General features: G+C 72.8%; 343 protein-coding genes, 8 tRNA genes, 5 pseudogenes and 1 riboswitch. Of the genes and pseudogenes, 197 read left to right on the top strand and 159 right to left on the bottom strand.

Annotated features, from left to right (window positions below; all coding sequences use genetic code 11):
• The 12 genes from E2B92_RS33390 to E2B92_RS14070 all read right to left on the bottom strand — a co-directional run.
• On the bottom strand, positions 1-295 hold a 295-nt coding region (locus E2B92_RS33390; protein ID WP_235023807.1), incomplete at its 3' end, for a zinc ribbon domain-containing protein.
• A 3-nt stretch (positions 296-298) separates the two neighbouring features.
• On the bottom strand, positions 299-2,917 hold the full coding sequence (locus E2B92_RS14120) for a serine/threonine-protein kinase (RefSeq protein WP_133087541.1): 2,619 nt from the start codon (positions 2,915-2,917) through the stop codon (positions 299-301).
• Complete coding sequence (locus E2B92_RS14115) at positions 2,917-4,185, bottom strand: hypothetical protein (protein ID WP_126884052.1); 1,269 nt, start codon at positions 4,183-4,185, stop codon at positions 2,917-2,919. The genes E2B92_RS14120 and E2B92_RS14115 overlap by 1 nt, the downstream gene beginning before the upstream one ends.
• A 31-nt stretch (positions 4,186-4,216) precedes the next feature.
• Complete coding sequence (locus E2B92_RS14110; protein WP_126884051.1) at positions 4,217-5,251, bottom strand: glutamate ABC transporter substrate-binding protein; 1,035 nt, start codon at positions 5,249-5,251, stop codon at positions 4,217-4,219.
• 17 nt (positions 5,252-5,268) lie between these two features.
• A complete protein-coding gene (locus E2B92_RS14105; RefSeq protein WP_399431074.1) occupies positions 5,269-6,690 on the bottom strand; it encodes a hypothetical protein in 1,422 nt (473 codons plus the stop codon).
• A gap of 157 nt (positions 6,691-6,847) precedes the next feature.
• On the bottom strand, positions 6,848-7,834 hold the full coding sequence (locus tag E2B92_RS14100) for an N-acetylglucosamine kinase (protein ID WP_126884050.1): 987 nt from the start codon (positions 7,832-7,834) through the stop codon (positions 6,848-6,850).
• Entirely contained in the window at positions 7,825-9,090 is a 1,266-nt protein-coding gene (locus E2B92_RS14095; protein WP_126884049.1) for a 6-phospho-beta-glucosidase, read from the bottom strand. The genes E2B92_RS14100 and E2B92_RS14095 overlap by 10 nt, the downstream gene beginning before the upstream one ends.
• A gap of 5 nt (positions 9,091-9,095) precedes the next feature.
• Positions 9,096-9,977 carry a carbohydrate ABC transporter permease gene (locus tag E2B92_RS14090; protein WP_126884048.1) on the bottom strand — a complete coding sequence of 294 codons (882 nt, stop codon included), beginning with the start codon at positions 9,975-9,977 and terminating at the stop codon, positions 9,096-9,098.
• Positions 9,978-9,981: 4 nt separating this feature from the next.
• A complete protein-coding gene (locus E2B92_RS14085; protein WP_126884047.1) occupies positions 9,982-10,923 on the bottom strand; it encodes a carbohydrate ABC transporter permease in 942 nt (313 codons plus the stop codon).
• On the bottom strand, positions 10,920-12,251 hold the full coding sequence (locus E2B92_RS14080; protein ID WP_126884046.1) for an ABC transporter substrate-binding protein: 1,332 nt from the start codon (positions 12,249-12,251) through the stop codon (positions 10,920-10,922). The genes E2B92_RS14085 and E2B92_RS14080 overlap by 4 nt, the downstream gene beginning before the upstream one ends.
• Before the next feature lie 120 nt (positions 12,252-12,371).
• Entirely contained in the window at positions 12,372-13,610 is a 1,239-nt protein-coding gene (locus tag E2B92_RS14075) for an ROK family transcriptional regulator (protein WP_126884045.1), read from the bottom strand.
• A 169-nt stretch (positions 13,611-13,779) separates the two neighbouring features.
• The gene (locus tag E2B92_RS14070; RefSeq protein WP_126884056.1) at positions 13,780-14,844 is read right to left on the bottom strand and encodes a mechanosensitive ion channel family protein; all 1,065 of its coding nucleotides are present in this window, start codon (positions 14,842-14,844) and stop codon (positions 13,780-13,782) included.
• 235 nt (positions 14,845-15,079) lie between these two features.
• Here E2B92_RS14070 and E2B92_RS14065 point away from each other — a divergent pair, with 235 nt between their 5' ends.
• The gene (locus E2B92_RS14065; protein WP_126884044.1) at positions 15,080-15,613 is read left to right on the top strand and encodes an HNH endonuclease; all 534 of its coding nucleotides are present in this window, start codon (positions 15,080-15,082) and stop codon (positions 15,611-15,613) included.
• A 169-nt stretch (positions 15,614-15,782) separates the two neighbouring features.
• On the opposite strand, the gene E2B92_RS14060 is transcribed toward E2B92_RS14065, so the two are convergent.
• A complete protein-coding gene (locus tag E2B92_RS14060; protein ID WP_126884043.1) occupies positions 15,783-18,749 on the bottom strand; it encodes a beta-N-acetylglucosaminidase domain-containing protein in 2,967 nt (988 codons plus the stop codon).
• A gap of 269 nt (positions 18,750-19,018) precedes the next feature.
• On the opposite strand from E2B92_RS14060, the gene E2B92_RS14055 reads away from it, so the two are divergent.
• From E2B92_RS14055 to E2B92_RS14035, 5 genes and pseudogenes are all read left to right on the top strand, one after another.
• Positions 19,019-19,243, top strand: coding sequence for a hypothetical protein (locus tag E2B92_RS14055; RefSeq protein WP_126884042.1), 225 nt, complete (start codon positions 19,019-19,021; stop codon positions 19,241-19,243).
• Positions 19,244-21,355, top strand: coding sequence for a 4-alpha-glucanotransferase (gene malQ / locus E2B92_RS14050; protein WP_126884041.1), 2,112 nt, complete (start codon positions 19,244-19,246; stop codon positions 21,353-21,355).
• Positions 21,356-21,375: 20 nt separating this feature from the next.
• The gene (locus E2B92_RS14045) at positions 21,376-21,603 is read left to right on the top strand and encodes a hypothetical protein (protein ID WP_126884040.1); all 228 of its coding nucleotides are present in this window, start codon (positions 21,376-21,378) and stop codon (positions 21,601-21,603) included.
• A gap of 109 nt (positions 21,604-21,712) precedes the next feature.
• Positions 21,713-22,250, top strand: a pseudogene (locus tag E2B92_RS14040) (hypothetical protein); the annotation flags it as partial.
• 174 nt (positions 22,251-22,424) lie between these two features.
• Positions 22,425-23,303 (top strand): DMT family transporter, encoded by an 879-nt coding sequence (locus tag E2B92_RS14035; protein ID WP_235023806.1) that lies wholly within the window; start codon positions 22,425-22,427, stop codon positions 23,301-23,303.
• A 59-nt stretch (positions 23,304-23,362) separates the two neighbouring features.
• Here E2B92_RS14035 and E2B92_RS14030 read toward each other — a convergent pair whose 3' ends face one another.
• On the bottom strand, positions 23,363-23,593 hold the full coding sequence (locus tag E2B92_RS14030) for a hypothetical protein (RefSeq protein WP_126884038.1): 231 nt from the start codon (positions 23,591-23,593) through the stop codon (positions 23,363-23,365).
• A 176-nt stretch (positions 23,594-23,769) separates the two neighbouring features.
• On the opposite strand from E2B92_RS14030, the gene E2B92_RS14025 reads away from it, so the two are divergent.
• Positions 23,770-24,672, top strand: a complete 903-nt coding sequence (locus E2B92_RS14025) for a LysR family transcriptional regulator (RefSeq protein ID WP_126884037.1) — start codon at positions 23,770-23,772, stop codon at positions 24,670-24,672.
• Positions 24,673-24,709: 37 nt separating this feature from the next.
• Here the strand turns inward: E2B92_RS14025 and E2B92_RS14020 are convergent, their stop codons facing one another.
• Complete coding sequence (locus tag E2B92_RS14020; RefSeq protein ID WP_126884036.1) at positions 24,710-25,309, bottom strand: TetR/AcrR family transcriptional regulator; 600 nt, start codon at positions 25,307-25,309, stop codon at positions 24,710-24,712.
• A 137-nt stretch (positions 25,310-25,446) separates the two neighbouring features.
• Between E2B92_RS14020 and alc the strand changes: the two genes are divergently transcribed.
• The 3 genes from alc to E2B92_RS14005 all read left to right on the top strand — a co-directional run bounded on the left by alc (position 25,447) and on the right by E2B92_RS14005 (position 28,888).
• On the top strand, positions 25,447-26,589 hold the full coding sequence (alc, locus tag E2B92_RS14015; RefSeq protein ID WP_126884035.1) for an allantoicase: 1,143 nt from the start codon (positions 25,447-25,449) through the stop codon (positions 26,587-26,589).
• A gap of 257 nt (positions 26,590-26,846) precedes the next feature.
• Positions 26,847-27,776 carry a methyltransferase domain-containing protein gene (locus tag E2B92_RS14010; RefSeq protein ID WP_126884034.1) on the top strand — a complete coding sequence of 310 codons (930 nt, stop codon included), beginning with the start codon at positions 26,847-26,849 and terminating at the stop codon, positions 27,774-27,776.
• A gap of 2 nt (positions 27,777-27,778) precedes the next feature.
• Positions 27,779-28,888: a terpene synthase family protein gene (locus E2B92_RS14005; RefSeq protein WP_126884033.1), complete on the top strand. Its 1,110-nt coding sequence runs from the start codon at positions 27,779-27,781 to the stop codon at positions 28,886-28,888.
• 13 nt (positions 28,889-28,901) lie between these two features.
• Here the strand turns inward: E2B92_RS14005 and E2B92_RS14000 are convergent, their stop codons facing one another.
• The 9 genes from E2B92_RS14000 to E2B92_RS13960 form a co-directional block, all read right to left on the bottom strand.
• Complete coding sequence (locus E2B92_RS14000; RefSeq protein WP_126884032.1) at positions 28,902-30,290, bottom strand: cytochrome P450; 1,389 nt, start codon at positions 30,288-30,290, stop codon at positions 28,902-28,904.
• Positions 30,287-30,910 carry a GTP-binding protein gene (locus tag E2B92_RS13995; RefSeq protein WP_126884031.1) on the bottom strand — a complete coding sequence of 208 codons (624 nt, stop codon included), beginning with the start codon at positions 30,908-30,910 and terminating at the stop codon, positions 30,287-30,289. The genes E2B92_RS14000 and E2B92_RS13995 overlap by 4 nt, the downstream gene beginning before the upstream one ends.
• Complete coding sequence (locus tag E2B92_RS13990) at positions 30,891-31,268, bottom strand: DUF742 domain-containing protein (protein ID WP_126884030.1); 378 nt, start codon at positions 31,266-31,268, stop codon at positions 30,891-30,893. Before E2B92_RS13990 ends, E2B92_RS13995 begins: the two co-directional genes overlap by 20 nt.
• Positions 31,265-31,672, bottom strand: coding sequence for a roadblock/LC7 domain-containing protein (locus E2B92_RS13985; protein WP_073751149.1), 408 nt, complete (start codon positions 31,670-31,672; stop codon positions 31,265-31,267). Before E2B92_RS13985 ends, E2B92_RS13990 begins: the two co-directional genes overlap by 4 nt.
• Positions 31,669-33,207 carry a sensor histidine kinase gene (locus tag E2B92_RS13980; RefSeq protein WP_126884029.1) on the bottom strand — a complete coding sequence of 513 codons (1,539 nt, stop codon included), beginning with the start codon at positions 33,205-33,207 and terminating at the stop codon, positions 31,669-31,671. Before E2B92_RS13980 ends, E2B92_RS13985 begins: the two co-directional genes overlap by 4 nt.
• Positions 33,208-33,386: 179 nt before the next feature.
• Complete coding sequence (gene pepN, locus E2B92_RS13975) at positions 33,387-35,951, bottom strand: aminopeptidase N (protein WP_126884028.1); 2,565 nt, start codon at positions 35,949-35,951, stop codon at positions 33,387-33,389.
• A 149-nt stretch (positions 35,952-36,100) separates the two neighbouring features.
• Positions 36,101-37,120, bottom strand: a complete 1,020-nt coding sequence (locus tag E2B92_RS13970) for an aspartate-semialdehyde dehydrogenase (RefSeq protein WP_126884027.1) — start codon at positions 37,118-37,120, stop codon at positions 36,101-36,103.
• 177 nt (positions 37,121-37,297) lie between these two features.
• Positions 37,298-40,612 carry a S8 family serine peptidase gene (locus E2B92_RS13965; protein WP_399431065.1) on the bottom strand — a complete coding sequence of 1,105 codons (3,315 nt, stop codon included), beginning with the start codon at positions 40,610-40,612 and terminating at the stop codon, positions 37,298-37,300.
• Positions 40,613-40,808: 196 nt separating this feature from the next.
• Positions 40,809-41,363 carry a CGNR zinc finger domain-containing protein gene (locus E2B92_RS13960; RefSeq protein ID WP_126884025.1) on the bottom strand — a complete coding sequence of 185 codons (555 nt, stop codon included), beginning with the start codon at positions 41,361-41,363 and terminating at the stop codon, positions 40,809-40,811.
• A gap of 122 nt (positions 41,364-41,485) precedes the next feature.
• Between E2B92_RS13960 and E2B92_RS13955 the strand changes: the two genes are divergently transcribed.
• The 4 genes from E2B92_RS13955 (at position 41,486) to E2B92_RS13940 (ending at position 44,564) form a co-directional block, all read left to right on the top strand.
• Positions 41,486-41,944, top strand: a complete 459-nt coding sequence (locus tag E2B92_RS13955; protein ID WP_126884024.1) for a VOC family protein — start codon at positions 41,486-41,488, stop codon at positions 41,942-41,944.
• A gap of 11 nt (positions 41,945-41,955) precedes the next feature.
• Positions 41,956-42,855: a pyridoxamine 5'-phosphate oxidase family protein gene (locus E2B92_RS13950; protein ID WP_133087540.1), complete on the top strand. Its 900-nt coding sequence runs from the start codon at positions 41,956-41,958 to the stop codon at positions 42,853-42,855.
• 9 nt (positions 42,856-42,864) lie between these two features.
• Positions 42,865-43,320 carry an NUDIX hydrolase gene (locus tag E2B92_RS13945; protein ID WP_126884022.1) on the top strand — a complete coding sequence of 152 codons (456 nt, stop codon included), beginning with the start codon at positions 42,865-42,867 and terminating at the stop codon, positions 43,318-43,320.
• A gap of 92 nt (positions 43,321-43,412) precedes the next feature.
• A complete protein-coding gene (locus tag E2B92_RS13940) occupies positions 43,413-44,564 on the top strand; it encodes a serine hydrolase domain-containing protein (protein ID WP_126884021.1) in 1,152 nt (383 codons plus the stop codon).
• On the opposite strand, the gene E2B92_RS13935 is transcribed toward E2B92_RS13940, so the two are convergent.
• Complete coding sequence (locus E2B92_RS13935; RefSeq protein WP_133087539.1) at positions 44,561-45,553, bottom strand: hypothetical protein; 993 nt, start codon at positions 45,551-45,553, stop codon at positions 44,561-44,563. The genes E2B92_RS13940 and E2B92_RS13935 overlap by 4 nt on opposite strands.
• 396 nt (positions 45,554-45,949) lie before the next feature.
• Positions 45,950-48,499 (bottom strand): aminopeptidase N, encoded by a 2,550-nt coding sequence (gene pepN / locus E2B92_RS13930; RefSeq protein WP_126886871.1) that lies wholly within the window; start codon positions 48,497-48,499, stop codon positions 45,950-45,952.
• 155 nt (positions 48,500-48,654) lie between these two features.
• Between pepN (E2B92_RS13930) and E2B92_RS13925 the strand changes: the two genes are divergently transcribed.
• Positions 48,655-49,296, top strand: a complete 642-nt coding sequence (locus E2B92_RS13925; RefSeq protein ID WP_126886872.1) for a mycothiol-dependent nitroreductase Rv2466c family protein — start codon at positions 48,655-48,657, stop codon at positions 49,294-49,296.
• A 128-nt stretch (positions 49,297-49,424) separates the two neighbouring features.
• Here E2B92_RS13925 and E2B92_RS13920 read toward each other — a convergent pair whose 3' ends face one another.
• The 4 genes from E2B92_RS13920 to E2B92_RS13905 all read right to left on the bottom strand — a co-directional run bounded on the left by E2B92_RS13920 (position 49,425) and on the right by E2B92_RS13905 (position 54,472).
• Positions 49,425-50,069, bottom strand: coding sequence for a superoxide dismutase (locus E2B92_RS13920; protein ID WP_126886887.1), 645 nt, complete (start codon positions 50,067-50,069; stop codon positions 49,425-49,427).
• Positions 50,070-50,171: 102 nt separating this feature from the next.
• Positions 50,172-51,248, bottom strand: a complete 1,077-nt coding sequence (locus E2B92_RS13915; RefSeq protein WP_133087538.1) for a glycerophosphodiester phosphodiesterase family protein — start codon at positions 51,246-51,248, stop codon at positions 50,172-50,174.
• A 220-nt stretch (positions 51,249-51,468) separates the two neighbouring features.
• A complete protein-coding gene (locus tag E2B92_RS13910) occupies positions 51,469-52,878 on the bottom strand; it encodes an amino acid permease (protein ID WP_126886874.1) in 1,410 nt (469 codons plus the stop codon).
• 160 nt (positions 52,879-53,038) lie between these two features.
• On the bottom strand, positions 53,039-54,472 hold the full coding sequence (locus tag E2B92_RS13905) for an amino acid permease (RefSeq protein WP_126886875.1): 1,434 nt from the start codon (positions 54,470-54,472) through the stop codon (positions 53,039-53,041).
• Positions 54,473-54,728: 256 nt separating this feature from the next.
• On the opposite strand from E2B92_RS13905, the gene E2B92_RS13900 reads away from it, so the two are divergent.
• On the top strand, positions 54,729-55,319 hold the full coding sequence (locus E2B92_RS13900) for a biotin transporter BioY (RefSeq protein WP_126886876.1): 591 nt from the start codon (positions 54,729-54,731) through the stop codon (positions 55,317-55,319).
• An 87-nt stretch (positions 55,320-55,406) separates the two neighbouring features.
• On the opposite strand, the gene E2B92_RS13895 is transcribed toward E2B92_RS13900, so the two are convergent.
• Positions 55,407-56,840 carry an amino acid permease gene (locus E2B92_RS13895; protein ID WP_126886877.1) on the bottom strand — a complete coding sequence of 478 codons (1,434 nt, stop codon included), beginning with the start codon at positions 56,838-56,840 and terminating at the stop codon, positions 55,407-55,409.
• A 185-nt stretch (positions 56,841-57,025) separates the two neighbouring features.
• Here E2B92_RS13895 and E2B92_RS13890 point away from each other — a divergent pair, with 185 nt between their 5' ends.
• Positions 57,026-57,514 (top strand): ribose-5-phosphate isomerase, encoded by a 489-nt coding sequence (locus tag E2B92_RS13890; RefSeq protein ID WP_126886878.1) that lies wholly within the window; start codon positions 57,026-57,028, stop codon positions 57,512-57,514.
• Positions 57,515-57,709: 195 nt separating this feature from the next.
• Positions 57,710-58,516: an Fpg/Nei family DNA glycosylase gene (locus tag E2B92_RS13885; RefSeq protein WP_126886879.1), complete on the top strand. Its 807-nt coding sequence runs from the start codon at positions 57,710-57,712 to the stop codon at positions 58,514-58,516.
• Here the strand turns inward: E2B92_RS13885 and E2B92_RS13880 are convergent.
• The gene (locus tag E2B92_RS13880; RefSeq protein ID WP_126886880.1) at positions 58,504-59,733 is read right to left on the bottom strand and encodes a GNAT family N-acetyltransferase; all 1,230 of its coding nucleotides are present in this window, start codon (positions 59,731-59,733) and stop codon (positions 58,504-58,506) included. The two genes, E2B92_RS13885 and E2B92_RS13880, sit on opposite strands and share 13 nt — an antisense overlap.
• Positions 59,734-59,839: 106 nt before the next feature.
• On the opposite strand from E2B92_RS13880, the gene E2B92_RS13875 reads away from it, so the two are divergent.
• Both E2B92_RS13875 and E2B92_RS13870 read left to right on the top strand, forming a co-directional pair.
• Positions 59,840-60,985 (top strand): PP2C family protein-serine/threonine phosphatase, encoded by a 1,146-nt coding sequence (locus E2B92_RS13875; RefSeq protein ID WP_126886881.1) that lies wholly within the window; start codon positions 59,840-59,842, stop codon positions 60,983-60,985.
• 9 nt (positions 60,986-60,994) lie between these two features.
• Entirely contained in the window at positions 60,995-61,444 is a 450-nt protein-coding gene (locus E2B92_RS13870) for an HD domain-containing protein (protein WP_126886882.1), read from the top strand.
• On the opposite strand, the gene E2B92_RS13865 is transcribed toward E2B92_RS13870, so the two are convergent.
• Entirely contained in the window at positions 61,431-62,549 is a 1,119-nt protein-coding gene (locus tag E2B92_RS13865) for an acyltransferase family protein (RefSeq protein WP_126886883.1), read from the bottom strand. The two genes, E2B92_RS13870 and E2B92_RS13865, sit on opposite strands and share 14 nt — an antisense overlap.
• 399 nt (positions 62,550-62,948) lie before the next feature.
• Between E2B92_RS13865 and E2B92_RS13860 the strand changes: the two genes are divergently transcribed.
• A complete protein-coding gene (locus tag E2B92_RS13860) occupies positions 62,949-63,143 on the top strand; it encodes a hypothetical protein (RefSeq protein ID WP_073751199.1) in 195 nt (64 codons plus the stop codon).
• A 72-nt stretch (positions 63,144-63,215) separates the two neighbouring features.
• Positions 63,216-63,581 (top strand): hypothetical protein, encoded by a 366-nt coding sequence (locus E2B92_RS13855; protein WP_126886884.1) that lies wholly within the window; start codon positions 63,216-63,218, stop codon positions 63,579-63,581.
• A 60-nt stretch (positions 63,582-63,641) separates the two neighbouring features.
• Here E2B92_RS13855 and E2B92_RS13850 read toward each other — a convergent pair.
• A tRNA-Gly gene (locus E2B92_RS13850) sits at positions 63,642-63,712 on the bottom strand.
• Positions 63,713-63,845: 133 nt separating this feature from the next.
• Between E2B92_RS13850 and E2B92_RS13845 the strand changes: the two genes are divergently transcribed.
• The 5 genes from E2B92_RS13845 to clpX all read left to right on the top strand — a co-directional run bounded on the left by E2B92_RS13845 (position 63,846) and on the right by clpX (position 68,533).
• Positions 63,846-63,922 (top strand) — tRNA-Pro (locus tag E2B92_RS13845).
• A gap of 174 nt (positions 63,923-64,096) precedes the next feature.
• Positions 64,097-65,482, top strand: coding sequence for a trigger factor (gene tig / locus E2B92_RS13840; protein ID WP_126886885.1), 1,386 nt, complete (start codon positions 64,097-64,099; stop codon positions 65,480-65,482).
• Positions 65,483-65,753: 271 nt separating this feature from the next.
• Complete coding sequence (locus E2B92_RS13835) at positions 65,754-66,371, top strand: ATP-dependent Clp protease proteolytic subunit (RefSeq protein ID WP_126886886.1); 618 nt, start codon at positions 65,754-65,756, stop codon at positions 66,369-66,371.
• Between the two features lie 67 nt (positions 66,372-66,438).
• Positions 66,439-67,113: an ATP-dependent Clp protease proteolytic subunit gene (locus E2B92_RS13830; protein ID WP_031070475.1), complete on the top strand. Its 675-nt coding sequence runs from the start codon at positions 66,439-66,441 to the stop codon at positions 67,111-67,113.
• A gap of 136 nt (positions 67,114-67,249) precedes the next feature.
• Complete coding sequence (gene clpX, locus E2B92_RS13825) at positions 67,250-68,533, top strand: ATP-dependent Clp protease ATP-binding subunit ClpX (protein WP_031070473.1); 1,284 nt, start codon at positions 67,250-67,252, stop codon at positions 68,531-68,533.
• A gap of 70 nt (positions 68,534-68,603) precedes the next feature.
• On the opposite strand, the gene E2B92_RS13820 is transcribed toward clpX, so the two are convergent.
• The gene (locus tag E2B92_RS13820) at positions 68,604-69,539 is read right to left on the bottom strand and encodes a hypothetical protein (RefSeq protein WP_133087537.1); all 936 of its coding nucleotides are present in this window, start codon (positions 69,537-69,539) and stop codon (positions 68,604-68,606) included.
• Between the two features lie 137 nt (positions 69,540-69,676).
• Between E2B92_RS13820 and E2B92_RS13815 the strand changes: the two genes are divergently transcribed.
• The 20 genes from E2B92_RS13815 to galE all read left to right on the top strand — a co-directional run bounded on the left by E2B92_RS13815 (position 69,677) and on the right by galE (position 98,550).
• Complete coding sequence (locus E2B92_RS13815; protein ID WP_126884892.1) at positions 69,677-72,298, top strand: valine--tRNA ligase; 2,622 nt, start codon at positions 69,677-69,679, stop codon at positions 72,296-72,298.
• A 32-nt stretch (positions 72,299-72,330) separates the two neighbouring features.
• Complete coding sequence (locus tag E2B92_RS13810; protein ID WP_126884893.1) at positions 72,331-73,419, top strand: sensor histidine kinase; 1,089 nt, start codon at positions 72,331-72,333, stop codon at positions 73,417-73,419.
• Between the two features lie 32 nt (positions 73,420-73,451).
• Positions 73,452-74,960: a bifunctional tetrahydrofolate synthase/dihydrofolate synthase gene (gene folC / locus E2B92_RS13805; RefSeq protein ID WP_126884894.1), complete on the top strand. Its 1,509-nt coding sequence runs from the start codon at positions 73,452-73,454 to the stop codon at positions 74,958-74,960.
• A gap of 8 nt (positions 74,961-74,968) precedes the next feature.
• On the top strand, positions 74,969-75,304 hold the full coding sequence (locus E2B92_RS13800) for a DUF4233 domain-containing protein (protein ID WP_126884895.1): 336 nt from the start codon (positions 74,969-74,971) through the stop codon (positions 75,302-75,304).
• Positions 75,305-75,416: 112 nt separating this feature from the next.
• A complete protein-coding gene (gene ndk, locus E2B92_RS13795; RefSeq protein ID WP_126884896.1) occupies positions 75,417-75,830 on the top strand; it encodes a nucleoside-diphosphate kinase in 414 nt (137 codons plus the stop codon).
• A 263-nt stretch (positions 75,831-76,093) separates the two neighbouring features.
• Positions 76,094-77,113 carry a rod shape-determining protein gene (locus E2B92_RS13790; RefSeq protein ID WP_064069523.1) on the top strand — a complete coding sequence of 340 codons (1,020 nt, stop codon included), beginning with the start codon at positions 76,094-76,096 and terminating at the stop codon, positions 77,111-77,113.
• Positions 77,114-77,231: 118 nt separating this feature from the next.
• The gene (gene mreC, locus E2B92_RS13785) at positions 77,232-78,182 is read left to right on the top strand and encodes a rod shape-determining protein MreC (protein ID WP_126884897.1); all 951 of its coding nucleotides are present in this window, start codon (positions 77,232-77,234) and stop codon (positions 78,180-78,182) included.
• A gap of 3 nt (positions 78,183-78,185) precedes the next feature.
• On the top strand, positions 78,186-78,851 hold the full coding sequence (gene mreD / locus E2B92_RS13780; protein ID WP_126884898.1) for a rod shape-determining protein MreD: 666 nt from the start codon (positions 78,186-78,188) through the stop codon (positions 78,849-78,851).
• 19 nt (positions 78,852-78,870) lie between these two features.
• On the top strand, positions 78,871-81,060 hold the full coding sequence (gene mrdA / locus E2B92_RS13775) for a penicillin-binding protein 2 (RefSeq protein ID WP_126884899.1): 2,190 nt from the start codon (positions 78,871-78,873) through the stop codon (positions 81,058-81,060).
• 6 nt (positions 81,061-81,066) lie between these two features.
• Positions 81,067-82,266, top strand: a complete 1,200-nt coding sequence (gene rodA / locus E2B92_RS13770) for a rod shape-determining protein RodA (RefSeq protein ID WP_126884900.1) — start codon at positions 81,067-81,069, stop codon at positions 82,264-82,266.
• 32 nt (positions 82,267-82,298) lie between these two features.
• Positions 82,299-83,804, top strand: coding sequence for a CYTH and CHAD domain-containing protein (locus tag E2B92_RS13765; RefSeq protein WP_126884901.1), 1,506 nt, complete (start codon positions 82,299-82,301; stop codon positions 83,802-83,804).
• 60 nt (positions 83,805-83,864) lie between these two features.
• Positions 83,865-85,787, top strand: coding sequence for a TIGR03960 family B12-binding radical SAM protein (locus E2B92_RS13760; RefSeq protein ID WP_126884902.1), 1,923 nt, complete (start codon positions 83,865-83,867; stop codon positions 85,785-85,787).
• 71 nt (positions 85,788-85,858) lie between these two features.
• Positions 85,859-86,923, top strand: a complete 1,065-nt coding sequence (locus tag E2B92_RS13755) for a hypothetical protein (RefSeq protein WP_126884903.1) — start codon at positions 85,859-85,861, stop codon at positions 86,921-86,923.
• A 124-nt stretch (positions 86,924-87,047) separates the two neighbouring features.
• The gene (locus tag E2B92_RS13750) at positions 87,048-87,830 is read left to right on the top strand and encodes a TIGR03936 family radical SAM-associated protein (protein ID WP_126884904.1); all 783 of its coding nucleotides are present in this window, start codon (positions 87,048-87,050) and stop codon (positions 87,828-87,830) included.
• A 183-nt stretch (positions 87,831-88,013) separates the two neighbouring features.
• Positions 88,014-92,054, top strand: a complete 4,041-nt coding sequence (locus tag E2B92_RS13745; RefSeq protein WP_133087536.1) for an Rne/Rng family ribonuclease — start codon at positions 88,014-88,016, stop codon at positions 92,052-92,054.
• 402 nt (positions 92,055-92,456) lie between these two features.
• Positions 92,457-93,584 (top strand): DegT/DnrJ/EryC1/StrS family aminotransferase, encoded by a 1,128-nt coding sequence (locus E2B92_RS13740; protein ID WP_126884905.1) that lies wholly within the window; start codon positions 92,457-92,459, stop codon positions 93,582-93,584.
• 11 nt (positions 93,585-93,595) lie between these two features.
• Positions 93,596-94,594, top strand: a complete 999-nt coding sequence (locus tag E2B92_RS13735; RefSeq protein ID WP_399431394.1) for a Gfo/Idh/MocA family protein — start codon at positions 93,596-93,598, stop codon at positions 94,592-94,594.
• Complete coding sequence (locus E2B92_RS13730) at positions 94,591-96,219, top strand: glycosyltransferase family 2 protein (protein ID WP_126884907.1); 1,629 nt, start codon at positions 94,591-94,593, stop codon at positions 96,217-96,219. The genes E2B92_RS13735 and E2B92_RS13730 overlap by 4 nt, the downstream gene beginning before the upstream one ends.
• Positions 96,216-97,499: a nucleotide sugar dehydrogenase gene (locus E2B92_RS13725; protein WP_126884908.1), complete on the top strand. Its 1,284-nt coding sequence runs from the start codon at positions 96,216-96,218 to the stop codon at positions 97,497-97,499. The genes E2B92_RS13730 and E2B92_RS13725 overlap by 4 nt, the downstream gene beginning before the upstream one ends.
• Before the next feature lie 82 nt (positions 97,500-97,581).
• On the top strand, positions 97,582-98,550 hold the full coding sequence (gene galE, locus E2B92_RS13720; protein WP_126884909.1) for a UDP-glucose 4-epimerase GalE: 969 nt from the start codon (positions 97,582-97,584) through the stop codon (positions 98,548-98,550).
• A 60-nt stretch (positions 98,551-98,610) separates the two neighbouring features.
• On the opposite strand, the gene E2B92_RS13715 is transcribed toward galE, so the two are convergent.
• The 4 genes from E2B92_RS13715 to E2B92_RS13700 form a co-directional block, all read right to left on the bottom strand.
• Entirely contained in the window at positions 98,611-100,743 is a 2,133-nt protein-coding gene (locus E2B92_RS13715; RefSeq protein WP_126884910.1) for a glycosyltransferase family 1 protein, read from the bottom strand.
• A complete protein-coding gene (locus E2B92_RS13710; protein ID WP_126884916.1) occupies positions 100,740-102,107 on the bottom strand; it encodes a glycosyltransferase in 1,368 nt (455 codons plus the stop codon). Before E2B92_RS13710 ends, E2B92_RS13715 begins: the two co-directional genes overlap by 4 nt.
• Before the next feature lie 112 nt (positions 102,108-102,219).
• On the bottom strand, positions 102,220-103,323 hold the full coding sequence (wecB, locus tag E2B92_RS13705) for a non-hydrolyzing UDP-N-acetylglucosamine 2-epimerase (protein WP_126884911.1): 1,104 nt from the start codon (positions 103,321-103,323) through the stop codon (positions 102,220-102,222).
• Between the two features lie 224 nt (positions 103,324-103,547).
• Complete coding sequence (locus E2B92_RS13700; RefSeq protein ID WP_126884912.1) at positions 103,548-103,922, bottom strand: NTP pyrophosphohydrolase; 375 nt, start codon at positions 103,920-103,922, stop codon at positions 103,548-103,550.
• 142 nt (positions 103,923-104,064) lie between these two features.
• Between E2B92_RS13700 and E2B92_RS13695 the strand changes: the two genes are divergently transcribed.
• Positions 104,065-105,207, top strand: coding sequence for a hypothetical protein (locus tag E2B92_RS13695; protein WP_126884913.1), 1,143 nt, complete (start codon positions 104,065-104,067; stop codon positions 105,205-105,207).
• Positions 105,208-105,231: 24 nt separating this feature from the next.
• Here E2B92_RS13695 and E2B92_RS13690 read toward each other — a convergent pair whose 3' ends face one another.
• Complete coding sequence (locus E2B92_RS13690) at positions 105,232-106,440, bottom strand: glycosyltransferase family 39 protein (protein ID WP_126884914.1); 1,209 nt, start codon at positions 106,438-106,440, stop codon at positions 105,232-105,234.
• Between the two features lie 179 nt (positions 106,441-106,619).
• Complete coding sequence (locus E2B92_RS13685; RefSeq protein WP_126889417.1) at positions 106,620-107,219, bottom strand: acyltransferase; 600 nt, start codon at positions 107,217-107,219, stop codon at positions 106,620-106,622.
• Positions 107,220-107,496: 277 nt separating this feature from the next.
• On the opposite strand from E2B92_RS13685, the gene rplU reads away from it, so the two are divergent.
• From rplU to E2B92_RS13625, 12 genes are all read left to right on the top strand, one after another.
• Positions 107,497-107,817: a 50S ribosomal protein L21 gene (gene rplU / locus E2B92_RS13680; RefSeq protein ID WP_017944922.1), complete on the top strand. Its 321-nt coding sequence runs from the start codon at positions 107,497-107,499 to the stop codon at positions 107,815-107,817.
• Between the two features lie 14 nt (positions 107,818-107,831).
• A complete protein-coding gene (gene rpmA / locus E2B92_RS13675; RefSeq protein WP_126889416.1) occupies positions 107,832-108,089 on the top strand; it encodes a 50S ribosomal protein L27 in 258 nt (85 codons plus the stop codon).
• A gap of 105 nt (positions 108,090-108,194) precedes the next feature.
• Positions 108,195-109,631, top strand: coding sequence for a GTPase ObgE (obgE, locus tag E2B92_RS13670; RefSeq protein WP_126889415.1), 1,437 nt, complete (start codon positions 108,195-108,197; stop codon positions 109,629-109,631).
• Positions 109,632-109,963: 332 nt separating this feature from the next.
• Entirely contained in the window at positions 109,964-112,027 is a 2,064-nt protein-coding gene (locus tag E2B92_RS13665) for a glycosyltransferase family 4 protein (RefSeq protein WP_133087535.1), read from the top strand.
• Between the two features lie 165 nt (positions 112,028-112,192).
• Positions 112,193-113,692 carry a bifunctional cytidylyltransferase/SDR family oxidoreductase gene (locus tag E2B92_RS13660; RefSeq protein WP_126888162.1) on the top strand — a complete coding sequence of 500 codons (1,500 nt, stop codon included), beginning with the start codon at positions 112,193-112,195 and terminating at the stop codon, positions 113,690-113,692.
• A gap of 177 nt (positions 113,693-113,869) precedes the next feature.
• The gene (locus E2B92_RS13655; RefSeq protein WP_235023804.1) at positions 113,870-116,038 is read left to right on the top strand and encodes a hypothetical protein; all 2,169 of its coding nucleotides are present in this window, start codon (positions 113,870-113,872) and stop codon (positions 116,036-116,038) included.
• Between the two features lie 196 nt (positions 116,039-116,234).
• Complete coding sequence (locus E2B92_RS13650; protein WP_126888161.1) at positions 116,235-117,404, top strand: glycosyltransferase family 2 protein; 1,170 nt, start codon at positions 116,235-116,237, stop codon at positions 117,402-117,404.
• A 106-nt stretch (positions 117,405-117,510) separates the two neighbouring features.
• On the top strand, positions 117,511-118,638 hold the full coding sequence (gene proB, locus E2B92_RS13645; RefSeq protein WP_126888160.1) for a glutamate 5-kinase: 1,128 nt from the start codon (positions 117,511-117,513) through the stop codon (positions 118,636-118,638).
• A gap of 142 nt (positions 118,639-118,780) precedes the next feature.
• A complete protein-coding gene (locus tag E2B92_RS13640) occupies positions 118,781-119,281 on the top strand; it encodes a hypothetical protein (RefSeq protein WP_126888159.1) in 501 nt (166 codons plus the stop codon).
• Between the two features lie 74 nt (positions 119,282-119,355).
• The gene (locus tag E2B92_RS13635; RefSeq protein WP_126888158.1) at positions 119,356-120,672 is read left to right on the top strand and encodes a glutamate-5-semialdehyde dehydrogenase; all 1,317 of its coding nucleotides are present in this window, start codon (positions 119,356-119,358) and stop codon (positions 120,670-120,672) included.
• A gap of 70 nt (positions 120,673-120,742) precedes the next feature.
• Positions 120,743-121,330 (top strand): SCO2584 family spore wall biosynthesis protein, encoded by a 588-nt coding sequence (locus E2B92_RS13630; protein ID WP_126888157.1) that lies wholly within the window; start codon positions 120,743-120,745, stop codon positions 121,328-121,330.
• 64 nt (positions 121,331-121,394) lie between these two features.
• Positions 121,395-122,495, top strand: a complete 1,101-nt coding sequence (locus E2B92_RS13625; protein ID WP_126888156.1) for an SCO2583 family membrane protein — start codon at positions 121,395-121,397, stop codon at positions 122,493-122,495.
• A 52-nt stretch (positions 122,496-122,547) separates the two neighbouring features.
• On the opposite strand, the gene E2B92_RS13620 is transcribed toward E2B92_RS13625, so the two are convergent.
• On the bottom strand, positions 122,548-123,612 hold the full coding sequence (locus E2B92_RS13620) for a M48 family metallopeptidase (RefSeq protein ID WP_126888155.1): 1,065 nt from the start codon (positions 123,610-123,612) through the stop codon (positions 122,548-122,550).
• A gap of 77 nt (positions 123,613-123,689) precedes the next feature.
• On the opposite strand from E2B92_RS13620, the gene E2B92_RS13615 reads away from it, so the two are divergent.
• The 7 genes from E2B92_RS13615 to E2B92_RS13590 all read left to right on the top strand — a co-directional run bounded on the left by E2B92_RS13615 (position 123,690) and on the right by E2B92_RS13590 (position 127,949).
• The gene (locus tag E2B92_RS13615; RefSeq protein ID WP_126888154.1) at positions 123,690-123,890 is read left to right on the top strand and encodes a hypothetical protein; all 201 of its coding nucleotides are present in this window, start codon (positions 123,690-123,692) and stop codon (positions 123,888-123,890) included.
• An 83-nt stretch (positions 123,891-123,973) separates the two neighbouring features.
• Complete coding sequence (locus tag E2B92_RS32965) at positions 123,974-124,135, top strand: hypothetical protein (RefSeq protein WP_179166370.1); 162 nt, start codon at positions 123,974-123,976, stop codon at positions 124,133-124,135.
• Positions 124,136-124,187: 52 nt separating this feature from the next.
• Positions 124,188-124,808, top strand: coding sequence for a nicotinate-nucleotide adenylyltransferase (nadD, locus tag E2B92_RS13610; protein WP_084895025.1), 621 nt, complete (start codon positions 124,188-124,190; stop codon positions 124,806-124,808).
• Positions 124,809-124,827: 19 nt separating this feature from the next.
• Positions 124,828-126,594, top strand: a complete 1,767-nt coding sequence (locus tag E2B92_RS13605; RefSeq protein ID WP_133087534.1) for a LytR C-terminal domain-containing protein — start codon at positions 124,828-124,830, stop codon at positions 126,592-126,594.
• A gap of 103 nt (positions 126,595-126,697) precedes the next feature.
• Complete coding sequence (gene rsfS, locus E2B92_RS13600) at positions 126,698-127,153, top strand: ribosome silencing factor (protein ID WP_126888844.1); 456 nt, start codon at positions 126,698-126,700, stop codon at positions 127,151-127,153.
• Positions 127,150-127,803 carry a histidine phosphatase family protein gene (locus E2B92_RS13595; protein WP_126888843.1) on the top strand — a complete coding sequence of 218 codons (654 nt, stop codon included), beginning with the start codon at positions 127,150-127,152 and terminating at the stop codon, positions 127,801-127,803. The genes rsfS and E2B92_RS13595 overlap by 4 nt, the downstream gene beginning before the upstream one ends.
• Positions 127,804-127,876: 73 nt before the next feature.
• A tRNA-Ala gene (locus tag E2B92_RS13590) sits at positions 127,877-127,949 on the top strand.
• 123 nt (positions 127,950-128,072) lie between these two features.
• Here E2B92_RS13590 and E2B92_RS13585 read toward each other — a convergent pair.
• Positions 128,073-128,954: a helix-turn-helix transcriptional regulator gene (locus tag E2B92_RS13585; protein WP_185923765.1), complete on the bottom strand. Its 882-nt coding sequence runs from the start codon at positions 128,952-128,954 to the stop codon at positions 128,073-128,075.
• Between the two features lie 94 nt (positions 128,955-129,048).
• Here E2B92_RS13585 and E2B92_RS13580 point away from each other — a divergent pair, with 94 nt between their 5' ends.
• Both E2B92_RS13580 and E2B92_RS13575 read left to right on the top strand, forming a co-directional pair.
• Positions 129,049-130,482, top strand: coding sequence for an MFS transporter (locus E2B92_RS13580; protein WP_126888841.1), 1,434 nt, complete (start codon positions 129,049-129,051; stop codon positions 130,480-130,482).
• 239 nt (positions 130,483-130,721) lie between these two features.
• Complete coding sequence (locus E2B92_RS13575; protein ID WP_026277450.1) at positions 130,722-130,955, top strand: hypothetical protein; 234 nt, start codon at positions 130,722-130,724, stop codon at positions 130,953-130,955.
• On the opposite strand, the gene E2B92_RS13570 is transcribed toward E2B92_RS13575, so the two are convergent.
• A complete protein-coding gene (locus E2B92_RS13570) occupies positions 130,924-132,135 on the bottom strand; it encodes a glycosyltransferase 87 family protein (RefSeq protein WP_126888840.1) in 1,212 nt (403 codons plus the stop codon). The genes E2B92_RS13575 and E2B92_RS13570 overlap by 32 nt on opposite strands.
• Positions 132,136-132,312: 177 nt before the next feature.
• On the opposite strand from E2B92_RS13570, the gene E2B92_RS13565 reads away from it, so the two are divergent.
• Positions 132,313-132,385, top strand: a tRNA-Ala gene (locus E2B92_RS13565).
• Positions 132,386-132,436: 51 nt separating this feature from the next.
• On the opposite strand, the gene E2B92_RS13560 is transcribed toward E2B92_RS13565, so the two are convergent.
• Together E2B92_RS13560 and E2B92_RS13555 are read right to left on the bottom strand one after the other, a co-directional pair.
• Positions 132,437-134,020, bottom strand: coding sequence for an NADH-quinone oxidoreductase subunit NuoF family protein (locus E2B92_RS13560; RefSeq protein WP_126888839.1), 1,584 nt, complete (start codon positions 134,018-134,020; stop codon positions 132,437-132,439).
• Complete coding sequence (locus E2B92_RS13555) at positions 134,017-135,309, bottom strand: hypothetical protein (RefSeq protein ID WP_133087533.1); 1,293 nt, start codon at positions 135,307-135,309, stop codon at positions 134,017-134,019. Before E2B92_RS13555 ends, E2B92_RS13560 begins: the two co-directional genes overlap by 4 nt.
• 462 nt (positions 135,310-135,771) lie before the next feature.
• Here E2B92_RS13555 and leuS point away from each other — a divergent pair, with 462 nt between their 5' ends.
• From leuS to holA, 7 genes are all read left to right on the top strand, one after another.
• Positions 135,772-138,642: a leucine--tRNA ligase gene (leuS, locus tag E2B92_RS13550; RefSeq protein ID WP_126886632.1), complete on the top strand. Its 2,871-nt coding sequence runs from the start codon at positions 135,772-135,774 to the stop codon at positions 138,640-138,642.
• A 198-nt stretch (positions 138,643-138,840) separates the two neighbouring features.
• Positions 138,841-139,602 (top strand): hypothetical protein, encoded by a 762-nt coding sequence (locus E2B92_RS13545; protein ID WP_126886634.1) that lies wholly within the window; start codon positions 138,841-138,843, stop codon positions 139,600-139,602.
• Positions 139,603-139,666: 64 nt separating this feature from the next.
• A complete protein-coding gene (locus tag E2B92_RS13540; RefSeq protein ID WP_126886636.1) occupies positions 139,667-140,512 on the top strand; it encodes a DegV family protein in 846 nt (281 codons plus the stop codon).
• A gap of 511 nt (positions 140,513-141,023) precedes the next feature.
• The gene (locus E2B92_RS13535) at positions 141,024-141,752 is read left to right on the top strand and encodes a helix-hairpin-helix domain-containing protein (protein WP_399431831.1); all 729 of its coding nucleotides are present in this window, start codon (positions 141,024-141,026) and stop codon (positions 141,750-141,752) included.
• Positions 141,749-144,235 carry a ComEC/Rec2 family competence protein gene (locus E2B92_RS13530; RefSeq protein ID WP_133087532.1) on the top strand — a complete coding sequence of 829 codons (2,487 nt, stop codon included), beginning with the start codon at positions 141,749-141,751 and terminating at the stop codon, positions 144,233-144,235. Before E2B92_RS13535 ends, E2B92_RS13530 begins: the two co-directional genes overlap by 4 nt.
• A 24-nt stretch (positions 144,236-144,259) precedes the next feature.
• On the top strand, positions 144,260-144,505 hold the full coding sequence (locus tag E2B92_RS13525; protein ID WP_126886641.1) for a hypothetical protein: 246 nt from the start codon (positions 144,260-144,262) through the stop codon (positions 144,503-144,505).
• Between the two features lie 314 nt (positions 144,506-144,819).
• Entirely contained in the window at positions 144,820-145,806 is a 987-nt protein-coding gene (gene holA / locus E2B92_RS13520) for a DNA polymerase III subunit delta (RefSeq protein ID WP_126886643.1), read from the top strand.
• 373 nt (positions 145,807-146,179) lie between these two features.
• Here the strand turns inward: holA and rpsT are convergent, their stop codons facing one another.
• Positions 146,180-146,446, bottom strand: a complete 267-nt coding sequence (gene rpsT, locus E2B92_RS13515) for a 30S ribosomal protein S20 (RefSeq protein ID WP_064069563.1) — start codon at positions 146,444-146,446, stop codon at positions 146,180-146,182.
• Between the two features lie 208 nt (positions 146,447-146,654).
• On the opposite strand from rpsT, the gene lepA reads away from it, so the two are divergent.
• From lepA to hemW, 4 genes are all read left to right on the top strand, one after another.
• Positions 146,655-148,526: a translation elongation factor 4 gene (lepA, locus tag E2B92_RS13510; RefSeq protein WP_126886645.1), complete on the top strand. Its 1,872-nt coding sequence runs from the start codon at positions 146,655-146,657 to the stop codon at positions 148,524-148,526.
• A gap of 277 nt (positions 148,527-148,803) precedes the next feature.
• Positions 148,804-150,693 carry an AMP-dependent synthetase/ligase gene (locus E2B92_RS13505; RefSeq protein ID WP_126886647.1) on the top strand — a complete coding sequence of 630 codons (1,890 nt, stop codon included), beginning with the start codon at positions 148,804-148,806 and terminating at the stop codon, positions 150,691-150,693.
• A 212-nt stretch (positions 150,694-150,905) separates the two neighbouring features.
• Positions 150,906-152,945 carry an ATP-binding SpoIIE family protein phosphatase gene (locus E2B92_RS13500; protein ID WP_126886664.1) on the top strand — a complete coding sequence of 680 codons (2,040 nt, stop codon included), beginning with the start codon at positions 150,906-150,908 and terminating at the stop codon, positions 152,943-152,945.
• Positions 152,946-152,960: 15 nt separating this feature from the next.
• Positions 152,961-154,193 (top strand): radical SAM family heme chaperone HemW, encoded by a 1,233-nt coding sequence (gene hemW, locus E2B92_RS13495; RefSeq protein ID WP_126886649.1) that lies wholly within the window; start codon positions 152,961-152,963, stop codon positions 154,191-154,193.
• A 64-nt stretch (positions 154,194-154,257) separates the two neighbouring features.
• On the opposite strand, the gene E2B92_RS13490 is transcribed toward hemW, so the two are convergent.
• Both E2B92_RS13490 and E2B92_RS13485 read right to left on the bottom strand, forming a co-directional pair.
• Entirely contained in the window at positions 154,258-155,055 is a 798-nt protein-coding gene (locus E2B92_RS13490) for a DUF3097 domain-containing protein (RefSeq protein WP_126886650.1), read from the bottom strand.
• Positions 155,056-155,065: 10 nt separating this feature from the next.
• Positions 155,066-155,788, bottom strand: coding sequence for an MBL fold metallo-hydrolase (locus tag E2B92_RS13485; RefSeq protein ID WP_126886652.1), 723 nt, complete (start codon positions 155,786-155,788; stop codon positions 155,066-155,068).
• 167 nt (positions 155,789-155,955) lie between these two features.
• Here E2B92_RS13485 and hrcA point away from each other — a divergent pair, with 167 nt between their 5' ends.
• The 9 genes from hrcA to E2B92_RS13440 all read left to right on the top strand — a co-directional run bounded on the left by hrcA (position 155,956) and on the right by E2B92_RS13440 (position 164,981).
• Positions 155,956-156,972 carry a heat-inducible transcriptional repressor HrcA gene (gene hrcA, locus E2B92_RS13480; RefSeq protein ID WP_126886654.1) on the top strand — a complete coding sequence of 339 codons (1,017 nt, stop codon included), beginning with the start codon at positions 155,956-155,958 and terminating at the stop codon, positions 156,970-156,972.
• A complete protein-coding gene (dnaJ, locus tag E2B92_RS13475) occupies positions 156,973-158,112 on the top strand; it encodes a molecular chaperone DnaJ (protein ID WP_126886656.1) in 1,140 nt (379 codons plus the stop codon).
• A 145-nt stretch (positions 158,113-158,257) separates the two neighbouring features.
• On the top strand, positions 158,258-159,334 hold the full coding sequence (locus E2B92_RS13470; RefSeq protein WP_126886658.1) for a nitronate monooxygenase: 1,077 nt from the start codon (positions 158,258-158,260) through the stop codon (positions 159,332-159,334).
• Positions 159,331-160,068 (top strand): 16S rRNA (uracil(1498)-N(3))-methyltransferase, encoded by a 738-nt coding sequence (locus E2B92_RS13465; RefSeq protein ID WP_126886660.1) that lies wholly within the window; start codon positions 159,331-159,333, stop codon positions 160,066-160,068. Before E2B92_RS13470 ends, E2B92_RS13465 begins: the two co-directional genes overlap by 4 nt.
• A 94-nt stretch (positions 160,069-160,162) precedes the next feature.
• On the top strand, positions 160,163-161,515 hold the full coding sequence (locus E2B92_RS13460) for an ATP-binding protein (protein ID WP_133087531.1): 1,353 nt from the start codon (positions 160,163-160,165) through the stop codon (positions 161,513-161,515).
• Entirely contained in the window at positions 161,512-162,633 is a 1,122-nt protein-coding gene (locus E2B92_RS13455) for a tetratricopeptide repeat protein (RefSeq protein WP_126889164.1), read from the top strand. Before E2B92_RS13460 ends, E2B92_RS13455 begins: the two co-directional genes overlap by 4 nt.
• Before the next feature lie 40 nt (positions 162,634-162,673).
• On the top strand, positions 162,674-163,030 hold the full coding sequence (locus E2B92_RS13450; protein ID WP_126889163.1) for a histidine triad nucleotide-binding protein: 357 nt from the start codon (positions 162,674-162,676) through the stop codon (positions 163,028-163,030).
• Between the two features lie 10 nt (positions 163,031-163,040).
• Positions 163,041-163,949, top strand: a complete 909-nt coding sequence (locus E2B92_RS13445) for a ribonuclease Z (RefSeq protein ID WP_126889162.1) — start codon at positions 163,041-163,043, stop codon at positions 163,947-163,949.
• Positions 163,950-163,976: 27 nt separating this feature from the next.
• Entirely contained in the window at positions 163,977-164,981 is a 1,005-nt protein-coding gene (locus E2B92_RS13440; RefSeq protein ID WP_126889161.1) for an adenosine deaminase, read from the top strand.
• Here the strand turns inward: E2B92_RS13440 and E2B92_RS13435 are convergent.
• A pseudogene (locus E2B92_RS13435) lies at positions 164,948-166,308 on the bottom strand (MFS transporter); the annotation flags it as partial. The gene E2B92_RS13440 and the pseudogene E2B92_RS13435 sit on opposite strands and share 34 nt — an antisense overlap.
• A gap of 266 nt (positions 166,309-166,574) precedes the next feature.
• Between E2B92_RS13435 and E2B92_RS13430 the strand changes: the two are divergent.
• The 5 genes from E2B92_RS13430 to E2B92_RS13410 all read left to right on the top strand — a co-directional run bounded on the left by E2B92_RS13430 (position 166,575) and on the right by E2B92_RS13410 (position 170,939).
• Positions 166,575-167,693, top strand: a complete 1,119-nt coding sequence (locus E2B92_RS13430) for a carbohydrate kinase family protein (RefSeq protein WP_133087530.1) — start codon at positions 166,575-166,577, stop codon at positions 167,691-167,693.
• Positions 167,694-167,813: 120 nt separating this feature from the next.
• Positions 167,814-168,809, top strand: a complete 996-nt coding sequence (locus E2B92_RS13425) for a PhoH family protein (RefSeq protein ID WP_126885653.1) — start codon at positions 167,814-167,816, stop codon at positions 168,807-168,809.
• A gap of 14 nt (positions 168,810-168,823) precedes the next feature.
• Positions 168,824-169,321: an rRNA maturation RNase YbeY gene (gene ybeY, locus E2B92_RS13420; protein WP_126885654.1), complete on the top strand. Its 498-nt coding sequence runs from the start codon at positions 168,824-168,826 to the stop codon at positions 169,319-169,321.
• Complete coding sequence (locus tag E2B92_RS13415) at positions 169,318-170,589, top strand: hemolysin family protein (protein WP_126885655.1); 1,272 nt, start codon at positions 169,318-169,320, stop codon at positions 170,587-170,589. The genes ybeY and E2B92_RS13415 overlap by 4 nt, the downstream gene beginning before the upstream one ends.
• A complete protein-coding gene (locus tag E2B92_RS13410) occupies positions 170,586-170,939 on the top strand; it encodes an MmcQ/YjbR family DNA-binding protein (protein ID WP_126885656.1) in 354 nt (117 codons plus the stop codon). The genes E2B92_RS13415 and E2B92_RS13410 overlap by 4 nt, the downstream gene beginning before the upstream one ends.
• A 16-nt stretch (positions 170,940-170,955) precedes the next feature.
• On the opposite strand, the gene E2B92_RS13405 is transcribed toward E2B92_RS13410, so the two are convergent.
• Positions 170,956-172,368: an MFS transporter gene (locus E2B92_RS13405; RefSeq protein ID WP_126885657.1), complete on the bottom strand. Its 1,413-nt coding sequence runs from the start codon at positions 172,366-172,368 to the stop codon at positions 170,956-170,958.
• 161 nt (positions 172,369-172,529) lie between these two features.
• Between E2B92_RS13405 and E2B92_RS13400 the strand changes: the two genes are divergently transcribed.
• The 5 genes from E2B92_RS13400 (at position 172,530) to era (ending at position 175,953) form a co-directional block, all read left to right on the top strand.
• A complete protein-coding gene (locus tag E2B92_RS13400) occupies positions 172,530-173,351 on the top strand; it encodes a helix-turn-helix transcriptional regulator (RefSeq protein ID WP_126885687.1) in 822 nt (273 codons plus the stop codon).
• A 122-nt stretch (positions 173,352-173,473) separates the two neighbouring features.
• Positions 173,474-174,196 (top strand): hypothetical protein, encoded by a 723-nt coding sequence (locus E2B92_RS13395; RefSeq protein ID WP_126885658.1) that lies wholly within the window; start codon positions 173,474-173,476, stop codon positions 174,194-174,196.
• A gap of 27 nt (positions 174,197-174,223) precedes the next feature.
• Complete coding sequence (locus E2B92_RS13390; protein ID WP_126885659.1) at positions 174,224-174,577, top strand: cytidine deaminase; 354 nt, start codon at positions 174,224-174,226, stop codon at positions 174,575-174,577.
• Positions 174,577-174,960, top strand: coding sequence for a hypothetical protein (locus E2B92_RS13385; RefSeq protein ID WP_126885660.1), 384 nt, complete (start codon positions 174,577-174,579; stop codon positions 174,958-174,960). Before E2B92_RS13390 ends, E2B92_RS13385 begins: the two co-directional genes overlap by 1 nt.
• Before the next feature lie 42 nt (positions 174,961-175,002).
• On the top strand, positions 175,003-175,953 hold the full coding sequence (era, locus tag E2B92_RS13380; protein WP_126885661.1) for a GTPase Era: 951 nt from the start codon (positions 175,003-175,005) through the stop codon (positions 175,951-175,953).
• 34 nt (positions 175,954-175,987) lie between these two features.
• On the opposite strand, the gene E2B92_RS13375 is transcribed toward era, so the two are convergent.
• A complete protein-coding gene (locus E2B92_RS13375; protein ID WP_126885662.1) occupies positions 175,988-176,254 on the bottom strand; it encodes a protealysin inhibitor emfourin in 267 nt (88 codons plus the stop codon).
• A gap of 9 nt (positions 176,255-176,263) precedes the next feature.
• Positions 176,264-177,328, bottom strand: a complete 1,065-nt coding sequence (locus E2B92_RS13370) for a M4 family metallopeptidase (protein WP_126885663.1) — start codon at positions 177,326-177,328, stop codon at positions 176,264-176,266.
• Positions 177,329-177,624: 296 nt separating this feature from the next.
• Between E2B92_RS13370 and leuA the strand changes: the two genes are divergently transcribed.
• The 5 genes from leuA (at position 177,625) to E2B92_RS13345 (ending at position 183,564) form a co-directional block, all read left to right on the top strand.
• On the top strand, positions 177,625-179,382 hold the full coding sequence (gene leuA, locus E2B92_RS13365; protein ID WP_126885664.1) for a 2-isopropylmalate synthase: 1,758 nt from the start codon (positions 177,625-177,627) through the stop codon (positions 179,380-179,382).
• A gap of 159 nt (positions 179,383-179,541) precedes the next feature.
• The gene (locus E2B92_RS13360) at positions 179,542-180,237 is read left to right on the top strand and encodes a TerB family tellurite resistance protein (RefSeq protein ID WP_235023803.1); all 696 of its coding nucleotides are present in this window, start codon (positions 179,542-179,544) and stop codon (positions 180,235-180,237) included.
• 57 nt (positions 180,238-180,294) lie between these two features.
• A complete protein-coding gene (locus E2B92_RS13355; RefSeq protein WP_126885666.1) occupies positions 180,295-181,284 on the top strand; it encodes an ornithine cyclodeaminase family protein in 990 nt (329 codons plus the stop codon).
• 192 nt (positions 181,285-181,476) lie between these two features.
• Positions 181,477-182,319, top strand: coding sequence for a nitroreductase/quinone reductase family protein (locus tag E2B92_RS13350; protein ID WP_126885667.1), 843 nt, complete (start codon positions 181,477-181,479; stop codon positions 182,317-182,319).
• Positions 182,320-182,382: 63 nt separating this feature from the next.
• Positions 182,383-183,564 (top strand): hypothetical protein, encoded by a 1,182-nt coding sequence (locus E2B92_RS13345; protein WP_133087529.1) that lies wholly within the window; start codon positions 182,383-182,385, stop codon positions 183,562-183,564.
• A 93-nt stretch (positions 183,565-183,657) separates the two neighbouring features.
• Here the strand turns inward: E2B92_RS13345 and E2B92_RS13340 are convergent, their stop codons facing one another.
• The gene (locus E2B92_RS13340; protein ID WP_126885669.1) at positions 183,658-185,028 is read right to left on the bottom strand and encodes an FAD-dependent oxidoreductase; all 1,371 of its coding nucleotides are present in this window, start codon (positions 185,026-185,028) and stop codon (positions 183,658-183,660) included.
• Between the two features lie 161 nt (positions 185,029-185,189).
• Here E2B92_RS13340 and E2B92_RS13335 point away from each other — a divergent pair, with 161 nt between their 5' ends.
• Positions 185,190-185,942: a hypothetical protein gene (locus E2B92_RS13335; protein WP_126885670.1), complete on the top strand. Its 753-nt coding sequence runs from the start codon at positions 185,190-185,192 to the stop codon at positions 185,940-185,942.
• Between the two features lie 16 nt (positions 185,943-185,958).
• On the opposite strand, the gene E2B92_RS13330 is transcribed toward E2B92_RS13335, so the two are convergent.
• The 4 genes from E2B92_RS13330 to E2B92_RS13315 all read right to left on the bottom strand — a co-directional run bounded on the left by E2B92_RS13330 (position 185,959) and on the right by E2B92_RS13315 (position 189,121).
• Positions 185,959-187,308 carry an outer membrane protein assembly factor BamB family protein gene (locus E2B92_RS13330; protein ID WP_126885671.1) on the bottom strand — a complete coding sequence of 450 codons (1,350 nt, stop codon included), beginning with the start codon at positions 187,306-187,308 and terminating at the stop codon, positions 185,959-185,961.
• A gap of 95 nt (positions 187,309-187,403) precedes the next feature.
• A complete protein-coding gene (locus E2B92_RS13325) occupies positions 187,404-188,006 on the bottom strand; it encodes a DUF7691 family protein (protein ID WP_126885672.1) in 603 nt (200 codons plus the stop codon).
• A gap of 9 nt (positions 188,007-188,015) precedes the next feature.
• Complete coding sequence (locus E2B92_RS13320; RefSeq protein WP_126885673.1) at positions 188,016-188,300, bottom strand: DUF397 domain-containing protein; 285 nt, start codon at positions 188,298-188,300, stop codon at positions 188,016-188,018.
• Positions 188,282-189,121: a helix-turn-helix domain-containing protein gene (locus E2B92_RS13315; protein WP_126885674.1), complete on the bottom strand. Its 840-nt coding sequence runs from the start codon at positions 189,119-189,121 to the stop codon at positions 188,282-188,284. The genes E2B92_RS13320 and E2B92_RS13315 overlap by 19 nt, the downstream gene beginning before the upstream one ends.
• A gap of 93 nt (positions 189,122-189,214) precedes the next feature.
• Between E2B92_RS13315 and E2B92_RS13310 the strand changes: the two genes are divergently transcribed.
• The gene (locus tag E2B92_RS13310) at positions 189,215-189,445 is read left to right on the top strand and encodes a hypothetical protein (protein WP_126885675.1); all 231 of its coding nucleotides are present in this window, start codon (positions 189,215-189,217) and stop codon (positions 189,443-189,445) included.
• On the top strand, positions 189,445-189,660 hold the full coding sequence (locus E2B92_RS13305) for a hypothetical protein (RefSeq protein ID WP_126885676.1): 216 nt from the start codon (positions 189,445-189,447) through the stop codon (positions 189,658-189,660). Before E2B92_RS13310 ends, E2B92_RS13305 begins: the two co-directional genes overlap by 1 nt.
• Before the next feature lie 16 nt (positions 189,661-189,676).
• Here E2B92_RS13305 and E2B92_RS13300 read toward each other — a convergent pair whose 3' ends face one another.
• Together E2B92_RS13300 and E2B92_RS13295 are read right to left on the bottom strand one after the other, a co-directional pair.
• Complete coding sequence (locus E2B92_RS13300) at positions 189,677-190,063, bottom strand: type II toxin-antitoxin system VapC family toxin (RefSeq protein ID WP_126885677.1); 387 nt, start codon at positions 190,061-190,063, stop codon at positions 189,677-189,679.
• A 20-nt stretch (positions 190,064-190,083) separates the two neighbouring features.
• A complete protein-coding gene (locus E2B92_RS13295) occupies positions 190,084-190,359 on the bottom strand; it encodes a ribbon-helix-helix protein, CopG family (protein ID WP_160159753.1) in 276 nt (91 codons plus the stop codon).
• Positions 190,360-190,484: 125 nt separating this feature from the next.
• On the opposite strand from E2B92_RS13295, the gene recO reads away from it, so the two are divergent.
• Genes recO through E2B92_RS13280 form a run of 3 tightly spaced genes read left to right on the top strand, consistent with a single transcriptional unit; the run spans position 190,485 to position 192,705 of the window.
• On the top strand, positions 190,485-191,231 hold the full coding sequence (recO, locus tag E2B92_RS13290; RefSeq protein ID WP_126885679.1) for a DNA repair protein RecO: 747 nt from the start codon (positions 190,485-190,487) through the stop codon (positions 191,229-191,231).
• Between the two features lie 27 nt (positions 191,232-191,258).
• Complete coding sequence (locus E2B92_RS13285; protein ID WP_126885680.1) at positions 191,259-192,110, top strand: isoprenyl transferase; 852 nt, start codon at positions 191,259-191,261, stop codon at positions 192,108-192,110.
• A gap of 49 nt (positions 192,111-192,159) precedes the next feature.
• Positions 192,160-192,705 (top strand): YcxB family protein, encoded by a 546-nt coding sequence (locus E2B92_RS13280; protein WP_126885681.1) that lies wholly within the window; start codon positions 192,160-192,162, stop codon positions 192,703-192,705.
• Positions 192,706-192,764: 59 nt separating this feature from the next.
• Here the strand turns inward: E2B92_RS13280 and E2B92_RS13275 are convergent, their stop codons facing one another.
• The 4 genes from E2B92_RS13275 to E2B92_RS13260 all read right to left on the bottom strand — a co-directional run bounded on the left by E2B92_RS13275 (position 192,765) and on the right by E2B92_RS13260 (position 195,960).
• Positions 192,765-193,172 (bottom strand): Fur family transcriptional regulator, encoded by a 408-nt coding sequence (locus tag E2B92_RS13275; protein WP_185923602.1) that lies wholly within the window; start codon positions 193,170-193,172, stop codon positions 192,765-192,767.
• 88 nt (positions 193,173-193,260) lie between these two features.
• On the bottom strand, positions 193,261-194,169 hold the full coding sequence (locus E2B92_RS13270) for a metal ABC transporter permease (RefSeq protein WP_126885682.1): 909 nt from the start codon (positions 194,167-194,169) through the stop codon (positions 193,261-193,263).
• A gap of 1 nt (position 194,170) precedes the next feature.
• Entirely contained in the window at positions 194,171-194,938 is a 768-nt protein-coding gene (locus tag E2B92_RS13265; RefSeq protein ID WP_126885683.1) for a metal ABC transporter ATP-binding protein, read from the bottom strand.
• Positions 194,939-194,967: 29 nt separating this feature from the next.
• On the bottom strand, positions 194,968-195,960 hold the full coding sequence (locus E2B92_RS13260; protein ID WP_126885684.1) for a metal ABC transporter substrate-binding protein: 993 nt from the start codon (positions 195,958-195,960) through the stop codon (positions 194,968-194,970).
• 144 nt (positions 195,961-196,104) lie between these two features.
• On the opposite strand from E2B92_RS13260, the gene E2B92_RS13255 reads away from it, so the two are divergent.
• Positions 196,105-197,487, top strand: a complete 1,383-nt coding sequence (locus E2B92_RS13255) for a glycine--tRNA ligase (RefSeq protein WP_126885685.1) — start codon at positions 196,105-196,107, stop codon at positions 197,485-197,487.
• A 72-nt stretch (positions 197,488-197,559) separates the two neighbouring features.
• Here E2B92_RS13255 and E2B92_RS13250 read toward each other — a convergent pair whose 3' ends face one another.
• A complete protein-coding gene (locus E2B92_RS13250) occupies positions 197,560-198,147 on the bottom strand; it encodes a TetR family transcriptional regulator (RefSeq protein WP_126885686.1) in 588 nt (195 codons plus the stop codon).
• Between the two features lie 32 nt (positions 198,148-198,179).
• Complete coding sequence (locus E2B92_RS13245; RefSeq protein ID WP_133087528.1) at positions 198,180-199,196, bottom strand: aldo/keto reductase; 1,017 nt, start codon at positions 199,194-199,196, stop codon at positions 198,180-198,182.
• Between the two features lie 245 nt (positions 199,197-199,441).
• Here E2B92_RS13245 and E2B92_RS13240 point away from each other — a divergent pair, with 245 nt between their 5' ends.
• Entirely contained in the window at positions 199,442-199,624 is a 183-nt protein-coding gene (locus tag E2B92_RS13240) for a DUF6243 family protein (RefSeq protein WP_126889225.1), read from the top strand.
• Positions 199,625-199,830: 206 nt separating this feature from the next.
• Here E2B92_RS13240 and E2B92_RS32660 read toward each other — a convergent pair whose 3' ends face one another.
• Together E2B92_RS32660 and E2B92_RS13235 are read right to left on the bottom strand one after the other, a co-directional pair.
• Positions 199,831-199,974: a hypothetical protein gene (locus tag E2B92_RS32660; RefSeq protein WP_160159752.1), complete on the bottom strand. Its 144-nt coding sequence runs from the start codon at positions 199,972-199,974 to the stop codon at positions 199,831-199,833.
• 151 nt (positions 199,975-200,125) lie between these two features.
• Complete coding sequence (locus E2B92_RS13235; RefSeq protein WP_126889226.1) at positions 200,126-201,541, bottom strand: MFS transporter; 1,416 nt, start codon at positions 201,539-201,541, stop codon at positions 200,126-200,128.
• A 57-nt stretch (positions 201,542-201,598) separates the two neighbouring features.
• Here E2B92_RS13235 and dusB point away from each other — a divergent pair, with 57 nt between their 5' ends.
• The 3 genes from dusB to E2B92_RS13215 all read left to right on the top strand — a co-directional run bounded on the left by dusB (position 201,599) and on the right by E2B92_RS13215 (position 207,701).
• Positions 201,599-202,735, top strand: a complete 1,137-nt coding sequence (gene dusB / locus E2B92_RS13230) for a tRNA dihydrouridine synthase DusB (RefSeq protein ID WP_126889227.1) — start codon at positions 201,599-201,601, stop codon at positions 202,733-202,735.
• Positions 202,736-203,169: 434 nt separating this feature from the next.
• Positions 203,170-205,881 (top strand): pyruvate, phosphate dikinase, encoded by a 2,712-nt coding sequence (ppdK, locus tag E2B92_RS13225; RefSeq protein ID WP_133087527.1) that lies wholly within the window; start codon positions 203,170-203,172, stop codon positions 205,879-205,881.
• A gap of 776 nt (positions 205,882-206,657) precedes the next feature.
• A complete protein-coding gene (locus E2B92_RS13215; protein WP_185923726.1) occupies positions 206,658-207,701 on the top strand; it encodes an ArsR/SmtB family transcription factor in 1,044 nt (347 codons plus the stop codon).
• Here E2B92_RS13215 and E2B92_RS13210 read toward each other — a convergent pair.
• Positions 207,671-208,831 (bottom strand): alkaline phosphatase PhoX, encoded by a 1,161-nt coding sequence (locus E2B92_RS13210; RefSeq protein WP_126888368.1) that lies wholly within the window; start codon positions 208,829-208,831, stop codon positions 207,671-207,673. The two genes, E2B92_RS13215 and E2B92_RS13210, sit on opposite strands and share 31 nt — an antisense overlap.
• A gap of 154 nt (positions 208,832-208,985) precedes the next feature.
• Positions 208,986-209,567, bottom strand: coding sequence for a hypothetical protein (locus E2B92_RS13205; RefSeq protein ID WP_126888369.1), 582 nt, complete (start codon positions 209,565-209,567; stop codon positions 208,986-208,988).
• Positions 209,568-209,872: 305 nt separating this feature from the next.
• On the opposite strand from E2B92_RS13205, the gene E2B92_RS13200 reads away from it, so the two are divergent.
• Entirely contained in the window at positions 209,873-210,283 is a 411-nt protein-coding gene (locus E2B92_RS13200; protein ID WP_126888370.1) for a VOC family protein, read from the top strand.
• Here the strand turns inward: E2B92_RS13200 and E2B92_RS13195 are convergent, their stop codons facing one another.
• The 5 genes from E2B92_RS13195 to E2B92_RS13175 all read right to left on the bottom strand — a co-directional run bounded on the left by E2B92_RS13195 (position 210,284) and on the right by E2B92_RS13175 (position 215,855).
• On the bottom strand, positions 210,284-211,042 hold the full coding sequence (locus E2B92_RS13195) for an SDR family NAD(P)-dependent oxidoreductase (RefSeq protein WP_126888371.1): 759 nt from the start codon (positions 211,040-211,042) through the stop codon (positions 210,284-210,286).
• Positions 211,043-211,169: 127 nt separating this feature from the next.
• Positions 211,170-211,754 (bottom strand): TetR/AcrR family transcriptional regulator, encoded by a 585-nt coding sequence (locus E2B92_RS13190; RefSeq protein ID WP_126888372.1) that lies wholly within the window; start codon positions 211,752-211,754, stop codon positions 211,170-211,172.
• A gap of 33 nt (positions 211,755-211,787) precedes the next feature.
• Positions 211,788-212,129, bottom strand: a complete 342-nt coding sequence (gene nirD, locus E2B92_RS13185) for a nitrite reductase small subunit NirD (RefSeq protein ID WP_126888373.1) — start codon at positions 212,127-212,129, stop codon at positions 211,788-211,790.
• Entirely contained in the window at positions 212,126-214,672 is a 2,547-nt protein-coding gene (gene nirB, locus E2B92_RS13180) for a nitrite reductase large subunit NirB (protein WP_126888374.1), read from the bottom strand. Before nirB ends, nirD begins: the two co-directional genes overlap by 4 nt.
• A gap of 1 nt (position 214,673) precedes the next feature.
• A complete protein-coding gene (locus E2B92_RS13175; protein WP_126888375.1) occupies positions 214,674-215,855 on the bottom strand; it encodes an NAD(P)/FAD-dependent oxidoreductase in 1,182 nt (393 codons plus the stop codon).
• A gap of 337 nt (positions 215,856-216,192) precedes the next feature.
• Here E2B92_RS13175 and E2B92_RS13170 point away from each other — a divergent pair, with 337 nt between their 5' ends.
• The 4 genes from E2B92_RS13170 (at position 216,193) to E2B92_RS13155 (ending at position 219,463) form a co-directional block, all read left to right on the top strand.
• Positions 216,193-216,618 (top strand): hypothetical protein, encoded by a 426-nt coding sequence (locus tag E2B92_RS13170; protein WP_126888376.1) that lies wholly within the window; start codon positions 216,193-216,195, stop codon positions 216,616-216,618.
• A gap of 9 nt (positions 216,619-216,627) precedes the next feature.
• Positions 216,628-217,797, top strand: a complete 1,170-nt coding sequence (locus tag E2B92_RS13165; RefSeq protein WP_126888377.1) for a sensor histidine kinase — start codon at positions 216,628-216,630, stop codon at positions 217,795-217,797.
• 10 nt (positions 217,798-217,807) lie between these two features.
• Positions 217,808-218,530 carry a response regulator transcription factor gene (locus E2B92_RS13160; protein ID WP_327437491.1) on the top strand — a complete coding sequence of 241 codons (723 nt, stop codon included), beginning with the start codon at positions 217,808-217,810 and terminating at the stop codon, positions 218,528-218,530.
• Positions 218,531-218,686: 156 nt separating this feature from the next.
• A complete protein-coding gene (locus E2B92_RS13155; RefSeq protein WP_126888884.1) occupies positions 218,687-219,463 on the top strand; it encodes a sulfite exporter TauE/SafE family protein in 777 nt (258 codons plus the stop codon).
• 4 nt (positions 219,464-219,467) lie between these two features.
• Here E2B92_RS13155 and E2B92_RS13150 read toward each other — a convergent pair whose 3' ends face one another.
• Positions 219,468-220,118, bottom strand: coding sequence for a class F sortase (locus E2B92_RS13150; RefSeq protein WP_126888885.1), 651 nt, complete (start codon positions 220,116-220,118; stop codon positions 219,468-219,470).
• Between the two features lie 102 nt (positions 220,119-220,220).
• Positions 220,221-220,835: a hypothetical protein gene (locus tag E2B92_RS13145; RefSeq protein WP_126888886.1), complete on the bottom strand. Its 615-nt coding sequence runs from the start codon at positions 220,833-220,835 to the stop codon at positions 220,221-220,223.
• Positions 220,836-221,106: 271 nt separating this feature from the next.
• Here E2B92_RS13145 and E2B92_RS13140 point away from each other — a divergent pair, with 271 nt between their 5' ends.
• The 3 genes from E2B92_RS13140 (at position 221,107) to E2B92_RS13130 (ending at position 222,558) form a co-directional block, all read left to right on the top strand.
• On the top strand, positions 221,107-221,706 hold the full coding sequence (locus tag E2B92_RS13140; protein ID WP_126888887.1) for an NADPH-dependent FMN reductase: 600 nt from the start codon (positions 221,107-221,109) through the stop codon (positions 221,704-221,706).
• Positions 221,707-221,818: 112 nt separating this feature from the next.
• Positions 221,819-222,142 carry a divalent-cation tolerance protein CutA gene (cutA, locus tag E2B92_RS13135; protein ID WP_126888888.1) on the top strand — a complete coding sequence of 108 codons (324 nt, stop codon included), beginning with the start codon at positions 221,819-221,821 and terminating at the stop codon, positions 222,140-222,142.
• A complete protein-coding gene (locus E2B92_RS13130) occupies positions 222,139-222,558 on the top strand; it encodes a gamma-glutamylcyclotransferase family protein (protein WP_185923768.1) in 420 nt (139 codons plus the stop codon). The genes cutA and E2B92_RS13130 overlap by 4 nt, the downstream gene beginning before the upstream one ends.
• On the opposite strand, the gene E2B92_RS13125 is transcribed toward E2B92_RS13130, so the two are convergent.
• The 3 genes from E2B92_RS13125 to E2B92_RS13115 form a co-directional block, all read right to left on the bottom strand.
• Positions 222,503-224,593, bottom strand: coding sequence for a molybdopterin oxidoreductase family protein (locus E2B92_RS13125; RefSeq protein WP_126888889.1), 2,091 nt, complete (start codon positions 224,591-224,593; stop codon positions 222,503-222,505). The genes E2B92_RS13130 and E2B92_RS13125 overlap by 56 nt on opposite strands.
• Before the next feature lie 100 nt (positions 224,594-224,693).
• Complete coding sequence (locus tag E2B92_RS13120; protein ID WP_443070281.1) at positions 224,694-225,521, bottom strand: SanA/YdcF family protein; 828 nt, start codon at positions 225,519-225,521, stop codon at positions 224,694-224,696.
• Positions 225,522-225,582: 61 nt separating this feature from the next.
• Positions 225,583-226,296 (bottom strand): aquaporin, encoded by a 714-nt coding sequence (locus tag E2B92_RS13115; protein ID WP_126888890.1) that lies wholly within the window; start codon positions 226,294-226,296, stop codon positions 225,583-225,585.
• 105 nt (positions 226,297-226,401) lie between these two features.
• Here E2B92_RS13115 and E2B92_RS13110 point away from each other — a divergent pair, with 105 nt between their 5' ends.
• The 6 genes from E2B92_RS13110 to E2B92_RS13085 all read left to right on the top strand — a co-directional run bounded on the left by E2B92_RS13110 (position 226,402) and on the right by E2B92_RS13085 (position 234,483).
• On the top strand, positions 226,402-227,109 hold the full coding sequence (locus tag E2B92_RS13110) for a hypothetical protein (RefSeq protein ID WP_126888891.1): 708 nt from the start codon (positions 226,402-226,404) through the stop codon (positions 227,107-227,109).
• 82 nt (positions 227,110-227,191) lie between these two features.
• Positions 227,192-228,169, top strand: coding sequence for a sirohydrochlorin chelatase (locus E2B92_RS13105; RefSeq protein ID WP_200836918.1), 978 nt, complete (start codon positions 227,192-227,194; stop codon positions 228,167-228,169).
• 61 nt (positions 228,170-228,230) lie between these two features.
• Positions 228,231-229,604 (top strand): deoxyguanosinetriphosphate triphosphohydrolase, encoded by a 1,374-nt coding sequence (locus tag E2B92_RS13100; protein ID WP_126889384.1) that lies wholly within the window; start codon positions 228,231-228,233, stop codon positions 229,602-229,604.
• A 130-nt stretch (positions 229,605-229,734) separates the two neighbouring features.
• Positions 229,735-231,003: an NAD(P)/FAD-dependent oxidoreductase gene (locus E2B92_RS13095; RefSeq protein WP_126889382.1), complete on the top strand. Its 1,269-nt coding sequence runs from the start codon at positions 229,735-229,737 to the stop codon at positions 231,001-231,003.
• 9 nt (positions 231,004-231,012) lie between these two features.
• Positions 231,013-232,917, top strand: a complete 1,905-nt coding sequence (dnaG, locus tag E2B92_RS13090; RefSeq protein WP_126889383.1) for a DNA primase — start codon at positions 231,013-231,015, stop codon at positions 232,915-232,917.
• 357 nt (positions 232,918-233,274) lie between these two features.
• The gene (locus E2B92_RS13085) at positions 233,275-234,483 is read left to right on the top strand and encodes an RNA polymerase sigma factor (RefSeq protein WP_399432232.1); all 1,209 of its coding nucleotides are present in this window, start codon (positions 233,275-233,277) and stop codon (positions 234,481-234,483) included.
• Between the two features lie 7 nt (positions 234,484-234,490).
• Here the strand turns inward: E2B92_RS13085 and E2B92_RS13080 are convergent, their stop codons facing one another.
• The 4 genes from E2B92_RS13080 to E2B92_RS13065 all read right to left on the bottom strand — a co-directional run bounded on the left by E2B92_RS13080 (position 234,491) and on the right by E2B92_RS13065 (position 239,993).
• On the bottom strand, positions 234,491-236,428 hold the full coding sequence (locus tag E2B92_RS13080) for an ABC transporter ATP-binding protein (RefSeq protein ID WP_126888498.1): 1,938 nt from the start codon (positions 236,426-236,428) through the stop codon (positions 234,491-234,493).
• Positions 236,428-238,161: an ABC transporter ATP-binding protein gene (locus E2B92_RS13075; protein WP_126888497.1), complete on the bottom strand. Its 1,734-nt coding sequence runs from the start codon at positions 238,159-238,161 to the stop codon at positions 236,428-236,430. Before E2B92_RS13075 ends, E2B92_RS13080 begins: the two co-directional genes overlap by 1 nt.
• 65 nt (positions 238,162-238,226) lie before the next feature.
• Complete coding sequence (locus E2B92_RS13070) at positions 238,227-239,669, bottom strand: FGGY family carbohydrate kinase (protein WP_126888496.1); 1,443 nt, start codon at positions 239,667-239,669, stop codon at positions 238,227-238,229.
• Positions 239,670-239,690: 21 nt separating this feature from the next.
• Positions 239,691-239,993: a YtxH domain-containing protein gene (locus E2B92_RS13065; RefSeq protein WP_126888495.1), complete on the bottom strand. Its 303-nt coding sequence runs from the start codon at positions 239,991-239,993 to the stop codon at positions 239,691-239,693.
• Positions 239,994-240,164: 171 nt separating this feature from the next.
• Here E2B92_RS13065 and E2B92_RS13060 point away from each other — a divergent pair.
• The 3 genes from E2B92_RS13060 to E2B92_RS13045 all read left to right on the top strand — a co-directional run bounded on the left by E2B92_RS13060 (position 240,165) and on the right by E2B92_RS13045 (position 240,576).
• A tRNA-Asn gene (locus E2B92_RS13060) sits at positions 240,165-240,237 on the top strand.
• Positions 240,238-240,242: 5 nt separating this feature from the next.
• A tRNA-Asn gene (locus E2B92_RS13055) sits at positions 240,243-240,315 on the top strand.
• Between the two features lie 187 nt (positions 240,316-240,502).
• Positions 240,503-240,576: transfer RNA gene (locus E2B92_RS13045), tRNA-Ile, on the top strand.
• A 413-nt stretch (positions 240,577-240,989) separates the two neighbouring features.
• On the opposite strand, the gene E2B92_RS13040 is transcribed toward E2B92_RS13045, so the two are convergent.
• Positions 240,990-241,406 carry a VOC family protein gene (locus tag E2B92_RS13040; protein ID WP_126888493.1) on the bottom strand — a complete coding sequence of 139 codons (417 nt, stop codon included), beginning with the start codon at positions 241,404-241,406 and terminating at the stop codon, positions 240,990-240,992.
• A 218-nt stretch (positions 241,407-241,624) separates the two neighbouring features.
• Here E2B92_RS13040 and istB point away from each other — a divergent pair, with 218 nt between their 5' ends.
• Positions 241,625-242,860 carry an IS21-like element helper ATPase IstB gene (istB, locus tag E2B92_RS13035; protein WP_126888492.1) on the top strand — a complete coding sequence of 412 codons (1,236 nt, stop codon included), beginning with the start codon at positions 241,625-241,627 and terminating at the stop codon, positions 242,858-242,860.
• Here the strand turns inward: istB and E2B92_RS13030 are convergent.
• Positions 242,850-243,263 (bottom strand): organic hydroperoxide resistance protein, encoded by a 414-nt coding sequence (locus E2B92_RS13030; protein WP_126888491.1) that lies wholly within the window; start codon positions 243,261-243,263, stop codon positions 242,850-242,852. The two genes, istB and E2B92_RS13030, sit on opposite strands and share 11 nt — an antisense overlap.
• Before the next feature lie 110 nt (positions 243,264-243,373).
• On the opposite strand from E2B92_RS13030, the gene E2B92_RS13025 reads away from it, so the two are divergent.
• Complete coding sequence (locus tag E2B92_RS13025) at positions 243,374-243,868, top strand: MarR family winged helix-turn-helix transcriptional regulator (RefSeq protein ID WP_126888490.1); 495 nt, start codon at positions 243,374-243,376, stop codon at positions 243,866-243,868.
• A gap of 611 nt (positions 243,869-244,479) precedes the next feature.
• Here the strand turns inward: E2B92_RS13025 and E2B92_RS13020 are convergent.
• The 5 genes from E2B92_RS13020 to E2B92_RS13000 all read right to left on the bottom strand — a co-directional run bounded on the left by E2B92_RS13020 (position 244,480) and on the right by E2B92_RS13000 (position 250,721).
• A complete protein-coding gene (locus E2B92_RS13020) occupies positions 244,480-245,802 on the bottom strand; it encodes a carboxyl transferase domain-containing protein (RefSeq protein ID WP_133087524.1) in 1,323 nt (440 codons plus the stop codon).
• Complete coding sequence (locus E2B92_RS13015; protein ID WP_126884098.1) at positions 245,795-247,237, bottom strand: acyl-CoA synthetase; 1,443 nt, start codon at positions 247,235-247,237, stop codon at positions 245,795-245,797. The genes E2B92_RS13020 and E2B92_RS13015 overlap by 8 nt, the downstream gene beginning before the upstream one ends.
• A 191-nt stretch (positions 247,238-247,428) precedes the next feature.
• On the bottom strand, positions 247,429-248,910 hold the full coding sequence (locus E2B92_RS13010; RefSeq protein WP_126884097.1) for a GAF domain-containing protein: 1,482 nt from the start codon (positions 248,908-248,910) through the stop codon (positions 247,429-247,431).
• A gap of 72 nt (positions 248,911-248,982) precedes the next feature.
• Positions 248,983-250,026: a rod shape-determining protein gene (locus tag E2B92_RS13005; RefSeq protein WP_126884096.1), complete on the bottom strand. Its 1,044-nt coding sequence runs from the start codon at positions 250,024-250,026 to the stop codon at positions 248,983-248,985.
• A gap of 125 nt (positions 250,027-250,151) precedes the next feature.
• A complete protein-coding gene (locus E2B92_RS13000; RefSeq protein ID WP_126884095.1) occupies positions 250,152-250,721 on the bottom strand; it encodes a hypothetical protein in 570 nt (189 codons plus the stop codon).
• 121 nt (positions 250,722-250,842) lie between these two features.
• Between E2B92_RS13000 and E2B92_RS12995 the strand changes: the two genes are divergently transcribed.
• Positions 250,843-251,661, top strand: a complete 819-nt coding sequence (locus E2B92_RS12995) for an SCO2400 family protein (RefSeq protein WP_126884094.1) — start codon at positions 250,843-250,845, stop codon at positions 251,659-251,661.
• 66 nt (positions 251,662-251,727) lie between these two features.
• On the opposite strand, the gene E2B92_RS12990 is transcribed toward E2B92_RS12995, so the two are convergent.
• The gene (locus E2B92_RS12990) at positions 251,728-252,168 is read right to left on the bottom strand and encodes a MarR family winged helix-turn-helix transcriptional regulator (protein WP_126884093.1); all 441 of its coding nucleotides are present in this window, start codon (positions 252,166-252,168) and stop codon (positions 251,728-251,730) included.
• Positions 252,169-252,314: 146 nt separating this feature from the next.
• Here E2B92_RS12990 and E2B92_RS12985 point away from each other — a divergent pair, with 146 nt between their 5' ends.
• The 8 genes from E2B92_RS12985 to E2B92_RS12950 all read left to right on the top strand — a co-directional run bounded on the left by E2B92_RS12985 (position 252,315) and on the right by E2B92_RS12950 (position 260,316).
• On the top strand, positions 252,315-253,334 hold the full coding sequence (locus E2B92_RS12985) for an NADP-dependent oxidoreductase (protein ID WP_126884092.1): 1,020 nt from the start codon (positions 252,315-252,317) through the stop codon (positions 253,332-253,334).
• A 66-nt stretch (positions 253,335-253,400) separates the two neighbouring features.
• Positions 253,401-253,826: an organic hydroperoxide resistance protein gene (locus E2B92_RS12980; protein WP_073751683.1), complete on the top strand. Its 426-nt coding sequence runs from the start codon at positions 253,401-253,403 to the stop codon at positions 253,824-253,826.
• Between the two features lie 118 nt (positions 253,827-253,944).
• Positions 253,945-254,733, top strand: coding sequence for an EI24 domain-containing protein (locus tag E2B92_RS12975; protein ID WP_126884091.1), 789 nt, complete (start codon positions 253,945-253,947; stop codon positions 254,731-254,733).
• Positions 254,726-255,331: a LysE family translocator gene (locus E2B92_RS12970; protein WP_126884090.1), complete on the top strand. Its 606-nt coding sequence runs from the start codon at positions 254,726-254,728 to the stop codon at positions 255,329-255,331. The genes E2B92_RS12975 and E2B92_RS12970 overlap by 8 nt, the downstream gene beginning before the upstream one ends.
• Before the next feature lie 123 nt (positions 255,332-255,454).
• Positions 255,455-256,939 (top strand): Y4yA family PLP-dependent enzyme, encoded by a 1,485-nt coding sequence (locus tag E2B92_RS12965; RefSeq protein ID WP_126884089.1) that lies wholly within the window; start codon positions 255,455-255,457, stop codon positions 256,937-256,939.
• The gene (locus E2B92_RS12960; protein ID WP_126884088.1) at positions 256,936-258,255 is read left to right on the top strand and encodes a pyridoxal-phosphate dependent enzyme; all 1,320 of its coding nucleotides are present in this window, start codon (positions 256,936-256,938) and stop codon (positions 258,253-258,255) included. The genes E2B92_RS12965 and E2B92_RS12960 overlap by 4 nt, the downstream gene beginning before the upstream one ends.
• Before the next feature lie 10 nt (positions 258,256-258,265).
• The gene (locus tag E2B92_RS12955) at positions 258,266-259,489 is read left to right on the top strand and encodes an aminotransferase class V-fold PLP-dependent enzyme (protein WP_126884087.1); all 1,224 of its coding nucleotides are present in this window, start codon (positions 258,266-258,268) and stop codon (positions 259,487-259,489) included.
• Positions 259,490-259,554: 65 nt separating this feature from the next.
• Entirely contained in the window at positions 259,555-260,316 is a 762-nt protein-coding gene (locus E2B92_RS12950) for a class I SAM-dependent methyltransferase (RefSeq protein ID WP_126884086.1), read from the top strand.
• A gap of 1 nt (position 260,317) precedes the next feature.
• On the opposite strand, the gene E2B92_RS12945 is transcribed toward E2B92_RS12950, so the two are convergent.
• Together E2B92_RS12945 and E2B92_RS12940 are read right to left on the bottom strand one after the other, a co-directional pair.
• Entirely contained in the window at positions 260,318-261,547 is a 1,230-nt protein-coding gene (locus E2B92_RS12945) for a pyroglutamyl peptidase (protein WP_126884101.1), read from the bottom strand.
• A gap of 47 nt (positions 261,548-261,594) precedes the next feature.
• Positions 261,595-262,164, bottom strand: a complete 570-nt coding sequence (locus tag E2B92_RS12940; protein WP_126884085.1) for a TetR/AcrR family transcriptional regulator — start codon at positions 262,162-262,164, stop codon at positions 261,595-261,597.
• Positions 262,165-262,237: 73 nt separating this feature from the next.
• Between E2B92_RS12940 and E2B92_RS12935 the strand changes: the two genes are divergently transcribed.
• Positions 262,238-264,718, top strand: a complete 2,481-nt coding sequence (locus E2B92_RS12935; RefSeq protein WP_126884084.1) for a beta-glucosidase — start codon at positions 262,238-262,240, stop codon at positions 264,716-264,718.
• Here the strand turns inward: E2B92_RS12935 and E2B92_RS12930 are convergent.
• Complete coding sequence (locus tag E2B92_RS12930) at positions 264,715-265,650, bottom strand: aldose epimerase family protein (protein ID WP_126884083.1); 936 nt, start codon at positions 265,648-265,650, stop codon at positions 264,715-264,717. The genes E2B92_RS12935 and E2B92_RS12930 overlap by 4 nt on opposite strands.
• A complete protein-coding gene (locus tag E2B92_RS12925; RefSeq protein WP_126884082.1) occupies positions 265,647-266,546 on the bottom strand; it encodes an SGNH/GDSL hydrolase family protein in 900 nt (299 codons plus the stop codon). Before E2B92_RS12925 ends, E2B92_RS12930 begins: the two co-directional genes overlap by 4 nt.
• A 249-nt stretch (positions 266,547-266,795) precedes the next feature.
• On the opposite strand from E2B92_RS12925, the gene E2B92_RS12920 reads away from it, so the two are divergent.
• Entirely contained in the window at positions 266,796-267,290 is a 495-nt protein-coding gene (locus tag E2B92_RS12920; protein ID WP_126884081.1) for a DUF3145 domain-containing protein, read from the top strand.
• Between the two features lie 129 nt (positions 267,291-267,419).
• Here E2B92_RS12920 and fabF read toward each other — a convergent pair whose 3' ends face one another.
• From fabF to E2B92_RS12895, 5 genes are all read right to left on the bottom strand, one after another.
• Positions 267,420-268,682: a beta-ketoacyl-ACP synthase II gene (gene fabF, locus E2B92_RS12915; protein WP_126884080.1), complete on the bottom strand. Its 1,263-nt coding sequence runs from the start codon at positions 268,680-268,682 to the stop codon at positions 267,420-267,422.
• Between the two features lie 67 nt (positions 268,683-268,749).
• Positions 268,750-268,998, bottom strand: coding sequence for an acyl carrier protein (locus tag E2B92_RS12910; RefSeq protein WP_084897295.1), 249 nt, complete (start codon positions 268,996-268,998; stop codon positions 268,750-268,752).
• An 82-nt stretch (positions 268,999-269,080) separates the two neighbouring features.
• Entirely contained in the window at positions 269,081-270,082 is a 1,002-nt protein-coding gene (locus E2B92_RS12905; RefSeq protein WP_126884079.1) for a ketoacyl-ACP synthase III, read from the bottom strand.
• A gap of 16 nt (positions 270,083-270,098) precedes the next feature.
• The gene (locus E2B92_RS12900) at positions 270,099-271,022 is read right to left on the bottom strand and encodes an ACP S-malonyltransferase (RefSeq protein WP_126884078.1); all 924 of its coding nucleotides are present in this window, start codon (positions 271,020-271,022) and stop codon (positions 270,099-270,101) included.
• A gap of 89 nt (positions 271,023-271,111) precedes the next feature.
• On the bottom strand, positions 271,112-272,314 hold the full coding sequence (locus tag E2B92_RS12895; RefSeq protein ID WP_126884077.1) for a PucR family transcriptional regulator: 1,203 nt from the start codon (positions 272,312-272,314) through the stop codon (positions 271,112-271,114).
• 108 nt (positions 272,315-272,422) lie between these two features.
• Here E2B92_RS12895 and E2B92_RS12890 point away from each other — a divergent pair, with 108 nt between their 5' ends.
• Positions 272,423-273,073, top strand: a complete 651-nt coding sequence (locus E2B92_RS12890) for a pirin family protein (RefSeq protein ID WP_235023810.1) — start codon at positions 272,423-272,425, stop codon at positions 273,071-273,073.
• A gap of 54 nt (positions 273,074-273,127) precedes the next feature.
• Positions 273,128-274,771: a murein biosynthesis integral membrane protein MurJ gene (gene murJ / locus E2B92_RS12885; RefSeq protein ID WP_126884075.1), complete on the top strand. Its 1,644-nt coding sequence runs from the start codon at positions 273,128-273,130 to the stop codon at positions 274,769-274,771.
• On the opposite strand, the gene E2B92_RS12880 is transcribed toward murJ, so the two are convergent.
• The 7 genes from E2B92_RS12880 to E2B92_RS12850 form a co-directional block, all read right to left on the bottom strand.
• Positions 274,752-275,123, bottom strand: coding sequence for a hypothetical protein (locus E2B92_RS12880; protein ID WP_126884074.1), 372 nt, complete (start codon positions 275,121-275,123; stop codon positions 274,752-274,754). The genes murJ and E2B92_RS12880 overlap by 20 nt on opposite strands.
• A 17-nt stretch (positions 275,124-275,140) precedes the next feature.
• Positions 275,141-276,517 carry a diacylglycerol/lipid kinase family protein gene (locus E2B92_RS12875; protein ID WP_126884073.1) on the bottom strand — a complete coding sequence of 459 codons (1,377 nt, stop codon included), beginning with the start codon at positions 276,515-276,517 and terminating at the stop codon, positions 275,141-275,143.
• 75 nt (positions 276,518-276,592) lie between these two features.
• Positions 276,593-277,039: a DUF7144 family membrane protein gene (locus E2B92_RS12870; protein ID WP_126884072.1), complete on the bottom strand. Its 447-nt coding sequence runs from the start codon at positions 277,037-277,039 to the stop codon at positions 276,593-276,595.
• Between the two features lie 63 nt (positions 277,040-277,102).
• Complete coding sequence (locus E2B92_RS12865) at positions 277,103-277,537, bottom strand: SHOCT domain-containing protein (protein WP_126884071.1); 435 nt, start codon at positions 277,535-277,537, stop codon at positions 277,103-277,105.
• Positions 277,538-277,655: 118 nt separating this feature from the next.
• On the bottom strand, positions 277,656-278,543 hold the full coding sequence (locus E2B92_RS12860) for a ribonuclease BN (protein ID WP_126884070.1): 888 nt from the start codon (positions 278,541-278,543) through the stop codon (positions 277,656-277,658).
• A 3-nt stretch (positions 278,544-278,546) separates the two neighbouring features.
• Positions 278,547-279,905, bottom strand: a complete 1,359-nt coding sequence (locus tag E2B92_RS12855; protein ID WP_126884069.1) for a hypothetical protein — start codon at positions 279,903-279,905, stop codon at positions 278,547-278,549.
• Complete coding sequence (locus tag E2B92_RS12850) at positions 279,902-280,564, bottom strand: HdeD family acid-resistance protein (protein ID WP_126884068.1); 663 nt, start codon at positions 280,562-280,564, stop codon at positions 279,902-279,904. Before E2B92_RS12850 ends, E2B92_RS12855 begins: the two co-directional genes overlap by 4 nt.
• A 194-nt stretch (positions 280,565-280,758) precedes the next feature.
• On the opposite strand from E2B92_RS12850, the gene E2B92_RS12845 reads away from it, so the two are divergent.
• Together E2B92_RS12845 and E2B92_RS12840 are read left to right on the top strand one after the other, a co-directional pair.
• Positions 280,759-281,370 (top strand): potassium channel family protein, encoded by a 612-nt coding sequence (locus E2B92_RS12845; RefSeq protein ID WP_126884067.1) that lies wholly within the window; start codon positions 280,759-280,761, stop codon positions 281,368-281,370.
• The gene (locus tag E2B92_RS12840) at positions 281,367-282,776 is read left to right on the top strand and encodes a DUF2252 domain-containing protein (RefSeq protein ID WP_126884066.1); all 1,410 of its coding nucleotides are present in this window, start codon (positions 281,367-281,369) and stop codon (positions 282,774-282,776) included. The genes E2B92_RS12845 and E2B92_RS12840 overlap by 4 nt, the downstream gene beginning before the upstream one ends.
• Before the next feature lie 74 nt (positions 282,777-282,850).
• Here E2B92_RS12840 and E2B92_RS12835 read toward each other — a convergent pair whose 3' ends face one another.
• The 6 genes from E2B92_RS12835 to E2B92_RS12810 all read right to left on the bottom strand — a co-directional run bounded on the left by E2B92_RS12835 (position 282,851) and on the right by E2B92_RS12810 (position 290,013).
• Positions 282,851-283,048, bottom strand: coding sequence for a hypothetical protein (locus E2B92_RS12835; protein WP_126884100.1), 198 nt, complete (start codon positions 283,046-283,048; stop codon positions 282,851-282,853).
• 125 nt (positions 283,049-283,173) lie between these two features.
• Complete coding sequence (locus E2B92_RS12830) at positions 283,174-283,701, bottom strand: hypothetical protein (protein ID WP_126884065.1); 528 nt, start codon at positions 283,699-283,701, stop codon at positions 283,174-283,176.
• An 18-nt stretch (positions 283,702-283,719) separates the two neighbouring features.
• Positions 283,720-285,345 (bottom strand): MFS transporter, encoded by a 1,626-nt coding sequence (locus E2B92_RS12825; RefSeq protein ID WP_126884064.1) that lies wholly within the window; start codon positions 285,343-285,345, stop codon positions 283,720-283,722.
• Between the two features lie 139 nt (positions 285,346-285,484).
• A complete protein-coding gene (locus tag E2B92_RS12820; RefSeq protein WP_126884063.1) occupies positions 285,485-288,157 on the bottom strand; it encodes a LuxR C-terminal-related transcriptional regulator in 2,673 nt (890 codons plus the stop codon).
• Between the two features lie 19 nt (positions 288,158-288,176).
• Positions 288,177-289,028: a class II glutamine amidotransferase gene (locus E2B92_RS12815; protein ID WP_126884062.1), complete on the bottom strand. Its 852-nt coding sequence runs from the start codon at positions 289,026-289,028 to the stop codon at positions 288,177-288,179.
• Positions 289,029-289,191: 163 nt separating this feature from the next.
• Positions 289,192-290,013 (bottom strand): serine hydrolase domain-containing protein, encoded by an 822-nt coding sequence (locus E2B92_RS12810; RefSeq protein WP_126884061.1) that lies wholly within the window; start codon positions 290,011-290,013, stop codon positions 289,192-289,194.
• A gap of 67 nt (positions 290,014-290,080) precedes the next feature.
• On the opposite strand from E2B92_RS12810, the gene E2B92_RS12805 reads away from it, so the two are divergent.
• From E2B92_RS12805 to E2B92_RS12795, 3 genes are all read left to right on the top strand, one after another.
• Complete coding sequence (locus tag E2B92_RS12805; protein ID WP_126884060.1) at positions 290,081-290,548, top strand: MerR family transcriptional regulator; 468 nt, start codon at positions 290,081-290,083, stop codon at positions 290,546-290,548.
• Positions 290,545-291,561 (top strand): aldo/keto reductase, encoded by a 1,017-nt coding sequence (locus E2B92_RS12800; protein WP_126884059.1) that lies wholly within the window; start codon positions 290,545-290,547, stop codon positions 291,559-291,561. Before E2B92_RS12805 ends, E2B92_RS12800 begins: the two co-directional genes overlap by 4 nt.
• Positions 291,562-291,780: 219 nt before the next feature.
• Entirely contained in the window at positions 291,781-293,025 is a 1,245-nt protein-coding gene (locus E2B92_RS12795; RefSeq protein WP_126884058.1) for an NAD(P)/FAD-dependent oxidoreductase, read from the top strand.
• Positions 293,026-293,104: 79 nt separating this feature from the next.
• Here E2B92_RS12795 and E2B92_RS12790 read toward each other — a convergent pair whose 3' ends face one another.
• From E2B92_RS12790 to E2B92_RS12760, 7 genes are all read right to left on the bottom strand, one after another.
• Positions 293,105-294,289, bottom strand: a complete 1,185-nt coding sequence (locus E2B92_RS12790) for an acyltransferase family protein (RefSeq protein ID WP_126889140.1) — start codon at positions 294,287-294,289, stop codon at positions 293,105-293,107.
• Positions 294,286-295,314 (bottom strand): alpha/beta hydrolase, encoded by a 1,029-nt coding sequence (locus tag E2B92_RS12785; protein ID WP_126889139.1) that lies wholly within the window; start codon positions 295,312-295,314, stop codon positions 294,286-294,288. The genes E2B92_RS12790 and E2B92_RS12785 overlap by 4 nt, the downstream gene beginning before the upstream one ends.
• 134 nt (positions 295,315-295,448) lie before the next feature.
• Entirely contained in the window at positions 295,449-296,126 is a 678-nt protein-coding gene (locus tag E2B92_RS12780) for a response regulator (protein WP_126889138.1), read from the bottom strand.
• Positions 296,123-297,403 (bottom strand): sensor histidine kinase, encoded by a 1,281-nt coding sequence (locus tag E2B92_RS12775; RefSeq protein ID WP_126889137.1) that lies wholly within the window; start codon positions 297,401-297,403, stop codon positions 296,123-296,125. Before E2B92_RS12775 ends, E2B92_RS12780 begins: the two co-directional genes overlap by 4 nt.
• A 148-nt stretch (positions 297,404-297,551) precedes the next feature.
• Positions 297,552-298,418, bottom strand: coding sequence for a DUF4429 domain-containing protein (locus E2B92_RS12770; protein WP_185923790.1), 867 nt, complete (start codon positions 298,416-298,418; stop codon positions 297,552-297,554).
• A gap of 86 nt (positions 298,419-298,504) precedes the next feature.
• Positions 298,505-299,716, bottom strand: coding sequence for an alpha/beta hydrolase (locus tag E2B92_RS12765; protein ID WP_126889135.1), 1,212 nt, complete (start codon positions 299,714-299,716; stop codon positions 298,505-298,507).
• Between the two features lie 295 nt (positions 299,717-300,011).
• The gene (locus tag E2B92_RS12760; protein ID WP_126888281.1) at positions 300,012-300,686 is read right to left on the bottom strand and encodes a TetR/AcrR family transcriptional regulator; all 675 of its coding nucleotides are present in this window, start codon (positions 300,684-300,686) and stop codon (positions 300,012-300,014) included.
• Positions 300,687-300,802: 116 nt separating this feature from the next.
• Between E2B92_RS12760 and E2B92_RS12755 the strand changes: the two genes are divergently transcribed.
• From E2B92_RS12755 to E2B92_RS12745, 3 genes are all read left to right on the top strand, one after another.
• Positions 300,803-302,413 carry an MFS transporter gene (locus E2B92_RS12755; protein WP_126888280.1) on the top strand — a complete coding sequence of 537 codons (1,611 nt, stop codon included), beginning with the start codon at positions 300,803-300,805 and terminating at the stop codon, positions 302,411-302,413.
• A gap of 214 nt (positions 302,414-302,627) precedes the next feature.
• Positions 302,628-303,029: a peptidase inhibitor family I36 protein gene (locus E2B92_RS12750; protein ID WP_126888282.1), complete on the top strand. Its 402-nt coding sequence runs from the start codon at positions 302,628-302,630 to the stop codon at positions 303,027-303,029.
• Between the two features lie 19 nt (positions 303,030-303,048).
• Positions 303,049-303,357 carry a small hydrophobic protein gene (locus E2B92_RS12745; protein ID WP_126888279.1) on the top strand — a complete coding sequence of 103 codons (309 nt, stop codon included), beginning with the start codon at positions 303,049-303,051 and terminating at the stop codon, positions 303,355-303,357.
• 78 nt (positions 303,358-303,435) lie between these two features.
• Here E2B92_RS12745 and E2B92_RS12740 read toward each other — a convergent pair whose 3' ends face one another.
• Positions 303,436-304,224 (bottom strand): potassium channel family protein, encoded by a 789-nt coding sequence (locus tag E2B92_RS12740; protein WP_126888278.1) that lies wholly within the window; start codon positions 304,222-304,224, stop codon positions 303,436-303,438.
• 232 nt (positions 304,225-304,456) lie between these two features.
• Positions 304,457-307,204, bottom strand: coding sequence for a pyruvate dehydrogenase (acetyl-transferring), homodimeric type (gene aceE, locus E2B92_RS12735; RefSeq protein WP_126888277.1), 2,748 nt, complete (start codon positions 307,202-307,204; stop codon positions 304,457-304,459).
• Between the two features lie 439 nt (positions 307,205-307,643).
• On the opposite strand from aceE, the gene E2B92_RS12730 reads away from it, so the two are divergent.
• From E2B92_RS12730 to E2B92_RS12705, 6 genes are all read left to right on the top strand, one after another.
• The gene (locus E2B92_RS12730) at positions 307,644-308,084 is read left to right on the top strand and encodes a DUF3052 domain-containing protein (protein ID WP_126888276.1); all 441 of its coding nucleotides are present in this window, start codon (positions 307,644-307,646) and stop codon (positions 308,082-308,084) included.
• Positions 308,085-308,228: 144 nt separating this feature from the next.
• On the top strand, positions 308,229-308,714 hold the full coding sequence (locus E2B92_RS12725) for a peroxiredoxin (protein ID WP_126888275.1): 486 nt from the start codon (positions 308,229-308,231) through the stop codon (positions 308,712-308,714).
• A gap of 113 nt (positions 308,715-308,827) precedes the next feature.
• Positions 308,828-309,403 (top strand): TerD family protein, encoded by a 576-nt coding sequence (locus E2B92_RS12720; RefSeq protein WP_126888274.1) that lies wholly within the window; start codon positions 308,828-308,830, stop codon positions 309,401-309,403.
• A 531-nt stretch (positions 309,404-309,934) separates the two neighbouring features.
• Complete coding sequence (locus E2B92_RS12715; protein ID WP_126888273.1) at positions 309,935-310,510, top strand: TerD family protein; 576 nt, start codon at positions 309,935-309,937, stop codon at positions 310,508-310,510.
• A 77-nt stretch (positions 310,511-310,587) separates the two neighbouring features.
• Positions 310,588-311,712, top strand: a complete 1,125-nt coding sequence (locus E2B92_RS12710) for a DUF475 domain-containing protein (protein ID WP_126888272.1) — start codon at positions 310,588-310,590, stop codon at positions 311,710-311,712.
• Between the two features lie 137 nt (positions 311,713-311,849).
• Complete coding sequence (locus E2B92_RS12705) at positions 311,850-312,590, top strand: TerD family protein (protein ID WP_126888271.1); 741 nt, start codon at positions 311,850-311,852, stop codon at positions 312,588-312,590.
• A gap of 139 nt (positions 312,591-312,729) precedes the next feature.
• Here E2B92_RS12705 and E2B92_RS12700 read toward each other — a convergent pair whose 3' ends face one another.
• Positions 312,730-313,677 carry a TerD family protein gene (locus E2B92_RS12700; RefSeq protein WP_443070280.1) on the bottom strand — a complete coding sequence of 316 codons (948 nt, stop codon included), beginning with the start codon at positions 313,675-313,677 and terminating at the stop codon, positions 312,730-312,732.
• Between the two features lie 175 nt (positions 313,678-313,852).
• Here E2B92_RS12700 and E2B92_RS12695 point away from each other — a divergent pair, with 175 nt between their 5' ends.
• The 3 genes from E2B92_RS12695 (at position 313,853) to E2B92_RS12685 (ending at position 318,512) form a co-directional block, all read left to right on the top strand.
• On the top strand, positions 313,853-315,016 hold the full coding sequence (locus tag E2B92_RS12695; protein WP_126889517.1) for an HpcH/HpaI aldolase/citrate lyase family protein: 1,164 nt from the start codon (positions 313,853-313,855) through the stop codon (positions 315,014-315,016).
• 80 nt (positions 315,017-315,096) lie between these two features.
• The gene (locus E2B92_RS12690) at positions 315,097-317,694 is read left to right on the top strand and encodes a phosphoribosyltransferase (RefSeq protein ID WP_133087544.1); all 2,598 of its coding nucleotides are present in this window, start codon (positions 315,097-315,099) and stop codon (positions 317,692-317,694) included.
• Complete coding sequence (locus E2B92_RS12685; protein WP_126889119.1) at positions 317,691-318,512, top strand: HAD family hydrolase; 822 nt, start codon at positions 317,691-317,693, stop codon at positions 318,510-318,512. The genes E2B92_RS12690 and E2B92_RS12685 overlap by 4 nt, the downstream gene beginning before the upstream one ends.
• On the opposite strand, the gene E2B92_RS12680 is transcribed toward E2B92_RS12685, so the two are convergent.
• Entirely contained in the window at positions 318,481-319,092 is a 612-nt protein-coding gene (locus tag E2B92_RS12680) for a DedA family protein (protein ID WP_126889120.1), read from the bottom strand. The genes E2B92_RS12685 and E2B92_RS12680 overlap by 32 nt on opposite strands.
• Positions 319,093-319,230: 138 nt before the next feature.
• Between E2B92_RS12680 and E2B92_RS12675 the strand changes: the two genes are divergently transcribed.
• A complete protein-coding gene (locus E2B92_RS12675) occupies positions 319,231-320,394 on the top strand; it encodes a sensor histidine kinase (protein ID WP_126889121.1) in 1,164 nt (387 codons plus the stop codon).
• Complete coding sequence (locus E2B92_RS12670; protein ID WP_185923788.1) at positions 320,385-321,035, top strand: response regulator transcription factor; 651 nt, start codon at positions 320,385-320,387, stop codon at positions 321,033-321,035. Before E2B92_RS12675 ends, E2B92_RS12670 begins: the two co-directional genes overlap by 10 nt.
• A 31-nt stretch (positions 321,036-321,066) precedes the next feature.
• On the opposite strand, the gene E2B92_RS12665 is transcribed toward E2B92_RS12670, so the two are convergent.
• The 3 genes from E2B92_RS12665 to E2B92_RS12655 form a co-directional block, all read right to left on the bottom strand.
• Positions 321,067-321,285 carry an FmdB family zinc ribbon protein gene (locus E2B92_RS12665; RefSeq protein WP_064071106.1) on the bottom strand — a complete coding sequence of 73 codons (219 nt, stop codon included), beginning with the start codon at positions 321,283-321,285 and terminating at the stop codon, positions 321,067-321,069.
• A 9-nt stretch (positions 321,286-321,294) separates the two neighbouring features.
• Positions 321,295-322,650 carry a hypothetical protein gene (locus E2B92_RS12660; RefSeq protein WP_126889122.1) on the bottom strand — a complete coding sequence of 452 codons (1,356 nt, stop codon included), beginning with the start codon at positions 322,648-322,650 and terminating at the stop codon, positions 321,295-321,297.
• A 74-nt stretch (positions 322,651-322,724) separates the two neighbouring features.
• A complete protein-coding gene (locus E2B92_RS12655; protein WP_133087522.1) occupies positions 322,725-323,522 on the bottom strand; it encodes a DUF4097 family beta strand repeat-containing protein in 798 nt (265 codons plus the stop codon).
• 149 nt (positions 323,523-323,671) lie between these two features.
• On the opposite strand from E2B92_RS12655, the gene E2B92_RS12650 reads away from it, so the two are divergent.
• Positions 323,672-323,746: transfer RNA gene (locus tag E2B92_RS12650), tRNA-Val, on the top strand.
• Between the two features lie 63 nt (positions 323,747-323,809).
• Here E2B92_RS12650 and E2B92_RS12645 read toward each other — a convergent pair.
• A pseudogene (locus tag E2B92_RS12645) lies at positions 323,810-324,501 on the bottom strand (site-specific integrase); the annotation flags it as partial.
• 5 nt (positions 324,502-324,506) lie between these two features.
• Here E2B92_RS12645 and E2B92_RS12640 point away from each other — a divergent pair.
• Positions 324,507-324,908, top strand: coding sequence for an NUDIX domain-containing protein (locus tag E2B92_RS12640; protein ID WP_126888882.1), 402 nt, complete (start codon positions 324,507-324,509; stop codon positions 324,906-324,908).
• A 39-nt stretch (positions 324,909-324,947) separates the two neighbouring features.
• On the opposite strand, the gene E2B92_RS12635 is transcribed toward E2B92_RS12640, so the two are convergent.
• The 3 genes from E2B92_RS12635 to E2B92_RS12625 all read right to left on the bottom strand — a co-directional run bounded on the left by E2B92_RS12635 (position 324,948) and on the right by E2B92_RS12625 (position 327,883).
• Entirely contained in the window at positions 324,948-325,802 is an 855-nt protein-coding gene (locus E2B92_RS12635; RefSeq protein WP_126888881.1) for a nuclease-related domain-containing protein, read from the bottom strand.
• A gap of 444 nt (positions 325,803-326,246) precedes the next feature.
• Positions 326,247-327,077 carry a DUF3800 domain-containing protein gene (locus tag E2B92_RS12630; RefSeq protein WP_126888880.1) on the bottom strand — a complete coding sequence of 277 codons (831 nt, stop codon included), beginning with the start codon at positions 327,075-327,077 and terminating at the stop codon, positions 326,247-326,249.
• 449 nt (positions 327,078-327,526) lie between these two features.
• Positions 327,527-327,883: a hypothetical protein gene (locus tag E2B92_RS12625; RefSeq protein WP_126888883.1), complete on the bottom strand. Its 357-nt coding sequence runs from the start codon at positions 327,881-327,883 to the stop codon at positions 327,527-327,529.
• 687 nt (positions 327,884-328,570) lie between these two features.
• Between E2B92_RS12625 and E2B92_RS12620 the strand changes: the two genes are divergently transcribed.
• Both E2B92_RS12620 and E2B92_RS12615 read left to right on the top strand, forming a co-directional pair.
• A complete protein-coding gene (locus tag E2B92_RS12620; RefSeq protein ID WP_126888879.1) occupies positions 328,571-329,089 on the top strand; it encodes a hypothetical protein in 519 nt (172 codons plus the stop codon).
• A 35-nt stretch (positions 329,090-329,124) separates the two neighbouring features.
• Complete coding sequence (locus tag E2B92_RS12615; RefSeq protein WP_126888878.1) at positions 329,125-329,673, top strand: flavoprotein; 549 nt, start codon at positions 329,125-329,127, stop codon at positions 329,671-329,673.
• Between the two features lie 33 nt (positions 329,674-329,706).
• Here E2B92_RS12615 and E2B92_RS12610 read toward each other — a convergent pair whose 3' ends face one another.
• On the bottom strand, positions 329,707-330,528 hold the full coding sequence (locus tag E2B92_RS12610; protein WP_126888877.1) for an SAM-dependent methyltransferase: 822 nt from the start codon (positions 330,526-330,528) through the stop codon (positions 329,707-329,709).
• 155 nt (positions 330,529-330,683) lie between these two features.
• Between E2B92_RS12610 and E2B92_RS12605 the strand changes: the two genes are divergently transcribed.
• Together E2B92_RS12605 and E2B92_RS32655 are read left to right on the top strand one after the other, a co-directional pair.
• Positions 330,684-331,838 carry an SUKH-4 family immunity protein gene (locus tag E2B92_RS12605; RefSeq protein ID WP_126888876.1) on the top strand — a complete coding sequence of 385 codons (1,155 nt, stop codon included), beginning with the start codon at positions 330,684-330,686 and terminating at the stop codon, positions 331,836-331,838.
• Between the two features lie 1,073 nt (positions 331,839-332,911).
• A complete protein-coding gene (locus E2B92_RS32655) occupies positions 332,912-333,082 on the top strand; it encodes a hypothetical protein (protein ID WP_160159751.1) in 171 nt (56 codons plus the stop codon).
• Here E2B92_RS32655 and E2B92_RS34115 read toward each other — a convergent pair.
• Entirely contained in the window at positions 333,072-333,146 is a 75-nt protein-coding gene (locus E2B92_RS34115; RefSeq protein ID WP_373297613.1) for a 50S ribosomal protein bL37, read from the bottom strand. The genes E2B92_RS32655 and E2B92_RS34115 overlap by 11 nt on opposite strands.
• A 181-nt stretch (positions 333,147-333,327) precedes the next feature.
• On the opposite strand from E2B92_RS34115, the gene E2B92_RS32960 reads away from it, so the two are divergent.
• Both E2B92_RS32960 and E2B92_RS12600 read left to right on the top strand, forming a co-directional pair.
• A complete protein-coding gene (locus E2B92_RS32960) occupies positions 333,328-333,498 on the top strand; it encodes a hypothetical protein (protein ID WP_185923824.1) in 171 nt (56 codons plus the stop codon).
• A 38-nt stretch (positions 333,499-333,536) separates the two neighbouring features.
• Positions 333,537-333,770 (top strand): annotated as a pseudogene (locus E2B92_RS12600) (DUF2277 domain-containing protein); the annotation flags it as partial.
• Here the strand turns inward: E2B92_RS12600 and E2B92_RS12595 are convergent.
• The 5 genes from E2B92_RS12595 to E2B92_RS12570 form a co-directional block, all read right to left on the bottom strand.
• Positions 333,748-334,512 carry a DedA family protein gene (locus E2B92_RS12595; RefSeq protein WP_126889594.1) on the bottom strand — a complete coding sequence of 255 codons (765 nt, stop codon included), beginning with the start codon at positions 334,510-334,512 and terminating at the stop codon, positions 333,748-333,750. The pseudogene E2B92_RS12600 and the gene E2B92_RS12595 overlap by 23 nt on opposite strands.
• Positions 334,513-334,955: 443 nt before the next feature.
• A complete protein-coding gene (locus tag E2B92_RS12585) occupies positions 334,956-335,393 on the bottom strand; it encodes a DoxX family protein (protein WP_133087543.1) in 438 nt (145 codons plus the stop codon).
• A 61-nt stretch (positions 335,394-335,454) separates the two neighbouring features.
• The gene (locus E2B92_RS12580) at positions 335,455-337,314 is read right to left on the bottom strand and encodes an FAD/NAD(P)-binding protein (RefSeq protein ID WP_235023799.1); all 1,860 of its coding nucleotides are present in this window, start codon (positions 337,312-337,314) and stop codon (positions 335,455-335,457) included.
• 414 nt (positions 337,315-337,728) lie between these two features.
• Entirely contained in the window at positions 337,729-339,429 is a 1,701-nt protein-coding gene (locus E2B92_RS12575) for an alkaline phosphatase D family protein (protein ID WP_126888403.1), read from the bottom strand.
• Between the two features lie 125 nt (positions 339,430-339,554).
• Complete coding sequence (locus E2B92_RS12570; protein WP_126888404.1) at positions 339,555-340,199, bottom strand: HNH endonuclease family protein; 645 nt, start codon at positions 340,197-340,199, stop codon at positions 339,555-339,557.
• 190 nt (positions 340,200-340,389) lie between these two features.
• Between E2B92_RS12570 and E2B92_RS12565 the strand changes: the two genes are divergently transcribed.
• The gene (locus E2B92_RS12565; protein WP_126888405.1) at positions 340,390-341,133 is read left to right on the top strand and encodes an ABC transporter permease; all 744 of its coding nucleotides are present in this window, start codon (positions 340,390-340,392) and stop codon (positions 341,131-341,133) included.
• A 262-nt stretch (positions 341,134-341,395) separates the two neighbouring features.
• Positions 341,396-341,980 carry a TMEM165/GDT1 family protein gene (locus tag E2B92_RS12560; protein ID WP_126888406.1) on the top strand — a complete coding sequence of 195 codons (585 nt, stop codon included), beginning with the start codon at positions 341,396-341,398 and terminating at the stop codon, positions 341,978-341,980.
• 3 nt (positions 341,981-341,983) lie between these two features.
• On the opposite strand, the gene E2B92_RS12555 is transcribed toward E2B92_RS12560, so the two are convergent.
• Positions 341,984-342,649, bottom strand: a complete 666-nt coding sequence (locus tag E2B92_RS12555) for an HAD-IA family hydrolase (protein ID WP_126888407.1) — start codon at positions 342,647-342,649, stop codon at positions 341,984-341,986.
• Between the two features lie 333 nt (positions 342,650-342,982).
• Positions 342,983-343,795 (bottom strand): peptidoglycan-binding domain-containing protein, encoded by an 813-nt coding sequence (locus tag E2B92_RS12550; protein ID WP_160159750.1) that lies wholly within the window; start codon positions 343,793-343,795, stop codon positions 342,983-342,985.
• A gap of 200 nt (positions 343,796-343,995) precedes the next feature.
• Between E2B92_RS12550 and E2B92_RS33800 the strand changes: the two genes are divergently transcribed.
• Together E2B92_RS33800 and E2B92_RS12545 are read left to right on the top strand one after the other, a co-directional pair.
• The gene (locus E2B92_RS33800; RefSeq protein WP_260604425.1) at positions 343,996-344,118 is read left to right on the top strand and encodes a hypothetical protein; all 123 of its coding nucleotides are present in this window, start codon (positions 343,996-343,998) and stop codon (positions 344,116-344,118) included.
• Entirely contained in the window at positions 344,103-346,151 is a 2,049-nt protein-coding gene (locus E2B92_RS12545) for an MDR family MFS transporter (RefSeq protein WP_126888409.1), read from the top strand. Before E2B92_RS33800 ends, E2B92_RS12545 begins: the two co-directional genes overlap by 16 nt.
• Here E2B92_RS12545 and E2B92_RS12540 read toward each other — a convergent pair.
• Positions 346,148-346,648 (bottom strand): GNAT family N-acetyltransferase, encoded by a 501-nt coding sequence (locus E2B92_RS12540; protein ID WP_185923727.1) that lies wholly within the window; start codon positions 346,646-346,648, stop codon positions 346,148-346,150. The genes E2B92_RS12545 and E2B92_RS12540 overlap by 4 nt on opposite strands.
• A gap of 129 nt (positions 346,649-346,777) precedes the next feature.
• On the opposite strand from E2B92_RS12540, the gene E2B92_RS12535 reads away from it, so the two are divergent.
• Together E2B92_RS12535 and E2B92_RS12530 are read left to right on the top strand one after the other, a co-directional pair.
• Entirely contained in the window at positions 346,778-347,419 is a 642-nt protein-coding gene (locus E2B92_RS12535; RefSeq protein WP_133087520.1) for a hypothetical protein, read from the top strand.
• Positions 347,419-348,201, top strand: a complete 783-nt coding sequence (locus tag E2B92_RS12530) for a hypothetical protein (protein ID WP_133087519.1) — start codon at positions 347,419-347,421, stop codon at positions 348,199-348,201. The genes E2B92_RS12535 and E2B92_RS12530 overlap by 1 nt, the downstream gene beginning before the upstream one ends.
• A gap of 7 nt (positions 348,202-348,208) precedes the next feature.
• Here E2B92_RS12530 and E2B92_RS12525 read toward each other — a convergent pair whose 3' ends face one another.
• From E2B92_RS12525 to E2B92_RS12515, 3 genes and pseudogenes are all read right to left on the bottom strand, one after another.
• Entirely contained in the window at positions 348,209-348,877 is a 669-nt protein-coding gene (locus tag E2B92_RS12525; RefSeq protein ID WP_126888522.1) for an O-methyltransferase, read from the bottom strand.
• A 53-nt stretch (positions 348,878-348,930) separates the two neighbouring features.
• A pseudogene (locus E2B92_RS12520) lies at positions 348,931-349,611 on the bottom strand (pyridoxamine 5'-phosphate oxidase family protein).
• Between the two features lie 63 nt (positions 349,612-349,674).
• Positions 349,675-350,940, bottom strand: coding sequence for a cytochrome P450 (locus tag E2B92_RS12515; protein WP_126888523.1), 1,266 nt, complete (start codon positions 350,938-350,940; stop codon positions 349,675-349,677).
• A 225-nt stretch (positions 350,941-351,165) separates the two neighbouring features.
• On the opposite strand from E2B92_RS12515, the gene E2B92_RS12510 reads away from it, so the two are divergent.
• Entirely contained in the window at positions 351,166-352,335 is a 1,170-nt protein-coding gene (locus E2B92_RS12510) for a steroid 3-ketoacyl-CoA thiolase (RefSeq protein WP_126888524.1), read from the top strand.
• Positions 352,336-352,484: 149 nt separating this feature from the next.
• Here the strand turns inward: E2B92_RS12510 and E2B92_RS12505 are convergent, their stop codons facing one another.
• The 7 genes from E2B92_RS12505 to E2B92_RS12475 all read right to left on the bottom strand — a co-directional run bounded on the left by E2B92_RS12505 (position 352,485) and on the right by E2B92_RS12475 (position 360,186).
• A complete protein-coding gene (locus E2B92_RS12505; protein WP_126888525.1) occupies positions 352,485-352,886 on the bottom strand; it encodes a transglycosylase SLT domain-containing protein in 402 nt (133 codons plus the stop codon).
• A gap of 323 nt (positions 352,887-353,209) precedes the next feature.
• Positions 353,210-354,079 carry an ECF transporter S component gene (locus tag E2B92_RS12500; protein ID WP_399432234.1) on the bottom strand — a complete coding sequence of 290 codons (870 nt, stop codon included), beginning with the start codon at positions 354,077-354,079 and terminating at the stop codon, positions 353,210-353,212.
• Positions 354,076-355,794 (bottom strand): ABC transporter ATP-binding protein, encoded by a 1,719-nt coding sequence (locus E2B92_RS12495; RefSeq protein WP_126888526.1) that lies wholly within the window; start codon positions 355,792-355,794, stop codon positions 354,076-354,078. The genes E2B92_RS12500 and E2B92_RS12495 overlap by 4 nt, the downstream gene beginning before the upstream one ends.
• Positions 355,791-356,888, bottom strand: coding sequence for an energy-coupling factor transporter transmembrane component T (locus tag E2B92_RS12490; RefSeq protein ID WP_126888527.1), 1,098 nt, complete (start codon positions 356,886-356,888; stop codon positions 355,791-355,793). The genes E2B92_RS12495 and E2B92_RS12490 overlap by 4 nt, the downstream gene beginning before the upstream one ends.
• On the bottom strand, positions 356,885-357,553 hold the full coding sequence (locus E2B92_RS12485; protein ID WP_126888528.1) for an SCO2322 family protein: 669 nt from the start codon (positions 357,551-357,553) through the stop codon (positions 356,885-356,887). Before E2B92_RS12485 ends, E2B92_RS12490 begins: the two co-directional genes overlap by 4 nt.
• Positions 357,550-358,851 (bottom strand): prenyltransferase/squalene oxidase repeat-containing protein, encoded by a 1,302-nt coding sequence (locus E2B92_RS12480; protein WP_133087518.1) that lies wholly within the window; start codon positions 358,849-358,851, stop codon positions 357,550-357,552. The genes E2B92_RS12485 and E2B92_RS12480 overlap by 4 nt, the downstream gene beginning before the upstream one ends.
• A 112-nt stretch (positions 358,852-358,963) precedes the next feature.
• A riboswitch (cobalamin riboswitch) is annotated at positions 358,964-359,096 on the bottom strand.
• A gap of 1 nt (position 359,097) precedes the next feature.
• Positions 359,098-360,186, bottom strand: coding sequence for an MBL fold metallo-hydrolase (locus E2B92_RS12475; protein WP_126888421.1), 1,089 nt, complete (start codon positions 360,184-360,186; stop codon positions 359,098-359,100).
• A 98-nt stretch (positions 360,187-360,284) separates the two neighbouring features.
• Between E2B92_RS12475 and E2B92_RS12470 the strand changes: the two genes are divergently transcribed.
• The 3 genes from E2B92_RS12470 to E2B92_RS12460 all read left to right on the top strand — a co-directional run bounded on the left by E2B92_RS12470 (position 360,285) and on the right by E2B92_RS12460 (position 362,668).
• Positions 360,285-361,745: an aldehyde dehydrogenase gene (locus tag E2B92_RS12470; RefSeq protein ID WP_126888420.1), complete on the top strand. Its 1,461-nt coding sequence runs from the start codon at positions 360,285-360,287 to the stop codon at positions 361,743-361,745.
• Positions 361,745-361,981, top strand: a complete 237-nt coding sequence (locus E2B92_RS12465; protein ID WP_126888419.1) for a ferredoxin — start codon at positions 361,745-361,747, stop codon at positions 361,979-361,981. Before E2B92_RS12470 ends, E2B92_RS12465 begins: the two co-directional genes overlap by 1 nt.
• A 102-nt stretch (positions 361,982-362,083) precedes the next feature.
• Positions 362,084-362,668, top strand: coding sequence for a hypothetical protein (locus E2B92_RS12460; RefSeq protein WP_235023798.1), 585 nt, complete (start codon positions 362,084-362,086; stop codon positions 362,666-362,668).
• Positions 362,669-362,760: 92 nt separating this feature from the next.
• Here the strand turns inward: E2B92_RS12460 and E2B92_RS12455 are convergent, their stop codons facing one another.
• Positions 362,761-363,393 carry a TetR family transcriptional regulator gene (locus E2B92_RS12455; RefSeq protein WP_126888418.1) on the bottom strand — a complete coding sequence of 211 codons (633 nt, stop codon included), beginning with the start codon at positions 363,391-363,393 and terminating at the stop codon, positions 362,761-362,763.
• Between the two features lie 195 nt (positions 363,394-363,588).
• Between E2B92_RS12455 and E2B92_RS12450 the strand changes: the two genes are divergently transcribed.
• The 4 genes from E2B92_RS12450 (at position 363,589) to E2B92_RS12435 (ending at position 367,567) form a co-directional block, all read left to right on the top strand.
• Positions 363,589-364,947, top strand: a complete 1,359-nt coding sequence (locus E2B92_RS12450; protein ID WP_126888417.1) for a glycosyltransferase family 4 protein — start codon at positions 363,589-363,591, stop codon at positions 364,945-364,947.
• Between the two features lie 49 nt (positions 364,948-364,996).
• Positions 364,997-365,737 carry a class I SAM-dependent methyltransferase gene (locus E2B92_RS12445; protein ID WP_126888416.1) on the top strand — a complete coding sequence of 247 codons (741 nt, stop codon included), beginning with the start codon at positions 364,997-364,999 and terminating at the stop codon, positions 365,735-365,737.
• Positions 365,734-366,834 (top strand): prenyltransferase/squalene oxidase repeat-containing protein, encoded by a 1,101-nt coding sequence (locus tag E2B92_RS12440; RefSeq protein ID WP_126888415.1) that lies wholly within the window; start codon positions 365,734-365,736, stop codon positions 366,832-366,834. Before E2B92_RS12445 ends, E2B92_RS12440 begins: the two co-directional genes overlap by 4 nt.
• 148 nt (positions 366,835-366,982) lie before the next feature.
• Positions 366,983-367,567 (top strand): AMIN-like domain-containing (lipo)protein, encoded by a 585-nt coding sequence (locus E2B92_RS12435; RefSeq protein WP_126888414.1) that lies wholly within the window; start codon positions 366,983-366,985, stop codon positions 367,565-367,567.
• 81 nt (positions 367,568-367,648) lie between these two features.
• Here the strand turns inward: E2B92_RS12435 and E2B92_RS12430 are convergent, their stop codons facing one another.
• The 5 genes from E2B92_RS12430 to E2B92_RS12410 form a co-directional block, all read right to left on the bottom strand.
• Positions 367,649-367,942 (bottom strand): hypothetical protein, encoded by a 294-nt coding sequence (locus E2B92_RS12430; protein WP_126888413.1) that lies wholly within the window; start codon positions 367,940-367,942, stop codon positions 367,649-367,651.
• Between the two features lie 45 nt (positions 367,943-367,987).
• On the bottom strand, positions 367,988-368,992 hold the full coding sequence (locus E2B92_RS12425; RefSeq protein ID WP_126888412.1) for an LLM class F420-dependent oxidoreductase: 1,005 nt from the start codon (positions 368,990-368,992) through the stop codon (positions 367,988-367,990).
• A gap of 164 nt (positions 368,993-369,156) precedes the next feature.
• Complete coding sequence (locus tag E2B92_RS12420) at positions 369,157-370,026, bottom strand: hypothetical protein (RefSeq protein WP_126888411.1); 870 nt, start codon at positions 370,024-370,026, stop codon at positions 369,157-369,159.
• 128 nt (positions 370,027-370,154) lie between these two features.
• On the bottom strand, positions 370,155-371,036 hold the full coding sequence (locus E2B92_RS12415; RefSeq protein ID WP_133087517.1) for an N-acetylmuramoyl-L-alanine amidase: 882 nt from the start codon (positions 371,034-371,036) through the stop codon (positions 370,155-370,157).
• A gap of 102 nt (positions 371,037-371,138) precedes the next feature.
• A complete protein-coding gene (locus tag E2B92_RS12410; protein ID WP_126883032.1) occupies positions 371,139-371,795 on the bottom strand; it encodes a class I SAM-dependent methyltransferase in 657 nt (218 codons plus the stop codon).
• Between the two features lie 120 nt (positions 371,796-371,915).
• Between E2B92_RS12410 and E2B92_RS12405 the strand changes: the two genes are divergently transcribed.
• The 5 genes from E2B92_RS12405 to E2B92_RS12385 all read left to right on the top strand — a co-directional run bounded on the left by E2B92_RS12405 (position 371,916) and on the right by E2B92_RS12385 (position 376,716).
• Positions 371,916-373,361, top strand: a complete 1,446-nt coding sequence (locus E2B92_RS12405; protein ID WP_126883033.1) for an MFS transporter — start codon at positions 371,916-371,918, stop codon at positions 373,359-373,361.
• Positions 373,362-373,395: 34 nt separating this feature from the next.
• A complete protein-coding gene (locus tag E2B92_RS12400; RefSeq protein WP_126883034.1) occupies positions 373,396-373,617 on the top strand; it encodes a hypothetical protein in 222 nt (73 codons plus the stop codon).
• 220 nt (positions 373,618-373,837) lie between these two features.
• Complete coding sequence (locus E2B92_RS12395) at positions 373,838-374,692, top strand: MaoC/PaaZ C-terminal domain-containing protein (RefSeq protein WP_126883035.1); 855 nt, start codon at positions 373,838-373,840, stop codon at positions 374,690-374,692.
• Positions 374,693-374,705: 13 nt separating this feature from the next.
• Entirely contained in the window at positions 374,706-375,782 is a 1,077-nt protein-coding gene (locus tag E2B92_RS12390) for a Zn-dependent alcohol dehydrogenase (RefSeq protein WP_126883036.1), read from the top strand.
• A 10-nt stretch (positions 375,783-375,792) separates the two neighbouring features.
• On the top strand, positions 375,793-376,716 hold the full coding sequence (locus E2B92_RS12385; RefSeq protein ID WP_126883037.1) for a 3-oxoacyl-ACP reductase: 924 nt from the start codon (positions 375,793-375,795) through the stop codon (positions 376,714-376,716).
• A 271-nt stretch (positions 376,717-376,987) separates the two neighbouring features.
• Here the strand turns inward: E2B92_RS12385 and E2B92_RS12380 are convergent, their stop codons facing one another.
• Positions 376,988-378,214, bottom strand: coding sequence for a hypothetical protein (locus tag E2B92_RS12380; RefSeq protein WP_133087516.1), 1,227 nt, complete (start codon positions 378,212-378,214; stop codon positions 376,988-376,990).
• A gap of 210 nt (positions 378,215-378,424) precedes the next feature.
• On the opposite strand from E2B92_RS12380, the gene E2B92_RS12375 reads away from it, so the two are divergent.
• From E2B92_RS12375 to E2B92_RS12365, 3 genes are all read left to right on the top strand, one after another.
• Complete coding sequence (locus E2B92_RS12375) at positions 378,425-379,240, top strand: Nif3-like dinuclear metal center hexameric protein (protein WP_126883039.1); 816 nt, start codon at positions 378,425-378,427, stop codon at positions 379,238-379,240.
• Entirely contained in the window at positions 379,237-379,980 is a 744-nt protein-coding gene (locus E2B92_RS12370; RefSeq protein ID WP_185923473.1) for a zinc ribbon domain-containing protein, read from the top strand. Before E2B92_RS12375 ends, E2B92_RS12370 begins: the two co-directional genes overlap by 4 nt.
• 8 nt (positions 379,981-379,988) lie before the next feature.
• Positions 379,989-380,525: reverse transcriptase-like protein (locus tag E2B92_RS12365; RefSeq protein ID WP_133087542.1), on the top strand; the 537-nt coding region annotated here is incomplete at its 3' end.

The following is a 380,525-nucleotide window of genomic DNA, read 5'->3' as shown; positions in this document are numbered from 1 at the left end:
GGGCGGTGCCGGGCGCCGGGGCGGGGAGCTCGAAGTCGCCGCCGTCCGCCGCGCGGGCGTCGAACCGCACCGCCGCCGGGGCCGCGGGCGGCCGGCCACCCGGCGGACCGGCGGGCGGCCGGGCGGCGGGCCAGGCCGCGCCGCCCACGGGCGAGCCCATGGCCATGGTCGGACGGTCCTGCGGCGGTGGAGGTACGGCCGACAGGTCGTACCCGCACGCACCGCAGAACAGGTCACCCGACTCCAGCGGCTCCTCGCAGCTGGGACAGGCGGAGAGCTGGTGCCTCTGCGACATCATTCACACCCATGTCCGGGGGCGGAAGCGGTTGGCCCGCTCCACCATGTCGATCCTCTCCTCGCCCCGTTGAGCGAGCCGGGCGAGCACCCGGTAGGAGCGTTCCAGTCCGAGGCGCAGGCCGCGCTCGTCCGGTTCGCTGCCCAGCAGCGGGCTTCGTGCGGTGCCCACTCCGGGACTACCGGAGAGTACCCAGTCCAGGGCCTTGCCCAGCACCTCTGTGGACAACTGTTCGTGACGGACCGCGTCCAGCCCGAACTGCCGCAGTCCGGACACCTGATCGGCCGCCGCCGTCAGGTCGCCCAGCAGGGGTTCCGCCGCGGAGCGGCGCCGCAGCCGGGCCCGCACGGCCGCCACCCGCGCGGCCGTGTAGTGGATCGAGGCCTCCGGTACCGACTCCAGGGCGTGCACCGCCCCGTCCCGGTCGCCGGCGGCCAGCCGTACCCGTGCCAGGCCGAACGCGGCGCTCACGTAACCCGGGTCCGTCGACCACACCAGCCGGTAGTACTCCGCCGCGTTGTCCAACTGGCCCAGCAGCTCGGCGCAGACGCCCAGCGCCAGCTTGGGCGCCGGCTCGCCGGGGAAGGCGTCGTAGACCGCGTCGAACGACAGCGCCGCGTTCTCGTCGTCGCCCGTCGCCAGGGACGACACACCCCGGTACCAGACGACCCGCCAGTCGTCGGGGTACCGCTCCTCCAGGCCGTCCAGCAACCGCCCCGACGCGGCGGCTTCGCCCATGTCGAGGCGGGCGCGCAGCTCGCGCAGCCGCAGTTCCAGGGAGGTCGCCGGGGCGTGGTCCAGGGCGGCGATCAGCTCGGCCGGCGCGGACGCCATGAGCCCGGCCAGGAAGCCGGCGTTCGGGTCGCCGGGGTCGACGTGCGGCACGGGCAGCGCGAGCGCGGTGGCCCGGGCGTCGAGGGGCGCCAGCAGCGGTGCTCCCGCCCCGGCCCCGTTCCCCGCCCCGTTCCCCGCCCCGGCAACGGCCACGGCGGCCCCCGCCCCGCCACCGGCCACCGCGCCGGCACCGGCCACCGCGCCGGTCGGGTGGGTGCGCGGCGCGGGAACGGCGGGCCCCGCGGTGCCCTGCCCGGTGCCGCCGGCCCGCCGCAGCAGCCCGAGGCCCCGGGGGACCTCGCGGGCGCCCAGCGCCGACACGTCACCGTCGAGCTCGGGGAACAGCCGCGTGTCCGTCACCCGGGTCTCCGGGCCGAACAGCGTCGACAGGGCCGGGCGCGGACGGCCCGTCTGGAGGGCCACCACCTCCCGCAGCACGCCCGTGAGCTGCTCGGCCATCTCCTGCGCCGAGGCGAACCGGCGCGCCGGGTCCGGGTCGGTGGCCCGTACCAGCAGCCGGTAGAACGACTCGTACGTCCGGAACACCTCGATGTTGCCCGGGTCCGGCAGGCTGTCCACGAACACGTTCGTGTACCCCTGGAAGTCGAACGTCAGCACCGCCAGCGTCCGTGCCACCGTGTACAGGTCGGACGCCACCGACGGGCCGGTCTCGGCCACTTCCGGCGCCTGGTAGCCGACCGTGCCGTAGATGGCCGACTCGTCGTCGTCCATCCGCCGCACCGCGCCCATGTCGATCAGCTTGAGCTGGTCCTCGGTCTGGATCGCGTTGTCGACCTTGAAGTCGCAGTACAGCAGGTTCCGGCTGTGCAGGTGCCCCAGGGCCTCCAGCGCCTCGATGCCGTACGCGCACGCCTGCTCCACCGGCAGCGGGTCGCGCCGCCCGTCCGGGGCCCGCCGCTCGTTGGCGATGTCCTTCAGGGACTTGCCGCCCACGTACTCCATGACGATGTAGCCGTCGAGGGAGCCGGTCCGCTGGTCCAGGTGCTCCACGAAGTTGTAGATGCGGACGATGTTGGAGTGCTCGATCTCGGCGAGGAACCGCCGCTCGGAGATCGCCGCCGCCATCGCGTCCTGGTCACCGGTGTCCAGCAGGCCCTTGAGGACGACCCACCGGTCGGAGACCGCCCGGTCCACGGCGAGGTAGACCCAGCCCAGCCCGCCGTGCGCCAGGCACCCGGCCACCTCGTACTGGCCGTGGACCACGTCCCCCGCGCGCAGCTTGGGCACGAACGAGTACGGGTGGCCGCACTTGGTGCAGAAACCCTCCGTGCGCCCCGCCCGGTCGCCGCGCGAACGCCCCACCGGCGCCCCGCAGTCGGAGCGCGAGCAGAATCGCTTCCGCTCCGGGACCTCCGGGTTCGCCATCACGACCGACCGGGGGTCGGGGCGCGGCACGGCCGGGACGGACACGAGCCCCGCGCCCAGCCGGTTGCGCCCCGACTGCCCGGTGGACGCGCCCGAACTGCGCACCGACACCGACCGGGACGGGGCCGACCCGCCCGAGAGCGACCGGGACAGCCGCCCGGACACCGAACGGCGGGACGACGACGACCGCGAGGACCGCGACGAGCGCGAGGAGGACCGGGACGACGACCGCGAACCGCCCGCCGACCCCTTCCCGCCGCCCGCGATCCCCGTCGCCGGCGAGGACACCATCCCCGACGGCGACACGACCGGCGCCAGGCCGCAGGTGTCGCAGTACAGCTCACCGCCGCCCATGTCCTCGTACGAGCCCGGACAGCCCGGCCGCTGGCAGGTGCCGCTCATCACATCCCCCTCCGGTCGGCCGGCCCGGAGCCCGACAGGGCCTCCGCGGCCGCCCGCTGGTAGCGCAGTACGGCCTGCTCGGCGACCCGCAGGTCGCACGGGGCGCTCCACAGCATCCGGCGCGCCACGTCGTACCGCTCGATCAGCAGCGGGTCCTCCGCCATGCCGTGCCGGGCGACCTTCGCCTTGTACGCGTCGAGCCGGCCCCGCAGCTCCGCCCGGACCGCCAGCGGCGCCGTGACCGCCGTCAACTCCTCGCGGGCCCGCAGCAGTTCCTCTTCGGCCTCCCGCTCCAGCGCCTCCAGCAGCGGGGACAGCCGGTGCCACTGGGCGTGCCGCCGGTACTCGGCGGCCGTCGCCAGCCGCTCCTGGAGGGCGGTCGGCGGACCGCTGACCACCGGCACCTCCGACGCGGCGATCTTCGCCAGCACCTCGCCCCGGGCCGCCCGTGCCTCGGCGAGCGTCCGGTCGGCGCGCGACAGGACGTCCCGCAGCCGCAGCAGCCGCGCCTCGGAGTCCTGCCGCACCTGGAGCACCGCCTCGATCTCGCGGCGCACGTCCTCCAGCGCGCGGGCCGCCCGGTCGTACCGGTCGGTGTCCGGGCGGCCGCCGCCGGGCGCCGAACTGCCCACCGCCGGGCGCCAGAACGCCAGCGGGTCGGTCACCACCTGCGCCCGCAGCGTCGCCAGCTCGTGCGTGATCGACTCCAGCTCGTCCCCCGCCGGATGCTCCCCGGGCCGTACACCGACCGAGTGCGCCAGCGAGCGGGTGCGGTTCAGCTCGGCGGCCAGAAGGTCTATCCGCGCCGGCAGCGCCGACCACACCGCGTCCGCCGTCACCACCATGTCGAGCGAGCTCGCGTACAGCTCGTTCATCCGCTCCACCAGCCGCTCCAGCGTGAACCGCTCGGCCAGCCTGGCGGACGTGCCCGACACCGTCACGCTCTCGCCGCGCAACCGCTCCGTCAGCTCGGCCAGCTCCTCGCGGCCCGGCCACCGGCGCCTGGAGCGCACCTCGCGCGCCTCGTGCAACGCCGCCGTGTACGCGTCGAAGTACGTCCACAGCACGGTGATCGTCCGCTCCGTGGTGGCCCAGCGGTCCTTGGTCGTGCCGGTCAGCTCGGCGCCCTCGAGGAGCCGGCGGCCGGCGTGGTCCTGGAGGGCCAGCAGCGAGTCCTCGACGGCCTTGTGCTCCGCCCCGAGCCGCGCCAGCGCACGGTCCACCTCGTCCCGGTCCATCACCGGCCCAGGGGGTCCCGTGACGCCCATCGATCACCTCTCCACTCGTGCCCGCAGGGTCTCAAGGCCGGCCGGTCCGGTACGTGGGGGCCGGCGGCCCGGTTATGCCGGGCAGGACGGGCCGCAGCCAGGTGTCGTACGCCTTCATCCAGGGCCCCTTGCGGTAGTCGACGAGGACCTGGTTGACCCGCCGCACCAGGTCGTCGTTGCCGAGCTTCGCCGCGACGCCGTAGAACTCCTTGGTGAACGGCTTGCCCTTCAGGGCGACGGCCGGGTCCTGCGCCGCCTGGCCCGCCGCCAGGGCGTTGTCCGTGACGACCGCGTCGACCTCGCCCATCTGGAGCCGCACCAGGCAGTCGAGCTGGTTGGGCACGGTGTGGACGTCCTCGTCCTGCGGCGAACCGTCGTGCGCGTCCTTGTAGACGGCGCCGAACGCGTTCCTCTCCAGCGCCTCGTACGCCGTCGAGCCCTCCGCCGAGCAGACCCGCTTGCCCTTGAGCGAGGAGTCGTACCCCTTCACCGGGGAGTCCTTCGGCGCCAGGACCTGCTGCCCGGCCTGGAAGTAGGCGGTGGAGAAGGCGACCTGCCTGATCCTGTTGCAGTTGATCGTCATCGTCCGCACCACCAGGTCCACCGTCCCGTTCTCCAGGGCGGCGATGCGCTGGTTGGTGGGGATGGCGCGGAAGACGACGGCCTCCCGGCTGCCGAGGATGTCGGCGGCGATGGCCCGGGCGAGGTCGATGTCGAACCCTTCCAGCTTGCCCGTGGCCGGATTGCGGTAGCCCCACCGGTAGCTGTTCTGGTCCACGCCGACGATCAGCCGGCCGCGCTTCTTGATGGCGTCGATGGACGGCCCGTCCGCGGAGGACGGCGGCAGGGAGGCCTCCGGGTCCTCGCAGGTGTCGGCCTTGCCGGGCAGCACGCCGCCGGCGCCCGACACGGGGGAGGCGCCCAAGTCGCCGCGCGACAGCGGCACCAGGGTCAGCGCGGCGGTCAGCCCGCACGCCACGGCCATCGCCGCGACCCCGCCCCAGCCGCGCAGCCGCCCGGCCGCCCCGCGCGCCGGGCGCGGTGCCGCGGTGTCGTCGTCCCTCATCGTGCCTCCCCTCGCCCTCACCGGTACTCCGACAGCCTGCGGTTGATGCCCATGATGACCCCGGCGGCGCCCAGGACGGCCAGCGCGGCGGCCCCGAACGGCAGACCGGTCAGCGCGCCGCGCCCGTCCTCGGCGGCCCGGGTGAACTCGCCCTGCTCATGGTCCAGGGCCTTCTCCAGCGCCGCGTCCACGTCGTCGAAGGACTCCCCGGTGGAGCCCTCGGCGCCGATCACCCGCGCCAGCGCTCCCTCGTAGTCGCCGCCGTCGTCCGTGGCCCGCGCGTCCTTGTGCCGCTGCTTCCACTCGGCCACCCGCCGCGCGGCGTCCGCGACCGGCTCACCGCCCGCGGAGTCGTCGGCGAGCGCGCCCGCCCGCTCCAGCGCCGTGGTCAGCCTGCCCATGCCCGTGCCGTACTCGGTCTCGTACTGGTCCTTCTTGCCGTCGGCGGTCAGCACCGCGCCGCGGGCGACCAGGGTCAGGTTCTCGTTCGCCCGGGCCTTCAGGGAATTGATCCGCGCCTCGTTCAGCACCTTGAGCGAATCCTGGCCGTGCACCCGGGCCTCGGTCAGCTCCGCCCGCGCCAGCGTGTGCCCGGCCACCAGCCACAGCAGCACCACCACGCACGCGGAGGTGGCGGCCAGCAGGCCGTGGTTGAACACCCGGTTGGTCCGCAGGTAGGCGCGGCGCTGCGCCCACAGCAGGGCCGCGAGGACCACGATGCCCGCGCCGAGCGACGCCAGAGGCAGGCTGCGCGCGTGCCGGTCGTCCTGGCCGAGCCGCGCGGTCTCCGCCTCGTACAGCCGCTCGGCGGCGGGCAGGAGCCGGGTGCTCATCTGCTGGTTGGCGTACCGCAGATAGGCGCCGCCCAGCGGCAGGCCCTGCCGGTTGGCCGCGCGGGCGCGCTCGATCAGGCCCGTGTACCGGGGCAGGTACTCGTTGAGGGCGGCGATGTCACGGGCGGACGGCGAGGAACCGTCCGTGTTCGCCGCGGCCCTGACGAGCAGGCGGGACGCGGTGGTGATGTCCTTCTCGTACCGCTCGCGCACCCCGGCGGGCTCCTGCGCCCCGGCCAGGAAGCCGCCCGCCGCCGCCGTGTCGGCGTCCGCCAGCGAGCGGTAGATGTCCGCCGCGTCGGCGCTCAGCGGCTGACTGCGGCTCACCACGTCGTCGGCCGCCGCCGCCCGGTCGGCGACCTCGAACGCGGTGACCGCACCGAACGCCACGACCAGCACGGCCAGTACGGCGCCCAGGACGCGCAGCCGCCCGGGCTCGGTGGTCGCGGCGGCACGCAGCCGCGCCACGCCCTCGGCCCACGCCCCCCGCCCGGCCGGCGGCGCCACCGGAGGCGGGGACTGCGGCGGTGGTGGCGGCGGCACGGCGGGCGTGCCCGGCGCACGAGGCGCGCTCGGCACGGCCGGCGCATCCGGTGCGTATGTCACGTGACCTCCCCCTCGGTCGCTCACCGCAGTATGGCCAAAGGGGCCGCTCTTCACACCAGGCTTGACTCGATCTTGTGCTTATCGTGCCCGCCGCCCCGCTCGCACCACCATTCGACCGCCCCCACTCTGTATACGCCGCCCGGCCCGCATCGGTTCCCTATCCCGGGCCCCGCCGGTAGTGCGCCCGCACCCGGGCCCGCGCCCCGGCGGGCGCCCCCACGTGGTCCAGGCCCAGCAGCGCGGCGCCCAGCACCGGGGGCTCGGTCACCACCCGGACGTCGGCCCCCGGCGCCTTGACGGACAGGAGTTCGGCGATCCGGCCGTTCAGCAGCGGGTGGCGCGCCGCCAGCACACTGCCGCCCAGCAGCACCGGCACCTCCTCGTCCAGCAGCCCCAGCCGCTCCAGGGCGACCACCGCCAGGGCGACGACCTCCTCCGCCTGCCGCTCCACCAGCGCCCGCGCCACCGGATCGCCCGCCGCACCCGCGGCGAACAGCACCGGCGTCAGCTCGTGCCGCCGCCCGGCCGCGATCCGCCCCAGGTGCAGCGCCTCGATCAGCGCGTACACCGAGTCCAGGCCGAAGTGCGCCGGCAACACCCGGGCCAGCTCCGTCGGTTCACCCCGCCCGTCCTCCGCCCGGGCCGCCCACCACATCGCCTCCTCCACGAGGAACGACCCGCCGCCCCAGTCGCCGGAGACGCGGCCGACCGCGGGGAAACGGGCGGTGCGCCCGTCCGGCAGCATCCCCACGCAGTTGATGCCCGCGCCGCACACCACGGCCACGCCCCGCGGCTCGTCGACGCCCGCCCGCAGGATGGCGAACGTGTCGTTGCGCACCGCCGCCGACCGCCCCCACGCGCGCGCGTGCACGGCGGCCGCCAGCTCCGCCTCCTCCGCGGGGAAGTCCGCGTTGGCCAGGCAGGCCGACACGTGCCGCACCCCGTCGATGGCCGGCCCCGCCGACGCCAGCGCCTCGGCCACGGTGGCCGCCAGCACGTCGAGCGCCGGGCCGGTGCCCACCCTCGGCGGCTGGAAACCCGGCCCGCGCGCCGAAGCCAGGACCGTGCCGTCCTCGCCGACGAACGCCACGTCCGACTTGCTGTTGCCCGCGTCGATCGCGAGGACGGCGGCCGTCACGCCCACGTCAGGTGCTCCCGGTTGTGCGCGATCAGCCGGTCGGTGAGCCCCTCGGCCCGGTCGTACTGGCCGATGAGCGGGTGTGCCAGCAGCGCCCTGAACACCCTGTCCCGCCCGCCGCGCAGCGCGGCCTCCAGCGCGAGGTCCTCGTACGCCGTGACGTGCCCGATCAGCCCCGCGTACAGCGGGTCCACCTCCGCGACGGGCAGCGGCGCAGCGCCCGAGCCGTCCACCGCGGCCTGCACCTCGATCACGGCGTCGTCCGGCAGGAACGGCAGTGTGCCCCGGTTGTACGTGTTGACCACCTGCCTGCGCGGTGCGGCACCGCCCAGCAGCGCCGCCGCCAGGTCCACCGCCGCATCCGAGTAGAACGCGCCGCCCCGCCGGGAGAGCAGCTCCGGCTTCTCGTCCAGCGCGGGGTCGCGGTACATCTCCAGCAGCCGCCGCTCCATCGCGGCGACCTCCGAGGCCCGCGACGGCTTGGTGGCCAGCTCCCGCACCACCTCGTCGTGCGCGTAGAAGTACCGCAGGTAGTAGGAGGGGACGACCCCCAGGCGGTCCAGGAGCTCGCGCGGCAGCCGCAGGTCGCCGGCGATGGCGTCCCCGTGCTCGGCGAGCAGCTTGGGCAGCAGGTCCTCCCCGTCCGGCCCGCCGAGCCGCACCCCGCGCTCCCACGTCAGGTGGTTGAGCCCCACGTGGTCCAGGTGGACCGCGTCCGGGGTGACGTCCAGCAGCCGCGCGAATGTGCGCTGGAAGCCGATGGCCACGTTGCACAGCCCCACCGCCCGGTGCCCGGCCCGGAGCAGGGCCCGGGTCACGATCCCGACAGGGTTGGTGAAGTCGATGATCCAGGCGCCGGGGCTCGCGCGGCGTACCCGCTCGGCGATGTCCAGCACCACCGGCACCGTGCGCAGCGCCTTGGCGAGCCCGCCGGCCCCGGTCGTCTCCTGCCCGACGCAGCCGCACTCCAGCGGCCACGTCTCGTCCCGCTCCCTGGCCGCCTGCCCGCCGACCCGCAGTTGCAGCAGGACCGCGTCGGCGCCCTCGACCCCGGCCTCCAGGTCGGACGTGGTCGTCACCAGCCCCTCGTGCCCCTGCCTGGCGAAGATGCGCCGGGCCAGAGCGCCGACCGGCTCCAGGCGGTCGGCAGCCGGGTCGACGAGGACCAGTTCACCGATCGGGAGGGTGTCGCGCAGCCGTGCGAACCCGTCGACCAGTTCGGGGGTGTAGGTGGAGCCGCCCCCCACAACAGCCAGCTTCATCGTTTCTAGCCCTTCACTCCGGTCAGCGTGACGCCCTCGACGAACGCCTTCTGGGCGAAGAAGAAGACGAGGATCACGGGGGCCATGACCAGGACGGTCGCGGCCATGGTCAGATTCCAGTCGGTGTGGTGCGCGCCCTTGAAAGACTCCAGGCCGTAACTCAGCGTCCACGCCGCCGGGTTCTCCGAGGCGTAGATCTGCGGTCCGAAGTAGTCGTTCCAGGCGTAGAAGAACTGGAACAGCGCGATCGCCGCGATGCCCGGCCTCGCCATCGGCAGAACCACCCGCAGGAGTGTCCTCAGTTCACCGCAGCCGTCGACCCTCGCCGCGTCCAGGTACTCGTCCGGGATGGTGAGCAGGAACTGCCGCAGCAGGAAGACGGAGAACGCGTCACCGAACGCCATGGGGACGATCAGCGGCCACACCGAGCCGGACAGGTCCAGCTCCCTGGCCCAGAACAGGTACATCGGGATGATCACCACCTGCGGCGGCAGCATCATCATCGAGATCAGCAGCATCAGCGCCGGCCGCCGCCCCCGGAAGCGGAACTTGGCGAGCGCGTAGGCGACCGGGACGGACGACACCACGGTGAGCAGGGTGCCGAGCCCCGCGTACAGCAGCGTGTTCCGCCACCACGTCAGGAAGCCGGGGGTGTCCCACACCCGCCGGTAGTTGCCCCACTCCCAGGTGTCGGGGGTGAGGTCGCGGGTGAGCGCCTGCTCGTCGCTCATCAGCGAGGTGAGGAAGAGGAAGACGAACGGCAGCACGAAGAACAGGGCGGCCGCCACGCCCAGCGCGTGCACCGCGATCCAGTGGAGCACCGCCCCGCGGCGGGCCGTGCGCGCGGCGGCCGGGCCCTGCGCGGGTGTGCCGGGTGCGTACGTCATGCGGTCAGTCACCCACCTGGAGGAGACCCCCGCGCCGCCGCATCAGCAGCGCCGTGAAGGCCATGGAGAGAGCGAACAGGACCAGGGCGACGACACACGCCGATCCGTAGTCGAAGCGCTGGAAGCCGAGGTTGTACACGAGCTGCGGAAGCGTCAGCGTCGACTTCTCCGGGTAGCCCGGCTCGAACTGCTGCCCGCTGTTGCCGATGATCCCGGAGGCGACCTTCCCGGCGACCAGCGGCTGCGTGTAGTACTGCGTGGTCTGGATGACTCCGGTGACCACGGCGAACATCACGATCGGCGAGATGTTCGGGAGGGTGACGTACCGGAAGCGCTGCCACGCCGACGCCCCGTCCAGCTCGGCCGCCTCGTACTGCTCCTTCGGTACGTCGAGGAGGGCGGCCATGAAGATCACCATCAGGTCGCCGACGCCCCACACCGCGAGCATCGTCAGGGCGGGCTTGGACCAGGCCGGGTCGGTGAACCAGCCGGGGGCCGGCAGGCCCAGGTCGGTGAGGACCGCGTTGACCGGTCCCGTACCCGGGTTGAGCAGGAAGACGAAACCGAGGGTGGCGGCGACCGGCGGCGCCAGGTACGGCAGGTAGAACAGGGTGCGGAAGACGCCCGCCCCCGTTCTGATCCTGGTCACCAGCAGCCCGACGCCCAGCCCGAAGACGACCCGGCAGGTGACCATGACGACGACCAGCCACAGGGTGTTGGCCATCGACGGCCAGAAGGCCGGGTAGTCGGCGAAGACGTACCGCCAGTTCTCCAGACCGTTGAAGACGGGCACCCCGAACCCGTCGTAGTGCGTGAACGAGAAGTACACCGTCGACACGAGCGGGTAGGCGAAGAAGACGCCGGACCCGACGAGCCAGGGGGAGAGGAAGGCGACCGTGCGCAGCGCCTCACGGGTGCGCCTGGCGCGCAGCGTGCGCGCCGTCACTTCGCCTTCTCGATGTCCGTGTCGATCTGCGCGGCCGTCCTCTCCAGCCCGGCCCGGAGGTCGTCCACCTTCCCGGCCTCGTGGAGGTAGCCGAACTCCTGGAGGGTCACCTGGTAGGCGCCGCCGTTGACGGAGGCGGGGGTGGTGTTGGACTTCGGGTGGCGGGCGATGTCCAGGAAGGTCTTGAAGCGCGGGTCGAGCCTGAGCTTCGGCGAGGCGAGCGCGTCGTGCGTGGCGGGGACGTTGCGCAGCTCGTTGGCGAAGTTCACGACGGCGTCGGTGTCGGTGGTCAGGTACCTCACCAGCTCCCAGGCGGCGTTCTGCCGGGGGCTGGTGGAGGCGATGCCGATGATCGTCCCGGACAGGTAGCCCTTGCCGTAGTCGGCGGCCTGGTCGTCGGGGACCGGCAGCGGTGCGACGCCCACCTCGAAGGGCACCTTGGCGTCCGTGGTCATCCCCAGGCGCCACTCGCCGTCGAGCTGCATGGCGACCTGGCCGGTGTGGAACGGGTGCTTGGCCCCCCACTCGTCACCGAAGGTGCCGCGGTACCTCTCCAGCTTCTCGAAGCCGCCCAGTTTGCCGATGAGGTTCTTCTGCCAGGTGAACATCGCGGCGAACGCGGGGTCCTCGGCGACGGCCGACCTGCCCTTCTCGTCGAAGTACGTCGGGCTCCACTGGGCCACCAGGTGGCCGGGGGTCGACTCGTAGCCGTGGAAGACGGGCATGAAGCCGAGCTGCTGGTACGAGTCACCCTTCGGCTCCGTCAGTTTCAGGGCGGCCTCGTCGAACTCGCTCCACGTCTTCGGCGGCGCCGCGATCCCCGCCCGGCGGAAGGCGTCCTTGTTGTAGTACAGCCCGTAGGCGTCGCCGAGCAGCGGGAGCGCGCAGCGGCGGTCCTCGAACCGGGTGTAGTCCAGGCGCGGTTTGGCGAACGTCTTCTCCAGGTCGATCCCGGACTTGGCGATGAACGGCTGGAGGTCGGCGAAGGCGCCGGAGGAGCAGAACTTGCCGACGTTGTCGGTGGTGAACGAGGAGACGACGTCCGGGGCGCCGGAGCCGCCGGCCCGCAGCGCCTGCTGGATCTTGTCGTCGGTGATGTTGGGGACGGCCTTCACGGTGATGTTGGGGTGGGCGTCCTCGAACCGCTCGATGGCGGCGTCGACCGCCTTCACCTCGTTCGGCGCCGACCAGCCGTGCCAGAACGTCAGTGTGACCTCGGCGTCCGGGTCGTCGTGCGCGCCCGACGGGGCCGATCCGGTGCAGGCGGAGGTGAGCAGGGCTATGGCGGCCGCCGAGGCGAGCGCTGCGGCGGCGGTTCTGCGCTTCATGCGGTGTCTCCCAGTTCGCTTCGTTCGCTGTTCTCCGCTCGCGAGTCGTTCCGTGCTCGCGGACCGTCTGTGCGCTGCCCCGGCTCGCTGCCCGGTGCCCGGTGCTCGCTGTTCAGTGCCCTAGCTCCGGCGTGAGGTGTCGAAGACTTCGTCGCGGGTGGCGGCCAGCGCGCTCTCCAGCGCGCCGCGCAGTACCGGGTTTCGCTGTACGCCGCCGATGACGAGCCGGGGCCGGGAGGCGGCCAGCTCGCCCAGCTCGGCCTGGACGCGGGCGCGCAGCGCCTCGCCCCCGGCGACGATCACCTCGCCGGACAGCACCACCAGCTCGGGGTCGAGGACCGCGACCAGCGAGGCGAGACCGGTGGCCAGGCCGGTCGCGTAGGCGTCGAGGAGCCGGTGGTGCGGCCCCGCGTCCGGCGCGGCCGCCGCCCGGGCCAGCAGCGCGGCCGCGACCTCGGCGTGCTCGCCGCGCTCCCCGCGCCCGCCGCGCGGAACGTCCTCGATGCCGTACTCGCGGGCCAGCCGGGGCAGCACCTGCGCGCCGGCCAGCTCCTGGAAGCCGCCGCTGCCCGCCTTGGCGACCTGCCGCACCAGCGGCGTGCCCGGCACGGGCAGGAAGCCGACCTCGCCGGCGCCTCCGGTGAACCCCCGGTGCAGCCGCCCGCCGAGCACGAGGGCGGCGCCCAGGCCCTCCTCGTTCCAGAGCAGGACGAAGTCCGTGTGCCCCCGGGCCGCCCCCAGCCGCTGCTCGGCCACCGCCACCAGGTTCACGTCGTTCTCGTACTCGACCGGCATCGGGAGCGCCGCCGCCAGCTCGTCCAGGAGCGTGGGGGAGTGCCAGCCGGGCAGGTGGGAGGCGTACCGCAGCCGGCCGGTCGACGGGTCGAACGCGCCCGGCGTCCCGATGACCAGCCGGTGCACCTCGGCCCGGGTGATCCCGGCCGCCTTCACGGCCCCGTCCAGTGCCTCGGTCACCTGCCGTACGGCGTCCCCGGCGGGCCGCTGCGGGGTCGCCAGATCGAACTCCCCGGCCACCGCGCCGGTCACGTCGGCGACGGCCGCGCGGATGCGGCGCGGGGTCACGTCCAGCCCTGCGGCGTACGCGGCCCGCGCGTTGACGGCGTAGAGCTGGGCGTTCGGTCCCGGGCGGCCCTCGGTCACCCCGGTCGCCACCACCAGGCCCGCCGCCTCCAGCCGGGCCAGGAGCTGCGACGCGGTCGGCTTGGACAGGCCGGTCAGCTTCCCGATGCGCGTCCGGGACAGGGGGCCGTGCTCCAGCAGCAGGTCGAGGGCGGCCCGGTCGTTCATGGCCCGCAGCACGCGCGGCGTGCCGGGAGTGGTTCCGGCGGCTCCGGTCACGAGGGACGCACCTGCCCTGCCTCTGTTAGGAAACTTTCCTATTGCGTTGCCGAGACGGACGGTAGGCCGCATGTCAGGAGCCCGTCAAGACCCGCGCGCCCGGGTACGACGAAGGGCGCCCCCGCCGTCATGGCGGGGGCGCCCTTCGCGGCCTGCTCCGATGCGGGCCCTACTTCGTCAGGTTCGGCGGGGGCGTCAGCGGGGTCGCCGCCACCGACTGGGGGGAGGTGGTGGAGGCGAACGCCGACGGAGGCGCCATGCCCGCCGTCGGGTCGGCGGGCGAGTCCTCCGACGGGGCCGCCGGCAGGCCGCCCACGATCCGGATGCCCACCTCGTCGAAGGCCCGCTTGATGCGCCAGCGCAGCTCGCGCTCCACGCCGAGCGACTTGCCCGGCATCGTCTTGGCCGACAGGCGGATCGTCATGGAGTCCAGCAGCACCTCGTTGAGGCCCAGGACCTCGACCGGGCCCCACAGGCGCTCGTTCCAGGGCTCTTCCTTGGCCATGTCCTCGCCGACCTCCGTGATCACCGCGCGGACCCGGTCCAGGTCCTCGGTCGGGCGGACCGTCACGTCGACCGTCGCGGTGGACCAGCCCTGGCTCAGGTTGCCGATCCGCTTGATCTCGCCGTTGCGGACGTACCAGATCTCACCGTTGTCGCCGCGCAGCTTCGTCACGCGCAGGCCCACCTCGATCACCTCGCCGGACGCCACCCCCGCGTCGACCGAGTCACCGACCCCGTACTGGTCCTCCAGGATCATGAAGACGCCGGAGAGGAAGTCCGTGACCAGGTTGCGGGCACCGAAACCGATGGCGACACCGGCGACACCGGCCGAGGCCAGCAGCGGCGCCAGGTTCACGTTGAAGGCGCCGAGGATCATCAGCCCGGCGGTGCCCATGATCAGGAACGAGGCGACGGAGCGGAGCACCGAACCGATGGCCTCCGAGCGCTGCCGGCGCCGCTCCGCGTTCACCAGCAGACCGCCCAGGGCCGAGCCCTCGACCGCCTGGGCACTGCGGTTCATCCGCTCTATCAGCTTGGTCAGCGCCCGGCGCACCAGATGCCGCAGCACGACCGCCACGGCCAGGATCAGCAGGATGCGCAGACCCGTGCTCAGCCAGGTGGACCAGTTCTGTTCCACCCAGCCGGCGGCCTCACCGGCCTGCTTGGCGGCCTCGTCGAGCGACACCGGCGCGGGTGTGGGGTCGGCGGCCGGAACGGCGGACCAGAGCACGGCGGGAACCTCCAGGATGGACAAGCGGACCAATTACATTTAACGGCTCATCGAGGGTGGTTCGTTGCCATGTTCGAGGGAGAGGTGCGTCTCACCTGGGGATGATCCGGGTGTGGTCGAAAACACTTCGGGCCCGTTACCGGTACGTGGTGGCGCTTCGACCTGGCATGAGGAGAGACTGAGAGCAGATCGTCCCGGCGCGAGCCACGCGCCGCCGGCGTACAAGGAGGCATCCGTGCCGCATGTCCTGGTCCTCAACGCGTCGTACGAGCCCCTCGGCGTCGTACCGCTCCGCCGCGCGCTCGTCCTCGTCCTGGAGAACAAGGCCATCTCCCTCGAGGAATCCGGCGCCTTCATGCACAGTGCGACCCGCGTCATCGCCGCCCCCAGTGTGGTCCGCCTCAAACGGTTCGTACGGGTCCCCTACCGGGGGCCCGTTCCTCTGACCCGCAAAGCCCTCTTCGCCCGCGACGGCGGGCGTTGCATGTACTGCGGTGGCGTCGCAACCAGCGTCGACCACGTCGTGCCGCGCAGCCGAGGCGGACAGCACGCCTGGGAGAACGTCGTGGCGGCCTGCCGCCGCTGCAACCACGTGAAGGCCGACCGGCACCTGCGCGAGCTGGGCTGGCGGCTCCACCAGCAGCCCGCCCCGCCGACCGGCCTGGCCTGGCGCATCATCGGCACCGGGCACCGGGACCCGCGCTGGCTGCCCTACCTCCAGCCGTACGGCGCGGAGGACGCGATGGCCCGCATCGACAGGGTTTCTTAAAGGCTCGGTTCGGCTCCGGGGCGCCTGAGGCTGTGTCGACGGTCGATCGTGCTCGGTCCCTCGTGCCTCGGGCCCTCCGCGCGCTCTCCCTTTCGGCACAGCCGCGCCCCTTCGCCTCACTCGCCGCCAGGAACCGGGAGCGACCCGACTGCCGGGCCGCCCCTGCGCCTCACTCGCCAGGCGCCCCGGCGGGGGCCCCCGGGGGAGGCGGGGCCGTCACCGCGTAGGCCTCGACCGTGAACAGCGAGTAGCCGTACTCCGTGGCACGGGCGTCGCCCTGGACGCGGACGAAGCGGGTGCCCGGGGCATCCATGCGGACCGCCTCGCGGCCGCCCTTGCCGTCCCGGACGGTCGCCGCCGTGCGCCAGGTGCGGCCGTCCGCCGAGACCTGGATGCGGTACCGGCTCGCGTGGGCGTCCTGCCAGTGCAGGACGACCTGCCCGAGCCGGACCGGCTGGGCGAGCTCGAGCTGCCACCAGGCGCCGTCCTCGGCCGGGGAGGACCAGCGGGTGGCCGGATCACCGTCCAGCGCCGCCGAGGCGGGGAAGTCGGGGGTCTCGTCGCCCGACGAGGTCGCCCGCGCCGTGCGCGCCAGATCCGGGCCGCCCGTCGCCGGGTACGCGCGGACGGTGAGCGTGCGCTCCTGGCCGGCGAAGGACAGGGGCACCTGATAGTCGCCCGCCGGGGTGCCCGCCGGGACGGTGATGTCGACCGGGACGGTGGCGGCCAGGCCGCGCGGGACGGTGGTCCGCTTCGGGACCGTGACCTTCAGGCCCTTCGGGGCCTTCGCCGTCAGGGCGCCGTGCACCTCGCCGGGCCGCTGGGCGGCCAGCACCGCGTTCACCCGGCGCGGGGCGCCGCCGATCACCGCGTCCGCCTCCGTGTGCGGCAGCTCCAGCCGGGCCTGCGGCTCGTCCGCGAACCACGGGACCAGGCCCCGCACGCCGGGGGACGGGCCGGTCCAGGTGATCCGCACGGCGTCGGCGGCCAGGCCCCGCACGGCCGCCTGCGTCCAGCCGCTCGCCGCGAGGGCCCCCAGCCGCCGCCACCCCTCGCCCGGTACGTGCGCCTCGACGGAGCCGTCTGCGGGGCGCACCGTCATCGCGGTGACCGTGTCCAGCGGCCGCGCCCGGTCCAGGCGCACGGTGTACGCCCCGTTCTCCCGCTCCACGGTGCCCGCCCCGCGCGCCGCGCCCGTCCACCGGGCCGCCTCCTTGACGGCCCGGGACAGGAACGGGTCGAGCACGCCCTCGCCGACCGTCACCGGGCTGGACGCCAGCTCCGCCCGCAGCGGCTCCAGCTCCAGCGAGGCCCGCCACGCCGCCGCGCCGTCGCCCCGCGCCTGCGCCTGGAGCATGTCGACGGCCGCCTCGCCCGCGCGGCCGTACCGCGCGAGCTGCTCCAGCCACGGCCTCACCTCGTCGTCCAGCAGGCCGTCCGCCGCGCCGGTCAGCCGCTCGGGCGCCTGGCGCATCACGGTGAACGCCGCCCGCAGTTCGCCCGCCGCCCGGTCGCGGGCCGCCGCGTCGGCGGTCGTGCTCGCCCGGGTGCGCCAGAAGCCGGCCAGCAGCGGCCGCAGGTACGCCGACTCGGTGCGGCTGAGTATCGAGGAGGCGTCGTTGCCGGCGAGGGCGTGCAGCGCCTCACGCGCCTTCGGGTCGCCCCCCGCCAGGTCGCTCAGCGCCGCGTGCCAGGACTCGGCGGGCCGGTAGCCCTTCGGGTTCCAGGCGTAGTCGGCGGCCGTGAAGACGGGGATGCGGGACGCGGCCGCCTGCTCCATGGCGTTGGCCAGCAGGGCGGCGGAACCGGCCGCCACGGCCGGCTCGCGGCCCATGTAGGGGCCCAGGAAGATACGGTCCTGCGCGTAGTCGTTGACCGGGTAGTTGTCCATGGTGACCAGCGGGTGCCCGAACACGTCCCGCGCGCCCGCCAGTTCACGGCCGGTGATCGTGCGGGGGACGACGCCGACCCCCGTCCACGCCACCTGCACCCGGTCGTCCAGCTCGGCGGCGAGCGCCGTGCGGTAGTCGGTGGCGCCGTCCTGGTAGTACTCGGTCGGCATCAGCGTCAGCGGCTCGGCGTCCGGGTACCGGCCGGCCAGGTGCCGTGCCAGTTCCGTCGCCACGCGCGCGTGCGCCCGGGCCGCCGAGGCGGGGCCGGATCCGAAGGTGTCGGCGTCCCTGGAGCAGTGCCACTCGTCGTAGGAGGCGTCCTGGAACTGCACCTGGAAGGCGCGCACCCCCAGCGCGTACATGGCGTCGACCTTGCGCTTGAGCGCCGCCAGGTCGTCCTGCGAGGCCAGGCACATCGACTGGGCGGGCGCCACCGCCCACGCGAGGGTCACGTGGTTGCGCCGGGCACGCTCGGCCAGCTCCCGGAACTCCGCCCGCTGGGCGGCCGGGTAGGGGTCGCGCCACTGCGCCTGCCGGTACGGGTCGTCACCGGGGGCGTAGAGGTACCGGTTCTGCTTGGTGCGGCCCATGAAGTCGAGCTGCGAAAGCCGCTGTTCGTGGCTCCACGGCCGGCCGTAGAAACCTTCCGTCATGCCCCGCACGGCGGTACCGGGCCAGTCGCGCACGAGGACGCCGGGCACCGCCCGGTCCCCGGCTATGAGCTGGCGCAGCGTCTGGACGGCGTGGAACAGCCCGTCCGCGCCGACACCGTCCACGGCGACCGTGTCACGGCCCTCGAACCGGCCGGTCGCGATGCGGTACCCGCCCGACGGCAGGTCACCGCGCTCGGGCGCGCGCAGGGCGCGCAGCGCGTTCCGCGCGCCGGTACCGCCCAACAGCACCACCGGCCCCCGCCCGTCCCGCCCGCTGTGGACGGTCCGCACACCCGCGTCGCGCAGCACGCCCTCGAGCGCGGTCATGGCGTACAGGTCGGCGTCCTCGCCCGCCAGCACCGTCACCTCGTCACCGAGCGGCACCGCCGCGCCGGCCGGCCGCAGCGACTGGGGGCGGGGCCACACCGGGGGCAGCGCGGCGCCGTCCCGCTCGGGCACCGTGGTGGTGGGGGAGCCGGGCCCGCCGGGCGCGGCCAGCGCGCCGGGAGCACCGCTCAGCAGGCCGCCGATCACGGCGACGGCAACGGCCGTCGCGGTCCGCCTTCCGCGGCCGAAGCGCCCGAACTGCACGCGCGTCTCCCCTCGTCTTTCGTCGTTCGGCGAGTAGCTTTGCCGGTGGCCCGACCGGTGGCTGAACCGGTCGGTTTCGAGCCCACCACCGACTCGCCGAAGGTGTCAATGTGCGTGGCCGTTGTGTCGTATTTGCCTACCGGGGTACGGGGGACGGTTCAACTCCCGCCACGGGAACGCCATGTGACCGACGCCACGTTGGACGGATGTGTGGCCGTCCGCTGGGTAGGGCTGCTGTGTCCCACTGTCACCTTCACAGGGAGGCCACCGTGGCCGCTTCAGCCCAGCTCCTGCTCACCGCCCTCTCCAAACAGGTCCCCGGCCCGTCCTTCCCGGCGGATCTGCCGGCCGCCGACACGCCGCTGACCAGCGAGCCGCCGCTCGCCGACGCCACCCCCCTGACCAGCGAACCCGCCCTCACCGACTTCACCCCCCTCACCAGCGAGCCGACCGCGCACCGCACGGCCGGCGGACCGGAGTCCCCAGGAGCCTGAATGACCCTTGCCCGGCTCGCCGCGCTGCACGGTGTCGCCACCGCGTACTCCCCGTCCGCGGGCGTCACCGTCCCGGTCCCCGACGCCACGGTGGTGCGGGTTCTCGCCGCCCTGGACGTCGACGCCGCCACACCGGGGGCGCTGCGCGCGTCCCTGGCCGCCACGGAGGCGGCCAGGGACGCCCGGCTCCTCCCGCCGACGCTGGTCCTGTGGCAGGACGCCCCGCGCGAGGACGCACCCCGCCAGGGCCGCCCGTCCGAGCTGCCCCGCCCCCTCGCGGCGCTCCCGCCGGGCACCGACCTGAGGATCACCACCGAGCACGGCGACGAGATCTCCGGCACGCCCCGCTGGGCCCGCCTCCCGCTGGGCGTCCACCGGCTCGACGCCCGGGCCCGTGACGGGCGCACGGGGCAGAGCACGCTGATCGTCGCCCCCGCGCGCGTGCCGCAGCCCGCCGGGCGCGGGTACGGCGTGCTGGTCCAGCTCTACTCGCTGCTGTCCACCCGGTCCTGGGGCATGGGCGACCTCGGTGACCTGCGCGAGCTGGCCGACTGGGCGGGGCGGACGCTGGGGGCCGGGTTCGTTCAGGTCAACCCGTTGCACGCGGCCGTCCCCGGCACGCCCACCGACCCCTCCCCGTACCGCCCCTCCTCGCGGCGCTTCCCCGACCCGGTCCACCTGCGGATCGAGGACGTGCCCGAGTACGCGTACGCGCGCGGCGAGGACCGGGCCGAGCTGGACGCGCTGGCCGGGCGCGCGGCGGAGCTGCGCGAAGGGGTGCTGCGCAAGGGCGAGCTGATCGACCGCGACGCGGTCTGGGTGCTCAAGCGGCAGGCCCTGGAGGTGCTGCGGCGCGTGCCGCTCGGCCCCGGGCGGCAGGCCGCGCTGCGCGAGTTCCGCGCCACCCAGGGCCAGGCGCTGCTGGACCACGCCACCTGGTGCGCGCTCGTCGAGCGGTACGGCGCCGACCGGCGGCAGTGGCCCGAGGGGCTGCGCGACCCCCGCTCGGCCGCCACCGCACGCGAGCGCGACGAGCTGGCCGACCGGATCGACTTCCACTGCCGGCTCGCCTGGCTCACCGACGAGCAGCTCGCCGCCGCGGCGCGGACCGCCCGGGAGGCGGGCATGCCGGTCGGGATCGTCCACGACCTCGCCGTCGGGGTGCACCCGGACGGCGCCGACGCCTGGGCGCGGGCGGACGCCTTCGCCGCCGGGATGTCGGTCGGCGCCCCGCCGGACGCGTTCAACGCCCGCGGCCAGGACTGGGGCCTGCCGCCCTGGCGCCCCGACGTCCTGGCCGCCACCGGGTACGCCCCCTACCGGGAGCTGCTGCGCGGGCTGCTGCGGCACGCGGGCGCCCTGCGCATCGACCACGTGATGGGGCTGTTCCGGCTGTGGTGGGTGCCCGGGGGCCACGAGCCCACGGAGGGCACGTACGTGCGGTACGACGCCGACGCCATGCTGGCGATCCTCGTGCTGGAGGCCCACCGCGCGGGCGCCGTCGTGATCGGCGAGGACCTCGGCACGGTCGAGCCCGGCGTACGGGAGTCCCTCCAGCGGCGCGGCGTCCTCGGCACGTCGGTGCTGTGGTTCGAGCGGGACTGGGAGGGGACGCGGCGGCCGCTGCCCCCCGGGACCTGGCGGGCGGACTGCGTGGCCACCGCCACCACGCACGACCTGCCCTCCACCGCCGCCCGGCTGACCGGCGAGCACGTCGGGCTGCGCCACCGGCTGGGCCTGCTCACCCGCCCCCTGGACGAGGAGCGGGCCGAGTACGCCGAGGAGGTCGCCGAGTGGCTGGCGTACCTGCGGGAACTGGGCCTGCTGGAGGAGGGGCCGCGCGACGAGGAGGCCGAGATCCGCGCGGTGTACCGCTTCCTGCGCCGTACGCCCGCCCGGATGGCGGGTGTCTGGCTCCCGGACGCGGTGGGCGACCGCCGGCCGCAGAACCTGCCCGGGACCTGGGACCAGTACCCGAACTGGCGGCTGCCGATCGCCGACGCGGAGGGCCGCCCCGTCACCCTGGAGGACCTCGCGGCCTCGCCGCGCCTGCACGCCCTGATGGACGTGTTGCGCCCGTCTACGGCACCCCCGGACGCGCGGGGCCTTTAGGCGTTCGCTACGTTTGCACCGTGGACAAGAAGAACGCCCTGCGCACCGGCGCCGTCGCGGCCGGTACGACGCTGATGATGCTGCTCATGTCGTCCCCCGCGCTCGCGCTCACCCGCGACGACGGTGACGACCCGGGGACCGGCCTGAGCGTGGCCGAGACCCTCGGCCTGTACGTCGCGGCCCCGATCGTGCTGTTCGCCGTGATCGCGGGTCTCGTCATGGTGCTCGACAAGTCCAAGAAGGTCTGAGGCCCCAGGGGCCCACGTGCCGTTCCGCCCGGGTGGTACCCCGTACCGCCCGGGCCGTCGGCGTTTTTGCGCCCGCTGCCGGCGTCACGCCCCCGTGGCCGTCAGCCGCTTGCGCAGCAGGCCCGCGAGCTGGTCGGTTCGCGCGGGGAGAGCGTGTACGGCTCCCCCGACCGGCGCAGCGTCGCCAGGGGGCTCGACCTACGCCGTCACCACCGAGTTCCTGCCGCCCGACCGGCCCCTGTTCACCGGGCTGATGCGCGCCGCGCCCTGCCGGCCGGGCAGGCGCTGCCGGCGGCCGTCGCGGCCTGCCGTGGGCGTCAGCATGGTCGTCCCGACGGCGGGTGCGGCGTTCGACCCGGTCGGGGTGGCCGCCGGGCTCGCGTCCGCCGCGTCCATGTCGGCGGGCACGGTGCTCACCCAGCGCTGGGGCAGGCCCGAGGACGTCGGGCCGCCGGCCCTGACCGCCGGCAGCTCACCGCGGGCGGGCTGCTGATCGCGCCTGTCGCCTTCCAGGTGGAGGGCGCGCCCCGGCGCTCGACGGCCGGGCGGCCGCCGGTTACGCGCACCTCGCCCTGGCCAACACCCGCCGTCGTCCGGTGCGGCTCGCGGGCATGGCGATCGCCTTCGGGGCCACGCTCGCGGGTCGCGCCGAACGTTCGGAAATGCTGAAAGGACGAGTGAGAAAGTTTCGATGGACCTGAGCGGTGCGGCGGTGCGACGGTAGCTCCCACAACCAAGATCCCTCGACGGGGAGAGAGGCAGGGGCAACCGTGGCAGTCCTGGACCGGGTCCGTACCGATCGGCCGACGAAGGGGAGGGGCGTGGTCCTCGGAGCCTCCGGGCTCGGGCTGCTCCTCGCCGCCGTGGCGACGGTCGTCTGGTCCGGCAGCTTCGTCACCTCCCGGGCCCTGCACGACTCCGTCCCGCCCGTGCAGGCCGCCTTCTGGCGGTGGGTCGTCGCGATCCTCGCCGTCGCCCCCTTCGCCGCCCGCCCCGCGTGGCGACGACGGCATCTGATCCGCCGGCACCTCGGCTTCGTCACGCTCGCCTCGCTGCTCGGCGTCACCGTCTACAACACGCTCGTCAACCAGGCCGGTCTCACCACCCCCGCCGGAACGATGGGCATGGTCATGGCCGCCTCACCGGTCCTGATGGCGCTGTACGAGAGGCTCGGCGGCGCCCGACCGGGCCCCCGCCGCCTGACCGGCATGCTGATCGCCTGCGCCGGTGTGCTGCTCCTGGTCGGCAAGGGCTCCCTCGCGGCGGACCTGGCCGCCGGTGACCTCTGGATCGTCGCCGCCGCGGTGTGCTTCGCCTCGTACAGTGCCCTGCTCAGGCGGCGCCCGGCCGAACTGGGCGGTGCGGTCTTCCTCTTCGCCACGTTCGTGCTCGGCGCGCTGATGCTGCTGCCGGCGTACGGGGTCAGCCTCGCCGTGCAGGGCGGCTTCGCGCCCACGGCCGGCACGGTCGGGCCGCTGGTGTACGTCGGGGTCTTCTCCTCCGCGCTGGCTTTTTTCGCCTGGAACAAGGCGATCGCGCTGATCGGCGCGGCCCGGGCGGGAGTCGTGTACTACCTGCAGCCGGTGTGCGTGGCGCTGCTGTCCTGGCTGCTGATCGACGAGTCGATGGGCCCGTCGCACCTGCTGTGCATGGCGCTGATCCTGGGCGGTGTGGCGCTGGGTACGGCCCGGTCCCGGTGAACCGGCGTGAGGGCCCCGCGCCGCCGGCCGGGCGGTGGCACGAGGCCCTCACGAGACGGTCAGTGGGCGTGGGCGGCGGGGTCGTCGTCCGCGGGTGAGTCGCTGTGGGCGGTGGCGTGGTCGTCGTCGCGGTCGTCGGCGCCGTCCGGGTCCGTGGTCGTGGCGTGGACGGTGACGTCGTGGTGGGTGCCCCCGGCGGGGGCGGCGGTGGCCGTGGTGGTGAGTCCGAATGCCGTGGCGAGCAGAGCCAGGGCCGCGACGAGCGCGGCGGTCGTTGTGCGCGGTGTCATGCGGGTGTCCCCCTACGGAGTTCCGGGCCGTGCCCGCGCTCGTGCGCCGGGCACGCCAAGGAGTGTCCCCGTCCCGGATGGTGCGTCACAACCGTTATCGGGCTCGATGTCCTGGAGACGCCAAAGACCCTTCTTGAGGGAGGAAGGCCGGAAATATCCTTGTGTAGGTTGCGGGGATGACCGAGTGGGACATCAAGAAGCTCCAGATCCTCCGCACGCTGCGCGACCGGGGGACGGTGACCGCCACCGCGGAGGCCCTGCTGATGACCCCTTCCGCCGTGTCGCAGCAGCTCACCAACCTCTCCAAGCAGCTCGGCGTGCGGCTGCTCGAGGCCCACGGGCGGCGGGTCAGACTCACCGACGCGGCGCACCTGGTGCTGCGCCACGCCGAGGTGGTGTTCGCCCAACTGGAGCGGGCCGACGCCGAGTTGACCGGGTACCTCCAGGGGGAGGCGGGAGAGGTGCGGGTGGGGGCGTTCTCCACGGCCGTGCCCGCGCTGGTCGTTCCGGCCGTGCTGCGGCTGCGCGCGGCGTACCCGGCCCTGGAGGTGCGGGTGCGGGAGGCGGAGGCCGCCGAGGCGTACGAGCTGCTGTCGGCCGGGCAGGTGGACCTGGCGCTGTCCCTGGCGGCCCATGCCCCGACGGCCCGGGACCCCGGGTTCAGCCGCGTACCGCTGCTGGCGGACCCGCTGGACGTGGCCCTCCCGGCGGGGCACGCGCTGGCCGCCGCGCCCGGGCTGCGGCTGGCCGACCTGTCTGGGGAGCGGTGGATCTTCGGCGGCAGCGGGCCCTGGTCGGAGATCACCAGGGCGGCCTGTGAGGCGGCCGGTTTCGTGCCCGAGCAGGCGCATTCGGCCGCCGGGTGGACGGCGATCCTCGCCATGGTGGAGGCCGGGATGGGCATCGCGCTGGTGCCGCGCATGGCGGCCGCCGAGCGGTCCTCGGGGGTGGTGATGCGGGTCCTGGAGGCCGACCAGCCCCGTCGCCACGTGGTCGCGGCGGTCCGCCGGGGCGCCGAGACCGCACCCGCGGTCTCCCGCCTGCTCGCCGCCCTCCGCGAGGTGGCCGCCCGCCGGTGAGCCGCGGTGGGGCGAGGTGTGCTCGGGCGGCGCGCGTTCAGGCGGGGCGCGCGAGGCCCGCGAGCAGGGTGTCGGTGGCCGCCTTGAGCTCGGCGGGCGTCCGTGCGCCGTCCCGGGTCAGGTGGTGCACCAGGCTCGGCGTGAACGGCGCCAGCAGCATGTGGGCCAGCAGCGAGGCGTCGGCCTCCGGGCTCACCCGCGTGACGAGCACGGTCACGTGCGCGTGCATGGTCGCGTACGCGCCACTGCTGTAGCGGGCGCTCGGCGCGGCCGCCTCCGCCGCGAGCAGCATGTCGAGCTGGTCGCCCACGCGGTCGGCCAGGGCGTGCAGGAAGGCACGCAGCCGCTCCAGGGGCGGGGCATCCGGGCCCAGCGGCGGCGGGCCGGTCATGAACGCCTCCTGGAACCGCTGCTCCCGCTCGTCGAGCAGGGCGAACAACAATTGGGCGACGTCCCCGAAGCGGCGGTAGACCGTGCCCACACCGATACCGGTCTCGCGCGCGACCGCGTTCATCGTCAGGGCGCCCGGGCCCTTGTCCGCGACGATCCGCGCGGCCGCCTCCAGGATGCGGCGGCGGTTGCCGGCCGCGTCGGCCCGCTCGGCGCGCCCCGCGCCTCGCCGCTGCGGCTCGTTCATGCTCCCAGCATATCCCCCGTACCGGATAACTATCCGCTTCGCCCCTCGGCCCTGGGCACATCCTTTCAGTTCACCTGAACAGCCAGTGAAGAAACTTCCACTGGACCTGACCGGTCGGGTGGCGCGACAGTCGGGGCATGACCTTCGACGCCGGCCACACCGCCCCCGACCAGGACCCGCACGCCAACGACGCCGCCCCGTACGGCGGCGGTGACCCCTACGCCGACTACCGCGCCGGCGACTTCCCCTTCACCGAGCTGGTCGACCTGGCCGACCGGCGCCTGGGTGCCGGGGTGGTCGCCGCCAACGACGAGTTCTTCGCCGAGCGTGAGAACCTCCTGGTGCGCGAGCGGGCCGTCTTCGACCCGGAGCACTTCGGGCACAAGGGCAAGATCATGGACGGCTGGGAGACCCGCCGCCGGCGCGGCACCGACGGCGACGACCCCTTCCCGGCCCCCGAGGACCACGACTGGGCGATCATCCGCCTGGGCGCCCCCGGAGTCATCCGCGGCATCGTCGTCGACACCGCCCACTTCCGCGGCAACTACCCGCAGCGCGTCTCCGTCCAGGCCGCCTCCGTCGCCGGCTCGCCCGGCCCGGAGGAGCTGCTCGCCGGCGACGTGAAGTGGGAGGAGCTCGTCCCGCCCACCCCCGTGCGCGGCCACGCCGCCAACGGCTTCACGATCAGCGCCGAGCGCCGCTTCACCCACCTGCGCCTGTGCCAGCACCCCGACGGCGGCATCGCCCGCCTGCGCGTCCACGGCGAGGTCGTGGCCGACCCCGAGTGGCTGGAGCTGCTCGGCACGATCGACCTCGTCTCCGTACTCAACGGGGGCGCGTACGAGGACGCGTCGGACCGGTTCTACTCCTCGCCCACGCAGATCATCCTGCCGGGCACGTCGCGCAAGATGGACGACGGCTGGGAGAACCGCCGCCGCCGTGTGCGCGGCACCAACGACTGGGTGCGCTTCCGGCTGGCCGCCCGCGGCGCCGTCCGGGCCATCGAGATCGACACCGCGTACCTCAAGGGCAACTCCGCGGGGTGGATCGCCCTCCAGGGCCGTGACGGCGACAGTGGCGACTGGTTCGAGATCATCCCGCGCACCCGGCTCCAGCCCGACACCCTGCACCGGTTCACACTGCCGGCGCCGGCCGTCGCCACCCACGTCCGCCTCGACGCCTTCCCCGACGGCGGCATCGCCCGGATGCGCCTGCACGGCGAGCTCACCGACGAGGGCGCCGCCACGCTGCGCGCCCGCTGGGCCGAGCTGAACGGCTGACCGGTCTCCGCCCGGCGGACGGCCGCGCACCGATCGCCCGTCCGCCGGGCGGCTTTCATCACTTTTCCGTCACGAGGGGCGCCCTACAGGGGAGGGCGCCCCTCGTGCTGTCTGTTGTGGTCAACTCGCGCAGAAAGGGCCCCTTTTGCGCGTGACTATGCTCAAACACTGTGTGACTGAGGACTTTTTTCAGTCAGTTTTGGGCAGGGTGGGGCGGCCGATGAACATCCCCACATGACCGCAGGACCGGAGAACCGATGGACAGCAACCTCGCCATTCAGCCGACCACTGATGGCCAGGCATTCGACCAGGCGCAAGTCCCGCTCTACTACAGCCGCAAGACGGCGGACATCCTCCACAAGTACGGGCCGGGACCCCGCGTCCACTACCACGTGGGGCTGTTCGCACCGGGCGCCGCGCCCAACACCACCGTCTCCCAGCGAGTTCTCAAGCGCCGCATAGTCGAGTCCCAGGAGGCGATCGTCGCGCACGCGGCCCGCGCCTGGGGCGCGTACGCCACCCCGCCCGGCAAGCTCCTGGACATCGGCTGCGGTGTCGGCGGCGGCTCGCTGTACTGGGCTCAGGAGCACGGCACCAAGGTCACCGGCATCACGGTCACCGGCGAACACGTGCCGCTGATCGAGGAGTTCGCCCGGCGGGCGGGCGTCGCGAGCCGCGTCACCCCGCTGGTCGGTGACATCCACGACTTCACCGGCAAGCGCAAGTTCGACGCCGCGTACGCCAACGAGAGCTCCGGCTACATGGACCGCGAGCGGCTCTTCCAGGTGGTCGCCAAGGCCCTGAAGCCCGGCGGCTGGTTCGGGCTCCAGGAACACTTCGTCCGCCGCCCCGAGTGGACCGAGTTCATCGACGGCTACTACAGGACGCGGCTCGGCACCCTGACCGAGTACATCCTCGCCGCCGAGGCGGCCGGCTTCGAACTCGAGCAGGACGAGGACGTCACCGACCGCGTCGCCGAGTTCTGGGTGCAGTCCATGGCCTGGAACACGGCCGAGCTGGAGCGCGTCGAGCGCGGCGCGGGCCGGGAGGGCGCCGCCGAGAGGACCGCCTGGACCCGTGAACGCCTCCAGCAGTCCACGATCACGCACGGCAAACTGTTCCGGATCTGGCGCGACCACGCCATGGAGACCCGGCTGCTGCTCTTCCGCCTGGGCGGAGGAAGCTGACGATGCCGCCCGTGTACGCGAAGGACGCGCCCCCCTCACGGATCGGCTGGAAGCTGCCGCCGTTCCACTGCCCCTTCGAGCGGGACCTCATCCACCCCAAGGCCGCCGAGCTGGAAGAGCGGGCCATCGCGTGGATCGACGCGTACGGGCTGTACCCGGACCCCGTCGAACGCGCGTGGGGACTGGCCACCCACAGCGCCGACTTCACCAGCCGGATCATCCCGTACGGCGACATCGAGCCCGTCCTGCTCTTCATCGAGTGGAACTACTGGGCCAACGCCGTCGACGACTGGCAGGACTCCGGGTCCACCGCCACGCGGACGGCCGACATCGCCGACCACAGCGCCCGCCTGGTGCGTGCCATCGAGGCCCCCGGCTCGGGACTGCTGCCGCCCGGGCCGCTCACCGATGCCCTGGAGGACCTGGTCACCCGGACGCGGGCGATGCTCACGCCCTTCCAGTTGCGCAGGTTCACCGAGGGGACGCGCGACTGGCTCTTCGGGGCAAGCTGGCAGACCGCCAACGCCGAGCGCGGTGTCATGCCGTCCCTCAACGAGTTCGCCGCGATGCGGATGTCCGTCAACGGAACCCGCTTCACCCTCACCTGGTGCGACGCCGCGAACGGCATCCACCTGCCGGCCGACGTGCTGTACTCGGCCCCCGTCCAGGCGCTGACCGACGCCGCCGGATTCATCGTCTCCTGCGACAACGACCTCTTCTCCTACAACAAGGAGGATCACCAGGAGCCACGGGAGCAGAACCTGCTCAACGTGATGGCCCTGCACCACCACTGCACACCCGCCGAGGCGCTCGCCCCGGCGGTCGCCCTCCGGGACCGGGCCATGACGCTGTTCGTCCGGCTGCGCGACCGGCTCGCCCGCCACGCCGACGCGCCCCTGCGCCAGTACCTCGACTCGCTCGCGCACTACGTCGCGGGCTGCATCGCGTGGCAGAACCTGGCACCCCGCTACGCCAGCCCCCGCAACCGCAACGCACTCCCGGCCGAAGGCGCGTCGTACGACATCACCTGGCGGGACACCCCGAGCGACCCCAGCCCCGAGCCGCCACCGGTCCCGGCGATCGCCTGGTGGTGGCGGCAGCTCGAGGACTGACGTCCGGCGCCGCTCAGTGGAGCCCGAGCAAGCGGCGCCACCAGGGCCGCCGGGCCCGGGGACCGTCCTGCACGGGGGCAGGACCGGGTGACGAGTCCACTGCCTCGGGCAACGGCTGCGAGGACCCGGTACCGGGGACGGGAGCGACCGTGGTGCCCGTGGCCCCGCGGGGCGTGAACGTCACCGGGAGGGCCACGAGCTGCCGCGACATCAGCGACGACTCCCAGCGCAGCTCGTCCTGCGCCACCGCCAGCTCCAGATCGGGGAGCCGGGACAGCAGGACGTCGATGCCGGTGTCCGCGATGGCCCGGCCGATGTCCTGGCCCGGGCACTCGTGCGGGCCGCCGCTGAACGCCAGGTGGGAACGGTTGCCGTGCACCGGGACCGTCAGGTCCGGCCGGATCGCCGGGTCGACGTTGGCAGCGGCCAGACCCAGCAGCAGCATGTCCCCGGCCTTGATCGGCTGACCGCCCAACCGGGTGTCGCCGGTGGCCCACCGCCCCAGGATCGTGGTGAGCGGCGGCTCGTCCCACAGCACCTGCTCCAGGGCGTCGGGCAGGGTCATGTGGCCGCCGGAGAGGTCGGCCCGGAAGCGGCGGTCGGTGAGCACCAGGCGCAGCGTGTTGGCGATCAGGTTCGCGGTCGTGGAGAAGGCCGCGATCAGCACCAGACGCAGGTGCTCGACGATCTCCGTGTCGGAGAGCGACGTCTCGTGCTCCAGCAGCCAGGAGGTGAAGTCCCGGCCCGGCACCTCCCGCTTGCGCGCCAGCAGCTCCTGGAGCGTCTCGGTGACGTACGCGTTGCTGGCGACGGCCGTCTCCGTGCCCTTGATCATGTCGCGGGCGGCCTCCACGAGCCTCGGGCCGTACGAGTCCGGCGCGCCGACGAGCTGGGTCATCACCAGCATCGGCAGCGGTTCGGCGAAGTCCGCGACCAGATCCGCCCGGCTGGTCTCGGCGAAGCCGTCGATGAGCTGGTCGGCGAACCGCTTCACATACCGGCGCACACCGCGCCGGTCGAAACGCTCCAGCGACTCGGTGACGGCACCGCGCAGCCGCCTGTGCTCCGGCCCGTCCTGGAAGTTGCACACCGGCTGCCACGCGGCGATCGGGGCGAGCGGGTGGTCCGCCGCCACCTTGCCCTCCTGCATGGCACGCCAGAGCCGGGAGTCCCGCGAGAACCGCGACGGCGTCCGTGCCACGTCCAGGTTCTCCCGGTGGCCCAGCACCAGCCAGGCGGGCAGGTCGCCATGGACGAGGACGGGGGCGACGCTGCCGTGCTCGGCGCGCAGCTTCTCGTACAGGCCCATCGGGTCGGCCTCGGCCTCCGGGCCGTACAGCCGGTGCGCGGGGCAGCCCGGTGGCGGGCCGGACGGGGTCGGGTCGGTCGACGGCGTGGTCACGAGGCCTCCGGGGTCACGGCGAGGGAGTGCAGGTAGCGCATCAGCGTCATCAGGACGTCCCGGCTGGAGTCGCGGCGCCGGGCGTCGCACAGGACGATCGGGACGGAGGCGGGCAGGTCCAGGGCGCCGCGCAGCTCCTCCAGGGGGTACTGGGGCGCGTCGGGGAAGGAGTTGACGGCGACCACGAAGGGGACGCCGCGCTCCTCCAGCCTGCCCAGCACGTCGAAGCTGACCTCCAGCCGGCGGGTGTCGACGAGGACCACCGCGCCCAGGGCTCCCTCGAACAGCCCGCGCCACAGGAACCAGAAGCGCTCCTGGCCCGGGGTGCCGAAGAGGTACAGCACCAGTTCGTCGTTGATGCTGATCCGGCCGAAGTCCATGGCCACGGTGGTCGAGCGCTTGCTCCGCTCCACGCCCGCCGTGTCGTCGACGCCGACCCCGGCCTGGGTCATGGTCTCCTCGGTGGTCAGCGGCCGGATCTCGCTCACCGAGCCCACCAGGGTGGTCTTGCCCACGCCGAAGCCGCCGACGATCACCACCTTGACCGCGGCGGCGGCCGTCGCCGGCAGGGCGTCCTCGTCGCGCGGCCCGGCGGGTGGCTCAGAGCTTCTGAAGTCCATCGATCACTGCCTCAATCAATGCCAGGTCGGGGAGTTCGGCGCGGGCGACGGGCGCGCGCGCCAGGACGTCTCCGGCGGTGAGCAGGTCACCCACCAGGACGGTCACCACGCTCACGGGCAGGGCGAGGTACGCCGAGATCTCGGCCATCGACAGCGGTGCCTGGCACATCCGCATGATCGCCGAGTGCTCCGGCTGCATACCGGGCCTGGGCCCCGACCTGGCCACGATCAGGGTGACCAGGTCGAGCGGGGTGGACCCTAAGGGGCCGCTGCGGCCACCGGTGATCACGTAGAGCCGCTCGGGGCTGTGGTCCTCCCAGCCGTGGCCCTCGCCGCGCGGGGGGACCGGGTCGCTCACGCGGGCTGCCCGTCGCGCCGGGGCGGGCTGCTGAGGTGCTCTCCGATCCGTGCCACCAGGTCGCGCATCCGCTGGCCCATCAGGCCCGCGTCGACGCCCTCGTCGGCCAGGACGGCGAGGTAGGCACCCGCGCCGGCCGCCATCAGGTAGAAGAACCCGCCGTCCATCTCGATCACGACGAGCCGCATCCGCCCCTCGCTGTGCGGGAGTTCGGCGGCGACCGCGCCCGCGAGGCTCTGGAGGCCGGCGCAGGCGGCGGCCAGCCGGTCGGCCGTGTCGGTCTCGGCGCCGTACTGCGCCATCCGCAGGCCGTCGGCGGAGAGCACGATCACGTGGCGGGTCTGCGGCACGCTCTCGGCCAGGTCCTTGAGCATCCAGTCCATGTCGGGCCGCTGCTGACTCATGGCTGTTCCCCCTTGCTCGCCGGGGCCGGCGAGGCGTCGCTGTTCTGGTCTGCGCCGGTTGGGCGTTCACCGGACAGGCCGCTCTGGAAGGCGGCCAGCCACATGCCCGGCTGCACCTGGGGTGCGGGGTCCGGTTCGGTCGTGGTGGTCCGGGTGGTCGTGGTGGTGGCCGCCGCGGGGGCGGGCGTGGTGGTGGTCGTGGCGGGTTCCGCCGTCACGCGGGTCTTGCGGCGCCGCTGCGGCAGGCCGCTCGGGGTGCGCTCGGTGACGACGGGCGCGTCCGTCCCGGCCGTGGACGGGCCGGTGACCGGGCGGGACGGGCCGGACGGCCGGGCGGCGGTCTCGCGTACGGCCGGCTCCAGGGCGCCCCGGGGCCCGGAGGAGGTGCCGATGCCGTGGGCGAGGCCCGTGGCGGCCGAGGTGGTGGTGATCAGGTCCTGCGGTACGACCAGGACGGCGCGGACACCGCCGTACGCGGACGAGCGCAGCGAGACCTGGAAGTCGTACGCCTGCGACAGCCGGCCCACCACGGCGAGGCCCAGGCGCGGGGTCTCGCCCAGGTCGTTGAGGTCGATGCCCTGCTGGGCCTGGCGGAGCATGCGCTCGGCCCGGCCGCGGGCCTCCTCGCTCATGCTGACGCCGCCGTCCTCGATCTCGATGGCGATGCCCGCGTTCACGTCCACGGCCGTCAGGTGGACCTTGGTCTGCGGCGGGGAGTAGCGGGTGGCGTTGTCCAGCAGCTCGGCCAGCGCGTGGATGAGGGGCTCGACGGCGGGGCCGACGACGGCGACCTCGGAGACCGAGTGCAGCTCGACGCGCTGGTAGTCGATGATGCGGGACATCGCGCCGCGCAGCACGCTGTAGAGCGGTACGGCCCTGCTCCACTGGCGGCCGGGCCGGGCACCGCCCAGCACGGCGATGGAGTCGGCGAGCCGGCCGATGAGCGCGGTGCCGTGGTCGAGCCTGAGCAGGTCGCCGAAGACGCTCGGGCTCTGCCCGTGCCGGTCCTCCATCTCGCGCAGTTCCTGCGCCTGCTGGTGCACGATGGCCTGGACGCGCCGGGCGATGTTGACGAAGGCGCGCTGCGCCGACTCGCGCAGGTCCTCCTCGGCGACCACGGCGTCCAGCACCGAGCGCAGCACCGCCTGGTGGGCGGCCCGGAACTCGGGTGTCAGGCCCGGCTCGTAGGCGTCGGCGGCCTCCAGCGAGGCGAGGACGTCCTCGGGGAACTCGCCCCTGCGCAGCCGCGCCACGACGTCCGGCAGCAGCGTGCCGGCGAGCCGGACCGTCTCCGCCTCCTGCCGAGCGAGGGCCGTGCGCTGCTCGGCCACCGCGGCCCGCAGCCCGGCCAGTTCCCTGTCGCGCCGGGCTGCCGCGCCGCAGGCGAGCGCGACCGCGACGAACGCGGCGGCCCCGAGCCAGGCGACCGGGGTGCGGGCCGGCGCGGAGACCAGGGCCACGGCGACGGCGGTGCCCGCTGCGATCACGATGGCGGGCAACGCCCATATGCCGGGCGACGATCCCTCTCGAACCATCAGAACCCTCAAACGATCGAAAGCGAAAGATCAAAGGACACAACGGCCCGGAAGCTTATCGGTATCTGTGCACGGGTCTTGACAGCGGGTCAGGATGTGGACGCATCGGGCGAGCGTCGTGGCGCGAAGAAGCCCCGGACCCGATCGACCCGGGTCCGGGGCTTCTGGTGACATGCCGGTTACGCGTCGGCCGCCTGCGCCCTCAGCGCGCGCTCGACGCCCGCACGGGACTCCGACACCAGCCGCCGCAGCGCCGCGTTGGGCTCGGCCGCCGACAGCCAGGCGTCCGTCGCCTCCAGCGTCTCGCCCGACACCTGGAGCGCCGGGTACAGCCCGACCGCGATCTGCTGGGCCATCTCGTGCGAGCGGGACTCCCACACGTCCTTGACCGCCGCGAAGTACCTCTCCGTGTACGGGGCCAGCAGCTCGCGCTGGTCGGTCTGGACGAACCCGCCGATCACCGCCTCCTGCACGGCGTTCGGGAGCTTGTCCGACTCGACGACCGACGCCCACGCCTCGGCCTTGGCCTCCTCGGTCGGCCGGGCCGCCCGGGCGGTCGCCGCGTGCCGCTCGCCCGCCGCCGTCCGGTCCCGCTCGTACTCGGCGGCGATCTCCGCCTCGTCGTACACGCCCGTGGCCGCCAGCCGCTCCACGAACGCCCAGCGCAGCTCGGTGTCGACGACCAGGCCCTCGATCGTCTCGGTGCCCTCCAGCAGCCCGGTCAGCAGGTCGAGCTGCTGCGGCGTACGGGCGGTCGCCGCGAACGCCCGCGCCCACGCGAGCTGGTGGTCGCTGCCCGCCTCGGCGGTGCGCAGGTGGGCCAGCGTCGCCTCGGTCCAGCGCGCCAGCGCCGCCTCGCGCCGCTCGGGCGCCGCGTACAGGTCCAGGGCCAGCTTCACCTGCCGGTGCAGCGACTGCACCACACCGATGTCCGACTCCTTCGCGATGCCCGACAGCACCAGCTCCAGGTACGCGTGGGTGGCCAGCTCGCCGTCCCGCGTCATGTCCCAGGCCGACGCCCAGCACAGGGCGCGCGGCAGCGACTCGGTGAAGTCGCCCAGGTGCGCGGTGACGTTCTCCAGCGACACCTCGTCCAGGCGGACCTTGGCGTACGACAGGTCGTCGTCGTTGAGCAGCACCACGGCCGGGCGGCGCCTGCCCGCGAGCCGCGCCACCTCGGTCCGCTCGGTCGCCGTGACGTCCAGCTCCACCCGGTCGGTGCGGACGAGCTTGCCGCCCTCCAGGTCGTACAGGCCGATCGCGATCCGGTGCGGCCGCAGCACCGGCTCGCCCTTGGCGCCGGCGGGCAGTGCCGGGGCCTCCTGCCGTACCGCGAACGAGGTGATGACCCCGTCCCCGTCGACCTCGATCTCCGGCCGCAGCACGTTGATACCGGCGGTTTCCAGCCATGCCTTCGACCAGGTGCGCAGGTCCCGCCCGGAGGTCTCCTCCAGCGCGCCCAGCAGGTCCGACAGGCGGGTGTTGCCGTACGCGTGCCGCTTGAAGTACGCCCGCACGCCCCGGAAGAACGCGTCCTCACCGACGTACGCCACGAGCTGCTTCAGCACGGAGGCGCCCTTGGCGTAGGTGATGCCGTCGAAGTTGACCAGGACGTCGTCCAGGTCGCGGATCTCGGCCATGATCGGGTGCGTGGACGGGAGCTGGTCCTGCCGGTACGCCCAGGTCTTCATCGAGTTCGCGAACGTGGTCCACGAGTGCGGCCAGCGCGAGCCGGGCGCGGCGGCCTGGCAGGCGATCGAGGTGTACGTGGCGAACGACTCGTTCAGCCACAGGTCGTTCCACCACTCCATGGTGACCAGGTCGCCGAACCACATGTGCGCCAGCTCGTGCAGGATGGTCTCGGCACGCACCTCGTACGCCGCGTCCGTCACCTTGGAGCGGAAGACGTACTGGTCGCGGATGGTCACCGCGCCCGCGTTCTCCATCGCGCCCGCGTTGAACTCCGGCACGAAGAGCTGGTCGTACTTGGCGAAGGGGTACGCGTAGTCGAACTTCTCCTGGAACCAGTCGAAGCCCTGCCGCGTGACCTCGAAGATCGCGTCCGCGTCCAGGAACTCGGCCAGCGACGGACGGCAGTAGATGCCCAGCGGCACGACCTGCCCCTCCGGGCCCTCGTACGTGCTGTGCACCGCGTGATACGGGCCGACGATCAGGGCCGTGACGTACGTGGAGATCCGCGGCGTGGGCTCGAAGACCCAGAGGTCGTCCTTGGGCTCCGGCGTCGGGCTGTTCGAGATGACGGTCCAGCCGGCCGGCGCCTTCACTGTGAACTGGAACGTGGCCTTCAGGTCCGGCTGCTCAAAGGAGGCGAAGACCCGCCGCGCGTCCGGCACCTCGAACTGGGTGTAGAGGTACGCCTGGTCGTCGACCGGGTCGACGAACCTGTGCAGGCCCTCGCCGGTGTTCGTGTACGCGCAGTCCGCGACGACCGTCAGCTCGTTGCGCCCCTGCTTCAGGTGCTTCAGCGTGATCCGCGAGTCCCGGAAGACCGCCGCCACGTCCAGCGCGTGCCCGTTCAGGGTCACCTTGTGGACGGCCGGGGCGACCAGGTCGATGAAGCTCTCCGCCCCGTCCTCGGCGGAGTCGAAGCGCACGGTGGTCACGGACCGGTAGGTGCCGCCCTCCTGCGCGCCACTGAGATCCAGGTCGATCTCGTACGAGTCCACGGTCAGCAGCTCCGCCCGCCGCTGGGCCTCTTCACGGGTCAGGTTCGTGCCAGGCACCCGGTCATCTCCTCGTTGTGTGACGTTTCCGGTCATCCTTCCACGGCGGGTGCGGAAGGGGACGACCGATTACCGTCCGGCGCGGCCCCGCACGGCGGAGGGCGGCCACCCGTCACGGGTGACCGCCCTCCTGCGCGCACGTACCGGCGTCAGGCGCCCTTCAGCTCCGCCGCCACCAGCTCGGCGATCTGGACGGCGTTCAGCGCGGCGCCCTTGCGGAGGTTGTCGCCGGACAGGAACAGCGCGAGGCCGTTCTCGACGGTCTCGTCGACCCGGATGCGGCCCACGTAGGAGACGTCCTTGCCGGCCGCCTGGAGCGGGGTGGGGATCTCGGCGAGCTCCACGCCCTCGGCGTCCTTCAGCAGCTCGTAGGCGCGCTCCACGCTGATCGGGCGGTCGAAGCGGGCGTTGACCTGGAGGGAGTGGCCGGAGAAGACCGGGACGCGCACGCACGTGCCGGAGACCTTGAGGTCCGGGATCTCCAGGATCTTGCGGGACTCGTTGCGGAGCTTCTGCTCCTCGTCCGTCTCGAACGAGCCGTCGTCCACGATGGCACCGGCCAGCGGCAGCACGTTGAAGGCGATGGGGCGCTTGTAGACGCCCGGCTCCGGGTACGCCACGGCCTCACCGTCGTGGGTCAGCTCGGCGGCCTTCTCGGCGACCGCCTTGACCTGGCCGTCCAGCTCCGCGACGCCCGCCAGGCCCGAACCGGAGACGGCCTGGTAGGTGGTGGCGACCAGGGCGGTCAGCCCCGCCTCCTGGTGCAGCGGCTTGAGCACCGGCATGGCGGCCATGGTGGTGCAGTTCGGGTTGGCGATGATCCCCTTGGGGCGGTCCTTGATCGCGTGCGGGTTGACCTCGGAGACGACCAGCGGAACCTCGGGGTCCTTGCGCCAGGCGGAGGAGTTGTCGATCACCACGGCGCCCTGCGAGGCGACCTTCTCGGCCAGGGCCCGGGACGTGGCACCGCCTGCGGAGAAGAGCACGATGTCCAGACCGGTGTAGTCGGCCGTGGAGGCGTCCTCCACCGTCACCCCGTCCAGCAGCGTGCCCGCCGACCGGGCGGAGGCGAACAGCCGGAGCTCGTCGACGGGGAAGTTCCGCTCGGTGAGGATCCTGCGCATGACCGTGCCGACCTGACCGGTGGCTCCGACGATTCCGACCTTCACGGGGACTCCTCCGTACGTGCTTGCGGGCCTGGCGGCCTGGGTGCCGCACCCATGATGCGTATCACCTGGCCCGGCTTGTCCAATTCATTGTCCGGGACGTGAGAAGCAGCACGCGAGCCGACGCGAAGGGCGGGCGCCCGGTCCGGACGCCCGCCCTCACCCACCGTGCGTACGGAGCTACGGAGTGACCTTCTCGATCACGACGCTGCCCGTGCCGGCGGCCGTGCCGCGCTTGGTCAGCAGCGCCACCTCGCCGAAGAACTGCCGCCCCTCGGGAGCCGCGCCGTTCACCAGCACTTCGGCGCTGACCTGGGCGGACGCGCCGCTCGCCAGGGTCACCGGCTTCGACTCGTCGACCTTGAGCGTGCCGAGCGCCGAGGAGAAGTACACGTCCTTGTAGGAGAACGTGGTCGTCCCGGCCGGCACCGCGTACCCGTCGACGACGATGGTGTACGTGCCCGGCTCGGGCTTGGCCACCGAGACCGACTCCTCGGAGTCACCGTCCGCCGACTGACCGACGACCTTGCCGTCCTTCAGGACGCTCAGGTCCAGGTCGGCGCCCTTGTCGGAGGTGTTGCCGATCACGACGTCGAGGCGCTCCACGCCCTCGCCGACCGTCACCGTGCTGGTCTGCGACTCGTGGTTCGCGATCGTCGGCGTGGCGACCTTGGCGGAACCGAGCGAGCCGCCCTTCAGCCTGCCGTCGATCGCGGCGAAGGTGTTGGTGACCTTCCAGTCCACCGCCGCCGGCGTGCCGACCTTCGCCTCCGGGACCGTCTTCACGGCCGGGTCGAAGGCCGCGCCCAGCAGCGTGACGTCCAGCTTGTACGGGTTGTCCAGGTCCGGCGACGTACGCCGCGACTCGACCTCGATCTCCCAGACGCCCGGCGCCGGGTCGGCGTACGAGCGCACGTCCGGGCGGCAGGTGTTGGCCGGGTTGTAGTGCGGGTAGCACAGGTTGGACGCGGTGTCCTCGACGGCCACACCGTAGGGGTGGATGGAGATGAACCGGGTCTGGCTCTTCTCCTTCAGCCCGGAGATCGCCACCTCCAGCGCCTTGGCGCCCTGGGGGACGGTCACGAAGTAGGACTTGTGGCTGTTGCGCTGCACGCTGCCGCTCGCCGAGAACGTGTACGAGGGCTTCGCCAGGTCGTGCGCGACGACCACGGTGGCGAGGATCTGCTTGTCGACGCCCTCGGTGTCCTCGTCGTCGGCCTCGATGATCGCGCTGTGCACGCCCGCCGAGCCCGGCTTCGCCTGCACCTTGACGGTGACCGGCTTGTTCAGCGGCAGGTCCACCTCGTCGTCGCCGAGGATGCGGAAGGTGCCGTCGTTGTACTTCAGGTCCAGCTCGTGCTCGACCGGCCGGTCCGGGCCGGTCGTGCGCGTGATGGTGACGTCGTAGACCTTCTTCTGGCCGGCCTTGAGGCCGCCCTCACGGTCGTAGATGCCGGTGCCGGGCTTCTTCAGGTGCTGGTCCAGCGCGGTGTCGACCGGCGCGGCGACCTTGTAGTCGTGCGCGGTCGCGCCGTCCTTGACCGACTCCCAGGCGTCCACGACGTCGATCAGGCCGGAGCCCTGCTCGTGTGCGGCGACACCGGAGATGCGGTTGGCGGTGCTGGTCAGCGCGGTGCGCAGGGTCAGCGGCGACAGCTCGATCTTCTTCTGCTTCGCGGCCGAGATCAGCAGCGCGCTCGCGCCCGCCGCCTGCGGCGAGGACATCGAGGTGCCGTTGAGCATCCCGTAACCGGCGGGCAGCTTGTAGCTGGTCTCGGGCACGCCGGCGCCCGCCATCCACAGCGGGATGGTGTTGACCGCCGAGCCGGGCGCGGAGATCGTCGGGGTGAAGCCGCCGTCCTCACGCGGGCCGCGCGAGGAGAAGGGGAACATGGCGTACTTCTTCTCGACGACCGAGTTGTAGTTGGCCGCCCAGGTCTCCCGGGAGATGGCCGCGCCCACCGAGACGACCTTGTCGGCCAGGCCGGGGTCGCCGATGGTGTTGATGCCGGGGCCCTCGTTGCCGGCCGAGATGACGAGCTGGACGCCGTAGGTGTCGATGAGCCGGCCGTACAGCTCGGCGCGCGCGTTGTCGCCGGAGTTCAGCGCCGGCAGACCGCCGATGGACATGTTGACGATGTCCACACCACGGTTGATGACGAGATCGGCCATGCCCTCGGTCAGGGCGGTGTTGGTGCAGCCGCCGGACCAGGTGCAGGCGCGCGAGGAGACCAGCTTCGCGCCGGGCGCGGCGCCGTTCATCTTCCCGCCGAACAGCCCGTGGGCGGCGGTGATGCCGGCGACGTGCGAGCCGTGGTCGGAGTTGACGACGCCGATGTTGACGTAGTCGGCCTTGTCCCCGGCGTCGTTGAAGACGACGTCCTTGCGGATCTCGACCACGAACGGGATGCGCTCGGCGACCTCGGTCGCCGGGTCGTCCGTACCGAAGTGGCCGATCTGGAAGCCGTCCTTGTACGGCTTCATCGCCACGTCGTCGGTGAAGTCGGCGTTGTCGTTCAGGTCGACCCGGACCGTGCCGGCGGCGGCGTCGTACAGCACGCCCCACGCGTCGGTGGTGTCGCCGTCCCGGTTGAGGTCGCCGGCCATGTCACCGCCCTTGGTGACGGCCTCGGCGAACCGGCTGTAGGCGTGCTTGCCGGCCGGTGCGGTGAAGGTGCGCCCGCCGGCGGTGAACGTGGGCCCCTCCACGGCCACGTTCATCCGCCGCCAGGTGCCGTCGCCGTCGCCGACGGGGTCAGTGGCGGTGACCCAGTCGGTGATCTTGCGCTCACCGGTGGTGGTCTTCTGGAGCGCCGGGTGGTCGAGGTCGACCCCGGAGTCCAGGATGCCGATGGTGACGCCCCGGCCGTCGGCCTTGGGGTACTTCTTCACGAAGTCGACCGCGCCGGTCTCGAAGGACGGGTTGTACGGGTTCTTCGCGGGGGTCTTGGCGTTCGGACCGGGGTACGTGGTCGTACCGGCCGTGGCCGCGTCCCGGGCGGCCGACTGGCCGGCGTCGGGCGAGGGGTCGTCCAGCTTGATCTCGTACTGGAGGTCGATCCCCTTGACGGACGGCAGCTTCGCCGCCCGGTCGAGCGCGGACTCCGCCTTCGCGGTGGGCAGGGTGGCGCGGACGTAGCCGAGCTTGTCGTACGTCGTGCCGACCGTGGCGCCCGTGACGCCGCCGAGCTGCTCGGCGACCTGCTCGGTCTGGCCGGGGGCGGTGGCCACCATGACGGTGACGGTCTTCTTGCCCGTGGCCTCGGCCTCGGCGAGCCGCTCGTGGTCGGCGGAGCCCAGCTTGTCCGCGGTGGCGGACGTGGGGGCGGGCTTGGGCGGTGCGGGGTCCGCCGGGGTCTCGGCGGCGAGCACCGGGGCGGTGCCGGCCGCGACGAGCGCGGCCACCAGGCCGGCGGCCGCGGCCACGCGGGCCGCCCGTCTGTGCCCGGGGGCCGGGCTGCCTGATATGGAGCCCTGGGATTCGAGGGTGGTCATCAGCATCCCTGTAAGTGATAGAGACAGTCCGGAATTCGGTGCCGGATGACCGCTCACCCTTTCGTAAGTGACAGGGCTTTGTGGAGGGTTGTCAGAGGTCAGGATGCGGTCATGGCGTACATCCGCCACTGCGGCATGTACGCCATGAGGAACGAACCGGGGTCAAACCCCCTTATGTAGTTGAGTATTCAGCTTTTCAGGCCTCTTTCCCGCGTGCGCCGGTACGGGCGTAGTGCCGGGACGCCTTCGCACGGTTGCCGCACACCGCCATGGAGCACCAGCGGCGCGTGCCGTTGCGAGAGGTGTCGAAGAAGTGCAGGACGCACGCCTCGTGGGCGCAGGCCCGGATGCGGTCGGGCGCCCTGCGCAGCAGGTCCAGGTAGTCGCGGGCGGCCGTCCAGGCCGGGCCCCAGGACGGGTCGGCGAACTCGGGCTCCTCGCCGGGGCCTTCGGGGGTGAGCGTGGCGCGGATGCGGCCGTGGTCGAGCACCGCGTTCAGGCGGGCGGTGGCGCCCTTGTCGCCGGGGGCGTCCACGAGCGCGGCCAGGGCGTCGCGGGCGGCGAGGGTGTGCTCCAGGGCCGGCGCGTCGGCGCGGAAGCGGGCGTCGAGCCCGGTGCTCGCCAGCCAGACGGCCAGCCCGTCGTCGCCGGTGAGGAGGTCCCGGGGGGCGCCGTCCTCGATCCAGCGGGTGTTGAGCAGGTCGAGGCAGACCGGCTCGCCGACGAGCGGGCGGGGGTCGGATGCGGTCATCTCGGTCGTCTCCTCGTGCGCGCCACTAACCACTCAAGCGTACGTGACCGGTTGCGCCCCGACGGTCTAACCTTTAAAGTGCCATTGAACGGTTAGAAACCCGTCGACGAGAGGGGTACGCCATGACGGCGGCCACCAGCACACTCACCACCGGCCACATCGGCCTCAACGTGACCGACATCGAGCGGTCCCTCGCCTTCTACGGCGGCGTCCTCGGCTTCGACGTCCTCGTCGAGGGCAAGGAGGACGGCAGGCGGTACGCCCTCCTCGGCCGGGACGGCCGGCTCACCCTCGCCCTGTGGCAGCAGGCCGACGGCGCGTACGCCCCCGCCCTCGCCGGACTGCACCACCTCGCGTTCGAGGCCGGAACCATGGACCAGGTCCGGGAGATCGAGGCCGAACTGAAGGCGCGCGGGGTCTCCTTCGCGTACGACGGTGTCGTCGCCCACCGCGAGGGCGCGGCCTCCGGCGGGATCTTCTTCCACGACCCGGACGGCACCCGGCTGGAGATCTACGCCCCGACCGGCGCCGAGGACGCCCGCGCCCCGCACGCCACCGCACCCACCTGCGGCTTCTTCTAGGAGGCGGCCCCGTGACCGGCCCGTACCACCACGGCTCCCTCGCCGTGCAGACCCGCGTCGGCGTGCGCGACCTCGCCGACCACGTCGGCCGCTCCATCGGCCCCGGCATCCGCCCGGTCGCCGCCGCCTTCCTGGAGCTCCAGCCGATGCTCGTGATCGGTGCGGCGGACCGGGACGGCCGGGTCTTCGGCTCCCTGCTGACCGGCCCGCCCGGGTTCGTCCGGGCCACGGGGCCCACCTCCGTCTCGGTGACCGGCGGCGTACCGGAGGGCGACCCGCTGGCCGGCGTGCTCGGCCCCGGCGGCCCGCCCGCCGGCACCCCCGTCGGCACCATCGCCCTGGACCCCCGCACCCGGCGGCGGATGCGGCTGGGCGGCACGGCCCGGCCCACCCCGCGCGGGCTGGCCGTCGAGGCCGACCGGGTGTTCTCCAACTGCCCCAAGTACCTCCAGCGGCGCGAGCTGTACGCGCCCGCCCCCGCCACCACCCCCGTCACCGTCACGTCCGGCGCCCGGATGACCCCCGCCCAGGCGGACCTCGTCCGCGAGGCCGACACCTTCTTCATCGCCACCGTCGCCCCCGGCCAGGGCGCCGACGCCAGCCACCGCGGCGGCAACCCCGGTTTCGTCACCGTCACCTCGCCCACCACCCTGAGCTGGCCCGACTACCCGGGCAACGCCATGTTCCTCACCCTCGGCAACCTGGAGGCCGACGCCCGCGCGGGGCTCCTCTTCCTCGACTGGACCACCGGCACCACCCTCCAGCTCACCGGCACCGCCCGCGCCCGGTACGCCGGCCGGGACCGCACCGTCCACTTCACCGCCGACGCGGTCGTGGAGACCCGGGGCGCGAACCCTCTGCGCTGGTCCCCGCCGGAGTACTCACCGGCGAACCCGGCGGTGCCCCACTAACCTCGATGCATGAACGAGAGGTTGAGAGTCGCGGCCTACGCCGTGTGCGTGCGCGACGGACAGCTCCTGCTCGCCCGGGGCACCGCCGACGACGGCACCAAGGAGTGGACCCTGCCGGGCGGCGGCATGGACCACGGAGAAGACCCCCTCGACACCGTCGTGCGCGAGGTCGAGGAAGAGACCGGCTACCTCGCCGAGATGACGGCCCTGCTGGGCGTCGACTCCATACGGCGCCGCCGCAGCGGCCGTCTCGGCAGGGGCACCGACTTCCAGGGCCTGCGCATCCTCTACGAGGGCCGGATCACCGGCGGCGACCTGCGCCCCGAGGTGGGCGGCTCCACCGACCTGGCCGCCTGGCACCCGCTCGACGCCGTCCCCTCCCTCGTACGGGTCGGCGTCGTCGACATCGGGCTGCGGCTGTGGCGCGAGCGGCCCGCCGCCGGGCGCCTCACCCACAACGGCTGAAACACGCTCAACCCCAGCACGGCGGGCAACGCGCCGAGCACGCGCCGGAGTCCTCCTCGGTGACCACTGATCGCGCAGAGGGGAACTCCGGCATGTCCGTACGGAAGACACTGTCCGCCGCGGTGCTGGCGGCGGCACTCACCGCCACCGCCTTCACCGCTCCCGCCCTGGCCGGTGAGCGCACCGGGGACCGGCACCGGGCCACCCAGAAGGCCGTCGACGCCCTGGTCGGGGCCGGCATCCCCGGCGCGCTCGCCCAGGCGCAGGACCGGCACGGCACCTGGAACGGCAGCGCGGGCGTCGCCGACACCACCACCGGCCGCCCGCGCCTGCCGCGGGACCGCTACCGGGTCGGCTCCATCACCAAGACCTTCGTCGCCACGGTCGTCCTGCAACTGGAGGCCGAGGGGAGACTGGACCTCGACGACACCGTCGAGAGCCAACTGCCCGGTGTCGTCCGCGGCAACGGCCACGACGGCCGGAAGATCACGATCCGCCAGTTGCTCAACCACACCAGCGGCGTGTACGACTTCACCTCCGACCCGGACTACCGCGAGAAGGTCTTCGGTTCCGGCTTCCTGGAGCACCGCTACGACACCTGGACCCCGCGTCGGCTGCTGGACGTCGCCATGCGGCACGCACCGGACTTCGCCCCCGGCACCGACTGGAGCTACTCCAACACCAACTACGTGCTGGCCGGCATGGTCATCGAGAAGGTCACCGGACGGCCCTACGGGAAGGAGGTCGAGCGCCGCATCCTGAAACCGCTCGGGCTGCGCGCCACCAGCGTGCCCGGCACCGACCCGAGGATGCCCGCGCCCAGCGGCCGTGCCTACTCCACGCTCTCCGGGCCTCCCGGCTCGCCCGTCCACGACGTCACGGAGCTGAACCCGTCCCTCGCCTGGGCCGCCGGCGAGATGGTCTCCGACTCTGCCGACCTCCAGCGCTTCGTACGGGCGCTGCTGCGGGGCACGCTGCTGCCGGCCCGGCAGATGAAGGAGCTGACCACCACGGTCCCCCTCGGCGAGGAGGCGCCGTCCGTGCGCTACGGCCTGGGCATCATCGAGCAGAAGCTGAGCTGCGGGAAGGAGGTGTGGGGCCACAGCGGCGGCATCCACGGCTCCGCCTCGGAGGTGGTGTCCACACGGGACGGGCGGCACACGCTGGCGCTCAACATCAACGGTGACTGGGCGGGGGACACCCGGGCGGTGCTGGAGGCGGAGTTCTGCGGCGGGAGGCCCTAGCGGGGCAGGACCACCACGTAGGCGGCCGGGGCGCGGTCCCCGGCCGCCATCAGCGCCGTACGCACCACGATCGCCTGCTGCTCCAGGGTGTCCCGGAGCTTGCGGGGCGTGATGTGGACGACGGTGATGCCCAGCCGCTCCATGTGCTCGCGCTTGCGCGTGTACTCGGTCCACAGCGTGTCGTCGTCGTGGCGCGGCGAGCGGGTGTCGAGCTCCACGGCGACCGCGTGGTCGGGCCAGTACGCGTCCACACCGCCGAGGTGCGGGCCGCCGGGCAGCCGGAGGTCGACGTTCCACAGGGGCTCCGGCAGGCCGTGCACGCGCACCATCTCGTACAACCGGTCCTCCGCCAGCGCCCGCCCCTCCGCGAGCAGCGAGTCCACGGCGTCCACGACGTGCGGCCGGGCCAGCAGCCGTGCCCGGTTCAACTCCCGTACCACCGAGGCCGGTTCGCAGTGGCCGTCCCGTACCGCCTCGGTCAGCAGCCGCCGTACGGCGTGGGCGTCGCCGATGTGCGCGAGGGCGTCCGCCAGCGCGCGGGCCACCGGGGCGACCGGCAGGCCGGTGACCTCCAGCGGCTTCGGCATCTCGTGCGCGCGCACGATCCGCACGCACCCCGTGGAGCGCAGCCGCCGGGTGCGCGGCACCAGGACGTCGACGCGGTCCAGCGACAGCAGGCGCGGGGCGGCCGCGAACCGGTGCAGCGCGAGCGCGGCCAGCCCGGTGATCATCGCCTCGGGCGGCTGCCGCTGCGGCTGCCGGTCGGCGTACAGCAGCGCGGCCCGGAGCCGCTCCTCGCTGGTGGGCGGTCCGGGGTGCAGCAGGTACACGCCCGGCAGGTACTGCTGCCAGGGCCCGCCGGCCCGGCACTGCGCGGCGGCCTCGGCGGCGGACACACCGTGCGCCCTGAGCTGTGCGGCGGACAGGACGCGGGGCCGGTCACCGGCCAGGTGGGACAGGGGGCGGGGGGAGAGCGGGGTGTTCGTCATGCCCCGGGGCTTCCCGCCAACCCCACGGCCGCTAACCGCTGTTACACGCCTGTCGACAATTCGGGACGACCCCGTCCTAAAGTACGGGCGTTCGACTGCCGATCAGGGGCCTCGATCATGCCTCCGACCAGCCCGTCCGCCCTCGGCCCGGACGTTCGCCCGGCCGGGGAACGGACGCCCGATTCCCGGCCGGCGCCCCGGGGCGCGCCCCAGGAGCGTGCCCCGCCCGGACGCGATTACGCCCCCCGGCGGGGGCCGGCACCCGGGCGCCGTGACGCCCTCCCGGCGACGGCGCGCCCGGTGCCCGGCACCCCCGCCCGGTGCCGGGCCCCTGCGGGACGACCGTCCGCAACGGGGGAGCCCCCCGTGCGGGGCCCGGCGGGGCGTGACCGGGCGTCAGCCCGCCGCGGCGTCCCGGGCCTGGGCGCGCAGGGCGCGGGCCAGGTCGTCGCGGGCCTCCAGCACCAGGCGGCGCAGCGCCGGGGCGGCCGACTCGTGGGCGGCGAGCCAGGCGTCGGTGGCCTCCAGGGTGGCCGGGTCGTCCTGGAGGGACGGGAACAGGCCCCGCACCACGTCCATGCCGATCTGGATGGACCGCTCGGCCCACACCCGCTCGATCGCCGCGAAGTACCGCGGCGCGTACGGGGCGATCAGCTCCCGCTGCGACGGCTGGACGAAGCCCGCGATCGTCGCCTCCACCAGCGCGTTCGACAGCGCGTCCGACTCGACGAGCTGCGCCCACGCCTGGGCCTTCACGGCCTGCGACGGGCGGGCCGCCAGACAGCGCACCTGGTGGCGCTTGCCCGACGCGGTGTCGTCGCGCGCCAGCTCCGCCCCGATCGCCGCCTCGTCCGCGCGGCCGTGCGCGGCCAGCGGCTCCAGGAACGTCCAGCGCAGCTCCTGGTCCACGTCCAGCCCGTCGATCTTCGCCGTGCCCTCCAGCAGCCCCTCCAGGAGCTGGAAGTCCGCCTCCGAGGCGGCCGTCGCGGCGAAGAACCGCGCCCACGTGAGCTGGTGCTCGCTGCCCGGCTCCGCCTCCCGCAGCTCCCGCAGCGCGCCCCCGGCCAGCAGCCCGGCGCCCTCCTCGCGCCACGCCGGCGCCGCGTAGTGCACCAGCGCCGAGCGGGCCCAGGCGTGCAGCATCTGGAGCACACCGATGTCCGACTCGCGCCCCGCGAAGGCCAGCACCAGGGCCACGAAGTCCCGTGCGGGCAGCAGCGCGTCCCGCGTCAGGTTCCACAGCGCCGACCAGCACAGCGCCCGCGCCAGCGGGTCCTTCAGACCGCCCAGGTGCGCCCGCAGCGTGGCGAGCGAGTCCTCGTCGAAGCGGACCTTGCAGTACGTGAGGTCGTCGTCGTTCACCAGCACCAGGGCCGGGCGTTCCCGCCCCGCCAGCTCCGCCACCACGGTCCGCTCCCCGGTGACGTCCACCTCCGCGCGGGCGTACCTCACCAGCTCGCCCTCCGGCGACAGCCGGTACAGCCCCACCGCCGCCCGGTGCGGCCGCGCCACCTCGCCCTCCTGGAGCACGGCCAGCTCCGCGACGCGGCCGTCCGCACCGTACGACACCACCGGCGTCAGGGCGTTGACGCCCGAGGTCTCCAGCCACGACCGCGACCAGGCCTTCATGTCCCGGCCGGACGTCTCCTCCAGCACCGACAGCAGGTCACCGAGGCGGGTGTTGCCGTAGGCGTGGCGCTTGAAGTAGCGGCGGGCGCCCTCCAGGAACGCGTCCCGGCCCGCGTACGCCACGAGCTGCTTGAGGACCGCCGCGCCCTTGGCGTAGGTGATCCCGTCGAAGTTCAGCTTGGCGTCCTCCAGGTCACGGATGTCGGCCGTGATCGGGTGTGTGGAGGGGAGCTGGTCGGCGCGGTACGCCCACGCCTTGCGGTTGTTGGCGAAGGTCACCCAACTGTTGGTGAAACGGGTCGCCTCGGCGAGCGAGAAGGAACCCATGAAGTCCGCGAAGGACTCCTTCAGCCACAGGTCGTCCCACCACTTCATGGTGACCAGGTCGCCGAACCACATGTGCGCCATCTCGTGCAGGATGACGTTCGCCCGGCGCTCGTACGCCGCCTGCGTCACCTTGCCCCGGTAGATGTACTCCTCGCGGAAGGTGACCATGCCCGGGTTCTCCATGGCGCCCAGGTTGTACTCGGGCACGAAGGCCTGGTCGTACTTGCCGAAGGGGTAGGGGTAGTCGAAGTTGTCGTGGAAGAAGTCGAAGCCCTGCTTGGTGATCAGGAAGACGTCGTCCGCGTCGAAGTGCCTGGCCAGGCCCTTGCGGCACATGGCACCCAGCGGGATCTCCAGGTCGCCGCGCCGGTAGGTGTCCGTCACGTAGTGGTACGGGCCGGCCACCACGCAGGTGATGTACGTCGAGATCGGCGCCGTCTCGGCGAACCGCCACACGCCCCCCTCGCGCGACTCCTCCGCGCCGTTGCTCCACACGGTCCAGCCCTCGGGAGCCGTCACCTCGAAGCGGTACGGCGCCTTTAGGTCGGGCTGCTCGAAGTTGGCGAACACGCGCCGCGCGTCGGCCGGCTCGTACTGCGTGTAGAGGTAGACCTCGCCGTCCTCCGGGTCGACGAACCGGTGCAGCCCCTCACCGGTGCGGCTGTAGGCGCACTGGGCGTCCACCACCAGCACGTTCTCGTCGGCGAGGCCGTCCAGCGCGATCCGCGAGCCGTCGAACACGGCCGCCGGGTCCAGCTCCCGCCCATTGAGCGTGACCGAGGTCACGGACGGGGCGATCAGGTCCACGAAGGTGGCGGAGCCGGGCGCGGTGCGGCGGAACCGGATGGTCGTCACCGAGCGGAACGTACGCCGCTCGGCCTCGCTCTCCCCGACGGCGGACCGCAGGTCGAGGGCGACCTCGTACCCGTCGACGGACAGCAGCTCGGCCCGCGCGCGGGCCTCGTCGCGGGACAGATTCTCACCGGGCACGGGCGGCACTCCTTCGTGGCTCGTTGTGACAGGAGCGATCCTGCCACGCACCACTGACGCGCGGTATGCGGGAATGCCCTTGCGCGGTCCGGCGTTGCACGAGGGACGATCCCGGCGCGACCCGCGTGCATCCCGCGCAGACCACGAGGAGAGACATGTCCGAGAGCAGGACCACCGCCGACTTCTGGTTCGACCCCCTGTGTCCCTGGGCGTGGATGACCTCCCGCTGGATGCTCGAGGTGGAGAAGGTCCGCCCGGTCGACGTCCGCTGGCACGTGATGAGCCTCGCGGTCCTCAACGAGGACAAGCTGGACGAGGTCCCGCCGGAGTACCGCGAGATGCTGGAGACCCAGGCGTGGGGCCCGGTCCGGGTCGTCGTCGCCGCCCAGCAGCTCCACGGCGACGAGGTGGTGGGCAAGCTCTACACCGCGCTCGGCACCCGCTTCCACAACAAGGGCGAGGGCCCGACGCACACCGCGATCCGCGAGGCGCTGGAGGACGCCGGCCTGCCGGTGTCGCTCGCCGAGTACGCCGACAAGGACACCTACGACGCCGAGCTGCGCGCCTCCCACCACGAGGGCATCAGCAAGGTGGGCCAGGAGGTCGGCACCCCGGTCATCGCGGTGCCCGGCCCGGACGGCGAGCAGATCGCCTTCTTCGGCCCGGTCGTCACCCCCGCCCCCCAGGGCGAGCAGGCGGCCCGGCTGTGGGACGGCACGCTGATGGTGGCGTCGATCCCCGGTTTCTACGAGATCAAGCGGACCCGCACCCAGGGCCCGGACTTCAGCAACCTGTAGCGCCGGCCGCGCACCCGTACACGGAAGGCCCCCTGTGAGTCCCGTCCTCACAGGGGGCCTTCCCTCATCCGCCTGCCCGGTGAAGGTTGAGAAGACGATCACGAGCAGGACGTTTCACGGCGCCGTCGTCAGGGCGCGATCAGTGGCGTGCGCTCCTTGGCCTGGGCATAACGCTTGGCCACGTCCTGCCAGTTGACGACCTCCCACATCGCGTCGATGAAGTCGACCTTCTGGTTCTTGTACTGGAGGTAGAAGGCGTGCTCCCAGGCGTCGAAGACGAGGATCGGCACCGAGCCCTGGCCGACGTTGCCCTGGTGGTCGTACACCTGCTCGACGATCAGGCGGCCGCTGACCGGCTCGTACGCCAGGACACCCCAGCCGGAGCCCTGGGTGGTCGCGGCGGCCTTGGAGAGCTGCGTCCTGAACTTGGCGAAGGAGCCGAAGGACGCGGCGATGGCGTCCGCGAGCTCTCCCACGCCGTCGGCGGCCAGCGGCTCGCCGCCACCGCCGTTCTTCTTGCCGGTCATGTTGTGCCAGTAGATGGAGTGCAGGATGTGGCCGGAGAGGTGGAACGCGAGGTTCTTCTCCAGGCCGTTGATGGAGCCCCACTGCTCCTTGTCGCGGGCCTCCTCGAGCTGCTCCAGGGTGTCGTTCGCGCCCTTGACGTAAGCGGCGTGGTGCTTGTCGTGGTGCAGCTCGATGATCTGCGGGTTGATGACCGGCTCGAGCTCCGCGTAGTCGTACGGAAGTTCAGGAAGTGTGTAGATCGCCATGTCCGAGCCCTCCGACTGCTGCTGCATGTTGCTGCTTATTGCAAATCTTGTGCAAGTGCAGGCTAACAGCAGGAGGGCCCGGAAGTTGATCAGCCCTTCGTCCTAGGACACGAGTCCCGGCGCGTCCTGGGGGCGCGTCCGGCACGCCTCCCGGGCGACCGCCGCCAGGTCCGGGAAGTCGGTCACCACGGCGTCCACCCCGAGGGCGAAGTGGCGGGCGTACTCGGCGAAGGCGTCACCGAAGGCGTGCGGGTCGGTGCCGCGCCGCAGCTCCGCGGGCAGGTACTGGTTCTCGGCGCGGAAGGTGTACGCCCCCACCCTCAGCCCGGCCGCGTGCGCGTCCGCCACGAGCGTCGACGGCGCCACCAGGGACGACTTGTCGGGGCCGATCCACCGCGCGTACGCGGCGATCCGGCGCAGCCCGGCCGGGCTCATCATGTCCCGGTACGTCAGAGGGTGGCCGTACGGGCCGCCGCTGGTGCCGAGCGCCTGCCAGAGCGGCACGCCCAGCCCCTCGCCGGCGAGCCGCAGCAGGCTGGACGGCTCGAACGACTGGATCACGCACTCGCGCGGGCCGAGCCGGAGGCGGCGCACGGCGTCGGCGAGTACCGGCTCCAGGGGCAGGCCCAGGGAGCGGAAGTACGTCGGGTGCTTGGTCTCCGGGAAGACCGTGACGGTCCGTCCGTGGCGCCTCGACAGCGTGCGCGCCAGCCCGACGACCTCCTGGAAGGTCATCACCCGCTGGTGCCCGTCGAAGACGGTGTTCCGGTTCCGTACGAGGGGCAGGCGCTCGACCGCCCGCAGGGTCCTCAGCTCCGCGAGCGTGAAGTCCTCGGTGAACCAGCCGGTGACGGCCCGCCCGTCGACGGTCTTCGTGGTGCGCCGCCCGGCGAACTCGGGGCGCCGGGCGACGTCCGTGGTGCCCGAGATCTCGTTCTCGTGGCGCACCACCAGATGGTGGTCCCGGGTCGGCACGAGGTCCGGTTCGATCCAGTCGGCGCCGGTCTCGACGGCGAGCGTGTAGGAGGCGGCGGTGTGTTCGGGGCGCCAGCCGGCCGCGCCCCGGTGGCCGATCACGAGGGGCCGGCGGGCGGGCGCGGCGGCGTGGGAGGGGGCGGGGGAGGACAGGGAGGCGGCGGCGGTCGCGCCCGCCGCGAGGAGTACCGAGCGACGTCTCATACCGCGGCACGGTAGGCATCCCGGCGCCGCCCGCCGGGGCACTTCACGTGCCGTGCGGCCGGTCTTCACCCGCCGTACCGGCACGGGAGGGGCCCGGCGGGCGCGGGAGCGGCCGGCGCGCCGGGCCCGCACGTGAAGGGGCCCCGGCGCGTCGCGCGCCGGGGCCCCTTCTTCCGCTCACCGCCGGGCCGTCAGGCCCCGCCGGACTTCTGCCGGGCCGTCAGGCGCCGGACTTCTGACGGTTCCGCTGCACGAGGTAGCCGGTCACCGCGAGCGCCAGGGTCAGAGCGCCCGTGGCGTAGAGCTGGTCACGGGTGCCCTCCTCACGGGCCATCAGCACGAAGACCGCCGCCATGCCCGCCAGCGCCGCGTACGTCAGGTACGGGTACGCCCACATCCGCACGACCAGCTTCTCGGGCGCCTCGCGCTCCAGCTTGCGGCGCAGCACGAGCTGCGAGACCGCGATGAAGATCCAGACGACCAGGATGATCGCGCCGATCATGTTCAGGAGCCAGAGGAACACGTCGTTGGGGCGCCAGTAGCTGAGCAGCACGCAGACGAAGCCGATGACCGACGACATCAGCACCGCGACGCGCGGCACCCCGCCGGAGATCTTGCCGAGCGCCTTCGGGCCCTGGCCGCGGGCGACCAGCGAGTTGGCCATGCGGGAGGCGCCGTAGATGTTGGCGTTCATCGCCGACAGCAGGGCGACCAGCACCACGACGTTCATGATCTGACCCGCGTACGGGATGTCCAGGTGCTCGAGCGTGGCGACGTACGGGCCCTTCTCGGCGACGGCCTTGTCGGTCCACGGCAGCAGGGTGACCACGACGGCCATGGAGCCGATGTAGAAGACGCCGATCCGCCACATCGCCGTGCGCACGGCCTTGGCGACGCCCTGCACCGGGTGCTCGGACTCGGCCGCCGCGATGGTGACCGTCTCCAGACCGCCGTAGGCGAAGACGGAGGCGAGCAGACCGACGATCAGGCCCTCGGAGCCGCTGGGCATGAAGCCGCCGTGACCGGTCAGGTTCGCCGTGCTGGGGGAGTCCGTGCCGGGCAGCACGCCCGCGATCGCCAGCGCGCCGATGCCGAGGAAGAGCACGATCGCGCCGACCTTCAGCGCGGCGAACCAGAACTCGAACTCACCGAAGTTCTTCACGGCCGCGAGGTTCGTCACGCAGAACGCCACCATGAAGAGGGCCACCCACGCCCACTCGGGCGTCCCCGGGAACCAGCCGACCATGATCTTGGCGGCGCCGATTCCCTCCAGGCCCACGGCCACGCACAGCAGGAACCAGAAGGACCAGCCCGCCGTGAAGCCCGCCCACGGCCCGATGGCCCGCTCGGCGTGCACCGAGAAGGAACCGGAGGCCGGGTTGGCCGCCGACATCTCGCCCAGCATGCGCATCACCAGCATGACGAGCGCGCCGGAGACCGCGTACGCGAGAACGATCGAGGGCCCGGCGGCCGCGATGGCGGTGCCGGAGCCGACGAACAGCCCGGCGCCGATGACGCCGCCGAGGGCGATCATCGACAGGTGGCGCTGCTTGAGGCCGTGGGAGAGCGGCGCGTCGGCCGGCGCCGGCGTGACCGGCGTCGCGTCGGCGGGCGCTGTGGTCCGAGACATGGGCGTGCCCTGTTCAGTAGCTGAGACGGGGTGCGGAAACGTGTGCGGCCCACGAGTCGGGGCCGGCCCACAGTCTGGGCGGGGGCACCGCTCACAGGGAACATCCGCCCGCTATACGGACACGGTGCTCACACAATGTGAAGGATTGCGCACACAATCATCACATTGCTCCATTACGCGGTCGCGTACGCCACTCCCGCACCCACGCCACCGCCAGCACCGTGCCGGTCGCCGCCCCCGACCACAGCACCTGCGGTCGCGACCCGTCGTCCAGCAGCATCAGCACCAGCACCGCCGCCATCGCCGCCAGCGCGGTCCACGTCAGCCACGGGAAGCCCCACATGCGCAGGCTCAGCGTCTGCGGTGCCTCGCGCTCGATGCGCCGCCGCAGCCGCAACTGCGACACCGCGATCAGGCCCCACACGAACAGCAGCACGGCCCCGACCGCGTTCAGCATGTACAGGAAGACGGAATCCGGCCACTCCAGATTGAGCAGTACGGAGACGAAGCCGAACGCCACCGACGCCAGCACCGCCCGGCGCGGCACCCCTCCGCCACTCTCGGCCTCGCTCGAGCGGGGGGACCCCCGTCCCGACACCGCGAGCAGCCCCTTCGGCGCCTCCCCCCGCTCCGCGAGCGAGAAGATCATCCGGGACGACCCGTACAGGTTGGCGTTGAGCGCCGACAGCAGCGCGACGAACACCACCACGTTCATGATCTGGCCGGCGCCCGGCACGCCGATCGCGTCCAGCACCGCGACGTACGGGCTCTGCCCCGGCTCGATCCCCGTCCACGGCAGCAGCGTCACGACGACCAGCATCGAGCCGACATAGAAGAAAAGGATGCGCCACACCGCACTGCGCACCGCACGCGCCACATTGCGGGCCGGGTCCTCCGACTCGGCGGCGGCGATCGTCACCACCTCCAGGCCGCCGAACGCGAACACCACCGCGAGCACCCCGGAGACGACCCCGTCCCAGCCGTTGGGAAGGAAACCGCCCTGCCCTGTCAGGTTGGTGAGCCCCACCGGCTCCGTGTCCGGCAGCCATCCGCCGATGGCCAGTACCCCGAGGCCCAGGAACAGCACGATCGCGCCGACCTTGAGCGCGGCGAACCAGAACTCGAACTCACCGAAGTTCTTCACCGCCGCCAGGTTGGCGACCGTGAACACCACCATGAAGACCAGCACCCAGGCCCACTGCGGCACGCCCGGCACCCAGCCACTGGCGATCCGCGCCGCGCCCGTCGCCTCCACCGCCAGCACGACCACCAGCAGGAACCAGTACAGCCAGCCCACCGAGAACCCGGCCCACCGGCCCAGCGCCCGCTCGGCGTGCACGGAGAAGGCGCCCGACGCGGGCATCGCCGCCGACATCTCGCCCAGCATCCGCATGACCAGCATCGCGAGCGCGCCGGCGATCAGGTACGACAGCACGATGCCGGGACCGGCGACCGCGATCCCCGCGCCCGAGCCGACGAACAGCCCGGCGCCGATCACCCCGCCCAGGCCGAGCATCGTCAGGTGCCGCTGCTTCAGCCCGTGCGACAGGGGCTCGGGCGCCGGGGCCAGCGGCGTGGGCGGGGCGTCGTGCATGGCGCTCGTACTCTCAGGGTGTTTGGAAGGACCCCACAGTCTCTCCGGTGACTCCCTCCCGGCGCAAAAGGGACCGTCCACCCGGTCGTCCCAAGTGATGAGCGTCACGCCCATCGAGGCATATCGCCGGTCCTTTGTGTGAACTCCACCAACGCCGCGTCAGGCGCTTTGTCGTCGACCGACGGTGATCGAGCGTTCACTCGTGCATTACGGTCGGCCTGTCCCGCACTGTCCCCTCACACTCGCCGGAGCCCCGATGAGCACTGCCGTCGCCCCCGTCCGTACCGGAGCGGTCCTCGCCGACCTCCTCCCGGCCAGCCGCGCCCGTGACATCGCGCTCGTCGCCGGCGGCGCCGTGCTCACCGGCATCGCCGCCCAGATCTCCGTCCCCGTCCCCGGCTCACCGGTCCCGGTCTCCGGCCAGACCTTCGCGGCCCTGCTCGTCGGCACCGCCCTCGGCGCCCGGCGCGGCTTCCTCTCCCTCGCCCTGTACACGGTGGCGGGCGTGGCCGGAATGCCGTGGTTCGCCCAGTCCACCTCCGGGTACGCCATGCCGTCCTTCGGCTACATCCTCGGCATGCTGCTCGCCGCCACCGTCGTCGGCGCCCTCGCGCGGCGCGGTGCCGACCGCTCGATGGCGCGCATGGCGGGCACCATGGCGCTGGGCTCCCTGATCATCTACGCCGTCGGCGTGCCGTACCTGGCCCTCGCCACGGGCATGTCCCTGCCGCAGGCGGTCGCCGCGGGCCTGACGCCCTTCCTGATCGGCGACGCGCTCAAGGCGGCGCTGGCGATGGGCGTGCTGCCCACGGCCTGGAAGCTCATCGGCCGCAAGGGCCGGGACTGACGCGCCCACCTTGGCCGATCGCGCGAAAAGGCCCTCCGTCCACCCGGTGGTGGACGGAGGGCCTTTCGCCGTTCCGGGAAGGACCGGTCAGGCGTCGACCTGCTTCTTGCGGGCCCGGTCGAGCACGACGCCGATGGTCACGACGACGACCGCGACGAAGATCGAGGACAGCACCACCTCGCGGTTGTCCTTGTCGTAGACCATGTAGCCCAGCACGAAGGTGATCATCGCGGCGGTCGCCCACGTCAGGTACGGGAAGAGCCACATCTTCACCGTCACCTTCTCGGGCACCTCGCGCATCAGGATGCCGCGCATCCGGAGCTGGGTGAAGCAGATCACCAGCCAGACGAAGAGCGCGACGGCGCCGGAGGAGCTCAGCAGGAAGTCGAAGACCGTGTCCTTGTACGCGTAGTTCGCCCAGACCGCGCCGAAGCCGAAGACCACGGAGCCCAGGATCGCGGCGGTCGGCACGCCCTTGGCGTTGACCTTGGCGAAGGCCTTCGGCGCGTCACCGCGCTCGCCCAGCGAGAACGCCATGCGGGAAGCGGTGTACAGGCCGGAGTTCAGGCAGGACAGCACGGCGGTCAGCACGATCACGTTCATGATCTGGCCCGCGTGCGGGATGCCGATGGAGTCCAGGGCGGCGACGTACGAGCCCTTCTCGACGATCGCCTTGTCGTTCCAGGGCAGGAGCGTCAGGACGACGAAGATCGAGCCCAGGTAGAAGACGGCGATGCGCCAGATCACGCTGTTGGTGGCCTTGGTGACCGCGCGGCGCGGGTCCTCCGACTCACCGGCGGCGAGCGTGACGATCTCGCTGCCCATGAAGGAGAAGACGACCATCAGCACACCGGTGAGGATGGCGCCGGCGCCGTTGGGGAAGAAACCGCCGGAGTCCGTGAGGTGCGCGAGGCCCGCGCCCGGGTTGTCGGAGCCCGGCAGGAAGCCGAACACGGCCAGCAGACCGATGACCACGAAGGCACCGATGGCGACGACCTTGATGCCCGCGAACCAGAACTCGAACTCGCCGTACGACGCGACGGAGGCCAGGTTGGTGGCCGTCAGGACCACCATCACGATCAGTGCCCAGGCCCACTGCGGAACGGCCGGTATCCAGCCCTCCAGGATCACGGCGCCCGCGGTCGCCTCGACCGCCAGCACCACCACCCAGAAGAACCAGTACAGCCAGCCGATCGAGAAGCCCGCCCAGCGGCCGAGCGCGCGGTCGGCATAGGCCGAGAAGGAGCCGGAGTTCGGGCTGGCGGCGGCCATCTCGCCCAGCATCCGCATCACGAAGACGACCATCGCGCCGACGAGCATGTACGAGATGAGGATGGCGGGACCGGCCTTGGCGATGCCGCCGGAGGACCCGACGAACAGGCCTGCGCCGATCACTCCACCGATGGCGATCATGGAAAGGTGACGGTTCTTGAGTCCGGCCTTGAGACCGTCGGAGGACTGCGGAGTACCGGGTTCTCCGGCCTCTCCGCCTTCCTTATGCAGGGTCGGCTGCATGGTCATGGACGATTCCTAACGTCTGTGCGGCGCTCGGGTGACGAGCCCGTGCATTGAAACCCGACAGGGCAAGAGGCCGGAACCCTCCGATTCCGGATCGTGATACGACGCCCGCCGGAAAGGCCCCCGGAAAGGCCCCCGGAAGGCCCCCGGGCGGCGCCGGGGACGTGGGGCGTGCCACACTCGTGCCCATGCGCGTGTACCTCGGCTCCGACCATGCCGGCTTCGAACTCAAGAACCACCTCGTCGAGTGGCTCAAGGCCCACGGCCACGAGCCCGTCGACTGCGGCCCCCACATCTACGACGCCCAGGACGACTACCCGCCGTTCTGCCTGCGCGCCGCGGAGAGGACCGCCGCGGACCCGGACAGCCTCGGCATCGTCATCGGCGGCTCCGGCAACGGCGAGCAGATCGCCGCGAACAAGGTCAAGGGCGTACGGGCGGCGTTGGCCTGGAGCGAGCAGACGGCCGCGCTCGGCCGCGAGCACAACAACGCGAACGTCGTGGCGATCGGCGGGCGGATGCACTCCCTGGAGGAGTCCACGAAGTTCGTGGAGACCTTCCTCGCGACCCCGTACTCGGGCGAGGAGCGCCACACGCGCCGCATCGAGATGCTCTCCGCCTACGAGACCACCGGCGACCTCCCCCCCATCCCGCCCCACCACCCCCAGCAGGCCTGACCTCTCGCTGTGGGCACAGCGGGACTGGGGCGGCGCCTTTTCCCGGTGACCCCCGGGGCCGTGCGCGTTCCCGTCGCGCCCCGGGGCGGCACCCGCTGATGGGTGGGCGCGCGGCCCCTCCGGGCTCACCTCCCTGGGCCGCAGGCCGGGCGGGGGCCGGTTCGCCGAAACGAACACCGTAGGAGACGTACACCCATGCCCGAAGGGCATACGATCCACCGCCTCGCCGAGGACCACCTCGCGCGCTTCGGCGGGCACCCCGTGCGCGTCACCAGCCCGCAGGGCAAGTTCTCCGACAGCGCCGCGCTGATCGACGGGCAGGTCCTCGACGGCGTCGACGCCCACGGCAAGCACCTGTTCCTCGGGTTCGGGGCCGGCTGGGTCCACATCCACCTGGGGCTGTTCGGCAAGGTGGGCTTCGGGGACGCGCCCGCGCCGCCGCCCACCGACACGGTGCGGCTGCGGATCGCCGGCGCCGGGGCGTACATGGACCTGCGCGGCCCCACCACCTGCGCCCTGATCACCGGGCCGGAGAAGCGGGCGATACACGAGCGGCTCGGCCCCGACCCGCTGCGCGACGGCGACGACCCCGACAAGGCGTGGCGGCGCGTCTCCCGCAGCCGTACCGCCGTCGCCGCCCTGCTGATGGACCAGAAGGTCCTCGCGGGCGTCGGCAACGTCTACCGCGCCGAGGTCCTCTTCCGGCACGGCATCGACCCCTACCGGGCGGGCAAGGACCTCACCCGGGCCGAGTGGGACGCGATCTGGGCCGACCTCGTCGCGCTGATGCGCGAGGGCGTGCGCGACAACCGCATCGACACCGTCCGCCCCGAGCACACCCCCGAGGCCATGGGCCGGCCGCCCCGGGTGGACGACCACGGCGGCGAGGTGTACGTCTACCGACGGGCCACGCTGCCCTGCCACATCTGCGGCGGCGAGATCCGCACCGCCGGTCTCGCCGCCCGCAACCTGTTCTGGTGCCCCACCTGTCAGAAGCCGTGAGGCAGCCAGGGCGCGACCGGGGAGCCGAAGGCGAGCGACGCCTCGGCCAGCGCGCCATGCCGCACCTCCCGCACCAGGCCCGCGCCGGCCAGGGACGCCAGGGACACCCCGCCCAGGTACGCCGCGCCCAGCTCCCGTACCGACAGGGTCAGCTCCGCGGGGTCGTCCGTGCGTGAGCACGTCGCGCCCTTGGCGTCGCCCGACAGCCGCCACCGCCCCGTGTTCCACGGGCAGAAGGAGTCCTCCACCTCCAGGACCACGTCCACCGGCGCCAGGTACGTCCGCGCCTCCAGCGCGGCGGGCAGGTCGACCACCCGCAGGTGCAGCCCGTCCTGGACGCGCAGGTCGCAGCGCCGGACGTCCGACACCAGGTGCTGCCAGGCGTCGTCCACCGGACGGTTGGGCACCTGGACCGTCGACATCAGGTCGATCCCGCACAGGAACCGCCACACCGCCGCGTACGCCGCCGGGTCCAGCGCGCCCATGTGACGCAGCCGCACCGTCCCCTGCGGCCCGGCCGGGGACCACTCCGGCTTCGTGCTGTACAGCGCGTACCCGACGGCCTCGCCGTCCCGCTCCGCCAGCACGCACTGGAGCGCCGACGCCCCGTCCCGGACCCCCGGTGGGTCGAGCAGCGGGAGCCGCTCCCAGCCGGGGCGGCGGGCGAGCATGCCCGGCCGCCCGGGAACCAGCCGCGCGTACACGGCCTCGCACGCCGCGCTCGCCTCCGACGGCGCGACGAGCCGCAGCGCTACGTCATCCGTCCCGGGCGGCACGGACAGACGCACCCGATTCGTGTCGATCTCCGCGCGCATCTGCCGGGTGGCGACGCCGTACCCGAACCGCCCGTAGATGACCGGCTCCGACGCCGTCAGCACGGCCAGCGGCTCACCCCAGGCGAAGACGTCGTCGAGCTGCCGCCGCATCATCGACGTGAGGACGCCGCGCCGCCGGTGCGTCGGCGCCACGCTCACCATGGTCACGCCCGCCGCGGGCACCAGACCGCCCCCCGGCACCGACAGCCGGAACGTGAACGCCCCCGCCGTACCGACGCACACGTCGCCGTCCCAGACGCCGACCGAGCGCTCGCACTCGGTGAGCGCCTGCCACAGCTCGCGCTCCTGGCGGGCTTCCAGTACGCCGCCGAAGGCCAGCTCCAACTGCCCGTACCACTCGTCCCATTCGGCCGGCCGCAGCACGCGTAAGTCTGTCGTCATATGCCATGCGTATCAGGCACCGTTCCCCGCGGCGACCCAATTTCGAACGCAATGTCACAGGGGTCCCCCTGCACGGGGCCCCACCGGGTGGATAGGGTCCAGGCCAATGGCCCGTAGCGCACGAGTGGACGCGTACCTGGCCCGGATGCGGAAGTCCGCCCGCCGGGTCAAGGTCGCGCTGCGCAAATCCGGCGTCGACTACTTCCGCGGCGACGGCTCCGACTGGATCGCCCTGGCCGGGCTGCTGCTCACCATCCCGGCGATCACCCTGCTCACCATCGCCACCCCCGTGTGGGCCGCGCCCTCCGCGCTCGTCCTGCCCATCGTGGCGGGCGGTCTGCTGCTGCGCCCGGCGAGCCTGCTGGGCCTGTACGCGGCGGCCGCCGGCGCCCTGATCGTCGAGTCCGCCGTGCTCGGCCCCTACCCGGGGGGCGCCGCCCGGGTCACGCCCGGCACCGTCCTGGTGGTGGCCGCCTGCGGGCTGTTCGGGCTGCTGATCGCCCAGTTCCGCGCCCGGGTCGGCGTGCCGTGGCGGCGCGGCGGGACGATGCTGTTCGACCTGCGCGAACGCATCCGCGTCCAGAGCGCCCTGCCCCGGCTGCCGAAGGGCTGGCACCACGAGATGGCGCTGCGCCCGGCGGGCGGCCAGTCCTTCTCGGGCGACTTCGTGGTCGCGGCCCGCACCAACGGCGGCCGCACCCTCGAGGTCGTCCTGACCGACGTGTCCGGCAAGGGCATGGACGCGGGCTCCCGCGCCCTGCTCCTGTCCGGGGCCTTCGGCGGGCTGCTCGGTTCGCTGCCACCGCACGGCTTCCTGCCGGCGGCCAACGGCTACCTGCTGCGCCAGGACTGGGACGAGGGCTTCGCCACCTCGATCCACCTCGTGCTGGACCTGGAGTCGGGCGACTACGAGCTGCTGTCGGCGGGACACCTCCCGGCGCTGCAGCTCCACGCGGGCAGCGGCCGGTGGGAGGAGAAGGCCGGCGAGGGCCCGCTGCTGGGCGTGTACGACGGTGCCGAGTTCCACCCGGTCAAGGGCTCGCTGCGGCCCGGGGACGTGCTGATGCTGTTCACGGACGGTCTGGTGGAGGCGGCCGACCGGGACATCGCCGAGGGCATCGACCGGCTCACCGGCGAGGCCGACCGCCATGTGACGTCCGGCTTCGAGGGCTCGGCGTGGCACCTGATCGAGGCGTGCGCCAAGGACGTCAACGACGACCGGGCGCTGTTGCTGATCACCCGGGACGCGTAGGGGGCATCCATGACGTATCTGACGACGGCCGAGGTCGAGGCGCTCGCGATCGAGGCGCACGCGGGCCAGACCGACAAGGCGGGCCGCCCGTACGCCGAGCACCTGCGGGCCGTCGCGGAGGGCGTACGCGCCCGGGGCGGCAGCGACGAGCAGATCGCCGCGGCATGGCTGCACGACGCCGTGGAGGACGACCGGCTGCCGGAGGAGTGGCTCCGGGGCGCCGCGCTCCCCGAGGCCGTGAAGGACATGGTGCTGGCGCTCACCAAGCGGCCGGGCGAGGAGCTCGAGGCGTACACCGCCCGCGTGCTGGCCGTGCCGGGCGCCCTCCTGGTCAAGGAGGCCGACCTGGCGCACAACGCCGACCCGGACCGCCTCGCCGTCCTGGACGAGGCGACCCGGGCCCGGCTGACCGCCAAGTACGCGCGCACGCGGGCCCTGCTTGGCCTCAGCGCCTGCTGACGCCCGCCTCCCGCGCGTCGCCCCGGAACGCCCACTCCATCCGCGGCTCGGTCACCCAGCGCAGCGCCCGCCGCACCGGCGGGGTGCACATCGCGGTCACCGCGACGGCGGCCACCACCGTCACCACGACCCGCCCGAGGGGCGTGTCGAGCCGGTACGCCGGAACGAGCGCCCAGTACTCCATCCCCTTCACCAGGAACCCGTGCAGCAGGTAACCGCAGATGGTGCCCGCCCCGAGGACGGTGAACCAGGTCCTGCGGCGCGGCACCCAGGCGAGGAAGGCCGCGGTCAGCACCAGGGCGCAGCCGAACAGCGCGAACGTCATGACCGGCCCCGCCCACCAGGGCGCGTCCAGTTCCTCGGCGCTGGTCGAGCGGTAGAACCAGCTCATCCGGATGTCGGGGGCGATCCAGTACGTGAACGCCAGGGCGCCCAGGGCGACCGGCACGGCCAGCAGCCGCGCCGGGCGGCGGCGCACCAGCGCGAAGTGCTCCGGCTTCAGCGACAGGCCCAGCACGAAGAACGGCAGGAACTGGAAGATGCGCTGGAGGTCCAGGTCCTGGGAGATGCCCGGGGTGAGCGACGCGAGCGCGGCGACGACCAGGGCGAGGGCCAGCGGATGGCGGACGCTGCGCCACAGGGGCGTGGTCAGCCGCCACACGAACAGGGCGATCAGGAACCAGGTGAGGTAGATGGGGTCGGTCAGGCTGATGGCCTGGTCGGGGGTGCCGCCCGCCCAGCGCCGGTAGAGCGAGTACGCCACCTCGAACACCAGGTACGGCACGACCAGTCCGGTGACCAGGCGCTTGAGCTGGTGGGGCCGCCCGGCGAAGCTGCGTGAGAAGTAGCCGGAGATCACGATGAACGCCGGCATGTGGAACGTGTAGACGAACATGTAGAGCGCCCTGGTCGCCCTGCTGCCGTCCATGACGGGCTCCCACGCGTGCGCCATGGCCACGAGCACGATCGCCAGGTACTTGGCGTTGTCGAAGAACGCGTCCCGGCCGGGTCTGTCCGCCGTCCGTTCGCGCGTGTCCGCACCGGTCTCGGGCTCCCGCACCGGCGGGAGCAGGGTCTGCTGATTTCCATGCGCAGCCTGGAACATTTGAGGCACCCTAACCACGCCCCAGGCCATTCGTAAAACCTGCTGGAAAACCTGCGCTTTTGTTTCTGACACCACCCGCAACCGCACCCTATGCCCCAATTAATCCCTCTTAAATGGTGCATATCGTTACGCTCTCCGCCACAGAGAATTACGTGCCGAGCACGCTGCGAATTTCCTGTGACCACTCTGTGTGCGACCTGAAACGATCACATTGAATTCGAAGTCTGCTTTTCGGTCCGCCGCCCGCCCCGGACGCGGCCGCGACCGATCCTCGTGTGAACGATGTGTCAGCGGCCCTCCCACGTGGGGATGTTGGTGGCACGATGGAGCGAACGGGGGGCGCCGGGCCGCGCACCCCCGGGCCGGCAAGGCGGACCGACCGAGGGTGTGTGATCAGTTGTGGCCATTTCACTGTCCGTGGTGCTGCTGTTGGCGATCATCCTCGTGGTGCTGATCCGCGGCGGCTCCCTGAAGGCGGGCCCCGCGATAGTCGCCGTGCTCTTCGGCTTCTTCCTCGCCTCGTCCGGCATGGCGCCGTCGATACAGCGTTTCCTCGACTCGATCGCGGCCACGATCAACCAGATCAGTTTCTGAGCCATTCGCCCCGGTCGCGGCGGGTCATGGCCGGTTCCAGACTGGAGGAGGGGCGCCAGTCGAGGAGGAACCATGACGGGAACGACGCGCGAGCAGGCTCCCGTCGCCATCGAGGGCGACGGCGTGGAGCTGCGGATGCGGGAGATCGGCGGTGACATGACCGCCGCCTTCATCACCTTCCCCCGGGGAACGGACATGCGCCCCGCGCTGAAGGGCATGCCCGACGACCTGTGCCAGTGCCCCCACTGGGGTTTCCTGTTCAAGGGCCGGCTGAGGATGCACACCGGCGCCGGCTCGGACGACTACGAGGCGGGCCAGGCCTTCTACTGGGCGCCCGGCCACGCGCCTGAGGCCCTGGAGGACTGCGAGTTCCTGGACATCTCGCCGACCGACAAGTTCAACGAGGTGATCGCCCACGTCAAGGCGAACATGGGCTGAAACGCGGACGCGGCCCGGAGGGAGATCACCTGACCTCCCACCCGGGCCGCGGCCGGACGGAGCGGGCGACGGGAATCGAACCCGCGTAGCTAGTTTGGAAGACTAGGGCTCTACCATTGAGCTACGCCCGCGAGCAACGCACCGCGGGTCACGGGGACCGCGGCGCGAACGCATCGTCATCGTAGCGGGTCGGGCCCGGTCGTCGCACACTCCTTAAGGTGCCGACGCAGCGCCGTGGGGCATGTACCCTACGTGTCGCACCGACGGGGTGTGGCGCAGCTTGGTAGCGCGTCCGCTTTGGGAGCGGAAGGCCGTGGGTTCAAATCCCGCCACCCCGACCACACCAGACGCGCCGGACCACGTGCGCAACCAAGATCACATTGTGGGCCCCATCCCGCTTGCGGTTACTATGCAAGCTGCGTGCCCGTGTGTCTCTCTGACCGGGCCGAATCCGCCGGAACCGCCGACCAGCGGCCCGGCAGAATCCAAGAATCAGCCACCAAGGAGACCGAACCGTGAAGAGCGCCGTGGAGACCCTGAACCCGACCCGGGTTCGGCTCACTGTCGAGGTGCCCTTCGAGGAGCTCAAGGACAGCCTCGACGCGGCGTACAAGAAGATCAACCAGCAGGTCACGGTCAAGGGCTTCCGCAAGGGCAAGATCCCGGCTCGTGTCATCGACCAGCGGTTCGGCCGTGGTGCGGTGCTGGAGGAGGCCGTCAACGACGCCCTCCCGAAGTTCTACACCGAGGCCGTCAACGAGGCCGAGGTCAACCCGCTGGGCCAGCCCGAGGTCGACATCACCGAGCTGAAGGACGGCGAGCTGCTGGCCTTCACCGCCGAGGTCGACATCCGCCCGGCCATCGAGATCCCGGACTACTCCGGCATCGAGGTCACCGTCGACGCCGTCGAGGTCACCGACGAGGACGTCGAGAAGTCCGTGGAGCAGCTCCGCGACCGCTTCGCCTCCACCAACCCGGTCGAGCGCGCCGCCGCCGAGGGCGACGTCGTGACGATCGACCTCGAGGCCAAGGTCGACGGCGAGGTCCTCCCGGACGGCGTCGCGAGCGGCGTGCAGTACACGATCGGCTCCGGTGAGCTCCTCGACGGCATCGACGAGGCCGTGACGGGCCTGGAGGCCGGGGGTGAGGCCACCTTCACCTCCACCCTGAAGGGCGGCTCCGCCGAGGGCAAGGAGGCCGAGGTCGCCGTCAAGGTCACCCAGGTCGCCGCCCGTGAGCTCCCCGAGCTCGACGACGACTTCGCCCAGATGGCGTCCGAGTTCGACACCCTCGAGGAGCTGAAGGCCGACAGCCGCAAGCGCCTCGAGAACATGAAGCAGTACGACCAGGCCACCCAGGCCCAGGAGCGCGTCCTGGACGAGCTGCTGGAGCTGGCCGAGGTGCCGATCCCCGAGAAGCTCCTCGAGGACGAGGTCAACACTCGCAAGCACAACCTCGAGCACCACCAGCTCGGCCAGATGGGTCTGTCCCTCGAGAAGTACCTGGAGCTCCAGGGCAAGACCGTCGAGGAGTTCGAGAACGAGACCCGCGAGCAGGCGGTCAAGGGCATCAAGACCCAGTTCATCCTGGACGAGCTGGTCAACAAGGAGAAGCTCAACGTCAACCAGGAGGAGCTCACCGAGCACCTCATGCGGCGTGCGGCGTCCTCCGGCATGAGCCCCGACCAGTTCGCCAAGGCCGTCGTCGAGGGCGGCCAGGTGCCGATGCTCGTCGGCGAGGTCGCCCGCGGCAAGGCCCTCGCGGTCGTCGTCGAGGCCGCCAAGGTCGTCGACACCAACGGTGAGCCGGTCGAGCTGGACGACGACGAGGACGAGGCCGCCGAGACGGCCGAGGCCTCCGCCGAGGAGTCCGAGCAGTCCGAGGACAAGACCGAGGCCTGAGCCACGGCCCCGGCATGAGCGGTCCGACGGGCCCGATCCGCACCCGCGTGCGGTCGGGCCCGTCGCCGTACGGCCCCGCCGGGCCCGCGCCGCCCCCGCCGGGCCCTTCCCGGCCCAACTACCTTGCGCTCCCAGCGAACAGTTCGGGAACCGGGATGGCGCCCGCCGACCAGCGCGTTAGGGTCCATGAATACGAGGGCAGGGGAGTACCCGCCCCCAGTACGTACGACGCTGAGACGGCCGGAGCCGTCAGAGACGAGCAGGTGGATACGTGACGAATCTGATGCCTTACGCCGCGGGTGAGCCGTCCATCGGTGGTGGCCTCGGCGACCATGTCTACAACCGGCTGCTCGGCGAGCGGATCATCTTCCTCGGCCAGCAGGTCGACGACGAGATCGCGAACAAGATCACCTCGCAGATGCTGCTCCTTGCCGCCGACCCGGACAAGGACATCTACCTCTACATCAACAGCCCGGGTGGTTCGGTGACCGCTGGCATGGCGATCTACGACACCATGCAGTACATCCCGAACGACGTCGTGACCATCGGTATGGGCATGGCGGCCTCCATGGGCCAGTTCCTGCTCACCGGTGGTACCGCCGGCAAGCGCTTCGCGCTGCCGAACACCGACATCCTGATGCACCAGGGCTCCGCCGGCATCGGCGGCACCGCCTCGGACATCAAGATCCAGGCGGAGTACCTCCTCCGTACCAAGAAGCGCATGGCCGAGATCACCGCGCGCCACTCCGGCCAGACCGTGGAGACGATCATCCGCGACGGTGACCGCGACCGCTGGTTCACCGCCGAGGAGGCCAAGGAGTACGGCCTGATCGACGACATCATGTCTGCCGCCGCGGGCGTTCCGGGCGGTGGCGGCACCGGCGCCTGATCCTCCCCCAGAGGGGGGACCCCCAGCCCGTGCCCCTCGCCTCCCAGCCCCGCCGAACGCCACCAGGATGGTGAACACCCACATGAGCAACTTCTCCGCGAGCGGCCTCTACACCGGCCCGCAGGTGGACAACCGGTATGTCGTCCCGCGCTTCGTCGAGCGCACCTCCCAGGGCGTGCGCGAGTACGACCCGTACGCGAAGCTCTTCGAGGAGCGCGTGATCTTCCTGGGCGTGCAGATCGACGACGCCTCCGCCAACGACGTCATGGCGCAGCTCCTGTGCCTGGAGTCGATGGACCCGGACCGTGACATCTCCATCTACATCAACAGCCCCGGTGGCTCCTTCACCGCGCTGACGGCCATCTACGACACGATGCAGTTCGTGAAGCCGGACATCCAGACGGTCTGCATGGGCCAGGCGGCCTCCGCCGCGGCCGTGCTGCTGGCCGCCGGCACCCCCGGCAAGCGGATGGCCCTGCCGAACGCCCGCGTGCTGATCCACCAGCCGTCCGGCGGTACGGGCCGCGAGCAGCTCTCCGACCTGGAGATCGCGGCCAACGAGATCCTGCGTATGCGTACGCAGCTCGAGGAGATGCTGGCCAAGCACTCCACCCAGCCGATCGAGAAGATCCGCGACGACATCGAGCGCGACAAGATCCTCACGGCCGAGGACGCCCTGGCGTACGGCCTGGTGGACCAGATCGTCTCCACCCGCAAGAGCACCGCGGCGGCGGCAGCCTGACGGACCGACCTGCCCTTGGCACGGTGTGAACCGTGCCAAGGGGGGCCCGAACGAGGGGCCCGGCAAGGTACCGTCGGATATGAGGCACCAGGAGCCGGCTGAACCAAGCCGCTCCCAGGCGAAGGGGAAGCACCTCGTGGCACGCATCGGTGATGGCGGCGACCTGCTCAAGTGCTCGTTCTGCGGAAAGAGCCAGAAGCAGGTGAAGAAGCTCATCGCAGGCCCCGGTGTGTACATCTGCGACGAGTGCATCGACCTCTGCAACGAGATCATCGAAGAGGAGCTCGCGGAGACGAGCGAGGTCCGCTGGGAGGAACTCCCCAAGCCCCGCGAGATCTACGAGTTCCTGGAGGGGTACGTCGTCGGGCAGGAGCCCGCGAAGAAGGCCCTCTCCGTCGCGGTGTACAACCACTACAAGCGCGTCCAGGCCGGCGAGAACGGCGGCGCGCAGGGCCGGGACGACGCGATCGAACTCGCCAAGTCCAACATCCTGTTGCTGGGCCCCACCGGCTCCGGCAAGACGCTGCTGGCCCAGACCCTGGCCCGGATGCTCAACGTCCCGTTCGCCATCGCCGACGCGACGGCGCTCACGGAGGCGGGCTACGTGGGCGAGGACGTCGAGAACATCCTGCTGAAGCTCATCCAGGCCGCCGACTACGACGTCAAGAAGGCCGAAACGGGCATCATCTACATCGACGAGATCGACAAGGTCGCCCGTAAGAGCGAAAACCCGTCCATCACTCGTGATGTGTCGGGCGAGGGCGTACAGCAGGCGCTCCTCAAAATCCTGGAGGGCACGACGGCTTCGGTCCCGCCGCAGGGCGGCCGCAAGCACCCGCACCAGGAGTTCATCCAGATCGACACGACGAACGTGCTGTTCATCGTGGGCGGTGCCTTCGCCGGCCTGGAGAAGATCATCGAATCACGGGCGGGTGCGAAGGGCATCGGCTTCGGCGCGACGATCCGCTCCAAGCGCGAGATCGAGGCGAGCGACCAGTTCCAGGAGGTCATGCCGGAGGACCTGGTGAAGTTCGGGATGATCCCCGAGTTCATCGGCCGTCTCCCCGTCATCACCTCGGTCCACAACCTGGACCGCGAGGCGCTGCTGAAGATCCTCGTCGAGCCCCGCAACGCGCTGGTGAAGCAGTACCAGCGCCTGTTCGAACTCGACGGTGTGGAACTGGACTTCGACCGCCCCGCCCTGGAGGCCATCGCCGACCAGGCCATCCTCCGCGGCACGGGCGCACGCGGCCTGCGCGCCATCATGGAAGAGGTCCTGATGTCCGTGATGTACGAGGTCCCGTCCCGCAAGGACGTGGCCCGCGTGGTCATCACCGAGGACGTCGTCCACAACAACGTGAACCCCACCCTGGTCCCCCGCGTCGTCAAGGACCCGGGCCGCCACGAGAAGTCCGCGTAACGGCACGCACACCGAAGGGCGCCCGCCCGGTTCCAGGAACCGGACGGGCGCCCTTGCGTTGCGCGGAGGGTCAGGCCTTGGTGCGCGAGGTGTTGTAGAGCTTGGCGGCCAGGTCGGCGACCTGCTCCTGCGGGACGGCCTTGCCGCCGGTGCCGAGCATCTGCGCGAAGTCGATCACGTTGACGGCGCCGATGGTGCTGTAGTCGGCCCACACGCACAGCGGCAGCTCGAACGACTTCGGGCCGAGGCCGCCCGCGTCGCCGCCCTCCTTGGGGCTGGACTTGATCGTCTGGCACTTCATCAGCGCGCCCTCGAAGCCGGCGGGCTCCACGGAAGTGGGGCTGCCCACGAGCTCGACGGTGACGTCGGAGTCCTCCTCCTCCTTGGAGCTCTTCTCCAGCATCGTGAAGTAGCCGTCGACCGCCTTCTCCGGGTCGTCGATCTGGCCCCACAGGCCGGTCAGGCTCAGGACCTTGCCCTTCATGGGGTCGGACTCCGAACCGGACTTGTACTGGGCGCCCGCCTGCTGCGGGTTCTTGATGCCGAGCGCGGCCTCGGCTTCCTTCTTGTCCTTGTCGGACATGGACTCCGGAGTGTCCTTGTCCTTCTTGTACTCACCGACCGAGGCGGCCGGGGTCAGCTTGTACCCCTTCGTGTCGTCGCCCACCGCGCTGTTGCCGCCCGCGCCGCCGCCGAAGACGAAGTAGGCGCCCACGCCGATCGCCGCGACCACGGCGACGGCGCCGATGATCAGGCCCGTCTTCTTCTTGGGGGCCGGCGGCGGGGGCGGGGGGTAGGCGCCGGGGCCGGCGCCGTAGGGCTGCTGCGGGGGCTGGCCGTAGGGGCCGGGCTGCTGGGGGTAGCCGTAACCCTGCGGCGGCACGCCCTGGGGCGGCGGGGCCTGCTGGGGGTAGCCGTAGCCGGGCTGGGGCTGCTGCGGGGGCTGGCCGTACGGCCCGGGCTGCTGGGGCTGTCCGCCGTACGGGCCCGGCTGGTTGTAACTCATTAAGGGGTTCCCCCTCCGAATGCTTATGCGTTCCTCACATCCTGGCCGAAACCCCGCGGCGGCGGCACGGCGGGGGTCACACCGTTACCGAACATTCCCGTTTCAGTACGGGCCTGTGACACCTCTAAACTGGGCCCGTGACCGAGAACACTCAGCAGCAGCCAGCATCCGTCCCCGAACTGCCGACCCAGTACGCGCCGGCCGAGGTAGAGGGGAAGCTGTATGAGCGCTGGGTAGAGCGCGGTTACTTCACGGCCGACGCGAAGAGCGAGAAGCCCCCGTACACCATCGTCATTCCGCCGCCGAACGTCACCGGCAGCCTCCACCTGGGTCACGCCTTCCAGCACACGCTCATGGACGCCCTCACCCGCCGCAAGCGGATGCAGGGGTTCGAGGCGCTGTGGCTGCCCGGCATGGACCACGCCGGCATCGCCACCCAGAACAAGGTCGAGCAGCAGCTCGCCGAGGAGGGCAAGTCCCGCCACGACCTGGGCCGCGAGGACTTCGTCGAGCGTGTCTGGCAGTGGAAGGAGGAGTACGGCGGCAAGATCCTCGGCCAGATGCGCCGCCTCGGCGACGGCGTCGACTGGTCGCGCGAGCGGTTCACCATGGACGAGGGCCTGTCCAAGGCCGTCCAGACCATCTTCAAGCGGCTCTACGACGACGAGCTGATCTACCGCGCCGAGCGCATCATCAACTGGTGCCCGCGCTGCCTGACCGCCATCTCGGACATCGAGGTGGAGTACCAGGAGGACGACGGCGAGCTCGTCTCCATCCAGTACGGCGAGGGCGACGAGACGCTGGTCGTCGCGACCACCCGCGCCGAGACGATGCTCGGTGACACCGCGGTCGCCGTCCACCCGGACGACGAGCGGTACAAGCACCTCGTCGGCAAGCGGATCAAGCTCCCGCTGACGGACCGTACGATCCCCGTCGTCGCCGACACGCACGTCGACCCCGAGTTCGGCACCGGCGCCGTCAAGGTGACCCCGGCCCACGACCCGAACGACTTCGCGATCGGCCAGCGCCACGGCCTGGAGTCCATGACGATCATGGACGAGCGCGGTGTCCTCACCGTCCACGGCCCCTTCCAGGGCCTGGACCGGTTCGAGGCGCGCAGCGCCGTCGTCGGCGCCCTGCGCTCGCAGGGCCGGATCGTCGCCGAGAAGCGCCCGTACGTCCACTCCGTCGGCCACTGCTCGCGCTGCAAGACCACCATCGAGCCGCGCCTGTCGATGCAGTGGTGGGTGAAGGTCGAGCCGCTGGCGAAGGCCGCCGGGGACGCGGTCCGCGACGGTCGGGTCAAGATCCACCCCGAGGACATGTCGAAGCGGTACTTCGACTGGGTCGACAACATGCACGACTGGTGCATCTCGCGCCAGCTCTGGTGGGGCCACCGCATCCCCGTCTGGTACGGGCCGGACGGCGAGGTCGTCTGCGTCGGACCGGACGACGAGGCTCCCACCGGCGAGGGCTGGACGCAGGACACCGACGTCCTGGACACCTGGTTCTCGTCCGGCCTGTGGCCGTTCTCCACGCTCGGCTGGCCGGAGCGGACGCCGGACCTGGAGAAGTTCTACTCCACCGACGTCCTGCTCACCGGCCACGACATCATCTTCTTCTGGGTCGCCCGGATGATGATGTTCGGCCTGTACGCGATGGACGGCGAGGTCCCGTTCAGGACCATCGCCCTGACCGGCCTGGTCCGTGACGAGCGCGGCAAGAAGATGTCGAAGTCGTTCGGCAACGTCGTCGACCCGCTGGACTGGATGGACGCCTACGGCTCCGACGCCGTCCGCTTCACCCTGGCCCGCGGCGCCAACCCCGGCACCGACGTCCCGATCGGCGAGGACTGGGTCCAGGCGTCCCGGAACTTCGCCAACAAGATCTGGAACGCCACCCGCTTCGCGCTGATGAACGGCGCCACGGTGGAGGGTCCGCTGCCGGAGCCGTCGCAGATGTCGGCCACCGACCGGTGGATCCTGTCGCGGCTCAACAAGACGGTCGCCGAAGTCGACGCGTACTACGACGACTTCGAGTTCGCGAAGCTCTCGGACACGCTGTACCACTTCGCGTGGGACGAGGTCTTCGACTGGTACGTCGAGCTGTCGAAGACCACGTTCTTCGGCGGCGGCGAGCCCGCCAAGGTCTCGGCCCGGGTCCTGGGCGAGGTCCTGGACGTGACGCTGCGGCTGCTGCACCCGGTGGTCCCGTTCGTCACCGAGACGCTGTGGACCTCCCTCACCGGCGGGGAGTCGCTCGTCGTCGCCGACTGGCCCGACGACAGCGGCTTCCGCGACGAGGCCGCCGAGCGCGAGATCGAGCTGGTCCAGCGCGTCGTCACCGAGGTCCGCCGCTTCCGCTCCGACCAGGGCCTCCAGCCCGGCCAGAAGGTCCCGGCCCGCCTGGACCTGGCCGGCACGGACCTGGCGCCGCACGAGGCCGCGATCCGCCAGCTCCTGCGCCTCCAGTCGGAGGGCGAGGGCTTCCACGCCACCGCCTCCCTGCCGGTCGCGGGCGCCACGGTCGCGCTCGACCTGTCGGGCACCATCGACGTGGCGGCCGAGCGCAAGCGCCTCGCGAAGGACCTGGCCGCCGCCGAGAAGGAGCGCCAGCAGGCGCGGGCCAAGCTCGGCAACGAGGCGTTCCTCGCCAAGGCCCCCGACCAGGTCGTGGAGAAGATCCGCACCCGCCTGGCCAAGGCCGAGGAGGACATCGCCCGGATCGAGAACCAGCTCGCGAGCCTGCCCGAGGCGTAGGCACGCCGGTGCGGCGGGGGATGATGGGGCGCATGCCCCTCGCCCCCGCCGCATCCGTGTTCCGGCGCGCCGCCGCGTCCCCGCGGGCGCACGACGCCGTCACGGCCGCGAGCGGGTTCGCGCTGATGCTGCTGGACGTGCCGGGGCTCGCCGCAGCCGACAACTCGCTGACCGGCCTGACCGCCACCCTGGTCCTCGGCGCGGGCGCGGCGACGCTGCTGGTGCGCCGACGGGCACCGTGGGTGCCGTACGCGGTCGCCCTGGTCCTGGTGGCATGGCTGCACGAACTGACGCTCATTCAGTTCGCGCTGTACTCCCTGGGCCGTTTCCGTGGCCGGCGCGCCGGGATCCCGGCCGCCGCCGGATACCTGGCCGTGGCGTACGGGCTGACGGGGATGCCCGCCGCGCTGGTGGTGCCCATCGGCGTCCTGGCCACCGCGGTCGGCGTCGCCGCCTACCGCCAGGACCTCGTGCGCGAACTCCAGGGGCGGCGGGCCGAGGCCGCCGCCCTGCACGCCGTCCACGAGGAGCGCACCTCGGTGGCGCGGGACGTGCACGACCTGGTCGGCCGCGAGCTGACCGTCCTCGCCGTGCGCGCCGAGGTCCTCGCCGGGCGCGCCCGGGACACCCCGCACCGGCCGGACTTCGAGGAGCTCGCCGACACCGCGCGCCGCGCCCACCACATGCTCAACGAGACGATCGTCCGCCGGGCCGGTGACCCGGGCGCCACGCCCGGCCTGGACGCCCTGCCCGCGCTCGCCGACCAGAGCGGACGGATGGGCACCCCGGTGGAGCTCACCGTCGACCCCGAGGCCGCCCGGGTGTCACCGCTGCGCCAGGCGGCCGTCCACCGGGTCGTGCGGGAGTGCCTGACGAACGCGGCCAAGCACGCGCCGGGGCGGCCGGTCACCGTCACCGTCTCGGTCACCGGCGGCGCCGGGCCGCGCACGCTGCGCACCGAGGTCCGCAACGCCCTGCCCGACACGCCGCCGGAACCCGGCCCGCTCTCCACCGGCACGGGCCTGCCCTCCATGCGGGAGCGGGTGGCGGCCATGGGCGGCACGCTCACGGCACGCCGCCGCGGGGGCGTGTACGAGGTGGTCGCCGTGCTCCCGCTCTGAGCGGTGTCGGTGGTGCTCCGTAGACTGGCCCTGTGAGTGAGCAGCCCCCGTCAAGCGACAGCGACGACTTCGACGAGATCGTGGAAGCCGAGACCGAGAGAGACCCCGACCTGGCGGTGATCGAGGCCGGCAGCCGAACGCTGCGCGCACAGGCCGGACCACCGCCGGCCGCCGAGGCGGTGCCCGCGCGGCCCGCCGACCCGGAGGTCGACAAGGCGCTGCGGGAGGTGGAGCAGGAGCTCGCCACCCGCTGGGGCGAGACCAAGCTGGAGCCGTCGGTGGCGCGGATCGCGGCCCTGATGGACGTGCTGGGCGAGCCGCAGCGCGCGTACCCCTCGATCCACATCACCGGCACGAACGGCAAGACGTCCACGGCCCGGATGATCGAGGCGCTGCTCGGCGCGTTCGACCTGCGCACCGGGCGGTACACCTCGCCGCACGTGCAGTCGATCACCGAGCGGATCAGCCTGGACGGCGCGCCGATCAGCCACGAGCGCTTCATCGAGACGTACCAGGACATCAAGCCGTACGTGGAGATGGTCGACGCGAGCCAGGAGTACCGGCTGTCGTTCTTCGAGGTCCTCACCGGTATGGCGTACGCCGCGTTCGCCGACGCGCCGGTGGACGTGGCGGTCGTCGAGGTCGGCATGGGCGGGAGCTGGGACGCGACGAACGTGATCGACGGCGACGTCGCCGTCGTCACCCCCATCGACCTGGACCACACCGACCGGCTCGGCGCCACGCCCGCCGCGATCGCGGGGGAGAAGTCCGGGATCATCAAGCAGGGCGCCACCGTCATCCTGGCCCAGCAGCCGGTGGACGCGGCGCAGGTCATGCTGAAGAAGGCCGTCGGGGTCGACGCGACCGTGGCCCGCGAGGGCATGGAGTTCGGCGTCGTCTCGCGCGAGGTCGCCGTCGGCGGGCAGCTCCTGACGCTGCGCGGGCTCGGCGGTGAGTACGAGGAGATCTTCCTGCCGCTGTACGGCGCGCACCAGGCGCACAATGCGGCGGTGGCGCTCGCGGCCGTGGAGGCGTTCTTCGGCGTGGGCGCCCAGGAGGCCCGCACCCTGGACGTGGAGCGCATCCGCCAGGCGTTCGCCTCGGTGGTCTCGCCGGGCCGCCTGGAGGTGGTGCGGCGCAGCCCGACCGTGGTGCTGGACGCCGCGCACAACCCGGCGGGCGCGCGCGCCACGGCCGAGGGCATCAGCGAGGCGTTCGGCTTCTCCCGGCTGGTGGGCGTCGTCGCCACCAGTGGGGACAAGGACGTCCGGGGCCTGCTGGAGGCGTTCGAGCCGATCTTCGCGGAGATCGTCGTCACGCAGAACTCCACGCACCGCGCGATGGACGCCGACGAGCTGGCCGCGATCGCCGTCGAGGTCTTCGGCGACGAGCGGGTGGTGGTCGAGCCGCGGCTGCCCGACGCGCTGGAGGCGGCGATCACGCTGGCGGAGGAGGAGGCCGAGTTCGCCGGGGCGGGTGTCCTGGTGACGGGGTCGGTGATGACGGTCGGCGAGGCCCGGCTGCTGCTGGGGAAGGGCTGAGGTTTCTCATGCGTACGCTCTGCGCGTCCACACTGATCGGCGAGTTCTTCGTGATCGGCTTCGCCGGTCTGGTGGCCATGAAGGACGACAGCCTGACGATGGGCACCGTCTGGACGGTGTGCGGTGTCCTGATGGGGCTGAGCCTCCTGCTGTGCGGCATGATCACCCGTCCGGGCGGGATACAGCTCGGCTGGGCGCTCCAGGGGGCGCTGATCCTGAGCGGCTTCATCGTCCCGGTGATGTTCTTCCTGGGCGCGGTGTTCGCGGGGCTGTGGTGGGCGTCGGTCCACTTCGGCCGGAAGGTGGACGAGGCGAAGGCCAGATGGGCGGCCCAGTCCGGGTGACCGGTGGCCGGTCCGGGGGTCGCCCGAGGGGGTGGGACCCGGTGCCGGGCGGCCGGATGCCCCCTGTAGCCTCACCTCACCGCACACGTATGCCTGCAAGGAGCCGTAACACATGACCCAGCGCACGCTCGTCCTCCTCAAGCCCGACGCCGTCCGCCGTGGCCTGATCGGCGAGATCATCGGCCGCATCGAGCGCAAGGCCGGCTGGGCCATCACCGCGCTGGAGCTGCGCCACCTGGACCAGGAGACGCTGGAGCAGCACTACGGCGAGCACAAGGGCAAGCCGTTCTACGAGCCGCTGGTCGCCTTCATGTCGTCCGGCCCGGTCGTCGCGCTGGTCGTGGAGGGTGAGCGGGTCATCGAGGGTGTACGCCAGTTGGCGGGACCGACCGACCCGATCGCGGCGGCACCCGGGTCCATCCGTGGCGATTTCGGCACCATCGTCCGGGAGAACCTGATCCACGCCTCGGACTCGGAGGAGTCCGCCATTCGGGAACTGAAGATTTTCTTCCCCGGTATTTCCTGACCCGCTGTCAGCCATACAGCGCTCATGACCTGGGGCGACCGAAGGAATTTCGGTCGCCCTTCGGCATATGAACGCCCCGACCGGGAACGCATCGCTCCAACACTTCGTCACCTATACAGAGGCGGGCCACCGCGCCGTGTCCGCGCAGGCGGGACTACGATGTGAATCTCCTCGCCACACCACCCACCTCGCCGACCTGAGAAGCCGTCAACGCTCTAATTGGGAAGGCCCGACGCATCCTCATGGGAAACAAGGGGAACTCAATGTCGTTCATCGGCCGTGACATGGCTGTCGACCTCGGGACCGCCAACACGCTGGTGTACGTGAGGGGTCGCGGCATCGTCCTCAACGAGCCGTCCGTCGTCGCGATCAACACCAACACCGGCGGCATCCTGGCGGTCGGCGCAGAAGCGAAGAAGATGATCGGCCGCACGCCCGGCAACATCGTGGCGGTCCGGCCGCTGAAGGACGGCGTGATCGCCGACTTCGAGATCACCGAGCGCATGCTCCGGTATTTCATCCTCAAGATCCACAAGCGCCGCTACCTGGCCCGCCCGCGCGTCGTCGTCTGTGTGCCGTCCGGCATCACCGGCGTCGAGCGCCGCGCCGTCATCGAGGCGTCCACCCAGGCGGGCGCCCGCCAGGTGCACATCATCGAGGAGCCCATGGCCGCCGCCATCGGCTCCGGCCTCCCGGTCCACGAGGCCACCGGCAACATGGTGGTCGACATCGGTGGCGGCACCACCGAGGTCGCCGTCATCTCGCTCGGCGGAATCGTCACGGCACAGTCCATCCGGGTGGCCGGCGACGAGCTGGACAACGCGATCATCCAGCACGTCAAGAAGGAGTACAGCCTCCTCCTCGGTGAGCGGACCGCCGAACAGATCAAGATCACCATCGGCTCGGCGTACGACCTCGACACCGACGAGCACACCGAGATCCGCGGCCGGGACCTGGTCTCCGGGCTGCCGAAGACGGTCGTCATCTCGGCCGCCGAGGTGCGCAAGGCGATCGAGGAACCGGTCAACGCCATCGTCGACGCGGTCAAGACCACGCTCGACAAGTGTCCGCCCGAGCTGTCCGGCGACGTCATGGACCGCGGCATCGTGCTCACCGGCGGCGGTGCCCTGCTGCGCGGCCTCGACGAGCGGCTGCGCCGGGAGACCGGCATGCCGATCCACATCGCCGAGGACCCGCTGGACTCGGTGGCCCTCGGCTCGGGCAAGTGCGTCGAGGAGTTCGAGGCGCTCCAGCAGGTGCTGGACGCCCAGCCGCGCAGATAGCGGGACCACAGGTCAGCCGTACGGGTGCTGCCGGACCCGTACGGCTGATCGTTGATCCGGTTGACCCGGTTGGTATAACGGCACAAACACTCCTACGAGGAAGGCACGGCCGCCCCACGTGAGGGACACACGAGAGAGCCGCCTGCTCCTGGTGCTGCTGGTCGCCATCGCGTTCGCGCTGATCACGGTGGACATCCGCGGCGGTGAGGAGTCACCCGTCGACGGCGCCCGACGGGCAGCCGCCACCGTCTTCGGCCCGGTCGAGAACAGCGTCGCGTCCGCGGTCAACCCGGTCGGCAACGCCATCGCCGCCGTACGGGACTCGGGTGAACGCCACAGCCGCATCGCGCAGCTCGAGCGGGAGAACGCCGCGCTCAAGGCGAGACTCGGCAGCGACGACCGCAACCGCAGCCGCGTACGCGAACTCGACAACCTGCTCAGGAAGGCCGGCGCCGGCCAGTACGGCATCAAGGCCGCCGAGGTCATCGCCATAGGAGCCGCCCAGGGCTTCTCCTGGACGGTGACCATCGACGCCGGCTCCAACGACGGCATCCGGCGCGACATGACCGTCCTCAACGGGGACGGGCTCGTCGGCCGTGTCACCACCGTCGGCCCCAGCACCGCCACCGTGCTCCTCGCCAACGACCCGGACTTCACCGTCGGCACCCGCATGGAGCGGTCCGACGAGCTCGGCTTCGCCACCGGCCAGGGCGACCGCCCGCTGTCCGTGCAGCTCCTCAACGGCAAGGCCAAGGTCAAGGCGGGCGACCGGCTGGTCACCTTCGGCTCGCAGGCCGACAAGCCGTTCGTGCCCGGCGTCCCGGTCGGCGAGGTCGTCCGGGTCGACCCCTCCACCGGCAACCTCACGCGCAACATCTACGTACGCCCGTACGTCGGCTTCAGCAAGCTCGACATCGTCGGCGTCGTCGTCCAGTCCCCGCGCACGGACCCCCGCGACACCGTCCTGCCGCCCAAGCCCACGCCCGAACCGACCGTCACGGTCACGGTGACCCCGTCCCCGGCCGGGACGCCCAGCGGCGCGCCGAGCGGGCAGCCGGAGGTGGAGTGAGCCATGCGTTTCAACCGGATCCTGCTGTCCACGACCCTGCTCGTCGTCGCCCTCGTCATCCAGGTCTCGATCCTGGCCCGCCTCCAGCTCCCCGGCGCCGTCCCGGACCTGGTGCTGCTCGTCGTCGTCGGCCTCGCCCTGGTGTACGGGCACGTCAGCGGCGCCCTCATCGGCTTCGGCGCCGGACTCGTCGCCGACCTCGCCCCGCCCGCCGACCACGCCGCCGGGCGGTACGCCCTGGTCCTGTGCGTCATCGGCTACCTCGTCGGCCTCGCCAAGCCGGAGAACGGCCAGTTGCGCTCCGCGACCGGCCCCATGGTCATCGTCGTCGCCGCAGCCGTCTCCACCACGCTGCTCCACGCGGGTGTCGGCGCCCTCGTCGGCGACACCGCCGCCCGCCACGTCGGCATGGTCTCCCTGCTGATCACCGCCGTGATCTACGACCTGCTGCTCGCGCCCTTCACCGTGCCGCTGGTGATGGCCCTGGCCCGGCGCGCCGAGAACGACCCCCTCGCCGAGTCCACCACCGCCGGCACCGACGTCGCCTCGGGCTTCATGGCGAGCGGCACCGGCCTGAGGATCGGCGAGCAGCGCGGCGTCCTGCGCATCAAGGCCGCACGCAACCGGGCGGCACGGGCCGGCCGCATCAAGGGCGTCAAGCGACTGTGACCGAGGGGGCAACCGCGTCATGAGCAACATCCCGGAGACCGGGAGGACACCCAGGGTCCAGATCCGGCTCATCGTCATCCAGGTCCTGGTCTTCTCCCTGCTCCTCACCCTCGGCGGCCGCCTCTGGTACCTCCAGATCCGGCAGGGCAAGGAGTACACCGACGAGGCGAGGAACAACCACGTCCAGCAGGTCGTCCAGCCGGCCGTCCGCGGCTCCATCCTCGACGCCCGCGGCGTCCCCCTCGCCGACAACGAGACCCGCCTCGTGGTCTCCGCGTCCCGCACCGAGCTGCTGAAGATGAAGGACGACGGCAAGGGCGTCCTCACCAAGCTGGCCGGGGTCCTGGGCATGAAGCCCAAGGACGTCATGGACAAGATCCGCCTCTGCGACTCCGAGACCCCCCAGCCCTGCTGGAACGGCTCTCCCTTCCAGCCGATCCCCGTCACCGACGAGGCCACCACCCAGCAGGCCCTCCAGATCCGCGAGCGCGCCGAGGACTTCCCCGGCATCACCGCCGAACCCACCGCCGTACGCCGCTACACCGCGCCCGGCGGGGCCCGCGCCGCCCAGGTCCTCGGCTACCTCTCACCCGTCACCGACGAGGAGATCGAGAAGGCCAAGGACAGCGACTCGCCCTTCCTCCGCTCCGACCAGGTCGGCCGCTCCGGCCTCGAGCGCACGTACGACAAGGCGCTGCGCGGCAAGGCCGGCGTCACCCGCTACGAGGTCGACAACCTGGGCCGCGTCCTCGGCGAGGCCGAGAGCGACCCGGGCAGGCCCGGCGCCAACGTCGTCACCTCCATCGACGCACGTGTGCAGGCGGTCGCCGAGTACGAGCTCAACGCGGCGATGAAGGCCGTGCGCAAGGAGACCGACAAGATCACCGGCCGGCCCTACAAGGCCGACGCTGGCGCCGTCGTCGTCATGGAGTCCAAGACCGGCCGCGTCGTCGCCATGGCCTCCCAGCCCGACTACGACCCCAACGCCTGGGTCGGCGGCATCTCCGCCAAGGAGTACGCCAGGATGACCGGCAAGAACTCCAACTACCCGCTGCTCAACCGGGCCATCCAGGGCCAGGCACCCGCCGGCTCCGTGTTCAAGGTGGTCTCGGCGAGCGCGGCCGTACGGGCCGGCAACCCCTTCGACGGCCGCTACAACTGCTCCAGCTCCTACAGCCTCGGCGGCCGGAGCTTCGCCAACTTCGAGTCCAAGGGGCACGGCCCCATCTCCCTCGGCGACGCCCTGAAGTTCTCCTGCAACACCGTCTTCTACCGGCTCGGCCACGAGGAGTGGCAGCGCGACGGCGGCCTCAAGCCGAGGAAGAACGCCAACGACTGGTTCTACCGGACCGCGCACGACTTCGGCTTCGGCTCCGAGACGGGCATCGACCTGCCCAACGAGGTCAAGGGCCGCATCCCCGACCGCCACTGGAAGCAGGCGTTCTGGGAGGCCAACAAGGACGCGTGGTGCAAGCAGGGCAAGAAGGGCGGCAGCTACGTCGAGCAGATCGCCTTCGAGAGCTGCCTGGAGGGCAACCAGCTCAAGGCCTTCGACAGCATCAACTTCGCCATCGGCCAGGGTGACGTCCTCATCACCCCCATCCAGCTCGCCACCGCCTACGCCGCCATCAGCAACGGCGGCACCCTCCACCGGCCCACCATCGGCAAGGCCGTGATCAGCCCCGACGGCAAGAAGGTCGAGGAGATCAAGCCCCGCCCCGACGGCAGGCTGCCGGTCGACGCCGAGACCATCAGCGACCTCGACAAGGGCCTGCGCTCCGTCGTCGAGCCCGGCGGTACCGCCGCCTGGCGGTTCGGCGGCTGGCCGCAGGACAAGATCCCCATGCGGGCCAAGACCGGTACCGCCCAGGTCTACGGCAAGCAGACCACCTCCTGGTTCGCGACCTACACCGACGACTTCACCATCGTCATGACGATCTCCCAGGGCGGCACGGGTTCCGGCGCCTCCGGCCCCGCCGTACGCAACATCTATGACGCCCTGTACGGCCTCGACGACGCCGGCAACCAGGACCTCAAGCGGGCCCTGCTGCCCAAGCCGCAGGCGGCCCTGCCGAAGATCCAGCCCGACGGCACCATCGAGGCGCCGCCGGTCAAGCCGTACGACCCCAACGCCCAGAAGGTCGACCCGGCCGCGCAGGGCGACGGGGAGAAGCCGCTCGCGGGCCCGCCCCCCGTCTGGAGGGACTGACCCACGATGACCGGGACCAACAAGTTCTCCGTCTCGCGGTACGCGCCCGACCGCGGCGCCTGGGACAGGCTCACCGCCCGCGACTCGATGGTGCGCAGGCTCGACTGGCCGCTGCTGTTCTCCGCGGTCGCGCTCTCCTTCATCGGCTCGCTCCTGGTGTGGTCCGCCACCCGCAACCGCACCGAGCTCAACCAGGGCGACCCGTACTACTTCCTCTTCCGGCACGTCCTCAACACCGGCATCGGCGTCGCCCTGATGGTCGGCACGATCTGGCTCGGCCACCGCACCCTGCGCGGCGCGGTACCGGTGCTGTACGGGCTGTCGGTGGTGCTGGTCCTGCTCGTCCTCACCCCGCTGGGCGCGACCATCAACGGCGCCCACGCGTGGATCGTCATCGGCGGCGGATTCTCGCTCCAGCCCTCCGAATTCGTGAAGATCACGATCATCCTGGGCATGGCGATGCTGCTGGCCGCCAAGGTCGACGCCGGCGACCAGGTCCACCCCGACCACCGCACCGTCGCCAAGTCCCTCCTCATCGCCGTCGTACCCATGGCCATCGTCATGCTGATGCCGGACCTCGGCTCGGTGATGGTCATGGTCGTCATCGTGCTGGGCGTCCTGCTCGGCTCCGGCGCCTCCAACCGGTGGATCTTCGGACTCATCGGAGCGGGCGTCATCGGCGCGGTGGCCGTCGCGGCGCTCGGCGTGCTCGACCAGTACCAGATCAACCGGTTCGCCGCCTTCGCCAACCCCGAACTCGACCCGGCCGGCGCCGGCTACAACACCAACCAGGCACGCATCGCCATCGGCTCCGGCGGGCTGTACGGGGCGGGCCTCTTCAACGGCCACCAGACCACCGGCCAGTTCGTCCCCGAGCAGCAGACCGACTTCATCTTCACCGTCGCCGGCGAGGAGCTCGGCTTCATCGGCGGCGCCACGATCATCGCGCTGCTCGGCGTGGTGCTGTGGCGCGCCTGCCGGATCGCCCGCGAGACGAGCGAGCTGTACGGCACGGTCGTCGCCGCCGGGATCATCGCCTGGTTCGCGTTCCAGTCGTTCGAGAACATCGGCATGACGCTCGGCATCATGCCGGTCGCCGGCCTGCCGCTGCCGTTCGTGTCCTACGGAGGATCGTCGATGTTCGCCGTGTGGGTGGCGATCGGACTGCTCCAGTCGATCAGGGTGCAAAGGCCGCTTACGGCATAGATCCCCGCTGCCGGGGTAACTGGTGTCGAATGATGGCGGACGCGAAACGAGAGATCGAGCGGAAGTACGAAGCGGCCCCCGACACCCGGCTGCCGGACCTCACCGGCGTACGGAACGTCTCGGCCGTCGTCGACGGGGGCGTCGCCGAGCTGGACGCCGTCTACTACGACACCGAGGACCTGCGCCTCGCCGCCGCCTCCCTCACCCTGCGCCGCCGCACCGGCGGCGACGACGCCGGCTGGCACCTGAAGCTGCCGGTCGCCCCCGGCGTACGGGACGAACTGCACGCCCCGCTGGAGGACGACGTACCGGACGCGCTGGCCCGGCTCGTCCGCGCCAGGACCCGGGGTGCCGCGCTCGTCCCGCTGGTACGGCTCCGGTCCCACCGGCGGGTGCGCCGGCTCGTCGACGCCGAGGGCGCGCCGCTCGCCGAGGCGGTCACCGACACCGTCCGCGCCGAGCGCATCGCGGGCGGGCACGGCGGCACCGTCGAGTGGACCGAGATCGAGGTCGAGCTCGCCGACGGCGGAGACCCCGCGCTCCTCGACGCCGTCCACAAGCGCCTGCGCAAGAAGGGCCTGAAGCCCGCCGGCTCGGCATCCAAGCTCGCCAGGGCGCTCACCGACACCGGATGGCGGCCCCCCGAGCCGCCCGAGGAGGACGGCACGGCGGGCGGCCGCGTCCTCGCCCACCTGCGCGAGCAGGCCGGCAGGCTGGCCACCTACGACGCCGCCGTCCGCCGCGACCTGCCGGACGCCGTCCACCAGATGCGCGTCGCCACCCGCCGCCTGCGCAGCGCCTTCCGCTCGTACCGCAAGGTCCTCGACCGCCGCGTCACCGACCCCCTCGCCCAGGAGCTCAAGTGGCTGGCCGGCGAGCTGGGCGTCGACCGGGACCAGGAGGTCCTCACCGAGCGGCTCACCGCCCGCGTCGACGCCCTGCCCGTCACCCTGCTCCTCGGACCGGTCAGGGCCCGCCTGCGGGCCTGGGCCGGCGCCGGGCGCGCCGAGGCCCGCGCACGCACCCTCGCCGCCCTCGACAGCGACCGCTACACCGCTCTCCTGGACGCCCTCGACGCGCTGCTCGCCGACCCCCCGCTGCGCCCCGCCGCCGCGAAGGCCGCCGGTGACGTGCTGCCCCGCGCGATCCTCAAGGAGCACGCGCGGCTCGCCGCCCGCGTCGAGCGCGCCCTCGCCCTGCCCGCCGGACACGACCGGGACGTCGCCCTGCACGAGGCCCGCAAGACCGCCAAGCGCGTCCGGTACGCCGCCGAGGTGGCCCAGCCGGCGCTCGGCAGGCCCGCGAAGCGGTTCGCCAAGCGGGTGAAGGCCGTCCAGAAGGCCCTCGGCGAGCACCAGGACAGCGTCGTCGCCCGCGACACCCTCCGCGAGCTCGCCATCAAGGCCCACGCGGCGGGCGAGACCGCCTTCACCTGGGGCCTGCTCCACGGCCGGGAGGAGGCCCTGGCGGACCGGTGCGAGCGCGAACTGCCCGGGCTGTGGGAGCGGGCGGTACCGGGAAAGCCGGGGCGGCTCTGAGCGTGCGGGCACCGGGGTACGCTTGTAAGTCGCTCCCTTGCCCGCTCACGAAGGTTCGAGATGTCCGAGTCGGTCTTCCCGCAGCTCGAAGCTCTGCTCCCGCATGTGCAGAAGCCCATCCAGTACGTCGGCGGTGAGCTGAACAGCACCGTCAAGGAGTGGGACAGCTCCGACGTCCGCTGGGCGCTGATGTACCCGGACGCCTACGAGGTGGGCCTGCCCAACCAGGGCGTCATGATCCTGTACGAGGTACTGAACGAGCGCGAGGGGGTCCTCGCCGAGCGCACGTACAGCGTCTGGCCCGACCTCGAGGCGCTGATGCGCGAGCACGGCGTGCCGCAGTTCACCGTGGACAGCCACCGGCCCGTGAAGGCGTTCGACGTCTTCGGGCTGAGCTTCTCCACCGAGCTGGGCTACACCAACATGCTCGCCGCGCTCGACCTCGCGGGCATCCCGCTGGAGTCCAAGGACCGCACGCTGGACGACCCGATCGTCCTCGCCGGCGGCCACGCGGCGTTCAACCCCGAGCCGATCGCCGACTTCATCGACGCGGCGATCATCGGTGACGGCGAGCAGGCCGTGCTCGACATGACCGAGATCATCCGCGCCTGGAAGGCGGAGGGCCGCCCCGGCGGCCGCGAGGAGGTCCTCTTCCGCCTCGCGAAGACCGGCTCCGTCTACATCCCGGCGTTCTACGACGTCGAGTACCTCCCCGACGGCCGCATCGGCCGGGTCGTGCCGAACAGGTCGGGCGTCCCGTGGCGCGTGTCCAAGCACACCGTCATGGACCTCGACGAGTGGCCCTACCCCAAGCAGCCGCTCGTCCCGCTCGCCGAGACCGTCCACGAGCGGATGAGCGTGGAGATCTTCCGCGGCTGCACCCGCGGCTGCCGTTTCTGCCAGGCCGGCATGATCACGCGCCCCGTGCGGGAGCGAAGCATCACCGGCATCGGCGAGATGGTGGACAAGGGCCTCAAGGCGACCGGCTTCGAGGAGGTCGGCCTGCTGTCGCTCTCCTCCGCCGACCACTCCGAGATCGGTGACATCGCCAAGGGCCTCGCCGACCGGTACGAGGACGACAAGATCGGCCTGTCCCTGCCCTCGACGCGCGTGGACGCCTTCAACGTCGACCTCGCCAACGAGCTGACCAGGAACGGCCGTCGCTCCGGTCTGACGTTCGCCCCCGAGGGCGGCTCCGAGCGCATGCGCAAGGTCATCAACAAGATGGTCTCGGAGGAGGACCTGATCCGGACCGTCGCCACCGCGTACGGCAACGGCTGGCGTCAGGTGAAGCTGTACTTCATGTGCGGCCTGCCGACCGAGACCGACGAGGACGTGCTCCAGATCGCCGACATGGCGATGAACGTCATCCAGAAGGGCCGTGAGGTCTCCGGGCAGAACGACATCCGCTGCACGGTCTCCATCGGCGGCTTCGTGCCCAAGCCGCACACCCCGTTCCAGTGGGCCCCGCAGCTCAGCGCCGAGGAGACCGACGCCCGGCTGGAGAAGCTCCGCGACAAGATCCGCGGCGACAAGAAGTACGGCCGCTCCATCGGCTTCCGCTACCACGACGGCAAGCCCGGCATCGTCGAGGGCCTCCTCTCGCGCGGCGACCGCCGCGTGGGCGACGTCATCCGCGCCGTCTACGAGGACGGCGGCCGCTTCGACGGCTGGCGCGAGCACTTCTCGTACGACCGGTGGATGGCCTGCGCCGACAAGACGCTGCCCGCGCACGGCGTGGACGTCGACTGGTACACCACCCGTGAGCGTACGTACGAGGAGGTCCTGCCCTGGGACCACCTGGACTCCGGTCTCGACAAGGACTGGCTCTGGGAGGACTGGCAGGACGCGCTCGACGAGACCGAGGTCGAGGACTGCCGCTGGACGCCGTGCTTCGACTGCGGTGTCTGCCCGCAGATGGACACCCACATCCAGATCGGCCCGACCGGCAAGAAGCTGCTGCCGCTGACCGTCGTCAAGTAGCCGCGTAACGTCCGCGCAACGGCCCGGCCCGGGGAGAAACCCCCGGTCCGGGCCGTTGCGTCCAGTAGGGCATGGACGTGGACAAGCGCGGGCGGGAGCCCGAGGGGTGCCTCACGGCGGCGATCCGCATCCCCGTACGGATCGTGGTGCTGATCGTCGTCGTGCCCGTACGCGTGGTCTGGGACGCCCTCACCGCGTGCGGGCGGGCACTCGACCGGGTGCTCCTCAGGCCGCTCGGCCGGGCGCTCCGCCGGCTGTGGGACAGCGTGCTCACCCCCGTCGGGCGCGCCCTCGCGTGGCTCGTGACGGGCCTGGTCACCCACGGCGTGGTCGCCCCCTGCGCGTGGCTGTACCGCTGGGTGCTCGCCCCGGCCGGGCGCGGCGTCGCCCGGCTCGCGGCCGGGTTCGCCGCGGGGACGGCATGGCTGGTCACCACCCTGGTCGTCAGGCCGCTGGCGTGGCTGCACCGCACGGTGCTGCGGCCGCTCGGGCGGGGCGTGGGCCTGGTCCTGTGGGCGGTGCTGGTATGGCCCTGGATCGCGCTGTACCGGTGGGTGATGACCCCGGCCGGGCACGGCCTGGTGTGGCTGTACACGCACGCTCTCCTTCCGCTCGGCCGCGGGCTGTGGGCGGCTGGGGCCTGGCTCGGGAGGGTGCTGATCGTCGCACCCGCCCTGTTCGTGCACCGCTGGGTGCTCACGCCGCTGGGGCGGGCGCTCGTCGTGGCCGGGCGGGAGGTCCGGGACGCGTTCGTGGTGGCGTGGCGGGTGGCCGGGTACGTCTCGCGGGCGGTGTGGCGGGCGGTCGCGTGGCTGGTCCGGCAGTTGGCCGTGCGGCCCCTGACCTGGTTCTACCGGAGCGTGTGCACCCCGGTCGGGCACGCCGTGCGGGACCACCTGTGGCGGCCGGTCCGCCGCGCCGCCGCCGAGGCGGGCCGCGCCGCCGGGGCCGCGCTCGCCTCCGCGCGGGAAACGGTGCGCCGGGCCCGCCGGGACGCGTGGCGCGCACTGGTCGGCGGGGACCGGGCCGGGCGGCCTGGGGAACCCGCCGGAGCTCCGGCGCGTAGTCTGGGTAGTACAACGACTGCGCCCGGCGTGGCGCCCGCACCCGAGATCTCCCTGCGCAAGCGGGGGTGAGCCGGGCGGGACCCCCGGGAGCCGCCCGAATTTTCGTGGGCGGAGCGCCACCGCGCCCGCCCCGCACCGAGGAGAAGAACCACTGGGCAAGCGACAGCCCGAAGGCCCGCCGCCCGCACCGGCAGTGCAGCGCATCCGCCTGCGCTACACCAAGCGCGGCCGCCTCCGGTTCACCAGCCACCGTGACTTCCAGCGCGCGTTCGAGCGTGCCCTGCGCCGCGCCGAGGTGCCCATGGCGTACTCGGCGGGCTTCACCCCGCACCCCAAGGTCTCGTACGCCAATGCCGCCCCCACCGGCACGGGCTCCGAGGCCGAGTACCTGGAGATCGCGCTCACCGAGCAGCGGGACCCGCAGAAGCTGCGCGAGCTGCTCGACGAGTCGCTGCCGGACGGACTCGACATCACCGACGCCGTGGAGGCCCGCACCTCGGGCCTCGCCGACCGGCTGACCGCCTCCGTCTGGGAGCTGCGCCTGGAGGGCGTGGCGGCCGAGGACGCCGAGCGCGCCGTCGCCGCCTTCCTCGCCGCCGGCACGGTCGAGGTGCAGCGCAAGACCAAGAACGGGATGCGCACCTTCGACGCCCGGGCCGCCGTCGCGGACCTCCGGGCGGCCCCGGCGCCGGGCGATAGGCCCGGGCAGGGCCCCTGTGCGATACTGCGGCTGGTTGTTCGGCACGTGACACCTGCCGTACGACCCGACGACGTCCTGTCCGGTCTCCGAGCTGTGGCCGACCTGGCGCCGCCGGTCCCCGCAGCGGTGACCAGGCTGGCGCAGGGGCTCTTCGACGAGGAGTCCGGCACGGTGACCGACCCGCTCGCGCCCGACCGCGAGGCAGTCACGGCCGCCCCACCCAAGGCCGCCGGACTCGCCGCCGCCCCGGAGCCGACAGGTGCCGGTCCCGCGTAGGGCGGTCGTCGTAGCGCGGCCCTGGCGCTCGGGAGCCACCTGGGTCCGGCCGCGTCCACCCACAGGAGACTTTCGCCAGGCCGTACGCACAAGGCATACGGAACCGGCGAGCCAGACATAACAGCTCCCGTGCGGCGCCGCGCCAGACGCGGCGCCCGGGAGCGTGACGGGAGAACCGCCCGCATGCTCGAGCCGAACGACTCCGGCGCCACCGCCGGTAACCACAACGAAGAGAACAATTCGCCCAGCGACACGCTGCCGCCGCGCCGCCGTCGCCGTGCGGCGTCCCGCCCCGCCGGTCCGCCGGTCACGGCGGCCGCCGGTGGCGCCCCGGCCGGCGAGGTCGTCGTCGAGACGTCCACCACCGAGCCGGCCGACGTGGCGTCCCTCGCCGAGGCGCCCAACGAGGCGGCCGAGCCCGCCCCGGCGCGTCCGCGTCGCCGTGCCACCCGTAAGGCCACCGCCCCGGCGGGTGCGCCGCAGGTCGCCGAGGAGCCGCAGGCCGCCGAGGAGCCGGTCGCCGAGGTGCCGGTCGTGGAGGAGCCGCAGGCCGAGGCCGCCCCGGCGCGTCCGCGTCGCCGTGCCACCCGTAAGGCGACCGCTCCGGCGGGTGCGCCGCAGGTCGCCGAGGAGCCGCAGGCCGCCGAGGCCCCGGTCGCCGAGGTGCCGGTCGTGGAGGAGCCGCAGGCCGAGGCCGCCCCGGCGCGTCCGCGTCGCCGTGCCACCCGTAAGGCCACCGCTCCGGCGGGTGCGCCGCAGGTCGCCGAGGAGCCGCAGGCCGCCGAGGCCCCGGTCGCCGAGGAGCCGCAGCCCGAGGCCGCCCAGGCCCCGGCCGCCGAGGAGCCCGAGGCCGCCCCGCGCCGCACCCGCCGCCGCGCCACCCGCAAGGCCACCGCCCCCGCCGGCGCCCCGCAGCCGCAGGAGCAGGTCCGGGCCGAGGACGAAGAGGTCACCGAGGCGGGCGAGAGCCTGCCGGCCGACACCGTCGCGCAGATCTCCTCCGACGAGGCCGGGGCCGAGGTCGCCGCCGCCGAGGAGGCCGCCTCCCGCGGCCGTACACGCCGCCGCGCCGCCGCCCCGCAGTTCACCGCCGAGCCGGTGAAGAAGCCCGAGCAGTCCCGTGGCCGCCGTGCCGCGCGGCCCGCCGTGCCGGTCTTCCAGGCCCCGGTCTTCACCGAGCCGATGTTCCAGACCCCGGAGACCGCCGCCGCCGCGGCCGCCGCCGAGGCCGCCGAGAAGGAGGAGGCCGCGGAGGTCGCCGAGGCCGTCGCCCCGGCCGCCGAGGTCACCGAGCAGCCCGAGGCGGGCGGCCGTCGCCGCCGTCGCCGCCGTGGCGAACCGGCCGAGCGCGCCGAGCAGGCCCAGCCGGAGCCCGAGGCCCCGGCCGCCACCGAAACCGAGGCCGAGGCCGAGGCCGAGGTGGAGACCGAGCCCGAGGCGGAGGCCGTCGGCGAGGAGGGTGACGAGTTCGAGGACCGTCCCTCGCGCCGCCGCCGCCGTGGTGGCCGCCGTCGCCGCCGTGGCGAGGCCACCGAGGGGGAGGAGGCCGAGGAGGCCGCCCGCGCCGAGGAGGAGGCCGCCGACGAGGAGGCCGAGGAGGAGCAGGACGAGGCCGAGGACGAGCACGACGAGGCGGGCACCCCGTCGGCCGCCGGCACCAGCAGCTCCCGCCGTCGCCGTCGCCGCCGTCGCCGCAGCGGTGACGGGGGTGCCGAGGCCGAGGCGGGCGAGGAGGACGGCGTCCGCACGGTCGTCAAGGTCCGCGAGCCCCGCCCCAAGGCCGAGCCGTCCGACGAGGTGCAGTCCATCAAGGGCTCGACCCGTCTGGAGGCCAAGAAGCAGCGCCGCCGCGAGGGCCGCGAGCAGGGCCGCCGCCGCGTCCCGATCATCACCGAGGCCGAGTTCCTGGCGCGCCGCGAGGCCGTCGAGCGCGTGATGGTCGTCCGCCAGAGCGGCGAGCGCACCCAGATCGGCGTCCTCGAGGACAACGTGCTCGTCGAGCACTACGTCAACAAGGAGCAGGCCACCAGCTACGTCGGCAACGTCTACCTGGGCAAGGTCCAGAACGTCCTGCCGTCCATGGAGGCCGCGTTCGTCGACATCGGCAAGGGCCGCAACGCCGTCCTGTACGCCGGTGAGGTCAACTTCGAGGCGCTCGGCATGGCCAACGGGCCGCGCCGGATCGAGACCGCGCTCAAGTCGGGCCAGTCCGTCCTCGTCCAGGTGACGAAGGACCCGATCGGCCACAAGGGCGCCCGCCTCACCAGCCAGGTCTCGCTGCCCGGCCGCTACCTGGTGTACGTGCCCGAGGGCTCGATGACCGGTATCAGCCGCAAGCTGCCCGACACCGAGCGCGCCCGGCTGAAGACCATCCTCAAGAAGATCGTCCCCGAGGACGCGGGCGTCATCGTGCGCACCGCCGCCGAGGGCGCGAGCGAGGACGAGCTGCGCCGGGACGTCGAGCGGCTCCAGGCGCAGTGGGAAGACATCCAGAAGAAGGCGAAGAACGGCAACGCTCCGACCCTTCTCTACGGTGAGCCCGACATGACCGTCCGGGTCGTCCGCGACATCTTCAACGAGGACTTCTCGAAGGTGATCGTCAGCGGCGACGAGGCGTGGAAGACCATCCACGGCTACGTGTCGCACGTGGCGCCCGACCTGGCGGACCGGCTCCAGCGCTGGACGTCGGAGACCGACGTCTTCGCCACGTACCGGATCGACGAGCAGCTCATGAAGGCGCTGGACCGCAAGGTCTGGCTGCCGTCCGGCGGCTCGCTGGTGATCGACAAGACCGAGGCGATGATCGTCGTCGACGTCAACACCGGCAAGTTCACCGGCCAGGGCGGCAACCTCGAGGAGACCGTCACCAGGAACAACCTGGAGGCGGCCGAGGAGATCGTGCGCCAGCTCCGGCTGCGCGACCTCGGCGGCATCGTCGTCATCGACTTCATCGACATGGTGCTGGAGTCCAACCGGGACCTGGTGCTGCGGCGCCTGCTGGAGTGCCTGGGCCGGGACCGCACCAAGCACCAGGTCGCCGAGGTCACCTCGCTGGGCCTGGTCCAGATGACCCGCAAGCGGGTGGGCCAGGGCCTGCTGGAGTCCTTCTCCGAGACCTGCGTCCACTGCAACGGCCGTGGCGTGATCGTCCACATGGAGCAGCCGACCACCGCCGGTGGCGGTGGCAACGGCGGCAAGCGTGCCAAGAAGCGCGCCCGTGCCGCCGAGGCGGAGGCCGAGCCGGAGACCACCGAGACCGAGACCGAGCCGGAGATCGAGACCGAGGCCGAGGTCGCCGCCGAGGTCGCGGCCCCGGTGGCGGTGGAGGAGCCGTTCCGTCCCGACGAGGAGCTCTACTCCAGCGTCGCGGAGGCCGAGGCGGCCGCGGGCCGTGGCCGTTCGCGCCGCCGGGTGTCCCGCAAGGCGACGGCCCCGGCCGGTGCGCCGAAGCCGGCCATGGAGCCCGTGCCGCAGCCGGCGGTCGCCGAGGTGGCCCCCGAGGCCATCGAGGTGGAGGCCGCCCCGGCGCTCGCCACCGCGGCCGAGGCGGCGACGGTGGCCGAGGCCGCTCCCGCCGCCGAGGCGGCCCCGCAGGGCCGCACCCGGCGCCGCGCCACCCGTAAGGCGACCGCCCCGGCTGGCCCGCCGAAGCCGGTGGCGGCCGAGGAGGAGCCGGAGCCCGCCCAGCCGGAGCCCGTGTCGGAGCCCGTCCGGGAGCCCGCGCCCGAGCCGCAGGCCGAGCCGGCCGCGTCGGCCGCGCCCGAGGAGCCGGTCGCCCAGGAGGCCCCCGTGGCCGCCCCGCCGCGTGCGCGCCGCCGGGTCGTCCGCAAGGTCACCGCTCCGGCCGGTTCGCCCGCCGCCGCGGAGGCCGCGGTCGTCGTGGTGAGCAGCGGCTCCCCGGCACAGCCCGAGGCACCGGAGGCACCGGTGGCGGAAACGGCACCGGAGGCCGCCGAGGTCACCGGGGCCGCACAGCCCGAGGCCGCACAGTCCGAGGCCGCGGAGGAAGCGGCTCCGGCCAAGAAGGCCGCGGCGCGCAAGACCGCCAAGAAGGCCACGGCGAAGAAGGCGGCCGCCAAGAAGACGGCCGCCAAGAAGACGACCGCGGCGAAGAAGACGACCGCCAAGAAGGCCGCCACCAAGACGGCGGCCACCAAGACGGCGGCGAAGACGGCGAAGACGGCCAAGTCGGCCGCCAAGAAGACCGTCGCGGCCGAGCAGTAGACAGCCGGGTGCCCGGTCACCGTGACAGTGGTCACGGTGACCGGGCGCCGGCGGTGAGCTGTCCGCCGAACACCCGGTGAGCGCCGATTGAACGTTCCGCGTACCGCCCCGGATTAGCGGGGCCGGAGCCGCGGTTTTGTTTCGGAATCGATGCCTCCAACGGTTAACGGCCCCGAAATTGACTAGGAAATTCCTGATAATGTGACGCCGGTCGCTGCCGTCGGCGGGCCCCGCCCGAAGACTACGGTCGGTGACCGACCCGGTTCCGGGACAGACCGGTCCCAGCATTCCTCGGTAGGGCGTCGGCATCGCGCCGGAGGGGTAGCGCGGCCTTGTTAGCCTCCGCAACACCCTTCAGACCTCTGCCACAAAGAGCTCTTGCGGTGTTCAAGGAGGACGTCCATGCCGAGCATCAACGAGCAGCCCATCCCCGCTGCCCGCCCGGTCATCGGTGAAGAAGAGATCGAGGCCGCCGTACGCGTACTGCGCACGGGCCGGGTCGTACAGGGCCCCGAAGTGGCCGCCTTCGAGGAGGGATTCTCCGAGCTGGTCGACGGGCGCCACTGCGTCGCCGTCAACTCCGGTACGTCGGCGCTGCACCTCCTTCTGATGGCGCTGAACATCGGCCCGGGTGACGAGGTGATCGTCCCGTCCTTCTCGTTCGCCGCGTCGGCGAACGCGGTCCGCCTCGTGGGCGCCGACGTCGTCTTCGTCGACATCGAGGCCGACAGCTTCAACATCGACCCCGCCGCCGTCGAGGCCGCCATCACCCCGCGCACCGCCGCGATCATGCCGGTCCACATCTACGGCAACCCGGCCGCCATGGACAAGATCATGGCCATCGCGGAGAAGCACAAGCTCGCGGTCGTCGAGGACGCCTGCCAGGCGCACGCCGCGGCCCTGCACGGCACCCCGGTCGGCGCGTTCGGCTCCGGTGGCACGTTCAGCTTCTACCCGACCAAGAACATGCACTCCCTCGAGGGCGGCATGATCTCCACGGCCGACGCCGAGATCGCCCGCACCCTGCGCCTGCTGCGCAACCAGGGCATGGAGCAGCGGTACGCCAACGAGATCGTCGGCGCCAACATGCGCATGACCGACGTGGCCGCCGCCGTCGGCCGCGTCCAGCTCTCCAAGCTGCACGGCTGGACCGAGACGCGCATCGCCAACGCCGCGTACCTCTCGGAGCACATCACCGCGCCGAACATCGTGACGCCGGTCGTCGCCGAGGGCGCGCGCCACATCTACCACCAGTACACGATCCGGGTGCGGGGCGGCGAGGGCGCGCGCGACGCCGCGATGGCGAAGCTCACCGAGGCGGGCGTCGGCAACGCCGTGTACTACCCGACCCCGATCCACCGGCTCAAGCCGTACTGGGAGCCGGACCAGAAGGCGGGCCGGAACTGGGACCTGCCCGAGACGGAGAAGGCCGCCGCCGAGGTCGTCTCGCTGCCCGTCCACCCCTCGCTGACCCAGAACGACCTTGAGCGCATCGTCACCGCCGTGAACGCGCTGGGAGAGAACCTGTGACTGCTGCTGGAATGCGGGCCGGCCTGATCGGCCTCGGCTCCATGGGACGCCACCACGCCCGCGTACTGGCCGGGCTGGACGGCGTCACGCTCGTCGGCGTCGTCGACCCGATGGGCGACAAGAACGGCTGGGCGCAGGGCGCGCCCGTCCTGTCCACCGTCGAGGAACTGATCTCGCTGGGCATCGACTACGCCGTCGTCGCCTGCCCGACCGCGCTGCACGAGGAGGTCGGCCTGAAGCTGGCCGACGCCGGGGTGCACGCGCTGATCGAGAAGCCGGTCGCCGACACGGTCGAGGGCGCCCGCCGCCTCGTCGAGGCGTTCGAGACGCGGAGCCTGGTGGCCGGTGTCGGCCACATCGAGCGCTGCAACCCGGCGCTGCGCTCGCTGCGCACCCGCCTGGAGGCCGGCGAGCTGGGCGACGTCTACCAGGTCGTCACCCGCCGCCAGGGCCCCTTCCCGCACCGCATCGCGGACGTCGGCGTGGTCAAGGACCTCGCCACCCACGACATCGACCTGACGGGCTGGGTCACCGGCCAGCAGTACACGTCGATCGCCGCGCACACGGTGTCCAAGTCGGGCCGCCCGCACGAGGACATGGTCTCCGCCGTCGGCCAGCTCTCCGACGGCACGATGGTCAACCACCTGGTCAACTGGCTGAGCCCGCTGAAGGAACGCTTCACGTCGGTCACCGGTGAGAAGGGCTGCTTCATCGCCGACACCCTCACCGCCGACCTCACGTTCTACTCCAACGCCGCCGTCGCCACCGAGTGGGAGGCGCTGCGCGCGTTCCGCGGTGTGTCCGAGGGTGACATGATCCGCTACGCCATCCCCAAGCGGGAGCCGCTCCTCGTCGAGCACGAGCTGTTCCGCGACGCGGTCCTCGGCAAGGGCGACGACATCTGCACCCTGCGCCAGGGCCTGCGTACGGTGGAGGTGGCCGCGGCCGTCATCGACTCCGCCGACCGCGGCGTCACCGTGCGGCTCACCCCGGAGGACGTGGCCAGTTGACCACACCCGATGTCACCGTCGTGGTAGCCGTGTACAACACGATGCCGTACCTCACCGAGTGCCTGAACTCGCTGGTGGGGCAGAGCATCGGGCTGGACCGGCTCGAGGTCGTGGCCGTCGACGACGGCTCGACCGACGACAGTGGCCGGGAACTGGACCGCTTCGCGGAGAAGTACCCGAATACTGTCAAGGTGATCCATCAGGCCAACTCCGGCGGCCCGGCTGCTCCCAGCAACCGGGCCCTGGAGCTGGCCACCGGTCGTTACGTCTACTTCATCGGCTCCGACGACTACCTGGGCAAGGAAGCCCTGGCGCGCATGGTGGCCTGTGCCGACGAGCACGGCTCCGACGTCGTCGTCGGCAAGATGGTGGGCACGAACGGCCGTTACGTCCACCAGGCGCTGTTCAAGAAGAGCGACCCGGACGTCTCGCTGTACGACTCGGCCCTGCCGTTCACGCTGGCCAACACCAAGCTCTTCCGCCGCGAGCTGGTGGAGAAGCACAAGCTGCGCTTCCCCGAGGACCTGCCGGTCGGCTCCGACCAGCCGTTCACCCTGGAGGCGTGCGTACGGGCCGCGAAGATCTCGGTCCTGGCGGACTACACGTACTACTACGCGGTCAAGCGCGGCGACGCCAGCAACATCACCTACCGGGCGAACCACCTGTCCCGGCTGCGCTGCACCGAGCGGATCATGCACTTCGCGGCCTCGCTCATCGAGGCGGGCCCGCAGCGTGACGCGGTCCTCAAGCGCCACTTCACCTGGGAGCTCGCCAAGCTGGTCCAGGACGACTTCCCGGCGCTGGACGCGGTGACGCGGACCGAGATCTGCGCGGGCATCGCGAAGCTGGCGGACGAGTACTTCACCGACGCGCTGCGCGACGCGATGGACGTCAAGCGGCGGGTGCGGATCTGCCTGGCCCGGCGGGGCGCCGTCGAGGAGCTCGTACGGGCCATCGAGGACGAGGCCGAGCACGGCTCGCCGCCGCTGCTGCTGGAGGACGGGCGGGCCTTCGTCCGCTACCGGGGCTTCCGCGACCCGTCCCTGGGGCTGCCCGACCGGGCGTACGAGGTGATCGGCGAGGCCGTCCCCGGGCGGCTGGCCGAGAACACCTCGCTGGTCGCGGCCGAGTGGGACCAGCACGGCGACGACATGGCCGTCGACCTGACGGTACGGCTCGGCCTGGCCGGCGAGACCGGCTCCGCCGTCGTGAGGCTCGCCACGAAGGCCATGCCCAAGAGCGCCGACAAGCCCGGCGCCCGCCGGCTCCCCGTGGGGCACGAACTGCCCGCGACGGTGGGGGAGTTCACCCGCAAGCCGACCGAGGACGGCGAGGGCACCCTGCTCACCGCCCGCATCCCGGTCAAAGCCAAGAGCGCCAAGCTCGGTGTGCGCGTGTACGCCGACGTGGCAGGCTCGACGTACGAGATTCCCGTGCCGGTCCGCGGCCGGCCACTGCCCCTGGCCCGGCGCTGGCGCGAGCGCGTCCCCTACCGGATCTCCGCCAACGCCAACCCCAAGGGGCGGCTGGTGATCACCACGGCCCCGCTCTGGGAGCCCTCGCTCGGCGTGGGCAAGCGACTGCGTCAACTGATGTCCCGTGTGAAGAGGAAACTGACCCGATGAATATCTGTGTAGTCGCGCTCGGCAAGATCGGTCTGCCGCTCGCCGTGCAGTTCGCCGCCAAGGGCCACAAGGTCATCGGCGCCGACGTCAACGAGAAGGTCGTCGAGCTGGTCAACGCCGGCACCGAGCCCTTCCCCGGCGAGCACGACCTCGACCGGCTGCTGAAGCAGACCGTCGACGCCGGTCTGCTGTCCGCGACCACCGACACGGCCGCCGCCGTCGCCCAGTCCGAGGCCGTCGTGGTCGTCGTCCCGCTGTTCGTGGACGCCGAGGGCACCCCGGACTTCGGCTGGATGGACTCCGCCACGAAGGCCATCGCCAAGGGCCTGAAGCCCGGCACCCTCGTCTCCTACGAGACGACCCTGCCGGTCGGCACCACCCGCACCCGCTGGGCGCCGATGCTGGAGGAGGGCTCCGGCCTGAAGGCCGGCGAGGACTTCCACCTGGTCTTCTCCCCGGAGCGCGTCCTCACCGGCCGCGTCTTCGCCGACCTGCGCCGCTACCCCAAGCTCGTCGGCGGCATCGACGAGGCGTCGGCCAAGCACGGCGTCGAGTTCTACGAGCAGGTCCTCGACTTCGACGAGCGTGACGACCTGCCGCGCGCCAACGGCGTGTGGGACCTGGGCACCGCCGAGGCCTCCGAGCTCGCCAAGCTCGCCGAGACCACCTACCGCGACGTCAACATCGGCCTGGCCAACCAGTTCGCCCGGTTCGCCGACCAGCAGAACATCGACGTCCTGAAGGTCATCGAGGCCTGCAACAGCCAGCCCTACAGCCACATCCACCAGCCCGGCATCGCCGTCGGCGGCCACTGCATCCCGATCTACCCGCGGATGTACCTGTGGAACGACCCGGAGGCCACCGTCGTGCGCTCGGCCCGCGAGGCCAACGCCGCGATGCCCGAGTACGCCGTCGACCTGCTGGCCGCCGCGTACGGCGACCTGAAGGACGTGAACGTGCTCGTGCTGGGCGCCGCCTACCGCGGTGGCGTCAAGGAGACCGCGTTCTCCGGCGTCTTCGGCACCGTCGAGGCCCTCAAGGCCCGGGGCGCCGTCCCGTACGTCTCCGACCCGATGTACACGGCCGAGGAGCTCGCCGCGCACGGCCTCACCCCGCACCAGGGCGAGAAGGTCACCGCCGCGATCCTCCAGGCCGACCACGCCGAGTACAAGGAGCTGGCCGCCGCCGACCTGCCGGACGTCACCGTCCTGGTCGACGGCCGCCGCACCACGGACCCGGCCCGCTGGGAGGGCGTCCGCCGCGTCGTCATCGGCGGCTGACCGAGCGGCCGATCCCGTACACAACGAACAGTGGCCCTGCCCCGCTCACGTGGGGCAGGGCCGGTTTGCAGAGGGTTTCCCCATGACCTGGTTGATTACTGGCGGCGCCGGATTCATCGGCTCCCACGTGGTGAGGGCGATGGCCGAGGGCGGCGAGCGGATCGTCGTCCTGGACGACCTGAGCACCGGCCGCGCCGAGCGGCTCCCCGAGGGCGTCCCCCTGGAGGTCGGCACCGTCCTGGACCGTGCCGTCGTCGACCGCGTGCTGCGCGAGCACGCCGTCACCGGCATCGTGCACATCGCGGGCAAGAAGCAGGTCGCCGAGTCGGTCGCCAAGCCGCTGCACTACTACCGCGAGAACGTCGAGGGCCTCCGTACGCTCCTGGAGGGCGCCGTGGAGGCCGGTGTGACCCGGTTCCTGTTCTCGTCGTCGGCCGCCGTGTACGGCATGCCCGACGTGGACCTCGTCACCGAGGCCACCCCGTGCGCGCCCATCAACCCCTACGGCGAGACCAAGCTGGCCGGCGAGTGGCTGGTCACGGCGGCGGGGCGGACGCACGGCATGGCGACCGCCTCGCTGCGGTACTTCAACGTGGCGGGCGCCGCCACGCCCGAGCTGGGCGACGACGGCGTCTTCAACCTCGTACCGATGGTCTTCGAGCGGCTCACGGCCGACGAGCAGCCGCGGATCTTCGGCGACGACTACCCGACGCCCGACGGCACGTGCATCCGCGACTACATCCACGTCGAGGACATCGCCTCCGCGCACGTCGCCGCCGCCCGCCGGCTCGCCGCCGACCCGGCCGCCTCGCTGATCCTGAACATCGGCCGGGGCGAGGGCGTCTCCGTCACGGAGATGGTCGGGATCATCCAGGACGTCACCGGCCGCACCGACATCAAGCCGCTGGTCACCGAGCGCCGCCCCGGCGACCCGGCCCGCGTGGTGGCCTCCGCCGACCGCATCCGTGAGGAGCTGGACTGGAGCGCCCGGTACGGGGTGCGCGAGATGGTCGAGTCCGCGTGGGCGGGCTGGCGGCTCCGCCACCCGTAAGCACCGCACACACGGCGAAGGGCCCCGGGATCGCTCCCGGGGCCCTTCGCCGTGCGCGGCCTACTCCTCGCCGAGGAACAGCTTGTCGAAGGCCTTGCTCACGACCGGCCAGTCCCACGTCGACAGCGCGTACTCCGAGGCCAGCTTGCCGGCGTTCTGCCACGCCTCCTCGGTCGCCGTCGCCTCCAGGATCCGCTGCGCGGCCTCCTCGGTGGAGCCGACGACCCAGCCCTCCGGGTACAGCGTGCGGGCGCTGTTGGGCTTGCCCGCGTAGAACGGCCAGTCGCGGGCGACGGGGACGGCGGCGCTCGCCGCGCCCTCCATCAGGCCCACGTGGCAGCCCTCACGCACCGACGAGGACATGATCACGCCGATGTCGGTGAGCGCCGACGGCACGTCGTCGGTCGGGCCGAGCTTGCGCACGACGCCTTCCTCGATGAGCGGGGCGATCTCCTTGTCGAACTGACGCCGGTAGTCGCGGGTCGCGCGGCTGGTCTTCGGGTTCATGTCGCCGCCCACCAGCAGCAGCCGGTAGCGCTCGTCGTGCTCCCGCACCCGCCGCAGCACGTCCACGGCCCACATCGGGTCCTTGGCGACCTGGCTGATGCCCACCAGACCCAGGTTGAAGCGGGCGTCCTCGGACTTCGGGCGGGCGAAGCCCGACAGGTCCATGGCGTTGTCGATCAGGTGCGCACGCGGCGCGCCCTCACCGCGCAGCATGGGCACCAGCGACTCGACGAGGTCCTTCACGTGCGGGGCGACGTAGATCAGGTCGTCGATCCGCGAGAAGTCCGTCATGTGCGGCCAGCGCGTGAACGCCTCGTAGCTGTGCAGGCGCACCACGATCCGGGTGTCGCCCGGATCGATCGTCGTCAGCATCGCCGCCGGGCCGACCGACCAGTCCAGGAAGACCGTGTCCGCCCAGTCCAGGTACGGCCGCATCAGCCGCTCGACTTCCTCCTGGTACGTGCTGGTACCGCCGGCCATGCGGTCCTCCAGCACCCGGCGGCCCGCCCACGCGATCCGCTTGAGCGCCTTCTGCGCCGCCAGGTCCAGGTACCGCAGCTCCACGCCCTCGTGGTTGCCGTACCGGTCCAGGATGTGGTGCAGGAAGTTGTCGTTGGCGCTGGTGGTGACCAGCAGCCGCAGCGGGCGGCCCTTGGGGGCCGGCGCGGCGGGCGTCCGCCTGCCCTGCGGGCGGGCGAGCGTCTGCATGGCCCGGGAGCGGTACAGCGGGGCGACGAAGCCCTCGGCGTCCTTGGCCAGCGGGGAGGAGAGCTGGTCGATGTGCAGCACCCGGTGGAAGGCCAGGAACAGCGCACGGTCCAGCGCGAAGGACGCCTTCTCGTGGTCGCCCCGGTCGTACTGGGCGTCCGCGTGCGCGAGCTGGGCGGCGACCGCCTTGCCGAGGTCGCGCGGGTTGAGCCCCTTGCCCAGCTCCTTCATCACGGCCTCGTCCATGAGCTGCGCCTTGAGCCCCAGGTCGGGGATCTTCGACGCGGCGGCGGCGAGCGCCAGGGCGGCACCGCTGGTGCGGCCCGCCCACTGCATGCCCTCGGCCACGTAGCGGGAGGTCGCGATGCGCACCTTGGCCGGCACGCCGGGCGCCGTGACGGCCGTGCGCCACATGCGGGCGCCGACCGTGGAGCGCATCACCGGACGGGCGGTGGCGTGCCGCATCACCGTGGCGGGAAGCCCGTCCACGGAGCGGCGCACGTTCTGCTTGACGACGTCCAGCGGCGGCAGGACGCCGCGGCCGGCCGCGGCGCCCTTGGCCTTGACCCGCTCGACGGCCTTCAGGGCCGGCGCGAGACCGAAGTGGGCCTCCTCGACGCGGTAGTACTGCGCCAGGCGCCACACGGTGTACACGGCGCCCGCGTCGAGCGCCACCAGGACGTCCGCCTTGCGGGCGAGCCGGCGCAGCGAGCCGTCCCGCTGGGCCTGCATCCACACCTTCATGCCGCCCGGCGCCGTACGGGCCTTGCGGCGCAGCGCCGTGCTGCGGAAGTTGAGGTTGCGCGGGAGCTGGAGGGTGCCGTCCAGCTCCATGGCGGCGAGCTCCTCGGCGACCGGCTCCAGGTGGAAGGTTCCGGCGAGGTACGTCGTCGCGCCCGCGGCGCGGAACTTGCGCACCGAGTCGGCGAACACGCCCACCTGGGGGCGGACGCTGGCGATGAACAGGACGTTGGTCACAGGGACGGTCCTCCGGCGACGATCTGGTTCTCGGCGGGGGAGGCCGCGTCCGCCTTCTCCGCCTGGAGCGTGGCGTAGTCGTCGATGAGCTGCTTCACGGCGGTGGTCATCAGCGCCTCGCGGGTGAACTGGTCGGCGTGCGCCATGGCTTCGGCGTGGACCTCGTCGCTCGTCTCGACCGCCATGTGCGCGGCCTTGATGAACGACTCGGTCAGGCCCTCCTCGTCGATGCCGACGGCGCCCGTCCACAGCGGGTGGCCGCGCAGCACGTTGGAGGCGTCGTGCTCGACGACGTGCGCCGACACGATCGGCAGGCCCGTCGCCATGTACTCGTACACCTTGCCGGAGGTGACGTAACGGCCGCCGATGAGGATGAGGACCATCGCGTCCCAGCGGGCGTAGATGGACGCCACCTCGGCCTTGGCGGCGGGGCCGCCGAAGCGTACGCCGTCGACCTCGGCCTGCTTGAGGACCTCGGCGTGCCGGTTGGCCTCGCGGCCGGAGCCGTTGCCGATGTGGCCGCGCACCTCGAAGGTGGCGTTGGCCAGCAGCGGCTCCTTCTCGCGGGCGGCGCGCCAGGCGTTCAGCACGGTCTCCAGGTGCGGGACCGTGAAGTTGACGGTGCCGAGGTAGCCGAAGGCCAGGCCTGCCTCGGGGTTGGCGCGGTGCGCCTTGCCGGGCGAGCTGTCGGCGTCGTAACCGTTGCGCACGACGTGCACCCGGTCGGCGAAGTCCGGGTAGCGGGTGCGGTAGTGCTCCGCGATGGGGTCGTTGACGACCCACAGGGACAGCGCGTTGTCGAGGATCTTCTGCTCCCAGCGGCCCTCGGCGGAGTCGCGGGAGAACGCCTCGACGCCGTCGATGACGTCGATGGACCAGCCGTCGCGGAAGTCCACCGCGTACGGGACCTTCGCCTCCTCCCACAGCTTCCACGCCGCGGCGAGGTTGACGTAGGGGACGCAGCTCGCGAGCAGCAGGTCGGCCGGGTGCTCGCCGTGGACGCGGAGCACGGCCTGCTCCAGATCCTCGCGCCAGTCACCGAAGTTGGGCTCCGGGAAGGGCTCCATCTGGCGGCGGCGCAGCCGCGTCACCCACCCGTTCGGGTTGAGCGCGCGGTCCTCGCTGTACAGACGGATGTCCGTCTCCAGGTCCTCGCGCACCAGGGGCAGTTCGACGATCTTGATCTTCGGGTCGACCTGCTCCAGGAGCGTGAGGTCGACGCCGGAGTCCCTTTCCCAGGACTCCTGCGCGATGGTGACGACGGTGACGTCCCAGCCCTGGTTGATGAACTGGTTCGCGGTCTCGCGCATGCGGTACGCGCAGCTCTTGGCCGCGGGCGGGAAACCGATGGCGAGGTAGATCACATGGGGCCGCTTGCCTGTCGCGGGCAGCCCGGACCTGGGAGACGCTGACATAACCGGTGACGCTAGCACGGTGACATGTACGGAAAAGTGCCTCGTGAGAGGACCTGTCCGGTCACGCGTGCCGGCTGCCTCCCTTCCACTCTTCCATGATCCGGACAACGTTCTGGGCGGCCCGTCCGTCGCCGTACGGGGTGCCCGGGTCGGCCGTCGGCACCGCGCGGGTCACGGTCGCGGCCCACTCGTCGGCCGGCAGCGTGTGCGGGTCGGGAACAAGGACGTTCCAGCCCGTCTCCACGGTTTCCACCCACTCCGTCTCGGGACGGATGGTGGTGGTGATGCGCTCCAGCAGGAACGCCTCCTTCTGCAGACCGCCCGAGTCGGTGACCACACCGGCCGAGGCGAGCACGGCGGCGACCAGACCGGCGTACGGCAGCGGGCGGCCGACGTGCACGGAACCGGTGTTGAGCTCGATGCCGTGCTCCTCGGCGCGGGCCACCAGGCGCGGGTGGGCGAGCAGCGCGACGGGGACCGGCAGGCCGGCCAGCGAGTCGACGATTCGGCGCAGCCGCTCCGGGTCGTCGGTGTTGTCCGGACGGTGCAGCGTGGCCAGCAGGAACGGCTTCGCCGGGTCGATGCCCTCGGGCAGCGCGGGCGCGGGGTGCTTGCCGGCCAGCACGTCGTCCCGGATCTTCAGGCAGATGTCGACCATCACGTCACCGGCCAGCACGGCACGGTCCTTGAGGCCCTCGTCGGCGAGGTGGCGCATGGCCTCCTCGGTCGGGGCGAGCAGGACGTCGGCGCAGTGGTCGGTCAGGACGCGGTTGTGCTCCTCCGGCATGCGCCGGTTGAAGGAGCGCAGGCCCGCCTCCAGGTGGGCGACCGGCAGGTGCATCTTCACGGCCGAAAGGGCACCGGCGATGGTGGAGTTGGTGTCGCCGTAGACCAGGACCCAGTCCGGCTTCTCGCGCTCCAGGACCGGGTCGAGCGCGGAGAGCACCGCACCGGTCTGGACGCCGTGGCTGCCGGAGCCGACGCCCAGGTGGACGTCCGGGTCAGGGATGCCGAGGCCGTCGAAGAAGACGTCGGAGAGGTCGGCGTCGTAGTGCTGCCCGGTGTGCACGATGAAGTGCTCGTGCTCCGTCTCGGCGAACGCCGCCGCGATGGGAGCGAGCTTCACCAATTGGGGACGTGCGCCGACGATGCTGATGACTTTCACTGAGCACTCTTCTTCTACTGGGACAGGTCAATGAGGGAGGCGTGCCGTGCCATCGTAGGCAATGGCCGGGATGACCAGCCCCGCGGCCGGACCACCGGGCGGAACACCCGGGTCCGACGGCCGTGGTCAGACATGGTCAGAAGGTGCGTGCGCACCCATGACGGCCTGGGATAACGATTCCATGAACAGTTGACGACGAGGTTTCGCGGTGGTCCGGTCCGCCGTCAGGGCCGTACGGCCCGCGGGCCGACGGTCTCGGCGCCGTGCGCCTCCACGCGCCGGCGCAGCTCCCGGTCGGCCGTCACCACCACGCACCCGCGCCCCGCCGCGGCCGCCTCGCCCGCGAGCTCCACGATCCGGTCGTCGCCGCTGCCCGGCGCCTCGTCGACCCGCACCCCGGGCACCGGCTCCACACCCCGGGCCCGCCCCTCGACGACCAGGACGACGTCCATCGGGCCGGGGCGGCCGGCCACTCCGCCGGCGGCGTAGGGGACGAGCCGGTCGCGCAGCCGCTCGGCGGCCCCGCGGCGGTCCCGCCACCAGCCGTCCGGCACCGATCCGACGACGTTCGCGGCGTCGACGACGAGAAGAGTCAGCACCCCACGAGGGTCCCACGCCGATGCGCCCGGACAGGCCTTCCGGGGGACTGGGGAACACCCGCCAAAATGCTATGGTCGCGCAAGCTTGGGGGAACTGTGCGTGAACTGTTTCAACTGTTCAGGGGAAGGTCGGCGGTGAGCCATGGCGGTGTGGTCCGCGCGGAAGTCCAGGCGTCCCGACGACGCCCCCTCGCGGCGTAGCGCCGCCCCCTTCGGCACCCCGCTCCCCGACGCCTCCCTGCCGGCCACCACCGACTGGCTGGTGCGCGGCAAGGACGGCCGCCTCACCGCGTACGCCCCGGTCGAGGGCGCCGTGCTGCGCTGGACCGAGAAGCACCCGGGCGGCCCCGAGTGGACCGGCCCCGAGTCGTTCCCGGCGCCGGACATCGTGCCGTACCTCTCCATAGCCCAGGGCTCCGACGGGTACGTCCACCTCGTCTCGCTGCGCCGCACCCGCCTCGCGGACGGCACCCCCGCCACCGACGTGGTCTTCGCCCTCCAGTACCAGTCCGGCCTGGCCATGCGCGACTGGGCCGTGGTCGGCAACCCGTACCCGAACGACCCGGCGCTCGCCGAGAAGATCGGCCTGCCCGCGGCCGTGATCGACTCCGAGGGCTCGCTGCACGTCTTCGTGCGCAACGTGGGCGGCGGGATCTGCGGGCGCGCCTCGGTGCCGTCCGGCAAGTGGAACAAGTGGGCCGACCTCAAGGGCAGCGGGATCACCGGCGCCATCTCGGCGTCGATCACCACCGAGGGCCTGATGGAGCTGGTCGCGCCGACGCGGGACCACATCCTGCGCTGGACGCAGGAGACCAGGGGAGTGAAGTTCCAGCGGGCGGAGGACGTCCCGGCCTCGGCCGAGGCGGGCTCGCTGTCCACGGAGGAGACCGGCACCGGCCGCCTCACCCACTTCTGGCACGACGCCGACGAGGGCACGGTCCGGGCCTGGCGCCCCGGCGACAAGGCCCCCTCCCCGCTGGGCTCCGGTGCGGGCACCGGCCCGGTCGCCCTGCTCCGCACGGCCGTGGACGGCCACGACTGCACGATCATGGCGCGCCGGGACGCCGCCACCGGGCGCCCCGCCCTGGCCGCGTACCCGACCGAGGACGAGGCGCTCGGCGCCACCTGGACGCTCACCGGCGAACCGTGCGTGGGCGCCCCCGCGCTCGCGGTCGACGGGCGGGGCCGCGTCGTGATGGCCGCCTTCGGTACGGACGGCACCCTGCGCGTCGCCCGCCAGAAGCCCGAGCCGGGCCTGGCGCTTGAGGCGTGGGCGCGGGTCTAGGGCGGCTCTTCCCCGGGGCACCGCTCACGGGGAGTGGTTCGACACGGTCAGCAGGTAGCTGCCGTACCCGCTCGACATCAGGGCCGCGCCCGCCAGGACCGTCCACGCGATCGCCGGGCGCGCCCGGGCCAGCGGGGCCGCCAGCGGCAGCAGCAGGACGAAGTCGGTCAGCAGGAAGCGCGCCTTGGAGTTGAAGTAGCCGGTGGTGCCCAGGGTGATGACCAGCATCGACACCGCGTACACCAGCAGCGGGGCGGGCCTGCGCTGCAGGACGCACACCACCAGCAGGACGACGGAGGCGCCGATCGTCGCGGCGATCACCGCCTTGTCCAGCGAGATGGCGCGCTGCCCGAAGACGGCCGCGAGGTGGCGGAGCGTGTAGGCACCGCCGTCGAAGGTGGTGCCCCACCGCCGCTGCACCCGCAGGTACCCGTCCCAGTGCCCGGCCCGCAGGGCCACCCAGGCGAACCAGCAGCACCACCCGAGCGGCGCGACGGCCGCGGCCGTCAGCAGCCGGGCGACGGGCCGCTCCTCCCGGCCGGGACCGGGTCTCAGCTCCCACAGGGCGCACGCCACCACCATGACGACGACGGCGACACCCGTCGGGCGGGTCAGACCGGCGAACACCGCCAGGACGGCGGCCGTGATCCAGCGGCGGGTGAGCACGGCGTACAGGGCCCAGGCCGCGAGCGCCGTGAACAGGGTCTCCGTGTACGCCATCGACTGGACCACGGCGTGCGGGACGATGCCCCACATCACCACGGCGATCACGGCGGTCCGCCGGCCCGCGACGCGCTCGGCGACGGCGTACACGCCCCACGCGGCCATCACGGACGCCAGCACCGCGATGACCCACGCGGCCGCGCGGGCGCTCAGCGGCAGCACGGCGGCGGCCCCGCGGATCAGCGTCGGGTACAGCGGGAGGAACGCGTACCGGCACAGTTCGCCCTGCCGGGCGCAGGTCGCCGGATACCCCTCCTCGGCGATGAGCACGTACCAGGCGCTGTCCCACCTGCTCGCCAGGACGTCGAGCAGGCCCTTGGGCGAGTTCGCCAGGATCACCGCGACACCGAGCGCCCGCGCCACCGCGTACGCCGCCAGAGCCGGCCAGGCACGCCGTGCGGCGGCCGTGATCCGCGCCGCCGCACCGGGACGGGCCGCGCCGCCCGGAGACCGCCGCGACGGCGCCGTTCCCCGGGCGTCCGGCGTGTTGCGGGTGGGAAGCTGCGCCATGCAAGGAGGTTCACATCCCGGCACGGCTCCCGCATCCGGACGGCGCGCGCCCCCGGGCGCGGGAGCGGCCGCCCCGGGACGGGGCGGGACGGGGGCCGGGCCGGACGGGGGCGGCCCGGGGACGCGACGGGCCCCGGGCGATGCCCGGGGCCCGTTCGTGTGCGCTCGGCGCCGCCGCGTCAGCCGCGCTCGGTGAGCGTGCCGTCCTTCTCGTCGAACAGCGCGCCGGTCTTCGGGCACTCCCACACGCCCGGCTCGCCGTCCCGCTCCACCAGCCGGACGCCGGCGCGGCCGACCCAGCCGATCTGCCGCGCCGGGACGCCCACGACCAGCGCGAAGTCCGGGACGTCCTTGGTGACGACCGCGCCGGCGGCCACCATCGCCCAGCGGCCGATCTCCAGCGGCGCCACGCACACCGAGCGCGCGCCGATCGAGGCACCGTCGGCGATCCGCACGCCCACGGCCTCCCAGTCGCCGCCGCGCTTCTGCTTGAAGTCGGGGTCGACGGAGCGCGGGTTGTGGTCGTTGGTGAGGACGACGGCGGGGCCGATGAAGACACCGTCGCCGAGCTCGGCCGGCTCGTAGACCAGGGCGTAGTTCTGGAGCTTGCAGTTGTCGCCCATGCGCACGCCCGTGCCGACGTACGCGCCGCGGCCGATCACGCAGCCCTCGCCGAGCTTCGCGTCCTCGCGGATCTGCGCGAGCTCCCAGACGCTGCTGCCCGCGCCGATCTCGGCGCTGTCGGCGACCTGGGCGGTGGGCTGGACCCTGTAGTTCACTGTGCTCTGCCTTCCGGTGTGCGGCTTCCCGCGGCTTGCCCGGTGAGCATACGGGCGGGCGGTCGGGCGGGGTCCCGACGGGCTGGTTTGACCCGTGGGAGCGCGGACCTTAACCTTGACCGTCGGCGTGTTTCCATGCGCGCCAACTCCTGAGCACCTTCCTCCGGACGATGATCCGGAGAGGCCGCTCGTCCCACCCGGACAGTCACGGACCCTCGCCGGTCCGTGCGAGCGGCTGGCATCAGGGGTTTCCGTTCCGAGCGAGAGAGAGATCCGCGTGTACGCCATCGTGCGCAGCGGTGGTCGCCAGCACAAGGTTGCTGTCGGCGACATCGTTGAGGTTGACAAGATTTCCACTGCCAAGGTTGGCGACACGGTCGAGCTCTCGACCCTGCTCGTTGTCGACGGCGACGCTGTGACCAGCGACCCGTGGGTGCTGGCCGGCATCAAGGTCCAGGCCGAGGTCGTGGACCACCACAAGGGCGCCAAGATCGACATCCTGCGCTACAAGAACAAGACCGGCTACCGCCGTCGTCAGGGCCACCGCCAGCAGTACACGGCGATCAAGGTCACGGCGATCCCCACGGCTGCGAAGTAAGGGACTGAGGAGACATGGCACACAAGAAGGGCGCATCGTCCACCCGGAACGGTCGCGACTCCAACGCTCAGCGGCTCGGCGTGAAGCGCTTCGGCGGTCAGGTCGTCAACGCCGGTGAGATCCTGGTCCGCCAGCGTGGCACCCACTTCCACCCCGGCGCGGGCGTCGGCCGTGGCGGCGACGACACGCTGTTCGCGCTGCAGGCCGGTGCGGTGCAGTTCGGCACGTTCCGTGGCCGCAAGGTCGTGAACATCGTTCCGACCGCTGCCTGATCCACTTTCGCGGAGGCGGACCTCACTTCCCGTACGGGAAGCGGGTCCGCCTTTCGCGTGTTACGTCTAAGACATTTGTTACGTACGTATCTGGAGGCACAGAACATGACCACCTTCGTGGACCGCGTCGAGCTGCATGTCGCCGCGGGTAACGGAGGCCACGGCTGTGCCTCCGTCCACCGCGAGAAGTTCAAGCCGCTCGGCGGCCCCGACGGGGGCAACGGCGGCCGGGGCGGCGACGTGATCCTGGTCGTCGACCAGTCGGTCACCACGCTGCTGGAGTACCACCACTCGCCGCACCGCAAGGCCACGAACGGCAAGCCCGGCGAGGGCGGCAACCGGTCCGGCAAGGACGGTCAGGACCTGGTCCTGGCGGTGCCGGACGGCACGGTCGTCCTCGACAAGCAGGGCAACGTGCTCGCCGACATGGTCGGGCACGGCACGTCGTACGTCGCCGCCGAGGGCGGCCGCGGCGGGCTCGGCAACGCCGCGCTGGCCTCGGCCCGCCGCAAGGCGCCGGGCTTCGCGCTGCTGGGCGTGCCGGGGCGGTCCGGCGACATCGTCCTGGAGCTGAAGACGGTCGCGGACGTGGCCCTGGTCGGCTACCCCAGCGCCGGCAAGTCGTCGCTGATCTCCGTGCTGTCCGCCGCCAAGCCGAAGATCGCGGACTACCCGTTCACCACCCTCGTCCCGAACCTGGGCGTCGTCACCGCCGGCTCGACCGTCTACACCATCGCGGACGTCCCCGGTCTCATCCCGGGCGCCAGCCAGGGCCGCGGCCTGGGCCTGGAGTTCCTGCGCCACGTCGAGCGCTGCTCGGTCCTCGTCCACGTCCTGGACACGGCCACCCTGGAGTCCGACCGTGACCCGGTGACCGACCTGGACGTCATCGAGGAGGAACTGAAGCAGTACGGCGGCCTCGACGACCGCCCGCGCATCGTCGTCCTGAACAAGATCGACATCCCGGACGGCAAGGACCTGGCGGACATGATCCGCCCCGACCTGGAGGCGCGCGGCTACCGCGTCTTCGAGGTCTCCGCCGTCGCCCACCTGGGCCTCAAGGAGCTGTCCTTCGCGCTGGCCGACATCGTCGCCAAGGCGCGGGCGGCCAAGCCGAAGGAGGAGGCGACCCGGATCGTCATCCGCCCGAAGGCCGTCGACGACGCGGGCTTCACGGTCACGCAGGAGGAGGACGGCCTCTTCCGCGTGCGCGGCGAGAAGCCGGAGCGCTGGGTGCGCCAGACGGACTTCAACAACGACGAGGCCGTCGGCTACCTGGCGGACCGCCTCAACCGCCTCGGTGTCGAGGACGAGCTGATGAAGGCCGGAGCCCGCGCGGGCGACGGCGTGGCCATCGGCCCCGAGGAGGACGCGGTCGTCTTCGACTGGGAGCCCACGATGATGGCGGGCGCGGAGATGCTCGGCCGCCGTGGCGAGGACCACCGCATGGAGGCCCCGCGTCCGGCCGCGCAGCGCCGCAAGGACCGCCAGGCGGAGCGGGACGAGGCCGACCGCGAGTTCGACGGCTTCGACCCCTTCTGATCCTGCGGCCGGTCCGGTTCCTGCGGGTGCTCCGGCTGCTCCGGCTGCTCCGGCTGTCCCGGTTCCTCCGGTTCCGGTTTCGCCCCCGTCGGCGGTGTGCCCCTGTTCGCGGGTACGCCGCCGGCGGGGGCGCGGTCGTGTGGTGGGCGGTCGCCACGGCCTGCTGCCCGCGGGCGGACGCCGCCCTCCGCCCCTGATGTCGGAAGTGCGGCGAAAAAAGCGCAGGAATTCCCGTTTACGTCAGTCCGGTGGGACAACCTGTGGCCAAGGATCACCGTCTTGTCCGTGGGGGCGGGGCCGTGGGTGCCCCGGCTGACTTGAACGGAGCGTTGATGAAGGTCTCCTTCCTCATCCACACCATCTACGGCATCGGCGGCACCATCCGCACCACGCTGAACCTCGCGGAAGAGCTCGCCGGGCGCCACGAGGTGGAGATCGTCTCCGTGTTCCGCCACCGGGACGAGCCGCTCTTCGCGATCGACCCCCGCATCACCGTCGTACCGCTCGTCGACACCCGCCCCTCCTCGCCGGCCAACGAGAAGAAGCACGAGCGGCACCTCCAGCCCCCCGAGTACTTCCCGAGGAACGAGGCGCGCCACCAGGAGTACAGCCGCCTCACCGACGAACGCGTCCGCGCCCACTACGCCGGTGCCGGCTCCGACGCGGACGTGGTCATCGGCACCCGGCCCGGACTCGTCGCGTACGTCGCCGCGTTCGCGCCCGCCGGCGCCGTGCTCATCGGCCAGGAGCACATGACGCACAACCACCACAAGCCCGAACTGCGGGCCGAGATGGCCGGGTTCCTCACCCGGCTCGACGCGTTCGTCACCGTCTCCGAGGGCGACGCCGCCTCCTGGCGCGAGCGGATGCCGCTGCCCGGCACCCGGGTGCTGGCCATCCCCAACAGCGTGCCCGAGCCGGTGGTCGCCCCCTCCGACACCTCGGGCACCACGATCATGGCGGCCGGGCGGCTGGCCTCCGAGAAGCAGTACCACGTACTGATCGACGCCTTCGCACAGGTCGTCGCCCAGCGCCCCGAGTGGACCCTGCGCATCTGCGGCTGGGGCAACCAGAAGGACCGGCTGCGCAAGAGGATCGACCGACTGGGCCTCTACAACAGCGTCCACCTCATGGGCCCGCGCTCGCCCATCGAGCCCGAGTGGGTCAAGGGCGCGATCGCCGTATCCACATCCCGCCACGAGTCCTTCGGCATGACGCTGGTCGAGGCGATGCGCTGCGGGCTGCCCGTGGTGTCCACCGACTGCGACTACGGCCCCCGGGAGATCATCGCGGACGGAGAGGACGGCCTCCTCGTACCCGTCGGCGACACCGACGCCATCGCCGGCGCGCTGCTCCGGCTCATCGACGACCCGGAGCTGCGCCGACGCATGGGCGCCGCCGCCCGGGTCAACGCCCGCCGTTTCGACCCGGGGCCGGTGGCCAAGCAGTACGAGGAGCTGTTCGCCGAGCTCGGCGCCGCCCCCACCCACCGCTCCGCCGCCCCCCGGCAGACCCCCTCCGCGCCACCGGCCGGCCCCGTCGCCGGCCCCGCCACCGAGGGCCCCGTCGCGGAAGACCCCGTCGCCGACTGTGTCGCGGCCGGCGACGGAAGCCTCACCGTGACGCTGCTCACCCCCCGCGAGGGCGCCCACCTGGTGGCCGGGGGCCACGACTTCCCCTTCGACGGGCACGGCACCGCGACGGTCCCGGCCGGCACCCCGTTCGCGGAGGGCGTCCACCCCGCCCGCCTGCGCCTGCCCGGCGCCGAGGGTCCCGTACCACTCACCACCCGGGCCGTCGACCAGCGCGGCGCCATGCGCGCGGCCGGCCGCCAGGCCGCCGGCGCACCGGTACGGCAGCTCGTGCCGTACACCAAGGGCGGTGCCCTGCACCTGCGCTCCTGGGTGCGCCCGGTCCACGCCGAGGCGGGCGACATCCGTGTCGAGGGCGGCAGGGTCACCCTGTCCGCGCGGCTGTACGGCGCGGCGGCCGGGCCCGGCGGCGAACCGGCGCTCCTGCTGCGGCGGCGCGGCAAGGCCCCGCTGGAGCTGGCCTTCCCGGGGACGCGGCACGGCACCGACGGTTTCCGCTTCACCTTCTCCTGCACCGCGCCCGCCGCCCGCCAGCAGGACCCACACGATGTGTGGGACCTGTGGCTCCGGCCCGCCCCGGCGGCCGAGCCGGTCCGGCTCGCGCGCGTCCTCGACGACGTCGTGGAGAAGGGCTCCCTCTTCCCCTACCCCCCGGCCGAGCTGCGCAAGAAGCGGCCTTTCGGGCCGGTGCGCGCCGTCGTGCGGAAGCTGGCGGGCAGGCCGCCGGAGCGGGTCGTGGTCAGGCTGTTCCACAGCGCCGCCAACGATCTCGTGCTCAATGTCGTCGACGTACCCACCGCGTGATGTCGGTCACCGGAGCACCGCGCGGGTGCTCGTCCGCTCTCCCTGGCCACACGGTGAACACGCGGTGTCGCGGGGGTGTGGAGGCCCCGATGTCCGCCTTGCGAGACGGTCACGGAGAGTGCGACCATCAGCCCGTCCCCCAGTCGTCGCAAGGTAGGTCGTTCTGTGTCAGCGCCGCATGAAGCCAAGCCCCGCACCACAGCAGTCGTGCTCGCCGGCGGTACCGGCCAGCGCGTGGGTCTCGCGATCCCGAAGCAACTGCTGAAGATCGCGGGCAAGGCGGTCATCGAGCACACGCTGACGATCTTCGAGCAGGCCGAGTGCGTCGACGACGTGATCGTGCTGATGGCACCGGGTTTCGTGCCGGACGTCGAGAAGATCATCGCCAAGGCGGGGCTGACCAAGGTCACGCGCATCATCGAGGGCGGCGCCACCCGCAACGAGACCACCGAGCGCGCCATCCAGGCGCTCGGCGAGGGTCTCGCCGACGGCGAGGACCTCAACGTCCTCTTCCATGACGCGGTCCGTCCGCTTCTGTCACAGCGTGTGATCAAGGACTGTGTCGACGCGCTCGACCGCTACCAGGCCGTCGACGTCGCCATCCCCTCCGCCGACACGATCATCGTGACCCGCACCCACGGCGAGGACGGCGAGTTCATCACCGACGTCCCCGACCGCTCCCGCCTGCGCCGCGGCCAGACGCCGCAGGCGTTCAAGCTGTCCACGATCAAGCGGGCGTACGAGATCGCCGCCGGCGACCCCAACTTCCAGGCCACCGACGACTGCAGCGTGGTCCTGAAGTACCTGCCGGACGTGCCGATCTACGTCGTCGCGGGCGACGAGTACAACATGAAGGTCACCCAGCCCGTCGACGTCTTCATCGCCGACAAGCTGTTCCAGCTCGCCTCCACCGCCGCCCCGCGCCAGGCCGACGAGGCCGCCTACCGCGAGCTGTTGTCCGGCCGCACCCTCGTCGTCTTCGGCGGCTCGTACGGCATCGGCGCCGACATCGCCGCCCTCGCCGAGCGGTACGGCGCCACCGTGTACGCGCTCGGCCGCTCCACGACCGGTACGCACGTCGAGAACCCCGAGCACGTCGAGGAGGCCCTCGCCAAGGCGTACGCCGAGAGCGGCCGCATCGACTACGTCATCAACACCGCGGGCGTGCTGCGCATCGGCAGGCTCGCCGAGACCGACAACGCGACCATTCAGGAAGCGCTGAACGTCAATTACCTGGCACCCGTGCAGATCGCCCGGGCCGCCTACAAATACCTGGTCGAGACCAAGGGCCAGCTCCTGCTCTACACCTCCTCGAGCTACACCCGCGGCCGCGCCGAGTACAGCCTTTACTCGTCCACCAAGGCCGCCATGGTGAATCTCACCCAGGCCCTCGCCGACGAATGGGCCGGCGACGGAATCCGGGTGAATTGCGTCAACCCCGAGCGCACCGCGACGCCGATGCGTACGAAGGCATTCGGCCAGGAGCCCGCCGGATCGCTGCTGTCCTCCGAGGCCGTGGCCCGGACCTCGCTGGACGTGCTGCTTTCCGAACTCACCGGCCATGTCATCGACGTACGGCAGCAGGACCCCACCCGTGGGGCGAGCGAGGCGTCGGGCTTCGAGCAGGCCCTGGCCTCGGTGCTGGACCGACAGGAAGATGTGTAATACTCACCAGATGTGTTCTTCGGGCCTCTGTGTCGCTTTGTGCGAATGCAGAGGCCCGAGTTCGTAAAGCTAGATTCGCCGGCGAGCGAGAGCCTCGCCAAGCAGTCCGTGAAGCCCCCACTTCACACGAGATTTGTCCATGTGAAAAAACCGGCACCCCTCTGGAGCAGGTTCTTCGTGATTTCGACCGCCATTCGCCTGGCACGTGTGGGCAGTGCGTCAGAGCTCACCGCGGCAGTCCTCATGGGACTGGGATATCCGTGCGTGATGCTCGCCGCCCTCCTGCCGAACCTCTGGTTCTTCGCGGCCGCCGGTGCCGTGACCTACGTCGCCGACTGGTATCTGCACCAGAAGAACAGTTACCTGGTCAACCGGCTGAGCAAGGTCAGGGCCGGGCTGCCGATCCGCTTCCTGCTGCGCCAGCTCCTGCTGATCATGCTGCTCGCCCGCGAAGGCCTCGCCGAGCAGCCCGTGTTCTACGCGGCGGTCGCCTGCTTCCTGCTCTTCTTCGGCCTCCAGGCCCCCCAGGGCGCCCTCGCGACCCTGATCCGCCTGCGGCGCACCATGCCGGTGGTCACCCGCAACATCGACCTCAACGCCGTACGCATCCCCGACGCCCCGCCGCGGGCGCTGCTGAGCCGCTCCGCCGAGAAGATGCTGCACCTCGACATCCCCGCCATGGCGGGTGTGATCGCCGCGGTCGCCACCGGCCGGAACGTCCTCGGGTACGCGGGTGTCGCGGCGACCCTCGGACTGGGCCTGCTCTACACCGCGGCCCTCGTGCCCTACCTGCGCCGCAGGCGCCGCGCGCCGGCCGCGGGCGCCGCCCTCAAGGCCGTCGCCACCTGGCTGCGCGAGTACCAGCCGACGGTCGCGCTGTACTTCTCGGGCTCCGACGACTCCGCGTACCAGGTCAACATGTGGCTGGAGACGATGGAGCAGGTCGACGGCCGGCCGCTGATCATCATGCGTGAGCGGAACCTGGTCAAGAAGCTCAACCCGACGTCCGTGCCGATCCTGTGCGTCCCCGGCGGCCAGCACCTGATGGCCATGGACCTGTCGTCGATCCGCGTCACGCTGTACCCCGCCAACGTCGGCAAGAACATCCACATGCTGCGCGTGCCGACCATGAAGCACGTCTTCATCGGGCACGGCGACAGCGACAAGCTCGCCAGCGTCAACCCCTTCTCCAAGGTGTACGACGAGGTGTGGACCGCCGGCCAGGCCGGCCGCGACCGCTACGCCCTCGCCGACGTGGGCGTCCGCGACGACGACATCGTCGAGGTGGGCCGCCCGCAGCTCGCGCCGATCCAGACCTGGACGGGCACGCCGAAGAACCCCATCCCCACCGTCCTCTACGCCCCCACGTGGGAGGGCTGGGACAACAACCCCGGCAACACCTCCCTGCTGCTGGCCGGCGAGAACATCGTGAAGCGGCTGCTGAACGCCCCCCGGCCGGTCCGGGTGATCTACAAGCCGCACCCCTTCACCGGACTCGTCAACAAGAAGGCCAAGGCCGTCGACGAGCGCATCCAGAAGATGGTCGCCGCGGCCGGCGCCGAGCGTGCCGCCGACCCGCGCTGGGCGAAGGAGACCGCCGCCGCCCAGGCGTCCCAGGCCGCGGCGCGCGCCGAGCTGTCCCGCATCGAGGCCCGGCTCGCCGAGCTCACCCGCCCCGGCCGCAAGGGCGGCGACGAGTCCGAGGAGTCGCGCGTCTCGCTCGCCGACCCGCAGCGCCTCGCCGAGATCACACGGCTGCGGGCCGAGTGGAACGACGCCTACTGGCGCTCCATCGGCTGGTGGGAGCACACGGTCGTCACCGGCCCCGAGCCCAAGCTGTACGACTGCTTCAACGAGGCCGACGGCATGGTCTCCGACATCTCCAGCGTCGTGTCCGACTTCATCGCGAGCGGCAAGCCGTACGCGGTGACCGACTCCGCCGGGCTGGGCGCCGACGAGTTCAAGCGCCAGAACACGGCCGTCCGCGCCGCGGTGATCCTCTCCAACGGCGCCACCGAGCTGGACGAGCTGCTGGCGGCCGTGGCCGACCCGGCCGCCGACCTGCTGGCGGACGAGCGGAAGTCGCTCAAGCGCTACCTGCTGGGCCCCGACGAGCCCACGTCCATCGAGCAGTTCAACGCCGCCGTGCGGGCGCTGACCGCCAAGGCCGAGGCCCGCAACAACGGCGTCGCCCAGCGGCTGGCCGGCCAGCGCATCGGCGAGCTCGACCAGGAGGCCGACGGCGCCGGCGCCGAGCCGGTGGGCGCGGCCGTGGACACCGTGGCGGAGAGGGGCGTGGCGCCGGGCGCCCAGGAGAGCGCCGAGGAGGCCACGGTCGCGCACTGACCCGTGCCGGCGCCCGACGCCTGCCCGGCGTAAAGCCGGACGTACACCCCGCGGCCCGTAAGTCCCCCGTCCGAGGCGGACTTACGGGCCGCTGTGCGTGCCGCCGCACCCCACGAACGCCCGAAGGGCACCATGACGGGCGGACTTCGTCCGTCTTCGTCCGTTTGCCGCCAGGCAGCGAATCCAGTGGGTGCCGATGACCGAGAACACTCCCGACGTCAGCGTGATCATCGGGGCCTACGACGCGATGCCGTACCTGGTGAAGTGCCTCGAATCGGTCGAGGCGCAGACCATCGGCGCCGACCGCATCGAGGTCATCGCCGTCGACGACGGGTCGACCGACACCACGGGGGAGTACCTGGAGGAGTTCGCCGCCCGCTCCAAGGTCCCCGCACGCGTCATCCGGCAGGCCAACTCCGGCGGTCCCGGCGGCCCGCGCAACACCGGACTCGCCCTCGCCCGCGGCCGGTTCGTCTTCTTCCTCGACGCCGACGACTACCTGGGCGAGGAGGCACTGGAACGTCTCGTCGCCATGGCGGACAGGGCCGGTACGGACGTGGTGCTCGGCAAGACCGTCGGCGTCAACCGCCACGCCGCCACGTCGATGTGGAAGCGGACCGTCGAACGCGCCGACATCTACCACTCCAACGTCAAGTACACGCTCAGCGCCCAGAAACTCTTCCGGCGCGACCTGCTCGTCCGGCACGGGATGCGGTTCGACGAGTCGCTGACGACCGGCGAGGACGCGCTGTTCACGCTGGAGGCGTACCTGCGGGGGAGCGGGGTGTCGGTGGTCGCCGACCCCACCTGCTACTACCTGGTGGGCCGCGAGGACGGCAAGCACCTGACGAAGACCGGTGGTTACGTCCCCCGCTTCGACTCGGCCAGGGCTCTCATGGAGCTCATCGCCGCCCACGTACCGCCGGGGGAGCGGCGCGAGTTGCTGATGATGCGCCCCTTCACGGTCACGCTGCTGCCCCAGTTCGGCCCGGTCGTCCTGCGGCAGCCCCGCGACATCCTGCTCGCCAAGATGGAACTGGCCGCGCCGCTGATGGCCGCGCACTGGACGCCCGGCCTCGCCGACCGCCTGAAGACCGAGGACCGGCTGCGCCTGACGTGCGTGGCGATGGACCGGCCGGACGCGCTGGTCGACGTGGTCACCTTCCTCCAGACGGGCGACCCGCCGCGGCGGGTGCGCCGGAAGGGCCGCGAATACCTGGCGTACCCGCACTTCCGCGACCCGGCCATGGGCATCCCGGACACCGCCTACGAGGTGCGCGGCGCACCCGGCCCGCTCACCGTCGCCCGCCGGCGGGCCCGGCGGCTCGCCGGACGGCTGGCGGCACGGCTGCGCGGGCGTCCCTAGAGCCGTCTTCGCACGTCCGGCGCCGCCGCGGACGGCGTGTCCACGGGCGTGTCCATCGGCTGGAATGTGCGCGCGCCGGACACCGCGCCTGACATAGATTTCCCACGTGACAGTGGCAAGGCAGTACGTAACGGAAGCCCGCAGGATCGTCGTCAAGGTCGGTTCCTCGTCCCTGACCACCGCCTCCGGCGGCCTCGACGCCGACCGCGTCGACGCGCTCGTCGACGTACTCGCCAAGGTCCGCGGCGGCGGCGAGAAGGAGATCGTCCTGGTCTCCTCCGGCGCCATCGCCGCCGGGCTCGCGCCGCTCGGCCTCGCCCGCCGCCCCAAGGACCTGGCCCGCCAGCAGGCCGCCGCCAGCGTGGGCCAGGGCCTGCTGGTCGCCCGCTACACCGCCTCCTTCGCCCGCTACGGCGTCCGCGTCGGCCAGGTGCTCCTCACCACCGACGACACCAGCCGCCGCGCCCACTACCGCAACGCCTACCGGACGCTCGACCAGCTCCTCGCCATGGGCGCCCTGCCGGTCGTCAACGAGAACGACACGGTCGCCACGGACGAGATCCGGTTCGGCGACAACGACCGGCTCGCCGCCCTCGTGGCCCACCTGGTGCGGGCCGACCTGCTGGTGCTCCTGTCAGACGTGGACGGGCTGTACGACGGCGACCCCTCCAAGCCCGGCACCTCGCGCATCGCGGAGGTGCGCGGACCGGCCGACCTGGACGGCGTCGAGATCGGCTCGGCGGGCAAGGCCGGCGTCGGCACCGGCGGCATGGTCACCAAGGTCGAGGCGGCCCGGATCGCGGCGGCCGCCGGCGTCCCCGTCGTCCTGACCTCGGCCAGCCGGGCCGCCGACGCCCTCGCGGGCCGCGACACCGGCACGTACTTCCGGCGCACCGGCCGCCGCTCGGCCGACCGGCTGCTGTGGCTCGCCCACGCCTCCACCCCGCAGGGCGCGCTCATCCTGGACGACGGCGCCGTGCGGGCGGTCGTCGCGGGCCGGAAGTCCCTGCTCCCCGCGGGCATCGCCGCCGTGGAGGGGGACTTCGGCGCCGGCGACCCCGTCGAGCTGCGCGACACCGCCGGGCGGGCCGTCGCCCGGGGCCTGGTCAGCTTCGACGCCAAGGAGATCCCCCAGCTCCTGGGGCGGTCCACCAGGGAACTGGCCAAGGAGCTCGGTCCGGCATACGAGAGGGAGGTCGTACACAGGGACGATCTCGTCGTCCTCCAGCCCTAGACCGGTCCCAGAACGGCTGAAACTCCCGCCATCCGCCGGAGACCTTCCTTAAAACCGCCCCACGTTCCGCGCAGGACTGGTCAACTTTGTCTCAGGGGTAAGCGGGGTGACAGCACCACGACGCACTAACAGGAGGCCGCCGGTGAGACGAGCGCGCCCAGGGGCACTGCCCCGAGGGACGGCCGAACGCGCCTTGACGAGTGTCGAGGCCGGGGCCGACTTCGACGAGACCGTCCTCGACGACGGCGCCACGGGCCGCCAGTCGGGCAACCAGCCGGAGCGGCGCACCCCGGACCGTCCGGTGTCCAAGCTGTGGCACATCACCCTCAGCGTCTCCGGCCAGGAGGCCCCGCTGAAGGACGTCAGACGGGCCCTGGAGCAGCTCGCCCACGACCACCCGTTCCTGCTCACCAGCCGGTACGCCGTCGACCACGCCGAGATCCGCTACTGGGAGGAGGCGCGCGACCTGCACGACGCCGCCGCCGTCGCGCTGCGCCTGTGGGGCGAGCACCGGCAGAGCGCGGGGCTCCCGCCCTGGGAGATCGTCGGCCTGGAGGTGATCGACCGCGAGACCTACCACCTGCGGATCGCGGAGGGGTACGGACCGCCGCCCGCCGCCCCCGTGGGTGTGCACCCGTACTGACGTACCGGCCGCCGGGTGTCTCGCAGAGCGGGATATGTGATGGATGCCCGCCGGGAGCGCATTACGCTGCGAGTATGACCTCGTCGCATTCCCCCGCCTCCTCCGCTTCACCGTCCGTCACGCCGTACGACGACATGACCCCGGTCGCCCGCGCCGCCTACCGGGCGCGTGCCGCCGCCGCCGATATCGCGCCACTCCCGCGTGCGGCCAAGGACGACGCGCTGCTGGCGATCGCGGACGCGCTGGAGGTCCGCACCAGCGAGATCGTCGAGGCCAACGCCGAGGACGTCGCCCGCGCCAGGGAGGCGGGCACCAGCGAGTCGATCATCGACCGGCTGACACTCACCCCCGAGCGCGTACGGGCCATCGCCGCCGACGTCCGCGATGTGGCCGCGCTGCCCGACCCGGTCGGCGAGGTCGTCCGCGGCTCCACCCTCCCCAACGGCATCGACCTGCGGCAGGTCCGCGTCCCGCTCGGTGTCGTCGGGATCATCTACGAGGCCCGGCCCAATGTGACGGTCGACGCCGCCGCCCTGTGCCTGAAGTCCGGCAACGCGGTGCTGCTGCGCGGCTCGTCCTCCGCGTACTCCTCCAACACCGCCCTCGTCCGCGTCCTGCGCGACGCGGTCGGCGGCGCGGGCCTCCCGGCGGACGCCGTCCAGCTCGTGCCCGGCGAGTCCCGCGACTCGGTGCGCGAGCTGATGCGCGCCCGCGGCCTGGTCGACGTCCTGATCCCGCGCGGCGGCGCCTCCCTGATCCGCACGGTCGTCGAGGAGTCCACCGTCCCCGTCATCGAGACCGGCACCGGCAACTGCCACGTGTACGTCGACGCCCAGGCCGACCTCGACATGGCCGTCGAGATCCTGATCAACTCCAAGGCGCAGCGCCCCAGCGTCTGCAACGCCGCCGAGACGCTCCTCGTCCACCAGGACATCGCCGACGCCTTCCTGCCGCGCGCCCTGGACGCCCTCGCCGAGGCCGGCGTCACCGTCCACGGCGACGAGCGGGTGCAGGCATACGCCGACGGCTCCAAGGCCACCGTCGTCGCGGCCACGGCCGAGGACTGGGAGACCGAGTACCTCTCGTACGACATCGCCGCGGCCGTCGTCGACTCGCTGGACGCCGCCGTGGGCCACATCCGGCTGTGGACCTCCGGCCACACCGAGGCGATCGTCACCACCTCACAGGCGGCCGCCCGCCGCTTCACGCAACTGGTCGACTCCACGACCGTCGCGGTGAACGCCTCGACGCGCTTCACCGACGGCGGCCAGTTCGGCTTCGGCGCCGAGATCGGCATCTCCACACAGAAGCTGCACGCCCGCGGCCCGATGGGCCTGCCGGAGCTGACGTCGACGAAGTACATCGTCACGGGCGACGGCCACACCCGCTAGGGGGCCCGTCGCGGGGGTGGAGTTCGTCCTCTCCCTGCCGAAACCCACCTCCCAGGTCTACTCTGAAGGCGTGCCGGACGACGTGGGGGGCAAGCCGTTCCCGGACGGCTGGGAGCCCGACGACGACCGCGGAGGCTCCGACGAGGACTTCGCCTCCGTGGTGTTCGACGAGGACTTCGTACGAGCCGCGGCATTCCATGAACCCACCGCCGTCGAGCGGCTGTTGGCAGCGGCGCAGGCCCGCGCGGACGCCGAGGCCGCCCGGTCCGGCACGGGCGGCGCCGCCGCCGACGAGGAGCGGTACGACGACGGGTACGGGCGCGGGGGCCACCCCGTCCGGTACGGCGACGGGCCCGGGGACAGCGACGGCGACGGCGACCCCTACGGGGCGCACGGCGGCGCGCTGCGCCCGTACCGGCCCAGCTCCCGCTGGCACCGGCCGGTGGCCTGGGTGCTCGCGGTGGTCATGGGCGTCGGCATGGTCGCCCTCGCCTTCACGGCCGTCTACCGGGGCTCCTCCGGCGGCCGGGGCGGACAGGTGCCGGCGCCCGCCAGCAGCGGCATCGACACACCGCCCCCGACGCCCGCCACGACCGCTCCGTCCGCCTCCGCCCAGTACAGCGGCCCACCGGTGCCGGCGGTGCCGCGAACGCCCTGAGCGTGCCCTCGAGTCGCCACGCGCGGCGCGTTTACCGGGGCTCCCGCCGACCTACCCTGAAGGTATGGCAGGGCGTGGCGACCCGCCTGAGGGGACGCCGGACGGGCTCCCCGGCGGTGGTGAGGACGAGTACCGATCCGTCGTCTTCGACGAGTCGTTCGTCCGCGCTGCCCGCCTCCAGGAGTACTCCGCGCGGGAACGCATGGGCGAGCACGCCCAGGCCGTGCGCTCCCGGCCCGCCTGGGGCCGGACGCCCGGCGCCTCCCGCCCCCGGCCCCGGCAGGGCGCCCTCGTGTTCGTGCTGGTCCTCGCGGTGGCCTTCGCCGCCGTGGTGTACCTCAGCGCCCGCAACAGCTACCAGCCGCTGATCGACCGGCGCGCAGAACCCCTGCGCAGCACGGTCGTCCCGCTGGCCCCGCAGGGCACCGTGCCGGGCGGGGAGCCCGAGGCCCTGTACGCCCGCAGCCCGGCCGCCCAGTTCCGCTCGGGTGCCGCCGGCATCCCCCTGCCCGCCGCGAAGCGCACCGCCCACTTCTCGGAGAGCCAGGTGACGACCGCGCTGACCACCGCACGGGACTATCTGGTGCGGTCCTCGCTCGACCCGGACGTCCTCACCGGCCGGGCCGTGCGGCAGGTGAGGCTGCTGCTCGACCCCGACCAGATGGAGCAGTTCGACCGGAGCGTGAAGTCCCCGGCCGACGACGGCATGCACGCGGCGACCGGCTGGCTGGTGCGCTTCGACACCGCCGAGGTGGCCCTCGCGGACAGCCCCGCACGCGCACGGGGCTCGATGCGGGTGGCCGAGGTGGCGCCCGACCTCCTGGAGGTCACCTCGGACCACACCTTCGCCTACGCGGTCCGCCCGGCCGGGGCGGGCACCGACGCCGCCGCCTCGCTGTTCACCGTCCGCCGCGAGCTGGCGTTCCGCTTCGACCGCGAGGACCTGGCCATGCACCGGGCGGAGCTGCTGACGAGCCGGGTGCAGGCGGGCCCCCAGGAGTGCTCCGCCGACCCGTCCGGCTCCCTCCACCCGCTGCCGGCCGGGCACCGGCCCACCCCGGCGGGACCGGCGGTCACCGATCCGTACGCGCCCGGCAGCCGGACGTCCACCGCGCTGTGCGGCGCCCTGGCCCCGGGCGCCCAGCCGTCACTCCCGGCGGGCTGAGGCGGCCCGTACCGGCGCCGTACCCCAAGCGGCCGTGCCACCCCCGCCCCGGTCAGTCCGTGCCCTTGCCGCTGCCGTTGCCGCTTCCATTGCCGTTGCTCCCCGCGAACCGGTCGCGCAGCTTGCCGCCCAGGTCGCCCGCGCCGCCGGCTATGTCGCCGACCAGCTTCATCAGCGGGTCCTTGCTGGTGCGCACCGATTCGGCGTAGTGGGACGCCGACTCGCGGAAGGAGTCGGTCACCGAGGTGTCCTTGTCCTCCGAGCGGCGCGGGTAGTGGCCGTCGAGAATCCGCTGGTAGTCGCGGCTCTCGGCCCACTTCTTCAGCTCGGCGGCCCGGACCGTGGTGAACGGGTGCGAGCGGGGCAGCACATTCAGGATCTTGAGCACCGAGTCGCGCAGGTCGCCGCCGGCCTCGTACTCCTCGGCCTGCTCCAGGAACGCGTCCACGTTCATCTCGTGCAGGTGGTTACCGCCCGCGATCTTCATCAGTCCGCGCATCGACGCCTTCAGGTCCTGGCCCACCAGCAGCCCCGCCCGGTCCGCCGACAGCTCCGACTTGCGGAACCACTCGCGCAGCGCCGTCACGATCGCCATGACCGCGACGTTCCCCAGGGGAATCCAGGCGACCTTCATCGCCAGGTTGGTGAGGAACAGCAGGACCGTGCGGTACACGGCGTGGCCCGACAGGGCGTGGCCCACCTCGTGGCCGACGACGGCCCGCATCTCCTCCTCGTCCAGCAGCTCCACCAGCCCGGTCGTGACGACGATGATCGGCTCGTCGAGACCGATGCACATGGCGCCGGGCTTGGGGTCCTGGGTGACGTACATCGCCGGGACCTTCTCCAGGTCCAGGATGTAACAGGCGTCCCGCAGCATGCCGTTGAGGTGCGCGAACTGGGTGTCGCCCACCCGCACGGAGTCGGACAGGAAGAGCAGCCGCAGGCTGCGCTCGGGCAGCAGTCCGCTCAGTGCCTTGAAGACGGTGTCGAAGCCGGCGAGCTTGCGCAGGGCGACGAGCGCGGAACGGTCCGCCGGGTGCTCGTAGGCCCGGGACGAGATGCCCGGGAAGCGTGTGCGCCGCCTGCTCGGCACGCTCTCGTGACTGCTGTCGGTCATGAATGCCCCCTCTTCGTACGAGATCTTGCCTCGTCCCCCTGACGGCCCCCAGCGTAGGCGCTGGATCCACGGCGGGAGTGAGCCTGTGGACAACCGTGCGCCGCGAGGAGCGCCCCGGCGTGCCGGACCCCGCCGCCCGCCGCCCCCAGCCCGCCGCGTCCGGGCGGCGGGGCCCGGGCGACACGCTCCGGGCCGTGCTCCCCGTGCCGCTCCTTCAGGCGGCCCCGCTCGCCCGCTTCCCGCCGCGCGGACACCGCGACGGGCACGACAACGACTGAGTCGGCGTGAGCGTGCCCGGACGGCCCGCATACGATGTGCGCGAAGTCTCCGCTCCGACTCCGATGGATAGGTCCTGCCGAAGATGAGCCTCCCCACCACCGCCGCCAGCCTCGTCACGCTCGCCCAGGGCGGCGAGCACGGTGGCAACCACGCCAGCCTCAACCCGTACATCACCGGCGGCGGCGCCCTCGTCGTGCTGCTCCTGCTGCTGTGGATCACCACGCGCTTCAACCGCGACCGCTGAGCCCGCTCCCGCCGGGACCGCCCGCGGCGCCCTGCCAGTAGGCTCTGCACGCATGGGAGACCAGCAAGTGCCGACCAGTTCCGGCAAACGCCGACTCGGCGTCATGGGCGGGACGTTCGACCCGATCCACCACGGACACCTGGTGGCCGCCAGCGAGGTGGCCGCCCTGTTCCACCTGGACGAGGTGGTGTTCGTACCGACCGGGCAGCCGTGGCAGAAGAGCCACAAGAACGTCTCCCCGGCCGAGGACCGTTACCTCATGACGGTCATCGCCACGGCGTCGAACCCGCAGTTCTCGGTCAGCCGCATCGACATCGACCGCGGCGGGCCGACGTACACCATCGACACCCTGCGGGAACTGCGTGACCTCAACGAGGACACGGATCTGTTCTTCATCACCGGAGCGGACGCGCTGTCCCAGATCATGCCGGGCTGGCGCAACGCCGAGGAGCTCTTCTCGCTCGCCCACTTCATCGGGGTGACCCGTCCGGGGCACGACCTCTCGGACGACGGGCTCCCCGAGGGCGGTGTCTCCCTGGTCGAGGTGCCGGCGCTGGCCATCTCGTCCTCCGACTGCCGGGCGCGGGTCGCCGCGGGCGATCCCGTCTGGTATCTGGTGCCGGACGGTGTGGTGCGCTACATCGACAAGCGCCAGTTGTACCGGGGCGAATGAGCCACGGAGAGGGGCACCGGTGAACGACCAGCAGAACCCGTACGACCCGTACTACCCGCCGCAGCCGCAGATCGTCGGCTACGACGCCTACGGGCAGCCGGTGTACCAGCAGGCCCAGCAGCACGAGGCGCAGCAGCACGACCCCCGGCAGTATGAGCAGCAGCAGTACGACCCGTACGCGCAGCCGCAGCAGTCCTACGGCTACGAACAGACCTACGACCCGGGCTACGACCGGTCGTACGCGCAGCAGGGGTACGGGTACGAGGGCTACGCCACCACCGGGTACGACACCGCCCCGCAGCAGCCCGCGCCGCAGCCCCTCCACGAGCCGGAACCCCAGCCCCAGGCCCATCAGGCCTACCAGGCCCCCGCCCAGCCCCAGGCCCACCAGCCCCAGCCTCAGCAGCGGCCCCAGCCGCAGCAGCAGTACCCGCAGACCCCGGCCGCCCCCGGCGCCACCGTGCCCGGGCCGCGCCGCCCCGCGACCGGGCCGGAGCGCGGGGAGGCCGAGCGCGGCGAGGCGGGGCGCGAGTACCGCACCGAGCAGTTCTCCTTCGTCGAGGACCCGGACGAGGACTCCGAGGACGTCATCGACTGGCTCAAGTTCACCGAGAGCCGCTCCGAGCGCCGCGAGGAGGCCCGGCGACGCGGACGCAACCGGGTCGTGGCGCTCGTCGTCGTCCTGGCCGTCGCTCTCATCGGCGGCGTCGGGTACCTGTGGGCCGCCGGCAAGATCCCCGGCATGGGCGACCAGGAGACCGGGCAGGGCGCCACCACGAGCGGCCCGCAGAAGCGGGACGTGATCGTGCTGCACCTGCACAACACCCGCAACAAGGAGACCTCCACGGCGCTGCTGGTCAACAACGCCACCACCAAGCAGGGCACGACCGTCCTGCTGCCGAACTCGCTCTCCGTCGCCAACGACGACGGCACCAGCACCACGCTCGCCAAGTCCGTCGACGACGACGGCTCCACCGGCACCCGCGAGGCCATCGGCACCCTGCTCGGGACGGAGATCACCGGCACGTGGCGGCTCGACACCCCGTACCTGGAGAACCTGGTCGAGCTGGTCGGCGGCATCGAGGTCAGCACCGACACCGACGTCCCCGGCGCCAAGAAGGGCGACGCGCCCCTGGTGACCAAGGGCGAGAACCAGACCCTGAACGGGCGCATGGCCGTCGCCTACGCCACCCACCGCGGCGAGGGCGAGGCGGAGGCCCGGCAGCTCGAGCGGTTCGGGCAGGTCATCCGTGGCGTGCTGCGGAAGATGTCCGACGATCCGCAGTCCGCGACGGTCACCATCCAGACGCTGGCGCAGATCCTGGACCCGTCCCTGCCGGAGAAGGACCTGGGCGCCTCCCTGGCCAAGCTCGCCGAACACGCCAAGGTCGGCGACCACAAGACCGCGCTGCTGCCCGTCCAGGAGGACGGCACGCTCAGCGAGCAGGCCACCAACAGTGTGGTGAAGGACATCCTGGGCGGTTCGGTCAGCGCTCCGGAGCAGGGCGCGGCCGTACGGGTCGCGGTCAGGAACGGCTCCGGCGACGAGGACGCCACCGAGGCGGCACGCGTCCGGCTGATCAACGGCGGCTACGCCGTCATCGGCGGCACGAAGGCCGACACGGAGGAATCGTCGCAGGTCATCTATGGTGACGCGGCGCAGAAGGTGACGGCCGAGGAGGTCGCCAAGACCCTGGGCCTGCCCGCCGGCGCCGTACGGAAGGGGACGGCCACGGCCAACGCGGACGTCACGGTCGTCCTGGGCCGGGACTACGACGCCGGGTAGGCGGCCGAGCGGTGCCCGGCACGGGGCCGGGTAATCGTTTGCCGGGCTGTCGGCGGTACGTGAGACCCTGGAAGGGTTCTGGACCGCCGACGAAAGCCTGCATGTGACCGCCACTGACCGCTCCATCGAGCTCGTGACCGCCGCCGCCCAGGCGGCTGCCGACCGGCTCGCGCACGACATCATCGCCTACGACGTCAGCGACGTGCTGTCGATCACCGACGCCTTCCTGCTCGCCTCCGCGCCCAACGACCGCCAGGTCAAGTCGATCGTCGACGAGATCGAGGAGCGGCTGAACAAGGAGCTGGGCGCCAAGCCGGTCCGCCGCGAGGGCGACCGCGACGCCCGCTGGATCCTGCTGGACTACGTGGACATCGTCGTCCACGTCCAGCACAGCGAGGAGCGGGTCTTCTACGCCCTGGAGCGGCTGTGGAAGGACTGCCCCGAGCTGCCGCTGCCCGAGGACGCCCTGAAGACCCGCGGCAAGGCCGAGGAGCACGCCCGGCTGAGCGGCGTCGACGGCCCGGACGGCTCCGGCGGCCCGGACGGTGAGCTGAGCTGAACGGCAGCAAGGGCGGCAGGGGCCGCCGCATCGTCCTCTGGCGGCACGGCCAGACGTCGTGGAACCTGGAGCGCCGTTTCCAGGGCTCCACGGACATCGAGCTGACCGAGACCGGCATCGCGCAGGCGCGCCGTGCCGCGCGGCTGCTCGCCGCGCTGAAGCCCGACGCGATCATCGCCTCGGACCTGAAGCGCGCGGCGGCCACGGCCGCCGAGCTGGCGGCCATCACCGGGCACCAGGTCAACCACGACTCCGCGCTGCGCGAGACGTACGCGGGCGAATGGCAGGGGCTCACCCACGACGAGATCCTGGAGCGGCACGGCGAGCAGTACGCCGCGTGGAAGCGCGGCGAGCCGGTGCGGCGCGGCGGTGGCGAGCTGGAGACCGAGGTGGCCGACCGGGCCGCCCCCGTGGTGCTGGGGCACGCCGACAAGCTGCCCGAGGGGGGCACGCTCGTCGTGGTCAGCCACGGCGGCACGATCCGCACCACCATCGGCCGGCTCCTCGGCCTGGAGGCGCGGCACTGGGAGGGCCTGGGCGGGCTCTCGAACTGCTGCTGGTCGGTGCTGGGCGAGGGCGCGCGCGGCTGGCGCCTGCTGGAACACAACGCCGGAACGCTGCCGGAACCGGTCCTCGGCGACGACGACTGACCCGGATTTCACTTTCCGGCAGGTCACAGGCTAAAGTTCTTCTTGTTCGCAGCGCGGAGCGCGAAGAACACGAGGGGCTATAGCTCAGTTGGTAGAGCGCCTGCATGGCATGCAGGAGGTCAGGAGTTCAATTCTCCTTAGCTCCACAGTCACCGAATCCCGTCCCCACCAGGGGGCGGGATTCGTGTTTTCCGTCCCCCCTTGCCCGGCCGGGGCCCCGGCCCCGGCCGGGCTCCTGTCCGTGGCGGCCCGGCCCCGGGCCGGCCGCGTCAGACCGCGTCCGCGCCCCGGGCGCACAGGTTCTCGATGGCCCGAGAGCTCTCCTCGTCGTTCGCGGTGTACGTCACGATCCGGCACTCCGGCATGCCGTTGATCGACAGGGACACCGATGTCATCCGTACCTCCCCCACGGCGCAGTGCCGGAAGGTCTTCACCCGGGGGCCGGGCGGCACGACGTCCCCGCTCTCCCACAGCTCGGCGAAGTACGCGCTGGCCGAGCACAGCCGGGCGATGAACGACTCCCACGCCGGCTCACCGACATGGCGCCCGTACGCCCCGCGCAACTGCGCCACCATCAGGGGCAGCTCGGTCTGCCTGTCGACGAGGGGGCACACCGGGCCGGGCACGGTGAACAGCGTCCACAGCACATTGCGCATCCCCTGGGCGGCCTTTCCGGCGCTGTCGAACAGCAGCCGGTAGGCCCGGTTGGTGGCGAGGATGTCGTACCGCGTGTTGTAGACCACGCTGGGTCGCGGGTCGAGGGCGTCGAGGATGCCCTGGATCTCCGGGCTGATCTCGTCCACGTCCACCGCCCGGTCCGGCGCGTACGGCACCCCGGCCAGGTGGTAGAGGTGCTCCCGCTCCGGCCGGTCGAGCCGCAGGGTGCGCGCCACCGCGTCCAGGACCTGCGCCGAGGCGTTGATCGGCCGGCCCTGCTCCAGCCACGTGTACCAGGTCACGCCCACCCCGGAGAGCTGGGCGACCTCCTCGCGGCGCAGCCCGGGCGTACGGCGGCGCAGCCCCGGCGGCAGGCCCACGTCCGCCGGTGTCACCCGGGCCCGGCGGCCGCGCAGGAAGGCAGCCAGCTCGTGCCGCCGCCGCGGCTGCCCCGTGCGCTCCTGCTGTGTCGCCATCGTCGTCACGCCCCCCATGGTCGATGGACCGCCCCACCCGTGCCAGGTGCTGTCAGTACCAGCATCAGCGGGCTCTCGTTACCCGTATCGGAACGTCGGCAGGCTCGGAGCCATGACGACGACCGCGACAAGTCCCGGACTCAGTAAAGACGGTGGCACTGACAAGCGGCTGCGGCCGCTGCTCGGCGTGGTGCTCGCCGCCCAGTTCATGGCGCTGCTCGACACCTTCATCGTCAACGTGGCCGCCCCCACCATCCGTACCGGACTGGGCGCGTCGGGAGCCGCTCTGCAACTGGTCGTCGCCGGTTACACCATCACGTACGCGGTCCTGCTGATCACCGGCGCCCGCCTCGGCGACCTGCTCGGGCACCGCCGGGCGTACCTCGGCGGGCTCGCCCTGTTCACGGCCTCCTCGCTCGCCTGCGGCCTGGCCGGGAGCGCCGGCCAGCTCATCGCCTTCCGGCTGGCCCAGGGGGCCGGAGCGGCGCTGCTGATCCCCCAGGTCCTCAGCCTCATCCAGCGGCACTTCACCGGCGAGGGACGGGTGCGCGCCCTGGGCGCCTACTCGGCGGTGCTCGCCACCGGAGCGGCGGCCGGCCAGGTGGTCGGCGGCGTCCTGGTCAGCGCCGACCTGTTGGGCACCGGCTGGCGCCCCGTCTTCCTGGTCAACGTGCCGATCGGACTCGTCCTGCTGGTCCTGGGCGTACGCGTGCTGCCGCGCGACCGGCACGACGCCCCCGCGCACGCCCGCGGCCTCGACCTGGTGGGACTGGTGCTCCTGGCCGCCGCCGTCTCGCTGCTCACCGTGCCGCTGGTGCTGGGCCAGGAGCAGGGCTGGCCCGCCTGGTGCTGGGCGTCCCTGGCCCTGTCGGCCGTCGTGTTCGCGGCGTTCCGCGCGTACGAGGCGGGGCTCGCGCGGCGCGGCGGTGCCCCGCTGATCGCCCCGCGCGTGCTGCGCATCCCCGGCATGGGCCTCGCGGTGGTGCGGATCGCCGTGGCGATGGGCGTCAACGCGGGATTCCTGTTCGCCATGACCCTGCACTTCCAGGGCGGCCTCGCGTACGGCGCGCTGCGGGCCGGACTGACCTTCGCCCCGACGGCCGTCGTCTTCGGCGTGGTCGGCCTGACCTGGCGGCGCTGGCCCGCCGCCCTCCGGCGTGCGCTGGTGCCGGGCGGGTTCCTGATCAGCGCCGCCTCCGCGCTGGCGTCCGGCTGGGCGCTGCGCGACGGACACAGCGGCGGCCCGCTGATGTACGGGGCGTTCATCGCGCTGGGCGGTGGCCTGGCCCTCGCGTTCAGCCCCGTCCTGACCGGCGCCCTGGCGACCGTACGCCAGGAGGACGCGGCCGACGCCAGCGGCCTGCTGGCGACCGTCACCCAGCTCGGTCAGCTCCTCGGTGTCGCGACCTTTGGCACACTCTTCCTCAGCCGTCTGACCGCGCCGGGGAGCCAGGTGTCGGCCGATGCGCTGTGGGTATGTGCCCTGGCGCTGGCCGTCGCGTCGATCATGGGGGCGTCGGCGGGACTGGTGCGCCGACCCCGCTGATCCTCCTGCCCGGCCATGGCAGAATCGGACGGCCGGAGGGGGACGACGATCCGGACGGGAGGGAGTGCGCGATGTCGGCCAGCGGTTCCGAGGATGCTTCCGACCCGCTCACCGCGGCGCGGGCGCGCTCCGGACTCACCTGCCCCGCGTGCGGTTCGTCCCACGTCGCCCAAGTACTCGGTGACAATGGCGGGGTGTCCTATGTGTGCACGTCCTGCGGCCACGGCTGGAGCTGATTGATGGGTGCACACAGGCGGAAATGCGACTGGTGCGGCAGCGGTACGCCGATCGTCCGCGACATGGACCCGGTCAACCCCGAGTACCAGTACTGGTGCGAGGAGTGCGCGCGGGCGCTGATCATAAAGGGCGACCCCATCGAGACCTATCGGGAACTCGAGGGGGAGCCCATCTACGGGCGGCTGCTCGACGAGCACTGCACCCTCAAGCGGTTCTACTCGTTCGCCACTGCCTGACGCCGACCGCCGCCAACAGGCCGAGCCCCACCAGCGTGTAGAGCCCCGACAGCAGCATCTGCCAGCCGTTCTGGTGCAGTTCGAGACGGACCGGGGCCGGCGCGTGCGGCACCCACCACAGGGCGAACGACGCGAACACCAGCGCCGTACCGGCGGTCCAGGCCGGACGCACCCGGGTCGCCAGCAGGATCACCATCGGCACGCACCACACCCAGTGGTGCGACCAGGAGATCGGGCTGACCAGCAGCGCCGTCGTCGCGCACGCCACCACCGCTACCGGCCGGTCGTCCCGCAGCGCCGCCAGCACCGCGACGGTGATTCCCGCCACACCCACCACGGCGGCCGCGAGCAGCCACCACACCCCCGGATCGGTGGTGTGCAGCAGCCGGGCCAGCACCCCGTTCAATGACTGGTTGGCGGTCTCCTCCTTGCGCCCGACCCGGCTCGTCTCGAAGATCATCTCGGTCCAGAAGCGGCGCGAGTCGTACGGCAGGACGACGGCGGACGCCACGGTCACGCCGAGGAACACCCCGGTCGCCGTCGCCGCCTGCCGCAGCCACGGGTGCAGGCCCCGCTCCCACCCGTGCGCACGCGCGCGTGCCACCCCCACGACCAGCAGCAGGACGACGAACAGCCCCGGCGTCAGCTTCACCGCCGTGGCCAGACCGATGCCCACCCCGGCCCACCGGTTGTTCTCCCGCCGGGTCAGGTCCCACAGCACCGCCACCGCGATCAGCAGGTTGATCTGCCCGTACCGCAGCGTCGTCCACACCGGTTCCAGCCAGACCAGGACCGCGGCCACCCACAGGGCCGTGCCCGGCCGGCCCCTGCCCACCAGGCGCAGCGACAGGTGCACCAGCGCCAGCAGCAGGAGCAGGTTCCCGGCCGTGGCCAGGGTGCGCATCTCCGGCACGCCGAGCAGCGTCAGCGGCGTGAACAGCAGCGCGGCGAACGGCGGGTACGTCGTCGGCAGGTTCGCCGAGGTGGCGCGCATCGCGTACAGGTCGCCCCCGGCCAGGACCGTCTCGCCCTCCGCCCGGTACACGGAGAGGTCCAGCATGGTGACGTTGGCGGCGCGCTGGGCCATCCAGAAGGCCGCGAACGACAGCAGGCAGGCCGTCGCGGCGGCGGCGAGGGGCAGCTCCCTGAGGCGCGCCCGGAGGGTCGATGTCACGGTCACGAAGGGCGACGCTACCGGCCCCGGCGAAGGGCGCCGCCACCGGCCGGAGCCCTGCCGCCCACAAACGATTTGGTGAACCACCGGGGGGACCGTGTAATGTTCTCTGTGTCGCCGCGAGGGAAACCCGCGAGGGAGACCCACAAGGGGAGAAACACCCCACAGGGCGGCACACCGCAAGGGGCTATAGCTCAGTTGGTAGAGCGCCTGCATGGCATGCAGGAGGTCAGGAGTTCAATTCTCCTTAGCTCCACAGCACGACGAAGGCGGGCCATCCGATCGGATGGCCCGCCTTCCTCCTTTCTCAACCCCGCCCGCTGCCAAGGGCCTTGCGGTCGGCGCTGGGCAACGCCGGACGGGACGGACGCTCCTGGGCCCCCTGCTCGAGGCGGAGCGCCAGCTCGGGACAGCGCCGCACCGCGAGCTGCGCACGGTCCCGCAGGTGGACCGGCACGGACGCGTCCGCGAGCACCGGGTAACCGTCGCGGCCCATCCGGATCAGCTCGGGAACGATGTCCGCGCACAGCCCGTGGCCCTTGCACAGCGTCCAGTCCACCGCCAGCTTCTCGCCGCTCGGGATGGACTCCACGACCTCCTGGTAGCCCGGCTCGGGCAGCGGCAGCACACCGATCGTCGGGCGCCCGCAGCCGCCGTGCAGGACGTGCGCGGCCAGGTCGTCCGTGAAGGCGGACAGCGTCGAGCCGAAGAACCGGGCGGACCCGTCCGGGTGCTTGCACACGCCCCGGCCCTTCACGGCCTGCGTGACCTCCCGCAGCGCCTCCAGGGCGGCCGGCCCGCCGCCGTTCAGCACGTCCGACAGGCCCCCCGCCGCGGCGGGCAGGCCGAGGCGGCACGGCCCGCACTGGCCGGCCGTCTCGGCCGCCAGCCAGTTCGCCACGCGCTGCGCCTCGCCCAGCGGACAGGTCTCGGGCCCGATGGGCAGGATCGCGCCGGCCCCCAGGGCGCCCCCCACGGCCGCCATGGACTCGCGCGAGATGACGCAGTTGTCCACGGCCATGGAGTCGATCCAGTTGCCGTGGTAGCCGCCGGTCAGCACCCCCTGGGGAACCGGCGGGGCGCCGGCGAGCTGGAGGACGTACCGCATCGGCACGCCCGTCGGCACCTCCACCACCATGGGCCGGGCCACCTGCCCGGAGATCGTCAGCATCACCGTGCCCGGCTCGCTGTCCAGGCCGTGCTGGCCGTAGCGGCCCGCCCCGATCCGGGCCGCTACGGCGAGCTGCGCGAACGTCTCGGCGTTGGACAGCAGCGTCGGCGCGTTGCCCACCCCGGACTCGGCGGCCCGCTCCCGGCGGCCGGGCGGGATCGCCGGGCCGCCGTTCGCCGCGCGGATCACGGAGGACGCCTCACCGGAGACCATGCGCTCCGGGGTGCGGACGACACGCGCGCGGAGCTGCTGCCCGCGCCGGTCGGACAGGCCCCGCTCGGCGAGCGCGGCCCGGATGGAGACCTCCGTGGAGTTCCGGGTCACCGCGACCACCAGGGTGCGGGCGCCCAGGGCCTCGGCCGCCAGCAGGGCGCCGTCCAGGATGAGGTGGGGGGCGCGGTTGAGCAGCACGGTGTCCTTGCGGCAGGCCGGCTCGCCCTCGCTGCCGTTGACCACGACGACGGGACGCACCCCGCGCCGGATCGCGGCCTTGGCGACCGCGCGCAGCTTCTTGCCGAAGGGGAAGCCCGCGCCGCCCCGGCCGCGCAGCGAGATCTCCTCGGCGAGCTGTGCCAGCCGCTCGCCGGGTATCGGTTCGAGCGGACCGTGCACCTTGAGGTGCATCTGGAGGTCCAGCCGCTCGACCAGGTCGAAGCCCTGGGTGAGCTGGGGGAGGCCGACGACGCGGACTTCGGGGACGTCGGGGAGCGGGGCGTTCACGTGCGGTCTCCTGCGGGTGCGGTCCAGGGCTCGCCCGCGGGCGGCTGCTGGAAGGGGCCCGGAGCGGGCTCAGAGGGGTCGGTGGAGCTGTAGGGGGACGGGGAGGCGTACGACGGGGATGAGGTGTCGTAGGAGGGCGGGGTGGGGGACGGGGCGGGCGGCGGCGGGGAGGGGGTGGGCCAGTACCCGGGCCGGGTCGCCGGTTCGTCGGTCACGACCGGCAGCTCCTCGGTCATGGGGACGCGCTCCGCGTAGGGGACGTCCTGGCCGGTGCCGCCGGTTCCCGCGCCGCCCGCGGAAGGGACGCCGGGGGAGGTGTGGCCCAGGGACACGGCCCGGTAACCGGCGGACATGCCGGCGCCCATGGTGGCGGAGGAGGCCCTCGTGGGGGCCGGGGAGGCCGGGGGGAAGGACGGCTCGTACAGCGGCGAGGACGGCGGGGTCAGCGTCCGGGGCTGCTCGCGCGGGCGGCCCAGGGGACGGTCGGGGGCCGACTGCTCGGGGCGGGTGGCCGGCTCCCGCCGCAGCTCCTGCTCGAAGGCGGCCCCGAAGGGCTGGGGCGGGGCGATGTCCGACGCCCCCGGGAGCGGCGAAACGGAGGGGTCCCGGCGCCGGCGGCCGCGCTCCGGCTTGTCGGCGCCCGGTCCGATCAGGCCGAGGACGCGGTCGGTCAGGCGCTGCTGGACGGGGCGGGGCAGCATCCGCAGGGAGACCGCACAGGCCACGCCGGTGAGCGCGAGGCAGTACATGGCGGTGACCCACGTGGCGGCGGGGCGACCCGCGTAGAGCCCGTGGACGAGCGCGCAGCACCAGGCCGGGTAGGCCAGCATGTGCAGGGGCCGCCAGCGGGCGGCGATGGTGCCGCGGCCCGCCAGGGCGCTGCGGGCGGCGCCGGTGGAGGCGGCGATCACCATCAGCAGCCCGGCGAGCGATCCGAAGCCGATCAGTCCGGACGTGCCGGTGACTCCGAGGCCGAAGGGGACGAGGGCCCCGACGAGCGCCACATGGCCGAGGGAGACCTTGACGGTGGCGTGGAGGAGGAGGAAGCCGAGGGAGGCCACCGCGGTGGTGCGGTGGACGGCCTGGGCGAGCAGCCGGTGGCGGGTGGAGAGGAGGAGCCGGTCCGTCGCGAGCAGCCCCCAGGCCACCGACGCGGTGAGCGACACGAGGGAGAGGACGCCCGTGGTGAAGTCCAGAGCGGCCCGGAAGCTGTCGCTCCCGCCGATCGCGAGCACGGGTATGAGTACCAGCGCAGCCGCGGACAGCCCGCCCTGTACCGGCTTGCTCATACCGGCCTGCGCGGCGGGCGATGAGCGGTTCTTGCGATGAGGGTTCATGGGGAGCGACTCCAGTGGTGCGGAAAAGAGGTCCCGTGGCCGCATGCTAAGTCGACGCATACCAACCGGTACGAGCTTTGAGCGTTTAAGGTTCGGAACGGCCGACAACTGACTCTGGCGTTGCCCCGGATAGGGGCGATACGCGGAGTAACCCTGAGGCCTTTGGTGCCCTCCGGCGCCCTCCCGGGCGGGCGACGGCCCGTGGAACGGCGATGCGGCTCGTACGGGCCCTGCGGTACCCTGACGCCATGCGTGCCGTACGCCTTCTGCTTAGCGAGCCGCGCTGATCAGTACCGGCGGATGAAAGGTCCGGCCGGAATCGGCGCGGCGTCCCCTCCTGTGCGAGGGGATTTTTCATTTCGCCGCGCGACACAGCGGCAGCCGGCAGAGACGATCGATGGAGCTTTAAGGATCATGAGCGAGATGAACACGGCCGCTGCCGAGGCAGCGGCCCCGCATCGTTACACGGCGGCCATGGCCGCCGACATCGAGGCACGCTGGCAGGACTTCTGGGACGCCGAGGGCACCTACGAGGCGCCCAACCCGAGCGGCGACCTGGCCGGTGACCCGGCCGTGGTGGCCCGCCCCAAGAAGTTCATCATGGACATGTTCCCCTACCCCTCCGGTGCGGGCCTGCACGTCGGCCACCCGCTGGGCTACATCGCCACCGACGTCTTCGCCCGCCACCAGCGCATGACCGGGCACAACGTCCTGCACACGCTGGGCTTCGACGCCTTCGGCCTGCCGGCCGAGCAGTACGCGGTCCAGACCGGCACGCACCCGCGCGTGTCGACCGAGGCGAACATCGAGAACATGAAGGTCCAGCTCCGCCGGCTGGGCCTGGGCCACGACAAGCGCCGGTCGTTCGCCACGATCGACCCGGACTACTACAAGTGGACCCAGTGGATCTTCCTCCAGATCTTCAACTCCTGGTACGACGACGAGGCGAAGAAGGCCCGCCCCATCGCCGAGCTGGTCGCCCTCTTCGAGAGCGGTGAGCGCCCCGTACCCGGCACCACGCGCGGGTGGAGCGAGCTGACCGCCGCCGAGCGCGCCGACGTCCTGGGCCAGTACCGCCTGGCCTACGCCTCCGACGCGCCCGTCAACTGGTGCCCCGGCCTGGGCACCGTGCTGGCCAACGAGGAGGTCACCGCCGACGGCCGCTCCGAGCGCGGCAACTTCCCCGTCTTCAAGGCCAAGCTGCGCCAGTGGAACATGCGCATCACCGCCTACGCGGACCGGCTGCTGGACGACCTGGACGCGCTGGACTGGCCCGAGGCCATCAAGCTCCAGCAGCGCAACTGGATCGGCCGCTCCGAGGGCGCCCGGGTCGACTTCGCCGTCGGCGACGACGCCATCACCGTCTTCACCACCCGCCAGGACACCCTGTTCGGCGCCACCTACATGGTGCTGGCGCCCGAGCACGAGCTGGTCGAGAAGATCGTCCCGGCCGCGTGGCCCGAGGGCACCCACGACGTCTGGACGGGCGGCCACGCCACCCCGGCCGAGGCCGTCGACGCCTACCGCAAGCAGGCCGCGTCCAAGTCCGACGTCGAGCGCCAGGCCGAGGCCAAGGACAAGACCGGTGTCTTCACCGGCGCGTACGCCATCAACCCCGTCAGCGGCGACCGCGTCCCGGTCTTCATCGCCGACTACGTCCTGATGGGCTACGGCACCGGCGCGATCATGGCCGTCCCGGCGCACGACAGCCGCGACTTCGCCTTCGCCCGCGCCTTCGAGCTGCCGATGCGCTGTGTCGTCGAGCCCTCGGACGACCGCGGCACCGACCCCGCGACCTGGGACGACGCCTTCGACTCGTACGACGCGAAGATCGTCAACTCGGCGAACGACGAGATCTCGCTGGACGGCCTGGGCGTCGTCGAGGCCAAGGCGAGGATCACCGACTGGCTGGTCGCCCGGGGCATCGGCGAGGGCACCGTCAACTTCCGGCTGCGCGACTGGCTGTTCAGCCGCCAGCGGTACTGGGGCGAGCCCTTCCCGATCGTCTACGACGAGGACGGCATCGCCCACGCGCTGCCCGAGTCGATGCTGCCGCTGGAGCTGCCCGAGGTCGAGGACTACTCGCCGCGCACCTTCGACCCCGACGACGCCGACACGCAGCCGGAGACGCCGCTGTCGCGCAACGAGGACTGGGTCAACGTCACGCTGGACCTGGGCGACGGCCCCAAGAAGTACCGGCGCGAGACCAACACCATGCCCAACTGGGCCGGTTCCTGCTGGTACGAGCTGCGCTACCTGGACCCGCACAACGACTCCGCGCTGGTCGACCCCGCCATCGAGCAGTACTGGATGGGCCCGCGCGAGGGGCAGCCGCACGGCGGCGTCGACCTGTACGTGGGCGGCGCCGAGCACGCCGTACTGCACCTGCTGTACGCGCGGTTCTGGTCCAAGGTCCTCTACGACCTGGGCCACGTCTCGTCGGCCGAGCCCTTCCACAAGCTCTACAACCAGGGCATGATCCAGGCCTTCGTCTACCGGGACGCGCGCGGCATCGCCGTCCCGGCCGCCGAGGTCGAGGAGCGCGACGGCGCCTTCTGGTACCAGGGCGAGAAGGTCAGCCGCGTCCTGGGCAAGATGGGCAAGTCCCTCAAGAACGCCGTCACCCCGGACGAGATCTGCGCCGAGTACGGCGCGGACACGCTGCGCCTGTACGAGATGGCCATGGGCCCCCTGGACGTCTCCCGCCCCTGGGACACGCGCGCGGTGGTCGGCCAGTACCGGCTGCTCCAGCGGCTGTGGCGCAACATCGTCGACGAGTCGACCGGTGAGGTCACCGTCGTCGACACCGAGCCCGACGAGGACACCCTGCGCGCCCTGCACAAGGCGATCGACGGCGTCGGCCAGGACATGGCCGCCATGCGGTTCAACACGGCGATCGCCAAGGTCACCGAGCTGAACAACTACCTGACCAAGACCGGCGCCCCGGTGTCCCGGTCGGTCGCCGAGCGGCTGGTGCTGCTGGTCGCCCCGCTGGCCCCGCACATCGCCGAGGAGCTGTGGCGCAGGCTGGGCCACACCGAGTCGGTCGTCCACCAGGACTTCCCGGTCGCCGACCCGGCGTACGTCGTGGACGAGACCGTCACCTGCGTCGTCCAGATCAAGGGCAAGGTCAAGGCCCGCCTGGAGGTCTCGCCGTCCATCACGGACGCCGACCTGGAGGCCCTGGCCCTGGCCGACGCGGGCGTCGTCGCGGCGCTCGGCGGCGCGGGCATCCGCAAGGTGATCGTGCGGGCGCCCAAGCTGGTCAACATCGTCACCGCGTGACGGCGCGGCCGGGCGGCGCGTGACGGCGCGGCCCGGCCTTCCGGCCGGGCCGCGTCGCCCGGGCGGCCCCCTGGGTGGTATCCCCTACGGGCAGGTTGGGGGTTCCGATGGAACCCTCGGCCTGCCCGTTCCGTTTACCGTGGAGGAACGACGGGCGGCCGCGTCCGACACCGCACCGATTGACCCCGAGGGGACTTCATGACAGAGGCGATCCTGATCCTGGCGGTGCTCTTCCTCGCCTTCGTCGCCCTGGGGGTGTACGCGACGGTCAAGGTGGTCAAGGCGGCGAAGCGCGGAGTCGACCGCACGATCACCCAGGCGCGGCGCACCGTCGAGGACACCACGCTGCGGGCCAAGAGCTACGGGCCGGGCGGCGTGACGCCCGAGCTGGCGCAACTGCGGCTGTCGCTGCGGACGTCGATGCGCGCCACCCAGGAGGCGCTCGAGGCCGGCGCGGCGGAGGACGCGTCGCTCAAGGAGTCCCTGGAGCTGTTCCGGCGGCTCAGCGCGCACGGGCACGAACTGGACGCGGACCTCAAGCGGCTGGAGCGCGACCCCGACCGCGCGGGGGTGGCCGCGCAGCTCGGTGAGCTGCGTGAGCGTACGGAGCGGATCACTCACGCGGCGGAGTCGCTGCGGTGGGCGGCCCGCGACCGGGCCCGGAAGTTCGCGGACGACGAGCTGGCGTCGCTCAGCGCGCAGATCGACGTCGAGGCCGGGGCGCTGCGGCACTGGTCGGCCCCCGAGCAGGACGACCTCTCCTGGCCGGAGGCGGCGGGGCAGCCGGCGCCGGCGGAGGAGACCCGGCAGGCGGACGCAGGCGGCCGCTCCGGTGCCCAGGCGGCGGCCGGCGGCGGAGCCCCGCAGGGCGACGCCCCCAAGGCGATCACCGCGCAGGATCCCCGTCAACAGACCTTCTACTCCTGGCAGAAGTCGACGCGCCCCGAGACCACGAACTGACCGTTTCGATCACGGACGGGGGCGGGCTGCCCTACCGAGCTCCCTCCGGGGTACCCTCCCGGTCATGTCCCGCCATGTCGCGATCGTCACCGATTCAACGGCCTACCTGCCGCCGCAGACGATGGAGCGGCACGGTATCACCGCGGTCCCGCTGACCGTCGTCCTCGGCGACCAGGCCCTGGAGGAGGGCACGGAGATCTCGGCGCGCTCGCTCGCCCTCGCGCTCCAGAAGCGGCGCTCCGTGACCACCTCCCGCCCCAGCCCCGAGCTGTTCGCCGAGGCCTACCGGGCGGCGGCCGAGAAGGGCGCCACCGGCATCGTGTCGCTGCACCTGTCGGCGGAGTTCTCCGGCACCTACGACGCCGCGCTGCTGGCCGCCAAGGAAGCGGCCGTGCCCGTGCGGGTCGTCGACACCGGGATGGTCGCCATGGCGCTGGGCTTCTGCGCGCTCGCCGCCGCCGAGACGGCGGAGGCGGGCGGCACCCTGGACGACGTGGTCGCCGCCGCCGAGAAGCGTGCCGCCGGGACCTTCGCCTACTTCTACGTCGACACCCTCGAGTACCTGCGCCGGGGCGGCCGCATCGGCGCGGCCCAGGCCCTGCTCGGCTCCGCGCTCGCCGTGAAGCCGCTGCTGGAGCTGGAGGGCGGGCGGATCGAGCTGCGGGAGAAGGTGCGCACGGCCTCGAAGGCCATCGCCCGGCTGGAGGAGATCGCCGCCGAGCGGGCGGGAGCGAGCCCGGTGGACATCGCGGTGCACCACCTCTCGGCCCCTGATCGGGCGGCCGCCCTCGCGGACCGGCTGCGCGGCCGCGTGCCCGGCCTGGCGGAGCTGCACGTCAGCGAGGTCGGCGCGGTCATCGGCGCCCACACCGGTCCCGGGCTGCTGGGCGTGGTCGTCTCGGCGCGGTGACCCCCGCGGGCATCACTCGCACGGGTGACCCGGTTTTCCCCAACTGGTGGGTTTTCCACGGAAACTGACGCGGCTCGGCGGGTTCGCGTGATGGCGCCTACCGTGCTGTGGCATGGCAGCACGAACACGCAGAGTGACTGATCGGATGCTTGCCGTGCGCGCGGCGAGCGGACCCGGCCGGGCGGCCGGATCGGACGGCCGCACCCGCGGCCGGTCCGCGGCCCGCCGCCGCGTGCGCGGGCGGGGCACCGCCCCCCACACGCGGGTAGCGGTGCCGACCCCGGCCCGCCGCCGCGCGGACGCCCTCCTCGGGGGCAGGTCCCTCCCCGGCGCCGACCCGCCGGGGGTGGGTGCGGTGGAATCACCGGCCGCGCAGCCACACCGCCCACCGCCGCCACAGCCCCACTCGGCCCCACGCCACCCAGCACCGACATCGCACCCCGGCCAGGAGCCGGAGGGTGGCACGGCGGGTGGCCCGGGGGGTACGGGTGCGGCGGACGTGGTGCGCGTTGTGCGTCCGGTGGCTGCCGGGCCGGAGGAGACCGAGGCGGTCGGGCGGCGGGAGCGGTGGTGGCTGGGCGTACGGGACCGGTTGCCGCTGTGGACGCAGGTGCGGTGCGGGATGGAGCCCCGGACGGTCGCCGCGCTCGCGGTCGTCCTGGTGGTGGCCGCCGTCCTCGCCGGGCGGTACTTCTGGGCGGGCCGGCCGGAGCCGGTGCGGGCTCCCGAGGTGGTCGCGGAGGCGGCACCAGGCCCTGGGGCGAGTCGAGCGGCCGGCCCGCGGGCGGCTCCGGGCGGGGCGCCGCCCGTCGTCGTCGACGTGAGCGGGAAGGTACGGCGGCCGGGCGTGCTGCGGCTGCCCGCCGGATCACGGGTCGCCGACGCCCTGCGCGCGGCGGGCGGTGTCAGGCCCGGCACCGACGTCACGGGGCTGAACCGGGCCCGTGTGCTCATGGACGGTGAGCACATCGTGGTGGGCGCCGCGCCCGCACCGGTGGGAGGAGTGGCGCCCGGGGCGAACGCGCCCGGTGGGACCGCCCAGGCCCCGGGGCCGGTCAGCCTCAGCACCGCCACGGTGGAACAGCTCGACACGCTGCCCGGTGTCGGCCCCGTGCTGGCCCAGCACATCGTCGACTACCGCACCCGGCACGGGGGTTTCCGGTCGGTCGACGAACTCCGCGAGGTCCAGGGAATCGGTGAGCGCCGGTTCTCGGACCTCCAGTCCCTCGTACGCCCATGAGGGGCACCGTGGTTCACACCGCGTCGGGTACACCGCCGGGCGCCGCCGATCCACGGCGGGAAGGCCCGGCCGACCTGCGGCTGGTGGGGCCCGCCCTGGCGGCATGGGGTGCGGCGGCGCTCGCGCTGGGTGCCCCGGGCGGGTGGACGGCGACGGGCGTGACGCTGTGCCTGGCCGGCGGTCTCGTGCTGCTGCTCGGCCGGGGCGGGGCGGGCGCACGGGCCCGGTCGCGGGGCAACGGCACGGCCGTCGCGGCGGTGCTGCTCTGTGCCGCGGCCGGTGCGGCGTCCGCCGGACTGCACGGGGCCGATCTGCGCAGGGGGCCGCTGCCGGGTCTGGCGGAACGGCACGGCCGGGTCACCGCCGAGGCGACGGTCACCTCCGACCCGCGCCTCACGCACGCGAAAGTGCGCGGCCCCAGGGCGGTGCCCGTCTCCGTGGTCCTGAACGCCGAGGTGACCCGGGTGACCGCGTCGGACGGGACGGCCTCCCGGGTCCGTACCCCCGTGCTGGTGGTCGTGTCGCCAGGTGGAGCCGACTGGCGGCTGCTGCTGCCGTCCACCCGTCTGCGCCTGACGGGGCGGCTGGCACCGCCGCAGAGCCCGGGCGACCCGTTCGCCGCCGTCCTGCGGGTGGATGCGGGACCGCCCCGGGTCATCGGGCCGCCGACCCCGCTCCAGCGCGCCGCAGGAGGGCTCCGGGCAGGGCTGCGGGAGGCCACCGAAGGGCTGGCGCCGGACGCGCGCGCCCTGCTGCCGGGGTTGGTCGTCGGCGACACCTCCCGCATCCCGCCCGACCTGCACGACGCCTTCCGCGCCACCGACCTCACGCATCTGTTGGCCGTGAGCGGTAGCAATCTCACGATTGTTCTGTTGCTGCTCATCGGACCGCCCGGCAGTGCCCTGAAGGCCGAACGCGGCGGGCTGGCGCCCCGGTTGGGCATCCCCCTGCGGGCGACCGCGCTGCTCGGCGGGGCGCTGACCCTGGCGTTCGTCCTGGTCTGCCGGCCGGACCCGAGCGTGCTGCGCGCCGCCGCCTGTGGGCTGATCACCCTGCTCGCCATCGGCACCGGGCGGCGCAGGTCACTGATTCCCGCACTCGCCGCCGCCGTGCTGCTGCTGGTGCTCTACGACCCGTGGCTGGCGTGCAGTTACGGATTCCTGCTGTCCGTGCTGGCCACCGGGGCGCTGCTGACCGTCGCACCACGCTGGAGCGCCTCCCTGCGGAGGCGCCGCGTGCCGCCACGGATCGCGGAGGCCCTGGCGGCGACGGCGGCGGCCCAGGCCGTGTGCGCCCCGGTGGTGGCGGTCTTCGCCGCCCGGGTCGGCCTCGTGGCGATCCCCTGCAACCTGCTCGCCGAACTCGCGGTGGCCCCGGCGACCGTGCTCGGGTTCGCCGCGCTCGCCACGGCACCGCTCGCGATGCCGGTGGCCGGGCTGCTCGCCCGGTGCGCCGGGTGGCCGGCGGGCTGGATCGCCTCCGTCGCCCGCGAGGGCGCCGCGCTGCCCGGTGCGGAGGTCCAGTGGCCCGGAGGGTGGGCCGGTGGGCTCCTGCTGGCCGCCGTCACGGGAGTGGCGGTGGTGTGGGTGCGGCGGGTGCGGCACCGCGCGTGGCTGGCCGGGGTGTGCACCGTGCTCCTGCTGCTGGCGGTGGTGCGGCCGCCGCCGCTCACCAGGCTGCTCACCGGGTGGCCGCCGCCGGGGTGGGTGTTCGCCATGTGCGACGTCGGGCAGGGCGATGCGACGGTCCTCGCGGCGGGCCGGGACACGGCCGTGGTGGTGGACGCGGGGCCCGACCCGGTGCCCGTGGACCGGTGCCTGCGCGACCTGGGCGTCAGCCGGGTGCCACTGGTGGTGCTCACGCACTTCCACGCCGACCATGTCACAGGACTGCCGGGTGTCCTGCGGGGCCGGGCCGTCGGGGCGATCCAGACCACGAGCCTCCAGGAACCGGCGGACCAGGCGGCGTTCGTGCGGCGGACGGCCGCCGCGGCGGGCGTGCCGGTCGTCGTGGCCGGGGCCGGTGAGCGCCGCCGGATCGGGCCCCTCGACTGGCGGGTGCTGTGGCCGGGCGCCGTGGGCGCGGGGCCGGCGCCGGAGGGGGCGAACGATGCCAGCGTCACGCTCCTGGTCCGCGCGGCCGGCGGTACGACCCTGCTGCTCCTCGGCGACCTGGAGCCTCCTGCCCAGCAGGGCCTGCTGCGGGCCCACCCGGACCTGTCGCGGGTGGACGTCCTGAAGGTCGCCCACCACGGCTCGGCCCACCAGGACCCGCGTCTGCTCAGCAGGGCCGGGCCGCGGCTGGCGCTGGTCTCGGCCGGCCGGGACAACCCGTACGGGCATCCGTCACCGCGCACGGTCCATGCCCTGCGGGCCGGGGGAGCGGTGGTGCTGAGCACCGACAGGCACGGGGCGATCGCCGTCACCGGAAGGGGGGAGGAACTGCGGGCCGGCACGGCCCTGGGGGCGGGGCCGGGACCGTAGGGGCACGCAGGAACAATGGTGCGGGTGAGTGATGTGAGACATGTGCTGGTGCTGCCCGACCGGGACGCGGCCGAGGAGGCCGCCGAGGAGCTCGGGGAGCGGTTCGGGATCACGGAGGAACCCCAGCTCGTACGGGACGCCCTGGCCGGTGAGGACGACGCCGAGGACGCCCAGTGGCTGGTGGTCGTCGAGGACCCGGAGGGACGGCTCGCGGCGAAGGAACTGGACGAGTTCGCGGCCCAGTGGGACGGCTGGCGGGAAGAACCGTAGGGAGAAAGGGGCGGGACACGCGGCCCCGGGAAGCGGTGCCTTCCGGGGCCGGGCCGCCGAGCACGGTGCGGGCGGGCTGGTGAGCCGCTGGAGCCGGGCGGGCCGGGCGGGCCGGTGAGCCGGTGGGGCCAGGCGGACGGGCGAGCCAGGCGAGCCAGGCGGGCCGGGGGACACCGTGGAGCGGGGAGAGCCGGTGAGCCGGGCGGGCCGGGTGAGCCAGGCGAGCTGGACGGGCCGGTGGAGCACGGTGGCCGTGATGGAGGGGTGCCCGGGCGGACCGGCGGTGTCGGTGGGCCGTGCGATGCTGGTTCGCGATGGCCACCAGAAAGAACTCCACCGATGACGTCCTCGCGCCCGTCACCCTCGCCGTGGGGCAGGAGGACCTCCTCCTCGACCGCGCGGTGCAGCAGGTGGTGGCGGCCGCCCGCGCGGCCGACGCCGACACGGACGTCCGCGACCTGACGCCCGACCAGCTCCAGCCCGGCGCCCTCGCCGAGCTGACGAGCCCGTCGCTCTTCGCCGAGCGCAAGGTGCTGGTCGTGCGGAACGCGCAGGACCTCTCCGCCGACACGATCAAGGACATCAAGGCGTACCTCGGCTCGCCCGTGGAGGACATCAGCCTCGTTCTCCTCCACGCGGGCGGCGCCAAGGGCAAGGGCCTGCTGGACGCGGCACGCAAGGCGGGCGCGAGGGAGGTCGCGTGCCCCAAGACCACCAAGCCGGCGGAGCGGCTGACGTTCGTCCGCGGTGAGTTCCGCGGCCTGGGGCGGTCGGCGACGCCGGAGGCGTGCCAGGCGCTGGTGGACGCGGTCGGCAGTGACCTGCGGGAGCTCGCGTCGGCGGTGTCGCAGCTCGTCGCGGACGTCGAGGGCACCATCGACGAGGCGGTCGTCGGGCGCTACTACACGGGCCGCGCGGAGGCCTCCAGCTTCAACGTCGCCGACCGGGCGGTGGAGGGGCGGGCGGCCGAGGCCCTGGAGGCGCTGCGGTGGTCGCTGTCGACGGGGGTCGCGCCCGTGCTGATCACCAGCGCGCTGGCGCAGGGGGTGCGGGCGATCGGCAAGCTGTCGTCCGCGCGGGGCGGGCGGCCCGCCGACCTCGCGCGCGAGCTCGGCATGCCGCCGTGGAAGATCGACCGGGTGCGCCAGCAGATGCGCGGCTGGACGCCCGACGGGGTGGCCGTCGCGCTGCGCGCGATCGCGGAGGCGGACGCGGGCGTCAAGGGCGGGGGCGACGACCCGGAGTACGCGCTGGAGAAGGCGGTCGTGACCGTCGCGCGCGCGGCCCGCTCCCGCCGCTGAGCCGGCGCTGCCGTGCGGCGGCTCCGGGCCGGTCGTCGTGCGCCCGGCCTGACGGCCGGGGCGGGGATTCCCACCCGCACCGCCCGTGCGGGTGGCTTGTGGGTGCCCGTGCGCCGTCGGCGGCTTGCGGACCATTGGGTGCCCGTGCGCCGTCGGCGCTTGCGGACCATGGCGGGGGCCGTGCCCCGTGGCCGGCCTGGTGGGGATGGCGAAGGCCCCGGCGGGTCCTGGGGAAGGACGGCGACGGGGCCTTCGGGTGATGCGTTGGTGAGCTCGTACCCGCGTGGCGAACGCAGGCCGCGTACGGGCTCGGGGTGCCGGTCAGGAGCGGATGAGAGGGCCCGCTGGGTCCCTTCCGGCGATCAAATCAAGCTCAGCCCTGGAGGGAGGCAACCTTGGTGGCCAGCGCCGACTTCTTGTTGGCGGCGGCGTTCTTGTGGATGACACCCTTCGAGACGGCCTTGTCGAGCGCACGGGAGGCGGCGCGAGCGGCAACGGTGGCCTTCTCGACGTCACCCGCGGCGGCAGCCTCACGGGCCTTGCGGATCGCGGTCTTGAGCGACGACTTGACGGCCTTGTTGCGCAGGCGCGCCTTCTCGTTGGTCTTGTTCCGCTTGATCTGGGACTTGATGTTCGCCACGAAAGAGCCTTTTCAGGTTCGTAAGGATTTCTCTGATGCGTGCCACGTTGCTGAGAGGGCCACGAGACACAGCGACCCAGGCTACCAGCCGCCCTCGGAGCGGCCCAAACCGAGCGCCCGTCCCCGTCCGTGGGACCATGGAACCTACGTATCGATCCGACGTCGACCCGAGCAGAGACGCCCGGCGTCTCGAGAATCAGGACCCTGCGTGCCCGCGACCCCTATCCACGTGCCCGAGCCGAGCCGTACCGACCCGGCACTGATCCGCAATTTCTGCATCATCGCGCACATCGACCACGGCAAGTCCACCCTTGCCGACCGGATGCTCCAGCTCACCGGTGTGGTCGAGCAGCGGCAGATGCGCGCTCAGTACCTCGACCGCATGGACATCGAGCGCGAGCGCGGCATCACGATCAAGTCCCAGGCCGTGCGTCTGCCGTGGGCCCCCACCGAGGGGCCCGGTCAGGGCAGTACCCACATCCTCAACATGATCGACACCCCCGGTCACGTCGACTTCACCTACGAGGTGTCGCGGTCCCTGGCCGCCTGCGAGGGCACCATCCTGCTGGTCGACGCCGCCCAGGGCATCGAGGCGCAGACCCTCGCCAACCTCTACCTGGCGATGGAGAACGACCTCACCATCGTCCCGGTGCTCAACAAGATCGACCTCCCGGCCGCCCAGCCGGAGAAGTTCGCCGAGGAGCTGGCCAACCTGGTCGGCTGCGAGCCCGACGACGTGCTGCGGGTCTCGGCCAAGACCGGTCTGGGCGTCGAGGCGCTGCTGGACCGTGTGGTCAAGGACGTCCCCGCGCCGGTCGGCGTCGCCGACGCCCCGGCCCGCGCGATGATCTTCGACTCGGTCTACGACTCCTACCGCGGTGTCGTCACCTACGTCCGTGTGATCGACGGGCAGCTCAACAAGCGCGAGCGCATCCGCATGATGTCCACCGGCGCGACCCACGAGCTGCTGGAGATCGGGACGAACTCGCCCGAGATGCTCCCGGCCGACGGGCTCGGCGTCGGCGAGGTCGGGTATCTGATCACCGGCGTGAAGGACGTCCGGCAGTCCAAGGTCGGTGACACCATCACCACCCTGCACAAGGGCGCCACCGAGGCACTGGGCGGCTACAAGGACCCCAAGCCCATGGTGTTCTCCGGCCTCTACCCGCTGGACGGCTCGGACTACCCCGAGCTGCGCGACGCCCTCGACAAGCTGCAGCTCAACGACGCCGCGCTCGTCTACGAGCCCGAGACCTCCGCCGCGCTGGGCTTCGGCTTCCGCGTCGGCTTCCTGGGCCTGCTGCACCTGGACGTGATCCGCGAGCGGCTGGAGCGCGAGTTCGGGCTGGACCTGATCGCCACCGCGCCCAACGTGGTCTACCGCGTCCTCATGGAAGACGGCACCGAGCACACCGTCACCAACCCGAGCGAGTTCCCCGAGGGCAAGATCAGCGAGGTGTACGAGCCGGTCGTCCGCGCCACGATCCTCGCGCCCAGCGAGTTCATCGGCTCGATCATGGAGCTGTGCCAGACCCGCCGCGGCACGCTCCTCGGCATGGACTACCTCTCCGAGGACCGGGTGGAGATCCGTTACACCCTGCCCCTCGCCGAGATCGTCTTCGACTTCTTCGACCAGCTCAAGTCCAAGACGCGCGGTTACGCCTCCCTCGACTACGAGCCCACCGGTGAGCAGGCGTCCAGCCTGGTCAAGGTCGACATCCTGCTGCACGGCGACAAGGTGGACGCCTTCTCGGCCATCACGCACAAGGACGCGGCGTACGCGTACGGCGTGCGGCTCGTCGCCAAGCTGCGCGAGCTCATCCCGCGGCAGGCCTTCGAGGTGCCCATCCAGGCGGCCATCGGCTCGCGGGTCATCGCCCGTGAGACCATCCGCGCCATCCGCAAGGACGTCCTCGCCAAGTGCTACGGCGGTGACATCTCCCGTAAGCGGAAGCTGCTGGAGAAGCAGAAGGAGGGCAAGAAGCGGATGAAGATGGTCGGTTCCGTGGAGGTGCCCCAGGAGGCCTTCATCGCGGTGCTGTCCAGCGACGACTCGGCGGGCGGCAAGGGCAAGAAGTAGCCCGCCCCGCGCCACGCCCGGCGCCCGCCCCGCGCCCGCCCGCCGGCGCGGTACGCGGCGGAGCAGAAGCGCCCGTTCGGTTCACGGACGGGCGCTTTTGCGTGCCCGCGGCGTGCCACCGGGCAGCGCAGTCGTTATGAAGCGGGTATGAACCGCCGGGCCGCAGCCCCTTACGTGGCGGACCACGGCGCTCTAACCTGATGCCGCCCGAGGGTTACTCGCCAGTTAAACAATCATCCCGTCGTGCAGCCCTGCCGCAAGCCGCCCGGAGGACGTCGTGAGCGACACACAGACCCTGATCGAGAACCGACCGCCCTCCGTGGCGGCCCTCTTCCTGGAGCGCGTGGCCAAGACCCCCGACGCGGAGGCGTACCGCTACCCCGTCCCCAACGCCTCCGGTCAGGGCCCCGACGACTGGAAGTCCCTGAGCTGGGCGCAGGCCGCCGAGCGCGTCTACGCCGTGGCGGCCGGCCTGATCGACCTCGGCGTACGCCCCGAGGAGCGGGTCGCCCTCGCCTCCGCCACCCGGGTCGAGTGGATCCTCGCCGACTTCGGCGTGATGTGCGCGGGCGCCGCGACCACCACCGTCTACCCCCAGACCAACGCCGAGGAGTCGGCGTACATCCTCGCCGACTCCGACAGCCGCGTGCTGATCGCCGAGGACGCCGCCCAGTTGGCCAAGGCCCGTGAGCGCCGCGCCGACCTGCCGGACCTCGCCCACGTCGTCGTCATCGACCCGGCCGGCGTCGAGGCGGACGCGGGCGACCCGGAGGGCTGGGTCCTCTCCCTCGCCGAGCTGGAGGAGCGCGGCCGGGCGTACCTGGAGAAGAACCCGGACGCCGTCCGGGAGCGGGTGGCCGCGATCACCGCCGACCAGCTCGCCACCCTCATCTACACCTCCGGCACCACCGGCCGCCCCAAGGGCGTACGGCTGCCGCACGACAACTGGTCGTACATGGCCAAGGCCATCGGCGCCATCGGCCTGATCACCGCCGACGACGTGCAGTACCTGTGGCTGCCGCTCGCCCATGTCTTCGGCAAGGTGCTGACCTCCGGGCAGATCGAGATCGGGCACATCACCGCCGTCGACGGCCGCGTCGACAAGATCATCGAGAACCTGCCGGTCGTCCAGCCGACGTACATGGCCGCCGTGCCCCGCATCTTCGAGAAGGTCTACAACGGCGTCGCGGCGAAGGCGCGGGCCGGGGGCGGGGCCAAGTACAAGATCTTCCAGTGGGCCGCCGAGGTCGCCCGCGAGTACGCGAGGACCAGCCAGGACAACCTCCGCCGCACCGGCAACGCGAGCGTTCCCTTCGGCCTGGGCGTCAAGCACAAGGTCGCCGACACGCTCGTCTACGCCAAGCTCCGCGACGCGTTCGGCGGACGGCTGCGTGCCGCCGTCTCCGGGTCGGCGGCCCTCGCGCCCGACATCGGCTACTTCTTCTCCGGCGCCGGCATCCCGATCCTGGAGGGGTACGGCCTCACCGAGTCCAGCGCCGCGTCCTTCCTCAACCCGGGCGACGCGAACCGCACCGGCACCGTCGGCAAGCCGTTCCCCGGCACCGAGGTGCGGATCGCGGACGACGGCGAGATCCTGCTGCGCGGCCCCGGCATCATGGAGGGCTACCACGGGCTCCCCGAGAAGACCGCCGAGGTGCTGGAGCCGGACGGCTGGTTCCACACCGGGGACATCGGCGAACTGTCCGCCGACGGCTACCTCCGCATCACCGACCGCAAGAAGGACCTGATCAAGACGTCCGGCGGCAAGTACATCGCCCCCGCCGAGGTCGAGGGACAGTTCAAGGCGGTCTGCCCGTTCGTCTCCAACATCCTCGTCCACGGCGCCGACCGGAACTTCTGCACCGCGCTCATCGCCCTCGACGAGCCCGCGATCCTCGGCTGGGCGGAGGAGCACGGCCTGGGCGGCAAGCCGTACGCCGATGTCGTCGCCACGCCGGAGGCCACCCAGCTCATCCAGGGCTATGTGGACCGCCTCAACGAGGGGCTCCAGCGCTGGCAGACCATCAAGAAGTTCCGCCTGCTGCCGCGCGACCTCGACATCGAGCACGGTGAGCTGACGCCGAGCCTGAAGCTGAAGCGCCCGGTGGTCGAGCGGGAGTACAAGCACCTCATCGACGAGATGTACGCCGGGACGCGGGAGTCCTGACCGCACGGCCCGACCGTACGGCCGACGGGGCCGCGCCACGGCGCGCGGCCCCGTTCCCACGGGCGAGTTCGATGACTCGGCGCTTATGAGCGTGCTCGATCTGTCACCCTGTCGGTGTCCGCACCACCAGCCGATCAGGAGCCGACGAGGAGCCGCACGTGGGGTCCTATCCGACAGGGTCCTTCCCGACACAGCGCGCGACCACCGGCGAGCTGCTGCTGCCGCCCCACCAGCCGCCTCCGGGCCAGACCGTCACGCGCACCAGCCTGCCCGGCAACCCGCTCGCGCCGGCCGCCGCCCGCCGCTTCGTGCGCGCCGCGCTCGCCGACTGGACCGGCCTGGCCCTGCCCGCCGCCGCGACGATCACCGACCGTGTCGCGGACGACGCCGTCCTGGCGGTCGGCGAACTCGTCACCAACGCCGTCGTCCACGCGGGCACCACCGTCGAGCTCCTCTTCCGGCTCGAGGACCCCGCCGACGGCCGGCCCGCCGCCCTCGTCCTCGAGGTCTCCGACCACCACCCCACCCGTACCGTCCGCCACGAGCACCAGCACCGTGAGGACGAGGACGGTCTCGACGAGTACGGCCGTGGGCTCCAGCTCGTCGCCGCCCTCGCCGAGTGCTGGGGCATCACCTACCGCCCCGGCCTGAAGACCGTCTGGGCGCGGCTGCCCCTCGACGGCTGGGACACCTGCCCCGTACCCGGCGCCGAGCCGGCGCTCCAGCGCGGGCTGCGTGCCGCGGAGATCCTCGCCCCGGCACCCCGCCGGGTGGTGCGCGACGACCACGAGTGGGCCGGCCGGGGAGCGCTGTCGTTCCTCGCGGAGGCGTCGGACCTGCTCGCCGGGCAGCTCGACGAGGACCTCGTCGCCGCGCTCGCCGGCCAGCTCCTGGTGCCGCGCCTGGCCGACTGGTGCGCCTTCTGGCTGGAGGGCGAGGGCACGGAGGGCGGCGGGCCGAGGCTCGCCCGGGTGTGGCACGCCGACGAGTCGGCGCTGGAGGCGCTGCGTACGGTGCTGGAGAAGGAGCCGCCCCGGATGCCGGAGCCGGCCCGCCCCGGCCCGGTGCCGATCCCCTGGCCGTCCCCCGAAGGGCACGACACCGGGGGCGGCCACACGGACGGCGACGGCACCGGATACGAAGCCGGAGACGCGGCCGGGCACGCCAGGGGCGAGACGGCCGGGGACGGGACGGACGCACGCGCCAGGGACGGGGCGGGCGCGCCCGGTGGTACGGCGCTCGCCTACCGGCTGGTCGTCGGCGGGCACCCGCTCGGCACGCTGATGCTGGGGCGGCGCGGCCGGGCCCGGGTGCCCGACGCCGTCGCCACCCTCGTCGAGGACTTCGCGCGCCGCGTCGCCCACGCCATCGGCGCCGCCCGCCGCTACACCCGCCAGGTCACCATCAGCCGGGTGCTCCAGCGGGGGCTGCTGCCCAGCCAGGTGGCCCACATCCCCGGCGTCGAGAGCCACGTCGTGTACGAGCCCAGCGACGACGGCCTCGCGGGCGGCGACTTCTACGACGTGTTCCAGGCCGGCCCCGGAGCGCGCCGCTGGTGCTTCATGCTCGGCGACGTCCAGGGCAGCGGCCCCGAGGCGGCCGTCGTCACCGGACTCGCCCGCCCCTGGCTGCGGCTGCTGGCCCGCGAGGACCACCAGGTCGGACACGTCCTCGACCGGCTCAACCGGCTGCTCCTCGACGACGCCACCGAGGCGGCCGAGGCCGCCGCCTCCATGGTCGCCGCCGCCGGTGACCTCCCCGGCGACCCGCAGCCCCCGCCCCAGCCCCAGTCGCGCTTCCTGTCCCTCCTGTACGGCGAGCTCGTGCCGCTCGCCCCCGGGGACGGCGGCGGCGCCCGCTGCACCCTCGCCTGCGCCGGCCACCCACTGCCGCTGCTGCTGCGCCCCGACGGCACCGTGACGCCCGCCGCCGCGCCCCAGGTGCTGCTGGGCGTCGTCGACGACGTCGGGTACGAGAGCCACACCTTCCACCTCGCGCCCGGCGACACCCTGCTGTGCGTCACCGACGGCGTCACCGAGCGCCGCTCCCGCACGGGCCGGATGTTCGACGACGGGGACGGGCTCGCCGAGGCCCTGGCCGGGTGCGCCGGGCTGCCCGCGCGGGAGGTCGCCGACCGTATCCGGCGGGCGGTCCACACCTTCGGCGAGGCGCCCGTACGGGACGACCTCGCCCTGCTGGTGCTCCGGGCCGCCCCCCTGCCCGCCGGCGCTCCGGGCCAGGTGCCCGGGTGACGGACAATGGGGAGCATGCCTTCCGTACTGCCCGATGGTGAGCCCATGCCCGAGGACGGCGCGCTGCCCGCGTCCGCCCTGCTCGGGGCCGGTGAGCGGCCGCTCGGGTTCTATCTGCACGTGCCGTACTGCGCGACCCGCTGCGGCTACTGCGACTTCAACACCTACACCGCCACCGAGCTGCGCGGCTCCGGCGGCGTGCTCGCCTCGCGCGACAACTACGCCGCCACGCTGACGGAGGAGGTGCGCCTCGCGCGGAAGGTCCTCGGGGACGACCCCCGGCCGGTGCGGACGGTCTTCGTCGGCGGCGGCACGCCCACGCTGCTCGCCGCCGCCGACCTGGTGACGATGCTCGGGGCGATCCGCGACGAGTTCGGGCTCGCGGACGACGCCGAGATCACCACCGAGGCGAACCCGGAGTCCGTCGACCCCGCCTACCTCGCGGAGCTGCGCGAGGGCGGGTTCAACCGGATCTCCTTCGGCATGCAGAGCGCCCGGCAGCACGTCCTCAAGGTGCTCGACCGCACCCATACGCCCGGGCGGCCCGAGCGCTGCGTCGCGGAGGCGCGCGCGGCGGGCTTCGCGCACGTGAACCTCGACCTGATCTACGGCACCCCCGGGGAGAGCGACGACGACTGGCGGGCCTCGCTCGACGCGGCCATCGGCGCCGGTCCGGACCACGTCAGCGCCTACGCCCTGATCGTGGAGGAGGGCACCCAGCTCGCGCGGCGCATCCGGCGCGGCGAGGTGCCGATGACGGACGACGACGTCCACGCGGACCGGTACCTGATCGCGGAGGAGGTGCTGTCCGGCGCCGGATTCTCCTGGTACGAGGTGTCCAACTGGGCCACCTCCCGGGCCGGGCGGTGCCTGCACAACGAGCTGTACTGGCGCGGCGCCGACTGGTGGGGCGCGGGCCCCGGCGCGCACAGCCACGTGGGCGGCGTGCGGTGGTGGAACGTGAAGCACCCGGGTGCGTACGCCGCCGCCCTCGCGGAGGGGCGTTCACCGGGGGCGGGGCGCGAGGTCCTGTCGGAGGAGGACCGGCGGGTGGAGCGGGTGCTGCTGGAGCTGCGGCTGCGGGAGGGGTGCGAGCTGGGGCTGCTGAAGCCCGCGGGGCTGGCGGCCGCCGAGAGGGCCGTAAGTGACGGGCTCCTGGACCCCGGTCCTTACGCCGAGGGGCGGGCCGTGCTGACGCTGCGGGGCCGGCTGCTGGCCGACGCGGTGGTGCGGGACCTGGTGGACTGACGCGGTGGTGCGGGACCCGGGGACTGACGCCCGCCCCCGGGGGCGGGCGTACCAGGGCCGGTGTTCACGCCGTCACGAAGTCGATCAGCTCCTCCACCCGCCCCAGCAGCTCCGGCTCCAGGTCCTTGTACGAGGTGACCCTGGACAGGATGTGCTGCCAGGCCGCACCCGTGTTGTCGGGCCAGCCGAGGGCCCGGCACACGCCCCGCTTCCAGTCCTGGCCGCGCGGCACGGACGGCCAGGCGGGGATGCCGAGCGCCGAGGGCTTCACGGCCTCCCAGATGTCGATGTACGGGTGCCCCACGACCAGGGTGTGGGCGTCGGTCACGGAGGCCGCGATACGGGACTCCTTGGAGCCCGGCACGAGGTGGTCCACCAGGACGCCGAGGCGGGCGTCCGGGCCGGGGCCGAAGTCCCGCACCACGGCCGGAAGGTCGTCGACGCCCTCCAGGTACTCGACGACCACGCCCTCGATGCGCAGGTCGTCGCCCCACACCCGCTCCACCAGCTCCGCGTCGTGCCGCCCCTCCACGTAGATGCGTCCCGCCCGTGCCACGCGCGCGCGTGCGCCCGGCACGGCGATCGAACCCGAGGCGGTGCGCGACGGGCGGGAGGGAGCCGCCACCGGGCGCACCAGCGTCACCGGGCGCCCCTCCAGCAGGAAGCCGCGCGGCGCCAGCGGGAAGACCCGGTGCTTGCCGAACCGGTCCTCCAGGGTCACCGTGCCCGCCTCGCAGCCGATCACCGCCCCGCAGAAGCCGGTGCTCACCTCCTCGACCACCAGGTCGGGCTCCGCGGGCACCTCGGGCACCGGGGCCGGACGCTTCCAGGAGGGCGTCAGGTCAGGGTCGTAAGCACGCATTCGCCAGACGCTACGACACCCCGAACCGGCGGGCCAGTTCATCGCGTTGGGCGCGTACGAAGGCGGCGTCGACGGCGGCGCCGTGCCCCGGGACGTACACGGCCTCCTCGCCGCCCAGCTCCAGCAGCCGGTCCAGGGCGGCCGGCCAGCGCGACGGGATGGCGTCCGGGCCCGCCTGCGGGTCGCCCGACTCCTCCACCAGGTCGCCGCAGAGGACCACCTCCCGGGAGCCCGGTACGAGCACCGCCAGGTCGTGGCCGCTGTGCCCCGGTCCCACGTTGGCCAGCAGCACCTGCCGCCCGCCCAGCTCCAGCGTCCACTCGCCGGACACCAGGTGGTGCGGGGCCACCAGCACGTCGGCGGCCTCCACGGCGTCCGCCTCGGCGACCCCGTGCCGTACGGCGTCCCGGCGCAGCCCCTCCCGGTCCCTGGTCAGCACGGTGTCGACACCGACCGCCCCGTAGACCTCCGCCCCCGCGAAGGCCGCCGTGCCCAGCACATGATCGAAATGGGGGTGACTCAGTGCGATGTGCGTCACTCTCCGGCCGCCCATGAGGGCCTGCGCCTGGGCTCGGATCTCGGCACCCTCACGGAGCGTGGCGCCCGTGTCGAACAGCAGGGCCTTGTCCTCGCCGACCACCAACGCCGTGGTGGCGTCCCACACCGGCAGCCTTCTGCGGCCGATTCCGTCGGCGAGACGCTCCCACCCGAAGTCTTCCCAATGGACGTCCATACCGCGACGCTATCGGCAACCACCAGCGTCGTCTCGCGGTAGCGTGGCCCGCCGCCCTTGCCGGGGGCGTACCCGGGCGCCGTACACTGGCCGGGGACGACTGGCACTCGGGCATTGCGAGTGCCAGCCAAGCAGAAGGAACCAACAGCCCGCTGGAGGTGCGCGCGATGCTCAGCGAACGCAGACTCGAGGTGCTGCGCGCCATCGTCCAGGACTATGTCGGCACCGAGGAGCCCGTCGGCTCCAAGGCCCTCACGGAGCGCCACAACCTCGGCGTCTCGCCCGCCACCGTGCGCAACGACATGGCGGTGCTGGAGGACGAGGGCTTCATCGCCCAGCCCCACACCAGCGCGGGCCGCATCCCCACCGACAAGGGGTACCGCCTCTTCGTCGACAGGCTCGCCGGCGTCAAGCCGCTGTCGACCCCCGAGCGGCGGGCCATCCAGAACTTCCTGGACGGCGCCGTGGACCTCGACGACGTCGTCGGCCGTACGGTGCGGCTGCTGGCGCAGCTCACCCGGCAGGTGGCGGTCGTGCAGTACCCGTCCCTGACGCGCTCCACCGTGCGCCACGTGGAACTGCTGTCGCTGGCCCCCGCCCGGCTGATGCTCGTCCTGATCACCGACACCGGGCGCGTGGAGCAGCGGATGGTCGACTGCCCCGCGCCGTTCGGCGAGGCGTCCGTGGCGGACCTGCGGGCGCGGCTGAACAGCCGGGTCGTGGGGCGGCGCTTCACGGACGTCCCCAACCTCGTGCAGGACCTCCCCGAGTCGTTCGAGGCGGAGGACCGGGGCACGGTCTCCACGGTGCTGGCCACGCTGCTGGAGACGCTCGTGGAGGAGACCGAGGAGCGGCTGATGATCGGCGGCACCGCCAATCTCACGCGCTTCGGGCACGACTTCCCGCTGACGATCCGGCCGGTGCTGGAGGCGCTGGAGGAGCAGGTGGTGCTCCTGAAGCTGCTCGGCGAGGCCAAGGACTCGGCCATGACCGTACGTATCGGGCACGAGAACGCCCATGAGGGGCTCAACTCCACGTCCGTCGTCGCGGTCGGCTACGGTTCGGGCGACGAGGCAGTCGCCAAACTCGGCGTGGTCGGACCGACCCGCATGGACTACCCCGGAACGATGGGAGCGGTACGCGCAGTGGCACGTTACGTCGGACAGATCCTGGCGGAGTCGTAAGTGGCCACGGACTACTACGCCGTACTCGGCGTGCGCCGCGACGCGTCCCAGGACGAGATCAAGAAGGCGTTCCGGAGGCTCGCCCGCGAGCTGCACCCGGACGTCAACCCCGATCCGAAGACGCAGGAGCGGTTCAAGGAGATCAACGCCGCCTACGAGGTGCTGTCGGACCCGCAGAAGAAGCAGGTCTACGACCTCGGCGGCGACCCGCTGTCCGCCTCCGGCGGCGGCGCGGGCGCGGGCGGCTTCGGCGCGGGCGGCTTCGGCAACTTCTCGGACATCATGGACGCCTTCTTCGGTACGGCGTCCCAGCGCGGCCCCCGGTCGCGCACCCGCCGCGGCCAGGACGCCATGATCCGGCTGGAGGTCGAGCTCCAGGAGGCGGCCTTCGGCACGACCAAGGACATCCAGGTCGACACGGCCGTCGTCTGCACGACCTGCTCCGGAGAGGGCGCGGCGCCCGGCACGTCGGCCCAGACCTGTGACATGTGCCGCGGCCGCGGCGAGGTCTCCCAGGTCACGCGGTCGTTCCTGGGCCAGGTCATGACCTCCCGTCCCTGCCCCCAGTGCCAGGGCTTCGGCACCGTGGTCCCCACCCCCTGCCCGGAGTGCGCGGGCGACGGCCGGGTCCGCTCCCGCCGTACGCTCACGGTCAAGATCCCCGCGGGCGTGGACAACGGCACCCGCATCCAGCTCGCCGGCGAGGGCGAGGTCGGCCCGGGCGGTGGCCCGGCGGGCGACCTGTACGTCGAGATCCACGAGCTGCCGCATCCGGTGTTCCAGCGGCGCGGCGACGACCTGCACTGCACGGTGACCATCCCGATGACGGCGGCCGCGCTGGGCACCAAGTGCCCGCTGGAGACGCTCGACGGCATGGAGGAGGTCGACATCCGTCCCGGTACGCAGTCGGGCCAGTCCATCCCGCTGCACGGGCGCGGTGTCACGCACCTGCGGGGCGGCGGACGCGGTGACCTCATCGTGCACGTCGAGGTCCAGACGCCGTCGAAGCTGGACCCGGAGCAGGAGCGGCTGCTGCGGGAGCTGGCGAAGCTGCGGGGCGAGGAGCGTCCGACCGGTCAGTTCCAGCCGGGGCAGCAGGGCCTGTTCTCCCGTCTCAAGGACGCGTTCAACGGGCGGTAGTCACCGCCCGGGCACGGGGCGGGCGCCGGGGCGGTGAACCCCGGTGCCCGCCCCGTGCCGTACGGGGCGGGACGGCCTGTGCGCAGGGCGTCGCCCGGGTCCGCCCCGGTTCGGCGGCGGGCCGCTGGCGTGACACCATGCCTGCATGTCCTCCGCGCTGACCGATCTCTGCCGGTACCCGATCGTGCAGGCCCCCATGGCGGGTGGTGCCTCCTGCCCGCAGCTCGTCGCGGCCGTGTCCGAGGCCGGCGGCCTCGGCTTCCTGGCCGCCGGGTACAAGACCGCCGACGGCATGTACCAGGAGATCCAGCAGCTTCGCGGCCTGACCTCGCGGCCCTTCGGCGTGAACCTGTTCATGCCGCAGCCCGGGCACGCCGACCCCGCCGCCGTCGACGTGTACCGCCACCAGCTCGCCGGCGAGGCCACCTGGTACGACACGCCCCTCGGTGACCCCGACGCCGGGCGCGACGACGGGTACGAGGCGAAGCTGGCCATCCTGCTGGAGGACCCCGTTCCGGTGGTGTCGTTCACGTTCGGGTGCCCGAGCGGGGACACGGTGGCCGCGTTCCGGCGGGCCGGGACGCTCACGGTCGTGACGGTGACCTCGGTGGAGGAGGCGCAGGCCGCGCAGCTCGCCGGGGCCGACGCGGTGTGCGTCCAGGGCGTCGAGGCCGGCGGGCACCAGGGCACGCACCGCGACGACCCGGAGGCCGGCGGGACCGGTACGGGGCTGCTGGCGCTGATCGCCCAGGTGAGGGAGGCCGTGCCGCTGCCGATCGTGGCCGCGGGCGGCCTGATGCGCGGCAGCCAGATCGCCGCGGTCCTCGCGGCGGGTGCCGAGGCCGCGCAGCTCGGGACGGCGTTCCTGGTGTGCCCCGAGTCGGGCGCGCACGCCCTGCACAAGCAGGCCATGACCAACCCCCTGTTCGTGCGCACCGAGCTGACCCGGGCGTTCTCGGGGCGCCCCGCGCGGGGCCTGGTCAACCGGTTCATGCACGAGCACGGCCCGTACGCCCCGGCCGCGTACCCCGAGGTGCACCACCTGACCAGCGGGCTGCGCAAGGCGGCCGCCAAGGCGGGCGACCCGCAGGGCATGGCGCTGTGGGCGGGGCAGGGCCACCGGATGGCGCGCGAGCTGCCCGCCGGGCGGCTGGTGGAGGTCCTGGGCGCCGAACTGGACGCGGCGGTGGCCGCCCTCGCCCTGCGGGGCGTGGCGTCATGACCGCCCCCGTCTTCCTGGTGGACCGGGTGCCGGGTGCGCCCGGGACCGTCACGCTCGACGGGCCCGAGGGGCGGCACGCCGTGTCGGTGCGGCGGCTGCGCGTCGGCGAGGAGATCGTCCTCACGGACGGCGCCGGCACGGGCGCGTACGGCACGGTCGCGGCCGTCGAGGGCAAGGACCGCCTCGACGTGGCGGTGACCGAGGTACGCACGGAGCCCGTGCCCGCGCCGCGCATCACCGTCGTCCAGGCCCTGCCCAAGGGCGACCGGGGCGAGCTGGCCGTGGAGACGATGACCGAGACGGGCGTCGACGCGATCGTGCCGTGGGCGGCGTCCCGGTGCATCACGCAGTGGAAGGGCGACCGGGGCCTGAAGGCGCTCGGCAAGTGGCGGGCCACCGCCCGCGAGGCGGGCAAGCAGTCGCGCCGGCTGCGCTTCCCCGACGTCGCGGACGCCGCGTCGACCAAGCGGGTCGCCCAGTTGCTCGCCGCCGCCGACTTCGCGGCCGTGCTCCACGAGGAGGGCGCCGAGCCGCTCGCGGCCGCCGAACTGCCCGCCACGGGTGACATCGTGCTCGTCGTGGGCCCCGAAGGGGGCGTGTCGCCCGAGGAGTTGGCGGCGTTCGCGGAGGCGGGCGCGAAGCCGTACCGGCTCGGTCGCAGCGTGCTGCGCACCTCGACCGCCGGAACGGCCGCCACCGCCCTGCTGCTGGGGCGCACCGGACGCTGGTCCTGACGGACCGGGCGCGCCGGGGCGGCCGGGCGGGTCATCACCCCCGCGGCGGGGGGCCACTTGGCCGATTGTCGTACCCGATTCGTAGGGTGGCGGCATGTCCGACGAGTCTCCTCTCCTGCGCAGCCTGCGCGCCGCCGTCGCCGCCGCGCCCGACGACGTCCCCCTCCGGCTGCACCTCGCCGAACTCCTGCTCCAGGCGGGGCGCGACGACGACGCCGTGACCGAGGCGGCCGTCGCGCTCCAGCACGCCCCCGGCGACGCGGACGCCCGCGCGCTGATGACGCGCGCCATGGGGCTCCCCGAAGCACCCCGCCCCACGCCCCCGGCACCGCAAGCACCACAGCCCCCGCAGCCGCCACAGGCCCCGCACACCCCACAGCCCCCGCAGCCACCGCACACCCCCCAAGCCGCGCAACCCCCGCACACCCCGCCGTCCCCGGCGGACTTCGACTGGGCCGCCGCCGAGCAGGAAGTGGGCGACATCGTGCCGCCCCGCTTCGTCGACGGCACCGAGGCGCCGCTCACCGTCGACGGCCACGGCGACGACCCGGGCGGTGCCGACGCCTGGGACGTCGACGTGCCCGGCGCCGTACGGCTCGCGGACGTCGGTGGCATGCAGGAGGTCAAGGACCGGCTGGAGGCCGCGTTCCTGGCCCCGATGCGCAACCCCGAGCTGCGCAGGCTGTACGGCAAGAGCCTGCGCGGCGGCCTCCTGCTGTACGGGCCGCCCGGCTGCGGCAAGACGTTCATCGCCCGCGCGGTCGCCGGTGAGCTGGGCGCGAGCTTCCTGTCGGTCTCGCTCAGCGACATCCTCGACATGTACATCGGCGCCTCCGAGAAGAACGTCCACGACATCTTCGAGACGGCCCGCGCCCAGGCCCCCTGCGTGGTCTTCCTCGACGAGCTGGACGCGCTGGGCGCCAAGCGCAGCCGCAGCCACCACAGCGGGCTGCGCAACGTCGTCAACCAGCTTCTGACCGAGCTGGACGGCATCGCCGCCGACAGCAACGAGGGCGTGTTCGTCCTCGCCGCCACCAACGTCCCCTGGGACGTCGACATCGCGCTGCGCCGCCCCGGCCGCCTCGACCGCACCCTCCTGGTGCTGCCGCCGGACGCCGCCGCGCGGGACGCGATCCTCCGCTACCACCTGCGCGACCGCCCCATCGAAGCGGTGGACCTCGGCAAACTGGTCAGGGCCACCGAGGACTTCTCCGGCGCCGACCTCGCCCACGTCTGCGAGAGCGCGGCCGAGGCGGCCCTGCTGGACTCGGCCCGCACCGGCACCGTACGGATGATCACGATGAAGGACCTGATGGGCGCGGCCAAGCAGATCCGGCCGTCCACCGAGCCCTGGTTCTCCGCCGCCCGCAACGTGGCGACGTTCGCCAACGACGGCGGCATGTACGACGACCTCCTCGCGTACCTGAAGAGGAAGCGCAAACTGTGACCACCCCGTCCACCCCGCCCGCGTCGGAGCCGGCGACGCTGCGACGGGCCGAGGCGCTGTACGACCTGGAGCGCTACGAGCAGGCCGCCGCCCTCACCGCGCGCCACCTCGCCCAGCACCCGGACGACGCCCCGGCGCTCGCCCTGCTGGCCCGCTGCCGCAGGCACCTCGGCGACCGCGCGGAGGCGCTGCGCCTGGCCGACGAGGCGCTGCGCGCCGACCCGGGGCTGCCGTCGGCGTGGTTCCTCCGCGCCGACCTGCTGGCCCACGGGCCGGCGGGCGGGCCCCAGTGGGCCGCCGCCGAGGACGCCGCCCGCCGCGGCCTCGCCCTCGTACCGCACCACTGGAGCGGCTACCACGTGCTCGGCACGATCCTCGCCCGCTCCGACGCCCCGGCACGGCGCGGTGAGGCGTACGCGCTCGCCCTGCGCTCGGTCGAGCTGGGCCCCGAGGAGGACGCCACCCACTTCCTGCTCGGCCTGACGGCGTACCGGCTCAAGGACTACCGCACGGCCGAGAGGGCCTATGAGAACGCGCTCCGCCTCAACCCGCAGAGCAGCGAGGCGCACAACAACCTCTCCCTGCTGCACCTGCGCCGCCGCTGGTTCACGCGCGGGGCGTGGACCCGGGCCGCCGAGGGGTTCGTCGACTCCGCCGCGCTGGACCTGGACGACCGCGAGGCCCGCTTCAACCTGGAGACGATGGCCTGGGGGACGGCGGCGGGCGCCCGCTGGGTGGCCCTGGGCGGGTTCATGGCCGCCGGCATCGGCTCGGCGCAGTTGCGCGGCGGAGGCACCGGGACGGGCCCGGTGGTCGCCGAGGTCGTCGGCGTCGCCGCGTTCCTGGCGCTGTGGGGCGGCTGGGTGCTGTGGATGGGGCGGCGCGTGCCCCCTCGGCTGCGGCGCCCCATGCTGCTGATCTCCCGCACGTGCCCGCCCGTGCTGTGGATGGCGGGCGCGGTCGGGCTGCTCGGCCTGCACTCGCTGGCCACGCTCGCGCTGCCCACACTGGACGGGGGCGTCGTCGCCGGGTTCGGCGGGCCGCTGTTCTGGGCCGTGGTCATCACGTACTGGGTCAGCAGGTCCGCGCTCAAGAGGCGCGCGCCCGGCCGCCGATAGAGTGCCCTCGTACGACGACGGAGACAGAAAGGACCAGGACATGGCCGGAGAGCCGCAGAGCGACTGTCTGTTCTGCAAGATCGTGGCGGGGGAGGTCCCGGCCACGATCGTCCGTGAGACGGAGACGACCGTCGCCTTCCGCGACATCAACCCGCAGGCGCCCACGCACGTCCTGGTCATCCCCAAGGCGCACCACCCGGACGCCGCGTCGCTGGCCGCCGCGGCACCCGAGCTGGCCGCGGACGTCCTGCGCGAGGCCGGAGAGGTCGCGCTCCAGGAGGGCGGGGACAAGGGGTACCGCATCGTCTTCAACACCGGCACCGGGGCCGGGCAGACCGTGTGGCACGCGCACGCCCACGTGCTCGCCGGCCGTGGCCTGAACTGGCCCCCCGGGTAGTCAGCGCCCCATGTCCGTACGTGAACTCGTCGTGCTGGGCACCGCCAGCCAGGTGCCCACCCGACACCGCAACCACAACGGCTACCTGCTGCGCTGGGACGGCGAGGGCATCCTCTTCGACCCGGGCGAGGGAACCCAGCGCCAGATGCTGCGCGCCGGGGTCGCCGCGCACGACATCGACCGCATCTGCGTCACCCACTTCCACGGCGACCACTCGCTCGGCCTCGCCGGGGTGATCCAGCGCATCAACCTGGACCAGGTGCCGCACCCGGTCACCGCGCACTACCCGGCGAGCGGGCAGCGCTTCTTCGACCGGCTGCGGTACGCGACGGCCTACCGCGAGACGGTGGAGCTGGAGCAGGCCCCGGTCGCCGACGACGGGGTGATCGCCCGGACCCGCGCCTACACGCTCGACGCCATCAGGCTGTCGCACCCGGTCGAGTCGTTCGGCTACCGGCTGACCGAGCCCGACGGGCGCCGCATGCTTCCGGAGCGGCTCGCCGCGCACGGCATCAAGGGCCCCGACGTCGGCCGCATCCAGCGCGAGGGCGTGCTGGGCGGGGTCCGCCTGGAGGACGTCAGCGAGGTCCGGCGCGGACAGCGGTTCGCGTTCGTCATGGACACCCGCCTGTGCGACGGTGTCCACGCGCTCGCCGAGGGCTGCGACATGCTGGTCATCGAGTCGACGTTCCTCGACGAGGACGTCACGCTCGCCGAGGACCACGGCCACCTGACGGCCGGACAGGCGGCCCTGGTGGCCCGCGAGGCGGGCGTGCGCCACCTCGTCCTCACCCACTTCTCGCAGCGCTACGGCGACCCCGACCTGTTCGAACAGCAGGCGCGGGCGGCCGGTTTCGACGGTGAGCTGACCGTCGCCCAGGACCTGATCCGCGTCCCGCTCCCCAAACGCCACCCATAAGGCCACCACGTCAGTAAGGCCCCTCCCATGCACCTCCCCGAAGCGCTCCCCAAGGCGGAACTGCACCTCCACATCGAGGGCACCCTCGAACCCGAGCTCGCCTTCGCGCTCGCCGCGCGCAACGGGGTCGAGCTGCCGTACGCCGACACGGAGGAGCTGCGCAAGGCGTACCTCTTCAGCGACCTCCAGTCGTTCCTGGACCTGTACTACGGGCTGATGGCCGTGCTGCACACGGCCGACGACTTCACGGACCTCGCCGACGCGTACCTGGAGCGGGCCGCGCGACAGGGCGTGCGGCACGCCGAGATCTTCTTCGACCCGCAGGCGCACACCGAGCGCGGTGTCCCGTTCGGCACGGTCGTCGAGGGGCTGGCCCGGGCGCTGGACCGCGCCGAGGAACGGCACGGCATCTCCACCCGGCTCATCATGTGCTTCCTGCGCGACCGGTCGGCCGAGTCGGCGATGGAGACGCTGCGGGCCGCGGAACCGTACCTGCGGCACATCACGGGCGTCGGCCTGGACTCGGCGGAGGTGGGCCACCCGCCGTCGAAGTTCGCCGAGGTGTACGAGGCGGCCGGGGCGCTCGGCCTGCGGAAGGTCGCCCACGCCGGTGAGGAGGGCCCGCCCGCGTACATCCGCGAGGCCCTGGACGTCCTGGGCGTCGAGCGGATCGACCACGGGCTGCGGGCGGTGGAGGACGCGGAGCTGATGGAGCGGCTGGCGCGGGAGCGGGTGCCGCTGACGCTGTGCCCGCTGTCGAACGTCCGCCTGCGCGCCATCGACGTCCTGGAGGACCACCCGCTGCCCGCGATGATGGCGGCGGGCCTGCTGGTGACGGTGAACTCCGACGACCCGGCCTACTTCGGCGGGTACGTCGGCGACACCTTCCACGCGGTCCACGAGGCACTGGGCCTCGGCGAGGAGCGGCTGCGCGAGCTGGCCCGCAACTCGTTCCTGGCGTCCTTCCTGGACGACGACGAGGAGCGGCGCTCCCGCTGCCTCGCCGAGGTCGAGGCGTACGCGTTCGACTGACCGGCCCCGGTCAGCGGGGGCCGGCCGGGCGGTAGGCGCGGCGGCGGACCAGCAGCGGGGCCACGGAGCGGACGGGGAACTCGGTGACCGGCTGCTCCGGCGCGCCGATCTGCGGGGCGGCCAGGCCCGCCGCCGCGCCCGTGGTGCCCGCGACGACGGCGGCCGGGGCGCCGCCGCGGCGCCGGACGGCACCCGGCACGAGCGGGCGGCCCGAGGTGTGCAGGGCCACGGCGGTCAGCGGGACGGCGAGCAGCAGCAGGAGGGCGCCCAGCACCAGGCCCATGCCCGGGTAGCCGGCCAGGTCCGACAGGACGCTGCCGGTGACCGGGCCGCACGCCACGCCCAGCGAGGACGCCGAGCCGGCCAGCACCGCCCAGCGGCCGCGCGGGTCCAGCGAGGCCGCCAGGCCGATCAGGTACGACAGGACCACCGGGTAGCAGGCGTTCCACAGGATCTCGCCGGCCGCGAAGGACGCCAGGCCCCCGGCGGCGGAGGTCAGCACGATGCAGCTTGCGATCACCACCGTCCCGAGGCCGATGGGCACCGCCCGCCCGAGCCGGGCGCCCAGCGCGCCGGCCGCCGTGACGCCCAGCAGCCCGGCGCCCAGAGCCGCCGCGAACACCGCGCCGACGGCCACCTCGCTCAGCCCCGCCTGCGTGAGCCCGATCCGGCCGCTGACGCCCCACAGGGCGTTCTGCGCCATGGACCAGCACACCATCGCGCCCGCCAGCACCAGGCCCGCGCGCAGCCGCGGCAGCGGCGCGCCCGCCTCCCGGGCCGCGCCGGTGTCGTGGCCGGTCTCCAGCCGGCCCGTCGCCGGCCACACGGCCGCGGCGACCACCGCGAGCGAGGCGAACGGCAGCAGGTGTCCGCCGCCCAGGTGCGGCAGCGTCAAATACAGGGCGCCCGCCGTGGCCGACACCGACAGCAGGCCCATCGTCGAGGCGCGGTGCGGATCGCGCTGCCCGGCGATCCCCGCCGCCGCCACGGCCGTCGCCGTCCCGGAGCCGATGCCGCCGGTCACCGCGCCCGCCACGACCAGCGGGACGGCCGTGGCCAGGGCCGCGCAGCCGTAGCCCGAGACGGCCAGCAGGAGGCCCGCCCGGGCCAGCCTGCGGGGCCCGTACCGCTCCACGCGCGAGGCGAGCGTGAAGCCCGCGGCGGCGGAGCCGAGCAGCAGGCCGGAGCCGACCAGACCGGCCCCCGAGGGGGTCAGTCCGAGACCGGCGGAGAGGCGGCCGACGACGGTCGGCAGGAGGTACGCGGCGAGGTAACCGGCCGTGAACACGGCGACGAGCGGCCACAGGGCGCGCTGGCGCGAGGGCATGGGCGTTCCCGAGCGGGGAGAAGGGGGGAGGGGTGGAGCGCCCGGTGTCGTACGGGAACGTGCACGGGAACGCGGGCCAATTTGTATCAAGCGGGCCGGTCGCCCGAGAAGGCGAGAACCCCCTCCTGGCCTGTTATCTGGGTCACAGTGCGTTTGCGGGCGGTGAGCAAGGGTAGGCGGACGTGTTTCCGTCGCCTCGACGCCCTTCGCGGAGGGCGGGAATCGGGCACACTGTCCTGATCCGTACCGCGACCGGGGAGCCCGCCGTGACCACATCCCGAGGAGACCAGCAGCAGCGGCAACACACGGCCGGAATCGACCCGTTGGACGCCCTGCGCACACCCGCCGACCCCGAGTACGACGTGTTCCTGACCGGCACGGTCTTCCTCGACATCATCTTCACCGGCCTGGACAGCGCCCCCGTGCGCGGCACCGAGACGTGGGCGCGCGGCATGGGCTCCAGCCCCGGCGGCGTCGCCAACATGGCCACCGCCCTGGCCCGGCTCGGACTGCGCACCTCCCTGGCGGCGGCCTTCGGCGACGACCACTACGGCGAGTACTGCTGGGACGCCCTGGAGCAGGGCGAGGGCATCGACCTGTCCCGGTCGCGCACCGTGCCCGGCTGGCACTCGCCGGTGACCGTCTCGATGGCGTACGAGGGCGAGCGCACCATGGTCTCCCACGGCCACGAGGCCCCGCCCCCGGACGGCTCCCTGCCCGCCCACCCGCCACGCGCGCGTGCCGCCGTCGCCTCCCTGGCGCCCGGCCGCCCCGAGGAGTGGGTCGGCGACGCGGCCCGCCGGTCCACCCGCATCTTCGCCGACGTGGGCTGGGACGAGACCGGCCGCTGGGAGCTGGCCGCCCTGCCGGACCTGGACCACTGCGAGGCCTTCCTGCCCAACGCCGAGGAGGCGATGCGCTACACCCGCACCTCCTGCCCCCGCGCCGCCGCCCGCGCGCTCGCCGACAAGGTGCCGCTCGCCGTCGTCACGCTCGGCTCGGACGGCGCCTACGCGGTGGACGGCGCGACCGGCGAGACCGCCGAGGTCCCGGCCATCGAGGTCGCCGCCCTCGACCCGACCGGCGCCGGGGACGTCTTCGTCGCCGGGTTCGTCACCGGCACCCTCGCCGGCTGGCCGCTCGCCGACCGGCTCGCCTTCGCCGGGCTGACCGCCGCCCTGTCGGTGCAGGAGTTCGGCGGTTCGCTGTCCGCGCCGGGGTGGGTGGAGGTCGCCGCCTGGTGGAACCACGTCCAGGGGTGCTCCGGCCAGGACCCGGAGGGCCTGCGCCGGTACGCGTTCCTGGAGTCGCTGCTGCCCGCCCCCATCAGGCCCTGGCCGCTGCGGCGGGCCGTTCCCACGATCGGGTTCGGCCGGTCGGCGTAAGGGCCGGTGGGGAGAAAAGCCTTCGGGGTTGTCCGTGGCACGACGTAGGCTGGAAGGCCAGAGGTTGTCGAGCAGCGAGAACCCTGCAACGGAGGTATGTGCAGGCCTGAGAGCCGGCCCATGACGCAGACACCCACAGACCAGGTACGAGCCCATTTCACGGTCCCGGCGAAGCACCCGATGGTGACCGTGCTCGGCTCGGGTGACGCCCTGCTGCGCGTGATCGAAGAGGCGTTCCCGGCAGCGGACATCCATGTGCGCGGCAATGAGATCAGCGCGGTCGGGGACGCGACGGAAGTCGCCCTGATCCAGCGCCTGTTCGACGAGATGATGCTGGTGCTCCGCACCGGACAGCCGATGACGGAGGACGCAGTGGAGCGGTCCATCGCGATGCTCAAGGAAGAGACGGGCGGCAGGGCCGTGGAGACCCCGTCCGAAGTCCTCACCCAGAACATCCTGTCCAGCCGCGGCCGGACCATCCGCCCCAAGACGCTCAACCAGAAGCGGTACGTCGACGCGATCGACAAGCACACGGTCGTGTTCGGCATCGGCCCCGCCGGTACCGGCAAGACGTACCTCGCCATGGCCAAGGCGGTCCAGGCCCTCCAGTCCAAGCAGGTCACCCGGATCATCCTGACCCGGCCGGCCGTCGAGGCGGGCGAGCGGCTCGGCTTCCTGCCCGGCACGCTCTACGAGAAGATCGACCCGTACCTGCGGCCGCTGTACGACGCGCTGCACGACATGCTCGACCCCGACTCGATCCCGCGCCTGATGGCGGCGGGCACGATCGAGGTCGCGCCGCTGGCGTACATGCGCGGCCGGACGCTGAACGACGCGTTCATCATCCTCGACGAGGCGCAGAACACGAACCCCGAGCAGATGAAGATGTTCCTCACCCGGCTCGGCTTCGACTCCAAGATCGTCATCACCGGTGACATCACCCAGATCGACCTGCCGGGCGGCACCAAGAGCGGCCTGCGCCAGGTCCGGGAGATCCTGGACGGCGTCGAGGACGTCCACTTCTCGATGCTCACGTCGAACGACGTCGTACGGCACAAGCTCGTCGGCCGTATCGTCGACGCGTACGAGAAGTTCGACAGCCAAAACGGGAAGTAGAGCACACGAGCACCATGTCGATCGACGTCAACAACGAGTCCGGCACCGAGGTCGACGAGCAGGCGATCCTCGACGTCGCCCGGTACGCGCTCGCGCGCATGCGTATCCACCCCCTCTCCGAGCTGTCGGTGATCGTGGTGGACGCGGAGGCGATGGAGCAGCTCCACATCCAGTGGATGGACCTGCCGGGGCCCACGGACGTCATGTCCTTCCCGATGGACGAGCTGCGCCCGCCGGCCAAGGACGACGAGGAGCCCCCGCAGGGCCTCCTCGGCGACATCGTGCTGTGCCCGGAAGTCGCCGCCAAGCAGGGCCAGGACGCCCCGACGCAGCACTCCATGGACGAGGAGCTCCAGCTCCTCACCGTCCACGGGGTGCTGCACCTGCTCGGGTACGACCATGAGGAGCCGGACGAGAAGGCCGAGATGTTCGGGCTCCAGGCGGCGATCGTCGACGGCTGGCGGGCGGAGAAGGGCCTGACGGGTCCCTCCCCGGCGCCGACCGTCTCATGACCGCCCAGCTCATCCTCGGCGCGGTCGCGCTGGTCGTGGTCGCGTGGCTGGCGGCGTGCGCGGAAGCGGGCCTGGCACGGGTCTCCGGCTTCCGCGCCGCCGAGGCGGTACGGGTGGGCCGGCGCGGCGCCGACAAGCTGGTCCAGGTCGCCTCCGACCCCACCCGGTACCTGAACCTGGCCCTGCTCATCCGGGTGGCGTGCGAGATGGCGGCCGGCGTGATGGTCACGTACGCCTGCCTGAACGAGTTCGCGGAGACGTGGGCCGCGCTGCTGGTCGCGATAGGCGTGATGGTGCTGGTGTCGTACGTCGCCGTCGGCGTCTCGCCCCGCACCATCGGCCGCCAGCACCCGCTGAACACCGCGACCGCCGCCGCGTACGTGCTCCTGCCGCTGGCCCGTGTGATGGGCCCGGTGCCGCAGCTCCTGATCCTCATCGGCAACGCGCTCACGCCCGGCAAGGGCTTCCGCAAGGGCCCCTTCGCCTCCGAGGCCGAGCTGCGGGCCATGGTGGACCTCGCCGAGCAGGAGTCGCTGATCGAGGACGACGAGCGGCGCATGGTCCACTCCGTCTTCGAGCTCGGCGACACGCTCGTGCGGGAGGTGATGGTCCCGCGCACCGACCTCGTCTCCATCGAGCGGTACAAGACCATCCGCCAGGCCCTGACCCTGGCGCTGCGCTCCGGCTTCTCCCGCATCCCGGTGACGGGGGACAACGAGGACGACGTCGTCGGCATCGTCTACCTGAAGGACCTCGTCCGCCGCACCCACATCAACCGGGACGCCGAGAACGACCTGCTGTCCACCGTCATGCGGCCCGCGGCCTTCGTCCCCGACACCAAGAACGCCGGCGACCTGCTGCGGGAGATGCAGAAGGAGCGCAACCACTGCGCCGTCGTCATCGACGAGTACGGCGGCACGGCCGGGATCGTCACCATCGAGGACATCCTGGAGGAGATCGTCGGCGAGATCACCGACGAGTACGACCGGGAGCTGCCGCCCGTCGAGGAGCTCGGTGAGGGACGCTTCCGGGTGACCGCCCGGCTCGACATCGGCGACCTGGGCGAGCTGTTCGGCCTGGACGAGTACGACGACGAGGACGTGGAGACGGTCGGCGGCCTGCTCGCCAAGGCCCTCGGCCGCGTCCCCATCGCGGGCGCCTCCGCCGTGGTCGACCTGCCCGACGGGCGGGCCCTGCGGCTGACGGCCGAGTCCCCGGCCGGCCGCCGCAACAAGATTGTCACGGTGGTCGCGGAGCCCGTCGCATGACCCCGGACCAGCTCCGGCGCTTCTGCCTCGCCTTCAACGACGCGGTGGAGGACTTCCCCTTCGGCCCCGACACGTCCGTCTTCAAGGTCGAGGGCAGGATGTTCGCCCTGTCCGCCCTGGACGCCCGGCCGCTCACCGTCAACCTCAAGTGCGACCCCGAGATCGCGCTCCGGCTGCGCGCCGAGCACCCGGCGATCGTCCCCGGCCGGCACATGAACAAGCGCCACTGGAACACGGTGACGGTGCCGGAACTCCCCGACCGCCTGGTCCGCGAACTGATCGAGGACTCCTACGACCTGGTCGTCGCGGGCCTCCCCAAGGCCGTCCGCCTCCGCCTGGACCGGCCCTAGGGGGTGTCCTCCGGCGTCAGGCGCGGCGCCGGCGCAGGCCCAGGGCCAGCAGGAGCGCCGTGGCCAGGACCAGCGCCGCGTCGACGGCGAGGACCGTGCGGACGCCGTCGAAGAGGTCGCCGCGGGTCGTGGCGAGGACGCCCAGGAGCGGGATGCCGAGCGTGAGGCCGACCTGCTGGGTCGTGGTGACCAGGCCCGTGGCCAGCCCCTGCTCCTCGTCGCGGACGCCGGACGTCGCCGTCAGCCCGTACGAGATGATCGCGCCCAGGTGGCACACGCTCGCCAGCGAGACACCCACCGTCGCCAGCAGGGCGCCCCCGTCCCGGCCGATCCCCAGCAGCAGCGCCACGAACAGGCCCTGGCCCGCCAGCGAGCCGACCAGCGCCCGGCGGGCCCCGAACCGGCCGATCACCCTCGGCGCCAGCGCCCCGGCCGCCGCCGACAGCGCCCCCTGCACGCCGAAGACCAGACCCGTCAGGAACGCCGAGAGACCCAGCGTCTCCTGGAGGTACAGCGTGAGGACGAAGACGACGACGCTCATCATCGAGAAGGTGACCAGCCCGCCGAGGTTGCCGAACGCCACCGTCCGCCGCCGCAGCATCGGCAGCGACACCAGCGGGGCGTCGTGCCGGGACTCGACGATCCCGAACACCACCAGCAGCACCACTCCGGCGACCAGACTCACCCGCACGTCCGTGCCGCCGAAGCCCCGCTCGGCCGCCGTCGACAGGGCGTAGATCAGCGCCAGCAGCCCGCCGGTGACCGTGACCGCGCCCGGCACGTCCAGGCGCGGCCGCTCGGGCGTACGGGACTCCGGCAGCAGCCCCGGCGCCAGCGGCAGCACGATCAGCGAGAACACGGCCAGCAGCCCCATCGTCGAGCGCCAGCCCAGCGTGTCGGTCATCACCCCGCCCAGCACCATGCCGACGGTGAAGCCCAGCGACAGCAGCGTGCCGCTGATGGCGAGCGCCCGGTCCCGCAGCGGCCCCTCCGGGAAGGTGGTCGTCAGCAGCGACATCCCCGTCGGCACGATCACCGCCGCCCCCAGCCCCTGGAGCGCCCGCCCGGTCAGGAACGACGCCGGGTCCCACGCGAACGTCGCCAGCAGCGAGGCCGCGCCGAACACCGCCAGCCCCGCAACGAACAGCCTGCGCCGCCCGTACAGGTCGGCGATCCGCCCGAACAGCAGCAGGAAGCCGCCCGACGGCAGCGCGAACGCGGTCACCGCCCACTGGAGCGCGGACGGGCCGAGCCCCAGGTCCCTGCCCAGCACGGGCAGCGCCACGTTCAGCACGGAGAAGTCCAGCGCCACCATGAACTGGGCGGCGCACAGCACGAACAGAATCAGTCCGGCGCGGCCGGTGAGCCGCGCCTTTGCCGAGGGCGCGGGCGCCGTGGAACGGCCCCGCTCGGAAGTGTCGATGGTCATGCCCCCACCGTCCGTCCGCCGAAGCGGCCACGGGGAGCGGGAACTTATCCTGTTGGCCGCACCACCAGGCAGGGCGGCGACAGGGGGAGGACGGCGTGACGACGGAAACCGAAGGCGCGAGTATCAAGGCCCACCGGCTCGCGGAGCTGCGCGCGTTCCTGATGAGCCGTCGGGCCCGCGTCACGCCCGCCGAGGCGGGACTCCCCGACGGCGGGGCACGGCGCCGCACGCCCGGCCTGCGGCGCGAGGAGGTCGCCGTCCTCGCGGGCGTCGGGGTCTCCTGGTACCAGTGGCTGGAGCAGGGCCGGGACATCACCGTCTCGCCCCAGGTGCTCGACGCGGTGGCCCGCGTGCTCCGCCTGCGCCCCGCCGAACGCCGCCACCTCTATGTGCTGGCCGGGCTCAACCCGCCGCCGCCCGAGGTCGATCCGGAGCAGCGGGACATGTGCGCGGGGCTGCGGCGGCTGATCGACGCGTGGATGCCGTACCCGGCGCACATCATGGACCAGTACTGCAACACCGTCATGTACAACGACTCGGCGGCGAGCGTGCTCGGCATGCGCCAGGACATGCCGCAGAACGGCGTCATCGCGTTCTTCACCGACCCCCTGTACCGGTCGCGGTCCAAGAGCTGGGCCCGCAACGCCCCGCAGCTCGTCGCCCAGTTCAGGGCCGCCTGCTCCGAGTGCCCGGACGACGAGGGCTTCCGCACGGTGGTGGAGGAGGCGAAGGCCGCCAGCGCGGAGTTCGCCGAGCTGTGGGAGCGCCGCGACATCGCCCCCGCGGGCCAGGTGCACAAGGAGCTGGAGCACCCCGTGGTCGGCACGCTCCACGTGGAGTCCACCCAGTTGCGCGTCCCGGCCCGGCCCGACCTCACGATCGTGCTGCACACCCCGCTCCCCGAGGCGGACACGGCGGCGAAACTGGAGTGGCTGGCGAGCCCCGAGGGGCGGCGCGGGGCGATGTACCCCGTCGCGGGCTGAGGACACTTCTGTGCCCATCCTGTGATCTGCCCGTGTATATCCTCAGCGCGGCCGATCTTCGGCGGGGAGGGGGGAACCACAGCTCCCCGGGAACATTCACTTCTAGGGGAGAACACACCTCCATGCGTACTCGCATCCGTCGCGGCGTCGCCGTCGCGCTCACCGTTTCCGCGCTCACCTTCACCGCCGCGTGCGGTGGCTCGTCCGACAAGGGCGGCGACAAGGCGGACAAGGGCAAGGACAAGGCCGCCGAGCAGCCGGCCGAGAAGCCCGCGGCCACCCCGCTGACGGCTGCCCAGATGAAGGCGGGCGTCCTGGAGGCCAAGGACCTGCCGGCCGGCTGGAAGGCGGAGTCCGCCCCCAGCACGGACGACCAGGCCAAGGCCGAGAAGCCCGAGTGCCAGCCGCTCGCCCAGCTCATGTCCGACAAGATCGACGGCGCGACCATGGGCGGCAACCAGGAGTTCGCCAGCGCTGACGGCGCGAGCCTGCTCGCGCAGCAGATCTTCACCATGCCGGGCACCGGCGCCGCCGACTTCGTCAAGAGCGTCGAGACCGCCGCGGCCGCCTGCGCCACCTTCACCATGGTCCAGGACGGCCAGCCCGTTCCGGTCAAGGCCGCCCCGCTGCCCACCGTCAAGGCCGGCGAGTCGTCCACGGGCGTCCGCCTGACCATGGAGATCCCCGAGCTCAAGATGAAGATCGAGTCCGACGTGCTCATCGCCCAGCAGAGCACCGGCGTCATGCGGCTCGCGTACGTCCCGATGAACGGTGAGGGCCACAAGGCGTTCGACGACCTCGCCAAGCGCGGCGGCGACAAGTTCGTCAAGGCCGCCCAGGGCTGACACTGATCGCGGACTTATCCTCGGGGCATGACACAGAGCACCGGCATCGGCCCCGAGGACCGCAAGATCATCACGCTGGCGCGCAGCGCCCGCGCCCGTAACGGCGTGCCCGAGGGCGCGGCGGTGCGGGACGAGACCGGGCGTACGTACGTCGCCGGGACCGTCGCCCTCGCGTCGCTGAACCTCAGCGCGCTCCAGACGGCGGTGGCGATGGCCGTGGCCAGTGGCGCGAAGTCGCTGGAGGCCGCGGCCGTCGTCACCGAGGCCGAGGCCGCCTCGGACGCCGACCGCGCCGCCGTCCGCGACCTGGGCGGCCCGGCGACCCCGGTGTTCGTCGCCGGTCCCGACGGTGAGCTGCGCGCCACGGTGAGCGCGGGCTGATGGCGGTCACGGGGGAGAAGCGGGCGCCGACCCACGCCCGGCTCGTTCTGGCCGTCGGCGCCGTCGGCGTCCTCATCAACGTCGCCGACTGGTTCGTCGGGGGCGATCCGCAGCCGTACCACGTGTTCCCGCTGCTGCTGGTGCTGTGGGGGGCGGCCGACCTGCTGAAGGCGGCCCGCCCGGCCGCCGCGCGGGCCGTGCGGGGCGTGGCCGGTGTGCTGACGGTCGCGGCCGGGCTCGCCGTGGGCGTCCCGGCCGCCGTGGCGCTGGTCCGGGGCGAGTCCGTGGACTGGCTGGACCTCGTCCTGGGCGTCCTCGTCGTCCTCTACGCCGCGTCGGCGGCGGCCGCCCTGGCCGCGCGGCGGCGGGCGGCGCGGCCCTGAGCCGGGGGCTGCGGTACGTGGGCGGTGCGCGCATCGGGGAGAATGGCCCCCATGAGCGCTCGTAACCCAGAAACCGAAACCGCCCACCGGGCCGGTTTCGCCTGCTTCGTCGGCCGCCCCAACGCGGGCAAGTCCACCCTCACGAACGCTCTGGTCGGCCAGAAGGTGGCGATCACCTCCAACCGGCCGCAGACCACCCGGCACACCGTGCGCGGCATCGTGCACCGCCCGGACGCGCAGCTCGTCCTCGTCGACACCCCCGGCCTGCACAAGCCGCGCACCCTGCTGGGCGAGCGCCTCAACGACGTGGTGCGCACCACGTGGGCCGAGGTCGACGTGATCGGCTTCTGCCTGCCCGCCAACGAGAAGCTGGGCCCCGGCGACCGGTTCATCGCCAAGGAACTGGCCGAGATCAAGAAGACCCCGAAGGTCGCGATCGTCACCAAGACCGACCTGGTGGACTCCAAGACCCTCGCCGAACAGCTCATCGCCATCGACCGGCTCGGCCAGGAGCTGGGCATGGAGTGGCGGGAGATCGTCCCCGTCTCGGCGGTCGGCGACAAGCAGGTCCAGTTGGTGGCCGACCTGCTGATCCCGCTGCTCCCCGAGAGCCCGCCGCTCTACCCGGAGGGCGACCTCACCGACGAGCCGGAGCAGGTCATGGTCGCCGAGCTGATCCGCGAGGCCGCGCTGGAAGGCGTACGCGACGAGCTGCCGCACTCCATCGCGGTGGTCGTCGAGGAGATGATCCCGCGCGAGAACCGCCCGGCGGACAAGCCGCTGCTGGACATCCACGCCAACGTCTACATCGAGCGTCCCAGCCAGAAGGGCATCATCATCGGCCCGAAGGGCCAGCGGCTGAAGGAAGTCGGCACCAAGTCCCGCAAGCACATCGAGGCGCTGCTCGGCACCCCGGTCTTCCTCGACCTGCACGTGAAGGTCGCCAAGGACTGGCAGCGCGACCCCAAGCAGCTCCGCAAGCTCGGCTTCTAGCCCGCGGCAAGGGCCGAGGGACACGGCCCGGCGGCTAGGCGCCCTCCCTGAGCACCCGGGCCACCAGCTCCCGCTGGGCGTCGGAGAGCCCGGGGTCGGCGCAGTACACCGTCCGGCCGTCCACGGTGATCTCGTAGCCGAACCCGTCCGGCACGCCCACCGGCCGGTCGTCCCGCCCGTCCTTGAGCGCCGCCTCGGCCAGGGCGTGCCAGTCGCGGGCGTCGAGCAGTCCCGAGGTGTCCACCTCGGCCCGCCGCTCGATGCCCGCGAACCCGCCCGTACGGATGACCCGAATACGCATGGGCCCTGTCTACTCCGTCGGCAGCCCCACCGTCGACCAGGCCTTCACCACCGCGTCCTCCTCCGCGCCGCCCGCGCCGAACCGCTCGCGGGCCGCCGCGACCGTCAGCCGGGAGAAGTCCGCGAACTCGGCGTCCACCGCGAGCCGGCCGCCGGTCAGCACGTCGTACCAGACCCTCCCGGCCTTCTCCCAGGCGTGGCCGCCCAGTTCCTTGGCGAAGAGGTAGAAGGCGTGGTTCGGGATGCCGGAGTTGATGTGCACACCGCCGTTGTCGGCGCCCGTGTGCACGTAGTCGTCCATCGTCGCGGGCTGCGGGTCCTTGCCGAGGACGTCGTCGTCGTACGCCGTCCCCGGGGCCTTCATGGAGCGCAGCGCGACGCCCTGGACCTCCGGCGCCAGCAGGCCGGCGCCGATCAGCCAGTCCGCCTGCTCCGCGGTCTGCCCCAGCGCCTTCTGTTTGACCAGCGCGCCGAAGACGTCGGACATCGACTCGTTGAGCGCGCCGGGCTGGCCGAAGTAGGCCAGGTTGGCGGTGTACTGGGTGACGCCGTGGGCCAGCTCGTGGCCGATGACGTCCACCGCGATGGTGAAGTCGAGGAAGATCTTGCCGTCCCCGTCGCCGAACACCATCTGGTCGCCGTTCCAGAAGGCGTTGTTGTAGTCCCGGTCGTAGTGGACGGTCGCGTCCAGCGGCAGCCCGGAGCCGTCGATCGAGTCGCGTCCGTAGGCGTCGCGGAACAGCTCGAAGGTGGCACCGAGTCCGGCGTACGCGCGGTTGACGGTCGCGTCGGACGTCGGCCTGTCGCCCTCGCCGCGCACCTTCCTGCCGGGCAGCGCGGTCCTGTGCCCGGCGTCGTGGACGGTCCGCTTCGGCCTGCCGGCGGGCGCGTCCGCCGCCCGGGGTACGGGGGCGGCGCCGACGACCGTGGTCAGCCGGCGGGCGGTGCGGTTGGCGGCGTCGGTGACGAGGGTGCGGCGGGCGGCCGCGGCGATGACCGGGTCGGCGGCGCGGGACAGATGGTCGAGCAGGTGGGGCGGGACGATGGTGCAGAACGTGGAGGGCGAGGCAGTCATGCCTCGCAATGTGGCAGTCTGTAGTCGGACTGTCACCCCATGCGACGGAGGATTCCCGAAAAGGAGTGATAGGTCACTGTTTGACGGTTACCGCGCCGAATCCCGCATACTGAAACGGCACCTCCACTCACGGTGTCGCTCGGCTAGGCTTCGTCGCATCATGCGTTTCGGGCTGCTTCTCCTTAGCTGCCGCGGCGAGGGCCTGTAGTCGTAGGCCGACCCCCTCCCCGCGGAGTCTGGTGCTGCTTCGACCCAGTCGGCCGTCCCGTAGAAGGACAACCGAGGAGCCCTACGCAATGTCCCAGCCCGTTGGCCGCCCCACGCCCGTCACCAACGCGACGCACACGCAGAAGCCGTCCGGGATGCCGATCCACAAGTACGGCCGGTACGAGGCCGTCGACATCCCCGACCGCACCTGGCCGGACAAGCGCATCACCAAGGCGCCGCGCTGGCTGTCCACCGACCTGCGGGACGGCAACCAGGCGCTGATCGACCCCATGAGCCCCGCCCGCAAGCGCGAGATGTTCGACCTGCTGGTGCGCATGGGCTACAAGGAGATCGAGGTCGGCTTCCCGTCCTCCGGCGACACCGACTTCAACTTCGTACGCTCCATCATCGAAGAGGGCGCCATCCCCGAGGACGTGACGATCTCCGTCCTGACCCAGGCCCGCGAGGACCTGATCGAGCGGACCGTGGAGTCCCTGCGCGGCGCCCACCGGGCCACCGTGCACATGTACAACGCCACCGCCCCGGTCTTCCGCCGCGTCGTCTTCCGCGGCTCCAAGGACGACATCAAGCAGATCGCGGTCGACGGCACCCGCCTGGTGATGGAGTACGCCGACAAGATCCTGGGCGACGAGACGGTCTTCGGCTACCAGTACAGCCCGGAGATCTTCACCGACACCGAGCTGGACTTCGCCCTGGAGGTCTGCGAGGGCGTCATGGACGTCTGGCAGCCCGAGGAGGGCCGCGAGATCATCCTGAACCTGCCCGCCACCGTGGAGCGCTCGACGCCCTCCACGCACGCGGACCGGTTCGAGTGGATGTCCCGCAACCTGTCGCGCCGCGAGTACGTCTGCCTGTCCGTCCACCCGCACAACGACCGCGGCACGGCGGTCGCGGCGGCCGAGCTGGCGATCATGGCCGGCGCCGACCGCATCGAGGGCTGCCTGTTCGGCCAGGGCGAGCGCACCGGCAACGTCGACCTGGTCACCCTGGGCATGAACCTGTTCTCGCAGGGCGTGGACCCGCAGATCGACTTCTCGCAGATCGACGAGATCCGCCGCACCTCCGAGTACTGCAACCAGATGGAGGTCCACCCGCGCCACCCCTACGCGGGCGACCTGGTCTACACCGCCTTCTCCGGCTCCCACCAGGACGCCATCAAGAAGGGCTTCGACGCGATGGAGGCCACGGCCGCCGCCGCCGGCAAGACCGTCGACGACATCGAGTGGGCCGTGCCGTACCTGCCGATCGACCCCAAGGACGTCGGCCGGTCCTACGAGGCGGTCATCCGGGTCAACTCCCAGTCCGGCAAGGGCGGTATCGCCTACGTCCTGAAGAACGACCACAAGCTGGACCTGCCGCGCCGGATGCAGATCGAGTTCTCGAAGATCATTCAGGCCAAGACCGACGCCGAGGGCGGCGAGGTCACGCCGAAGGACATCTGGTCCGTCTTCCAGGACGAGTACCTGCCCAACCCGGACAATCCCTGGGGCCGCATCCAGCTCCGTTCCGGCCAGACCACGACCGACAAGGACGGCACGGACACGCTGACCGTCGAGGCGGTCGTCGACGGCACCGAGACGGTCCTGTCCGGGACCGGCAACGGTCCGATCTCGGCCTTCTTCGCCGCGCTCCAGGCCATCGGCATCGACGTCCGCCTGCTGGACTACCAGGAGCACACGATGAGCGAGGGCGCGTCCGCGCAGGCCGCCTCGTACATCGAATGCGCCATCGACGGCAAGGTGCTGTGGGGCATCGGCATCGACGCCAACACCACCCGCGCCTCGCTGAAGGCGGTCATCTCGGCCGTGAACCGCGCCGCCCGCTGACCCGTCGGCCCCGGACCCCGCCCGTTTCGGAGATTTTCCGGAGGGCGGGGTTCAGCCATGTCCGTGGCGATCTCACGCCGGGGTGCTGACGCGACATCACCGATGTGGCTAACATCACGCCAACGCGGCAAGGTGGCCGAGGCGTTCTGGAGGTGCGACGTGCTGCCAGCACGAGGATCACGCGGGCGGAAAGTGCGTATCTGCTCCATTTCCACCTCGTGGAACACCGTCGGCGACGGCCAGTTCTTCTGTCCCGGCTGCGGCGGTGACCGCAACTACCGGCGCCGCACCGGCCGCCGGCGCCTCACCCTCTTCGGCCTGCCGGTGCTGCCGCGCGGCCTCGCCGGGCCGGTCGTGGAGTGCGCCGCCTGCCACCACCACTACGGCACCGACACCCTCGACCACCCCACCACCGCCCGGTTCTCCGCCATGCTCCGGGACGCCGTGCACACCGTGGCGCTCGCCGTCCTCGCCGCCGGCGGGGTCTCCTCGCGGCCGGTCCTGGAGACCGCCGTCTGCGCCGTCCGCGCCGCCGGGTACGAGGACTGCACCGCCGACAGCCTCACCGCCCTCATCGAGGCCCTGGAGGCCGACACCGGCCGCTTCGTCGCCGACGCGGGCGCCCCGTGCGGCGCCGCCCTCGCCATCGAGCTGCACGAGGCCCTGGAGCCCCTCACCCCGCACCTCGCGCCCGCCGGCCGGGAGACGATCCTCCTCCAGGGCGCCCGCATCGCCCTCGCCGACGGGGCGTACACCACCGCCGAGCGGGACGTGCTCACCACCGTGGGCAACGCGCTGCACCTGCGCGCCGACGACACCGCCCGGCTGATGGAGGCGGCGAGGACGCCGTTCTAGCTCCTTCGCGGGCGTGTCGGCCCCGGCAGGGCGGGGCGCGTGGCAGAGGCTGGACGAATGCTGGTACTCGGGCGTACGCAGGTCGAGGCGCTCCTCGACATGGACTCGTTGATCGACGTGATGGCCCCGGCGATGGCCGACCTCAGCGAGGGCCGGGCCTCCGTGCCCGACCGGGTCGCCGCCCTGGTGCCCGAGCAGGACGGCTTCCTGGCGGCCATGCCCGGATTCGCGCCGTCCGCCGGGGTGCTGATGACCAAGCTGGTCTCCCTCTTCCCGCACAACGCCGGGACGCCCCTGCCCACCCACCAGGCCCTCATCGCCGTCTTCGACCCCGAGACCGGCACGCCCCAGGCGCTCCTGGACGGCACCGCCATCACCGCCGCCCGCACCGCCGCCGCCTCCGCCCTGTCGGCACGGCTCCTCGCCCGCGAGGACGCCACCGTCCTCGCCGTCCTCGGCACCGGCGTCCAGGCCCGCACCCACGCCCACGCCATGTGCCGCGTACGGCCCGTCCGGCACATCCGGGTGGCCGGGCGCGACCCCGTCCGGGCGGGCGTGCTCGCCGACGAGCTGGCGGCCACGCTGGGCGTCCCGGTCGACGCCGCCCCCACGTACGCGGACGCGCTCGACGGGGCCGACATCGTCGCCGCCGCCACGCACTCCGTCGACCCCGTCGTGCGGCGCGCCTGGCTGGCACCCGGTACGCACGTCACCTCCGTCGGCTACAACCGGGGCGGCCGTGAGGTGGACGACGCCACCGTGGCCGACGCCCTGGTGTGCGTGGAGTCGCGGCGCGCCGCCCTGGCGCCGTTCCCCGCCGGCAGCAACGACCTGCTGTTCCCCATCCGCGACGGCGTGATCACCGCCGACCACGTCCACGCCGAACTCGGCGAGCTCGTCAACGGCAGCAGGCCGGGCCGCCGCTCCCCGGAGCAGATCACCCTCTACAAGTCGGTCGGCGTGGCCGTCCAGGACGCGGCGGCCGCCGCCCTCGTCATCAACGCGGCGCGCGAGCGCGGTGCCGGCGACGAGATCGCCCTGGACTGATGGCCGGATATCGCCGTTGCGCATGATCGTTCGTCATCGGTACGTTGACGCCGTGACTGCCGGGTCGGCCATGGGCCACACACGAGTAGGGCACCCGGCCTCGGCGTGACGCCGGGGCGGGCCAGAGCCCCGCCTTTCCTGTTTTCTCCTCCGCGTACAGCAGTCCTTCACCCTGGAGCAGAAAGCAGAGAATTGCCGAACGATTTCAACCAGCCCGTCATCGAAGAGTTCCGGGCCAACCACGGCCGCGTGGGCGGGTGGTTCGAAGGAGCCCGCCTCCTGCTGCTGACCACCACCGGCGCCCGGTCGGGGAAGCCCCACACCACGCCCGTCGGCTACCTCCCCGACGGCGACCGCGTCCTCGTCATCGCCTCCGCCGCCGGAGCGCCCAAGCACCCCGCCTGGTACCACAACCTGCTCGCCAACCCCCGGGTCACCGTGGAGAGCGGCGTCTTCACGTACGAGGCCGACGCCACCGTCCTGCGGGGCGAGGAGCGCGACCGGGCCTTCGCCCGCGCGGTCGAGAGCGACCCCGGCTGGGCCGAGTACCAGGCGAAGACGGACCGCGTCATCCCCGTGGTGGCCCTGACCGAGGTCCCCGGCCCGCCGAACATCAACGCGAAGTCCATGGGCGAGGCCATCAAGGTCGTCCACGACGCGTTCCGGCACGAACTGGCCCTTATCCGCAAGGAGATCGCCGAATCCGGCACCGCCGGCGGCCTCGCCACCCAGCTCCGCGTCAACTGCCTGACCGTCTGTCAGGGGCTGCACAACCACCACACCGGGGAGGACACCATGCTCTTCCCGATGCTCGGCGAGCGGTACCCGGAACTCGCCCCGGTGATGGACCGGCTGAAGCGGGAGCACGAACGGATCGCCGCCCTCCTCGCCGCCCTCAAGGAGGTGGTGTCCGACACGGAGGCCGAACCGGGGCACGTACTCGCCGAGGTCGAACGGCTCACGGACGAGCTGGAGGCCCACCTCACCTACGAGGAGGAGCAGTTGCTGCCCGTCCTCGACGCCGCGACCGCGTAGGGACGTGACCCCCGGCCCCGGTCTTCGTTACGCCTTGGCCGACGTTTTCACCCGGGGGAGGCCATGGCGACAACAGGACCTGGTGACGTGGGGCGGGTCATCCGGCTCATCCGCTCCCTGAAATCCGCGCACGACAGACGGGAATGGCTCCTCTACCTCCGGCGCGAGGCCGTCGTCCGGGCGCTCAACCCGCGCGGCGGCATCGTGACGGAGGAGATCGGGGAGGCGGCCGATCAGATCTGCGAGGTGCTCGACCGGACGGACATCCCGTTCGAGACGAGGGACGGACTGGTCAACCGCACTTCACGGTGGACCCGGGAGAAGGTCACCCGCGGTATCCGCTTCCCCGAGTACACCGGCCCGCAGGGCGCGACCTTCCTCGAACGGCTCGGCCGGTGGGTCTTCGAGGCCGCGCGCTCCGCGGAGGTCGAGCAGGCCCTGGACCGGGCCGGCTTCCCCGCGGGCGAGGGCGACCAGCGGCGCAGGCTCTTCGCGGTCGCCGTGGTCCAGGAGGTGCGGGGCCTGCTGTCGGAGTCCCGGCGACCGGAGGCGCAGAACATGATCAGGTTCCGCATGGCGACGTCCGTCTTCAACGGGACACCGGAGCGGGAGATCCAGGCCCACCACGCCAGGTGGCGGGTCCTCCTGCACTCCCTGATGGCGGGCATCGCCGCCGGGCTGAGCGCCGAGTTCCTCTTCAACAACACGCTGGAGGACGCGCTCGGCTTCGGTACGACGGTGGCGGTCGTCAACGCGGTCCGGGAGGCGGCGCAGACCGGTGTCGCCCGGCTCAGCCCGGACGTCCTGGCCTTCCGCCGGCAGATCACCGCGTGGCTCAGACGGCTGCCGGACCGGATGCTCAGGCGGATGGAGGGGCCCGGTGCCGAGCCGGCCGGGGACGTGAGCGAGACCGCCGACCCCCTGTGGTCGGTGCTGCACGCACTGGACGTCGGCACGGCCACCATCGGCCGCGCCGCCGAGGAGACCCCCGAGCTCGCCGAACTCGCGGGCCTGATCCGCCGGGCCGGCGAGATGCCGGACCTCGACGCACGGGCGCATCTGCTCGACGTGGAGACCGCCCTCCAGTACGAGACGGCCGACCTTCCCACCGCCGTCACCCGCCTGGTGCTGTTCCTCGCGCAGGACGGGGACGGCGGAGGGCGGGGCGCTCGTGGCATCCCCGCCCCGCGCCCGTCGCTCGATCCGGCCCCGCGCACCGCCCCGGACGGCGACCTGCTCCTCTGACCACGAGGCGCACCCCGCGGCCCGAGGTGCGCGTGAGCCGGCGGACCGCCGTGGCGGTCCGCCGGCTCACCGTCGTCGGAGACGTGCCAGGCGTCAGCCCCGCGGCTCGGCGCTCGCCCGCAGCATGCCCTCGCGCTCGACGATCTTCACGCGCTCGCGGCCCTCGGCCTCGCCCAGCGCCCGCTCGGCGGCGTCCAGGCGGTACCAGCCCTCCCAGGTGGTGTACTCGACGCCCTTGTCCCGCAGGTGCGCCACCACGGCGGCCTCCTCCGGGGCGGACGGCGTGAGCAGCCGGCCCTCGCGGTGGTCCTCCAGCAGGTTGGCCACCGTCTCGTTGGCGTCGCCCTTGGTGTGGCCGATCAGGCCGACCGGGCCGCGCCGGATCCAGCCCGTGACGTACGTGGACGCCATGTGCTCGCCGCCCTCGATCACCCGGCCGCCCTCGTCCGGGACGGTGCCGCTGCCGATGTCGAACGGCAGCTTGGGCAGCTCGTCGGAGAGGTAGCCCACCGCGCGGTACACGGCCTGGACGTCCCAGGTCGTGAACTCGCCGGTGCCCTTGACGTTGCCCGTGCCGTCCAGCTCGGTGCGCTCGGTGCGCAGCCCGACGACCTTGCCGTCCTCGCCGACGACCTCGGCGGGCGACTCGAAGAAGTGCAGGAACAGCTTGTGCGGCCGGTTGCCGACGTCGCGGATCGCCCAGTTCTCCAGGGTCTTGGCGACCATGTCGACCTGCTTGTTGGAGCGCCGCGACTCGATCGAGCCCTCGTCGTAGTCGATGTCCTCGGGGTTGACGATGACCTCGATGTTCGGCGAGTGGTCCAGCTCGCGCAGCTCCATCGGGCTGAACTTCGCCTGGGCAGGACCGCGCCGCCCGAAGACGTGGATCTCCAGCGCCTTGTTCGCCTTCAGGCCCTCGTACACGTTCGGCGGGATCTCGGTGGGCAGCAGCTCGTCCGCCGTCTTGGCGAGGATGCGCGCCACGTCCAGCGCCACGTTGCCCACGCCCAGCACGGCGACCTTCTCGGCCTCCAGCGGCCAGGTGCGCGGCACGTCCGGGTGCCCGTCGTACCAGGACACGAAGTCGGCGGCGCCGTACGAGCCGTCCAGCTCGATGCCGGGGATGTCCAGCGCCCGGTCCGCCGTCGCGCCGGTGGAGAAGATCACCGCGTCGTAGAACGCCCGCAGGTCGTCCAGGACGATGTCGGTGCCGTAGTCGACGTTGCCGAACAGACGGATCTGCGGCTTGTCGAGCACCTGGTGCAGAGCGGTGATGATGCCCTTGATGCGCGGGTGGTCGGGGGCCACGCCGTAGCGGATCAGGCCGAACGGCGCGGGCATGCGCTCGAAGAGGTCGATCGATACGCCGGGGTCGGCCGCGGCCTCGGACTTCAGCAGCGCGTCGGCGGCGTAGATTCCGGCGGGGCCGGCACCGACGATCGCGACCCGCAAGGGGCGGGGCATGAGGAGTTCCCTTCGAGCGAGGAGCAGGCGGTCACTTGAGTGATCATATGCACCCTAAGTAAGGCCACCCTCACCTCGGTACCCGCCCCCCGCCTATGACCCCATAAGCGTCACTTATGGCCTCTCTCGCCTCCAGGCATGAACCGCGCCACGCTGGAAGCATGAACGGCGCCTCCGGCTGGGGCGCCAGGCTGATGAACAGCTCGATCACCGGGATGTCCCCGTGGATCCTCTTCTCCCTGCTGGTCGGCCCCAGCCGCTACGAACTCGCCGCCGCGCTCTCCCTCGCGGTGGCGGTCGTCCTCGTGCTCGTCCGGCACCGGCCGATCTTCCTGGAGATCGCCGGTCTCGTCTTCTTCGGCGTCCTCACCGTCATCGGCATGATCGCCCCGCTGGACACGCTGCGGTGGCTGGAAACGTACGCCAACGAGGTCTCCAACCTGGCCATCGCCGCCCTGGCGGCCCTCTCCGTCGCCGTACGGGCGCCGCTGACCACCCCGTACGCGCGCCGGAAGGTGCCGCGCGAGTTCTGGCACACCCCGCAGTTCCGCCGGGCCAACGTGGTCGTCACCCAGGTCTGGGGCCTGGCCTTCCTGGCGGCCGCGCTCGCCGGCGCGGTCGGTGACCTGGTGCTGCACAACCCGGACAACCTCTGGACGGCCTGGCTGATCCAGGCCTCGGCGCTCATCACCGCGATGCGCTTCACCGAGTGGTACCCGGCCGTCCCCCGGCCCCCGGTACGGAGCCTGCTGATGCCGTTCGTCGGCCTGCTGATCCCGATGGGGGTGCTCGTCCTCGTCCACGACGCGGCCCCCCGCTGGTTCGCGGTGGGCCTCATCGTCGTCGGCGTCATCCTGGCGCGGGCGCTCCGCAAGGAGGTCGTCGTGGCCAAGCAGGAGGGCCGGGACTCCTAGGGGCGTCCCCGGCCGGTCACCACCGCTCGTACGCGGTGAAGGTCAGGCCGCCGCCCGCCCCGGCGGCGATGAGCCGCCCCTGATGCTCGTAGAAGCGCGAGCCGGTCACCTCGTCGCGGAAGTGCCGTTCGTCGAGCTCCTCGCCGTCGCCGGCGTCGAACACGAACAGGTCGGTGATGGCGCTGGACTGTGTGGACCACTCGCCGAGCACGGTGATCCGGTCGCCCCGCGCGAGCAGCGCGGCGCCGGGCTCGTCCAGTTCCTCCTTCCACACCGTCTCGCCGGTCGTCAGGTCGAGGGCGATCAGATTGTGGTGCTCGCCCTTCTGCCACCAGCCCGCCAGCGCGTACATCCGCTCGCCGACGATCGCCGTCTGGGTCGGATCGGCCGCGTCGATCGTCCCGTGGTCGCCGTCGAAGTCGATGCGCGGGCGCGGCCGGCCGTCCTGGCCGAAGGAGAGGTACGTGCCCTTGTCGAGGCTCCCGTCCCGCCCGACCATGAGCACCAGCGGGTCGGTGGACGTGATGGACACCATGGCGCGCAGGTCCACGGGGAGACGCGCGTCCATCGGGTTCTTCCAGTTCAGGGCGCCCGTCGCGCGGTCGAAGGCGGCGACGTGCAGCTCGGCGCCGTCCGTGCCGCCGTAGCCGTACTCGTCGGCCTCCTTGCCGCCGCACTCCAGGACGGCGACAACCTGCTCCTTGCCCACCGCGACCCTGTGCGTGCCGCACGAGGCCGGCATGGCGGCCGTCCAGCGGGGCTTGCCGGTGCGCAGGTCGACCGCGCGCAGGGAGGCGTGGTCGTCCTTGGTCCGCCCCATCCGCGCGTCACGGTGGTCGTGGCTGACCACGGCGAGGTCACCGCCCGCGTCCATGAACTGGGAACCTTCGTCGAACCGGCCGGTCGTGACCTTCCGCTGGGCGGTCCACAGCTCCCGGCCGTCCTTCAGGTCGAGTGCGATGACGGTGGCACAGCCCTTGCCGCGCGGTGCCGGCTTCAGCGCTTCGCCGCCCTCCTCCCCGTACGCGACGAGGAGCACCGACGCGTCGGCGTGCTCCGCGCTCCCGCATATCCGGGTACGGCCGGGCGGAACGTACTCCCAGAGCTTCCTTCCGTCCTGCCCCTTGGCGAGGCCGAACCCGGTCACCGCGTCGAACCGGCTGCGGACGGCGACGTCACCGACGACCCAGGTGTCGTTGGCCTGCGTGTCGTCCGTGGGACGGTCCTTCGCCGCCGTCCAGGTCCGCACCATGGCATCACCCGGCAGATAGCCCTGGTACGACAGCATCCATGCCGTGATGGACCCGACCACCGCCAGAATGACGGCGGTCGTCGTCAGTGCTTTCGCGAGCGTTCTCCCCGACATCACGTGGCCCCCCTCGTGCGTATCCGCGAAAGACGATCAGGGTAAGCCGAGGCTGTCGGCCCGTGACGGGGCGGTCACATGGCGGGATGCCCCCCTCAGGAGACGAAGCCGACGACCCCGAGACCGGGACGCGCCTCCGCGTGGCGCAGCCAGCCGATGACGTCCATCACGGCGTCCACCACCTCGGGCTCCAGCGGCGGCGCGTGACCCTCCTGCTTGGTCCGCTCGAACTGCTCCAGCGCCTCCAGGCACTCCTCGTGCGTCCACTCACCACAGCGCGGCAGGTCGTAGGACGGAATCCCCCCGGGCAGACCGCCGTAGCCGAAGTCCGCCACCGAGACGGCCTTGATCCGCAGCGCCCGCAGCCCCTCGTCCACGGTCTCCAGCCAGTCGCCCCGGAACGGGCAGAAGGAGGAGTTGTCGAGGAACGAGCCGGTGAGGGAGCACAGCCGCTTGTACGCGTAGCCGTACTGGAAGGCGTACTCCTCGTCGTACGGCCCGCCGTGCACCACCGCGCGCAGCGCCTCGTACGCGGTCGGGGCGCCCTCCGCGATCCGGGAGGAGAAGTACCGGTCGTCCGCCGCGAGGTCGTCGCCGAACCGGTCACGTATGACGTCCAGCAACTGGTCGTCGCCGGAACCGACGAGGGCACGGGCGGCCTTGGGGTCGAGCAGGTACACGCTCAGCGAAGAACTCATGTGATCACGTTAGCCACCGGCACTGACACCCAGCCCGCCGACGAACGCCCGCCAGGCGGGGGCGGAGATCAGCAGGACGGGACCGGCGGGGTTCTTGCCGTCCCGGACGGGGACGACGCCGGCGATGTCGTCGCGGACTTCGAGGCAGTTGCCGCCCTCGCCGTTGCTGTACGAGCTCTTCCGCCACGGGGCGGCGCCGGGGAAGTCGTACGCCACTTCCACGCAGTCGCCGCCCTCGCCGTTGCTGTGGGTGCTCTTTCGCCAGCGTGCGGTGCTCAGGTCGTAGTCGCGCATCGTCTCAAGTCCTCAGCCGCCGACTCGATCAGGGCCAGGGACGCCTCCGGCGACAGCGCGGCGACCCTCACCAGATCGTAGGCGCGCTGTACCCGCTTCACCACCGCCGGATCGTCCAGCAAAGTTCCCGAAAACGCCGTCTCCGTATAGGCGGTTGGTGGCGCGTCCTCGAACTCCATGAGCTTCAGTGACCCCATCATGGACGCGTGTGCCCCCGCCGCGCAGGGGATGACCGTCACCAGCACCGCCCGCTCGCGGGACAGCGCCGCGACGCACTCCAGTTGCGCGGCCATCACGGCCGGGCCGCCCACCGGCACGCGCAGCACGTTCTCGTGCAGGGTCACCCAATACTCGGGCCTTGTAGCGTCGCTGAGGATGCGGCCCCGCGCGAGCCGCGCGGTGACTTTCTCGTCCACGTACGCCTCGGAGACGAACGGGTTGGCCGCCACGGTGACCGCCCGCGCGTAGTCGGCGGTCTGGAGCAGACCGGGCACGACGGTCGGTTCGAACTCACAGATCTTCGTCGCCAGCGCCTCCAGCTCCGCAACAGCCCGGAAATACTCGGCATACGGCGACTTGTTGATGAGTTGACGACACATCCGCTCGAAAAAACCATCGGTTTGCAGGACCTCGTCGATCCTCGCCGCCACGTCCAACTGGGGCTTCCGAATGGCCTGTTCGAATTGGCCGATGTATCCGCCCGAGACGAAGACCTTCCGCCCCAGTTCCTGCTGCGTCATTTTCGCGGCTTCGCGCCGGTTCTTCAGCTCCGCGCCGTAGAACTCCCAGGCGGCCTGCCTGGACGAGCCTGCGTTGGCCATGGCTTAACACCCCAGTCCTGCCGCGCAGTTGTAGCGCGTGCGCAACCGCCAATGCTAGAGGTGCGGGTCCATCCTGGGGGCAGTAAGCGGGAAATGGATTCGGGAAGGACGGCGTTGGTGAAGGAACAGATTCAGGACGCGGAGGAGGCGGTGGCGGAATTGCGCGCGGCACTCGAAAGGGCGGGAATCAGGTTGCCCTCGCTGGGATTGGACGCGGTCACCTGCGCCACGGAGCCGCCTCGGCCGCTCGTGGAATTGGGACGCTGCACCGTGGAGACGGCGCGCCGGCTGGCCGCCGCCCTGCCGGAGGAAGGTGGCCGCTGATGAGCCTGCCCGTCGGGTCGTACGTCGTCGATGTCCGCAACGGACGCGTGGGGCGTGTGATGGGGCACGTGGGGCCGTACCTTCAGCTCAGACCCATCGGAGGAGGCCGGGAGTGGGACTGCCCACCGGAGGGGGTGCGGCCGGCGACGGACGCGGAGCGGATCAGCGCGGCGACGTCGTACGTGAACGCGCGGAGCCGGGGCGAGGTGCCGTGATCACTGATCGAGACGGTCAGTAGAGCGATTTAACGGTGGCGCGTTTCCCTGTCCGGCCGAGATGGTCCAGGAGGCGCTGGATGTCACCGGGGTCCGATGTGATCACTGTGGCCGAGGTGCGCGCGCTGATGAGGGCGACAGCGCCATCCACGGGGTCGACCACGTCGGCGTGTCCGAGAAGCTCGCCCACTCTCCGTGCCAGGGCGTCATCCAGCGGTAGGACGTCACATCCTTGGAGCAGGCGCGCGAGCGCGGCCTGGCGTGCGCCGTTTCGCCAGACCTGTGCGACGACGGGGGACGGTACGACCGGGACGCCGCCTGCCGTCAGGTATGCGCGGTGCATGCGCCAGAAAGCCGACTGGTTCCGCTCGGCGGCGATGAGTGCCCCCGCGTCGTACACCATGGTGCGCAGAGTGGTCATGTTCAGGCCGCGTCGTGGTCGGTGGCCGAGGTGTCCATGATCCCCGGGCGCGTGACGAGATCCATGACGGAATCCACCCAGGCCTGTTCCTCGGGGGTCGGTGGGCCCAGTTCCGTCAGGACCTCCTCGGCCGCGGCAAGCCCTGCCTCGATCTTGGCCGCTTTCTCGGCTGCACGGGACAACCACGCGGAGACACTGAGACCGTCTCGCTCCGCGGCCTGCCGAACGGCCTCGAGTGTCTCGCTGGGAATGGTGATGGTGACGCGTTCCAGACTCATACTGAAAGTCTTACTGGCGGCTCGCGGCTTCGCCATGCCGAGTCGGCGGGTTCACCGGCACGAGTGACCGAGCCGGCTTCCGGGCCCGGGCCACGCGCCCCGCCCCCGTACGGGACAATGGCCCCATGACCCTGTTCCGCGACGACGGCATCGTGCTGCGCACCCAGAAGCTGGGTGAGGCGGACCGCATCATCACGATCCTCACCCGCGGGCACGGGCGCGTGCGGGCCGTCGCGCGGGGCGTGCGGCGCACCAAGTCGAAGTTCGGCGCCCGGCTGGAGCCGTTCTCCCATGTGGACGTGCAGTTCTTCGCGCGGGGCTCCGAGCTGGTGGGGCGCGGGCTGCCGCTGTGCACGCAGAGCGAGACGATCGCGGCGTACGGCAGCGGGATCGTGACCGACTACGCGCGCTACACCGCCGGGACGGCCATGCTGGAGACCGCCGAGCGGTTCACCGACCATGAGGGCGAGCCGGCCGTCCAGCAGTACCTGCTGCTCATCGGGGGCTTGCGGACCCTCTCGCGCGGGGAGCACGCCCCGAACCTGATCCTGGACGCCTTCCTGCTGCGGTCCCTCGCCGTGAACGGCTACGCGCCCTCGTTCGAGGACTGCGCCCGCTGCGGCATGCCCGGGCCGAACCGGTTCTTCTCGGTCGCGGCGGGCGGGGTCATATGCGGCGACTGCCGGGTGCCCGGGAGCGTCGTACCCTCTGCGGAGGCCGTCGGTCTGCTCAGCGCGCTGCTGACCGGCGACTGGGAGACGGCGGACGCGTGCGAGCCGCGCCACGTCAGGGAGGGGAGCGGACTGGTGTCCGCGTATCTGCACTGGCACCTGGAGCGGGGGCTGCGCTCCCTTCGGTACGTCGAGAAGTAGCAGCAGATTGAGGAGAGTGTGAGCCGCATGGCACGACGCGGATTCCTGGGCCGGTCCCGCCGCGACTACAAGGACGTCGAGCCGCACCCGTCCGGCGCGCGACCGCCGAAGATCCCCGGTGAGCTGGTGCCGAACCACGTGGCGATCGTCATGGACGGCAACGGCCGCTGGGCCAAGGACCGCGGGCTGCCGCGCACCGAGGGCCACAAGGTCGGCGCGGAGCGCGTGCTGGACGTCCTCCAGGGCGCCATAGAGATGGGCGTCGGTTCCATCTCCCTGTACGCCTTCTCCACCGAGAACTGGAAGCGCTCGCCCGACGAGGTGCGCTTCCTGATGAACTTCAACCGGGACTTCATCCGCAAGACCCGCGACCAGCTCGACGAGCTGGGCATCCGGGTGCGCTGGGTGGGCCGCATGCCCAAGCTGTGGAAGTCGGTCGCCAAGGAGCTCCAGATCGCCCAGGAGCAGACCAAGGACAACGACCGGCTCACCCTGTACTTCTGCATGAACTACGGCGGGCGCGCGGAGCTCGCGGACGCCATGCAGGCGATCGCCGAGGATGTGAAGGCGGGCAGGCTCGACCCGTCGAAGGTCGGCGAGAAGACCATCCAGAAGTACCTCTACTACCCGGACATGCCGGACGTGGACCTGTTCCTGCGGCCCAGCGGCGAGCAGCGCACCTCCAACTACCTGATCTGGCAGAGCGCCTACGCCGAGATGGTCTTCCAGGACGTGCTGTGGCCCGACTTCGACCGCCGCGACCTGTGGCGGGCCTGCCTGGAGTTCGCCCAGCGCGACCGCCGCTTCGGCGGGGCGATCCCCAACGAGGAACTGCTCGCCATGCAGGGCCGCCCGGAGGGCGAGGCTCCGGCTGTCTGACCCGGCCGCTACGATCACGGGCCGTCTCACTTACGACTGGGGAGGGTCCGTGACCGAAGCAGTGCCCGAGACGGCGCGGGAAGCCGTGGAGCTGACCTATGAGCCCGTCCTCGCCGACGCGGTGGGGGCGATCCGCGCCCGCGCCAGGGCGACCCCGGCGGGACGACTCCAGAACGGGGTCCTGGTGGTGTGCGGGCTCTTCGCGCTCGGCGCCCTCTTCCTCAACCTCACGGCCTCGGCGGGGCCGAGAGTCGGCGGGACGGTCTTCTGCCTCGCCCTCCTGGTCATGCTGATCGGCATGCACCGGGTGCTGCCCGGGCTCCAGGGCCAGCAGGTGCACCGGCTGTACGCCACGCAGCCGGAGTTCCGTGTCGTCGTGGACGCCGACGGCGTACGGCAGTACTCGCGGGACCTGGACATGACCTACCGCTGGGGCGCCCTGCCCCGGTACACCGAGACCGACGACCTGTTCGTGCTGCTGTCGGGCGACCGGCACGGGGTGGGCATCGCCTTCCTGCCCAAGCGGGGCATATCCGACCCGGGGGGCACCGACCGGCTGCGGGCGATCCTGGACCGCAACATCACCCGCCTGTAGGGCCTGTGCGAAAAGGGGCCCGCACCGGACGCATCCGGTGCGGGCCCCTTTTCGCGTGCCTACTTGGCGGCGCACTCCGCGCACGTACCGAAGACCTCGACCGTGTGCGCCACGTTCACGAAGCCGTGCTCGGCCGCGATCGTCTCGGCCCACTGCTCCACCGCCGGGCCCTCGACCTCCACCGCCTTGCCGCACACGCGGCACACCAGGTGGTGGTGGTGCTCACCGGACGAGCAGCGGCGGTAGACCGCCTCGCCGTCGCTGGTGCGCAGGACGTCCACCTCGCCGGCGTCGGCGAGGGACTGGAGAGTGCGGTAGACCGTCGTCAGGCCCACCGAGTCGCCGCGGTGCTTGAGCATGTCGTGCAGCTCCTGCGCGCTGCGGAACTCGTCCACCTCGTTCAGCGCCGCCGACACGGCAGCTCGCTGCCGGGTCGACCGGCCGCGCACGCCGGGGGTTCCAGCCATCGCCACAGGTGCCTCCTCAACACTCGGCCCGCTCACATGTACGTCGGGCCATTCTGCCAGGCCCCACCGAGGGGCCCGGCAGCCCACGTCAGGCCTTCCCGACCCGGACGTCGTCCTCCGTACCGCCCCCGGCGCCGGTGACGGCCACGTCGCAGCCCTCCGCCGCCGGGGCCTCGGCGGCCGTGGCACGGCGCCGGGCCAGGGGCGCGGCCAGGGCCGTCAGTACCACGAACACCGCGATGGCCAGCAGCACGATCGTCGCGCCCGGCGGCACGTCCTGGTAGTACGAGGTGGCCGTCCCGGCCAGCGTCACCCCCGTACCGATCAGCACCGCGAGACCGAACGTCATCCGGAAGCTCCGCGCGAGCTGCTGCGCCGCCGCGACCGGCACCACCATCAGCGCGCTGACCAGCAGCAGGCCCACGACCCGCATGGCGACCGTGACGGTCACGGCGGCGGTGACCGCGATCAGCAGGTTCAGCGCCCGCACCGGCACGCCGGTGACCCGTGCGAACTCCTCGTCCTGGCTGACCGCGAACAACTGGCGCCGCAGCCCCAGCGTGACAAGGATCACGAACGCCGCCAGGACGCAGATGGCGGTGACGTCCTCCCCGGACACCGTCGACAGGGAGCCGAAGAGGTAGGAGTTCAGGTTCGCGTTGGAGCCCGTCGGCGACAGGTTGATCAGCATGACGCCGCCGGCCATGCCGCCGTAGAAGAGCAGCGCGAGCGCGATGTCGCCGCGCGTGCGCCCGTACGCCCGGATCAGCTCCATGGCGATGGCGCCCGCGATGGAGACGGCCGCCGCCATCCACACCGGGTTGGTGGACAGCAGGAAGCCCAGGCCGACACCGGTCATGGCCACGTGCCCGATGCCGTCGCCCATCAGGGCCTGCCGGCGCTGGACCAGGTAGATGCCCACCGCCGGGGCGGTGATGCCGACCAGGACGGCCGCGAGCAGCGCGCGCTGCATGAAGGCGAGCTGGAGGATTTCCATGTCAGGTCAGCAGTCCCGTGCGGAGCGGCTCGTCGGCCGCGTGCGGATGTACGTGGTCGTGGCCGGGCAGCGCGTGCTGGCCGACGGCCCGGGGCGGTGGCCCGTCGTGGACGACGCAGCCGTCGCGCAGGACGATCGCGCGGTCGATCAGCGGCTCCAGCGGGCCCAGCTCGTGCAGGACCAGCAGCACGGTCGCCCCGTCCGCGACCTTCGCGCGCAGCGTCGAGGCGAGGATCTCCTGGCTGCCCAGGTCGACGCCCGCCATCGGCTCGTCCATGATCAGCAGCTCGGGGTCGGCGGCGAGGGCCCGGGCGATCAGCACCCGCTGGTGCTGGCCGCCGGACAGGGCGCTCACGGAGTCCTTGGCGCGGTCGGCGAGCCCGACCAGCTCGATGGCCCGCTGCACGGCCGCCCTGTCCGCCTTGGAGGGCCACCTCAGCTTCGTACGGGACAGGCGCCCCGAGGAGACGACCTCGCGGACCGTCGCGGGCACCCCGCTCGCGGCGGTCGTGCGCTGGGGTACGTAGCCCACGCGCGCCCACGCGCGGAACCGCTTCAGCTCCGTGCCGAACAGGGAGACGGACCCGCCCGTGAGCGGGACCTGGCCGATCACCGACCGTACGGCGGTGGACTTGCCCGACCCGTTCGCGCCGAGCAGCGCGACGACCTCACCGTGGCGGACGGTGAGGTCGATGCCGCGCAGCACGGGGCGCGAGCCGAGCGAGGCGGTGGCCGAGCGGACGGATATGACGGGTTCGCTGCTGCTCACGTCACTGCCTCCCGTTGCGTGGGGGTCTTTCACTTGGCGCCGAGGGCCTTCTCGAGCGCGGCCAGGTTGGACTCCATGACCTCGATGTAGTCAGCGCCCCTGGACTTGTCCGTGATTCCCTCCAGCGGGTCCAGGACGTCCGTCTTGAGGCCGGTGTCCTTGGCGAGGGTCTTCGCGGTCTTGTCGCTGGCGAGGGTCTCGAAGAAGACGGTGCTGACCTTTTCCTTCTTGGCGGTGTCCTGGAGTTCCTTGATCCGGGCGGGGCTCGGCTCGGACTCGGGGTCCATGCCGGAGATGCCCTCCTGGTCCAGGTGGTACCGCTCGGCGAGGTAGCCGAAGGCGGAGTGGGTGGTGATGAAGGTCCGGGTCGCGGTGTTCTTCAGGCCCGTCTCGAACTTCGCGTGGAGGGCGTCGAGGCTCTTCACCAGCTCGGCGGTGTTCTTCTCGTAGTCGGCCGCGTGGTCGGGGTCGGCCTTCTCCAGGGATGCGCCGACGCCCTTGGCGACCTCGGCGTACTTCACCGGGTCGAGCCAGATGTGCGGGTCGGCCCCGGCCTCCTCGCCCTCGTGCTCCTCGTGGCCCTGCTCCTCGGCCTCGTGGCCGTGCTCCTCGCCCTCGTGGGCGTGGCCGGCCCCGGTGCCGTGCTTCTCCAGCGTGGTGAGGGTGGCGGCGTCTACCGTGTTCTTGACGGCCGCCTGCGTGATCGCGTCGTCGACGGCGGGCTGGATGCCCTTGAGGTAGAGGATGTAGTCCGCTTCACCGAGCTCGCCGATCTGCTTCGGCTTGAGCTCCAGGTCGTGCGGCTCGACGCCCGGCTTGGTGAGGGTGGTGACGGAGACGTGCTCGCCGCCGATCCGCTCGGCCAGGAACTGCATGGGGTAGAACGACGCCACCACGTCCAGCTTGCCGTCGCCGCCGCCCGAGGCGGAGCCGGCGGATCCGCCGCAGGCGGAGAGGGTGACCAGGCCGAGGGCCACGGCTCCGGCGACGGCGGTGGTGGGTATGAGGCGTCGTACGTTCATGGGATTCATTTTCAACAAAAGTGGAAACGATTGTCAACAAAGAGGGTAAGTGGCCCCGGCCACCCACCGATTTGATCCCGGGGGTGCGCGCGCCGGTAACCTGAAGCATTCGCCGTTCGCCATCGTCGTTATGAAGAGAGCACAGTGGCCGCCGACAAGATCGACACGATCGTCAACCTGAGCAAGCGCCGTGGCTTCGTCTACCCGTGCAGCGAGATCTACGGCGGTCAGCGGGCCGCCTGGGACTACGGGCCGCTGGGTGTCGAGCTCAAGGAGAACATCAAGCGCCAGTGGTGGCGCTACATGGTCACCTCGCGCGAGGACGTCGTCGGTATCGACTCTTCGGTGATCCTGGCCCCGGAGGTCTGGGAGGCCTCCGGTCACGTCGCCACCTTCACCGACCCGCTCACCGAGTGCACCTCCTGCCACAAGCGGTTCCGCGCGGACCACCTGGAGGAGGCGTACGAGGAGAAGCACGGCCGCCTCCCCGAGAACGGCCTGAAGGACCTGGGCTGCCCCAACTGCGGCAACAAGGGCACCTTCACCGAGCCCAAGCAGTTCTCGGGCCTGCTCTCCACGCACCTCGGCCCGACCCAGGACTCCGGCTCCGTCGCCTACCTGCGTCCCGAGACCGCCCAGGGCATCTTCACCAACTTCGCGCAGGTGCACCAGTCCGCGCGCAAGAAGCCGCCGTTCGGCATCGCGCAGATGGGCAAGTCCTTCCGGAACGAGATCACTCCGGGCAACTTCATCTTCCGCACGCGTGAGTTCGAGCAGATGGAGATGGAGTTCTTCGTCAAGCCGGGCGAGGACGAGCAGTGGCAGGAATACTGGATGGAGCAGCGGTGGAACTGGTACCGCGGCCTTGGTCTCCGTGAGGAGAACATGCGCTGGTACGAGCACCCCAAGGAGAAGCTCTCCCACTACTCCAAGCGCACCGCCGACATCGAGTACCGCTTCCAGTTCGGCGGCAGCGAGTGGGGCGAGCTCGAGGGCGTCGCCAACCGCACCGACTACGACCTGACGGCGCACTCCAAGGCGTCCGGCACGGACCTGTCGTACTTCGACCAGGAGGCCGGCGAGCGCTGGACGCCGTACGTCATCGAGCCGGCCGCCGGTGTCGGCCGCACGATGCTGGCGTTCCTGCTCGACGCGTACAACGAGGACGAGGCGCCGAACGCCAAGGGCGTGATGGAGAAGCGCACCGTGATGCGCCTCGACCCGCGCCTGGCCCCGGTCAAGGTCGCGGTGCTGCCGCTGTCCCGCAACGCGCAGCTCTCGCCGAAGGCCAAGGGCCTCGCCGCCGACCTGCGCCAGAACTGGAACATCGAGTTCGACGACGCGGGCGCCATCGGCCGCCGCTACCGCCGCCAGGACGAGATCGGTACGCCGTTCTGCGTCACGGTCGACTTCGACACGCTCGACGACAACGCGGTGACCGTGCGCGAGCGCGACACCATGAAGCAGGAGCGCGTCTCCCTGGACCAGATCCAGGGCTACCTGGGCAGCCGCCTGCTGGGCTGCTGACGCCTCACGCGGATGCGCGAAGCCCCCGGTTCATCCGATGAGGAACCGGGGGCTTTCGCCTGCCCCGGGGGATCAGGCGCGCAGGCCGCGCAGGAGCAGGGCGACCACGGCGTCGAAGGCCGCGTCGATGCCCGGGTCCGTCCAGTCGGCGGCGTGCACGGGGTCGTGGAACCGGTCCGTGGCGTCGAACACCGCGCGGGCCGTGGTCGTCCAGTCGGCCTCCGGTGCGGCGAACTCGCCCTGCCGGTGCCCGTCCTCGATGATCCGCGCGAGCTGCCCGACCAGGTGGTCCACGTGCCGCGCCACCACCGCGCTGCTCTCGCCGATCAGCACCTCGTACGTGGCGAACAGCTCCGGGTCGCCGCCCGCCTTGCGGCGCTTGGCCGCGAAGAGCGTCGACAGCCAGTCGGTGAGCCGCCGCGCGGCGGGGCCCGGCCCGTCGGCGAACGGGGCCAGCTCGGTCACCGCCCGCTCCAGCCAGCGTTCGGTGACCGCCTCGCGGAGCGCCGCCTTGGTGCGGAAGTGGCGGTAGACGCTGCCGTGACTGACACCGAGGGCGCGTGCCACGTCGACCACCGTCGCCTTGGCCGGGCCGTAACGGCGCAGCACCTCCTCGGTGGCTTCGAGGATGCGGTCGGGGGTCAGGGCGTCGGTGCTCATGAACAGTGAAGGTACCCCGGCCGGGCGGGGGGTCAGCGTTCGCTGTCCAGGTGCGCCATCTGGGCCGCCGGGTAGCGCTCGCCGGCGGCCGCGCCCGCCGGGACGGCCGCCTCGATGGCGGCGAGGTCCTCGGCGGTGAGGGTGACGTCCAGGGCGCCGAGCGCCTCGGCCAGCCGGTCGCGGCGGCGGGCGCCGATGAGCGGCACGATGTCGTCGCCCTGGGCGAGCACCCAGGCGATGGCGGTCTGGGCGACGGTGACGCCCTGCTGCTCGGCGACCTTGCGCAGCCGGTCCACCAGGTCCAGGTTGCGGTGCAGGTTGTCGCCCTGGAAGCGCGGGCTCATGCTCCGGAAGTCGCCGGGGGCAAGCGCCCGGTCGCGGGAGAAGTGCCCGCTGATCAGGCCGCGGGAGAGCACCCCGTACGCCGTGACGCCGATGCCCAGTTCGCGGGCGGTGGGCAGGATCTCGTCCTCGATCCCGCGCGAGACCAGCGAGTACTCGATCTGGAGGTCGGCGATCGGGGCGACGGCGGCCGCCCGGCGCAGGGTGTCGGCCCCGACCTCGGACAGGCCGATGTGGCGTACGTGGCCGGCCTCGGCCAGCTCGGCGATGGCACCGACCGTCTCCTCGATCGGCACGTCCGGGTCGACGCGGGCGATCCGGTAGATGTCGATGTGGTCGGTGCCCAGGCGCTGGAGCGAGTACGCGGCGAAGTTCCGCACCGCCGCCGGGCGTCCGTCGTAGCCGGTGAAGCCACCCTCGACGGTGCGCAGGGCGCCGAACTTCACGCTGATGAGCGCCCGGTCGCGGGCGGCGGCCGGGGCCGTGCGGAGGGCCTCGTTGATCAGCAGCTCGTTGTGGCCCATGCCGTAGAAGTCGCCGGTGTCGAGCAGGGTGACGCCCGCGTCGAGGGCGGCGTGGAGGGTGGCGATCGACTCGGTGCGGTCGGCCTGGCCGTACAGGGCGGACATGCCCATGCAGCCAAGGCCGAGGGCGGACACCTGGGGGCCGGTTGTGCCGAGGGGGCGGGTGGGGAGGGAGGCGGTCATCGGGGTGCTCCTTGAGGGCGGGACAGGTCCGGCCCCTCCACAGTGACATGACTGCTGACAGATTTCAATATCTGTCAGCAGTCATTCGTCGGGACGGAGGGGAAAAGCGGGTGCCGGGGCGCGCCGCGCGGGGTACCGTCACGGCATGCCGTTCCTTCCGATCTACGAGTGAGAGTGCGGCGGGCCCGACCACCCGCCCCCCACGCACCACATGCCGACCCACTTCTCACCACGATGGAGAACCCATGGCCAAGAGCCGTAACAACCTTCTGGGCGTAGGCGGACAGCGGAAGAAGCTGTCCCGCGCGGACCAGCAGGGCTCCGCCCCCGCGCGCGCCGCCGACCGCAGGGCCGCCGCCGACCAGAAGCAGGACCTCCTCCGCAAGATGCGCGAGCGCACGCAGGGCGCCGAGCCGCAGGAGAGCTGACAGCGCGGGCCGCCGGGCCCGCAACCCGAACCGCGCACGGCGATATGTCGCACGGCGCACCGGCAGGGCCCGGGTCACCCCAGGAGGGGCGACCCGGGCCCTCGCCCTTTCCCCCGCCGGGCGGTGGGCGGGGGCGGTGACGCGCGGGGCTCAGTGGGTGGCGGGCGCCGTTTCGGGGGCTTCCAGGCGGCGGGCCGTGCGGGACCTCAGCGCTGGGCCCACCACGTTCCCGCCGCCCAGCCCGCGGTGGTGACCAGGGCGACGAGCCAACCCGGGACGCGCTGAAGCTTCACGTGCAGCCCGCCGAGCCGTAGTTCAAAACCGGGCGGGTTCTTGGAGCTGGGTGTCATGGTCACCTCTCGCATGAGGACGTCACGGGACCGGAAGTCCAGAAAAGATGATCTTTTCGAAGTGCCGCAATACGGACATGTCCGCACCCTTGGAGCGGCCGGGCGGCTCGCGCCCCGCCGGGCGGTGGGCGGGGGCGGTGACGCGCGGGGCTCAGTGGGTGGCGGGCGCCGTTTCGGGGGCTTCCAGGCGGCGGGCCGTGCGCTCGGCCGTGCCACGGGCCCAGGCGCCGCTGGTGGCCGCGCCCACCAGCAGGACGCTCAGGCCGCAGCCGGCGATGACCCACCAGGCGGGGCGGCTCGCGGCGACGAAGCCGGTGGCGTGGGCGTCGGGAGAGACGCCGGCGGCCAGCACGGCCCCGACGACCGCGACGCCCAGCGTCTGGCCGATCTGCCGGCTCGTGGAGGCGACGGCGGCGGCGACGCCCGCCTGGGCGCGCGGCATGCCGGAGACGGCCGTGTCGGTGATCGGCGCGTTCACCATGCCGAAGCCGAGGCCGAACAGGACGTACCCGGTGAACAGCAGCGGCGTGGACGTCTCCGCCTCGAACGCCGCGAACAGCACCCCGCTCGCCGTCATCGTCACGCCCGCGACCAGCAGCGGCAGGCGCGGGCCCCGGCTGCCGACCAGCCGCCCGGACAGGGGCGCGCAGACGAAGGTGAGCGCCGCCATCGGCAGCATGTACAGCCCGGCGTCCAGCGCGGACAGGCCGCGCACGTCCTGGAGGTACAGGGTGTTGACGAAGAGGAAGCCGCTCAGCGCGGCGAACGCGCTCACCGCGACGACCGTGGCCCCGCTGAACGGGGCGCTGCGGAAGAACCGCAGGTCGATCAGCGGCTCGGTGCGCCTCGGCTCGTACCGCAGCAGGGCGAGGAGGGCCACCACGGCCACGGCCGCGAAGACCGGGTCCGTCTCGATGATCGCGTACGTCAGCGATCCCAGGAGCACCATCACGAGGAGCTGCCCGACCGGGTCCACCCGCCGGGGCCTGGGGGCGCGGGACTCGGGGACGTACCGGAAGGTGAGGAACAGCGCGAGGAGTCCCACCGGGAGGTTGAGCCAGAAGATCGAGCGCCAGCCGACCGAGTCGGTGAGCACGCCGCCGACCAGCGGGCCCGCCGCCATGGAGATGCCCACGACGCCGCCCCAGACGCCGATGGCCCGGGCACGCGCGCGTGGCTCGGTGAAGGTGTTGGTGATGATCGACATGGCGACCGGGTTGAGCATCGAGCCGCCCACGGCCTGGACCATGCGGAAGGCGACGAGCGCCTCCAGGCTCGGGGCCAGGGAGCAGAGCACCGAGCCGGTGGTGAAGACGGCCAGCCCGGTCAGGAACACCTTGCGGCGGCCGATCCGGTCGGCCGTGGAGCCGGCCAGCATCAGCAGCGACGCCAGGACGAGCGTGTAGGCGTCGATGGTCCACTGCATCCCCGCGACGTCGGTCCGGAGCTCCCGGCGCATGGAGGGGAGGGCGACGTTCAGCACGGTGTTGTCCAGGCTGACGATCAGCAGACTCATGCAGCAGATCGCCAGCACCAACAGCCGCCGGCGGTGGGTGAGCTCGGGCATATATTCAAAGTACGCCTAACTAACGACCGGCTCCGTATGTAGGTGACAATGGGGTGCATGACCGCGTTCAGTCCCCTTGCCATCGGGCCGCACACCGTGCAGCCGCCGGTGGTGCTCGCGCCGATGGCCGGCATCACCAACGCCCCCTTCCGCACCCTCTGCCGCGAGTTCAGCGGCGGCAAGGGGCTGTTCGTGAGCGAGATGATCACGACGCGGGCGCTGGTCGAGCGCAACGAGAAGACCATGCAGCTCATCCACTTCGACGAGACGGAGACGCCCCGCTCGATCCAGCTCTACGGGGTGGACCCGGTGACCGTCGGCAAGGCGGTGCGGATGATCGTCGACGAGGACCTCGCCGACCACATCGACCTGAACTTCGGCTGCCCGGTGCCCAAGGTGACGCGCAAGGGCGGCGGGTCCGCCCTGCCGTACAAGCGGCCGCTGCTGCGCGCGATCCTCAACGAGGCGGTCGGGAACGCCGGGGACCTGCCGGTCACCATGAAGATGCGCAAGGGCATCGACGACGACCACATCACCTTCCTGGACGCCGGGCGCATCGCAGTGGAGGAGGGCGTGACGGCCATCGCCCTGCACGGGCGCACGGCGGCCCAGCACTACGGCGGTACGGCGGACTGGGACGCCATCGCCCGGCTCAAGGAGCACGTCCCGGAGATCCCCGTGCTCGGCAACGGCGACATCTGGTCGGCGGACGACGCGCTGCGGATGATGCGGGAGACCGGCTGCGACGGCGTCGTCGTCGGGCGCGGCTGCCTGGGGCGGCCGTGGCTCTTCGGCGACCTGGTGGCGGCGTTCGAGGGCACCGGCGGGGCGGCGACGCCCACGCTGCGCGAGGTCGCGGACGTGATGGTGCGGCACGCGCGGCTGCTGGGGGAGTGGATCGGGGACGAGTCGCGGGGCGTCATCGACTTCCGTAAGCACGTGGCCTGGTACCTCAAGGGCTTCGCGGTCGGTTCGGAGATGCGCAAGCGGCTGGCGGTGACCTCGTCCCTGGACGAGCTGCGCGCTCAGTTGAGCGAGCTGGACCTGGACCAGTCGTGGCCGGCGGGCGCGGACGGGCCGCGCGGGCGGACGTCCGGGAACAACCGGGTGGTGCTGCCGGACGGGTGGCTCAAGGACCCGTACGACTGCGCCGCGGTCAGCGCGGACGCCGAGCTGGACACCTCCGGCGGGTGACCGCGGCACCGCCCGCCGGACAGGCGCCGGAGGCGTCCGGATGCGGTGCGGATGCCGTCCGGATTCTGGAATCCGGCCCTCCAGGAGGGCGTGATTCTCGCCACCCCTGATAGGGGTTGCGCTCATATGAGCGCGAACGGGGCGGGTGCACTTCTCAAAGGGTGGCACTGAGTGCCACCCTTTTTGTGTTCAAGAGTTGAACTCACGTGCCTGGATGGGCGCTCACATGAGCGATTACGGCCAGCTTTGAGTCAAGTGCCCTTCGGAGGCTGAACGGGCCGGAGGTGAAAACCTACCGCTCGGTCACTTTCGATCTGCTGGCGGACGGGTGGTTAAGGCCGTATGACGGGTAGGCGTACGTACCCAGAAGCCTTCGATCTGGGTATGTTCCTCGCCGTCAGGGCAGCCACCGAGTCCTCGAGGAGTCGAGACCCGTGTCGGAAAACAAAGATCAGAAGTTCGTGTACGACTTCACCGAGGGCAACAAGGACCTGAAGGACCTGCTCGGCGGTAAGGGCGCGAACCTCGCCGAGATGACCAACCTGGGTCTTCCCGTGCCTCCCGGCTTCACCATCACCACCGAGGCGTGCAAGGTCTACCTCGACAGCGGCGACGAGCCCGTCGAGCTGCGGGACGAGGTCACCGCGCACCTCGACGCGCTCGAGAAGACGATGGGCAAGAAGCTCGGTCAGGCCGACAACCCGCTCCTGGTCTCCGTCCGTTCCGGCGCCAAGTTCTCCATGCCCGGAATGATGGACACCGTCCTCAACATCGGACTCTCCGACAAGTCCGTCGAGGGCCTGGCCAAGCAGGCCGGGGACGAGCGGTTCGCCTGGGACTCGTACCGGCGCCTCATCCAGATGTTCGGCAAGACGGTCCTCGGCGTGGACGGCGAGCTCTTCGAGGAGGCCCTCGACGAGGCCAAGGCCGCCAAGAAGGTCACCGTCGACACCGACCTCGACGCGGGCGACCTGAAGAAGCTGGTCAAGCACTTCAAGAAGATCGTCAAGGCCGAGGCCGGCCGCGACTTCCCGCAGGACCCGCGCGAGCAGATGGACCTGGCCATCAAGGCCGTCTTCGACTCCTGGAACGGCGAGCGCGCCAAGCTCTACCGCCGCCAGGAGCGCATCCCGCACGACCTCGGCACCGCCGTCAACGTCTGCTCCATGGTCTTCGGCAACCTCGGCCCCGACTCCGGCACCGGCGTCGCCTTCACCCGCGACCCCGCCTCCGGCCACCAGGGCGTGTACGGCGACTACCTCCAGAACGCGCAGGGCGAGGACGTCGTCGCCGGCATCCGCAACACCGTGCCGCTGGCCGACCTCGAGTCGATCGACAAGAAGTCGTACGACCAGCTCATGCAGATCATGGAGACGCTGGAGAACCACTACAAGGATCTCTGCGACATCGAGTTCACCATCGAGCGCGGCCAGCTCTGGATGCTCCAGACCCGCGTCGGCAAGCGCACCGCCGGTGCCGCCTTCCGGATCGCCACCCAGCTCGTCGACCAGGGCCTGATCGACGAGGCCGAGGCGCTCCAGCGCGTCAACGGCGCCCAGCTCGCCCAGCTCATGTTCCCGCGCTTCGACGAGAAGGCCGAGGTCCAGCAGGTCGGGCGCGGCATCGCCGCCTCACCGGGCGCCGCCGTCGGCAAGGCCGTCTTCGACTCGTACACCGCCGTCAAGTGGTCCCGGTCCGGCGAGAAGGTCATCCTGATCCGCCGCGAGACCAACCCGGACGACCTGGACGGCATGATCGCCGCCGAGGGCATCCTCACCTCGCGCGGCGGCAAGACCTCCCACGCGGCCGTCGTCGCGCGCGGCATGGGCAAGACCTGTGTCTGCGGTGCCGAGGAGCTGGAGGTCGACACCAAGCGCCGCCGGATGACGGTGCCCGGCGGGCACGTCGTCGAGGAGGGCGACGTCGTCTCCATCGACGGCTCCACCGGCAAGGTGTACCTCGGTGAGGTCCCGGTCGTGCCGTCGCCGGTCGTCGAGTACTTCGAGGGCCGCATGCACGCCGGCGCCGACGACGCCGACGAGCTCGTCCAGGCCGTGCACCGGATCATGGCGTACGCGGACCGGGTACGCCGGCTGCGCGTACGGGCCAACGCCGACAACGCCGAGGACGCCTCGCGTGCGCGGCGCTTCGGCGCCCAGGGCATCGGCCTGTGCCGTACCGAGCACATGTTCCTCGGCGACCGGCGCCAGTACGTCGAGCGGCTCATCCTCGCCGACACGGACGCGGAGCGCGACGAGGCCCTCAAGGCCCTGCTGCCGCTCCAGAAGGACGACTTCGTCGAGCTGTTCGAGGCGATGGACGGCCTGCCGGTGACGGTGCGTCTGCTGGACCCGCCGCTGCACGAGTTCCTGCCCGACATCACCGAGCTGTCGGTGCGCGTCGCCCTCGCCGAGGCCCGCAAGGAGCCGCACGAGAACGAGCTGCGCCTCCTCCAGGCCGTCCACCGGCTGCACGAGCAGAACCCGATGCTGGGTCTGCGCGGCGTACGCCTCGGCCTGGTCATCCCCGGCCTGTTCACCATGCAGGTCCGTGCCATCGCCGAGGCCGCCGCCCAGCGCATCGAGGCCAAGGGCGACCCGCGCGCCGAGATCATGATCCCGCTGGTGGGCACCGTCCAGGAGCTGGAGCTCGTCCGCGACGAGGCCGAGCAGGTCATCGCCGAGGTCCAGGCGCAGACCGGCGTCGAGCTCAAGCTCGCCCTCGGCACGATGATCGAGCTGCCGCGCGCCGCCGTGACCGCCGGTCAGATCGCCGAGTGCGCCGAGTTCTTCTCCTTCGGCACCAACGACCTCACCCAGACGGTGTGGGGCTTCTCCCGGGACGACGTGGAGGCCAGCTTCTTCACCGCGTACCTGGAGAAGGGCATCTTCGGCGTCAGCCCGTTCGAGACGATCGACAAGGACGGCGTGGGCGCGCTCGTGCGCAGCGCGGTCGAGTCGGGCCGGGCCACCCGCCCGGACATCAAGCTCGGCGTCTGCGGCGAGCACGGCGGTGACCCGGAGTCGGTGCACTTCTTCCACGAGGTGGGCCTGGACTACGTCTCCTGCTCGCCGTTCCGCATCCCGGTGGCGCGCCTGGAGGCGGGCCGCGCGGCGGCGCAGTCCAGCGGGAGCGACAGCCGCTGAGCCCGGACCCGGACCGTCCGCTCGCCCGGACGGTCCGGCGACGAACCCCGGAGCCGCCGTTGGTCCCCGACCCTCACCGATCGGCGGCGGCTCCGGTCATCAAGAGAAACGGGGCGGGCACCTTGTGCGGAGGTGCCCGCCCCGTTGTGTTGTTGTGTTTTCCGGCCGGGGGGGCGTGGGCCGGGGCCCTGGGGCGGGGCCGGGCATGGGCCGGGCGCGAGGCGGTGCGGCCGGGGGCGCGGGTGGGGCTGGGGCCGGGGCCGGAGGTCCTGGGGCGGTGGGGCGCCGGGGCGCCCAGGGGCCCGGGCGCCCGGGGTGCCGCGCCCGGGGTGCCGCGCCCGAGGGGCGGGCCGCACGCGTGCCGGCGCGGGGGGAAATGTAGGTTCCTGTTGCATTGCGCCCGGTTGAATTCTGGGCTGTTGAAGGCCGGACTTTTACGCTCCGGCTACGTCCGGGCAAATGGCACCGATTCGGCCCGCAAAGAACGGGCGGAGCGCGGCCACCGGATCCCCACCCGCCGACCGCGCCCCATTACCCCTGCCGGGCGGGAGAGCCGCAACCTTTCAGGTCCGCCGCCGGACGCGCGAAGCCCCCCACGGTCTTCACCACGTCACCTCGGTCCTGAAGGTTTCCTGCCCGACGGCGTACAGCTTTTCGGTTCACCCCCGGTCTCCGCGATGCGTTTCAACTGTGGCTGAAATGCCGTGGTGACGTCCTGTGATGGCGTGCATACTCATTGGCGGGGGGTGATTGCGGATGCAACAGGTGGGGGTTCAGTGCTACGTATTCATTTCACCGGGGAGGACCTCGCCGGGGTCCGGATGGCCGCCCGGCCGGATGCGTTGTGGGAAACGATTCTCAGCTTTCACAGGTTGCGGGACCGGCGCGGCGCGCTGGTCTACGGGGCATGGCGCTCGGAATCGCGGACGCGGCTGAACGGCGAAACGAGGCTGCTCGGCGCGCTCGTGCCGACGCGGGGCTATTTCCCCGATTTCCTGACCCCACCCGAGGGCATCGACGGCCTGGACGCGGGGCTCCAGGCGGTCCGGGCCACCCCGCCCGCCCGCGTCCACACGGAGCTGGCGCTGCTGGCCGCCTCCCGGCCCGGTGGGGGACCGCTGCCCGGCTGGGCGCGCGACCTCGCCGAGGGACGCCAGGAGCCGTTCGGCCGGCTCATCGGGGCGCTGCGCGGCTACCACCGCGCGGCCGTGGAGCCGTACTGGCCGCACATCGAGGCCCGCGTGGAGGCCGACCGTGCCGTACGGGGGCGTGCCCTGCTCGACGGCGGGGCCGACGAGCTGCTCGCCTCCCTGCCGCCGGTGCTGCGCTGGAAGGCGCCGGTGCTGGAGGCCGACTATCCCGTCGACCGCGAGCTGCACCTGGAGGGGCGGGGCCTGCTGCTCCAGCCCTCGTACTTCTGCCGGGGCACCCCGGTCGTCCTGCGCGACCCGGAGCTGCCGCCCGTCCTGGTCTACCCCGTCACGCACACCGACGCGCCCGTGGCGGCGCCCTGCGAGACGGGAGCGTCCCCGCTGGGCCGGCTCGTCGGGCACACCCGGTGCGCCGTGCTCAGGGCCATAGGGCACGGCGGTACGACGAGCGAGCTGGCCCGCCGCGCGGGGGTCTCCCTCGCCTCGGCGAGCCAGCACGCGGGCGTGCTGCGTGACGCGGGCCTGGTCTACACGCTGCGCCAGGGCAGTTCCGTCCTGCACACCCTGACGCCACTGGGCGCCGCCCTCCTGCACGGAGGGGGCGCCCAGCCCAGGCAGCAGCAGCCGCAGCCGCGGCGTTACGCGCGGAAGGGCCCCGTCACCTCGTAGGTGATGCCGCCCGACGAACTGCCGGTGGTGCCGCGCTGGCTGGAGAAGTACAGCCGCCTGCCGTCCGGCGAGAAGGCCGGGCCGCAGATCTCGGAGCCCGACTGGCCGTTGATCCGCAGGAAGGGTGCCACCACGTCGTCCGGCGTGATGACGCAGATCTCCATGTTGCCGCCGTCCTCCGCGATGTAGAGGTCGCCGAAGGACGAGCCGGTGACGTTGTCGACGCCGGTCAGCGGGGCGGTGCCGGAGGTGACCAGGGAGTCGTCGTAGGCCAGTTCATAGGTGTTGGACGCGAGGTTGAGCTGCCACAGGCGGTTGTCGCCCTTGGTGGTGAACCAGACCGTGTCGCCGGCGTAGTGGCAGCCCTCGCCGCCGTTGAACTTCTTCGCGCCGGAGACCTGGTAGCGGGTGGCCGTGGGGGAGCCGTCGGGGTCGGGCACGTTCGCCCAGCCGAAGCTGCCGGACGTGGCGGTGCCGGCCGTGAGGACCTGGAGGGTGCCCGAGGACAGGTTGCCCCAGGTGTTCGGAACGAAGCGGTAGAGGCAGCCGTCGGACTTGTCCTCGGTCAGGTAGATCACCTTGCGGACCGGGTCGGCGGCGGCGGCCTCGTGGTTGAAGCGGCCCATGGCGGCCCGGCGCACCGCGGCGTTGACGCCCCACGGGTCGGTCTCGTACACGTACCCCGTGTCGACCTCCTCGCAGGACAGCCAGGTGTTCCACGGCGTCTTGCCACCCGCGCAGTTGCGGTTGGTGTTGGACAGAATCCGGTAGGCGCCGGTGATCGCGCCGGTGGAGGAGAACTTGATGGCGCTCGCGCCGCCGGTGGAGGAGATCTCCGAGTTGGAGACGTAGATCCAGCCCGTGCCGTCGGCGTAACAGGCGCCACCGTCAGGGGCGTTGTGCCAGACGTACGAGGTCGAGCCCACCCGCTGGCCGGACCGGGCGATCACCCGGCTGGTGAAGCCGCTGGGCAACTGGATGCCGTTGGCGTCCGCCGCGCCCAGCGCACCGTAAGGACCGGGGCCCGGCTGGGCGGGCGCCGCGTAGGCCGCGCCGCGCATGAGGGTGAATCCGAAGGCGGCGGCGGAGCCGCCGATGACCGCACCACGCAGGAAACTGCGACGTTCCACTTGTCACTCCAGGGGATCGTGACCAGCCCTGCCGCACCGAAGCGGCGCGGCGGGGTCGAGCGCTTCGGGAACCTAGAAGCCCTGGATTGACGGTGCATCAACGAGCAGTGAAGCGGAAGCGTCGGGGGCCGGTCCGTGTCGGGCCATGACTCGGTCAGCCCTCCAGCAGCTCCTTGAGTTCCGTGAGGCGTTCCTTCCAGAACACCTTGTACGCCCGGACCGCGTCCGCGTCCGGCAATTTGGTGTGGCCCAGCCCGATCCGGGTCCTCGGTCCACCCGTGGGGGTCACGGGGGCCACGGGGTCAAGGCGCACGGAGATCCTGCCGCCGCCCGGCTCCCAGTCCGCCGTGAGCGATCTGCCCGGCCGGTGGGTGCGGAGGGTGAGGCCGCCCTCCGTGAGCCAGCGGCAGCGGACGTCCGGGTCGGTGAACGCCTCGGCGACCAGCTCGGGCGGGGCGTCCACCGTCCTGCTCACGGACACCTGCCAGTCGCCCGTGCTCGACTGGCCCACCTCGCGCAGGCCCCGCTCCTGTTCGTACCCGACCGTGATCGACTGGGCGTGCCAGCCGGGCACGCCGTGCGCCTCGACGAGGTGGCGGGCGATCTCGGTGTGGGTGCGCGCAGTGGCGCCCCACGCGTCGAGCACGGCGAACCAGGCCGCCCAGTCCTTGCCGGTCGCGGCGGACAGGGCGTCGCCCGACAGCTTCTCGGTGATCCTGCGGCCCTCGGGGCTCATGGCGCCGAGGCTAGGCCGGTGCCGGACGCCCCGCAAACGCGACCAGTGGTCGATCGCGAGTGCGGGGACGGCCCGCGCTGGCGGGTGTCCTGTGACGGCGGAGGGCCCGCGGTGGCGGATGCTCTGTGACGCGGGAGGATCCGCGGTGGCGGGTGCTCTGTGACGCGGGAGGGCCCGCGGTGGCGGGCGGGGCGATCCGGGGCGAAATTTTCTTCGAGGGAGTTCCGCGGGGAGCGATGAGTTCCGCCGGGCCCCGCGGTCTACCCCCTCGACAACGACACACCGATGAGAGAAGAGATGGCGACATGCCCCAGATGATCTTCGTGAACCTGCCGGTGAAGGACCTCGAGACGTCCAAGACCTTCTGGAGCAAGCTGGGCTACTCCTTCAACGAGCAGTTCAGCGACGAGAGGACCGCCTGCCTGGTGATCAGCGACACCATCTTCGTGATGCTGCTGACCGAGCCGCGCTTCAAGGACTTCACCAAGAAGGAGATCGCCGACGCGGCACGCACCACCGAGGCGATCTTCGCGCTGAGCGCCGACAGCCGGGAGCGGGTCGACCAGCTCTGCGACGCCGCGCTGGCGTCCGGCGGCTCGGCCGCCAATGACCCGCAGGACTACGGCACGATGTACGGCCGTTCCTTCCAGGACCCCGACCACCACCTGTGGGAGGTCATGTGGATGGACCCGGCCGTGGTGGAGGGCCAGGGCTGATCAGGCCGTGACACCGCCGTCCACGACCAGGTCGGCGCCGACCGTCGAGCCCGCGGCCGGGGAGGCCAGGTACAGCACGGCGGCGGCGACCTCCTCGGCGGAGGTGAGCCGGCCGAGGGGCGTGGTGAGCCTGGCCGCGCGCTCCCCGCTGGTCTCGCCCGGGAGCAGGGACATGGGGGCGTCGGCGGGCCCGGGGCTGACGGCGTTGACGCGGATGCCGTCCCCGATGTGGTCCAGGGCGGCGGCGCGGGTCAGCGCGGCGACCGCCGCCTTGGCGGCCGCGTAGCCGCCCATGCCGGGGAAGCGGACGTGCGCGCCCACGTTGGAGCCGACGTTGACGATCGCCCCGCCCCCGTTCGCCCGCATGTGGGCGATCTCGGCCTGGAGCGCGTACAGCATCCCGGTGACGTTGATGTCGACCATGGCCCGCCAGTCCGCCGGGTCGAGGTCGCCGACCGGGCTGCCCGCGCCGCGCAGCACGGCGGCGTTGTTGACGGCCACGTCCAGGCCGCCGAAGCGGCCGGCGGTCCGCTCCACCAGGGCGCGCATGTCGTCGGCGCGGCTCACGTCGGCGGTGAACGCGGCCGCCGTGCCGCCCTCCTTCTCGATCAGGGCGACGGTCTCGTCCAGGGGAGCGGCGGTCCGGCCGGCGACGGCCACCGAGGCGCCCTCGGCGGCGAGGGCGAGTGCCACGGCCCGGCCGAGTCCGGATCCGGCGCCGGTGACGAGAGCGGTGGTGCCGGTGAAGCGTGCGGACATGTCGTCCCCTTCGTGAACGGTGTTCCTGGCAGCAAATTCTTGACTGATCGGTCCAATATGAGGGCCGAGAAAAGGCCGGCGAGAGGGGTGCCCGTGCTCCGGGCGCCCCTTCCGTCCGGCCGTGTGGTCAGTCCAGCAGCGTCAGCGCCTGCTCGGCCGCGTCCCGCACCCGCGCGGGGTCGCCGGACGCCTTGCCCACGACCCGCAGCCCCTGCATCAGCACCAGCAGCATCCGGGCCAGCGCGCGTGGATCGCGGTCCGCCGCCAGCTCCCCCTGGGCCCGCGCCCGCGCGAGCGCGGAGTGCAGCACGGTCTCGACGTGCTCCCAGCCGATCTCCACCCGGCGGGCCGCCGCCCGGTCGCGCGGTGCCAGCTCGGCCGCCGTGTTGGTGAAGAAGCAGCCGGTCAGCCGCTCCGTCTCGGAGGACGCCTCGGCGGCGAACCGGCGCACCACGGCCCGGACCGCAGGCAGGGCGGGACCGGGCCGGGACAGCTCGTCCATCAGGCGCGGCTCGCGGGTCTCCGCGTAGCGGTCCATGGCCTTCAGGTACAGCTCGTGCTTGTTGCCGAAGGTGGCGTAGATGCTGGCGCGGCCGATACCGAGGCGGTCGGTGAGGTCCGCCATCGACGTCGCCTCGTAGCCGCGCTCCCAGAACAGCTCGAGGGCTGCCTGGAGCGCGGCGTCCGGATCGAATTCCTTGGTCCTGGCCACGGAGGTGACTCTAGATCCAATTGGAACGAACGGTCAAGAAACCTGGGCGAGTTCCCGCGTACGGACCGGGAAGACGGCCACCGACACCTCCTCGTCGTCCAGGCACCGCCCCGTCTCCAGGTCGAAGCGCTGCTTCAGCAGCGGCGACGCCACGAAGAGCCGCCCGCCCGCCGAACCGATCAGGCCGCGCGACAGCACCTGGGCGCCCGTGAACGGGTCCCGGTTGTCGATCGCGTACGACCGGCCCGCCCGGTCCCGGAACAGCGCCACCTGCCGCCCGTCCGGCAGCAGGGCCGCCATGCCGCGCCCCGGCGTCAGCACCGAGTCGTCGCAGATCGGCAACCACGCGTCATCGTGGGAGAGTTCGAGCATCATCGGGCGGAAGCTCCTTCCAGGGAGTCCGTGGACGTCAGGGGTTCCAGCGTCAGGATCGTCAGGTCCGGCTTGATCTGGCCGCGCTCCGGCACGAACTTCACCGACGGGTCCGGCGCGTCCGGAGCGTTCACGAAGGAGACGAACCGGCGCAGCCGCTCCGGATCGTTGAGGGTCTCGGCCCACTCGTCGTGGTAGCTCGCCACGTGCGCGGCCATCAGCGCCTCCAGCTCGTCGCACAGACCGAGCTTGTCGTGCACGATCACGTCGCGGAGGTGGTCCAGGCCGCCCTCCAGCCGCTCCAGCCAGGTCGCGGTGCGCTCCAGCCGGTCGGCGGTGCGGATGTAGAACATCAGGAACCGGTCGATCAGCCGGATCAGCTCCGCGTCCGACAGGTCCTGGGCCAGCAGGTCCGCGTGGCGCGGCGTGGCGCCGCCGTTGCCGCCCACGTACAGGTTCCAGCCGTTGGCCGTGGCGATCACGCCGAAGTCCTTCGACTGGGCCTCCGCGCACTCGCGCGCACAGCCCGAGACGGCCGACTTCAGCTTGTGCGGGGCGCGCAGGCCCCGGTACCGCAGCTCCAGGTCGATGGCCATCTTCACCGAGTCCTGCACGCCGTAGCGGCACCAGGTCTGGCCCACGCACGACTTCACCGTCCGCAGCGACTTGCCGTACGCGTGTCCCGACTCGAAGCCCGCGTCCACCAGCCGCCCCCAGATCGCCGGGAGCTGGTCGACCCGCGCGCCGAACAGGTCGATGCGCTGACCGCCCGTGATCTTGGTGTAGAGGCCGAAGTCCCGGGCCACCTCGCCGATCACGATCAGCTTCTCCGGGGTGATCTCACCGCCCGGGATGCGCGGCACGATCGAGTACGAGCCGTTGCGCTGCATGTTCGCCAGGAAGTGGTCGTTGGTGTCCTGGAGCGCGGCCCGCTCGCCGTCGAGGATGTACTCGTTCGTCAGGCTCGCCAGGATCGACGCCACGGCCGGCTTGCAGACCTCGCAGCCCTCGCCGCCGCGCGCCTCCTCGCGCCCGTGCGAGTCGAGCAGCTCGGCGTACGAGGTGAAGCGCATCGTGCGGACGATCTCGTACAGCTCGCTGCGGGTGTACGAGAAGCAGCCGCACATCCCGCTGTCGGCGGGCTTCGGCAGGAGCTGCTGGATCACCTTCACACAGCTTCCGCAGCCGGTGCCCGCCTTGGTGCACTTCTTCACCTCGGGCAGCGACGAACAGGCGCAGATGGCGCCCTTGGTGACGTTGTGGCAGGAGCAGATGATCGCGTCGTCGGGCAGGGACTGCGGGCCGAGGGAGACCGGCGCCCCCGCCCCGGCCGGCAGCACGAGCTGCTCGGGCGCCACCGGCGGCTTCGACCCGGTCATGGGCCGGAGCATGCCGTAGGACTCCGCGTCACCGACGAGCACACCGCCCAGCAGGACGCCGTCCTCGTCCACGACGAGCTTCTTGTAGACGCCGGCGCGCGAGTCGGAGTAGACGACGTCCAGGCAGTTCTCCGTGGTGCCGTGGGCGTCGCCGAAGGACGCCACGTCCACGCCGAGCAGCTTCAGCTTGGTGGAGGTGTCGGCGCCGGTGAAGCCCTCGGTCTCCTCCTCCGCGATGGCGGCGGCGGCCGTCAGCGCCATCTCGTACCCCGGCGCGACCAGCCCGTACACCCGGCCGTCCGCCGCCAGCGCGCACTCGCCGATCGCGTACACGGCCGGGTCCGACGTACGGCACCGCTCGTCCACCGCGACACCGCCGCGCTCCCCGACCGCCAGGCCGCAGTCGCGGGCGAGCTGGTCACGGGGCCGGACGCCCGCCGAGAAGACCACCATGTCGGTGGTGACCGTCGAACCGTCCGACAGGGCCATGCCGGTGACGGAACCGTCCTCGGTGAGGACTTCCTGCGTACCGGTGCCGGTGTGGACGATGAGACCCATGTTCTCGATGGTGCGCAGCAGTGCCGCGCCACCACCCTCGTCCACCTGCACCGGCATCAGGCGCGGCGCGAACTCCACGATGTGCGTCTCCAGGCCCAGGCCCTTGAGTGCGCCCGCCGCCTCCAGACCGAGCAGTCCGCCGCCGACCACCGCGCCGGTCCGCGCCGTCTTCGCGTACTCCTCGATGGCCAGCAGGTCCTCGATCGTGCGGTAGACGAAGCAACCCGTCGCGTCCTTGCCCGGCACCGGAGGGACGAAGGGGTACGAGCCGGTCGCCAGGACCAGCGTGTCGTACGCGATCACGCGCCCGGCCCGCGAGGTGACCGTCCGGGCCTCCCGGTCGATGGTCTCGGCCGGGTCGTCCAGGTGCAGCTCGATACCGTGCCGCGCCATGAAGCCGTCCTCGACCATGGACAGGTCGTCGGGCGTCTTCCCGTCGAAGTACGAGGTCAGCCGGACGCGGTCGTACGCCGGGCGGGGCTCCTCGCAGAGCACGACGACCCGCGCCCGCTCCGTGACACCGCGCTCGGCGAGGGCCTCCAGGAAGCGCTGGCCGACCATGCCGTGGCCGACGAGGACGATGGTGGGCGTGTGCGGCGTGTGGGCCATTTCAGGAGCCTCCGTCATGGGTGAGCAGGTGGAGCAGGGGCGCTTCCGGGAGGGCCTCGTCGCCCTCCCAGGCCCGGGCGAGCGCCCCGACCGCGCCGAGGTCGCCGAGCAGTACGCCGCCGACGAGCCGGTCGCCACGGACGACGACCTTCCGGTACGCCCCGCTCGTCGCGTCCGCGAGCCGCACGGTGTCGTCACCGGGCAGCGGCGTCGCCTCGCCGAACGCCGCCAGTTCCAGGGCGTCCATGCTGAGCCGGGTCAGCGCGCGCGTGCCCCGGTAGGCGCCGGTGCCGTGCAGGAGGACGTCCGCAAGGGCGTCCGCCTGTTCCAGCGCGGCGCCGGCCAGCCCGTAGAGGCGGCCGTCGTGCTCGGCGCAGTCGCCGATGGCGTGGATGTACGGGTCGGAGGTGCGGAGCTGGTCGTCCACGACGATCCCGCGCCGCACGTCCAGACCCGCCTCCAGGGCGAGGCCAATCCGCGGCCGCACGCCGCACGCGATGACGACGACGTCCGCGTCCAGGACGAAGCCGTCGGCCAGTTCGACCGCCTCGACCGTGTCGTCCACGCAGCGCAGGCCACGGACCCGGCACTCGGTGTGGACCTCCACGCCCAGGTCCGCCTCCAGGTGGCGGCGGAGCAGGCGGGCGGCCTCGGCGTCCAACTGGCGCTCCATCAGGTGCTCGCCCTGCTGGGCCAGCACCACCTCGGCGCCCCGGGCGGCCAGCGCGCGGGTCGCCGACACGCCCAGCAGGCCGCCGCCGATCACCACCGCCCGCACCCCGGGCGCCACCAGCGCGTCCAGCGCCAGGCAGTCGTCGAGCGTCCGGAAGGCGTGCACCCCGGCCGGCAGCCGCCCGCCACCGAGGCCGCGCAGCGGTGGCAGCACCGGGTTCGAGCCGGTGGCCAGGACCAGCCGGTCGTAGGCGAACGCCTCACCGTCCGCGCAGTGCACCACCCGGGCGGCGCGGTCGACCCCGGTCACCCGCACCCCGTGCCGCGCCCCTCCGTCGCGCGGCGCCGGCAGGGCAATGACCTCGGGCCCGTACCGCCCGGCCAGGACGTCCGCGAGCAGCACCCGGTTGTAGGGGGCGTGCGGCTCCTCGCCGAGCAGGGTGACGGGCAGCCGCTCGGCGAGGCGTGCGCCCGCCGTGCCTCCGCCGACCACCACGATCCGTGAACTCATGCCCGCCAGCGTGCGTCGGCGGTGTTACCCGGCCGCATCCCGATTGTTTCGCCCACGGAAAGCTGACCTCAGCGGATGGGGGCGAGCGCGGTGAGGGCTGCGGCGGCGACCGGGGCCGGGGAACCGAACCGGTGGGGGCGACCGAGCCACGGATCCCAAGGCCGAGCCACGGGCTTCCGGCACACGCGCCGGGGTCGGAGGGAGGGGGGCGGGGCGACCGAGCCACGGATCTCACCGCACGGGCCGGGGTCACCCGTTGGGGGGTGGGGCAAACCGAACCACGGATCTCCGTGCCAGCACCATGGTCCGGCGCGGGGCCGTTCGGGAGCCTTGAGCCATGAACGCCGTCGCTGTCGTGCTCACCGAGCCGTTCCGGGCCGCCACCTGGAAGCGGGTCGCCCATCTGCTGCTCGCCCTGCCCGCCGGGCTGCTGTGCGTACCGCACCTGGCGGCCGCGCGGCTGCTCGGCGTGGACCTCGGCCGCCGCCCGGCGCCGTGGCGGCTCGTCCTGTACGCGCTGGTGGCCACCCCGCTGAACGCGGCGGCCGTGGTCGTCACCGTTTACGGCTGGTCGCTGGTGCCCATGAACCTGGGGTGGCCCCTGCGCGCCGGTGACCCGGCGCAGGCGTGGGGCGGGCCCACCTTCGCCGGGGCGTGGGCGTTCCACGCCGTGCTGGGCGGGCTCGGGTTCCTGCTGCTGATGCCCTGGACATGCCGGGCGCTCACCGGGCTCCAGGCGCGGCTCGCTGCGCGGCTGCTCTAGGTTCGGGCCATGGTGCGCGCCCTTCTGTACGCGTTCGTGTACGCGGTCGCCGGCTTCCCGCTCGCGGTGACCGGCGCCGTCCTCGTCCTCGCCGGGCTGCTGCTCGGCGGCGTCCTGTCGGTGACCGCGCTCGGCCCCTGGCTGCTCGCCCTGACCGTGCGGGGCGCCCTCGGGCTCGGCGCGGTGCAGCGGCGCCTCGCGCGGGTGCTGCTGGACGTGCGCGTGGAGGCTCCCGCCCGGCGCGCCAGGGCGGAGCCCGGGGCCTTCGGGTGGCGGCGGGCCGTGCTCGGCGACCGGGCCGGGTGGCGGGCCGTGGGGTGCGCCCTGGCCGCCCCGCTCACGGCCGCGCTGCCCCTGGCGGCGGCCCTGGCGGGCTATGTGTACGGGGCGCTGTTCGTGCTGGGGCCGCTCGTCGGCGCGGGCGAGGCCCGGCTGGTGACCGCCCTGGCCGGGCTCGCGCTGCTGGCCGCCGCGCCCTGGCTGGTCCGGCGGTCCCTGGCGCCGCACCGGGCGCTGCTCGCCGCCCTGCTCGCCGAGGACCCGGCGGACCGGCGCATCCGGGCGCTGGAGGAGACCCGGGCGCAGGCCGTGGAGGACGCGGCGGCCACCCTGCGGCGCATCGAGCGCGACCTGCACGACGGCACGCAGGCGCGGCTGGTGGGCCTGGGCATGCACCTCACCCTGGTGCGGGAGCTGATCACGGCGGGCGCCGACGAGGAGCGGCTCCTCGGCGTGGTCGACACCGCGCGGGCGAACGCCACGCAGGCCGTCGCCGAGCTGCGTGCCGTCGTCAAGGGCATCCACCCGCCCGTGCTCGACCAGGGCCTGGACGCGGCGCTGGCCACGCTCGCCGCCGACGCGCCCCTGCCGGTCACGCTCACGGTGGAGCTGGCGCGGCGGCCGTCACCGGCGCTGGAGTCGCTGGTGTACTTCTGCGCGGCCGAGCTGCTCGCCAACGCGGTCAAGCACAGCGGGGCGAGCGCCGTCACCGTGGACGTACGCGGCACGGACGGGGAGCTGTCGCTGGCCGTGACCGACGACGGGCGGGGCGGCGCGGCGCCCGGGGCGGGCAGCGGGCTGACCGGGCTCGGGAACCGGGCCCGTACCGTGGACGGGGCGCTGACCTGCGACAGCCCGCCCGGAGGCCCTACGGTGGTGACCGTCTCCGTCCCGTACTGACCCCGACCGATTGGACGCCCGCGTGCGTGTCGTGATCGCCGAGGACTCCGCGATCCTCAGGGAGGGCCTGGCGCAACTCCTCGCAGTGCGCGGGGTGGAGGTGTGCGCGGCGGTGGGCGACGCCGAGGCGCTGCTCGCGGCGGTGGCGGAGCACCGGCCGGACGCGGCCGTCGTCGACATCCGGCTGCCGCCGACGCAGACGGACGAGGGGCTGCGCGCGGCCGTGGCCCTGCGCCGGTCCACCCCGGACCTCGGCGTGCTGATCTTCTCCCAGTACGTGGAGACCCGGTACGCCGCCCAGTTGCTGGGCGACGGTCGCGGGGGAGCGGGCGTCGGCTACCTGCTGAAGGAACGGGTCGTCGACATCGGCGCGTTCGTGTCCGCGCTGGAGCGGGTCGCGGCCGGCGGCACCGCCCTCGACCCCGACGTCGTGGCCCAGCTCTTCGGGGCGGCCCGGCGTGCCTCCGCCCTGGACGGCCTGACGCCCCGTGAGCGGGAGGTGCTCGCGCTGATGGCGGAGGGGAGGACGAACCAGTCGATCGCCGAGCGGTGCACGGTCACGGAGCGGGCGGTGGAGAAGCACGTCGCCAACATCTTCACCAAGCTGGAGCTGCCGGTGGGGGAGGGCGGCCACCGCCGGGTCCTCGCGGTGCTGCGCTACCTGGAGGCCCACGCCGCCCAGCCCCCGCACGCCGCCCAGCCCCCGCACTCCTCACGCCCCCCGCGAGCCTGACGCCCCCCGCGCCTGAAGCCCGGAGGCGGGCCAAGCGCAGAGGCGGCTCGAAGCTCAGACGCGGGCCAAGCGCAGAGGCGGCTCGAAGCTCAGACGCGGCTCAAGCCTCCTCCGTTTCATGGACGGCACACGTATTCCGTCCCTAGGCTCGCGTGCATGCCCGACATATCGCTGACCACCCTGGTCCTCCTCTGCACGGCCGCTCTCGTGGCGGGCTGGATCGACGCCGTGGTGGGCGGCGGCGGGCTGCTCCTCCTGCCCGCGCTGCTCCTGGGCCTCCCGCACGTCCCGGCCGCGCACATCCTCGGCACGAACAAGGCGGTGGCCATCGTCGGCACGACGGGCGCCGCCGTGACCTACGTACGCAAGGCGCCGGTGCGGGTGGGCATGGCGGTGCGGATCGGGCTCGCGGCGCTGGCGGGGTCCATGGGAGGGGCGTTCTTCGCCGCCGGGATCAGCAGTGACGTGCTGCGGCCGGTCATCATGGTGGTGCTGCTGGGTGTGGCGGCGTTCGTGATGCTGCGGCCGTCCTTCGGCACGGCCGAGGCCAAGGGGGCGGCCACGCGGGCGCGGGTGGTCACGGCGATCGTCCTCGTCGGGGGCGGGATCGGCTTCTACGACGGGCTGTTCGGCCCCGGTACGGGGACGTTCCTGGTGCTGGCGCTGACCGCGGTGCTCCACCTGGACCTGGTGACCGCGTCCGCCACGGCCAAGATCGTGAACGTGTGCACCAACGCCGGTGCGCTGGCGATGTTCGCGTACCAGGGAACGGTGATCTGGCAGCTCGCGGCGCTGATGGCGGTGTTCAACCTGGCGGGCGGGATGTTCGGGGCCCGGATGGCGCTGCGCAAGGGGGCGGAGTTCGTCCGGGGCGTGCTGCTGGTGGTGGTCTTCTCCCTGGTCGCCAAGCTCGCCTTCGACCAGTGGAGCTAGGTCCTCACCGGACCCCGATCAGGTGGGCGTATGCGACGACGTTGCCCTGGTAGCCGGTCTTCTTGTCGAAGGCGCCGCCGCAGGTGATCACCCGTAGCTCGGCGCGGTCGGCGGGGCCGTAGACCTTCCGGTCGGGGAAGTCCTCGTTCTCGTACACCTCGATGGCGTCGATGGTGAAGACGGCGGTGCGGCCGTCGCGGCGGTCGACCTCGACGCGGTGGCCCTTCTTGAGGGCGCCGAGCGCGTAGAAGACGGCGGGACCGTCCGCGTTGTCGACGTGCCCGACGACGATGGCGGTGCCCTTGGCTCCGGGCGGGGTGCCGTCCTTGTACCAGCCGGCGATGTCGGGGTTCCCGGAGGGCGGGACCTCCAGACTGCCGTCGGGAGCGAGGCCGAGGCGCATCACCGGGGCGTCGACGCCGATCTCGGGGATGCGGACGCGGACCGGGGCGGAGGCGGGCAGGGGGTCGGCTGCGGCGTCGGTGTGCTGGTGCGGTCCGGCGGCGAACGCCTCGGCGGCGGTGGGGACGGGCGGGGTGTGGTCGGTTGAGCCGTTCTGGATCAGCCAGAGGCCGACGCACGCGGCGATCGCGATGCGCCACCCCTTCCCCCTGCCCTTGCCGTGCTCCTTGCCTGCGTCGGTGTCGTCGGTCATGGCTGCCCTCGCGGGGGTATGGGGCTCCCCGCCCGCGCCGCGGTCTCGGGGACACACGCGGCGGGGGCGGGGAGCGGGGGCGGGGGACGGGGACGGACCCCGTCAGCCGTCCTGCGCGCCGCTCGCCCGGCGACGCAGGAGCCACACCCCGCCGGCGGCGGACGCGGCCAGCACTGCCGCTCCCACCGCGATCTGGGTGGTGTCGGGGCCGACGCTGCCGCCCACCCCGGTCTTCACGTGGCCGCTGGGCACATGACCGCCCTGGTCGTGCCGGCCCTCGTCATGGCCGCCCGAGCTGTGGCCGCCGGAGTCGTGCCCGCCCGAGCTGTGGCCGCCCGAGCTGTGGCCGCCGCCGTGCCTGACGACCAGGTCACCGGTGGCCGTCTTGCCGTTGTCGCACGCCACGGCGATGGCGTAGGTGCCGGGCTTGGTGTGGGCGGGGACCTTGAACCGCCCGACCACCACCTCCTTGTGGGTGCCCGGCGACAGGTCGAACTCGCCCGCGCCCAGGGACTCCGCGTCACCGATGCCGTGGCCCTTCTTGCCGCAGGCGGTGGTGTTGACCGTCACGGTCTCGCCCGGCTCGGCGGGTGACGGGTACACCTCCAGCTTCCCGAAGTCGCCGGCGTGGACGGCGTACGCGCCCGGCGAGGCGAGGGCGCCGAGCGAGAGGGCCGCCAGCGCGGTACCGGTCAGCAGGCGGGCAGTGGTGCGCATGAGTCCTCCGGTGCGCGAGGGGCGGGGTGTCCTTGCCCCCATGGGTAAGTCCCCGGCCCCCCGGTCCGCCTGCTGATGCCTTGTCAGTTAGCCGGGCCTTCGCCGCCACCCCCGGGCATCCCCGCAGCTCAGCCCCCTTGCGGCGCCCGTCGCGCGGCCCCGCACCGAACGGGTGACGCGCGCCGCGCCGGCCGTCTGCCGCGAGGCCCCGTGAGGCGAACCCGAAGACGGGCTTGACCTCAAGTTTGGTTGAGGTACCAAGGTCTTCCCCATGGAGATCACCACGACCTCGCCGCTCACGCTCGCCGTCATCGTCGCCAGCAACCGCGAAGGCCGCTTCGGGCCCGTCATCGCCGACTGGTTCCTGGCCCACGCCACCCAGCACACCGACTTCGCCACCGACGTCATCGACCTCGGCGACCCCGGCAACGAGCTGCCCACCGCCCTGTCCTACGACCCCGCCCCCGCCGTCCGCGACAAGCTCGCCGGCCTCAGCACCAGGCTGGCCGCCGCCGACGCCTTCGTCGTCCTCACCCCCGAGTACAACCACTCCTTCCCCGCCTCCATCAAGAACCTCATCGACTGGCACTACACCGAGTGGCAGGCCAAGCCCGTCGGCTTCGTCTCCTACGGCGGCCTCTCCGGCGGCCTGCGCGCCGTCGAGCAACTGCGCCAGGTCTTCGCCGAGATGCACGCCGTCACGGTCCGCGACACCGTCTCCTTCCACAACGCCCGGGGCCACTTCGACGACGAGGGCCGCCACAAGGACCCCACCGCCCCCGACGCCGCCGCCAAGACGATGCTCGACCAGCTCGCCTGGTGGGGGCACGCGCTGCGCGACGCCAAGGCCGTCCGCCCCTACGGCGGCTGAACCGTGCCCCCTCACGGACGCGCGGCCGCGGGCGGCCGTGGGGTGCGTACGCTCGGGTGTACGCGGCGCCGTCCGCCGCCGCGCCGCAGCAGGTGGAGGAGAGTGAGCGACCGTGACCCTGGCCCTGACCGTACTGACCACGACCGACAGCGCCGAGAAGGCCCAGGAGCTGGCTCGTGGCGCGGTGGAGGCGCGGCTCGCCGCGTGCGCCCAGATCTCGGGCCCGGTCACCTCCGTCTACCACTGGCAGAACGCCATCGAGACCAGCCAGGAGTGGCAGGTGTTCTTCAAGACGACGGAGGAGTGCTACGACACGCTGGCGGCGCACATCGCCGCCGGGCACGACTACGACACGCCCGAGATCCTCGCCCTGCCCGTGGTGCGGGGGAGCGCCGACTACCTGGCGTGGCTGCGCAAGGAGACGTCGGCACGGTGACCGAGGAGCTGCCGTTCTTCGTGTACGGGACGCTGCGCCCGGGCGAGTACAACCACGACCGGTTCCTCCGGGGCCGTACGGCGGCGGAGGAACCGGCCCGCCTGGCGGGCGCGCTGCTGTACGAGGGCCCCGGTTACCCCTACCTGGTCAGGGGGCCGGGCCGGGTGGAGGGCGAGCTGATCAGCGCCGCACCCGGCCACTACGAGGCGCTCGTCGCCGTACTGGACCTCCTCGAGGACGGGTACGAGCGGCAGGCGTGCGAGGTGGTGCGCACCCGGGACGGGGCGGGCGTGCGGGCATGGGTGTACGTGGCGGCGTCCGCCGTGCGGCTCGGGGAGCCGATACCGGGCGGGGACTGGCTCAGGCGCCGGCCGCTTCCGCACGCACGGCTTCCAGACGCACCGCGCACACCTTGAACTCGGGCATCCGGGAAGTGGGGTCGAGCACCGGGTTCGTCAGCGTGTTCGCCCGCCCTTCCCCCGCCCAGTGGAACGGCATGAACACCGTGTCCGGCCGGATGCCGGCGGTGATCCGCGCCGGTGCAACCGCCCGCCCGCGCCGCGACACCACCGCGACCGGCTCGCCCTCGGTGACGCCCAGCTTGCCGGCCAGCCGGGGGTGCAGCTCCACGAACGGCCCGGGCGCGGCGGCGTTCAGCTCGGCGACGCGCCGGGTCTGCGCGCCCGACTGGTACTGGGACACGACCCGCCCGGTCGTCAGGACCACCGGGTACTCCTCGTCCGGCTCCTCGCCCGCCGCCCGGTGTGTGACGGGCACGAAGCGGGCCCGCCCGTCGGGCGTCGCGAACCGGTCCAGGAACAGCCGGGGCGTACCGGGGTGGCCGGGTTCCGGGCACGGCCAGAAGACGCCGTCCTCCTCCGCGATCCGGCGGTAGCTGATGCCCGCGTAGTCGGCGGGCCCGCCCGCCGAGGCGCGGCGCAGCTCCTCGAAGACCTCCTCCGGGTCGGTGGGGAACCCCTTCTCCCACCCGAGCAGCCCGGCGAGCGCGTGCATCACCTCCAGGTCGCTCCGCACGCCCTCGGGCGGGTCGACGGCCCGGCGGCGCAGCAGGACCCGGCCCTCCAGGTTGGTCAGCGTTCCGGTCTCCTCCGCCCACTGCGTGACGGGCAGGACGACGTCGGCGAGCGCGGCGGTCTCGGACAGGACCACGTCCGCCACGGCCAGGAACTCCAGGGACTCGATCCGCTCCTGGATGTGCGCCGCCCGCGGCGCCGACACGACCGGGTTGGAGCCCATGAGCAGCAGCGCCCTGACGTCCGTGCCCAGCGCGTCGAGCAGCTCGTAGGCGCTGCGCCCCGGCCCGGGCAGCGTGTCGGGGTCGACGCCCCACACCCCGGCCACGTGGGCGCGGGCGGCCGGGTCGTCCAGTTTGCGGTAGCCGGGGAGCTGGTCGGCCTTCTGGCCGTGCTCGCGCCCGCCCTGCCCGTTGCCCTGCCCGGTCAGGCAGCCGTACCCGGACAGGGGCCGCCCGGCGCGGCCGGTGGCCAGGCACAGGTTGATCCAGGCCCCGACGGTGTCCGTCCCCTTGGACTGCTGCTCGGGCCCGCGGGCGGTGAGGACCATGGAGTCCTCGGCGTCGCAGAACAGGGCCACGGCCTCCCGGAGCTGCGGCACCGGTACGCCGGTGATGCGCTCGACGAGCGCCGGCCAGTGGGACATGGCGGCGGCACGGGCGTCGGCCCAGCCCGTCGTGCGGTGCGCGATGAACTCCTCGTCCGTCCGCCCCTCGGCCACGACGAGGTGCAGCAGGCCGAGCGCGAGCGCCAGGTCGGTGCCGGGGCGCGGCGCGAGGTGGAGGTCGGCCTGCTCGGCGGTCCGGGTGCGGCGCGGATCGACGACGATCAGCTTGCCGCCGTTCTCCTTCAGCTCGGTGAGGTAGCGCAGCGCCGGGGGCATGGTCTCGGCCAGGTTCGACCCGACGAGGATCACGCAGCCGGTGCGCGGGACGTCCTCCAGCGGGAAGGGCAGGCCCCGGTCGAGCCCGAAGGCCCGCTGGTGGGCGGCCGCGGCGGACGACATGCAGAACCGGCCGTTGTAGTCGATCTGGGAGGTGCCCAGGACCAGGCGGGCGAACTTGCCGAGCGTGTACGCCTTCTCGTTGGTCAGCCCGCCGCCGCCGAACACGCCGACGGCGTCGGCCCCGTGCCGCTCCCTGGTGCCGCGCAGCCCGTCGGCGACGGCACGCAGGGCCTCCTCCCAGGTGGCGGGTTCGAGCCTGCCTGTGGCGGGGCGTCGGACCAGGGGCCCGTCCAGCCTGACCCGGGAGGAGAGCACCGCGGGTGCGGTACGTCCCTTGCCGCACAGCGCGCCCCGGTTGACGGGGAAGTCCGCGCGCTCCACCACCTCGACGCCGTCGGCGGCGGGCCTGAGGTTCATCCCGCACTGAAGGGCGCAGTACGGGCAGTGCGTGGGGGTGGTGGCGGTGAGCATGCCCCCGAGCATGCGACGCGCGTGTTACGGCCACCGACACGCCGCATTACATGCCCGGTACGGCCACCTCCACCGCCACCCGGGGGCCCGGTGAGGCGCGTCAGCGCCCCAGCGCCTCGGCGACGCCCCTCTCCTGGCGGCCCAGGAACGTCGGGTCCGGCTTGAACGCGGCGTCCAGCGCCGCCTTCCCGGCCGCCACGAGCTCCCGCGCCCCGCCGTAGTACCAGACCGAGTCGCGCGGCTCGTCGACCCCGACCCCGTACGCGTCGATCCCCGCCGACCGGCACAGCGCGACCGCCCGGCGTATGTGGAAGCCCTGCGTCACCAGCACGGCCCGGTCCACGCCGAAGATCTTCTTGGCGCGCACGCAGGAGTCCCAGGTGTCGAAGCCCGCGTAGTCGCTGACGATCCGCCCGTCGGGCACCCCCCGCTCCCGCAGGTAGGTGCGCATGGCGTCGGGCTCGTCGTACTCGGCGCGGCTGTTGTCCCCGGTGACCAGGACGACCCTGACCTTGCCGTCCCGGTACAGCGCGGCGGCGGTGTCGAGCCGGTGCGCCAGGTACGGGGTCGGGCGGCCCTTCCACAGCCCGGCCCCGAAGACCACGGCGACGTCCCGGGCGGGCACGTCGGCCGCCGTGCGCAGCTTGCTGTCGGCGGCGGCGTGCATCCAGGTCGCGGGCAGGAGCGCGAGCACGCACCCGAGCATCGCGCCCTGCACCAGCCGCCGCTGCCCCCGCCGGCTCACCGGCCACCTCGGCCTCACCCGCGCGAACCCGAACCCGCCGGACCCTTGCGCCCCGGACCCTTGCGCCCCGGACCCTTGCGCCCCGGACCCTTGCGCCCCGGACCCTTGCGCCCCGGAGCCCTTCACCCCGGGCCCCTGCCTCTCGGCCCTCGCCCCCGCGGCCCTCACCCGCACGGACCGCATCACCTGTCGGAATCCCACACCCCACCTCCGCCTCTTCCGACGCCGGAACGGCCGCTCCGGTTCAGTGCGGCACGTGTGATCTGGACGGCGGACGCCCGCCGTACAGGAGCGTGACGAGCCCCGCCCCGAGGAGCCCGCCCAGGAGCTGGGCGGCGATGAAGCCCGGCATCGAGGCGGGCGCGATGCCGGTGAACGAGTCGGTGAGGGAGCGCCCCACCGTCGCGGCCGGGTTCGCGAACGAGCCGGAGGAGGTGAACCAGATCGCGGCCGCGATGTACGCGGCGACCGCCAGCGGCGCGAGCTGGGCGCGCCCGATGCGGTCCAGGCCCTGGATGAGCAGCACCAGACCGGCCGTGGCCACCGTCTCGCCGAGCAGCAGGTGGACGTCGGAGCGCAGTTGGGTGGACCAACTGCCCGGGGCGTGACCGAACATGGCCCCGGCGAGCAGGGCGCCCGCGACCGCCCCGGTGAGCTGGGCGGTGATGTAGAGGGCGACCTCCCGTCCGGTCAGGCCGCCCGGGGTGCGGCGTCCGGTCCACCAGACGGAGAGGGTGACGACCGGATTGAGGTGGGCGCCGGAGACCGGCGCGAACAGGGCGATGAGCAGCCCGAGCCCGATCGCCGAGGCCAGCGAGTTGGCCAGAAGCTGGACCCCGACGTCGGGGCTGAGGCCGGTGGCCTGGATGCCCGAACCGATGATGACCGCCACCAGCGCCCCAGTGCCGACCAGTTCCGCGACGGCGCGGCGTGGCAGCGCCCTCTGCGTACCACCCATGAAACCCCCACTTCCTTCTGGCGGAAAACTTCTTCCGCGTTTTGAAAAGAATGTAGCGGGTAAATAAGATCGTTCTCTGCCCCGCGCCCTGGCGCGATGTCCCGCATGACCTCTTCCGGCCCATGGGCCCGGGCAGCCGCCCGCAACAACGCGGAGTGGTGCGCCGCCCTGTGCCGCGCCCACGGCCTGGGCGCCGGCACCTTCGGCGACCTCGCCTGGACCCACCCGCGCCGGACCCCGCCGTACTACCCGGACGCCGTGACGCTCGCCCCCGGCGCCGCCCCGCACGACGTGCTGGCCGGCATCGACCGGGCCGTTCCCGGCGCGTCCGTCAAGGACAGCTTCGCCACCCTGGACCTCACCGGGCACGGCTTCGCGCCGCTCTTCGACGCCCGGTGGATCCACCGCCCCGCCGACGCGCCCGCCCCGCCGCTCACGGGCGCCGCGCCCTGGGAGCCCGTCCGGACCGCCGCCGAACTGGCCGCCTGGGAGGCCGCCTGGAGCGACGGCGCGCCCCTGGACCTCTTCCGCCCCGCGCTGCTGGCCGACCCGGCGACCACCGTCCTCGCGGGCCGCGCGCCGGACGGCGGCATCGTGGCCGGGGCGGTCGTGAGCCGCGGCACCGCCCCGGACGTCGTGGGCCTGTCCAACGTCTTCGGCACCGACCCCTGGCCCGGCTGCCTCGCCGCCGTCAGCCGCCTGTGGCCCGGCACCCCGGTCGTCGGCTATGAGCACGGCGACGACCTGACGGCCGCCCTCCGCCACGGCTTCACGGCCACGGGCCCCCTGCGCGTCTGGGTCTCACAGGGCTGAGCCCCACCGGCGGTGAGCCCGTGGAAAACACCCGTCACCGCCACGCAACGTCACGGCAACACCCGCCCGTCACCATCGGTTCATGACGGAGCCGGCCGACCGCCACGCGCCCCACCCCGACGCGCCCCACCCCGACGTGCCTCAGCCCGACGTGCCCCAGCCCCCTTCCTTCTCGTCCCCGTCCTTCTCGCCCCCGTCCTTCTCGCCCCCGCCTTTCGAGCCCCAGCCCTTCGACTCCGGCGCACAACTGCTCACCCGCATCAGCGCGCAACTGGGCTCCCAGCTCACCCATCTCCACCTCAACGGAACGCGCAGGCCCATGAGCACACCCCACCTGCCCACCCTCGTCGCCGTCGCCCACGGCAGCCGCGACCCCCACGCGGCGACCACCGTGAACGCCCTGCTGGACCGGGTCCGCGAACTGCGGCCGGGCCTTCCCGTACGGCTCGGCCACATCGAACTGAACGCCCCCCTGCTCGACGACACCCTGGCCGGCCTCGACGGCGGCGACGCCGTCCTCGTACCCCTCCTCCTCAGCCGCGGCTACCACGTCAAGCACGACCTGCCCGGCGCCGCCGCCCGCGCACCCCACCTGCGCGTACGCGTCGCCGCCCCGCTCGGCCCCCACCCCCTGCTCGTCGAGGCGCTCCACGACCGGCTCACCGAGGCCGGCTGGAGCGCCACCACCGGCACCGGCGTCGTCCTCGCCGCCGCCGGCTCCCGCGACCCCGACTCCGCCGCCGACACCCGCCGCACCGCCCGGCTGCTCGGCGAGCGCCTCGGCGGCGTACCCGTCCTGCCCGCCTACGCCTCCGCCGCCTCACCCACCGTCGCCCAGGCCGTCCGGGCCCTCACCGCACGCGGCCACCACCGCACAGCCGTCGCCTCCTACTTCACCGCCCCCGGCCTGTTCGCCACCCGCAGCGCCGCCGCCGCGCCCTGGATCGCCGCCGCCCCGCTCGGCCCCCACCCCGCGCTCGCCCGGCTCGTCCTGCACCGCTACGACCAGGCACTCGCCCACCCCTGCCTCCCCACGTCCCCCCAACTGGTCTCCGTCTGACCGGTTCACCGTCAGTCCCTGCGGTTACCTTCAGTGCATGAACGACGGCATGAACGACGGCATGGACGGCAAGGACGCGAACGGCACGAGCACGAACGGCACGAACGGCACGAACGGCACGAGCACGAACGGCACGAGCAGCACCGGCACGTACGACACCGACGGGACGTACGACGCGGCGGCCACCGCGCGCTGGGCGCCCGAGCCCGACAAGCGGCCGGGCCGCACCGCGTTCCAGCGGGACCGCGCCCGCGTGCTGCACTCCAGCGCGCTGCGGCGGCTGGCCGGCAAGACCCAGGTGGTCACCCCCGGCTCCCGCAGCCACGCCTGGGACCCCAGCCCCCGCACCCGGCTCACCCACTCCCTGGAGTGCGCCCAGGTCGGCCGCGAGCTGGGCGCCGCCCTCGGCTGCGACCCCGACCTCGTCGAGGCCGCCTGCCTCTCGCACGACATGGGCCACCCGCCCTTCGGGCACAACGGCGAACAGGCCCTGAACGACGTGGCCAAGGACTGCGGCGGCTTCGAGGGCAACGCCCAGTCGCTGCGCCTGCTCACCCGCATCGAACCCAAGCGGTTCGTCCCCGACCGGGCGACCGGCGAACTCGTCAGCGTCGGACTGAACCTCACCCGCGCCGCCCTTGACGCCGCCACCAAGTACCCCTGGCCGCGCGGCGCCCACCCCACCGACCCCGCCTCGCCCAAGTTCGGGGTGTACGAGGACGACCTCCCCGTCTTCGCCTGGGTGCGGCAGGGCGCGCCCGGGACCCGCCAGTGCTTCGAGGCCCAGGTCATGGACTGGTCCGACGACGTCGCCTACTCGGTGCACGACTTCGAGGACGGCCTGCACGCCGGCCACATCGACCCCAACCTCCTGCTCGCCGAACCCGAGCGCGCCGACATCTGGCGCGTCGCCATCGGGCGGTACGTCCCCGCCGGCACCGACCCGCAGGAGCTCGCCGACGCCCTCGACCGGCTCATGGAGCAGGAGTGGTGGCCGCACGGCTACGACGGCACGGCCATCGCCCAGGCCCGCCTCAAGGACGCCACCAGCCAGCTCATCGGCCGCTTCTGCCTCGCCGCCGAGGCCGCCACCCGCCGGGCCCACGGCTCCGGCCGCCTCACCCGGTACGCCGCCGAGCTGGTCGTACCGCGCGAGACCCGCAACGAATGCGCGGTGCTCAAGGCCGTCGCCGACCGGTACGTGATGCAGCGCGCCGAGCAGGAGGCGCTCCGGGCCGACCAGCGCGTCGTGCTCGCCGAGCTGGCCGAGGCGCTCACCGCCCGCGCGCCCGAGGGGCTGGACCCGCAGTTCCGCGCCCTGTTCGACACCGCCCCCGACGACCGGGCGCGCAAGCGGGTGATCGTCGACCAGATCGCCTCGCTCACCGACGCCTCCGCCCGCACCCTCCACGCCCGCCTCACCGGCCGCCGCTGAACGCGCCGCCCGCCTCCCCGCGCGTCCCCCGGGTCCCCCACGTCCTCTTCCGACATCACGCTCCGTACGGGAGGCTGCTGGGGGACGGCGGCGTAGCGTGGGAATCCCGCAAACCACCAGGAGGCAAGAAGTGGTCGACGCAGATCAGACCTTCGTCATCGTCGGCGGGGGACTGGCCGGGGCCAAGGCGGCGGAAACACTCCGTGCCGAGGGGTTCACCGGCCGCGTGATCCTCATCGGTGAGGAGGTCGACCCGCCCTACGAGCGCCCGCCCCTGTCCAAGGGCTACCTCACGGGCAAGGAACCGCGCGGGAAGGCGTTCGTCCACGAATCGGCCTGGTACGCGGTCCAGGACATCGAGCTGCACCTCGGCCAGCCCGTCACCGCCATCGACCGCGCGGCCCGGACCGTCCGCCTCGGCGACGGCACCAGCATCGGGTACGACAAGCTGCTGCTGGCCACCGGCGCCGAACCGCGCCGCCTGGACATCCCCGGCACCGACCTCGCCGGCGTCCACCACCTGCGCCGCCTCGTCCACGCCGACCGGCTCCAGGGCACCCTCGCCGCACTCGGCCGCGACAACGGCCACCTGGTGATCGCCGGAGCCGGCTGGATCGGCCTGGAGGTCGCCGCCGCCGCCCGCGGGTACGGCGCCGAGGTCACCGTCGTCGAAGCGGACCCCACCCCGCTGCACCGGGTCATCGGCCCCGAGCTGGGCCAGCTCTTCACCGACCTGCACGCCGAGCACGGGGTCCGCTTCCGCTTCGGCACCCGCCTCACCGAGATCACCGGCCAGGACGGCATGGTGCTGGCCGCCCGCACCGAGGACGGCGACGAGCACCCCGCCCACGCCGTGCTCGTCGCCGTCGGCGCCACCCCCTGCACCGCCCTCGCCGAGAACGCCGGCCTCGCCCTCGTCGACCGCGCCCACGGCGGCGGCATCGCCGTCGACGCGTCGCTGTGCACCTCCGACCCCGACATCTACGCCGCCGGAGACGTGGCCGCCGCCGAGCACCCCCTCCTCCACGCCCGGCTGCGCGTCGAGCACTGGGCCAACGCCCTCAACGGAGGCCCCGCCGCCGCCCGCGCCATGCTCGGCCAGGACGTCTCCTACGACCGGGTCCCCTACTTCTACTCCGACCAGTACGACCTCGGCATGGAGTACAGCGGCTGGGCGCCGCCCGGCTCGTACGACCAGGTGGTCCTCCGCGGCGACGTCGGCAAGCGGGAGTTCATCGCCTTCTGGCTGAAGGACCGCCGCGTGCTGGCCGGGATGAACGTGAACGTGTGGGACGTCACACCCGCCGTCCAGGACCTCGTCCGTTCCCGTACGCCCGTGGACACCGAGGCCCTCGCCGACCCCGCCACACCGCTCCAGGACGTCCTGCCCCACCCGTAGACTTCGTGCGTGGCAGGCGGCAGGATCAACGATGACGACGTGAAGGCGGTACGGGACGCGGTCCCGATCGACGCCGTCGTGTCCGAGTACCTCCAGCTCCGCAGCGCCGGCGGCGGCAACCTCAAGGGCCTGTGCCCCTTCCACGACGAGAAGTCCCCCTCCTTCCAGGTCAGCCCCAGCAAGGGTCTCTTCCACTGCTTCGGCTGCCAGGAGGGCGGGGACACCATCGCCTTCGTGATGAAGATCGACCACCTCTCCTTCTCGGAGACGGTCGAGCGCCTCGCCGCCAAGGCGGGCATCACCCTGCGGTACGAGGAGGGCGGGTACAACCCCGGCCACCAGCGGGGCGAGCGCATCCGGCTGATCGAGGCCCACAAGGAGGCCGCCCAGTTCTACGCCGGCCAACTGGACGGCGCCGAGGCCGAGATCGGGCGGAGGTTCCTCGCCGAGCGCGGCTTCGACCAGGCCGCCGCCCAGCACTTCGGCGTCGGCTACAGCCCGGCCGGCTGGGACCACCTCACCCGCTACCTGCGCGGCAAGGGCTTCAGCGACAAGGAACTGATCCTCTCCGGCCTCTCCCAGGAGGGCCGCCGCGGCCCCATCGACCGCTTCCGCGGCCGCCTGATGTGGCCCATCCGGGACGTCGGCGGCGACGTCGTCGGCTTCGGCGCGCGCAAGCTGCGCGACGACGACAACGGACCGAAGTACCTCAACACCCCCGAGACCCCCATCTACAAGAAGTCCCAGGTCCTGTACGGCATCGACCTGGCCAAGAAGGAGATCGCCAAGTCCAGCCGGGCCGTCGTCGTCGAGGGGTACACCGACGTCATGGCGTGCCACCTGGCCGGGGTCACCACCGCCATCGCCACCTGCGGCACCGCCTTCGGCGGCGACCACATCAAGATCCTCCGCCGGCTGCTGATGGACAACGGATCGGCGCGGGTCATCTTCACCTTCGACGGCGACGCCGCCGGGCAGAAGGCCGCGCTGCGGGCCTTCGAGGACGACCAGAAGTTCGCCGCCGAGACGTACATCGCCATCGCCCCGGAGGGCATGGACCCCTGCGAGCTGCGCCTCGCCAAGGGCGACGAGGCGGTCGCCGACCTCGTCGAGCCGCGCACCCCGCTCTTCGAGTTCGCCCTGCGCCAGATCGTCGGCCGGTACGACCTGGAGACCCCGGCGGGCCGCGCCGCCGCCCTCGACGAGGCCGCGCCCGTCGTCGCCCGCATCAAGAACGTCGCCTCGCAGCACGAGGTCGCCGTGCAGTTGGCCGGCATGCTGGGCATCCTCGACACCCAGTTCGTCGTCAAGCGCGTCGCCCAGCTCGCCCGCTGGGCCCGTGACCGCGGCGGCCGCGGCCCGGCGCCCGCGCCCGGTCCCGCCAGGACCGCGCCGGAGATGCGGGCCCCGACCGGCCCCTCGGGCCCCGCGCTGAACCTGCGCAACCCCGTCCACCGGACGGAACGCGAGCTGCTCAAGCTGGCCCTCCAGTACCCGTCCCTGGTCTCGCCCGCCTTCGACGCGTACGGCGTGGACGAGTTCACCGCGCCGCCCTACGCCGTGGTGCGGCAGATCATCGCGGACGCCGGCGGCGCCGAGCAGGGCATCTCCGATGCCGCCGGCTACCTGGCCCGGGTCCGGGAGGCCGCGCCGGACGACCGGGCCCGCGCACTGGTCACCGAACTCGCCGTCGAACCCCTCCACGGGCGCACCGTCGACGAGGCGTACGCGGGCGACCAGCTCGTCGCCGTCCGCCTCCGCGCCGTCGACCGCCGCGTCCGCGACGTCCAGGGCGCCCTCGCCCGCCTCGGCTCCCACGCCGACCCCGACCACCTGGCGGCCGTCCAGAACGAGCTGTGGGTCCTCCAGCAGTACGCCCAGTCGCTCCGCAACCGCGGCGCGGCCGCCCTCTGACACCGCCCGCCGTCCGGGCCCCGCCGGAAGTCGCCCCCGCGAGCCGGCCCCGGCCCCCGCGACGCCGCCCCGCCACCGATCGGTCGCGCCGCATCCCCCGGGGAACGACCCCCGGCCCCCCGGACCCCCGGACGACGCCGCCCCGCCACCAGCGCCACCGCGACACCCGCCCCCGCCGCCGAGCGGCACGGTGACGCCGCCCCGTCACCGATCGGTCGCGCCGCATCCCCCGGGGAACGACCCCCGGACCCCCGGCCCCCCGGACCCCCGGACGACGCCGCCCCGTCACCGATCGGTCGCAAAAAGTGTTCGCACGCCCCTACTGGCGGTGATGTGTCGTACCCCACACTGGGGGCGGTGCCTGAGTCCTCGGAGCTCATCGCGTACGGGACGGAGACCAGCGGCACGGCCGCCGCCGTCCCACTGCCGCACGCCCCCGAACCGGCAGCGATCACCATGGAGGTCGCCCTCGTGCAGACCCGGACCCTGACCGACATCGACGCGGCCACGGCCACCGCCGTGCCCGTGCAGGGCCTCCCGCCGCACCACCCGGAAGCCCTGCCCGACGCCGTGCCCGACGCCGTGACCGAGCCGGAGGAACCGGAGCCGGTGCCCACCGGACGGAGCCGGGCGGCGGCGGCCGACGCGGGCGGCAGCGCCTCCTCCGACCTCTTCCGCCAGTACCTCCGCGAGATCGGCCGCATACCCCTGCTCACCGCCGCCGAGGAGGTCGAGCTGGCCCGCCGCGTGGAAGCCGGCCTGTTCGCCGAGGAGAAGCTCGCGAGCACCCCCGACCCGGACTCCCAGCTCGCCATGGACCTCGACCGGCTGGTCGTCATGGGCCGGATGGCCAAGCGCCGCCTGATCGAGGCCAACCTGCGGCTCGTCGTCTCCGTCGCCAAGCGGTACGTCGGCCGCGGCCTGACCATGCTCGACCTGGTCCAGGAGGGCAACCTGGGCCTGATCCGGGCGGTCGAGAAGTTCGACTACGCGCGCGGCTACAAGTTCTCGACGTACGCCACCTGGTGGATCCGCCAGGCCATGTCCCGCGCCCTCGCCGACCAGGCCCGCACCATCCGCGTCCCGGTCCACGTCGTCGAGCTGATCAACCGGGTCGTACGCGTCCAGCGCCGGATGCTCCAGGAACGCGGCTGCGAACCCACCCACGACGAGGTCGCCGCGCACCTGGACCTGGCGCCCGAGCGGGTCGGCGAGGTGCTGCGCCTGGCGCAGGAGCCGGTCTCCCTGCACGCCCCGGTCGGCGAGGAGGACGACGTCGCGCTGGGCGACCTCATAGAGGACGGCGACGCCGCGTCCCCCGTCGAGTCCGCGGCGTTCCTCCTGCTGCGCGAGCACCTGGAGGCCGTCCTGTCCACGCTCGGCGAGCGCGAACGCAAGGTCGTCCAGCTCCGCTACGGCCTGGTCGACGGCCGGCCCCGCACCCTGGAGGAGATAGGACGCATCTTCGGCGTGACACGCGAACGCATCCGCCAGATCGAGTCCAAGACCCTCAACAAGCTGCGGGACCACGCCTTCGCCGACCAGCTCCGCGGCTACCTGGACTGACCCCCGGTCAGTCCACCTCGGCCACGGCCTGGGCGAACTGCGCCGCGTACAGGCGGGCGTAAGCCCCCTCGGCCGCCAGCAGCTCCTCGTGCGTGCCCTGCTCGACGATCGCGCCGTTCTCCATCACCAGGATCACGTCCGCGTCGCGGATCGTGGACAGCCGGTGCGCGATCACGAAGCTCGTCCGCCCGTGGGCCAGGCGTGCCATCGCCTTCTGGATGAGCACCTCCGTCCGCGTGTCGACGGAGCTCGTCGCCTCGTCCAGCACCAGGATCACCGGGTCCGACAGGAACGCCCGCGCGATCGTGATGAGCTGCTTCTCGCCCGCGCTGACACCCGAGCCCTCGTCGTCGATGACGGTGTCGTACCCGTCCGGCAGCGTACGGACGAACCGGTCGGCGTGCGCGGCCCGCGCCGCCTCCTCGACCTCCGCCCGGGTCACCGGACGCGAGGCGCCGTACGCGATGTTGTCGGCGATCGTGCCGCCGAACAGCCAGGTGTCCTGGAGCACCATGCCGATGCGGGACCGCAGGTCGTCCCGCGTCATCTCCGTCACGTCCACCCCGTCCAGCAGGATGCGGCCGCCGGTCACCTCGTAGAACCGCATCAGAAGGTTGACGAGCGTGGTCTTCCCGGCGCCCGTGGGGCCGACGATCGCGACCGTCTGGCCCGGCATCACCGACAGCGACAGGTCCTCGATGAGCGGCCGGTCCGGGTCGTAGCGGAACGACACCTTCTCCAGCGTGACCCGCCCGGTGGACTCCCCGGCCGCACCCGGCACCCCGGTGGCGTCCGGCTCCTGCTCCTCCGCGTCCAGCAGCTCGAAGACCCGCTCCGCCGACGCGACCCCGGACTGGACCAGGTTCGCCATGGAGGCCACCTGCGTCAGCGGCATCGAGAACTGCCGCGAGTACTGGATGAACGCCTGGACGTCACCGATCGACAGCGTGCCGGACGCGACACGCAGCCCGCCCACCACCGCCACCAGCACGTAGTTGATGTTCGACACGAAGAACATCAGCGGCTGCATGATCCCGCTGTTGAACTGCGCCCGGAACCCGGCCTCGTACAGCGCCTCGTTCTGCTCGCGGAAGTCGGCCGCCGCCTCGTCCTGCCGCCCGAAGACCTTCACCAGCGCATGCCCGGAGTACATCTCCTCGATGTGGGCGTTCAGCCGGCCCGTGGACTTCCACTGCTGCACGAAGTGCGGCTGCGACCGCTTGCCCACCCGGGTCGCCACGACCACCGACAGCGGCACGGTCACCAGCGCGACCAGCGCCAGCAGCGGCGAGATCCAGAACATCATCACCAGCACGCCGACGATCGTCAGCGCCGAGTTGATGAGCTGGCCCATCGTCTGCTGCATGGTCTGCGCGATGTTGTCGATGTCGTTCGTCGCCCGGCTCAGCACCTCGCCGCGCTTGGCCCGGTCGAAGTACGCCAGCGGCAGCCGCTCCAGCTTGGCCTGCACGTCCTCCCGCAGCCGGTACACGGTCCGGTTGATCACCCGGATCGACAGCCGCGTCGACACCAGCATCAGCAGCCCCGCCGCCACGTACACCACGAGGACGGCCAGCAGTACGCCGCCGACCGCCTCGAAGTCGATGCCCTGCCCCGGCCGGAAGTCCACCCCCGACAGCATGTCCGCGAGCCCGTCGTCACCGTCGGCCCGCAGCCCCGCCACGGCCTGCTCCTTGGTGAGCCCGTCCGGCATCTCCCGCCCGACCACACCCGCGAACACCAGGTCGGTGGCCCACCCGAGGATCATCGGCCCGACCACCGACAGCGCCACGCTCAGCACCCCGGCCGCCAGCATCGCCCACAGCGTGGTCCGCTCCGGCCCGAGCTGCCGCAGCAGCCGCCTGCCCGACCCCTTGAAGTCCATCGACCGCTGGTCGGGGCCCTGGCCCGCCGCCGCCATCATCCGTCCCGCCGGCCCCGCCATCAGGCAGCCTCCGCCTCGGTCAACTGGGAGAGCACGATCTCCCGGTACGTCTCGTTGTCCGCCATCAGCTCGTGGTGGCGGCCCACACCCACGACCCGGCCCTCGTCGAGGACCACGATCCGGTCGGCGTCCCGGATCGTCGACACGCGCTGGGCGACGATCACCACCGTCGCCTCGGCGGTCTCCGCCGCCAGCGCCGTGCGCAGCAGCGCGTCCGTCGTGTAGTCCAGCGCCGAGAAGGAGTCGTCGAACAGGTAGATCTCCGGCCGCTGCACCAGCGTCCGCGCGATGGCCAGGCGCTGCCGCTGCCCGCCCGACACGTTCGTACCGCCCTGCGAGACCGGTGCGTCGAGCCCGCCCTCCAGCTCCCGTACGAAGCCGGCCGCCTGCGCCACCTCCAGCGCGTGCCACAGCTCCTCGTCGGTCGCGTCGGGGTTGCCGTACCGCAGGTTCGTCGCCACCGTCCCGGAGAACAGGTACGGCTTCTGCGGCACCAGCCCGACCGTCCGCGCCATCAGCGCGGGGTCCAGCTCACGCACGTCCACGCCGTCGACCAGCACCTCGCCGCCCGTGACGTCGAACAGCCGGGGCACCAGCCCCAGCAGCGTCGACTTGCCGCTGCCGGTGGAGCCGATGACCGCCGTCGTCTCGCCCGGCCGGGCCACCAGGTCGACCCCGCGCAGCACCGGCTCCTCGGCACCCGGGTAACGGAAGTCCGCGCCCCGCACCTCCAGGTGCCCGCGCCGCCGCAGCTCCCGCACCGGGGCCACCGGCGGGATCACGCTGGTCTCCGTACGCAGCACTTCCTCGATGCGCTCGGCGCACACCTCGGCGCGCGGCACCATCATGAACATGAACGTGGCCATCATCACGGCCATCACGATCTGCATCAGATAGGCCAGGAACGCCGTCAGCGCGCCGATCTCCATCGCGCCGCTGTCGATGCGGTGCGCGCCGAACCAGACCACGGCGACGCTGGAGACGTTCACCACGGTCATCACGGTGGGGAACATCAGCGCCATCAGCCGGCCGGTCGACATCGACACGTCCGTCAGGTCGGCGTTGGCGCGCTCGAACCGCTCCCGCTCGTAGGCGTCCTTCACGAACGCGCGGATCACCCGGTTGCCGGTGATCTGCTCCCGCAGCACCCGGTTCACCGTGTCCAGCCGCTCCTGCATCGTCCGGAACAGCGGCCGCATCCTCTTCACGATCAGCGACACGGCGATGCCCAGCACCGGCACCACCGCCAGCAGCACCCCGGACAGCGGCACGTCCTGCCCGAGCGCCATGACGATGCCGCCCACGCACATGATCGGCGCCGACACCATCAGCGTGAACGCCATCAGCACCAGCATCTGCACCTGCTGGACGTCATTGGTCGTCCGGGTGATCAGCGACGGCGCCCCGAAGTGCCCGAGCTCCCGCGCCGAGAAGGACTGCACCCGGTCGAAGACCGCCGCCCGCACGTCACGCCCGAGCGCCGCCGCGGTGCGCGCCCCGTAGTAAACGGCCCCGACGTTGCAGACCACCTGCACCACCGACACGGCGATCATCAGCGCGCCGAACCGCAGGATGTAACCGGCGTCGCCGCGCACGACACCGTTGTCGATGATGTCCGCGTTGAGGGTGGGCAGATAGAGGGTGGCGCACGTCTGCAGGAACTGGAGCGCCACCAGCAGGGCTATGGGCCGTTTGTACGGCCCCAGATGTATCCGGAGTAGTTGTCTGAGCACGGTTCAACTATCGCCGGACACGCCCGCCCTTACGACTCGGTTTCCCGGTCTTCCGGGGCGCGGCCCTACGAGGAGAAGGCGCCGGGGTGAAGCTGCTCGCGCGTCGCGCCGTACTGCTGGCGCACGGCCTGCCCCACCGCCAGCTCCTCGCCCGGCTCGCACACCTGCGCCGCGGCCCCCTGCCAGGCCGGCGGCGCCTGCGGCGACAGCACGCCCTGCGAGACGCCCAGCGCCCACGCCGCCTGCCGCGCCGCGCCCAGCGCCGCGTAATCGGCCGGCTGGGGTACGACCACCTGCGCGCCGAAGATCGCCGGAGCCGCCGCCTGCACCGCGGGCAGCTCGGCCGCGGCGCCCAGCAGGAACACCCGGCGCACCTCCACGCCCCGGCCGCGCAGCACGTCCATCGCGTCCGCGAGCGAGCACAGCATGCCCTCGAACGCCGCCCGCGCCAGGTGCTCGGGCTTCATCGACTCGCGCCGCAGCCCGCTCAGCGTCCCGGCCGTGTGCGGCAGGTGCGGGGTGCGCTCACCCTCCAGGTACGGCAGCAGGACCAGCCCCGAGGCGCCCGGCGTCGACTTCAGCGCCAGCGCCGACAGCTCCTCGAGCCCACCGCCCAGGCCCAGCATCTCGGCCGTCCCGCGCAGCGCCCGGACCGCGTTGGAGGTGTGCACCACGGGCAGGTGCATCCCGGCCGCGTCCGCGAACGCCGTGATCATGCCGTGCGGATCGGCCAGCGCCTCGTGGTGCACCGCCATGACCGACCCGGACGCGCCCAGCGACACGACGGCATCGCCGATGCCCAGGCCCAGGCCGAGCGCGGCCGCCATCGTCTCGCCGGTCCCGGCCGAGATCAGCAGCCCCTCCGGGGTCATCCCGGCGGCCTCGGCGGGGCCCAGCACCTCCGGCAGCGCGGCCTGGTGCCCCAGCGCCAGCTCCACCAGATCCGGCCGGTACGCACCCGCACCCGCCGACCAGTACCCCGTGCCCGACGCGGCGCCCCGGTCCGTTGTCCGCCGCACCGGCCGCCCCAGGAGCTGCCACACCAGCCAGTCGTGCGGCTGGAGGACCATCGCCACCCGGGCCGCCGCCTCCGGCTCCGTACGCGCCAGCCAGCGAAGCTTCGCCACCGGCATCGCCGACTGCGGTACGGCCCCGACGGCCTCGGCCCACGCCTGACGCCCCCCGAACGCCTCGACCAGGTCCGCCGCCGCCACCTGGGCCCGCTTGTCGTTGCCGACCAGCGCGGGCCGCACCAGCGCGCCCTGCCGGTCCAGCGGCACCAGCCCGTGCTGCTGCGCGGACACGCCGATGGCCTGGACGCCCTCGAGCAGCCCGCCCGACGCGGCCTCGCCCAGCGACAGCAGCCACGCCTGCGGGTCCACCTCGGTGGCCTTCGGTTCGACGGGGTGCGGCGCGTAGCCCTGCCGCAGCACCGCACCCGTTTCCGTGTCACAGACGACGATGCGCGTGAAACCCGACGAACTGTCCAACCCGGCGACTATCCCCATGGGGATAGATTCTGCCGCACCCTAGGTGTTACTGGTCCCCCACTCGTCCTGGCCGTTGCCCTGGCTGCGCTCCCGCAGCGAGCGCACCCGCTCGGCCACCGACTCGGGCATCCGGTCGCCGACCTTGTCGCTCACCGTGTGGAGCGCCTTGCCGGCCACCTCCCGCCCGGTGTGCGCGGCCGATTCGGCGGCGTTGCGCACCGCCGGGTTGTGCGAGAACTCGCGCGCGGACTTCCGGAGCTGCTCGTATCGCTCGCGCCCCGCACGGGTCCCGAGGACGTAACCGAGGGCCAGTCCAACGACGAACGTGAGCTTGTACCGCATGGCTGCCACCCTTCCGTAGGCGTCGGTGCTGGCCGCCTACCCGGCAGGGCCGGAGATCACCCCGGGGAACCGATTGGCGGAGCACCCCCCTGCTTGCGCTAATGTATGTGTCGCAGCGAGCGAGCGCCGCCCGGGAGACCCCAGGTGGGTACGTTCGGTGCAACGCAGCAATCCCCTGTAGCTCAATTGGCAGAGCAGCCGGCTGTTAACCGGCAGGTTACTGGTTCGAGTCCAGTCGGGGGAGCGCGATCCCCTGTAGCTCAATTGGCAGAGCATTCGGCTGTTAACCGGAGGGTTACTGGTTCGAGTCCAGTCGGGGGAGCGGTACCGGAAGAGGGTCCTTCGGGGCCCTCTTCGGCGTTTTCCACCCGGATTCGGCTCCGGAGGGAACCGTCCGGGCCGCCGGGCGGTCCTCAAGGTCGTGCGATGCCGACCATCCGGAGCAGGAGATCGTATGAGCGGCTATGCTGCGGCAGACGGCGCGCACAAATGTGCGCGACGCGCCGTAAGGGGCGGTAGCTCAGCCGGTTAGAGCAGCGGACTCATAATCCGTCGGCCGTGGGTTCGAGTCCCACCCGCCCCACCGAGCGGTGCCCTGGTCTGAGGAAACGTTTCTTCTCGGGTCAGGGCATTGTGCGTGCCGCTCCCGGCAGGTCACACCTTCCTGACCTTCCACAGATCACCGTTGTAGCCGGCGATGCGGGCGTTGCCCCGCGGGTCGAGGGCGAGGCCGTCGGACCTGCCCGGGCCCTTGGTGACCACGGTCTTCCGCCCGGTGTCCAGGTCGGCCTCGGCAGGTTGGAGGGCGTGCCGGTCCGCGTCGGCGCAGGTCGGACGCCTCCCGGGTTCGGACGGGTTGGCCGAAGCCGGGCGACGTGACCGCGTACGGAATCGGCGGAGGGTGCGGGCCACGCCGTACGGAGGGGTGACCGCCGGAGGCGGCGGGCGGGGCGGCGCGACGGGGGCCGTCGCACCACTCCGGGTGTCGCCGCGCGGTCAGCCCTGCTGGTTGATGTTGATCATCCAGGTGATGCCGAAGCGGTCCGTGCACATGCCGAAGACGTCGCCCCACATCTGTTTGTCCAGTGGGACCGTCACCGTGGCGCCGGCGGAGAGCTTGTCCCAGTAGCCGCGCAGTTCTGCGGCGTCCTCCCCGCTGACGCTCACGGAGATGTTGTTGCCGGGCGAGTATCCCGAGCCGGGCGGGGTGTCGGCGCCCATCAGGGTCAGGCCGCGCTCGGTCTCGAGCATGCTGTGCATGATCTTTTCGGCGTCGCTCTCCCCGGCCTCCGCCATGCCGAAGTCGGCGTAGGTGTTGACCCGGAGTGTTCCGCCGAAGACCCCCTGGTAGAACTCCATGGCTTCCCGGGCGTTGCCGTCGAAGCTGATGTACGGATTGAGACGAGAGGACACGGGACGCTCCCTTCCTGATGGGCTGTCAGTTCTGGCAGCGTAGGCGGTCTCCCGCTGTGGGCCCGGGCGACTCCCCGGTGGGGCGCGCACCGGGCGAGGGGATGTTTCCGGCAGCCCTGGCGGTGCCGGAAGGCCCTGTCGGAAGGAACAGTCCGACTGGATTTCTAATAACCCCAACGGGTGGTGGGACCACGGTTCGCCGGTGACGGCGCACAAGAATGACAAACCTCCCCGCCGTTGGAGGCCCTGTGACCCGCTCCGTCTCGCCCCCGCCGAACATGACCACCCTGGGGTGTGCCCTCTTCGCGACCCGCTGGCTCCAGGCGCCCCTGTATTTCGGCCTGGTGGCCGCGCAGGGCGTGTACGTCTACAAGTTCTTCAACGAGCTGTGGCACCTCATCCACCACGTCATCAGCGGGCACGCGGACGAGACGCACGTGATGCTCGCCGTGCTCAAGCTGGTGGATGTGGTGATGATCGCCAATCTGCTGATCATGGTGATCGTCGGGGGGTACGAGACCTTCGTCTCCCGGATCGGGCTGCAGGGCCACCGTGACCAGCCCGAGTGGCTCTCGCACGTCAATTCCAACGTACTGAAGGTCAAGCTGGCCACCGCCATCGTCGGGATCTCCTCGGTGCACCTGCTCCAGATGTTCGTGGACGTGCACCACACGCCCCGGCACGACCTGCTGTGGGGGACCGTCATCCACATGGCGTTCATCGCCTCCGCCGCGATCCTCGCCTACATGTCCGGGCCCATGGCCGCGCACGAGGCCAAGGCGCACCCGGTGAAGGAGGCGCCCCAGGAGGTGGTCATCCCCGCCCAGCGGGACGGGGAGCGGGAGGCGGTGCTGGACGAGCCCGCCACCGGGGCCGAGGAGCGGATCGAGGCCGCGGGGTTCCCCGCCCGCAAGGTGCTGGAGACGTTCGACGAGGGTCACCTGCGGGCGCCCGAGCCGGAGGAGATCGCCCGGCTGGGCAAGGTCGACTTCGTCACGCGGAAGGCGAACGTGGTGCTGCTGGGCGGTCCCGGCACCGGCAAGACGCACCTGGCCATCGCCCTGGGCGTACGGGCCTGCCAGGCCGGCCACCAGGTGCTGTTCGGCACCGCCGCCGAGTGGGGCGCCCGGCTCGCGGACGCCAGGGCGGCGGGGCGGCTGCGCCAGGAGCTCGCCCAACTGGACGCGTATCCGGTGCTCGTGGTGGACGAGGTCGGGTACGTGCCCTTCGACCCCGAGGTGGCCCACCTCTTCTTCCAGCTCGTCTCGCACCGCTACGAGCGGGCCTCGCTGATCGTCACCAGCGACCGGCCGCTCGGCCGGTGGGGCGAGGTGTTCGGTGACGGCGCGATGGCCTCCGCGACGGTGGACCGGCTGGCCCACCACGCGGAGATCGTCACGCTCGACGCCGAGAGCTACCGCACCCGCCGTCTGGCCCCGGGCATTACTCGATGACGAGCTGAACCGGGATGTTGCCCCGCGTGGCCTTGGAGTAGGGGCAGTACGCGTGGGTCTTCTCCAGCAGGTCGCGGCCCGGCTCGCCCTGAAGGTGGTCCGGAAGCTCCACGCGCATCACGACGGCGAGGCCGAAGCCCCCGTCCGTGTCCTTGCCGATGCTGACCTCGGCGGTGACCGAGGCGTCCTTGACGTCGATCTTCTCCTGGCGGCCTATCGCGCCCATCGCGCTCGCGAAGCACGCCGCGTACCCGGCGGCGAAGAGTTGCTCGGGGTTGGTGCCCTGGCCGTTGCCGCCCAGGGCCTGGGGGAAGCCGAGCGGGAGGTCGATCTGGCCGTCGGAGCTGACGGCGCGGCCTTCGCGGCCGTTGGCGGTGGCGACGGCGGTGTACAGGGCGTCCATGAGGGGTCCTCTCGTGGGGAGGCGGGTGGATCGGTGTCATATTTATAGCGCGCCATTCAGTTGTGCACAACTGAATGGCGGACGTGTCGTCGCTCACGTACTCTGGAGCCATGGACACGCTCGGCACCGTGCGGGACGACGACTTCCTCCGCCTCGACCACCAGATCTGCTTCTCGCTGCACGCGGCCACGCGCGCCTTCAACGGCGTCTACCGCACCGTGCTCAAGGACCTGGGCCTGACCTACCCCCAGTACCTGGTGATGCTGGTTCTCTGGGAGCACGGCGAGCTGCCCGTCAAGCGGATCGGCGAGCACCTGCGGCTGGACTCCGGCACCCTGTCCCCGCTGCTCAAGCGGCTGGAGGCCGCCGGATACGTCGAGCGGCGGCGCAGCGCGGAGGACGAGCGGTCCGTCACCGCCCGGCCCACCCCCGCCGGGACCCTGCTGCGCGAGCGCGCCCTCGGCGTACCGCGCCGGATCGCCGCCGCGACGGGGCTGCCGCTCGAGGAGGTCCGCGCCCTGCGCGCCCGCCTCGACGAACTGACCGCCGCGCTCGACACCGCGGAGGCGGGCGCCCTGGCCGGGGACTGCCTCACGGAGGACTGAGCACCGGCCCGTTATTCGGTTGGGCGCCCCCGGCCGGGCCCCTGCGGTGGGCGTCCATGATCACCGCGCGTCTGGAGACGATCACCCCCGCGCCTACCTGGGCGGTGATGTCTGCCGGGTGGTGCGGCCCCCTTCGCCCTGCCCGGCCGGCCCACTGACCGCCCCGGTGCGTCGCCCCCGGCTGCCGCCGGTGGTGCTGGGGCGTGGCCCCTCCGGGCTCGCCTCCTCGAGGCCGGCGGCCTTGGGTCTCACGCAAGGGAGCCCACCCCTTGCCGCCAACCTCTGCGGGGGCGACCCTGCACGGCCCCACCCCGGGTGGGACGCCGTCCGCGGGCCGGTGGGTGGGGGATGGCGGTCCTCCTGTCGTACGCCGACCGCGGGACGGTGGGTGTGGGGAGACGGCGAGAAGGGGCCGTGCAGGGTCGCCCCCGCTGGGGGTCCCCCCACGCCCCCCGGGCGTAGGGGGACGATCGGCGGCGAGATACGGCTACGAGACCGGCTCGGCACCCCGCCGACGGCGAGGAGGCGAGCCCGGAGGGGCCCCGACCCGGACCCACGGCCGCAACCGACCACCCGGTCACCCACCCCGCGCCGCACGGCACCACGCCGCGTCACACGATGCCGCGTACCACGCCCAGCTCCACCAGGTCCTGGGGCCGCAGGCGTAGTTGCTCGGCCGTGCGCGGCGCCTGGTCCGGGGGCCGTTTGAGGATGGCCGCCGCCAGCTCCGGGGCGATCACCGAGAAGTAACTGTCCCGCGTGGCCCAGGTGTTGCCCGGCGCGGCCAGGGCCAGCGCCCCGCCCGAGCCGCCCTCGCCGATCAGCAGCGTCGTCACCGGCACGCGCGCCCCCGCCACGGCCGTGAACGCCTCCGCGATCGCCGCGCCCGCCCCCGCCCGCTCCGCCTCCGCGTCGTTCGCGGCACCCGGCGTGTCGACGAGGGTGAGCACCGGGATGCCGAACCGGTCCGCGAGCCGGATCACGCGGGCGGCCGTGCGGTAACCGGCCGGCCGGGTCGCCGTGCCGCACTGCGCGACGTACGCCACCGCCCCGCCCCCGGGGCGCAGCCCCACCCCGCACAGCAGCCCCGGGTCCGTACCGCCGCAGCGGTCGCCCGTGAGCGGCAGCCGGTGCTCGAAGTACCGGTCCAGGTACGCCTCGGCGCGCGGCCGGCCGGGGTCGCGGGCCCGGAGGACCGCCTCCCAGCCGCCGGCGGGCAGCGGCGCCTCCGACACGGCGGCCGGAGGCGGGACCTCCCCGGCGGGGCCGGTGAGCGCCGCCACCCACGCCGCGACCGCCGCGCGCAGTTCCTCGGGGCGTACCACCGCGTCGACGTGCCCCGCCGCGAGCTGGCCCTCCGCCGTGTACGCGGCCGGTTCGGCGTCCGGCGGCCGCACCCGCGATCCGGCGAACCCGATCTGCGCCCCCGGCAGAGCCAGGATCACATCGGCGCCCGCCCCGACGGTCGCCCAGCCGCCGCCGGTCGACGGGTCGCGCACCACCGTGACGTGCGGCACGCCCGCCTCCCGCAGCAGCACCGACTCCCGGGCGACCCGCTGGAGCTGGGTGAGGGCGACCATGCCCTCCTGCATCCGGCTGCCCCCGGTCGCGACCAGTGAGACCAGCGGGACGCGCTCCTCGCGCGCCAGCCGGTACGCGGCCTCCAGCCGGTCGCCGGCCCGCTCGCCCAGGGAGCCGCCGAGGAACCCGAACTCGAAGGCCAGCGTGACGCAGGGCCGCCCGCCGACGGTCGCCGTGCCGTACACGACCGACTCCGCCTCGCCCGTGCGGCCGGCCGCGCGGGCGAGCGAGGCGCCGTAGCCCTCCCAGCCGAGCGGCCCGTCGGGCGCGCAGGAGCGGGCGGGCGGCGTGTGCTCGGCGAACGCGTCGGTGACGAGCGCGATGACGTCCCGCGCGGACAGGCGCTCAGCCATGGAGCGCCCGCTTCATGATCTTGCCCATGTCGTTGCGGGGCAGCACGTCCAGGTAGCGGACCGTCCGGGGCCGCTTGTGCGGGGCGAGCTGCGCCGCCACATGGCCGGCGAGGTCCTCCTGCGACGGGGGCCGAGCGGGGTCGGCGGGAACCACCCATGCCACGATCCGCTCGCCCAGGTCGGCGTCCGGTTCGCCGGTCACGGCCGCCTCCCGCACGCCCGGGTGCTCCAGGAGGGCGTTCTCGATCTCCCCCGCGCCGATCTTGTACCCACCGCTCTTGATCAGGTCGGTCGCCCTGCGTCCCACGATCCGTACCGACCCGTCCGTGTCCCGGACGGCCATGTCGCCGGTGCGGAACCAGGTCCCGTCGAAGGCGGCGGCCGTGGCGTCGGGGCGGTTGAGGTAGCCGGTGAACAGGTTCGGGCCGCGCACCTGGATCTCGCCGACCGTCTCCCCGTCGTCCGCGGTGATCTCCGTCCCGTCCTCCTCGTCCACCAGGCGCAGCTCCACACCCGGCAGCGGCACCCCGACCGAGCCGGTGCGCGGCTCCACGTCGTCCGCCCGGACGCTGGTGTTCATCAGCGTCTCCGTCATGCCGTACCGCTCGATCACCCGGCGCCCCGTCAGTGCGGCGATCCGCTCGTGGTCGTGGAGGGGCAGCGCCGCCGAACCGGACACCAGCAGCCGCGCGCCCGCCAGCGCCTTCGCCAACTGCGGGTCGTCCTCCAGGGCTTCGGCGATGCGGTGGTACATCGTCGGGACGCCGAACAGCATCGTCCCGCCGGCCGCCAGCTCCCGCGCCACGCCGCCGGTGGTGAAGGTGCCCAGGTGGCGCACCGACCCGCCGCGCCGCAGCGGGCCCAGCACGCCCAGGATCAGCCCGTGCACGTGGAACAGCGGCAGGGCGTGCACCAGGACGTCGTCACCCGTCCACGCCCAGGCGTCCTCCAGGGCGTCGAGCGTGGTGGCGACGGCCCGGCGGGGCAGGACGGCGCCCTTGGGCGGGCCGGTGGTGCCGGAGGTGTACACGATGAGCGCGGCGGCCTCCGGGTCCCCGGGACCGGCGGGCAGCGGGCCGTCCCCGTCCGGGGTGACGTCGATCCTGGCCACGTCGGCCAGCGGGCCGGGCAGCGCGTCGTCGGGCGCGGCCAGCACGAGGGTGGGCCGGCTGTCGGTGACGATGTGCGTCAGCTCCCGCTCACCCGTCCTGGGGTTGAGCGGTACGGCGGGTACGCCCGCGAGCAGCGCGGCGACCACCGCCACGGCGGTCTCCAGGGTGGGCGTGGCCCACACGGCGACGCGCTCGGCCCCCTCCAGCCGGGCGGCCAGCGCGCCCGCCGCGCCGCTCAGTTCGCCGTACGTCAGCGACCGGTCCCCGAACCGGAGCGCGGGCCGTCCGGAGCCGGGGTCCAGGGCCGGAAAGAGCGAACTCACGCGTCGTCCTCCTCGCATCGCCGCACAGGGCAGTCCGTCCGTGGTCACGGACCCCACCATTCTCCCCGCGGCCGCCGCCCGGGAAGCGGTACGACCTGTGCTCTTCGCCGCAGTTCGGGCGCCGCTCGTGCCGGGTAGGGACCGCTCCCGAGCGCCTCCCGAGCGCCTCCCGAGCGGACGGCGGGCGCCGCTCAGGCGGGGGAGGCCGGGGCACCGGCGCGGGGGCCGTCCAGGGCGGACTCCCAGGTGACCGTCGTGCCCCGGGTGCCGTCGTCGCGTACGCCGTCGTCCGTGACCGTCAGGCGGACGGCGGCGCGGCCGTCGGGGAGGGCGGCCGTGGCGTCGGCCCGCACGTCCACCGCCGTCACGCCCGTGCGGCGGTGGACCGCCGCCAGCGCGGCGCGCAGGGCGGCCAGCAGCCGGTCGGCCACCGGCCCGCCGACCCGGGTGTCCACCGGGCCGGTGAAGTGGACGGACGGCGACAGGCCCAGCGGGACCGCCGCCCCGCCGGTCTCCCGCAGGACCCGGCCGCGGAAGGAGCGGGGTGCGTCGGCCGGGGGCTGCTGGAGCGCGAAGATGGCGGTGCGGACCTCCTGGATGGTGGAGTCCAGTTCGTCCACGGCCCGCCCCAGCAGCTCCGCCGCCTCCGGCGCGGCCCGCCGCCGCGTGGACTCCAGCATCATCTCCGTGGCGAACAGCCGCTGCACCACCAGGTCGTGCAGGTCGCGGGCGATCCGGTCGCGGTCCTCGTACACGGCGAGCCGCTCCCGGTCGCGCCGGGCGTCCGCGAGGACCAGGGCGAGCGCCGCCTGGGAGGCGAACTGCGACGCCAGCAGCCGCTCCGCCGCCGTGTACGGGCGGCCGCCGCGCCGGCGCGGCAGGGCGAGGGTGCCGATCAGCCGCCCGCCGCTGCGCAACGGCAGCATCATGGAGGGCCCGAACCGGGTGCGGACGCGGGTCGTCATCCGGGGATCGGTGGCCGAGTCGTCGACGAAGACCGGCTCCCCGCCCAGCAACTGGACCAGGACGGGCGAGCCGGGCTCGATGACCGTGCCGACGAGGTCGCCCGGGTCGTGCGGGGTGGAGGCGGCGACGATCTCCATCCCGCCCTCACCGGTGGGCTGGAGGACCACGCCCGCCGCCGCGCCGGCGAGCAGCCGGGCCCGCTCGGCGACGGTCACCAGCGCGCCGGCGGCGGGGTCGCCGGTCAGCAGCGCGGTCGTCACGGCCGCCGCGCCCTCGATCCACCGCTCCCGCTGCCGGGCCGCCTCGTACAGCCGGGCGTTGCCGATCGCGATGCCCGCCTGCGAGGCCAGGACGCGCAGCATCGCCAGGTCCTCGCCGGTGAAGGGCCCGCCGCGCCTGCCGGTGAGGTGGAGGTGGCCGAACACGTCGGTCCCGACGCGGACCGGTACGCCGAGGCAGGGCCGCCCGGCGGGGCCGTCGGAGCCGGGCAGCCGGGCGAGGCGCCGCCGGTCCTCCTCCGTCGCCCCCACCGTGTACAGGCCGGCGGGCCTGCCGTGCTCGGGGTCGACGACCACCAGCGCGCCGGTCCGCGCGTCTGTCAGCGCGGCGGCGGACTCCACGATGCGCTGGAGGGTGGTGCGCAGCCCGAGGTCGGTGCCGACGTTCAGGACCGCTTCGAGCAGCGCCGGGAGCCCGCCGGTGGTCATACGGCGGTCACCCGGCCGTCAGCCGGCGCCGGGACCACCGGCGCGGCAGGGGGCCGTGGTCCCCGCGCGACCTCACTCGGCTTCGGCGAGCGGGTCCAGCGTGAGGGGCTCGATGCGACCCTCCAGCATGGCCCCGAGCCCCAGGACGGCGCAGACGTCGGGCCGTTCCGCGATCTGCACGGGCATCCCGGTCGCGTTGCGCAGCATCTGGTCGAGGCCGGGCAGCAGCGCGCTGCCGCCGACCATCATGATGCCGCGGTCGACGAGGTCGGCCACCAGGTCGGGCGGGCAGTCGCGCAGCACCTTCCCGATCCCGTCGAGCACGGCCGTCAGCGGGGTGTGCAGCGCCTGGCGCACGGCGGCCGTGTCGACCAGCACGGAACGCGCCAGGCCGGTGGCCACGTCCCGCCCGTGGATCTCCGTGGACGCCGGGCCCTGCGCGGTCAGGCCGTTGCCGTGCAGGGCGAGTTGGAGCGGGCGCACCGACTGGCTGGGCAGCATCAGCTCGTGCTGGTGGCGCAGGTACTGGATGACGGCGTGGTCGATCGCGTTGCCGCCCACCGGGATGCGCTCGGCGGTGACGATCGCGCCGAGCGACAGCACGGCGACCTGGGTGGTGGCCGCCCCGCACACCAGGATCATGGTGGCGGTCGGCTGCTCCACCGGCAGGCCGCAGCCGACGGCCGCGGCGATCAGCGTGTCCACCAGCTCGACGCGGCGGGCCCCGAGCCCGACGAGCGTCTCGATGGTGGCGCGCTGCGCGAGCGGGTCGCTGTCGTGCGGGGTACAGGCGGCGGCGCGCAGCATCGGCTTGCGGCGCAACTGGCGGCGGAGCTTCTCGCCGAGGAGGTGGCGCAGCATCCGCTGGGCCATCTCGATGTCGACGACGCTGCCGCCGGAGACGGGGCGTACGACGCGGATGTAGTCGGGGGTGCGGCCGGTCATCTTCTCCGCGAACTCGCCGACGGCGATCAGCGCCCCGGTGCGGGTGTTGACGGCGGCGACGCTCGGCTCGTCGACGACGAGCCCGACGCCCTTGACGAAGACCCGGGTCCGGGCGGCCCCCAGGTCGACGGCGACATGGCAGCGGCGGAGCTGCTCGAGACTGACGGTCACGGTGCGGTCCTCCCAGGAGCGGTACGTGCTCGCATCGTGCGATCGCGCGGCGGGCGGCGCGCGCCGGGGGAGCTGACGGGGTGACAGAAAGCGGCCGAAGGGGCTACCCGGCGCGGGAGCCGGCGCTACACGAGCCGCTGGAGCAGCCCCCAGGTGAACTCGGCCACGCACGCGGTCCCGCCGGGCGGCGTGAGCGCCAGCCGCCACCGGGTGGGCGCGCTGCCCTCCATCGGCCGGGCCGGGAAGGCGCGGGCCACCTCGTCCACGGTGCAGCTCCAGGGGCGCAGGTCGGCGACCGTACGCAGCTCCGGCCCGGCCGCACCGGGTGCCCGGACGAGCCACTCGTTCCACACCGGGCCGCCGCCGGGCGCGGCCAGCACCTCGAAGCGGAGGTCCGGCCACAGCGGCACGGGCCACAGCAGCGCGTCGCACTCCAGGTCGCCGACGGCGCGGCGGGTACGGGACTCCGGCTCGCCCAGCACGGAGCGGTAGCGGGCGAGCGCGCCGCGGGACCCGGGGGAGCGGGTCATCGCCTGCCAGCGGCGGTTCGCCTCGCGCATGGCGGCGATCGACGCGCCCAGCTCGCGGCGGGCGTCCTCGACCAGGCCGGGCTGGTGGTCGGCCATCCGGCGCAGCAGGACGAGCTGGAAGTCGAGCGGGCCAAATGGGGCGGAGGGTGTGCCGGAGGGGGTCATGCCGACATCCTGCCCGTTCCTCATGAATCGAGCGGCGCGCCGGGCGTTGGCCATTTCCACACAGGATTTCCACAGACCCGGCTATCTCCGGTGTCCCGGCGCCGCATACTCTGCGGGCGCCATGGATTACTGCCACCAGTGTCAGCGGCACCTCAACGGCGCCCTGGCCTGTGCCGGGTGCGGTACGCCTGCCGAGGAGCTGCGGCACGAGGACCCGCACATACCCGCGGCGGAACACGTCTACGAGCTGGACCGGGACGAGGAGCTTCCGACCGCGGGACCCCGGCGTGCCCGCAACCAGCAGCGCCGCGCCCAGCCCGCCCGGCGGTCGCGTCCGGCGGGGCGCCGTGCCCGCAAGCGCCGGGGGCGCAAGGTGCTGATCGGGGTGGTCTCCCTGGTCCTGGCGGCCGGCCTGCTGAGCCTGGCCGAGCTGGCGATCGAGCACCCCGGCGAGGACGGCGCCGCCACCGCCGTACGGCAGGAGGACCCGGTGGCGCCGGAGCCGCTGCCCGAGCAGCCGGAGGGCTCCACGGCGCCGGACGGCCCGAGCCCGGTGAAGGACCCCGTGGCGGAGAGCTCCGCGTCCGGGGACCCCGAGGAGGGCCCGGGCGCCGGTGGCGAGGCGTCCGGCGCCCCGTCGCGCGCGCCCGGCGGGTCCGCCTCGGGGCGTTCGGGCGAGCCGGGCACCGGTCCGTCGGCCCCGCAGCCGTCGGGCGACCCCGAGGAGCCGGGCGCCCCGGACGCCCCGGCACCGGACGAGCCTGCCCCGGCGGACCCGCCGCCGGACGGTGGCGGCGACCCCGAGGAGCCGGGCGGCCCGGACGAACCGGGCGAGCCCGCGCCGGACGACCCGGCCCCCGACGACCCGCCGCCGACGCAGCCCGCCCCGGACCCGACGCCGACGGAGTCGTGCGACTGGTTCCTGTGGTGGTGCGTGTAGCTCCGCGCCGGACCTGATTCCCGGCCTCGCGGGCACTGGGGCCCCACGGCGCGCCCACCCCCGGTGCTACGCCCCGGCCTCCGTGCCGCCCACCATGCGGCGCAGGAGGTCGCGGAGGGCCGTCCGCTCCTCGTCCGTGAGGGCGGCCAGCGGCTCGCGGGCGAAGTCCAGGGCTTCCCTCAGGCGGCGGGCCGTCGACCGGCCCTCCTCCGTCGCCGCGGCGATCTTCACCCGGCGGTCGGCCGGGTCCGGCCGGCGCTCCACCAGGCCGCGCGCCTCCAGCCGGTCCACGATGCCGGTCACGTTCGACGGCTCGCACCGCAGCGACTGCGCGATGCGCCGCATCGGCGTGGGCTCCAGGGCGAGGAGCCCCAGGACGCGCGCCTGGGCGCCGGTCAGGGAGTGCTGCGCGGCGGCCTGCTCGTACTCCTCGTGGTAGCGGGTCACCACCGTGCCGATGAGTTCGACCACTTCGAGGGTGAGCGGGTCTGTGCGTCTGCTGGGCATGGCTCCAGGATACTCATTTACTTGACAACCTGAAATATCCAGGCGCATGGTTGTTTCAGGTGGTGAAACAAACGCCCCGGCAAACGCACCGAACAAGCGCACCGTGAAGCGACACGGTGCGCAGCAATTCCAGGAGGCACCGCAGCATGTCCGCTCTTCCCGCGTCCGGCCGCGCATGGCACCTCGTCGCCCGCCCGCACGGCTGGCCCCGGCCCGAGGACTTCGCCCTCCGTGAGGCGCCCGTCACCGAGCCGGCCGAGGGCCGCGTCCTCGTCCGCAACCTGCACTTCTCGGTCGACCCGTACATGCGCGGCCGGATGAACGACGTCAAGTCCTACGTCCCGCCGTTCCAGCTCGACCACCCCATGGACGGCGGCGCCGTCGGTGAGGTCGTCGCCTCCAACGCCGAGGGCTTCGCGGTCGGCGACCACGTGCTGCACGGCCTCGGCTGGCGCGAGTACGCCGAGGTCAGCGCCAAGCACGCCACCAAGGTCGACGCCTCCCTCGCGCCCCTCTCCGCCTACCTCGGCGTCCTCGGCATGACGGGCCTGACCGCCTACGCCGGTCTCTTCGACGTGGCGTCCTTCAAGGAGGGCGACGCCGTCTTCGTCTCCGGCGCGGCCGGCGCCGTCGGCAGCCAGGTCGGCCAGATGGCGAAGCTCAAGGGGGCCTCCCGGGTCATCGGCTCGGCCGGTTCCGACGAGAAGGTGAAGCTCCTCACGGAGGAGTACGGCTTCGACGCCGCCTTCAACTACAAGAACGGCCCCGTCGCCGCCCAGCTCAGGGAGGCCGCCCCGGACGGCATCGACGTCTACTTCGACAACGTCGGCGGCGAGCACCTGGAGGCCGCGATCTCCTCCTTCAACGTGCACGGCCGCGCCACCATCTGCGGCATGATCGCCCAGTACAACAGCACCGAGCCGACCCCCGCGCCGCGCAACCTCGCGATGGTCATCGGCAAGCGGCTGCGTCTCCAGGGCATGCTGGTCGGCGACCACGCCGCCCTCCAGCCCCGCTTCGTCCAGGAGGTCGCCGGCTGGCTGGCCTCCGGCGAGCTCAAGTACCAGGAGACGGTCGTCGAGGGCATGGAGAACGGCGTCGAGGCGTTCCTCGGCATGCTCCGCGGCGAGAACACCGGAAAGATGATCGTCTCGCTCACCCGATAGGCTCACCTCCAGCCCGCCGCGACCGTGGGCGCGAGTCGCGGCGCATCACAGGAGGAAACCTCTTACATGTCGATCCAGCAGTCCGACGTCCTGTACACCGCCGTCGCCACCGCCGAGAACGGGCGTGACGGCCGCGTCGCCACCAACGACGGCAAGCTCGACGTCGTCGTGAACCCGCCCAAGGAGATGGGCGGGTCCGGCGAGGGCACCAACCCGGAGCAGCTCTTCGCCGCCGGTTACAGCGCCTGCTTCCAGGGTGCGCTCGGTGTCGTCGCCCGCCAGGAGGGCGCCGACATCTCCGGCTCGACCGTCACCGCCGAGGTCGGCATCGGCAAGAACGCCGAGGGCTTCGGGATCATCGTCAAGATCTCCGCGAAGATCCCGAACGTGAGCGCCGCCACCGCCAAGGAGCTCATCGAGAAGGCCCACCAGGTCTGCCCGTACTCCAAGGCCACCCGCGGCAACATCACGGTCGACCTCGACGTCGCCTGATCACGCCCCGTACGCGCCGGAGGGCCGCACCCGTCCAGGGTGCGGCCCTCCGCCGCTTCCCCGCCCGCGACGCCCGACGGCCGTCGGAGGTGTCAGCGCGCCCCGATAGGGTGCACCCATGCGTGATCTCGGGGTGGGTTTCGGCTATGTGATGAAGGGCCAGCGCTGGGTCGGCCGGCACGGACGGTGGTTCGGGTTCGGGCTGCTGCCCGGACTGGTGACCCTGGTGCTGTACGCGGCCGCGCTGGCCGGTCTGGCGTACGGCGCGGACGACCTGACCGCGTGGGCGACGCCCTTCGCGGACGACTGGTCCTCGCCCTGGCAGGGCGTCTTCCGCGGCTTCCTCACCGCGCTGCTGTTCGCCTTCGGCCTGTTCGTGGCGGTCGTCACCTTCACCGCCGTGACCCTCCTGGTCGGACAGCCCTTCTACGAGTCGCTCTCCGAGGAGGTCGACCGCTCCGAGGGCGGCGACGTCCCCAGCTCCGGGCTGCCGCTCTGGCGCGAACTGTGGATCTCCGCCCGCGACAGCCTCCGCGTCCTGGTGCGGGTGGTGCTGTACGGCGTCCTGCTGTTCGCCCTCGGGTTCATCCCGGTCGTCGGCCAGACCGTCGTCCCGGTGCTCGGCTTCTGCGTCTCCGGGTTCTTCCTGGCCGAGGAGCTCACGGCCGTGGCCCTCCAGCGGCGCGGCGTCGAGCTCAAGGAACGCCTCGCGATGCTGCGCGGCCGGCGGATGCTCACCCTCGGCTTCGGTGTCCCGCTCGCCCTCTCCTTCCTGGTGCCGTTCGTCGCGGTGTTCCTGATGCCCGGCGCCGTCGCGGGCGCGACGCTGCTGGTCCGCGACCTCGAGGCCCCGCAGGACCCGCCCGCCGCCGTGGACGGCGAGACGGTCGGGACCCCGCGTGCCTGAGCTGTTCGCGGTCGCCGTCATCACGGTCCTCGCGGTCGTCAGCCCGGGCGCCGACTTCGCGATGGTCGTGCGCAACAGCTACCTCCACGGCCGCACGACCGGCCTGTTCGCCGCCGCGGGAGTGGCGGCGGGCGTCCTCGTCCACGTCACGTACACCATGCTGGGCGTGGGGCTGCTGATCGCGGCCAACACCGCGCTGTTCACCGCGATCAAACTGGCGGGCGCGGCCTACCTCGTCCACATCGGTCTGCGGACCTTCTTCTCCCGCGCGGACGTGACGGTCGACCTGGCGGGCGAGCGGTCCCTGTCCCGCTGGGGCGCGCTGCGCACCGGCTTCCTGACCAACGTCCTGAACCCCAAGACCACCCTGTTCGTCGTCTCCACCTTCACCCAGGTCGTCGGCCCGGACACGGCCCGCTGGCAGCAGGGCGCCTACGGCCTGTTCATGTCGCTCACCCACCTGGTCTGGTTCGGTCTGGTGGCGCTCTTCTTCTCCCACTCCCGGCTGCGCACCTCGATGCTGCGCGCCCAGAAGGCCCTCAACCGCGCCATCGGCGCGACGCTGGTGGGACTGGGGATCACCCTGGGCGTGGCGTGACGGCCCGCAAGGGCTGAATCCGGCCGTCTCCTTCCGCCGGGCCATCCCGTCGGGGAAAGTTGGGCATAAAGAGCGGGACGACGACGGCGCCGTTCGGCATTCCTCGCGGGGGGAACAGCTCGGATGAACACAGCGGGGACGGGCACCGGGCCGTTGTATCTGGAACCGCGCCTGGAGCGGCGGCCGGCCGCCCTGCTGGCATCGGGCGGTCCGTTCCTCCACGCGCTCGTGGCCGCGCTGGGCTCGCCGCTCAACGTGGTGTTACCGGACCAGATCGCCGAGAACGTGGAGCGCTTCCGCGCCGTCTTCCGCGCCCGGCGGCTCACCGGCCGGATCTTCTTCGCGCACAAGGCCAACCGGTCCAGCGCGCTCGTCCGGCACCTGGTCACCACCGACGCCGCCCTCGACGCCGCGTCGCTCGGCGAACTCCGGCACGCCCTGGCCTCCGGGTGGACGGGTGACCGGATCATGGCGACCGGCCCCAAGGACCCGGAGTTCCTGTGGCTGGCCGCGCGGACCGGGGCGACCGTCAACGCCGACGGGCCGGGCGAGCTGGAGCGGGCCGCCGGGCTCGTACGGGCGTACGGGCTGCCCCGCCTCAGGGTCGTGCTGCGGCTGTCCGAGTTCGGGACGACGGGCACCACCCTGCTCTCCCGCCGCAGCCGCTTCGGTACGCCGGCGAAGTCCCTCAAGGAGCTGCTGGACACGGCCGACCGGCACCGGGACGCGCTGGAGCCCGTCGGGGTCGGCTACCACCTCGACACCACGAGCCCGGACGAGAAGGCGGCCGCCCTCGAAGGGTGCCTGAGGGCCATGGAGGAGCTGTACGCCCACGGCTTCTCCCCGCGCGCCGTCGACATCGGGGGCGGCTTCGGCGTCAGCTACCTGGCCCACGCCGAGCAGTGGGACCGGTACACCACCGAACTGACCCGGGCGGTCATGGGCCGGCGCCCGCCCATGACGTGGGGCGGCCACGGCTACGGGCTGCGCATGGAGAACGGCACCGTCAAGGGCGCCCTGGGCCTCTACCCGGCCCACCGCCCCCTCGCGGGCGCCGACTACCTGGACGACCTGCTGTCCCGCCCCGCCCCGGGCCTGGGCGGCCGCCCGCTGGGCACCCTGCTGCTGGAGAGCCTCCACGAGCTGTACGTCGAGCCCGGCCGGGCGCTCGTGGACCAGTGCGGGCTCACGCTCGGCACGGTCCGGGACGTACGGCAGGCGGAGGGCGGTGAGCACCTGGTGACGCTGGCGATGAACGCGGGCGACGCCGGCCTCGAGGACCACGGCGTCCTCGTGGACCCGGTCCTCCTGCCCCGCGACGGCACCCCGGCCGAGGGGCGGCCCGCCACCGTGTACCTCATGGGCAACCTCTGCCTGGAGGCCGACCTGATCACGCGCCGGGCCGTCCACCTGCCCCGGCTGCCGCACCCGGGCGACCTCCTCGCCTTCCCCAACACCGCCGGCTACTGCATGGACTTCGGGGCCACCCGCGCCCAGCGGCAGCCGCTCGCCCGCAGAGTCGCCGTCTTCGAGGAGGAGGGTTCCTGGCACTGGTGCCTCGACGAGCAGTACTGGCCGATCACACGACCGGGGGGACCGCGCACATGAGGTACGACAGCATCACCGACGCCATCGGCGACACCCCGCTGGTGCGTATCGACCCGGACGTCCACGGGCTGCGCAACATCGACCTCTACGCCAAGCTCGAAATGCTCAACCCGTTCGGCTCCCTGAAGGACCGCGCCGCCTGGAACATGGCCCGCGAGGGCCTGGCCGCCGCCCAGGAGCGCGGCGAGACGGTCGTCGAACTGTCCAGCGGCAACACGGCCAAGGCCCTCGCCCTCATCGCCGGGCTGCACGGCCTGCCGTTCAAAAGCGTCACCAACAGGATGCGCATCCCCGAGATCAAGGACCTGCTCCTGCTGCTGGGCGCCGAGATCGAGGAGCTGCCCGGCCGGTCCGAGTGCCTCGACCCGACCGACACCGACGACCCACTGACCCTGTTCCACCAGCGGCTGAACCGGCCCGGCAGCGCCCACTTCCACACCGACCAGTACTTCAACGCCCTCAACACCGAGGCCCACGCCTCCGGCACCGGCCCGGAGATCATCGCCGACCTCGACGGCCGGGCCCCCGACTGGTTCATCGCCTGCGTCGGCACCGCCGGCTCCTCCACCGGCGTGGCCAGGGCCCTGCGCGCCCACGACCCGTTGGTGAGCGTCGTGGGGCTCGTCGGCGAGAAGACCGACTTCATCCCGGGCATCCGCAACGCCGACGAGGTGCAGGAGGTCGGCCTGTTCGACCCGGCCACGTACGACACGATCGAGTCCGTCAGCGCCGACGAGGCCATCGACGGGATGGTGACCCTGCTGCGCCGCTGCGGCCTGCTCGCCGGACCGACCGGCGGAGCCGCGTACTACGGGGCCGTCCGCCACCTGCGGCCGCTGGACGAGCGGCTGACGGACCGCCGCAGCGCCGTCTTCATCGTCTGCGACCGGGTGGAGAGCTACCTCGGGTACGTACGGCAGCGCCGTCCCGAGCTGCTGGGGCGCCCGCCGGTGAAGAACTCGGTGGCCACGCTGACCGACACGGAGGCCCGCACGGCGACCGTCGTCGACGTGGCCGAGGCGCAGAAGTGGATCGCGGAGGAGCGCCCCCTGGTGATCGACCTGCGCGGCCCGTTCGCGTACGCCGCCCTGCACATCGACGGCTCGGTGAACATCGTCGACGAGCTGTTCGACGAGCTGCTGCGCGGCGGCCTGCCCTTCGGCAAGCGGCAACCGGTGCTGCTGGCCTGTCCGGTGGGGGAGCGGTCCGCCCGGTACGCCGCCCTGCTCACGCGCATGGGCCACCCCGACGTCCGCAGCCTGGCCGGCGGGATCGTCGCCTGGCGGGACGCGGGCGCGCCGCTCGTGCGCGATTGAGGTGACGGAGATGACCGACGACGCCACCGGCGTGCCCGGCGCCCCGGCGGAGATCGGGGAACTGCGTTCCTGGCATCGGGCGTTGCGCGCCCAGTTCCCGATCGTCACCGCCCATCCGGACCTGGCGTACCTGGACAGCGCGGCCACCGCGCAGAAGCCGCAGGCCGTCCTGGACGCCGTGCGCGACTACCTCACCACCTCCAACGCCAACGCCGGGCGCGGCTCCTACCCGTGGGCGAACGCCACCACCGCGCTGGTGGAGGGCGCCCGCGACCGGGTCAGGCGGTTCCTGGGCGATCCGGAACCGGACCGGTCGGCCGTGCACTTCACCAGCGGCACCACGGAGGGGCTGCGCACGGTCGCGCGGGACTGGCTGCCCGCCCTCCTCGCCGACGGCGACGAGATCGTCGTCCCGTTCCACGACCACGAGGCGAACCTGTCGCCGTGGCTGGAGGCGCGGGAGCTGCTCGCCCGCCAGGGCGTCGCCGTCCGCGTCCGGGAACTGCCGTACCAGGCCGCCTCCGGCGACTACGACCCTGCCGCGCTCGCCCGTCTCATCGGCCCGCGCACCCGGTTCGTGGCCGCCACGCACGTCCACCACGTGTACGGCGCCGACATGAACGTCCACCGGCTGCGCGAGGTGGTGGGGCCGGACGTGCCCATCTGCCTGGACGCCGCGCAGAGCGTCGGGCACCTGCCGGTGTCCGTGGCGGAACTGGACGTGGACTTCGTGGTGTTCTCCGGCCACAAGGCGCTCGCCCTGCCGGGCACGGGCGCGGTGTGGGCCCGGCGGCGGCGCGGCCCGGACTTCCGGCCCGGCGGCTGGCAGGGCACCCCGAACACGGTCGGCATCGCCTCCCTGGCCGCCGCCCTCGACTGGCTGGACGCGGCCGGGACGGAGCGGATCGAGCGCTGGACGGTGGCGCTCACGTCGCTGCTGACCGACGGGCTGAGCGGCATGGACGGCACGTACGAGGTCCTCGGCTGCCGCGCCAGCCTGGCGGCCGGCTCGCCGGTGCAGCGCCGCCGGAGCCTGGTGACGTTCCGCCATCGCCGCATGGAGGCCCACGACGTGGCCTTCGTGCTGTTCAGCCACGGGTTCATGGTGCGGTCCGACGGGCACTGCCAGGCCGGGAGGGGCGAGAAGGAGGACTCCGTACGCGTCAGCCTCCACGTGCACAACTCACCCGAAGAGATCGAAAGGCTGCTCAACGCCCTCGCCAGTCTGCAATGATTTTCAATAGCAGCAAGCGTCACGAGGTGCGGAGGGGCACGAGCGGCCATGGGTGTGAGAGCGGTATGGGTGTGAACGCGGTGACGGCCGCGCGGTGGGTGGAGCGCTGGGAGGAGCAGCAACAGCGGTACGCGGTCGACCGCGACGAGAGCTTCACCGTGATCGCGGACGTGGTCGAGTACGTGACGGCCGGCCGGCCCGGCACGCCGCTCGTCCTGGACCTCGGCAGCGGGCCGGGCTCACTGGCGGCCCGGCTGGCGGGCCGGCTCCCGGGCGCCGAGGTGCTGGCCGTCGACGGCGACCCGCTCCTGCTGGAGCTGGGCAGCGCGTACTACGGCTCGGCGTCGCTGCGCCACGTCGAGGCGATGATCGGCGAGCCGGGCTGGCTCGACGCGCTGGCCCTGGACCGTCCGGTGGACGCGGCCGTGTCCACGACGGCCCTGCACTACCTGGACCGGCGCACCCTCGCCCGGGTGTACCGCGAACTGGCCGGGCGGCTGCGCCCCGGGGGCGTCCTCGTCAACGGCGACCACATCGGCCCGGACTCCGCGAAGGTCGCCGATCTGGCCCGGGACATCGGGCGCCGCCACGCGGAACGGCACAAGACCCTGGTCCACGACGACTGGGAGTCCTGGTGGTCGGGCGCCGCCTCCGACCCGGAGCTGGCACGGTTCCTCGCACAGCGCGGGAGCCACCGGCACCCGCGCTGCGAGGGCAACGACCTGACCGTCTCCAGCCACCTGGAGCTGCTGCGGGCGGCCGGGTTCGAGCACGCCGGCGTGGTGTGGCAGTACGGACACAGCCACATCCTGGCCGCCGTGCGCTGACTCACCCGGCCGACGCCGCCACCGCGATGACGCTCCTGACCTGGGCCGTGATGTCCGCCCGGTTGCGGAGGAACTCCGGGTCCTCCACCGCGCCCGTGTTGCCCGCGCCGAACTGGAGCACCGGTGTGTGCACATGGCCGCCCGGCAGGTCCGCGAGGCCCAGCCGGTCACGCAGCAGCGTGGCGCGGTAGGCGATCTCGTTGGACAGGTAGTCCCCGCCGCCGCCCGCGCGGGCCGCCGAGCCGGGCGTCGGCCCGCCGGGGCGGACCACCGGGTCCGTGCCGCCCGCCGGGACCTCGGTCACCGACGTGTTGTCGTACACCGGGAACCGGCCCGTGTCCGCCGCCGTGATCCTCGCGTACGGCAGGGTCGTCGTCGTCCACTGGGGCCGCGTCGCCGGGTCGGCCACCGGCACCAGGCCCTTCTCGGACACGTTCTCGTTGTCGCCGAACCCGCCGCGCCACGCCCCGTTGAAGCGCTCCACGTCGAAGCGGCCGACCCGGCCCTGGCTCACCGTGGTGAACGCGTCGACGTTCGGCAGGTGCGGCCGCAGCGTCCGCTCCACCTCACCCTCCGCGAAGTCCGCCCAGCGCACCGGGAACACCGCCGTCTCCACCCGGGCGAGCGCCCCGTCCGCCGTGCGGATCAGCGTCCCGTCCAGCGCCAGCGCCGCCGCCCCCGACGGGTTGCTGATCCGGATGTCCCGGTCCAGCGTGAACGGGTCGAAGCCGGTCATCAGCACCCGCTTGACGCCCCTGCCCGCCGGGAAGCGGATCGCGTCCTGCCCGCGCGAGGAGGTCTCCAGCCGCTCCAGCAGCCCCGCCCGCGCCTGCGGCGACAGGGCGAAGTCCGGCTCCCAGGTGCGCAGTTCCCGCGTCATGGCCAGCCGCGCCCAGTACAGCGGCCGGTCGTCGTCGCGGGCCAGGTCGCCACGCGCCGGGCCGCGCCCCTGCGCCCGGTCCACGGCCCGCTGCCACAGCCCCGCCCCGTGCCGCCGGACGGCCCGCTCGGCCGCCGCGTAGGACCCGGCGCCCTCCAGCGCGGCGGCGAAGCCGGGTGCCACCGCGTCGAATCCGCTGCGCGTGAGGATCTCGCGCGGCACCGCCCGGTCGAGGCGGGCCTCCTCGACCGTGGGCGCCGCCTGGGCGGGGGCCGTGGAGACCGTCAGCGCGGCGAGGACCAGAACGAGGGTCGTACGAAGGGGTATGCGTGACGTCCGTATCCGTGACATCCGTATCCGGGACACAGGAGGCAGTCCTTCCGTAGGGTCCCGGAACGCTACCGCGCCCCCAACAGCCGCAGAAAGTCCCGGAAGGCGGCCGGCATGTCCACCGCGTCCGGGTCGAGCAGCCACTGGTACTGGAGCCCGTCCATCACCGCCGTCATCAGCGGCGCCGCCTGCTCGGGCGTCAGCCCGCCGGGCAGCCGGTCCCCGTACGCGGCCCGCAGCACGTTCGCCATCTCGCCCCGCACCTGGGCGTAGCGGCGGGTGAAGAACTCCCGCGCCGGATGACCCTCCGTCACGCTCTCGCCGAGCAGGGCCGAGAAGGTCTGCACGATGCCCGGCCTCATCGCGTTGTACTCGACGAGCGAGTCCAGCAGGTCCAGCCGCCAGCCCTCACGGGCGCCGCTCCCGCCCGTGTCCCACTGGTCGCGCTCCTCCAGCACCGCGACCAGCAGCGCCTCCTTGGTGGGGAAGTAGTGCAGGAGCCCCTGCTGGGTCAGCCCGACCCGCTCGGCGACCGCCCCGAGCGACGCGCCCCGGTAGCCGCGCTCGGCGATCACCTCGAGGGCGGCGCGCACGATCTCGGCGCGCCGTTCCTCGCTCCTGGCCCTGGCGGCTGCCATCCTCACCCACTCCGATCCACGAAAGTCACGGAAACATAACGAACCCTACCGGCCTACAGGTGATGCCGTCACCATGGACACCCCCGCACGCCGACACGGAGGTACGACAGTGACAGACCCGACCGGCATCCCGCGCGAGGCGGCCGTCGAGGCGGCGCTCGGCACGCTCGACCTGGACACCAAGACCCGGCTGCTGGCCGGCCGGGACATGTGGTCGCTGCCCGCCCTCCCGGAGATCGGCCTGGCCCCGCTGGTCATGTCCGACGGCCCCATCGGCGTGCGCGGCGTGCGCTGGACCGCCGACGACCCCTCCGTCGCCCTGCCGTCCCCCACCGCGCTCGCCGCCACCTGGGACCCGGCCCTCGCCCGCCGCGCCGGCCGGCTCCTCGCCCAGGAGGCCCGCCGCAAGGGCGTCCACGTCCTGCTCGCCCCCACCGTCAACCTCCACCGCTCACCGCTGGGCGGGCGCCACTTCGAGGCGTACAGCGAGGACCCGTACCTCACCGGCGAGATCGGCACCGGATACGTGCTGGGCGTCCAGGACGGCGGCGTCGCCACCACCGTCAAGCACTTCGTCGCCAACGACGCCGAGACCGACCGCTTCACCGTGAACAACGTCGTCGCCCCCCGGCCCCTGCGCGAGCTCTACCTCGCCCCCTTCGAGGCGATCGTCACCGGCGCCCGCCCCTGGGGCGTCATGACCGCCTACAACCGGGTCAACGGCCGCACCATGACCGAACACCACCACCTGGTCAACGAGGTGCTGCGCGCCCAGTGGGGCTTCGACGGCGTCAACGTCTCCGACTGGATGGCCGCCCGCGACACCAAGGGCGCCATCGAGGGCGGCCTCGACCTCGCCATGCCCGGGCCGGGCACCGTCTACGGCGAGGCCCTCGCCGCCGCCGTGCGCGCCGGGGAGGTCGACGAAGCCGTCGTCGACCGCGCCGTGCGCAACGTGCTGCGCCTCGCCGCCCGCGTCGGCGCCCTGAAGGGCACCGAACCGGCCGTCACCGCGCTCCCGGAGCCCGTCGACGGCGAGGCCCTGGCCCGGGAGATCGCCCGCCGCGGCTTCGTCCTCGTCCGCAACGAGGGCGCCCTCCCGCTCGCACCCGGCCGGACCGTCGCCCTCCTCGGCGCCGCCGCCCGCGACGCCCGCGTCCTCGGCGGCGGCTCCGCCCAGGTCTTCCCCGACCGCACGGTCTCCCCGCTCGACGGGCTCACCGCCGTGCTCCCCGCCGGCGCGCTGACGTACGCCGTCGGCGCCGACCCCACCGACGAACCCGCCCCCGCCGGCGCCGGCTTCACCCTGCGCGCCGTCTGCCGCGACGCCCACGGCACCGTGCTCGGCGAGGGCTCCCTGCCCAGCGGGCAGGTCCAGTGGATCGGCGACGACCTGCCCGAGGGCGTCACCCACGACACGCTCCACAGCGTCGAGGTCACCGGCACCTTCACTCCCCGAGAGAGCGGCGAGCACGCCTTCGGCACCCGCGGCCTGGGCGCCTTCACCCTCACGGTCGGCGGCGAGACCCTCTACGACGGCGTCCAGGAGATGGGCGACGAGGCCGACCCGTTCGAGGCGTTCTTCGGCGCCCCGACCGAGCGCGGCACGGTCGCGCTCACCGAGGGCGTCCCCGTCGAGGTGTCGCTGCTCCACCCGCTCGACCGGGAGCACGCCGCGCCCCTGCCCGGCGTGCTGTTCTCCCTGGTCCACCTCGGTCCGCGCCGCGACCCCGACGAGCTGATCGCCGAGGCGGCCGCCGCCGCCCGCGCCGCCGACACCGCGATCGTCGTGGTGGCCACCACCGAGCGCGTCGAGTCCGAGGGCTTCGACCGCACCGACCTGAAGCTGCCCGGCCGCCAGGACGACCTCGTGCGGGCCGTCGCCGCCGCCAACCCGAACACCGTGGTCGTCGTCAACGCCGGCTCGCCCGTCGAGATGCCCTGGCGCGACGACGTGGCGGCCGTGCTGCTGAGCTGGTTCCCCGGCCAGGAGGGCGGCGCCGCGCTCGCCGACGTCCTGCTCGGCGCCGAGGAGCCGGGCGGCCGCCTGCCCACCACCTGGCCGGCCCGGCTCGCCGACGCGCCGGTCACCGAGGTCACCCCGGTGGACGGCGAACTCCACTACCGCGAGGGCCTCTTCACCGGCTACCGCGCCTGGGACCGGACCTCCGCCGCGCCCGCCTACCCCTTCGGCCACGGCCTGGGCTACACCACCTGGGAGTACGAGGCACTGGAGCTCTCCCCGGAGGGCGCGACCGTCCGCGTCCGCAACATCGGCTCCCGCCCCGGCCGCGAGGTCGTCCAGCTCTACGTCGCCCCCGTGGACGACCCCGTGGAGCGCCCGCTGCGCTGGCTGGCCGGCTTCGCGAGCGTGACGGCCGGACCCGGTGAGGCCGCCGAGACCGAGATCCGGCTCCCGAGGCGGGCGTTCGAGATCTGGGACGAGGCCGCCGGCGCGTGGACGGCCGTCCCGGGCGCGTACGAGATCCACGCGGGGCGCTCCCTCACCGACACCCGCCTGCGCGCGGTCCTGACGGTCGCCGGAACGGACTAGCGAATCCCGAACGCGTACTCGGTCCAGGACGCGTACACCTCACCCGGCCGCAGGACCGTACTCGGAAACCGCGGCCGGTTCGGGGAGTCCGGGAACGCCTGGGTCTCCAGGGCCACGCCGTCGAGGTGGTCCGGCGCGTACACCTGGAGGCCCGGCTCGGTCGTACGGACCGTCAGCAGCCGCCCCGACAGCGGCGAGTACAGCTCCGCCGCCGGGCCCCCGGCGTCCCGGTCGAGCACGAAGTTGTCGTCCAGCCCCGTGCCCACCGGACGGAAGTCCCGGAAGTCGAGCCGGGTGCCGTCCACCGTCGCGATCTCACCCGTCGGGATCGCGGTGTCGTCCAGCGGAGTGAAGTGCCCGGCCGCGAGCCGCATCTCGTGCGCGCCGCCCAGGTTCCAGTACGTGTGGTTCGTCAGGGCCACCACCGTCGGCGCGTCCGTCACCGCCTCGTACGCGATCCGCAGCGCGCCCGAGGCGTCCAGGGTGTACGTGGCACTTACCTCCAGCCGCCCCGGGAAGCCCTCCTCGCCGTCCGGGCTCACCCGCGACAGCCGCACCCCGCCCTCGACCGGCTCGGCGTCCCACACCCGCTTGTCGAACCCGCGCTCGCCCCCGTGCAGGCTGTTCGGGCCGCCGTTGCGCGCGAGCCGGTGCGTCCGCCCGTCCAGGGTGAACACCCCGCCCGCTATCCGGTTCGCGTACCGCCCCACCAGGGCCCCGAAGTACGGTCCCGGATCGGCCTCGTACCCGGCGGGCTCGCCGTGCCCCAGCACCACGTTCCCGGCCGCGCCGTCCCGGTCGGGCACCTCCACCGACTGCACGATGCCGCCGTACGTCAGGACCCGCACACGGGTCCCCGCCCGCTCCAGGACCCACCCGTGGACGTCCGTGCCGTCGGCCAGCCGGCCGCACGGTTCGCCGTACACCCTCATGACGTGACGATCCGGTACGCGATCTCCGCCAGCCGCCCCTGGCCGTCGGTGCTCGGGTGGAACCAGTCCCACGGGCTCAACTGCGCACCCGTGAACCGGTAGTCGAACACCGCCCCGCCGTCGTACCGGCACAGCCGGTCCTTCGCGCACACGTCCCGGAGCACCTCGTTGTACGCCACCACCCGCCGGTACACCTCCTCGCGCCGCTCCACCGCGGCCGCGCCCACGTCGTCGGCGTCACCCAGCATGGAACGGCAGACGCCCAGCTTCCACACCTGCTTGCCGAGCGCGCTGCCCCGCCCCGTCGTCCACAGCCGCTTCAGGTCCGGCACGCTCGACACGTACACCTGGCTCTTCGGCGACACCGCGCGCAGCGCGCGCATCGCCTCCTCGAACGAGGAGCGGAACGAGGACACCGGCGTCATCAGCCCGGTGCTGTCCCGGCAGGCGTCGTTCGCACCGGCCATCACCGTCACCAGCCCGGGCTTCTTCGCGCCCGCCGCCGCCATCTGGCCCGGCAGCTCCGCCATCCGCGCCCCGGACCTGGCCAGGTTCCAGCTCCGGGCGGGCAGCGCCGACGGGCCCACGAGCCGCCGCGCGAGACTGTTCACCCGGGCGTCCCCGCCGGTCGCCCAGGACACCTCCGGGCAGTCGACCAGCAGCCCGCACGCGTCGAACCCCCGCGTGATGGAGTCACCCACGGCCGCGACCGACGCGGGACTGGTGTCCCACGCGGGGGTGGGCCTGGGGGAGGGGCTCGCGGAGGGGCGCGACGCCGCGCCCGGCCCGCCCCCCGGTTCCGCCTCGCACCCGGACAGCGCCACGCCCGAGACCAGGGCGACGGCCGCCGTCCACCCGGCGGCGGTTCGTATACGGCCTCGTCGGCCGGCAGCCATCCGGTAGCCCTTTCGTCGGCGTCCTGGCGAGTGAATGCTTGGTGTCGAGCTCCGCCGGGCAGACCGTACGTCATCCCAAGCGCCCCGGCGCACGGTAGCTTTTCCCCGTCGAACCGTCAGGCGCCTTCGCCAACCGGCTCCGGTAAATTACATCACGTCACATGCTGTCCCTTTTGCGGAGTTTCACTCCCGATGCTGTTTACTGAGGCCGCTGGGAAAGGCGAACCTCGTCCCACACTGGAGGTCCCGGTGACGACACGTGGAGTCCTGTACGTACACTCCGCACCGCGTGCGCTGTGCCCGCACGTCGAATGGGCGGTGGCGGGAGTGCTCGGTGCGAGGGTCCAGCTCGACTGGATCCGGCAGCCGGCCTCCCCGGGCACGTGGAGAGCCGAGTTCTCCTGGCAGGGCGAACCGGGCACCGCCTCCAAACTCGCCTCCGCGCTGCGCGGCTGGCAGATGCTCCGCTTCGAGGTCACCGCCGAGCCGTGCGCCACCGCCGAGGGCGAGCGCTACAGCGCCACGCCCGAGCTGGGCATCTTCCACGCGGTCACCGGCATCCACGGCGACATCCTGATCCCCGAGGACCGCCTGCGCGCCGCCCTCGCCCGCTCCGCCCAGGGCGAGACCAAGCTGGAGGCCGAGATCGCCCGGCTGCTCGGCAAGCCCTGGGACGACGAACTCGAGCCCTTCCGCTACGCCGGCGAGGGCGCCCCGGTCCGCTGGCTCCACCAGGTCGTCTGATTCCTCACGCGCCCCTCGCACCGCCCGGCCCCGAGGCCGCCGTGGCGCGGTGCCGCCCGGACATGGGACTGGGCCCACCCCCTCCAGGGGGCGGGCCCAGCCTCATGTCCACGGTCGCCGGCCGCGAGGTCACACCGTCCGGAACGCCAGCACCACGTTGTGGCCGCCGAAGCCGAACGAGTTGTTGATCGCGGCGATCGTGCCCTCGGGCAGCGCACGGGGCTCGCCGCGCACGATGTCCGCCTCGACCTCCTCGTCCAGCTCGTCGACGTTGATCGTCGGCGGGGCCGTGCGGTGGTGGAGGGCCAGGACCGTGGCGACGGTCTCGATGCCGCCCGCGCCGCCCAGCAGGTGGCCGGTCATGGACTTGGTGGCCGAGATCGCCACGTGGTCCAGCTCGTCGCCGAGCACCTTGCGCAGCGCCTTGACCTCGGCGACGTCACCCTGCGGGGTGGACGTGGCGTGGGCGTTGAGGTGTACGACCTCGGCCGGCTTCAGGTCGGTGGTGTCCAGCAGGTTCTGGAGGGCGGCGGCGATGCCGCGCCCCGTCGGCTCCGGCTGGGCGATGTGGTGGCTGTCGGCCGACAGGCCCTGGCCGAGCGCCTCGCAGTAGACCTTGGCGCCGCGCGCGGCGGCGTGCTCGGCGGACTCCAGGATGACGACACCGGCGCCCTCGCCGAGGACGAAGCCGTCACGGCCCTTGTCGTACGGGCGCGAGGCCTTCTCCGGCTCGTCGTTGTTCTTGGACATCGCCATCATGTTGGCGAACGCGGCCACCGGCAGCGGGTGGATCGCCGCCTCGGTGCCGCCCGCGACGACCACGTCGGCGCGGCCGGTGCGGATCATCTCGATGGCGTAGCCGATCGCCTCGGCACCCGACGCGCACGCCGAGACCGGGGTGTGGACGCCCGCCCGGGCGTTCACCTCCAGGCCGACGTTGGCGGAGGGGCTGTTGGGCATCAGCATCGGCACGGTGTGCGGGGAGACGCGGCGTACGCCCTTCTCCTTCAGCACGTCGTACTGGTCGAGCAGGGTCGTCACGCCGCCGATGCCGGAGGCGATGACGGTGCCGAGCCGGTCGGGGTCGATGGACGCGTCCTCGCCCGCCGGGGCGGTGAAGCCCGCGTCCGCCCACGCCTCACGCGCGGCGATCACGGCGAACTGCGCGGAGCGGTCCAGCCGGCGGGCCAGCGGGCGCGGCAGGATCTCGGCCGGGTCGACGGCCACGGGGGCCGCGATACGGACGGGCATGTCGGCGTAGCGGTCTCCGTCGAGGGGCTTGACGCCGGAGCGTCCCGCCAGCAGACCTTCCCAGGTCGCGGCGGAGTCGCCACCCAGCGGTGTGGTTGCGCCGATACCGGTGACGACCACGGTGCGATTGGTCGAGTTCACAGGAATTCTTTCTCCACGTCTATGAGGTATGCGGGGAATGCGGCGCCACCGCCGGGTGGCGATCCGATCAGCCCTGGTGCTTCAGGATGTAGTCGGCAGCGTCGCCGACCGTCTTGAGGTTCTTGACGTCCTCGTCGGGGATCTTGACGTCGAAGCGCTCTTCGGCGGCGACGACGACCTCGACCATGGAGAGCGAGTCGACGTCCAGGTCGTCGGTGAAGGACTTGTCAAGCTGGACGTCCTCGACCGGGATGCCGGCGATCTCGTTCACGATGTCGGCGAGACCGGCGACGATCTCTTCCTGAGTGGCGGCCATGTGGCGCTCCTTCGGTGTGTATCTCAGAGGTGTTTCTCAGAGGGTTTTTGAGGCTGGTCGTCCGGGAAGACCCGAACGGTGCCTAGGGGAGGGTAACGACCGTCGCGGCGTAGACGAGACCCGCCCCGAAGCCGATGACGAGCGCGGTGTCACCGCTCTTCGCCTGACCGGTCGCCAGGAGCCGCTCCATCGCGAGCGGAATCGAGGCGGCCGAGGTGTTGCCGGTCGTCTCGACGTCACGGGCGACCGTGACGTGCTCCGGCAGCTTCAGAGTCTTCACCATCGAGTCGATGATCCGCATGTTCGCCTGGTGCGGGATGAAGACGTCCAGGTCGGCCGCCGTGATGCCGGCCGCGTCCAGGGCCTGCTGGGCGACCTTCGCCATCTCGAAGACGGCCCAGCGGAACACCGCCTGGCCCTCCTGCGTGATGGCGGGAAACTTCTCCACCGTGCCGTCGCGGTAGTCGGTCCAGGCGACGGTCTGCTTGATGGTCTCGGACTTGTCGCCCTCGGAGCCCCACACGGTCGGGCCGATCGCCGGCTCCTTGGCGGGGCCGACGACGACCGCGCCGGCGCCGTCACCGAACAGGAAGGCCGTCGCACGGTCCTCCAGGTCGGTCAGGTCGCTGAGCCGCTCGACGCCGATGACGAGGACGTACTCCGCCGAACCCTCGACCACCATGCCCTTGGCGAGCGTCAGGCCGTAACCGAAGCCGGCGCAGCCCGCCGAGATGTCGAACGCGGCCGGCTTGTTCGCGCCGATCTTGTCCGCGATCTCGGTGGCGACGGCGGGGGTCTGCTTGAAGTGCGAGACGGTGGAGACGATCACGCCGCCGATCTGCTCGGGCGTGACCCCGGCGTCGGCGATCGCCTTGCCGGCCGCCTCGACCGACATCGCCGTCACGGTCTCCTCGGGGGAGGCCCAGTGGCGGGTGGCGATGCCGGAACGCGAGCGGATCCACTCGTCGGACGAGTCGATCGTCTCCAGGATGACCTCGTTGGGCACGACCCGGGTGGGCCGGTAACCGCCGACGCCCATGATGCGCGCGTACGGGGCGCCCTGGCTGGGCTTGATCTTCGCCATGCTCTATGGCTCCTTGTCAGGCGGCGGGCGCCGCGTGCTCGGCGATGAGCGCGCGGGCCGCGTCGAGGTCGTCCGGCGTCTTCAGCGCGAGCGTCTTGACACCCTTCAGGGCGCGCTTGGCGATGCCCGTGAGCGTGCCGCCGGGGCACACCTCGACGAGGGCGGTCACGCCGAGCCGCTGGAACGTTTCCATGCACAGGTCCCAGCGGACGGGGTTGGCGACCTGCCCCACCAGGCGGGCGACGACGTCGGCGCCCGTGGCGACGGTCTCGCCGTCCCTGTTCGAGACGTACGTCACGGCCGGGTCCGCGACCGTCAGGCCCTCCGCGGCCTTCTGGAGCGTGGCGACCGCGGGCGCCATGTGGTGCGTGTGGAACGCGCCGGCGACCTTGAGCGGCACCACGCGGCGCACGCCCTCGGGCTTGTCCTCCGCCAGGGCGGCGAGCTGCTCCATGGTGCCGGCGGCGACGATCTGGCCGGCGCCGTTCACGTTCGCCGGGGTCAGGCCCAGCTTCTCCAGGTGCGGGACGGTGACCTCCGGCTCGCCACCGAGCAGCGCCGACATGCCGGTCTCGGTGATGGCGGCGGCCTCGGCCATCGCCAGGCCGCGCGTCCGTACGAAGCCGAGCGCGGCCGTGTCGTCGAGGACACCGGCGAACGCGGCCGCCGTGATCTCGCCGACGCTGTGACCGGCGACGGCACCGGGGGCCACCTCGCCGAGCGCGGCGGCGGACAGCAGTCCGGCGGCGACCAGCAGCGGCTGGGCCACCGACGTGTCACGGATGGCGTCCTCGTCGGCCTTGGTGCCGTAGTGGACGAGGTCGAGCCCGATGGCGTCGGACCACGCGGCGACGCGGTCGGCGGCGCCGGGGAGGTCGAGCCAGGGAGTCAGGAAGCCGGGCGTCTGAGCGCCTTGGCCGGGAGCGACGAGTACGAGCACCCTCACACTCTCTCTTGTGGACGGTGTCCCCCGCCCGTGGGGACAGGGACGAAGAACCGTCAGGGGAATTGTTGGTGTTCGACAAAAGTCTAGGACTGCGGATCTCCGTCTACCAGACGCCCCAGGATCAGCGCGATCCGCAGGGTGAACGCCGAACGCACATCGGAGGGTGACCATCCGGTGACGTCGGTCACACGTCGGAGCCGGTAGCGCACGGTGTTGGGATGCACGAAGAGCATCCGGGCCGCGCCCTCCAGGCTGCTCGCCTGCTCCAGGTAGACGCTCAGCGTCTCCAGCAGCGCCGAGCCCGCCTCCTCCAGCGGTCTGTAGATCTCCTCCACCAGTTGCTCACGCGCCGACGGGTCACCGGCGATCGCGCGCTCCGGCAGGAGATCGTCCGCCAGCACCGGACGCGGCGCGTCCTGCCAGGCCGAGCAGGCCTTCAGGCCCGCCGCCGCGGCCTGCGCCGAGCGGGTCGCCGCCAGCAGGTCCGGCACGATCGGCCCGGCCACGACCGGCCCGGCCGCGTACGGGCCGATCAGCGCCTTCGCGACGTGCAGCGGGTTGTCGCTGCCGCCCGCGATCACCACCAGCCGGTCGCCCAGCACCCCGGTCAGGACCTGCAGCTTCGCGTGCCGGGCCGCCCGCCGGATGGCCTCCACCGTCAGCTCGCTGTCGCCGTCCGGGGCCGTGCCGAGGATCACGCACACGTGCTCCGGCGAATTCCAGCCGAGTGCCGCCGCCCGCGACACGGCACCCTCGTCGGCCTCGCCGGACAGCACCGCGTTCACCACCAGGGACTCCAGCCGGGCGTCCCACGCGCCGCGCGCCTCGGCGGCCTGCGCGTACACCTGCGCCGTGGCGAAGGCGATCTCCCGCGCGTACACCAGCAGCGCCTCGCGCAGCACCGACTCGTCACCGGGGGCGGCGACCTCCTCGATCGCCGCCTCCATGACCTCGATCGTCGTCCGGACCATCTCCACGGTCTGGCGCAGCGTGATCGCCCGGGTCAGCTCGCGCGGCGCCGTGCCGAAGACGTCGGTCGAGATCGCCTGCGGGGTCTCCGGGTGCCGGAACCACTCGGTGAACGCCGCGATACCGGCCTGTGCGACCAGACCGATCCACGACCGGTTCTCCGGCGGCATCGCCCGGTACCAGGGCAGCGTCTCGTCCATGCGGGCGATGGCGTTCGCCGCGAGCCGTCCGGAGGACTGCTGCAGGCGCTTCAGGGTGGCGGCATGGGGGTGGGCGTCGTTCGCTGCGGGTTCAGGCACGGGACAAGACTGCCTCATCGCGGCGGCCGGGTGCGGCGCCGGGTCTACGGTGGTCCCGTGAGTTCATGGCATCCAGACGGCGCGGCGGCCCGCCCGCGGCCCACCACGGGCGGCCCGGCGTGGTCCGTGACGCGGGCCGGCGAGCGCTACCGCGGCGGTGAGGCGACGGCCGGGATCGAGACCCTGCACGCCTTCTCCTTCGGCCGCTTCTACGACCCCGACAACCTCCGGTTCGGCGCCATCCTGGCCTGCAACGAGGAGCGGCTCGCCCCCGGCTCCGGGTTCGACGAGCACCCCCACAGCCACACCGAGATCGTCACCTGGGTCGTCGAGGGCGAGCTCACCCACCGCGACTCCGCCGGGCACACCTCCCGGATCGGCCCGGGTGACGTACAACACCTCAGCGCCGCCGCCGGGGTCCGGCACGAGGAACGCAACGACGGCGACACCCCCCTGGTCTTCGTCCAGATGTGGCTGGCCCCGAAGGTGCCGGGCGGCGACCCGGCGTACGAGGTGGTCCGGGGCCTCGCGGACGCGACGCCGTACGCCCTGCCGGGGGCGGGGGCGATGCTCCACGTACGCCGCCCGACGGCGCCCGGCGAGCGGATCGGCGTCCCGGACGCCGCCTTCGTGTACGTCCACGTCGTCCGGGGCACCGTGCGGCTCGGCGACGACGAACTGACCCCCGGCGACGCCGCCCGCATCACCGCCGCCCCAGGGCTGGAACTGATCGCCGCCGCCCCGGCCGAGGTCCTGCTGTGGGAGATGAGCGGCTGATACTGGGTGCCGACCACGGCGTCACGGGGCGCCGACACCCGGGGGGAGAACCGCATGAGCGCCACCCAGGCGCCGGACACGTCCGCGAAGCCGGCGTCACCGGCGCCGTCCTCACCGTCCCTGGCACGCAGCGGCGCCGTCATGGCCGCGGGCTCGCTGCTCTCCCGCGCCACCGGCTTCGTCCGGTCCGCCGTCGTCGCCGCCGCACTCGGCACGGGGATGATCGCCGACGGGTACGGCGTCGGGAACACCATCCCCAACATCGTCTACATGCTGCTCCTCGGCGGCGCCCTCAACGCCGTCTTCGTGCCCGAGCTGGTCAGGGCCGCCAAGGAGCACCACGACGGGGGCAGGGCGTACACCGACCGGCTGCTGACGGCCTGTCTGCTCGGGCTGCTGCTGCTGACCGCCGGCGCGGTTCTCGCGGCACCCGCCCTGATCGGCGCGTACACGGACTACACCGGCCCGCAGGCCACGATGACGGTCGCCTTCGCCCGCTACTGCCTGCCGCAGATCTTCTTCCTCGGGCTGTTCACGCTCCTGGGACAGGTCCTCAACGCCCGCGGCCGGTTCGGCGCGATGATGTGGACGCCCGTCCTCAACAACGTCGTCGTCATCGCCGTGTTCGCGCTGTACCTCGCCACGAGTGACGGCGGCGGCCTCAGCGCCGCCGAGACCACGCTGCTCGGCTGGGGCACCACCGCCGGGATCGTGGTGCAGGCGCTCGCCCTGCTCCCCTCCCTGCGAGCCGCCCGCTTCCGCTACCGGCCCCGCTTCGACTGGCGCGGCAGCGGCCTGACCGCCCCACTGCGCTCGGCCGGCTGGCTGGTGCTGCTGGTGCTCACCAACCAGGGCGCGTTCTGGGTCGTCACCCGGCTCGCCACGGCCGCGGGCACCCGGGCGGCGGCCGAAGGCATCGACGGAGGCGCCGGGTTCAGCGCCTACACCAACGCCTACCTGCTGTGGATGGTCCCGCACGGCATCGTGACCGTCTCGCTGGTCACCGCCCTGATGCCGCGCATGAGCGGCGCGGCGGCGGAGGGCGACACGGCCCGGGTGCGGCGGGACGTCTCCTACGGGCTGCGCACCGGCGCGGCCGCCGTGGTCCCCGCGTCCTGCGCGCTGCTCGCGCTGGCCGGGCCGCTGATGGCCGCCGTCTTCCAGTACGGCAGGACCGGCGCGGACGACATCGCGGGCATGGCGGCCGTCCTGATGGCGTTCGCCCCGGGGCTGCTCGCCTTCTCCGGACAGTACGTGCTGACGCGGGGCTTCTACGCGCTGCGCGACACCCGGACACCGTTCCTGCTCAACCTGCTGATCACGGCCGTCCAAGCGGGCCTGTCGGTGGCGGCCTACCAGGTGCTGCCCGCGCGGTGGGTGGTGGCCGGCCTGGCCGGGGCGTACTCGGTGGCGCTGTGGTGCGGATGGGCGGCCACCGCGTACGTGCTGCGGCGGCGGCTGCCCGGGCGCGGCGGCGGCGCCCTGCCCGCACTGGTGCGGCTGCTGGTGGCGGCCGCCCCCGCGGCCGGGCTCGGGTACCTGACGGCGCGGTGGACGGGCGGGGGCGGGCCGTTCGTGGCCGCGGCGGCCGGGGCTGTGGTGATCGCGGGGGTGTTCGCCCTGCTGGCCCGGCCGCTGCGGCTGGTGGAGGTGGAGGCGCTGCTGCGACGCGCGCGCCTCACTGGTCGGAGTAGCTGAAGTCCCCCACCGTCCAGGCGCTCACGTCCTTGATGGCGATCCGGTACATCCCGCCCGTCTCGGGGATGCCCACCTGCCCCTGGAGGATTCTGGCGACGTGGAAGTGCAGATGCGTGGGCGCCCCCGCCGACCGGGAGGCGGTGCCCCCGGGCGGCGCGAAGGTGCCGGCGAACGGACCGAGCCGTTCCGAGTCCCTCAGGACCTCGGCCACCCGCTGCCGCCACACGGACTCGGGCGCCAGCCGGCCGGTGATCACGGCCCCGTGGACCACGACGGTGAGAGACATCTGAGTGGTGTGCTGCGACTCCACCGTGGCGGCGATGTCGACGAGCAGTTCATCAGGATGCGACATGGGAGCTGATTCTAGGATCAGGCGCGTCCGTCCGGACCCCGGCCCGGTACATGGCGGCCCAGCGCGAGGCGGGCCACGCGCGGCCAGTCGGCCGTCACCCCGCCCGTCCGTGACGTGCCGGGCCGGCGGCGTGGCACGCGGACCCGGAGCGCCCCGGGGGCGATGCGGCACACGACGGGTGACGGCAGCACGACGTGCTCCCCGTCGATGCCGACCGGAAGCGTGTCCGTGCCGGACTCGACGACCACCTCCGCGGCGTTCAGCCGCAGCAGGCCGCCGGAGCCCGGACCGCGCACCAGGCGCGCCGCCTGGGCGGTGTTGCCGACCCGTACGCACACCACGCCGAGGAGCCCCGTGTCCAGCCGCTCCCGGCGCCCCGGCCGGGCCGCGTCGGCGGCACGCCCGTACGGGTTGTTGCTGACCAGCAGCGCCTGGAGGCCGTCGACGCGGGTCTCGTCCGCCCGCGCCCGCAGCCGGGGCGCGCCCTCGCCGGTGAGGAGGCCCGGCAGGGTGCGCAGCGTCGTGCGGGCCTTGGAGTCCCGGTACGCGGGGTCGGTGACGACGACCGCGTACGTGCCGAACGAGGCGTTGTTGACGAAGACCCGGTCCGCCGCGTACCCCAGGTCCACCAGGAGTTCCACGCCGTCGGTCAGGGCCTCCAGGGCCGCTGAGGGGTCCTCGCGGTCGAGGCCGAGGTCGAGGGCGAAGTGGTTGCGGGTGCCCGCGGGGATCACCACGAACGGCAGGCCGTGGTCCGCCGCGACCTCGGCCACCAGCGCCTGGGTGCCGTCACCGCCCGCCACCGCCAGCAGATCGGCCCCCTCGGCCACGGCCTGCCGGGCCAGTGCGACGACGTCCTGGCCCCCGTCGAGCAGGACGACCCGGCAGCCCGCCGCCCGGGCCTTCTCCACCAGGCCGAAGCGGTCCACCTTGCCACCGCCGGAGCGCGGGTTCATCACGACCCACGGCGCCCGCGGGGCCTCGGCGACGGCCCGCCCACGGGCGGGGTCACCGGGGGCCAGGGCTCTGCGCGCCGACGTGACGGCCACGACCCACAGGCCGACGGAGACCACGGCCGGCCACAGCATGCCGGACGCGGCGAACAGGGCGAGGACGGCGGCCGGGGCGACCACCGACAGGGCCGCCCCGAGGACGCGGAGCGGACCGGTGTGCGCCAGGGCCCACCACACGCCGACGGCCGCGAGCGCCAGTCCGGCGATGCCGGCCGGCACCCACAGCACGCTCCGCAGCCCGGCGGCGACCAGCGGCACGAGGACGCAGGCCGCCAGGGCGAGCAGGGCGAGCACGGCGAGGAGACGCGGTCCGGGGCGGCTCCCGCGTACGGTCGCCTCCGGCCCGCCCCGTCCCCTCGCGTGCTCGCCGTGTCGTCCCACCGTCCGGCCCTTCCTCGCGCCGCCGCCCGCCGTTCCCGGTCCGCCGGCGGCCCGGTGAGGGGCCGCCCCGTCCGCTCACATGGGGCGTCCCGTGCCTTCGGCCGACCTGTCGGCGTAGGGGTCCTTCCGGACCACGCACAGGGCCCAGATGATGAAGCTCGACAGGGCGATCATCACGATCGACCACACCGGGTAGTACGGCAGGGAGAGGAAGTTGGCCAGGATGACGAGTCCGGCGACCCCCACTCCGGCGACGCGCGCCCACGTCGAGGCCTGGAAGAGCCCGAGGCTGACGATCACGGCAAGCGCGCCGAGGGCGAGGTGTATCCAGCCCCACCCGGTGAGGTCGAACTGGAACACGTAGTTGGGCGTGGTGACGAAGATGTCGTCCTCGGCGATGGCCATGATGCTGCGGAAGATGTCGAGCACCCCGACGAGGAAGAGCATCACGGCCGCGAAGGCCGTCAGGCCGGTTGCCAGGTCCTGCCTCGCCGTGTGTACATGCCGGGATTGTGCGGTCATCGTGCGCCTCTTTTCGTGGTGTACGGATGCTCAGCGGCACGGGTGCGGGTTGGAGTCACCCGACTAGTGCTTGGTCGTGCCGTGGCCGCTGAGGACCAGGTCCTTCGCCCTGCGGAACTCCTCGTCCGTGATGTCGCCCCGTTCGCGGATCGCCGACAGCCTGGCGAGCTCGTCGACGCTGCTGGTCCGGCCGTCCGCCGCGGTCTCCCTGATGTACGCCTTGAACTCCTCCTGCTGGGCACGCGCCTGCGCCTGTTCCCGCCGGCCCATGTTCTTGCCGCGGGCGATCACGTACACGAACACGCCCAGGAAGGGCAGGACGATGCAGAACACGAGCCAGCCGGCCTTGGCGCCGCCGCTCAGGTCGTCGTCCCGGAATATGTCGACGATGATCCGGAAGAGCAGGACGAACCAGAGGACCCACAGGAAGAAGACGAGCATCGTCCAGAAGGCGCTCAACAGGGGAAAGTCGTACGCCAGGTACGTCTGTGCGCTCATGTCCGTCCTCCGTCCAGGGCGTTCGCCCGGCAGGGTTGTGTGCCGTTCCAGCGTGCGCACGGCTCCCCCCGGGCGGCCTCACCCGGCGAGGGTGAATGTGCGCCGGGGGTGAGGGGTCTCAGCGGCCGGCCGGCCCGTGGCGGCGGAGGGGTGCGGCGACCCTCGCGTACCAGGAGCTTCCGGAGACGTACTCGCCGAGGGCGAGCCCCGAGACGGCCACCAGGAAGACGGCGATCAGCCAGGACAGGAAGGTGAAGACGGGACCGAGGGGACCGAACTCGTCCAGGCTGCGTTCCATGGCCGTGGGCACCAGCACCCGGGCCGCACGGCTCAGCAGGACCGTCCCGGCGCCCGCGAGGAGCGCTCCCGGCAGCAGGCTCCCCCAGCCGACCCGGCCGCCCAGCAGCAGGTGCTGCGACCACCACCACAGCAGGGCCGCCGACAGCAGCGACAGCACCAGCCCGGTCACGGCGCCCCCGCCGAACCCCTCGCGCAGAGGCGCCTGGAGGAGGAGGAACGCCAGCCAGACGACCAGCCAGAGCAGCCAGCGCCACAGGGCCGTCCGCACCGGCGCACGCGGCAGGCGCCAGCACCGCTCGCACACCGCCTGGAGGGCCCGGCTGAACGCCGTGGCCGACAGGAGCGTCACCACCACCCCCACCGCCCCCACCGTGTTGCGCGGAGTGCCGGACGCGGCGAAGACCTTCCGCATCTCCTCGAGCGTCTCGCCGCTCATCCCCAGCACCGCGCGGACGGAGTCGGCCAGCAGGTCCTCCATCCAGTCGGGGGCGAAGGCCGCCACGGTCATCAGCAACGGCAGCGCGGTGAGGAAGGCCTGCGCCGCCAGCCGTACGGACCCCTCCACGATGTTGAGCGCCGACAGGCGGGACAGCAGCCGGGCCGCCGCCCCCGACCGCAGGACCGCGGCCCGGCGCCAGGCGGTGAGCCGTCCCGCGGCACGCCCGCGGGACGGCCCCCTCTCCGGGGGCCCGGACCGCTGGACCATGACTCACGGGACCGCCCGGTCCGACGTCCGGTCCGCCGCCCGGCCGCCCGGCCCGGAGGCGGCCGCGAGGATCGCCAGGAGCAGCACGACGGCCAGGGCGACGCCCAGGACGAGCGCCACCGCCCCGACCGTGGGATGGTTCCAGAGCACCAGCGTCAGCGCCGAGGCCGCGATCACGCCACCGGTGGTCCACCCCGGGTGGTCCGCCAGCCAGCGTCCCGTGGACCCGGTGTGCAGCCCGGCGCGGTGCAGCGCCCCGCCGGCGGCCGTCGTGCCCCGTCCGGCCGTCGCGCGCACGGCCCGGGCGACCCGCCCGTGACCGTAGAGGAACGCGATCAGCGCGACGACCACCGCGACGACGAGCAGGGTGCGCGTGCTGTCGCGCAGGAACCGCACGAACGTGTCGAAGATCGCCGATGCCGCGTCCTGGGGCAGCGCCGTGGGCGGGACCGAGTCCAGATAGACCCGCCGGACCACGGCCAGCCCGACCAGCAGCAGCACCATCATCACCCCGACCCCCGTCGCGGTGATCATCACCATCACCCGGTGCGCCGGAGCCGCCCACACCGCCAGCACCGCGAGGACGACGGTCAGGACGGGCAGCCAGACGCCCAGGACGTCCAGCAGCCGCATCGTGTCCTGCGCCTTGCTGAGCTGCTCGGTCTCGAACAGCGTGATCGTCCGGTCGGTGTCCGGGATGGCCGAGGCCTTCTCGAAGCCCGCGGCGACGAGCCGTTCCTTCGCCCGGTCGACGACCTCGCCCACATCGAGCTGGACGGTGTCGCCCTCGGCGCGCACCACACCGTCGTCGTCACCGGTGAGCATGTTCACCACCGCGGCGTGCGACCGCCGGTTCGCGCCCTCCCACGCCTGCTGGAAGGTGTCGCTGGTGATCACGCCGGTGATGGTGCGGTCCACGACGGACCTGACCGCGCTCTGGAGCGGGGCGGTGAGCTCGCCGGCCCCCTCCACGACCCTGGGCGGCGCCCCGGCCTCCTGGAGGGACCTGGCGAGCGCGTCCGTCACCGCCTTGACGTCCACCTGCGCCACCACGCGGTCGGTGAGCCGGTTGATCACGGCCTGCTGCACGGGCGGCTCGGACGCCAGCGGCGCGACGGTCTCCACGTACCTGTCGGTGTCGGAGACCGTGTCCTGGACCCAGGCCGCGGCGACGGCCAGGGGCGCGAGCAGCATGGTCAGCAGCAGCAGGACCACCGCGGACGCCCGGCGCACTCCCCGGTGGCGCACCGCCGCGTGGCGGCGCAGACGCTCGTACTCCGCCCGTTCGCCGGCGGTCATGGCGTGCTCCGGGTGCCCGGCTCCGCCGGGGTCGGGACGATCAGGGGTCGGGGCGTGGTTCATGGCCGGTGCCCTTCCATGGGGGCGGACGGCGCCACCGAGTGCGCCTTGCGGAGCGCGGCTCGCCAGGACAGGGCCACCGCCGCCTCGCCCAGCGCGAGCAGGACCAGCCACAGGCCGAGCAGCCGGGTCAGCGCACGCGCCGACTCGGCCGGCAGGGCGAGGACCACGATCCCCGCGACGACGCCGAGCAGCGCGGCGCCCAGGACGACACCGCGGTGCGGCAGGTCCTCGGCGGTGAGAGCCGCGTAGAGGGTGAGCATTCCGGAGACGAGCCAGACGGCCCCGACGATCAGCGAGAGCGCGGCGATCGTCTGCAGCGGGTTCCGCAGGCACAGCACCCCGGCCAGGACGTACAGCACGGCCAGGAGCAGGCCCGAGAGCCGCTCGTGACCCTTGCGCGCGAAGACCGCGACGAAGTGGAACGCCCCGGTCGCCAGCAGGTACAGCCCGAGGACCACCGCCACGACGTGCAGGGTCCCCTCCGGCCACACCAGGATCACGACCCCCGCGACCAGCGTCGCGGCCGCGGAGCCCAGCAGCCAGGTCCATGACCGGCCGAGCCGCGCGAGCGCGTCGGCGGGGTCGGCCCCGGGCCCGGGGCCTCCCGGCCGGTGGTCCGGTCCGGTGCGCGGTGCCCCACCGGGCGGCGGCATGCTCATGGCTCCTCCTCGCATGACCGGGCGGTCGCTCAGGGACCGCCGACGGGTGGCCGCGTACGAGGACGTGGTCCGCGCGCGGGGACCCGACCGTTCCAGGGTCACGCCGGTGTCCGGCCCCCGGGGTCACCCCTCACGGGTGATCCGCCGCCGCCGCCGGGGCGGTGAGGTGGTCCTGGCGGCGAAGGAGACACGAGATGAGCGAACCGAGCCCGGACGGGGACGTCCCGCCCCGGTGGCCCTCGCGCCCCCAGCGGGCGGTGGTGGTGTCGGTCGCCCGGGCCGTGTTCATCGCCGTCGGCCTCGTGGCCGCGTACTACCTGCTGCCCCTGGACGATCGCGGCGCGGCCGGTACGTCGGCACTGCTGGCGGCCGGTCTGGCGGCGGTTCTGCTGGTGTTCGGGTGGGAGGTGCGGGCCATCGTCCGCTCACCCCACCCGCGCCTGAAGGCCGTCGAGGCACTGGCCGCCACGCTGGCGCTGTTCCTGGTGCTCTTCGCCGGCGCCTACTACCTGCTGGACCGCTCCGCCCCGGGCTCCTTCAGCGAGCCCCTGACCAGGACGGACGCGCTGTACTTCACCCTCACCACGTTCAGCACCGTCGGCTTCGGCGACATCGCGGCACGCTCCTCGACCGGGCGTGTGCTGACCATGCTCCAGATGACCGGCGGCCTGCTGCTCGTGGGCGTCGCCGCACGGGTGCTGGCGGGCGCGGTGCAGGCGGGACTGCGGCGGCGGGGGCGGGAGCCCGGGGCCGGCCCGGACTCCGGCACCGACACCGGGACACCCGACCAGGAGGCCGGATCATGACCGTACCGAGCGCCTTCACCCCGTCCCTGCCCCCGGCCGAGAGGGCGGCGCACGGGAAGGACGCGCGCAAACGCGCCCCGCGCTCCGGCCACGGCCGGTTCGAGACGGCGACGTCGCGCCCCGACCCGATCGACGTGATCGAGCGACAGTCCGCGGACCGCGTACCGGAGCTGGTCCCCATCCGCTACGGCCGCATGCTGGAGTCACCGTTCCGCTTCTACCGCGGCGCGGCCGCGATCATGGCGGCGGACCTGGGGGACCTGCCCGACACCGGGCTCCGGGTGCAGCTCTGCGGGGACGCCCACCCGCTGAACTTCCGGCTCCTCGCCTCACCGGAGCGCCGTCTGGTCTTCGACATCAACGACTTCGACGAGACCCTGCCCGGCCCCTTCGAATGGGACGTGAAACGGCTGGCGGCCGGCTTCGTGACGGCCGCCCGGGCGAACGGCTTCCCGGCCAAGGAGCAGGACGGCGTCGTGCGGGCCTGCGTGAAGGCGTACCGGGAGCGGATGCGCGCCTTCGCCGGCATGCGCACCCTGGACGTCTGGTACGCCCAGGACGACGCCGACCGGCTCCGCGAGCTGCTGGCCTCCTCCATGGACAGGGAGGCCCGGCGCCGGACCGCGAGGGCCGCGGCACGCGCCCGCACGCGCACCCACCTCGAGGCCTTCTCCAAGCTCACCCACGTCACCGCCGAGGGGCGGCGCATCGCGCCGGACCCCCCGCTGATCACCCCGCTCGACCAGCTCGCGGCCGGCTCCTACGAGGCCGTGGGGGAGAGGGACTTCGACGCCCTCCTGCACGGGTACGCACGGACCCTTCCGCCCGAGCGCCGGCACCTGCTGCGCCACTACCGCCTGGTGGACATGGCCAGGAAGGTGGTGGGCGTCGGCAGCGTCGGTACGCGCTGCTGGGTGCTGCTCCTGCTCGGCCGGGACGACGACGACCCCCTGCTGCTCCAGGCCAAGGAGGCCCAGGAGTCGGTACTGGCCGCCCACACGGGCGGCGAGCACCACGGCAACCAGGGCCGCCGGGTGGTGTCCGGGCAGCGCCTGATGCAGACGTCCGGCGACATCTTCCTCGGCTGGACGCACGTCGTGGGCCTCGACGGGCAGGACCGGGACTTCTACGTGCGCCAGCTCTGGGACTGGAAGGGCATCGCACGGCCCGAGACGATGGAGCCGCGCCTGCTCACCCTGTTCGCCCGACTGTGCGGGGCGTCCCTGTCGCGGGCCCACGCCCGTTCCGGTGACCCCGTCGCCATCGCCGCCTACCTGGGCGGCAGCGACCGCTTCGACCGGGCGCTCGCGGAGTTCGCGCAGTCCTACGCCGACCGCAACGAGCGGGACTTCCAGGCGCTGGAGGCCGCGCACCGCTCCGGCCGGATCAGGGCGGAGCGGCTCTGAACACCTCGGGGGACCTCACCGGACCGTGACCCGTCCGAATCCGCGGGCCGTTCCCCCGGGTACGCCCGGCGCCGTCACTCCGGCAACTGCCGCATCTCCATGACACGCAGCCCCAGCGACTGGCAGCGCGCCAGCAGGCCGTACAGGTGCGCCTCGTCCACGACCGGGCCGTACAGGACCGTCTGGCCGGACATCACCACATGGCCCAGCTCCGGAAAGGCCTTCGCCAGCGTTTCCGACATGTGCCCCTCGACCCGGATCTCGTAGCGCACCAGGCGTCCTTCCACGAACTGTCCCGGACAGACGGACGGCTACCTTCCCTACGATCCTCCGCCTCCCGTCCCCTCCGGGCCTCACCCGGTACAGGTGACCGTCGCCGGCCGCCCGCCCGCCGGGGTCAGTGCGTCAGGAAGAGCTTGAAGGAGATGATCAGCAGCCCGAGCAGCAGATTGACCGACGCCGTGACGGCCATGAGCCGCGGCGGAGCACCGGCGCGGCGTGCGGCGGCCACGGACCAGCCCACCTGGCCGGCCACGGCGACGGAGAGGGCCAGCCACAGGGCGCCCCGCACGTCCAGGCCCAGCAGGGGGCTCACGGCCACGGCGGCTGCCGGCGGGACGGCGGCCTTGACGATCGGCCACTCCTCGCGGCACACCCGGAGCACCACCCGGCGGTCCGGGGCCCGCTGCGCGAGACGCGCCCCGAACAACTGGGCGTGCACGTGCCCGATCCAGAAGACCACGCCGGTGAGCAACAGCAGCAGCACCACTTCGGTGCGGGGGAACGCGCCCAGCGTGCCGGCGCCGATCACCACCGAGGCGGCGAGCATCGATCCGTAGACGCCGCCGGTGTAGTCCGCGTGGGCCCGGCGCTCGGCGCGGCGTGCCGCGCGGCTGGTGGCCGGTCCGGGCCTCGTCCTGGTCATGCGGGGGCTCCCTCGGGCTCAGCGTGCCGGTCCGGTTCCGGCCGGGGCGTCGCCGTCCGGCTCCTGCGGGCGGCTCGTCCGGGCGGTCGGCAGGTGCGGCGTGACCAGGAAGCCGGCCAGCGCGATGCCACCGGTGGCGAGGATCGCCGCCTTCAGGCCGTCGAGCTGCGCGGAGGCGTACGAGTCCGTGACGGCGGAGACCTCGGACGGCGGCAGCCCGGCGCGCTCCGCCGCGGCACGCACCTGGTCGGTGGAGACGAAGGTGATCCCCGCCTGGAGGGTGACCCCGACCTGCTCACGGGTCTGCTCGGACAGCCGCGGGTTCTCCGCCACCTGCGAGGTGAAGGCATGGGCCAGCGCCCCGATGAGGATGGAGCCGATGAGCGCCGTGCCCAGCGCCGAGCCCAGGTTCTGGGCCGTGAACTGGAGCCCTCCGGCCTCGCTGCGTTCCTCCTGGCCGACGCTGGACTGCACGACGTTGCCCAGTTGCGAGGCGAGCAGGCCGACGCCCACGCCCAGCAGGGCCATGGCCCCGGCGAACTGCGCGTCGTCGATGACCGGGTCGATGGTGGCCAGCAGCCAGGTGATGGCCGCGGCGAGCGTCACCAGCGCCACCCGGACCACCCTCCGCGGCCCCACCACCCGCCCCAGCGAGGACGCGGACAGGGAGGTCACGAGCATGGTGACGGAGACGGGGAGCAGGCGCAGCCCGGTCTCGAAGGCGTTGAACCCCTGCACCACCTGCAAGTACAGCGGGATGGCGAAGAACAGGCCCAGCAGGATGAGGTTCTGGCTCAGCAGCGTCATCAGGCCGGCCCGCAGCACCGGCCTGCGCAGCAGGGACAGGTGGACGAGGGGGTCGGCGCCCCGCTCGTCCTGCCGCCGCTCCCAGTGCCGGAACACGGCCAGGACGGCCGCCCCGGCCCCGATCACGAACAGTGTCGGGGCGAAGCCGAGGACGGTGAAGGGAGGGTTGCGGGGCTGCACCCACCCCCAGGTGCTGCTCTGGAGCACCCCGAGCACGCCCAGCCCCAGTCCGGCCGCGGACAGGACCGCACCGACCCAGTCCAGCCGTGGGCGCCGCCCGGTCGGCGCGGGCGTCGCGATCACCCGGCGGCACAGCAGGACGGCCACGACGACCACGACCTCGCCGGCGAAGACCAGCCGCCAGGTGAGGTACGTCGTCACCCAGCCGCCCAGCAGGGGGCCGACCGCGATCCCGGCGCCGGCGAGCCCGCCGATGACCGCGTACGCGACGGCCCGGTCCCGCCCGCCGTACGACTCCGCGACGAGGGCGGCCATGGCCGGCAGCACCATGGCGGCTCCGAGCCCCTCGATGACGGACCAGCCCAGTGTGAGGACCCACAGGGTGGGCGCCGCGGCGGTCAGCGCCGACCCGGCGCCGTACACGACCAGTCCCAGGAGGAACATGCGGCGCCGCCCCAGGATGTCTCCGAACCTGCCTCCGATGATCATGAACGCCGCCATGACCAGCGCGTACAGGGTGATGACGGCCTGGATGGCGGTGACCTCGGTGTCGAAGTCCTCGACGAGCCGGCTGATGGACACGTTCATCACGGACGTGTCCAGGACCATCAGGAACTGCGCCGTGCCAAGGACGATCAGGGCCCGCCAGTGCTTCACGGTGTCCACCTCGCGGAGTCGGCCCGGAACGCCGACGGGGTCGCCGGGCAGCGGCCGGCGCGTGCGCTGCCGCCACTGCCATCGCAGCCGACGGGCCCGCCCCGCGCCTCACCCGCGACGGGGGAGCGCGCAGCGGGCGTCACAGCAGCCCGAGGTCGCGGGCGCGGCGCACCGCGTCGTTGCGCCGGTTCACCGCGAGCTTCCGGTAGGCGCTCTTGAGGTGGGTCTTCACCGTGTTCACCGACACGTAGAGGTCGGCGGCGATCTCCTCCGTCGTCATCATCCCGGCCAGCCGCTCCAGGACGTCGAGCTCGCGCCCGCTCAGTTCCGGCGCCACCAGCGGCGGGGGCGGCACCTGTGCCCGGGTCCGCTCGTCCGGCCGGGCCGGGCCGGGTGTGAGCCACCCCGCCGCCAGGTCGTGCAGCGGTGCCGTGGCCAGCAGGGGCCGCAGCCACGCGCCGGCATCGAGGAACGGGCGCCGCAGCCGTTCGCGCCGGGCGTCCAGGAGCGCCCGGCCCACCAGCCTGTGGGCGGTGGCGGTGTCGCCCGCCGCCAGCGCGGCCCGGGCCCTCACCAGCGCCGCCCCGACGTTCACCGCCGGCCCGGCCCGGCCGCTGACCCGGATGCTGTCGAGCAGCTCGATGGCCGCGCCCGGACGTCCCGCCTCGAGCTGGAGCGCGGCGGCCTCCACGGCCCACACCGGCTGGTCGCCGGACACCTCCCGGAGCACCTCGGCCGCGGTGTCCGGCCGCCCCTCGGCCAGGAGCGCGCCGGCGGTGACGAGCGCTTCATGGCCGGCCGCCCAGGGCGAGGCCACGGCGGTCGCGACGGCCGGCGCCGCCGCTGCGACGGCGGCCCGCGCCCTGCCCCGTACCCGCAGGAGCCGGGCCGCGGCGAGGGCCCGCCCCGCCGCGGGCACCGGATCGGGCGTGTCGGAGGTCAGCCCGTCCGTCTCGTCCAGGAGTGCCTGGGCCCGGTCCAGTTCGTGGCGGTCGACGGCCACGGCGGCCAGGACCAGCCGCTCGATGCCGGAGCCGGACGGCTGCGGCAGGCCGGCCCGCTCCGCCTCGTCCACCGCGGCGAGGGCCTTCTGCTCCGCCCTGCCGGGCCAGCCGTGCAGATAGTCCAGCAGGGCCAGGTGGCCCATCGACTCCTCGCGCGGCAGCGCGGTGGAGGGCCCGCCGGGAGCGCCGACCACGGTGGTCAGGGCGGCGTGCGCGTCCTCGAAACGGCCGGCCCACAGGCGCGCCGAGCCCAGGTGGGTCAGCAGGAGGGCGGTGAGTTCGGGATGCGTCTCCAGGAGGCGCTCCGGTACGTCGTGCCGCAGCTCCTCGGCCGCCGCCGCGGCCTCCTCGGCCCGCGGGGGGCACCCGGTCAGCCGGGCGGCCAGTGCCTGCAGGAGCGCGCAGCTCAGATGCGCGGCCGCCCGGCCGGGCGCGTCGCCGGTCAGCCGCTCCTCGGCCCGCCGCAGCCGGACCAGCCCGTGGTCGAGGTCGCACCGGGACAGGTCGCGGGCCGCGCGCACGAGTTCCGTCGCCGGGCTCCCGGCCTCCGGCCCCATGCGCGAGAACAGCTCGTACTGGTCGCCCGAGCCCAGGCCGGTGAAGAACTGACCGATCGCCAGGTCGTCGACGAGGGCCCCGGCGGCGAGGTCCCAGTCCTCCGCGGCGGCGCTGTGGACCAGGGTCTCCGGCAGGAAACCTTCACGGCGCAGCCAGCGTGCCGCCCGCCGGTGCAGTTCCGGCTCCAGCCCGGGCAGGCGCTCGCGCAGATGGGCCCGGAGTATCTCCCCGAACAGCGGGTGGAGCTGGTACCAGGAGTGCCCGAGGTGCTCGACGAACGCGTTGTCGCGGCACAGCCCCGCGAGCAGGTGCCCGGCGTCGGCCCGCAGGGTCAGCGCGTCGGCCAGCTCGGGACAGAAGCGGTCCAGGACGCTGACGCGCATCAGGAGGTCCTGGGTCTGAGGCGTCCGCCCCTTGAGGACCTCGGCCAGCAGGAAGTCGGCGACCGTGCTGTGGCCCGCCTCGAACTCCTTGAGGTACAGCTCGGGGTCGGCGCTCTCCCGCGCGGCCAGCACGAACAGGCGCAGTCCCGCGGCCCAGCCCCGGGTGCGGTCCACCAGGGCGCGGGCCGCGGCGTGGGCGGGCAGGCTCAGGCCGTGCAGCTCCAGCAGCTCGGCGGCCTCCTCGCAGGTGAAGGCCAGTTCGGCGGCGCGGATCTCCGTCAGTTCGCCGGCCGCCCGGTAGCGGTGCAGCGGAAGCAGCGGTTCGGTCCGCGTCACCAGGACGAGGCGCAGCCCCGGCCCGGCGTGGCGCAGCACGAACTCGAGCTGCTCGGCGACCTCCGGGGCGGACACGCGGTCGTACTCGTCGAGCACGAGGACCACGGGAGCGTCGCGGCCGTGCAGATCGGCGGCGAGCGCCGCCAGCGTCTTGTGGTCCACCCCGGTGGCGTCGGCGGGGCTCCCCACCGCGTCGGACGGGGGCGCGCCGCAGGCCCGCAGGGCCTGGAGGACGTACGCCCAGAACACCCCGGGCCGCCGGTCGCCCGCCTCGGCGGTCAGCCACGCGACGGGTCCGGGCAGCCCGGCCGCCCAGTCGGCGGTCAGCAGGGTCTTGCCGGCTCCGGCCGGGCCGTTGACCAGGGTCAGGGGTGTCGTCAGTGCCTGGTCGAGATGGTCGACGAGCCGCTGCCGCCGCAGGAACGTGGCCGGTTTCGCGGGCAGCGCGAACCGGGTGCGCAGGAACGGGTCCCCCAGCGGATCGGCGTGGGGGACGACCGCTCCGAGGGCGTCCCCATAGGTGTCGGCCACGCGTTCATCACCCCAGGGGTCAGACCGGACGGGTAGCCTCGGCGGGCCGGGGCCGGAAGGTGTGGAGCGCGTCCCTGCCCGGCTGGATGACGCCGTAACTGCCCTCCGGCACCTCGTTCCAGGCGCCGGGGAGGTCACCCAGCGGTTCGGAGACGACCAGCCGGGTCTCGTCGGAGACGTCCCGCAGGAACGAGGCGTCCGGGTGGAGCGCCCGCAGGGCGTCCACCTTGGTGCTGAAGTACAGCGACCGCGAGTGCCGCTCGCTGGAGTAGCGGAACGCCCACACACACGCGCCGTCGGACACGGCGACGGTCATCTGCAAGGGGTGCTCGACGCCGTGCGCGTGCCCCGTCTCCTCGATCAGGCCCGCCATCCGGGCCACGGCACCGGGGGGATCGTCCGCCAGGCCGAAGGTGAGGGCCAGGAAGAACATCAGCTCGGAGTCGGTGGAACCCTCGATGTCGGAGTACAGCGCGGGGTCGACGGCCAGGGCCAGGTCCCGCCGGAAGAGGGGGAATCCGTTGATCACCCCGTTGTGCATCCACATCCAGCGGCCGTGCCGGAAGGGGTGGCAGTTGCTCTGCTGCACGGCCGTCCCGGTCGAGGCCCTGATGTGCCCGAAGAACAGCCCGGAGCGGACGTGTTCCGCGACCTCCCGCAGATTCCGGTTGTTCCACGCCGGACCGACGTCCCGCAGGACCGCGGGGGTGTCGGTGTCCTGTGTGTACCAGCCGATGCCGAAGCCGTCGCCGTTGGTCGTCTCGACGCCCAGACGGGAGTGCAGGCTCTGGTCGATCAGACTGTGTCGCGGCCGAAACAGGACCTGGCTGAGAAGGATGGGCGTACCCGAGTAGGCGATCCAGCGGCACATCGCGGTTCCCCCGTTCCTGCTGTCGGAGGTGGTGCAGGCCGTACCGGCCGGCCGGTGCCCGGGAGCGTCCTCGTACGAGCACTCCCCAGTATCGCCCGTGCGGCTCCCTCCGGCACGCCGGAGGGAGCTTGCGCAGGTACGCGGACGAGCCGCCCGCGGCCGGTCAGCGCCGTGCGCGCAGCTCCCCCAGCACCGCGTCCGTGAAGGGCGGCCACGCCTCGACGGCCCAGGGGCCGAAGGGGCGGTCGGTCAGGGCGACGCACGCGGCGCCCGCGTCGGGGTCGACCCACAGGAACGTGCCCGACTGGCCGAAGTGGCCGAAGGTGCGGGGCGAGGAGGAAGCACCCGTCCAGTGCGGGGACTTGGCGTCGCGGATCTCGAAGCCCAGGCCCCAGTCGTTCGGCTTCTGGTGGCCGTACCCGGGCAGGATGCCGGTCAGGCCGGGGTGGACGACCGACATGGCCTCCAGCACGGTGCGCGGGTCCAGCAGGCGCGGCGCCTGCACCTCGGCGGCGAACCGCACCAGGTCGCCGGCCGTCGAGACGCCGTCCTTGGCGGGCGATCCGTCCAGCGTCGTGGCCGTCATGCCCAGCGGTTCCAGCACCGCCTGGCGCAGGTAATCGGCGAAGGGGATGTCGGTGGCCTTGGCGATGTGGTCGCCCAGCGCCTCGAAGCCGGCGTTGGAGTAGATGCGCCGCGTGCCGGGCGCCGCCATGACCCGGTGCTCGTCGAAGGCCAGCCCGGACGTGTGGGCCAGCAGGTGCCGTACCGTGGAGCCCTCCGGACCGGCCGGCTCGTCGAGCTCGACCGCCCCCTCCTCGTACGCCACGAGCGCGGCGTACGCGGCGAGCGGCTTGGTCACCGACGCCAGCGGGAAGGGCCGGTCCAGGGGACCGTGGGCCCCCACGACCGTGCCGTCCGCCCGCACGACGGCCGCCGCCGCGTTCTCCACCGGCCAGTTCTCGATCATCGCCACGCTTCGCATGCGTACGAGCGTATCTCCCGGCTCCGGGCTTGCTTGGAGTGCACTCCAAGGTCCTAGCGTGGAGGCCATGACGGTGATCGAGAGCACTCCCGTACGGACCGAGCGCCCCGACGTCTGCACCTCCGCGCCACCCGCCCACCCACGTCCCGACGGGCAGGACCGCTACACGATCAGCGAGGTGTCCGCCTGGACCGGGCTCACCGCGCACACGCTGCGCTGGTACGAGCGGATCGGGCTGATGCCGCACATCGACCGGTCGCACACCGGGCAGCGCCGGTTCACCAACCGGGACCTGGACTGGCTCGTCTTCGTGGGGAAGCTGCGGCTGACGGGCATGCCGGTGGCCGACATGGTGCGCTACGCCGAGCTGGTGCGGGCCGGGGAGCACACCTTCGAGGAGCGGCAGGAACTGCTCGAGTCCACCCGCCGGGACGTGCGGGCCCGGATCGCGGAGCTCCAGGACACGCTCGCCGTACTCGACTACAAGATCGACTTCTACGCCGGTGCCCGCCGGGCCCCGGAGAGGACCACATGAGCATCGAGAAGATCACGACCGTACGCCTCGGCACCGAGGGCCCCCTCGTGGGCGTCCAGGGCTTCGGCGCCATGGGCATCAGCGAGTTCTACGGCGACACCGACGAGGCCGCCGCCCGGGACACCCTGGACGCCGCGCTGGAGGCGGGCGTCACGCTGATCGACACCGCCGACGTCTACGGGCGCGGCGCCAACGAGGAGTTCCTCGCGCCGTTCGTCGCGAAGCACCGCGACGAGATCACCCTGGCCACCAAGTTCGGCCTCGTACGCACCGACGACCCCGCCTACCGGGGAATCCGCAACGACCGCGCCTACCTCAGGTCGTGCGTCGAGGGCAGCCTGCGCCGCCTGGGCACCGACGTCGTCGACCTCTACTACATGCACCGCCGCGACCCGGCCGTACCGCTCGCCGAGACCGTCGGGGCGATGGCCGAACTGGTCCAGGAGGGCAAGGTCAAGCACCTGGGGCTGAGCGAGGTGACCGGCGCCGAACTGCGCGAGGCGCACGCCGTGCACCCCATCGCGGCCCTCCAGTCGGAGTGGTCGCTGTTCTCCCGGGACGTCGAGCGCAGCGCGGTCGGCGCGGCGGCCGAGCTGGGCGTGACGTTCGTGCCGTACTCGCCGCTCGGGCGCGGCTTCCTGACCGGGGCCTTCGTGGACGCCGCCAAGGACCTGGCGGAGAACGACTTCCGCAAGCGGCAGCCGCGCTTCTCCGGCGAGAACGCCCGGCGCAACGCCGCGCTCCTGGAACCGGTGCGCAAGGTCGCCGAGGCGCACGGTGTGACACCCGCGCAGGTGGCCCTGGCCTGGGTGCAGCAGCGGGCGGAGGTGCACGGACTGACCGTCGTGCCCATCCCCGGCACCCGCAAGCGCGCCCGCCTGCTGGAGAACGCGGCGGCGACCCGCATCCGACTGGGCCGCGACGAGCTGGCCCTCCTGGAGCCGGTCGCCGCCCAGGTCGCCGGTGACCGGTACCCCGACATGTCCTTCACCTCGGCGGCCCGCGAGGCGTAGGCGCCCGGGCGGGTGCCCGCGTCCCGCGGTGCCCGCCTCGCGGGGGCGCCCACCCTTCGCGGGTGCCCGCCTCGCGGGGGCGCCCGGACCGGACCGGCGGAACGCGGCCGGGTCTAGCCTGGGAGGGGTACACATTCCCCATACCCGACGAGCCATGGGGCGCCCGCCGCCCGTCATGACGATGTCCCCCGGCGGTGCACCCGATGGGCAGGTGACGCCATGACCAGCACGGACGGCCCGGTCATCACGGACCCGGACACCGACACGTACGACGTGATCGTCATCGGGGCGCGCTGTGCGGGCGCACCGACAGCGATGCTCCTCGCGCGCCGGGGACACCGGGTCCTCCTGGCGGACCGGGCCACCTTCCCCAGCGACACCATCTCGACCCACCTGATCCATCCGCCCGGCCTCGCCGCGCTGGACCGGTGGGGACTGCTGGAACGCGTGGTCGCCACCGGGTGCCCCCCGATCGACACCTACATGTTCGACCTCGGGCCGTTCACCATCACCGGGTCCCCGGCCGGAGAGGGCTACGAAACCTCGTACGCCCCGCGTCGCACGGTCCTGGACAAGATCCTCGTCGACGCCGCCGCCGAGTCCGGCGTGGACGTGCGCGAGGGGTTCACCGTCGACGAGGTCCTGCTCGACGGGGGCCGGGTGAGCGGGATCAGGGGCCACGGCAAGGACCGCCGGGCCGCCGTCGCGCACGCCGGGACCGTGGTGGGCGCGGACGGACTGCACTCGTCCGTCGCGAGGGCCGCGGGTGCCGCCGAGTACGCCGGGAAACCGAAGATCAACGCCTACTACTACACGTACTGGGCGGGCCTGCCCATGCGCGGCGTCTTCGAGGCGTACGACCGCGGTGACCGCGCCTTCGCCGCCTGGCCCACCAACGACGACCTGACCATGGTCATCAGCGGCTGGCCCATGCGCGACTTCGAGGCCAACCGCGACGACGTCGAGGGCAACTACCTCGCCACCCTGGCACGGGCACCGGCCTTCGCCGAACGGGTCGCGGCGGCCACCCGGGTCGAGAGGTTCGTCGGCACGGCCGTGCCCAACTACTTCCGCAAGCCCTACGGGCCGGGCTGGGTCCTGGTCGGCGACGCCGGATACCTGAAGGACCCCATCACCGCCCAGGGCATCCAGGACGCCTTCCGGGACGCGGAGCGGTGCGCCCACGCACTCGACGAGGTGCTCACCGGACGCCGGTCCTTCGAGGAGGCCATGCGGGAGGCGCAGGAGGCGAGGGACGGACAGGTCATGAGCATGTACGAGTTCACGGCCGAGTTCGCGACCCTGGAACCGCCGCCGCCCGAGACGGAACAACTGCTGCACGCGGTGTCCGAGAGCCCCTCGGCACGCGACGCGTTCGTCAGGGTGACGGCCGGGGTGACACGGCCCGAGGAGTTCTTCGCGTACATGGAGGAACGGATGAGCCGCCGCCCCCACCCCGCCTGAGCCACCCCCCACCCCGCCCGCCGTCTCCGCCCGACGCCCGACGGCGCCCACGGGGCCGCCCGTCCACGGCGTACGTTTCCTAGCCCAGCGCGTACACCGCGAAGCCCGCCGCCAGCAGGCCGGCCACCGAGCGGCGGGCCACCGTCGCCCCCGTCCACGGCGTCTCGAACACCCGCGCGTACCGCCCGATGAGCAGCAGCAGCCCCGCGAACAGCGGCAGCCACGCCAGCCGCGCCACGATCCAGGCCGGCGAGTCGGGCGCGGTCGTCAGCCCGGGGACGGCACCGGCGAACGACGCCGGAACGGCGGCCGCCAGCATCGCCGTCTGGTGCCAGCACAGGATGGTCATCGCCGACAGGTTGATCATGACGACCGGCGCCCACAGGGCGGGGCGCCGCAACAGCCGCCCCAGTCGGTCGCGCAGCAGGATCGCCGCGCCGCTCTGCGCGGCGGCCAGCGCGAGCACCAGCAGCGACGGCGGGTGGGAGTTGGTCCTCGCCTCCCCGGGCACCCCGACCATCGAGGCGGGGTAGTGGAAGGCGAGCAGGAGCGTGACGAACAGGACGGCGCCGCCGGCGAGCAGCACCCACGCCTGCCTGGCGCCGATCCGCCGCACGCCCCACGACACGCCCAGTTGGTAGGCGAACAGCCAGCCCGGGAGGATGTTCAGCACACTCAGCCAGGACGGCACGGCCTCCGCGTACGGGCCGTAGCGCAGGAAGTCGACGACGGCGACCGACGCGAGCAGCGGTGCCGCCGCCCACGCGCCGAGCCGCCGGGCTGCGCGCACGCAGTACGGGGTCAGGGCGGTGACGACCGTGTACACCCCGACGAACCACAACGGCTGGACGACCAGCGTCGATCCGGTGCGCAGGGTGTCGTCCGGGACGCCCGCGGCGTACAGCACCGGCACCAGCACGGCCCACACCGCCGTCACGCCCAGGACCGGCCGCCCGAGCCGGGCGATCCGCCCCCGGAGCCACGCGCCCGTGGAGCCCCGGCGCCGCTCGTACGACAGGACGGACGCGTACCCGCCCACCAGGAAGAAGATCCCCAGCATCTGCAGCACCCAGCTCACCGGGGCGAAGAACCCGAAGGTGCTGAGCGGGCTGGCGTTGTGGATCACCCCGTCCGCGTCGAGCGTGAACCCGCCGAGGAGCCAGTGGCCGGTGGGGACGGCGAGCAGCGCGAGGGCCCGCAGGCCGTCGACCGCACGGTCGCGGTGGGCGGGGGTGCGCGCGTCGATGCGCTCGGCGAGGCTCATCGGACCTCTCCCCGGGCGATCGCGGCGAAGGTACGCAGGGAGTCGGTGCCCGGCGCGAAGTAGCCGGTGTGGCCGCGGGCGCCGGCCACGGGCACGGGGCGCGCGCCGAACTCGGGCGCGGCCGGGTCGGTGCCGTGACCGAGGCCGAGCAGCTCGACGTTCGGCACCTTGGAGATCCAGTCGGACGGGTCCTTGGCGGCCCACACCCGGGCGGTCGTCCCCAGGTCCGCCACGTTGTCGGCGCGCATGCCGGGGGAGCCCAGGACCACCAGGTCACCGACCTCCAGGCGCGGCGCGGCCAGGCCGCAGACGACGGAGCCGTAGCTGTGGCAGAACACGGAGGGCCGGGCGGCGCCCACGGCGGCGAGCCCCTCGGTCAGCCGGACCAGCCGTGCCGCGCCCGCCTCGGCGAGCCCACCGGTGGCGGCGTCCAGGCCCACCCCGACGGGCGTGGTGTACCCGGCCCAGGCGATGACGGCGGTGTCGCCGGCCGCCGCGCGCAGCTCCCGGCCCATCCCGGCGGGCGTGCCGTACGGGTCGGTGGCCCGGTCGTACGTCCCGGCGTCGATGTCCGCACCGGGCACCACGACCGCGACGTGCCGGCTGCGCGTCAGGTCGCCGTACACCTCCGCGACCTGGCCCCGGCCCCGCGGGTCGAACGCCAGGACCTGCCGCCCGGCCAGGTGCGCGAACCGGGCGTCACGGCGCAGCGCGGTCGCGTTCGCCTCGTACCGCAGCGCCACCGGGGCACCGTCGAGGTTGCCCACGACGGACGGGTGCCGGTGCGCCAGGTCCCGCTGCTGAGACTCCGTCAGCGTGCGGAAGAAGGCGGCGATCCCGTCCGGCGCCGTACGCGCCGGATCGGGCAGCGCCCGCCCCAGCGACGTGTCGGCCCGCCACGCCCCGCTCCCGGGCGGCGGCCCGGTCACGGGGAGCTGCCCGCTCCCGGCGGCCCATCCGGCGGTCCCGGTCACGAGTGCCGCCGCGAGTGCTGCGGCGGTCAGGGTCCTCTTCCAGCGGCGCATGACGCCCCCCTTTTTCTTCCTTCGTCCTGTGCGGCGAGAGGAAGGTAGGAGGGGAGTCCCTGAGCGGGCGTCACCCCGCGGAGCCAACCCCGGGGTGCTACCGCGGTAGGGGGTGGGTCACCCGGCGGCGGCCCTCACGCGTCGCCCGGGGTCACCAGCCCCGACTCGTACGCGAAGACCACCGCCTGCGCCCGGTCGCGGAGGTCCAGCTTCGACAGGACCCGCCCGATGTGGGTCTTCACCGTCTGCTCGGCCAGCACCAGGTGGCCGGCGATCTCCTGGTTCGACAGCCCCCGGGCGATCAGCTCCAGCACCTCCGTCTCACGGGGCGTCAGGCCGTTCAGGCGTGTGGAGCGGTCCCGGCGCGGGGCGGGCCGCGAGGCGGCGAAGTCGGCGATCAGCCGCCGCGTCACGGACGGCGCCAGCAGCGCCTCGCCGGCCGCCACCACCCGTACCGCGCCGATGAGGTCGGCGGGCGGGGCGTCCTTCAGCAGGAACCCGGACGCGCCGGCGCGCAGCGCCTCGTACACGTAGTCGTCCACGTCGAAGGTGGTCAGCATCAGCACCTTCGGCCGGTGGACCACCCCCGGTGGCGGCGACAGGATCTCGCGCGCCGCCGCGAGCCCGTCCATCTCCGGCATCCGCACGTCCATCAGCACCACGTCCGGGTGCGCCGAGCGGGCCACGGACACCCCCGCGCGGCCGTCCGGCGCCTCACCCACCACGTCGATGTCCGGCTGCGCCGACAGCAGCGCGGCGAACCCCGCCCGCACCATGGCCTGGTCGTCGACGATGATCACGCGGATGGTCACGCGGGTTCCTCCGTGTCGAGGGGGAGCCGGGCCGCGACCCGGAAGCCCCCGTCCGGCAGCGGCCCGGTGTCCAGCGTGCCGCCCGTCAACCGTACGCGCTCCCGCATGCCCACCAGCCCGTGCCCGGTACCGGACGTCTCCAGGGGCGAACCGGCCTCAGCGGACGGCCCGTTGACGACCAGCACCGTCAGCCGACCGTCCGCCACCGTCACCGACACACGCGTCGGCGCGCCCGGCGCGTGCCGCACCACATTGGCCAGCGCCTCCTGCACGATCCGGTACGCCGACAGGTCCACCGCCTGCGGCACCGGCCCCAGCTCGGCCGGCATCGACAGCTCGGCCGGCACGCCCGCCCGTACCGTCGCCTCCACGAGCTGCTGCACCCGGTCCAGGCCCGGCTGCGGCGCCCGTTCGCCCTCCGTGCCGTCACTGCGCAGCACCGCGAGCAGCCGCCGCATCTCGGTGAGCGACTCGCGGGCGGACGCGGCGATCGTCGAGAACTCCTCACGCGCCGCCTCCGGGAGGCCCTCGATCCGGTACGGCGCCGAATCCGCCTGCACGGTGATCACCGACATGTGGTGGGCCACCACGTCGTGCAGCTCGCGCGCGATCCGGGCCCGCTCCTCCAGCAGCGTGCGCCGGGCCCGCTCGGCCTCGCTGATCGTCTCCTGCTCGACGAGCCGCCGCTGCGCGTCCCCGCGTTCCCGGAGGGACGCCGTCAGCAGCAGCACGGCCCCGGCGAGGACGAACAGCAGCAGGTGGATGCCGTCGCTGCGGGCCTGCGACACCAGCTCGAAGGCGAACCCCGCCGCGCCGGTCACCAGCCACACGCCCACCAGCGTCCGGCGCGGCTCGCGCAGCCCCACGGCCACCATGAGCGCCAGGTACCCCACCACGATCATGGGCGTCCACGGCCAGGACCGGCCCGCCACCCCGTCCGCGCCCAGCAGGACCAGCGCGCCCAGCACATCGGCCGCCAGGATCATCCACCACGCCTGGAGCGGGCGGGACACGGCCAGCAGCAGCGGCGCGGCCTGCCCGGTCGCCAGTGCCCCGGCGACGGCGCCGTTGACCTCGTAGTCGTTGACCAGCACGGTCACCGTGACCGGCAGCAGGGAGGCGACGAACGCGAAGGCGACGACGTACGGCAGCCGGCGCAGCCACGGCGACGACGCCTGGGCGAGCAGCGGCTCACCGGGCTGGGTGGGCGTGGCGAGAGTGCCCCCGAGCGCGCGCAGGGAGGCGCGCACACGGGGCGACGGGGAAGCGGTACGCATGGTCCCGCCACCCTAGGCACCGGCGGCCCGCCCCGGCGTCATACCAGGGTCCCGGCGTCGGCCTCGTACCCCGGTATGACTTCGGCGCGGGCCGCCGGGGGCCGAGCCCCGTGGTGCCCGGCAGCCCCGGCGCGGAGGCCGGCCGGGCCTACAGCTCCGCCAGCAACTGCGCCTTCTTCGCCGCGAACTCCTCGTCCGTCACCAGACCCGCCTGGTACAGCTCGCCCAGGTGCCGGATCCGCTCCGCGATGACCGCCGGGTCGCGGCCGGCCGTGACGGCGGCGGGCACCGGTACGGGCGCCGCGCCCGCCTCCCGTATCGCCGCGAGGACGGCGGCCGCGAACGGCAGCGACTCGTGCACCGGCCCGTAGCCCAGCCCGAAGACGACCGCCGCCGGGTCCTGGTCCGCCTGCGCCGGCTGCGCGTCGCCCGCGTGGCCGCGCCGCACCAGCCGCAGGTAACCGTCGAAGACGTCGGGCGAGCGCCACTCGACACCGCCCAGCTCCCGCACCGGGAACGTCTGGTCGCCGGCCTTCCACTTGGCGGACGACGCACCGGTCCAGAACCAGCGGAACGCCACCTGGCTGCCGTCGAAGGAAGCCTTGCCGTCGTACGCCTTGAACTGGAGCGGCGCCTCGGGCGCGGCCACCAGGAACCGGTCGGCCGGTTCCTTCGCGTCCGGGCCCAGCGCGGCCCGCAGCTCGTCGGCGTAGTACTCGGCCAGCGTCTCCCGCTCGGCCGGCAGCACCAGCCGGTAGGGGTCGCCGGATTCCTTGAGCTGACCCGCGGCCGCCTCCATCAGCGGATCGGCGCCCGCTCTCGGCACCGCGTGCAGCACCACCGTGCCGCGTCTGCCCGGGGAGAGGGTCACCGACGCCAACGCCTCGTGGGGGATGCGTCGCTCGCGCAGCGCCTGGTGGAGCTTCGGTGCGCGGATCCCCCGTTCGAAGCGGATGAGCACGGCGTCGGGTTCGAACTCCCAGGTGGCATGAATTCCGGCCAGCACATCACCCATGCGCCTCATCGTATGCGGCGTGCGCCCGCGCGTCGCCCCCCGAAGACTTGTGAGCTTCGGCGGCCCACCACGCGCCTCTACGCGCGTCAGAGCGCTTCCACGCCGGAGATTCCGCTGCGGCAGGCGTCCTGGTCGCCCGCGCACCGCACGGATCGATACGAGCCGACGCCTATCTCGGCGAAGTTGCGGAGGCTCTCCGTGCCCGGCTCGAAGTACCCGGCGTGCCCGACGGCGCCCGCCGCCGACAGCAGCCGCGCCCCGAACTCGGGCGTCACCGGATCGGCGCCGTGGCCCAGTCCGCCGACGTCCAGGTAGGGCACGTCGGCGATCCAGTCGTCGGCGTCGCGCATGGCCCACACACGGGCGCGGGTGCCGAGCCCGGCGGCGTTCGCGGCCCGCATCCCCGGGCTGCCGGCCACCGCGAGGTCCGCCACCCGCGCGGGCAGCCGGCGGGCGGCGACGCCGCACACCACGGAGCCGTAGCTGTGGCAGAACAGCGACACCCGGGAGTCGCCGGGCAGCGCACCCGTGAGCGAGACCAGCCGGGCCGCCCCGGTCTCGGCGAGCCGCCCGATCGCCGCGTCCATGCCGACCCCCGCGGGTGCCGTGTAGTCGGCCCACGCGATGACGGCGGTACGGGTGCGGGGCGCGGCGGCGCGCTCGGCGGCGTAGAGGGATTCGGCCATCCCGACGGGGGCCGTGTACTTGCGGGCGGTCCTCTGGAACGTCAGCAGGTTGGTGTCGACTCCGGGGACGACCACCGAGACGCGCTGCGCCCGGTCGAGGTCGCCGAAGACCTCGGCGACGCGGCCCTTCCCGGACGGGTCGAAGGCGAGGATCTGCCGGTCGTCCCGCATCAGGGAGGCGAACCGGTGCGTGCGGCGGACGGCCTCGTGGTGGCCGTCGGGCGACAGCCGCGCGTCCTGAACCCGCTTGCGCTCGGCGTCGTGCGCGGCGCGCAGCGCGATCCGGTTGGCCCGGTAGCGCAGGGTGACGGGAGCGCCGTCGAGGTTGCCGACGACGAGCGGGTACTCGGCCGCCAGCCGGCCGCGCTGACGCTCGGTCAGGGACTGGAAGAACGCGGCCAGTACGGGCGGCGGCGAGGCGGGGTCGGGCAGGTCCCGCGTGCCTATCCGGCCGTCCCGCCATGCGGCGAGCGCGGCTTCGCGCGGCTCTCCTGGCCCGCGGTGATGGCGGACGGCCGTCCAGCCGGTGGTCATGAGGAGGACGAACACCACGGCGAGGGCGAGCAGTGCGCGCCACACCTGGAGCGTGGGGGAGGAGTCGAAGGAAGTCACTGCGGGACACCCTAGGAGACACGTGCGGGGCGTCGCGAAGAGGGTGACGCAGATCACGCGTGAGAGTGGCCGGTTGGGGGAAGCGTGTTCACTCTGCGTACGCGCCGGGCGCACGCAGCGGCGCGTTCAGGGAGGCACGCTCGGGTGGCGCGTTCCGGTGGCGCGCTTGCACCGGTGGCCGGACCCGGGCGCGTTGGGACGCGTGACGGGTGACGGGTGAGGGGGCGGGGGGTGAGGGGTGAGGGGTCAGGGGTGAGGGGTGGCAGGTGAGGGGGGCCGGGAGACGGGTGACCGGTTACGCCGGTGGCGTCCCGCGCCAGTCCGAGGCGAGCGCCGGGCCGAGGTGGTCCAGGTAGTTCTCGGTGAGCGCGCGGATCGCCTCCAGGGACGCGTCCTCGCCCCGCCCCCACAACTGTCCCGTGACGCGCATGACCCCGCTGAACGCGGCGACGGCCACGCGCGGGCGCGGGTCGGCGTCCACGTCGAGCCCCTCGCGCTCCGCGATCAGGCGGGCGATGTTCTCCTCCATCTCGATGGAGCGGCGCAGGTGTACGGCCAGCAGCGCGGGCGTCGACTCGATCATCTGGAAGGTGCGGAGGTACAGCTCGACGGGGACGACCTCCATGATCGACTCGCCGATGGTGTCCCAGGCGCACAGAACCGCGTTGCGCATCGCCTCCAACGGCGCCTCGTGGGCGGGCCGTTCGCTCAGGGCGACGGCGAAGCGGCTCTCGACCATCTGCTGGACGGCGAAGGCGACGTCTTCCTTGCTGGCGAAGTAGCGGAAGAAGGTGCGCTGCGAGACGTCGACGGCGCCGACGATCTCGTCCACCGTCGTCCGCTCGTACCCCTGTGTGGTGAAGAGCTCCAGTGCGGCACGCAGCAGTGCGTCCCGGGTGCGCCGCTTCTTGCGCTCACGCAGGCCCGTGGGGGCGGGCGTCCCTGTGCTGGTCGGCTGCTCGGCCGTCACTTCATGGTCCTCTTTCCGCCATTTCTGGCTGCTCAGGCTACCTGTGAGCTACGCGACAGTTACCGGCGTATGAAATGCTTTGTCAATTGTCAGCGACTGACATTAGCCTCGCCGGTATGACTGGTCAGACCACCATCGATAAGTCGCCGACGGGCTCGGAACCCGTACCGGCACCGGCCAAGGGGCTGCGCGGCCACCCCTGGCTGACGCTGTTCGCCGTCGCGGTCGGCGTGATGATGGTCGCGCTCGACGGCACGATCGTCGCGATCGCCAACCCCGCGATCCAGCAGGACCTCGGCGCTTCCATGGCCGACGTCCAGTGGATCACCAACGGTTATCTGCTCGCCCTGGCCGTCGCCCTGATCACGGCCGGCAAGCTCGGTGACCGCTTCGGCCACCGCCAGACGTTCCTCATCGGCATCGCCGGCTTCGCCGTCGCGTCCGGCGCCATCGGCATGTCCGGCTCGATCACCCTGGTGATCGTCTTCCGGGTGCTCCAGGGCCTGTTCGGCGCGCTGCTGATGCCCGCCGCCCTGGGCCTGCTGCGCGCCACCTTCCCGGCCGAGAAGCTGAACATGGCGATCGGCATCTGGGGCATGGTCATCGGCGCCTCCACGGCGGGCGGCCCGATCCTCGGTGGCGTGCTCGTGGAGCACGTGAGCTGGCAGTCGGTGTTCTTCATCAACGTGCCGGTCGGCGTCATCGCGCTCGCGCTCGGCCTGGTCATCCTCAAGGACCACCGCGCCGCGAACGCGCCGCGCTCCTTCGACGTGCTCGGCATCCTGCTGCTGTCCGCGGCGATGGGGTCGCTGATCTGGGGCATCATCAAGGCCGGCGAGAGCTGGGGCTGGGGCAGCCTCAACACCTGGGGCTTCCTGGGCGGCGCGCTGGTCCTCTTCGCCGTGTTCGCGTTCTGGGAGACGCGGGTGCGGGAACCGCTCATCCCCCTCGGCATGTTCCGTTCCGTCCCCCTGTCGGCGGGCACGGTGCTCATGGTGCTGATGGCCTTCGCCTTCATGGGCGGCCTGTTCTTCGTGACCTTCTACCTCCAGGGCGTCAAGGGGCTCAGCCCCGTCGACAGCGGCCTGCACCTGCTGCCGCTGACGGCGATGATGATCGTCTCCTCGCCGCTGGCCGGCGCGCTGATCACCAAGTTCGGGCCGCGCGTCCCGCTCGTGGGCGGCATGGCCTGCACGGCGGCCGCGATGTTCGGCATGATCAGCCTGACGGCCGACACCGGCACGCCGGCCATGTCCCTCTGGTTCGCCCTGCTGGGTCTCGGCCTCGCGCCCGTCATGGTGGGTGCCACCGAGGTCATCGTCGGCAACGCCCCGCTGGAGCTGTCCGGCGTGGCCGGTGGCCTCCAGCAGGCCGCGATGCAGGTCGGTGGCGCGCTCGGTACGGCGGTGCTGGGCGCGGTCATGTCCTCCCGGGTGAGCTCCGCGTTCGCGGACAACTGGAAGGACGCCGGGATTCCGGTCCCGGCCGACCCGCGGCTGGAGCAGGCGGCGGAGTTCGGCAGGGTCCCGGCCGAGCTCGCCAAGGCGCCCGGCATGACCCCGGACATGCTGTCGAAGATCGGCGGCGTCATCCACGACACGTTCCTGTCCGGCATGGGTCTGGCCTTCACGGTGGCCGGCATCGTGGCGGTCGCCGCCGCCCTGGTGGCGACGCTCACCAAGCGCGGCGAGAACGCGGAAGCGGGCGCGGGCGCCGCCCACATCTGACGCGCGCACCGACATGGGCGAGGGCCCCGCGGCAGCCGCTGCGGGGCCCTCGGCGTTGCCGGGAGTCACCCGTCCGGGTGGATCACCCCGAGGAGCCTTCCCCAGAGGGACTACGTAGCGTCACGATGGTCGGGCGTGATCGTCACGCGGTGCAGCAGAACTGCCGTATATACGGGGGGTTTTCATGCGTTACCTGCCCATGCGTTACCTGCCCATGCGTTACCCGCGCGGTCGTACCGCCGCCCGCACCACCCTCACCACGGTCCTCGCCCTCGGCGCCCTCGCCGCCACGGCGCTCGTCGGCGCCGCTCCGGTGGCCGCGGCGCCACCGAGGCTCGGGCCGTGCGAGACCGGGCAGTTGTGCCTGTGGGCCAAGGAGGGCTTCCGAGGCGCCCGGCACACCTTCGAGCTGGCCGACATCGACGTCGACTCGTGCGTCCCCCTGCCGGCCGGGACCACCGCGGCCGCCCTGGCCAACCGCACCGGACGGCCCGTCACCACCTACCAGTCGGCCGAGTGCGCCGAGACCGGTGAGTTCGAGACGTATCCGGGCGGCGGCACCTGGGTCCCCCAATCGCCTTACCAGGTACGGGCCTTCAAGGTGTGGGAGAGCTGAAGCCGGGCACCCGGGGGCCATGGACGGTTTCGGGTACACCTCACGTTCGCGCAGGAGCCCCCGCTCACGCGGCCGGATGTGGTCGCGGACCGGGCCGGATCGCGCGACGCTCGGGATCGTCGGGCTGGTCTGCGCGATCGCCGGCTTCTTCGTACTGGGCATCATCCTCGGCCCGGTGGCGATCGTCTGCGGCTGGCTCGGCATGGGCCGGCGCTGGGCGAGCAATCACCTCCCTGCGCTGGTCGCGTTCGTTCTCGGGGCGATCGACACCGTGCTGGCCCTCGTCTGGCTGGCCGGTGGCGGCACCCCGGGCAACGGCACCTTCTAGGCGTACGCCCACCGCTCGCGCCCGTCCGGGGCCCTGGGTGCCACCGGCTGACCCGGTGCCCCCCGGTGACCCCGGTGGTCAGGTGGCCCCGTCCGTGGTGGTCTGCACCGGCACCGCGGGCGCAGTGGGGCCGGCGGGACCGGTGGGCGCCGCCGGGGTGTGACCCGACAGGCGGGCGACCTCCGCCCGCAGGTCCCGCACCTCTCGCGTGAGGGCTTCCAGGAGCGCCGTCTGCCGGCGCTCCTCCGCGTCGTCCCGCTCGAAGCGGGAGATGAACCACGCCGCGATGTTGGCGGTCACGACACCCAGCAGGGCGATGCCGGACAGCATCAGCCCGACCGCCAGCACCCGCCCCAGCCCGGTCGTCGGCGCGTGGTCGCCGTACCCGACGGTCGTCATCGTGGTGAACGACCACCACACCGCGTCACCGAGCGTCTTGATGTTCCCGCCCGGCGCGTCCCGCTCCACATGCAGCACGGCCAGGGAACCGAACATCAGCAGGCCCACCACCGACCCCGCAACATAAGTGGTGAGCGTTATCTGCGGTGCCATCCGGGCCCGCCGCCCGACCAGGAGGAGGGTCGAGACGAGCCGCAGCAGGCGCAGCGGCTGGATCAGCGGCAGCACCACCGCCGCCAGGTCCAGTGGGTGGCGGCGTACGAATCCCCACCGGTCCGGCGCCAGCACCAGCCGTACCGCGTAGTCGACGGCGAAGGCGCCCCACACCACCCACTCCACCACCAGACAGGCGTAGTGCACCTCTGGGGCGGCGTCGGGCGCCACTATCGGTATCGCGTAGGCCACGCCGAATGCGACGGCGAGCCCCAGCAGCGGCGCCTGGGTGCGCGCCTCCCAGCGTTCCATCATGTCCGGAATGGTAGGGGGCGGCGGAAGGACCAGGTCCCCCCACCGCCCCCAGGGCTCACGGGCTGCCCGGCCAGCCGGGCGTCACGGCCCGCTCATCGGGCCACCTGCCGGGCCGCCCAAGCGGCCGTCCCACCCGGCCGGACCACACGTCGGCCGCGTGCGGACCACGCATCGGCCGCGTGCCGCGGCCACGCGTCGGCCACGTGCCGGCCCCGCGTCGGCCCCGCGCGGACTAGGCGTCGCCGCCCGCCGCGCCCGGGTCGGCCGCCGAGACGTCCAGGAGCTGGTACCGGTCCACGGCCTGCTTCAGCACCGAACGGTCCACCTTGCCGTCCCTGGCCAGCTCGGTCAGCACCGCCAGCACGATCGACTGGGCGTCGATGTGGAAGTACCGCCGCGCCGCGCCCCGCGTGTCCGCGAAACCGAAACCGTCCGCACCCAGAGAGGTGTACGTCCCCGGCACCCACCGCGCGATCTGGTCCGGGACGGACCGCATCCAGTCGGAGACGGCCACGAACGGACCCTCCGCGCCGGAGAGCTTCCGCGTCACGTACGGGACCTGCTGCTCCTCCTCGGGGTGGAGCAGGTTGTGCTCGTCCACCGCCACGGCGTCGCGGCGCAGCTCGTTCCAGGACGTGGCCGACCAGACGTCGGCGCGTACGTTCCACTCCTCGGCGAGGATCTTCTGCGCCTCCAGCGCCCACGGCACGGCCACGCCGGACGCCATGATCTGCGCGGGCACCGCCCCCGCCTGGCCGGTGCTGAAGCGGTACAGGCCCTTGATGATGCCGTCCACGTCGACGTCCGCCGGCTCGGCCGGGTGCTGGATCGGCTCGTTGTAGACGGTGAGGTAATAGAAGACGTCCTCGCCGGGCGTGCCGTCGGCGGTCTCGCCGTACATCCGGCGCAGACCGTCCTTCACGATGTGGGCGATCTCGAAGCCGAACGCCGGGTCGTACGCGACGCACGCCGGGTTGGTGGACGCGAGGAGCTGCGAGTGGCCGTCCGCGTGCTGGAGCCCCTCACCGGTCAGCGTCGTGCGGCCGGCCGTCGCGCCCAGCACGAAACCGCGCGAGAGCTGGTCGGCCATCTGCCAGAACTGGTCGCCGGTCCGCTGGAAGCCGAACATCGAGTAGAAGACGTACACCGGGATCAGCGGCTCGCCGTGCGTCGCGTACGCCGAACCGGCCGCGATCAGCGACGCCGTGCAGCCCGCCTCCGAGATGCCGTCGTGCAGCATCTGCCCGGTGGGCGACTCCTTGTAGGCGAGCAGCAGCTCCCGGTCCACGGCCTCGTACTGCTGGCCGAGCGGGTTGTAGATCTTGGCGCTCGGGAAGAACGAGTCCATACCGAAGGTGCGGTACTCGTCCGGCGCGATCAGCACGAACCGCTTGCCGATCTCCTTGTCCCGCATCAGGTCCTTCAGCAGCCGCACGAACGCCATCGTCGTGGCGATCGACTGCTGCCCCGAGCCCTTCCTCACCGCCGCGTACGTCTTCTCGTCCGGCAGTGCCAGGGGCTTCGCCCGCACGACCCGGGTCGGGACGTACCCGCCCAGCGCCTTGCGGCGGTCGTGCATGTACTGGATCTCCTCCGAGTCACGGCCCGGGTGGTAGTACGGCGGGGCGCCGCTCTCGAGCTGCTGGTCCGTGATCGGGATGTGCAGACGGTCCCGGAAGCGCTTCAGGTCGTCGACCGTCAGCTTCTTCATCTGGTGCGTCGCGTTGCGCCCCTCGAAGTTCGGGCCGAGGGTCCAGCCCTTGACCGTCTGGGCCAGGATCACGGTCGGCTGGCCCGTGTGCTCGACGGCCGCCTTGTACGCCGCGAAGATCTTCTTGTGGTCGTGACCGCCGCGGCCGAGGTGCAGGATCTGGTCGTCGGTCATGTTCTCGACCATGGCGCGCAGCCGGTGGTCGTCGCCGAAGAAGTGCTCACGGATGTACGCGCCGGTCTCCGTCGCGTATGTCTGGAACTGCCCGTCGGGCGTGGTGTTCAGCTTGTTGACCAGGATGCCGTCGCGGTCCTGGGCCAGCAGCGGGTCCCAGGAGCGGTCCCACACGAGCTTGATCACGTTCCAGCCGGCACCGCGGAACTGCGACTCCAGCTCCTGGATGATCTTGCCGTTGCCGCGCACCGGGCCGTCGAGGCGCTGGAGGTTGCAGTTGACGACGAACGTCAGGTTGTCGAGGCCTTCTCGTGCCGCGATCGAGAGCTGGCCGAGCGACTCCGGCTCGTCCATCTCGCCGTCCCCGAGGAACGCCCACACGTGCGACTTGGAGGTGTCCGCGATGCCGCGTGCCTCCATGTAGCGGTTCATGCGCGCCTGGTAGATCGCGCCGATCGGGCCGAGGCCCATCGACACGGTCGGGAACTCCCAGAAGTCCGGCATCAGCCGCGGGTGCGGATAGGACGACAGACCGTTCGGGAACTTCGACTTCTCCTGGCGGAAGGCGTCGAGCTGCGCCTCGGTCAGCCGGTCCAGGAGGAACGCGCGCGCGTAGACACCGGGCGAGGCGTGGCCCTGGAAGAAGATCTGGTCGCCCCCGTCGCCCTCCTCCTTGCCGCGGAAGAAGTGGTTGAAGCCCACGTCGTAGAGGGAGGCGGAGGAGGCGAACGTGGCGATGTGGCCGCCGACACCGATGCCGGGCCGCTGCGCACGCGACACCATCACGGCGGCGTTCCAGCGCGTGGCGTTGAGGACCCTGCGCTCGATCTCCTCGTTGCCGGGGAAGAACGGCTCGTCCCGGGTGGCGATGGTGTTGACGTAGTCCGTGCTGCGCATCTCGGGCACGGCCACGCGCTTCTCGCGGGCCCGCTCGATGAGGCGGAGCATCAGGTAACGGGCCCGCTCCCGGCCGCGCTCGTCCACGGCGGCGTCGAGGGAGTCGAGCCATTCCTGGGTCTCTTCGGGATCGAAGTCCGGGACCTGGCTGGGAAGGCCGCCAATGATGATCGGATTGCGATCGGATCCGGAAGCCACGCTGTTCCTTCTGGTCGGTGGAGCCTACGGGAAGTGGAGTGTCAGCAGTGCGGTCGCGCCGCCACCATCGTGTACCCGGGGGAAGGTAAACGTCATCTTTACCGAGGGGTAACCCCCACGGGTCGTCGTCAGGGCGCCGGGGGCCCGCCAAATCGCAACCTTACGCCCAACCCGGCCATGTGTTCCGTTCAGCCGTTCGCCCCCCACGCGCGCACGGAAGGAGTAGAAGCTAATAAAGTGGGTCAAGAGCCGTGGTGTGTGTCACGGGTGCGGGCGGGAAGGTGCCTGGAGTTGCGGCGAGACGGCCCCAAAAGTCACCGTTTCGGCGGTCTCGATCGCCGGGTACTTGCGCGATCCGCCCCGCACGTGTGGACTACGCCCAATGCCACGCGTACGCGCGCGGCCGAAGCACTTCCCAAAAACGATCAGGAGGCAAGCCGTGAGCGCGACCGCGGACCACGCGGAGGAGCGGACCAACCCGGCGGCGAAGCTGGGGTTCGAGCCCGGACAGGTGGTCCAGGAGATCGGCTACGACGACGACGTCGAGCAGGAGCTCCGTGAGGCAATCGAGGCCGTCACCGGCCAGGAGCTCTTCGACGAGGACTACGACGACGTCGCCGACGTCGTGCTGCTGTGGTTCCGCGATGACGACGGCGACCTCACGGACGCGCTGGTGGATGCCATCGGTCTGGTCGACGAGGGCGGGGAGATCTGGCTCCTGACGCCCAAGACCGGCCGTGACGGTTACATCGAGCCCAGCGACATCAACGAGGCCGCTCAGACCGCCGGCCTCTCGCAGACCCGGAGCATCAGCGCGGGCAAGGACTGGACCGGCAGCCGCCTGGTCACGCCGAAGGCGGCCAAGACCGGCAAGCGCTGAGCCCGGCTCCGCCCGCCCGCCCTTCCGTCGTCGGCCCACCGGCCACCGGCCCCCGGCCACCAGGGCCCCCACCGACATCCGTCGGCGGGGGCCCTGTGCGTAGGGTGGTGTCCCACGACACCCAGCGAAGGGATGCTTCCTGTCATGGCGATCGAGACGATCGAGACGGCTGAGCCTGTCCAGGTCGGCAGCAAGGCCCCGGACTTCGAACTGAAGGACAACCACGGGCGCACCGTGTCGCTCGCGGACTTCCGTGGCGAGAAGAACGTCGTGCTCCTCTTCTACCCCTTCGCCTTCACCGGCGTGTGCACCGGCGAGCTGTGCGCCCTGCGCGACGAGCTGCCGAAGTTCGTCAACGACGACACCCAGCTCCTCGCCGTCTCCGCCGACTCGATCCACACCCTGCGCGTCTTCGCCGAGCAGGAGGGCCTGGAGTACCCGCTGCTGTCGGACTTCTGGCCGCACGGCGAGGTCTCGCGCGCGTACGGCGTCTTCGACGAGGAGAAGGGCTGCGCGGTGCGCGGCACCTTCATCATCGACAAGGAGGGCGTCGTCCGCTGGACGGTCGTCAACGGCCTGCCGGACGCCCGCGACCTCAATGAGTACGTCGCCGCGCTCGACACCCTCTGACATCTTCGGCCCAAGTGCCTGCTCACGACGGGAACCGGTCACTAGGATCCAGTCGTTGATCCGATGCCAACGCACGACGGGGGCGCTGCCCCTGGAAACCAATGGAGGGACTCGTGGGAGTCAGCCTCAGCAAGGGCGGCAACGTCTCGCTGACCAAGGAGGCCCCGGGCCTGACGGCAGTCACCGTCGGTCTGGGCTGGGACGTCCGCACCACCACCGGGACGGACTTCGACCTCGACGCCAGCGCCATTCTGGTCAACGCCGAGGGCAAGGTCCGCAACGACCAGGACTTCGTGTTCTTCAACAACCTGAAGAGCGCGGACGGCTCGGTCGAGCACACCGGTGACAACCTGACCGGTGAGGGCGAGGGCGACGACGAGCAGGTCAAGGTCGACCTGGCCAACGTCCCGGCCGACGTCGCCAAGATCGTCTTCCCGGTGTCGATCTACGACGCCGAGACCCGTCAGCAGTCCTTCGGCCAGGTGCGCAACGCGTTCATCCGCGTCGTGAACCAGGCCGGCGGCACCGAGATCGCCCGCTACGACCTGAGCGAGGACGCCTCGACGGAGACCGCGATGGTCTTCGGCGAGCTGTACCGCCACGGCACGGAGTGGAAGTTCCGCGCGGTCGGCCAGGGCTACGCCTCGGGCCTGCGCGGCATCGCGCAGGACTTCGGCGTCAACGTCTGACACGTCCGACGCGTCCGACCCGTCCGGCCCGTGCCCCGGCACCGGTGCCTGTGCCGGGCCCGGGCTCGGGCCGCGGGCGGTCGCCGCTCGACGCCGTGCAGTTTCGTCCGGCGCCGCACGTTCTCGTGCGGCGCCGGACGTGCCTTACGTACGGAAGCGGGCCGGACGTACGGAAGCGGGCCGGAACTCCTGAAGGCGCGCGCCGCACCGACCTGCCGCCGAGCGGCCATGCCGCCGGGACTGCCGGACGGCGACTGCCGGACGGCAACCGCCGGGCCGCCGGCGAGCCCGGCCGTCCCACTGCCTCAGCACCCACCACCGCGCTACCGCACCACCACCACCACACCGCCGCACCGTTTCAACGCCGCACCATCTCACCGTCTCAACGCCTCAACGCCTCAACGTCTCAACGCCTCAACGCCGCTCGTCCGTGAGCGCGCGGGCACACCGACCGACCCGGGACCGGGCCGGGGGGTCCGGGGGTCGTCCCCGGGACAACGCAGCAGCAGATCTCAGGGGAGGATTCACGTCATGGGCGTCACGCTCGCCAAGGGAGGCAATGTCTCCCTCTCCAAGGCCGCACCCAACCTCACCCAGGTGCTCGTCGGACTCGGCTGGGACGCGCGCTCCACCACCGGAGCGCCCTTCGACCTCGACGCCAGCGCACTGCTGTGCCAGAACGGCAGGGTGCTCGGCGACGAGTGGTTCGTCTTCTACAACAACCTCACGAGCCCCGACGGCTCCGTCGAGCACACCGGTGACAACCTCACGGGCGAGGGCGACGGGGACGACGAGTCCCTGATCGTCGACCTGCCCCGGGTCCCGGCCCACTGCGACAAGATCGTCTTCCCGGTCTCCATCCACGACGCCGACAACCGGGGCCAGACCTTCGGCCAGGTCAGCAACGCCTTCATCCGCGTCGTCAACCAGGCCGACGGTCAGGAGCTCGCGCGTTACGACCTCAGCGAGGACGCCTCCACCGAGACGGCGATGATCTTCGGCGAGCTCTACAGGTACGGCGGTGAGTGGAAGTTCCGGGCGGTAGGACAGGGGTACGCATCGGGCTTGAGGGGCATCGCTCTAGACTTCGGGGTCAATGTTTCCTAAAGCACGTCTCCGGGTTCGTTCAAAGTCCGGCGCGCATGGCGCGGGGGAGACCCGTACTTAACACGATTGGGTAGCCAGTGGTTCTGAAAACCTTCGGCTGGTCGTTCGCCGTCACGGCGCTCGGCCTTGCTTTCGCCGCCTGGCAGTGGGGCTGGGAGGCCTTCGGGATCGTACTGATCCTGTCGATCCTCGAGATCTCGCTGTCCTTCGACAACGCGGTCGTCAACGCCGGAATCCTCAAGAAGATGAACGCCTTCTGGCAGAAGATCTTCCTGACGATCGGCATCCTGATCGCGGTCTTCGGTATGCGGCTGGTCTTCCCCGTCGTGATCGTCGCCATCAGCGCCCAGGTAGGCCCGATCGAGGCCGTCCAGCTCGCCATGGACAACCCCGAGCGGTACGAAGACCTCGTCACCGACGCGCACGCCGCCATCGCCGCCTTCGGTGGCATGTTCCTGCTCATGATCTTCCTCGACTTCATGTTCGAGAGCCGTGAGCACAAGTGGCTCTCCTGGCTGGAGCGCCCGGCGGCCAAGCTCGGCAAGGTCGACATGCTCTCGGTCTGCATCGCGCTGATCGTCCTCATGGTCACCGCCATGACCTTCGCCACCCAGGCGCACACCAGCACCGGGCACGCCGACAAGTCGGCCACCGTGCTCCTGTCCGGCGTGGCCGGTCTGATCACGTACCTGATCGTCGGCGGCCTCTCCGGCTACTTCGAGGACAAGCTGGAGGAAGAGGAGGAGCGCGAGCACGAGGAGGAGGAGAAGGCCAAGAAGGAGGGCAAGCCCGTCTCGGCGGTCGGCCTCGCCGGCAAGGCGGCCTTCTTCCTCTTCCTGTACCTCGAGGTCCTCGACGCGTCCTTCTCCTTCGACGGAGTCATCGGCGCCTTCGCCATCACCAACCACATCTTCTGGATGGCGCTCGGCCTCGGCATCGGCGCGATGTACGTCCGGTCGCTCACCGTCTACCTGGTCCGCCAGGGCACGCTGGACGACTACGTCTACCTGGAGCACGGCGCCCACTACGCGATCGGCGCGCTCGCGGTCATCCTGCTGATCACCATCCAGCACGAGATCAGCGAGATCATCACCGGCCTCGTCGGCGTCTTCCTGATCGCGGCGTCCTTCCTGTCCTCCGTACGCCGCAACAGGGCGCTCGCGGCGGCCGGCGAGGACGACAAGACGCACGTCTCCGTGTGACATACGCCGGGGCCCGCAGTGGTGTGGCGGCCCCGGCATTGAGGAACGCTTCCGTTGCGGGGCGGCCGGGCTCTCCCGGCCGCCCCGCCGCGTATCCGCGCGTATCCATGAGGAACCGGACGACTGGGGGTGGGGGCATGGCCTTCTGGGACAACCTGTGGCGGAACAACGCGGCGCAGTTCGACTCGGGCAGCGCCTCGACGAACGCCATCGACCTGACCAAGCGCCGCCCGTCCGTCTCGCTCACCAAACAGGGGGCGGCGACCGGCAACCTGCGCGTCAACCTCTCCTGGCGGATGCGCACCTCCGACATCGAGGGCCGGTCCAAGCACAGCGGCCGCCTGCTGCGGCACCCCCTCAAGCTCTTCAAGCCCGATGTGGTCCAGGCGCACACGCAGGGCGTGGTCAACGTGGACCTGGACATCGGGTGCCTCTACGAGATGAAGGACGGCACCAAGGGTGTGGTCCAGCCGCTCGGCAGCTTCTTCGGGGACCTCAACTCGCCGCCGTACGTGAAGCTCAGCGGCGACGACCGGTTCGGCGCCCCCTCCGGCGAGACGATCTTCGTCAACCTCGACCACCGGGACCAGATCAAGCGCCTGCTGTTCTTCGTCTACATCTACGACCAGACCCCGGCGTTCGACCGCACGCACGCCACGATGACGCTCTACCCCAGCAACGGCCCGCGCATCGAGATAGAGCTCGACGAGCGTGCCCCGCAGGCCCGGTCGTGCGCGGTGTTCATGCTGGAGAACGTCAAGGACGAGCTGGTGGTACGGCGGGAGGTCCGGTTCGTGTACGGCTTCCAGGCCGAGCTGGACCGGCTGTACGGGTGGGGCCTGCAGTGGGGACGGGGTTTCAAGGCCGGCAAGGTCTGACGGCCGTCCGTCCCGGGGCGTTGCCCGGCCGGGCGTCGTCCGTCCCGGCGGTGGTCCGCGCGGTCGCCCGTCCGTCGGCGGTCCGCGCGGTCGCTGTCCGTCCCGGCCGTTGCCCGGCCGGGTGCCGCCCGTCCCGCTGTCAGCGGCGTACGAACTGCGGGCCCATGGGCGGCAGCCGGAAGTTCGGGTCCGGCGCGGGCGCGGCGGCGGCCGCGGGCTGCGGGTAGCCGTACGCCGGCTGCGCCGAGGCGGGCTGCGGGTAGCCGTACGCGGGCTGGGCCGCGCCGCCCTGGGGGTAGCCGTACGCCGGTGCGGGGACCGGGGGCGCCGCCGGTACCGGGGGCGTGGCCGGAGCGGGAGGTGCCGTGGGCGGGGCGGGCACCGCGGTGGTGGGCGCCTCCGCGGACGCCGTGACGACAGGCGCCGCCTGCCGGTCCGTGTCCCCGGCCGCCGCGTCCCCGCCGGTCTGCGCCGCCTGTCCGGTGCCGACCGCCCCGTTCGTGCTGCTCGCCCCGTCCGGCCCGTCCGCTCCGTCCGGCCCGTCCGCCTCGTCCACCGAGATGCCGAACGCCGTCGCCAGGCCGATCAGCCCCGTCGGGTAGCCCTGCCCGACCGCGCGGAACTTCCAGCCCTCCCCGCGCCGGTACAGCTCGCCGCAGATGATGGCCGTCTCCTCGCCCGTCTCCGGCTTCACCTCGAAGACGGCGAGCGGCTCCGCGGCGCTGGCACCGGCGTCGTACAGCAGGATGCGCAGATCCCGTACGCGGTCGAAGGTGTCCCCGTCCGACGACGCCGCCACGACCACCTGGTCCACCGACGCGTCGAGCGCCGCCAGGTCCGCCTCGACCGTGTCGGTCAGCCCCTCCGGCACCCGCTTCTTCGACAGCCGCCGCACCAGACCCGACGGGTGGCGCGGCTGGTTGTAGAAGACGAAGTCCTCGTCCGAACGCACCCGTCCGTCCCCGCCCAGCAGCAGGGCGGAGGCGTCCACGTCGGGCACCCCGGGGCCGGGGGTCCAGCACAGTACGGCCCGGACGGCCGCGGCATCGAGCGGGACGTTCGAGCCCTTCAGCATGGCGTGCGTCATGTCCGACATCCTGCCTGGCCGCCCACGCCGCGGACAACGCGGGGGCCGCGCGGCAGGGGCGAGATGCGGACGAGTTACCTGAAGTTCATGACCGCGGGGAACCCCCGACACCGGTCCCTACGTACTATTACCGGCCACATGTCATCAGGCCGTCACGGCAGTACGGGGGATACTCATGCGTCATTTCGGGCACATCCCGGCCACTGCCCGGGCCGGGCTCTTCCACCGGGAGCCGTGCGAGTTCAGCGCCGACTCCCCGGCCCGCGTCCTCGCCGCCGCCCTCGGCGCCACGCTCTACAGCCCGGCCACCCGGCCCCGCCTCGCCGACGACGTGATGAAGCAGGTGGGGCGCGGGGTCGTCTCGATGGTGCTGTGCCTGGAGGACTCCATCGACGACGGCGAGGTCGCCGGGGCGGAGGAGAATCTCGTACGACAGTTCGCCGACCTCCACGAGCGCGGCGGCGAGCCGCCCCTGCTCTTCATCCGCGTCCGGGAAGCGGAACAGATGGCCGACCTGGTGCGGCGGCTCGGCCCGGCCGCACGGCTGCTGTCCGGATTCGTCCTGCCCAAGTTCACCGAGGAGCGCGGCGGGCCGTTCATGGAGGCGCTCACCGTGGCCGAGACCCTCGGCGAACGGCGACTTTTCGCCATGCCCGTGCTGGAGTCGCCCGAGCTCCTCCACCTGGAGACCCGGCGCGAGACGCTCGCCGGCATCGGCCGGATCGTCGACAAGTACCGCGACCGGGTCCTGGCGCTGCGTCTCGGCGTCACGGACTTCTGCTCCGCGTACGGGCTGCGCCGCTCGCCCGACATGACGGCGTACGACGTCCAGATCGTCGCCGGCGTGATCGCGGACGTGGTCAACGTGCTGGGCCGGGCCGACGGCACCGGCTTCACCATCACCGGCCCGGTGTGGGAGTACTTCCGCCTCCAGGAGCGCATCTTCAAGCCGCAGCTCCGCCGCAGCCCCTTCATGGAACAGCGCGCCGACGAACTGCGCACCGCGCTCATCGAACACGACCTGGACGGGCTGCTGCGCGAGATCGAGCTGGACCGGGCCAACGGCCTGCAGGGCAAGACCTGCATCCACCCCTCCCACGTGCTGCCGGTCCACGCGCTGTCCGTCGTCAGCCACGAGGAGTTCAGCGACGCCGAGGACATCCTGCGACCGGATCGGGGCGGCGGCGGGGTGCTGCGGAGCGCCTACACGAACAAGATGAATGAAGTGAAGCCCCACCGCGCGTGGGCGGAGCGGACCCTGCGGCGTGCGGAGGTCTTCGGTGTGGCCAAGGAGGACGTCGGGTTCGTGGAGCTGCTCGCGGCAGGACTGGTCAAGTGACGTCGGTGTCGTCGGTGTCGTCCGTGTCGTCGGTTTCGGTGCCTGTGCCGTCCGTGTCGTCGAGGGAGAGCGGGAACGTGGTGGTCTGGTCCGGTACGTGGGTGTCGCAGCGGCTCGGGGTCGAGCTGGCCGGTGACCGGCGGCTGCCCGAGCTGCTGGGCCTGGCGCTGCGGCGCAACCCCAAGCGGGCGCACCTGCTCGTCTCGAACGTGCTGGGCAAGCACGTGCCACAGAGTCCGGGCGTGGTGTGGCGGTCGGGCTACGACCTGGGCGTACGGGTACGGGAGCTGCTCGGCCCGGCCGACGCCGCCCGCGCGGTGGTGCTCGGGTACGCCGAGACGGCGACCGGCCTCGGCCACTCGGTCGCCGACGGCCTGGGCACGGCCCCGTACCTGCACTCCACCCGCCGCCCCGTGCCCGGCGTGGAGCAGGCGGGCGGCTTCGAGGAGGCCCACTCGCACGCCACCTCCCACCTCCTGCTCCCGGAGGACCCGGCGCTGCTGGCGGGGGACGGGCCGCTGGTGCTGGTCGACGACGAGTTCTCCACCGGCAACACGGTGCTCAACACCGTCCGCGCCCTGCACGCCCGCTACCCGCGCGAGCGGTATGTGATCGTCGCGCTCGTCGACATGCGCTCGGCCGCCGACCAGGGCCGGCTCGCCGCGTTCGCCACCGAGATCGGCGCCAGGGTGGACCTGGTGACCCTCGCCGCCGGGACGGTCCGCCTCCCGGACGACGTCCTGGAACGCGGCCAGGCGCTGGTGGCCCGCCACGAGGCGTCGGCCCCGACCACCGAGCCCGCCGCCCTGCACGGGGCCGCGTCCGTGCGGCGCGTCGACCTCGGGTGGCCCTCCGGCGTACCGGACGGCGGCCGCCACGGGTTCACCCCGGCCCACCGAGCCCGCCTGGACGCCGCCCTCCCCACCATGGCCGCCCGCCTCGCCACCGCCCTGGGCCTCCCCCCGGCCGCTTCGGAGGGCCAGGACGCCCAGTCCGGCGCGACCACCCCGGGCGCGCCCTCAGACTCCGGCTCCACGTCCGGCCGGCCCGCCCACCCCCACGGGACCGCCCCGACCGCGCCCGTGGGTGCGGGCGGCCCGTCCGGCGAGGCCGACCGCACCGGCACGGACGGCCCGGACCGCGCAGGCGGTGCCACGCCCCGCGTGCTGGTGCTCGGGTGCGAGGAGCTCATGTACGCGCCGCTCGCGCTCGGCGTCGCGCTGGAGCGGCACGGTGGCGCCGAGGTGCGGTTCTCCACCACCACCCGCTCGCCCGTCCTCGCCGTCGACGACCCCGGCTACGCCATCCGCACCCGGCTCGTCTTCCCCGCGCACGACGAGCCCGCCGACGGGCCCGGCGACCGGTACGCCTACAACGTCGCGGGCGCCGGCTTCGACGCGGTCGTCGCCGTCGTCGACTCCGCCGCCGACACCCCCGCCCTCCACGCCCCGGACGGCCTCCTCGCCCAGCTCGCCGCACACATACCGCAGGTCCTGCTCGCCGTCATACCGTCCTACGTCCCCGAAAGGGCCCCCATGCTTCCCGAGCCCCTCCGCGGCCCGGACTTCTCCTCCTACGCCCCCGACGAGGTCGGCTGGCTCCTCCAGGACCTCTCGGACGTCGAACTGGAGGCCCCGACCGAGGAACGCGAGGAGGCGATCCAGAGCGGCGGCGCCCACTACGCCGAGTCGCTGCCGGTCGAGTACCAGCCCAGCGACCGGTACCAGGCCCTGTTCCACGCCGCCCTCGACACCTCCGCCGCCCGCATCGCCCGCGCCGTCGGCACCGTCACCGAGACGGTGCTCGCCGAGCGGTCCCCGCGCCCCGTGCTGGTGTCGCTGGCCCGCGCCGGCACCCCCGTCGGCGTACTGATGCGCCGCTGGGCGCTCCACCGCCACAACCTCGACCTCCCGCACTACGCCGTGTCCATCGTGCGCGGCCGGGGCATCGACGCCAACGCGCTGCGCTGGCTCGCCGCCCACCACGACCCCGCCGACGTCGTGTTCGTCGACGGCTGGACCGGCAAGGGCGCCATCACCCGCGAACTGGCCGCCGCCCTGGCCGACTTCCCCGGCTTCGACCCCGAGATCGCCGTACTGGCCGACCCCGGCTCGTGCGTCCGCACCTACGGCACCCGCGAGGACTTCCTCATCCCCTCCGCCTGCCTCAACTCCACCGTCTCCGGCCTGATATCCCGCACGGTGCTGCGCGCCGACCTCGTGGGGCCCCACGACTTCCACGGCGCGAAGTTCTACCGCGAACTCGCCGGCGCCGACGTGTCCAACGCCTTCCTGGCCGGCATCACCTCCCACTTCGACGACGTCACGACCGCCGTCGACGCCGACGTCAAGGAACTCCTCGCCACCGACCGCACCCCCACCTGGGAGGGCTGGGCCGCCGTCGAGCGGATCAGCGAGCAGTACGGCATCCACGACGTCAACCTGGTCAAGCCCGGCGTCGGCGAGACCACCCGCGTCCTGCTGCGCCGCGTCCCGTGGAAGGTCCTCGCCCAGCGCGGCGCGGGCGCCGACCTCGACCACGTACGGCTGCTGGCCGAGCAGCGCGGCGTCCCGGTCGAGGAGGTCGACGACCTGCACTACACGTGCGTGGGGCTGATCCACCCGAAGTACACCCGGGGCGCCACCGGCGCCGACGGCAAGGCGGTGACCGGCCGATGACCGTGACCTCCCTCGTCGCCAGCGACCTCGACCGCACCCTCATCTACTCCACCGCCGCCCTCGGCCTCACCATGCCGGACGCCGTGGCGCCGCGCCTGCTGTGCGTCGAGACCTACCAGCACAAGCCGCTGTCCTACATGACGGAGACCGCCGCCGGCCTCCTGACCGAACTGCCGCGCCACTGCGTCTTCGTGCCGACCACCACCCGCACCCGCGAGCAGTACCACCGCATCCGGCTCCCCGGGCCGCCGCCGGCGTACGCGATCTGCGCCAACGGCGGGCACCTGCTCGTCGACGGCGTCTCCGACCCCGACTGGCGGCGCACCGTCGACGCCCGCCTCGCCGACGAGTGCGCCCCGCTCCAGGAGGTGCGCGCCCACCTCCTCGCCGTCGCCGACCCGGCCTGGCTGCTGAAGGAACGCGTCGCGGAGGACCTCTTCGCGTACCTGGTCGTCGAGCGGGCCCTGCTGCCCGACGGCTGGATGAAGGAACTGGCCGCGTGGGCCGCGCCGCGCGGCTGGGCCGTGTCCCTCCAGGGACGCAAGGTGTACGCCGTCCCACAGCCCCTCACCAAGAGCGCCGCCGTCCGCGAGGTCGCCCGCCGTGCCGGGGCGGACCGTGTGCTGGCCGCCGGCGACTCCCTGCTCGACGCCGACCTGCTGCTCGCCGCCGACCGGGGCTGGCGGCCCGGTCACGGAGAGCTCGCCGAGACCGGATGGACCGCCGGCCACGTCGACGCCCTGGAGACGTGCGGCGTGCTGGCGGGCGAGGAGATCCTGCGCCTGTTCAGCTCCGCCGTGCGCCCGTCCCCGGCTTGAAGACCCGGACGCCGACGAACGCCACCACCGCACCGACCGCCACCACCAGCACCACCTTCGAGTACAGCGACACGTAGTGGCTGACCTGCTCCCAGTTGTCGCCCAGCGCGTAACCGGCGAGGACGAACACGGTGTTCCATATCGCGCTGCCGAGCGTGGTCAGCCCGAGGAACACCGGCAGCGGCATGCGCTCGACGCCGGCCGGGACGGATATGAGGCTGCGGAAGATCGGGACCATTCTCCCGAAGAACACGGCCTTGGTGCCGTGCCGACCGAACCACGCCTCCGTGCGCTCGATGTCGGAGACCTTGACCAGCGGCAGCCGGCGCGCGACGGCGATCGTCCGCTCCCGGCCGAGCAGCGCCCCCACCCCGTACAGCGCGAGCGCGCCCACGACCGAGCCGGCCGTCGTCCACAGCAGCGCGGCGATCAGGTCTATCCGGCCGGTCGCCGAGGCGAACCCGGCCATCGGCAGGATCACCTCGCTCGGCAGCGGCGGGAAGAGGTTCTCGAGGGCGATGGCAAGCCCGGCGCCGGGCGCGCCGAGTGTGTCCATGAGGCCGTTGATCCAACGTTCCATGCCTCCACGCTAGGAAATCCGAGCTGAAGGCACACTGAAGGCCGCCTCACACTTTTCCTGCGGTTTTCCCCAGTGTGCGGGGGCGGGCGCGTTCGCTAGCGTGGCCGATCATGAGGAAAACCGCATGAGGAACGGCAGATGAAGCAGGCCGTCGCCCGCTGGGGCCGGGACTGGACCCGGCAGGCGGCCGGCCTGGCGTCGGGCACCGCCACCGCCGTGGCGGAGCTGCTCCTCGCGCTGGCCGCGGGCCTGGCCGTGCTGCCCGTCGCCGCGTGGCCGCGCGGCAGGCGTGCGGTGCTCCGCCGGTTCGGCGCGGTCGCGCGGAAGGCGGCGGATGTGGAGGTGCGCCGTCTGGCCCGCTTCCACGGCGTGCGCATCTCGTCGGTGCACGAGGCCGGCGAGGAGGCGCACGCCGCCCTGCGGTACGTCGTGGCCCGCTGGCCTCTCGGGCTGGTGGGCGGTGTGGTGCTCGGGTGCGTGGTCATCGGGGCCGGCTACGGCACGTTCATGCTGTACGGCTGGGCCATCACGGACCTCCGCCACCTGTGGGCGGTCATCGCCAGCAGCCTGGCCGGGCTGTTCCTGCTGTTCCTGGCCGTCCAGGGCGTCTTCGGCGTCGCGGCCCTGGAAGCGCAGGCGGCCCGTCACTTCCTCGGCCCGAGCCACCATGACGAACTGGAGCGACGCATCGCCCAGTTGGCCGCCAGCCGCGCCGAAGTCATGGACGTCGTCCACGACGAACGGCGCCGCATCGAGCGGGACCTGCACGACGGGGTCCAGCAGCGGCTCGTCGCACTGGGCATGCTGATCGGCCGCGCCCGGCGCCACCGTGACCCCGAGCGCGCCGCCGCACTGCTGCTGCAGGCCCACGAGGAGAGCCGGCGGGCGCTGGCCGAGCTGCGCGAGGTGGCGTGGCGCGTGTACCCCGCCGTGCTGGACGAGGCGGGACTGCGGGCGGCGCTCGAGTCGGTCGCCGAACGCAGCCCGCTGCCGGTCACCCTGGCCTACCAGGTGGCACGACCGCTGCCTCGCCAGGTGGAGACCGTGGCGTACTTCGTCGTCTCCGAGGCGGTCACGAACGTGGTCAAGCACGCGGGCGCGACCCGCCTGGACGTACGAGTGGTCCTGGACGAAAGGGAATTGACGGTGACGGTGAGGGACGACGGCACCGGTGGCGCGGACGTGCGCGGCGGCGGACTGACGGGGCTGGCGAGCCGGGTGGCCGCCCTGGACGGCCGGTTCACGGTGGACAGCCCGGCCGGCGGGCCGACCGTCGTCGGCGCGGAGCTGCCGTGCGGGTGATCCTGGCCGAGGACTCCACCCTGCTGCGCGAGGGGCTGGTGCGGCTGCTCGCGGAGGAGGGACACGAGGTCCTCGCGGCGGTCGGCGACGCCGAGCAGCTCCTGGCCGCGGTGGACCAACAGCCGCCGGACGTGGTGGTCGCCGACGTCCGCATGCCGCCGACGCACACCGACGAGGGGCTCCGGGCCGCCCTGGAGATCCGGCGGCGCCGGCCCGGCATCGGCGTCCTCGTCCTGTCCCAGTACGTGGAGAACCGGTACGCCACGGAGCTCCTCACCGGTGACTCCGAGGGCGTCGGTTACCTCCTGAAGGACCGGGTGGCGCAGGTCGACGAGTTCCTCGACGCCCTGGAGCGGGTGGGGGAGGGCCGGGCGGCCTTCGACCCGGAGGTCGTCCGTCGTCTGCTGGCCCGCTCGAGCCGCACGGATCCGTTGTCCCGCCTGACCGCCCGCGAGCGGGACGTACTGGCGGAAATGGCGCAAGGGCATACGAACGCGGCGATCGCCGAGCGGCTGTACGTCTCACAGAGCGCGGTCGAGAAACACATCAACGCGATCTTCGACAAGCTCGGCCTCAGCGGCGCCAGCACCACCGGCTACAGCCGCCGGGTGCTGGCCATCCTGCGCTACCTGGGCAACTAGGCCCTGTCCGGGCAGCGGACCCGGACGGGGATCAGCCGCAGCACCCACCGCCGCAGCACCCGCCGCCCCCGCCCTGGGACGGCGCGGGCGCCCCGCCCTTGGCCGTACCGCCCACCGCGACGGCGGACAGCAGCTTGACGGTGTCGTCATGTCCCGCGGGGCAGGCGGCGGGGGCGGACGACTCGGCCATGGGACGGTTCAGTTCGAACGTGTCGCCGCAGGTGCGGCAGCGGTACTCGTAGCGAGGCATGGCCCCAGATTAACCGCGCCGTCCATGTCCGCCGCCCCGCTCCTCGCGAATCATCTCGACCACCCGCGCCACCGCGGCCCGCACCGCCTCCGTCTCGGTCAGAAAGTGCCAGTAGTCGGGGTGGCGGCCCTCCAGCCCCGCGATCGCCCGCTCCAGCCTGGCCACCGAATCGTCCAGGGGCCGGGCGTGACGCGGGTCGGGGGTCTGACGGCCGTCCATGGCCAGCCGCTGGGCGTCCCGGATCGCGAAGCGGGTGCGCTGGATCTCGGCCTGCGGGTCCTTGGACACGGCGTTCAGCCGGTTGAGCCGGTCACCGGCGGCCGACACGGCCTCATCCGCGCTGTTCAGCAGCGCCCGCACGGTCGCCAGCAGCGCCGTCGCGTCCGCCCAGCGCTGCTCCTCGCGCGCCTTGCCCGCCTCCTGGAGCTTCTCCTCGGCCTGGCGCACACTCCTGGCGGCCTGCTCGGGAACGGGCTGAAGATCCTGCCAGCAGGCGGCACTGAAACGGCGGCGCAGCTCACTGAGGACCGGCTCCACGGCAGAGGCACGGTTGGCCAGCGCCTGCGCCCGGGTACGGAGCGACACCAGCCGCTTGTCGGTCTCGGCGGCCCGCTCCGGCAGCCGCTCCGCCTCCGTGCGCACGGCCTCCGCATCCCGGAGAACCCTGTCCGCCCGCTGTAGCGTCTCGCTCACCCCATGCTGCCCCGCGCCCTGATTGAGCCTGGTCAGCTCCGGGCCGAGGGCGGCGAGCCGCGCCGCCAGATCATCGGCACGCAGGCCGGAGCCGCGCACCGCGTCCAGAGCGTTGCTCGCGGACAGAAGCACCGCCTTCGCCCGCTCGACGGCGGGAGCCAGCCGTGCGAGCTGCGTCTCCGCCGTGGCCAGCAGCGGCCCCAGCCCCTGCTCGAACCTGTCCAGTTCCCCCTTCACACGGACGAGGTCGTCCTTGGCTCGGTTCAGCTCACCCCGCGCCCGGGAGGCGACGGAGGCCTCCAGATCATGACGGTCCAGGTCGTAGGCGTCGACCGCGGTGATGTACGCGTGGCTCACCTCGTCGATCCTCCGACCCAGCGCGGCGAAGTCCTCCACCGCCCGACGAGCCCCCGGCGACGCGTCCACCGCCGTGATCGTCTCGATCGATATCCGCAGGTCCCGCTGGGCGGTGTCCAGCTCGTAGAAGGCCGCCGCGGCCGCGTCCCGCGCCGCCTGCGCGTCCGCCCGCTGACTCTCCCCACGCCCCCCGAACCAGCGCCGCGTACCGCCCCCGGTGACCGCCCCGGGCAGCACGGCCACCACCAACGGCACCGGCAACAGCATCAGCGCGAGCAGATCCTTCACGTACCGCCGCGCGTGTGTCGCCGCCACATCCGCTCCCGTGCCGTCTGTCCGCCCCTGACCGGTTCATTCTCCCACCAGGTAAGGACGAACACACGGGCCCATCAGTTCGCGCTGCGCACCGTCACTTGTCCGTTGTCGCTGCGGGCCTTCACCACATGACCGCTCCGGTCGTCGGTCGGCACCCCCACCTTCACCTCCCCGTTGTCGCTCCCCGCCTCCACGGCGTACCGAGCACCCCCGCCCGGCAGTTCGACGGCCACGTCCCCGTTGTCGTTCACCGCCTCCACCCGGTCCGGCACGGATCCGAGCGCCAGCCGTATGTCCCCGTTCCCCGACCGCGCCACCACGCTCTTCGAGGTACCGCCCTCCACTCGCACGTCCCCGTTCTCGCTGCGCAACTCCAGCGGCCCGCCCGCGTCCCGCACGGTCACCCTGCCATTGCCCGAGGCGACCTTGAGCGCCGTCCGGAAGCCGGTGGCGGTCACCTCCCCGTTGTCGTCCTCGACCGTCACCGCGACCCCCCGAGGCACCCGCACCTCATGCCGCGCCTCGCACTCACTCACCAGCGCGTCGCACTCCACCCGCAAGGTCAGCCGACCGCCCTCCAGCTTCCACACCGGCTCGGGTCCGTCCCCCATCACCACCCACCCGTCGACCTGCCGGGTCACCTCCACGTCCTTCACATCGGCCGGCACCAGCACGAGCTCCCAATCGTCCGCGTCCACCACGAGCGTCTCGCCCCGGAACCCGAACGCCTTCCGCTCCACCGGAGCCCCCTCCACATCGGCACCGCCACACCCCGCGAGGCCCAGCGCCCCCAGCACCACCCCGCCGACCACCACCGACGTCCGGATCCGCCGCGCACCCACGATGACTCCCCCTACTAGGTCTCTCTCCATCTGCCGCTCACGCTACGTGTCCACCCCACCCCGCCACGATCCGGCAGCCCACCCCACCACTGGTAGGGCTACCCCCCGGACCCGCCCGCCCGGCAGCCCGGGTTTGCAGCACCCACCGGTCGGCCATGTACGCTGTTCACTCACTCCACGGGTGCGTAGCTCAGGGGTAGAGCGCTGCTCTTACAAAGCAGATGTCGGCGGTTCGAAACCGTCCGCGCCCACCAGTGCAAAGGCCCCCGCAGCGTCTGCTGCGGGGGCCTTTGACGGTAGTAACTGACGGCAGTCGCTCACTCAGGCCAGCGCCGCCGGAGCATCCGGTCCATGTGGCTGACCGCGTCATGCTGCGTGTCCTGGACGGCGTGCGTGTACACGTTCATGGTCACCTCGACCTGGCTGTGCCCAAGGATTTTCACCACCACGCGGGGCGCGACGTCGGCGGAGGTGAGCAGTGTGGCGCAGCCCTGCCGTGCGTCATGCAGCCGGATAACCCGAAGGCCGGCGGACCGGGCGACGCGGGTGAACGACCGGTACAGGTTCCGAGGCTCGATCGGCCGCCCGGTCCTGGTGGTGAAGACGCAGCCGGTCCCCTCCGAGGCGGTGCCGGCCTTCTCGCGCATGGCCGCCTGGCGGAGACGCTGCCACCGCCGGGGCGCGATGCAGATCGCGGGCAGCGGAAGAGTCTGCTTCCGGCGACGCCCCTTGGGATCGTCCTCGTATGTCTCTCCGCCGACACGCTGCCGCTGGGTGCGGACGCGGATCTCGCGCCGATTGAGGTCGACGTTCTCCCACCGGAGCCCCACGATCTCGCCGCGCCGGAAGCTGAGGGCGATGGCGATGACGAAGGCCGCGTACAGCAGATCGGTCCGGGCGGCCGCGAGGAAGTCCAGCGTCTCGTCCAGCGACCAGGGCGACAGATCCCGAGCTTCCACAGAGGGTGATTCGACGAGCGTTGCGAGTTGCGCATGACCAGCTCCTCGCGTCCTCATGGTTGAGCCCACATACAAGAGGTCCTGGGAGGTCCCCGGCGGATACGTCGAGACCGGCGAGTCCCCCCCCCTGCACGCTGCTGTCCGGGAGGTCTACGAGGAACTCGGGATCACGCCCGCTCTAGGCCGCCTGCTCGCCGTCGACTGGGCACCCAGTGAGGCGGAAGGCGACAAGGTGCTGTACCTCTTCGACGGTGGCAACCTCAGCTCAGATGACCTGGCAAAGATCACCTTGCAGCAGGATGAGCTGAAGGCGTTCGCGTTCGTTTCGATGGACGAGGTCGCCGAGCGCACCATCCCCAGACTGGCTCGGCGCATCCTTGCAGCAGCGCAGGCCCGCAACGACGCCGCGCCGGTATATCTCGAGCACGGGCAGAGGCCCGGCACGGAAGCCGCATGACACGTCGTCCAGCATCCTCCGCGTGCGCGGTACGCAGCCTCATGCCGTGAGCCATGCCTCTCGGTGACGGGCGACGTTGTAGACCTGTTCCGCCTGGCTAGGAGTGAGCACCGCGGGGAGGGGCGCCAGGGCAGAAACCTCCCGTTCGCGGTAGACACGCACCGTGAGCTGGGTGGCCGCGACTTTCACGTCGGTAGTCCCGACGAAGACGAGAACCGGTTGCACGGGCACGGGAAAGTCGCAGTAGCGCTCCAGTACCCTTTGTACGCGTTCAGCCTCTGCCCGACTCTTGCGGGGGTACGGCTTGGGCTTGCCGCGGTTGATCCTCGCGACGTCATCGCCCACCCACACTGCCTTGTTCGGGTGGTGCTTGGTGTTGACGCTGAACACCCCGCCAGGGCCGATCAATAAGTGATCAATGTCCACCCCTCGGGGGAGGGGGATGGAGTGCAAGACTCTCCACCCTTGACGTTCCAGACGGCCCAACTCGGCTCCTACACGCCGTTCACCGACGAGCCCTGTACGCCATGAGTCACCGTCAGTCGGCCGCCGAAGCACCCAGGCAACGAACCGCTCCAACGGGCCCGGGCCCACCTCGTCAAGCTTTGCGCGCACGGCCGTGCCAGGAGTGTTGGAGGCTAGGTCGTCGCGGGGCGTCAAGGGAGGCAGCGATGCGGTTGCCCGGACGGGCACTGGGGCGGCCGGCGGAGTCGGCGAGATCTGCCGTAAGTGCTGGGTCAACACCGTCAGCGCCGCATCGCGGTAGTCATCGAGCAAGATCGTAATCTTGCCCGTTTTGCAGTCAGCCCAGGCGACGGCCGTGCCATCCGGCAAGTTCGCGTACAGACGATCATGTCCGTAACGGTTCCAGCGCACGACCTTGAGCTTTGCCATGACCACCCCTTGACCAGCCTGAATGACGGTTCCGTCATCGCAGCAGCAAGGGCGGCACGACCACAAGACCGCAAGCGCGGTAAGACTTTCCCTACTTCATCAAGGCCCGCGCACGGCGCGGGCGCGCGCCGCCTCTGCGGCGCGGCCTGCCTCCTGTCTCCGCCCCGGCTGGCCGCGCCAGGCGGCGCGCCGCGTGCTGCGGGCGAAGGGTGGAAACCCGCTGTGGCTGGGGCGGTCGGCTCCACGGCTTTAGGCAGCCACCATGGGGCGAGCCTCTAAGATCATGGCCCCAACGTCGTGCTTTAGCGGGCAGGTCCACAGACTGCCCGACGCGCCGGAAGCTTACGGGGCCATGATCTCTCGCCCCATGGCAGCTCCCGCCCAAAGCCGCTCCACCGACCTTTAGTGAGCTAGCCCCGCTGTGCCGGCGTCACCGCCAAGCAGCTAAGGCTTGAACAACAATGAACCAGGCCGCTGTGTCTTCTGGTCGCTTACCACGAGCCCACCCCGCCACTTTCCTGTCTCGTCTCGGTACCGATACTGAAGTCCCTTGACCCGTTCACCGAAAACCTTGCGAACCTCGTGATAAGTCCCCGAATTATGCGGGTTCCCATGCACTCCGGGACCATACGCAGATGCAGCCATCGGAAAAACCAGCGTGGACGCAATAAGGTCCGCACACTGAATACCGACGTGATTCTCACTGTGCGAAAAAACCGGAACCTCGCGGAGTGACCCGAATGGGTCACCGCCGGTTCTCCATTTCTGCGTGAAGATCGAGTGTGCGACTTTCACGTTGGAAGCGTGCACCCGTCCGTCCGCAATGATCAGCCCTTCAGAGGAGTTGACCTGCAAGAACTCCCCGAAGTGCCGGGCGATGTCCTGAACCGCGTAGCAGTAACTCGGCGTCGGCTTAAGCGCGACTCCAGATGCCTTGACCCAGACGCGTCCGACGATCATTCCGTCATGAGCTTCCATGATCGACAGTAGGTCCTTTCGGATCCTCTCAGCCTGCCGCCGTTTATTGCGGGAGGTTGACCGCGTCATCTGGAGAATCTCTGACCCTTTTATCTCGGTCAAAACGTGATCGAGAGCAGGACCCTGAGCAAATCTTCCCGGGAAGTGCCTTCGCTTCAAGTCCAGAAAGTCGCGCGTGAGTGCAGGGACTTTAGCCGCCTCAACGATTAGTCCCATGATCACCATCACGGGGGTTGCGCTCGGGCCAGCGTTATCAGGCTCGCAACCGCCGGATTCATCCAGGTAGCAAATATGCACATCCTTAACATAGCGCTAAGGCCGCCCCTGAGGGGCGGCCTTAGGATGTGGTGTTCAGGTTTCCCCTATTCACCAGTTAGCTATGCTGCTGCAAGTGAAGCACACCGTCCGACACGGTGCAACCCAGCTCGCGGGCGCACGTGGACAACCTCGCTGACCTGGGGTTTTGCTGAAGTTCGCGACTCCCTGTCGGCTAGGATCGCCCTATACAGTGGTCACGAGATCCTAGCCGACAGGGACACACCAGGGAACCTCATAGGTCATGAGCTAGGCATGTTCTACTGGATCACCCGGCATCACTGCACGCACCAGGCCGTGACCGCACCCCTGGCTGGCGTCTGACATCGCCACCTGACATCAACGACAGCAGACGGAAGCGACTGCGAGCGGCCGCGACAGGCCGTGGCTTCGCATAGCCAGGGGCTAGGACAGGGCCGTCGGCCGAACCCCTAAAGCGGTGGCTTCGTGACCAGCGGCAGCGGCCAGCCGGCGCAGGCCACTAGTGCGCTGCCGTCCTCGGTGAGGAAGAGCAGGGTGGTCCATGTCCGATCGGCAGCATCGATCAGCCCTGTGCGCACGGGCTGGCCGTGTTCGCGGATGAGCTGCACTGCTCGTTCCAGCCCAAGAGGTTCGAGTCCGTGCATCCGCATGCGCTGAAGTCGGCGCTTGAAGACTCCGGCATGCTGGCCTGCGGGTTGTGCCCGGTCTGCCACCCAGTAGGTGGCGCCGCTGCGAAGGGTGGCCAGAGCTATCGCGGACGCCTCGTCATCACCGGCCAACAGCGATTCCAGCACATATCGTTCCATGGTCACCCCTGTTTGGATCTTGCGGTACAGCAGCCAGGTACCGCAACCCCAGCAACCGCCCCCGCACGGTGGCGTCCCTCCGGGCCCCCCAGCGGCCGGTATGGCCGTCACTGACCGATCCGGCTAGAGCTACGGACCAGAAGGCGGCCGTGCCAGATCCGTGCCAGATCGAGCGGTCAGCCACGGTCAACCGGGGCGCGCAGCGGTGCAGGTGCCGTGATAGCAGGATTAGTTCCTCAGATGGTGGGTGACCAGCGGGAACGTGTCCACCAATGGCGCCAGGCTTACAAAGCAGATGTCGGCGGTTCGAAAACGTCCGCGCCCACCAGTGCGAAGACCCCCAGCCGATCATGGCTGGGGGTCTTCGGCGTCCGTACCGGACTTCAAGGCCGAAGGCGCAGAGGCCGCTGGAGTCGGCCGACCAGTCGTAGGCGGCGGCCAGGGTCCTGCCAGATCGGGGTGGTGCCGGGAGAGTGCCCAGCAGACCGGTGCCGGCAGGGTCAGGACCAGGCGGCGAGGGAGAGGGCGGCCACCACGAGGGTCGGCGAGGGCTTGGGGAGGGCATTCAGGGGTCCTTGGCGCATGGTGCAAGCGTCGCCGGCCGTGGCGTTGACGGTGAGGGGGCGGATACTCGGTTTAAGGCAGGCGACTGTTCGGGCGGGGCGTGGGGCGTCACACTCCAGGGGTATGGGGGACACCGGACTGTGGATCGCGGGGCTGACGGGCGTGACGGCCGTGCTGGCGAGCTGGGTCACGAGCCTGGGGCACACGCGGGCCGCGCGGCTGCAGGCGGAGATCACGGCGGCGACTCAGGAGGAGACCCGGCGGAGGGAGGTGCGGCGGGCGGCCTACCTGGCGTTTCTGGAGCAGGCCCACCTCACCGGGGTCGAGTACCGGCAGACCCCGGCGATTCTCGGGGTGGAGGACGATCAGCGGCGCAGGGACGGTATCGACGAGCACCGGGCACGTCTTCGCGAGGTGTTCGGCCCCTTCCGGCACACCTATCAGGTCGCGACCGTCCACGCCGTGAGCGCGGGTACGGCGGTGGCGTGTGATCGGGTGTTCGCGGCGTCCCGGGAGGTGTACATGGCGCTGGGCGACATCGCGGACGGTGTCAGAGATGCCTCGGCGTTCCATGTGGCCCTTCATGGGTACTGGACCGCGGTCGACGAGCTCGGGAGAGCCGTACGTCACGAAGACCCGTGACCGGGGCGAGTGTTGGGTGTGATCGGATGGGGATCATGAGGACCTTGTATCTGTTCTGCTCAGCCGCGCCGCCCGTGTTCGATGTCGCGCGGGTGATCGAGGACGCCCAGAGCCGTGGGTGGGACGTGTGCCTGGGTCTGACGCCGACCGCCGCGCGGTGGGTGGAGGGCAGCCTTGACGGGCTGGCGGCGCTCACGGGGCATCCGGTGCGGTGGGAGTACGACCTGCCGGGGCAGCCGGAGGTGTGGCCGCAGGCGGACGTCATCCTGTTCGCGCCGGCGACGTTCAACGTGGTGAACGAGTGGGCGCTGGGGCTGACGGCGAAGTTCGTGCTGAGCATGGCGGTCCAGGGCGCCGGCAGGGGCGTGCCCACGCTGGTGATGCCGTGTGTGAACCAGGCCCACGTACGGCACCCGGCCTTCGGCAGCTCGGTGGCGACGCTCCGGGCGGCCGGGGTGTCGGTGCTGTACGGCGAGGGGGCCTATGCGGCGAACCCGCCGGGCCAGGAGCTGTCCGGCGGGTACCCGTGGGCCGTCGCGCTGGACGCCGTGGAGGGCGTCGTACGGGAGCCCACCGGGGCGTGAGGCCGGGCCGGGAACGCCCCGCCCGGTGCGGGGCTACGGCTTGCGGCCCACGCCGCCGTAGGCGTCGACGGGGGTGGCGGGCCTCGGGGCGGTGGGGTCGGGTCGCCAGTCGGTGACGGGTACGACGCCGGGGGCGACGAGGTCGAGGCCGTCGAAGAAGCCGGTGATGTCCTGGACGGTGCGTACGTAGTAGGGGACGGCGTCGCTCTTGTTGTAGGCCTCGGAGGCGGCGATCATGCCGTCGCTGGTGGCCGTGCCGTCGCAGATGGTGAGGTAGCTGCCCGACGGGAGGCCCGCCATGAGGCGGGTGATCATGGAGCGGGCGACGTCGTAATCGGCCACGTGCCCCAGGGTGTTGAGGATCATCAGGGCCACTGGTCGGGAAAGGTCCAGGGTGGCCGAGGCGGCTTCCAGGATGGTGTCGGGGTCGTACATGTCGGCGTCGACGTACGCCGTGCGGCCCTCGGGCGTGCTGGTGAGCAGCGCACGGGCGTGGGCCAGGACCAGGGGGTCGTTGTCGACGTAGACGATCCGCGTGTCGGGGGCGGTCTGCTGGGCGACCTCGTGGGTGTTGTCGCCGGTCGGGAGCCCGGTGCCGATGTCCAGGAACTGGCGCACTCCCTGCTCGCCCGCCAAGTGCCGGACCGCGCGGCCGAGGAAGTGCCGGCTCGTGCGGGCCACGTCGACCAGGCCGGGGAAGATGGCCTTGATCTGGTCGCCGAGCTCGCGGTCCACCTCGTAGTAGTCCTTGCCGCCCACGAAGTAGTTCCAGAAGCGGGCCGAGTGGGGCTTGCTGGTGTCGATCCGGGCGTGGATGTCCGCGGCAGAGACGGACTCGGGGTCGCGGTCCGGCACAGGAGCCTCCTGGGGCACAGTGGTCGTCAACGGGCTCCCAAGCTAATCGAACGGCGGGCGAGACGTGGGGGTTTGGCGCTCACGGGCTGTTGTCAGTGGTGACTCGTATCGTGGAGTCAGTGGTAGATCACCGCACAGCGCCACGGGGGGGCACCATGCGCGTCATCCATCCGTCGATCACCCATGAGCCGACCCGGCGGTTCCTCGCCGGGGGCAGGCTGCCGGACACGCACGACCTGGTGACGTTCACGCGGCTCACCGAGTCGCGGGTGGTGACGGCGTCGCAGCTCGTGGACGAGGAGTACGACCCCGCAGACCTGAACCCGCGCATCGCCGGGCTGCTCGCCGTGGGGCATCTGCTGGTGGAAGGGCTCGACGCACAGCACGTCGTCCTGGACGGCCGCACAGGGCAGGTCTTCAGCCTGGAGATGTACTCACCCCGGTACGCCGAGACCATTCCGCTCGCTCCGTCGCTGGAGGTGCTCGCCCGCTTCCTGGCGGCCGTCGACGAACTCGGCGCGCGGAGCGGGCGGTTCGCCGATCTGGCGGGTCGGAGTGGCACGGGAGTGGCCCAGGAGGCGACGGAGAGACTGCTGTCGCTGTTCGCGGAGGAGGGGGCCGGGTGGGAGCAGGAGATCCCGGCGTTCTGGCGCATCGCCGCCTTGATACGGCCCATGGCGCTCGTCGCCCGGCCGGGCGGGAGGCTGCGCCTCGACCTGCCGGTTGGGCTCATGGAGGAGGAGTTCGGCGCGGCGGAGGTGGTGCGGCTGGACCCGGCGCGCATGCCGGCGACCCTGGAACACGAGCCGACGCGGCGGTTCCTCGCCGAGGTCGGTCTGCCCAAGGACGGCCTGATGTTCTGGCTGGGCGACGAGGACGGCTTGTTGGAGACCGTGGTCGAGAAGCGGGAACGTCTGCGTGTCGACCCCCGGCTGAGTCATCTCGAGGCGGGTGACTCCCTGCCCGCCGATACCGGCCGGCTCCTCGCACTGGGCGGGCTGACGCACGACTTCGACGCCGTGATCGACGGTCGCACGGGTGAGGTGTACTACCTCGAATACGGTGCCGAAACGGCGGTCCCGGTGAACGCCGACATCTCGACCCTCGCCTTCACGGTGTGGATGCACAGCCGTGAGCAGAAGCTCGACAAGGAGCACGGGTTGACCGACGACTTCTACCACCAGCTCGCCGACACCATGGTCACTGTCCTCGGCTCGGTCGACCCGGTCGCCTGCCTCCCCGCGCGGGACTCCGAGGACTACCGCTACTGGCCCGAGGTCTTCCACGACCAGGCGGGGGCCGTGCTGTGACGGGCCGGTCGGCCGGCATCGTGCGGATCGTCGTGGCGGACCGCCACCACGCCGCCGCCCTGCCCGGCCATCCCGAGACGTACGAGGTCACGGAGCCGGGAGAGGTGGGGGAGGTGATGGACGCGCTCGACGGCCCCAGCCCTGACGGGGGGGCCGGGTCTTCGGACGACTTCGTGTGCATGTGTCTCGGTGAGTTCGGGTTCACGCTGTACGACGCTGCCGGTCGGCGCGTCCGGGAGATCAACCGGCACGGTGCGCTGCCGTTGCTGGACTCGGCGGATCCGGAGTCCATACCGGGGCGGCACCGTGCCGCCTGGGCCGCGGGCGCGCCGGAGCCGCTGCGGCGGTACGCCGAAGGGTGGGCGCGAGGTGAGCCGCCCGCGCCCGGGACGGTGGGCGCGCCGCTGAGCCTGGTGTTCACCTGGCTCGGTATGCCTGGGGGCTGGGGCGGCCGTGGGGGCGGGCGCGGTGGCGGTGACAGCGGTGGTGGTGCGGATGTGAGTGGTGGCGGTGACAGCGGTGGTGGTGCGGATGTGAGTGGTGGCGGTGGGGGTGTGGGCGGTGGCGGGCGCGGTGGCGGTGGCGGGGCCGCGCGCTTGCTCGAGCGCCTGGCGCCTCTCGCCGTACTTGACGCGGCGGCGACGGACGATCTCGCGTGGGCGGTGCGGGGGAGTGACGCGGGGGCGGTCGACGCGGGGCCGATGGTCCGGGGCAATGGTGGGGGGAGGGGCGCTGGGGCGCCGGTGGTGAGGGGGAGTGGTGGCCGCGGGGGTGGGGTGCAAGGGGGTGGGTTGGGTCGTGCTCGCGGTGGCGGTGGTGGGGTGCCGGGGAGTGGCGCGGTGCCTGGTGGGGCGGTGGGTGGCGCGGTGCCTGGTGGGGCGGTGGGTGGCGCGGTGCCTGGTGGGGTGGGCGGTGGTGGGGTGATCGATGGTGGTCGGCGTGGAGGTGGTGCGTCGGCCGGTGGGGGGTCGGGCTTGGGTGGCGGAGCCGAGGAGGGCGCGCGAGGGCGGGGTGGGGGCTCGGGTGCCTCACTGGACGGGGTTGCGTCCGGGCTCGCCCGGTTGGACGGGGCCGTGGAGTTCTTCGCGAGCGCTCACTTCACCGCGCGGCACCCCAAGAAGCGCCGTGTCGACGCCACGGTCCGTGACATGCTGCTGCGGCACGCGCGCATGCGCCGCCCCGAGCACGTGACGGTGCTGGAGCGGCGGCTGTTGCGGACGGCGGAGGACCGGTTCAGGCGTTAGGCCGCTTGCCGTGGTTGGCGCCCTTCTTCTTACGGGCGCGGCGCTTGTTTCCTCGCTTGGACATGGTGCGTACCTCCGTCGCCAGTTTAGGTTCGGTCCATGCGTCGCGCATCGCGTGCCGAACCGCGCGTGCGACGGAGCGCACCAACGTGGGACCGCCGTGCGCCCTGCCTCACCGGGGCGGGCCGGCGGGACTCTGCCTTCGGGGGAGAACGGCGGGGAACCGACCGAGACCAGGAGGCGACATGGCTCGTACACAGTCCAAGTGCGGAGCGCGCACCAAGCACGGTGGGTGCTGTCAGCGGCTCGCCATGGTGGACGCCTCGCGGTGCAACCTGCACCGCGGGGACTGGGCGACCTACACGATCGACAGGGAACGCGAACGGGAACGGGAACGGATGCGGCGCAAGCGGTGAGGGTGGGCGCGGGCGGACGGCGGGCGCACACTGGAACCATGTGCCGCAGCATCAAGACCCTCCGTCCGCCCGTGCTCCCCACCGAGGCCACCGAGGAGGACATCCGCGCCGCAGCGCTCCAGTACGTGCGCAAGGTGTCCGGTTTCCGGGCGCCGGCCGCGCACAACCGGGAAGTGTTCGAGCAGGCCGTGGACGAGGTCGCCGAGGCGACCCGGCGGCTCCTCGACGGGCTCCAAGTGCGGGGCGCCGCTAGGAAGCCGGTGACCGAACCGGTGACCGAACCGGCGACGGGAGCGGGGGCGGGACCGGCGGTTGGATCGCGGGATGAATCGGTGCCTGGGCCGGCGACGGGGCCGGTGGCTGAGCCGGTACGGGCACCGGTGCCGTAGCCGGTGCCGTTGAGCCCGCGCCCTGTGCCGGGGCCGCTGGACCCGCGCCGGGTGCCGGCGTGGGTGGCCGGCGTATGACGTAGGCGGCGAGAGCGCCCGCCAGGAAGAGGGCCAGGACCGAGACCGCCACGCCGGTCCAGGTCGCGCCCAGCCACTGGCCGCCGAAATAGCCGAGGCTCACGCTGTACGAGGCCCACGCCACGCCCGCCAGGGCGGACCAGGGCACGAACTGGCTGGCCTTGCGGCGGGCCGCGCCCGCGCCCAGCGAGACCACCGAGCGGCCCGCCGGGGCGAACCGGGCGATGACGACCAGGACGCCGCCGCCCCGCGCCAGCGCTGCGCCGAGACGTTCCTGCGCGGCGGTCAGCCGACGCGAGCGGGCGATCGCCCGGTGCAGGCGGGACCGGCCGCGCCACGCGAGGCGGTACGCGACCAGGTCGCCCACCACGGAGGCGGTGGCCGCGCACAGGGTCAGGGCGAGGAGCGAGCCGCTCCCCGTCGCGGCGACCGTCGCGGCGGTGATCACCAGGATGCCGCTCGGCAGAACCGGCAGGAACACGTCCAGCAGGACGGAGACGGCGACGGCCGTGTAGATCCACGGGCCGGCGGCCACGCTTTCGAGCACCTTCACTCCCCGGTCCCGTGAAGCCGGTCCCGTGGCGCGGGCGGCTGGACAGGCGCAAAGCGTACGCCGGAAGGCGGTCCGTGCGATCACCCGGGCGGGGGACGCGGGGGGACTGTGTGAGGTCGGTGTCCCCCGCCCGGGTGCGGGAACGTCGCATGGGACGGACCCGGAGGAGAGTGCCGCCGGGGCTGGTGCCGGGGCCGGGGCCGGGGCCGGGGCCGGTGCCGGTGCCGGTGCCGGGCCGGTGTGCGGCCGGGGCGGAGGTGCGGTGGGGGGTGCGGTGGGGGTGGGGCCGCCGGTGGCCGGTCGTGCGGAGTGTGGCCGGTTTCCGGTGGGGGCCACCCCATGCGGGGCCGGTGCCCCCGCCCGGCGCCCATGGCCGGCGCCCCCGCCCGGCCCCCGCCCAGCCGGGTCCCGCGGCGACGCGATACGCGGCGACGCGCTTACGCGGTGACCGCCTCGCGCTTCCGGTTGGCCTGGGCGGAGGTGAGCAGGCCGTCCAGCGACAGGGCGCCGGGGCCGGTGAAGACCAGGAGGAGGAGCGACCAGCAGTACATGGCCGACAGTTCGCCGCCGTTCTTCAGCGGGAACAGGGCCATCGGCTGGTGGACCTTGAAGTACGCGTACGCCATCGCGCCCGAGGCGAGGAACGCGGCGGCCCGGGTGCCCAGGCCCACCAGCACGAGCGCGCCGCAGACGAGCTCGATGACGGCCGCGTACCAGCCGGGCCAGGAGCCGGTCGGGACGGTGCCCCCGGTGCCGCCGGCACCGCCCAGGACGCCGAAGAGCGAGGCGGCGCCGTGGCAGAGGAAGAGCAGGCCGACGACTATCCGGAACAGGCCGAGCACATAGGGGCGGGCCTGATCGAGGCGCGCGGTGATGGTGGACATGGGCATCCTTCGGTTGGGGGACGGAACCGACGAGCCCACAGGTTAGGCAGTCCTAATCGATACTTGCAAGTTCAACATTCGGCCGTTCCGCTTCCGTGCCGGAGCATTCCTGGAGGGCCGCTCGAGCCACCGCGTCCGTGTCCGTGAGGGTCACCGAGTCGACGCCCGGCCTGGCGCCCGCGGCCGTCACCCAGTGGACGCCCTCGGTGGGCACGCCGAGGGCGAATATCCCCTGGTGGGCCCGGCCTTGACCATTGATCAGGCGGTATGGGGAGGGCGTGACGTCCAGTCCTCCGGTGTCGTAGCCGTCGACGACATGGGTGCGGCACTGGCCGGCCGCGAGCATCCCGGCCAGGAGCGCGTCGCCCGTGTGCCGTATGTCCGGCTCCGGCAGCCGGGCCTCGATCAGGGTGGTGGCGGTGACGGCCGAGTCCGGCACGTCGGGGGATTCCGCGACGAACAGGCCGTTCTCCGGACGGACCCGCATACGGGGGCCGACCACGTCCAGCACGCCCGCCTCGATCAGGGCCGTCATCTCCTCGACGCGGCGGCGCGGCGGGCCGATCGACAGGAAGGCGTTCAGCGGGGTGTACCAGCGATCGAGGTGGTCGCGGCGCGAGGCGCCCGGCAGGCCCGCGTGGTCGACGATCAGCCGCAGCTCGTTGCGGATGTCCCGCAGCACGTCCAGCGCGGCCTTGGCCGGACCGGACACGTTGCCCAGCGCCGCCTCGGCCGCGTCCCGGCGCAGGTGGCCCAGCAGCCAGGCACGGAAGCCGGCCGGCGAGCCGAACGTCTCCCCCGCGTAGGGGCGCGCGACCCGCTCCCACGACCACCGCTCGCCCGGCGGCACCGCGTACGCGTCCAGGGTGGCGTCCGGCGCGGCCAGGAAGCGGAAGCGGAATCCCCTCGGCCGCCCGAGCAGCGTCTCGTAGTACGTCGTCTCGACCTCCGCGGCCACCAGCGGCCATATCTCGTCCAGGAAGTCCGGCGGGTCGCCCGCCTCCGCCCGCTTGCGGAACGTCCCGATGACGTCGGGCGTCAGCAGCAGCGGCTCGTGCCGCGCGGACGCGCCCTTCTCGTTGTCGCCGCGCGCCTGGTACGGGACACCGCGCCGCGAACCGGCGTACAGCCGGGGCTCCCGGCCCGAGCGTACGTACCGGAGCGCGCCGCCCTCCCGGACGAAGGTCCCGCCGCGACCCTCCGTCAGCAAGGCCATGTGGTCGAAGAAGTTCAGCCCCAGGCCCCGCAGCAGCACCGGTTCGCCGGGCGCGACAGCGGTGAGGTCGAGGTCCGCGGGGTTGGCGGGCGGGAAGTGCCGCAGCCCGTGGCGCGCCGCGTACCCGGCCAGGCGCTCCGACGACGGGGCGCCGGCCGGCAGGTGGCCCTGGGCGAGGACGACGGCGTCCAGTCCCGCGAGGACCGTGCCGTCGTCGAGCGTGAGCGTGTGGGGCCCGGCGCCCTCCAGGCCCTCCGGGTGTGCCAGGTGTACGGCCCGGGCGCGGTGCACCCGCACGGTCACCTCCGGCGGCGCCCCGGCGACCGTGCGGGTGAACGCCCACTCCAGGTAGGCGCCGTAGCAGGCGCGCGAGGGGTAGTCGTCGGGGCCGAGGCGGTACGAGCGGGAGGCGGCCCACTCGTAGAGGCTCGGCCCCCGGCGTATCGGGCCCTCGCAGCGCACGCTCTCGTCGGTGAAGACCGTGACCTGGCACGCCACCGTGTTCATCAGCAGCTCGGACGGCTGGTCGGTGCGCCAGACGCGGCCCGCGCCGGGCGGGGCCGGGTCGACGACGTGGACGGTCAGCGGGGTTCCCGCGGCCAGTTCCGGGGCGGAGGCGCAGAGCCGTTCGAGTACGGACGTGCCGCGGGGGCCCGCACCGACCAGGGCTATGGCGTGGGGAACTTCGGACGGCAAGACTCGGACTCCCGGGGCAGGGGGCGGTGCTGGCGTCGCCGGCGACGCCGCCGGGGGGCGGCGGGCGCCGGGCGAGTGCTCATCATGCCGTTGCCGCGCCCCGCACCGAACCCCTGGCCGGAGGATCACCATCCGCTATGAGCGGGATTGCAGGAGCCCTGAACCGGACGTTCACGGGACGTTCACACCCCGGGCGTCAGGACTCCATCGTGGACGGCCGCTACAACAGGGCTCCTCCGTGGACGGCCGTCGGCCCGTGCGCCTCCGGGTCCCCAGGGCTCCTCCGTGGACGATCGTCGCCCCGTGAGCCCCCGGGTCCCCAGGGCTCCTTCCTGGACGATCGCCGCCCCGTGCGCCCCCGGGTCCCCCAGGGCTCCTTCCTGGACGATCGTCGCCCCGTGAGCCCCCGGGTCCTCAAGGCTCCTTCCTGGACGATCGTCGGCCCGGTGCCGTCCCGGGCGTCAGGGTCCGTTCGTGGACGGTCCGCAGTTCCGCGCCGCTCCGGTCGCGCCGCCCGGCGGTGGGCGCGTGCTCCAGCAGCAGCCGCGCCGAGCGCCCGTTCAGCGTGAGCGTCATCAACTGGTTGCCGAACCACGGCCCGCCGGTGCGGCGCCAGGTCACCACCGGGGGGCGTACCCGCCCGTGGCGGCGCAGCGCCTGCCCGAGCCTCCGCCCCGCCGGGCCCCAGCCGAGCCGGAACGCCCAGCGCAGCACGGGCGGGATGCGGTTGTGCACCGGCGAGCACGTCAGTTGCACCACCCGCGAGTTGGGTGCGGCCTCGGGCCACACGGGTTCGGCGACGTACGCGTGGTGGACGTCGCCCGACAGGACGCACACCGTCGCCGGGGCGTCCGGCCCGCTGCCCGCCTCCGCCAGCAGCCGCGCCAGCCGCTCGAACGACTCCGGGAACGCCGGCCAGTGCTCCAGGTCCGCCGTGCGGCGCACACGCTCGGAGACGCGCGCCCAGCGCGTGCCGCGCTCGCCCCGGCACAGCGCGGCGTTCCACGTCTCGGCGTCGTGCATGAGCGGCGGCAGCAGCCACGGCAGGGAGGAACCGATCAGCAGGTGGTCGCAGTTCCCGCGGTCGGCCAGTGCCTCCTCGCGCAGCCACTGTTCCTCGGCCTCGTCGTGCATGGCGCGGGCGTCCTCCGCCAGTACCCGCCCCGCCCGGGTGTCCATCATCAGCAGCCGGGTCCGGCCGAAGTCCCGGCGGTAGCTCCAGCGCACCCGCTCCGGAGCCTCGTCCGCCTCCGCCGCGAACCGCCGCAGCACCTCCGTCCCGTCCGGCGCCGCGCGGACCGCCGCGTACAGGGGGTCGGTGTCCAGCTCGTCGGGGGAGAGGTTGCCCAGGTGCTGGTGCACCCAGTACGACATCAGGCCGCTGAGGATGCGCTCCCGCCACCATCCCGTGCGGCGCATGTCGGCGACCCATGCGGCGCTGGTGTTCCAGTCGTCGACGACGTCGTGGTCGTCGAAGATCATGCAGCTCGGGACGGTGGAGAGCAGCCATCGCACGCTCGGGTCCAGCCAGGACTCGTAGTAGAGGTGGGTGTACTCCTCGTAGTCCGCCACCTGTCCGCCCGGCGGCTCGTTCAGGTCACGGCGTGCGGCGAGCCAGCGGCGCGTGGCCTCGGAGGTCTCGTCGGCGTACACCTGGTCGCCCAGCAGGAGCAGGACGTCGGGGCGTACGGCGCCGGGGTCGGCGGAGAGCCGGGCGGCGAGCTTGTCCAGCGCGTCCGGGCCCACCGGGTCCTTGCCGTTTCCGGGCGGCGCGGACCAGCGGCAGGAGCCGAAGGTGACCCGCAGGTCGCCGTCCCCCGGGCGGGGGGTGGTGATCGTGCTCGCCGGGTACCGGGCCTCGGTGGGCGGCCACACCGTACGGTCGTCCAGGAGCACCTCGTACGGGGTCGTCGACCCCGGCGTGAGGCCGCCGACCGGGATCAGCGCGTAGTGGTGCCCCGCCACCTGGAACGTGCGCATCGTGCCGCCGCCTCCGCCGGGGCACCGGACCTCGGCCGTGCAGGGCCGGTCCGCCTCCACCCAGATGGTCGCGCGGTCGCCGCGCTCCCAGTCGACGTACCGCAGCACCGGCCCCAAACGTAGTCCGGCTGCCATGTCCGGCCTCCTCCGTCGCCCGCCCGTACTCCACTCCCACGGTACGGAACGACGGAGGCGGCGGGCAGCCCGACGCCTCCGTGGCCCGCCGGGGAACGAACGGCGGGCGGAGGGCGGGCGGAGGCTCAGCAGCCGTTGAGCACCGACTGGAGCGCGCTCTTCTCGGCGGAGTCCACGCTCAGGTTCCAGTGGTGCTTCACGTGCACCCACATGCGGGCGTAGGTGCAGCGGTACGCGGTGCGCGGCGGCAGCCACTCGGCGGGGTCGAGGTCGCTCTTGGCCTGGTTGACGTCGTCGGTGACCGCGATGAGCTGCGGGCGCGTCAGGTCGTTGGCGAAGGCCTGGCGCTGCGAGGTGGTCCAGCCGTTCGCGCCGGAGCGCCAGGCCTCGGCGAGGGCGACGACGTGGTCGATGTCGAGGTCCGACGCCGCGCGCCAGGTGGCGCCGTCGTACTCGGAGTACCAACTGCCGCTGACCGCCGCACAGCTCGAGTCCTGGACCACGTTGACGCCGTCGCGCTTGAGGACGACCTCGCGGGTGTTGCAGGTGCCCGACTGGGTGCTCCAGTGCGGGAACAGGTCGCGGCTGTAGCCGGTGGAGGAACCTTCCGCCTTCACCGTGAGCTGGCCCAGGTACGTGCGGGCGGTGGCGGCGCTGATCGGGGTGGGCGGAGCGGCGTGGGCGGCCGGGGCGGTGGCCAGGACGCCGGTGGCGGTGAGGGCGGCGGACGCGGCGAGCACGGCTATGCGACGCGCGTAGACACCGGACATGGGTGACTCCCTTGAGATGTGGGGGTGTTGGCCGGATCGCCCGTTCGGGCGGCTCGGTCATCGTGGTGGCGCCAGGTTGCCCCGGGGGATGCGCCGGGTTACAGAGTGACGACATGTGCACGTCACATCAAGGGGTGTGCCCGGTTTCTGACCTTCCGGCACCTGGCTTGTCCGGCTTTAGGGTTGACATGTGCTGCTGCCCGTCAACGCCACGTTCGCGGCTGTTCTGGCCGTCCTGCTCGCCGTCGCCGCGGCCGTCGCGGCGCTCGCCCACCTGCGGGCGCCGCGCGAGATCGTCACCGCGGGGGTCCGGGCCGCGGTGCAGCTCGCCGCCGTGTCGCTGATCATCGGGTGGGTCGTCCGCTCCCTGCCGCTGCTGCTCGCCTTCCTGCTGCTCATGTACGCCGTGGCGGTACGCACCGCGGGGCGCCGCCTCACGCCCAACGGCACCTGGTGGTGGGCGGCCCTGCCCATCGCCGCCGGGGTCGTCCCGGTGGTCGGCGCGCTGGTGCTGACCGGGCTCGTTCCGGTCAGGGGCATCGCGCTGATTCCCGTGACCGGCATCCTCATCGGCGGGGCGCTCACCGCGACGGTGCTCGGCGGGCGGCGCGCCCTGGACGAGCTCGGGACCCGGCACGGCGAGGTGGAGGCCGGGCTGGCGCTCGGGCTGCCGGACCGGGACGCGCGGCTGGAGGTCGCCCGGGAGGCGGCGGCGGACGCGCTGCTGCCGGGGCTCGACCAGACCAGGACGGTGGGGCTCGTCACCCTGCCGGGCGCGTTCGTGGGGATGCTGCTGGGCGGTGCGTCCCCGCTGCTGGCGGGGGCGGTGCAGCTCTTCGTGCTGGTGGGGCTGATGGCCGTGCAGGGGGTGGCGGTGGCGGCCGTGCTGGAGCTGGTGGCGCGCGGGAGGCTGCACCGGCACGAGGCCCCGTGACGGCGGGCCCGGCCCGGGCCCCGCGCGGCCCGTCGCGTACCCTGGACGGAGCAGAAGGGGAGTAGCTCTTCGCCGGACCGTCGACATACTGCTGGGCCTCGTGCCCGGCCGGCGCCCGGAGGCGGCGTCGCGTACGTCCGCCAGCGAGACCTTCGGCCACAGCAGTGCCATGCCCACCCCCATGGCGCCGCCGAGCCGAAGCGACCCCTGACACGTCTCTTCTCGGTACGGCGGAGCCCCGACCGATTGAGGATCCCATCCCGTGCTCAGCCTTTCGATCACGGCGATCGCCTTCGGCGTCGTCTTCCTGGCCGAACTCCCCGACAAGACCGCCCTCGCCGGGCTCATGCTGGGCACCCGCTACCGCGCGTCGTACGTCTTCGCCGGTGTCGCCGCCGCCTTCGCCGTCCACGTCGTGCTGGCCGTCGCCGCCGGCAGCGTGCTGACCCTGCTCCCGCACCGGCTGGTGCAGGCGCTGGTGGGCGTGCTCTTCCTGTGCGGGGCGGCGGTGCTGCTGCTGAAGAAGGACGACGGGGAGGACGAGCAGATCAAGGCCCCGGCCGACCAGTCCTTCTGGAAGGTCTCCGGGGCGGGCTTCATGCTGATCCTGGTCGCGGAGTTCGGCGACCTGACACAGATCATGACGGCGAACCTCGCCGCCCGCTACGACGACCCGCTCTCCGTGGGCCTCGGTGCCGTGCTCGCCCTGTGGGCGGTCGCGGGGATCGGCATCCTGGGCGGGCGGACGCTCATGAAGTACGTACCGCTGCGGCTGATCACCAGGGTCGCCGCCTGCCTGATGCTGGCGCTGGCGGGCTTCAGCCTGTACGAGGCGCTCGCGCCCTGACGGTCACCCCACGTGGAGGCGGACCGTGCCGTCGGCGCCGTCCGCCTCCACGCGCACGTGCGTCAGGTCCGGCACGTGGACGTCCGGGGCGAACGCGCCGGCACGCGGGCCGACGCCCACCACGCGCATCCCGGCGGCGCGGCCGGCCAGGATGCCCGCCTCGGAGTCCTCGAACACCACGCACTCCGCCGGGGCGAAGCCCAGCTCGGCCGCGCCCTTCAGGAACCCCTCCGGGTCCGGCTTGCTGGCGCCCACGCACTCCGCGGTCACCCGCACCCCCGGCATCGGCAGCCCCGCCGCGCCCATACGGGCCCGGGCGAGCCGCTCGTCGGCGGAGGTGACCAGGGCGTGCGGCAGGCCGGCGAGGGCGGCCATGAACGCGGGTGCGCCGGCGATCGGCACGACCCCGTCCAGGTCGGCGGTCTCCTCGGCGAGCATCACGCGGTTGTCGGCGTGGTTCTCCTCCATCGGGCGGTCCGGGAGGAGGACGGCCATGGTGGCGTACCCCTGGCGGCCGTGGACGACCTTCAGGGCCTCCTCCGGGTCCAGCCCGTGCCGTATCGCCCAGCGGCGCCAGCAGCGCTCCACCACGGCGTCCGAGTTGACGAGCGTGCCGTCCATGTCGAGGAGGAGGGCCCGGGCGGTCAGGACGGAAGGGGTGGCCGGCATCGGCGGTCTCCACTGGAGAGGGGGGAGAATGAGGGTACGAAGTGGCCCGCCCGCCGGTCAGGGTATACGGGCGGGACCACTTTGTTCCTCCACGATACAAAAAGGCTCCGCCCGACGCCAACCCGTTCTGCCCGACGCCTGCCGGTGCGCCCGCCCGACGCGCGTGGAACAACCGGCTCCGCCCGGCACCGGCCCGGCTCCGCCCGACGCCAACCCGGTCCGCCGCGCCGTCACAGGCCCGTCGTCCCCCGCGCCGCCAGGGGCCCGTCGCCCCCCGCCGCCAGGGGCCCGTCGTCCCCCGTGCCGCCACAGGCCCGTCGCCCGCCGTCGCCGTCAGGGCCCCGTCGTCTCGGCCTCCAGCCACTGCCGGGTCTCCGGTCCGTACACGCCCCAGCCGTCGCCCTCCAGGTTCCGGGCGTACTGGTAGCGGGCCACGCCGTCCTCGACGGCCTGGTTGTAGCGGCCGTTCATGGGGCCGTCGTACAGCCCGGCCTCCCGCAGCCGGTACTGCAGCTCCGACACCTCCGGGCCCCGGTCGCCGCGCCGCAGCGTGACCGAGGTGTCGCCGGACGCCTCGGGGCTCGGCCCGCGCGTGCGGTCCGGCGACGGGCCGACGCCCGGACGGTCCGGGCCCTGGCCCGGCGAGGCGGACGCCGAACCCGGCCCGGCCACGGCGAGGGACGCGGCCGCGGTCGTCGGTGCGGTGGCGGACGGGGACGCCGGCCCCGAAGCGGAGGCGGACGCGGAGGCGTCGGCGGACGGGGACGCCGTCGGCGACGCCGGGTCCGGCGCCCGGGACGGCAGGCCCTCCGGGTCGCCGCTCGGCCAGGCCGGCGTGCTCGGCGCGGGCAGGACCCGGTCCGACTCGCCGTCCCCGCCGAACAGCCCGCCCGCGAAGGCCGCCACGCCCACCACCACGACCACGGCCGCCCCGGCGCCGACCACGGCGTACGGACGGCGGGCACGGTTGCGGGACCGCGCCTCGGCCCGCGCCCGCGCCCTGGCCCCCGCCCGTGCGCCGCGCGGTGGACCCGCCGGCTCCAGCGGCACCAGTTCCGGCTCCAGTGGCACGTACAGCGGCATGGTGGACGCGGGCGGCACCGGCGGCGGACCCGGCGCGAGGTCCGGCTCCGCCCGCAGGTTCACGTACGGACGTATGCCGAGCGTGTCCTCCCCGGACGCGCAGCGACAGTCGCCGTCACCGCACTCACGACAGATCCGTCCCGTCAATGTGGGCCCCTCCCCTTGCATTGCGAGCGATTATGCAGCCCGCCGGGCACACCGGAGGACCACCCTCCGCACCCCCGTACCCGCTCGGCGGGCCGTATCGGGACGAAGCGCCCAGGATGGGAGGGGGAAACGAGGGGTACGCGTCCGGCCCGCCGCACGCCCGCGGGACGACGGTCCACGAGGAGGCCGCCCGCACCGCCCGCGAGACGACGAGGGAGAAGCCATGGCGCAGGAAGTGACCACCCCGGCCACCGGCCCCGCCCCGGGCCACGGCCGGAACCGGCGTACCGTCCTGGTCGCCATCGGCGCCCTGTTGCTCGGGATGCTCCTGGCGGCACTCGACCAGACCATCGTCTCCACCGCCCTGCCGACCATCGTCAGCGAACTCGGCGGCATGGAGCACCTCTCCTGGGTCGTCACCGCCTACATGCTCGCCTCGACCGCGGGCACCCCGCTGTGGGGCAAGCTCGGCGACCAGTACGGGCGCAAGAAGCTCTTCCAGACCGCCATCGTCATCTTCCTCATCGGCTCGGCCCTGTGCGGCATCGCGCAGAACATGCCGCAGCTCATCGCCTTCCGTGCGGTCCAGGGCCTGGGCGGCGGCGGCCTGATGGTGCTGTCCATGGCGATCGTCGGCGACCTGGTCCCGCCCCGCGAGCGCGGCAAGTACCAGGGACTCTTCGGCGCCGTGTTCGGCGCCACCAGCATCCTCGGACCGCTCCTCGGCGGCCTGTTCACCCAGCACCTGTCCTGGCGCTGGGTGTTCTACATCAATCTCCCCATCGGCGTCGTCGCCCTCTTCGTCATCGCCGCCGTGCTCCACATCCCGGTGCGCGCCGCCCGCCACACCATCGACTACCTCGGCACCTTCCTCATCGCCTCCGTCGCCACCTGCCTGGTCCTGGTGGCCTCCCTCGGCGGCACCACCTGGGCCTGGGGCTCGGCGCCGATCATCGGCCTCGCCGTCCTCGGCGCCGTCCTGCTCGTGTGGTTCGTGCGCGTCGAGCGGCGCGCCGCCGAGCCCGTCCTGCCGCTGAAGCTGTTCCGCATCCGCACCTTCACGCTGGTGTCGGTCATCAGCTTCGTCGTCGGCTTCGCGATGTTCGGCGCGATGACCTACCTGCCGACGTTCCTCCAGGTCGTCCGGGGGGTCACCCCGACCATGTCCGGGGTGCACATGCTGCCGATGGTGCTCGGCATGCTGCTCACCTCCACCGGTTCCGGCCAGATCGTCAGCCGGACCGGACGCTGGAAGATCTTCCCCGTCCTCGGCACCGCCGTCACCGCCCTCGGGCTGGTCCTGCTGCACCGGATGACGGAGACCAGCTCCGACGCGGAACTGAGCCTGTACTTCTTCGTCTTCGGCGCGGGCCTCGGCCTCGTCATGCAGGTACTGGTGCTCGTGGTGCAGAACGCCGTCCCGTACGAGGACCTCGGCGTCGCCACCTCCGGTGCCACCTTCTTCCGCTCCATCGGCGCGTCCTTCGGCGTCGCCATCTTCGGCACCGTCTTCACCAACCGGCTCACCGGCAAACTCGCCGACGCCCTCGCCGGCCGCGAGGTGCCCCCGGGCGCCGGGCCCGGCGAACTGGCCGCCGACCCCCGCGCCATCGCCACCCTCCCGCCCGACCTCCGCCCCGGCGTGCTGCACGCCTACGCGACGTCCATCACCGACGTCTTCCTCTACGCCGCGCCCGTCGTCGTCATCGCCTTCGTCATCGCCCTCCTGCTGCGCGAGGACCGGCTGCGCGGCGCCGTCACCGCGCCCGACCCCAGCCAGACGGTCGCCTCCAACCCCGTCGAGCGCTCCTCGTACGACGAGTGCGCCCGCGCGCTGTCCGTGCTCGGCTCCCGCGAGGGCCGCAAGGAGGTGTACGAGAAGATCACCGCCCGCGCCGGGCTGGACCTGCTGCCGGGGGCGAGCTGGCTGCTGCTGCGCGTGCGCCGGCACGGCACGGTGGAGCCCGCGCGACTGGCCGACACCACGCCCGTGCCGATCGGCATCATCACCGAGGCCGCCCGGCAGCTCGAGGAACGGCACCTGGTGCGCCGCGAGGGCCTCCAGCTCGTGCTGACCGACCAGGGCGTGGACGTGGCGGTCCGGCTGGCGCACGCGCGGGAGGAGTCCCTCGCGGAGCTGCTCGGCGACTGGTGGGGGCCGGACCGGCCCACCGACCTGGTGCAGCTCGTCGAGGAGCTGACGGCCGAGCTGTGCGGCTCCACCCGGGAGCGGCCGCGTACCCCGGAGCCCCGCCGCAACCACCGCCTCTAGGGCGTCAGCTCCTTGCCGTACCAGATCTCCATGTACGGGCCCTCGCAGTAGGCGGGGATCTCGCGGTAGCCGCGCCGGGTGTACAGGGCGCGGGCCTCCACCAGGTCCAGCCGGGTGTTGAGGACCACGCGCCGGGCGCCCAGTTCGGCGGCGGCGGCCTCCAGGGCGTCCATGAGCGGGCCCGACCCGCCGGTGCCGCGGAAGGCGTGGCGGACGAAGACGCGGGTGAGCTCGGCCCGTTCGGCGTCGAGCAGGAGCACCCCGCCGCAGGCGGCGGGCTCGCCGTCCCTCCGGCCGACGAAGAACCGGCCGGTCGGCGGGGCCAGGAGCTCCACGCCGTCGTCGACGAGCCCCTCGTCGATCTCGGCCGCCGTCGCCGGCCGGCGCCAGTAGCGGCTTGCGACGTCGTCGTAGTAGTCGCGGCGCAGCGCGGTGGCGTCGGGGCTGTCGTAACGCTCGGGGCGGATGGTCCAGTTGGTCAGGGCAGAGCTCGTCATGGTGTGTCCCTATCCCGGGCGCCCACCGTTTGGCCAACGTATTTGCGGCAACACGGGCCGTCGAAGAGACACGAAGAGTCATGAAGTGTCACGAAGAGACCCTGACTTGCGGATCGAGGGAAGACAGTCATGTCCACTGTCCTGATCGTCGGCGCCCTGGTCGTCGTCTTCGTCGCCGTGGTCGCCATGGTCCTCTACGCGGGCCCCGGCCGGGGCGCCGGACGGGGCGGCCGGGGGCTGAAGCGACGGTTCGGCCCCGAGTACGAGCGGGTGGTCGCCCGGCACGACGGCGACACCAAGGCGGCCGAACGCGAACTCGCCGAGCGCGTCTCACGCCACGGCGACCTGCGGCCCAAGCCGCTGACCCGTGAGGCCCGCGAACGGTACGTGGCCCTGTGGGCGGGCCTCCAGGAGCAGTTCGTCGACGCGCCGCACCAGGCCGTCGCCGAGGCGGACCGCCTGCTGGCCCGACTGGCCGAGGACCGCGGCTTCGCGGCGGCCACCGCGTACGAGGAGCAGGTCGCCGCGCTGTCCGTGCACCACGCCCACCACGTCGACGGCTACCGGCGCGTGCACCGCGCCGCCCACCTGGACGGCCGTGACCCGCACATGGGCACCGAGGCGCTGCGCGCCGCGATGGTCGACGCCCGGCGGCTCTTCGAGGAGCTCGTCAGCGACCACCCCGAGGACCACGCCCGTCACGCCCCGCACCGCCCGGCGGGCCGGGGCCACCGGTTCCACGCGCCGTGGCCGAAGGGGAGTGGTGCCTGATGTCCCCGCAGAAGCCGACCGGACCCGACATGCCCACCGAGGCCCACGGCCCCCACTCGTCCCCCGGCCCGCGCACAGCGCCCGGCCCGCACGCCCCTCACGGCCCGCACGCCCCCCACGACCCGCACGCCCCCCAGGACCCGCACGCTCCCTCCGGTCCGTACGGGGCCGGCGCCCCGGGCACCGCGCACGCGGCCGGTGACCTGCCGGGCGACGGCGGGCCCCGCGAGACCGGCGCACCGGCCGCCCCCGGCACCCCGCACCGCTCCGGTACGTCGTACCGGGTCGGCACCCTGAACGAGGCCGCCGCCCGGGACGGCGCCGCGCCGCCCCCCACCGGCACCGGCGACCCGGTGACCGCGCCCACCCCGGCCGGCACCGGCGCCCCCGACGCGTCACCCGCCGCCCCGGCGACCCCGCACACCCCCGCCGGCACCGGCACTTCCGCCGCCACCGGCACCGGGGACGGGGCCGTGCGGCGGGCGGGCGGTGTGGCGGGTGTGTCCGCGCCGCTGGTGCCCGGCGAGGCGCGCGAGGAACTCACCCGGCGCCTCCACGAGTCCGTCACCGGGTTCGTCGACAGCCCGCACCAGTCCGTCAAGGAGGCCGCCGCCGTGCTGGACGCGGCCACCGACCGGCTCACGGCCGCCCTGACCGACCACCGCCGCACCCTGCGGGCCGACTGGGAGGGCGGCGGCGACGAGCACGAGCCGGACACGGAGCGGCTGCGGGTGACCCTCCAGGCCTACCGCGAGATGGCCGACCGCCTGCTGCGGCTGTGACGGCCGGTCAGGCCGCCACGCGGGCCAGCAGCATCCCGTCGTAACCCTTGGCGCCGACCGTCTGGAGCGCCGTGGCGTCCAGCCGCGGATCGCGCGCCACCAGATCGAACAGCGCACGCGTCGCGGTCACCGCCGGGTCCGTCGAGGACTCGTCGGTGACCGCGCCGCCGCGCACCACGTTGTCGACCACGATCAGGCTGCCCGGCCGTGTCAGCCGCAGCGCCCACTCCAGGTATCGCGGGTTGTTGGGCTTGTCGGCGTCGATGAAGACCAGGTCGAACGGGCCCGTGCCCTCCTCCGCGAGCTGCGGCAGCGTGTCCAGGGCCGCGCCCGTCCGCACCTCGGCCACCTTGTCCAGCCCCGCCCTCGCCAGGTTGGCGCGGGCGACACGTGCGTGGTCCGGGTTGTACTCCAGCGAGATCAGCCTGCCGTCGTCGGGCAGTGCGCGGGCCAGCCACATGGTGCTGTAGCCGCCGAGCGTGCCGATCTCCAGCACGGTGCGGGCCCCCTGGATGCGGGCCAGCAGGTGCAGCAGCTTCCCCTGCGGCGCCGACACGCCGATCGCCGGCAGGCCGGCCGCGTCGCTGTCGGTGAGCGCGGCGGCCAGTGCCTCGTCGGCGGGCGCCAGCATGTCGGTGAGGTAGTCGTCCACGGCGGTCCATCGCTCTTGGTTCATGACGCCGAACGTACGTCACCTCCTCGCCCACCAGGCGTACGAATCCGGTCGTGTCATGCCCGCCCGGTGAGGGCCGCGATGTGCGCGGGAACCGGCAGGCCGGCGGGGAGCGCCGGGTCCGGCTCGGGGGCGCCGAAGACCGGCCGTTACGGGACGACCCCGGCCCACAGTCCCAGCGCGGCGTCCGGCCCGTCCCCGTCGTCCGGCGGGCCGGACGAGATCTTCACCGAGGCCTCGTCGAGCGGCAGGGCGAGCAGCGTGGTGGCCGCCAGCTCCTTGCGGCTGGGCGTACGCGCGTACTCCCACTGCCCCGGTGCGCAGCTCTCGGTCAGGACGCGCAGCCCGTGCAGCAGTTCCTCCCCGTCGGTGACCCGGCGCGGGGAGCCGTGGACCATGGCGCAGCGGTAGTTGACCCCGTGCTCGAAGACGGACCGGGCGAGCACGAGTCCGTCGACGTGGGTGACGGTGACGCACACGGGGGCGCCGGGGGACTGGACGAGGCTGCGGCTGGCGACGGAGCCGTGCAGGTACAGGACGCGGGTCTCGAAGTCCACGCCGTAGACGGTCGGTACCGCCATAGGCGCTCCGTCGACGACGACCGCGAGGTGGCACAGGAACCCCGCGCGCAGGATGTCGTCGAGGTCGGAGCGCAGGGTGCTGCCCTTCTCCCGCAGCCGCCGGTGCCGCGTCCGTTCGGTGACGCTGAGGTGCTGATTCGGTTGTTCCCCGGCCATTCTTCCGCCGATCCCGTTGTGTGAGCTGGTCGCTCTCACTCTTTCAGTGGCCGGTGGGGCGGCTCAAGAGGTTCGGGACCCGAGGCTGACCCGGAGTTCCTTGATGCCGTTCAGCCATGCCGCCCGCAGCCGCCGGGGGTCACCGGCGAGACGCAGGCCCGGCAGGTGGTCGGCGATGGCGTTGAAGACGAGGTCGATCTCCAGGACGGCCAGGGACTTGCCGAGGCAGAAGTGCGGGCCGCCGCCGCCGAAGCCGAGGTGCGGATTGGGGTCGCGGGTGATGTCGAAGCGTTCGGGGTGGTCGAAGACCTCGGGGTCGTTGTTGGCGGAGGAGTAGAACAGGCCGACCCGGTCGCCCGCGGCGATCTTCTGGCCGCCCAGCTCCAGGTCGCGGGTGGCGGTGCGCTGGAAGGAGACCACGGGGGTGGCCCACCGCACGATCTCCTCGGCCGCCGTGCGGGGGCGCTCGCGCCGGTACAGCTCCCACTGCTCGGGGTGGGTGAGGAAGGCGTGCATGCCGTGGGTGATGGCGTTGCGGGTGGTCTCGTTGCCCGCCACCGCGAGGAGGATCACGAAGAAGCCGAACTCGTCGCTCGCCAGGTTGCCCTCGTCCTCGGCCGCCACGAGCTGGGACACGATGTCCTTGGCCGGGCACTCCTTGCGGGCGGCGGCGATGTTCATCGCGTACGAGACGATCTCCATGGCCGCCTCGGTGCCGACCTCCTCCGTGACGGCGTACTCGGGGTCGTCGTACCCCGCCATCTTGTTGGACCAGTCGAAGATCTTGGCGCGGTCCCGCTGGGGTATGCCGATGAGCTCGGCGATGGCCTGGAGCGGCAGTTCGACGGCGATGTCGGTGACGAAGTCGAAGGAGCCGTCGTCCCGCGCGTGCGCGACCGCCGTCTCCACGATGGAGCGGGCGCGGTCGCGCAGGGCGTTCTCCAGGGACCGGATCGCCCGGGGGGTGAAGCCGCGCTGGACGATCTGGCGGACCCGGGTGTGCTCGGGCGGGTCCATGTTGAGCATGATCATCTTCTGGGCGTCGATCTGGTCGCGGCTGATGGTCTCGTTGAACCGGATGATCGCGGTGTTGGTGTGGGAGGAGAACAGCTCCGGGTGCGTGGAGACGTACTTGACGTCGGCGTGCCGGGTCACCGCCCAGTACCCCTCGTCGTCGAACCCGGAGACGCGGCGCGGCTGGGCGCACCACCAGACGGGGGCCGTTCGCCGCAGGGTGGCGAACTCGGGGAGCGGCACCCGGGCCCGGAGCAGGTCGGGGTCGGTGGGGTCGAACCCCTCGGGCAGCCCGGGGAGGTGGGGGCAGGTCATCGACGGCCTCCATATCTGATGGCCCATCAGAAGCTGCCCGCAAGGTAGTAACGGGTTCTACAAGTGGCAAGGGGCGTGGGCCGGTTCCCTCGCCCGACGGGGCGTGCACGACCCTTGCGTACCGGGGGTAAGTCTCAGCAGACTGGCCGGACAACTAGAACGCGTACCAGTTCGTCCGTGGCGGCGCCGGGACGCCTCGCGGGCGTGCGAGGAGAGGACGAGCTCATGGCCGCGGAACCCGTCATCGTCGAAGCCGTACGCACCCCCATCGGAAAACGCTCGGGCGCACTCGCCAACCTCCACCCCGCCTACCTGCTGGGCGAGACGTACCGCGAACTCCTCGCCCGTACCGCCATCCACGCCGACTGCGTCGAACAGATCGTCAGCGGTACGGTCACCCACGCCGGCGAGCAGTCCATGAACCCCGCCCGCACCGCCTGGCTCGCCATGGGCCTGCCGTACGAGACCGCCGCCACCACCGTGGACTGCCAGTGCGGCTCCTCCCAGCAGGCCTCCCACATGGTCGCCAACATGATCGCCTGCGGTGTCATCGACGTCGGCATCAGTTGCGGCGTCGAGGCCATGTCCCGCGTACCGCTGGGCAGCGGCTCCAAGCACGGGCCGGGCAAGCCCTTCCCCGACGAGTGGAACGTCGACCTGCCCAACCAGTTCGAGGCCGCCGAGCGCATCGCCCGCCACCGGGGCCTGACCCGGGAACGGGTGGACGCGCTCGGGCTGCTGTCCCAGCGGCGCGCCGCCACCGCGTGGGCGGAGGAGCGCTTCAAACGCGAGACGTTCGCCGTCCAGGTGCCCACCACGGAGGACGAGCAGCGCGAGGGCCAGGGCATGTGGCGGCTCGTCGACCGCGACGAAGGGCTGCGCGACACCAGCACGGAGGCCCTCGCCCGGCTCAAGCCCATCATGCCGACCGCCGTCCACACCGCCGGCAACTCCTCGCAGATATCCGACGGCGCCGCCGCCCTGATGTGGGCGTCCAAGCGGATGGCGCGCGCCCTGAAGCTCAAGCCCCGCGCCCGCGTCGTCGCCCAGGCGCTCGTCGGCGCCGACCCGCACTTCCACCTCGACGGGCCCATCGACGCGACCCGCGCGGTCCTCGGCAGGGCGGGGATGTCGCTCCGGGACATCGACCTCGTCGAGATCAACGAGGCGTTCGCCTCCGTGGTGCTGAGCTGGGCGCAGGTCTTCGACCAGGACCTGGAGAAGGTGAACGTGAACGGAGGGGCCATCGCGCTCGGCCACCCCGTGGGGGCGACCGGCGCCCGGCTGATCACCACCGCGCTGCACGAACTGGAACGCGCCGACAAGGAGTTCGCGCTCATCGCGATGTGCGCGGGCGGGGGACTGGCCACCGGCACCATCATCCAGCGGCTGTGACGCGGGGCAAGGCGGCCGCTCCGCACGGGTCGGCGGCCGCTCCGCACGCCGGGGCGGCCGTCGCGCACCCGTGACGGCCGTGACGCACGGGAAGGCCCCGGTGAACACCGTTCACCGGGGCCTTCCCCGTCATGCCGCGTGGCGTCGGCTCAGTACCAGTGGTTGGCCTGCCAGAAGTTCCACGCACCGCACGGGCTGCCGTAGCGGTCGTTCATGTAGTCCAGGCCCCACTCGATCTGGGTGGCAGGGTTGGTCTTCCAGTCCGCACCGGCCGTCGACATCTTCGAGGCGGGCAGGGCCTGCACCAGGCCGTAGGCGCCGGACGAGGCGTTCGTGGCGGTCGGGTTCCAGCCCGACTCGTGCTCCACGATCTTGCTGAAGCACTGGTACTGACCCGCCGGGACCATCTTCTTCGCGATGTCCTGCGCGGAGGCGGCCGAGGCCGGGGCGGTGGTGCCCAGGACGGCGCCGGTGGCACCCAGCAGCACGGCGGCGCCGGCGGCGACGGACTTGGGACGGGCGGAGAAACGGCTGACGAGCGAGCGGAACACGTAAGCGACCTAACGTCGGGGACATGGGGCGTCGCGAGGCATGCCGGAACCACACCAGGGGGTGGGGGAGAGGCCTGCCAGGGGCGCTGTGAGGCGAGCGCTGCCCGGCGACATCACCAGAGAAGCAGGGCGGTTCGGCCGCCGCAAGGACCCCGGTTACTAGGCGGAGCCGGACTCGGGGCAAGAGGTCCTCCGGCGGCGCGGCCCGATCAGTGCACGTCGCCACGGGCGAAAGCGGGCCGGACGGACGCCCCTTCCGGCCCACTACGCGCCTTCGTATGTGACCTGGGTCCTGTGGGGCGCCTCACCCCCGAGGGGCACGTTCAGGCCTTTTCGGCGCCTTCGAATGTGACCTGGGCCTCGAAGGCCGCCCGTCGGGTCGCACGGCGCAGCGCCTTCAGGACCGTCGATCCGATGGTCAGCATCAGCACCACCGTGAGCACCGCCCGCCCCAGGTCCCAGCCCAGCGACGTCGCCGCGCAGTACGCCAGGAACCGGACCAGGTTCTCCCCCACCGGGTCGCCGGGGTGGAAGGAGATCCCGCTGCCCATGCCCTGGAGGGTCACCCACCCCTGGAGGTTCATGACGGTCCCGTACGCGAACGCCGCCACCGCCCCGTACAGCGCCAGCATCAGCACCTCGCCCCGGCCCCGCAGGGCGACCGGGCCCGGCAGCAGCCCGGCGCCCATGGTGAACCAGCCCATCGACAGCATCTGGAACGGCATCCACGGCCCCACCCCGCCGGTCAGCAGCGCCGACGCGAACATGGTCACCGCGCCCAGCACGAAACCGAAGCCGGGGCCGAGGACCCGGCCGCTCAGCACCATCAGGAAGAACATCGGCTCCAGGCCCGCCGTACCCGCGCCCAGCGGGCGCAGCGCCGCGCCGACCGCCGCCAGCACGCCCAGCATCGCCACCGCCTTGGCGTCCATGCCGCAGTCGGCGATCGTCGCCACCACCACGGCCACCAGCAGCGGCAGCACCACCGCGAGCAGCCAGGGCGCGTCCTGGTGCCGGCCGGCCAGGACGGACGTGCCGTCCGCCAGGAGCGGCCAGCCGAAGGCCGCCACCCCGATCGCGCTCACCAGCACCAGGGCGGCGACCGAGCGGGGCCCGAGCCGCACCGGGCGGGCGGCGCGGCGGGCGGGCGCGGCGGCGGGGCGCACCCGGCCCGCCGGGCTCACACGGCTCACAGCGCCGCCTCCACCTGCGAGACGGTCAGCCACGGCTGCGGAGCGAGCACCTTCGCCACCTGCGGCGCGAAGGAAGGGGAGGACACCACGACCTCATGGGTGGGGCCGTCCGCGACCACCTCGCCCTCGGCCAGGATCACGACCCGGTGCGCCAGCTCCGCGGCCAGCTCCACGTCGTGCGTCGCCATGACGATGGCGTGCCCGGCCGCGGCCAGGCCCGCCAGCACACCGGCCAGCCGCGCCTTCGCCGCGTAGTCCAGGCCCCGGGTCGGCTCGTCGAGCAGCAGCAGCGGGGGCCGGGCGGTCAGCACGACGGCCAGGGCCAGGGCGAGCCGCTGCCCCTCGGACAGGTCCCGGGGGTGGGCCTCGTCCGGCACGCCCGGCAGCAGCTCGGTCACCAGGGCCCGGCAGGCCCCGGGTCCGGCGCCCGCGTCGGCGTCGGCGGCCGCGCACTCGGCGGCCACGGTGTCGGCGTACAGCAGGTCGCGCGGCTCCTGCGGGACGAGCCCGACGTGCCGGATCAGCTCCCGGGGCGGCGTACGGTGCGGCACCAGGCCGCCCACCTCGACGCCGCCGCCCGCCGGCTCGACCATGCCCACGAGCGCCCCGAGCAGCGTCGACTTCCCGGCCCCGTTGCGCCCCATGAGCGCCACGGTCTCCCCGGCGCGCACGTCCAGGCCGACGCCCCGCAGCGCCTCGACCCGCCCGCGCCGCACCGCGAGGTCCCGCACGCGGGCGACGGCCGCCGTACGAGGCTCCGCCGTGGCGCGCCCGCGCAGCAGGCGGCCCAGCACCCCCCGCGCACCGGACGGCGCGCCCGGGACGGGGACGGCGGCCGGGACGGGGCCCGCCACACCCCCCGGCACCGGTGCGGGCTCCGGCGCGGGCGCCGGGGCGGCCCCCGCCAGCCGCTCCCGCAGCCCGCCCGCGCGGCGCCGGGCGTCACGGACCGACAGCGGGAGCGGGTCCCAGCCGGCCAGGCGGCCGAGGGCGACGACCGGGGGGTGGACCGGCGAGACCGCCATCACGTCCGCGGGCGGGCCGAGGACCACGGGGGCGCCCTGGGCACCCAGCAGGGCGACCCGGTCGGCGTACTGCACCACCCGCTCCAGCCGGTGCTCGGCCATCAGGACCGTGGTGCCCAGGTCGTGGACCAGGCGCTGGAGGACCGCGAGGACCTCCTCCGCCGCCGCCGGGTCGAGCGCCGACGTCGGCTCGTCCAGCACCAGGACCTTCGGGTGCGGGGTCAGCACGGAACCGATCGCGACCCGCTGCCGCTGGCCGCCCGAGAGCGTGGCGATCGGCCGGTCCCGCAAGGAGGCCAGCCCCAGCAGGTCCAGCGTCTCCTCCACCCGGCGCCGCATCACCGGCGGCGCCAGGCCCAGCGACTCCATGCCGTACGCCAGCTCGTCCTCCACCGTGTCGGTGACGAAGTGCGCGAGCGGGTCCTGGCCCACGGTGCCGACGACGTCCGCCAGCTCACGCGGCCGGTGGGTGCGGGTGTCCCGGCCGTCGACCGTGACCCGGCCGCGCAGGGTGCCGCCCGTGAAGTGCGGGACCAGGCCCGACACGGCGTTCAGCAGCGTCGACTTGCCCACCCCGGACGGGCCCACCAGCAGCACCAGCTCGCCCTCCGGGACGGTGAGGTCGACCCCGTCCAGCGTGGGCGCGGCGGCGTCGGCGTACGTCACCGTCACGTTCTCGAACCGGATCACACGGACTCCTTCGGCAGCGGGGTCGGCAGCGGGGCCACGAACGCGGGCAGCAGACCCACGAGGACGGACAGCGCCGGCCACACCGGCAGCTCCGGCGCGACCAGCGGGACGACACCGGGGTGCAGCGCCGCCGTGTCGGAGGCGACCATCAGCGCGGCGACCGCCGCCCCCGACCCGGCCACCAGCCACGCCCGCGCGCCCCACCGGTCGGGCCGGTAGCGGGTGCGCACCGACCGGCGGCCGCCCAGCCGCAGACCCAGCAGCACCATCACCACCCCCGCACCGGTGAACGGCACCGCGTACGCCTCCCCCGACGCGGCCAGCAGGCCGTAGGCGCCGACGCACACGGCGAGCAGCCCGCCCAGCGTCAGGGCCGCCGTGGCGTGCCGCACCGCGCGGGGCACCGGCGCCGTCCGCCCGTACCCGCGCGCGTCCATCGACGCGGCCACCGCCACCGACCGCTCCAGCGCACCCTCCAGCACCGGCAGCCCCACCTGGAGCACCGCCTTCACCCCGCCCGCGGGCCGGCCCCGCAGCCGGCGTGCCGTCCGCAGCCGCACCACATCGGCCACCAGGTTCGGCGCGAACGTCATCGCCACCACCACGGCGACCCCCACCTCGTACAGCGCGCCCGGCAGCGACTTCAGCAGCCGCGCCGGGTTCGCGAGCGCGTTCGCCGCGCCCACGCAGATCAGCAGCGTGGCCAGCTTCGCCCCGTCGTACAGCGCGAACACCAGTTGCTCGGCCGTCACCCGGCCCCCGATCCGCACCCCTTGCGCCCACGCGGGCAGCGGCACCTCGGGCAGCGTGACCAGCGGGTGCGTACCGGGGATCGGCGAGCCGAGCAGCACGGAGAAGACCAGCCGCACCACGAGGACGGCCAGGCCCAGCTTCACGAACGCCCCGTAGGAGCGGGCCCACGGCGCGTCCGTGCGGCGGGCCGCCACCACGTATCCGGCGACCCCGACCAGCAGGCCGAGCAGCAGCGGGTTGGTGGTGCGGGACGCGGCGGCGGCCAGGCCCAGGGCCCACAGCCACCAGGCGCCCGCGTGCAGGGCGTTGGAGCGGCTCTCCCGTGGCGGCGCGAGACTCATCGGCGACGGCGGCGGACCTGCCACCCGGCGGCGGCGCCCAGCACGGCGAGCGCGGCCAGCCCGGCGACCAGCCCCACGGACGGGCCGGGTTCGAGGTCCGTGACGGGACGCGGAGCGGGCGACGGGGACACCGACCCGGCCGGGTCCGGCCCGCCGGGCGTGGCGGACACCTGCTCCCCGCAGCCCGTCCGCGGGTACCCGGCGATCGCGCACAGCAGCGCCTGGCCGTTGTACCGCAGGGGCTTCGCCACCGCCGCGAGCGCGTCGGCCGTCGTGGCGTCGGCGCCCACCCGGGCGCAGGCGGTGCGCGCCGCGGGCGGCGACTCACCGCCGGGCGCGTCGGCCCGCGTGCCGAAGTCGATGACCAGGCCGACCCGCTTCGTGCCCTCCTTCGGGGCCGTCCCCGCGCAGATCGCCGCGAAGTCGGGCGCCCGGCGCGGCCGCTGGGCGTCCTGCGAGTCGGCGCTCACCGCGAAGCGGAACCCCTGCACCTCGCCGTCGGCGGGCCGGGCGGTGGCCGGGCCCTGCGTGGCGTACGTCCACCCGTCGCCCGAGCCGCCCCAGAACGACCAGTAGCGGTAGCCGGCCGCCTGCGCGGGCGCGGCGAGGCCGAGCAGCAGCGCGCAGGCCGCGATCAGCGGGGCCAGGAACCGGGCGCGCCTCACCGCTTGCCCTTGCGGCCGCGGCCGCTGAGCAGGAACCCGATGCCCGCGCCGGCGACCAGGAAGATCCCGGCGGCCAGCCAGACGTTGAAGCCGCGCTCCTCCTCCGCCGCCGCCTGCGCCGGCCGTTCCTCCTTGGGGTCGGCGGGGACGGATGCCGGCGCGGGGCCGGTGGCGTTCAGCTTCCGTACGAGGTCGACGCCGCCGAAGTCGCGGGCGTCGGCGCCCACGGTGTGGGCGGCCAGGACGAGCTGCGCCCAGGCGGCGGGGCCGTTCTCCTCCGCCCACGCGGCGGAGTTCTTCTTCAGCCAGGCCACGGCGGGCTCGGCCCGGTCGATGTGGCCGGCCGCGCCGAGGGCGATCACGGCGTCGGCCGTGTTGCCGACGTCCGGCTGGGGCGTGGTCGTGGTCGCGCCCGGCATGGGCGGCAGGTCGAGGTGGCCGCTCCTGGCGAGGGCGCCCGCCAGGTGGGCGGCGCCGTTGCGGGCGGCCCGCTCGGCCGTGGGCGTGGCGGGGGACTCGCAGGTCGGCTTCTGCTCCGGCCGGGCGCCCCGCGTCTGGAGGTCCTTGCCGAGCCCGGCCAGTACGGCGGCGGCGGTGGCGTCGCCGTTCGCGACGAGCGCGCCGGTCTTCGCGTCCGGCTGGTAGGCGAAGGCGCCGCCGCCCGTCCGGGCGTCGCAGGGGATCGCGAAGCGCAGGAGCGCGTCGTACGGCGTCTTCCCGCCGCTGGAGGTGATCTCGCCGGGCCGGTGGCCGGTGGCGGCGAGCGCGCTGATGACGATCGAGGTCGAGTTGGCGTCGCTGGGCGCGCCCGGGTTGTAGCCCCAGCCGCCGTCCTCGTTCTGCACGCCCTTGAGCCACGCGGCGCCCGCGCCCATGGCCTTGCTGACGGGGTCGGCCCCCGGCTCGGCCGCCTCGGGCTTGTCGACGCCGGACAGCGCCTGGACGGCGACGGCGGTGGCGTTGGTGTCCAGCAGCGTGGACGGGGTGCAGGTGGTGGCGGGGGCGGGCCGGTAGGAGGCGAAGCCGCCGCTGTCGCACTGCTGCTCCAGCAGCCAGTCCACGGCCGTGCGGCTGGGCTCGACGCCCGCGACCTGCTGGGCCATGAAGGCCAGCGACTGGCGCCACACCCCGTCGTAGGTCGGGTCCTTCGTGCCGTACAGGCCGGGCGGGATCACCGCCGGGGAGGGGGCGGGGGAGGGTGCCGCGTGCGCGGCGGGCGCGAGGGCCCCGCTCCCGGACAGCAGCACGGCGGTGGCGGCGAGCGCTGCTGCGCCGTGGCGGACGCGAACGGTGGTCATGGCTTCGGTGCCTCTCCTGCCGGGAACCGGACACCGGCACACGGGGGCACCAGGCTCCGGCTCCGTATTCCTCGACGGTGCCGGTCACCGGGCGGTCGCTCCCGGTGACACGAGCCGAACACGTGCGCGGACGGGGCATTCCGACTGGCCGCGCGGGGCGGCTTCACGGTTGCGGGGTCAGTGCCGGATTCGCACCGGCTTCCCCCCGTTCGGGCATGATGACGACCCGCTCACTCTACCGGCGGGTCAGGACGGCTCACAGGCGACGTACGTCACGGGGTCGCTGCCCGGCACCGGCTCGGCCCGCCCGCGTTTCACCAGGCGCCGCAGGTGGGCCTCCGCCTCCGAGACGGCGATGGTGCGCGAGCCGTACGGAATCCGCGCCCACGGGCGGTTCCACTCCATGCGCTCGGCGAGCTGCCAGGGGGTGAGCGGGGTGGTGAGGAGCGCCAGCAGGCCGGTGAGCCGCTCCTCGTGGTGGGCGAGCAGCTCCCGCACCCGTGCGGTGGCGCCGGTGAAGGCGTGCTGGTGGGCGGGGAGCACCTCGGCGGCGCCGAGGCGGGCGATCCGCTCCAGGGAGGCGAGGTAGTCGCCGAGGGGGTCGGTCACGTCCCCCAAGCTCTCGGCTCCGTTCGAGCGGGGGGCGCCCCCATCGTCGTCGGGGTCCTCGTACAGCCCGATGTGGGGACTGATGCCGGGCAGCAGGTGGTCGCCGGAGAAGAGGCGGCCGCTTCCGGCCAGGTTCGCCGGATGGGCCTCCTCCAGGTGCAGGCAGACGTGGCCCGGGGTGTGGCCGGGTGTCCAGATCGCCCGCAACCGGCGCCCCGGGAGGTCGAGCAGCTCGCCGGGGACGATCTCCCGGTCGGGGAGCACGGGTCGCGGCAGGGGTGCCGCCGCCCCGCCGGCGCGGGCGGCCCGCAGCGGGGCGGTGTGCTCGTCGGGGGCGCCCGAGGCGGTCAGCTTCGCCAGCAGGTAGTCCAGCCAGGCGCCCGGCTCGGCGTCGCGGGTGCGGCGTACGACGGCGGTGTCGGCGGCGTGCAGGGCGATCCAGGCGCCGGACGCCTCGCGGACGCGGCCGGACAGGCCGTGGTGGTCGGGGTGGTGGTGGGTGACGAGCACCCCGTGGACGTCCTCGACACAGGTGCCGACGGCGGTGAGCCCCGCGCACAGCTCGGCCCACGAACCGGGGTCGTCCCACCCGGTGTCGACGAGGACGGGGCCCCGCCCGGTGTCGAGGACGTGGACCAGGGTGTGGCCGAGGGGGTTGTCCGGGATGGGGACCGGGATGCTCCATACGCCGCCGCCGTGGTCGAGCACCTCGGGTCCTGGTGGCATGAGACCTCATCTCCCCCCGCCGGTACGGCCATTGAGGAGTATAACGAGAACTGGTATCAGTTCTGAAACACTGTCAGAAACTGCCGGGAGGCACTGCCATGACGGAGCTGGTCGAGCACGGGCAGTTGTTCATCGGGGGGCAGCTCGCCGATCCCCTCGGCGACGGCGTCATCGAGGTGGTCTCGCCGCACACCGAACAGGTCATCGGCCGCGTGCCGCACGCCTCGCGGGCCGACGTCGACCGCGCGGTCGCGGCGGCCCGCCGCGCCTTCGACGAGGGGCCCTGGCCCCGGATGTCCCTGGACGAGCGGATCGCCGTCGTCACCCGTATCAAGGACGCCATCGCCGTACGGCACGAGGAGATCGCCCGGACCGTCAGCGCGCAGAACGGCTCCCCCTACTCGTGGAGCGTCCTCGCCCAGGCGCTCGGCGCCATGATGGTGTGGGACGCGGCGATCACGGTGGCGCGCGACCACCCCTACGAGGTGGAGCGGGCCGGGGTCCTCGGCCCCATCCTCGTGCGCCGCGAGCCGGTCGGGGTGGTCGCGGCGGTGGTGCCCTGGAACGTCCCCCAGTTCACGGCCGCCGCCAAGCTCGGCCCGGCGCTGCTCGCGGGGTGCACGGCGGTGCTCAAGCCGTCGCCGGAGTCGCCGCTCGACGCGTACCTCCTGGCGGGCATCGCGGCGGAGGCCGGTCTGCCCGAGGGCGTGCTGTCGATCCTGCCCGCCGGCCGGGAGGTCAGCGAGTACCTGGTCGGCCACCCGGGCGTCGACAAGGTGTCCTTCACCGGTTCGGTGGCGGCCGGCCGGCGCGTCATGGAGGTCGCCTCCCGCAACCTCGCACGCGTCACCCTGGAACTCGGCGGCAAGTCCGCCGCCGTCGTCCTGCCGGACGCCGACCTGGAGGCGGCCGTCGCCGGGATCGTCCCGGCCGCCTGGATGAACAACGGCCAGGCCTGCGTGGCCCAGACCCGCATCCTCGCGCCGCGCTCCCGCTACGACGAGTTCGCCGAGGCGTTCGCGGCGGCGGCCGGGGCGCTGGTGGTGGGCGACCCGCTCGACCCGGCGACCCAGGTCGGCCCCCTGGTCGCCCGGCGCCAGCGGGAGCGGTCGCTCGACTACATCCGGATCGGCCAGGAGGAGGGCGCCAAGGTCCTCGCCGGCGGCGGCCGCCCGGCCGGCCTGGAGCGCGGCTGGTACGTCGAGCCCACCCTCTTCGGCGACGTCGACAACCGGATGCGCATCGCCCGCGAGGAGATCTTCGGCCCCGTCATCTGCCTGCTGCCGTACGAGGACGAGGCCGAGGCGCTGACGATCGCGAACGACTCGGAGTACGGCCTCAGCGGCAGCGTCTGGACCGCCGACGTCACGCGCGGCGTCGAGTTCGCCCGCCGGGTCCGCACGGGCACCTTCAACGTCAACACCTTCAGCCTCGACATGCTCGGCCCGTTCGGCGGCTACAAGAACTCGGGCCTCGGGCGGGAGTTCGGACCCGAGGGCTACGACGCCTACCTGGAGCACAAGATGATCCACCTGCCGGCCGGCCACCAGGGGGCGTGATGGGCGACCGCTGGCACGTGGAGGTCGACCGGGCCGTGTGCATCGGCTCCGGCATGTGCGTCGGCCAGGCGCCGGACGGCTTCGCCCTGGACACGGCACGGCAGTCCCGCCCGAGGGCCGCCGAGACGGACGCCGACGAGCGCGTCCTCGCGGCGGCGGAGGGGTGCCCGGTGGAGGCCATCACGATCACCCTGGCGGACGGCGGCGGTCCGGTGTTCCCGCCCGAAGAGGAGTGACGGGGCGCGGGTCGCTGCCCGGGCCGCCCGGTCTCCCCGTGCCAGACTGCTTCCTTGATCACGCGGGCACGGGGCCCGCGTGCACGCGTGATGGGGAGAGTCGTGCGCAAGGCGATTGGGCTGTTCCCCGGCCGGACGAGGCCGGGCGCCTGGGGAAGGGCGGCCGCCGCCGCCGGTGTGGTGCTGCTGGCCGCCGGGTGCTCGGGCGGCGGCGCGGACAAGGAGACGGGCGCCGCCGCGCCGTCGTCGGGCTCCTCGGCCCCGGCCGGTCCGGGCGCGGGCGCCGAGGCGGAGGACGGCGGCCCGGACGCCGCCGCGGTGACCAAGGAGATCTCGGCCGCGGCCACGGCGGCGGGCTTCACCGAGGAGCCCTCCGCCGACGACATCCCGGTCCCGCTCAAGCCGTGCATGGTCTCCTGGCAGGCGGACGACAAGAAGGTCACCGACTCCCGGAAGTCCTACGACGCCACGGTCGCGGCGCTCGCCAAGGGCGGCTGGAAGGAGAAGCAGAAGGTCGACCAGACCGGCTCGGTCATCACGACCCTGGACAAGGCCGGCTGGACGCTCAAGGCCGGCCACCACGGGCAGAGCGGCTTCCTGATGGTCTCGTTCATCGCCACGGACAACGGGCCCGAGTGCGAGAAGCTCTTCAAGGAAGACCTGGAGAAGAGCAAGACCCAGCAGTAGGACCTCACCGCCGCCGGGCGGCCGCCCGTGCGGGCCGCCCGCCCACGACCGGTTCCGGACAGGTTCGTGACGGGCGGGCGCGGCCCGTCCCGTCAGGCCCGCCCGGCCGGGCCCGGGCCGGGGGCGTCCGGTGCCGTCAGGTCGATCAGGCGGCAGACCGTCTCGATGTCGATCTTCACCTGGGCGATCGACGCCCGGCCCGACAGCCAGGTGATCAGCGCCGAGTGCCAGGTGTGCTCGATCACCCGCACCGCGGAGAGCTGCCGCGGCGTCGGGTCCTCCAGACCCGTCGCGTCCAGGATGATCGCCGTCGTCTGCCGCGAGACGGTGTCCACCTCCGGGCTCACGCTGCGGTCCGCGAACGTCAGCGCCCGTACCATCGCGTCCGCCAGGTGCGGCTCGCGCTGGAGGGCGCGGAAGGCGCGCATCAGCGTCTCGGCCACCCGCTCCGAGGCCGCCTCCCCGGCCGGGGGGCGCTTGCGCAGCGTCGTGTGCAGGTGGTCGAGCTGATCCTGCATGGTCGCGACCAGCAGGTGGATCTTGGACGGGAAGTACCGGTACAGCGTGCCCAGCGCGACCCCGGCGGCCTCCGCGACCTCACGCATCTGGACCGCGTCGAAGCCGCCCCGGCCGGCGAGCTGCGCGCTGGCGTGGAGGATACGGCGGCGGCGCGCCTCCTGGCGCTCGGTGAGCGGTGGCGACGCCCGTCTGTCTTCCGCTGTCATGTGTCCCGTTCCGTACTGGTGGTGCCCGACAGTATGGCGGTCGCCCGCCGTGGCGTGAATCACCTGTTCCGGCCCTCACAGCGGCGCTACCTGCCGGTAGATTCGGAGCTCCTTGAACCATCAAGTCTGAAACTTGTTCTAGATTAGCGCGACCGGTTACGCTCCGGCGAAACGCAGGCAAGAAGGGGGCCGCGAGTGACCGCTGAGGCCATAGACGCCGGCCCCCGCGACGGTGCCACCGGCAACGGGCACCTCGCCCCGGACCTCGCCTCCGCCCGGGCGGAGGAGCGGGCGCCGCTGCGCATCGCGCTCCTCACCTACAAGGGCAACCCCTTCTGCGGCGGCCAGGGCGTCTACGTCCGCCACCTGTCGCGCGAACTGGCCCGCCTCGGGCACCACGTCGAGGTGATCGGCTCCCAGCCCTACCCCGTACTCGACGAGGGCGTGCCGCTGACCGAGCTGCCCAGCCTCGACCTGTACCGGCAGCCCGACCCCTTCCGCACGCCGAAGCGCGACGAGTACCGGGACTGGATCGACGCCCTCGAGGTCGCCACCATGTGGACCGGCGGCTTCCCCGAGCCGCTCACCTTCTCGCTGCGCGCCCGCCGCCACCTCGCCGCCCGGCGGGGCGACTTCGACGTCGTCCACGACAACCAGACCCTCGGGTACGGCCTCCTCGGCGACCTCGGCGCCCCGCTCGTCACCACCATCCACCACCCCATCACCGTGGACCGGCAGCTCGAGCTGGACGCCGCCGCCGACTGGAAGCGCCGCGCCTCCGTCCGCCGCTGGTACGCCTTCACGCGCATGCAGAAGCGCGTCGCCCGGCGCCTGCCCTCCGTGCTCACCGTCTCCGGCTCGTCGAAGGACGAGATCGTCGAGCACCTCGGCGTGCGCCAGGACCGCGTCCGCGTCGTCCACATCGGCGCCGACACCGACCTGTGGTCGCCCGACCCGGCCGTGCCCGAGGTCCCCGGCCGGATCGTCACCACCTCCAGCGCGGACGTGCCCCTCAAGGGCCTCGTCCACCTCGTCGAGGCGCTCGCCAAACTGCGCACCGAGAACGCGGACGCCCACCTCGTCGTCGTCGGCAGGCGCGCCGAGGACGGGCCGGTCGCCCAGGCCATCGAGCGGTACGGGCTCGACGGCGCCGTCCGGTTCGTCAAGGGCGTCACCGACGCCGAGCTCGTCGACCTCTACCGGGGCGCCAAAGTGGCGTGCGTGCCCTCGCTGTACGAGGGGTTCTCGCTGCCGGCCGCCGAGGCGATGGCCACCGGGACGCCCCTGGTCGCCACCACGGGCGGCGCCATCCCCGAGGTCGCCGGCCCCGACGGCGAGACCTGCCTGGCCGTCCCGCCCGGCGACGCGGGCGCCCTCGCGGCGGCGCTCGGCCGGCTGCTGGGCGACGAAGGGCTGCGCACCCGGCTCGGTGCGGCGGGCCGCGCCCGGGTGCTGGACCGGTTCACCTGGGCCCGCGCCGCCCAGGGCACGGCGGAGCTGTACCGCGAGGCGATCGCCGCACGCGGCGCCACCGCGCGCGGAGCACGCCGATGACCTCCCCCACCGCACACACCACCCCGCACCGTGAAAGCAGGCCGCCCTCGTGCTGACCGTCGACTTCACCCGCTTCCCGCTCGCCCCCGGCGACCGCGTCCTCGACCTGGGCTGCGGTGCCGGTCGGCACGCCTTCGAGTGTTACCGGCGCGGGGCCCAGGTGGTCGCCCTCGACCAGAACGGCGAGGAGATCCGCGAGGTCGCCAAGTGGTTCGCCGCCATGAAGGAGGCCGGTGAGGCGCCGGCCGGGGCCACCGCCACCGCCATGGAGGGCGACGCCCTCAACCTGCCCTTCCCCGACGCGTCGTTCGACGTCGTGATCATCTCCGAGGTGATGGAGCACATCCCCGACGACAAGGGCGTGCTCGCCGAGATGGTCCGGGTGCTGAAGCCGGGCGGCCGCATCGCGGTCACCGTTCCCCGCTACGGCCCCGAGAAGGTCTGCTGGACGCTCTCCGACGCGTACCACGAGGTCGAGGGCGGCCACATCCGGATCTACAGGGCCGACGAACTCCTCGGCAGGATCCGCGAGGCCGGGCTCAAGCCGTACGGCACCCACCACGCGCACGCGCTGCACTCGCCGTACTGGTGGCTCAAGTGCGCCTTCGGCGTCGACAACGACAAGGCGCTGCCGGTGCGCGCGTACCACAAGCTCCTGGTCTGGGACATCATGAAGAAGCCCCTGGCCACCCGGCTCGCCGAGCGGGCCCTCAACCCCGTCATGGGCAAGAGCTTCGTGGTGTACGCGACCAAGCCGCACCTCCCGAAGGCCGAGGCCGAGACCGCATGACGAGTTCCGAGGGGGCACCTCCCAGCGAAGCGAGGGGGAGCACCGAACACCTCGTCCTGCCCGGCGTCCTCACCGCCGAGCAGGCCGCCGAGACCGTCGCCGGCATCCTCGCCGCCCAGCGCGAGGACGGTGCCATACCGTGGTTCCGCGGCCACCACCTCGACCCGTGGGACCACACCGAGGCGGCCATGGCCCTGGACACGGCCGGCGAGCACGACGCGGCCGCCCGCGCCTACGAGTGGCTCGCCCGCCACCAGAACGACGACGGCTCCTGGTACGCCGCCTACCACGACGGCGACCACACCCGGGTCACCGACCACGGCCGGGAGACCAACTTCTGCGCCTACATAGCGGTCGGCGTCTGGCACCACTACCTGGCCACCGGCGACGACACCTTCCTCGACCGGATGTGGCCCGTCGTCTACGCGGCCGTCGAATTCGTCCTCAGGCTCCAGCAGCCCGGCGGCCAGATCGGCTGGAAGCGCGAGCCCGACGGCACGCCCGTCACCGACGCGCTGCTCACCGGCTCGTCGTCGATCCACCAGGCGCTGCGGTGCGCCCTGGCGATCGCCGAGGAGCGCGAGGAGCCCCAGCCGGACTGGGAGCTGGCCGTCGGCGCGCTCGCCCACGCCATCCGCCACCACCCGGAGCGGTTCCTCGACAAGAGCCGCTACTCGATGGACTGGTACTACCCCGTGCTCGGCGGCGCCGTCACCGGCGCGGCCGCCCAGGAGCGCATCCGAAGCGCCTGGGACGACTTCGTGGTCCCCGGACTCGGTGTGCGCTGTGTGCTGCCCAACCCCTGGGTCACCGGCGGCGAGAGCTGCGAACTGGCGCTGACCCTGTGGGCGATGGGCGAGTCCGACCGGGCGCTGGAGATCCTCCAGTCCATCGGGCACCTGCGCGCCCCGGACGGCATGTACTGGACGGGGTACGTCTTCGAGGGCGACCGGGCGGTCTGGCCCGAGGAGCTCACCACGTGGACGGCGGGCTCCCTGCTGCTGGCGGTGGCCGCGCTGGGCGGCGACGAGGCGACCACCGCCGTCTTCGGCGCGGAGCGGCTCCCGCAGGGCCTGGCCCCCGACTGCTGCCGGTGAGACGCTTGGACCGAGGTGCCCGGATTCGCCAGCCTTCTGACGGGGTACCCGAGTTCACCGATCGGGACGGCTTCCGGGCGATTGGTCCGCAACCATCGGGCCTCGCCGGTCGTCCCACACCATAGGAACCCAGCGTCAGGGGGAAGAGATGAAACGACGCGCCACGGCACTGGCCACGCTCCTGCTCACCGGTGCCGGACTCGGGATGCTGACGGTGCCGGCCGAGGCGGCCCCCGCGGCACCCACGCGGACGACCGCGGTCTGCCCCACCGGTTGGGGCAGCACCCAGAAGACCGGCACGAGCGCCGCGACCGCCTCCCTGGTGAACATCAGGACCGGCCGTCACGACTGCTTCGACCGCATGGTCTTCCACGTGCCCGGCGTCGGCAGCAGCAAGATCGGCTACCGCGTCGGGTACGTGTCCCGGCTGTACCAGGACGGCTCCGGCAACCACATCCCGGTCGCCGGGGGAGCCGTACTGGAAGTGCGGGTGGCCGCGCCCGGCTACGACCCGGACACGGGCAAGGCGACCTACGCGGGGAAGGTGAACAAGCCGCTGCCGGGTGTGAACCTGACCGGCTACCGCACCTTCAAGGACACCCGGTTCGCCGGCAGCTTCGAGGGTGACACCCAGATCGGCATCGGCGTCCGCGCCCGGCTGCCGTTCCGGGTCCTCCAGCTTCCCGACCGGCTCGTGGTGGACGTGGCCCACACCTGGGGCACCGCCCGCTGATCCACGGCGACGCCGGCCGCGCCCCGGTCCTGCTCCGGGGCGCGGCCGGCGTCCTCCGCCGGGGTTCGTCCTCCGCCGGGATCAGTACCGCCGCAGGCGGCCGGCGAGGGCGTGGCCGAGCAGCAGGTAGACGAGCGCGGCGAGGCCGTAGCCCGCCACGACCCGCAGCCACGCCGCGTCGAACGTGAACAGGTCGTGCGACCAGCCGGCCAGCCAGCGGGCCGCGTTCTGGACGAACTGCACCAGATCGTTGGCCCGGTTGGCGTCGAACAGATACATCAGAATCCACAGGCCGATGATGGCGGCCATGACATCGGCGACGACCGCTACCGCGGTCGCCGCCTGCGCGCTTCCGTTCCGATGACGGGGAGACATGCTCGACGGGTTGCCGGTCCCGCGCGGCCGAAACCCGTGCCCGGTCTACGTGTTGAGTTCCGCCAGCACCCGCAGGGTGGCCGGGTCCGGGGCGGTCACCAGGAGGTCGGTGACCGGGCCCTCCCGCCAGAGCGCCAGGCGTTCGGCGATCCGCCCCCGCGGTCCGACCAGGGAGATCTCGTCGGCGAAGGCGTCCGGCACGGCGAGCACCGCCTCGTCGCGGCGCCCCTGGGCGAACAGCTCCTGAACGCGGCGGGCCTCCGCGGCGTATCCCATGCGGGCCATCAGGCCGGCGTGGAAGTTGCGGGTGGAGTGCCCCATGCCGCCGATGTAGAAGCCGAGCATCGCCTTGACCGGCAGCAGGCCCTCGGCGACGTCGTCGCAGAGCCGGGCGCGCGCCATCGGGGCGACCATGAAGCCGGCGGGCAGGTCCTTCACGCCGTACACGTCGGGGCGCAGGGGCGACCAGTACAGCGGCAGCCAGCCGTCGGCGATCCGCAGCGTCTGGGCGACGTTCCTCGGGCCCTCCGCGCCCAGCAGCACCGGGAGGTCCGCGCGGAGGGGGTGGGTGATCGGCTTGAGCGGCCTGCCCAGGCCGGTGCCGTCCTCACCGGCGTACGGGTGGGAGTGGAAGCGGCCGTCGAGCGTCACCGGGGCCCGGCGGCGCAGGACCTGGCGGACGACGTCCACGTACTCGCGGGTCGCGGTGAGCGGCGAGGCCGGGAACGGGCGGCCGTACCAGCCCTCCACGACCTGCGGCCCGGACAGGCCGAGCCCGAGCATCATCCGGCCGCCCGAGAGGTGGTCCAGGGTGAGCGCGTGCATGGCGGTGGCGGTCGGCGTCCGCGCGGCCATCTGCGCGACGGCCGTCCCGAGCCGGATGCGGCGGGTGTGCGCCGCGATCCAGGTGAGCGCGGTGAACGCGTCTGAGCCCCACGCCTCGGCGGTCCAGACGGAGGCGTAGCCCAGGCGCTCGGCCTCGCGCGCCAGGTCGAGGTGGGCCGGGTCCGGGCCGCGCCCCCAGTAGCCGAGTGCCAGTCCCAGCCGCATGCCCGCCACCTTTCTGACGGTCCGTCAGTCCGCTCGGGGGACTGTACGGCAACGGCCCCCCGCCCGGAAGGGCGAGGGGCCGTACGCGTACCGGGGGCCGGGCGGGCCAGGGTCCTTCGTTCGGACCGGGCGTCGCGCGCCCGGCAGGCTCCGAACGAGAGGGCCTAGCCGCGCTGGATGCCCGTCGTGTCCTGGAGCACACCGCGGCGGCCGTCCTGCGTCTGGGCCACCAGGCCCTGGCCGCGCTGCTCGACCGCCAGGTACCAGGTGCCGGGCGCCAGTTCGGCGATCGGCGTCGGCGAGCCGTCCTCGCCGTACAGCGGACGGGCCACCGGCACGGCGAACCAGAACGGCGAGAAGTCCGAGGCGCCCGTGGGCTGCGGCGCCTGACCGCCCTGGGACGGCTGGGACGGCTGGACCGGGGCCTGCGGGGCCGGCTGACCGGCCTGCGACGGCTGCGGGTGGCCGGGCTGACCCGGCTGCCCGCCCGGGTAGCCGTAGCCGCCCTCCGGCTGGCCGCCGTACGACGGCTGCTGGGCGCCCGGGTAGCCGTAACCGGCCTGGGGCTGCCCGCCGTACGGCTGCGGCGCCTGCGGGCGCGGCGCGCCCACGAGCGGGGCCTTGAGCGCCGGGACGAGCGGGGCGGCGATCGCGGCACCGGCGAGCGCGATGGTGGCCAGCAGGCCGAGGATCATGCCCGCGCCCGCGTCGGCGTCCATGTCGATGATGGTCCAGAACGCCGTCCACAGCGAGAAGATGCAGAAGGCCACACCGAACTGGCCCAGGTCGATCCCCGCGACCTTGCGGCCCGGCATCGTGCGCCCGACCACGATCAGCGCCGCTCCGATGACTCCGGAGAGGAACATGCTCATCAGAAGGCCCAGGCCGTCCCAGGCGTTGCGGCCGTCGAAGCCGGAGCAGTCGACCCCAGTGGGGCAGTCGAAACTGGTGAGGTCGAGGAACGAGGCGATGAACAGCACCACCGCTGCTCCGATCACCACGCCATCGCCTCGAGTGAGGGAGCGGATGTTCACGTGTAAGAGTCCTTCGTCGGTTATCTCGTCGGGGTGGCGCGAAGCACGGGGGTGGCCGGCCCCATGGTACGGATGCGGTACGGCTCCGGGGTGACCCCGGGCCCCCGGCAGGCTACCGTCCGCCCGGCCTAGCCCCGCAGGTAGGTGCTGACCCCGGCCGCGATTCCCCGGGCGGCTTTCTGACGCCATGCCGGGTCTGTCAGCAATGCGGCGTCCTTCGGGTCACGCATATTGCCGCATTCGATGAAGACTTTGGGCACGGTCGACAGATTCAGGCCGCCCAAGTCCTTGCGCACGTCCAAACCGGTACCGCCGCCGACGTAGTTGGCCGGAGCGGTGCCGGTCGCCAGGGCGAACTCCCGGGCCACACGCTGCCCGAGGGCGCGCGACGGGGCCACGATCGCCGTCGTGTCGGCCGCGCCGCCCTTGACCAGCGCGGGAAGGATCACATGGAAGCCCCGGTTCCCGGTGCCCGAGCCGTCCGCGTGGAGGGAGACCACCGCGTCGGCCTTCGCCGCGTTCCCGATGCGGGCGCGCTCGTCGATGCACGGCCCGTAGGGGCGGTCGGCGTCGTGCGTGAACGTCACCGTGGCGCCCTGCTCCCGCAGCAGCGTGCGAAGACGGTGTGAAACATCCAGGGTGAATGCGGCCTCGGTGTAACCGGAGTCGGTGGACGTGCCGGTGGTGTCGCATTCCTTGCGGTTCGTCCCGATGTCCACGAGCCGGTTGATCTCGCGCGGATGAGCGAAGTTCCCCGGGTTGTGACCCGGGTCGATCACGACGGTCTTCCCGGCGAGGGAGGGCGCGGCGGTGGGCGGGACGGGGGAGGGCGTGCTCCGCGCCGGACCGGGGGCCGCGGGGCCCGGTCCGAGGGCCCTGGACGCCGGTCCGGCCGCGCCGCCCGTCGTCTCCCACACCAGCCATCCGGCCGCCGCGGCGATCAGGGCGGCCGCGGCGGCGAGCGCGCGTGTCCGGCGGCGGGGCGGGACGGGGTTGTCGTCGTCGTGCACGGGGCGATGCTATGCGCTGCCGGGTACCGGCACGCCGCCGCTCGCGCCGAGCCGCGCGCCGATTCCCCCGCCCCGGGGCGCCGGGCGCGCCGCGTCCCGCCGTCAGACGCCCGGGCCCGTGCGGCGCAGGACGCGCAGCGAGTCCGTCACCGACACTTCGGTGAACGCGCCGGACTCGAGGGCCCGCAGGTAGATCCGGTACGGGGCCTGGCCGCCGTCCGCCGGGTCGGGGAAGACGTCGTGGATCACCAGCAGTCCGCCCCCGGCCACGCGCGGCGCCCAGCCCTCGTAGTCGGCGGTGGCGTGCTCGTCGGTGTGGCCGCCGTCGATGAAGACCAGGCCGACCTCGCCCGCCCACACCCGCGCCACCTGCGGCGAGCGCCCGACGACCGCGATGACGTGGTCCTCCAGGCCCGCGCGGTGCAGGGTGCGGCGGAAGGCGGGCAGCGTGTCCATCAGCCCGACCTCCGGGTCCACCACCGACGGGTCGTGGTACTCCCAGCCCGGCTGCTGCTCCTCGCTGCCCCGGTGGTGGTCGACCGTGACGGCCACCGTGCCGGCCGCCCGGGCGGCGTCGGCGAGCAGGATGGTGGAGCGCCCGCAGTACGTGCCGACCTCCAGCAGCGGCAGCCCGAGCCGCCCCGCCTCGGTGGCCGCCGCGTGCAGTGCCAGGCCCTCGCGTACGGGCATGAACCCCTTGGCGGCCTCGAAGGCGGCGAGCGTCTCCGGGGCGGGCGCGGGAGTGGCGGCCACAGCCATGGGGGTTCCTCCTGGTCGGACGGTGCTACTGGGCGGTCACATCGTAGGCGGCACGGTCGCGGGCGGGACTTCCGACGTACGTCCATATCCTGATGTACGGACCGCACCGCACCTGCGACCATGACACCCATGCCCGAGCCGCGTACCGACACCGCCGACCGACGCTCCCCGGCCACCGACTCCCGCGCCCCGGCCGCCCGTACCTGGGCGGTGCTGCTCGCCGCCTGCGCCGGTCAGTTCCTGGTCGTCCTCGACGTGTCCGTGGTGAACGTGGCGCTGCCCTCGATGCGTGCCGACCTCGGGCTGTCCGCCGTCGGGCTCCAGTGGGTGCTCAACGCGTACACGATCGCCTTCGCCGGGTTCATGCTGCTCGGCGGGCGGGCCGCGGACCTGTTCGGGCGCAAGCGGATGTTCCTGGTGGGGCTCGGGCTGTTCACCGCCGCCTCGGTGGCCGGCGGGCTCGCCGTGGAGGGCTGGCAGCTCCTGGCCGCCCGCGCCGTGCAGGGGCTCGGCGCGGCGGTCCTCGCGCCCGCCACGCTCACCATCGTGACCGCCGCCGTGCCGCCGGGGCCCGCCCGGACGCGGGCGATAGGCACCTGGTCGGCGGTGGGCGCGGGCGGCGGCGCGGCCGGCGGGCTGGTGGGCGGCGTCCTGACCGACCTGCTCTCCTGGCGCTGGGTGCTGCTGATCAACGTGCCGGTCGGCGTGCTGGTGCTCGTGGGGGCCGCGCTGTGGGTCCGCGAGAGCCGGACGGCGGGCGTGCGGCGGCTCGACCTGCCCGGCGCGGTGCTCGTCACCGGTGGCCTGGCGGCCGTCGCCTACGGCATCGTCCGGACCGAGGAGGCCGGCTGGGGCGACCGCACGACGCTGCTGCCACTGCTCGGCGGGGCGGCGCTGCTGGCGGTGTTCGTGGCGGTGGAGGCCCGCACAAAGGCCCCGCTGATGCCGCTGAAGGTCTTCCGCTCCAGGGTCGTGTCGGCGGCCAACGTCTCGATGGTGATCAACGGCTCGGCCTCGTTCGCCATGTGGTTCTTCATGACCATGTACGCCCAGAACGTCCTCGGCTACACGCCGCTGGAGGCCGGTCTCGCCCTCGTACCCAGCTCGGTCAGCGTCATCGTCGGCTCCAAGCTGGCGCCGCGGCTGATGGCGGTCACCGGGGCGCGGAACCTGGCGGTGATCGGCACGCTGATCGCCGCCACCGGATTCGGCTGGCAGTCGCTGATGGGCGCGCAGGGCGCGTACCTGACGGTGATCCTCGGGCCGGGCGTCCTGATGATGCTGGGCATCGGGCTGGTCATCACCCCGCTCGCCTCCCTCGCCACCTCGGGCGCCGCCCCCGGGGACGCCGGTCTCGTGTCGGGCCTGGTCAACACCTCCCGCACCATGGGCGGCGCCCTGGGGTTGGCCGTCCTGTCGACGGTCGCCGCCTCCCGGACGGAGGGCGGGGCGGGGCCGGAGGCGCTGGCGGCGGGGTACGCGCTGGCGTTCCGCACCGGCGCGGGCGTCCTGCTGGCGGGCGCGGTGCTGATGCTGCTGTGGCTGCCGCGTCGCGCAGAGGCGTAGGCCGACCGTGGGTGGGTGCCCCATACTGACGGCAATGACGAACCGATCCGCGCCCCGGCGCCATCTGCCCACCAGTCCCTTCAACGCTCCCGTCGCCGAGCCCGTCAAGCACTTCGCGGTGGGCGACCGTGTCTCCCACGACCGGCACGGCCTCGGGCGGGTCATCGCCGTCGAGGACGAGATCGCCACCCTCGTCGACTTCGGCTCCCGCCAGGCCCGCATCGTGAGCCCCTACAAGGGCATGGACAAGCTCTGACCGTCCGCGCCCGTCCGTGTACCACCACGCCCCTCCGTGCCACGGAGGCCAACACCTGACGCGTCGTCAGGACTCTTCCCAACCCATGGGGCCCGCGCTATACAGGAGGACCACCGGACTGGAACGCGTTCTAGAACCGGTCCCTTCACGGCCTCGGCGCGGCCGACGGTGCGGACGGCCGTGCCGAGGTCTCCCGTCGGTCCGCCGTCCAAGGAGCCCCATGCCCATTGACGCGAACCAGGCGGTCTCGGCCGAGCCCCGCTCCGCCGAGATCACCTGGGACCACAAGGACGTCCAGCTCTACCACCTCGGCCTCGGCGCCGGCACGCCCGCCACCGACCCCGACGAGCTGCGCTACACCCTGGAGTCCCGGCTGCACGTCCTGCCGAGCTTCGCCACCGTCGCGGGCGCCGGCATGGGCATGATGGGCGGCCTGGCGGCCCCCGGCATCGACGTCGACCTCGCCGCCGTCCTCCACGGCGGGCAGCGCATCGCCCTGCACCGCCCCATCCCCGTCAGCGGCCGGGCCGTCACCACCGCGCGGGTCGCCGCCGTGTACGACAAGGGCAAGGCGGCCGTCCTGGTCCTGCGCTCCGAGGCGGCCGACGCCGACGGGCCCCTGTGGACGACCGACGCCGAACTCTTCGTACGCGGCGAGGGCGGCTTCGGCGGCGAGCGGGGACCGTCCCACCGGCTCCCGCCCCCGGAGCGCGCCCCCGACCTGACCGCCGAGCGCCACGTCCGCGAGGACCAGGCCCTCCTCTACCGGCTCTCCGGCGACTGGAACCCGCTCCACGCCGACCCCGAGTTCGCCAAGCTCGCCGGCTTCGACCGGCCGATCCTGCACGGCCTGTGCACCTACGGCATGACCCTCAAGGCCGTCACCGACACGCTCCTGGGCGGCGACGTCACCCGCGTCCGCTCGTACCGCACCCGCTTCGCCGGTGTCGCGTACCCGGGCGAGACGCTCCGCATCCGGATGTGGGACCTCCCCGGCCGCGTCCAGGCCGTGGTCACGGCCGCCGACCGCGACGACGCCCCGGTCCTCGCCGACACCCTCGTAGAAACCGTGTGAAGGGAGCCGCGCCATGCGCGCAGCCGTACTGCACGAGACCGGCCAGGAAAAACTCGAGGTCCTCGACGACGTCGAGGCGGTGGGCTTCGGCCCCGGCAAGGTGCGCATCCGGATCAGGGCGACCGGCCTGTGCCACTCCGACGTCTCCGCGATGAGCGGCGTCCTGCCGCAGCCCGCGCCCTTCGTCCCCGGCCACGAGGGCGCCGGTGAGGTGCTGGACGTGGGCGACGGGGTCACCGCCCTGAAGCCCGGCGACCGGGTGCTGCTGTGCTGGCTGCCGGCGTGCGGCGCCTGCCCCTCCTGCAAGCGCGGCCAGACCCAGCTCTGCCTGGCCGGGTTCCTCAACGCCGGTACGCCCAACTTCAGGCGCCCCGGCGGGGACGTCTTCGGCTTCGCCGGCACCGGAACCTTCGCCGAGGAGGTCGTCGTCGACGCAGGCTGCGCGGTGCCGATACCCGACGACGTGCCCTTCGACATCGCCGCGCTCATCGGCTGCGGCGTGACGACCGGGCTCGGCGCGGCCGTCAACACCGCGCGCGTGGAGGCCGGTTCGTCGGTCGCCGTCATCGGCTGCGGGGGCGTCGGCATCTCGGCCGTCCAGGGAGCCCGGCTCCAGGGCGCCGCGCAGATCGTCGCCGTCGACCCGGTGGTATCGCGGCGGGAGGCCGCCCTGCGGTTCGGCGCGACGGAGGCGGTGGCGCCGGAGGAACTCCCCGACGCGAAACAGCGCATCACCGCCGGGGAGGGCTTCGACTACGTCTTCGAGGTCGTCGGCCGGTCCGCCACGGCCCGCACCGCCTACGAGGCCACCCGGCGCGGCGGCACGCTCTGCGTCGTCGGGGCGGGCGCCATGGACGACTTCCTCCAGCTCAACATGTTCGAGCTGTTCTTCGACGAGAAGCGCATCCTGCCCTCGATGTACGGGGGCGGTGACGTGCTCCGCTCCTACGAGAGGGCCATCGCCCTGTGGCGGGCCGGCCGCATCGACCTCGCGGGCCTGATCACCCACCGGGTGCCGCTGACCGGCATCAACGACGCGCTGGAGCAGATGCGGACCGGCGAGGCGCTGCGCACCTGCGTCGAGATCTGAGGAGGGTCCCATGTCGTCCATGCCCTTGCGGGACCTGACCGCGATCGTCACCGGTGCCGGGCGGGGCCTCGGCCGCGCGGAGGCCCTCGAACTGGCGCGGCTCGGCGCGGCCGTCGTGGTCAACGACCACGGGGAGGGCTCGGCGAAGGCCGCGGGCGAGGTGGTCGCCGAGATCCGCGCGGCGGGCGGCCGGGCGGTGGCCCACACCGGGGACGTCGCCGACCACGCCACGGCGGGCGCGCTGGTGGACCTCGCCGTCACCACGTACGGGAAGCTGGACGTCCTGGTCAACAACGCGGGCATCCTGCGCGACCGGATGGTCTTCTCGATGAGCGAGGCCGAGTGGGACGCGGTCGTACGCGTCCACCTCAAGGGCCACTTCAACACCACGCACTTCGCGTCCGTCCACTGGCGCGAGCGCGCGAAGGCGGGCGGGGCACCGGTCCACGGGCGGATCGTCAACACCTCCTCCGAGGCGTACCTCGCCGGCTCGGCGGGCCAGCCCAACTACGCGGCGGCCAAGGGCGGCATCGTGGGTCTGACCACCTCCACGGCGCTCGCGCTCGCCAAGTACGGCGTCACGTGCAACGCCATCTGCCCCCGCGCCCGCACGCGGATGACCCGTGACGTCTTCGCCGGCTTCCGGGAACCGGCCGGCGGCCAGGAGCTCGACCCGCTCTCCCCGGACCACGTCGCGCCCCTCGTCGGCTACCTCGCCTCACCCGCCGCCTCCGGGGTCAACGGCCAACTGCTCGTCGTCCACGGCGGCATGGTGGCCGTGATGGAGGCGCCCCGGGTCGCGGCCAAGTTCGACACGGCCAAGGACCAGTTCTCGTACGAGGAACTGGACGCGCTGCTCACGCCCTACTACGCGGGCCGCCCGCCCGGTGAGACGTTCGCCGCCGCCGGGGTGCTGTCCCTGTCGAGGGACTGACCCGCCGACGGAAGGGGCCGCCCCGGGGGGTCTCCCCGGGACGGCCCCTCCTCCAGGCTGTCGTACCGTCAGGCCGCTTGGTGCTGCGGTTCCTTGCGGTGACGGCCGTGCGGCTGCGTCGACACGTCCTCGGTCGACGCCGCGCCCCCCCGGTGCTTTCCGGAGCCGCCGGCGTCCCCCTGCGGTCGCCCGTGGGTCGAGTCGGTGCTGGCTTCAGACATGTGGGTAGTTCACCCCGTAGTGATCGCTGACGATGTTGCGGCCCGAGAGTCTATCCGCGGGCGGTGCGGCCGGTGAGCGGCGCCTGCTGCAACGGCACCGGCTTGCACACACCAGGAGTCACCACGTGCCCGGACGGTTCCCCGCCTGCGCGTTCCGGTTGTGCCGATTGTGTGGCCGGATGCGGTGGCCGCTCCTCCGGCACCGGGCCGCCGGGCCGGAACGCCGCCGCCATCGCCTCCGGCCCCCGCGCCTCCGCCACCCGCGTCTCCGCCACCCGCGCCAGACCGCACGGCACCGCCCGGGTCGTGTACGGCAGCCGCAGCACCCCGCCGGCGGTCCACAGCCCGGCCCCCGCCAGCCACCCGTCGGGCGCAGCCAGTTGGTGCAGCCGCCGCCCCGCCGGACGCCACACCCCCACCCAGCTTCCCGCCGCCGCGTCGATCCGCAGCGCCACGGCACACGCCTCGGGCGTCAGGGTCTGCCCCGGCTGTACCGCGAACGGCGTCACCGCCGCGTCGGGCAGCCGCAGGCACTCGGGGAAGCGCACCGGCAGCGTGCTGCCCAGCACCCCCCAGCCGAGCCGGTGGTGCCCCGGTGAGGGCGCGTCGGACCGGATCAGCAGCAGCCCGCTGTCCGGGTCGGCCAGCAGCAGCCGGTCGTCGCTGCCGTCGGTGATCTGGAGCAGCGGCGTCACCTCCCCGCCCCGCTCCAGGTCGACCGCCACCGCCTTGACCGGCCCGCCCCCGGCCGGGCGCCGGTCCACCGCCAGTATCCGGCCCGTACGGTCCAGCCACGCCCCGCCCGTGCAGTGGCCCGCGATCTCGGCCACGTGCTCCGGCCCGCCGCCCGAGCCGTCCGTCACCCGCCAGACGCCCGTCGAGTGCTCCCCGGCGCCCAGGCCGTACACGCACGCCCCGTCCGGCGACGGCGGCAGCAGCCGAAGGGACGCCGACTCGACCGCCCCGACCGGCAGTTCACCGGTCCGCGGACCCGTCGGGTACAGCAGCGAGAAGACGTACCGCCCGGCCGCCCGGCGCCCGATGAGCACCCGCCCGTCCACCAGCGGCAGCACCTGCGCGCCGGGCTCCTCGGGCTGCGCCGCCGGAAGCGGCACCGCGTACGGCTCCGGCCCGTCCAGGGTCCACCGCTCCGGGAACAGCGCCTCGCCCTCACCCGCCAGCCGCGCCGCGTAGGCGCCGTTCGCCGCGATGGTGAAACCCGCACGCGACACCGCGCCGTCATCCTCCGCGGCGGTCTCGATGGCACAGACTGTCATCGAATCGTCACCTCCGGCGACCGAAAGTAGTTATCGCACTTCCAGCCGAACAACGGGTGCTTCCGTGCTTCACCTATAAGGGTGTCGATGTCCTGGTTCGCCTGAGAAAGGGGGTGCGGCTGTGCTGGCGACGCCGGGCATGCCCGGGGCCAGGTCCGCGCGGGACGGCGTCCGTGCAGGCCGGGAACGCGGCCAGGTAGCCTTTCCCCCGTGCCCCGTCTGTCTGAAGTCATCGCCGAGCTCGACGCCCTCTGGCCGCCCGAGCGGGCCGAACAGTGGGACGCCGTCGGCACCGTCTGCGGCGACCCCGACGCCGAGGTCACGCGCGTACTGTTCGCCGTCGACCCCGTCCAGGAGATCGCCGACGAGGCCATCGCGCTCGGCGCCGACCTGATCGTCACCCACCACCCGCTCTACCTGCGCGGTACGACGACGGTCGCGGCCGGCCACTTCAAGGGCCGGGTCGTCCACACGCTCATCAAGAACGACATCGCCCTGCACGTCGCGCACACCAACGCCGACACCGCCGACCCCGGCGTCTCCGACGCCCTCGCCGGCGCCCTCGACCTGCGCGTCACCGGCCCCCTCGTGCCCGAGAACGGGCTGGGCCGGATCTGCGAGGTCGACCCGCCCGAGACCCTCCGCGCGTTCGCCGCCCGCGCCGCCGAGCGGCTGCCCGCCACGGCGCAGGGCATCCGCGTCGCGGGCGACCCCGACGCCACCGTCCGTACCGTCGCGGTCAGCGGCGGCTCCGGCGACAGCCTCTTCGACGCCGTACGGGCGGCGGGCGTGGACGCGTTCCTCACCGCCGACCTGCGCCATCACCCGGCGTCCGAGGCCACTCAGCACTCGTCGCTGGGGCTGGTCGACGCCGCCCACTGGGCCACCGAATGGCCCTGGTGCGAGCTGGCCGCCTCCCAGCTCGACGAAATCTCCGACCGCCACGGCTGGGACCTGCGGGTCCACGTGTCGAGGACGGTCACCGACCCGTGGTCCCACCACTCTTCTTCTGGAGCCCCCAACTGAACGCCGCGCCCGCCGACCAGATCCGACTCCTCGACGTCCAGGCCCTCGACGTACGCCTGTCGCAGCTCGCCCACAAGCGCAAGTCCCTTCCCGAGCACGCCGAGATCGAGTCGCTGAACAAGGACCTCACCCAGCTCCGCGACCTGCTCGTCGCCGCGCAGACCGAGGAGAGCGACTGCGCCCGCGAGCAGACCAAGGCGGAGCAGGACGTCGACCAGGTGCGCCAGCGCGCCGTCCGCGACCAGCAGCGGCTGGACTCCGGCGCCATCACGTCCCCCAAGGACCTGGAGAACCTCCAGAAGGAGATCGTCTCGCTGGCCAAGCGCCAGGGCGACCTGGAGGACATCGTCCTGGAGGTCATGGAGCGCCGCGAGTCCGCGCAGGAGCGGGTCGCCGAGCTGACCGAGCGGGTCTCCTCCGTCCAGGCCAAGGTCGACGACGCGGTCGCCCGGCGCGACGCCGCGACGCGGGAGCTGGACGACGAGGCCGCGTCCGTCACCAAGGAGCGCGAGGTCGTGGGCGGTTCGGTCCCCGCCGACCTGATGAAGCTGTACGAGAAGATCCGCGAGCAGCAGGGCGGCGTCGGCGCGGCGCGCCTGTACCAGCGCCGCTGCGAGGGCTGCCACATCGAGCTGAACATCACCGAGATCAACGACGTGCGCGCCGCCGCGGCCGAGACGGTCCTGCGGTGCGAGAACTGCCGCCGCATCCTGGTGCGCACCGCGGAGTCGGGCCTGTAATGACCGCCGTGCGGGAACTGATCGTCGAGGCCGACGGCGGCTCCCGGGGGAACCCGGGCCCCGCCGGGTACGGGGCGGTGGTCCTGGACCCGGTATCGGGGGAGCCGCTGGTGGAGGCGGCCGAGTACATCGGCGTCGCCACGAACAACGTCGCCGAGTACAAGGGCCTGGTGGCGGGGCTGAAGGCGGCGCGCGAGCTGGCGCCGGACGCGACGGTCAGGGTCCGGATGGACTCCAAGCTGGTCGTGGAGCAGATGTCGGGGCGCTGGAAGATCAAGCACCCGGACATGAAGCCGCTGGCGGCCGAGGCGGCGCGGATCTTCCCGGCGTCGCAGGTGACGTACGAGTGGATCCCGCGCGAGCGGAACAAGCACGCGGACCGGCTCGCCAACGAGGCGATGGACGCGGGCCGGCGCGGCAGGCAGTGGCAGCCGTCCACCTCGACGGCCGCGCTGGACGCGGGCGCCGCCCGCCCCGGCACGGGCGCCCTGGACGCGGGCGCGGCCCGGGTGGTCGGCGACGCGGCGGCGGGCGCCGCGAAGGCC

Origin of the sequence: Streptomyces sp. WAC05374 (assembly GCF_004353505.1) — a bacterium.
Lineage (GTDB): Bacteria > Actinomycetota > Actinomycetes > Streptomycetales > Streptomycetaceae > Streptomyces.
This window is presented reverse-complemented; position numbering and strand designations above follow the sequence as displayed.

Excerpts from the sequence above, each read along its gene's own strand:
- E2B92_RS13740 (WP_126884905.1), top strand. The coding sequence starts at position 92,457 with ATGCCGAGCATCAACGAGCAGCCCATCCCCGCTGCCCGCCCGGTCATC.
- obgE (WP_126889415.1), top strand. The coding sequence starts at position 108,195 with ATGACCACCTTCGTGGACCGCGTCGAGCTGCATGTCGCCGCGGGTAAC.
- E2B92_RS13980 (WP_126884029.1), bottom strand. The coding sequence starts at position 33,207 with ATGGTTCGAGAGGGATCGTCGCCCGGCATATGGGCGTTGCCCGCCATC.
- era (WP_126885661.1), top strand. The coding sequence starts at position 175,003 with ATGGCCCCCATGAGCGCTCGTAACCCAGAAACCGAAACCGCCCACCGG.
- E2B92_RS13820 (WP_133087537.1), bottom strand. The coding sequence starts at position 69,539 with ATGAGTTACAACCAGCCGGGCCCGTACGGCGGACAGCCCCAGCAGCCC.
- E2B92_RS13395 (WP_126885658.1), top strand. The coding sequence starts at position 173,474 with ATGCGTACTCGCATCCGTCGCGGCGTCGCCGTCGCGCTCACCGTTTCC.
- E2B92_RS13580 (WP_126888841.1), top strand. The coding sequence starts at position 129,049 with ATGACGACGACCGCGACAAGTCCCGGACTCAGTAAAGACGGTGGCACT.
- E2B92_RS12705 (WP_126888271.1), top strand. The coding sequence starts at position 311,850 with ATGGCCTTCTGGGACAACCTGTGGCGGAACAACGCGGCGCAGTTCGAC.
- hrcA (WP_126886654.1), top strand. The coding sequence starts at position 155,956 with ATGCTCAGCGAACGCAGACTCGAGGTGCTGCGCGCCATCGTCCAGGAC.
- E2B92_RS13995 (WP_126884031.1), bottom strand. The coding sequence starts at position 30,910 with ATGGACTTCAGAAGCTCTGAGCCACCCGCCGGGCCGCGCGACGAGGAC.
- E2B92_RS13960 (WP_126884025.1), bottom strand. The coding sequence starts at position 41,363 with ATGACCGCATCCGACCCCCGCCCGCTCGTCGGCGAGCCGGTCTGCCTC.
- E2B92_RS13300 (WP_126885677.1), bottom strand. The coding sequence starts at position 190,063 with ATGGTGTACGACGCGGGGGCACTCATCGCCGCCGAGCGGAACCAGTCG.
- alc (WP_126884035.1), top strand. The coding sequence starts at position 25,447 with ATGACCTTCGACGCCGGCCACACCGCCCCCGACCAGGACCCGCACGCC.
- galE (WP_126884909.1), top strand. The coding sequence starts at position 97,582 with ATGACCTGGTTGATTACTGGCGGCGCCGGATTCATCGGCTCCCACGTG.
- E2B92_RS13830 (WP_031070475.1), top strand. The coding sequence starts at position 66,439 with ATGGTGAACACCCACATGAGCAACTTCTCCGCGAGCGGCCTCTACACC.
- dusB (WP_126889227.1), top strand. The coding sequence starts at position 201,599 with ATGACCGCGTTCAGTCCCCTTGCCATCGGGCCGCACACCGTGCAGCCG.
- E2B92_RS32965 (WP_179166370.1), top strand. The coding sequence starts at position 123,974 with ATGAGCCTCCCCACCACCGCCGCCAGCCTCGTCACGCTCGCCCAGGGC.
- E2B92_RS12845 (WP_126884067.1), top strand. The coding sequence starts at position 280,759 with ATGAGCGAACCGAGCCCGGACGGGGACGTCCCGCCCCGGTGGCCCTCG.
- E2B92_RS13965 (WP_399431065.1), bottom strand. The coding sequence starts at position 40,612 with ATGACCACCCTCGAATCCCAGGGCTCCATATCAGGCAGCCCGGCCCCC.
- E2B92_RS12575 (WP_126888403.1), bottom strand. The coding sequence starts at position 339,429 with ATGGCAGCCGGACTACGTTTGGGGCCGGTGCTGCGGTACGTCGACTGG.
- E2B92_RS12475 (WP_126888421.1), bottom strand. The coding sequence starts at position 360,186 with ATGCCACCAGGACCCGAGGTGCTCGACCACGGCGGCGGCGTATGGAGC.
- recO (WP_126885679.1), top strand. The coding sequence starts at position 190,485 with ATGACCCTGTTCCGCGACGACGGCATCGTGCTGCGCACCCAGAAGCTG.
- E2B92_RS12960 (WP_126884088.1), top strand. The coding sequence starts at position 256,936 with ATGAGGTACGACAGCATCACCGACGCCATCGGCGACACCCCGCTGGTG.
- E2B92_RS13105 (WP_200836918.1), top strand. The coding sequence starts at position 227,192 with ATGACGGAGCCGGCCGACCGCCACGCGCCCCACCCCGACGCGCCCCAC.
- E2B92_RS13110 (WP_126888891.1), top strand. The coding sequence starts at position 226,402 with ATGACCTCTTCCGGCCCATGGGCCCGGGCAGCCGCCCGCAACAACGCG.
- E2B92_RS12755 (WP_126888280.1), top strand. The coding sequence starts at position 300,803 with ATGACTGGTCAGACCACCATCGATAAGTCGCCGACGGGCTCGGAACCC.
- E2B92_RS13755 (WP_126884903.1), top strand. The coding sequence starts at position 85,859 with ATGGACGTGGACAAGCGCGGGCGGGAGCCCGAGGGGTGCCTCACGGCG.
- E2B92_RS13650 (WP_126888161.1), top strand. The coding sequence starts at position 116,235 with ATGACCGAGAACACTCCCGACGTCAGCGTGATCATCGGGGCCTACGAC.
- E2B92_RS13165 (WP_126888377.1), top strand. The coding sequence starts at position 216,628 with ATGGTGCGCGCCCTTCTGTACGCGTTCGTGTACGCGGTCGCCGGCTTC.
- E2B92_RS12465 (WP_126888419.1), top strand. The coding sequence starts at position 361,745 with ATGGGCGACCGCTGGCACGTGGAGGTCGACCGGGCCGTGTGCATCGGC.
- E2B92_RS13765 (WP_126884901.1), top strand. The coding sequence starts at position 82,299 with ATGGCGGACGCGAAACGAGAGATCGAGCGGAAGTACGAAGCGGCCCCC.
- E2B92_RS12655 (WP_133087522.1), bottom strand. The coding sequence starts at position 323,522 with ATGGAGAGAGACCTAGTAGGGGGAGTCATCGTGGGTGCGCGGCGGATC.
- E2B92_RS13800 (WP_126884895.1), top strand. The coding sequence starts at position 74,969 with ATGCGTACGCTCTGCGCGTCCACACTGATCGGCGAGTTCTTCGTGATC.
- E2B92_RS12490 (WP_126888527.1), bottom strand. The coding sequence starts at position 356,888 with ATGAGTCTCGCGCCGCCACGGGAGAGCCGCTCCAACGCCCTGCACGCG.
- E2B92_RS13275 (WP_185923602.1), bottom strand. The coding sequence starts at position 193,172 with ATGGCTGGAACCCCCGGCGTGCGCGGCCGGTCGACCCGGCAGCGAGCT.
- E2B92_RS13260 (WP_126885684.1), bottom strand. The coding sequence starts at position 195,960 with ATGAACGTACGACGCCTCATACCCACCACCGCCGTCGCCGGAGCCGTG.
- E2B92_RS13940 (WP_126884021.1), top strand. The coding sequence starts at position 43,413 with ATGTCCGTACGGAAGACACTGTCCGCCGCGGTGCTGGCGGCGGCACTC.
- E2B92_RS12545 (WP_126888409.1), top strand. The coding sequence starts at position 344,103 with ATGGCGCAGGAAGTGACCACCCCGGCCACCGGCCCCGCCCCGGGCCAC.
- E2B92_RS12805 (WP_126884060.1), top strand. The coding sequence starts at position 290,081 with ATGACGGTGATCGAGAGCACTCCCGTACGGACCGAGCGCCCCGACGTC.
- E2B92_RS32660 (WP_160159752.1), bottom strand. The coding sequence starts at position 199,974 with ATGACACCCAGCTCCAAGAACCCGCCCGGTTTTGAACTACGGCTCGGC.
- E2B92_RS12840 (WP_126884066.1), top strand. The coding sequence starts at position 281,367 with ATGACCGTACCGAGCGCCTTCACCCCGTCCCTGCCCCCGGCCGAGAGG.
- E2B92_RS13935 (WP_133087539.1), bottom strand. The coding sequence starts at position 45,553 with ATGACGAACACCCCGCTCTCCCCCCGCCCCCTGTCCCACCTGGCCGGT.
- E2B92_RS13440 (WP_126889161.1), top strand. The coding sequence starts at position 163,977 with ATGCACCTCCCCGAAGCGCTCCCCAAGGCGGAACTGCACCTCCACATC.
- E2B92_RS12400 (WP_126883034.1), top strand. The coding sequence starts at position 373,396 with ATGACGAACCGATCCGCGCCCCGGCGCCATCTGCCCACCAGTCCCTTC.
- E2B92_RS13545 (WP_126886634.1), top strand. The coding sequence starts at position 138,841 with ATGACAGAGGCGATCCTGATCCTGGCGGTGCTCTTCCTCGCCTTCGTC.
- E2B92_RS14090 (WP_126884048.1), bottom strand. The coding sequence starts at position 9,977 with ATGACGTACGCACCCGGCACACCCGCGCAGGGCCCGGCCGCCGCGCGC.
- nadD (WP_084895025.1), top strand. The coding sequence starts at position 124,188 with ATGGGAGACCAGCAAGTGCCGACCAGTTCCGGCAAACGCCGACTCGGC.
- E2B92_RS13030 (WP_126888491.1), bottom strand. The coding sequence starts at position 243,263 with ATGGACGCCCTGTACACCGCCGTCGCCACCGCCAACGGCCGCGAAGGC.
- E2B92_RS13445 (WP_126889162.1), top strand. The coding sequence starts at position 163,041 with ATGTCCGTACGTGAACTCGTCGTGCTGGGCACCGCCAGCCAGGTGCCC.
- E2B92_RS13065 (WP_126888495.1), bottom strand. The coding sequence starts at position 239,993 with ATGCGGTACAAGCTCACGTTCGTCGTTGGACTGGCCCTCGGTTACGTC.
- E2B92_RS13405 (WP_126885657.1), bottom strand. The coding sequence starts at position 172,368 with ATGACCATCGACACTTCCGAGCGGGGCCGTTCCACGGCGCCCGCGCCC.
- E2B92_RS12380 (WP_133087516.1), bottom strand. The coding sequence starts at position 378,214 with ATGACAGTCTGTGCCATCGAGACCGCCGCGGAGGATGACGGCGCGGTG.
- E2B92_RS13080 (WP_126888498.1), bottom strand. The coding sequence starts at position 236,428 with ATGGCGGGGCCGGCGGGACGGATGATGGCGGCGGCGGGCCAGGGCCCC.
- E2B92_RS12625 (WP_126888883.1), bottom strand. The coding sequence starts at position 327,883 with ATGGAACGATATGTGCTGGAATCGCTGTTGGCCGGTGATGACGAGGCG.
- E2B92_RS13155 (WP_126888884.1), top strand. The coding sequence starts at position 218,687 with ATGCCCGACATATCGCTGACCACCCTGGTCCTCCTCTGCACGGCCGCT.
- E2B92_RS12815 (WP_126884062.1), bottom strand. The coding sequence starts at position 289,028 with ATGTGCCGCTGGATCGCCTACTCGGGTACGCCCATCCTTCTCAGCCAG.
- E2B92_RS12540 (WP_185923727.1), bottom strand. The coding sequence starts at position 346,648 with ATGACGAGCTCTGCCCTGACCAACTGGACCATCCGCCCCGAGCGTTAC.
- rpmA (WP_126889416.1), top strand. The coding sequence starts at position 107,832 with ATGGCACACAAGAAGGGCGCATCGTCCACCCGGAACGGTCGCGACTCC.
- E2B92_RS12860 (WP_126884070.1), bottom strand. The coding sequence starts at position 278,543 with ATGGTCCAGCGGTCCGGGCCCCCGGAGAGGGGGCCGTCCCGCGGGCGT.
- E2B92_RS12700 (WP_443070280.1), bottom strand. The coding sequence starts at position 313,677 with ATGACGCACGCCATGCTGAAGGGCTCGAACGTCCCGCTCGATGCCGCG.
- E2B92_RS13315 (WP_126885674.1), bottom strand. The coding sequence starts at position 189,121 with ATGGCCAACGCAGGCTCGTCCAGGCAGGCCGCCTGGGAGTTCTACGGC.
- E2B92_RS12870 (WP_126884072.1), bottom strand. The coding sequence starts at position 277,039 with ATGACCGCACAATCCCGGCATGTACACACGGCGAGGCAGGACCTGGCA.
- E2B92_RS12775 (WP_126889137.1), bottom strand. The coding sequence starts at position 297,403 with ATGCGTACCGCTTCCCCGTCGCCCCGTGTGCGCGCCTCCCTGCGCGCG.
- E2B92_RS13635 (WP_126888158.1), top strand. The coding sequence starts at position 119,356 with ATGACCTCGTCGCATTCCCCCGCCTCCTCCGCTTCACCGTCCGTCACG.
- E2B92_RS12980 (WP_073751683.1), top strand. The coding sequence starts at position 253,401 with ATGTCGATCCAGCAGTCCGACGTCCTGTACACCGCCGTCGCCACCGCC.
- E2B92_RS12955 (WP_126884087.1), top strand. The coding sequence starts at position 258,266 with ATGACCGACGACGCCACCGGCGTGCCCGGCGCCCCGGCGGAGATCGGG.
- E2B92_RS14010 (WP_126884034.1), top strand. The coding sequence starts at position 26,847 with ATGGACAGCAACCTCGCCATTCAGCCGACCACTGATGGCCAGGCATTC.
- E2B92_RS12430 (WP_126888413.1), bottom strand. The coding sequence starts at position 367,942 with ATGTCTCCCCGTCATCGGAACGGAAGCGCGCAGGCGGCGACCGCGGTA.
- E2B92_RS12850 (WP_126884068.1), bottom strand. The coding sequence starts at position 280,564 with ATGAGCATGCCGCCGCCCGGTGGGGCACCGCGCACCGGACCGGACCAC.
- E2B92_RS13585 (WP_185923765.1), bottom strand. The coding sequence starts at position 128,954 with ATGGGGGGCGTGACGACGATGGCGACACAGCAGGAGCGCACGGGGCAG.
- malQ (WP_126884041.1), top strand. The coding sequence starts at position 19,244 with ATGACCCTTGCCCGGCTCGCCGCGCTGCACGGTGTCGCCACCGCGTAC.
- rodA (WP_126884900.1), top strand. The coding sequence starts at position 81,067 with ATGACCGGGACCAACAAGTTCTCCGTCTCGCGGTACGCGCCCGACCGC.
- E2B92_RS13400 (WP_126885687.1), top strand. The coding sequence starts at position 172,530 with ATGAGCCGTCGGGCCCGCGTCACGCCCGCCGAGGCGGGACTCCCCGAC.
- E2B92_RS12950 (WP_126884086.1), top strand. The coding sequence starts at position 259,555 with ATGGGTGTGAACGCGGTGACGGCCGCGCGGTGGGTGGAGCGCTGGGAG.
- E2B92_RS13485 (WP_126886652.1), bottom strand. The coding sequence starts at position 155,788 with ATGGACGTCCATTGGGAAGACTTCGGGTGGGAGCGTCTCGCCGACGGA.
- E2B92_RS13150 (WP_126888885.1), bottom strand. The coding sequence starts at position 220,118 with ATGACCGACGACACCGACGCAGGCAAGGAGCACGGCAAGGGCAGGGGG.
- E2B92_RS13140 (WP_126888887.1), top strand. The coding sequence starts at position 221,107 with ATGGAGATCACCACGACCTCGCCGCTCACGCTCGCCGTCATCGTCGCC.
- E2B92_RS12535 (WP_133087520.1), top strand. The coding sequence starts at position 346,778 with ATGTCCACTGTCCTGATCGTCGGCGCCCTGGTCGTCGTCTTCGTCGCC.
- E2B92_RS12695 (WP_126889517.1), top strand. The coding sequence starts at position 313,853 with ATGCGTCATTTCGGGCACATCCCGGCCACTGCCCGGGCCGGGCTCTTC.
- E2B92_RS12745 (WP_126888279.1), top strand. The coding sequence starts at position 303,049 with ATGGACGGTTTCGGGTACACCTCACGTTCGCGCAGGAGCCCCCGCTCA.
- E2B92_RS12925 (WP_126884082.1), bottom strand. The coding sequence starts at position 266,546 with ATGGCTGCCGGCCGACGAGGCCGTATACGAACCGCCGCCGGGTGGACG.
- E2B92_RS13865 (WP_126886883.1), bottom strand. The coding sequence starts at position 62,549 with ATGTTCCAGGCTGCGCATGGAAATCAGCAGACCCTGCTCCCGCCGGTG.
- E2B92_RS13370 (WP_126885663.1), bottom strand. The coding sequence starts at position 177,328 with ATGACTGCCTCGCCCTCCACGTTCTGCACCATCGTCCCGCCCCACCTG.
- E2B92_RS13925 (WP_126886872.1), top strand. The coding sequence starts at position 48,655 with ATGTCCGAGAGCAGGACCACCGCCGACTTCTGGTTCGACCCCCTGTGT.
- E2B92_RS13470 (WP_126886658.1), top strand. The coding sequence starts at position 158,258 with ATGTCCTCCGCGCTGACCGATCTCTGCCGGTACCCGATCGTGCAGGCC.
- E2B92_RS12555 (WP_126888407.1), bottom strand. The coding sequence starts at position 342,649 with ATGCCGGCCACCCCTTCCGTCCTGACCGCCCGGGCCCTCCTCCTCGAC.
- E2B92_RS13450 (WP_126889163.1), top strand. The coding sequence starts at position 162,674 with ATGGCCGGAGAGCCGCAGAGCGACTGTCTGTTCTGCAAGATCGTGGCG.
- E2B92_RS13625 (WP_126888156.1), top strand. The coding sequence starts at position 121,395 with ATGGCAGGGCGTGGCGACCCGCCTGAGGGGACGCCGGACGGGCTCCCC.
- E2B92_RS12985 (WP_126884092.1), top strand. The coding sequence starts at position 252,315 with ATGTCCGCTCTTCCCGCGTCCGGCCGCGCATGGCACCTCGTCGCCCGC.
- E2B92_RS13920 (WP_126886887.1), bottom strand. The coding sequence starts at position 50,069 with ATGGCGATCTACACACTTCCTGAACTTCCGTACGACTACGCGGAGCTC.
- E2B92_RS13335 (WP_126885670.1), top strand. The coding sequence starts at position 185,190 with ATGAACGGCGCCTCCGGCTGGGGCGCCAGGCTGATGAACAGCTCGATC.
- E2B92_RS13880 (WP_126886880.1), bottom strand. The coding sequence starts at position 59,733 with ATGACGACAGACTTACGCGTGCTGCGGCCGGCCGAATGGGACGAGTGG.
- E2B92_RS12880 (WP_126884074.1), bottom strand. The coding sequence starts at position 275,123 with ATGTCGCATCCTGATGAACTGCTCGTCGACATCGCCGCCACGGTGGAG.
- E2B92_RS12770 (WP_185923790.1), bottom strand. The coding sequence starts at position 298,418 with ATGGGTGATGTGCTGGCCGGAATTCATGCCACCTGGGAGTTCGAACCC.
- istB (WP_126888492.1), top strand. The coding sequence starts at position 241,625 with ATGACAAACCTCCCCGCCGTTGGAGGCCCTGTGACCCGCTCCGTCTCG.
- E2B92_RS12515 (WP_126888523.1), bottom strand. The coding sequence starts at position 350,940 with ATGACCTGCCCCCACCTCCCCGGGCTGCCCGAGGGGTTCGACCCCACC.
- E2B92_RS14115 (WP_126884052.1), bottom strand. The coding sequence starts at position 4,185 with ATGGGCGTCACGGGACCCCCTGGGCCGGTGATGGACCGGGACGAGGTG.
- E2B92_RS13870 (WP_126886882.1), top strand. The coding sequence starts at position 60,995 with ATGACGTATCTGACGACGGCCGAGGTCGAGGCGCTCGCGATCGAGGCG.
- E2B92_RS13375 (WP_126885662.1), bottom strand. The coding sequence starts at position 176,254 with ATGCGTATTCGGGTCATCCGTACGGGCGGGTTCGCGGGCATCGAGCGG.
- leuS (WP_126886632.1), top strand. The coding sequence starts at position 135,772 with ATGAGCGAGATGAACACGGCCGCTGCCGAGGCAGCGGCCCCGCATCGT.
- nirB (WP_126888374.1), bottom strand. The coding sequence starts at position 214,672 with ATGGCCCACACGCCGCACACGCCCACCATCGTCCTCGTCGGCCACGGC.
- E2B92_RS14005 (WP_126884033.1), top strand. The coding sequence starts at position 27,779 with ATGCCGCCCGTGTACGCGAAGGACGCGCCCCCCTCACGGATCGGCTGG.
- E2B92_RS13690 (WP_126884914.1), bottom strand. The coding sequence starts at position 106,440 with ATGGCGCAGCTTCCCACCCGCAACACGCCGGACGCCCGGGGAACGGCG.
- E2B92_RS12750 (WP_126888282.1), top strand. The coding sequence starts at position 302,628 with ATGCGTTACCCGCGCGGTCGTACCGCCGCCCGCACCACCCTCACCACG.
- E2B92_RS12725 (WP_126888275.1), top strand. The coding sequence starts at position 308,229 with ATGGCGATCGAGACGATCGAGACGGCTGAGCCTGTCCAGGTCGGCAGC.
- E2B92_RS13415 (WP_126885655.1), top strand. The coding sequence starts at position 169,318 with ATGACCGCCCAGCTCATCCTCGGCGCGGTCGCGCTGGTCGTGGTCGCG.
- E2B92_RS13855 (WP_126886884.1), top strand. The coding sequence starts at position 63,216 with ATGACGGGAACGACGCGCGAGCAGGCTCCCGTCGCCATCGAGGGCGAC.
- E2B92_RS12405 (WP_126883033.1), top strand. The coding sequence starts at position 371,916 with ATGACACCCATGCCCGAGCCGCGTACCGACACCGCCGACCGACGCTCC.
- E2B92_RS14025 (WP_126884037.1), top strand. The coding sequence starts at position 23,770 with ATGACCGAGTGGGACATCAAGAAGCTCCAGATCCTCCGCACGCTGCGC.
- E2B92_RS13905 (WP_126886875.1), bottom strand. The coding sequence starts at position 54,472 with ATGCACGACGCCCCGCCCACGCCGCTGGCCCCGGCGCCCGAGCCCCTG.
- E2B92_RS13895 (WP_126886877.1), bottom strand. The coding sequence starts at position 56,840 with ATGACCATGCAGCCGACCCTGCATAAGGAAGGCGGAGAGGCCGGAGAA.
- E2B92_RS13540 (WP_126886636.1), top strand. The coding sequence starts at position 139,667 with ATGTCCCGCCATGTCGCGATCGTCACCGATTCAACGGCCTACCTGCCG.
- E2B92_RS13460 (WP_133087531.1), top strand. The coding sequence starts at position 160,163 with ATGTCCGACGAGTCTCCTCTCCTGCGCAGCCTGCGCGCCGCCGTCGCC.
- E2B92_RS12940 (WP_126884085.1), bottom strand. The coding sequence starts at position 262,164 with ATGGCAGCCGCCAGGGCCAGGAGCGAGGAACGGCGCGCCGAGATCGTG.
- E2B92_RS13245 (WP_133087528.1), bottom strand. The coding sequence starts at position 199,196 with ATGACCGCCTCCCTCCCCACCCGCCCCCTCGGCACAACCGGCCCCCAG.
- E2B92_RS13125 (WP_126888889.1), bottom strand. The coding sequence starts at position 224,593 with ATGCTCACCGCCACCACCCCCACGCACTGCCCGTACTGCGCCCTTCAG.
- E2B92_RS13285 (WP_126885680.1), top strand. The coding sequence starts at position 191,259 with ATGGCACGACGCGGATTCCTGGGCCGGTCCCGCCGCGACTACAAGGAC.
- E2B92_RS13410 (WP_126885656.1), top strand. The coding sequence starts at position 170,586 with ATGACCCCGGACCAGCTCCGGCGCTTCTGCCTCGCCTTCAACGACGCG.
- E2B92_RS13745 (WP_133087536.1), top strand. The coding sequence starts at position 88,014 with ATGCTCGAGCCGAACGACTCCGGCGCCACCGCCGGTAACCACAACGAA.
- E2B92_RS12410 (WP_126883032.1), bottom strand. The coding sequence starts at position 371,795 with ATGGCTGTGGCCGCCACTCCCGCGCCCGCCCCGGAGACGCTCGCCGCC.
- E2B92_RS13915 (WP_133087538.1), bottom strand. The coding sequence starts at position 51,248 with ATGAGACGTCGCTCGGTACTCCTCGCGGCGGGCGCGACCGCCGCCGCC.
- E2B92_RS13900 (WP_126886876.1), top strand. The coding sequence starts at position 54,729 with ATGAGCACTGCCGTCGCCCCCGTCCGTACCGGAGCGGTCCTCGCCGAC.
- E2B92_RS13200 (WP_126888370.1), top strand. The coding sequence starts at position 209,873 with ATGCCCCAGATGATCTTCGTGAACCTGCCGGTGAAGGACCTCGAGACG.
- E2B92_RS13955 (WP_126884024.1), top strand. The coding sequence starts at position 41,486 with ATGACGGCGGCCACCAGCACACTCACCACCGGCCACATCGGCCTCAAC.
- E2B92_RS12990 (WP_126884093.1), bottom strand. The coding sequence starts at position 252,168 with ATGCCCAGCAGACGCACAGACCCGCTCACCCTCGAAGTGGTCGAACTC.
- E2B92_RS12510 (WP_126888524.1), top strand. The coding sequence starts at position 351,166 with ATGGCCGCGGAACCCGTCATCGTCGAAGCCGTACGCACCCCCATCGGA.
- E2B92_RS13250 (WP_126885686.1), bottom strand. The coding sequence starts at position 198,147 with ATGAGCACCGACGCCCTGACCCCCGACCGCATCCTCGAAGCCACCGAG.
- E2B92_RS12530 (WP_133087519.1), top strand. The coding sequence starts at position 347,419 with ATGTCCCCGCAGAAGCCGACCGGACCCGACATGCCCACCGAGGCCCAC.
- E2B92_RS13345 (WP_133087529.1), top strand. The coding sequence starts at position 182,383 with ATGGCGACAACAGGACCTGGTGACGTGGGGCGGGTCATCCGGCTCATC.
- E2B92_RS12680 (WP_126889120.1), bottom strand. The coding sequence starts at position 319,092 with ATGGAACGTTGGATCAACGGCCTCATGGACACACTCGGCGCGCCCGGC.
- E2B92_RS12665 (WP_064071106.1), bottom strand. The coding sequence starts at position 321,285 with ATGCCTCGCTACGAGTACCGCTGCCGCACCTGCGGCGACACGTTCGAA.
- E2B92_RS13100 (WP_126889384.1), top strand. The coding sequence starts at position 228,231 with ATGGACGGCAAGGACGCGAACGGCACGAGCACGAACGGCACGAACGGC.
- E2B92_RS13010 (WP_126884097.1), bottom strand. The coding sequence starts at position 248,910 with ATGACCACCGGCGGGCTCCCGGCGCTGCTCGAAGCGGTCCTGAACGTC.
- E2B92_RS13355 (WP_126885666.1), top strand. The coding sequence starts at position 180,295 with ATGCTGGTACTCGGGCGTACGCAGGTCGAGGCGCTCCTCGACATGGAC.
- E2B92_RS13320 (WP_126885673.1), bottom strand. The coding sequence starts at position 188,300 with ATGCGCGACTACGACCTGAGCACCGCACGCTGGCGAAAGAGCACCCAC.
- E2B92_RS12675 (WP_126889121.1), top strand. The coding sequence starts at position 319,231 with ATGAAGCAGGCCGTCGCCCGCTGGGGCCGGGACTGGACCCGGCAGGCG.
- E2B92_RS12810 (WP_126884061.1), bottom strand. The coding sequence starts at position 290,013 with ATGCGAAGCGTGGCGATGATCGAGAACTGGCCGGTGGAGAACGCGGCG.
- E2B92_RS12935 (WP_126884084.1), top strand. The coding sequence starts at position 262,238 with ATGGACACCCCCGCACGCCGACACGGAGGTACGACAGTGACAGACCCG.
- E2B92_RS13000 (WP_126884095.1), bottom strand. The coding sequence starts at position 250,721 with ATGACCCCCTCCGGCACACCCTCCGCCCCATTTGGCCCGCTCGACTTC.
- E2B92_RS13760 (WP_126884902.1), top strand. The coding sequence starts at position 83,865 with ATGTCCGAGTCGGTCTTCCCGCAGCTCGAAGCTCTGCTCCCGCATGTG.
- E2B92_RS13620 (WP_126888155.1), bottom strand. The coding sequence starts at position 123,612 with ATGACCGACAGCAGTCACGAGAGCGTGCCGAGCAGGCGGCGCACACGC.
- E2B92_RS13735 (WP_399431394.1), top strand. The coding sequence starts at position 93,596 with ATGCGGGCCGGCCTGATCGGCCTCGGCTCCATGGGACGCCACCACGCC.
- E2B92_RS12975 (WP_126884091.1), top strand. The coding sequence starts at position 253,945 with ATGCGTGATCTCGGGGTGGGTTTCGGCTATGTGATGAAGGGCCAGCGC.
- E2B92_RS12685 (WP_126889119.1), top strand. The coding sequence starts at position 317,691 with ATGACCGTGACCTCCCTCGTCGCCAGCGACCTCGACCGCACCCTCATC.
- E2B92_RS13240 (WP_126889225.1), top strand. The coding sequence starts at position 199,442 with ATGGCCAAGAGCCGTAACAACCTTCTGGGCGTAGGCGGACAGCGGAAG.
- E2B92_RS14110 (WP_126884051.1), bottom strand. The coding sequence starts at position 5,251 with ATGAGGGACGACGACACCGCGGCACCGCGCCCGGCGCGCGGGGCGGCC.
- E2B92_RS14095 (WP_126884049.1), bottom strand. The coding sequence starts at position 9,090 with ATGAAGCTGGCTGTTGTGGGGGGCGGCTCCACCTACACCCCCGAACTG.
- mrdA (WP_126884899.1), top strand. The coding sequence starts at position 78,871 with ATGAGCAACATCCCGGAGACCGGGAGGACACCCAGGGTCCAGATCCGG.
- E2B92_RS12620 (WP_126888879.1), top strand. The coding sequence starts at position 328,571 with ATGGGGGACACCGGACTGTGGATCGCGGGGCTGACGGGCGTGACGGCC.
- E2B92_RS14120 (WP_133087541.1), bottom strand. The coding sequence starts at position 2,917 with ATGAGCGGCACCTGCCAGCGGCCGGGCTGTCCGGGCTCGTACGAGGAC.
- E2B92_RS13945 (WP_126884022.1), top strand. The coding sequence starts at position 42,865 with ATGAACGAGAGGTTGAGAGTCGCGGCCTACGCCGTGTGCGTGCGCGAC.
- E2B92_RS13725 (WP_126884908.1), top strand. The coding sequence starts at position 96,216 with ATGAATATCTGTGTAGTCGCGCTCGGCAAGATCGGTCTGCCGCTCGCC.
- E2B92_RS12865 (WP_126884071.1), bottom strand. The coding sequence starts at position 277,537 with ATGAGCGCACAGACGTACCTGGCGTACGACTTTCCCCTGTTGAGCGCC.
- E2B92_RS13305 (WP_126885676.1), top strand. The coding sequence starts at position 189,445 with ATGAGCCTGCCCGTCGGGTCGTACGTCGTCGATGTCCGCAACGGACGC.
- E2B92_RS13875 (WP_126886881.1), top strand. The coding sequence starts at position 59,840 with ATGGCCCGTAGCGCACGAGTGGACGCGTACCTGGCCCGGATGCGGAAG.
- E2B92_RS13390 (WP_126885659.1), top strand. The coding sequence starts at position 174,224 with ATGACACAGAGCACCGGCATCGGCCCCGAGGACCGCAAGATCATCACG.
- E2B92_RS13235 (WP_126889226.1), bottom strand. The coding sequence starts at position 201,541 with ATGCCCGAGCTCACCCACCGCCGGCGGCTGTTGGTGCTGGCGATCTGC.
- E2B92_RS13195 (WP_126888371.1), bottom strand. The coding sequence starts at position 211,042 with ATGTCCGCACGCTTCACCGGCACCACCGCTCTCGTCACCGGCGCCGGA.
- E2B92_RS12570 (WP_126888404.1), bottom strand. The coding sequence starts at position 340,199 with ATGTCCGGTGTCTACGCGCGTCGCATAGCCGTGCTCGCCGCGTCCGCC.
- E2B92_RS12795 (WP_126884058.1), top strand. The coding sequence starts at position 291,781 with ATGACCAGCACGGACGGCCCGGTCATCACGGACCCGGACACCGACACG.
- E2B92_RS12785 (WP_126889139.1), bottom strand. The coding sequence starts at position 295,314 with ATGCGCCGCTGGAAGAGGACCCTGACCGCCGCAGCACTCGCGGCGGCA.
- nirD (WP_126888373.1), bottom strand. The coding sequence starts at position 212,129 with ATGATGCTCGAACTCTCCCACGATGACGCGTGGTTGCCGATCTGCGAC.
- ndk (WP_126884896.1), top strand. The coding sequence starts at position 75,417 with ATGACCCAGCGCACGCTCGTCCTCCTCAAGCCCGACGCCGTCCGCCGT.
- E2B92_RS14030 (WP_126884038.1), bottom strand. The coding sequence starts at position 23,593 with ATGACACCGCGCACAACGACCGCCGCGCTCGTCGCGGCCCTGGCTCTG.
- E2B92_RS13175 (WP_126888375.1), bottom strand. The coding sequence starts at position 215,855 with ATGAGTTCACGGATCGTGGTGGTCGGCGGAGGCACGGCGGGCGCACGC.
- E2B92_RS13330 (WP_126885671.1), bottom strand. The coding sequence starts at position 187,308 with ATGTCGGGGAGAACGCTCGCGAAAGCACTGACGACGACCGCCGTCATT.
- E2B92_RS13465 (WP_126886660.1), top strand. The coding sequence starts at position 159,331 with ATGACCGCCCCCGTCTTCCTGGTGGACCGGGTGCCGGGTGCGCCCGGG.
- E2B92_RS13490 (WP_126886650.1), bottom strand. The coding sequence starts at position 155,055 with ATGCGTGCTTACGACCCTGACCTGACGCCCTCCTGGAAGCGTCCGGCC.
- E2B92_RS13205 (WP_126888369.1), bottom strand. The coding sequence starts at position 209,567 with ATGAGCCCCGAGGGCCGCAGGATCACCGAGAAGCTGTCGGGCGACGCC.
- E2B92_RS12910 (WP_084897295.1), bottom strand. The coding sequence starts at position 268,998 with ATGGCCGCCACTCAGGAAGAGATCGTCGCCGGTCTCGCCGACATCGTG.
- E2B92_RS33800 (WP_260604425.1), top strand. The coding sequence starts at position 343,996 with ATGGGAGGGGGAAACGAGGGGTACGCGTCCGGCCCGCCGCACGCCCGC.
- E2B92_RS12740 (WP_126888278.1), bottom strand. The coding sequence starts at position 304,224 with ATGATGGAACGCTGGGAGGCGCGCACCCAGGCGCCGCTGCTGGGGCTC.
- E2B92_RS13790 (WP_064069523.1), top strand. The coding sequence starts at position 76,094 with ATGTCGTTCATCGGCCGTGACATGGCTGTCGACCTCGGGACCGCCAAC.
- E2B92_RS13555 (WP_133087533.1), bottom strand. The coding sequence starts at position 135,309 with ATGAGCAAGCCGGTACAGGGCGGGCTGTCCGCGGCTGCGCTGGTACTC.
- E2B92_RS13885 (WP_126886879.1), top strand. The coding sequence starts at position 57,710 with ATGCCCGAAGGGCATACGATCCACCGCCTCGCCGAGGACCACCTCGCG.
- E2B92_RS12470 (WP_126888420.1), top strand. The coding sequence starts at position 360,285 with ATGACGGAGCTGGTCGAGCACGGGCAGTTGTTCATCGGGGGGCAGCTC.
- E2B92_RS12905 (WP_126884079.1), bottom strand. The coding sequence starts at position 270,082 with ATGGCGAAGATCAAGCCCAGCCAGGGCGCCCCGTACGCGCGCATCATG.
- E2B92_RS13890 (WP_126886878.1), top strand. The coding sequence starts at position 57,026 with ATGCGCGTGTACCTCGGCTCCGACCATGCCGGCTTCGAACTCAAGAAC.
- E2B92_RS13115 (WP_126888890.1), bottom strand. The coding sequence starts at position 226,296 with ATGGGTGGTACGCAGAGGGCGCTGCCACGCCGCGCCGTCGCGGAACTG.
- E2B92_RS13295 (WP_160159753.1), bottom strand. The coding sequence starts at position 190,359 with ATGAGTCTGGAACGCGTCACCATCACCATTCCCAGCGAGACACTCGAG.
- E2B92_RS12385 (WP_126883037.1), top strand. The coding sequence starts at position 375,793 with ATGTCGTCCATGCCCTTGCGGGACCTGACCGCGATCGTCACCGGTGCC.
- E2B92_RS13340 (WP_126885669.1), bottom strand. The coding sequence starts at position 185,028 with ATGCCCCGCCCCTTGCGGGTCGCGATCGTCGGTGCCGGCCCCGCCGGA.
- E2B92_RS12480 (WP_133087518.1), bottom strand. The coding sequence starts at position 358,851 with ATGACCACCGTTCGCGTCCGCCACGGCGCAGCAGCGCTCGCCGCCACC.
- E2B92_RS12930 (WP_126884083.1), bottom strand. The coding sequence starts at position 265,650 with ATGAGGGTGTACGGCGAACCGTGCGGCCGGCTGGCCGACGGCACGGAC.
- mreD (WP_126884898.1), top strand. The coding sequence starts at position 78,186 with ATGCGTTTCAACCGGATCCTGCTGTCCACGACCCTGCTCGTCGTCGCC.
- E2B92_RS13020 (WP_133087524.1), bottom strand. The coding sequence starts at position 245,802 with ATGGCTGAGCGCCTGTCCGCGCGGGACGTCATCGCGCTCGTCACCGAC.
- E2B92_RS12435 (WP_126888414.1), top strand. The coding sequence starts at position 366,983 with ATGAAACGACGCGCCACGGCACTGGCCACGCTCCTGCTCACCGGTGCC.
- E2B92_RS12895 (WP_126884077.1), bottom strand. The coding sequence starts at position 272,314 with ATGAGGCAGTCTTGTCCCGTGCCTGAACCCGCAGCGAACGACGCCCAC.
- E2B92_RS12945 (WP_126884101.1), bottom strand. The coding sequence starts at position 261,547 with ATGTCACGGATACGGACGTCACGCATACCCCTTCGTACGACCCTCGTT.
- E2B92_RS12715 (WP_126888273.1), top strand. The coding sequence starts at position 309,935 with ATGGGCGTCACGCTCGCCAAGGGAGGCAATGTCTCCCTCTCCAAGGCC.
- E2B92_RS12640 (WP_126888882.1), top strand. The coding sequence starts at position 324,507 with ATGGTTGAGCCCACATACAAGAGGTCCTGGGAGGTCCCCGGCGGATAC.
- E2B92_RS12635 (WP_126888881.1), bottom strand. The coding sequence starts at position 325,802 with ATGGCAAAGCTCAAGGTCGTGCGCTGGAACCGTTACGGACATGATCGT.
- E2B92_RS13025 (WP_126888490.1), top strand. The coding sequence starts at position 243,374 with ATGGACACGCTCGGCACCGTGCGGGACGACGACTTCCTCCGCCTCGAC.
- E2B92_RS13985 (WP_073751149.1), bottom strand. The coding sequence starts at position 31,672 with ATGAGTCAGCAGCGGCCCGACATGGACTGGATGCTCAAGGACCTGGCC.
- E2B92_RS12390 (WP_126883036.1), top strand. The coding sequence starts at position 374,706 with ATGCGCGCAGCCGTACTGCACGAGACCGGCCAGGAAAAACTCGAGGTC.
- E2B92_RS13425 (WP_126885653.1), top strand. The coding sequence starts at position 167,814 with ATGACGCAGACACCCACAGACCAGGTACGAGCCCATTTCACGGTCCCG.
- E2B92_RS12830 (WP_126884065.1), bottom strand. The coding sequence starts at position 283,701 with ATGACCAGGACGAGGCCCGGACCGGCCACCAGCCGCGCGGCACGCCGC.
- E2B92_RS12425 (WP_126888412.1), bottom strand. The coding sequence starts at position 368,992 with ATGCGGCTGGGACTGGCACTCGGCTACTGGGGGCGCGGCCCGGACCCG.
- E2B92_RS12605 (WP_126888876.1), top strand. The coding sequence starts at position 330,684 with ATGCGCGTCATCCATCCGTCGATCACCCATGAGCCGACCCGGCGGTTC.
- E2B92_RS12395 (WP_126883035.1), top strand. The coding sequence starts at position 373,838 with ATGCCCATTGACGCGAACCAGGCGGTCTCGGCCGAGCCCCGCTCCGCC.
- E2B92_RS14020 (WP_126884036.1), bottom strand. The coding sequence starts at position 25,309 with ATGAACGAGCCGCAGCGGCGAGGCGCGGGGCGCGCCGAGCGGGCCGAC.
- E2B92_RS13665 (WP_133087535.1), top strand. The coding sequence starts at position 109,964 with ATGAAGGTCTCCTTCCTCATCCACACCATCTACGGCATCGGCGGCACC.
- E2B92_RS12615 (WP_126888878.1), top strand. The coding sequence starts at position 329,125 with ATGAGGACCTTGTATCTGTTCTGCTCAGCCGCGCCGCCCGTGTTCGAT.
- E2B92_RS13310 (WP_126885675.1), top strand. The coding sequence starts at position 189,215 with ATGGATTCGGGAAGGACGGCGTTGGTGAAGGAACAGATTCAGGACGCG.
- ybeY (WP_126885654.1), top strand. The coding sequence starts at position 168,824 with ATGTCGATCGACGTCAACAACGAGTCCGGCACCGAGGTCGACGAGCAG.
- E2B92_RS32960 (WP_185923824.1), top strand. The coding sequence starts at position 333,328 with ATGGCTCGTACACAGTCCAAGTGCGGAGCGCGCACCAAGCACGGTGGG.
- E2B92_RS12790 (WP_126889140.1), bottom strand. The coding sequence starts at position 294,289 with ATGAGCCTCGCCGAGCGCATCGACGCGCGCACCCCCGCCCACCGCGAC.
- E2B92_RS13325 (WP_126885672.1), bottom strand. The coding sequence starts at position 188,006 with ATGAGTTCTTCGCTGAGCGTGTACCTGCTCGACCCCAAGGCCGCCCGT.
- E2B92_RS13910 (WP_126886874.1), bottom strand. The coding sequence starts at position 52,878 with ATGTCTCGGACCACAGCGCCCGCCGACGCGACGCCGGTCACGCCGGCG.
- E2B92_RS13145 (WP_126888886.1), bottom strand. The coding sequence starts at position 220,835 with ATGCGCACCACTGCCCGCCTGCTGACCGGTACCGCGCTGGCGGCCCTC.
- holA (WP_126886643.1), top strand. The coding sequence starts at position 144,820 with ATGGCCACCAGAAAGAACTCCACCGATGACGTCCTCGCGCCCGTCACC.
- E2B92_RS13575 (WP_026277450.1), top strand. The coding sequence starts at position 130,722 with ATGGGTGCACACAGGCGGAAATGCGACTGGTGCGGCAGCGGTACGCCG.
- E2B92_RS12965 (WP_126884089.1), top strand. The coding sequence starts at position 255,455 with ATGAACACAGCGGGGACGGGCACCGGGCCGTTGTATCTGGAACCGCGC.
- E2B92_RS13385 (WP_126885660.1), top strand. The coding sequence starts at position 174,577 with ATGGCGGTCACGGGGGAGAAGCGGGCGCCGACCCACGCCCGGCTCGTT.
- E2B92_RS12800 (WP_126884059.1), top strand. The coding sequence starts at position 290,545 with ATGAGCATCGAGAAGATCACGACCGTACGCCTCGGCACCGAGGGCCCC.
- hemW (WP_126886649.1), top strand. The coding sequence starts at position 152,961 with ATGCCTTCCGTACTGCCCGATGGTGAGCCCATGCCCGAGGACGGCGCG.
- E2B92_RS13070 (WP_126888496.1), bottom strand. The coding sequence starts at position 239,669 with ATGGGGATAGTCGCCGGGTTGGACAGTTCGTCGGGTTTCACGCGCATC.
- E2B92_RS13270 (WP_126885682.1), bottom strand. The coding sequence starts at position 194,169 with ATGGAAATCCTCCAGCTCGCCTTCATGCAGCGCGCGCTGCTCGCGGCC.
- E2B92_RS13120 (WP_443070281.1), bottom strand. The coding sequence starts at position 225,521 with ATGCGGTCCGTGCGGGTGAGGGCCGCGGGGGCGAGGGCCGAGAGGCAG.
- E2B92_RS12995 (WP_126884094.1), top strand. The coding sequence starts at position 250,843 with ATGGATTACTGCCACCAGTGTCAGCGGCACCTCAACGGCGCCCTGGCC.
- E2B92_RS13530 (WP_133087532.1), top strand. The coding sequence starts at position 141,749 with ATGAGGGGCACCGTGGTTCACACCGCGTCGGGTACACCGCCGGGCGCC.
- E2B92_RS12525 (WP_126888522.1), bottom strand. The coding sequence starts at position 348,877 with ATGAACCAAGAGCGATGGACCGCCGTGGACGACTACCTCACCGACATG.
- E2B92_RS13170 (WP_126888376.1), top strand. The coding sequence starts at position 216,193 with ATGAACGCCGTCGCTGTCGTGCTCACCGAGCCGTTCCGGGCCGCCACC.
- E2B92_RS12440 (WP_126888415.1), top strand. The coding sequence starts at position 365,734 with ATGACGAGTTCCGAGGGGGCACCTCCCAGCGAAGCGAGGGGGAGCACC.
- E2B92_RS12455 (WP_126888418.1), bottom strand. The coding sequence starts at position 363,393 with ATGACAGCGGAAGACAGACGGGCGTCGCCACCGCTCACCGAGCGCCAG.
- leuA (WP_126885664.1), top strand. The coding sequence starts at position 177,625 with ATGTCCCAGCCCGTTGGCCGCCCCACGCCCGTCACCAACGCGACGCAC.
- E2B92_RS12855 (WP_126884069.1), bottom strand. The coding sequence starts at position 279,905 with ATGAACCACGCCCCGACCCCTGATCGTCCCGACCCCGGCGGAGCCGGG.
- murJ (WP_126884075.1), top strand. The coding sequence starts at position 273,128 with ATGAGCGCCACCCAGGCGCCGGACACGTCCGCGAAGCCGGCGTCACCG.
- E2B92_RS14080 (WP_126884046.1), bottom strand. The coding sequence starts at position 12,251 with ATGAAGCGCAGAACCGCCGCCGCAGCGCTCGCCTCGGCGGCCGCCATA.
- E2B92_RS13695 (WP_126884913.1), top strand. The coding sequence starts at position 104,065 with ATGGCGGTGTGGTCCGCGCGGAAGTCCAGGCGTCCCGACGACGCCCCC.
- E2B92_RS13810 (WP_126884893.1), top strand. The coding sequence starts at position 72,331 with ATGCCCCTCGCCCCCGCCGCATCCGTGTTCCGGCGCGCCGCCGCGTCC.